Source organism: Persicitalea jodogahamensis (assembly GCF_014651615.1).
Classification (GTDB): Bacteria; Bacteroidota; Bacteroidia; order Cytophagales; family Spirosomataceae; genus Persicitalea; species Persicitalea jodogahamensis.
This window is the reverse complement of record NZ_BMXF01000001.1, coordinates 777,731-1,239,103: the sequence shown is the minus strand read 5'-3', so window position 1 is coordinate 1,239,103 and position 461,373 is coordinate 777,731. Positions and strand designations below refer to the sequence as shown.

Annotated in this window: 380 protein-coding genes, 5 tRNA genes and 4 pseudogenes (1 of these 389 running past the window's edge); 169 read left to right on the top strand and 220 right to left on the bottom strand. The window is 51.0% G+C overall.

Features of this window, described 5'->3' with window-relative positions:
* On the top strand, window positions 1-965 hold the end of the coding sequence (locus tag IE117_RS05075; RefSeq protein ID WP_189563231.1) for an ABC transporter permease/M1 family aminopeptidase. It extends 2,689 nt beyond the left edge of the window; only the last 965 of its 3,654 coding nucleotides appear in the window; the start codon falls outside the window, past its left edge; its stop codon occupies window positions 963-965.
* Window positions 966-1,044: 79 nt separating this feature from the next.
* Here the strand turns inward: IE117_RS05075 and IE117_RS05070 are convergent, their stop codons facing one another.
* A complete protein-coding gene (locus tag IE117_RS05070) occupies window positions 1,045-1,722 on the bottom strand; it encodes a porin family protein (RefSeq protein WP_189563230.1) in 678 nt (225 codons plus the stop codon).
* A 222-nt stretch (window positions 1,723-1,944) separates the two neighbouring features.
* On the opposite strand from IE117_RS05070, the gene IE117_RS05065 reads away from it, so the two are divergent.
* Genes IE117_RS05065 through IE117_RS05055 form a run of 3 tightly spaced genes read left to right on the top strand, consistent with a single transcriptional unit; the run spans window position 1,945 to window position 7,061 of the window.
* The gene (locus IE117_RS05065) at window positions 1,945-3,318 is read left to right on the top strand and encodes a Gfo/Idh/MocA family protein (RefSeq protein WP_189563229.1); all 1,374 of its coding nucleotides are present in this window, start codon (window positions 1,945-1,947) and stop codon (window positions 3,316-3,318) included.
* 47 nt (window positions 3,319-3,365) lie between these two features.
* Window positions 3,366-5,945, top strand: coding sequence for a DUF7133 domain-containing protein (locus tag IE117_RS05060; protein WP_308439264.1), 2,580 nt, complete (start codon window positions 3,366-3,368; stop codon window positions 5,943-5,945).
* Window positions 5,946-5,984: 39 nt separating this feature from the next.
* Window positions 5,985-7,061 (top strand): sugar phosphate isomerase/epimerase family protein, encoded by a 1,077-nt coding sequence (locus IE117_RS05055; protein WP_229580346.1) that lies wholly within the window; start codon window positions 5,985-5,987, stop codon window positions 7,059-7,061.
* A 28-nt stretch (window positions 7,062-7,089) separates the two neighbouring features.
* Here the strand turns inward: IE117_RS05055 and IE117_RS05050 are convergent, their stop codons facing one another.
* Window positions 7,090-7,890 carry an SDR family NAD(P)-dependent oxidoreductase gene (locus IE117_RS05050; protein WP_189563228.1) on the bottom strand — a complete coding sequence of 267 codons (801 nt, stop codon included), beginning with the start codon at window positions 7,888-7,890 and terminating at the stop codon, window positions 7,090-7,092.
* A 101-nt stretch (window positions 7,891-7,991) separates the two neighbouring features.
* Entirely contained in the window at window positions 7,992-9,713 is a 1,722-nt protein-coding gene (locus tag IE117_RS05045; RefSeq protein ID WP_189563227.1) for an IlvD/Edd family dehydratase, read from the bottom strand.
* 196 nt (window positions 9,714-9,909) lie between these two features.
* Between IE117_RS05045 and IE117_RS05040 the strand changes: the two genes are divergently transcribed.
* Window positions 9,910-11,184 carry a serine hydrolase gene (locus IE117_RS05040; protein ID WP_229580344.1) on the top strand — a complete coding sequence of 425 codons (1,275 nt, stop codon included), beginning with the start codon at window positions 9,910-9,912 and terminating at the stop codon, window positions 11,182-11,184.
* A gap of 22 nt (window positions 11,185-11,206) precedes the next feature.
* On the opposite strand, the gene IE117_RS05035 is transcribed toward IE117_RS05040, so the two are convergent.
* Window positions 11,207-11,623 (bottom strand): MerC domain-containing protein, encoded by a 417-nt coding sequence (locus IE117_RS05035; protein WP_189563226.1) that lies wholly within the window; start codon window positions 11,621-11,623, stop codon window positions 11,207-11,209.
* Window positions 11,624-11,798: 175 nt separating this feature from the next.
* On the opposite strand from IE117_RS05035, the gene IE117_RS05030 reads away from it, so the two are divergent.
* Both IE117_RS05030 and IE117_RS05025 read left to right on the top strand, forming a co-directional pair.
* Entirely contained in the window at window positions 11,799-12,242 is a 444-nt protein-coding gene (locus tag IE117_RS05030; RefSeq protein WP_189563225.1) for a Fur family transcriptional regulator, read from the top strand.
* A 37-nt stretch (window positions 12,243-12,279) separates the two neighbouring features.
* A complete protein-coding gene (locus IE117_RS05025; RefSeq protein ID WP_189563224.1) occupies window positions 12,280-13,647 on the top strand; it encodes a glucoamylase family protein in 1,368 nt (455 codons plus the stop codon).
* A 19-nt stretch (window positions 13,648-13,666) separates the two neighbouring features.
* Here the strand turns inward: IE117_RS05025 and IE117_RS05020 are convergent, their stop codons facing one another.
* A complete protein-coding gene (locus tag IE117_RS05020; protein WP_189563223.1) occupies window positions 13,667-14,251 on the bottom strand; it encodes a DJ-1/PfpI family protein in 585 nt (194 codons plus the stop codon).
* Window positions 14,252-14,498: 247 nt separating this feature from the next.
* On the opposite strand from IE117_RS05020, the gene IE117_RS05015 reads away from it, so the two are divergent.
* A complete protein-coding gene (locus IE117_RS05015; protein ID WP_189563222.1) occupies window positions 14,499-15,467 on the top strand; it encodes a 1-phosphofructokinase family hexose kinase in 969 nt (322 codons plus the stop codon).
* A 45-nt stretch (window positions 15,468-15,512) separates the two neighbouring features.
* Here IE117_RS05015 and IE117_RS05010 read toward each other — a convergent pair whose 3' ends face one another.
* From IE117_RS05010 to IE117_RS04960, 11 genes are all read right to left on the bottom strand, one after another.
* The gene (locus tag IE117_RS05010; protein ID WP_189563221.1) at window positions 15,513-17,477 is read right to left on the bottom strand and encodes an asparagine synthase-related protein; all 1,965 of its coding nucleotides are present in this window, start codon (window positions 17,475-17,477) and stop codon (window positions 15,513-15,515) included.
* A gap of 13 nt (window positions 17,478-17,490) precedes the next feature.
* Window positions 17,491-19,020, bottom strand: coding sequence for a carboxypeptidase regulatory-like domain-containing protein (locus IE117_RS05005; RefSeq protein WP_189563220.1), 1,530 nt, complete (start codon window positions 19,018-19,020; stop codon window positions 17,491-17,493).
* 62 nt (window positions 19,021-19,082) lie between these two features.
* Complete coding sequence (locus IE117_RS05000) at window positions 19,083-20,525, bottom strand: CsgG/HfaB family protein (RefSeq protein WP_189563219.1); 1,443 nt, start codon at window positions 20,523-20,525, stop codon at window positions 19,083-19,085.
* A gap of 49 nt (window positions 20,526-20,574) precedes the next feature.
* A complete protein-coding gene (locus IE117_RS04995) occupies window positions 20,575-21,003 on the bottom strand; it encodes a curli production assembly/transport component CsgF (RefSeq protein WP_189563218.1) in 429 nt (142 codons plus the stop codon).
* Window positions 21,004-21,030: 27 nt separating this feature from the next.
* Entirely contained in the window at window positions 21,031-21,564 is a 534-nt protein-coding gene (locus IE117_RS04990) for a CsgE family curli-type amyloid fiber assembly protein (protein WP_189563217.1), read from the bottom strand.
* On the bottom strand, window positions 21,554-22,042 hold the full coding sequence (locus tag IE117_RS04985; protein ID WP_189563216.1) for a hypothetical protein: 489 nt from the start codon (window positions 22,040-22,042) through the stop codon (window positions 21,554-21,556). Before IE117_RS04985 ends, IE117_RS04990 begins: the two co-directional genes overlap by 11 nt.
* 147 nt (window positions 22,043-22,189) lie before the next feature.
* Window positions 22,190-22,555: a hypothetical protein gene (locus IE117_RS04980; protein ID WP_189563215.1), complete on the bottom strand. Its 366-nt coding sequence runs from the start codon at window positions 22,553-22,555 to the stop codon at window positions 22,190-22,192.
* 170 nt (window positions 22,556-22,725) lie between these two features.
* Window positions 22,726-27,690, bottom strand: coding sequence for a beta strand repeat-containing protein (locus IE117_RS04975; protein ID WP_189563214.1), 4,965 nt, complete (start codon window positions 27,688-27,690; stop codon window positions 22,726-22,728).
* Window positions 27,691-27,751: 61 nt separating this feature from the next.
* Window positions 27,752-29,185 (bottom strand): beta strand repeat-containing protein, encoded by a 1,434-nt coding sequence (locus IE117_RS04970; protein WP_189563213.1) that lies wholly within the window; start codon window positions 29,183-29,185, stop codon window positions 27,752-27,754.
* A gap of 104 nt (window positions 29,186-29,289) precedes the next feature.
* Window positions 29,290-29,442: a hypothetical protein gene (locus IE117_RS04965; RefSeq protein ID WP_189563212.1), complete on the bottom strand. Its 153-nt coding sequence runs from the start codon at window positions 29,440-29,442 to the stop codon at window positions 29,290-29,292.
* 132 nt (window positions 29,443-29,574) lie between these two features.
* Window positions 29,575-30,252 (bottom strand): helix-turn-helix transcriptional regulator, encoded by a 678-nt coding sequence (locus tag IE117_RS04960; protein ID WP_189563211.1) that lies wholly within the window; start codon window positions 30,250-30,252, stop codon window positions 29,575-29,577.
* 551 nt (window positions 30,253-30,803) lie between these two features.
* On the opposite strand from IE117_RS04960, the gene IE117_RS04955 reads away from it, so the two are divergent.
* From IE117_RS04955 to IE117_RS04840, 24 genes are all read left to right on the top strand, one after another.
* The gene (locus tag IE117_RS04955) at window positions 30,804-30,971 is read left to right on the top strand and encodes a hypothetical protein (protein WP_189563210.1); all 168 of its coding nucleotides are present in this window, start codon (window positions 30,804-30,806) and stop codon (window positions 30,969-30,971) included.
* A 120-nt stretch (window positions 30,972-31,091) separates the two neighbouring features.
* Window positions 31,092-31,874, top strand: a complete 783-nt coding sequence (locus IE117_RS04950; protein ID WP_189563209.1) for a 3-keto-disaccharide hydrolase — start codon at window positions 31,092-31,094, stop codon at window positions 31,872-31,874.
* Window positions 31,875-31,931: 57 nt separating this feature from the next.
* Window positions 31,932-33,764, top strand: a complete 1,833-nt coding sequence (locus IE117_RS04945) for an ABC transporter ATP-binding protein (protein ID WP_189563208.1) — start codon at window positions 31,932-31,934, stop codon at window positions 33,762-33,764.
* 232 nt (window positions 33,765-33,996) lie between these two features.
* The gene (locus IE117_RS04940; RefSeq protein ID WP_189563207.1) at window positions 33,997-36,810 is read left to right on the top strand and encodes an ATP-binding protein; all 2,814 of its coding nucleotides are present in this window, start codon (window positions 33,997-33,999) and stop codon (window positions 36,808-36,810) included.
* Window positions 36,811-37,127: 317 nt separating this feature from the next.
* Entirely contained in the window at window positions 37,128-42,488 is a 5,361-nt protein-coding gene (locus tag IE117_RS04935) for a choice-of-anchor Q domain-containing protein (protein WP_189563206.1), read from the top strand.
* Window positions 42,489-42,673: 185 nt separating this feature from the next.
* Window positions 42,674-42,841 carry a hypothetical protein gene (locus IE117_RS04930; protein ID WP_189563205.1) on the top strand — a complete coding sequence of 56 codons (168 nt, stop codon included), beginning with the start codon at window positions 42,674-42,676 and terminating at the stop codon, window positions 42,839-42,841.
* 329 nt (window positions 42,842-43,170) lie between these two features.
* On the top strand, window positions 43,171-45,966 hold the full coding sequence (locus IE117_RS04925; protein WP_189563204.1) for an ATP-binding protein: 2,796 nt from the start codon (window positions 43,171-43,173) through the stop codon (window positions 45,964-45,966).
* A gap of 271 nt (window positions 45,967-46,237) precedes the next feature.
* Window positions 46,238-46,378 carry a hypothetical protein gene (locus tag IE117_RS04920; protein ID WP_189563203.1) on the top strand — a complete coding sequence of 47 codons (141 nt, stop codon included), beginning with the start codon at window positions 46,238-46,240 and terminating at the stop codon, window positions 46,376-46,378.
* A gap of 100 nt (window positions 46,379-46,478) precedes the next feature.
* On the top strand, window positions 46,479-47,510 hold the full coding sequence (locus tag IE117_RS04915) for a T9SS type A sorting domain-containing protein (RefSeq protein ID WP_189563202.1): 1,032 nt from the start codon (window positions 46,479-46,481) through the stop codon (window positions 47,508-47,510).
* A gap of 335 nt (window positions 47,511-47,845) precedes the next feature.
* A complete protein-coding gene (locus IE117_RS04910) occupies window positions 47,846-50,638 on the top strand; it encodes an ATP-binding protein (protein ID WP_189563201.1) in 2,793 nt (930 codons plus the stop codon).
* A gap of 270 nt (window positions 50,639-50,908) precedes the next feature.
* Window positions 50,909-51,049, top strand: a complete 141-nt coding sequence (locus IE117_RS04905; protein WP_189563200.1) for a hypothetical protein — start codon at window positions 50,909-50,911, stop codon at window positions 51,047-51,049.
* Window positions 51,050-51,102: 53 nt separating this feature from the next.
* Window positions 51,103-53,031, top strand: coding sequence for a choice-of-anchor Q domain-containing protein (locus tag IE117_RS04900; protein WP_189563199.1), 1,929 nt, complete (start codon window positions 51,103-51,105; stop codon window positions 53,029-53,031).
* Window positions 53,032-53,379: 348 nt separating this feature from the next.
* Complete coding sequence (locus IE117_RS04895) at window positions 53,380-54,216, top strand: Ca2+-dependent phosphoinositide-specific phospholipase C (protein ID WP_189563198.1); 837 nt, start codon at window positions 53,380-53,382, stop codon at window positions 54,214-54,216.
* 47 nt (window positions 54,217-54,263) lie between these two features.
* Complete coding sequence (locus tag IE117_RS04890) at window positions 54,264-55,022, top strand: hypothetical protein (RefSeq protein ID WP_189563197.1); 759 nt, start codon at window positions 54,264-54,266, stop codon at window positions 55,020-55,022.
* Window positions 55,023-55,111: 89 nt separating this feature from the next.
* Window positions 55,112-55,786 (top strand): hypothetical protein, encoded by a 675-nt coding sequence (locus tag IE117_RS04885; protein ID WP_189563196.1) that lies wholly within the window; start codon window positions 55,112-55,114, stop codon window positions 55,784-55,786.
* 13 nt (window positions 55,787-55,799) lie between these two features.
* Window positions 55,800-56,318: a phage tail protein gene (locus tag IE117_RS04880; protein WP_189563195.1), complete on the top strand. Its 519-nt coding sequence runs from the start codon at window positions 55,800-55,802 to the stop codon at window positions 56,316-56,318.
* Window positions 56,319-56,421: 103 nt separating this feature from the next.
* Entirely contained in the window at window positions 56,422-61,206 is a 4,785-nt protein-coding gene (locus IE117_RS04875) for an Ig-like domain-containing protein (RefSeq protein ID WP_189563194.1), read from the top strand.
* 298 nt (window positions 61,207-61,504) lie between these two features.
* Entirely contained in the window at window positions 61,505-63,424 is a 1,920-nt protein-coding gene (locus IE117_RS04870; protein WP_189563193.1) for a sensor histidine kinase, read from the top strand.
* On the top strand, window positions 63,399-64,022 hold the full coding sequence (locus IE117_RS04865; RefSeq protein ID WP_189563192.1) for a response regulator: 624 nt from the start codon (window positions 63,399-63,401) through the stop codon (window positions 64,020-64,022). The genes IE117_RS04870 and IE117_RS04865 overlap by 26 nt, the downstream gene beginning before the upstream one ends.
* A 287-nt stretch (window positions 64,023-64,309) precedes the next feature.
* The gene (locus IE117_RS04860; RefSeq protein ID WP_189563191.1) at window positions 64,310-65,614 is read left to right on the top strand and encodes a helix-turn-helix transcriptional regulator; all 1,305 of its coding nucleotides are present in this window, start codon (window positions 64,310-64,312) and stop codon (window positions 65,612-65,614) included.
* A 173-nt stretch (window positions 65,615-65,787) separates the two neighbouring features.
* Window positions 65,788-68,694: a T9SS type A sorting domain-containing protein gene (locus tag IE117_RS04855; RefSeq protein ID WP_189563190.1), complete on the top strand. Its 2,907-nt coding sequence runs from the start codon at window positions 65,788-65,790 to the stop codon at window positions 68,692-68,694.
* A 180-nt stretch (window positions 68,695-68,874) separates the two neighbouring features.
* The gene (locus IE117_RS04850) at window positions 68,875-72,780 is read left to right on the top strand and encodes a T9SS type A sorting domain-containing protein (protein ID WP_189563189.1); all 3,906 of its coding nucleotides are present in this window, start codon (window positions 68,875-68,877) and stop codon (window positions 72,778-72,780) included.
* Window positions 72,781-72,970: 190 nt separating this feature from the next.
* Window positions 72,971-75,547: a T9SS type A sorting domain-containing protein gene (locus tag IE117_RS26390; protein WP_189563188.1), complete on the top strand. Its 2,577-nt coding sequence runs from the start codon at window positions 72,971-72,973 to the stop codon at window positions 75,545-75,547.
* Window positions 75,548-76,384: 837 nt separating this feature from the next.
* The gene (locus IE117_RS04840) at window positions 76,385-79,300 is read left to right on the top strand and encodes an FG-GAP-like repeat-containing protein (protein ID WP_189563187.1); all 2,916 of its coding nucleotides are present in this window, start codon (window positions 76,385-76,387) and stop codon (window positions 79,298-79,300) included.
* Window positions 79,301-79,348: 48 nt separating this feature from the next.
* Here the strand turns inward: IE117_RS04840 and IE117_RS04835 are convergent, their stop codons facing one another.
* From IE117_RS04835 to IE117_RS04810, 6 genes are all read right to left on the bottom strand, one after another.
* A complete protein-coding gene (locus IE117_RS04835) occupies window positions 79,349-81,562 on the bottom strand; it encodes a penicillin acylase family protein (RefSeq protein WP_189563186.1) in 2,214 nt (737 codons plus the stop codon).
* Between the two features lie 90 nt (window positions 81,563-81,652).
* The gene (locus IE117_RS04830) at window positions 81,653-82,069 is read right to left on the bottom strand and encodes a DUF2141 domain-containing protein (RefSeq protein WP_189563185.1); all 417 of its coding nucleotides are present in this window, start codon (window positions 82,067-82,069) and stop codon (window positions 81,653-81,655) included.
* Window positions 82,070-82,175: 106 nt separating this feature from the next.
* Entirely contained in the window at window positions 82,176-82,592 is a 417-nt protein-coding gene (locus IE117_RS04825; RefSeq protein WP_189563184.1) for a DUF2141 domain-containing protein, read from the bottom strand.
* 94 nt (window positions 82,593-82,686) lie between these two features.
* Window positions 82,687-83,334: a hypothetical protein gene (locus IE117_RS04820; RefSeq protein ID WP_189563183.1), complete on the bottom strand. Its 648-nt coding sequence runs from the start codon at window positions 83,332-83,334 to the stop codon at window positions 82,687-82,689.
* Between the two features lie 80 nt (window positions 83,335-83,414).
* Window positions 83,415-83,960: an acyl-CoA thioesterase gene (locus tag IE117_RS04815; protein WP_229580342.1), complete on the bottom strand. Its 546-nt coding sequence runs from the start codon at window positions 83,958-83,960 to the stop codon at window positions 83,415-83,417.
* 116 nt (window positions 83,961-84,076) lie between these two features.
* Window positions 84,077-85,423, bottom strand: coding sequence for a neutral/alkaline non-lysosomal ceramidase N-terminal domain-containing protein (locus IE117_RS04810; RefSeq protein WP_189563182.1), 1,347 nt, complete (start codon window positions 85,421-85,423; stop codon window positions 84,077-84,079).
* Window positions 85,424-85,694: 271 nt separating this feature from the next.
* On the opposite strand from IE117_RS04810, the gene IE117_RS04805 reads away from it, so the two are divergent.
* The 3 genes and pseudogenes from IE117_RS04805 to IE117_RS26515 all read left to right on the top strand — a co-directional run bounded on the left by IE117_RS04805 (window position 85,695) and on the right by IE117_RS26515 (window position 88,953).
* A complete protein-coding gene (locus IE117_RS04805) occupies window positions 85,695-86,450 on the top strand; it encodes a creatininase family protein (RefSeq protein WP_189563181.1) in 756 nt (251 codons plus the stop codon).
* A gap of 446 nt (window positions 86,451-86,896) precedes the next feature.
* Window positions 86,897-88,479 (top strand): annotated as a pseudogene (locus IE117_RS26520) (Ig-like domain-containing protein); the annotation flags it as partial.
* A 153-nt stretch (window positions 88,480-88,632) separates the two neighbouring features.
* Entirely contained in the window at window positions 88,633-88,953 is a 321-nt protein-coding gene (locus tag IE117_RS26515) for a T9SS type A sorting domain-containing protein (RefSeq protein WP_374757960.1), read from the top strand.
* A gap of 54 nt (window positions 88,954-89,007) precedes the next feature.
* Here IE117_RS26515 and IE117_RS04790 read toward each other — a convergent pair whose 3' ends face one another.
* Complete coding sequence (locus IE117_RS04790) at window positions 89,008-89,607, bottom strand: pseudouridine synthase (RefSeq protein WP_189563178.1); 600 nt, start codon at window positions 89,605-89,607, stop codon at window positions 89,008-89,010.
* Window positions 89,608-89,735: 128 nt separating this feature from the next.
* Here IE117_RS04790 and IE117_RS04785 point away from each other — a divergent pair, with 128 nt between their 5' ends.
* The 5 genes from IE117_RS04785 (at window position 89,736) to IE117_RS04765 (ending at window position 97,135) form a co-directional block, all read left to right on the top strand.
* Window positions 89,736-90,380: an RNA polymerase sigma factor gene (locus tag IE117_RS04785; RefSeq protein WP_189563177.1), complete on the top strand. Its 645-nt coding sequence runs from the start codon at window positions 89,736-89,738 to the stop codon at window positions 90,378-90,380.
* Window positions 90,381-90,437: 57 nt separating this feature from the next.
* Window positions 90,438-91,517: a FecR family protein gene (locus IE117_RS04780; protein ID WP_189563176.1), complete on the top strand. Its 1,080-nt coding sequence runs from the start codon at window positions 90,438-90,440 to the stop codon at window positions 91,515-91,517.
* Between the two features lie 213 nt (window positions 91,518-91,730).
* Window positions 91,731-95,213 carry a TonB-dependent receptor gene (locus IE117_RS04775; RefSeq protein WP_189563175.1) on the top strand — a complete coding sequence of 1,161 codons (3,483 nt, stop codon included), beginning with the start codon at window positions 91,731-91,733 and terminating at the stop codon, window positions 95,211-95,213.
* Between the two features lie 50 nt (window positions 95,214-95,263).
* The gene (locus IE117_RS04770) at window positions 95,264-96,700 is read left to right on the top strand and encodes a RagB/SusD family nutrient uptake outer membrane protein (RefSeq protein WP_189563174.1); all 1,437 of its coding nucleotides are present in this window, start codon (window positions 95,264-95,266) and stop codon (window positions 96,698-96,700) included.
* A 162-nt stretch (window positions 96,701-96,862) separates the two neighbouring features.
* Window positions 96,863-97,135, top strand: coding sequence for a hypothetical protein (locus IE117_RS04765; protein WP_229580337.1), 273 nt, complete (start codon window positions 96,863-96,865; stop codon window positions 97,133-97,135).
* A gap of 217 nt (window positions 97,136-97,352) precedes the next feature.
* On the opposite strand, the gene IE117_RS04760 is transcribed toward IE117_RS04765, so the two are convergent.
* A complete protein-coding gene (locus IE117_RS04760) occupies window positions 97,353-97,808 on the bottom strand; it encodes a PaaI family thioesterase (protein ID WP_189563172.1) in 456 nt (151 codons plus the stop codon).
* Between the two features lie 189 nt (window positions 97,809-97,997).
* Between IE117_RS04760 and IE117_RS04755 the strand changes: the two genes are divergently transcribed.
* The 4 genes from IE117_RS04755 (at window position 97,998) to nagA (ending at window position 101,482) form a co-directional block, all read left to right on the top strand.
* On the top strand, window positions 97,998-98,783 hold the full coding sequence (locus IE117_RS04755) for a phosphosulfolactate synthase (RefSeq protein WP_189563171.1): 786 nt from the start codon (window positions 97,998-98,000) through the stop codon (window positions 98,781-98,783).
* Entirely contained in the window at window positions 98,771-99,424 is a 654-nt protein-coding gene (locus tag IE117_RS04750; RefSeq protein ID WP_189563170.1) for a DedA family protein, read from the top strand. The genes IE117_RS04755 and IE117_RS04750 overlap by 13 nt, the downstream gene beginning before the upstream one ends.
* A 154-nt stretch (window positions 99,425-99,578) precedes the next feature.
* Window positions 99,579-100,349: a shikimate dehydrogenase family protein gene (locus tag IE117_RS04745; protein ID WP_189563169.1), complete on the top strand. Its 771-nt coding sequence runs from the start codon at window positions 99,579-99,581 to the stop codon at window positions 100,347-100,349.
* Window positions 100,307-101,482: an N-acetylglucosamine-6-phosphate deacetylase gene (gene nagA, locus IE117_RS04740; RefSeq protein WP_189563168.1), complete on the top strand. Its 1,176-nt coding sequence runs from the start codon at window positions 100,307-100,309 to the stop codon at window positions 101,480-101,482. The genes IE117_RS04745 and nagA overlap by 43 nt, the downstream gene beginning before the upstream one ends.
* Here nagA and IE117_RS04735 read toward each other — a convergent pair.
* Complete coding sequence (locus IE117_RS04735) at window positions 101,454-102,788, bottom strand: DEAD/DEAH box helicase (RefSeq protein ID WP_189564238.1); 1,335 nt, start codon at window positions 102,786-102,788, stop codon at window positions 101,454-101,456. The genes nagA and IE117_RS04735 overlap by 29 nt on opposite strands.
* Before the next feature lie 123 nt (window positions 102,789-102,911).
* On the opposite strand from IE117_RS04735, the gene IE117_RS04730 reads away from it, so the two are divergent.
* Entirely contained in the window at window positions 102,912-103,769 is an 858-nt protein-coding gene (locus IE117_RS04730; protein ID WP_189563167.1) for an SDR family oxidoreductase, read from the top strand.
* A gap of 86 nt (window positions 103,770-103,855) precedes the next feature.
* On the opposite strand, the gene IE117_RS04725 is transcribed toward IE117_RS04730, so the two are convergent.
* Entirely contained in the window at window positions 103,856-104,764 is a 909-nt protein-coding gene (locus tag IE117_RS04725) for an alpha/beta hydrolase (protein ID WP_189563166.1), read from the bottom strand.
* Window positions 104,765-104,947: 183 nt separating this feature from the next.
* Between IE117_RS04725 and IE117_RS04720 the strand changes: the two genes are divergently transcribed.
* Entirely contained in the window at window positions 104,948-106,009 is a 1,062-nt protein-coding gene (locus tag IE117_RS04720) for a mechanosensitive ion channel family protein (RefSeq protein ID WP_189563165.1), read from the top strand.
* A gap of 19 nt (window positions 106,010-106,028) precedes the next feature.
* On the opposite strand, the gene IE117_RS04715 is transcribed toward IE117_RS04720, so the two are convergent.
* The 3 genes from IE117_RS04715 to IE117_RS04705 all read right to left on the bottom strand — a co-directional run bounded on the left by IE117_RS04715 (window position 106,029) and on the right by IE117_RS04705 (window position 111,019).
* Entirely contained in the window at window positions 106,029-106,472 is a 444-nt protein-coding gene (locus IE117_RS04715; RefSeq protein WP_189563164.1) for a DUF4920 domain-containing protein, read from the bottom strand.
* A gap of 112 nt (window positions 106,473-106,584) precedes the next feature.
* Window positions 106,585-110,289: a DUF7948 domain-containing protein gene (locus IE117_RS04710; RefSeq protein ID WP_189563163.1), complete on the bottom strand. Its 3,705-nt coding sequence runs from the start codon at window positions 110,287-110,289 to the stop codon at window positions 106,585-106,587.
* Between the two features lie 112 nt (window positions 110,290-110,401).
* Complete coding sequence (locus tag IE117_RS04705) at window positions 110,402-111,019, bottom strand: ABC transporter ATP-binding protein (RefSeq protein ID WP_189563162.1); 618 nt, start codon at window positions 111,017-111,019, stop codon at window positions 110,402-110,404.
* 190 nt (window positions 111,020-111,209) lie between these two features.
* Here IE117_RS04705 and IE117_RS04700 point away from each other — a divergent pair, with 190 nt between their 5' ends.
* The 3 genes from IE117_RS04700 (at window position 111,210) to IE117_RS04690 (ending at window position 114,812) form a co-directional block, all read left to right on the top strand.
* Entirely contained in the window at window positions 111,210-112,667 is a 1,458-nt protein-coding gene (locus IE117_RS04700) for an amidohydrolase (protein WP_189563161.1), read from the top strand.
* A 228-nt stretch (window positions 112,668-112,895) separates the two neighbouring features.
* On the top strand, window positions 112,896-113,744 hold the full coding sequence (gene kduI / locus IE117_RS04695; protein WP_189563160.1) for a 5-dehydro-4-deoxy-D-glucuronate isomerase: 849 nt from the start codon (window positions 112,896-112,898) through the stop codon (window positions 113,742-113,744).
* Between the two features lie 33 nt (window positions 113,745-113,777).
* The gene (locus IE117_RS04690) at window positions 113,778-114,812 is read left to right on the top strand and encodes a GntR family transcriptional regulator (RefSeq protein WP_189563159.1); all 1,035 of its coding nucleotides are present in this window, start codon (window positions 113,778-113,780) and stop codon (window positions 114,810-114,812) included.
* A 12-nt stretch (window positions 114,813-114,824) separates the two neighbouring features.
* Here the strand turns inward: IE117_RS04690 and IE117_RS04685 are convergent, their stop codons facing one another.
* On the bottom strand, window positions 114,825-115,235 hold the full coding sequence (locus tag IE117_RS04685) for a hypothetical protein (RefSeq protein ID WP_189563158.1): 411 nt from the start codon (window positions 115,233-115,235) through the stop codon (window positions 114,825-114,827).
* A 140-nt stretch (window positions 115,236-115,375) separates the two neighbouring features.
* Between IE117_RS04685 and IE117_RS04680 the strand changes: the two genes are divergently transcribed.
* The 9 genes from IE117_RS04680 to IE117_RS04640 all read left to right on the top strand — a co-directional run bounded on the left by IE117_RS04680 (window position 115,376) and on the right by IE117_RS04640 (window position 123,351).
* The gene (locus tag IE117_RS04680; protein ID WP_189563157.1) at window positions 115,376-115,573 is read left to right on the top strand and encodes a hypothetical protein; all 198 of its coding nucleotides are present in this window, start codon (window positions 115,376-115,378) and stop codon (window positions 115,571-115,573) included.
* Window positions 115,570-115,836 carry a type II toxin-antitoxin system RelE family toxin gene (locus tag IE117_RS04675; RefSeq protein WP_189563156.1) on the top strand — a complete coding sequence of 89 codons (267 nt, stop codon included), beginning with the start codon at window positions 115,570-115,572 and terminating at the stop codon, window positions 115,834-115,836. Before IE117_RS04680 ends, IE117_RS04675 begins: the two co-directional genes overlap by 4 nt.
* 131 nt (window positions 115,837-115,967) lie before the next feature.
* Complete coding sequence (locus IE117_RS04670) at window positions 115,968-118,070, top strand: bifunctional aldolase/short-chain dehydrogenase (RefSeq protein WP_189563155.1); 2,103 nt, start codon at window positions 115,968-115,970, stop codon at window positions 118,068-118,070.
* 18 nt (window positions 118,071-118,088) lie between these two features.
* Entirely contained in the window at window positions 118,089-119,372 is a 1,284-nt protein-coding gene (locus IE117_RS04665) for a sugar isomerase (protein WP_189563154.1), read from the top strand.
* Window positions 119,373-119,450: 78 nt separating this feature from the next.
* The gene (locus tag IE117_RS04660; RefSeq protein WP_189563153.1) at window positions 119,451-120,191 is read left to right on the top strand and encodes a (Fe-S)-binding protein; all 741 of its coding nucleotides are present in this window, start codon (window positions 119,451-119,453) and stop codon (window positions 120,189-120,191) included.
* A 23-nt stretch (window positions 120,192-120,214) separates the two neighbouring features.
* The gene (locus tag IE117_RS04655; protein ID WP_189563152.1) at window positions 120,215-121,054 is read left to right on the top strand and encodes a maleylpyruvate isomerase N-terminal domain-containing protein; all 840 of its coding nucleotides are present in this window, start codon (window positions 120,215-120,217) and stop codon (window positions 121,052-121,054) included.
* A 29-nt stretch (window positions 121,055-121,083) separates the two neighbouring features.
* Window positions 121,084-122,448 (top strand): lactate utilization protein B, encoded by a 1,365-nt coding sequence (locus tag IE117_RS04650; protein ID WP_189564237.1) that lies wholly within the window; start codon window positions 121,084-121,086, stop codon window positions 122,446-122,448.
* Window positions 122,438-123,025 (top strand): LutC/YkgG family protein, encoded by a 588-nt coding sequence (locus IE117_RS04645; RefSeq protein WP_189563151.1) that lies wholly within the window; start codon window positions 122,438-122,440, stop codon window positions 123,023-123,025. Before IE117_RS04650 ends, IE117_RS04645 begins: the two co-directional genes overlap by 11 nt.
* 110 nt (window positions 123,026-123,135) lie before the next feature.
* Window positions 123,136-123,351: a VF530 family protein gene (locus tag IE117_RS04640; RefSeq protein ID WP_189563150.1), complete on the top strand. Its 216-nt coding sequence runs from the start codon at window positions 123,136-123,138 to the stop codon at window positions 123,349-123,351.
* Window positions 123,352-123,420: 69 nt separating this feature from the next.
* Here IE117_RS04640 and panC read toward each other — a convergent pair whose 3' ends face one another.
* From panC to IE117_RS04620, 4 genes are all read right to left on the bottom strand, one after another.
* Window positions 123,421-124,263 carry a pantoate--beta-alanine ligase gene (panC, locus tag IE117_RS04635; protein ID WP_189563149.1) on the bottom strand — a complete coding sequence of 281 codons (843 nt, stop codon included), beginning with the start codon at window positions 124,261-124,263 and terminating at the stop codon, window positions 123,421-123,423.
* Between the two features lie 188 nt (window positions 124,264-124,451).
* Window positions 124,452-127,118, bottom strand: a complete 2,667-nt coding sequence (locus IE117_RS04630) for an SBBP repeat-containing protein (RefSeq protein ID WP_189563148.1) — start codon at window positions 127,116-127,118, stop codon at window positions 124,452-124,454.
* Between the two features lie 133 nt (window positions 127,119-127,251).
* Complete coding sequence (locus IE117_RS04625; RefSeq protein WP_189563147.1) at window positions 127,252-127,461, bottom strand: hypothetical protein; 210 nt, start codon at window positions 127,459-127,461, stop codon at window positions 127,252-127,254.
* A gap of 21 nt (window positions 127,462-127,482) precedes the next feature.
* On the bottom strand, window positions 127,483-128,421 hold the full coding sequence (locus IE117_RS04620) for a M20/M25/M40 family metallo-hydrolase (protein ID WP_189563146.1): 939 nt from the start codon (window positions 128,419-128,421) through the stop codon (window positions 127,483-127,485).
* Window positions 128,422-128,504: 83 nt separating this feature from the next.
* Between IE117_RS04620 and IE117_RS04615 the strand changes: the two genes are divergently transcribed.
* The 7 genes from IE117_RS04615 (at window position 128,505) to IE117_RS04585 (ending at window position 136,998) form a co-directional block, all read left to right on the top strand.
* Window positions 128,505-130,706 (top strand): alpha-galactosidase, encoded by a 2,202-nt coding sequence (locus tag IE117_RS04615; RefSeq protein WP_229580335.1) that lies wholly within the window; start codon window positions 128,505-128,507, stop codon window positions 130,704-130,706.
* Window positions 130,707-130,949: 243 nt separating this feature from the next.
* The gene (locus IE117_RS04610) at window positions 130,950-131,762 is read left to right on the top strand and encodes a glycogen/starch synthase (RefSeq protein WP_189563145.1); all 813 of its coding nucleotides are present in this window, start codon (window positions 130,950-130,952) and stop codon (window positions 131,760-131,762) included.
* Entirely contained in the window at window positions 131,698-133,095 is a 1,398-nt protein-coding gene (locus tag IE117_RS04605; protein WP_229580333.1) for a DUF4270 family protein, read from the top strand. Before IE117_RS04610 ends, IE117_RS04605 begins: the two co-directional genes overlap by 65 nt.
* A 100-nt stretch (window positions 133,096-133,195) precedes the next feature.
* Window positions 133,196-135,034 carry a glutamine--fructose-6-phosphate transaminase (isomerizing) gene (glmS, locus tag IE117_RS04600; RefSeq protein ID WP_189563143.1) on the top strand — a complete coding sequence of 613 codons (1,839 nt, stop codon included), beginning with the start codon at window positions 133,196-133,198 and terminating at the stop codon, window positions 135,032-135,034.
* Between the two features lie 42 nt (window positions 135,035-135,076).
* Window positions 135,077-135,664: a gliding motility lipoprotein GldD gene (gene gldD / locus IE117_RS04595; RefSeq protein ID WP_189563142.1), complete on the top strand. Its 588-nt coding sequence runs from the start codon at window positions 135,077-135,079 to the stop codon at window positions 135,662-135,664.
* Between the two features lie 146 nt (window positions 135,665-135,810).
* Complete coding sequence (locus IE117_RS04590; protein WP_189563141.1) at window positions 135,811-136,062, top strand: hypothetical protein; 252 nt, start codon at window positions 135,811-135,813, stop codon at window positions 136,060-136,062.
* 228 nt (window positions 136,063-136,290) lie between these two features.
* Complete coding sequence (locus IE117_RS04585) at window positions 136,291-136,998, top strand: hypothetical protein (protein ID WP_189563140.1); 708 nt, start codon at window positions 136,291-136,293, stop codon at window positions 136,996-136,998.
* Between the two features lie 152 nt (window positions 136,999-137,150).
* Here the strand turns inward: IE117_RS04585 and IE117_RS04580 are convergent, their stop codons facing one another.
* The 26 genes from IE117_RS04580 to IE117_RS04455 all read right to left on the bottom strand — a co-directional run bounded on the left by IE117_RS04580 (window position 137,151) and on the right by IE117_RS04455 (window position 171,068).
* Window positions 137,151-138,323, bottom strand: coding sequence for a PP2C family protein-serine/threonine phosphatase (locus tag IE117_RS04580; RefSeq protein ID WP_189563139.1), 1,173 nt, complete (start codon window positions 138,321-138,323; stop codon window positions 137,151-137,153).
* A gap of 131 nt (window positions 138,324-138,454) precedes the next feature.
* Complete coding sequence (locus IE117_RS04575; protein ID WP_189563138.1) at window positions 138,455-139,348, bottom strand: sensor histidine kinase; 894 nt, start codon at window positions 139,346-139,348, stop codon at window positions 138,455-138,457.
* A gap of 199 nt (window positions 139,349-139,547) precedes the next feature.
* On the bottom strand, window positions 139,548-143,306 hold the full coding sequence (locus tag IE117_RS04570) for a sensor histidine kinase (RefSeq protein ID WP_189563137.1): 3,759 nt from the start codon (window positions 143,304-143,306) through the stop codon (window positions 139,548-139,550).
* 75 nt (window positions 143,307-143,381) lie between these two features.
* Window positions 143,382-145,913: an MFS transporter gene (locus IE117_RS04565; RefSeq protein ID WP_189563136.1), complete on the bottom strand. Its 2,532-nt coding sequence runs from the start codon at window positions 145,911-145,913 to the stop codon at window positions 143,382-143,384.
* Window positions 145,914-146,117: 204 nt separating this feature from the next.
* A complete protein-coding gene (locus tag IE117_RS04560; protein ID WP_189563135.1) occupies window positions 146,118-146,723 on the bottom strand; it encodes a GNAT family N-acetyltransferase in 606 nt (201 codons plus the stop codon).
* A gap of 143 nt (window positions 146,724-146,866) precedes the next feature.
* Window positions 146,867-149,524, bottom strand: a complete 2,658-nt coding sequence (locus tag IE117_RS04555) for a TonB-dependent receptor plug domain-containing protein (protein WP_189563134.1) — start codon at window positions 149,522-149,524, stop codon at window positions 146,867-146,869.
* A 32-nt stretch (window positions 149,525-149,556) separates the two neighbouring features.
* Window positions 149,557-152,694, bottom strand: a complete 3,138-nt coding sequence (locus tag IE117_RS04550) for a WD40 repeat domain-containing protein (protein ID WP_189563133.1) — start codon at window positions 152,692-152,694, stop codon at window positions 149,557-149,559.
* Between the two features lie 107 nt (window positions 152,695-152,801).
* On the bottom strand, window positions 152,802-153,230 hold the full coding sequence (locus IE117_RS04545; RefSeq protein ID WP_189563132.1) for an ATP-binding protein: 429 nt from the start codon (window positions 153,228-153,230) through the stop codon (window positions 152,802-152,804).
* Window positions 153,231-153,369: 139 nt separating this feature from the next.
* Window positions 153,370-153,705, bottom strand: coding sequence for an STAS domain-containing protein (locus tag IE117_RS04540; protein ID WP_189563131.1), 336 nt, complete (start codon window positions 153,703-153,705; stop codon window positions 153,370-153,372).
* Between the two features lie 179 nt (window positions 153,706-153,884).
* On the bottom strand, window positions 153,885-156,080 hold the full coding sequence (gene glgX / locus IE117_RS04535; protein WP_189563130.1) for a glycogen debranching protein GlgX: 2,196 nt from the start codon (window positions 156,078-156,080) through the stop codon (window positions 153,885-153,887).
* The gene (locus IE117_RS04530) at window positions 156,080-156,412 is read right to left on the bottom strand and encodes an STAS domain-containing protein (protein WP_189563129.1); all 333 of its coding nucleotides are present in this window, start codon (window positions 156,410-156,412) and stop codon (window positions 156,080-156,082) included. Before IE117_RS04530 ends, glgX begins: the two co-directional genes overlap by 1 nt.
* A gap of 113 nt (window positions 156,413-156,525) precedes the next feature.
* The gene (locus tag IE117_RS04525; protein ID WP_189563128.1) at window positions 156,526-158,352 is read right to left on the bottom strand and encodes an AGE family epimerase/isomerase; all 1,827 of its coding nucleotides are present in this window, start codon (window positions 158,350-158,352) and stop codon (window positions 156,526-156,528) included.
* Window positions 158,353-158,432: 80 nt separating this feature from the next.
* Window positions 158,433-158,843 carry a VOC family protein gene (locus tag IE117_RS04520; protein ID WP_189563127.1) on the bottom strand — a complete coding sequence of 137 codons (411 nt, stop codon included), beginning with the start codon at window positions 158,841-158,843 and terminating at the stop codon, window positions 158,433-158,435.
* Window positions 158,844-158,882: 39 nt separating this feature from the next.
* Window positions 158,883-159,449: a DJ-1/PfpI family protein gene (locus IE117_RS04515; RefSeq protein ID WP_189563126.1), complete on the bottom strand. Its 567-nt coding sequence runs from the start codon at window positions 159,447-159,449 to the stop codon at window positions 158,883-158,885.
* 104 nt (window positions 159,450-159,553) lie between these two features.
* On the bottom strand, window positions 159,554-160,267 hold the full coding sequence (locus IE117_RS04510) for an FAD binding domain-containing protein (protein WP_229580329.1): 714 nt from the start codon (window positions 160,265-160,267) through the stop codon (window positions 159,554-159,556).
* A gap of 41 nt (window positions 160,268-160,308) precedes the next feature.
* Window positions 160,309-161,064 carry a DJ-1/PfpI family protein gene (locus IE117_RS04505; protein ID WP_189563124.1) on the bottom strand — a complete coding sequence of 252 codons (756 nt, stop codon included), beginning with the start codon at window positions 161,062-161,064 and terminating at the stop codon, window positions 160,309-160,311.
* 106 nt (window positions 161,065-161,170) lie between these two features.
* Complete coding sequence (locus tag IE117_RS04500) at window positions 161,171-161,509, bottom strand: nuclear transport factor 2-like protein (RefSeq protein WP_189563123.1); 339 nt, start codon at window positions 161,507-161,509, stop codon at window positions 161,171-161,173.
* A 13-nt stretch (window positions 161,510-161,522) separates the two neighbouring features.
* On the bottom strand, window positions 161,523-162,287 hold the full coding sequence (locus IE117_RS04495; protein WP_189563122.1) for an FAD binding domain-containing protein: 765 nt from the start codon (window positions 162,285-162,287) through the stop codon (window positions 161,523-161,525).
* Entirely contained in the window at window positions 162,284-165,160 is a 2,877-nt protein-coding gene (locus IE117_RS04490) for a molybdopterin-dependent oxidoreductase (RefSeq protein WP_189563121.1), read from the bottom strand. The genes IE117_RS04495 and IE117_RS04490 overlap by 4 nt, the downstream gene beginning before the upstream one ends.
* A gap of 80 nt (window positions 165,161-165,240) precedes the next feature.
* Window positions 165,241-165,633, bottom strand: coding sequence for a nuclear transport factor 2 family protein (locus IE117_RS04485; RefSeq protein ID WP_189563120.1), 393 nt, complete (start codon window positions 165,631-165,633; stop codon window positions 165,241-165,243).
* 135 nt (window positions 165,634-165,768) lie between these two features.
* Window positions 165,769-166,611 (bottom strand): MBL fold metallo-hydrolase, encoded by an 843-nt coding sequence (locus IE117_RS04480; RefSeq protein WP_189563119.1) that lies wholly within the window; start codon window positions 166,609-166,611, stop codon window positions 165,769-165,771.
* 28 nt (window positions 166,612-166,639) lie between these two features.
* Window positions 166,640-167,065, bottom strand: coding sequence for a nuclear transport factor 2 family protein (locus IE117_RS04475; protein ID WP_189563118.1), 426 nt, complete (start codon window positions 167,063-167,065; stop codon window positions 166,640-166,642).
* Between the two features lie 33 nt (window positions 167,066-167,098).
* Window positions 167,099-168,820, bottom strand: coding sequence for a thiamine pyrophosphate-binding protein (locus IE117_RS04470; protein ID WP_229580327.1), 1,722 nt, complete (start codon window positions 168,818-168,820; stop codon window positions 167,099-167,101).
* Window positions 168,795-169,622 carry a type 1 glutamine amidotransferase domain-containing protein gene (locus tag IE117_RS04465; RefSeq protein WP_189563117.1) on the bottom strand — a complete coding sequence of 276 codons (828 nt, stop codon included), beginning with the start codon at window positions 169,620-169,622 and terminating at the stop codon, window positions 168,795-168,797. The genes IE117_RS04470 and IE117_RS04465 overlap by 26 nt, the downstream gene beginning before the upstream one ends.
* Window positions 169,623-169,910: 288 nt before the next feature.
* Window positions 169,911-170,663: an HpcH/HpaI aldolase family protein gene (locus IE117_RS04460; RefSeq protein WP_189563116.1), complete on the bottom strand. Its 753-nt coding sequence runs from the start codon at window positions 170,661-170,663 to the stop codon at window positions 169,911-169,913.
* A 9-nt stretch (window positions 170,664-170,672) separates the two neighbouring features.
* Window positions 170,673-171,068 (bottom strand): ester cyclase, encoded by a 396-nt coding sequence (locus tag IE117_RS04455; RefSeq protein ID WP_229580325.1) that lies wholly within the window; start codon window positions 171,066-171,068, stop codon window positions 170,673-170,675.
* Between the two features lie 611 nt (window positions 171,069-171,679).
* On the opposite strand from IE117_RS04455, the gene IE117_RS04450 reads away from it, so the two are divergent.
* From IE117_RS04450 to IE117_RS04405, 10 genes are all read left to right on the top strand, one after another.
* The gene (locus IE117_RS04450; RefSeq protein WP_189563114.1) at window positions 171,680-173,620 is read left to right on the top strand and encodes a helix-turn-helix domain-containing protein; all 1,941 of its coding nucleotides are present in this window, start codon (window positions 171,680-171,682) and stop codon (window positions 173,618-173,620) included.
* A 229-nt stretch (window positions 173,621-173,849) separates the two neighbouring features.
* Window positions 173,850-174,119 carry a hypothetical protein gene (locus IE117_RS04445; RefSeq protein ID WP_229580323.1) on the top strand — a complete coding sequence of 90 codons (270 nt, stop codon included), beginning with the start codon at window positions 173,850-173,852 and terminating at the stop codon, window positions 174,117-174,119.
* A gap of 375 nt (window positions 174,120-174,494) precedes the next feature.
* Window positions 174,495-175,241: a hypothetical protein gene (locus IE117_RS04440; protein ID WP_189563112.1), complete on the top strand. Its 747-nt coding sequence runs from the start codon at window positions 174,495-174,497 to the stop codon at window positions 175,239-175,241.
* Between the two features lie 3 nt (window positions 175,242-175,244).
* Entirely contained in the window at window positions 175,245-176,288 is a 1,044-nt protein-coding gene (locus IE117_RS04435) for a sensor histidine kinase (RefSeq protein WP_189563111.1), read from the top strand.
* Window positions 176,285-177,055, top strand: a complete 771-nt coding sequence (locus tag IE117_RS04430) for a LytR/AlgR family response regulator transcription factor (RefSeq protein ID WP_189563110.1) — start codon at window positions 176,285-176,287, stop codon at window positions 177,053-177,055. The genes IE117_RS04435 and IE117_RS04430 overlap by 4 nt, the downstream gene beginning before the upstream one ends.
* Window positions 177,056-177,238: 183 nt before the next feature.
* On the top strand, window positions 177,239-178,021 hold the full coding sequence (locus IE117_RS04425) for an SDR family NAD(P)-dependent oxidoreductase (RefSeq protein WP_189563109.1): 783 nt from the start codon (window positions 177,239-177,241) through the stop codon (window positions 178,019-178,021).
* A 39-nt stretch (window positions 178,022-178,060) separates the two neighbouring features.
* The gene (locus IE117_RS04420) at window positions 178,061-178,303 is read left to right on the top strand and encodes a hypothetical protein (protein ID WP_189563108.1); all 243 of its coding nucleotides are present in this window, start codon (window positions 178,061-178,063) and stop codon (window positions 178,301-178,303) included.
* 656 nt (window positions 178,304-178,959) lie between these two features.
* Window positions 178,960-179,520, top strand: coding sequence for a hypothetical protein (locus IE117_RS26210; RefSeq protein WP_229580321.1), 561 nt, complete (start codon window positions 178,960-178,962; stop codon window positions 179,518-179,520).
* 126 nt (window positions 179,521-179,646) lie between these two features.
* Window positions 179,647-180,141: a GreA/GreB family elongation factor gene (locus IE117_RS04410; protein WP_189563107.1), complete on the top strand. Its 495-nt coding sequence runs from the start codon at window positions 179,647-179,649 to the stop codon at window positions 180,139-180,141.
* A gap of 361 nt (window positions 180,142-180,502) precedes the next feature.
* On the top strand, window positions 180,503-181,009 hold the full coding sequence (locus IE117_RS04405; RefSeq protein WP_189563106.1) for a DUF1643 domain-containing protein: 507 nt from the start codon (window positions 180,503-180,505) through the stop codon (window positions 181,007-181,009).
* A 30-nt stretch (window positions 181,010-181,039) separates the two neighbouring features.
* Here IE117_RS04405 and IE117_RS04400 read toward each other — a convergent pair whose 3' ends face one another.
* From IE117_RS04400 to IE117_RS04385, 4 genes are all read right to left on the bottom strand, one after another.
* Window positions 181,040-181,468: a hypothetical protein gene (locus IE117_RS04400; RefSeq protein WP_189563105.1), complete on the bottom strand. Its 429-nt coding sequence runs from the start codon at window positions 181,466-181,468 to the stop codon at window positions 181,040-181,042.
* A 167-nt stretch (window positions 181,469-181,635) separates the two neighbouring features.
* On the bottom strand, window positions 181,636-184,125 hold the full coding sequence (locus tag IE117_RS04395) for an alpha/beta hydrolase family protein (protein WP_189563104.1): 2,490 nt from the start codon (window positions 184,123-184,125) through the stop codon (window positions 181,636-181,638).
* 87 nt (window positions 184,126-184,212) lie between these two features.
* A complete protein-coding gene (locus IE117_RS04390; protein ID WP_189563103.1) occupies window positions 184,213-184,590 on the bottom strand; it encodes a DUF3037 domain-containing protein in 378 nt (125 codons plus the stop codon).
* Entirely contained in the window at window positions 184,577-185,374 is a 798-nt protein-coding gene (locus IE117_RS04385; protein ID WP_189563102.1) for a HipA family kinase, read from the bottom strand. Before IE117_RS04385 ends, IE117_RS04390 begins: the two co-directional genes overlap by 14 nt.
* 113 nt (window positions 185,375-185,487) lie before the next feature.
* Here IE117_RS04385 and IE117_RS04380 point away from each other — a divergent pair, with 113 nt between their 5' ends.
* From IE117_RS04380 to IE117_RS04365, 4 genes are all read left to right on the top strand, one after another.
* The gene (locus IE117_RS04380) at window positions 185,488-186,525 is read left to right on the top strand and encodes a glycoside hydrolase family 43 protein (protein ID WP_189563101.1); all 1,038 of its coding nucleotides are present in this window, start codon (window positions 185,488-185,490) and stop codon (window positions 186,523-186,525) included.
* Window positions 186,526-186,830: 305 nt separating this feature from the next.
* Window positions 186,831-187,346, top strand: a complete 516-nt coding sequence (locus IE117_RS04375; RefSeq protein WP_189563100.1) for a hypothetical protein — start codon at window positions 186,831-186,833, stop codon at window positions 187,344-187,346.
* Window positions 187,347-187,445: 99 nt separating this feature from the next.
* Window positions 187,446-189,002, top strand: coding sequence for a serine hydrolase domain-containing protein (locus IE117_RS04370; RefSeq protein WP_189563099.1), 1,557 nt, complete (start codon window positions 187,446-187,448; stop codon window positions 189,000-189,002).
* Window positions 189,003-189,040: 38 nt separating this feature from the next.
* Window positions 189,041-189,787: a peptidase associated/transthyretin-like domain-containing protein gene (locus IE117_RS04365; protein WP_189563098.1), complete on the top strand. Its 747-nt coding sequence runs from the start codon at window positions 189,041-189,043 to the stop codon at window positions 189,785-189,787.
* Between the two features lie 3 nt (window positions 189,788-189,790).
* On the opposite strand, the gene IE117_RS04360 is transcribed toward IE117_RS04365, so the two are convergent.
* Entirely contained in the window at window positions 189,791-192,262 is a 2,472-nt protein-coding gene (locus IE117_RS04360) for a TonB-dependent receptor (RefSeq protein WP_189563097.1), read from the bottom strand.
* 152 nt (window positions 192,263-192,414) lie between these two features.
* Between IE117_RS04360 and IE117_RS04355 the strand changes: the two genes are divergently transcribed.
* On the top strand, window positions 192,415-193,059 hold the full coding sequence (locus IE117_RS04355; RefSeq protein WP_189563096.1) for a MarR family winged helix-turn-helix transcriptional regulator: 645 nt from the start codon (window positions 192,415-192,417) through the stop codon (window positions 193,057-193,059).
* On the opposite strand, the gene IE117_RS04350 is transcribed toward IE117_RS04355, so the two are convergent.
* The 3 genes from IE117_RS04350 to IE117_RS04340 all read right to left on the bottom strand — a co-directional run bounded on the left by IE117_RS04350 (window position 193,053) and on the right by IE117_RS04340 (window position 196,501).
* A complete protein-coding gene (locus IE117_RS04350) occupies window positions 193,053-194,315 on the bottom strand; it encodes an ADP-ribosylglycohydrolase family protein (RefSeq protein WP_189563095.1) in 1,263 nt (420 codons plus the stop codon). The two genes, IE117_RS04355 and IE117_RS04350, sit on opposite strands and share 7 nt — an antisense overlap.
* Entirely contained in the window at window positions 194,308-195,414 is a 1,107-nt protein-coding gene (locus tag IE117_RS04345) for a phosphotransferase (protein ID WP_189563094.1), read from the bottom strand. Before IE117_RS04345 ends, IE117_RS04350 begins: the two co-directional genes overlap by 8 nt.
* Before the next feature lie 136 nt (window positions 195,415-195,550).
* Window positions 195,551-196,501, bottom strand: coding sequence for a TMF family protein (locus IE117_RS04340; RefSeq protein WP_189563093.1), 951 nt, complete (start codon window positions 196,499-196,501; stop codon window positions 195,551-195,553).
* 359 nt (window positions 196,502-196,860) lie between these two features.
* Here IE117_RS04340 and fdhD point away from each other — a divergent pair, with 359 nt between their 5' ends.
* The 6 genes from fdhD (at window position 196,861) to IE117_RS04310 (ending at window position 203,184) form a co-directional block, all read left to right on the top strand.
* Window positions 196,861-197,676, top strand: a complete 816-nt coding sequence (gene fdhD, locus IE117_RS04335; protein WP_189563092.1) for a formate dehydrogenase accessory sulfurtransferase FdhD — start codon at window positions 196,861-196,863, stop codon at window positions 197,674-197,676.
* 92 nt (window positions 197,677-197,768) lie between these two features.
* Complete coding sequence (locus IE117_RS04330; RefSeq protein ID WP_229580319.1) at window positions 197,769-200,057, top strand: FdhF/YdeP family oxidoreductase; 2,289 nt, start codon at window positions 197,769-197,771, stop codon at window positions 200,055-200,057.
* A gap of 58 nt (window positions 200,058-200,115) precedes the next feature.
* A complete protein-coding gene (locus IE117_RS04325; protein ID WP_189563091.1) occupies window positions 200,116-200,418 on the top strand; it encodes a hypothetical protein in 303 nt (100 codons plus the stop codon).
* Complete coding sequence (locus IE117_RS04320) at window positions 200,415-200,765, top strand: toxin-antitoxin system TumE family protein (RefSeq protein WP_189563090.1); 351 nt, start codon at window positions 200,415-200,417, stop codon at window positions 200,763-200,765. The genes IE117_RS04325 and IE117_RS04320 overlap by 4 nt, the downstream gene beginning before the upstream one ends.
* A gap of 162 nt (window positions 200,766-200,927) precedes the next feature.
* The gene (locus IE117_RS04315; protein ID WP_189563089.1) at window positions 200,928-201,521 is read left to right on the top strand and encodes an LOG family protein; all 594 of its coding nucleotides are present in this window, start codon (window positions 200,928-200,930) and stop codon (window positions 201,519-201,521) included.
* A 34-nt stretch (window positions 201,522-201,555) separates the two neighbouring features.
* The gene (locus tag IE117_RS04310; RefSeq protein ID WP_189563088.1) at window positions 201,556-203,184 is read left to right on the top strand and encodes an OmpA family protein; all 1,629 of its coding nucleotides are present in this window, start codon (window positions 201,556-201,558) and stop codon (window positions 203,182-203,184) included.
* Window positions 203,185-203,187: 3 nt separating this feature from the next.
* Here the strand turns inward: IE117_RS04310 and ggt are convergent, their stop codons facing one another.
* The 16 genes from ggt to IE117_RS04230 all read right to left on the bottom strand — a co-directional run bounded on the left by ggt (window position 203,188) and on the right by IE117_RS04230 (window position 229,089).
* A complete protein-coding gene (ggt, locus tag IE117_RS04305) occupies window positions 203,188-204,951 on the bottom strand; it encodes a gamma-glutamyltransferase (RefSeq protein ID WP_189563087.1) in 1,764 nt (587 codons plus the stop codon).
* A gap of 179 nt (window positions 204,952-205,130) precedes the next feature.
* Entirely contained in the window at window positions 205,131-206,294 is a 1,164-nt protein-coding gene (locus tag IE117_RS04300) for a Gfo/Idh/MocA family protein (protein WP_189563086.1), read from the bottom strand.
* A gap of 66 nt (window positions 206,295-206,360) precedes the next feature.
* Window positions 206,361-207,386, bottom strand: coding sequence for a sugar phosphate isomerase/epimerase family protein (locus IE117_RS04295; protein WP_189563085.1), 1,026 nt, complete (start codon window positions 207,384-207,386; stop codon window positions 206,361-206,363).
* Between the two features lie 75 nt (window positions 207,387-207,461).
* The gene (locus IE117_RS04290; RefSeq protein WP_189563084.1) at window positions 207,462-208,658 is read right to left on the bottom strand and encodes a class I mannose-6-phosphate isomerase; all 1,197 of its coding nucleotides are present in this window, start codon (window positions 208,656-208,658) and stop codon (window positions 207,462-207,464) included.
* Window positions 208,659-208,767: 109 nt separating this feature from the next.
* Window positions 208,768-209,805: an aldose 1-epimerase family protein gene (locus tag IE117_RS04285; protein ID WP_229580317.1), complete on the bottom strand. Its 1,038-nt coding sequence runs from the start codon at window positions 209,803-209,805 to the stop codon at window positions 208,768-208,770.
* Between the two features lie 24 nt (window positions 209,806-209,829).
* Window positions 209,830-210,630: an alpha/beta fold hydrolase gene (locus tag IE117_RS04280; protein ID WP_189563083.1), complete on the bottom strand. Its 801-nt coding sequence runs from the start codon at window positions 210,628-210,630 to the stop codon at window positions 209,830-209,832.
* 161 nt (window positions 210,631-210,791) lie between these two features.
* On the bottom strand, window positions 210,792-211,625 hold the full coding sequence (locus IE117_RS04275) for a sugar phosphate isomerase/epimerase family protein (protein WP_229580315.1): 834 nt from the start codon (window positions 211,623-211,625) through the stop codon (window positions 210,792-210,794).
* A gap of 21 nt (window positions 211,626-211,646) precedes the next feature.
* Window positions 211,647-212,657: a ThuA domain-containing protein gene (locus IE117_RS04270; RefSeq protein ID WP_229580313.1), complete on the bottom strand. Its 1,011-nt coding sequence runs from the start codon at window positions 212,655-212,657 to the stop codon at window positions 211,647-211,649.
* A gap of 56 nt (window positions 212,658-212,713) precedes the next feature.
* Window positions 212,714-213,580: a sugar phosphate isomerase/epimerase family protein gene (locus IE117_RS04265; protein ID WP_189563081.1), complete on the bottom strand. Its 867-nt coding sequence runs from the start codon at window positions 213,578-213,580 to the stop codon at window positions 212,714-212,716.
* Between the two features lie 137 nt (window positions 213,581-213,717).
* The gene (locus IE117_RS04260; RefSeq protein ID WP_189564230.1) at window positions 213,718-214,443 is read right to left on the bottom strand and encodes a 3-keto-disaccharide hydrolase; all 726 of its coding nucleotides are present in this window, start codon (window positions 214,441-214,443) and stop codon (window positions 213,718-213,720) included.
* Between the two features lie 149 nt (window positions 214,444-214,592).
* The gene (locus tag IE117_RS04255; RefSeq protein ID WP_189563080.1) at window positions 214,593-217,310 is read right to left on the bottom strand and encodes a c-type cytochrome; all 2,718 of its coding nucleotides are present in this window, start codon (window positions 217,308-217,310) and stop codon (window positions 214,593-214,595) included.
* 210 nt (window positions 217,311-217,520) lie between these two features.
* Complete coding sequence (locus tag IE117_RS04250; RefSeq protein ID WP_189563079.1) at window positions 217,521-219,035, bottom strand: RagB/SusD family nutrient uptake outer membrane protein; 1,515 nt, start codon at window positions 219,033-219,035, stop codon at window positions 217,521-217,523.
* A gap of 67 nt (window positions 219,036-219,102) precedes the next feature.
* Entirely contained in the window at window positions 219,103-222,183 is a 3,081-nt protein-coding gene (locus IE117_RS04245) for a SusC/RagA family TonB-linked outer membrane protein (RefSeq protein WP_229580311.1), read from the bottom strand.
* A gap of 1,097 nt (window positions 222,184-223,280) precedes the next feature.
* Complete coding sequence (locus IE117_RS04240) at window positions 223,281-224,729, bottom strand: efflux transporter outer membrane subunit (RefSeq protein WP_189563077.1); 1,449 nt, start codon at window positions 224,727-224,729, stop codon at window positions 223,281-223,283.
* Window positions 224,730-224,748: 19 nt separating this feature from the next.
* Complete coding sequence (locus tag IE117_RS04235; RefSeq protein WP_189563076.1) at window positions 224,749-227,913, bottom strand: efflux RND transporter permease subunit; 3,165 nt, start codon at window positions 227,911-227,913, stop codon at window positions 224,749-224,751.
* A gap of 63 nt (window positions 227,914-227,976) precedes the next feature.
* Window positions 227,977-229,089, bottom strand: coding sequence for an efflux RND transporter periplasmic adaptor subunit (locus IE117_RS04230; RefSeq protein ID WP_189563075.1), 1,113 nt, complete (start codon window positions 229,087-229,089; stop codon window positions 227,977-227,979).
* A 425-nt stretch (window positions 229,090-229,514) separates the two neighbouring features.
* Between IE117_RS04230 and IE117_RS04225 the strand changes: the two genes are divergently transcribed.
* Entirely contained in the window at window positions 229,515-229,664 is a 150-nt protein-coding gene (locus IE117_RS04225) for a hypothetical protein (RefSeq protein WP_189563074.1), read from the top strand.
* A 53-nt stretch (window positions 229,665-229,717) separates the two neighbouring features.
* Here IE117_RS04225 and IE117_RS04220 read toward each other — a convergent pair whose 3' ends face one another.
* Entirely contained in the window at window positions 229,718-230,650 is a 933-nt protein-coding gene (locus tag IE117_RS04220; RefSeq protein ID WP_229580309.1) for a ThuA domain-containing protein, read from the bottom strand.
* A 360-nt stretch (window positions 230,651-231,010) separates the two neighbouring features.
* Here IE117_RS04220 and IE117_RS04215 point away from each other — a divergent pair, with 360 nt between their 5' ends.
* Window positions 231,011-232,426 (top strand): sialate O-acetylesterase, encoded by a 1,416-nt coding sequence (locus IE117_RS04215; RefSeq protein WP_189563073.1) that lies wholly within the window; start codon window positions 231,011-231,013, stop codon window positions 232,424-232,426.
* Window positions 232,427-232,438: 12 nt separating this feature from the next.
* On the opposite strand, the gene ribD is transcribed toward IE117_RS04215, so the two are convergent.
* The gene (gene ribD / locus IE117_RS04210; RefSeq protein ID WP_229580307.1) at window positions 232,439-233,584 is read right to left on the bottom strand and encodes a bifunctional diaminohydroxyphosphoribosylaminopyrimidine deaminase/5-amino-6-(5-phosphoribosylamino)uracil reductase RibD; all 1,146 of its coding nucleotides are present in this window, start codon (window positions 233,582-233,584) and stop codon (window positions 232,439-232,441) included.
* Window positions 233,585-233,705: 121 nt separating this feature from the next.
* Here ribD and prmC point away from each other — a divergent pair, with 121 nt between their 5' ends.
* Window positions 233,706-234,566 (top strand): peptide chain release factor N(5)-glutamine methyltransferase, encoded by an 861-nt coding sequence (gene prmC, locus IE117_RS04205; protein ID WP_189564227.1) that lies wholly within the window; start codon window positions 233,706-233,708, stop codon window positions 234,564-234,566.
* A 117-nt stretch (window positions 234,567-234,683) separates the two neighbouring features.
* Window positions 234,684-235,640, top strand: a complete 957-nt coding sequence (locus IE117_RS04200) for an AAA family ATPase (protein ID WP_189563072.1) — start codon at window positions 234,684-234,686, stop codon at window positions 235,638-235,640.
* Window positions 235,641-235,716: 76 nt separating this feature from the next.
* On the opposite strand, the gene yidD is transcribed toward IE117_RS04200, so the two are convergent.
* Complete coding sequence (gene yidD / locus IE117_RS04195; protein WP_189563071.1) at window positions 235,717-235,926, bottom strand: membrane protein insertion efficiency factor YidD; 210 nt, start codon at window positions 235,924-235,926, stop codon at window positions 235,717-235,719.
* A gap of 105 nt (window positions 235,927-236,031) precedes the next feature.
* On the opposite strand from yidD, the gene lgt reads away from it, so the two are divergent.
* The 7 genes from lgt to IE117_RS04160 all read left to right on the top strand — a co-directional run bounded on the left by lgt (window position 236,032) and on the right by IE117_RS04160 (window position 242,205).
* Complete coding sequence (lgt, locus tag IE117_RS04190) at window positions 236,032-236,877, top strand: prolipoprotein diacylglyceryl transferase (RefSeq protein WP_189563070.1); 846 nt, start codon at window positions 236,032-236,034, stop codon at window positions 236,875-236,877.
* 125 nt (window positions 236,878-237,002) lie between these two features.
* Window positions 237,003-237,602: a hypothetical protein gene (locus IE117_RS04185; RefSeq protein ID WP_189563069.1), complete on the top strand. Its 600-nt coding sequence runs from the start codon at window positions 237,003-237,005 to the stop codon at window positions 237,600-237,602.
* Window positions 237,603-237,608: 6 nt separating this feature from the next.
* Window positions 237,609-238,256, top strand: a complete 648-nt coding sequence (locus tag IE117_RS04180) for a carbohydrate-binding family 9-like protein (protein ID WP_189563068.1) — start codon at window positions 237,609-237,611, stop codon at window positions 238,254-238,256.
* A gap of 146 nt (window positions 238,257-238,402) precedes the next feature.
* Window positions 238,403-239,836, top strand: coding sequence for a BamA/TamA family outer membrane protein (locus tag IE117_RS04175; RefSeq protein ID WP_189563067.1), 1,434 nt, complete (start codon window positions 238,403-238,405; stop codon window positions 239,834-239,836).
* 72 nt (window positions 239,837-239,908) lie between these two features.
* A complete protein-coding gene (locus tag IE117_RS04170) occupies window positions 239,909-240,514 on the top strand; it encodes a hypothetical protein (RefSeq protein WP_189563066.1) in 606 nt (201 codons plus the stop codon).
* A 14-nt stretch (window positions 240,515-240,528) separates the two neighbouring features.
* Entirely contained in the window at window positions 240,529-241,275 is a 747-nt protein-coding gene (locus IE117_RS04165; protein WP_189563065.1) for a peptidylprolyl isomerase, read from the top strand.
* Between the two features lie 6 nt (window positions 241,276-241,281).
* Window positions 241,282-242,205, top strand: a complete 924-nt coding sequence (locus IE117_RS04160; RefSeq protein ID WP_189563064.1) for an SDR family oxidoreductase — start codon at window positions 241,282-241,284, stop codon at window positions 242,203-242,205.
* An 89-nt stretch (window positions 242,206-242,294) separates the two neighbouring features.
* Here the strand turns inward: IE117_RS04160 and guaB are convergent, their stop codons facing one another.
* The 4 genes from guaB to mutY form a co-directional block, all read right to left on the bottom strand.
* Complete coding sequence (gene guaB / locus IE117_RS04155; protein ID WP_189563063.1) at window positions 242,295-243,767, bottom strand: IMP dehydrogenase; 1,473 nt, start codon at window positions 243,765-243,767, stop codon at window positions 242,295-242,297.
* Between the two features lie 47 nt (window positions 243,768-243,814).
* Window positions 243,815-245,134: a transporter associated domain-containing protein gene (locus IE117_RS04150; RefSeq protein WP_229580305.1), complete on the bottom strand. Its 1,320-nt coding sequence runs from the start codon at window positions 245,132-245,134 to the stop codon at window positions 243,815-243,817.
* 11 nt (window positions 245,135-245,145) lie between these two features.
* A complete protein-coding gene (locus IE117_RS04145) occupies window positions 245,146-245,649 on the bottom strand; it encodes a single-stranded DNA-binding protein (RefSeq protein WP_189563062.1) in 504 nt (167 codons plus the stop codon).
* A 108-nt stretch (window positions 245,650-245,757) separates the two neighbouring features.
* Complete coding sequence (gene mutY, locus IE117_RS04140) at window positions 245,758-246,840, bottom strand: A/G-specific adenine glycosylase (protein ID WP_189563061.1); 1,083 nt, start codon at window positions 246,838-246,840, stop codon at window positions 245,758-245,760.
* Window positions 246,841-246,926: 86 nt separating this feature from the next.
* Between mutY and IE117_RS04135 the strand changes: the two genes are divergently transcribed.
* Together IE117_RS04135 and IE117_RS04130 are read left to right on the top strand one after the other, a co-directional pair.
* Complete coding sequence (locus IE117_RS04135; RefSeq protein WP_262893087.1) at window positions 246,927-247,301, top strand: HU family DNA-binding protein; 375 nt, start codon at window positions 246,927-246,929, stop codon at window positions 247,299-247,301.
* 30 nt (window positions 247,302-247,331) lie between these two features.
* Window positions 247,332-248,171, top strand: a complete 840-nt coding sequence (locus IE117_RS04130) for a tetratricopeptide repeat protein (RefSeq protein ID WP_189563060.1) — start codon at window positions 247,332-247,334, stop codon at window positions 248,169-248,171.
* Between the two features lie 53 nt (window positions 248,172-248,224).
* On the opposite strand, the gene IE117_RS26205 is transcribed toward IE117_RS04130, so the two are convergent.
* Window positions 248,225-248,398: a hypothetical protein gene (locus IE117_RS26205; RefSeq protein ID WP_229580673.1), complete on the bottom strand. Its 174-nt coding sequence runs from the start codon at window positions 248,396-248,398 to the stop codon at window positions 248,225-248,227.
* Between the two features lie 134 nt (window positions 248,399-248,532).
* On the opposite strand from IE117_RS26205, the gene IE117_RS04125 reads away from it, so the two are divergent.
* Window positions 248,533-250,092 carry an Rne/Rng family ribonuclease gene (locus tag IE117_RS04125; protein WP_189563059.1) on the top strand — a complete coding sequence of 520 codons (1,560 nt, stop codon included), beginning with the start codon at window positions 248,533-248,535 and terminating at the stop codon, window positions 250,090-250,092.
* Window positions 250,093-250,126: 34 nt separating this feature from the next.
* Here the strand turns inward: IE117_RS04125 and IE117_RS04120 are convergent, their stop codons facing one another.
* Window positions 250,127-250,972, bottom strand: a complete 846-nt coding sequence (locus tag IE117_RS04120) for a hydroxymethylglutaryl-CoA lyase (RefSeq protein WP_189563058.1) — start codon at window positions 250,970-250,972, stop codon at window positions 250,127-250,129.
* A gap of 147 nt (window positions 250,973-251,119) precedes the next feature.
* On the opposite strand from IE117_RS04120, the gene IE117_RS26200 reads away from it, so the two are divergent.
* From IE117_RS26200 to IE117_RS04110, 3 genes are read left to right on the top strand one after another with little or no spacing between them, the layout of a single operon-like run.
* Window positions 251,120-251,662: a transposase gene (locus IE117_RS26200; RefSeq protein ID WP_229580292.1), complete on the top strand. Its 543-nt coding sequence runs from the start codon at window positions 251,120-251,122 to the stop codon at window positions 251,660-251,662.
* On the top strand, window positions 251,638-252,063 hold the full coding sequence (locus tag IE117_RS26195; RefSeq protein WP_229580290.1) for an IS1595 family transposase: 426 nt from the start codon (window positions 251,638-251,640) through the stop codon (window positions 252,061-252,063). Before IE117_RS26200 ends, IE117_RS26195 begins: the two co-directional genes overlap by 25 nt.
* 2 nt (window positions 252,064-252,065) lie before the next feature.
* A complete protein-coding gene (locus tag IE117_RS04110; protein WP_189563057.1) occupies window positions 252,066-252,293 on the top strand; it encodes a hypothetical protein in 228 nt (75 codons plus the stop codon).
* Between the two features lie 30 nt (window positions 252,294-252,323).
* Here IE117_RS04110 and IE117_RS04105 read toward each other — a convergent pair whose 3' ends face one another.
* Together IE117_RS04105 and IE117_RS04100 are read right to left on the bottom strand one after the other, a co-directional pair.
* A complete protein-coding gene (locus tag IE117_RS04105; RefSeq protein WP_189563056.1) occupies window positions 252,324-252,461 on the bottom strand; it encodes a hypothetical protein in 138 nt (45 codons plus the stop codon).
* A gap of 396 nt (window positions 252,462-252,857) precedes the next feature.
* Complete coding sequence (locus IE117_RS04100) at window positions 252,858-253,667, bottom strand: hypothetical protein (RefSeq protein ID WP_189563055.1); 810 nt, start codon at window positions 253,665-253,667, stop codon at window positions 252,858-252,860.
* Between the two features lie 506 nt (window positions 253,668-254,173).
* On the opposite strand from IE117_RS04100, the gene IE117_RS04095 reads away from it, so the two are divergent.
* Together IE117_RS04095 and IE117_RS04090 are read left to right on the top strand one after the other, a co-directional pair.
* Window positions 254,174-256,855, top strand: a complete 2,682-nt coding sequence (locus IE117_RS04095; protein ID WP_189563054.1) for a carboxypeptidase regulatory-like domain-containing protein — start codon at window positions 254,174-254,176, stop codon at window positions 256,853-256,855.
* Window positions 256,856-256,878: 23 nt separating this feature from the next.
* Entirely contained in the window at window positions 256,879-258,642 is a 1,764-nt protein-coding gene (locus IE117_RS04090) for a PQQ-dependent sugar dehydrogenase (protein WP_189563053.1), read from the top strand.
* Window position 258,643: 1 nt separating this feature from the next.
* Here the strand turns inward: IE117_RS04090 and mtgA are convergent, their stop codons facing one another.
* A complete protein-coding gene (gene mtgA, locus IE117_RS04085) occupies window positions 258,644-259,330 on the bottom strand; it encodes a monofunctional biosynthetic peptidoglycan transglycosylase (protein ID WP_189563052.1) in 687 nt (228 codons plus the stop codon).
* 51 nt (window positions 259,331-259,381) lie between these two features.
* Between mtgA and IE117_RS04080 the strand changes: the two genes are divergently transcribed.
* Complete coding sequence (locus tag IE117_RS04080) at window positions 259,382-260,662, top strand: DUF2851 family protein (protein WP_189563051.1); 1,281 nt, start codon at window positions 259,382-259,384, stop codon at window positions 260,660-260,662.
* Between the two features lie 58 nt (window positions 260,663-260,720).
* On the opposite strand, the gene IE117_RS04075 is transcribed toward IE117_RS04080, so the two are convergent.
* From IE117_RS04075 to IE117_RS04065, 3 genes are all read right to left on the bottom strand, one after another.
* Window positions 260,721-260,921 (bottom strand): hypothetical protein, encoded by a 201-nt coding sequence (locus IE117_RS04075; protein WP_189563050.1) that lies wholly within the window; start codon window positions 260,919-260,921, stop codon window positions 260,721-260,723.
* A gap of 77 nt (window positions 260,922-260,998) precedes the next feature.
* Window positions 260,999-262,432, bottom strand: a complete 1,434-nt coding sequence (locus IE117_RS04070) for a CCA tRNA nucleotidyltransferase (RefSeq protein ID WP_189564224.1) — start codon at window positions 262,430-262,432, stop codon at window positions 260,999-261,001.
* A gap of 118 nt (window positions 262,433-262,550) precedes the next feature.
* Complete coding sequence (locus tag IE117_RS04065; protein ID WP_189563049.1) at window positions 262,551-263,321, bottom strand: AMP nucleosidase; 771 nt, start codon at window positions 263,319-263,321, stop codon at window positions 262,551-262,553.
* Between the two features lie 196 nt (window positions 263,322-263,517).
* Here IE117_RS04065 and IE117_RS04060 point away from each other — a divergent pair, with 196 nt between their 5' ends.
* Window positions 263,518-263,964: a type I restriction enzyme HsdR N-terminal domain-containing protein gene (locus tag IE117_RS04060; protein ID WP_229580288.1), complete on the top strand. Its 447-nt coding sequence runs from the start codon at window positions 263,518-263,520 to the stop codon at window positions 263,962-263,964.
* A gap of 50 nt (window positions 263,965-264,014) precedes the next feature.
* Here the strand turns inward: IE117_RS04060 and IE117_RS04055 are convergent, their stop codons facing one another.
* A complete protein-coding gene (locus tag IE117_RS04055) occupies window positions 264,015-264,629 on the bottom strand; it encodes a YceI family protein (protein WP_189563048.1) in 615 nt (204 codons plus the stop codon).
* A 136-nt stretch (window positions 264,630-264,765) separates the two neighbouring features.
* Window positions 264,766-265,221: a MarR family winged helix-turn-helix transcriptional regulator gene (locus IE117_RS04050; protein WP_189563047.1), complete on the bottom strand. Its 456-nt coding sequence runs from the start codon at window positions 265,219-265,221 to the stop codon at window positions 264,766-264,768.
* 144 nt (window positions 265,222-265,365) lie between these two features.
* Here IE117_RS04050 and IE117_RS04045 point away from each other — a divergent pair, with 144 nt between their 5' ends.
* Entirely contained in the window at window positions 265,366-265,947 is a 582-nt protein-coding gene (locus IE117_RS04045; RefSeq protein ID WP_189563046.1) for a Maf family protein, read from the top strand.
* 66 nt (window positions 265,948-266,013) lie between these two features.
* Complete coding sequence (locus IE117_RS04040; RefSeq protein ID WP_189564222.1) at window positions 266,014-267,495, top strand: alpha-amylase family glycosyl hydrolase; 1,482 nt, start codon at window positions 266,014-266,016, stop codon at window positions 267,493-267,495.
* A gap of 13 nt (window positions 267,496-267,508) precedes the next feature.
* On the opposite strand, the gene IE117_RS04035 is transcribed toward IE117_RS04040, so the two are convergent.
* The gene (locus tag IE117_RS04035; protein ID WP_229580284.1) at window positions 267,509-267,967 is read right to left on the bottom strand and encodes a GreA/GreB family elongation factor; all 459 of its coding nucleotides are present in this window, start codon (window positions 267,965-267,967) and stop codon (window positions 267,509-267,511) included.
* Window positions 267,968-268,069: 102 nt separating this feature from the next.
* Window positions 268,070-271,879: a methionine synthase gene (gene metH, locus IE117_RS04030; protein WP_189563045.1), complete on the bottom strand. Its 3,810-nt coding sequence runs from the start codon at window positions 271,877-271,879 to the stop codon at window positions 268,070-268,072.
* A 292-nt stretch (window positions 271,880-272,171) separates the two neighbouring features.
* On the opposite strand from metH, the gene IE117_RS04025 reads away from it, so the two are divergent.
* Window positions 272,172-272,633 carry an Lrp/AsnC family transcriptional regulator gene (locus IE117_RS04025; protein WP_189563044.1) on the top strand — a complete coding sequence of 154 codons (462 nt, stop codon included), beginning with the start codon at window positions 272,172-272,174 and terminating at the stop codon, window positions 272,631-272,633.
* 59 nt (window positions 272,634-272,692) lie between these two features.
* Here the strand turns inward: IE117_RS04025 and IE117_RS04020 are convergent, their stop codons facing one another.
* The gene (locus tag IE117_RS04020) at window positions 272,693-273,961 is read right to left on the bottom strand and encodes a hypothetical protein (protein WP_189563043.1); all 1,269 of its coding nucleotides are present in this window, start codon (window positions 273,959-273,961) and stop codon (window positions 272,693-272,695) included.
* 276 nt (window positions 273,962-274,237) lie between these two features.
* Window positions 274,238-274,861: a hypothetical protein gene (locus IE117_RS04015; RefSeq protein ID WP_189563042.1), complete on the bottom strand. Its 624-nt coding sequence runs from the start codon at window positions 274,859-274,861 to the stop codon at window positions 274,238-274,240.
* A gap of 203 nt (window positions 274,862-275,064) precedes the next feature.
* Between IE117_RS04015 and IE117_RS04010 the strand changes: the two genes are divergently transcribed.
* Window positions 275,065-275,679: an RNA polymerase sigma factor gene (locus IE117_RS04010; RefSeq protein ID WP_189563041.1), complete on the top strand. Its 615-nt coding sequence runs from the start codon at window positions 275,065-275,067 to the stop codon at window positions 275,677-275,679.
* Window positions 275,669-277,249, top strand: coding sequence for a hypothetical protein (locus IE117_RS04005; protein ID WP_189563040.1), 1,581 nt, complete (start codon window positions 275,669-275,671; stop codon window positions 277,247-277,249). The genes IE117_RS04010 and IE117_RS04005 overlap by 11 nt, the downstream gene beginning before the upstream one ends.
* 3 nt (window positions 277,250-277,252) lie before the next feature.
* Here the strand turns inward: IE117_RS04005 and IE117_RS04000 are convergent, their stop codons facing one another.
* The 5 genes from IE117_RS04000 to IE117_RS03980 all read right to left on the bottom strand — a co-directional run bounded on the left by IE117_RS04000 (window position 277,253) and on the right by IE117_RS03980 (window position 284,192).
* Complete coding sequence (locus tag IE117_RS04000; RefSeq protein WP_229580282.1) at window positions 277,253-277,633, bottom strand: SxtJ family membrane protein; 381 nt, start codon at window positions 277,631-277,633, stop codon at window positions 277,253-277,255.
* Window positions 277,634-277,704: 71 nt separating this feature from the next.
* Entirely contained in the window at window positions 277,705-277,854 is a 150-nt protein-coding gene (locus IE117_RS03995; protein WP_189563039.1) for a DUF5989 family protein, read from the bottom strand.
* 169 nt (window positions 277,855-278,023) lie between these two features.
* A complete protein-coding gene (locus IE117_RS03990) occupies window positions 278,024-279,136 on the bottom strand; it encodes an SGNH/GDSL hydrolase family protein (protein ID WP_189563038.1) in 1,113 nt (370 codons plus the stop codon).
* A gap of 121 nt (window positions 279,137-279,257) precedes the next feature.
* Window positions 279,258-281,120: a carbamoyltransferase family protein gene (locus IE117_RS03985; protein ID WP_189563037.1), complete on the bottom strand. Its 1,863-nt coding sequence runs from the start codon at window positions 281,118-281,120 to the stop codon at window positions 279,258-279,260.
* 171 nt (window positions 281,121-281,291) lie between these two features.
* Window positions 281,292-284,192, bottom strand: coding sequence for an SdrD B-like domain-containing protein (locus tag IE117_RS03980; protein ID WP_189563036.1), 2,901 nt, complete (start codon window positions 284,190-284,192; stop codon window positions 281,292-281,294).
* A gap of 228 nt (window positions 284,193-284,420) precedes the next feature.
* Here IE117_RS03980 and IE117_RS03975 point away from each other — a divergent pair, with 228 nt between their 5' ends.
* On the top strand, window positions 284,421-285,413 hold the full coding sequence (locus IE117_RS03975; protein WP_189563035.1) for a GNAT family N-acetyltransferase: 993 nt from the start codon (window positions 284,421-284,423) through the stop codon (window positions 285,411-285,413).
* Between the two features lie 69 nt (window positions 285,414-285,482).
* A complete protein-coding gene (locus IE117_RS03970) occupies window positions 285,483-286,985 on the top strand; it encodes a lipopolysaccharide biosynthesis protein (protein ID WP_189563034.1) in 1,503 nt (500 codons plus the stop codon).
* A gap of 4 nt (window positions 286,986-286,989) precedes the next feature.
* On the opposite strand, the gene IE117_RS03965 is transcribed toward IE117_RS03970, so the two are convergent.
* The 4 genes from IE117_RS03965 to wecB all read right to left on the bottom strand — a co-directional run bounded on the left by IE117_RS03965 (window position 286,990) and on the right by wecB (window position 290,637).
* Window positions 286,990-287,766: a DUF268 domain-containing protein gene (locus IE117_RS03965; RefSeq protein ID WP_189563033.1), complete on the bottom strand. Its 777-nt coding sequence runs from the start codon at window positions 287,764-287,766 to the stop codon at window positions 286,990-286,992.
* Window positions 287,767-287,847: 81 nt separating this feature from the next.
* Window positions 287,848-288,678, bottom strand: coding sequence for an O-fucosyltransferase family protein (locus tag IE117_RS03960; protein WP_189563032.1), 831 nt, complete (start codon window positions 288,676-288,678; stop codon window positions 287,848-287,850).
* A complete protein-coding gene (locus IE117_RS03955) occupies window positions 288,675-289,472 on the bottom strand; it encodes an FkbM family methyltransferase (RefSeq protein WP_189563031.1) in 798 nt (265 codons plus the stop codon). The genes IE117_RS03960 and IE117_RS03955 overlap by 4 nt, the downstream gene beginning before the upstream one ends.
* Before the next feature lie 61 nt (window positions 289,473-289,533).
* Complete coding sequence (gene wecB / locus IE117_RS03950) at window positions 289,534-290,637, bottom strand: non-hydrolyzing UDP-N-acetylglucosamine 2-epimerase (protein ID WP_189563030.1); 1,104 nt, start codon at window positions 290,635-290,637, stop codon at window positions 289,534-289,536.
* Window positions 290,638-290,675: 38 nt separating this feature from the next.
* Here wecB and IE117_RS03945 point away from each other — a divergent pair, with 38 nt between their 5' ends.
* A complete protein-coding gene (locus IE117_RS03945; RefSeq protein ID WP_262893098.1) occupies window positions 290,676-291,593 on the top strand; it encodes a glycosyltransferase in 918 nt (305 codons plus the stop codon).
* Between the two features lie 18 nt (window positions 291,594-291,611).
* On the opposite strand, the gene IE117_RS03940 is transcribed toward IE117_RS03945, so the two are convergent.
* The gene (locus tag IE117_RS03940) at window positions 291,612-292,877 is read right to left on the bottom strand and encodes a nucleotide sugar dehydrogenase (protein WP_189563028.1); all 1,266 of its coding nucleotides are present in this window, start codon (window positions 292,875-292,877) and stop codon (window positions 291,612-291,614) included.
* A gap of 183 nt (window positions 292,878-293,060) precedes the next feature.
* Here IE117_RS03940 and IE117_RS03935 point away from each other — a divergent pair, with 183 nt between their 5' ends.
* The 4 genes from IE117_RS03935 (at window position 293,061) to IE117_RS03920 (ending at window position 299,064) form a co-directional block, all read left to right on the top strand.
* Entirely contained in the window at window positions 293,061-293,870 is an 810-nt protein-coding gene (locus IE117_RS03935; RefSeq protein WP_189563027.1) for an FkbM family methyltransferase, read from the top strand.
* 53 nt (window positions 293,871-293,923) lie between these two features.
* Entirely contained in the window at window positions 293,924-295,168 is a 1,245-nt protein-coding gene (locus IE117_RS03930; RefSeq protein ID WP_189563026.1) for a glycosyltransferase family 4 protein, read from the top strand.
* A 32-nt stretch (window positions 295,169-295,200) separates the two neighbouring features.
* The gene (locus IE117_RS03925) at window positions 295,201-295,965 is read left to right on the top strand and encodes a glycosyltransferase family 2 protein (RefSeq protein WP_189563025.1); all 765 of its coding nucleotides are present in this window, start codon (window positions 295,201-295,203) and stop codon (window positions 295,963-295,965) included.
* Between the two features lie 189 nt (window positions 295,966-296,154).
* Complete coding sequence (locus tag IE117_RS03920; RefSeq protein WP_189563024.1) at window positions 296,155-299,064, top strand: outer membrane beta-barrel protein; 2,910 nt, start codon at window positions 296,155-296,157, stop codon at window positions 299,062-299,064.
* A gap of 62 nt (window positions 299,065-299,126) precedes the next feature.
* On the opposite strand, the gene IE117_RS03915 is transcribed toward IE117_RS03920, so the two are convergent.
* The 5 genes from IE117_RS03915 to IE117_RS03895 all read right to left on the bottom strand — a co-directional run bounded on the left by IE117_RS03915 (window position 299,127) and on the right by IE117_RS03895 (window position 303,624).
* A complete protein-coding gene (locus IE117_RS03915) occupies window positions 299,127-300,056 on the bottom strand; it encodes a CPBP family intramembrane glutamic endopeptidase (protein WP_189563023.1) in 930 nt (309 codons plus the stop codon).
* A 70-nt stretch (window positions 300,057-300,126) separates the two neighbouring features.
* Complete coding sequence (locus IE117_RS03910; RefSeq protein ID WP_189563022.1) at window positions 300,127-301,101, bottom strand: NAD(P)-dependent alcohol dehydrogenase; 975 nt, start codon at window positions 301,099-301,101, stop codon at window positions 300,127-300,129.
* Window positions 301,102-301,506: 405 nt separating this feature from the next.
* On the bottom strand, window positions 301,507-302,178 hold the full coding sequence (locus tag IE117_RS03905) for a LysM peptidoglycan-binding domain-containing protein (RefSeq protein ID WP_189563021.1): 672 nt from the start codon (window positions 302,176-302,178) through the stop codon (window positions 301,507-301,509).
* A 68-nt stretch (window positions 302,179-302,246) separates the two neighbouring features.
* Entirely contained in the window at window positions 302,247-302,732 is a 486-nt protein-coding gene (gene purE / locus IE117_RS03900; RefSeq protein WP_189563020.1) for a 5-(carboxyamino)imidazole ribonucleotide mutase, read from the bottom strand.
* A 325-nt stretch (window positions 302,733-303,057) separates the two neighbouring features.
* Entirely contained in the window at window positions 303,058-303,624 is a 567-nt protein-coding gene (locus IE117_RS03895) for an NUMOD4 domain-containing protein (RefSeq protein WP_189563019.1), read from the bottom strand.
* A gap of 280 nt (window positions 303,625-303,904) precedes the next feature.
* Between IE117_RS03895 and IE117_RS03890 the strand changes: the two genes are divergently transcribed.
* A complete protein-coding gene (locus tag IE117_RS03890; RefSeq protein ID WP_189563018.1) occupies window positions 303,905-304,264 on the top strand; it encodes a CoA-binding protein in 360 nt (119 codons plus the stop codon).
* Between the two features lie 60 nt (window positions 304,265-304,324).
* On the opposite strand, the gene purS is transcribed toward IE117_RS03890, so the two are convergent.
* The 4 genes from purS to IE117_RS03870 form a co-directional block, all read right to left on the bottom strand.
* On the bottom strand, window positions 304,325-304,579 hold the full coding sequence (gene purS, locus IE117_RS03885) for a phosphoribosylformylglycinamidine synthase subunit PurS (protein WP_189563017.1): 255 nt from the start codon (window positions 304,577-304,579) through the stop codon (window positions 304,325-304,327).
* Window positions 304,580-304,950: 371 nt separating this feature from the next.
* Window positions 304,951-305,646, bottom strand: a complete 696-nt coding sequence (gene pssA / locus IE117_RS03880) for a CDP-diacylglycerol--serine O-phosphatidyltransferase (RefSeq protein WP_189563016.1) — start codon at window positions 305,644-305,646, stop codon at window positions 304,951-304,953.
* 15 nt (window positions 305,647-305,661) lie between these two features.
* Entirely contained in the window at window positions 305,662-306,300 is a 639-nt protein-coding gene (locus tag IE117_RS03875) for an MBL fold metallo-hydrolase (RefSeq protein ID WP_189563015.1), read from the bottom strand.
* Window positions 306,301-306,457: 157 nt separating this feature from the next.
* On the bottom strand, window positions 306,458-307,075 hold the full coding sequence (locus IE117_RS03870) for a hypothetical protein (protein WP_189563014.1): 618 nt from the start codon (window positions 307,073-307,075) through the stop codon (window positions 306,458-306,460).
* Between the two features lie 219 nt (window positions 307,076-307,294).
* Here IE117_RS03870 and IE117_RS03865 point away from each other — a divergent pair, with 219 nt between their 5' ends.
* From IE117_RS03865 to lolA1, 3 genes are all read left to right on the top strand, one after another.
* Window positions 307,295-308,341, top strand: coding sequence for a quinone-dependent dihydroorotate dehydrogenase (locus tag IE117_RS03865; protein ID WP_189563013.1), 1,047 nt, complete (start codon window positions 307,295-307,297; stop codon window positions 308,339-308,341).
* A gap of 55 nt (window positions 308,342-308,396) precedes the next feature.
* On the top strand, window positions 308,397-310,862 hold the full coding sequence (locus IE117_RS03860) for an FtsK/SpoIIIE family DNA translocase (protein ID WP_189563012.1): 2,466 nt from the start codon (window positions 308,397-308,399) through the stop codon (window positions 310,860-310,862).
* A gap of 196 nt (window positions 310,863-311,058) precedes the next feature.
* A complete protein-coding gene (gene lolA1 / locus IE117_RS03855; protein ID WP_189563011.1) occupies window positions 311,059-311,709 on the top strand; it encodes an outer membrane lipoprotein periplasmic chaperone LolA1 in 651 nt (216 codons plus the stop codon).
* A gap of 107 nt (window positions 311,710-311,816) precedes the next feature.
* Here lolA1 and purQ read toward each other — a convergent pair whose 3' ends face one another.
* Window positions 311,817-312,503, bottom strand: coding sequence for a phosphoribosylformylglycinamidine synthase subunit PurQ (gene purQ / locus IE117_RS03850; protein ID WP_189563010.1), 687 nt, complete (start codon window positions 312,501-312,503; stop codon window positions 311,817-311,819).
* A 178-nt stretch (window positions 312,504-312,681) separates the two neighbouring features.
* Here purQ and IE117_RS03845 point away from each other — a divergent pair, with 178 nt between their 5' ends.
* Window positions 312,682-313,581 carry a mechanosensitive ion channel family protein gene (locus IE117_RS03845; RefSeq protein WP_189563009.1) on the top strand — a complete coding sequence of 300 codons (900 nt, stop codon included), beginning with the start codon at window positions 312,682-312,684 and terminating at the stop codon, window positions 313,579-313,581.
* Window positions 313,582-313,758: 177 nt separating this feature from the next.
* Here the strand turns inward: IE117_RS03845 and ahcY are convergent, their stop codons facing one another.
* The 3 genes from ahcY to IE117_RS03830 all read right to left on the bottom strand — a co-directional run bounded on the left by ahcY (window position 313,759) and on the right by IE117_RS03830 (window position 319,131).
* A complete protein-coding gene (gene ahcY / locus IE117_RS03840; protein WP_189563008.1) occupies window positions 313,759-315,078 on the bottom strand; it encodes an adenosylhomocysteinase in 1,320 nt (439 codons plus the stop codon).
* A 206-nt stretch (window positions 315,079-315,284) separates the two neighbouring features.
* Window positions 315,285-318,395 carry an efflux RND transporter permease subunit gene (locus IE117_RS03835; RefSeq protein WP_189563007.1) on the bottom strand — a complete coding sequence of 1,037 codons (3,111 nt, stop codon included), beginning with the start codon at window positions 318,393-318,395 and terminating at the stop codon, window positions 315,285-315,287.
* A 184-nt stretch (window positions 318,396-318,579) separates the two neighbouring features.
* Window positions 318,580-319,131 carry a glycosyl-4,4'-diaponeurosporenoate acyltransferase CrtO family protein gene (locus tag IE117_RS03830; RefSeq protein ID WP_189563006.1) on the bottom strand — a complete coding sequence of 184 codons (552 nt, stop codon included), beginning with the start codon at window positions 319,129-319,131 and terminating at the stop codon, window positions 318,580-318,582.
* Between the two features lie 371 nt (window positions 319,132-319,502).
* On the opposite strand from IE117_RS03830, the gene mutS reads away from it, so the two are divergent.
* Complete coding sequence (mutS, locus tag IE117_RS03825; RefSeq protein WP_189563005.1) at window positions 319,503-322,160, top strand: DNA mismatch repair protein MutS; 2,658 nt, start codon at window positions 319,503-319,505, stop codon at window positions 322,158-322,160.
* A 101-nt stretch (window positions 322,161-322,261) separates the two neighbouring features.
* Window positions 322,262-322,900, top strand: a complete 639-nt coding sequence (locus IE117_RS03820) for a transposase (protein ID WP_189563004.1) — start codon at window positions 322,262-322,264, stop codon at window positions 322,898-322,900.
* A gap of 85 nt (window positions 322,901-322,985) precedes the next feature.
* Here IE117_RS03820 and IE117_RS03815 read toward each other — a convergent pair whose 3' ends face one another.
* The 3 genes from IE117_RS03815 to IE117_RS03805 all read right to left on the bottom strand — a co-directional run bounded on the left by IE117_RS03815 (window position 322,986) and on the right by IE117_RS03805 (window position 326,232).
* Window positions 322,986-323,864 carry a sugar phosphate isomerase/epimerase family protein gene (locus IE117_RS03815; protein WP_189563003.1) on the bottom strand — a complete coding sequence of 293 codons (879 nt, stop codon included), beginning with the start codon at window positions 323,862-323,864 and terminating at the stop codon, window positions 322,986-322,988.
* Between the two features lie 178 nt (window positions 323,865-324,042).
* A complete protein-coding gene (locus tag IE117_RS03810) occupies window positions 324,043-324,945 on the bottom strand; it encodes a sugar phosphate isomerase/epimerase family protein (protein ID WP_189563002.1) in 903 nt (300 codons plus the stop codon).
* 3 nt (window positions 324,946-324,948) lie between these two features.
* Window positions 324,949-326,232 carry a Gfo/Idh/MocA family protein gene (locus IE117_RS03805; protein ID WP_189563001.1) on the bottom strand — a complete coding sequence of 428 codons (1,284 nt, stop codon included), beginning with the start codon at window positions 326,230-326,232 and terminating at the stop codon, window positions 324,949-324,951.
* 169 nt (window positions 326,233-326,401) lie between these two features.
* On the opposite strand from IE117_RS03805, the gene IE117_RS03800 reads away from it, so the two are divergent.
* A complete protein-coding gene (locus IE117_RS03800) occupies window positions 326,402-327,811 on the top strand; it encodes a T9SS type B sorting domain-containing protein (protein WP_189563000.1) in 1,410 nt (469 codons plus the stop codon).
* 25 nt (window positions 327,812-327,836) lie between these two features.
* On the opposite strand, the gene IE117_RS03795 is transcribed toward IE117_RS03800, so the two are convergent.
* Complete coding sequence (locus IE117_RS03795) at window positions 327,837-328,535, bottom strand: hypothetical protein (RefSeq protein WP_189562999.1); 699 nt, start codon at window positions 328,533-328,535, stop codon at window positions 327,837-327,839.
* A 114-nt stretch (window positions 328,536-328,649) separates the two neighbouring features.
* Between IE117_RS03795 and IE117_RS03790 the strand changes: the two genes are divergently transcribed.
* Both IE117_RS03790 and IE117_RS03785 read left to right on the top strand, forming a co-directional pair.
* Window positions 328,650-329,180 carry an RNA methyltransferase gene (locus tag IE117_RS03790; RefSeq protein ID WP_189562998.1) on the top strand — a complete coding sequence of 177 codons (531 nt, stop codon included), beginning with the start codon at window positions 328,650-328,652 and terminating at the stop codon, window positions 329,178-329,180.
* A gap of 108 nt (window positions 329,181-329,288) precedes the next feature.
* Window positions 329,289-329,876: a hypothetical protein gene (locus IE117_RS03785; protein ID WP_189562997.1), complete on the top strand. Its 588-nt coding sequence runs from the start codon at window positions 329,289-329,291 to the stop codon at window positions 329,874-329,876.
* 120 nt (window positions 329,877-329,996) lie between these two features.
* On the opposite strand, the gene IE117_RS03780 is transcribed toward IE117_RS03785, so the two are convergent.
* On the bottom strand, window positions 329,997-331,067 hold the full coding sequence (locus tag IE117_RS03780) for a M42 family metallopeptidase (RefSeq protein ID WP_189562996.1): 1,071 nt from the start codon (window positions 331,065-331,067) through the stop codon (window positions 329,997-329,999).
* Window positions 331,068-331,424: 357 nt separating this feature from the next.
* Between IE117_RS03780 and IE117_RS03775 the strand changes: the two genes are divergently transcribed.
* Window positions 331,425-332,270 carry a cupin-like domain-containing protein gene (locus IE117_RS03775; RefSeq protein ID WP_189562995.1) on the top strand — a complete coding sequence of 282 codons (846 nt, stop codon included), beginning with the start codon at window positions 331,425-331,427 and terminating at the stop codon, window positions 332,268-332,270.
* Between the two features lie 131 nt (window positions 332,271-332,401).
* Here the strand turns inward: IE117_RS03775 and IE117_RS03770 are convergent, their stop codons facing one another.
* The 3 genes from IE117_RS03770 to IE117_RS03760 form a co-directional block, all read right to left on the bottom strand.
* Window positions 332,402-333,475, bottom strand: coding sequence for an efflux RND transporter periplasmic adaptor subunit (locus tag IE117_RS03770; RefSeq protein ID WP_189562994.1), 1,074 nt, complete (start codon window positions 333,473-333,475; stop codon window positions 332,402-332,404).
* 305 nt (window positions 333,476-333,780) lie between these two features.
* Complete coding sequence (locus tag IE117_RS03765) at window positions 333,781-334,149, bottom strand: HPF/RaiA family ribosome-associated protein (RefSeq protein WP_189562993.1); 369 nt, start codon at window positions 334,147-334,149, stop codon at window positions 333,781-333,783.
* Window positions 334,150-334,283: 134 nt separating this feature from the next.
* A complete protein-coding gene (locus tag IE117_RS03760; RefSeq protein ID WP_189562992.1) occupies window positions 334,284-334,586 on the bottom strand; it encodes a DUF4286 family protein in 303 nt (100 codons plus the stop codon).
* 245 nt (window positions 334,587-334,831) lie between these two features.
* Here IE117_RS03760 and IE117_RS03755 point away from each other — a divergent pair, with 245 nt between their 5' ends.
* The 5 genes from IE117_RS03755 to IE117_RS03735 all read left to right on the top strand — a co-directional run bounded on the left by IE117_RS03755 (window position 334,832) and on the right by IE117_RS03735 (window position 338,958).
* Entirely contained in the window at window positions 334,832-335,251 is a 420-nt protein-coding gene (locus IE117_RS03755; protein ID WP_189562991.1) for a cytochrome B, read from the top strand.
* A 79-nt stretch (window positions 335,252-335,330) separates the two neighbouring features.
* Complete coding sequence (locus tag IE117_RS03750; RefSeq protein WP_189562990.1) at window positions 335,331-337,466, top strand: outer membrane protein assembly factor BamB family protein; 2,136 nt, start codon at window positions 335,331-335,333, stop codon at window positions 337,464-337,466.
* Between the two features lie 52 nt (window positions 337,467-337,518).
* A complete protein-coding gene (locus IE117_RS03745; RefSeq protein ID WP_229580650.1) occupies window positions 337,519-337,800 on the top strand; it encodes a nucleotidyltransferase family protein in 282 nt (93 codons plus the stop codon).
* Window positions 337,800-338,153: a HepT-like ribonuclease domain-containing protein gene (locus tag IE117_RS03740; RefSeq protein WP_189562988.1), complete on the top strand. Its 354-nt coding sequence runs from the start codon at window positions 337,800-337,802 to the stop codon at window positions 338,151-338,153. The genes IE117_RS03745 and IE117_RS03740 overlap by 1 nt, the downstream gene beginning before the upstream one ends.
* Before the next feature lie 298 nt (window positions 338,154-338,451).
* Entirely contained in the window at window positions 338,452-338,958 is a 507-nt protein-coding gene (locus IE117_RS03735) for a uracil-DNA glycosylase family protein (protein ID WP_189562987.1), read from the top strand.
* Between the two features lie 22 nt (window positions 338,959-338,980).
* Here the strand turns inward: IE117_RS03735 and IE117_RS03730 are convergent, their stop codons facing one another.
* From IE117_RS03730 to IE117_RS03705, 6 genes are all read right to left on the bottom strand, one after another.
* Window positions 338,981-339,409 (bottom strand): DUF1810 domain-containing protein, encoded by a 429-nt coding sequence (locus IE117_RS03730; RefSeq protein WP_189562986.1) that lies wholly within the window; start codon window positions 339,407-339,409, stop codon window positions 338,981-338,983.
* A gap of 24 nt (window positions 339,410-339,433) precedes the next feature.
* The gene (locus IE117_RS03725; RefSeq protein WP_189562985.1) at window positions 339,434-340,147 is read right to left on the bottom strand and encodes a DoxX family protein; all 714 of its coding nucleotides are present in this window, start codon (window positions 340,145-340,147) and stop codon (window positions 339,434-339,436) included.
* Window positions 340,148-340,183: 36 nt separating this feature from the next.
* The gene (locus IE117_RS03720; RefSeq protein ID WP_189562984.1) at window positions 340,184-341,443 is read right to left on the bottom strand and encodes a DUF4153 domain-containing protein; all 1,260 of its coding nucleotides are present in this window, start codon (window positions 341,441-341,443) and stop codon (window positions 340,184-340,186) included.
* Between the two features lie 69 nt (window positions 341,444-341,512).
* Complete coding sequence (locus IE117_RS03715) at window positions 341,513-341,827, bottom strand: winged helix-turn-helix domain-containing protein (protein ID WP_374757949.1); 315 nt, start codon at window positions 341,825-341,827, stop codon at window positions 341,513-341,515.
* Between the two features lie 46 nt (window positions 341,828-341,873).
* Window positions 341,874-342,500 (bottom strand): hypothetical protein, encoded by a 627-nt coding sequence (locus tag IE117_RS03710; protein WP_189562983.1) that lies wholly within the window; start codon window positions 342,498-342,500, stop codon window positions 341,874-341,876.
* A gap of 130 nt (window positions 342,501-342,630) precedes the next feature.
* Entirely contained in the window at window positions 342,631-343,155 is a 525-nt protein-coding gene (locus tag IE117_RS03705; RefSeq protein ID WP_189562982.1) for a pyridoxamine 5'-phosphate oxidase family protein, read from the bottom strand.
* 144 nt (window positions 343,156-343,299) lie between these two features.
* On the opposite strand from IE117_RS03705, the gene IE117_RS03700 reads away from it, so the two are divergent.
* Window positions 343,300-343,662, top strand: coding sequence for a hypothetical protein (locus IE117_RS03700; RefSeq protein ID WP_189562981.1), 363 nt, complete (start codon window positions 343,300-343,302; stop codon window positions 343,660-343,662).
* A 151-nt stretch (window positions 343,663-343,813) separates the two neighbouring features.
* A complete protein-coding gene (locus IE117_RS03695; protein WP_189562980.1) occupies window positions 343,814-344,029 on the top strand; it encodes a hypervirulence associated TUDOR domain-containing protein in 216 nt (71 codons plus the stop codon).
* A gap of 25 nt (window positions 344,030-344,054) precedes the next feature.
* Here IE117_RS03695 and IE117_RS03690 read toward each other — a convergent pair whose 3' ends face one another.
* Both IE117_RS03690 and fsa read right to left on the bottom strand, forming a co-directional pair.
* Window positions 344,055-344,732, bottom strand: coding sequence for a cell division ATP-binding protein FtsE (locus tag IE117_RS03690; protein WP_189562979.1), 678 nt, complete (start codon window positions 344,730-344,732; stop codon window positions 344,055-344,057).
* A 169-nt stretch (window positions 344,733-344,901) separates the two neighbouring features.
* Window positions 344,902-345,558, bottom strand: coding sequence for a fructose-6-phosphate aldolase (gene fsa / locus IE117_RS03685; RefSeq protein WP_189562978.1), 657 nt, complete (start codon window positions 345,556-345,558; stop codon window positions 344,902-344,904).
* 269 nt (window positions 345,559-345,827) lie between these two features.
* Here fsa and IE117_RS03680 point away from each other — a divergent pair, with 269 nt between their 5' ends.
* The 3 genes from IE117_RS03680 (at window position 345,828) to IE117_RS03670 (ending at window position 347,761) form a co-directional block, all read left to right on the top strand.
* Complete coding sequence (locus IE117_RS03680) at window positions 345,828-346,553, top strand: tetratricopeptide repeat protein (RefSeq protein WP_229580279.1); 726 nt, start codon at window positions 345,828-345,830, stop codon at window positions 346,551-346,553.
* Between the two features lie 126 nt (window positions 346,554-346,679).
* Window positions 346,680-347,273, top strand: coding sequence for a T9SS type A sorting domain-containing protein (locus IE117_RS03675; protein WP_189562976.1), 594 nt, complete (start codon window positions 346,680-346,682; stop codon window positions 347,271-347,273).
* A 134-nt stretch (window positions 347,274-347,407) separates the two neighbouring features.
* A complete protein-coding gene (locus IE117_RS03670) occupies window positions 347,408-347,761 on the top strand; it encodes a transmembrane 220 family protein (RefSeq protein ID WP_189562975.1) in 354 nt (117 codons plus the stop codon).
* Here the strand turns inward: IE117_RS03670 and IE117_RS03665 are convergent.
* Window positions 347,739-348,467, bottom strand: a complete 729-nt coding sequence (locus IE117_RS03665) for a biotin--[acetyl-CoA-carboxylase] ligase (RefSeq protein WP_229580277.1) — start codon at window positions 348,465-348,467, stop codon at window positions 347,739-347,741. The two genes, IE117_RS03670 and IE117_RS03665, sit on opposite strands and share 23 nt — an antisense overlap.
* A 125-nt stretch (window positions 348,468-348,592) precedes the next feature.
* Between IE117_RS03665 and rsfS the strand changes: the two genes are divergently transcribed.
* The gene (rsfS, locus tag IE117_RS03660) at window positions 348,593-348,976 is read left to right on the top strand and encodes a ribosome silencing factor (RefSeq protein ID WP_189562973.1); all 384 of its coding nucleotides are present in this window, start codon (window positions 348,593-348,595) and stop codon (window positions 348,974-348,976) included.
* Window positions 348,977-349,076: 100 nt separating this feature from the next.
* Complete coding sequence (ftsH, locus tag IE117_RS03655; protein WP_189562972.1) at window positions 349,077-351,164, top strand: ATP-dependent zinc metalloprotease FtsH; 2,088 nt, start codon at window positions 349,077-349,079, stop codon at window positions 351,162-351,164.
* A 138-nt stretch (window positions 351,165-351,302) separates the two neighbouring features.
* On the opposite strand, the gene IE117_RS03650 is transcribed toward ftsH, so the two are convergent.
* The 12 genes from IE117_RS03650 to pdxA all read right to left on the bottom strand — a co-directional run bounded on the left by IE117_RS03650 (window position 351,303) and on the right by pdxA (window position 366,438).
* Entirely contained in the window at window positions 351,303-352,424 is a 1,122-nt protein-coding gene (locus IE117_RS03650) for a nucleotidyltransferase domain-containing protein (protein ID WP_229580275.1), read from the bottom strand.
* Between the two features lie 9 nt (window positions 352,425-352,433).
* Complete coding sequence (locus IE117_RS03645; protein WP_189562970.1) at window positions 352,434-353,339, bottom strand: phosphoenolpyruvate carboxykinase (ATP); 906 nt, start codon at window positions 353,337-353,339, stop codon at window positions 352,434-352,436.
* A gap of 21 nt (window positions 353,340-353,360) precedes the next feature.
* Complete coding sequence (locus IE117_RS03640; protein WP_262893097.1) at window positions 353,361-353,762, bottom strand: lasso peptide biosynthesis B2 protein; 402 nt, start codon at window positions 353,760-353,762, stop codon at window positions 353,361-353,363.
* A gap of 51 nt (window positions 353,763-353,813) precedes the next feature.
* The gene (locus IE117_RS03635) at window positions 353,814-354,098 is read right to left on the bottom strand and encodes a PqqD family peptide modification chaperone (RefSeq protein WP_189562968.1); all 285 of its coding nucleotides are present in this window, start codon (window positions 354,096-354,098) and stop codon (window positions 353,814-353,816) included.
* An 87-nt stretch (window positions 354,099-354,185) separates the two neighbouring features.
* Window positions 354,186-355,730 (bottom strand): L-piperidine-6-carboxylate dehydrogenase, encoded by a 1,545-nt coding sequence (gene amaB / locus IE117_RS03630; RefSeq protein ID WP_374757959.1) that lies wholly within the window; start codon window positions 355,728-355,730, stop codon window positions 354,186-354,188.
* 33 nt (window positions 355,731-355,763) lie between these two features.
* A complete protein-coding gene (locus IE117_RS03625; protein ID WP_189562966.1) occupies window positions 355,764-356,822 on the bottom strand; it encodes a saccharopine dehydrogenase family protein in 1,059 nt (352 codons plus the stop codon).
* 127 nt (window positions 356,823-356,949) lie between these two features.
* Window positions 356,950-358,266: a tetratricopeptide repeat protein gene (locus IE117_RS03620; protein ID WP_229580265.1), complete on the bottom strand. Its 1,317-nt coding sequence runs from the start codon at window positions 358,264-358,266 to the stop codon at window positions 356,950-356,952.
* 138 nt (window positions 358,267-358,404) lie between these two features.
* Window positions 358,405-360,708 carry a DUF4331 family protein gene (locus tag IE117_RS03615; RefSeq protein ID WP_189562965.1) on the bottom strand — a complete coding sequence of 768 codons (2,304 nt, stop codon included), beginning with the start codon at window positions 360,706-360,708 and terminating at the stop codon, window positions 358,405-358,407.
* Window positions 360,709-360,734: 26 nt separating this feature from the next.
* On the bottom strand, window positions 360,735-362,489 hold the full coding sequence (locus tag IE117_RS03610; protein WP_189562964.1) for a DUF4331 domain-containing protein: 1,755 nt from the start codon (window positions 362,487-362,489) through the stop codon (window positions 360,735-360,737).
* A gap of 1,221 nt (window positions 362,490-363,710) precedes the next feature.
* Window positions 363,711-364,334: a DNA-3-methyladenine glycosylase gene (locus tag IE117_RS03605; protein ID WP_189562963.1), complete on the bottom strand. Its 624-nt coding sequence runs from the start codon at window positions 364,332-364,334 to the stop codon at window positions 363,711-363,713.
* Window positions 364,335-364,336: 2 nt separating this feature from the next.
* Window positions 364,337-365,224, bottom strand: coding sequence for a YicC/YloC family endoribonuclease (locus tag IE117_RS03600; protein WP_189562962.1), 888 nt, complete (start codon window positions 365,222-365,224; stop codon window positions 364,337-364,339).
* A 107-nt stretch (window positions 365,225-365,331) separates the two neighbouring features.
* Entirely contained in the window at window positions 365,332-366,438 is a 1,107-nt protein-coding gene (gene pdxA / locus IE117_RS03595) for a 4-hydroxythreonine-4-phosphate dehydrogenase PdxA (protein WP_189562961.1), read from the bottom strand.
* Between the two features lie 254 nt (window positions 366,439-366,692).
* On the opposite strand from pdxA, the gene IE117_RS03590 reads away from it, so the two are divergent.
* The 4 genes from IE117_RS03590 to IE117_RS03575 all read left to right on the top strand — a co-directional run bounded on the left by IE117_RS03590 (window position 366,693) and on the right by IE117_RS03575 (window position 370,823).
* Entirely contained in the window at window positions 366,693-367,661 is a 969-nt protein-coding gene (locus IE117_RS03590; RefSeq protein ID WP_189562960.1) for a 2-hydroxyacid dehydrogenase, read from the top strand.
* 378 nt (window positions 367,662-368,039) lie between these two features.
* Entirely contained in the window at window positions 368,040-368,729 is a 690-nt protein-coding gene (locus IE117_RS03585; protein ID WP_189562959.1) for a hypothetical protein, read from the top strand.
* Between the two features lie 7 nt (window positions 368,730-368,736).
* Window positions 368,737-369,447, top strand: a complete 711-nt coding sequence (locus tag IE117_RS03580) for a hypothetical protein (protein WP_189562958.1) — start codon at window positions 368,737-368,739, stop codon at window positions 369,445-369,447.
* A 26-nt stretch (window positions 369,448-369,473) separates the two neighbouring features.
* A complete protein-coding gene (locus tag IE117_RS03575; RefSeq protein WP_189562957.1) occupies window positions 369,474-370,823 on the top strand; it encodes a hypothetical protein in 1,350 nt (449 codons plus the stop codon).
* 59 nt (window positions 370,824-370,882) lie between these two features.
* Here IE117_RS03575 and IE117_RS03570 read toward each other — a convergent pair whose 3' ends face one another.
* The gene (locus IE117_RS03570; RefSeq protein ID WP_189562956.1) at window positions 370,883-371,401 is read right to left on the bottom strand and encodes a fasciclin domain-containing protein; all 519 of its coding nucleotides are present in this window, start codon (window positions 371,399-371,401) and stop codon (window positions 370,883-370,885) included.
* 245 nt (window positions 371,402-371,646) lie between these two features.
* Between IE117_RS03570 and IE117_RS03565 the strand changes: the two genes are divergently transcribed.
* Window positions 371,647-372,636, top strand: a complete 990-nt coding sequence (locus IE117_RS03565; protein ID WP_189562955.1) for a phytanoyl-CoA dioxygenase family protein — start codon at window positions 371,647-371,649, stop codon at window positions 372,634-372,636.
* Between the two features lie 15 nt (window positions 372,637-372,651).
* Here the strand turns inward: IE117_RS03565 and ftsY are convergent, their stop codons facing one another.
* From ftsY to IE117_RS03545, 4 genes are all read right to left on the bottom strand, one after another.
* Window positions 372,652-373,608, bottom strand: a complete 957-nt coding sequence (gene ftsY, locus IE117_RS03560; protein WP_189562954.1) for a signal recognition particle-docking protein FtsY — start codon at window positions 373,606-373,608, stop codon at window positions 372,652-372,654.
* A 133-nt stretch (window positions 373,609-373,741) separates the two neighbouring features.
* Window positions 373,742-373,894, bottom strand: coding sequence for a DUF4295 domain-containing protein (locus IE117_RS03555; protein ID WP_189562953.1), 153 nt, complete (start codon window positions 373,892-373,894; stop codon window positions 373,742-373,744).
* A 26-nt stretch (window positions 373,895-373,920) separates the two neighbouring features.
* Window positions 373,921-374,103 (bottom strand): 50S ribosomal protein L33, encoded by a 183-nt coding sequence (rpmG, locus tag IE117_RS03550; RefSeq protein ID WP_189562952.1) that lies wholly within the window; start codon window positions 374,101-374,103, stop codon window positions 373,921-373,923.
* 62 nt (window positions 374,104-374,165) lie between these two features.
* Entirely contained in the window at window positions 374,166-374,339 is a 174-nt protein-coding gene (locus tag IE117_RS03545; RefSeq protein WP_189562951.1) for a hypothetical protein, read from the bottom strand.
* Window positions 374,340-374,390: 51 nt separating this feature from the next.
* Between IE117_RS03545 and IE117_RS03540 the strand changes: the two genes are divergently transcribed.
* On the top strand, window positions 374,391-375,014 hold the full coding sequence (locus tag IE117_RS03540; RefSeq protein WP_189562950.1) for a c-type cytochrome: 624 nt from the start codon (window positions 374,391-374,393) through the stop codon (window positions 375,012-375,014).
* A 74-nt stretch (window positions 375,015-375,088) separates the two neighbouring features.
* On the opposite strand, the gene fucP is transcribed toward IE117_RS03540, so the two are convergent.
* Complete coding sequence (gene fucP / locus IE117_RS03535) at window positions 375,089-376,342, bottom strand: L-fucose:H+ symporter permease (RefSeq protein ID WP_189562949.1); 1,254 nt, start codon at window positions 376,340-376,342, stop codon at window positions 375,089-375,091.
* Between the two features lie 201 nt (window positions 376,343-376,543).
* Between fucP and IE117_RS03530 the strand changes: the two genes are divergently transcribed.
* Window positions 376,544-377,761, top strand: a complete 1,218-nt coding sequence (locus tag IE117_RS03530; RefSeq protein WP_189562948.1) for an NADH-quinone oxidoreductase subunit D — start codon at window positions 376,544-376,546, stop codon at window positions 377,759-377,761.
* 540 nt (window positions 377,762-378,301) lie between these two features.
* On the opposite strand, the gene IE117_RS03525 is transcribed toward IE117_RS03530, so the two are convergent.
* The 3 genes from IE117_RS03525 to IE117_RS03515 all read right to left on the bottom strand — a co-directional run bounded on the left by IE117_RS03525 (window position 378,302) and on the right by IE117_RS03515 (window position 382,347).
* Entirely contained in the window at window positions 378,302-379,396 is a 1,095-nt protein-coding gene (locus IE117_RS03525; RefSeq protein ID WP_189562947.1) for a topoisomerase II, read from the bottom strand.
* 120 nt (window positions 379,397-379,516) lie between these two features.
* Window positions 379,517-380,470 carry a hypothetical protein gene (locus tag IE117_RS03520; RefSeq protein WP_189562946.1) on the bottom strand — a complete coding sequence of 318 codons (954 nt, stop codon included), beginning with the start codon at window positions 380,468-380,470 and terminating at the stop codon, window positions 379,517-379,519.
* A gap of 17 nt (window positions 380,471-380,487) precedes the next feature.
* Window positions 380,488-382,347, bottom strand: a complete 1,860-nt coding sequence (locus tag IE117_RS03515) for a glycoside hydrolase family 2 protein (RefSeq protein WP_374757948.1) — start codon at window positions 382,345-382,347, stop codon at window positions 380,488-380,490.
* Window positions 382,348-382,521: 174 nt separating this feature from the next.
* Between IE117_RS03515 and IE117_RS03510 the strand changes: the two genes are divergently transcribed.
* Window positions 382,522-383,652: a redoxin domain-containing protein gene (locus IE117_RS03510; protein WP_189562945.1), complete on the top strand. Its 1,131-nt coding sequence runs from the start codon at window positions 382,522-382,524 to the stop codon at window positions 383,650-383,652.
* A 2-nt stretch (window positions 383,653-383,654) separates the two neighbouring features.
* On the top strand, window positions 383,655-384,095 hold the full coding sequence (locus tag IE117_RS03505) for a (4Fe-4S)-binding protein (protein ID WP_189562944.1): 441 nt from the start codon (window positions 383,655-383,657) through the stop codon (window positions 384,093-384,095).
* A gap of 85 nt (window positions 384,096-384,180) precedes the next feature.
* On the opposite strand, the gene IE117_RS03500 is transcribed toward IE117_RS03505, so the two are convergent.
* The 6 genes from IE117_RS03500 to IE117_RS03475 all read right to left on the bottom strand — a co-directional run bounded on the left by IE117_RS03500 (window position 384,181) and on the right by IE117_RS03475 (window position 392,664).
* Window positions 384,181-384,636: a hypothetical protein gene (locus IE117_RS03500; protein ID WP_189562943.1), complete on the bottom strand. Its 456-nt coding sequence runs from the start codon at window positions 384,634-384,636 to the stop codon at window positions 384,181-384,183.
* A gap of 17 nt (window positions 384,637-384,653) precedes the next feature.
* The gene (locus IE117_RS03495; protein WP_189562942.1) at window positions 384,654-385,754 is read right to left on the bottom strand and encodes an AEC family transporter; all 1,101 of its coding nucleotides are present in this window, start codon (window positions 385,752-385,754) and stop codon (window positions 384,654-384,656) included.
* 111 nt (window positions 385,755-385,865) lie between these two features.
* Entirely contained in the window at window positions 385,866-387,065 is a 1,200-nt protein-coding gene (locus tag IE117_RS03490) for a pyridoxal phosphate-dependent aminotransferase (protein WP_189562941.1), read from the bottom strand.
* Window positions 387,066-387,307: 242 nt separating this feature from the next.
* Complete coding sequence (locus tag IE117_RS03485) at window positions 387,308-387,775, bottom strand: hypothetical protein (protein ID WP_189562940.1); 468 nt, start codon at window positions 387,773-387,775, stop codon at window positions 387,308-387,310.
* Between the two features lie 115 nt (window positions 387,776-387,890).
* Window positions 387,891-389,369 carry a SusD/RagB family nutrient-binding outer membrane lipoprotein gene (locus IE117_RS03480; RefSeq protein WP_189562939.1) on the bottom strand — a complete coding sequence of 493 codons (1,479 nt, stop codon included), beginning with the start codon at window positions 389,367-389,369 and terminating at the stop codon, window positions 387,891-387,893.
* 118 nt (window positions 389,370-389,487) lie between these two features.
* Entirely contained in the window at window positions 389,488-392,664 is a 3,177-nt protein-coding gene (locus IE117_RS03475) for a SusC/RagA family TonB-linked outer membrane protein (protein WP_189562938.1), read from the bottom strand.
* Window positions 392,665-393,546: 882 nt separating this feature from the next.
* Between IE117_RS03475 and IE117_RS03470 the strand changes: the two genes are divergently transcribed.
* From IE117_RS03470 to IE117_RS03445, 7 genes and pseudogenes are all read left to right on the top strand, one after another.
* Window positions 393,547-396,294 carry a DUF1553 domain-containing protein gene (locus IE117_RS03470; RefSeq protein WP_189562937.1) on the top strand — a complete coding sequence of 916 codons (2,748 nt, stop codon included), beginning with the start codon at window positions 393,547-393,549 and terminating at the stop codon, window positions 396,292-396,294.
* Between the two features lie 310 nt (window positions 396,295-396,604).
* Entirely contained in the window at window positions 396,605-398,227 is a 1,623-nt protein-coding gene (locus IE117_RS03465) for a T9SS type B sorting domain-containing protein (RefSeq protein ID WP_189562936.1), read from the top strand.
* A gap of 62 nt (window positions 398,228-398,289) precedes the next feature.
* Window positions 398,290-399,618, top strand: coding sequence for a cryptochrome/photolyase family protein (locus IE117_RS03460; protein ID WP_189562935.1), 1,329 nt, complete (start codon window positions 398,290-398,292; stop codon window positions 399,616-399,618).
* A gap of 239 nt (window positions 399,619-399,857) precedes the next feature.
* Window positions 399,858-400,547 (top strand): porin family protein, encoded by a 690-nt coding sequence (locus IE117_RS03455; protein ID WP_189562934.1) that lies wholly within the window; start codon window positions 399,858-399,860, stop codon window positions 400,545-400,547.
* Window positions 400,548-400,603: 56 nt separating this feature from the next.
* Window positions 400,604-401,437, top strand: a pseudogene (locus tag IE117_RS03450) (hypothetical protein); the annotation flags it as partial.
* Window positions 401,438-401,583: 146 nt separating this feature from the next.
* Complete coding sequence (locus IE117_RS26510; RefSeq protein WP_374757947.1) at window positions 401,584-401,913, top strand: serine hydrolase domain-containing protein; 330 nt, start codon at window positions 401,584-401,586, stop codon at window positions 401,911-401,913.
* 6 nt (window positions 401,914-401,919) lie between these two features.
* A complete protein-coding gene (locus IE117_RS03445; RefSeq protein ID WP_189562933.1) occupies window positions 401,920-403,053 on the top strand; it encodes a DegT/DnrJ/EryC1/StrS family aminotransferase in 1,134 nt (377 codons plus the stop codon).
* A 74-nt stretch (window positions 403,054-403,127) separates the two neighbouring features.
* Here IE117_RS03445 and IE117_RS03440 read toward each other — a convergent pair whose 3' ends face one another.
* Window positions 403,128-403,586 (bottom strand): thioredoxin family protein, encoded by a 459-nt coding sequence (locus tag IE117_RS03440; protein WP_189562932.1) that lies wholly within the window; start codon window positions 403,584-403,586, stop codon window positions 403,128-403,130.
* 115 nt (window positions 403,587-403,701) lie between these two features.
* Between IE117_RS03440 and yihA the strand changes: the two genes are divergently transcribed.
* The 3 genes from yihA to IE117_RS03425 all read left to right on the top strand — a co-directional run bounded on the left by yihA (window position 403,702) and on the right by IE117_RS03425 (window position 406,238).
* Window positions 403,702-404,325, top strand: a complete 624-nt coding sequence (gene yihA, locus IE117_RS03435) for a ribosome biogenesis GTP-binding protein YihA/YsxC (protein WP_189564216.1) — start codon at window positions 403,702-403,704, stop codon at window positions 404,323-404,325.
* Between the two features lie 239 nt (window positions 404,326-404,564).
* The gene (locus tag IE117_RS03430; protein ID WP_189562931.1) at window positions 404,565-405,074 is read left to right on the top strand and encodes a DUF5606 family protein; all 510 of its coding nucleotides are present in this window, start codon (window positions 404,565-404,567) and stop codon (window positions 405,072-405,074) included.
* A gap of 219 nt (window positions 405,075-405,293) precedes the next feature.
* A complete protein-coding gene (locus tag IE117_RS03425; protein WP_189562930.1) occupies window positions 405,294-406,238 on the top strand; it encodes a 3-oxoacyl-ACP synthase III family protein in 945 nt (314 codons plus the stop codon).
* A gap of 138 nt (window positions 406,239-406,376) precedes the next feature.
* Here IE117_RS03425 and IE117_RS03420 read toward each other — a convergent pair whose 3' ends face one another.
* From IE117_RS03420 to smpB, 39 genes and pseudogenes are all read right to left on the bottom strand, one after another.
* Window positions 406,377-407,624 (bottom strand): aspartyl protease family protein, encoded by a 1,248-nt coding sequence (locus tag IE117_RS03420; protein ID WP_189562929.1) that lies wholly within the window; start codon window positions 407,622-407,624, stop codon window positions 406,377-406,379.
* Window positions 407,625-407,770: 146 nt separating this feature from the next.
* Window positions 407,771-409,762, bottom strand: coding sequence for a M1 family metallopeptidase (locus tag IE117_RS03415; protein ID WP_189562928.1), 1,992 nt, complete (start codon window positions 409,760-409,762; stop codon window positions 407,771-407,773).
* A gap of 132 nt (window positions 409,763-409,894) precedes the next feature.
* Window positions 409,895-410,224, bottom strand: a complete 330-nt coding sequence (locus IE117_RS03410; RefSeq protein WP_189562927.1) for a DUF3467 domain-containing protein — start codon at window positions 410,222-410,224, stop codon at window positions 409,895-409,897.
* A gap of 94 nt (window positions 410,225-410,318) precedes the next feature.
* Entirely contained in the window at window positions 410,319-414,644 is a 4,326-nt protein-coding gene (gene rpoC, locus IE117_RS03405) for a DNA-directed RNA polymerase subunit beta' (RefSeq protein ID WP_189562926.1), read from the bottom strand.
* 99 nt (window positions 414,645-414,743) lie between these two features.
* Window positions 414,744-418,604 carry a DNA-directed RNA polymerase subunit beta gene (rpoB, locus tag IE117_RS03400; protein WP_189562925.1) on the bottom strand — a complete coding sequence of 1,287 codons (3,861 nt, stop codon included), beginning with the start codon at window positions 418,602-418,604 and terminating at the stop codon, window positions 414,744-414,746.
* 395 nt (window positions 418,605-418,999) lie between these two features.
* Window positions 419,000-419,383: a 50S ribosomal protein L7/L12 gene (rplL, locus tag IE117_RS03395; protein WP_189562924.1), complete on the bottom strand. Its 384-nt coding sequence runs from the start codon at window positions 419,381-419,383 to the stop codon at window positions 419,000-419,002.
* A gap of 103 nt (window positions 419,384-419,486) precedes the next feature.
* Window positions 419,487-420,029 carry a 50S ribosomal protein L10 gene (gene rplJ / locus IE117_RS03390; RefSeq protein WP_189562923.1) on the bottom strand — a complete coding sequence of 181 codons (543 nt, stop codon included), beginning with the start codon at window positions 420,027-420,029 and terminating at the stop codon, window positions 419,487-419,489.
* A 2-nt stretch (window positions 420,030-420,031) separates the two neighbouring features.
* A complete protein-coding gene (gene rplA, locus IE117_RS03385) occupies window positions 420,032-420,730 on the bottom strand; it encodes a 50S ribosomal protein L1 (RefSeq protein ID WP_189562922.1) in 699 nt (232 codons plus the stop codon).
* A gap of 31 nt (window positions 420,731-420,761) precedes the next feature.
* Complete coding sequence (gene rplK / locus IE117_RS03380) at window positions 420,762-421,214, bottom strand: 50S ribosomal protein L11 (RefSeq protein WP_189562921.1); 453 nt, start codon at window positions 421,212-421,214, stop codon at window positions 420,762-420,764.
* An 81-nt stretch (window positions 421,215-421,295) separates the two neighbouring features.
* Complete coding sequence (gene nusG / locus IE117_RS03375) at window positions 421,296-421,853, bottom strand: transcription termination/antitermination protein NusG (protein WP_189562920.1); 558 nt, start codon at window positions 421,851-421,853, stop codon at window positions 421,296-421,298.
* Between the two features lie 39 nt (window positions 421,854-421,892).
* On the bottom strand, window positions 421,893-422,084 hold the full coding sequence (gene secE / locus IE117_RS03370; RefSeq protein WP_189562919.1) for a preprotein translocase subunit SecE: 192 nt from the start codon (window positions 422,082-422,084) through the stop codon (window positions 421,893-421,895).
* Window positions 422,085-422,106: 22 nt separating this feature from the next.
* A tRNA-Trp gene (locus tag IE117_RS03365) sits at window positions 422,107-422,177 on the bottom strand.
* Between the two features lie 114 nt (window positions 422,178-422,291).
* Window positions 422,292-423,479 carry an elongation factor Tu gene (tuf, locus tag IE117_RS03360; protein WP_189562918.1) on the bottom strand — a complete coding sequence of 396 codons (1,188 nt, stop codon included), beginning with the start codon at window positions 423,477-423,479 and terminating at the stop codon, window positions 422,292-422,294.
* A 146-nt stretch (window positions 423,480-423,625) separates the two neighbouring features.
* A tRNA-Thr gene (locus IE117_RS03355) sits at window positions 423,626-423,697 on the bottom strand.
* Between the two features lie 192 nt (window positions 423,698-423,889).
* Window positions 423,890-423,962, bottom strand: a tRNA-Gly gene (locus tag IE117_RS03350).
* A gap of 7 nt (window positions 423,963-423,969) precedes the next feature.
* A tRNA-Tyr gene (locus tag IE117_RS03345) sits at window positions 423,970-424,055 on the bottom strand.
* A gap of 163 nt (window positions 424,056-424,218) precedes the next feature.
* Complete coding sequence (locus IE117_RS03340; RefSeq protein ID WP_189562917.1) at window positions 424,219-425,406, bottom strand: outer membrane beta-barrel protein; 1,188 nt, start codon at window positions 425,404-425,406, stop codon at window positions 424,219-424,221.
* 11 nt (window positions 425,407-425,417) lie between these two features.
* Window positions 425,418-426,224, bottom strand: a complete 807-nt coding sequence (locus IE117_RS03335) for a hypothetical protein (protein ID WP_189562916.1) — start codon at window positions 426,222-426,224, stop codon at window positions 425,418-425,420.
* Complete coding sequence (locus tag IE117_RS03330; protein ID WP_189562915.1) at window positions 426,211-426,795, bottom strand: RNA polymerase sigma factor; 585 nt, start codon at window positions 426,793-426,795, stop codon at window positions 426,211-426,213. The genes IE117_RS03335 and IE117_RS03330 overlap by 14 nt, the downstream gene beginning before the upstream one ends.
* Window positions 426,796-426,943: 148 nt before the next feature.
* On the bottom strand, window positions 426,944-427,228 hold the full coding sequence (locus IE117_RS03325) for a CAMCR motif-containing small membrane protein (protein ID WP_189562914.1): 285 nt from the start codon (window positions 427,226-427,228) through the stop codon (window positions 426,944-426,946).
* Window positions 427,225-427,764 (bottom strand): DUF420 domain-containing protein, encoded by a 540-nt coding sequence (locus tag IE117_RS03320; protein ID WP_189562913.1) that lies wholly within the window; start codon window positions 427,762-427,764, stop codon window positions 427,225-427,227. The genes IE117_RS03325 and IE117_RS03320 overlap by 4 nt, the downstream gene beginning before the upstream one ends.
* A gap of 92 nt (window positions 427,765-427,856) precedes the next feature.
* A complete protein-coding gene (locus IE117_RS03315) occupies window positions 427,857-428,510 on the bottom strand; it encodes a thioredoxin domain-containing protein (RefSeq protein ID WP_189562912.1) in 654 nt (217 codons plus the stop codon).
* Between the two features lie 4 nt (window positions 428,511-428,514).
* Entirely contained in the window at window positions 428,515-428,862 is a 348-nt protein-coding gene (locus tag IE117_RS03310) for a cytochrome C oxidase subunit IV family protein (protein ID WP_189562911.1), read from the bottom strand.
* A gap of 21 nt (window positions 428,863-428,883) precedes the next feature.
* Window positions 428,884-429,648, bottom strand: a complete 765-nt coding sequence (locus IE117_RS03305) for a cytochrome c oxidase subunit 3 (protein ID WP_189562910.1) — start codon at window positions 429,646-429,648, stop codon at window positions 428,884-428,886.
* 15 nt (window positions 429,649-429,663) lie between these two features.
* A complete protein-coding gene (locus tag IE117_RS03300) occupies window positions 429,664-430,251 on the bottom strand; it encodes a cytochrome c oxidase subunit 3 (RefSeq protein WP_229580262.1) in 588 nt (195 codons plus the stop codon).
* A gap of 103 nt (window positions 430,252-430,354) precedes the next feature.
* A complete protein-coding gene (cyoE, locus tag IE117_RS03295; protein ID WP_189562909.1) occupies window positions 430,355-431,248 on the bottom strand; it encodes a heme o synthase in 894 nt (297 codons plus the stop codon).
* Between the two features lie 44 nt (window positions 431,249-431,292).
* Window positions 431,293-432,312 carry a COX15/CtaA family protein gene (locus IE117_RS03290; protein WP_189562908.1) on the bottom strand — a complete coding sequence of 340 codons (1,020 nt, stop codon included), beginning with the start codon at window positions 432,310-432,312 and terminating at the stop codon, window positions 431,293-431,295.
* Window positions 432,287-434,167, bottom strand: a complete 1,881-nt coding sequence (locus tag IE117_RS03285; protein WP_189562907.1) for a cytochrome c oxidase subunit I — start codon at window positions 434,165-434,167, stop codon at window positions 432,287-432,289. Before IE117_RS03285 ends, IE117_RS03290 begins: the two co-directional genes overlap by 26 nt.
* Window positions 434,168-434,197: 30 nt before the next feature.
* Window positions 434,198-435,316, bottom strand: a complete 1,119-nt coding sequence (locus IE117_RS03280; RefSeq protein ID WP_189562906.1) for a cytochrome c oxidase subunit II — start codon at window positions 435,314-435,316, stop codon at window positions 434,198-434,200.
* Between the two features lie 22 nt (window positions 435,317-435,338).
* The gene (locus IE117_RS03275) at window positions 435,339-436,655 is read right to left on the bottom strand and encodes a quinol:cytochrome C oxidoreductase (RefSeq protein ID WP_189562905.1); all 1,317 of its coding nucleotides are present in this window, start codon (window positions 436,653-436,655) and stop codon (window positions 435,339-435,341) included.
* Window positions 436,656-436,765: 110 nt separating this feature from the next.
* Window positions 436,766-437,356, bottom strand: a complete 591-nt coding sequence (locus IE117_RS03270) for a c-type cytochrome (RefSeq protein WP_189564214.1) — start codon at window positions 437,354-437,356, stop codon at window positions 436,766-436,768.
* An 11-nt stretch (window positions 437,357-437,367) separates the two neighbouring features.
* On the bottom strand, window positions 437,368-437,898 hold the full coding sequence (locus IE117_RS03265) for a DUF3341 domain-containing protein (protein WP_189562904.1): 531 nt from the start codon (window positions 437,896-437,898) through the stop codon (window positions 437,368-437,370).
* Window positions 437,899-437,916: 18 nt separating this feature from the next.
* Window positions 437,917-439,344, bottom strand: coding sequence for an NrfD/PsrC family molybdoenzyme membrane anchor subunit (gene nrfD, locus IE117_RS03260; RefSeq protein WP_189562903.1), 1,428 nt, complete (start codon window positions 439,342-439,344; stop codon window positions 437,917-437,919).
* Between the two features lie 42 nt (window positions 439,345-439,386).
* Window positions 439,387-442,497: a TAT-variant-translocated molybdopterin oxidoreductase gene (locus IE117_RS03255; RefSeq protein ID WP_189562902.1), complete on the bottom strand. Its 3,111-nt coding sequence runs from the start codon at window positions 442,495-442,497 to the stop codon at window positions 439,387-439,389.
* 109 nt (window positions 442,498-442,606) lie between these two features.
* On the bottom strand, window positions 442,607-443,827 hold the full coding sequence (locus IE117_RS03250; protein ID WP_189562901.1) for a c-type cytochrome: 1,221 nt from the start codon (window positions 443,825-443,827) through the stop codon (window positions 442,607-442,609).
* Window positions 443,828-444,135: 308 nt separating this feature from the next.
* A tRNA-Cys gene (locus IE117_RS03245) sits at window positions 444,136-444,206 on the bottom strand.
* Between the two features lie 437 nt (window positions 444,207-444,643).
* Window positions 444,644-446,455: pseudogene (rpsA, locus tag IE117_RS03240) on the bottom strand (30S ribosomal protein S1); the annotation flags it as partial.
* A gap of 153 nt (window positions 446,456-446,608) precedes the next feature.
* Entirely contained in the window at window positions 446,609-447,121 is a 513-nt protein-coding gene (locus IE117_RS03235) for an HNH endonuclease (protein ID WP_189562899.1), read from the bottom strand.
* 104 nt (window positions 447,122-447,225) lie between these two features.
* A complete protein-coding gene (gene smpB / locus IE117_RS03230; RefSeq protein WP_189562898.1) occupies window positions 447,226-447,684 on the bottom strand; it encodes an SsrA-binding protein SmpB in 459 nt (152 codons plus the stop codon).
* Between the two features lie 108 nt (window positions 447,685-447,792).
* Between smpB and IE117_RS03225 the strand changes: the two genes are divergently transcribed.
* On the top strand, window positions 447,793-448,266 hold the full coding sequence (locus tag IE117_RS03225) for a nuclear transport factor 2 family protein (RefSeq protein ID WP_189562897.1): 474 nt from the start codon (window positions 447,793-447,795) through the stop codon (window positions 448,264-448,266).
* Window positions 448,267-448,302: 36 nt separating this feature from the next.
* On the opposite strand, the gene IE117_RS03220 is transcribed toward IE117_RS03225, so the two are convergent.
* The 7 genes from IE117_RS03220 to IE117_RS03190 all read right to left on the bottom strand — a co-directional run bounded on the left by IE117_RS03220 (window position 448,303) and on the right by IE117_RS03190 (window position 454,862).
* Complete coding sequence (locus IE117_RS03220; RefSeq protein ID WP_189562896.1) at window positions 448,303-450,036, bottom strand: M3 family oligoendopeptidase; 1,734 nt, start codon at window positions 450,034-450,036, stop codon at window positions 448,303-448,305.
* A 179-nt stretch (window positions 450,037-450,215) separates the two neighbouring features.
* Window positions 450,216-451,469: a sensor histidine kinase gene (locus IE117_RS03215; RefSeq protein WP_189562895.1), complete on the bottom strand. Its 1,254-nt coding sequence runs from the start codon at window positions 451,467-451,469 to the stop codon at window positions 450,216-450,218.
* On the bottom strand, window positions 451,469-451,792 hold the full coding sequence (locus tag IE117_RS03210) for a circadian clock KaiB family protein (RefSeq protein ID WP_189562894.1): 324 nt from the start codon (window positions 451,790-451,792) through the stop codon (window positions 451,469-451,471). The genes IE117_RS03215 and IE117_RS03210 overlap by 1 nt, the downstream gene beginning before the upstream one ends.
* Window positions 451,789-452,088, bottom strand: coding sequence for a circadian clock KaiB family protein (locus IE117_RS03205; protein ID WP_189562893.1), 300 nt, complete (start codon window positions 452,086-452,088; stop codon window positions 451,789-451,791). Before IE117_RS03205 ends, IE117_RS03210 begins: the two co-directional genes overlap by 4 nt.
* A gap of 106 nt (window positions 452,089-452,194) precedes the next feature.
* Window positions 452,195-453,889, bottom strand: a complete 1,695-nt coding sequence (kaiC, locus tag IE117_RS03200; RefSeq protein ID WP_189562892.1) for a circadian clock protein KaiC — start codon at window positions 453,887-453,889, stop codon at window positions 452,195-452,197.
* Window positions 453,890-453,990: 101 nt separating this feature from the next.
* Window positions 453,991-454,389: a response regulator gene (locus IE117_RS03195; protein ID WP_189562891.1), complete on the bottom strand. Its 399-nt coding sequence runs from the start codon at window positions 454,387-454,389 to the stop codon at window positions 453,991-453,993.
* Between the two features lie 167 nt (window positions 454,390-454,556).
* Window positions 454,557-454,862 carry a (2Fe-2S) ferredoxin domain-containing protein gene (locus IE117_RS03190; RefSeq protein WP_189562890.1) on the bottom strand — a complete coding sequence of 102 codons (306 nt, stop codon included), beginning with the start codon at window positions 454,860-454,862 and terminating at the stop codon, window positions 454,557-454,559.
* 394 nt (window positions 454,863-455,256) lie between these two features.
* Between IE117_RS03190 and IE117_RS03185 the strand changes: the two genes are divergently transcribed.
* From IE117_RS03185 to IE117_RS03165, 5 genes are all read left to right on the top strand, one after another.
* Complete coding sequence (locus IE117_RS03185; RefSeq protein ID WP_189562889.1) at window positions 455,257-455,856, top strand: RNA polymerase sigma factor; 600 nt, start codon at window positions 455,257-455,259, stop codon at window positions 455,854-455,856.
* Entirely contained in the window at window positions 455,831-456,079 is a 249-nt protein-coding gene (locus IE117_RS03180) for a hypothetical protein (protein ID WP_189562888.1), read from the top strand. The genes IE117_RS03185 and IE117_RS03180 overlap by 26 nt, the downstream gene beginning before the upstream one ends.
* A gap of 165 nt (window positions 456,080-456,244) precedes the next feature.
* On the top strand, window positions 456,245-456,904 hold the full coding sequence (gene nth / locus IE117_RS03175; protein ID WP_189562887.1) for an endonuclease III: 660 nt from the start codon (window positions 456,245-456,247) through the stop codon (window positions 456,902-456,904).
* Between the two features lie 173 nt (window positions 456,905-457,077).
* Window positions 457,078-457,938 (top strand): FKBP-type peptidyl-prolyl cis-trans isomerase, encoded by an 861-nt coding sequence (locus IE117_RS03170; protein ID WP_189562886.1) that lies wholly within the window; start codon window positions 457,078-457,080, stop codon window positions 457,936-457,938.
* Between the two features lie 157 nt (window positions 457,939-458,095).
* Window positions 458,096-459,004, top strand: a complete 909-nt coding sequence (locus IE117_RS03165; RefSeq protein ID WP_189562885.1) for a prohibitin family protein — start codon at window positions 458,096-458,098, stop codon at window positions 459,002-459,004.
* Between the two features lie 72 nt (window positions 459,005-459,076).
* Here the strand turns inward: IE117_RS03165 and IE117_RS03160 are convergent, their stop codons facing one another.
* The gene (locus IE117_RS03160; protein ID WP_189562884.1) at window positions 459,077-459,868 is read right to left on the bottom strand and encodes a PI-PLC domain-containing protein; all 792 of its coding nucleotides are present in this window, start codon (window positions 459,866-459,868) and stop codon (window positions 459,077-459,079) included.
* A gap of 215 nt (window positions 459,869-460,083) precedes the next feature.
* Between IE117_RS03160 and IE117_RS03155 the strand changes: the two genes are divergently transcribed.
* Both IE117_RS03155 and IE117_RS03150 read left to right on the top strand, forming a co-directional pair.
* Window positions 460,084-460,656, top strand: coding sequence for an RNA polymerase sigma factor (locus IE117_RS03155; RefSeq protein ID WP_189562883.1), 573 nt, complete (start codon window positions 460,084-460,086; stop codon window positions 460,654-460,656).
* A pseudogene (locus IE117_RS03150) lies at window positions 460,637-461,373 on the top strand (hypothetical protein); the annotation flags it as partial. The gene IE117_RS03155 and the pseudogene IE117_RS03150, both read left to right, overlap by 20 nt.

Sequence of the window (461,373 nt, the reverse complement as noted above, 5' to 3'; positions counted from 1 at the left end):
AGTTCCGGCAGATGCGCATTATGGAGTTTCCCCGGTATTCCAGTTTCGCGCAGTCATTCGCCAATACGGTACCTTTCTCGGAAGGCATCGGCTTTATCCAGAAAATCAGTGACCCGGACGAGGATCTCGACATGCCTTTTTACGTAACCGCCCACGAGGTGGCGCACCAGTGGTGGGGCCACCAAGTACCCGAAGCCAGCGTAAAGGGTAACGCCATGCTCTCGGAATCCCAGTCGCAGTACTCGGCGCTGATGGTAATGAAGCAGAGTTTCCCGCCCGAAATCATGCAGAAATTTTTGAAATACGAAATGGATAGCTACCTGGGCGGTCGTTCCAGCGAGAGCAAAAAAGAGCAGCCCATGGCCCTCACCGAAGGGCAGCAATATATCCATTACCGCAAAGCGTCGGTCATCATGTACGCCTTGCAGGACTACATCGGTGAGGATAAGGTCAACGCCGCTCTGCGCACGTTTTTGGCAGAGTGGAAGTACCCCGGACCCGATTCGAAGAACAAGCGCTACCCCACGAGCCGCGACCTAATCGGCTATTTCCGCGCCGAAACGCCGGACTCTTTAAAGTACCTGATCAATGATTGGTTCGAGACTATTACGCTTTATGAGAACAAGGCTACCGAGGCTACCTACGTCAAGAAAAACGATAAGCAGTATGAGGTAACGCTGAAATTTACGTCCGAGATGTTCCGTGCCGATAGTGCGGGTAATGAGCGCCCTTTACCGCTGAATACGCAGTGGTTCGACGTGGGTGTTTATGGGAAAAATAAAGACGGTGAAGACAAACTTCTTTACTTACAAAAACACAAAGTGACGAAGAAAGAGAATACGGTGAAAGTAATGGTGAGTGAAAAGCCGACCAAGGCGGGTATCGATCCGATCAATAAGCTCATCGACCGCCACCCGGATGATAATACGAAGTCGGTAAGTGAGGCGGGGGGCGAGAATTCTTAGTTCAGCGTTCTTAGTTGAAAAAGTAAAGCCCGGAGCTAAGTAGTTCCGGGATTTTTACTAAATGAAAGATTTGAACCACTCATATCCGCGCTTTCCCAAACCAATACCCCGCCGTCAAGCCCAGGCTGCGGTTGTAGAAACTGATAACATCAGCCCGGTGATCAACAGGCGCGATGCCCGTCAGGCCGTGGCTATAATTGACCGCCAGCGAAATTCTTCCCACTTCTACCCCAGCCGCTGCGACTAGACCATGATCCATGCGGTTATAAGTGCCTTCGGGACGGTTTTTTTTAGGTCCGAATAGGATCTTTTGGTTAAATCCTACTGACTGAGTATTAAAACTGGATTTACCCCCAAGGCCCGCCGCTGTGTACGGCCCTAAGCCTCCGAAAATTTTGCAGGTATTACTGACTTGCGACTTGTACAATACCAGTACCGGGAGTTCAAGGTAGTTGGGCCGGAAAGTACCCCGAAAATTTCCCGTTAATGTACCCTGCTGATTACGGAACTCCAACATAGAACTGAATCCTTTTGTGACATAAAGCAGAGCGGGTTGAACGGAGAAGTTCGGAGACAAGCTGATCTCCGCCTGAAGCCCCCCCTGGTACCCCGGTAGAGGGTCAAAATCGGGATCGCGCTGAAACTTGACGTTGGAAGCATTGACGCCAGCCTTCACGCCAAAGCGTACTTGAGCATCTGCGGGCTGGACAAAGAAAAGCGCGCCGAGTACCAGCGCAGGCAAGAGGGAGTTTTTCATAGGATGGTAGTTTCTGGTTCATACCTATCCAAACGGATGGATACAGTTTCCCATTGTCACCCTTTTTTCTTTTTTCCTTGTGGACGATTCTTATTTGTATCGTACCAGAAAATTTATCTCCCATATAGTATTTATACAACCCGTCGCTCTTTACAAGAGTACGTAGCTCTTGTAGATAAGGGCTGTTCATTAGCGCATTCAATTCAAAATTAATAACCTGAAATGGACAACTTTAATATCAATCGCCGCCGCTTCTTGCAGGGAGCCTCGGCGACATTGGCCCTCACCGCCTTCGGGGCGCAGGGCATGGACATCATTAACCCCGCCAAACCTTACCGCGTGGGCCTGATCGGTACGGGCTGGTACGGAACCAGTGACTTGCTCAAGCTGATTCAGGTGGCTCCGGTGGACGTGGTGGCCCTTTGTGATGTAGATAAAAATCAGGTGTCCAGAGCCGGGAAATTGGTGAGTGAGCGGCAGAAGTCGGGCAAGGTGCCCAAATTCTACGGCGACTACCGGAAAATGTTGGCCGAAAACCAGCTCGATATTGTCCTGATCGGCACCCCTGATCACTGGCACGCACTGCAAATGATCGACGCCGTGAAAGCCGGCGCCCATGTGTATGTGCAGAAACCCATCAGCGTGGACGTAATGGAGGGCGAAGCGATGGTCGCTGCGGCCCGCAAGTACAATAAAGTGGTGCAGGTTGGAACCCAACGCAAAAGTACCCCCCACCTGATCGACGCCAAGAAGAACATTGTGGACGCCGGACTGTTGGGCAAAATCGCTCACGTGGAAATGTGTTGCTACTTCCACATGCGCAACGGTGAAAACCCTTCCGTCAAACCTGTTCCCGATTTTCTGGATTATGATATGTGGACTGGGCCCGCCCCGATGCGCCCCTACGACAATCTGCCCCACATCCGGTGGTGGCGGGCGTTCATGGAGTATGGCAACGGGATCACGGGCGATATGTGCGTGCATATGCTCGACACCGTGCGCTGGATGCTCGACCTGGGCTGGCCCACGCGCATCAGTTCGCAGGGGGGCATCTATGTGCAGACCGACGCCAAGTCCAACATTTCCGACACCCAGTCTGCCGTTTTTGAGTATCCCGGACTCAATTGTGTGTGGCAGCACCGCACTTGGGGTACGCCCAACAACCCCGACTACCCGTGGTCATTTACGATCTATGGTGAGAAGGGTACGCTTTGGGGCAGTACGATGCAATACGATTTTATCCCCGAAGCCAAGGACGGCAAGCGCATCCATAAAGATGTACTTTACGAAAAAGAACAATATCCCGAAGATCTTACCGAAGAACGTAACGAACTGAACGCCGCTCCCGCCACCCGCCGGCATATGCTGGACTTCCTGGCTGCAATTGAAAACAACGGCCGTCCGGTAGCGGACATCGAGCAAGGCCATATTTCCACGGCCAGTTGCATCATGGCTAACCTGTCGATGGCTACGGGTAAGCCGATTGTGTATGATCCCAAAACCCGCAGCATCGTCGGCGGCGACCGCGAACTGAACGGTCTGCTGGCTCGCCCCTACCGCAGCGGATACATCCATCCGGCCCCGAATAAGGTTTAACCATATTACGCTGAGGTTGTTATAAAACAAATAAACCTTAAGATAATATGTTCAGAAGTATCTTTTTCATTTGTCTGTACGGAGCGGGAATGCTATTTCCCGCTTCTAACCTATCAGTCTCCGACGCTCAACCCCATTCGGGTGTAGCCGAAGGGCCTTCTCCGCCCAAATCACCCGCTGAGGAACTGGCTACCTTTCAGATTGAGCCTGGCTTCAAAATACAGCTCGTGGCTTCCGAGCCGATGGTGCAGGACCCGGTGGTGATTCAGTTCGATCCCGACGGGCGGCTATGGGTAGTGGAAATGAGGGGCTTCATGAACGACATCGAAGGCTCCACCGAAGATCAGCCAACGGGACGTATCTCGGTTTTGGAAGATACCGATGGCAACGGACAGATGGACAAGAGTACCATTTACCTGGACGGATTGGTGATGCCCCGCGCGCTGGCTCTGGTGCCGGGCGGCGCGCTGGTTTCGGAAAATAAATCCCTCTGGCTTACCCAGGATACCGACGGCGACCTGAAAGCTGATACCAAAACCCTAGTAGACGGAGATTACGCCAAAAACGGTCTGCCCGAACACGCCGATAACGGCCTGTGGCGCAGCATAGATAATTACTACTATAGTGTCAAATCCCGCTTTCGCTACCGTCTGACCGACGGTAAATGGCTCCGCGACAGTACCGAGTTTCGGGGCCAATGGGGCCTGAGCCACGACGACGAGGGCAATCTCTACTACAACTACAACTGGTCGCAACTCCACGCCGATCTGGTACCGCCCAACTACCTCTCGCGCAACCCGCACCACACGCCCACCACGGGCATCGACCATGGCCTCACCATCGACCGCCGCGTGTATCCTATCCGGTCCAATCCCGCCGTCAACCGGGGCTATATTCCCGGCACGCTGGGCGACGAGGGCCAACTCCTCGAATTTACGGCTGCCTGTTCGCCCCTGGTATATCGGGAAAACGCGTTTCCGGCCGAGTACCTCGGCAATGCTTTTGTTTGCGAACCTTCGGGTAATCTCGTCAAGCGGAACGTTGTCCGTAAAAACGGGCTAATGCTCACGGCCTTCGACCCACATCCCGGTACGGAATTTCTGGCCTCGACCGACGAGCGCTTTCGTCCCGTTCACATAGCCTCTGCGCCCGACGGCGGGCTGTATATTGCCGATATGTACCGGGGGCTGGTGCAGCACGGGGCCTATATGACACCTTACTTGAAAGAACAAACCATACAGCGTGACCTGGTGCAGCCCGTACACTACGGCCGCATCTGGCGCGTGGTACCTGAAAATTGGCAACCCACCAAACCCAGAAAACTTTCTCAGGCGTCGTCCGCCGAATTAGTCGCCACGCTTTCCAACGTCAATGGCTGGCAGCGCGACCAGGCGCAACGGTTGCTGGTGGAACGAAACGATAAATTAGCCGTTCCCGCCTTGCGAGAATTGGTCACTCATGGCAAAGTACCATTGGGCCGCTTCCACGCCCTCTGGACGCTGGAAGGCATGAAGCAACTGGATGGAACCTTGCTTTTCAGCGCTTTACAGGATGAAAATACCCTCGTAAAATCCACCGCCCTGCGTTTGCTGGAACCGTTGGCGAAGAAAGACGCTAAAATAAAAACACAACTTGAAACGGCTTTGGCCAATTTCTCTCCTGCCGAAGAAAGTAAGCCATTTACACTGCAACTCGCACTTTCCGCTGACGCACTCAGCCCGCAAGCCGCACTACCCATTCTATCCAGAATCGCCGACCAGGAAGGTAACTCGCCGCTGGTTCGCGACGCGGTACTGAGTAGTTTGAAAAATCAGGAATTTGCTTTCCTGCAAACCCTGATGAAAGCACCCGAATGGCAGGCGCACAATCAGGATAAAGAGATTTTTCTGGAAATGCTCACGACTTCGGTAGTCAGAAAGGGAAATCCCACCGAGATGGCTACGCTTTTAGCAGATTTGAATAAAAAGAAATCCGGGACGTCGGCGGATTTCGCCTGGCAAGAAAAAGCCATCCTAACCGCCCTATCCATTCAGGCCAATAATCCAAAGTTGAAGCCCATCAAACTCGCAAAGGCTCCCGATATTCTCACCAAAAAAATGGAAGGTGTGGACGGCCAGCGGCTAGCCTCGCTGGATGCTTTGTTCGAGTGGCCGGGTCATAAGGCTACGGTTGCCACTACCCGGAAGAAAAATCCGCTCAGTGAAGAGGATCGAAAAATATTCGCACTCGGTCGCCAGCATTACCTGACTACCTGCGCCGGATGCCACGGCACCGATGGTGCGGGCATTAACCGCTTTGCCCCGCCGCTCATCGGCTCGCAATGGGTACTGGGCGATGAGAAAAGACTATCGCTTATTCTTCTGCACGGCATGGAAGGTCCGGTGGACGTGATGGGCAAAACTTACGATACTCCTGAAATCCTGCCCGTGATGCCCGCCCATTCGACCATGGACGACGCAGCCCTCACGGCCATTCTGACGTACATCCGCAATGAATGGGGCAATGACGCCGGTGCCGTCGGTCGGCGCACCGTTGGCACTACTCGCCTTACTTCACAAGGACGCGTAGTTCCCTGGACAGCCAAAGAGCTGGACGCGCATATCGAAGCCGGAAAGGCAAAAGAGTGATGAAATTTAGTGAATGAATCTTTAATCCAAAAACTACCTATGAGCTTCGATGCCTCTTTGACCCGTCGGGATTTTTTGCAGCGTTCGGCCTTAGGGGCGGCGGTTTTTTCTTTTGGAAAAATGCCGGAGGTTTTCAAAAATCATTCGATGGGAATCGTGGTGCATTCTTACGCCAGCCGCTGGAATTCCAAGACACCGAGTGCAAAGTACCCTGGTTTCAAGGACGCCGTCGATTTGCTGGAAAACTGCCATCAAATCGGCGCGGGTGGTGTGCAAACTACCGTCCGTGACTGGACCCCCGAAATCGCCCAAAAACTCCGCAGCCTGTCCGATAAGACGGGTATGTACCTCGAAGGCTCGATCAGTCTGCCGCACAGCGCCGACGAAGCGAAGCGATTAGAGCAGGAAATAAAAACAGCGAAAGAAGCGGGCGTAAGCATTTTCCGCACCGTTTGCATGAACGGTCGCCGTTACGAAAATTTCCACAGTCCGGAAGCCATCGCAGAGTTCAAGAAGAATTCCGTCGCCGCCCTGCAACTGGCCGAACCCATCGCCCGAAAACTAGGCGTCAAACTCGCCGTGGAAAACCACAAGGACTGGCGGGCCGACGAGCTGGCGGCGCTCATTAAGCAAATCAGCAGCGACGCCGTAGGCGTAACGCTGGACTTTGGCAATAGCATCGCCCTGCTCGAGAAACCAATGGAGGTCGTAAACACCCTCGCGCCTTTTGTGCTAAGTACCCACGTCAAAGACATGGGCGTCCGCGAGTACGAAGACGGCTTCCTGCTCTCGGAAGTACCCCTCGGAGAGGGCATCTTGGATTTGCCCGAAATGGTGAGGATTTGCAAGAAGTATAATCCTAACGTGAATTTCAGCCTGGAAATGATCACCCGCGATCCGCTGCAGATCCCCGTACTGACCGAAGCTTACTGGCCCGCCATGCAGGTAGTTCCGGCCGAAGACGTCGCCGACACCCTGCGCATGGTGCGTAAAAACAAATTCAAGACTGAACTACCCCGCGTGTCTCACCTCTCCCCTGACGAACGTCTGGCCGCAGAGGAAAGCAATAACGTGGAATCGTTGAAATATAGTAAGGCGAAAATGGGGCTTAGTTAAGTGCCCACAACCTCCACTCGATCCTCATTCAATCCTCTTTCTTCTTTTCTCCCATCCCGCTTAAATCCGGCAGCGGACTCACCGATGTCCAGCCACCATCCACAACCAAGCTCTGGCCAGTGATGTGGCCGGAAAGCGGCGAAAGCAGGAATAGAGCCGCGTGAGCAATGTCTTCCCGCCTGGCGGGGCGACCCGTTGGCGTAATGGCAGACCACACATCCTGATAAGTTGGATCATCCTGCAAAGTACGTTCGGTGAGCGTAGCACCGGGGGCCACGGTATTGATGGTGATATTGTGGGGAGACAGTTCGATGACTAGGTTTTTTGCCAGCATTTCCAGTCCGGCTTTGGTCATGGCGTAGGCCGCCAAATTCTGGTGCGCCTGATGTCCCACTACCGACGACATCAGTAGAATACGCCCGCCGGATTTCTGGTGGCGCATCTGTCGCGCCGCCGCTTGCGTGAGCAGAAACGAACCCGCCAGGTTTACGTCAAGTACCCGTCGTAAGTCGGCCGCCGGGTAGTCGAAGAAATCTCCGAACAGCGTAATACCCGCATTGGCCACGACGATGGTCAGTTTTCCGTAGTTCTCGACGGCCGTCTGAATCATTTGGCCGATAATACCCTCATCCGAAGCATCTCCGGCGACAGCCAGGCACAGGCCTCCTGCCTCGACAATAGTCGCTGAGGCGTTAGTAGCTAATTCAGAATCAGCGTCGTTCAGTACCACCGATGCGCCTTGCCCGGCCAGTTGCCGGGCAATTTCAAACCCTATCCCCTGTCCCGCTCCGGTCACGATGGCGACCTGATCGGTAAAAAGCTTATTCATTTGAGTTGAAAGTTTATGAGCTTAAGAGTTGTAGGATCACAGAGTCCGATTCATCAAAGTGTTAACCCCTGAACTCATGAACTTTCAACTCATGAACTACCTCAATGCGAATCCCGCGTCACTTTATCCCCCGAACCACCACGCAGAAAATCCATGTCAGCCCCTTCATGGGCCTGCATCACGCGCTCAATGTGAAGGTTGACAAAGCCACGATTGTAGCCTAATTCCAACGGTTTCCAGTTGGCGCGACGTTTTTCCAGTTCCTCGTCCGACACGTCCAGATGAAGACGGCGGTTTTTCACATCCAGTTCTATCATGTCGCCGTCTTGAACCAGAGCCAGAGTACCGCCGACCGCTGCCTCGGGCGATACGTGAAGTATTACGGTTCCGAATCCCGTGCCGCTCATGCGACCGTCCGAAATGCGCACCATATCCATCACGCCTTTCTCCAAAAGCCGCTTTGGAATGGACATATTCCCAACCTCGGGCATACCGGGATAACCCTTCGGTCCGACGTTTTTCAACACCATCACCGTATTTTCGTCGATGTCGAGACTTGGATCGTCCAGACGGGCTTTGTAATGATCAATATCCTCAAACACCAGGGCAGGGCCGCGATGCTGCATCAATTCGGGCTTGAGCGAAGCGGAGGGTTTTAGTACCGCGCCGTTCACGGCCAGGTTTCCCTTCACCACGACGAGCCCGGTCAGGTCTTTCACGGGTTTTTCCAAAGTACCGATCACCTCGGGATCAAAGCACTCGGCGTCGGCGCAGTTTTCGGCCATCGTTTTACCATTGGCGGTAATTACATTGACGTGCAGGCGCGATTGGAGCTCTTTGATCACCACCGGCAAACCGCCTGCGTAATAAAAATCTTCCATAAAGTACCCGCCCGATGGCTGCAGGTTGGCCAGCAGCGGAATGTCAGCCGACAGGTGATCGAAATCGTCCAGTTTCAAGTCTACACCGATGCGGCCCGCGATGGCCAGCAGGTGAATCACGAAATTGGTGGAACCACCAATGGCAGCATTGATCTTGATAGCGTTTTCGAAGGCCTCGCGCGTCAGAATTTGCGATAGACGAAGGTCTTCCTTCACCATGTCCACGATGCGGCGTCCCGAAAGATGGGCAGCCACCTTACGGCGCGAATCCGCCGCCGGAATGGCCGCGTTTTCAGGTAAAGTCAAGCCCAGTGACTCCACCATGCAGGCCATTGTAGAAGCAGTACCCATCACGGCGCAGTGGCCTGCGCTACGGCACATGCAGGCTTCGGCGGTGGTGAATTCATCCTGGGTCATTTGCCCCTGACGGAACGCCTCGCTGAACCGCCAAACGTCGCTCGTGCCGATGCTTTTGCCCCGGTAGCGGCCCGTCAGCATGGGTCCGCCCGATACGACGATGGTCGGGATGTCCACGCTGCTGGCCCCCATGACCAGCGAAGGGGTAGTTTTGTCGCAGCCGCAGAGCAGCACTACGCCGTCGATGGGATTGGCACGGATGGACTCCTCTACATCCATGCTGGCCAGGTTTCGGTAGAGCATGGCGGTGGGCTTGATGAGCGTCTCGCCCAATGACATCACCGGAAATTCCAGCGGAAAGCCCCCCGCCTCCCATACGCCGCGCTTGACCGACTCGGCCAGTTCACGAAAATGGCCGTTGCATGGTGTGAGCTCCGAAAACGTATTGCAAATACCGATAACGGGCCGCCCCTCGAATTCATCCGCCGGATAGCCCTGGTTCTTCATCCAGGCGCGGTAAATGAATCCATCTTTGCCTTCCTTGCCAAACCAGCCCCGGCTGCGTAGCTCTTTATTATTATCCATATTGGGTTTTGAAATTCTATGAGTAGTTGAACGCTAAGCAAAGGTACTTTTCGTGAATATATAATGACTAGTACGTTCGGGAGTTTTGCACGAAAGGCCTTATTTAGTCAAAAAATGAGAGATCGGCCCAATAGCTCCCTCCCTAATCCAGTTTAATAAACGTATCTTGCGTATCGTTTTTACCGCTTTCTTACCTATGCATCATTTGATTTCACCTTTCCACAAAAAAAGTGGTCTTCTGCTGGCTGCTTTGGTTTGCATGCTTACTTCTACCCTGTCTGCCCAGCCCCTCTCGGATGCTTTTCTCGAAAAAATCCTGCTGAAAAATCCCGAATGGTTCAGTGAGATCCTGAAAAATCCAAATGCACGCGGGGTGCAGATCATGTACACCAAAATAGACCGTACCCGCCGCAACGAACCCCGGTTCACGACGTATCGCTACAATGTCGATAAGAATAAGTACTTCTATCCGGCCAGCACCGTCAAACTACCCGCCGTGCTGCTGGCCTTTGAAAAACTCAATCAACTGAATAAGCCGGGCCTGGACAAGTTCACGCCCATGTATACCGAAGCCGCCCGTCCCGAACAGACTGCCGTTACCGCCGATCCTTCCGCCGAAAACGGGCTGCCCTCGGTGGCGCACTACGCCAGAAAAGTTCTGCTGGTGAGCGACAATGATGCTTTCAACCGGTTGTACGAATTTATAGGGCAGGAAGAATTCAATGAAAAATTACGCAAGAAGGGGTATCTGGACACGCGTATTCGGCACCGGCTTGAATTGCCGATGAGCGCCGAAAATAACCGTTATACCAACCCTGTGCGCTTCGAAAAAAATGGTAAGGTGATTTACCAGCAGCCGTTAGCCTACGCCGACAAAGTTGAGACGCCTTCTTCACCCATAAGATTGGGAAAAGGGTACGTGAAAGACGGCCAACTCGTGAACGAACCATTCGACTTTACAGAGAAAAACTACTTTGCCCTGGAAGATCAGCACAAACTCCTGAAAGCCATTTTCTTTCCCGAAACTCTGGAACCCTCCGAACGATTTGACCTGAAGCCCGACGATTACAAATTCCTGTATCGGTACATGTCGCAACTGCCGATGGAAACGAGCTACCCCGAGAATTATTCAGAAGACTACAACGACAGCTACGTGAAGTTTTTTATATTTGGTAATAGCAAGAAACGGATGCCCCGACACATCCGGGTGTTCAACAAGGTGGGCGACGCCTATGGCTACCTGCTCGACAATGCCTATATCGTGGACTTCGAGCGCGGCATCGAGTTTATGCTCACCGCCGTGATTGATTGCAACGAAAACCAGATTTATAATGACGACACTTACGCTTACGACAGCGTGGGATTCCCTTTTATGGCAAACCTGGGTGAAGCGATTTTTGAATACGAGATGAACCGTAAGAAACGTCGGCGCCCGGATTTGAGCCGGTATGAGGTGGAGTATGATAAATAAGAAGGGCCCGTGCGGTGCAACGTCAGCCGTTGACCTTTAACCGCCTCTCCCCTCTTCCCCATGGCTTGCAATATACCAGATTGTATACGTGACCAAGGATAAGCAGGGCAGAACCCAGATAACCCATCAGATGAAAAGCAGGATTATGAGTTTCTAAGAGCAATGAGCAGGAAAACAGCACAAAAGCCGACCATAGAAACAGGCGCAGCACCGGAATCTTGTGATCGCGGGTAGCGAAGTACACGGCGATTCCGTTAAACAGAATGAAAAAATAATTCAGAAGCCCGCCCGCGGGATGATCATGCACCGAAAGCGAGCCACCAATGGCCAAAGCAGGCGTGATGAGACAGTGGATCAGGCATAGTACCGAACCAACAATACCGACGTAGTCGGCTTTTCCGTGCGAATGATTAAGATGGGTGGATGCGTCGTTTTTCATTTCAAATTGCAATAACGTTGCAAAAGTAGGTCGAAACTTTGTCATTTGCAACGCTGTTGCATTATTATTCGTTCAGGTTTCAATACTGAAAATTCAATATCTCGTCTTGCCACACCGGGCGGGCCAATCAGACTTCTAACCTGCATGTGGTACTTGAACGCGAGAAAGAAAGATTATGGAACAAACAATCAACGATACGCTTAGGGAACATAACCTCCGCAGCACGGGCTGCCGCGAGGAAGTGTTGCAAACTTTTCTGGCGCGCGCTACGGCCCTCTCGCACGGTGACCTGGAAGGCGACCTGAAGGACCGGTTCGATCGGGTGACGATTTATCGCACTTTGAAAACCTTCCTGGAAAAAGGCATCATCCACAAAGTGCTTGATGACGAAGGGGCACGCTACGCCCTATGCCGGGAACACTGTACCGAGGATGATCATCATCATGATCACGTGCATTTCAAATGCAACGAATGCGGCCAAACCAATTGTCTGGAAAATCTGCACGTCCCGGCGGTTCAACTTCCCACTGGCTACCGTGCTCAGGAAACCAATCTACTTATCCAGGGCCTTTGCGCTGACTGCGCCAAGAGTTTAGACGGGCGCGCCCGGGCGTTTTAGAGTTCGTACCATCCTCTGCAATCGTTATTATTAAGCTATGAAAATCCACATCTTTTATATTTCGCTATTTTTTGGTGCGTCACTCCTGGTTTCTCTGCCTTCTTTCGCTCAAAAAAAGAAAAACAGCCCTGCGGTACCCCCCACTTTCGACCCAACCAGCCGTCCCAAAAATCTCTCAGACGATGATTTGCTGGAACTAGTTCAAAAACAGACCTTCCGGTACTTCTGGGATTTTGGCCATCCGGTGAGCGGCCTCGCCCGTGAGCGGAGCAACGAATCATTCAACTATGGCAGTGAGGTAGTTACCACTGGTGGGACGGGGTTTGGCGTGATGGCCATGGTTGTGGCAGCTGAACGGGGGTGGCAGCCGCGTGATTCAGTGGTGAACCGTCTTCTCAAAATGGTCATGTTTCTGCAGAAAGCCGACGCTTATCACGGCATTTTTCCGCACTGGCTCAACGGCAGCACCGGCAAGACTATCCCGTTTAGCCGTAAAGACGATGGTGCCGATCTGGTCGAATCGGCCTTCTTGTTTCAGGGCTTGCTGTGCGCCCGGCAGTACTTCAAAAACGATACCCCCGCCGAAAACAACCTTCGCAACCGTATCAATAACCTCTGGCGGGAAGCCGAATGGGATTTCTTTACCCGTGAGGGCCGCGAGGTATTGTATTGGCACTGGAGCCCCAATAATGGCTGGGCGATGGATTTTGAGCTGCGCGGCTACAACGAAACACTTATCACGTATATCCTGGCGGCTTCGTCGCCCCGTTATTCAATTCGGCCCGATGTTTATCACCAAGGCTGGGCCGTGGGCCGAAATTTTCTGAACAAGCGGGAATTTTATGATGTGAAACTCCCGCTCGGCCCTGATTACGGCGGGCCCCTGTTTTTTACGCATTATTCCTTCTTAGGCTTGAATCCCAAAGGACTCACCGACCGCTACGCCGATTACTGGGAGCAGAACACCAACCACACCCTCATCAACTACCTCTATTGTGTGGACAATCCCAGGAAATTTAAAGGGTACGGCGAGAATTCCTGGGGCCTGACCTCCAGCGATACACCCGGCGGCTATCGGGGCCATTCGCCCACGAACGACAACGGCACCATCACTCCCACCGCCGCGTTGTCAGCTTTTCCTTACACACCTGACAAATCCATGAAAGCTCTTCGGCACTTCTATGATGATCTGGGTGACAAGACTTGGAGCGAGTATGGCTTCGTGGATGCATTCAATGAGTCTGAAAACTGGTATGCCGACTCACACCTCGCCATCGATCAGGGACCGATTATCGTTATGATCGAAAACCACCGGACGGGACTGCTGTGGAATCTTTTCATGAGTTGTCCGGAGATAAGCGAAGGCCTGAAGAAGCTGGATTTTAAAAGTACAGTGATCAAATAGTGCCGACAAACATTACCGGCTACGAAGCCTTTTTCACTGTCACCTCCACTTTCGGGTAATCCATGTTAGCCCGAATGGCTTCGCGGGCTTCGACGCCCGCAAATTTCTCACATACATACAGACCAAGATCCAGCGAGGACGCCACGGCTCCAGCTGTAATGACATTCCGATCTTCTACGATGCGTACTTTCTTGACATTGGGGCAATACCGTTTCAGTGTTTCGTATTCCTTGAAGTTAGTCGTCGCCATACGGTCTTGCAAAAACCCTGCTGCGCCCAGCAACAAACTACCCGTGCACACTGACACCTTGTATGGGACATTTTGGGCCGTTTTAAGCCAGTTCAAAAAATCGCGATCATTCATTAAGGTACGGGTCCCGAAGCCTCCCGGTACAAAGATCAGATCGTATGCATCCAGCGACTGCCGTACCCGCGTGGCCTCTACGGTCAGGCCGAAACTATCCTGCACAGTGTCAGTGAAAGAGCAAATATCCCAACTCAAATTCGGGACATACCCCTGCGATTTCAGACGGGAAATCGGATCGTAAAATCCGATAAAATCCAGCATGGTAACGCCATTGAATAAAATAAATGCAGCCTTCATACGCTCAACGGGAGTTGGTTGGAGAGAAGAAAAACGCTCAGGCATACCAGCGATTGAAGAAATGCCTGCGGTAAAGGTTCCGAGTTTTTTCAAAAAATCTCTTCTTTCTTCTCTGAATGGTATAAATTTGGACATATGCGAATTGAGGGAATTTGGAGAGTGTGTCTTCTAAGTCAGCTAAGATACATTCTTTATTCACTTCACGCGACGTCCGCATTCATAATTCAATCATTCAAAATCAGAAAAAATGCCTCCCAAGAAACCCATCGTCACGCTCACCGTTAATCCGGCGGTGGATAAAAGTACGACTGTAGAGCGTCTGGTACCCGACAGCAAACTACGTTGTAAAGCCCCCCTTTTTGAGGCAGGCGGCGGTGGCATCAATGTTGCCAAGGCTATCCACCGCTTAGGCGGCGACCCCATTGCGGTCTTCACCTCCGGTGGACCCACCGGGCAGCGCTTGCAAAAGCTGGTAAAAGCCGAGAACGTTTCGATCCGAATCGTGGAAACTAAGGAATGGACGCGCGAGAACCTCAATATCGTCGAAACTACTACCGGACTCCAATACCGTTTCGGGATGCCGGGCACTCAATTGATGCCTACTGAAATCGAAGCAATCATAGATACTCTGGAAGAAATTGAGCCGCACCCGTCGTTTATTATTGCCAGCGGCAGTTTGCCGCCGGGCGTTCCCACTGATTTCTACCAACAGATTGCAGAATTGGCCAAGCGGCAGGGTGCCAAATTCATAGCGGACACGTCGGGTGAGTCACTGCGGTTGGCTTCGGATGCGGGTGTTTACCTGTTAAAACCTAACGTGGCTGAGCTGAAGGAATTAGTTGGTGCAGACAAGCTGGAAATGGACGAGCTGGACGAAGCAGCCCGCGCCTTGATTATCCGGGGCAACTGCGAAATTGTGGTGATCTCGATGGGGGCGATGGGGGCAATGCTCGTAACGTCCGACTATGTGGAGCACATTCCGGCCCCACCTGTGACGAAGCAAAGTACCGTTGGCGCGGGCGATAGTATGGTGGCAGGGATGGTATGGACGCTCTCGCAGGGCAAGACCGTGCGGGAGGCAGTCAGAATGGGTGTAGCCTGCGGGACCGCCGCCACCATGAACCCCGGTAGCGAGCTGTTTCATGTCCCCGATGTAAACAGTCTGCTCGACTGGATCAACCGTTACGAGGTTCGGTACGCTTCGGCGATAAGGTAATAAGAGGATTACTACACTAAGATTCAGATATGAGTTGAATTCTCTTCAAACTTCCTGAGCCTTACGCCAATGCAGGAAGTATAGGATGCGGTGGTGCAGCCTGCCCCAGTTTGTCTTTTTATTTTCTGAAAGTAGCTCTTCTTTCGGTTTGTTAGCTATAAGGTAGCCTTCCAAAAGATTTCGGTTATCTTCAATTACTTTAAAAGGATTCTGAACCAAGTCAGCCAGTTGCTTATGAATGTACGGCGTAAAATCAATTTTTCCCTTTCGAAGCAGAATTTCATCTGGCAAATATTCCTTCATAGCCGCCCGCAATGGCCCTCGACCGTACCCTTCATAAAACTTCAATTTTGAAGGCATAAACATACATAACTCAATCAGTCTTTTGTCGAAAAATGGATGGCAAATCTGAACCTGATGATGAGCACCTATTATGTCGTAGTACTCACTAACTTCACTCATCATTTGGTAAAGCATACCCCGATCAATGAGTAAATTTGTAGTAGGATGATTGTCCGCATTCTTATCCATGAAAGAAACTTTTTCTTTCAACAGATTTGGATTGACAGAATAATCATCGATTTCTGTTGCTCTACTAAAAATTCTCTTAACAATCATCTGTATCAGATAATAGGGTGATACTTTTAAATAATAAAAAATTCCCTTCAAAAAATGCCATTTTGCCTTGATAGCACCAAACATTTCATGCAGTTTTTTGTAAAAGAAGCTTATCATATTTGAAGAATATATTTTTAATCCCTCCTTCTCACCGAACTCGCTGATATATTGTTCCTTTGGATGAGTTTGATTAAGCCTCTTAACAGCCTCTTGCCAATTATTACTTTTAATGGCTTCATATATGTATTCGCTTCCATACCCAACAACTGTATCACCATCACTACCCGTAAGCAATACACGGCTCTTATTTTGGTTGACGTGATCTAAAATAGGTGTAAAATGATTGTAAGTAAGCGAAAACATTTCCGGCATGTCCGAAATTCGTGCGATTTCGAGTAAAGATTCGAAGTACTCCTTTTGTGCAACTACTTCATGATGTTTTACAGCATGCATTTTCAGAAAAGGAATGATGTATTTCTTTTCTGAAGTTTCCTCCATTTCTGTATCAATGTAATAGGTATCAAGAGACCGTTGCTTTTGGGCTAATAGTGTACTGGCAACTGCCGATATGGAAGATGAATCTAGGCCACCACTTAGAAATGCACTTACGCCAAATGGAGTTTTAATTCGACAGGCAACAGCTTCTTCAAAGATATTTTTGAATGCCGCCAGATAGTCTGCATCGCTCTTGAATTGGTATTTTTTAGGATCAATACACCAATATATTTCTTCTTTGTACTGATTTTTATTAACAACAAGCTTGTGCGCTGGCGGCAAACTACTTATTGTTTTGAAGAAGGTATTATGCTGATAAATGTTGAACTGTCCCCAATGACTGAGGTAGTTTGCTATTCGGCTCTTATCTAATCTTTTCTGAAGAGGAGCAAAAGCCCATAATGCTTTTATCTCTGAAGCAAAAAGGAAGTACTTTCCTGGTAGGTGATGAAAGTAAAACGGACGCACCCCTGAGTGGTCGCGTCCGCAAAAGACAGTTTGGGTAGCTGGCTCCCAGATTACGAATGAGAAGTCTCCGATTAAATAATCGAGGCAATTAGTTCTCCATTTTTCGTAGGCTGCCAAGATCAGCTGACTATCAGGAATACACCGATTAACAGCTTGGGTTGTTAAATCTAGTAATTTTAACAGCTCATCTCGATTATCAATGCGTGCATCAGCTACCAATATGTTGCCTTGTGAATTGGCAATGGGTTGTTCTTCATGAAAGGATTCATGAGTAACATTAATATGAAGATAACCTACTGCAACATTAGGCTTACTTAGAAAACTTATTCCATCTGATCCACGATGCGCAATCCGGTCTGCCATCTGCCGGACCAATCCGGCGGAAGGTTGTTCACCGTCCCACCGGATTATTCCTACAATTCCGCTCATTGAGGCTTACTCACTATTGTTGCTGCCTCCAATACCCCATTTGGGCATTAGACAGTATTTTCACACGGGCTCTGTTGCCGTTTAAATTAGTGGAGTAGAGACTAGGTACAGATACTCCGTCATTGAGTACGTTGGTAAAAATGATATCTTGTCCACTGGGCGAATAGCGGGGATCCAAATCATTGGTTCCGGCTGGTTTTATCGCATTATTACTATTGTTTCCTGTAGAAGCAGATAGATCTCTCAGGGTGCGATCATTAAGATACAACTCAAACAACCGGGCGTCAGCCTGCCGACCCGTCTCATCCCTAAAGTCATTGATATCCATTGAGAACAATACCTCACCGCCGTCAATTGAGAGAACAGGATTGCTCATACGACGGGAACTTTTCAGAACCGTTTCTTTGGAGCCATTACTATTAATAATTATCAATTCGTTATCGTAAACAGTTTCGCCGGTGGTACGAGCTACGATTGTTTTGGTAGCTTCATTCCAGTCGCATCCAGCGAACTGCTGACCAGTCGCAGCCCGAGCTACCTCAGTCAGTCCCGTACCGTCGATATTGATTGAATACAGTTTATTGTTGCTAGGATAAATAATCTTTGACCCATCGTTGGCCCATGAGAAAGAAAGATCTAGCGGCAACAACCCACTTACTGGTACTTTGGTGATTTGCCGAAGTCCCGTTCCATCGCGGTTAATTACAAATATCTGTAAGCTCGTAGCACGATTGGAGATGAAGGCTATTTTTTCCCGATCGGGGCTCATAATTGGTCTCCAGTTGCTACCTTGGGTAGTTAGTTGAACGACACTCTTATCATCATTGGCAGCATATATTTGATAAACGCCACCGTTTTCCCGTGCAAATACATAATTGAGTGAAGGGAACTTTGGTGTTTTGAATGTCCAGATTTCGCTGAATACTTTCTCACGTTTGTCTTTTGCTACTACTTGCCAGTAGTAAGTTTTGTCATACTCCAAATTATCGACAAACAGGGTATCATTGTTGTAATCGGTTCGATAGGGTGTGGTTGGCGAGCCACCTTCTTTAAACAGGTACACATCGAAAGTAAGCGTATCGCGATCTGGATCGGATGCGGTCCAGGCAAATAACTGACCATTGACACCCGACAGGGCTGTACCCGTGGCGGGAATTGGATTGGTTGGCTTGGTTGGGGCCCGGTTAGACTTAATGTCTTCCGACATGTAAATCGTTACAACAGGATTCTGGCTATCGGCTACTTCGACGGTAACGTACTCATTATAGAGCGACGGTTTTTCGGCGCTGATCGTATAACTACCAACTGCGAGACTGTCAAAGAAAAAATTGCCCGTCGTGTCGGTTAACAGGCTTCGTCCCGATGGATTGAGTTTTATGAGCACGTCCGACAAGGGTTTCTTCGTAACGTTATCGATCACCTTGCCCGTAATCTTACCAAATACCTTTGGCGTTACGAATACGTCTTCGGTACACGACGCTGACCAGAGCGCAGTCAGCGCGATCACCAGGAACGCCGTAATTCGGCTAATTTTAGAATTCATAAATGACATAAAATGATATTTTTATCAATAAAACTTTATCGAAACAAGGGGATTAGTCCTTTTTAATTTGTAGCAGGGGATGAATTCAGAACAGGGGCTGATACAGCTCGTTTTTTGGAGCCCCGGCCAATGTAAAAAGATATGCCGCCCGAGAGCCGCAAGAATGAATCGTTCAGTTGGCCATTGGCGACATCGTCCACCAAATCATTGGTCATAATATAATAGTCGGCCATTACCCGGAAGCCGATCTTATCACTTACCAGTGCTTCCAGGCCTCCACCTGCTTTTGCATAAGAAAATGTTTTAAGATTGTTGGCAAAACCATTGCCCGTAGCCGTTTGTGAAACCCCTACCCCCAAGCTACCAAAAGGAGTATAGCGTTGAAATGGTAATCCGGTATATACAGCTGATAAATCAGCGGTACGCCAATTCCGATCCAGAGTGAAAGAGCGATCGGCAGTAAATGTGGTAAACGACCCTATGAATCCATTAGCCTGAACCCCCCATTTGGGCGTTAAATTGTAATTTACGTTCAGACCGTAACCCGGTTTCCAACGGCGGATGGCGTAATCACCATTCAGGCGCAGCATCGATGCATATGGCGTAATACTCAATCGCGGACGTTCGATAGAATTAGTAACGCCATAAATGTCAGTACCTTGCATTTCGGCTTTTTCCGCCTCGTACGCGGCTATCTGTTCCTGGGCCTGAGCAGCAAACTTTTCATCAACCGCCCACAGGTTATCTTTGATTCCTTCCAGAATCAGCGCCTGTACTGCCTTTTCAATAGCCTCGGTGACAGCCATTTGTGACGGCTCATTGGTCGAAAAGCCAGTTTCGGCCTCCAGAATTCTTTTGAAACGCACATACCGGAATAGGCTGGCACTTACCGACTGCGAAAGAATTGTTTTGGAAGAATATACCGTCTTAAGAATTTTGCCGGAACGGGTAGCAATAGCTCGTAAATAAACCGTCACCCGATCTTGTCGGTACTCGGTCGATCCTCCCGCTCCAAAGTATCTCAGCCCTGCACCACCCGTGATGATGTTTGCGTCATAGGAGACAATCCCTCCTTCAATGATCATACCGGCAAACAGCAGCGGAGGCAGTAGTTCGTTTGAATTACTGTATTGCGTCATACTTGAGCGAATGATCTTCCTTTCGTTAAGCAAGTTACTGACGTTCTCCCGTTCGATGTTCAGGAACCACTTGCTGTCTTCCATTGCTTTCAGCAGGATGTTGGTAGCGCCCTGCGTTACAGCCGTAGAAAAGTTGGATGTTTCAGCGGGCTTATACTGACCAGTCTGATCGCGAAACTTGTATACCGCAGTAGCCAGCACCTCTTTGGGGGGTGGTAATGTTCTCAACACCTCGGTGACTGAGGTTTCTTCTCCTAAACGGGCGGAATGAATCGTGGTAGGCTGGTGGAAATACGCTCTGCAACCGTTCAACACGGCGATCAGAGCAATCAAGCCGGGCTTGAATAGATACTTTTTCAGATGCATTTTCTAAAAAACAATAAAAAATATGAGGAGGAGGGCAGTAGGCTTTTTTTCAGAAGTAGGGTACGGTAACCGTAGTTTCCCCGCCCTGACCATCCACGATGCGGATGTTCACACCATTTGAACCGTTGGTAACGTCCACTCGCAAATCGCCGAACTGAAATGTACCTTCCTGAAGAGCGTCTTCACCAAACTGATTGGCGAGCAACTGTGAACTTATACGATTCAAGATTTGCCGGCTTAGCGTCTGCGAGAAGTCATCCAAAGAGTTACGTGTTGTCGTGGCCGTACTTCTGGTATTGAAATCCACTGCATTAGGGTCCTTCAACTTGTCCTGAGCCAGAGCTGAACTCTGAAGCCACTGGTAGTTGAATGTATTCCCGCCAAAATTAGGGTTCTGCGGACGGTAAGTGAGCTGTTGAGCCATTGTGGCTGTCGCTCCGGTCAAAATAAAAAGAAGAAGTAAAATGATTTTTTTCATAGTAACATTGATTTTGGCAAGGATTTCTCAATAAATCCCGTTCCCCTTCTGGTCATCGCTGCCTAATTGTTTTTGAAACTCCTGAAAATTTTGGATGTATTGGGTCAGCATGTCGGCGGCATTTCCCGCCATCTCTTCCACTACCCCCAAACGAGGCTGTAGAAATTGCTGATAAATCATGACGTCGTTTACCGTGAGAGAAACAATCGTAGAAGTGCCGATACCACCTGGCACAGGTTGTTCATCGATCGTTACAGTTAATTCTTCACCAATATCAGAAAATGCAGAGGGCGAAATAAGGTTGGTATCCGATTGGATAGTAAGCCATTGCTGGTATACGTATTCATAAAAGTCCCGACCATTTTTAGTACGGGTTTCGTCCAGTAGAAATATTCCTGTTGCACCTTCGAGAGAAATATTCTGCTCCATAGGTACTATCAAAGATTCGTCGAAGTATTCCTCCACCAAACTTCCCCCATCCTGTCCCCAACTTACTCCTGCAATTAATACTCCCGGCAAACTCATGAGTATTGCCTGAAGTATTTTTCTCTTACTGTCCATTAATCAATATTTTCATACCTCCACTCTGCTCAATTCTAATCGGCCGGTTCAACAAACCAGAACTATTGTCAATGAGCTGGTTATCGTTGCCACGCTGAACAATTTGGAGTGTGTTATTGCTGGCTTCCAGGCTGCGTAGCTGTAGATCGTTGTTGTTACCCAACTGCGAGAACTGGTAGTTATTTCCTTCGCCCAGGACGTTGAGGTCCATGTTGTTGAAATTTCCCTGTTGAACCAGCCGAAGGCTGTTTTCACCGGCGTTGGGGTTTATATTCTGGCGGTTAAAACTTCCCTGCTGGTACGAGACAATTTCTCCAGTCTGCCCGACCTGCACCGAAGAAGCACTGGTAAGTACGCTCTGTACCATCAAATCTGACTTAGTAAGAACGGTCAACTCAGGAGAACCTCCGAGTTGTTGGGCTCGGGTAAGAGTCGAACTAAGGATAAAGGTAAGGACGAGTGCGGCAATTTGTTTCATAAAAATGTCCAAAAAGATAGTTTTAGTCCGGTTTATTGAAGATACGCGTCCCTTAGCAAAAGAGTTGCAAAGGTATCAGATTTTTTAAAAACTCTATATATCCACCCTAACTATTTATCAAATGGAAATAGGTTTGGTACGAGGTTCTTAATTCTGCTTTATAGAAACAGAATTACCTGACCCCGACTGTGTTACCTGCACTGTATTTCCTTTACCACCCTTTGTTTTGATTGATACCACATTCTTCTTTCCCTGCTGGCTTACAGCTACGTTTTCCATGGTTTCTTCAAGTGAGCCGGACGTCGCGACAGTATCTATCAGGATCTGATTACTGCCGTTTTGGGTGATGACTCTCGTACGAGGCGATAGGGTGTCGCCATCGGCGCCTTTCATTTCCATTTTGAATACATTGTTGTTGCCCTTTTGAACAATTTGATTATTTTTTAGGGTAGTCTGACCGAAAGCCGCCGTAGCGGAGCTGATCAGTCCCAAAATGAGGATTGTATTTTTCATGTGCTTTATTAAATAAATGGTAGGTAATGTACCCATCGCCGAATGGCAGTTATAGTAAAACTCCCTTTACCGCAAAATATTGCAGTGTATAAAAAAAGCATGAAGACCGACCCTTTCGGCGCCGGTCTTCATGCCGTACTTAACTATTCCGCAGAATGATCAGCGACTCCTTAGAAGCTGCCGTTCATTTGCATAATAGTAGCTGTATTACGCAGACCGCCTTGATTGAAGTTGATCGTGTGATCTTCTCCGGTCTGGCTCAGCGTAGCCGTGTTCGTGAAACCTGACTGCACAGCCACTGGCGTCCCGCCGTTCAACTGAACCACGTTACGGTCACCATCCTGAGTCAGCGAGAAAATGTTCTCCTTACCCGTTTGGTCCAAGGCTACGAAGTTGCCGCTACCGCCCGTCTGGGTGATGGTAGCCGTACCACCTTTAGTACCCGCAGCATCTGGATTCTGATTGAGCACAATCACGTTGTTCGATCCTTCAAGCTGCTTCAGTGTAGCTGCATTCCGGTCGTCCTGTTGAGTCAACGTGGTAGAGTTATTACCATCGCCGGCCTGGTCGATCATTGCTACGTTCTGCGTGCCCGTCTGGTTGAAGTTGATGGTGTGACCACCGCCCACGCCATCCGTGTTACCGGCTTGCGTAAACGTTGCCATGTTACCATTGCCGCTTTGGACCGCAAATTCATTCCCTGCTCCCGCAGCTAGACGCACTGTGTGCTGATTGCCCGACTGCGTCAACGTGAACTTATTGTTGAAACCTGTCTGGTCCAAACGAGCGGCGTTTTCGCTGCCTGCCTGACTAATCGTCACAGTGTTGGCCTTAGTGTCAAAGTTGTCAGGAATCTGACGGACATTGATCACGTTCTGGTCGCCTTGTGACTGGGTTAGTGTGGCCACGTTGTTGTCCTTCCGCTGAGTCAGGTTAATGGTGCTGCGTGCTACATTAACTGTCTGCGAAGTGGTAGCACTGTTCTGCTGACCTGACTGCACGATGTCGATCAAGTTTCCATCGGTTCCAGCTGCCTGAGTAGCGCTGGCCGTGTTGTTCTTTGAACGAACTGCAGTACCCTGATTAAGCTGTCTGATACCAATGGCGTTATTGGCACCTGCTTGCGTAATCGTTGAAGTACCCATATCACCCTCCTGAGTAGAAGCGGCAATATTGTCGAGTCCCATCTGAGATACAGTAGCAGTATTATCGAAGGCATCGTTTTCAACAGGATCGTATCCCGTCGATGCCAGCGTCTGTCCACCATAAGTCAGATCAGCTCCTCCAGCATCGGTGTTTTTACCCTGAATCACGACAACATTACCACGCATTCCCGATTGGGTAACGCCAGCTGTGTTGTCTTCACCGATTTGACGTACAACACCTCCTGGAGATGCCCCCGTAGCATTATTGTTACTACCAGACTGCGTATAAGTCAGTGAGTTGCCAAACTTAATCTGTGCCGCATCGATAGTGTTGTTGCTACCTGACTGGGTCAATGTAGCAGTATTACCCATTTCGGTCTCCTCGCCGTACTGGCTAGCATTTATCAAACCTTGTGAACCTGACTGGGTAGTAGTCAGTTCGTCCATCTGACCTGCCTGTACCGAACGGTTCCGGTTGTTAGACCCGGTCTGGGTGATAGAAGCAGTTTCGTCATCGCCAGATTGGAACAAGTTTACTACTTGGTTTTCTCCGGCGGTCTGATTGACCGTAGCCGAGTTGTCTTCAGACTGAACGACATCTCCCGAAGTAAGTCCCAGTAATGCAGTAGTCAAGTTTGTTGCATCGCGAGTAGCACGAGCAGCAGGTACTGCACCAGCGACCCTACCTTGCGTTACGTTCAACGTGTTATTGCGAAGAGGGCTCGTCTGATTGGCAGTAATCTCGTTACCACTACCATACTGAAGCGTTGAAGCGAAGCTTTCTCTGCCACCCGTCTGTGTTAGCTCAGCGCTGTTATTCAAACCACCCTGACCAATTACGGCTTCGTTGACAGTACCACCTTGCGTTAAAGTAGCAGTGTGATTGGAAGGACCGTTTGCGGGGTCAGCTGGCAGCAACAAGTTGCTCTGAATGATAGAACCTGTGTTCTCTTGACCTGACTGGTTCAATGTCAACGTGTTATTGTCACCTGCCTGAAGAGTAGTTGCATCGAGTGCACGTCCCAAAACAGCCTGGTCGATTGTTGCCGAATTGCCATTTCCATTGAACTGAGTAGCAGCTACGTTACTACCATTGGCAGCCTGCGTAACAGTAACGTCACCACCTTTACCTGCCTGCAATACAATTACATTGCTGTTGTTACCCGAACCAGCATCAGTAGTACCCGACTGAGTTACAGTTGCGGTGTTATTGTCGTCGTTTTGCGTTACAATAGCCGCATTGAGCGTACCTGCTGATTGCGTTACCGTAGCTTCGTTACCATTTACAGTAGGGCTTCCCAGCAACGGAATCTGACCGATCAGAATAGTGCCACCGAACGTACCCGCAGCCTGCGTGGCCGTAGCCGAGTTACCGTTACCGGTCTGAGCAATGCCGACAGTACTTGCAGTACCGCTTAGTACATTGTAAGACCCGCTTTGGCTTACCGTAGACTCGTTGGCCTCACCGATCTGTATTACACCAGCCTGGTTGTTAATACCAGCCAATTGATTGATCGTAGCTTCGTTATCAATGTCAACTTGCGTAATCGTCGCTTGACTGCCAAGAGTTCCGTTAGCCTGCGTGATCTCAGCCGTGCCATTAGTACTTCCTGACTGGTCGATCGTAGCTTCACTATCGATTCCTAATACGTCGGCATCATCGCCGCTTTGGGTGATCGTAGCCGTGTTGTCTTTCAACTGTGTGATCGTCGCCTCGTTGCCATCACCGCGGGTCTGTGAAACTATCGCAGTGTTGCCGCCTTCATTTCCGACGCTCTGATCGATCGTGATTGACCCATCAGATGTAGTAGAAGCCTGGCTAGCGAAAGCCACGTTGGGTGCACCGCTAGCTGATTCGCTGTCCTGATCGATATCGATATCGTTATCATCACCGGCTTGAGTCACCGTAGCAATGTTGCCTGGGCCATTTTGGTTGATGTCGGTAGAGTTATCCTGACCTCCCTGTTCAACCTCAGCCAAACTACCTGCCAAACCAGCGTTTGAATCCTGAGAGATATCAATATCATTGCTTTCGCCCGTTTGCGTCGCCGTAGCTACGTTACCAGCGCCTGGTACGCCTTCCTGGACGATATCCACCGAAAGAGCCTCTCCGTCGGATTGCGTCACAGTAGCTTCATCGTCATCATCCTGCTCAATGGTAACATCACTTCCAGTAACATCATCCGCCTGAGTAACAGTAGCCGAGTTACCTTTGAAGTTCTGCGTGATGTCGATAGTATTCACCGTTCCGCCAGGTGAATCAGGGTTGCCACCCTGCGTAACCATTGCCATGTTGTCATTGTCCTGCTGATCGATAGTAGTTTCGTTCAGAGTACCAGAAGTTTGCGTAACAGTAGCAGTGTTGTTCAGTTTCGCTTGGGTAATATCAATCGAATTGCCGTAAGTACCCGACAACTGCGTAGCTGTAGCCGTACCGCCAGTGCTAGAAGACTGATCGATGTCGACGATAGAGCCCGTAGACGTATCTTCATCTTCGGTGCCGCTCTGCGTTACTGTAGCGGTGTTCTCATTCAACTGATCAACGATGGCCGTGTTGTTATCACCGCGCGTCTGCATTACCACAGCTACGTTGCCGTCGCCTTCGTTAGTTCCGTCACCCTGGTCGATTTCGATGCTGCTATCGGTACTACCCTGACCTTGCATGGCCGTGGCCCTGTTGCCAACCGCATTAAAATCCTCACTATCCTGCTCGATATCAATCGTGTTATCAGAACCATCCTGCGAAATAGCAGCTTGGTTCTTGCTACCTTCTTGATCAATATCGACCTCGTTATTTTGACCTTGTTGTAGAGCATAGCCCGTAGTAAAACCACTTGCGTCGACAGTTTGGCCGATGCTATTGTTATTACCCGTTTGCGTAGCGTCGAATTCATTACCCGTACCGCTCTGCTGCACCCACGCCTCACTACCGAATCCTATTTGAGAACCGGTTTGGGTTAGCGTAACATCATTATTGGATCCGCCCTCCAGCTGTTCTACAAATACCCGGCTGGATTTTCCGGTTTGGGTTACCGTAACCTCACTCTCAGTTCCAGCACCTTGTTTAGTGCCAGACTGCTCGATAGTAGCTTCGTTTCTCTCCGAAGTAACAGCGTTTTGATTTACAGTTGCGACGTTGTTATCACCTCTGTATTGGTAAACCTTGGCTGTGTTTCGCGTGTTGTCAGTCGCAATATTACCCTGATTGATAGTTACTGTACCATTCGAGGATAGGTCGCCCTGTTCGACAATTGCGGTCTGGTAGCTCTGCTGATCAATATCGATGGTGTTAAGGTTACCACTCTGCACTACCTTTGCACCACCGAAATTGGACATATCGATGTTCAGCTGGTTAGCACCTTCTGTCCCCCCTTTTTGTTCGGCATCCACAAAGGCTGAACTACCCGTCTGATTGATAGTGGCAGTCGCATTGTCTCCATTCTGATTGAGCGTCACCATGTTCCGGGTAGACTGGCCAATCGAAGGAAAATTGGTTGAAGGGACATCGAATGCAGTACCAGCAATCGCAGGACCCTGATTTACAGTAGCACTGTTATTGGTACCGAACCGTTGATTGACAATTAGGGAGTTTCTGGTTCCCAATTGATTGGTTGTGATCGTCGAGTTGTTGGCACCTACTAACTGCCTGAGAATGGCCGTATTGGTGTGCCCTACCTGATCCGCATCGATTGAATTACCTGCACCTGTCTGGTTGATCCAGATGTAGTTATCCATTGACTGCGAGAAGGCACCGATGTTACGCTGACGCGTAACGGTTGTTAACTCTCCGCCTAGGTAGTTACCATCCGGTCCCTGGGTCACAAACACAGTTTGCCATCCGTTTAATTGAGTTATGGTAACACTACTATTTGGATTCGTGCTGGCAGTTGAATTTACGTCAGCCGTATTGTTGTCTCCGGTTTGGACCCCCTGGGCATACAATGCCGAGCAGCCAAACGCGAGACCTACGATTAAAAGTATTTTTTTCATAATATTATTTCTGGTAGGAATAAAATTTTAAATGAGATGCCCCGAAATCAGAAGAATAGGCTTAGTAGTTGAACGTGTTGTTGTTGCCCGTCTGAGTAATCCGGCGAATCGCACCAGACTGGTTGATACCTGTCGTTACATTGTTCGAACCATTCTGAATTAATTCAAAATCAGGAGCCTGGCTATAGTTCTGATCGGTCTGAACCAGCGTCGTACTGTTGTTGAACCCGTTTTGCAACAAGACCAGACGAGCACCTGAGAAATTAGAATTCTGAGTGATGTTCGCCGTGTGTCCGCCGTCACCGCGCTGGAATACCGCCACAGTACCTTGGTTTTTGTTCTGCGTAATGGTAGCAGTGCTTCCGTTCACGCCCGATTGCTCAACGTAAGCGTTGTTGAAAGTACCGGGCTGGTTGATCGTTGCCGTATTAACCCCCACAAACGTAGCATCAAGTTGCCGGATAACGGCGTTGTTACTACGCCCCGTTTGGTTAATAGTAGCCACGTCGAAATCGCCCGACTGTTCGATAGCAGCGCTGTTGTTTCTGCCAGGGCCAGGTAGTAGATTGGACGGTACGTTCATCATGCCAGAGATTGTATTGGCTTGGTTAATCGTCGCCGTGTTGTATTGAGAACCAGCAGCTACAGTAATAATCGCCGTGTTGCCATTGGCAGTACCCGATTGGTTAACAGTAGCCGAGTTGTCATCGCTGCCAGCTCCGTTAAGCTGAATAGCCACCTGGTTGTCTTTGGTGCCTGCTGTCTGTGTAACAGAAACAGTATTATCATCACCAATGATGTTGATGCCTGTGTTTGCTGCAACCGCTACATTGCCTACCCCAATGATGCTTCCTGCACCTGGAGTCCCGGCCGCAAATGTAGTAGTGACCGTAGTACCCGGTGCACCGAAGTCACCGATGCGGTTATCCAGACCATCCTGCATGACCGTTACTTCGTTCCTGTCGCCATCTACATTAGCATAAGCCTGTCCACGTTGACCCATCTGGGTGATCGAGATAGTGTTATCGTCGTTCAGCGCCGTAGTGGTCAGTTGGATAGAAGCACGGTTTTTGTCGTTGCTCTGGGTAACTGTAAGATTGTTACGATCGCCCAGTACATCGATGTCGGCTTCCATGGACTTACCTGCCTGTGTTACTGTCACGATGTTATCATCACTGCCGTTACCTGCTACATTGACATTAGCGATATGGCTAGCCGTAGCACCGTTGGTCTGCTCAATGATGACATCGTTTCTTTTTCCCTTCTCAAAAATTACAGCGCTGCTTCCGGTACCCGTTTGAATAATCTCAGCACTGTTGCCGATGGTAGTGGCACCAGTTTGGTTGATGTTGGCATTCAGGTTTTGTCCCGTCTGCTCAATGTTCAAGGTATTGCTTTCACCAGTTGACTGGTTAATCGTAGTCGTGTTGGACTGAGCATAACCCACCGAAGCGAGGGCTACGAACATTCCAAATGATAAAATAATTTTTTTCATACTGAATGTTGTTTTATTTAGATAGAAAAATAGAGCATTTGGCCAAAGAATTGTTAAAAATTCTTTATCCTTCGACCAAATGCTGCAAAGGACTTGTCTTTAGCTTAACCACCAATCGGTCTTGGTCCATTCGTAGCGCCACCGGGGACATCAGCAGAGTTTGATCCTCCCGCAAGTGTTAGGTTCTGCACTTTACCTTTGATGCTCAGCATCGGCTTGTTGTACTTCTTCTTTGTGTTAATCATGCTTGTTTTCATTTGTTTGGTAAGAAATTAAAAAATTGTTTGTGATTAAAAAAGTTGATTCATAACCAGTTGAACGCGCAATATTACCGATTAAAAGCCATTCTTCAATAGGAAGATTGACTATTTAGCATAAAGAAAATTTACTTACTTATCCAACGGTTCAACCTCTAAGGTACTCTGCTCAAAATGTTGGATAGCAAACCTGAAGAGTTCGGCGGTGCCGGACAAACCAAGCTTTTCGATCATGTTTGACTTGTGATTCTTTACCGTATGTCGGCTACTGTGCACACATTCAGCGATTTGCTTGTTTTGCATACCCGCAGAAATGTATCGGAGTATCTCCTCTTCCTTGACAGTGATGGTATCAGGTAAAGGAGGAATATTAGAATATTTTCGCAAAAAGGCAGGAGAAACATACCGCAACCCACGGCTCACACTATTGATGCAAGCTATAAGGTCAGAACGCCTGACATCGACCATCAGAATACCGTCAAGACTTATTTCATCCAGCATTTTTTCTTCTGCCAAAGTACGATTGCAGATTAAAATTCGCTTTACGTGGGGAATTTCACGCCTTAGAAAAGCGATGTCAGGTGAAACACTAGACAGCTGCTCAAGTGTATCGATATAAATGAATAGGAAAACCGGGCTTCTGTGGATGGACACCCTCATCCCTTCCTCTAAATTCAAAATTCGCAAATCACAGTCATCGATAGACTCGCGAAAAAAGCGGCAAAAGTCTCTTTTTAAACTGTCAGAAGGGCCACAGAGGTAGACTAGCCTTGACGAAGAACGATTACTTAGTTGCGCGGGGTCGTTCATTATTAATGTTCCGATAGTGTGTATGTGGTGAAGAAGGATATAGAGGGACTATTTTAGCAAAAATCTCAGCATCATAAACATAGCTTAATAAAATCCCCGCATCAGGGTGCTAATATAATGTAAAATAATGTTTAAATCCTAACGATTATGACTTAAACTCGATAGTTTTGTGATTTGGTTATATACTTATAGTTCTAATAGTAGGGTTTCGGAGGTTTATGAAATGAAGTATGAAGTGCTGTACTACTCGTTGGGTGTAAATACTATTAGTGTCCTTTACTGGATTTTGTAATCCCTATTTTCTTTTTCCCGCTTTTTCATGGTACATACATTGAATGAAGTCGGTCTGCGTAAGATTTACAGATGTGAGTAATTCTCAAAAAATTGTTCCTGAAAATAGAATTAAGATCATTATTTCACTGTTGCCTGCTGTGAAAACTGAAAAAGTTATACGGATGCACCTAAGAAGGAATTCTTCGACTTAGCTAAGTGCTGAAATCTGAGAAGCTTATATTTTTTTACCCCTTTTAACAAAAATTTAAATTTCTCTCATGAAAAAAATAGAAAATGAAGACGAGTATGCCAAAGCATCCCAACGAGCCGACGATCTGTATGGAGCCGAGGAAAATTCTCCCCAAAAAATGGAGCTTGATAATTTGCTAGCCGCGATCAAGGAGTACGAGTATGAGTTTGTGAGGATGCTGCGGGAAAATTGCTAGGTTTGTTGCCGACGGGAGTGCACGAGAATTCGTATAACTAAGACTACTTTCTCGATTCATCGGTCTAAAAAACTCAAAATCAGCCATATACTTTTCTTAAAAAATTTAGGACACAAAAAAATGCGTAACGATAAACTGGTTCTATTCTTCTTCCTGACTATTTCGCTCTCGGCAGTGGCAGCCACTCACCCGGGCTTCGCGCAAGTTGGTGTCGGAGCCAAACCCCCAAAAGATGCTGAAATCCTCTTCAACGGTTCGAAAAAAATGCTCCTCGATAAATGGGAATATTGGCAGGGACCACGATTTAAAGCAGAGCCGCCTATCAAATGGGCCATCGTTAGTGATCCTATAGACAAAGGCACAGTGCTGAACACCAATGATCCGGCAGCTGCCGGTGGTCTGTATGGTGCTGCCGATATTGTGACCAAAGAGAAATACCGCGACTTTCGGTTACACGTAGAGTTTTACATATCAAAGCCTAGTGGCAATAGCGGCGTATATTTGCAAAACCGCTACGAGATTCAGGTGCTGGACGGAGATTCAACCAGTCATGGCATGGCAGCGGTTATTAATGAAACCCCCTCCCCTTACTATGCCTATAATGGTGTAGGCAAGTGGAATGCCTACGACATTGAGTTCACGGCCGCCCGCTTCAGGGACGGAAAAAAGGTTGAACCTGCCATGGTGACAATGTATTTCAATGGCAAAAAAGTCCACGACAAACAGCCCATCAGCCAAGTGTGGGGTGGCCCCAACTCGGGCATCGATGGCGGCAACGACGGTGGCAAAGGAATTACCGATACCCCTGGTGGGATCAAGCTTCAGGCAGAGGGCCATGATGTTTTGTATCGCAACATCTGGATATTGCCAAATGGAAAACTGACACCCGGAAATGGGAAATGATAGCCTTGGTTGCCATGTCTTAGCATTATCCATTAGTCACTATCCATTGCCCATTAAATGAAAATTTACTGGCGTCTCCTCTCCTACGCTCGCCCACTCGGACAATACATCGTTCCTTTTTTCTTTGCCTCGCTGTTGGCGAGCCTGTTCGGCATCCTAAATTTCGCCCTGCTGATTCCTCTGCTGAATCTGCTGTTTAATCAGGTCAGTTCTGAAGAGGCAGCTCAAATGACACGACTGCCTGATCCTGCACTAAGCATCGACTACCTCAGCGGTTTATTCAATTACTACTTCGGGACATTCATGCAGGAGCACGGGCGGCTCGGAGCCTTGCAGTTCGTATGCGGCGTCATTGTGGTTTCGGTTCTACTGGCCGATATCTTCCGGTACCTTTCGGCCAGAGTCCTGGAACGCTTTAAAGTCAATATGGTGGCACGGTTGCGCCAGGCTGTATTTGACAACGCAGTGGGGCTGCATCTAGGCTTTTTCTCCAACGAGCGCAAGGGTGACCTCATTTCCCGGGTCATGACCGACGTCCAGGAAGTCGAAAACTCTATTGCCAATACATTTTCGGCAGCCTTCAAAGAGGTATTTACCTTGCTGGTGTATCTCATTGTACTATTCAGCGTATCGGTAAGCCTGACTCTTTTCGCATTTCTGGTCTTCCCCATTTCAGGTGCATTCATCGCCTACATCGTCAAGCAGATGCGGAAGGATGCCCGTACCGGGCAGCAGCGTTTGGGCGGGCTCATCAGTCTGATGGACGAGGCTTTCGGCGGCATGCGCGTCGTAAAGGGCTTTAACGCCGAAAATTTTATCAAAAAACGCTTCTGGCAGGAAAACGACGCTTACCGTCGGGCCATTAAGTCGATGGCCTACAAGCGCGAGATGGCAGGACCGTTTTCTGAATTCATGGGCGTAACCATTGTGGCATTCATCCTTTTGTATGGCGGCTCGCTGGTACTTTCCAATGAGTCGGAGTTGTCGGCGGCGGAGTTTATCTTTTACATCATCACCTTCTCGCAGGTGCTGCGCCCGGCCAAGGAGATTTCAAATGCTTTCAGCAATACGCAGCGTGGTTTGGCTTCGGGTGAGCGGGTACTGGAACTGGTAGATGCTGTGAACACCATTCCCGAAAAACCGGGCGATGTTTCAGTCAGCGAATTCAGCGAAAAAATTGAGGTGCGAAATGTTTGGTTTGCCTACGAAACCGGATCGCCTGTGCTCAGTGATATCAATTTTACAATGACCAAAGGCAAGACCGTAGCTCTGGTGGGCTCATCGGGTGGCGGCAAATCCACCCTGGCCGATCTGATCCCGCGATTTTATGAACCCACCGCCGGAAACATCCTGTACGATGGCCAAAACTTAAGCAACATTACGCCGGCCTCGCTACGCAGTCAAATGGGAATCGTTACGCAAGAATCCATCCTCTTTAACGATACCATCTTCAACAATATCGCCTTCGGTGCCCACACTACGGAAGAAGAAGTGATCGCCGCCGCAAAAATCGCCAACGCCCACGACTTCATCTCAGAACAATCCGAAGGTTACCAAACTGTCATCGGCGACCGGGGCACCAAGCTTTCCGGTGGACAACGGCAGCGCCTCAGCATTGCCCGGGCTATTCTGAAAAACCCTCCCATCCTTATCCTGGACGAAGCAACATCAGCCCTCGATACCGAATCGGAAAAACTGGTGCAGGAAGCGCTGGCGCATTTAATGCAGAATCGCACGGTGCTGGTCATTGCCCATCGCCTCAGTACCATTCAGCACGCCGACGAAATTCTGGTACTTCACCAGGGCCGGATCATCGAGCGCGGCACGCATGATGTTTTGCTGAAAAACCCTGATGGATTTTACTGGAAACTGACAGCGATGCAGAGCTAGTCGGGGGGTGAGGTTACTAGGGGGTCAACACCCCGAAATAGTAGTGACTGTACTATTAGTAACAGGGTGCTTGAGCACGTTTATTCTGCCAGCGCCATTGCTTCAAACGATGTTGAAACTGGTATCTTTATTGCAAGGGTAGGACCGTGATCATAGTTTTGCATCAGTAAGAGCAGTTCCCTTTTTCGAAATAGCTTATTGGTCAAGACTGCTTAACGAAGGAGATCACCTTATGCTAAGGAACTACCTTATAATCACCTTCCTGATTCTCTTCCATCTCCCGGCCCGGAGTCAGGTAGTGCGGCTGGATTCTTCTTTTGCCGATTCCAAACAAGTCTCCCGGCAAATGTCTTTTTTCGTCGACACAACAGTCACCCTTACCCTGTCCGAAATACAGAAGCAAGATTTTAGCCCCGTCAAAACCAACAATTTCCGACTACCGTTTTCGGATCATGCCTACTGGTATCGAATCACGCTCGAGAACGCGGGAGCAGACGAAGAAAAATGGTATCTTAGTTGGGATAACAATACGATGGAGCGGGTTAACTTCTACGTGCCCACTGATGGGACCAACCGTAGGTACCACCAAGAGTTGGGTGGTACGCTCGTAGCCGAAGAGCAACGAAAGTACCTCGGCCCCATCCCCTACTTCACGTTTCAGCTCGCTAACGATCAACGAAAAACGATCTATTTTCGAGCCAAGAGTCAACGGGGGCAACGGGTGCGCGTTATTTTGTACAAGGGTCCTTCTTTCTTCGAGCAACAGGCAAAAGAAGACAGTCGGTCGGGTTTTATCAGCGGTTTGATTGCCCTTCGGCTTTTCTACATGATTTTACTGGCCTTCTTTGCGGTGCGGGAGCGCATTTTCCGGGCTTATTCCATTATGCTGATTATCCGCTCAATGGGCTATTGGGGCCTGACGGGCGACCTGGGAAGCTTTCTTACCAATGCCCCTTTTCTGGCAGCGCTCATCAACTTCAATGCCTATCATTTCATACCCATCGCGTATGTCATAGCCATCAAGGCCCTCCTGCCTGTTGATCATTTTCCTGCCTATGCTCGTTATTTACTCAACTACATCGTAGCGGCAGTGGTTTTACTGGGCGTGGCCATTGCCCTGGACTATCGCTGGTACTGGCTCCTGGGCAGTACCTGGCTGGTACTTTTTGCGCAGGTTTTGGTGCTGTCGCTGTACGCAATCGCAATGTTCCGCAAGTACCCTATCGACTGGTACTACTCAGTTCCTTTCCTAATGGGGCTTATAAGCTATTTTTTCTGGCAAATGAGCCTACTGGGCATCCTGAATGCTCCTTGGGTGTTCAAAACTTCCAGCATCCTTTTCATTAGTGAAATCTTTATTTTCGGGCTGTTTCTGGGCAAAATCATTCGTAACTACGAGCGGGTCAAAACAGTTGCTCAGCAGAAACTAGAGTTCACCCAAGCCCAGACTGAAAAGCTGAGAGAATTGGATACGATGAAAACCAATTTCTTCGCCAATATTTCCCACGAATTCCGCACCCCGCTGACCCTGCTGGTGGGGCCGCTTGCTGATTTCACAAAGAAGTACCCTGCCGAAAATCTAATTCCGACCATGCAACGCAACGTGCGTCGCCTGCATGATCTCATCAACCAACTCCTCGATCTTTCAAAGATTGAAGCAGGCCAACTCAAGCCCATGCTAGTCAGGGCCGATTTGACAAGATTTCTCCGACCTGTGCTTGCCTCGTTTGAGTCCCTGGCCCAGAGCCGTAATATATTGTTTCATTATCAGCAAAACAGCCAGGAAAAGGAAGCTATTTTTGATCCCGATAAGTTGGAAAAAATAGTGGCCAATCTGCTATCCAACGCCTTCAAATTTACACCTAATCATGGTCGGGTCGAGGTGTCAATCGCATATTCTGCGCAAGAATTGCTCCTCACCGTACGTGACTATGGTATTGGAATACCGGCAGCGCGGTTGCCACATATTTTTGATCGGTTCTATCAGGTCGAGGCGGAGGACGGGTATGTCCAGGAAGGCACGGGTATCGGTCTTTCTCTGGTTAAGGAGTTAGTTGGGGTGTTGCGCGGAAACATCGAGGTGCAAAGTGAACCGGGGCAAGGCAGTACGTTTACGGTCCGGCTCCCCATCGACCCCGAAACCTGGGCAGGACATTCCATTGGCGAGTTTGATGTAGTTCCAGTCAGCAGCCCAAAGGAAGCGGATTTCGCCGGAGGGGCGTCCCGTGCTCCGGAAGTCCTTGCGGGTCAAGAATATACCGATAACGAACTGCCTTTACTGCTACTGGTGGAGGACAATCATGACCTGCGCATCTATATTCATTCGATTTTTGAGAATAACTACCAGGTTATAGAAGCCACCGACGGTGAGCAGGGACTTTCGAAAGCGCGCGAGCGCATTCCCGACCTGGTAATCTGCGACGTGATGATGCCCCGGCTCGACGGTTTTGGTTTTTGTAAAGAACTCAAAGCCGACTTCCGAACCAGCCATATTCCGGTAATCATGCTGACGGCCAAAGCTACCCTCGACGACCGCCTCGAAGGTCTTAGGCTAGGGGCCGACGACTACCTAACCAAGCCCTTTGACCGCCAAGAGCTTAGCGTTCGGGTAGAAAATCTACTTAAACAACGGGAAGTACTGCGGCAGAAGTACAGTCAGGAACTAGCTGCCCCGAAATCAATAAACCCAATAAAGGAAACACAATCGGCCGAGAACCATCCAGTCCGGGACGAATTTCTGGAAAAAGCAGTGGCCCTGGTGGAAGCTCACTTGGCCGACAGTAGCTTCAGTGTCGAGGAATTTAGCCAGGCCATGCAGGTAAGCCGTACCCAGCTGCACCGCAAATTGAAAGCTCTCACTGGCCAGAATAGTACAGAATTCGTCCGTAACCTTCGGCTCCGCCGTGCCGCCGCGCTACTCAGTACGGGTGAGTTTACGGTATCGGAAGTAGCTTATCAGACGGGTTTCGAAAGCTTGTCGTATTTCTCGAAGTCTTTCCAGGAATTGATGGGTGTCCCTCCCTCCGGGTGGACGGGCAGCGATTGACCGATCCCTTTCCGAATCTTATTTTTTTCCTTTTTGACGAGCCGCTCTATCCCACATGGAGCGGCTCGTTCATTTTCAGGCACTTAGTAATCATTTGGAACATAGCAGCAAAAGCCATGCAACATAGCAGCAAAAGAAAAATGCCCCATGCAACATTGAAGCAAAAGGTGAAACATGTGTGCTAACACCCGTCAGGGGCATCTAAGTAGGTTTGCACACACAACAGAGAGCGCATTGGCGCTTTCATTTTGTTTGTCTCCGACCCACCGAAAACTTAATCTTGCATGAAAAATGATCTACTATTACCAAGCCGAAAAATGCACGCTTGCCTGAAGGCCAAACTGTTTGCACTCAGCTTGCTGCTACTGGCTTCACCCTCCTATGCGACGATCCGCTATGTCAATGATGCCCAGCCCAACAACAATGGTGATGGACTCAGCTGGGCCACGGCTTTCAAAGACCTGAATCTGGCTATTTCTGTTGCCCAGGCGGGCGATGAGATATGGGTAGCCCAGGGTACTTACAAGCCCACCACTAATCCTGCCCAAACTGCGGCTTCGTTTTCGATGAAGGAAGGTGTGGCTATCTACGGAGGCTTCACCAGCGGGCAGGCCAACCGAAACGACCGCAACCCTGATCCTACGACGAATAACACCACATTGAGCGGAGATATCAACAACGACGGCCTGCCGACGGGCAACAGTCGTAATGTCGTCTATAATGCCTTTACCCTGACGAAGGCGGCGATCCTAGATGGCTTTACGATCACGCACGGAAACAGCAACGCGGCCTATGGGGGGGGAATGTACAATGAAAACAGCAGTCCAAAGATTGCCAATTGCAGGTTTATCGGCAATTCAGCCCAAACTGGCGGGGGCATGTATAACATATCTACCACTGGAAATGCCTGCAGCCCGACACTGGTCAATTGTACATTTCAGAATAACTCGGCCAGCTTTGGTGGTGGTATGTACAACAATGCCAGGACAGGCACCAGCAGTCCCACTCTAACCAACTGTGCTTTCATCACGAACACATCTGCTTCCGGTGGCGGTGCTATGTATAACGACGCCAGTTCGAATATGGGAGGCAACAGCAGCCCGGTCCTGACCAACTGTCGGTTTAGCGGGAATGCTACTACTAGCACCAACACGTTTGGTGGGGCTGTCTACAATATAGTCAACGCGGCCAATGGAACCAGTGATCCGGTCTTTATCAATTGCTCATTTCAGGGCAATACTTCCACCGGTTTTGGAGCTGCCGTTTTCAACTTTGGTGGACAAAGTGGTGTCAGCAGTCCTACCTTTACCAACTGCTCGTTCCAGGGCAATAGCTCTTCTTCTAACAATGGCACACTTGTCAATTACAGTATAGCGGGCTCGAGGAGCGTGCCACTGATCAACTGTGTGTTCTTTGACAATGGCGGAAGCAACACGATCCGCAATCTGGTTGGTGGCACTGCTACTGCTTCATACAGTCTCTTTGAATCTTCGGTAACGGGCTATCTTGACGGGGGGAGCAACCAGACTACCTCCGTCAACCCTTTTGTTTCCACCACCGGCACCGAACTACGCACGGGCTCACCCGCCATCGACGCGGGCAACAATGCGGCCAACTCCACCTGCACCGACCTGGCGGGCAATGTCCGTAAACTCAACACCATCGACCTGGGAGCTTACGAGTTTGGGGCAGCCCTACCCTACTCCGCTACCCTCGGTGGCACGGCCACCATTTCGGCGGGCGGTGCGGCCAACCTATCCGTCGCCCTCGGCGGTGGAGCGGCTCCTTACACGGTGACGTATGTGCCCAACGGCGGTAGCAATACTCCCGTATCTGGCTATACCAGCGGGGCAACTATCCCCGTCGGCCCTAATGCTACGACGACCTACCGGCTAGTCTCAGTTACCGATGCCAGCGGTTGTGCGGCAACGCTTACAGGTACCCCGCCCGGTGGAAGTGCCACCATTACGATTCAGACCGGCCCACAAACCCGCTATGTAAACGCCTCCCGGCCCGACGACAGCGGCGACGGCCTAAGCTGGGCCACGGCCCACAAGTACCTGCAGACCGCACTGGCCGCTGCCCAGTCCGGCGACCAGATCTGGGTGGCCCAGGGCATCTACAAGCCCACCACCAGCACTACCGACCGCGGCGCGTCTTTCGTTATGAAGGAAAATGTAAAAATTTATGGCGGTTTCACCAGCGGGCAGACTAATCTCTCCGACCGCAACACCAATCCGGCTACAAATGGCACGGTGCTAAGTGGGGATATCAACAATGACAATCTTCCTGCCGGCAATAGTCTGCATGTGGTATTTAACAACGACAACGGCCTTACAAGCGCAGCGCTCCTGGATGGCTTCACCATCAGGCAGGGAAATGCCGATGGTACTCTGGTGAATGGGGCCGGTGGTGGTATATTTAATTCCAATAGCAGTCCCCAAATCATCAATTGCGCTTTCCGCGAAAATGCAGCGTCAATAGGTGGAGCCATCTACAACTGGGACGGCAGCACACCTCAGATAATCAATTGCACATTCCGACAAAACGCAGCTACTTTCCGTGGCGGGGCGATTGCTAATAATAATAGTGCACCCCAAATCAACGGTTGCGACTTTCAGGAAAATGTCACCACCTATGATGGGGGAGCGGTTTATAACACCAACAGTATTTTCTCAATCGTCAACTGCTCATTCCTGCTGAATGACGCTGACGTCGGTGGGGGTGTGTACAACGGCGATAATAGTAATGTAGAGCTGATCAACTGTTTGTTCCTAAACAACACCGCCGCATTTGGAGGGGCCCTGGGCAATGACCTCAGCACGCCCCGGTATGTCAACTGCACATTTCAGGGAAACTCGGCCACAATCAACTCAGCCACTATTCGGAACAATCAGACGACCATCAATTCTGAATTTGTCAACTGCATTCTATGGAATAGTGGTCCGGGCAACGATTCATTTATTTTTAGATATTCTACCTTCTCTTATTGCGTCCTGGATGCTTCAGCATTTCAGACTTTCGGGGACGGAGGCAACAATATCCTTGTTACAGAAAGCCCCTTCGTATCAGCCAACAGCACCGAGTTGCGCGCCTGCTCACCGGCTATCGATGCGGGCAAAGACGCCGCGAACAATACAACTACCGATCTGGCAGGCAACGCGCGTAAAATCAGGACGATCGATATAGGAGCCTACGAGTATCAGGGTACCTTGCCAGTTATCACAGCTACACTTGGGGGCGGTGGTAGCATTTGTGGCGTCGGCAGTGCCAGTCTCTCGGTGAATATCACGGGCGGCACAGGCCCTTATACGCTGGTGTACGCCACCAATGGCGATGCACAAACTACCCTGACAGACTATGTGAGCAATAGTGCCATTCAGGTCAGTCCTATCCAGACCACTACCTATTCCCTGGTATCGATCTCCGATGCCAACGGCTGCACAGCCTCCACCCTATCCAGCAGCGTCAACGTTACCGTAACGCCCGGTCCGACAGCCACCGTAAGCGGCGGCGGCACGGCCTGCACCGGAGCTACCGCCCCCAGTGTCATCATCACCCTGACGGGCGGCGCTCCCTACTCGATCACCTATTCCGATGGTGCGAACAGTACCACCGTCAATAATATCACCAACAATTTTTACTACATCACCAGCCCAGCGGCGGGCACTTACACCGTCACAGCCGTCAGCAATGCCAACTGCAGCGGCATGGCCAGCGGTAGTGCCAACGTCACCATCACTCCCCGACCCGACGCCCCGACGATCTCGGCCAACCCTGGCAACACGACCACCAACCAACCCATCATCATCACGGCCAGTGGGTGCGAAGGTGGAACCATCAGTTGGATGGCATCAGGCGGAACTGGCGTAGCGGATGGCAATCAGTACACGATCAGTCAGCCCGGCAGCTACACGATAGGGGCCAAATGCACGATCAATGGATGCATCAGTAATTTTTCAAATACGCTTAATCCGGTTATCAGCCCCTGCCCGACTATTTCGGCTACTTTCAATGGCACAACCGCCATATGCAACGGAGCTAACACGGGCTTGAATGTTAGTCTGACAGGTGGCACCGCTCCCTACACGGTGGTATATACTGACGGTAGCAGTAACCAGACCCTCAGCAGCTATGTGAGCGGAACGAGCTTCACCGTAAGCCCGGCCACCACCACAAATTATACACTGGTTTCGGTCACTGATGCCAACGGCTGTACGGCTACCCTTAATACAGAAAGCAGAAGTACCACCGTCACCGTCAACCCCGTGCCCAATGCACCGACCCTGTCTGCCGATCCGGGCACAACTACCACCAATTCCCCGATCATCGTTTGGGCGGCAGGATGCAGCGGTACAATCAGCTGGAACACCAGCGGAGGCGTAGACAATGGCAACAGCACCTACACTTTCACTAATGCTGGCAGCTACTCAATCTCGGCCACCTGTACGCTCGACGGCTGCACAAGTCCGGCTTCGCAGGTGCTTAACGTAAGCATCGGCAGCTGTATCCTCGCCCTGGATCAGCCCACGGTGACTGACCTAAGTTGCTTCAACAGCAGCGACGGATCTATCGTTCTCACCGCTACGGGCGGCACAGGCACTTTAAACTTCACGCTCAATCCCGGTAACGTGCAGAACACCACCGGCAACTTCACCGGCCTGAGCGCGGGTACTTATACCGTCGGCGTCACTGACGCTACCAACTGCACCGCCACCAGCGGATCGATCAGCATCACCCAGCCCACGGCCGTGCCTGCTCCGTCGCTTTCGGCCAATCCGGGCAATACGACCACCAACCAGCCCATCGTCGTCACCGCGAGCGGTTGCAGCGGCACCGTCGCCTGGACACCCACGGGAGGAACGGGAACTTCCAACGGCAACCAGTATACTTTCAGCCAGCCTGGCAGCTACATGCTCTCTGCGACCTGTACCGTCGACGGCTGCACCAGCCCCGAATCTCAGCCACTCAGCCTGACGATTGAGTCCTGCCCTACCATTGCCCTGACGACTAGCGGCAACAAATCCATTGTGCTGGGCTCCGGTTCCAACTGCACTGAGTTGTCAGCCAACGCCTCGGGCGGCACGGGTCCCTACATCTACAACTGGACTTCCAACGCCACACCGCCCGCGAGCCTGACGGGACCAGTGATCAATGTCTGTCCCGAGGCCACCACTACCTACACCGTTACGGTCACCGATGCCAATGGTTGCACATCCAATCCGCAGGAGGTAACGGTAACTGTCAACGACGTGCGGTGCGGCAACAAAAACCAGAACGTAACAATCTGCTACTACGGCGTCACCCAGTGCGTTTCGGACAAAATAGCCGACCGCTACCTCAAGCTGGGTGCCACCCTCGGGGCCTGTGGCAGCGGCACCAACACCCGCATTGGCGTGCCGGAAACTACCGATGCTCCGCTGCAACTTTCGCTGAAAGCCCTCCCCAATCCCGTGCACGACGCCACGACTCTGGAGGTACTTTCACCCAATGCGGGCATAGCTACCTTCGAGCTTATCGATGTGACGGGCTTGAAGCGGCGCACATATCACGAAAATCTTGTGGAAGGCACAAATAAAATTGAGTTAAACCTGGGTCATTTGAGCTCGGGCATCTACCTGATTAAGGTAGTTGACGCGAAAAATCGTCCGGCGGCGGTACGGATTATCAAAAATTAAGCGAGTGGTAGACAAAAATGATAAATCGGCCCTGGGAGTACGTGAGAGGGGTTGGCTGCAACAATAGTGCAAGTCTGACACAATAGTGCAAGCCCAAATTCTCGATTCTGCAACATTAGTGATAGTGATTGGAACAATAGTGAAAGCCGTTTCCGCCCGGACCCTCTACTATTGCATTGTCAGTTATGAAGGCCTTCGGACCTCACCGTGATTTTGCTTTTGTACCACTATACACACACTTCGTAGTGGAGGTACTTTGGCATTTTCTGACGATTGATCGAGCCGGAAGTACGCTTACCCTCAAAGCAGCTTTTTTCACCAAACGGCAGGATTTGTCAAAGTACCATTTTTAAAAAATCTCAACCTTATGATTATTCTCAAAAGCATTTTTTGATTTACTCAATCTTATGAATGGGCGGGGGATTTGTTTACGCAAATCCCCGATATGTTGCAGAACCACCGACTGAAATTCAGCCGGTGGTTTTTTTGTGGGAAGATCTACTACACTCAAATGTTGGCGCGAATTCTGCGAGTCTTTTACTTTTACAGGATTCCTTCTATCAGATTTATTCGCAATTTTGTAGAACTACCCTGAAAAATAGTTTAAAACCGCATTCTCCCTTCTAAATTATCACGTCAAAATTCGAAGAATGAAAAAAGCCTGATTGAGACAGCCCGCTCCATGAAAAGATTATGTCTGTTGCTTGTCCCCTTTCTGTTGTCGCTTTACACCAGCGGACAAGTCGTTACGCTGGATGTCCAAACCAGCACCCCGCTCGTAATTTCTCCGGATTTGTCACAGTTCGTGGATACCACGAAGGCGCTGTCGCTCGCCGAGGTACAGGATAAGGAATTCACGCTTGTGGGCCGCCACTATTTTCCACTTCCTTATTCAGACGCTACTTTCTGGTTTCGCTTCACGCTGCGCAACAATGATCCCAACCGCGACAGATGGTACCTGGAATGGGACAACCCTACCGTGGAAATAGCAGAATGCTACCTGCCCGACAGCAGCGGGAGCGGCTTTTCCTCACTGCCACGCAGCGTGAAGCGGGCCGGCACCAGGTCGCCCTACTTCGCCATTGACTTACCACAGGGGAAAGAACAAACGGTTTACTTGCGGATCAGGAGTCAGCATGGCTACCGGATGACGGTCAACATTCACGATGATGCTTCACTGCTTGCCTCGAAGGTCGCACTCGTTTCTTCATTTAGTTTCACCAGCGGGATGGTGTTCCTGCGCCTATTCTTTGTGCTGCTGCTGGCCATTTTTGCGGTCCGGGAAAAAGCTTTCCTTGCCTACTGTTTCCTGCTGGTAGTTCGTTCGCTGGGTTTTTGGGGATTACTCGGCGGGATGGGCGGAGTCTTCACCGATGATCAGCCGACGGGTACGCTCATCGACTATCTGTCCTATCACTTCATTCCGATAGGCTACGTAGTGGTAGTCTACGCCCTGCTCCCCCCCGACCGGCTGCCCAGACTGGCACGCTTCGTGCTGAACGGCATCGCGATTACGGTACTGGGGCTCGGAGTCATCATTATGTTCGACTATCGCTGGTACTGGTTGCTCACCAGCCAGTACGTCGTACTTTTCTCCCAATTTTTCATCCTAGGTCTTTATGGCTACGCCGTGGCCAAGCGATGGTCTGTCAACTGGTATTATTCCGTACCGTTTCTGCTGGGGTTGGGTAGTTACTGCTTCATGGTGCTGGGAGACGTCAATATTATCGACGCCGAATGGGTCTTCGCAATCGCCTATTTACTGTTTATGGGCGAGATCTTTATTTTCGGGCTGTTCCTGGGCAAAATCATTCTTGACTACCGGAGGCAACAAGAAGATTCGCAGCAGAAACTGGTCTGGAAGGAAACCGAGGCGACCAAACTCAAAGAGCTGGACACCCTGAAAACCAACTTTTTCGCCAATATCTCCCACGAGTTCCGCACCCCGCTCACCATGCTGGTGGGGCCCCTGGAAGATTTCCGCCAACAGCTGCCCGACAACCCTCTGATTCCCGCCATGCAGCGCAACGTACGGCGGCTCAAGGTGCTCATCGACCAACTCCTCGACCTTTCGCGGCTGGAAGCCGGACACCTGCGCCCGGCCATCGTGCAGGCCGACCTGCCCACATTCCTGCGGCAGTTGTTCGCCTCTTTTGAATCGCTGGCCCACAGTCGAAAGATGATATTCAACTACCAGCAAAACGTCACCAGCCGGGAAGCTTGTTTCGATGCCGACAAGCTGGAAAAAATCGTGACCAACCTGCTGTCCAACGCCTTCAAGTTCACGCCCGATGGGGGGCGGGTAAATGTTCAGGTAGAATACGCTGATAACGAACTAAGTCTGAAAGTGCAGGACTACGGCGTTGGCATCGAGGCGGTACGGCTGCCCCACATCTTCGACCGCTTCTACCGCGTGGAAAGTACGGGCCAAAACAACACCGAGGGAGCGGGCATCGGGCTGTCGCTGGTGAATGAACTTGTCAAAGTTCTGAAAGGGCAGATCAGGGCGGAGAGCGAACCGGGGCGGGGAAGTACCTTTACCGTACGGCTGCCCATCGACCGTGGTACCTGGGCCGACTACCTGACTGACGCAGCGCCCGAGCTGGATCTTTCAGCGTTGCCGGCCGAGGCAGAAGCCACTATCCAGGAGACCGGAACCCGGAATGCCGCCCCCCTCCCAAAAAAACCGAAAGCCCCCGATAGCGACGCTCCGCTGGTCCTGTTAGTGGAGGACAATCCCGACCTTCGGGCTTATATGCAGGATATTTTCCAGGAAAACTACCGGGTCATGGTAGCGACCGACGGGCAGGACGGTCTCGACCGCGCTTTCGAGGAAATCCCCGACCTGGTGATCTGCGATGTGATGATGCCCCGACTCGATGGTTATGGCTTTTGCGAAAAACTCAAATCCGATCCCCGCACCAGCCACATTCCGGTGGTGATGCTCACGGCCAAGGCCTCGCTCGCCGACCGCCTGGCGGGGCTGGAACTCGGGGCCGACGACTACCTGATCAAACCCTTCAACCGCGCCGAACTGGAACTACGGGTGCAGAACCTGCTCAAACAGCGCGAACTACTGCGGCAGAAATACAGCCAGCAAATGGCCGAACCCGCAGCCAGTGGCGGCCGGGCATCTGCTACCCAAACGCTCGATGAGAAGTTTCTGAAAAAAGCCATCTTAATCGTGCGGGAGCGGAGCAGCGAGAGCAGTTTTGGCATCGACGAGCTTTGCGAGGCCTTGAACACGAGCCGCTCCAACCTGCACCGAAAGCTGAAAGCGCTCACGGGACAAAGTACCACGGAATTTATCCGCAGCATCCGCCTCTACCGCGCCGCCGAGCTCCTGAAGCAGCCGGGGGCCTCCATCTCGGAGATATGCTACGCAGTGGGTTTCGAGAATCCCGCGTACTTTTCCCGGACTTTCAGTGAGCAAATGGGCGTAACACCTTCCGAATGGGCGATGGCGGACAGCGCCTAAGAACCACCATTTCTGCTTTGAACAGCCGCCCGGTAGTTACCGGGCGGCTAATCCCATTTCCAGCCTCTGAGGGTAGTTCGTTGCAACAATAGTGCAAGTCTGCAACAATAGTACATGCCGTTTATTTTCATTTTGCAATAATAGTGCTAGTGATTGCAACAATGGTGAAAGCCGAAGCGTGAGCCGCTGGGTAGTTTTGTGGGTAACGATTTCTCACCGAAAGAGCGGCGGCCTTGCCCGCCCGTATTTTTTCAACCAAACACTTCACCTTATGAAACTTTTACTGCTCTCACTCTCGGCCTTTGTCAGCGTCATTGGCCTTTTCAATTCCAGTAAGTACGATCATCTGGATATCACCAGCGACAAGTTCGATATTTCCTGGGATGATATTACCAGTGACTTGTGGACTTAGCCGTTTCATCCGAAACCATTTTGCAGCCGCAGCTTGTGGAAGAAAAAGCAGGTTTTTCTCTATTTAATATTTCTTTTCAACTCAATCAACTACCATCTTCATGAAAAAAATCTGCTCAATCCTCTTTCTAACATGGATGGGACTAAGTTCCCAGCTTTATGCCCAAACTGCCTCCCCCGGCACTGTTTCATTCACCGGTGATAGGTACGGCGCTCGCTTCCGGGATTTCCAACCTGAAGGCAACGGGGAAATCTACACCGGCAAAAATAACTTGGATATTGAGGAAAACCGTAGCGGGAGCTTCGTTTTTCCTTACGACAACGTCCCAGGTACCATCCCGGTGAACATTACCTACACACCTAATAATGCAACCTTGAGGGCTTGCGTCTTTCTCGAAGGTGGGAGTGGTAGCAATTGCCTTTCTGATGACGAACTTGTTCCCGCTGGAAGCTACAACGCAATGCAGTTAAATGTCTCTAACCTGATGGGGGCCAGTGCTACGCTACAGTTTAATAACGTATCGATCAACGGTATTCCGCTCGGCAACTTTCAGCCTGCAGTGGGCACTCAGCAAAACTACATCATCAACGGCATCGATCCCGGTGCAGGATTCACGTTGACCGGAGACATCGTATTGACCGGAACCAATCACATCGGTGACGCAAATCGGGTAGAACTTACTTTTGGCGTCGGGGAGGAAGAACAGGACGTGCGCTGCGGCAACAAGAACCAGAACATGCTAATCTGCTACTACGGCGTCACCCAGTGCGTCTCGGAGAAAATCGCCCAACGTTACCTTAAGCTCGGTGCTACGCTCGGCGGCTGCGGCACAGGCCGTGCCCGCATCGGTGTGGCGGAATCCGACAAACTACCCTTGCAACTCGCGCTGAAAGCGTTCCCAAACCCCGTGCAGGATGCCATGACTTTGGAAGTACTTGCCCCCAGTGCGGGCCCAGCCACCTTCGAGGTACTTGACCTGACGGGACGCACCCGGCAGAGCCGCAGCGAGAATCTGGTGGAAGGGCTGAATGAAGTCGGGTTCCGGCTGGGTACTTTGCCCACGGGAATGTACCTGATCCGGGCCGTAGACGCGCTCAACCGTCAGGGCGTCGTGAAAGTGAGCAAGGAGTAACCTTATCCGTAGCATTCAATCCACTCAGCTTATCCCGAATCGACTCACGATTTTGTAAACGACAAGGGGTTACCCTCCCAAAAAAGTAAGCGTCTTGCCAAACCGCCGACTGAATTTCAGTCGGCGGCTTTTTCATTATACCTGCCTCAGCTTGGAAAATTGGCCTGATTTGTGCGTAGGATTTAGGTGAAAGTTCTATTTTGTTACATTTGTTCTTAGTTTTATATACCCATTTTACTAAAGCCCGCAAAGTCAGGCCGGCTCCCACCCCCTCTTGAAATTTACTACTCTAACAACATACGAATGACAAAAGCCTGATTACGATCGCCTAATTCATGAGAAAATATTGTTTGCTGTTTGTCTCGCTACTCTTTGCGCTTAATCTCAATGGGCAAACTATCACGTTTGGCTCGCGGACAAACACACCCTTAGTCATTTCTGAGGAAATTGCCCAGTACGTGGATACGACTGCGGCTATGCCGCTGACCGAAGTTCGGAATAAGGATTTCAGACCCGTTGAAAAGCGTAGTTTCCGGTTACCGTTTTCGGAAGATGCCTACTGGTACCGCTGCACGCTGCGGAACGATGCGCCGGAGCGTGGCAAATGGTACATAGAGTGGGGAAACTCTATTGTTGAACTGGTTGAATGTTATATACCTCGCTCTGACGGCACTTACCAGGTTTTGCGGGGGGGGACGCTCGTACCCGAAAGCGACCGAGCGTATGATGGCGAAATCTCGTACTTCGAACTTGGGCTGGCGGCCGGTCAGCAAAAAACCATATACCTGCGGGTGAAGAGCCAGCGGGGACATCGCTCGGACGTAGTTATTCATGACGCCCACTCTCTTCGTAAGGAAGAACTGAACGATGCACGCTCGGCCGGCTTTGCCAACGGCCTGGTGATCCTCCGCCTGTTCTTTGTGGTACTGCTGGCCATTTTTGCGGTGAAGGAAAATGCTTTCCGCGCCTACTGCTTCCTGCTGGTAGTTCGTTCGTTGGGTTTCTGGGGTATTCGCAGTGATTTGGGCGACGTCTTCACAACCAATCCCGAGGCGGCTACCATCATTAACTTTTTGTCTTATCATCTTACACCCCTGGGGTATGTGGTGGTGGTGAGGGCCTTGTTTCCCTACGATCGGCTGCCCGTCCTTCTGCGCCGCACCCTCGACACCATCCTGGCCGCCGTTGTCATCCTCAGCGTTCTTATTATAGCCGACTACCGCTGGCAATGGATGCTGGCGAGCCAGTACCTCGTTCTATTCGCTCAGGTGTTTGTCTTTGGGTTGTATCTCTACGCAGTAGCCAGGAAGCTCACGGTCAACTGGTACTATTCCGCCCCTTTCCTCCTGGGCATAGGCAGCTACTTTTTCCTGGTGTTGAGTTCGGTGGGAGGCACTGACGCCCCCTGGGTGTATGCCGTCGCTTATCTGCTGTTTTACAGCGAGATTTTCGTTTTCGGCTTGTTCCTGGGCAAAATCATTCTCGATTACCGCCACCAACGCGAAACCGCCCGCCAGGAACTGGTCCTGAAAGAAACCCAGGCTACCCAACTCAAAGAGCTGGACACCCTGAAAACCAACTTCTTCGCCAATATCTCCCACGAGTTCCGCACCCCGCTCACCATGCTGGTGGGGCCCCTGGAAGATTTCCGCCAACAGCTGCCCGACAACCCCCTGATTCCCGCCATGCAGCGCAACGTGCGACGGCTCAAGGCGCTCATCGACCAGCTCCTCGACCTTTCGCGGCTGGAAGCCGGACACCTGCGCCCGGCCATCGTGCAGGCCGACCTGCCCTCTTTCCTGCGGCAGCTGTTTTCTTCCTTTGAATCGCTTGCCCAGAGCCGCAACATCATCTTTAATCACCAGCAAAGCACAGCTACTCATGAGGCTTGCTTCGATGCCGATAAGCTGGAAAAAATCGTGACCAACCTGCTGTCCAACGCCTTCAAGTTCACGCCCGAACACGGCCGGGTGGCAGTGGAGGTAACCTACGACCACAACGACCTGATCCTGACAGTGCAGGACTACGGCGTTGGCATCGAGGCGGCACGGCTGCCCCACATCTTCGACCGCTTCTACCGCGTGGAAAGTACGGGCCAAAACAACACCGAGGGAGCGGGCATCGGGCTGTCGCTGGTGAATGAACTCGTCAAAGTCCTGAAAGGGCAGATCAGGGCGGAGAGCGAACCGGGGCGGGGAAGTACCTTTACCGTACGGTTGCCCATCGACTGCGATACCTGGGCCGACTACCTGACCGACGCAACGCCCGCCCCGCGTGAGGTGGCAATGCCGGCCGAAGTGGAAGCCACTATCGCAAACCTTGCAACAGAACTCAATGGAGCTAAAACTGCTAAAAGCGACGCCCCGCTGGTATTGCTGGTTGAGGACAACCCCGACCTGCGGACCTACATGCGCAGCATTTTTGAAGGTAGTTATCGAATTGTGGAGGCAACCGACGGGCAGGACGGTCTCGACCGCGCTTTCGAGGAAATTCCCGACCTGGCCGTCTGTGACCTGATGATGCCCCGGCTCGACGGTTTTGGCTTTTGCGAAAAACTCAAATCCGACTCCCGCACCAGCCACATTCCGGTGGTGATGCTCACGGCCAAGGCCACGCTCGCCGACCGCCTGACGGGCCTGGAACTCGGGGCCGACGACTACCTGACCAAGCCCTTCAACCGCGCCGAGCTGGAACTGCGGGTGCAGAACCTGCTCAAGCAGCGCGAACTGCTGCGGCAGAAATATAGCCGGCAAATGAGCGAGGCTGTGCAGGAAAGAAAAGAGCCGTCCCCTGACTCGCTCGATGATCAATTCCTGAAAAAGGCCATCAAGACCGTACGGGAGCGGAGCGGCGAGAGCAGTTTCGGCATCGACGAGCTGTGCGAGGCGATGAACACCAGCCGCTCCAACCTGCACCGAAAGCTGAAAGCGCTCACGGGCCAAAGTACCACGGAATTTATCCGCAGCATCCGCCTCTACCGCGCCGCCGAGCTCTTGAAGCAGCCAGGGGCGTCCGTTGCGGAGATAGCCTACCAGGTCGGTTTCGACAGCCCGTCCTATTTCTCCAAGTCTTTTAGCGAGCAGATGGGCGTTCCGCCTTCGGACTGGGCCCTGTCCACCAACCCCTGAAGAATCTTTTCTACCGCCAATCTGCCACCTGGTAATTACCGGGTGGCCAACCCTGTTTCCAGCCACTGGGAGGGGTTGGTTGCAACAATAGTACAAATCTGCAACAATGGTACACGTCAGATTTTCTGGTTTTGCAACAATAGTACATGAGATTGACACAATGGTGATAGTCGAAGAAAATGTCGTGGGGTAGTTTTGTGGGTGACCATTTTCCACCGAAAGGGCGGCGACCTCGTCCGCCTGTATTTTTTCAACCAAACACCTCACTTTATGAAACTTTTACTGCTCTCACTTTCGGCCTTCATCAGCGTCATTGGCCTTTTCAATTCCAACCAGTTCGATCACCTGGACATCACCGGCGACCGGTTCGACATTTCCTGGGACGACATCACTGATGACCTGTGGCGCTAGAAGCCGGGGTTTTCCCAAGCCTTTTTTCACCCATTCTAAAACTCATTCACATCATGAAAAATCGTTTACCCTATTTCAGGTCAAACAATCTGATGCCGCGTGCGCGCGCCGCAGTGCTGCTGCTTTTGCTGTCGTTTCTCATGACGCCGGCCCTGGCCATTACCCTCTATGTAGATGCCGCCCGTTCCGACGATAGTGGCGACGGCCTGAGCTGGGCCACGGCCCACAAGTACCTGCCGACGGCCCTAGCCGCCGCCCAGTCCGGCGACCAGATCTGGGTGGCCCAGGGCATCTACAAGCCCACCACCAGCACCACCGACCGCGGGGCCACTATGGCCCTGAAAGAGGGCGTGGCCATCTACGGCGGCTTCACCAGCGGGCAGATGAACCTGACCGACCGCAATATCGACCCCGAGACAAACAACACTATCCTGAGCGGCGACATCGACAACGACGGCACGCTTGAGAATAACAGCTACTTTATATTCGTCAACAATGGGGCATTGTCTTCGTCGGCTCTTCTGGACGGCTTCACCCTCACCGGTATCAACACGCCGACAAGTTTCACGCGGGGGGGGACGATCTGGTTACAAAGCCCTAGCGCCGACACCCCATGCAGCCCCTACATAGCCCACTGCCTCTTCCGGGACAATTACGCCGGCAATAACGGAGCCGCCTCCTTCGTAGATGCCAACAGCAGTCCGCAGTTTGTGAACTGCACCTTTCGTAATAACTCGACGGGCGTGTTTGGTTCATATGGATATGGCGCCGCAATCTATGTTTCCGGCGGATATGGCACTACTACCAAACCTAAGTTCATAAACTGCGCTTTTCAGAGCAATCGGGCAGGCTGGCGGGGGGGAGCAATTTCAATCGACCAGGGTGGCGGCGGCGGAGAGGCTACTGTCACCTTGATCAATTGTTCTTTTCAGGGAAATCGGTCAGGTTTTCCAGGTAATGCTATCTACAAAGCAGGAAGTGGCCCGATAGCTATCCTGACCAACTGCGTGTTCTGGGACAATGGCGGCAGTATAGCACTCCATAAAGGGGGAACTACCGCCAATGCGATTGCCAACTATTGCCTGATCGAGGCCGATGAGGCGGACTATACGGGCTCCAACAACATGACTGCTACCGTCAATCCGTTCGTTTCCTTAACTAGCACTATGTTACGAGTATGTTCACCCGCCATCGATGCGGGCAGCGATGCGGCCTACGAAGGCCCGGCCACCGACCTGGCCAACAACCCGCGCACGGTGCGCACCATCGATATGGGGGCTTATGAGTTTCAGAGCGCCCTGCCGGTCATCGTAGCTACCCTAAGCGGCAATCCGTTACTCACCCCCAGCGAAAGCGACGGCCTAAGGGTAAGCATCAGCGACGGAACGGCTCCCTACACAATCGTCTACTCCGACGGCAGTTCCAACTACACGGTCAGCAACTACCAGAGCGGCGACAATATTCCGGTGGCCCCGGCGCAGCCTACCACCTACACGCTGGTGTCCGTTACCGACGCCAATGGCTGTGTGGGTACTGCGAGTGGCAGTGTCACCGTGCAGGATGCACGTTGCGGCAACAAAAACCAGAACGTGACCATCTGCTACTACGGCGTCACGCAGTGCGTCAGCGAAAAGATCGCCGAGCGCTACCTCAAACTCGGTGCCACGCTCGGCGGTTGTGGCACGGGTAATGCGCGCATCGGCGCGGAAGAAACCAACGTTCCCCTCCAACTCTCGCTGCAAGCCTACCCCAACCCGGTGCAGGACGTCGTGACCCTGGAAGTACTGGCTCCAACGGCGGGCATGGGTACTTTCGAGGTACTCGACCTGACGGGCCGCACCCGGCAGAGCCGCAGCGAGAATCTGGTGGAAGGGCTGAATGAAGTCGGGTTCCGGCTGGGTACTTTGCCCACGGGAATGTACCTGATCCGAGTCACCGATGCAATGAATCGTCAAGGCGTGGTCAAAGTTAAAAAGGAGTAACTATCACGTTTCATTACAATTCCCCTCAGCCCCGGCCTCATCAGCCGGGGCTTTTTTGCTACCATGTGCTCTCTTTGCATCAGGAAAATATCGCCCTCCAATGATTCAATCCATAAATATTCATAATTACACTGCAATTTATCCAAAATTTCGTTTCCAGCTTGTGAGAGGGGTCGTTTGCAACAATAGTGCAAGTCTGACACAATAGTGCAAGTCAAAACTACCGATTCTGCAACATTAGTGATAGTGATTGACACAATAGTGCAAGAGCAAAAGGATACATGTCCCGAAATTTGTAGCCAAGATATTCAAGTCAGTTTTGTTTACAAACTACCTCCTAATCCCTCTATGGAAAACTACCAACAACTTCACTACAACGAGGCTGCTTTCAAATCATCACACAACTCCTACGACCGTAAGGAGAGCCTGGATCAGCAGTTACAGTTTTATGATACACCCGACGCTTATTACAACTGCGGGTGCCGGGCCGTAGAACTCGACATCTGGCGACACTCGAAACCCGACGAGCCAAACTCCCCGGACTGGTTCACGGTGAACCACCTGACCAACGGCGGCAAAACCCTCGACTACTACCTGAGCCAACTGCGCGTCTGGCACGAGCATAACCCTGGCCACGATGTTATCGGGGTATCGCTCGATATAAAGAGTTCGGGTGGGGACGCAAGCACCTTTCCTGAGGAAATCGATCGGTACCTCACCAATTTCATGGGGCGGGACCTGATTCTGACACCTGGTGACCTTTTTAGTGGCATCAACGGCAACAACCTTTCGGAACTGGTCAAGGCACAGGGGTGGCCGACCCTCAGTGCCATGACGAACAAGTTCATTTTCTGCCTGAGTGGAAATGAGGACTGGAAAAAGCTCTACTCCGAAATGAGTCCCGCCACCCGCTTCTGCTTCTCGGATGCCACCGATGCCAGCCAGCTTATGGTTCCCAACTCGCGGGTGGTCTATAACATAAAGGAGGGGAAAGGTTCCTCCGGCGAAATCGACAAACTACGTAGTGACAAAATTTTGATTCGGGTGTACGATGTGGACAATGGCAACGACTGGCAGAGCGCGCGGAAGTTGGGGGCCAATAATCTGGCTACCAACAAAGTCTCCGGCAGTACCTGGGCGTCCGTGTCTACGCACGCTCCCTACTCTCCTTTTGAAAGTAACTAGCATTTTATCCTTCAATTTTTTCCTCAACCCTTTAACCAAAAGAAACAATGGCTAATTCAATCAAATTAGATGTCAATTTTTCTAGCGATGCCAGTGGCAACAAAGAGGTCAAGGCCGATGCCTACAAGATTTTTGCAGGCATATCGAGCAACGATCCCGACGGGCTGACGATCGAAAACGTTCTCGTGGGCGACGAAGTAATCATCTACGACGCCACCGGGACGGCCTATTTCAGCAGTTCCAAGATGAATCTCGTCAAGGGGGTCATTGGCATTGCTAACGCCGTTGCGGGCGATGTGCTGATGTTCGCTACCGAAGGAGCCGCCGCTCCCTTTGTGAAAGGATGGAACGAGAGCCTTTCTGCGCTGGGCAGTGCTTTCGAGGCGCCGGAAGGCAAGGGCAGCAAGGCGCGTGACTCGTACGGCAAAGACCCCAACTCCGGCGACTACGCCAAGGGGGAAGGCGGCGTCATCGTCTGTATGCCCGATTCAAGCGGGGTACTTTACGCATCGGATGACAATCGTTTGAAAGACGGGGCAAAGAAAAACGGTCGCAAACCCGAATATTTCAGCGATAACGTTAAAAACTCCAACGCATTTTTTCCGTATAGCGGCAGCGGAGGGCAAATGAGCGCAGTGGCCGGGAAAAGCGGCAACGCACATATTCTGGCGTTCGACGGACAGGGCAACGGCTTCAACGATAACCAGGGGTACTATACTATTGGGATCATTGTAGTGCGGGCTCATCAGACATTTGCCAAAGACAGTATTATCGGCAAACTCATGGGTGCGGCCCCCTCCCTATAAGTTGGTAAAAGCTAAGTAAAGCACCGGCGGCAGTCTGTCACTGCCGCCGATTTTCTCAAACGCGTGCCGCTCCTCAATCCCCATCACGTATGAAACTCTTTTGTCCAATCGCCATCGCCCTGGTGATGAGCATTCCGGCGGTCCACGCCCAAAACTACGGTGTAAAAACCCTGCCTGCTCCCGCTGCCGACAGCCTGTCGTTCCGGATCAACAAGGGTTTCAACCTGGGGGTTAGTCTGGGGGGTAGTTACGTGTTTGGCCGCTTGTACGAAGCGGGCATTTCGCCGATCGATAACAAAATGTACCTCGACCCCGCCCGGCGATCCGCTTTTCTGATGAGTACCGCGCTCGCCATTCCACTCTCCAAGGGTGAACTTGGCGGGAGCTACTTCCGCAAATACGACGAGCGCGGACACGTGTACGGGCCGGTGTACTTCGTGCCCTACGGACTGTACCTGGTGGCGACGGTCAACCTGGCCACCTTCCATGACGCAATGGGCGGCGGAGTCTTCAACCAGCGGGTCGACGGCGGCCTGGGTCTGGGTTACCGGCTCAACCGGGATCTGATGCTCTCGCTCACTTTCGAGAAGCTCTCGATCCGCCAGCCACGTAGCTTCCTGTTCGACTACGCCGGGCAGATTATCCCGGTCAACGGCCAGCCCCTGACCGCGCTGGATGCGGCAGACAATAGTTATTTCAAAACCAATTATTTCAGCTCACTGGCCATTAAGCTCATCTATCTTTTTAATAAACCTCAACCTTAAACCTTTACAAAAAATGGAAACTTTCATTGGAACGATCATGCTCTTTGGCTTCGATTTTGCGCCCCAGGGCTGGGCCAAGTGCGACGGGCAGTTGCTTTCTATTTCTCAAAACTCGGCTCTCTTTTCCCTGATAGGCACCACCTACGGTGGCAATGGTCAAACAACCTTCGCCTTACCCGACCTGCGGGGGCGTGTGCCGCTGGGCGTGGGCCAGGGGCCCGGACTGTCGGTTCACTTAAAGGGCCAAACGGGTGGCACCGAATCGGTGACCATGACGGCAGCCAACCTACCTTCACACACCCATTCGCTCATGGCCAGTACCGAATCGGGCAATAGTTCAGACCCGTCGGGTAACGTCCTCGCCAACGCAGGATTCAATGACCTGGAATATACCAGTGCCGGCCCCAACACGCAGATGAGCAGCAGGTGTATCGGAACGAGCGGCGGCAATATTCCCATCAATAATATGCAACCCTACCTGGCTATGAACTACTGCATTTCGCTGTACGGGATTTTTCCGCCCCGCGATTAGAGCACGCGCTACGGCGAGGATTGCACGTGTCGTCTTCGCCGTAGTTTTCTTACACCACTAATCCCAAATCATCAGCACATCATTAAAAAAACCAAATCATATCATGAAAAAATCATTACAAATCCTGCTCCTTTTCGGGACTATGCTACTGGGCGGAGCTATTAGCCGCAGTCATGCCCAAACAACAATCACCGTTTCCGGCGGCTGTATAAGTGGTTCGGTTGTGCTCAACGAAATCAACCAACCGGTGGATGGTAAAAAGGCCTGGATTGGAAACGGCACCATCGCAGGCCAGGGTGCCGCATCAAGTATAGCCATCTACTGGTCCAACCAAGCCAGTTCCTGGTTTCTTTCCTATGATGGTCAGCCCTACTTTCTGTACACGGCAAATACGCCATTGCCTCCCGACAATTCCACGGGAGCTTGGGTGAGAAACACGCCCTCACCGGCCGAGGCCGCCATCTGTCCGATCAATAGTCCAGGCCTGAACGTGTCGGGCACGGGTACGCAAAGTACTTCCGTGACGGTCACGGGCATTACCCGCACGGGGCCACAGCTGACCAACGCGACCAGCGTGAACTTCAACGTCACTTTCTCAGGCAGCGTGAGCGGTCTTTCGACCAGTAACTTCAACGTGTTGACCACGGGTGCGGTGAGCGGAACGAGCGTAACAAGTGTGTCGGGTTCGGGCAGCAGCTACACCGTGAGCGTGAACACGGGAACCGGCGATGGTACCGTGCAGCTCCGACTGGCCAACGCCACAGGCCTGACACCCGGTGTGAGCAATGTGCCTTTTTCAGACCAGAACTACACTATTGACAAGACGCCACCCCGGGTAGTATCGGCCGTGCGGTTCAACCCGGCGATGAATCCTACCAACGCCAGCAACCTGACCATTCGTTTCACTTTCAGTGAAGATGTTACCGGGGTCGGTAGATCAAATTTCACGTCCTACTTTTTCGGTACTGCCACTGCTTCCTCCTTATCATTTCAGCAGGTTTCCCCTCGGGTGTATGACTTGACGCAACAGGGTGTGAGTGGAAATGGCATTGCAGCTATCGCAATAATATTTGGTTCCACAAATCAGATTGCTGACCTGGCAGGTAACGGGTTTACCGAAACCCCATCAATTGAGCAATATCAGGTTGACAACACCCGGCCCACGCTGACAATCGCCAGCCCGGCCAGCCCCACCACTGGTACCTCACCCATCCCCGTGAGCTTCACCTTTTCAGAAAACGTGACGGGCTTCGCAGCTGGCGATGTGACGGTGGGTAATGGCACACTCAGCAATTTCAGCGGCAGCGGCACAAGCTACACCGCCAGCGTCACCCCCTCAGTTGCGGGCTCCGTGACGGTGAACGTGGCGGCCAACGTGGCCCAGGATGCGGCCACCAACGGCAACGACGCCGCCACGCAATTCAGCATTCAGTACGCGCCAGTTGCGACCCCGACCGTCACGACAGCGGCCCCTGGCAATGTGAACACCACCAGTGCCACGCTGGGCGGTGAGGTGACCAATAACGGTGGCGCCACGTTGAGCGAACGGGGCGTGGTGTACGTGGTTGGCAGCGGCACGCCCACCACCAGCAACACCAAAGTACAAATAGGAAGCGGCACGGGTACTTTCTCGCAAAACGTGACAGGACTGGCTGCGGGTACTTCCTACTCGGTGCGGGCTTACGCCATCAATAGTGCAGGTACTGGTTACGGTGGAATTCAGACTTTTAACACACCTGCCGCTACCGTGACGGTTTCAGGCATTGCTCGGACAGGCGGGGCCAACGAACTGACCAACGCGACCAGTGTAAACTTCACCGTCACCTTCTCCGGCAGCGTGAGCGGGCTTTCGGCCAGCAATTTCAGCGTGCCGACCACCGGCTCGGTGAGCGGGGCGAGTGTAACAAATGTTGCGGGTTCGGGCAGCAGCTACACCGTGAGCGTGAACACGGGCAGCGGTGACGGTACCGTAGGACTGCGGCTGGCCAACGCCACCAGCCTGACGCCAGGCGTGAGCAATGCGCCGTTTGAAGGCCAAAGCTATACGATTGACAAGACGCCACCCACCGTGCTTTCAATCGTCAGACGAGATGCTAACCCCACAAACGCCAGCAGTGTCTCATTTCGAATCGACTACAGCGAGTACGTGACAGGATTGGGGCTATCAAACTTTGTCGTTGAACGCACAGGGGACGTTTCTTCCACGGAGGCCGGTTATTCCAACTACCCCGGAAATGCCGCATGGGGACTGTACGTCCATAACATCACTGGAAACGGCACGCTCCGAATTGTAGCGTATGCTTCCAGAGGCGGTAGTACCATTACAGACAGAGCTGGAAATCCAGTTACTACTACCTCCTTTGAAGGGCAGGCCTACACCATCGACAACATCCGGCCCACGCTGACAATCGCCAGCCCGGCCAGCCCCACCACCAGCACGTCGCCCATCCCGGTGAGCTTCACCTTCTCGGAAAACGTGACGGGCTTCGCAGCCGGCGATATAACGGTGACGGGCGGCACACTCAGCAATTTCAGCGGCAGCGGCACCGGCTACTCAGCCAGCGTAACGCCCTCGGCGGCTGGCGCGGTGACGGTGAATGTGGCGGCCAACGTGGCCCAGGACGCGGCCACCAACGGCAACGATGCCGCCACGCAGTTCAGCATTCAGTACGCGCCTGTCACGGTGGCTACCGTGACGACGGCTGCCCCTGGCAATGTGAACACCACCAGCGCCACGCTGGGCGGTGAGGTGACTAATAACGGTGGCGCCACGGTGAGCGAACGAGGCGTCGTGTATGTCGTTGGCAGTGGCACGCCCACCACCACCGACACAAAGGTAGTTATCGGCAGCGGCACAGGTACCTTCTCACAATCTATTACGGGTCTTTCGCCTAATACCAGCTACTCGGTGCGGGCCTACGCCATTAATAGCGCGGGTACCACCTACGGAGCCAAGCAGACCTTTTCTACCCTCTGCCCCGCTATTACGGCTACCTTTAACGGAACCACTGCCATCTGCCCCGGCGGCGGCACGGATTTGTCCGTCGCACTGACGGGCGGCACCGCGCCTTATTCTGTTGTTTACTCGGTCAACAGCGGCGGCAACCAGACGCTGAGCAGCTACCTGAGCGGGACGAACTTCGCGGTAAGTCCGGCCAGCACCACGACCTACGCCGTCGTCTTGGCCACCGACGCCAACGGATGTACCGCCACGGCGGGCAGCAGCGCTACCGTCACCGTCAGGCCCCGGCCCGGCGCCCCGACTTTGTCGGCCAATCCCGGCAACACGACGACCAACCAGCCCATCACCGTTACGGCCAGTGGGTGCAGCGGTACGGTCAGCTGGAACACATCAGGGGGCACCGATAACAAAGATGGCACTTTTACCTTCTCGGCGGCGGGCAGCTATACCATCTCGGCGACCTGTACCATCGATGGATGCGTTAGCGATGCTTCGCAGACGCTCAATCTGACGATTAATAACTGCACGCTGGCCGTCACGCCCGCCTCGCAGACCAACGTCGCCTGTTTCGGCGGTGCCAATGGTGCGGCCAGCATCAACACCCCCACGGGAGGAACCTCCCCCTACTCTTACAACTGGACACCCGGCAACCCCACTGGTGACGGGACCGCCTCGGTTTCAGGACTGTCCGCGGGTAGCTACACCGTCACCGTCAATGACGCCAACGGATGCACCGCCACCCAGAATTTTACCATCACCCAGCCCAATGCGGCTCTGGCCGTAACGCCCGCCTCGCAGACTAACGTCGCCTGTTTTGGTGGAGCCAATGGTGCGGCCAGCATCAACACGCCCACCGGAGGCACTGCCCCGTATTCCTACGACTGGACACCCGGTAACCCCACTGGTGACGGCACCGCCTCGGTTTCAGGACTGTCCGCGGGTAGCTACACCGTCACCGTTAATGACGCCAACGGATGCACCGCCACCCAGAATTTCACCATCACCCAACCCGAGGCTGTGCCCGCTCCGACTTTGTCGGCCAATCCCAGCAACACGACGACCAACCAGCCCATCACCGTCACCGCGGCAGGATGCTCCGGTACGGTCAACTGGACGGCGGGCGGAGGCACTGGTGCAGCGAATGGCAATCAGTACACATTCAGCCAGCCCGGCAACTACTCCATCTCGGCCACCTGCACGGTAGGCGGCTGCACCAGCCCCGCCTCGGCCCCGCTTAGTGTGACCATAAACGCCTGCCCGACCATCAATGTAGGCATTAGCGGAAACAACGCCGTCACTCTCGGCTACGGCAGCAACTGCACCACCCTGACGGCCAACGCCTCGGGAGGCACGGCCGCCTACGCCTACACCTGGATGCCGGGCAACCTGACCGGCGCCAGCGTGGAGGTGTGTCCGCAGACCACCACGACCTACACCGTCACGGCCACCGACGCCAACGGCTGCACGGGCACCCAGCAGGTTACCGTCACAGTTAACGACGTGCGCTGCGGCAACAAAAACCAGAACGTGACCATCTGCTACTACGGCATAACTCAATGCGTTTCGGAGAAAGTCGCCGAGCGCTATCTCAAGCTGGGCGCCACCATCGGGGCCTGTGGCAGCGGCAACAACGCCCGCGTCGGCGTGCCGGAAACCACTGATGTCCCGCTGCAGCTTTCGCTGAAAGCCTTCCCCAATCCGGTGCAGGATGCCATGACCCTGGAAGTATTGGCACCTAACGCCGGCAGGGCTACCTTCGAGGTACTTGACCTGACGGGCCGCGCCCGGAAGTCGCAGCAGGAGGTACTTTCGGAAGGTCGCAACGAGGTAGTTTTCCGGCTGGGTACTTTGCCGACGGGCGTCTACATCATCAAAGCCGTGGATGCGCTGAATCGGCAGGGCGCTGTGCGGGTGAGTAAGCAGTAAATTACCTGTTTCATATTGCAATTTCCATCGCGAAGGGCGGGAACCTGCTTATAGGGTTTCCGTCCTTTTGATTTTTTCTCCCCCTGCCTGCCGGAAAAAGGCCTTCAAAAAAATTGGGTAAAGGAATTTCTCATATTTCGCTTAATTGCAATCTTTTGACCAGCTATACCTTCGTACATACGGTATTCCATTTATTGCACACTGTTTTTTTAAAGGGAGCGTACTTCAAGATCAGTAACGCACGCCCGAAATCCCCCGAAATGACGATAACTGTAAATTTGTCCTTTTAAGTCCGGCAATGCGTGAGGCGACAAGGCAAAGCATCAATGTAATTCTGGGCGTGGGGGTATTCATTTTACTCATTGCCCGGCCTATTTACAACCGTTTAACGACACCCACATACGCTGATCCTGATCCCGACAGCAGCCGGGTTGGTCTCGATGGGTCTTTTGATTCCATGTCATTGAACCAAAACGTGCGGTTTGGGACATCCTATACTCCTGACCTATCATCCCCGCTGTCAGAAATCAGGCAATCAGCCCGGCAGAATCTCAGGCCCCACGCGACTCCCAATGCGGTTTTTTACGGCAGTTCCGCGCATGCACCCGTAGGTTGGGCGTATACCGAACTGGTCAATACGAGTAACGCAGCCCGGGACCTGGTACTTTCCTTTCCGCACTATCGCTGCGACCGGGCCACCCTGTACGTCGGTACTGCCGACCGGCTCGACAAGGTCGGTACAATGGAGAATCGCACCAGGCTCACCAATCGGTTTTTTCCCTACCTGGCGTATGCTTTTCCGGTCCATCTCAATCCCGGCGACACCACGCTCCTGCTGCTGCGAACCGAACGACACGCGGGGGTACACGAAATAGACCTTCGCCTATCAGAGCGAACTACCTACGTAGAATCGGCTTTTGCCGGCACGGTATCCACTCTTCTGCAATTGCTTTTTTGCGGCATACTTACCCTGGTCGCTCTGGTAGTGGGCGGAATATTCCGGTACAAAGCGATGAGCTACTACGGAGGATTTATGGTCGTATTTTGTCTGGTACTGGCGGCACACTACGGCTATCTCAACTTCCTGCCCTACTCGCCCGCTACGTCCATCAACGACGCCACCATCACCATCGTCCTCATTTTTGCCATCAACTTCGCCGGCTACCCTTTTATTTACGAAGTCGTCAAGTCTACCCTGCCCAACCGGGCTCTGTACCGGCGCGTAATCTATGTATTTGCGGCGATCAACATCGCCCTCATTCTGCTGCACTTGCTTCCTTTCCGCTATTACGATGCAGTAAACCTGCTGGTACACCGGTCCAAAATGCCCCTCAGCCTCACCAACCTGGTCATCCAGGCCTACACTTCGGTGGTGGCCTACCGCCGCGGCATCCGTTGGCTGCTGTGGATCAATCTGCTCATCTACATCCCGGTGCTGCTCCCTTTGCTGTCGCTTTTCCAGCCATTGTCCTGGCAGGCAGTTTTCCGCCAGGAACTCATCGACCCCGTAGTGGTGACCCTAATCGTGAGCTACATTGCCTTCGATCAACTTCGGCAGGAACTGGTACTTAAGCGCAGTATGCAAGGGAAGATGCGGGAGCTGAAAGCACAAACCGACCAACTACGCCGCCAGGAAATCGAGCGCATCGGCCGCGACCTGCACGACCAGATCGGCAATACGCTGGCCGCCGCGCTGGGGTACCTGGGGCACGGGAGCGGTAGTCTGCAAAAACCGACCGAGCTCATTACCAGCGCCATCGGTGAGCTGCGGTTTTTGAGTCATAATCTGGTCAAAGACAACGACCGCCCCCTGACCGACAAAGTGGAAACGCTGGTGAGTCGGTTCAACGATTTTTCGGCCATTCGTCTGGTTTTTCAGGATTATACGAAGAAACGGATCGACGAACTGCACCCTGCCCGGCAGCAGAATGTTTATAGCATCATTCAGGAGCTGTTGACCAACATCGTGCGACATTCGCGGGCCACGCAGGCGCATGTTCAGTTTTTTTTCGATGGCAGTACTTTCGATGTGTGCGTGGAAGACGATGGAGTAGGTTTCGACTACGCGGCGGTTAGTGAAAAAGGAATCGGCATCCAGAACATGATCGAGCGCGCCCGGCTCTCGGGTGGCACGCTTGTTTTTGATTCCACCCCAACCGGAACTACCGTATTGTTACAGATAAAATCGCCGGATGCCCATTCGCACCATCATCATTGACGACCACCGGCTGTTTAGCGACGGCCTCAGTTTGATTCTTCGGGAATCGCCCGACTTCGAGGTCGTACATCAGACCTTCGACAGCCGCCGCGCCTTCGACGATTGCCAACGCCACCGCCCCGACCTTGTGCTGGTGGATTACAACATGCCGCACCTCGACGGCCTGGCGGTGGTGCGGCAGCTCAAAGAACTCCCCGACCCCTGCAGGCTGGTAGTCATCAGCATGTACGCCGAAAAACGTGAGATCACCCGGTTCAAAACCCTGGGTATAGATGGTTACCTGGCCAAAACGATTCCGGCGGAAGAACTGCTAGACGCGCTGCGGCAGATCATGACTGGCCAAAAGGTGATAGAGCCGACCGAAACTCCTGCTCCTGTGGTTGACGATTATTTCAGCATTCGGCAACAACTCACGCCCCGCGAAACAGAGATTCTGCGTTGCGTAGGGCAGGATCTGACGACCGAGCAAATCGCCGAACGGCTGAGTCTGAGCTTTTATACCGTGCAGACTCACCGCAAAAATATCAGCCGGAAGCTGCCATTTACGTCCCGGAAAGACTTGTATGATTTTCTTAAAACCCTTCCTGAGTGGCTTTAGGCAATGAGCTGTAGGCTATAAGCTTTTAATGCCTACGCTCATCGACGAATTAGGTAAAAATAGTAAGCAAACCAATCCTGCATACTATACTGATGATTAGAGAAATCTAAGAAGCCTATAGCTTATAGCTCATTACCCATAGTACCAAAAACAGGTTGGTGTTTCTTGTCTGTACCATGTTCTCGAAATACCTCGTGCGAGGTATTTTTTTTTGTGACTTCACGCCTTTTTTTTGTAAAAACTATTCCGGCCGATTCACTGCCGCCCTGAGAACGACATATACCACCATGCAAAAGTCTGCCGTTGAATTCTTCTCAAAGACCTGTCGGGTTGTACTTTTTTGGGTCGTTTTCGTTACTCCCGCCTTTCTTTCTACTCTTCCCGTACAGGCTCAAAACCAACGCTTTGAATCGCTGGAAGACAGTGTGTTTCGGCTCAACAATCGGCTTCAGTTCAAGGAATCGCAGGCGCTGCTGCTGCCCGTGCTCCAAAGCGATGCCTTTGATAGTGAGGAGAAGTACCGGGCGTGTATCCTGCTTTCCTATACCTACAAGCGAGTGCAGGATTACCAGTCGAATCTGCTGTTTCTGGCCAAAGCCCGGGATTTTGCCCGGCAGACGCCCGCCAAAGAAAAGTACCTCGCCTACATCATGGCGCAGGAAGCGCTGGCCCATTTCGACATTCACAACTACGAAAAATCAGACAGCCTGATGACGGTGCTGGAAAAGACCGATTTCCGGCACATCGACCTCGAAAACAAGGCCAAACTGGTGATGCAGCAGGGGTACCTGCGCTACCTCGACCAACAATACGACCGGGCCGAAACTACCTACGACCGCGCCATCGGTTGGCTGCGGGAGGCGTCGCCCTGCGACCTGCCGATGATCTACGTCAAGAAAATGCAGCTTTACGATGCCACCCGGCAGCCCGGCCCCATGCTGGCCGCTTTTGCAGCTTCGCGCCGCTATGCCGACTCCTGCGGCATCATCAAGTACGACATCTACGCCCACGAGGAGTTGCTGCACATCTACCAGAGCCACGGTGACCCGGCGGCCGTGGCCATCAGCCGCCGCCTCGACTCCCTCAACAAAGTGTACGACCAAACCGCCAACGTGGCCGCGCTGCACAACCAGAAGGAAGCCATGTTGCTGGCCGAAAGCGACCAGAAACTACGAAGCGAGCAGGACCGCCGTCAGTACCTGACGCTGGGCCTGGTGCTGGCCGGATTGCTGGCGCTGGCGCTGCTGGCCTGGGGGCTGCTGCACTACCGCCGGAAGCGTGTCCTGGAAAAAGAATACCAGCAGATGGAGCGCGAACTGGCCGCCTACCTGGCCCAACAAAAAAATACGCCCCCGCCGCCCGCCCAACCGACGGCTCCGGCCAGCCCTTCCGCCCTGGCCCTCCCGGACCATGACGACCTTTCGGACCGGCAGTGCGAGGTGCTGAACCTGCTGGCGGCGGGCCTGAGCAACCGCGAAATCGCCGACCGGCTGTTCGTGTCGGAAAACACGGTGAAGTACCACATCCGCAACATCTACCAGATTCTCGACATCAGGGATCGCAAGGATTTGCTCGTGAATTTCAGGCGATAGCTCATTTTTTAGCCCAAAATGCCAGGACTACCCACGCGGGTAGTCTTTTTTTTGGCTAAAACTACCCGAACGGGTGGGGATGGGGCTATAGATAAGACCTTGATTTGCGGTGTGGAGACGGCATATCGGTCCATAGTATTTATTTCCTCACCCTATTATCATCTTTTTTACGCATGAAAAAACATTACTTATTCTTACTATTCTTATCGTTGCTGACGGCCATCGGTGGGATAAGCACTGCGCAGACGTATGTTCCCGTCATTGTTTCTGGTTTCAATCATGATTTGATTGCCGAAGGTTCAGGAGGCACGAATCGTGCAGAAAACACTACAACTATTTCTTTCGACCTCGCAGGTGGTTTCGGCGGAAATAATGTGATGTATTCCACTGATTTCCGGGGAAATTTTAATCCTACGTCACCCCCTCCTTACGGTCTTCCGACCAACCGGATCATCAACAGTGCCAACTTACCCGGAGCCTCCTACACGCTGGCGGATTACTCGGCCAATAACACCTTATTCCTCGCCGCAAACGGGAGCAGTGGCACACTCACACTGCAAACACCAGGTGTGTTCTCGACAATTGCCATCTTAGGTTCGAGCGCAGAGCTCAGTTCAGGCTTCACCGCTCGGCTAAACTTTAGCGATGGGTCCAATTATTCGACTTCGTTCACTGTACCGGATTGGTTTAATGGATCTAACTTTGCCGTTAAAGGAATTGGAAGAGTATCCCGTACCACGCTTGGGACAAGTGTCGCGGATAATTTAAGCGGGGATGCACAGAATCCCCGTCTGTATGATAACAAGATTACCCTATCACCTCCTTTTAATAACCGGATTCTTACCAGCGTAACATTTACGAAAACATCGACAACCGGACGGACGGCCATCCTTGCACTCACAGGAATCACGGCCGTAGATGCACCGCCCCCCCCCGTAGCTCTCCCCGCAACTAGTGTCAGCGTGAATACCGCTACGGCAAACTGGCAGGCTACCCCTAACGCCGTCGACTACTTTTTGGACGTTTCCGAAAGCCCTACTTTCAGCACTTTTGTTACTGGCTACAATAACTTGGTGGTCAGCAATGCGCCTACGAAGGAAATTACCGGCTTGCATCCTAATACCGCTTATTATTACAGACTAAGAGCATCGAACAGGAACGGCACCAGCGCGAGCAGCAACACAATAACATTCAACACAGCAGGAGCTCCTCCCTGCCCTACTTTCACCACAACGGTCACCGACGTCAAGTGTTTCGGCGGCAGCGACGGTAGCATTGCTATCACCGCCAGCGGCGGCACGGGCAACTACCAATATTCCTTAGACAGCGGGCAGACCTACGGCACTTCGTCCAGCTTCACGGGCCTGACGGCAGGAGGCTATGTTATCCGAGTCAAGGACGCCAACGGCTGCGAGACCGACGTTCGGGAAGTGGGCATCACCCAGCCTGCTACATTCGTCAACTTCACCTCTGCGATTACCAATGTCAGATGTTTCGGCGGCAGCGACGGCAGCATCGCTATCACCGCCAGCGGCGGCACGGCCAGCTATAAGTACTCTATAGACGGCGGGCAGACCTACGGCACCTCGCCCGGTTTCACGGGTCTGACGGCAGGAGGCTATGTACTCCGCGTCAAAGACGCCAACGGCTGTCAGACCGATATTCAGGAGACCGCCATTAGCCAGCCTGCCGCAGCCGTTGGCTTCACTAGCATCGTCACTAACGTGAGCTGCAACGGCGGCAGCGACGGCAGTGTCGTCATCAACGCCAGCGGCGGCACAGGTACCTACCTGTACTCCATAAGCAATGGGGTTAGTTACAGTAACTCGTCCAGCTTTACGGAACTAAGTGCAACTACCCTAGGCCTTGCGGTTAAGGATGAAAAGGGTTGCCAAGCCGAAAACGAATTCGTCAACATCACCCAGCCTGACGCCATTAGCTTTACCACCATCGTCACCAATGTCAAATGTTTTGGTGGCAACGACGGCAGCATTGTCGTTGCCGCCAGTGGCGGCACGGCCCGTTATCAATACTCTATCGATGGCGGGCAGACCTACGGTACCTCGCCCAGTTTCACGGGGCTGACGGCAGGGGGCTATGTCGTCCGCGTCAAAGATACCAACGGCTGCGAGACCGATATTCAGGAAGTAGGCGTCACCCAGCCCGCTACATCTGTCAGCTTTACTTCTGTGACTACCAACGTTAAATGTTTTGGCGGCAGCGACGGCAGCATTAACGTCACCGCCATTGGTGGCACCCCCGGCTATACCTATTCAAAAGATGGTGGTGTAAGCTACGGTATCGTAGCGAACGTCAATACCTTGGCAGCGGGTATTTACACGATTAGAGTAAAAGATGCCAATGGTTGCGAAACGGCGGCTCAAGACGTCATCATCACTGAACCCACTGCCCTGAACGTCACGCTTTCAGGCAATGTTTCCGTGACATACGGGTACGGCAGTAACTGCACTACGTTGAGGGCAACTACTTCGGGCGGTACGCCAATCTACAGTTATGTATGGAAACAAGGCGATGTGGTCATTGGCAGGAGCGCTACCCAGCAACTCTGCCCTACCGAAACCACCACATACACGGTAATGGTGACAGATCGTAACGGGTGTACAGTTCAAAAGACTGTGACGGTAAAAGTGCAAGACATACGCTGCGGTAATAAGGGCGATAAAGTTACCGTATGCCACAATGGTCATGAAATCTGTATATCCCCCAACGCTGTACAGGCTCACTTGGATCACGGAGACTACTTGGGTGGCTGCGGCAATGCCACGGCCCGCCTTTCTGCCGAAGTAGCTACCAATACGCCCCTGACACTGTCGCTGCAAGCCTACCCCAATCCCGTGCAGGACGTAGTGACACTAGACGTACTAGCCCCAACGGCGGGTGCCGCCACTTTTGAAGTGCTGGATCTAACGGGCCGCACTAGGCAAAACCGCTCCGAGAATCTGACGGAAGGGCTGAACCAGCTCGAACTGCGGCTGGGTACTTTGCCCACGGGTCTCTACCTGATCCGGGCCGTGGATGCGCTGGGTCGGCAGGGTGTGGTGAAAGTGAGCAAACAGTAAAAAACACGCGGCATCGCCCGGAAAACGTAAAGACTACCCACGCGGGTAGTCTTTTTTTTGGCTAAAACTACCCGAACGGGTGGGGATGGGGCTATAGATAAGACCTTGATTTGCGGTGTGGAGACGGCATATCGGTCCATAGTATTTATTTCCTCACCCTATTATCATCTTTTTTTACGCATGAAAAAAAACTACCTTTTCTTTCTGTTCCTGCTGGGGCTTATCACCACCGCCCGCGCTCAGAACTGGACAGAAATCATCAAAAAAACTGCTTCCAATGCGGTCAACTACGACTATTTCGGCGCTAGTGTATCCATCTCGGGTGAGTACGCCATCGTGGGAACTCGTGGAGCAAACTATGGACAAGGCGCAGCCTATATTTTCAGGAAAGATCAGGACGGCATCGATACCTGGGGACTGGTCAAAAAACTCACCGCCTCCGATGCAGCCAGCGGCGACAATTTCGGCGTCAGTGTGTCGGTCTCGGGCGAGTACGCCATCGTGGGTGTTACGGGCAAAAACAGCGGGCTAGGCGCAGCCTACATTTTCAGGAAAGACCAGGACGGCACCGATACCTGGGGACAGGTCAAAAAACTCACCGCCTCCGATGCAACTATCGGCGGCTCATTCGGCGTCAGTGTGTCGGTATCGGGCGAGTACGCTATCGTGGGGGCTTCTGGCAAAAATGCCGCTTACGTGTACAGGAAAGACCAGGACGGCACCGATACCTGGGGACAGGTCAAAAAACTCACCGCCTCCGATGCAGCCAGCGGCGACGGTTTCGGCGTCAGTGTGTCGGTCTCGGGCGAGCACGCTATCGTGGGGGCTATTGGAAAAGACAGCTACCGGGGTGCAGCCTATTTCTTCAAGAAGGATCAAGACGGCACCTGGGGCAACCAACAGAAAATCACCGCCTCTGATGCGGCTATTGGCAACAGTTTCGGCTACAGTGTCTCCATCTCAGGCGAGTACGCCATTGTGGGAGCTCAGTACAAGGACAGCGGTCGGGGCGCAGCCTATACTTTCAGGAAAGATCAGAACGGCACCTGGGGCAATGAGCAGAAACTCACCGCTTCCGATGCGGCCAATGGCGACCAATTCGGTGCCAGTGTGTCGGTCTCGGGCGAGCACGCTATCGTGGGGGCTATTGGAAAAGACAGCGGTCGGGGCGCAGCCTATACTTTCAGGAAAGATCAGAACGGCACCTGGGGCAACCAACAGAAAATCACCGCTTCTGATGCGGCTAATTACGACGCTTTCGGGCGTAGCGTCTCCATCTCGGACGAATATGCCATCGTGGGAGCTCCGGATAAGGACAGCTACCGGGGCGCAGCCTATGTATTTAAGGCAGTATCCCCCTGCCCCGCTTTCACCACCACGGCCTCCAACGTCAAATGTAACGGCGGCAGTGACGGCAGCATCGACATCACCGTCAGTGGCGGCACCGGCCCCTACCAGTACTCCAAGGACGGCGGGCAGACCTACATCAGCCCGGCCGTGGCCAGGATGGATGTCACCGTCCCCGCACCCACCTTCACCGGCCTGACGGCGGGTACTTATTCCATCAAGGTCAAGGACGCCAACGGCTGCGAGGCTACCGCTCAGTCAGTCACCGTCACCCAGCCCGCCACGGCCGTCAGCTTCACTACCTCTGTCACCAACGTCAAGTGCTTCGGCAGCAGCGACGGCAGTATTACCATTACGGCCAGCGGTGGCACGGGCCCCTACCAGTACTCCAAAGACGGCGGGCAGACCTACGTCAGCAACCAGATCGCCCGGCGCGCAGGCGTAGAACCAGAACCTACCACCTTCAGCTTTATGGGCATGGGTGCAGGTGGTTACGTCATCAAAGTAAAGGACGCCAATGGCTGCGAAGCAGGCATCCAGGAGCTCGACATTAAACAGCCCGAGACGCTAAGCTTCACCCCCACGGTCACCAACGTTAGTTGTAATGGTGGCAGCAACGGTAGCATTGCTATCACCGCCAGCGGCGGTACGGGTCCTTACACGTATGCAGTCTCCGGCCCCTTTATTGTCAACGATACCTACTCCAACCTATCGGCGGGTACCTACTCGGTCAATGCCAAAGACGCCAACGGCTGTGAGGCGACTGCTCAGTCAGTTACCATCGCCCAGCCTGACGCGCTCACCTTCACTACCGAGACTACCGATATCAAGTGTAAGGACGGCAGTGACGGCAGCATCGATATCACCGTCAGCGGCGGCACCGGCCCCTACCAGTACTCCAAGGACGGCGGGCAGACCTACATCAGCCCGGCCGCAGCTAGGATGGATGCCACCGTCCCCGCGCCTACCTTCACCGGCCTGACGGCGGGTACTTATTCCATCAAGGTCAAGGACGCCAACGGCTGCGAGGCTACCGCTCAGTCAGTCACCGTCGACCAGCCCGCCACGGCCGTCAGCTTTACCACCACGGCCACCAACGTCAAGTGTTTGGGCGGTAGCGACGGCAGCATCGCCATCACCGCCAGCGGCGGCACGGGCCCCTACCAGTTCTCCAAAGACGGCGGAATAAACTACGTCAGCAACCAGAACGCCCGGCGCGCGGGTGTAGAACCAGAACCCACCGGATTCACCTTCACGGGCCTGAAGGCAGGCACCTATTCCATCAAGGTCAAGGGCGCCAACGGCTGCGAGAGTCAGGCTCAATCGGTCAGCGTCACCCAGCCCGCCACGGCCGTCGGCTTCACCGCCACGGCCACCAACGTCAAGTGCAATGGCGGCAGCGACGGCGGCATCAGCATTGCGGCCAGCGGCGGCACAGGCCCCTACCAGTACTCCATAAACGGCGGGCAGAGCTACGGTACTTCGGCCAGCTTCACCGAACTGTCCACGGGCAGCTTCGCCTACTCCGTCAAGGTCAGGGACGCCAACGGCTGCGAGAGTCAGGCCAAGGAGGTCGTCCTCAGCCAGCCCTCCGCCCCGGTGTACTTCAACGCCACGGCCACCGACGTCAAATGCAACGCCGGCAAGGACGGCAGCATCACCGTCACGGCTGGCGGCGGCACGAGCCCCTACACTTATTCCAGGGACGGCGGCGCGAACTACGGCAGTTCGGCCAGCTTCACGGGCCTGGCGGCAGGCACTTACTCCATCAAGGTCAAGGACGCCAACGGCTGCGAGGCCGACGCCCAGCCGGCCACCGTCAATCAGCCCACCACAGCCGTCGGCTTCACCCGCACGGTTAGCAACGTGACCTGCAATGGCGGCAGCGATGGCAGCATCGTCTTCACCGCCAGCGGCGGCACGGGATCTTACAGCTACGCAGTAGCCGGCTCATACGGTCCCCATACCAAATACCCCAATCTTTCGCCTGGCACTTATTCGGTCAACGTCAAGGATGGTAACGGCTGCGAGGCTATCGCTCAGTCGGTTACGATTACCCAGCCCGACCCCGTATTGCTGTCCGTAAGTGGCAACACCTCGGTCATCCTCGGCTCGGGCGACGGCTGCACCACACTGACGGCCAATCCTACGGGTACGGGTCCCTTCACCTACGTGTGGATGCAGGGCCAGACCCAGATCGGCACCAGCGCCAGCCAGAAACTCTGTCCCAACGAGACGACGACCTACACTGTAACAGCCACCGGGAATGGCGGCTGCACGGCCCAAGCCGAGTTTACTGTCACGGTACAGGATATTCGCTGTGGCAACAAGAACCAGAACGTGACCATCTGCTACTACGGCGTCACGCAGTGCGTCAGCGAAAAAGTGGCCGAGCGCTACCTCAAGCTGGGCGCCACGCTGGGGGCCTGCGGCAGCACGAAGAAGGCGCGTGTGGGCGTGGAGGAAAGCAGCGATACCGCGCTGCAGCTTTCGCTGAAAGCCTACCCCAATCCCGTGCAGGACGTAGTGACGCTGGAAGTACTAGCCCCCGCGGCGGGTGAGGGTACCTTCGAAGTGCTCGACATGACGGGCAGAGCCCGGCAATCGCACCGCGAAACTCTGGTGGAAGGACTGAACCAGCTCGAATTCCGGCTCGGTGCGCTGCCCACGGGCCTGTACCTGATCCGGGCCGTGGATGCGCTGGGTCGGCAGGGGGTAGTGAAAGTGAGCAAACAGTAAAAAACACGCGGCATCGCCCCGAAAACGCAAAGACTACCCGCCTGGGTAGTCTTTTTTCGATAAAACTACCCGAACGGGTAGGGAAAGAAACCCATGGACAGGATAGGTTTGCGGCTGCGATTACTAACAACTATACACACACTTTTCTTTGCCCTTACCTTTTTTAAAATTCAACCTACCCAGTATTCCAATGAAAAAGCTTTACTTTTTACTTAGTATGCTGCCTGCCTGGTTATTCTCGTCAGGCGCCAACAGCCAAACGAATAGCGGCGACGTGTCATTTAACAATAGCGGCAATTACCAGTACATCGTGCCCGCCTGCGGAACCTTTAGGCTGACAACCCGTGGGGCCGACGGTGCCACCAGCATCAACAAGGGTGGCTCGGGCGCTACCATTTCTGCTAGTTTCCCCTTACTCAAAGATGATGTTCTGCTTCTGGCAATAGGCCATGAGGGCCGGGGCGAATATGCATCAAGCAATAGTGGCGGTGGCGGCGGAGGGGGTGGCACGGGCATAGTGCTGATCCGGGGCGGGGTACCTACCCTGCTGTTGGTAGCTGCCGGAGGCGGAGGCGGAGGCTTTTCCGGTGACCAGAACTATGGCCAGGGCAAAGGGGCTTCGGCTGCCGATGGTACTATCCGGGGCGGGTCCACCTCGGGCGGCGGCGGAGGTGGAGGGTATGCCGTGCCGGGCGGTGGCAGCAAAGGCGGCGCAGCCGGACGGCTGTCAGGTGGAGCGTCGGGAGGAGAAGGTACCAACTTCAATACGGGCGGCTCGCTCCGGGGCGGCTTCGGCTTTGGTGGCGGCGGCGCGGGTAATTATGACTTTAACAATGGCGGCAATACTGGCGGCGGCGGTGGTGGCGGCTACGGCGGTGGCGATGGTGGCCAGTGGTTTAGTGGCGGTCAAGGCGGCACCTCGTTCGTACAGACAGCGGGCGTGGCCCCGGCCAGCAACGCGACCCGCCAAAACGGTTCGGATGGTGGCGGAAACTTTGTGCGGGGCTCCGTTCAGATTTCTCTTGTTCAGGCTACTGATTGTCCCGACGATAACCAAGCTTATGCCAATAGCGGCGAGTACCTGTACACCGTCCCCGGCTGCGGGACCGTGACCTTGACGGCCCGTGGGGCCGACGGGGCCACCAGCATCAACCAGGGAGGATCGGGTGCTACCCTGACCGCAAATTACGCAGTACAAAAGGGCGATAGGCTTTTTTTTGTGGTAGGTCATGAGGGTAATGGACAGTATGCCAGCGATCAGGACGGCTCCAGCGGCGCGGGAAGCGGCGGCGGCGGCACGGGTGTAGTATTGATCCGAAATGGCCAGCGTAACCTGCTGTTGGTCGCAGCGGGTGGTGGTGGCAGCGGATTTTCCGACGATGAGACCTATGGTAGAGGCAAAGGAGCTTCCGCCAATAATGGTACGGCGCAAGGGGGTAACAGCCCTCAGGCGGGCGGCGGGGGCGGTTTCAATGCCAATGGGGCTGGCCCCAAAGGTGGTGAGGCCAGTACCCTGACGGGCGGCGGTGAGGGAGGCACGGGCCACAATACCTTCCCAGGATATAATTTCACCTTCCGCGGCGGCTTTGGCTTCGGTGGAGGGGGGGCTGGTAACTATCGGTCTATTAGGCCCAAAAATGCTGGCGGCGGCGGTGGAGGAGGCTACGGTGGTGGCAATGGAGGCCAGGACTTTGGCGGCGGCCAGGGCGGTAGTTCCTTCGTGCAGACATCAGCCAGCAATGTAACTCGCCAGAACGGCATCGATGGAGGTGGCGACTTCGTGCGGGGCTCAATACAGTTCACCCTGGAATTGGATGCCGTACAGCCTCCAACCTTGTTCACCGCTTACCCGGGCGACGACCGCGTGCCCCCCGGGAAGCAGTCGGCCACCGTATGCCAGAATTCCGGCCCTGTCGTTTTCCAGTTCAGCGGCTGTGAAGGGGGTACGGTTAATTGGACGGGTAGCGATAACAGCAGCGGCACGGGCAACATCACTGCCTCTACGGCTACTGCCGGTACGGTGACCTACTCCGCCACCTGCACACAAAATAACGTTATCAGTTGCTCTTCCAATACGGTCAGTGTCACCACCGCCGCCCCGCCGACGGTCAGCGTTAGTGGCAACACCTCGGTTGTTTACGGCTACGGCGACAATTGTACGACGCTGACGGCTCAACCTTCGGGCACCGGCCCCTTTACTTACTCCTGGACGCAGGGCAGCACCCCTATCGGCGCAAACGCCAGCCAGCAGGTGTGTCCAACCGAGACGACCACTTACACCGTAACTGTCACCGACGCCAACGGCTGCTCTGCCAGCCAGCAGGTGACGGTTACTATGCAGGATGTGCGCTGCGGGCCAAAGCAAAATCTGGTCACGATCTGCTATTATGGTGTGACACAGTGCGTCTCGGAGAAAATTGCCGAGCGCTACCTCAAACTCGGCGCTACAATCGGAGCCTGCAGCAATCCCAAAAAGGCGCGGATGGGCGTGGAAGAATCCACAGCTCCCCTGCAACTCTCGCTCAAAGCCTTCCCCAATCCCGTGCAGGACGCCGTGACACTGGAAGTACTAGCCCCCAACTCCGGGCCAGCCACTTTCGAGGTACTTGACTTGACGGGGCGCACCCGGCAGAGCCGCACCGAGACTCTGGTGGAGGGGCTCAATGAAGTCGAGTTCCGACTGGGTACTTTGCCCACGGGCCTCTACCTGATCCGCACCGTGGATGCACTCAACCGCACGGGCGTAGTCAAGGTCAGCAAGCGGTAAGTACCAGGTATCAATTTGTTTTCCTTCAGCCCCGGCCCCAGCGGCCGGGGCTTTTTTGTTGCCCGGGGCAGACCCATCTGAACGCTGGATATGACGGATTATCCGCAGCAAATCCGGAGTGAAAGAAAGGTGGAAGGAACCAGGGAGATCAAGTCGGCCTTCCATAGGTATCCGCCTGATTATGAGCCCAAAGTCGTGTCTAATCAGCAGGACTACCAAAGCCAACAATCGGTCAGATAGAAAGCAGCAAAGACGGTAGCGCGATATCCTCTTTTTTAAGACAAGGGATTGAAATTGTACTTATTTAACTTTTTTTTAAACAAAAATTGTACTTATTTCACATTATAAGACAAACAGATTAGTTGGGGTTCAACTACGTATATCCAAAAAACATACCTTTCCCAGAGGCCCTCGTTATTTAATATTTTCTGACTTACAGGCCTTTACACAGAGTTTCATTTAAATCCAGCGTTACTCTGTTGCCGTTTTCGCCCTTGGATCTGGTTGCCTATATCACATCCACTATTTCATCTTCAATTTTATGAAACCCAGCTAGATATGCTGTCCTGCAAACAGGACTTCTAAACCCTGTTTACATGACCTTATAGTAATCATAAAGAAAATTCAAACACCTCCTCAACCCCAAACCCCTGTTTAGTAAGCAGATACACTTAGCACGTACCGCCGCACATTATAACCCTCTATCAAATGAACATGATGAAATATCTATTATCCTTTTCTAATCCGCGCTGGTTACATATTATTAACAAATTGGGTCCCATACGTCGTGTGATCAACGGCGATTCATGTTCTTCGTCCCGTTCCAGGGAATTTGCCATGCACTCAGCCCCAATCCCTGAAGCAGGTTGTTCCTCCGCCATCCCCAAGCAAGCTAAAATAGCTTACCTCTGGATTTTGGGCCTTCTCTTATTTGTGGGATCTGGGGCCCGGGCGCAGACCGCCACTTTTTCATTCCCCGGTGGTGCTTTGCTGACGACCGATGGCAGCACGGCGCTAGACGTGGGACAGTATTCTTCCCCTGCGGTGACGGATGTGGATGGAGACGGTCTCATTGACCTTCTGACAGGGAGTAGCGATGGCGAAATAGTGCGCTTTGAGCAGACCACGTCCAACGGATTGGTGTTTGCGCTGGTAGGAAACCTGACGACCGATGGTACCACGGTGCTGGATGTCGGGACCTACGCGGCCCCAACGGTGAGGGATATAAACGGAAACGGCTTGCTCGATCTGTTAGTGGGCAATGACCAAGGCAGAGTGGCGCGCTACGAACAGACCACATCAAACGGTCCTGCATTCGCGTTGGTAGGCAACCTGACGACCGATGGCAGCACGACGCTGGATGTAGGAAACTTCTCGACTCCAACGGTGACGGATCTGGACAATGACGGACTGCTTGACCTACTGGTAGGTACTCATATAGGTAATGTAAGGCGTTACGAGCAGACCACGACCAACGGAGTGGTGTTTGCCGGCGGGGATTTTCTGACGACCGATGGCAGCACGGCGCTGCTGGTGGGTCCAGGTGAGGGGGATGGAGAAGCCAACCCGGAAGTGGAGGACCTGGACGGTGATGGCTTGCTCGACCTGCTGGTGGGTGAGAAATTGGGCAGGGTGGAGCATTTTGAACAAACCACTGTCAACGGAACTGTATTTGCGCGTATAGGCTACCTCACCACGAACGGTAGTTCGATACTGGATGTAAGGCAGTTTTCGGCACCCAGGATAACGGATGTGGACGGGAATGGGGTGTTCGACCTGCTGGCGGGCGGTTATAATGGTAATGTTCAACGCTTTGAGCTGGCTTATCTACCGGTCCTCACCAGTATTGCCCCGGCAAGCAGTGTAACGGGTATCAGTGTGACCCTCACGGGAAACTATTTGAGCAACGCAACAGGGATAAAATTCAACGGCACATCCGCCACAACCTTCACAGTGAACTCGGCCAATGAGATTGTCGTAGTCGTGCCCAGCGGCGCCACTACGGGCGATGTGGTCGTAACGACGCCTCCTGGTTCCAGCAACGGGATTCCCTTTACGGTGCTCCCCCCCTCGGCTGACCTGAGCATCACCAAGACCGACGGGGTGACCACTGCCACACCGGGCGGCTCAGTGACCTACACCATCACGGCCAGCAATGCCGGGCCCAGCAGCGTTGTTGGGGCCACGGTCGCCGACACCTACCCCGCCAGCCTGACCGGCGTCACCTGGACCTGCGTGGGCGCGGGCGGGGGTACCTGCACGGCCTCGGGCTCGGGCAACCTCAACGACGCCGTCAACCTGCCCTCGGGCGGCAGCGTCACCTACACCGTTTCGGCCAACATCTCGCCTTCGGCCACGGGCACGCTCTCCAACACCGCCACGGTGTCGACCCCTCAGGGCGTGAGTGACCCCGTGTCGGGCAACAACTCCGCCACCGATTCGGACCAGCTGTCGCCCTCGGCCGACCTGAGCATCGCCAAGACCGACGGGGTGACCACCGCCACGCCGGGCGGCTCAGTGACCTACACCATCACGGCCAGCAACGCCGGGCCCAGCAGCGTGGTTGGGGCCACGGTCGCCGACACCTACCCCGCCAGCCTGACCGGCGTCACCTGGACCTGCGTGGGCGCGGGCGGGGGTACCTGCACTGCCTCGGGCTCGGGCAACCTCAACGACGCCGTCAACCTGCCCTCGGGCGGCAGCGTCACCTACACCATTTCGGCCAACATCAGCCCCAGTGCCACAACTCCGGGCACGCTCTCCAACACGGCCACCGTCACCGCCCCGCAGGGCGTGAGCGACCCTAATTCTAACAACAACAGCGCGACGGACACCGATAACCTTGTCTGTCCCACGATCACGTTTACCAATCCCACTATCACCGACGTACTTTGCATCGGCACCAGCACCGGTAGCATCAGCCTGAGCGCCTCGGGCAGTTCCGGCACGGCCACCTACACGCTCAACCCCGGCAATGTGCAGAACACCACCGGCACATTCACTGGCCTGCCCACAGGCACCTATACCGTCGCGGTCACCTACCTCAGTGGTTGTTCGGCTACCAGCGACTTCATCACCATCAACCAGCCCGCGGCCATCGCTCTGAACACCGACGGAGACAAGTCCGTCATCCTGGGCTACGGTGACAATTGCACGACCTTGACGGCCACCGCTTCTGGCGGCACCGGCAACCACACCTACACCTGGATGCCGGGCGGCCTGGCGGGCAGCAGCGTGCAGGTCTGCCCCCAAGTCACCACAACCTACACCGTAACGTCCACCGATGCCAATGGATGCACGGCCAGCCAGCAGGTCACGGTCACGGTCAACGACGTGCGCTGCGGTAACAAGAACCAGAACGTGACGATCTGTTACTACGGCGTCACTCAGTGCGTTTCGGAAAAAATCGCCAAGAGGTACCTGCGGCTTGGTGCCACAATCGGCGGATGCGGCAACAACGCCCGAATCGGCGTGGAAGAAACCACCAATGCCCCGCTACAACTTTCCGTGAAAGCATTCCCCAACCCCGTGCAGGACGCCGTGACGCTGGAAGTACTTGCGCCCGGTGCGGGGGTAGCCACCTTCCAGGTACTTGACCTGACGGGCCGCACCCGGCAGACAAAGAGCAAGCACTTGGTCGAAGGTTTGAATGAAGTCGGGTTCCGGCTGGGTACTTTGCCTGCGGGAATGTACCTCATCCGGGCTGTGGACGCGCTCAACCGCCAGGGAGTAGTGAAGGTTTCAAAACAATAATTTCAAGAAAAAAGGGGAAAAGATCTTTTCCCCTTTTTTCTTGCCTCCTTATTTCCCCGGCTTATAGGTCCGCTCCGCGTGTTTCTCCACATCTTCGCGGTAGAAGAGTACATCCTTGAATTTGCCCTGCGTGTACATTTCGCCTTGGTCGAAGAAGTGTCTGGAAGCAGGGTCGCCGCTTTGGCCACCCGCCAGCAGTGACTTGGCCCTGATACGGTCGCCGAACTCCACGGCGCAGATAAAGCTGTTGCCATTGACGCCGTAGCGTTTCTTGATACCAGCAAAGTACCGTGACGTGTAGGAAGGCAGCATCCCCCAGGCCGAAGAAGTGAAGCCTACGGGCAGGCTGGGCAGGTCGTCGCGGTAGTTTTGGTCGATGGCGGCGGAGGCGCGCTGGAAGCGGTTGATTTCGCCCCAGGGCATCTGCCATTTGCCCCATTTCTGATTCAGTTCGTCAAGCACTTCGGTGAAAGGTTTCAGCAGTTCGTCGGCCGTGCCATTTGCGGCAAAGTACCTGGCCTTCTCCACCTGGTCGGCGTCGGGTTTGCCGGGTACTTCGGCACGGTACATGGCGGAGGACATTTTCTCGCCCCATTTCACGGCCAGCGTTGTGGCAACGGACTTCTCGCCACTGCGGTAGTCCCAGTTTTTCAACACCGACATCGGCCCGATCCAGTAAGCGTAGCGGTCGTCGGTATAAGGGATATTTTTCTCAAAAGCTCTGACCAAAGCCGGAATCAGGATCTCGAATGAAGTCAGGTAGGTGTCGTAGCCTGCCGCAATGACCGCGTCGAGGTCGTACTTGCGCGGTACTTCCAGCACCCGCACGGCATTGATGCCCCGAAAGTTTTCGCCGTCGGGAGCCATATAGGCAGGGTAGTCGGCTTGTTTCGGGCTGTCTTTTCCGGCGGCGGTAAAGGGCGTAGAATTGCAGTTCTGGATCCAGCCGTTAGGCGGATTGTAGATATGCACCGTCTCGGCCACGGGGTGCATGCCCTGCCACTCGGTGGCGGCGGTGCTGCCATCCACGGGCTGCGACCAGTCATATTTAGGATCGCGCTTCGGCACAAAGTTGCCGTGCCAGTAGGCGATGTTTCCCTCGGTGTCGGCGTAGACGGTATTGTTAGAGGTGTTTTCCAAAATATCCATAGCCTTCTGGTACTCGGCGAAGCTCCTGGCTTTGGTCCGTTGCCAACTTTGGATCAGCATGTTCATCGTCCGGTTATTCGAGCGCAGACTCTCCCACTGCCCGTTGCGCTTGGCCATTACGGGGCCGTGGTGGGTGTAAAAGGCTTTGACCTTTTTTTCCTGCAGTTGGCCGTTTTTGGTGTAAGTCAGTGTGATGTCCTTTTCGCGCACGGGACGCTCTTTACCGTCGTACGTATAAACCCAGCCGTTAGCTTTCCGGGCTACTTTCTCGAGGTAAGTGTCGGCCACGTCGGTTCTGGACGAAGTATGCATCCAGCCCAGCTTCTCGTTGAAGCCCTGGTACACAAAAAACTGTCCCCAGGTCACGGCCCCGTAGGCGTTCAGTCCCTCCTCGCTCACTACGTGTACTTCAGGACGAAAATAGAACGTCACGTGCGGGTTGATGTACAGAATACTCTTGCCCGATTCGGTAATTTTGGGCGAAAAGGCGAAGCCGTTGGAGCCCGTCAGGATTTCCTCTTTTTCGATGGGGCTCTCATCGTGGTGATACCCCACCGAAGGTTGGCCATTGCCGTAAAAGGCTTCCAGATCGCGGCTGCGGATGTCGGCGGTGCTGATGGCCCCGATGCTGCCATCGGTCCACAGCAGCGGGTACCACGGCTCGAAGCGGGTAAGCAGCGCGGGCTTGGTTTCGGGATGGGTGTGAAGGTAGTAGTTGATGCCGTCGGCGTAGGCATTGAGTAGTTTTTTTAGCCAGGCCGGGGCCTTTTTGTAGTCGGCCTGCGCATCTTCCGGTGTGATGAGTAGTTTGATGAGCAGGTCGTTGTACATGTCCTGCTCGCCGTTCACCTCGCCAAGGCGCCCCAGTTTTTCGATGTAGTTCATCTCGACGCGCGGGAAATCGTCCTCGCATTGGGCGTAGAGTAAGCCGAATACGGCGTCGGCGTCGGTTTTTCCGTAGATGTGCGGCACGCCGAAGTTATCGCGAATGATAGTAATGTTCTGAGCCTGTTTTTGCCAGGCATTAATTTCTTTCGAGGATTGGGCAAAAGAGGGTAAAAAGAGTCCTTCGGCTGCGCTCAGGATGAAGAGCAGGAGTAGTGTTTTTTTCATTGCAGGAAATTTTATTTGGCAAAAATCAATGCGCGACCAACAAAGCTACGCACTTTGGGCTGCGAATGAAAAAAATCATTGGTGGAACACTCAATCGATCAGCGCAATCGATATGCTCTTGCCATGAACCGGAAGTTCGATGGCGCAGTCGTGGAATTCGGGAGCCGAGAAGAGCGGGCGAAAATTGTTACTCAGGCCAAACGGTTCCTTGGGATAGCCGAAGAAGTGTTTGTCAATCTTGTTATTATCATTCAAATCGTGGTACAGGGCAACGGCGTACGTACCGGGTGCCAGCTCGAACTCTACGCGCTGAACGCCGGGCTTTTCAATTCTGATCTGCCTGTTCATGAAAGGAGTGGCGGTCTTAAACTTCTCGCCCGGTTTGTAGATGCCCACCCTGAGCGTACCGCCGGATTTCTGAATATTCTGGATTTCAATGTGCAGCCTGGTGACTGGTGCAGTTGCGGCGCCGACACACAGGAGGATCAAAAGATTGATAAGGAACATGCAGATGTATTTTTGCCGGAAAACGCCGAGACGCCGCATTTGTTTTAGCCGGCGCCTTTATTGCGAGGGCAAAGAAAAAACATTTTCCTGATTGTAAAAAGCGGATTCAGTCGATCAGACTGATGGAAATAGTGGCACCTTTTTCCGTCAACTGGAAGGCGCAATCCTCGAAGTCGGGCGCGGCGACGGTAGGTCGGTAGTTATTGCTGAACCCGAACGGCTCTTTTGGGTAGCCGATCAGATTCCGGTCCATTTTGTTGTTGTCGTTCAGATCGTGATAGACAGCGACGGCGTAGGTACCCGGAGGTACTTCAAAACTGACTACCTGATTTCCGGGCTGGTTGATGGCAATGTTTTTATAAAAATCGGGTGTCGTTTTGCCAAACTTCGCGCCTGGCTTGTAAAGCGCAACGCGCAACGTCCCACCGGACTGGGTGAGCTTGGTAATTTCGACAGAAAGTTGGGCAGGAGCCATTTCTACGCTGGCCATAAGCATCCACAGAACGACAAGAATTGACGACATACATTTCTTTTTACACAAAAACGCCAATCCGAAACGATTGTTTAGGATTGGCGCTTGAAGTATGGTGTGGAAGCTAGACTGAATCTATACTTACTCAGACGTTGTCCAGAAGCCCGAGGACGATAAAGACAAGACCGATCACTGTAACGATGCTTCCGACGGCGTAGCCGAGTCCGGGAATAAGGTACAGCAGCAGTCCGACCAGTACCAGAATCAGACCAATGCGTATTTTATTGTTCAGCGCTTTGGCAGCCTTCTCAGAAGCCGGAGCCAAAGTGGATTTCTCCATCTGCTTTTTCAGCGTGTTGTTGACAAGCTTGCTGGCCTTGGAAGCTTCCACAGTTGACATGGGAGAGTTGCGCAGTTCGTTCTGGGCAATCATCTTGCGGGCTTTATTGATTTGTGCGGCAACCAGCGGCTTAGCCATCAGAGCCTTTCCTTCCGTGGTAGCCAGCGCTCTTTCCAGTTGCTCGTCAATTTGCTTAGGCGAATTTTCGGCCAGCATTTTCACTACCTCAGGATTAGCGCTCAGTTCCTCGATTTTGGGGGCCTTGGCGGCGGGCTGTTCAGCCACTGCAACTTCTACCTCTGCCTTTTCAACCGCTGTGGGTTGTTCCACTGCACTTGCCTTTTTGCTGTAAGAAGCATTCGTTGGCATTTGATTGAACGTGGGGTACTCGCGGGCACAGCTACCGAGCAGCACAATGGCGCTTAACAAGTAAATAGTACTGATCTTTTTCATACAAAATTGGGGTTTGAATTAGAAAAAATGAAGGGGTTAAATTTGTTTTCTGTTTCAGATAAAAAGCGTGCCACAGAACTCTAATACCCCACTACGCAACGGTAACTATTCAGTTTTTCCAAGTCACTTTCCAGGGTCATGCGGTTTTTCTCATTATCGAACGCATCACTCGATTCTTCTTTTATCTCGCGCCGCTTGATGGCTTCCAGAAAGCGGCGGGCATCCTCAGGGGTTTCCAGCAATAAAGGCGGTACCGGTGTAGGGTTACCGGCTTCATCCTTAGCTACCATGGTAAAGTAGGACGTATTGGTGTGTTTCTGCAAACCCGTATGCACATTCTCGGCGATGACCTTGATACCCACCACCATGGAAGTACGTCCGACAAAATTGACGGAGGCATGCAGCGACACCAGATCGCCAACGTCCACGGCCTGTAGAAAGTTGACGTTGTCCACCGTCACCGTGACGCAGTACGTTCCTGCGTGGCGAGACGCGCAGGCATAAGCGACTTTATCCATGAGGGACAGCAGGATACCACCGTGAATTTTACCCCCAAAGTTGGCATAACTCGGGATCATCAACTCAGTGAGTGTAGTGCGGGAATGGCTAACTTTTCGGGGAGTCAAAGGAAGTTGAGAGTTGAGAGTTGAGAGTTGAGAGTTGAGAGAAGTTAGGTGTTTGGCCTTGTTTACCTACTTATTGCCAAAAACTTATTGGCTTATTGGCTTATTGGCTTCGTAATTTAAAAACTCATCACATCCACCACATCCCGAACTACCTCCGAGAAGTAGGCCCCGTTGTAAGGACCGAACCAGCTCATAGTCACGGTTTCGTAGAGATTTTTGTCGAAGTGGCGGTCGTCGGTAATATATCCTGCGTACGCCCCATCAAAACTGGTCACCATCAATTGTAAACCTCTGGCGGTAGCGTACTTACTCAGTTCAGCCATCAACTCACCCGAAAAATCGCAGGGTAAGCCCACCATCAGCACGTTGCCCACGCGCAGGGCTTTTACAAAGGAAGGGTAGTCCCCAAAAGCCCAGCGAAAAACCCAGGGACGCAATGCCCAGGTTGTATTCAGCCGTGGTGTCGGCTCCCGTAAAGGCAGCATGACCGTAAAAGATTCAAGAACATAGACAGGCTGGGCAACAATTTCCCCAATCTTCGATTGAATAGCCCCTTCCACCCCATCGGCCTGGTGAGCTACTTGCCCAAATTCGGTTTCGCCCACCTCCCGGGGGCCCATACTGCCCACTGCCCCGGCCAGAAACATGGCAAAATCAGACTCCCCCGATTCCAACGAATCTACCAGCGCTCCGGCATAGTCGCGTGAAAGCGCCATCGTTTTTGAGTCCAGCGTGGTGGAGTGTGCGGCATACGAACTCAACAGGGCCGTTTGTCCGCCAGCACCGCGCATCAGCAGGTTTCGCACCCAGGGATCGATCGTGGCCTTTTCGCCCGTAAGCCGGTTGCGGATGTCCGTGGTGTCCTGCACTTGCATGTAGCCCACCTCTACGGTTTCACGTTTGTCTTTGGCGATTTGAATCGCCCGAATCATGGCGTCAGCGATGCGGTCGACGACCGCCGGGTCGTAATCACCCGCAAAGAGTTCACCCGTGATGGTGTCGCCCCAGCCGCCAATGCTGTTATGGCTGTGGGTTGCGCCCAGAAATACCTGCCCGAATGTGAGACCCACGCTCGGCAACCGCTCTTTCAGGGCTTCGGTAACGGTGGGCGGAATAATGAGCAGATCTGCCGCCACGATTGCAGCCTGAGTCAGTCCGTTATCCAGGAAAATAGCCCTTACATACACCGAATCATGGACGCTCTCGTAGGGTTTGCCCCAGCGGTTGCCGTAGCCCGCCATCGGACCTGGCTGTGGCGGTGTGATGTTTGCTTTGGCCCAGCCCGCCCGCAAGGGCTGCCCGGCGGTGTCTGCCAACATCCGCACCGCGCCGATGTTCTCCTTCCACTCGCGGTAGTAATCCATGTCGCGATAAGGTGTGTAGTCGATCGTCGTGACGGCGCTTGCCACAAAAAGGAGTAGGGCCACTACCACTCCGGCCAGGATTTTAAGGAAGGTTTTCATTCTTTTTGAGTTCCAAAGCGACAAAGGCGCAAAGTACCTAAGTATTCGCGTGATAATGTTTCAAAGTACCTAAGCCATAAAGCACTGAACGTTCTTCGACTGTTGGGTTTGCCAGGAGTAGTACTTTGTAGCTGTATTTGTCTCAAATTTACACCCCAAACCTTTCAGGGGAGAGGATTATTTGAATAAATAAAAAAATGCGGGGAAATTGTCCGCGTCAGTCGATTAAACCCAAACCCCTTAAACCGCTACGGCGGACTGATCTATACCTATGAAACCATACATCCTGGCCGAAACCAACTATAAAGCCATTCAGGACGAAAAGTTCGAGCTGGCTATCCTGCCCTGGGGCGCGACCGAAGCCCATAACTACCACCTTCCCTACGGCACTGATGTATACGAAGCCGACCACATTGCGGCCGAATCGGCCCGCATTGCGTGGGAATGGGGCGCAAAAGTTATCGTTCTGCCCACCGTTCCATTCGGTGTCAACAGCGGCCAGACCGACATCCTGCTGGATATCAACATGCATCCAAGTACCCAACTTGCCGTGCTCAACGACGTCGTGGAGGTACTTGATCGGCAGGGCATCCGCAAACTACTCGTGCTGAACAGCCACGGCGGCAATGACTTCAAGCCGATGCTTCGTGAGCTGGGTGTAAAGTACCCCCGGATGCACCTGAGTTTCTGTTTTTGGTTCAATATCCTGAACCGGAATGACTACTTCGAGGAAAAAGGCGACCACGCCGACGAACTCGAAACCAGCGTGATGCTACACCTGCGCCCCGACCTGGTACTTCCGCTGGAAGAGGCGGGCGACGGTGTAGCCAAACAGCATACTGTTACCGCCTTTCGGGAAGGCTGGGCGTGGAGTGAACGCAAATGGTCGCAGGTAACGGCGGATACTGGCATTGGCAACCCGAAGAAAGCCACTGCCGCTAAGGGAAAGCAATTCTTTAAAGATTTGACCGAGAAACTGGGAGGCTTTTTCTATGAGTTGGCAAAAACGGATGGGATGTATGAGTAGTTGGCTTTTCGGCAGACAGACAAACGACTACTTTTTGATCGTTTTATTAAAAAATGCAGAGCCCAAAACGGCAGACTGGAAATTTCCAGTCTGCCGTTTTAAATTTAAGACTACTGGGCTCTTCAAACAATTGCTGTATGTGTCAGTAAATCTTGGGCATTTGCATCCCCCCCAAAAAAAAATGGTATTTTTTATAAGAAAAAAATAAGTGACAAAAAAATAAGTTTTACCGATGTCTCCCTATATACTTCATAAGACAGAAGCATAATTTTCTAACATCATATTTTAAAAAAAGCCTAGTGATATAGTTACCTGGTTACTAAAAAAAATAAGGCTTAAATACCAGTTACCACTCGATAAGTTTTGCTAAAAATAGATTCACAAAGACAATACATTTGATTTAGAAAATATTGTCCTTTCCATTCACCCTTTGTCCGCATTAAAGTATGAGAACTTTTACCTCTCTTGCCGTTCCTGCCGCGCCGGGAACACAGAAATGCCTACTGCGTTTCGCCCACGTTTTGCTGCTACTCTTCATTTGTTTTCTGGTCCGTAGCAACCAGACATTTGCCCAATTGAAAGACAATAAGGGGACTGATTTCTGGTTGAGCTTCAACGAAAATATAGGTCCTTCGGATCTTTTTCTTTACGTTACGGGAGAAGAAGCAGGCACGGGAACGGTCACCATTCCCGGTCTGTCCTTCACCCAGAACTTCACTACTACCCCCGGCACAATCACCACCATCACGTTGCCCAGTAACGCCACACTGGCCAGTTCGGGAACCGTTGACAACAAGGGTATCCGTGTCACTGCATCCAAAGAGATTACAGTGTACGGTATGAATCTTCGATCGGCCTCTACAGACGCTTACCTGGGGCTGCCTACCGACGCCCTGGGGCAGGAGTATCTGATTATGAGTTACGAAGGAATAGGGGGGTCTGCCTTAGATAGTCAGATTGGCATTGTGGCTACCCAAAATGGTACCTCGATAAACTTTGCACTGAAGGCGAGTTCAGGCATCTATGCCGCCAACACTCCCCACAGCGTGATCCTCAACGAGGGGCAGACCTTTTATTTGCGCAGTGATGCAGCTCAGGATTTCACAGGGTCGGTCATTACTTCCAGCAAACCCATCGCGGTGTTCTCGGGGACCCGCTGTGCCAATGTGCCACCGAATGTAACTTTCTGCGACCACTTGGTCGAGCAGATGCCCCCACCGATGGCTTGGGCAAAAACTTCATCTCGTTTCCGTTGGCAACCCGCAACGGTGACACCTACCGCTTTCTGGCTAGTGCCGATAACACCACCATTACGGTCAATGGGGTGAATGAAACTACGCTGAACCGGGGACAGTTTTTTGAAAAAATTTACACGAATCCAATCAATATTGTGGCCAGCCAGCCGATTCTGGTCGCTCAGTACTCTAACGGTCAGAATTTTGACAATGTGAATGCCGATCCCTTCATGTTGCTTATTCCGCCCTACGAGCAATTCCTAGGCGGCTACACCGTCACTACCCCTTCTTCCGGCTTTGTGAATAACTACGTCAACGTTTTAGCTCCCAATGCAGCGGTCGGAACCATCAAACTGGATGGCATAACCATTCCGGCGGGCAGTTTCACGGCTATCGGCTCTACGGGCTTTTCGGGAGCGGCAATCCCCGTGTCCATAGGCACCCATAATCTGACGGGTAGTGGCCTACCCTTCGGAATTACCGTGTACGGATTCAATAATGTTGATTCTTATGGCTACTTGGGCGGGGCTTCCTTCGCTCCCATAGCCACGGTCAGCAGTCTGGTTCTCAACCCCAAGACCTCAACAGCAACCGTGGGTACCGAGAAATGCGTTACTGCCCTGGTGAAAGACCAGAATGGTAACCCTGTGAGCGGCGTCCGGGTGGACTTCACCATCTCAGGGCCTAACGCTTCGAATTCAGGATTTGCCAATACGGCGGCCAACGGATTGGCTACTTTCTGCTACACAGGCACGAATGCAGGAACCGATAACTTGGTGGCAGCCGTTGGCACACTTACTGACAACGGCAACATTTCCTGGAACGCTGGGGGGACGCCCGTGGAGCGCTGCGGCCCGCAAAACAAATACTACACGATCTGCTACTATGGCGTGACCCAGTGCGTCTCGGAGAAAATAGCCGAACGCTATCTTAAACTGGGAGCCACAATGGGCGCGTGTGGCTCGGGCAACGCCCGCATCGGCGTAGAGGAAACGGCGCTGGCTTCTCCTTTCGAGCTGTCGGTGAAAGGTTACCCCAACCCCACGCAGGGTGTTCTGACGGTGGAGGTCATAAGCCGCATCACCGGCCCTGCCCAGATGCAGGTGCTTGACCTGGCGGGCCGCCCCGTGCAGCAGCGCAGCGAGCAATTGCTGGAAGGGCTGAATGAAGTGAAGTTCGACTTGACAGCCCAACCCAGCGGCACTTACCTGATTCGCGCCACCGACGGACAAAACCGTCAGGGTGTTATACGGGTGAGCAAGCAGTAGTGTCTTTTTATAAGTACCTTAAAAAAGGGCTGGATAAATCCAGCCCTTTTTTAGTTATTGGCTACCGCTATAAGCAATCCCCAACTTCTCGAAAAATGCCTCTTCCTCTATTTCCTTCATCTCTCCCGGCAGCAGACTACCGAGTTCAAGCCCCTCAATGCTTGTCCGAATCAACCGCTGGCAGGGATGTCCCACAACCCGCGTCATTTTCCTGATCTGGTGGTACTTGCCTTCCGTCAGGGTGATGCGCAGCCAAGAATGCGGGATGCCCTCGTGATACTGGTAGCCGCCGGGAAATAGGTTTTCGGGTTCTTTAACCAATTCTACTTCGCAGGGCGTCGTCACGTAATCAACGTTTCCCTTGATGCGGATGGTTACGCCCGTGCGGAGTTTTCCCAGCGTCTCAGCACTTACCTCCCGGTAGACCCGAACGAGATAGGTACGGCGATGCGGCACTTTGCTCTGGAAGAGCAGCTTCGTCACTTTCTTATTGGTTGTCAGAATAAGCAAACCTTCGGAATGGTTGTCGAGCCGCCCGATGGGATGCGTACCTTCTGGAAAGTCATAGTCGAGCTCTCCCAGCATTCGGCCCTGACCACCGATGAACTGAGAGAGCATGTCGTAGGGCTTGTTGAGGAGAAAGTATTGATGCATGAGAAAGTGGATGGGTCATGGAAGACTGGGAGTAGAATTCAACTGTTCCTTATTTTTAAAGCCATAAGCGCGCCCAAGACACACTAACTTTTTCCAGTTTTAGTCCGATTGCTATTTTCTATTTGGCTATGGAACTACTACCAAACCCTGATTTGTCCCTTCAAGCTTCCTCAGAAACTATCTGGCCTGAGGGGCAAGACCTTTGGAAGGACTTTAAGGCGGGGGACCGTGCAGCCTTTGACTTTTTGTACAAGACTAATATACAACAACTTATCGGCTACGGCTATACGATTACCAGCAACCGAAACGTAATTCAGGATTGCGTGCAAGACCTTTTCGTGGAACTTTGGGAAAGCCGTGCCAGCGTCGCCCAGGCAAATTCCATCAGGCATTACCTGCTCAAATCGCTCCGTTATAAGATCGTCCGGCAGTTGAAGGCCGACCGTTCTGAAACTTTGGATGAAATTCACTATCCTGTTTTGCATGACAACGCTGAGAGTACAGTGCTCTTACAGGAAACTTCACAACATCATTCCAAACAGCTAAGCGACGCGTTGGGCCATCTTCCTAAGCGGCAGCGGGAGGCAATCTACCTGCGTTATTTTCAAGAACTCAGCAACGAGGAAGTGGCTCAAGTCATGGGCGTCAACTACCAGTCGGCCTGCAAATTTATTTACACTGCCCTAAAAAACCTGCGCGAGCGAATGCAGCTTTCTGTCTGGATTCCGTTCTTTATGCCATTTTTTGCTTTTTTTAAAGATTATTTTAAATAAATGGATTAAAAAGGGGCACTTTTTACACTAGGGTTTGACAACCAACTGCAAGCTCCAATGTTCGGCGATTTCTCGGATTTTGACATAGAAGATTTTGCCTTCCACGAAACCTTCCAGGACTGGGTATTGACGCCAGATTCGGAATACTCGCTTTTCTGGAAAAATTATCTGGCTGCCCACCCCCATCAGACCGACAAAATCCTGTCGGCCAGAACTCTTGTTTTGGAGTTGAAAGCTACCCAGGCCGCTCCTCCCGATACAGAATTTGCCCACACTATCTGGCAAAATATTCAGCAACGCACTCAACCCAAAATAAAAACCCATTGGCAGTTCCTGCTTCAATGGAGGATAGCCGCATCGGTAGCATTGGTTATTGGTGCGTCGGTGTGGTGGTGGCAATTGGAAAAATCGACTAATTCAAGTACACTTTCTACGACAAAGATCAGCGATAGTGGCCTTTTGGAGGAAGTCAATCGTACGGACAGGACCCTGATCGTTCATCTTAGCGACGGCAGCGTGGTGCACCTGGGCAAAGACAGCCGTCTGACGTACCCGATACAATTTGCTGCGGAACAACGCGCCGTGCAGCTAAGCGGCGAAGCATTCTTTGAAATAAAGAAAAATCCCCTCAGACCTTTCCTGGTATATGCCAACGAAACCGTCACCAAAGTACTTGGCACGAGCTTTCGCGTGGCGGCATACGCCGATGCGCCCGAGGTAACGGTGGCCGTAACGGCAGGCCGGGTGTCGGTTTTCAGCACAAAGGATTTTGAGGAAGAATCTACCAAAGCCCAGCGCACGGGTGTAGTCCTCACCCCCAACCAACAGGCCGTGTTCCAGCGCAAACATGCTCAACTCAACAAAACGCTGGTACCTACGCCCGCGCTGTTAGCTCCGGATAACCAAAAACCCTCGTTCGATTTTAACAGCACGCCTCTGCGCGAGGTTTTTGCCGTTTTGGAAAAAGCTTATGGCGTAGAGATCGTGGCCGACTCCGACCTGACCACTCACCGCTCGCTCACGGTGAGCATGGAAGACGAAACGCTGTACGAAAAGCTGGATGTGATCTGCAAAACGCTGGGACTTTCCTATCAGATTGTGGACGCGAAGGTGATTGTGGAAAAGGGGAATTCTTAGCGCACCATTGAGCTGTAATGAAAATCCGATCAGCATGGTAACCCGAGTGTACCCTCTAACGATTTTACCTTTTTTACCAAATGAATACATCTTGACGAAAAGGCCGGCGGTGCAGGAACACCGCCGACCGGAAACTGCTCCCAAACGGCCCGGCAAGGCCGTGGGAAGTGTTTTGCCGATTTCCTATTTTAAACCTACAAAACCATTAAAACTATGCAAAAACTTCGATTATCCGTAAAAATAATCGCGGCTATGGTTAAATTCTCCTGCTTTCACCTGTTTATTGTGATGCTGACCTTCGGGGTCAGTCTGGCGGAGGAAACTAACGCCCAAGAGCTACTCGCCCGCCCGGTTTCGATCACGATCGTCAATCAGGACATACGCACTGCCCTCAGCAGAATTGGAAAATCTGCCGAAATAAAGTTCAGCTACGATCCCACCCTGCTTCAGAATGCCAACAAAGTAAACCTGACAGTTCGTAACGAGCCGCTGGCTCAGGTTCTGGACAAAGTCCTTAATCCATTGCGGCTTAGCTACGATGTGTCGGGCAAGTATATTATCCTCAAACGCCAACAAGCCCAAAGTCTGCTGGAAATGCGGGGACGAATGAATCCGTTGTCGGTTCCGATAGATGTCACCGTATCGGGAAAGGTGACTGACGAAAATGGCTCGGAATTGCCGGGAGTCAATGTGTTGGTGAAAGGCACCCAAAGGGGTACTTCGACCGATAGCAATGGCGAATACACCTTATCTGTCCCTGATCCTAGCGCAGTGTTGGTGTTCAGTTTCGTAGGCTACGAAACCATGGAGATGGCAGTAGGCAATAATACGAGACTCAATGTGTCGCTGAAAGTCAACACCAAAGCCCTGAGTGAAGTGGTAGTGGTGGGGTACGGTACCCAGAGTAAAAAAGACGTCACCGGCTCCATCGCTTCCCTGAATACGCAGGCAATCAAGGATATGCCTGTAACGAATATCGCCGAAGGTATGGCTGGCCGTATGCCGGGCGTGCTGGTACAGCAGGCTTCGGGTGCGCCGGGGAGCGGCCCCTCGATCAAAATCAGGGGATTAGGTTCCATCAGTGCCGGAAACGGGCCACTGATTGTGGTAGATGGCCAACCGTTGAATTCGGGCGATCTGGTCAATGGCAGCGGGCTAAACCTGATCAACCCCAATGATATTGAAACCGTGGATGTGTTGAAAGATGCTTCGGCCACGGCCATTTTCGGGTCTCGTGGCGCCAATGGCGTGGTGATGATCACTACCAAGCGCGGCAAAGCCGGCAAGAGTACGATCAATCTTGATTATTACACGGGTATCCAGGAGGTGAGCAAAACCATGGATATGCTCAATGCTCAGCAGTTTGTGGATTTCAGCAAGTCGGCGCATAACAACGCCTACCTGGAACGGGTACCCGGCGCCTCCGTTTCGGACCTCAACAGCGCCCGGCCGGCCGGACAGCGTTACCGCTACCCCCGTGGCGAGTTTCCGGGACTGGATTTCGATAATCCGGCGGGAATTCAGAGCTACGACTACCAGAGCCTGATTTTCCGAACCGCTCCCATCAGCAACTACCAGCTATCAGCTTCGGGAGGAAGTGATAAGGTACAGTACATGGTGTCGGGAAACTACCTCAAGCAGGATGGGATCATCAAACAGTCCGGGATCGATCGCTACACGTTCCGTTCCAATGTAGATGCCCAGGTGAGCCCCCGCATCAAGGTGGGCATGAGCATCAGCCCCAGCTTTACCAAGGAACGCAGGGTTAATTCCGATGGCCACTGGGCCAGCAACGGGGTGATCAACGCCGCTTTGTCCCAGGTACCCATTGTCCCTATTTATCAGGCGGATGGCGTAACCTACAATTCGCAGGCCTCCATTGCCGCTCCCTATGATTGGGCGGGCGTCACGAACCCGGTGGCCAATATTACCGAAGCCGACAATAATGTCAATACGCTACGGCTCCTGGGCAATACGTACCTCGAAGTAGGCATCTGGAAAACCCTGAAGTACCGCGGGAGCGTAGGAGGGGATATCACGTATCTCCGCCAGAATCTCTACCGGGCCTCGACCATGCCGCTGAACCAGCTCCTGCCGCCCAATGTTAGCACCGGGTCGTCCATCACCAGCCAGAACATCAACTGGGTTACCAACCACACACTCGACTATTCGTTCGACCTGGGTACCGCCCATCGGTTCACCGCGCTGATTGGGGTAGAGGCTCAGCAGAACACTCTTGAAAACAACCGCGTAGATGCCAATAATTTTCCCAATGATATTGTCCGAACCGTCAATGCAGGCGTGATATCGGGAGGTAGTTCTTTTAAAGAGCAATGGTCGCTGGCTTCATATTTCGGGAGGGTAGGGTATACTTTCAACGACAAGTACCTGTTCAATGCCTCCATCCGGCGCGATGGCTCGTCGCGTTTCGGGGCCAACCAGCGGTACGGTGTCTTTCCATCGGCCTCGGTGGGCTGGCGGGTCAGCGAAGAACCCTTCCTGAAAAATGTCGCGGCCATTTCGGAGCTGAAACTGAAAGCCAGCTTTGGACTTTCGGGCAATAACGCTTTTGCCAACTACGGCTCCATCGGCACGTTGGGCATCGACAACTACGTGATCGGGAATGGCCTGGCCAATGGCTTGGCTACCAATGTGATCGGTAACCCCAACCTGACTTGGGAGAAAAGCCGGCAAACGGATATCGGGATGGAATTGGGGTTATTCAAAAACCGGGTTTTCTTCCTGGCTGACTACTACTCCCGTATTACGTCAGATCTGCTGCTGTCCGTCCAGGTACCCAGCCTGACGGGATTCACGTCGGCGAATCAGAATATTGGCCGAGTTGAAAATAAAGGTATGGAGTTCGGGCTCACGACCCGCAACACAGTAGGAACACTGGCCTGGACTACGGATCTTAACCTTTCTTTCAACCGGAACACAGTACTGGCGCTGGGGCCCACCGGAGATGCGATTCGGAGCGGATCGGGGGTGGGTGAGACTAATATAACCGTGCTCGGAGAGCCGCTGGGAAATTTTTATGGCTACCAGCAAATTGGCGTGTTCCGGGATCAGGCTGAGCTTGACGCCTATCCCCACTTCGCAGACTCCCGCCCCGGCGACGTTAAGTTTGCCGATGTCAACAACGACGGAGTCATCAATGCCAATGACCGTACCCTGATTGGGAACAATCAGCCCGATTTTATTTATGGCATTAATAATACCGTAACCTACGGCGGATTTGATTTGAGCATATCGGCTCAGGGGGTTCAGGGGGGACAAATTCTGAACCTGAGTCGACGATTTATCGAAAACCTGGAAGGAAATCAGAACCAGTTAGCTACCGTTCTGGATCGCTGGCAGTCGCCCGAGCAACCGGGCAACGGGATTGTTCCCCGGGCCAATACCCGCTCTACCGGCAACAACAACGCGATTTCCAGTCGGTGGATCGAAAGCGCGAGTTATTTCCGAATCCGGAATATTACCCTGGGTTATCGCTTGCCAAGTTCGCTTTCCGATCGGCTAAAAATCCAGAATGCCCGCGTTTATGCGGGGGTACAAAACGCCTTCACCTTTACGAAGTACTTAGGGTATAACCCCGAGGTGAGCGGCTACGAAAACGCCCTGACCGGCGGAGTGGACTACGGCTCGTATCCTTTGGCCCGTACCTACACCATAGGTTTGAACCTCTCTTTCTGAATTTGATCGGCGGTAGAGTCCCGCGTTCTTTATTTTAAAATAAAACCAACATGAAAAGCAAAGTCATAATAACCATAATCGCCACGTTGAGCTTTACGGGCTGTAAAGAAAAATTCCTCGACCTGGCGCCCCTTTCTTCGGCTAGTACGGCTACTTTTTTCAAAACCCAGGCCGATATGATTACGGCCATCAATGGAGCCTATGCTACCTTACAGGCCGGTGGGCAGTACGGCAACTACTACATCCTGGGCGAGATTCCTTCGGACAATACCACTCCGGTTTTATCGGGCTCGGTAACGGACCAGGACGAATTCGACAAGTTCTATATCCGGACTACCAACCCCGTTTTACTGGCTCGCTGGAACGACGGCTACCGGGGAATCTACCGCACCAACACCGTGATTGACCGGATTGGAGCGGTAGCGATGAACGAAACCCTGAAGGCGCGGATCACGGGCGAAGCCAAATTCCTGCGGGCTTTGATGTACTTCAACCTGGTGCGGGTGTTTGGTGATGTCCCCCTGGTTCTGAAAGAGATCGACGATCCGTCCGAAGGCTATGAGTACGGTCGTACTCCGGCCAGCGAGGTATATGCTCAGATTATCAAGGACTTGTCTGAGGCACAGCAGGTACTTCCGGATAGTTATAGTGGTACGGATGTAGGCCGGGCCACGCGGGGAGCCGCCAAATCGCTATTAGGAAAGGTCTACCTTACCAATAAGCAATATGCCGAAGCGGCCGCTGTCTTGAAAGAGGTGATTGATAGCGGGATTTACGACTTACTGCCCACCTATGCTGCCGTTTTCAATCCAGCCAATAAAAACAGCAAGGAAGCCATTTTTGATGTTCAGTACAAAAAGGGCCTGGTACCCCGGGAAGGGAGTGGATTCGGCAACACGTTTGCTCCCGAAAACTCGGGCAATGCCGTGATTCAGTTTGGCGGTGGGGGCAATAACCGACCTACCCCGGATATGGAGCAGGCCTACGAACCGGGCGACTTGCGTAAGAATATTTCGATGGCGACGGGCTATACGAATGCTCAGGGCAACAGAGTAGACTACTATTTTGTGAAGAAGTACCTCGACGCCCCCGTGGTTAATGGCGACTCGGACGACAATTGGCCCGTACTGCGCTATGCCGACGTGTTGCTGATGTACGCCGAGGCCCTCAACGAAACGGGAAAAACAAGTGAAGCCCTGCCCTTTGTAAACCGGATCAGAAAGCGGGCGGGCCTGAACGATCTGTCCATCAGCAGTCAGGCTAATATGCGCCTGGCCATCGAGCAGGAGCGCCGGGTCGAACTGGCTTTTGAAGGCCATCGCTGGTTCGATCTGGTTCGCACGGGTCGGGCCCTACCGGTTTTGCAGGCCAAAGCAGCCGCGATCGGGATCAAAACCAACCTGACGGCCAATAATCTTATTTGGCCCGTGCCCCAGAGCCAGATTGACATCAATCCGTCAATAATCAAACAGAATCCCGGGTACTGATAGGTACCTGAAGTGTTTAGAATACTCAAAAGCCCCTTCCAATAGTAGGAAGGGGCTTTTTTTATACTGGTTTTTGGCAAAAGTCAGGCGCAGACCTCAATCCCCGCCGCCATCGACACCCAGCAATTCGGTACGACGGGGGTACTTTGGGATTTAAAAGCGTTGCTCGACTCAACCTCGGTAGCCAGATCAATGACCTGCGAGAGTGTCCCTCGTGAAGGTAAGCCGACACGGTTTTTTACCAACTACTCTAACCCCGATTTACAAACCGAAAAAAAGACGGGCCGCAAATTTCCCGGTATTGTCCTGGCACATGGCGGCGAAGAGGCGGCCTTCCGGAACCGGGTGAAGAAGTGGGCCGCCGATGGCTACGCCGCTATCGCCATGGACCTTGGCGGGAAAGTCACTGATTGCCAGCCACTAACGATGGACTAACCGAATCAGACTCATGAGATGAAGTTCATGGCCGTCGAAAAAAGAGACCCGTGTACTGTGTGGAGCCACCACACAGAGGCCAGTGTGATTCTGGCTCACTCCCGGCTTCGAGTCTAATTTGAGTAAAGGGGGGAGCCGTTGCCTATCCGCAAGTACCCTGATTGGCGATTATATAGAACAAGTTTACAAAAACCCAACTGTCTAAAAATTCAGAGTGCTACTCCGGCAACTTCACTCCCGTCTGAATCAAATTACTCGCGCACTTCGCAACGATCTTCCCTTCGGATTTGACGATTTGGCACTCGCAGTGAATGATGTTCCGTCCCGCGCGAACTACCCGGGCGTTCGCCGTAAGCACATCGCCCAGCCGGGCAGCACTCAGGAAATCGCAGTTCAGGTTCACGGAAGTGTAGCCATAGTCGCGGCCCAGCGTGAAAACCATCATCCCGACTACATCGTCCATGATGGCGGCGGCAGCCCCACCATGCAGTACGCCCATCGGGTTGGTCATATCTTCCCGCACTGAAAATTCCACACTGATCTGTCCGTAGTCAACGGCCCGCAGGGTACCACTCAGCCAACGACCCAGAGGTGAGAGGCCGTCTTTCAGGCTCTGGCCGATTCGGGCACGAAAAAAATCAAGGCGGGGATTTGATTCTGAGGTACTATTCATGAAAAAACGGGTGTAAAGAGTACTTTAACTTTGGAGTTAGATCGACCAAAAATAGGAATAATCGTAGAATATTGGCCTTAAAAGTGCATAAATCGTGTATTTTATTACGGAGGTCTAAAAGGATATTCTTACCTTTGGGCGATTTTCCAGGGCCGTTGGCCTGACTGAATGGAACCTTCCCTCAAATCTATGAACTACGACCTGTCGCAAATTCCCGATCGCACCGCCAAACCACGCCAAAACGGCATCACAATGGTGATGGATAAAGGACTGAGCGTAAGGGAGGTGGAAGACATGCTTTCCGTTTCCCACACCCACATTGACATTGTAAAGCTAGGCTGGGCCACTTCTTTCGTGACACCCGACCTCGATAAAAAACTGGATGTCTATCGTTCGGCCAATGTACCGTTTTATTTTGGCGGGACACTCTTTGAAGCCTTTGTGGTCCGCAATCAGTTCGAAGATTTTCGCCGACTGATCGACAAATACAAGTTGCAGTATGCCGAGGTGTCGGACGGCTCCGTCGAGATGCCCGCCGATGAAAAGTGCGAGTACATTCGCACCCTGGCCAAGCAAGTGACGGTGCTGTCGGAGGTTGGTTCGAAAGACGAGGAGAAAATCATTCCGCCCTACAAGTGGATTCGGCTCATGCGGGCCGAACTCGAAGCCGGAGCCTGGAAGGTAATCGGTGAGGCGCGGGAAGCCGGGAACGTCGGTCTGTTCCGGGCGAGTGGTGAAGTGCGCCAGGGACTGGTTGAAGAAATCCTGACCGAAATTCCCAATGAAAAAATCCTTTGGGAAGCTCCCCAAAAAGCCCAGCAGGTTTGGTTTGTCAAACTGCTGGGAGCCAATGTTAATCTGGGCAATATCGCTTCTAACGACATTATTCCGCTTGAAACCATCCGCCTGGGGTTACGGGGCGATACGTTCACTCATTTTCTAGATCAAGAAACCCAAAAGAAATGGAAATTATAAGCCAAGTAGTCGATTTCTTCCTGCATCTCGACAAGCACCTTTTTGACATTATCGAGGAGTACGGCACCCTCACCTACCTGATCCTTTTCCTGATCGTGTTTGCCGAAACGGGACTGGTGTTCATGCCGCTATTGCCCGGCGACTCGCTTTTGTTCGCCGCAGGTGCCCTGGCTGCTTCCACGGGAGCGCTGAATGTCTGGCTCATCATCTTGCTCCTCATCATTGCCGCGCTGTTAGGCGACAACGTCAATTATTTTGTGGGCAAATATCTGGGAACTCAGATCAAACAACGCGAACGCGTGCTGTTCCTCAAGCGCGAGTACCTGGAACGCACCGAGGCATTTTACGCCAAGCACGGCGGCAAAACGGTCATCATGGCCCGTTTCATCCCCATTATCCGCACGGTGGCGCCCTTTGTAGCCGGAGCAGGCAGCATGGAATACGGCAAGTACATCGGCTATTGTATCGCTGGGGCCCTGTTGTGGGTACCGACGCTCACTCTACTGGGGTACTTTTTTGGCAATATTACATTTGTAAAAGAAAATTTTGAGCTGGTCATTTTTGGTATTATCGGACTATCCATTCTCCCGATTCTGTGGGGCTTTGTCAAATCGAAGCTGCTTACGCCGAAAACAGCCTGAATTCTTTAAGAAAGATCACACCACAAAAACCCCGATTCCGCACAGGACGGGGTTTTTGGTATTAAAATGATCGTAAGAAAATACCTTGTGGTTCGTTAGGTTGAACTTTTTAGCGCCTAATTCGGTCATGCCACCTGTAACACCACTTAAAACTATGAATCAATACGGACTTATTGGCTATCCGCTTACCCACTCTTTTTCAAAAAAATATTTTGCTGAGAAATTTGAGCGTGAGAATATCAAGGGGAGCCGCTACGACTTGTTTGAATTGAAAACGATCGACGAACTACCTGCCCTGTTGACCAATGCCAACCTGCGCGGCCTGAACGTGACGATTCCCTACAAACAAAAAGTCATCCCCTTCCTGGATGGCCTGGACGACGCTTCTGCCAAGCGAATTGGGGCAGTCAATACGATCAAAATCTACGCCGATGGCTCCACCAAGGGCTTCAATACCGATTACTACGGCTTTCGGCAGTCAGTGGCCGAATGGCTCGACCGACGGGGCGAGTCTCCTATCGGCATGAAAGCCCTGGTGCTGGGAACGGGCGGCTCCTGTAAAGCAGTGATTACGGCTTTGGAAGATTTGAGCGCGACTCCACAACTCGTTTCCCGCACACCCGGTGAAGGCGAATTTGGCTACGACGATTTGACCGAAGAAGTAATGGCTGAACACCGTCTGATCGTGAACACTACCCCCCTGGGCATGTACCCTGCCGTGGAAACTTTCCCACCTATCCCCTATCAGTACATTACACACGATCATTTCCTATACGATTTGGTGTATAACCCGGTGGACACGGCTTTCCTGCAAAAAGGAGCCAAACAAAAGGCCGCTATTCACAATGGATTGAAAATGTTGCAATTACAAGCTGAAAAATCTTGGAGCATCTGGACAAAAGAGACCACCCTTTGGGATCGGTAGTTCTTACCAACGCTACTTTATATACGGGCGAAGGCGTCCTGACCGACCATGCCCTGTGGCTGGAATCGGGAAAAATCAAAGCGGTACTTTCACCTGGTGAAGTACCCGAAGACATCCCGACGCGCGACCTGAATGGCAACTGGCTGGTACCCGGCTTTGTGGATTTTCAGCTGTATGGCGGCAGCAGTGGTTTCCTCACGCGCGACGGCTCGGTGGAGTCGCTCCGGAATATGCGCGAAACGCACCTGCAGGATGGTACCACGACGATCGTCCCGACGGTCTACTCTACCACGAAGGCAAGGATTCTGGCGGCGGCCGAAGCGATACAAAATTATTGGCAGGAAGGCGGACCAGGCATCGCCGGATTGCACGTGGAAGGACCGTTCATCAGCCAGGCCAAACGCGGCGCGCACAGCGAAGCGATGGTACGGCCACCCAGCCGGGCCGAGCTGACGGAGCTTATCGAAAAAGGCGGTGACGTCATCAAGGTGATGACCATCGCTCCCGAATGCTTCGACGACGAGTTGCTGGCTTTGCTCAAAACAACCGATTGGGCCATCTCTGCCGGCCATACCAACGCCAGTTCGGCGCAGATGAACGCTTTTTTTGACAAAGGATTCTCTCTCGCCACGCACCTCTACAACGCCATGCGGCCGATGGAAAGCCGCGAGTTGGGGGTAGTTGGCACTATTTTCGACCGCCACGACGTTCATGTCAGCCTGATCGCCGATGGTTTTCACTGCGATTTTGGAGCGATCAGGATTGCCAAGAAACTACTGGGCGATCGGCTTTTCCTGATTTCAGATGCAACCTTCGCCAAGTACCAAGGTACCCGCTTCGAGTTCGAGGGCTTCGTCACCAACTACGACGGCGAACGCTTTACCAACGACGAAGGGCTGCTGGCCGGATCGTGTATCACGCTGCTGGATGCCGTACGGAATTGTATCCAAAAAGTTGGGCTCGCCCCGGAAGAAGTGTTCAGGATGGCCTCGGCCTATCCCGCCCGGCAGCTTAAAATGGAAGACCGCATCGGCTACCTCAAACCGGGATACGCAGCCGATGTGGTGGCCCTGACGCCAGAGTTGGAGATTGTGGATATCTGGACTACTTCCGCTTCTTTGCCCCCCGCGTAATAGGTTTGCCGTATTTCTGCATCTTCTCCGCGGCGATGTCGCGCCGGACATTGACCTTCTGATTCTTGGCTAACTTTTCATGAAAGGCCGGGCCGATGTCGTCGCGCTTTGGTACTTTGGCCAAAATATTTTTCATTTTGACTTTCGGCTCTTCGTCTTCGGTCAGTACATCTGATATTTCCAGTTCCTCCGGCAGCGGCAATATAGCAATCTGCTGACCCATCAATTCCTCAATCTTTTCCTGATATTCCTTTTCAGCCTCGGTCACGAAGCTAAGAGCCGTACCTTCCTTATCAGCGCGGCCCGTCCGGCCAATGCGGTGGATGTAGTTTTCGGGTTCATCGGGCATATCAAAATTGATGACATGCGACACGTCAGTCAGGTCGAGTCCACGCGCCACGATGTCGGTCGCAACCAGGATCAGGTCTTCTCCTTCCTGAAACTTCCGAACCGTTTCAAAGCGATTGTTCTGCGCCTTGTTGGAGTGAATGACGCCCACCTGTTCGGGAAAGCGGGTTTCCATAGCTTCGTAAATCTCGTCGGCCAGTTTTTTGGTGCTGGCAAACACCAGTACTTTGGTCATGTCAAGATCCTTCGTGACCAGCATTTTCAGCAGATTGATCTTCGTGTGGAAGTTCGGCACCTCGTAAGCGCCCTGCGTAATACTGGCCAGCGGTGCCCCGGCGGGCGCAGACTCGATACGTAACGGATCATGAAAATGAACGGCCATCAGCGATTCCACCTCGTCGGTCATCGTAGCCGAAAAAAGCAGGTTTTGCCGCTTGGTTGTCAGCAGGTCAAGTACCGTGTTCAGCTGCGAACGAAAACCCAGGTTGAGCATTTCGTCTACCTCATCGATCACCAGTTTCTTGATATTCTTGGTTTTCAGCGAGCGGTTCATCACCAGGTCGATCAACCGCCCTGGTGTGGCCACAATGACATCGGCACCTTCGCTGACCTGAGCCATCTGGGTTTTGATGTTCTCGCCGCCGTATACCCCGATCACCTCGACACTCATATAGGCAGTCAGCTGTTGAATCGCTTCCACAACCTGCACCACGAGTTCGCGGGTCGGCACCAGAATGAGTTGCTGGGGTAGGCGGTCTTTGGCGTATTTCCACTGCCGCAGCAAGGGTAGTAGGTAGGCCAGCGTTTTTCCGGTGCCCGTTTGGGCGATACCACAGACATCGCGTCCCGACATGATGGCCGAAAAAGCTTGCTCCTGAATGGCCGTCGGCTCGGTGAAGCCCAAATCGTCGAGGGCATTGAGGAGCGGCTTGGATAAATTGAGGTCGTAAAAAGTCATACTGCAAAGGTAGCGAAGTGGTAGGGCAGGAGCAATGAATCTGTTCCAGCCGTGCGTCGTAACGTCAGTCGTTGGCATAAAGTTTTCCAGCTCCTCTGTTTATAAACCAAACCATACCAACCCATGAACTTCGACATAGATACCAAAGGACAGACTCAGGAAAAGCAGCCGGGCAAGGAGTATAGAATGAATCCCGAACCGGTAGTCATTCGTGACGGCTACCGGGGTAGTGGCAAACTGGAAGGAAAGGTGGCGCTGATCACGGGCGGCGATAGCGGAATAGGTCGCTCAGTGGCGGTACACTTCGCCCGCGAGGGTGCCCATGTGGCCATCGTTTATCTCGACGAAACCCAGGATGCCAAAGATACCCAGAAAATGGTGGAGCAAGAAGGCAGGAAATGCCTGTTGATTAAGGGCAATATCCGGGAAGAGGAGTTTTGCAGAAAAGCCGTGGGCGAAGCTGTCAAGGAGTTTGGAAAATTGAACATCCTGGTCAATAATGCCGCCGAGCAGCATCCGAAAGAGGATATTGGCAAGATTTCAGCCGAGCAACTCCAGGGTACTTTTGCTACGAACATCTTCTCAATGTTTTATTTTGTGCAGGCCGCCCTACCGCATCTTAAAGAAGGAGATGCCATTGTCAACACCACTTCCGTCACCGCTTACCGGGGCAGCGCGGGATTGCTCGACTACTCATCCACCAAAGGCGCCATTGTCGCGTTCACCCGTTCCCTGTCGGGCAATCTGGCCGACAAGGGAATTCGTGTCAATGCCGTGGCACCGGGCCCTATCTGGACGCCGCTCATTCCTTCCACCTTTGATTCGGAAAAAGTAAAAACATTTGGTAAGGATGCCCCGCTGGGTCGTCCCGGTCAACCCTGCGAAGTGGCCACATCGTTCGTTTTTCTGGCAAGTGAAGATGCCAGTTATTTCACCGGGCAGGTACTTCATCCCAACGGGGGCGACGTGCTGAATACGTGATCCTGTCGTGGTGCGGGCGGCGTCCGGCTTTCAGCCTCTCGTTTCCTGGTTAGGAAAAACGGGCTGGAAGCCGGATGCCGCCCGTGCTATTGATACCCCCGGCTTTTCAGCCAGCCTTCCATGGCCGCGGGCCAGTTGTCTACCGAGCCTTTGCCCGCGGTGCGCATTCCAAAGCCATGCCCCCCCGTGGGGTAGGCATGAAGTTCCGCCTGAATTCCCAATGCCCGCAGTGCCAGGAAATAGTCGAAGCTGTTCTGAATGGGAACTGATTTATCATCTCCGGCATGTACCATAAAGGTCGGCGGGGTAGTTGGCGAAACCATCAGCTCGTTGGAATAGTAGTTCATCAGCTCTTCCGAGTCATCCGCGCCAAGCAGATTTTTATGCGAACCGCCGTGTTGGTATTCTTTACTGAACGTAATAACCGGGTAGAGCAAAATAGCATAATTAGGCCGGGCGTCTTCGCTGGCGTACTCCCCCCGATCGAAGTGCGTAGATAAGGTCGCAGCCAAATGGCCACCGGCCGAGAATCCCATCACGCCGATCTGGTCGGACTTAATGTGGTACTTCGTGGCATTTTGCCGGATAAGCTTCATCCCCTGCATAGCGTCTTTAAGCGGCACTTCGTGTTGCTTGGTCATGGCGGCGGGATTGGGAAGCCGGTACTTCAACACGAAAGCTGCAATGCCGCGTGCTTTGAACCATTCGCCTAAATCTGAGCCCTCGTGTTCGGCAGCCAGGATGGAGTAACCGCCACCGGGGCAGATCATTACGGCGGCTCCGGTAGCTTTGTCCTTGGGTGGAATAAAAGCAGTCAGGGTGGGTACGGTCACGCCGCTGATCCGGAGCATTCCATTGTTGGTCGTTTGTTCCTCTACCGAGTTGGGGATGGCGTTGGGAATTTTTCCGGCAGGCCACAGCATGATTGTTTCATTTTGGGCCGAAGCGGCGAGCGATAGCGCGGTCATTGTCACGAGGCAAAGCAGTTTTTTCATTTTTCACTATTGTTTTTCTACAAAAAGCCAGAACCCGGGAGTACTTACCCGGCCTACCATATCCGGGTAAGGCCTTTTCTGACGGGTTGTATTTCTTCGGCACATTCTTTTTATGCTGAATTGCTTCTCTTCCAAGAGGTTTGACCGCACACCAATCAATACCCATCACGTAACATTCCATCAATGCTTCTTCAGACTGACTCCTCTTCGATTAAAGATTTACCCCAACAGATCGACACGAATTTCGGAATGGCTATCGAACGGGTAGATAACTGGATCGACGGATTCATCCGCCTCTTGCCAAATCTTGTAGTTGCCATTGTAGTCATTGCTATTTTTTACGGGCTGGGTTATCTCGCCCGGAAAATCATCCGGCAGCGTACCTCCCGCAAACAGCGCGATAACCTTGGCGACGTGCTCGGGGGTTTCGTGCGCTGGATCATTATTATCCTGGGCTTTCTGCTGGGGGCTACGATCGTGATTCCATCCCTGAAGCCCGGCGACCTGATTGCAGGGCTGGGCATAAGTTCGGTGGCGATTGGCTTTGCCTTCAAAGATATCCTGCAAAACTGGCTGGCGGGTTTGCTTATTCTGTTTCGTCAGCCCTTCGAGAATGGCGACCAGATTGAGATCAACGATTACGAAGGAACGGTCGAGCGCATCGAAACCCGCGCCACGATCATCAAAACCTATGACGGTCAGCGTGTGGTGATTCCCAACAGTGATATTTACACCAACTCCGTACTGGTCAAAACTGCGCACGAAAAACGTCGCAGCGAGTACGACGTGGGTATCGGTTATGGAGATGGCATCGAGGAAGCCTGCGAAGTAATCCGCAAGACTGTGGACGCTATTCCCGAAGTGGAAACCGACCCCGGTGTGGAGGCTTTCCCCTGGGATTTGGCCGCCAGCTGGGTCAGCATCCGGGTGCGCTGGTGGACCCACAGCCGCCGGGCCGATGTGGTACACACCCGGGCCAAAGTAATTAAAGCGATTAAAGACGCCCTGGATGAAGCCCGTATTGATATGCCTTACAATACGGAAGTACACCTCTTTCACGATCAAACTGAAGCCACCGAAGGCAACCGCAGCAAACAACGCGAAGGCTGGCCCGCTCCCAAAGAAGGATCGACACAGCCCCGTTGGAAAGCACAACTAAAAGCCAGGAAAGAAGACAATGAATCCAGGAGCGATGTGTCAAATGCGGCGGATCAAGAGAAAGCATCCAAAAATGAGCGCCGCTGATTGACCGCAGGTATCGTCCTTACTTTACAATCACGCCGTCGGCCACGAAAGCCAGTTCATTCTTGGAATCGGTAATTGCGGCAATTTCTGCCTTACTTTTTCCAGCATCCTCAGCGTAGTGACGAAGCTCCGAGACGGGGGTAGTTTTCTTCTGCGCCAAGCCTTCCACAACTACCGTCTTGCCTGCGATGTCCTTTGGAACAAAAAAACCGTAATCTTTAAAGGTCACGCGCATGGTTTCGCCGTTGTCCATTTTAACTTTCATCCAGCAGCCCTTGGCCTGGCAGACGGACTCCACGGTACCCGTTACCTTGGTATTCATGCTTTCCTTATCCCCCATTTTGGCGGGTAACTGGCTGGCTTCGATAGCCGATTTCTCGTTGATTTTTTTTCCGAAATTCTCCTGAGCTTGCGCTTGAAAAGCGAGGGTAAGACAAAGAAGCAATGCGATCAAGTTCTTCATGGTTTCTATTTTTTAGTCAATGTTTTAACAAATGTAAGAAATGGAAATCTATTCGATGACCTCAACGCCTAAGACAATCAGCTACCAGAAGTGACTCTCTCTCACATACAACTCACTCCAACACCTGCACCCACCCCTTACAGCGGCTACCTTCCGGCGTGACGATTTCGTAGAAGTACGTACCGTTGGTCGTCTCTTTGCCCCAATCGTTGCGATAGTCATCTGCCTGAAAAACCTCTTTGCCCCAGCGATTGAAGACCTGTAAAGAACTACCGCTTACGGGCACCATGAAGGTATCATTTTTACCATCTCCATTGGGCGTAATCACATTCGGCAGCACCAGCGGTGGGGCGGCATTCAATGTTCGGGATACCGTAAGAGCGCAGCCTGCTTTGTTGTAAGCTGTCAGCGTGACTACATACTGGCCGGGTTGCTCGTAGCTGCGGTCCTCCACATCAGTGGAAGTCATCATGGGACCCGCGCCGACGTTCCATTCGTAGCGATCGGCGTTTTGGGTGCGGTTCAGGAATTGGTACTTTACGGGTTCATTGCAGGCTTCTCCAGCCTGGACGATGTCAAAAAGAGGCTCGTGAGCGCGGTCCACCGTCACGGTCACCTGTTTTTCCGGCTTGCAGCCATCGGCATACTGTGCCTGTACGGTGTAAGTCGTCGTGTAGGCGGGTGAAACGCTCACCGCCGGCCCCGTTGTAGGGTTAAGTGTCGAGTCACCCCGCCAGGCAAAGGAAGTCGCCGCGCCCGAAGCGCGGAGTTCCGCCTTATCCCCTGCGCACACCAGCAGAGCGGGCGTCACGTTGAAGTCAGGTTTGTTGTTCTCGACGGTTATCGTCACCGTCTTTTTGGGCTTGCAGCCGTCGCCGTATTCTGCCTCCACGGTATAGGTCGTCGTAACGGTGGGCGTGGCGGTAACTTTGTTTCCCACGCTGTCGCTCAACGTCGGGTCGGCGGTCCAGCGGTAGCGCGTAGCACTGCCCGAGACCGTCAGCGGAGCCGACTGTCCGGGGCAAATCGTGGCGTCGGTACCCGCCAGGAAATCGGGCTTGCGATCGTCGATGGTGACCTTTACTTTCCGGTTCACCACACAGCCCGAGGCGGGATCTTTCACCTCGACATTGAATTCCGTCGTTTCTTTCACCTTGACTGTGGGCGTAGCACTTTTGGGATTGTCCACGCCGGCAATGGGCGTCCAGGTCCATTCCGCGCCGCCCGATACCGATAACGGGACGGGTACATTCTGGCAAACCGTAGTATCGCCTTTGGTCACAATATCGAGGCTCCTGACCACGATTTTACGCGTCGCCACATCCACTTTTTTACAGGTCAGGCGATTGAAAGCGCGCAGTGTCACGTTATACTCGCCGGGCTTATCGAAGGTATATTTCGTCTGGATTTTTTCGCGTGAAAACACCCCGCCGCTTACATCCCAAATGTAATCCACCCCGCCTTCGCTGGTATTGACAAAATCCAGCGTGAGCGGTGCGCAGCCGATCGTTACGTCTTTCTTGGTGCCTTCATAGACGTCGAAAGCTGCTTTCAGGCGATCGATGTCGATTTTGAAGGCCGCATTATTGCAGTTGTTGCTGCGGTTCGTATTCGACCAGGCTTTTGGGGTAGTTGGAAACCGGGTGCCGCCACAGGCGCAGGTGGCGTGGTAGATTACCCCGTTTTTATCAAAACGGCTCGTGCCACCATCCACGTGGTCGCCCCGGTTATTCTGCGGATTAGTAGCCGCTACACTCCCGAAAAAAGTGGCGTAAAGCAATGATTTAGCCTCTGCTTCCAGAATGGCGATGTAGAAGTTATCCCCTGTCGTCGTGGGTTGGAGTGCATCCGGTGTGACAGGCATGCCCCGCGTGGTACTTTGGAGATTGTATTCAGTAGTCACATTTACCGCCCCGCCCCAGCCAGCGATATAAATATTGCCACATTCGTTCACCAGAAAAGCCGTGGGCGAGATGTCTGGCGAACCTTTCCGGGAGCCAATCACCGTGGAAAACAGCGATTTGGACAAGTTCGGATCCAGTGCGTGAACGAACTGCCCGCTGTTTTCATTATTGTAAACCCCGGAAGAGATGGGATACGCACCCCGCGTCAGCCCCAGCACGTAAACATTGCCGGCGGGATCGAGATCGAGCAGGTATGCGCCGTCGGGGGCATCAGTTCCCAAATAAGTGACCTGCTGAAACTGCTGGTTCTTGAAATAGGCGATGTAGGCATCTTCCACTCCCTTGATTGTCGACTGATACGCCCCCTCTTTCGCAGGCAAATCGGCACTTTGGGTAAGCCCGGTGATGTACAGGCCGCCGTCAGGTGTAGGCTTAAGGGAGAATGCCGCGTCGAAGCCTCCGCCCCCGAAGTAGGTACTCCATTGCAGCGTGGACAAATCAGGCGAAAGCTGCGAAATAGTACCATCCTGCCGGCCTTTCAGGGTAGTTTGGTGGGCATTTTTCAGAGGGAAGTTCGTGGAGTTAGTGGAAGAGGCGACCAGTACGTTTTCATCTTTATCCAAAACGATCTCGCCCCGGAACGTGTCGCCGTAGTTCCTGATCTGGACGTTCTGAACGCTGCTCAGGGCATCATTGCCGCTGCCACCGAGGTAAGTAGAAGCCAGCAACCGCTTGCCGTCGGCGCTAAGGCGGGCAATGTACATATCGCTGCCGTTGGGTAGTTCCAGTCCGTCGATGGGCGTGATACCCGCGCCCCGGCCGTAGGTCTTCTGGAAGGCTGAACTGGTCGTGGCAAAGTTCGGCGAAGAAGTAGTTCCGTAGATAAAAAGCTCCCCGTTCTTATTGGCAACCAGGCTATTGGGAATATCGGTGCTGCTGCCACCGAGAAAGGTCGAGTACATCAGCAAAGTACCATCGAGGCTGTATTTCATAATCCCCGTATCCACTTGTCCGGCAAACTGCACCTGGGAAGCACCGATCGTGATCGGAAAATTAGCTCCGAACACCGTCCCGCCCGAAAACAGATTGCCCTGCGCATCGTAGGTGGCGGTATGGCCCCAGTTGTCAGAAGCCGAACCGGAATAGGTGGAAAAAATAAGCTCGGGATCTATCGTAAGATCGTGGGCGTGGTCGTACTCATTGGGTAGCGCGAATTTCACTCTCTGCCCTTCCAGCAGGTAGTTGGCATTCACTTCCTTCGTGCGGCCGTTTATTTCCTGAAACGAATAGGGCCTGGCTTCTTTGAAAGGTCCGACACTGGTGCCGACTTCAAGTTGGCCGTTGCTGTTCACCGATAGCTCGTCCGCACCGCTATAATTCAGCTTGATCTGGGAGGCATCCGCGCCGGGATGGACGATGAACTCGTACTTTATGGTGTAATCGTAGGCGTAAATCCGGAAGTCAACGCCGGGATAAATGTTTTTGTAAAAAATTTCCCCGAAACCCGTTGCCCCGCTGGCCCAGCGGCTGGGATCATTGCCGATAAAGTAGTTGAATTCGCTGCCGTCCGGTTTGAGCCCGGAAATAAACGTGGCGGGATTGCTGCCCTCGAACTGCACCTCCACGCCGTGAGCTTTGATAACCGTAGAGGGTGCCGCTCCGGTCCGGGCGCGATCGGCCTCTTCCAGCGGTTGCCGGGCGTGACGGGCCGAAACCTCGCGGCCGTCGTACAACACATAGACCAGCGACTGTTTTTTAAGGAAGAGAAAGCCCCCCGGTATATCGGCGCGGAACAGAACCTCCCGCTCCCATTGGCCTTTATTTTGAATAAACCGTAAGCCATCCGCCACCGTTTCCCCACCAAAACAAAGCCACACTATTCCCAGTAAACAAAAGCGTAAAGTTTGGTTCATGTATTTTTTTTGATTTTGGACACTAGATTTTGGACGTTGGACTATTAAATCATTAACAAACTCTGCCTTAAACTAGTCTAAAATCCAATATTTAGCGTCCAACGTCTCCCCTTCACTTGAACGCCGAAACGGATACGATATTTTTACAAAATTCATATTCATGTGGCTGGTTGGAACCCAGTACCACGAGTTGGTTTTCAGTTAAATCCACCACACTATCCAGGTACCATTTCACCCCCATCGCATCCAGATTAGAAGTCGGCTCGTCCAGAAAAACTACCGGGACATCCGACAGAAAGGCCAGGCCCAGCTTCACCCGTTGCTTCATGCCCGACGAAAAATGTCGCACAATTTTATTGCGCGCGTGGCTCAGTTGCACGAAATCCTCAAAATCAGCCGCCCGGAAATTATTTTTAAGCGGCTTGAACTTCTGATGAAACTCCACTAATTCCCGCAGGGTGAATTCCTCGATCAATTCCAGGTAAGGCGCGGCCAATACGATCTCCTTGTACCAATCGTCCACGTCCAGCTCACTGCCCTTCTTCTGGTAGAGGATGGTACCTTCCGACGGCGGGACGCTGCCCATCAGTAATTGAATCAACGTGGATTTACCGCTGCCATTGGGCCCCACGAAAGTATAGCTTTCGCCAACGTTCAGTTCCAGGTCTACCCCCCGCAATATCCATTCCGAAATAAATTTCTTGCCGACATTTTCGATTTTGAGTTTCACGGAAATAAAGGATACGATCTTTTCATAAATGGTTGGAAATGGGAATTGGCCTAAAATAATTTTAACCCACTTATGCGAGGTTAATGTCCTGATTTACAATAAACCGAGGAAACAATTCCTTTTTCATTTCCCATTGTCCATCAAACAAATCTACGTAGATTCCTTATTTTGGACGCTATAACCTAACTGTATGACACGAATGATTACGCAGAAGAGAAATGGATTGTTGCTGGTTACGGCCCTTTTGCTCAGCGGCAGCGCATGGTCCCAAACAGCCCGCGAGCGGGTTTTGAGAGAACTCAACCAAAAAGAAGCCATATACGGTGAAGCCGCCAAAACCATCTGGAACTACGCCGAAGTAGGCTATCAGGAAGAAAAAAGCTCGGCTTTGCTGCAGGATATGCTTTCAAAGGAAGGCTTCAAAATCCAGAAAGGCGTTGCGGGAATACCCACCGCTTTTGTGGCTAGTTTTGGCGAAGGCGGTCCCGTGCTGGGTATTCTGGGCGAGTACGATGCGCTGCCCGGCTTGTCGCAGGACGCCTGGCCGAGCCGGAAAGTAATGACCGATGGCGCGGCGGGCCACGCTTGTGGCCATCACCTGTTCGGCGTAGGCTCGGCGGCGGCGGCCATTGCGGTCAAAAACTGGCTGGTTGCGACCAAGCAAAAAGGTACGATCAAGTTTTTCGGGACGCCCGCCGAGGAAGGCGGATCAGGCAAGGTATACATGGTAAGGGCCGGACTCTTCAACGGTGTTGATGCTGTGCTGCACTGGCACCCGGCGGATTCCAACAGTGCCAGCGCGGGAGTTTCGCTGGCCAATATTTCGGCCAAGTTTCGGTTCAAAGGGGTGGCTGCCCACGCGGCAGGAGCGCCTGATCGGGGACGCTCGGCCCTCGACGGCGTGGAGGCAATGGACCACATGGTCAACATGATGCGCGAACACGTGCCCTCCGACGCCCGGATTCACTACGTGATCACGCAGGGTGGCAAGGCACCCAATGTTGTGCCGGATTTTGCCGAAGTCTACTACTACGTCCGTCACCCGCAGCGCGATGTGGTGCAGGATATGTGGCAGCGGATCGTGAAAGCCTCCGAAGGCGCGGCAATGGGAACGGGGACGACCGTCGAACATGAAATCATCGGCGGCGTGTACGAACTGCTGCCACTGGAATCGCTGGCGAAGGTCATGTACAAGAATCTCAAAGAAGTGGGTGGCGTGAACTACGACAAGTCTGAAACGGACTTCGCCCAAAAGATCCAAACTACCTTTAACCTGCCCGAGGGCAAAGAACCCGACCCAGCCGATGCGGCCAAAATTCTACCCTACGAGTATGAGCGCACCGGCATGGGAAGTACCGATGTGGGCGACGTGAGCTGGGCGGTGCCGACCGTCGGATTACGCACCGCAACCTGGGTACCCGGCACGGCGGCACACAGCTGGCAGGCCGTGGCGGCGGGCGGTACCAGCATTGGCCGCAAAGGCATGATGGTGGCCGCAAAAACCATCGCTCTTACGGCCCTGGATTTGTTCCAGAACCCCAAAACTCTCACCGAAGCCCAGGCCGAACTCGATGAAAAGAGGGGTAAGAAATTTAAGTACGAAGCCCTTTTGGGTGAACGTCCCCCGGCGCTGGATTACCGGAAATAGGAAAGAGCAGGAGGTGAAAGGTTAAAAGGTCAAAGGGTGCAGAGCTTCACATATCTTGATTATTGTTAAATGAAAGACTGCTGCTTCGCGCTCCTTTTTCTTGTTGTCTTTTGGGTGAGCGGTTGTAAATCGTCCTGGATGGGCTGGACCTGAACCGCCCTTGTACGGAAGGAAAGCACGGTAACCTTGAAGCATTTTAATTTACAGTAAACCCAATCCCAAAATTCCATGCGAGACAAAATCGCATTTGAAAGCCGCTATGCCAGTTCGCCAAACGAAGCAAAAGGCATGAATACCGAAGAGTTGCGTCAGAATTTTCTCATCCAGGACCTCTTTGTAGCCAATCAGTTTCGCTGGACGCTTTCGTTTTTTGACCGTTACCTCACGGGTGGAATCATGCCTGCCCGTGAGCCCCTTTCGCTGGAAGCTCCCGAAGCGCTGAAAGCTGCCTATTTTCTCGAACGCCGCGAATTAGGCATTATCAATGTCGGCGGGCCGGGCCGAGTCGTGGCTGATGGCGTTGTTTACGATCTGGAATATAAAGAAGCCTTGTACCTTGGAAAAGGAACGAAGGACGTGCAGTTTCAATCGCTCGACGAATCGAATTCCGCCAAGTTTTATCTTAATTCGACACCGGCGGGCCATAGCTATCCATCCCGCAAAATTGCCAGAAATGAAGCCGAGGTAGTGGAACTGGGCAGTCCCGAAACGGCCAACCACCGGGTTATCAACAAGCTCATCGTCAACAGCATCCTGCCCACTAATCAACTGCAAATGGGTATGACTGAGCTGAAGTCGGGAAGTGTATGGAACACAATGCCCGCCCACACGCACGACCGCCGGATGGAAGTGTACTTCTACTTTGAAGTACCCGAAGGACAGGCGGTCAGTCATTTTATGGGCGAGCCGCAGGAAACCCGCCACATCTGGCTGCAGAATGAACAGGCCGTCATTTCGCCCAACTGGTCGATCCATGCCGGCTCTGGTACTTCCAACTACACCTTCATCTGGGGGATGGCCGGAGAGAACCTCGACTACGGCGATATGGACTTTTGCGCGATCACAGACCTGCGTTAAGGCGGTCTGGTTTTTAACTTATACTTTATTCCTATGTCCCTTGCCCGGAAAATTTTAGACAATATCAGCATTGACGAATATTCGGCCACGCCCAAGTACCTGCAACTGAGCAATTCCATCGTACGGGGAATCCAGGCGGGCACCATCGGGAAAGGCGACATGATGCCCTCGATCAACGAAATAAGCTTTGAATTCGACATCTCCCGCGTGACGGCAGAGAAAGGTTACAATCATCTGAAAAGTCTGGGCGTGTTGGGCTCGGTGCCGGGCAAGGGGTACTTTATCAAGCAGACCGACCACAGCCAGCCGCTGAAGGTGTTTCTGCTTTTCAACAAGCTGAGTACCCACAAAAAAATCATCTACGACTCTTTCGTCGAGACCCTGGGCGGACAGGCGGCCATTGATTTTTATATTTATAATAATGACTTTGCACTCTTCAAGCGCCTCATCGAGCAGCGGAAAGAGGAGTACACGCACCTCGTTATTATTCCCCATTTTATCGAGGGCGAAGAAATGGCCCACGAAATTATCAATACGCTACCCAAGGAGCAGCTGATTATTCTGGACAAAATAATCCCGCGGCTCAGCGGCAAATTCGGGGCCGTGTACCAAAACTTCGAGCGCGACATTTACACTTCGTTGGAAAAAGCCAGCGAGCCACTGGCCAAATACGACACGCTGAACCTTATTTTTCCTGAAAACAGCTACGCGCCGCCCGAAATCACGCAGGGCTTCGTGAATTTCTGCCGCGACTACGCTTTCAATTATCGCGTCATCGCCGACATCAGCCGGGAAACGATACTTTCGGAACAAGCCTATATCAATATCATGGAGGATGACCTGGTGATTCTGATTGAAAAAATCATTGCGCAATCGCTCAACATCGGGCAGGATGTAGGCGTGATTTCTTACAACGAAACCCCGTTAAAGCGGTTGCTTCTCAACGGCATCACCACGATGTCAACCGATTTCCAGACCATGGGGCGCACGGCGGGAGAATTAATTTTAAGCAACTCAAAGAAACATCTGGAAAATCCGTTCTATCTGACATTACGGGCTTCTCTGTGAAGTTACTTGCTTTCACCTATGGCTTTTTTTCATCACCCAGTCCTCTTTTTCCAGCTTGTCGAGTTGGTAAAGACGTTTATTTAAAATAATAAACTGATAGGTAAGAGGGTAAGATTCAAGAATGTTACCATTTGATGAATCTGCTCTAAGTGTCAAAATATTATCCTTTTTTTTCCACGTACCATACCTCCAACCGGGTAAACTGGAAGTCGAGGTATAATGAACAAAATTTTTGTCGTCAGTCAACCTCAAAGTTTCAATCCAGACAGTCGTTGGTAGTCGATTTAAACGCCAATACCATCTCATGAAGAATGGGTTAATTTGTTCGTGTCTTTTATAATATTCAACAACTTTTACATTCTTTTGACTAAAAGCAGAAATTGTTAAAAATACCATAATTCCAAGAACTACCAATTTTTTCATTTTTAATTAGAAATTGTTGCTGCAACTGAGCAGCCTAACCACGAAACGAGCAGGATGCTTATTCCTGTATTACAAGATGGTTTTCTTGGAGTTTTAGGAGTAAATTCGTTTTTTAATTAAAAACAAAAATCCAATAAAACATGAAAACTGCCATTTTATCGAGCGAGTCTGATGCCAACTTAAACCTGCTGATTGAATTGGCAGACAAGTTGGGAATTAAAACCAGAGTATTATCCCAGCAAGATGCTGAAGATCTTTCACTAGCGTACGCAATCAAGGTCGGAAGGACCGGCGAGTTTATTGATACTCAAGACTTCATCAAGTCCTTGCGCCAATGAAAGTTAAAATTGATAAATCATTTGAAAAAGATACAAAAAAGGTAAAGGACAAGAAGCTATTAGCGAAGGTAGCCGACGTAATTGAACAGGTACAGTCTTCCGAGAACAATCGAGGAATTAAAAACTTAAAAAAGCTGAAGGGCTCTCACAACTGCTACCGCATCAGAGTGGGAGAATACAGAATCGGCATCATCATCGAAGGGGAAATGGTAGAATTCATCAGGTTTTTGCCTAGGAAGAACGTTTACGATCAATTTCCCTAGGTGAGGAAAAAGGAAACAGGCATCCTTGTATAGTGCAGGATGGTTAGGTATGCTGCTTGAAGTACTTTTGTAATAGCATTTGAAAATATACACCGCAAAATAACCCTTATTTACAATATAACCTCAATTTCATGACTTCCAGCACAACTTTCAAGCACGTCAACTACCTCTGGGATGAGGCCAAAGCCGCCGAACTTGCGGGCGATGAAGTAGCTTTATTCCTGTATCGTTCCAACATATTAGGCGCCGACCTCCGCATCACCAATTATGGCGGCGGCAACACCAGCGTCAAAACGATTGAGAAGGACGTCCTGACGGGCGCTCCTGCTGAGGTCATGTGGATCAAAGGCTCAGGTGGCGACATCGGGACACTTACCCGTAAAGGCATCGCCGGACTATATACCGAAAAGCTGCGGGCGCTGAAGAATATCTACCGCGGCCTCGAACACGAGGACGAAATGGTGGCGCTTTTCTACCATACTTTGTACGACCTCGACAGCACGGCACCGTCCATCGACACGCCACTGCACGGGATGCTGCCCTTTAAGCACATCGACCACCTGCACCCCGACGCGCTTATCGCCATCGCTGCCGCCAAAGACAGCGAGGCCATTACCAAAGAAATCTGGGGCGACACCATGGGCTGGGTACCCTGGCAGCGTCCGGGCTTCGACCTGGGCCTGCAACTGGAAAAGTGCCTGGCCGAAAACCCCGGCATCCGGGGGATCGTGCTGGGTAGCCACGGACTGTTTACCTGGGGCGACACGTCGCACGAATGCTACGTCAATAGTCTGGAAGTCATTGAGCAGGCTTCGCAATACATCGAGGACCGCCTGGGCGAAAAAGGTCCTATATTCGGCGGCGAGAAAGTAGCTGCCCTGCCCGAAGCCGACCGTAAGGCGCAGGCTGCCAAGCTGGCCCCTGTCCTGCGCGGGCTGTGTTCCAGTGAAAAGCGTATGATTGGCCATTTCACCGACGATTCGCGCGTGCTGCAGTTTGTGGGCAGCCATGATCTGGACCGCCTGGCACCACTTGGTACCTCCTGCCCCGACCACTTCCTGCGCACCAAAATTCAGCCCCTGGTGCTGGAACTCGCACCGGATGAGGATTTGAGTGATACCGAAAAAGTGAAAGAGCAAATCACCTCTGCCTTCGAAGAATACCGCCTGCAGTACAACGGCTATTACCAGGCCCATAAGCGCGACAACAGTCCGGCGGTGCGCGACCCCAACCCGGTCGTCATTCTTTATCCCGGCGTGGGCATGTTCGCCTTTGCCAAAAATAAGCAGACCGCCCGCGTTGCGGCCGAATTCTACACCAACGCGATCAACGTGATGCGCGGAGCCGAGGCCATTTCGGAATACACGGCTCTGCCACGGCAGGAGGCGTTCGACATCGAGTACTGGTTGCTCGAAGAGGCCAAATTGCAGCGGATGCCCAAGGAGCAGCCCCTCTCGCGCCGCGTGGCCATCGTCACTGGTGGTGGCGGGGGCATCGGCAAAGCCATCGCCGACAAGCTGGCCGCCGAGGGTGCCTGCGTGGTACTGACCGACATCGCCGAAGACCGCCTTGTGGAAGCCAACGCGACCTACAAGCGCGACGTGTCCACCTACGCGGCGGGCGACGTCACTGATCCCAATGCCGTAGAGAAGACTTTCGACAAAGCCTGCCTGGAATTTGGCGGGGTAGATATTGTGGTGCACTGCGCCGGACTCGCCATCTCGAAACCGCTGGAAGAAACGACTCAGAAGGACTGGGATATTTTGCAGGATGTGTTGGTTAAGGGCCAATTCCACATGGCGCAGTCGGGCGTGAAGGTCATGCGGAAGCAGGGCTTTGGCGGCGACATCATCAGCATCGCTTCCAAAAACGGACTGGTTGCCGGACCAAACAACGTAGCCTATGGCACCGCCAAAGCCGCCCAGCAACACATGACCCGCCTACTGGCCGCCGAACTGGGACCTGAAAAAATCAAGGTCAATACCGTCAACCCCGACGGCGTGATCGTGGGCAGTAAAATCTGGGAAGGCGCCTGGGCCGAAGGCCGAGCCAAAGCCTACGGGATCACCGTGGAAGAACTACCCGCCCACTACGCCAAGCGTAATCTGATGAACGAGATTATTTATCCTGAAGACATTGCCAACGGCGTTTTTGCCTTCGTAGGTGTGTTGGACAAGAGTACCGGAAATATCCTGAATGTCGATGGTGGCATGGCGAACGCGTTTGTGCGGTAAGAGTTTAAAGAGACCAAAATGATAATTACAAAAGATCAAATAAATGACCTGAACCAAAATGCTTCCGCCGAACAGGCGGAGCATTTTGGATTCTTGAAGTTAGCACTAGATAAAAAAGGCATCGACGCCGATGAAATCGTCAGCAAACTAGCCGACTTTCAGGTCGCGATTCCGAGCTGGGCATTGGGTTCGGGCGGAACGCGCTTCGGACGTTTTTCCATCGGTGGCGAACCGACCAATCTGGAACAAAAACTGGACGATATCGGTCTGCTTCACGCTCTGACCCAAACCGCCGGAGCCGTGTCGCTGCACATTCCGTGGGACATTCCCTCGGATGCAGCCGGTATCAAGCAGCGCGCCGATAGTCATGGAATAGTGTTCGATGCCGTCAATTCCAATACTTTCCAGGATCAGAACGAACAGGCTCAGACCTATAAGTACGGTTCGCTGGCCGATCGGCAGGCCGCCGTGCGCGAGCAAGCCGTGGCCCATAATGTCGAGGTAATTCGCTACGGTAAAATGCTGGATTCGAAATCGCTGACCGTTTGGTTGGCGGATGGTGCCAGCTTTCCGGGACAGAATAATTTCCGGCAATCGCTGCAAAACACGCAGAAATCTTTACAGGAAATCTACGCCGAACTACCCTCCGACTGGCGGATGTTCATCGAGTATAAGCCCTACGAGCCGAGTTTTTATTCGACCGTTATTCAGGATTGGGGTACTTCCCTGCTCCTGGCCGAAGGTTGTGGCGAAAAAGCATTCTGCCTGGTGGATTTAGGCCACCATTTGCCAAACACTAACATCGAACAAATTGTAGCTACCCTTATAATGAAGGGAAAACTGGGTGGCTTCCATTTCAACGACAGCAAGTACGGCGACGATGACCTAACGGTCGGTAGCATCAAGCCCTATCAGTTGTTTTTGATTTTCAATGAGTTGGTATACGGCATGAATCACAATGATGCCAATAACCCTCCTCTCGCCTGGATGATCGACGCCAGCCACAATATCAAAGACCCGCTGGAAGACCTCATCCAATCGCTGGAAGCCATTCAGCTCGCCTACGCGCAGGCTTTGCTGGTGGATACGCCCGCCCTGCAAGCCGCGCAAGCAGAAAGCGATGTGGTATTGGGTCAGGAGATCTTGCAGGATGCCTACCGCACCGACGTTCGTCCGTTGATTCGGGAAGCACGGCTAAAAAGAGAAGGAGCCATCGATCCCATCGCAATTTACCGCAAGATGAAGGTCCGCGAAAATCTGATAAAAGAAAGAGGTTTGAAAACCGTGGCAACGGGTTTGTAGGGACGAGCCCATGTGTTCGCCCAACTCGCGCCAGCCATCGGGCGAACACAAAGGTTCGCCCCCACTAACAACAAAAAAATGAAAGTTGCCCTCTTTATTCCCTGCTACGTCGACCAGTTTTATCCGCAGGTGGCCATCGCCACTTTGGAGCTTTTGGAAAAATATGGCTGTGATGTCCATTTTCCCAAAAACCAGACCTGCTGCGGGCAGCCGATGGCTAACTCGGGATTTGAACACCTGACTCAGGGATGTAGCGATTTGTTCGTGGAAAACTTCACGGGCTTCGACTACATCGTCTGTCCGTCGGGTAGTTGCACGCTGCACATCAAGGAACACCTGGGTGTGCCGGGCATCGCCAAAAAGTGCTATGAACTGATAGAATTCCTGACCGATGTACTGATCGTGGACGACTTGAAAGTGAAATTTCCCTACAAGGTCGGCTTGCACCAAAGCTGCCATGGTCAACGCGGCCTGAAACTCGCCCAGATGAGTGAGCTGAATGCACCGCCCTTTTCAAAGGTCGAGCGATTACTCGATCAAGTGGAAGGTCTCGAACTGGTTAATCTGGATCGGAAGGACGAATGCTGCGGCTTTGGGGGTACTTTCTGCGTGGCTGAGGAAGCATTGTCGGTGAGGATGGGGCAAGACCGGATCGCCGATCATTTGAAGAACGGAACGCAGGTACTTACGGCTGGGGACATGTCGTGTTTAATGCATATGGAAGGGATAATTCGTAGGGAAAAGTTGCCGATAAAAGTGATGCATCTGGCGGAGATTTTGAATGGAGCGGAGATCAGCGTGGCCGAACCAGTTTCGTAAGCAACCACGCCTGAAAACAGGCTATGAACACAGAGGGTTTCATCTCCACAATCGATCTCTTTCCGCAACTTGATTCCAAGTTGATCGAAGTACTGCGAACCTTATCCGATAAAGATTGGCAGAAACCAACGCTGGCTCATTCATGGTGTGTCAAAGATATTGCAGTTCATTTGCTGGACGGAAACCTGCGCACACTATCCATGCTGCGGGACGGGTACTTTGGTAGTTCAGCTCCCGAAATCAATTCCTACCGGGAGTTGGTCGAGTACCTAAATCAATTGAATGCGGAATGGGTTCTGGCCATGAAGCGACTCAGTCCGACGATTGTTATTGAATTATTAGAGCAAACCGGAAAGCAGTACAGCGCCTATTTAAAAACGCTGAATCCCATGAGTAAAGCTGCTTTTTCAGTAGCCTGGGCGGGCGAGCAGGAATCTTTGAACTGGTTTCATATCGCCAGGGAATATACTGAAAAATGGCACCACCAGCAGCAAATCCGGGCGGCTTTGGGCAAAGAGCATGAGTTATATAGTGGAGAACTATTTCAACCCTACTTAGAAACCTCCATGCGCGCGCTTCCTTTCCACTACCGGAATACTAAGGAACCAGCCGGAACAGCCATCAAATTCATAGTCAAGGGTGAAACAGACTACGAATGGTTTTTGTGTTCGGATGGAGATACCTGGAAATTAAAGCAAGCAAGTGACCGTAGCCCGACCAGTGAAATCACGATGAGCAAAGAAATAAGCTGGCGAATTTTTACGAAAGCGATAACACCCGACGAGGCAAGAAAGCAGATTGTGAGCAAAGGAAATAAGCAACTGGCTGAAAAAATAGTTGATATGGTAGCTGTCATGGCCTGATCAAAAACATTCCTGAATTGAAAGAAAAAATGAACCACGCCGAACTAGCCGAAAATTTCATCAAAGACGGAGAACGCACGACCTGGCACGACGAAACGCTGTGGTTCGTGCGGAAAAAGCGCGATCTGGCGGCTTTCCAGATCCCCGAATGGGAGGCGCTACGCGAAGCGGCTTCGCAAATCAAGCACAACGGTCTGTCGCACATGCACGAGTACCTGATCGCTTTTGAAGAAAAGGCGACGGCCAATGGCATCAAGGTACATTGGGCGATGGACGCGCTGGAGCATAATCAAATCGTGCACAGGATTCTGAAAGAGAACAGCATCGCCGAGATCATCAAGAGCAAATCCATGCTCACCGAAGAGTGCCATTTGAACGAATATCTGATTGAAAACGGCGTGGATGTCGTGGATACCGACCTCGGTGAGCGCATTGTGCAGTTGCGGGAAGAGAAGCCCAGCCACATTGTTCTGCCTGCTATCCACCTAAAAAAAGAAGACGTCGGAGAAACCTTTCACCAGCATCTCGGCACCGAAAAGGGAAATAAAGATCCGCAGTACCTCACCGAAGCCGCCCGGCAGCACCTGCGCGAAAAATTCGTATCCCGCAAGGCCGCGCTGACGGGCGTCAACTTCGCCGTGGCCGAAACCGGTGAGTTTGTGGTATGTACCAACGAGGGCAACGCCGACATGGGCGCCCACCTGGCCGATGTGCATATTGCTTGCATGGGTTTTGAGAAAATCATCCCCGAGCGCAAGCACTTGGGCGTTTTCCTGCGGCTGCTGGCACGCTCCGCCACCGGACAGCCCATAACTACCTACTCCAGTCATTTTAAGAAGCCGCGTCCCGGTCAGCAAATGCACATCGTCATCGTGGACAACGGACGTTCGCAGCAGTTGGGACGGGAAGATTTTCGCAATTCGTTGAAGTGCATCCGTTGCGGGGCTTGCATGAATACCTGCCCGGTTTATCGGCGCAGCGGCGGACACAGCTACCACTCGGCCGTGGCGGGACCAATCGGCTCGATTCTGGCTCCGAACCTGGACATGCGTAAGAATGCCGACCTGCCCTTTGCCTCCACGCTTTGCGGGTCGTGTAGCAACGTTTGTCCGGTCAAAATCGACATTCACGACCAGCTTTACAAATGGCGGCAGGTACTTGTGAAGGAGGGCCACGTGCCGTTTGGCAAGAAAGTCGCCATGCGGGCCATGACCTTCACACTATCGCATCCAGGAGTATTCAAGACCGCCGGAAAAATGGGTCGCAAAATGATGGGGCTTGCGCCCTTTACGGTCAGCAACGGTCTCAATCCCTGGTACAAGCAGCGCGAAATGCCCGCGCCACCCAAAGAAAGTTTCCGGGAATGGTTTTCAAAAAATAGAAATGGACAGTAGAAAATATATTCTTGAGGCAATTGCCAAAAATCAACCCACCCCTACCCCTTTGCCCGATATTTCGGCCATTGCGGTAGTGAATTACGACGTTGTGGACAAATTCAAGACCATTCTCGAAGGCATCGGTGGGCAGGTCATTGAAATAAAAGATTCCGAAGACGTAATCGCCTATGTAAAGGCCAATTTCAGCGAAGGTCAGCGCGTCATTTCCACGGTATCGGAACTGACCTCCGTCGCCGAAACCGATTGGCAAACCCAAGATCCGCACACGCTGGAAAACGTCGAGCTCAATATTCTGGAAGCCAAGATGGGCGTAGCCGAAAACGCCGCACTCTGGCTGACCGAGCCGCAATTGGGCCAGCGCGTCGCGCCTTTCATTACCCAAAACCTAGCCGTCATTCTTGACAAGAATAATCTGGTCGCCACCATGCACCACGCCTACGAACGCATCGCCGACGCCGAATACGGTTTCGGCCTCTTCCTGGCCGGCCCCTCCAAAACCGCCGACATCGAGCAATCGCTGGTACTGGGCGCGCACGGATCGCGGAGTATGACGGTGTTTTTAAGGAGTACCTGAGTACCTGAGTACCTGAGTACCTGAGTAAAAGTAGTCGTTGGACTTCAATCACTTACCGATTTTTTAAAAAACTTAGCCACTTTGGTACTTAGGAACTTTGCCACTAAAAAATGACCCAACCCAACAACCCCCTGCACGGCGTAAAGCTGGAAGATATTTTGAATCATCTGGTCGGTATTTACGGCTGGGAGGAAATGGGCGAGGTGGTGCCGATTCGCTGTTTTACGCATGACCCCAGCATCAAATCGAGCCTGACATTCCTGCGCCGTACACCCTGGGCACGCAAAAAAGTGGAGGATTTATATCTGCAAAGTCTGGATGACTAAGGGGCAAGTGTTTAGGCTGACGCACGTTTGGTTTGGTTGCCAGCCCGGTACTTTATCACTTTCTATTTCCTAAAAAACCACATTATCGATCAACCGTACCGCGCCTAGCTGCGCTGCTACACAAAGGGCGGTTTTTCCTTCAGGTGGCAGGGCATCCAAGGGTTGAAGGGTTGTGGCGTCAGCGATCTCGAAATATTCCAACGCAAACTCAGGTTGCCGCGCAAACTTCCCGCTCACCAATTGCTTCACTTTCTGGATTGAGATGCCGGATTGCAGTTGGTGCTTGGCCTCCTGCAAAGTCCGGTGAATGAGCGGGGCTATCTCCCGCTCGTGATCGCTCAGGCGGCGGTTGCGCGACGACATCGCCAGACCATCGGCTTCGCGCACGGTAGGACAGGCCACGAGTTCGATCGGGAAGCTTAAGTCCTCAATCAGCCGCCGCACCACGGCCACTTGCTGCCAGTCTTTCTGGCCGAAATAGGCGCGGGCAGGCTGTACCATATTAAACAGCCGGGCCACCACGATACCCACGCCATTGAAGTGGCCGGGCCGGAAGGCTCCTTCCATCACGCGCTCAAGATCGCCAAAGTCCAGCTTCAGGCGGGGCGGGTTGGCGTACATCTCCTCCGCTGAGGGAGCAAAAACGATATCACAGCCCACCGCTTCCAGCATGGCACAATCCTCGTCGAGGGTGCGAGGGTACTTTGTAAGATCGTCCGGATTATTGAATTGCAGGGGATTGACAAAGATGCTGACTACCGTCAGCGCATTCTCATGTACCGACCGTTTCACCAATTCAAGGTGTCCGTCGTGCAATGCCCCCATAGTAGGTACAAGGCCGAGGGAATTATCGGTTCCCAGAAGTTTTCGAAGGTGTTCCTTCAACGTATATGGGTCGGTAACTAGGAACATTGTCTGAGGGAAGTAAAAGAGTGAACCATGTCGGCCGATACCGGCCTGGTGCTATGGAAAAGCCAAATTATTGGTGCGAAAAATGGCAATATACGGCCAGTTGACGGATGTGGCAATAAAAAGCGCGCGCCGGAGGGATTCGTCCCGGCGCACGCCTTTTATCAAAGAACTCTATGCGATTTCCTCCTTCATTCCTTGCTCACCCTCACCGTCGATTGCTGGTTCATCTCATCCACAGCTTTTATCAGGTAGATCCCCGTCGGCAAACTACCCATACGGAAGTTTAATTCGTTCAGGCCTTCTACCAGCGGCTCTGTGCGCGTCTGCCACGACCGGCCCGTGACGTCCAGCACCTCGAAAGTGGCGCTTCCCGCCATGCGGCTAAGTACCTCTACCGTCACGGCATCAAGAACCGGATTGGGATAGGCTTTCAGACTTAGCTGCAGGGGTAGTTCGCTGCTTTCCTCCACGCCGATCCGGCCAGCGCTGCTCCCGCAGCCGCCAATGGTCGCGCCAAGTTTCAGGTACCGCTTGGCGATTTTCTCCGACACGCACTGCGTCACGCCGTAGTAGCAGATCGTCACGTTCTGCTGGCGGTTACCGCAGCGCAGGTCCTGGACGCTCACCGTCACCTGCGCGGGGAGCGAGGTGCAGCTATTGCCGTCGGTTACAGTCACCTCAAAGGTCGTGGTGGTTTCGGGGCAGACGTTCACCGTGGCACCGGTTCCTGCACCGTTGTCCCACGAGTAGCTAAGCGGTGCCGCCCCGGTGGCCATGGCCGAAATGTCGGTGCAGTTGCTGCCAAATCCCAATATAACCGACTGGTCGGGACCGGGCGTGACGATGGGCAGCGGGTTGACTGTTACCGTGACCGAGCCAGCCAACGAAGTACCCGCGCAGCCGTTGGCGTCGGTCAGCGCGGTCACGGTGTAGGTGCCTGCCGGGGCCGGGGATAGTACGTAGGGATTATCAGAAGTACTTGTAATCGTGTTTGAACCCGTGCCATCGGAATAAGTGAAGGTGAACGGGGCCGCGCCCGTCAGGGCGATGCTGACATCAGGCGGAGTTTCGCCCGCGCAGACCGTGCCGCCGCCGCTGACTACCGCCGCAGGCAATGAGTTTACCGTTACCGACGCACTGCCCGTCATGTCAACCGCGCAACTGGTGGACGCATTGGTGGCTACCACAGTGTAAGTACCTGCTTCCGTCTGATTGCCGAAACTCAGACCCTGGCCCGTTCCCGGCACGGGATCGCCCTGGTCAGCATTATCTTTTTGAAGCTGGTAGTTTACGCCCGTTTGCGATCCGGCCAGCCCGATGGCAACGCCCGTGCTACCCGCGCAAGAAGGCCCGCCTCCGCTGACGGCGTAAGCGGTAGGGTTGACGCATTCCAGCAGTTTGAGTACGAAAATATCATCACCTGGTCTTCCGCCAGAACCCGAAGAACCTTCGCCGCTGCCCGCCGTAAGTTCCGCTGTTCCGGCGTTGGGGTCGAAGTCCACTGTACCTCTAAAAGCACCCGTGGTGTGAATACCCAAACTAGTTACCACGATCGAGTTTCCAACATCGTCGCCGCCGGCTCCGACCCGTCTGGCCCAGGCTAACGCGCCCGCGCTGGTCAGTTTGGCGATGAAGATGTCCTTGCTCCCCGCCGAGGTCATTTCTTCAGCACCTGCGCCGGGATCGAAATCCGCCGTACTTCTGAAAGAACCTGTCACGAAGACATTGTTCGAGGCATCCAGGGCCAGCGAGTTGCCTTCGTCATCCAAACTACCCCCCAGCTGTCTGGCCCAGACAAAATTGCCGGAACTGTTCAACTTGCTGATAAAAATGTCTTTTTTTTCAATTCCGGGAGACGAGAGTTCGAACTCACCGGAGCCGGGATCAAAGTCAACTTCCTCTGAAAAATAGCCTGTTGTGTACACATTTCCCGAGCCGTCCACCGCCACCGAGTGCCCAACGTCGTCTCGGGAGCCCCCTATTTGCTTAACCCAGGTCAAACTACCCGTTGCGGTATTGAGCTTGGCTACGAAGATGTCAGCCAAACCATTCGAAACGAATGTAGCAGAGCCAAAATCGGCATCCGTCCCCTGAAAGTAGCCCGTGACGTAGGCATTCGCGCCATCCAGCACGATGGAACGGCCCTGATCCCTGCCAGTACCGCCCCATCTCACCGCCCAGATTGGACTACCATCAGAAGGATCCAGCTTGCTGACAAAAATATCTTCCGAACCTGCCGCAATCAGGGAAGTACTACCCAAGCTGGCCGTGCCGCTGAAATAGCCCGTAAGGTATACACCCGAACTGTTGACGGCAATCCCGCTCCTGACCTCGCGGAATCCGACATCGAAGGCCTTGGCCCACTGGAACTCACCGGACGTATTCAGCTTGGCCACGAACGCTTCGCCAGTCGCATCCGACAGGGTAGTCGTTCCCAAAGTTATCGACCCGTCGAAACGGCCTATGACGTAAGAATTGCCCGCAGCATCGACCGCAATGGAGAATCCTTCGGCAGGCTTATCCGCCGCACCTATTCTCAAGGCCCATTGAAACTCCCCCGCCGTATTTTGTTTGGTGACGAAAGCGTCGCTGGTGGAGCTCCCGGCAGCGGTCAGCTCGAAGGGGCCAAAGTCAGCCGTTCCCTGAAAAAATCCCGTAGTATATGTGTTGCCCGAAGCATCGACGGCCACTGAGTTACCGATGTCGTCGCTGGTACTGCCGCCCATGCGGGTGGCCCAGACATACTGCTGCGCGTCAGCCGGAACGAATGCACACGTCAGGAGGATGAGCAGCACTAGCGTCCGGCCCTTGCGGTAACAGATGTTAGTGTTTGATAAAAGTACAGGTTGAGTCATGGTTGAGAGGGAATTTGGGGTTTCCGGAAATTGCGTGTCGGAGCGCCAGCATCGAAAACCAAATGAAGGATGAATGGCTCAAGATAGTAGTTTTTTTAGAAAACATTCTTTTTATTATATAACCTAGAACTATTCAATGAAATAGCAATGAGGCGGTCGGCGTTTTTTGCCCTGCCGGCTCAGCGCATCCACGCCGCGGATCAGGTGTAACCCGGCAGGTAGTTTGCCCGGCCGTGGGAGAAAGTACCTCCGCCGTGGCATGGCCCGTCAAAGAGCTGCCCGCGCGATTGGCATCGCCCTGGGCAATGATGGCGTAGTTATACGGGTGGTTCGTAATTCCCACCAAACATGAAAAAAGGATCTTTTATTTCACTTCCTGAAATTCCAGCTTAGGTAGTTTCATCGCGTTCTCGATCAAGTCGATTTCTATTTTGAGAATTGCCGCCTCGGCCTCCGCATCCACTTTATCGGCATCGTCGGTGGGTTTGTGATAATCATCGTGACCACCCGTATGGAAAAACAGCACGGGAATCTCTTTGGCATAAAATGAGCCGTGATCCGAGCCACCGCTTCCCGCACGATCGGTGAAAAACTTGACTTCGCTGGTGACGCCCTCGAAAATGCCCGGCCAGGACGCGCTGGTACCGTAGCCGCCGATGCCCACGCCCCGGTCGGGGTTGTAGCGGCCAATCATATCCATATTGGTCATAAAATCAATGCGATCGAGCGGCACGGTAGGGTTATTAACAAAGTACCTCGATCCCTGCAGGCCCAGTTCTTCGGCCCCGAAGGCAATGAACAGGAAATTGTACGGTTCCTTGGTGCCATTTTCCGTGAAATAGCGGGTCAATTCCAATAGTCCGGCCACGCCCGAGGCGTTATCATCGGCCCCGTTGTGGATCTGCCCTTCGGGATTTTCAGCTTTCGAACTACCCTGACGCCCCATTCCCAGGTGGTCGAAATGCGCCCCGATGACGATGGTATATTCCGCGCCATTGTCCAGGAAACCCAATACGTTGCAGGTTTCACGCAGGCTGTCCGCCACAACTACCCGCCGCACGCGAGACGTAAAAGCTTGAAAGTACCCCTTAGTCCCCTTGGGTTCGAGCTGGTAGTTTTTGAATTGGCGGGCTACGTATTTCGCCGCTTTGCTATTCTGCCGACTGCCCGTGCCGCGCCCTTTCATTTGGTCGGCCGCCAGGTAGTCGATGTGCCGTTTGAGATTCCCGGGGGCGGGGTAGTTGGTCTGAGAAAAGGCGTTGAATGTCAGGAAAGAAAGTAAGAGCGGCAATAAAAACTTCATGGCAAAAGGTATTTGGAGGTAATTAAATCAGGGGCAAACTAAGGAGATTCTATCTATATTGGGCTAAAAGTCCTTCATTATCTATGCGAATTATTCTCCTTCTTCTTGGCTTCATGTGTCTGAGCACGGGTAGTTTCAGCCAATCATTTTTAGCCAAACTGAAAACTCTCCCCGAAAATAAACCGGCCCCCACCACGCAGGATTGGCTTTTGAATAAAATGGGACTAAAAGCCGGAATTTACCAGGCCACGGATGGTAAGGATATTATACTATCCAACGGCCTCATTCAGCGCCGGATTCGACTGACGCCCAATGCCGCTACGGTAGATTTCCAGAACCTCGGCACGGGCCAACAATTCATCCGCTCGGTCAGGCCCGAAGCGCGGCTGGTGCTGGATGGGCAGACCTACCAGGTCGGAGGGCTCTATGGCCAAACCGAACACGCTTATCTGCGGGAAGAGTGGATCGACGGCTTTAAGAAAAACGAAGCCGACTTTCAATTGGTCGATTTTTCGGTAGCCCCGCTGACCAATCGCCTCGCCTGGCAGCCCACAACCTGGACCATGAACCGCCAACTACCCACCGGGCAGGAACTGACGCTACACTTCACCTCTACCCTGCCCAGTTTGCGGGGAATCAAGGTTGATGTTCATTACGCGATTTACGACGGGCTGCCCGCTCTGCGCAAATGGGTAACGGTGATCAATACACGTTCAGGAAAAGTACGGGTCGATCAGGTCGTGAACGAAATTCTGGCGATGCCCGAGGAAGAATCGGCGGTGGTAGGTTCGCCGGAAGAAATGAAGAAGCCGCAGAAAATTTATATCGAAAACGACTACGCCTACAACAACGCCATGCGCTACGAGCTGTCGGATCAGGCCACGCACTGGAAGGTGGATTCGAGCTACACCTCGCAGGTCAACTACAACTACCAGACGCCCTGCCTGATGGAAATCTACCCCAACGGCGGCATGGGCGTCACGCTGGCCTCCGGCGATTCGCTGGAATCGGTGCGAAGCCACGAATTGCTACTCGACAGCTACGACCGCGAACGCAACGGCCTGGCCCGCCGCCAAATGTACCGCACCATCGCGCCCTGGACTACGCAGAACCCGGTTTTCATGCACCTGGTCAGCATCGACCCGGCGCAGGTAAAACGCGTGGTGGACCAATGCGCCGAAACCGGCTACGAGATGGTAATCCTGAGCTTTGGCAGTGGACTGAACATGGAGGACACATCGGCGGCCAATATCACCAAATTCAAAGAAATGGCCGACTACGCCCACGGAAAAGGAATACTGCTGGGTGGTTATTCGCTGTTCAGCAGCCGTCGCATCGACGATGAAAACGATGTGATCGACCCCATAACGGGCCTGCCCGATAAGGGAGCGCAGTTTGGTCAGGCGCCCTGCCTGGCCAGTCGCTGGGGATTGGATTATTTACAAAAAATCAGAACATTTATTAGCGAAACCGGCTTCGATCTGCTCGAACACGATGGCCCCTACCCCGGCGACCTCTGCGCCTCCACTACCCATCCCGGACACAAGGGGTTGGCGGACTCGCGTTGGGTGCAGATGGAATTACAGAAAGGATTGTACCGCGACCTCAACGCCAAAGGCGTGTACATCAACGCGCCTGACTGGTACTTTCTCGACGGCAGTCACAAAATTGCGCTGGGCTATCGGGAGGTCAATTTCTCATTATCGCGCGAGCAGCAGAAAATCCTGAACCGGCAGAATATTTTCGACGGAACCTGGGAGAAAACGCCGTCGATGGGCTGGGGATTTGTGCCCCTGACAAAGTACCAGGGTGGCGGCCCCGAGGCCGTGCTGGAACCCCTGAGCGAGCATCTCGACGACTACCGTCAACTCATGATGCAGTACTACGGCGCGGGAGTACAGGCCTGCTACCGTGGTCCCCGACTCTATGATACTGAAACCACTAAGGAAACGGTGCAAGAAGTAATAGCCTGGTACAAAAAGTACCGGGACATCCTTAACTCCGACCTCATCCACCTGCGCCGCCCCGATGGCCGCGACTGGGACGGCATCCTGCACGTCAATCCGGCTTTACCGGAAAAAGGATTGGTGATGCTTTACAATCCGCTGAAAGAAGCCATAACGCGCCGCATCCAACTCCCGCTCTACTACACAGGGCTCACCGAAATCGCTTCCATTCGTGAGCAGGAAGGGAAAGCCAAAACCTATCCCCTGAATCGTGCGTACGAAGTTGAAGTCGAGGTCACGCTGCCCGCTGCGGGATATACGTGGCTGGTGGTTGAGTAGGCCTGTGGCAACTGCTTGCGACCTGTTCAACTTCCAAAGTACCATCGGATATCGCTGGACTGAGGGCTATAAATGGTGAGGCGAAAAAGCGATAAGCGCCGGTCAGGAAAAAGTGTCGGAAAGACAGGCACACAGCTAGCCAAAATGCCCGCAATATTACAATTACTTTGAAAAAAGCATTGAAATTCGGGATTTTTTTGTATAATTTTGCAAATCTTTTTTTCACCAACGCCTGACAATTGTATGGACAAACTACGGATTTTGTATGTATCGAGTGAAATTAACCCTTTTTTAGAAACTTCCGATGTCGCCGCTTACGTGCGGCAATTACCCGCCGACATGCAGGACCGCGGTGCTGAAATCCGAATTCTCGTTCCACGCTTCGGCCTTATCAACGAGCGCAAAAACCGTCTTCACGAAGTGGTCCGTCTTTCGGGCATCAATATCACAGTTGGTGACGAAGAGAAAGCGCTGGTGATCAAAGTGGCCTCCATCCCAAATGCCAAGCTTCAGGTATATTTCATCGACAACGAAGACTATTTTCACCGCAAATCCGTTTTCTTCGACAAGAAAAATAAGTTTTACGACGACAACGACGAGCGGGCGATCTTCTTCTGCAAAGGCGTGCTGGAAACCGTCAAAAAGCTGGGCTGGGCGCCCGACATCGTGCATTGCAACGACTGGATGACTGCCTTGATTCCCATGTACTTGAAGACGACCTACCGCAACGATCCGATGTTCAAGGACACAAAAAGTGTTTTTACTGTGTATAACAACGCTTTTAGTGATAAATTTGACGCCGATTTGCTGGAAAAAGCCAAGGCAATGGACGTGAGTGACGAGGCCCTGGCCCACCTGCGCTCTGCTGATTTCGAAGGCTTCATCAAGCTAGGTTGCGCATATGCCGACGCCATCGTCAAGGTAGACGAAGAGTTCGGCGAAGGACTAAATAAACTATTGAATGAATCACCCAAGCGTGTCGATATCGTCGATGAGGACGACAATCTCTCAGAACAGTACTACAACCTCTACAACGACCTCGTGGGTCAGGAATAGCTTAGCCGGGGTGGCCATCGTGGTCACCCTGCTGCTCAGCGGCTGCGACCCCATCGGCAACATCGGCGTCACGCCGCTTACCCCCGTCGAAACCCTCTTCACCGATACGCTTACCGTCCGCACTTCCACCGTCCTGGCCGACTCGGTGCGCACGGGCAATCCCGACTACTATCTGGCGGGTCGGTACGTGGACCCGATTTTTGGCACCATTACGGCTTCCAGTTTCATCAGGATGTCGCTCTTCGCCCAGCTCGACCTGGGCACCTCCCCGGTCTATGACTCGCTGGTACTGGTTACCAATTATAGCTACAGTTACGGTGACACACTGCCGCCGCAAACCCTGGCCGTACACCGGATTCGCGAGGTGATCGACCCCACCAGATCTTATTACAACAACAGCACCGTCGCCTACGACCCTACTCCGCTGGCCAAACGCACTTTTAACGCCACGCCCCGCAGCAATGGTGTCCTGCGCTTTCGTCTGCCCGATGATCTGGGGAAGGAATTGTTTGCTCTTTCGGGCCAAACCGGCGGTCAGACCAACGCCGAGTTTGCTAAAACTCTTGGCGGATTTGCCCTGATCCCCGATGCTAAAAACACGGCAGTTCTAGGTTTTCAGGCGATCAATAATGCGCTCGCCATGCGGCTTTACTACCACACCACCACCGATACCACGACCACTTCTTTTGTCGCTCTGGCCATAGCCGTTAGCCAGACAACCGGCCAACCCATTTTCCGGGCGGGCTTTAACCGTGTAACTGCCGACCGCAGCGGCACTCCGCTGGCCGGACTGCAGCCTCTGGTGCCCCGCCCCGCCGGCGATGGTCCTACTTACGTGCAGGACGCCCTCGGCATTCGAACAAAAATCGAAATACCCTATCTAAAATCGCTGGGCGGTGGCAAGCCGATTGCCATCAACCGCGCCGAACTGACTGTCAAGCCCGATTTGTCGGCTATCCAGCAGGGATTGGGCATCCCTAACTATCTGGTTCTGCTGGAAACTGATGCGACCAACCGCACCTATTACGATGAATCGAATAATATTCGGCTGGTCTTCAACGATCTGAAACTGAGTGGAACCGAACCACCTGCCGTGCTGTACAACAGTCGTTTCAACCAATACACCTGGCATATTACCACGCAACTGAACAATATTATTTCGGGCGTAAAGAAGTACGACAGTTTCCTGGTGAGCCCATCCTACACCGATGCCCTCGGCCAGAGCAGCACCCGCTATCAATCACAACTCAATAACCGCGTGACCCGCCTGGTGATAGGCAGCAAGCCGGAAGATGTAAAGCTGGTGGTGTTTTATACGGAAGCGAAGGAATAATCAATGCGGAATTGTGAATTAGTGAATGTCGGAATATTTTTGATGATCTGGCGAAAGCAATATTCACAATTCCCACATTCACTAATTCACAATTAACCCTATGTGTGGAATCGTAGCGTATGTAGGTCAGCGAGAAGCCTACCCATTGATTATCAAAGGTCTGAAACGCCTGGAATATCGGGGTTACGATAGTTCGGGGGTCGCGCTGCTGAATGGAAGCGGCTTGAAGGTTTTCAAGAAGAAAGGCAAAGTGGCAGATCTGGAAGCGGAGCTTTTGGAGAAAGACACTCACGCCACGCTCGGCATGGGACATACGCGCTGGGCCACGCACGGTGAACCCAACGACACCAACGCCCACCCTCACTATTCGAATGACCGAAAGCTGGCGATTATCCACAACGGCATTATCGAGAACTACGCTACTCTCAAGCAAAAACTTCAACAGAAGGGGCACGAATTCACGAGTGATACCGACTCGGAGGTCCTGATTCACTTTATCGAAGATGTGCGGCAGGAAACCGGCAAGTCGCTGGAAGCGGCCGTGCGTCTGGCTTTGCAGGAAGTTGTGGGGGCTTACGCCATCGTTATCATGTCCGATGAGCATCCCGGCCAACTCATTGCCGCCCGCAAGGGAAGTCCGCTGGTGATTGGCATCGGGCAGGACGAGTACTTCTTCGCTTCCGACGCCACGCCCATCATCGAATACACCAAGGATGTGGTCTATCTCGATGATTACGCTATTGCCGTGGTCAAAAATGGGGAGTTGAATATTCTCAACCTCGACAACGTCCAGCAAACGCCTTATATCCAGAAGCTGGAAATGGAACTCGACGCCATAGAGAAAGGGGGTTACGAGCATTTCATGCTTAAAGAAATCTTTGAACAACCCCGCTCCATCGCTGACAGTATGCGGGGACGCGTTCGGGCCGACGACGGCCACCTTCAGCTCGGTGGTCTGCGCAGCTACCTCGATCGCCTCGCCGCTTCCAAACGCATCGTGATCGTAGGCTGCGGTACTTCCTGGCATGCGGGGCTAGTAGGCGAATACCTTTTTGAAGAACTCGCCCGCATCAATGTAGAGGTGGAGTACGCCTCGGAATTCCGCTACCGCAATCCGATCATTAAGGAAAACGACATCGTGATCGCCATCTCGCAATCGGGTGAAACGGCCGACACACTGGCAGCCATTGAACTGGCCAAGTCCAAAGGTGCCCTCATTTTCGGCGTGTGCAACGTAGTGGGTTCTTCCATTGCCCGCGCTACCGATGCGGGTGCCTATACGCATGCCGGGCCGGAGATCGGTGTAGCGAGCACCAAGGCATTCACGGCGCAGGTAACGGTACTTACGCTCATGGCCATTGCCGCCGCCAAAAGCAAGGGCACTATTTCGGAAGAAGACTATCGCCAACTGCTGATCGAATTGGAGAATATTCCTTCGAAAGTTCAGCAGGTATTGGAAAAAGCCGAGAAGATCAAGGAGATCGCCTATATCTTCACTTATGCCCGCAATTTCATCTACCTGGGCCGGGGGCTAAACTTCCCCGTGGCGCTGGAAGGAGCTTTGAAACTCAAGGAGATTTCCTATATCCACGCTGAAGGCTACCCCGCCGCCGAAATGAAGCACGGTCCTATCGCCCTTATCGACGAGGATATGCCCGTAGTTTTCCTGGCGACTAAGGACAGCTCCTACGACAAGATTGTCTCGAATATCCAGGAGGTGAAGGCTCGAAAAGGCCGCGTCATTGCCATCATCACCGAGGGCGACACGCTTATCCCCACGATGGTGGATTTCGTGATTGAAGTACCGAAAACCCACGAAATGCTGGTACCATTGGTGTCCGTGATTCCGCTGCAACTCCTCTCCTACTACGTGGCCGTAATGCGGGGACGAAATGTGGATCAGCCGAGAAATTTGGCCAAATCGGTTACTGTAGAATAGGTTATCGGATCAATGGTAAAGGGTGAACGGTTAAAGGCAATAATGGGAAAAATTTCGCTGTTATTATTTCTTGGGATAATGCTTATGTCCTGCGGTTCAGGAGAGAAGGATGACAGCTACGCACCGAAACCGAAGGGATACAACCGGATTGCATTGCCTCCGCATAGTTACCAGGCTTTGCCGGATAAATACCCCTACCAATTCGACTATTCGCAGGCGGCGGTGATTCTGCCGGACACTTCGGTACTGGCCGAGAAGGACTGGATCTATATCTACTACCCCAAACTCGACGCCAATATCCAGCTTACCTATAAGCCCGTGCGTCGCGATCCCGCCCGTCTGACAGACTTTATCGACGACGCCTACAAACTGGCCGGCAAGCACCAAATACGGGCCACCGCCGTGCAGCAGCAGACTATCCTGACCCAAACCGGAAAAACGGCGACACTCATCCGCCTGGAAGGCGACGTCCCTACGCCTTTCCAGTTCTACACCACCGATAGCACCACCCACTACCTGCGCGGGGCGATCTACTTCCCCACTGCTACCAAAAATGACTCCCTGGCACCTGTTATCGAGTACCTAGAACGCGACGCGCTGCGGTTGTTGAATACGCTGAAGTGGAAGTAAAACTCCTGCCTCTGCTACTTAACATAATTCGAAGTCTCCACCAGATATTGCCATGAAGTAGTGGTCGAATAATTTAGGGTTAACACGTTTGCTGATTTACTAACCATTGGTTATTTTTGAGCATATTCTTACTAACCCTTATACAGATGAACTTAATTAATTATTGGTTGCTGGTTATAGCTGGAGGCATTGTGGTAGGTCTGCTACCTCAGGCGTTTCCCGGAACAAATCCCGATGAAGTTCGCTGGTTGGGCTTTGTAGTATGTATGTTGCTGTACATTCCGACAATAGCAATTCTTAGGATGCGCTACCTGAAAATGTCTTGGAAGGAATTCTTGATTGGCATCATTCCTTTTTACGGAACGCAGCATCGTTTCAGAAGACTTTTGGAGAAATAAACAACAAGCAGTAACTTCTTTTGGAGAAGGGGCCGGATCGTATTGATCCGGCTTTTTTTATCGAAGGCGGGCCTAAGCATTTACAATTTATCGATCATGGAAAGAATCGTTCATGCCTGTAAAAGGGCAAGAATGTAATTCGTACTCTAACCCATTGTCAACAAAAATTGGCAATGAAATTCTAAGCGTGTATCTTTGAGGTTCAAGGCATTACAAAATACCGACGATATGGCTAAGAGAATCCCAAAAAACCAACTCCCGCTCGATTACTCGGCGCACTGCGACCGTATTGTGCTGACGCTTGGACAAGTGGAAAGCCAGGAAGCCGCTGAATCCCTTTTCAATGACCTGGTGGCGGGCAATTGGCTCATCGAACCCGCCGGCGAAGTGGCAGATGTGTCGTCGGCGCAGGATATTATCCATACAATCGGCCTCAAACTACCCTATCCCGAAACGGTAAAAGTAGCACAACTGCACGGCATGGGTGATGTTTTTACGGGTTTTTCCGCCGTCTTCCGGCAAAAGGGATGGGTGTTTATCAACGCCGCAGCCGACGCCAACGAGCGCTGCTATCACACCTACCTGCTGACCCTTTCACTGGGACTAAGCCGGACCTACCCCAATCAAACTTCGCTGGCGCAGCGGGCTGAGCAACTGGTGTTCGAAACGCTGCTATCGCCCAAGGAGGTCGGCAGTTTCTTTCACGACGGCGTCAGCCGCATTCCGCCTTATCTGGCCGCCGACATCGCCGATTTCTTCAAAGTACCCTTCCCGATGGTTCTTAAGCGCGCCCTGCAACTCGGCATTGTGACCGACGAGCAGTATCGCAACTTCATGACCGTCCAGCCCGCCCAGGCCGGCAAGCCCCGCGAACTCTTCATTGCTCCCGAAGGCAGCATGGAAGACTTCGAGGCACAGCTTTTTGGTGAAGAATAGCGAATAGTTTTCGGCGTTCAGAGTATCATTTTCCTGATGGGTCAATGGTTAACAGCCACTGAGCACCAATCCCAGTTGCGATAAAACCGTTAACCTTTTAGCGCCACGGAGCTCCGCGCATCGACCATTTCACCTATCACCTGCCGGTCGCTTTACATATCCTCCTTGTAATGGATCGTCAAAACGGTAATATCGTCGAACTGGTCCTCTTCCCCGATGAATTCTTTGAGCTTGGCCAGCAGGCTGTCGTTGATTTCCTTGGGGGTTTCTTCGCCGGATAAGGCATGCAGGTGTTCTTCCAGTCTCTTAAAGCCATAGCGGTCATTCTCGCGGTTGTTGGCGTCGGTCGCCCCGTCGGTATACAGGAAAAACGTATCGCCATGCGCCAGCTGCAGCGATTGCGGCGTGTAGGCATAGTCCTTATCGATGGCCAGAGCCAGGCCGCCCTGCTTCTTGACCGTTTCGACTGTACCGTCTTTCCGGCGAATCAGCGGTGGTTCATGCCCGGCGTCGATGTATTCCACTGAGCCTGTTTTCAGGTTGATAATGCCCATGAAGGCTGTCACAAACATGAAAGAGTTGTTGTTTGTGCTCAAAAAATGATTCACCTGCCGTACCTCATCCGTGAGGTTCTGATAGGTCGGGCTCAAAAAGTGGCTCTTGAAGATCGCCTTCGTGATCGCCATGAACAGAGCCGCCGGAATGCCCTTGTCCGACACATCGCCGATAATAAAAAACAGGTGGTTTTCGTCCAACAGGAAGTAGTCGAAGAGGTCCCCGCCTACAACCTTGGCAGGTTCCAGAAATGCATGCAGGTCAATATCGAGGCGGTCGGGGAAGGGCGGCGACTCCTTGGGCAGCATGGACTGCTGGATTTCCTTGGCGATGTCCAGGTCGTTCTTGATAGCCACCAGCTGATCGCGCTCGTGCTGGAAGAGCTTAACCATGTTGATGTGCTCGATGGTCTTGTTGATCGTAATCTCCAGATCCTCGAAGTTGATGGGCTTCGTAATAAAGTCATAGGCGCCCCGGTTCATGGCTACGCGAATATTGTCCATATCACCATAGGCTGAAACCATCACGGCTTTCAGAGCCGGGTTCTTCCGCTCATTGACCATCGAAAGGAAAGTGAGCCCGTCCATTTCGGGCATATTGATATCCGACAGAATGAGTGCGATGTCCTCGTGTTCATCCAGTTTTTCAAGTGCCTCTATGCCATTATGCGCAAAGACAAACTCAAACTGCTTGTCTCGGATCTGCTTCCTGAATCGCTGGGAAATGAGCATCTCCATATCCAGTTCGTCGTCTACATTTAGAATTTTCATTGTTGTTAATTTTTTTAATTGATTAGTACCAAAGTTCCTAAGTACCTGAGTTAGCTTGAAAGCTTCCAAGTTCCACCTGCTTTCACTTTATGGCTTAGGAACTTTGGAATTCAGGTACTTCTTGCAAAACGTCACTTCTCAACGGGCAACCATATTACAAATTCCGTAAATTCTCCCGGCTCGGAAGTAACGCTAAGCTGACCTTTATGGGTCTCGTTGATTGTTTTGAGGCTCAGCGACAGACCAAGGCCCGTCCCTTCACCAGGGGGCTTTGTAGTGAAAAAGGGATTGAAAACCTTCTGCACCAGTTCGTCGGGAATTCCAATGCCGTTATCACGGATTTTTATTTCGATGCCATCCTCCATGCGAGCCGAAGTTACCGTAATTCGCGGAGTATAATCCGGATTAGGCGGAGCCTTGCGTTTTTCGTTAACAGCGTAGCAGGCGTTGTTCGTCAGATTGATAATGACGCGCACGAATTCGTTGGGCATCAGATTCACCTGCCCCATGTCAGGGTCGAGATCAAAAGTAAAGGCAACGTTGAACTCCCGGTCGTGGGCGCGGACCCCCTGATAGGAGAGTTTGGTGAATTCTTCCAGCATCTGGTTCAGATCGGTGGGCGCAAATTGCCGGTTGTCGTCGCGGGTTTGGTCGAGCATACTCTGCGCGATGCGCTCTGCCCGGCGGCCATTTTCAAAAATGCGCGTCAGGTTGGTTTCTACCATACCCGACAGTTCCTCCAGCTCATCCAGGTTCGCCGAAGCTGCTTCTGCTCGCTCTTTTTCCAAGAGCTCCTTCATCTCTGCCACCAAATCCAGGGCCAGGCGCGAAAAATTATTGACAAAATTGACTGGATTTCTGATTTCGTGCAGGATACCCGCCGTGATCTGCCCGATCCCTGCCAGCCGATTTTGCTGTGCAAACTGCTCCCGCGCCGACTCGATTTCCTGCCCCAGTCGTTGCACCTCTTCTGTCAGAAGGGCATTTGCCTGTTTCAGGTCTTCCTGATGATTGATAGTTTCCATAGTTATTAGGGTTATAGTCAAGTTCGGTGACTTTGGTCTTTTCGGTTGAAGGTCCAACTGGGTGTCCGGCGGCAGTTATGGCTGTTCAGAAATCACATTAGCCAGTGAATCAGCATGCAAACTCATATTGTATTGAAAATCCTGACAAAACAAACTGTTGCTGTTTTTCTTCGCCCCAGTCACTCATCCATCATTGTCGTCAGTACACTGGCAACATGATTATCACTTCTGCGTACTCGCCTTCTTTTGATTCGATTTCAATCAGTCCCCGGTGCAATTCCACTATATCTTTGCTCATGTAAAGTCCCAGTCCCGTCCCTTTGGAGGTCGGTTTGGTTGTGAAAAACGGGCTGAACATCTGCTCCATTTCCTTCTTGGGAATCCCTTTCCCGTTATCCCTGAGGCGAATGACTACCTTGTTTTTAATTGTTTCGGTCGAAATGCGCAATTGTGGACGGTGCTTTTTGTCCACTTTCTGTCTTTCCAGCGTCGAGTAGTAGGCATTATTGATGATGTTGCCAATCACGCTGCCCATTTCGGTGGGCAACACCCGCACCTTGGGGGAAGGGGTTTCGAAGTCATAAATAATTTCCAGTTCGGTCTCCTGATCGCGGGTTTCGCTCCGAAGTTCCTGGTAAGCTGATTTCGCCTTTCCTTCCACAAATGTGTTTAGGTCAGTTTCCAGAAAATCAGTAGACTTTTCCTTAAGCAATCGCTGCATGTCCTTCACGATGCGGGTGGTGCTGTTTCCGTGCTCCTGAATTTTCACCAAATTCATTTTCAACATTTGCATGTCGCCGAAATAATCATCGGCGATGGCCTCAGGCAGGTGCTCACTGTTTTCTGGGACCAATTCCACGAGCTCTTCAATCAGCTCGTTCGACGACTCCGAGAAATTATTGATGTAGTTAAGCGGGTTCAGGATCCGGTCCACGATGCCGCGTGTCAATTGCCCGACCGACGCCAATCGCTCCTGACGGATGAGCTCGTCCTGCGCCACTTTCAGATTGTTAAGGGTCTTTTCAAGATTTTCAAGAATCCGGGTTTTGATAAAAGCCGCAATGAGGTGCTCTTTCAAGTTTCGGATCATGTCGAAATCTTTCTGATCAAATGCGTTGGCGCGGGTAGTGTTTTCCAGCGTGATAAAACCCTCGACGTGGCCCTCGACATTGATCACAATCGTAATGAGTGACTTCGGTTCGGGCAGGGTGTCCAGCGCATTGCCCAGCGGCACGAAGGGCGCGTCGCTGCGGGCGTACACATCCTCGGCCCGTTCCACGGCATTGTTCAGGTACCTCTCCTCAGCCTGTTGCAGCGTAAGCTGCAGCGATTCAAGCTGGGCCAGCGACAGATTGCCGTAGGCAGCCTTGAAGCGAAAACTGTTGGATTCCTTATCGTAGATCAGGGCCGTAGCGCTTTCCATGCTCCGGATGATATCGAGCCTGGCCAGTACGGTTTCGAAAAGGCTCGTAAATTCGATTTCGGAGTTGATCGACTGTACAATCTGATCGATCTTTTCCAATTGGTCGTTTTTGGAGGCCAGTTCCTGCGACTGTTCTTCCAGCTCCTCCTTCTGGCTGGAAATCTCCTCAGTGCGCTCCAGAATCATGCTTTCGAGCATATCTTTCTCCTTCACCAGAGCCCGGAGCCGCCAGCGGATGAGAAAATACAGTAAAGTGGTCAGTACGACGAAGTACAGCACGTAAGCCCACCACATCAGGTACCAGGGTACGGCCACCACAAACTCAAAGACCGACTCCTCACTCTCCAGTTCGTAAATGTTCTTCGCTTTCACCCGGAAGCGGTAGCGCCCCGGTGCCAGGTTGGTGTACTCCTTGCGATTCTGCGCCGTCCAGTCCGACCACAGGTCGTCATAGTTTTCAAGAATATATTTAAAAACCAACTCTTCCCCCGCATTGAAACTAGTGGCCGAAAACACGAAGCTAATGTCGTTCAGATCGTAGGCGAAACGCATTCGTTCCGGATTCAGAACCGCATTTTTCATAGTGACGTCGCCTTGCCGGTAGCCATCGAAGACCAGTGTATCGGCCTTCAGGTTGATTTTTCGAATGAGGGCCGGATACGATTTGAGGTAATCGTCCGGCTGACCCAGGTCAAAGCGTATGGCGCCTTCCGGACCGCCAAACCAGACCAGGCTGTCAATATCAGGGTAAATGACATCGAATGTACGGTCAGAGAAAGCACGAAATGGCTGCGTTATCGGCTGAAATCCGTCTTGATTTTTTTTGTAAAAAGTGACAAACTTTTCATCGCCCCGCGTAGTCCAGAAATTACCGTTCTGGTCGGGAATAACGCTACCTTTCCAGTAATTGGCCGCCGTGCTGTCGGTTTGGAATAGATTGTAAGGGATAAAAGTGTCCTTTTGTGCGTCATAGCGAAAAGTACCGTTTTTGTTCCAGGCGATGAGTCCCTCCGGGCTATTGACGATTTTGTTGTATAGCAGCGTCTTCAGGCCGTTTTCCTTATTATAGAGCTTCCACTCTGTCGCCCGGGCATCGGTGCGGTATAGTCCTTTTGATAAAGTTTCCAGCCATATGTGCCCGTCTTCATCTTCGCTGATGCCCACAATCTGATCATCTATTCCTGCCACTTGTCGGTAGCTGTTTCTTGCCAGATCCAAAATCCCCAACCCGTTTTCCAAGCCTACGAATACTGTTTTGGGATTGCTATTTAACGGGTGCAGACAAAGGGCAAAATCTTGGGAAAGTGGCCGCGCTGAGGCACCGTCGATGCGGTACACGCCCTTACTTGTGGCAGCCAGAAGCGTCCCGCTGGCATCTGACAAATAAAAGCAGCCCGCATTCAGCCCGTTAACCTGATTAGCCCGCAGCCCGTCGAGAAAATACAGTCCGTTCAGGGTACCGACGTACATCCGCCCCCGGTAGCGGAGCAGATGATTCACGGCACCTTTTATACCCACGGCTTCGTCGAATACCGACATGGGCGATGGAATATCCACCTGCGCCAGGCCGTCGTTCAGAGCCAGCCACAAAATCCCGCCACGGCCCTGATACAGGCTGTTGGCTTGGGTGTCATCGAAGGTACTACCCCGGATAATCTGGGAAATGCGCCCCTGGCGGTCGATCAGGGCTATACCGCCTTGCAAAGTGGCAAATGCAAAAGTGTTGTCATCGAGCCGAAGTCCCGTACTCACCTGGTTGGTGCCGAGATAGGCATTGGCCGGGGCATCGAAGCGAGTCAGAAGATTATTGGAAATTTTGAAAAGTCCCTGATTACTGGTCGCCACCAGAATATTCTGCGCATCGAACGATAACATAGCACTGATATCCAGCAGCGCAGGCAGGCGCGGTGAAAGGGCAACGGGCAGGATTTTGTTACCGTCGAACCTTCCCAAACCACGTTTCCTTTGATAAAGGTAGATATGCCCCTGCACAAAGTAGGATGACAATATCAGGTCTTCGGTATGCCACTCCCGCACGATCCGCTTATTCCAAAGGTAGATGTCTTTTTTACCGATAAAATAAATTCCTGCCGGCGTACCTACAATACTCATGATTTCTCCAAAGGGCGTGGTCAGGCGTTCGCTCAGACTGGCGAAGTGCAGCGTTCCCTTTGCATCGGGTTTCAGGTAGCCAAACTCGCCGTTGGCGCCAACGAAGATTCTGCCCGCGTCGTCGAGGTACAACGACGACACCTTGGCGTAGTTCGTCGTCGTGATCGTCCGCCAGGACGTTCCGTCGTATTCCAGAACTCCCGCGAAGTTGCCGAAGTACATCATACCCCGCTTGTCCTGCACGATGGCAAAATTTTGCCCGTGGGCGTTGTACTCCTTTGCCGAATGCACCTCCGCCAGGGGGTTTCCGATTTCGCGACTGGCCAGGTCGCCCTGCGAAAACGCCGGATGCCACAGCGCAAAGACGCTCAGGAGCAGTATCCAGCGAAACAGATGAGCGATATGGAGGGAAGCAAAAGGCATTTTATGGTGAGTGGTGGAATTTTGAGGGTTGAATCAGTGGGTACAGGCTGCCGTTACGGCAAACTATCCCTTTATCTATGAGGCCGTTAAATATTCTGTTTTCTCAATTTTTTGACAAATCATCAGATGAAACGTATCGTCCTGTGCCTTCATGACCAGGCGTATATCCCGATATCGTCCGGGATTCTGCTGGTACAGGGCACGAAGGGCGGTTTCAGCAATGACAGCCTCCGGTGAGACAGCGTGTGCGGCCAGCGTAATCGTGTGGTCCGCTCCGCTTTGGGCCAGAGCTTCGAGGGCGGTGGCCCGGAGATTGGCTGAGATTCGGGAAAAATGATTATTGGCGATATCTTTCAACCGCTCATCCGGGGAGAACTGATTTTGGGGGTAAGACTCAGCACTACGCTTCAATTTTTCAGCCAGGGGCTGCTCTTCAAATAGCGGAATAAGTTTGTCTTTCCAGGATTCGGGCAGGGTCATATTCACTACTTCCAGCAAGTACCCAAAGGTTTCCTGGTTGTTATCCAGAAGCAAACTGCACAGATCGTCGAAACGCTGCCCACCCGGCAGCAGGGAAAGCAGGGTAAAAATTTTAGGTAAAATCTTACGCTTTTCGCTCTCCAGGGTAGTTTGAATCGGCGAATCTGATGGGTAGTTTTCTAAATCATGCTGTGCGGCCAGCACCCATACCAGCAGGCCGATGCGGGCGTCGATTTCGGCCGCCACCCCACTGCGTTCCGTGAGCGTCACCCGATAGCCGAGGTGCGTCAGGGCTTCATAAACTTCATCCCGGATTTCTGCTTCGGGATGTTGCATCGCCGGACGCAGGACTTTGGTTGCTTTCACACCACCAATCTGTCGGATGAGCCGGATCAGCCGAATTTGCAGTCGGGGGCTTCCCGACGCCCGGTCGAAACTCCGGGCCAACTCCCGCACCATGGCGTCGCGGCCGCTCCCTTCGCCCGAACCCAGCAGGCCGTACGCCGCCGCTTCATGCGAGCGCTCCGAGTCAAGATGGGCAATCACCAGAGGCCATAGTTCGGCGCTGCGCACCGATCCGGCAGCAATCAAGGCCGCGTTCTTCACGTCCGTGGACTCATCGTTGATGAGCTGCATCAGGTAGCGAAAAGCGTAGTAACGCCCCGATTCGCCCAGCATCTGAGCCGCCAGAACACGATCATGTTCGCGCGCCGAATTTGTCAGTTTCAGAATAAAGTCAAAGCTGCTCCGCTCGTAGTTCAGCGTCGATTTTTTTCGGGCAGCTACCCGCTTCGCCAGCTCCAGATAAGCATCGCCGTCATCCGGAAGCGGTGCGGAAACCGGGTCAGCCCGATCACCCATTGGCTCCAAGCCGGTAGCGGGCTTCTCCAGGGTGGCACGCAGCACGGTTCGGTACTGGTTTTGTACTTTCATCGACAAATACACCCAGCCCGCCAGAATCAGCAGAAAGAAGGCGGCGATTTGCACCGTACCAATAAAGGGCATGCTGGTAAGAATCAAAAGGATAACGCCCGGCACGATATTACCCAAGGCCTTCGGGCCGCCCTCGATGCGGCTCTGTACATTGGCACGCTCCGGACCGGGGATCGGTTGCATCAGAACTTGAAAAGACGGCTCGTTCACCGACTTACGCACCGAACTCATGAAAAACCGGCTAAGCACGATGAAAGCAAAGAATAAAGCCGTGGTGCCGTAGATCGTGCCGTAGCCCACTGCCAACCCCAAACTGAACAGTAGCGTAATTGGCAACAGTGAGATACCGAGCGTTAGGCCGAACTTGCTGATGACTTTGTTGTACAGCACAGTTTTGATCAAAATCTCCAGCAAAGCACAAAAGCCAAAAAATGTACCCAGAAATCCCGCCAGCAACTCTTTGTCAGGAAACACGTTTTTGGATTCTACCGCGAACATGAAATCCACAAAGAACAGACCCACCACGGGCATCATCGCCAGCAAAAACACCAGCAGGTAGTAGGGGTTAGACAGGAAAGTACGCCAGCTGCTCGTGTCATCGGCAGCAGCGGTTTCTGCGTTCTCCTTCGGGGTTTCCTTTATTACCGAAAGCTGTCTGGAAAACCGCCGGACGATCAGTCGCATGAGCACGATGCAGCCAACTACCGCCACCGCCACGATGTACAACAGCTGGTCCGTGGCCAGGAATTGGAGCAGAAGCGGTACAGAAAAAAAACTCAGAATGGAAGAAACTACCTCCCCCGTGCTGATGAGCCCATACAAACGCTTGGCCTGTTGAATATCGAATATTTTGGAAGCAGTGGACCAGAAGGTGATGCCGTTGACAAAGACAAAAACGCGGTTCCAAACAAAGAGGAAGAAAATCAGCCACTTGATATCGCTAAACTGGTACGTCACCAGCAATCCCGTCACGGATAGCATCAGAAAATAAATGAGACCGTTCGCCAGCTTGGAGAACTGAATTTTTCGCTGAACGTAGTTTGTCACAACCCCCAGCCCGTATACGACCAAACCGCCTGCGATGTAGGCCTTGGGCAGCATGGTTCGTTCAAAAGAAATCAGGAAAAGCGAGGTAGTAGCCGTGTAGAAAATGGCAACGGCCACTCCCATACAGAACGAGTAACCGACAAACAAGCCGACGGTTTTTTCTTCTCCCTTCTTAAGGTCTAACAGGCGATATATTTTTTGGGCTTGCAGGTTTGTTTTTGTTTAGTTGTTTAGAGTTGAGACGTTGAGAGATTAAGCGTTGATCGGCCGGGGAATCAGCATATGAAACACCCATTGACAGCGCTGAAAGAAAATCCTGATATCAGCGGCTTTAGCTCGACACATTGCACCCTAAACCAGATTCTTCTTCATCAGGAAAAAAGGTCGGTCGGGCATTTCGGGTATGCTTGGCAGTTCAGCCAATAGCTCGAAACCTAACTTCCGGAGCGATTCGATACGAACAAGCTGAGGAAACGCAATAATGACTTCCGCCCCCTTAACCCTGGCCATTTCTATTCTGATCTGATCGAGCCGTCCCGCCAGACCCTGCCCGCGGTATTCGGGCAAAACCACCAGTCGGTTGAGGGAGGCTACTTTCCTGTTTTCAAAATGCTCGATTTGCTCCGGCGTGAGCATGTCCGCGTAAGGAACATCGGCCAGCGACCCATGGAAACTAAGCCGGGCGGCGGCCACGATATCCAATTCATCCATCACGACCCAGTGCCGGGCCGTTTGATCCAAATCATCAAGCCAGGTTTTTTGGGCGAAAAAGTCAGGATCGACCCCCTTTTCATTCCGCCAGCCTTGTATCCTGAACTGCCCGATGTCGATGATCCGCTCCGGGTAGTCTACTTCCTTGAGTATCAGCTGGGGCAGGTTTCGGTGCACCAGCGACTCCTGCCGCTGGTTGGCAGATCCCGGCGTTCCGAGGGAAAATGGCGAATGAGGGCGATTCATGTTAAAGTTTTTAAACGTTGAGATAGTGTGATGGGCTGGATAGGTCATAAAGGCTGAATTTTTTGAATGGAGGCAATCGCCTCTTTCTGAAAGGAAAATGTAGCTGAAGAGTGTCCCCTTCCTGCGTGTCTTCACCCTTCCGGTTATTCCAGATTAAACAATACTCCCACCGACACATACCGTCTTTCCTGCGGAAAACGGGAGGCAAAGGTGGTTCCGTCGGCGGACCGGACACCGGGAAAGAAATATTCGGTGTCTGCTATGTTATTGACCGTCAGTTGCAGGGAAATTCCCCGCACGATGTTTTGGTAGGTGATAGTCGAGTTCAGTATCAGCGAAGGGTCGAATCGGGTGATGGGGTTATTACTGCCAAAAGTACCAATGCCGGTTTTCCGGGCGCCTACGAAGTTGGCAGTCAGGTTGGCCCCCAGTTTTTCGGTAATCTGATAATTGCCGCCAAGGTTGAACTGAAAGTCGGCAATATCGCTGATTCGCTGGTTGGTTTCCAGGTCCGTTGGGTTGGTGAAGGTAAAATTCCCCCACAAACTGAGGTTGTTGATTTTGTAGGAGCCCTCGCCCTGCACACCGTATATCAGTTGTCGGCCCAGTGGCTGAAACTGCGAAGTGGTGCTGCCATCGGGTAGTTGCACTCGCGCCGTGCCGATCACGTTACTGTATGCCGCCCGATACGCCACCGCGCTGAACATCAAATCCTTATTCACTTTGACGTTGGCACTCACTTCCACGTTCTGCACCCGTTCAGGCTGCAGACGGGGGTTATTGAGCTGGCGATCGGGGGCGGTACCGTACTTCTGCAGATTAGAGGCGTCTTTGAAGGCCGTGGCATAAATAGCTTTGAAAATGTACTTGCCTTTGATGTATATGGCCGCCAGGCGGGGATTCAGCACGGTACCATAGCCCCCCAGGTTGCGGATCCGGTTGTTGTCGAGCCGCAAACCTCCCACTAGTTTCAGGTAGCTCACCGGACGGTAGGTTGCCTGCGAATAAAGCCCCAGATCGTAGCTGCGGTAATTGTTGCCTCCCAGAATAGAGTCGCCCAGATAGCCCGTTTCGTCGGGATATGCCAGGGACGAGCGAATGTAGTCGCCCTGAATGTAGCTGGCCCGGATTTCGACTCCGCCGCTGATTTCGAATCGGGGAGAGGCTGTCAGGAAATAGCGCAGTTCGTTTCTCAGCTGATTCGAGTAGCGATAGAAATACTGGGTGGATGTGCTGGGCATCCGGCTATTGGCCAGGTCCAGAATCGAGTAACTTTTATTGTAATATCCCGCGTAGGAGGCCAGGTTGGTTCCGCCCTCGATCTCGTGAATTTTGAAAGAAGTGATGTTCAGTACCTGAAATCTTTCGCTGAATGTTTTGTTATAAATGCTTGAAAACGCATTGTTGGCCGTTATCCAGCGGGAGTGGTCGGGGGCCGACAGCCGTGACTTGTTGGTGTACCAGGGCGTGGCGCCTTCGTTGGTTTTCCAGCTATATCCTGATAAGGTGAGCTCCTTGAACTCCACTTTGACCCGTACAAAGAAATCCGAAGTCTGGTTGTCAAACTGTACGGGCTCACCCGTCACCATGCTGGCAAATACGCCTTGATTATCTAACTCAGCGGCCTTTTCCCGCCCTTCGGGGGTCAACCGGATGGCCGTGGCTTCGCCGCTCGCAGCGCGATCGACGGTATAGAGATTACTGTTCGGGAATTTGGTAGCGAGGCCGCTACTGATGAGGTAGTTGTTGGCCGCTTGCCCCTGAATATCCAAAACGCCGTTGTATTGGTCGGGCGTCCTGGGGTCGTAATTCCAGGTATCGTAGTTGCGCGATAGATCCATTTCGTCGGAACGGAAGTACCGCCCAATGACGGACACAGCCACATCCTTAGTCTTGCCCGTCAAGATTCCGTCCAGGTACCGCGTGTTCCAGGTACCGCCGCGCGTCTGTCCGGTGAAGGAAAGCTTTTTATTAGTACCCGTATTTTTGAGGTAGTTCTTCGTGATTACATTGATTACTCCGGAGAAAGCATTGGCTCCATACAGGGTGGAAGCCGGACCGTAAATCACCTCTACGCGCGCCACATCGGCAATCGGGTACTGGCGCGAGATGGGAATGTTATTGGAAACCAGATCATTCTCCTCCACGCCATCGATCAGGAGCAGGATACGGTCGTTGGAAACAGCCCGGTAGCCACGTTGGTAGAAGTAGGAGTAGCCGGGCCCGTTGCCTTTGGCGATGTCGAAGCCCGGCAGATCGTGCAGCATTTGTTCCAGACTCTGGTAGCCGCGCTGCACGATATCCTTTTCAGTCAGCACCATCACGGTCGCTGGTACCTGCAGCAGGTTCTCTGCCTTCTTGGATACCGAGGTGATTTCCAGAATTTTTTCCTGCAAATCTTTCATATCCTGTACTAAAGTCTTGAACTGGTCAGAGGCTGAAAAATCGGGCTCGAACTGTGGATTGATGATCAGGATTTTGTTGATAACATCCGTTGCTTTGCTTACAGAATCAAGAGCCAGGTACGTATTTACCAGTATTTTATAAGCTTGCACCTTCCCGTTTTCGTTGAACCCGTTGTCAATGCACGGGATCAAAGCCGCCAGAAGTTCGTCAAAATTACCGGTCGCGTACCGCTTCTCTGCCTCGGGCAGCAGAATGGACTGGTCGCAAGAATTCTGCGCTCGCACCGCCGCTGGCGAAAGCATAAATGCCAGTGCGAAAAAGGTCGAAATGCAAAGCAATTCCCCTTTTCCAAACCAGTCGGTTATGTACCTTTTATAATTCAAAGTAAAACTCATAGACTAATGGACGCATAAACTCCTCAATTCTATTACTGCACCGCTTCGCTTTTCACTGCCTTCTCATAGGGAATATCCTTGCCGATGAACCGATTCCATTCATCAATGGTCATATCCCGGTTAGCCTTTTCCAGTACTTTCTGATACAGTTCGTCCGGATCGACCTGCCAGGAGCGTATGGTGCGATCAGCTCCACCGGCAATGAGCCTTTTACCATCCCTCGAGAAGGTGATGCCAAAAACCCATGTGTCGAAATCATCCAGCACGATAGGCTGCACCTGCCGATTCAGAATGCTGGCGTAGTTCCAGAGGCGCACCGTCCAGTCGTAGCTGCATGAGGCCAGTAGTTTCCCGTCGTGCGAGAAAGTGATGTCGTTTACAGGTGATGTATGCCTCCCCGATAGCGGCAGACCAATGCGGCCAATCCCGTTTTTTTCAAAATCCCAGCGGTAAAGCGAGCCGGAAGAATTGCCGGTAATCAGGTGCGTGCCGTCGGGATCAAAGGCCAGGGCCGTGACCCGATTGCCGAATCCGTAGTAGTTGAAGGAAACAGGCTCTTCGTTCAGATTCTGCAAATTGAAAATCACCACCCGGCCATTGTCCGCCCCGCAGGCGAGGCGCTTGCCATCGGGCGTAATCCGGGCGCAAAAAATCGGTATGTCAGAGTGGATGTTTTGCAGCGAATCCAGCCCATTAGGTAATATTTTCCAGGTGCGCAGGTTTCCATCGCCACTGATGCTGATGAGCTGAGAAGTTGCCTTATTGACCAGAAGACTATTGACGACACCCCGATGCGCCTGAATGGCATTGGGCACGCTGAGCAACCCGCTGGTAGACCAGTCATATATCTTGCCGGTTGCGCTCCCGGCAAACACCTTGTCTCCACTTCCCGAAAAGGCCAGCGAACGCAGCGAAACCTGACCTTTGTCATTGGTGGCATAGGACTTCACGCCCGGTTGCCCGGTCAGGTCAGCACTCCATACCTTCACCGTGCCGTCGTCCCCCGTGGAAGCGTAAGCTGCGCCGCCCGGCTTTTGGATTATGCTGCGTACCATGCCGTTGTGCCAGCGTAGCACTGTTTTGGCATCAGCCGCTTTGGATAGCGCCTTGAAAATTTCCGGGTTGTCCTTTTGCCCGCCCGTGCGGAGGTTGAAACGAAAAGCCTGAGCGGCAAGTAATGCAGGTAGGGCGTCCTGGCCGTTGTCCGTCATCTGATATGACTGAATGGCCACCGAGCGGGCGACAGCCCGCGCCCGTTGCTGCTCGGCGTCCTGCTGCGAGATTTGAGCCTCGCGGCGTGACGAATCGGCCTGGATGCGCAGCAGGTCGGCCAGAGCCTTGGATTTTACGGCCAGGTCTTTTTGCATTTCGGCCCGCCGTTGGGCGGAGTCGGCCTTTACCTTTTCAATTTCGGCGATCTGTTTGGCAATTTCTGCCTCAATCCGCTTTACCTCAGCCAGGCGCTGCTCCCGCACGGCGATGGAGCGCTGTTCCTCGGTCAGGCGGCGCTGCTGCTCGGCGATAATCTCCTGCTGTTCGGCAATCTTTTTTTGTGAAATGGATTCTTTCGTCTGTTCCTCGGCCCGAATCCGCTCCAGCATGGCCTGTTTTTCTTTTTCCAGCGACTGCTTACGGCTCTGTTCGGCGTCGTAGCGCAGTACCAGCGAGATCACCAGAAAAAGCAACGAAAGCAGTGAGGCCCCCCCCATGACAATTGCAAAATAACGAGCCCTTTTCAGTTCCCGCTTTTGCCGGTCTTCGTTGTTTTTTATGGTGTTTTCGTGCTGAACCCTGCTATGCTCCAGATAATTGATAACCCTCTCGAAGTAAGGGTCGTACTTCTCGGCCCATTCCAGCGTGGGTTGTTCGTCGCGCAACCACTGAATACCCAATTGCAGCTCAGGATTGACGAGTAGCCCCGTTTTTCCGGCCTGATTCAACTCCGCCGCGGTGCCCATTTTCCGGTACAGCTTGGCCGATTCGGTCTCTTCGGTGATCCAGCCACGCAGCCGTTCCCACATCGTCGTGATTTTTTCCAGCGAGATATCGATGAAAGATTCCAGATCGATCCGCTGCGTATAGGATGGCGTCAGGAATGATGAGCCCTGCTGCCGAAAGCGGTTGATGACTTCTGTGAGTAACTCCCGCTCCATGCCCGATACCCGAACGATTTTCTGCAGCCGGGTGGGCCGCATCACGCCGATGTCGCCCGGGGCGAGCACAACGAGTGACTTGAAGATTTTTTCGGTCGCCAGACGGCATTTGTCATCCGATAGCCCGTGGTAGATTTCCTCAGCGTGGCGCGAAATAGCTTCCTGCATCGTGCCGATTGCATCGTAATGACTTTCGTCGATCGGCTTTTCCGCTTCCTGGCTTTCCCAGTGGTCCCAGGTGCGCATCAATGCGTGCTGCATAATAGGCAGATGGTCAAAACTACCACCTATTTCCGCCACCAGCCGATCGGTCAGGGTCGGGGCGATTGTGGCCCCCCTCAACTCGATGGGTTTTGTGATGGCATGCCGGATTTCCGCCGGATTCATTTTGGGTAAAAGGTAGTACCCCCGGTTGATCACCTCGGTAAAACCCGGATAATTGGTGCACTCGTCGAGGTAGTCGGAGCGCATGGTCAGCACGACGTATATCGGACTGTTCGGCTGCACGATCATATCCATGATCAGCGCGATAAGTTGCGCCGTAGCTCCGGAATAGTGGATTTCGTCGTCAGGCTGTGCGTAGCGAAAAACCTCCTCAAACTGGTCGATCACCAGCAGGATGTTATTTCCCGCAAGTTCTTTGAAAAGCCCGTACACCACACGGGGATTCTCCTTAATTCGCTCGGCTAAATCCTGATAGCCGTCTTCCGAGCCGTACAAATGTTTTTGCAAAGCCTGGGCCAGTGAGCGAATCGGGGTCGCGCCAGGCTTGAAAAGAATCACGCTCCAGCTATCGTGCGCCGTGCCACTCAGCTTATCGCTGTGCAGCGAAGGAATAAGACCCGCTTTAATTAAGGATGATTTGCCACTGCCGGAAGAAGCCACGATCGCCAGGAAACGATTCATCGACAGCTTGATGCGAAGTTCTCTGATGTGACTTTCCCGGCCAAAAAACAATTCTGAATCCTGCGACTCGAAACTCCTTAGACCGGGAAAGGGGTTGGCGTAGCGGGGCATTTTTTTATTCTGGATTTGTGGACTTGGGTAGTTTTAAAGACAGGGAGAATATGTAGTTTATTTGGGATGGAAAGTACTCACAGTGAATCATTTAAGTATAGCATAGACTAAGAAACTCGCCCTTTCAGCATTTTAAAAATGTTACGATTCTTCTCCCCTACCCTTTCGTAGCTGAAATCGTCGACACCTTTTACTGTCAGGAAGATACCGAGGCCACCGATCTGCCGCTCTTCCAGCGGCTTGGTCAGGTCCTCTTCGTCGGGAAGCTCGCGGGCGAGTGGATCAAAGGGGGCAGAGGTATCTTCAAAAATGACCGTGAGCGCTTCTTCTGTTTGCTCGTCCAGCACTTCAATATTTCCTTCCAGCCCCGGCTCTTCGTAGCCGTACAACACGATGTTGGTTGCTATTTCGTCGGCAGCCAGCTTGAGGTTGTAACTGGACTTTTTATCGAGTCCCGCACTTTGGGCGATTTCCGAGATGTAGTGCCGGATGAGATCGATGGATTCGACCGTGCCGGGGAAGGTTTTTGAATTCATTGTTTTTGTCGAAAGTACCTTTATTACAGTTGCCGCAGCGACGGCCCGGCATGCACTCTGGTCCTTGAAAAAGAGAAGTATATCCGCCGACACCACAGGGTTGGGTCGGCGGCCATTGGTTTCCTCCGCTCCTGGCCTGTCAGGCCGGGTACTTTTCCACAACCGTGACGCTATGGAGAAGGCCGGTATGTTCGAGGGTGTCCACGATGGGCTGTTGCGGCTTGACGAGGAAGATATTGAGCGAGGGGCCGATTTTTTGTTTGGAAAAAATCAAAACCCTCAGCCCGGCCGAAGCCATAAAGGTCAGTTTCTCCATGTCCAGCACCAGATCTTTGGGCGACTCTATGGCCACTTTCTCGATCTCCTTCTGAAACAAGCGGGCCGAAAGCGAGTCCAGCTCACCTTCCAGATAGATTGTAGCTACTTTGCCGGATTCGGGCGCGTCCTTTACATCTGATTTTATTGAAAAGCTCATAGTTTTTTGGCGTTTGGTTTTTTGAAAGAGTATGCCTTGGGCTGTCAGCTATCGGCTTTCGGCCATCGGCTTGTTTAGACTGAAATTTGAAATTAATTTTTGGAGGATGGTAAATGCATTTCGTTCAAATAAATCATCTCTGATGGGCTGGTTCCAGGTAGCCGACTGCCAACAGCCACCTACTTCCCCACCAAAATCATCACCGATCTCGGCCCGACCAGCACGTGACTCTGGCTATCGGTACGGGGTTCTTTGCCTAAGGTGTTGACGGCTTCCTTTTCGGGCATATCGGTGTTCACGAACACGTGCCACTGGCGGCCATTGCTAAGCGGCGGCAAGTCGAAGGACAGCCCCTCCCAGTACATATTCATGGCGACGTAGATCGTGTCGTCCTTGATTGCGCCCTGCTTGGCGTGTTCGCCGTCGAGCATGAAGGCAAAGGAGCGGCTGCCGGGGGAGCCATCCAACGCCCAGGCATTGGTACCGTGGAAGCTGATATCCTGGTAGCCGCTGCCCACGTAGTCGGTATGCGTGAAATGCGTGGAACTGCGTAGTACCGGATGCGCTTTGCGGAAGCGAATCAGACTCTGGGTGAACTCGAACAGATGTTGATTTTTTTTCAGAAGCGACCAGTCGAGCCAGTTGAGCTCGTTATCGTGGCAATAGGTGTTGTTATTCCCTTGCTTGGTGCGGCCCATTTCGTCACCCATCAGGATCATCGGCACGCCCTGGCTCACAAGCAGGATAGCCAGCGCATTCTTGATCTGCTTGCGACGGAGAAAATTGATTTCGATGTCGTCGGTTTCGCCCTCGGCCCCGCAGTTCCAGGAATTGTTGTCGTTGGCGCCGTCGCGGTTGTCCTCAGCGTTGGCCTCATTGTGCTTTTCGTTGTAAGCGAAAGTGTCGTAAAGCGTGAAACCATCGTGACAGGTGATGAAATTGATGCTCGCGGTAGGTCCCCGGTAGTAGTAGAGGTCAGGCGAACCCTGAATACGCTGCACCATCTCGCCGATTTGCCCTTCGTCACCTTTCAGGAACTTGCGGAGCGTATCGCGGTACTTTCCATTCCATTCGGCCCAGCGACCGTACGCAGGGAAGGTACCCACCTGGTACAGTCCGCCTGCGTCCCAGGCTTCGGCGATGAGCTTGCATTTGGCCAGAATAGGATCGTAGGCCAGCGACTCGAGCAATGGTGGGTTGCTCAGCGGACTGCCGTCCTGCGCCCGGCCCAGGATGGCAGCCAGGTCAAAGCGGAAGCCGTCGATGTGGTAGTCGGCGGCCCAGTAGCGCAGGCAGTCAAGTACCATGTCGCGCACTACGGGATTGTTGCAATTGAGGGTGTTGCCCGTTCCCGAAAAATTGAAATAGTACCCCTCGGGGGTGAGCATGTAGTAGGTCTTGTTGTCAATGCCCCGGAACGAAATCGTATGCCCCCGGTGATCGCCCTCGGCGGTATGGTTGAACACCACATCCAGTATGACCTCGATGCCGTTTTTATGCAGTTCTTTGATGACCGTTTTTAACTCGTCCACCTGCATTCCGAACTTTCCGGTGGCGGCGTAGCCTGCCTTGGGCGAGAAGAAGTTTACAGTACTATATCCCCAGAAATTGACGAGCATTTCGCCCGTTACGGGGTTGGGCTTACTGTTCTCCCATTCATCGTACTCATAGATCGGCATCAGTTCAATACAGTTGACACCCAATTCTTTGAGGTACTTTATCTTCTGCTTGATGGCGCTAAAAGTACCACCGTTTTTCACCTTGGCGTTTTCGTGCTTGGTAAAAGCCCGCACGTGCATTTCGTAAATCACCAGGTCTTCGATCGGATATTCCAACGGGTGGTCGTTTTCCCAGTCGAAGTCTTCGAACGCCAGCCGCGAGCGGTAAGGATATACATCGTCCCAGTTGGGTTCGGCCAGCCAGGTATCGCGCCCCCCGAGGGAGCGGGCGTAGGGATCGCTCAGGATGACACTCTTGTCAAAGCGATGCCCCAATTCCGGGGCAAAAGGCCCGTCCATGCGGTAGCCGTATTCCAGCCGCTCCACATCAAGGTCGAAGACGATCATACAGTACACGTCGCCCACCCGAAATTCGTCGGGAAAAGGAATTTCTACGAAAGGCTTGTCTGCGCCCCGGTCGAACAGCACAAGTGTGCAGGCCGTGGCCGCGCTGGAGCTGATGCTGAAATTGACACCATTCGGCACCGTGGTGGCTCCGAAGGGCATGGCGTGCCCCCGCCGGAACTTCACCCCTTCATGCTCGTGCGTTGGGTAGTAGTCGATCCGTATGTCGGTGATACTCTTATCGAGTATGGCGGTTTCCACCGGGGCGGCTTTGGTCTTTGCCTTAGTCGTTTTTGCTTTTGCAGTTGCCATTAGCTGAGTTCTTTTACACCGTCTTCGAGAAGCTCGGTTAGGGTGAAGAAATTGATGAAGCCCGTGTTTTCCATCACGTCCTGGATTTCCTCCGAAACCCCAACGAGGACGATCTTACCGTTGCGGGCTTTCACTTGTCGGTAGAGCATGAGCAGTGAGCGGAGCCCGGCACTCGAGAGGAATTCTACCTGAGAAAGGTCAATGATGACCTTGTCTTCGCCCTGAGTGGCGTCAACAGTGGCTTTCTCGAAATCCCCGGCGGTGCGGCTGTCGATGTTGCCCTCGGCCTCAATGACAGTGATGTCTTTTATGGTTTTGATGTTAACTTTCATGATAAATCGTTCTTGGTTCGTGGTTCTACGTTCTTAGTTCTAGCAGTTTGGTACCGTTCTCTGTTCATCTGTTCTATATTTCCGAACTAAGAACCCAGAACTTTGAATTGTACTTACTTTTTCGGCGTTAACAGTACTTTCACGCGCACTTGCTCTTCACCTTTGGGCAGCGTAACGGTCAGTTTTTCAGCATCGTAGTTATCGTAGGGCTCGTCATTGATATAGCATTCGGTGATGCTTATACTCCCTTCGGGCAAGATGTCGGGCGATACGCGCAGAATGCCGTTCTCGAAGGCATTTGGATAGGGCTTGAAGTAGAAGTAGGTGGGCGTCTTGGTGATGAGCAGATTGACGTATACCGTAGACAGGAAGCAGAGCTCCATGCTGTGGTAAGCACTCATCGAGTGGCTCCCCTTGAAGCGCTCGGTGCCCAGCAGGTAGGGCATCCCGTTGGCGAAGACATTGAAGTACACCCCGCCGTCGTCCGTATCCAGGAAGAAAGCATTGTAGAAAGCAGCCGCCTCGCGGGCATGCTTCTGGTATTCTTCCTTGCCGTCGATTCCCTGCATAATCATGTAGGCCAATATGGCCTGCTCCTGCTGCCACCACGCCTTGCGGTCGTGCCACACAAACTGGTTGTGGCCATTGACCATGGTCTCACGCTCTACCACGTCGTACCAGCCACCGCGTTGCCGGTCAGAACCTGCGTCGGGCATGAGTTCTGCGATCTTCTCAGCAAACTCCTGGTACGACTCCTTGTATTTCAGCGACTGCATCCGCATAAGGTTCCAGGCGATTTTGAGGTTGTGACCCGCCACGGCGCGGTTCTGCTGCCAGCCCCAGCTTTGGTCCTTGCTCCAATCGTCGAAGAATTTCTCCTGCACGAAGGGACTGTTTTCGTAATCAGGGAAGTATTTCGTGATGGTGTCGAACGTATATTCCAGAAAATCAGCATGAGCTTGTTCGCCCGTCGCCAGATACAGGTTGATCAGGTAAGCCGGAGCGTGGTCGCCGACAGAGTTCCAGTTTTTGCGGGCCATGTTGTGGGCAAGTGACTCTTCCTTGGCGCTCAGCGAAATCGGGTGTATGTGCGAGTAGTACCCTTCGCCATCGTGGTCTTTATAGTACTTTTCGAATAATTCGAGCGTCTTGTCGATGTCGTAGCGGATGCGGGCATCGCCCGTCAGGCGGTAGGTTTGGGTGGGGCCGGCCAGAGCGTAGATCTGCTCGTACATCGGAATGGAATCCAGGTCGTCGCCGAATTCGGAAGTCAGCAATTTGGTTTCCTTTTGGCCTTCCACTTTCAGGCCGTGGTACCAGTAAACCAGGTCGTCGTCCTGGTCGAAGAAGCGCATGTGCTCGCGCAGGTACTCAGTACCCAGTTCGGCACCTTCCAGAAACTCGTCCTGCCCTGTCAGCATATAGGCCGACGCCAGACCGTACACCATGCGGGAAATTGTGTCGGTCTCCTGCAGAAAATCACCATGCTTCGTACCCGCCAGATTCAGCATCGTACGGTAGTTGTTGTAATTGATCCGCTCCTTGGGGTAGTCAAATTGCCATTTCAGATAGCTTGTTCCCAACGATCTGATCTGCTCGATCCACCAATTGGGCTCTTCATGGCGGTACTCGCCCGCCTTGTGACCGGGAAATATGATCCACTGCCCCTCAAAAACGTTATCCTCGGTTTCCTGCCCGGGATAGAAAGTTCCGTACACAAATACGTGCTGTCCCTTACTTGACAAGAGTTCGTTCATCTGCCCAGATGCATCCTGATACCCCTCGGTCAGGTTTCGCGTAGTGCGGGCATAGAGCGAGGGCGTCATGTTGACCTTGAACGGCCGGCCGTCGGAAGTTTCGAGCGAGAACCAATGTTCGTCCGGTTTGTATTCGGTCACATAACCCGCGATGGTATCTGAAAAGGTGAAGTCAATTTTCATAACGTTTTTTGAGTTTAAAGTTTAAAGTTCAGGAGTTTATGATGGGGAGACCAAGTACTTGGGTACTGGCAGAATTTCGGTCAGCTATCTTTATAGCCTTGTGTAATCTCTACGATATTCCCTTCCGGATCTTTGAGCCAGGCGGTTTTCCAGCCGGGGATGAAATCGTCAAAACGGAGCGGGCCCAAGCTGAGGACGGCGTCCTCTCCCATTTCTTCCAATTTGGCATCCACGTCTTCTACCTGAAAAGCAATGTGGCGCAGGCCGGGATAATGCGGGCCGTCGGCCCCGGCCATTTCGCAGGGCCTTTCTTCTTCGGGAGGGAATACTTCCAGATAGAAGCCCTCATCATTTTTGAGAAAAACCAGTTCGGCATCGTCGCCTAAATCGATGACCCGCGCCCGGAAAAAGCCGAAGTGTTTGGCATAAAATGTCTCAAATTTTTTCAAATCTTTAACAGTGACGGCTATGTGAAAAAATGACGCTTTCATGGTGGAAGGTTTTTGATTGGTATCTGTTTCTCAGAGGGTTTACTTCGATAGTATTTCAATGATCTTACTAGCGAACAGATGCGCGTGACCACCCGAGCGGCCCGTGACCAGATCGCCATCCACGACGACGTCTTCGTTGGTATAAATCGCGCCGTAAGCTTTGGCATCGCCGATCAGATTGTTGTGGCACACCAGCGGGCGCCCCTTCACAAGTTCGGTTGCCGGAGCAGTCAGCCATAAGCCGTGACAGATGATTCCCTTCAAAATGCCCGGCTCGGCAAAGGCGCGCTTCAGGAACTCGGTTGCGGGCGGGATTTTCTCGACATCCTCCGTATAGCGCAGCCGGTCGGACACCATGCCCGACGGGACAATGATGGCATCGTAGCTACGAAGCTCTTCGTCGCTCATATTCTCGAAACTCTCGTTACACTCCATCGGCGCGCGGTACTCGTGCCCGTGAAATGTGATGCTCGGATTCCCCCACAGCCGGGTCAGAAAGTGCAGCTCGGCACCTTCTTCGGGAAAGCGGAATTTGTAGTAAAATATCTCGTTTTCGAAGTAGTCGGCCTCGAAGAGCACGCCGATTTTTTTTCCTAGTAGTTTCATATGCGTTGAGGGTAGTTTGAGGACGTGGATTTTGGGGCAAAGGGGCAAGCGGGACGCTTCTAAGCAGTTGGCGGCGAACAGGAAACTTATGATTGTATCACTGCTCAGATCATAATCACGGCTCTCTTGATCAATGTTTTGGTCAAATTGAAAAGATGGCTCCCCATGGTTAGTTCGGGGTTGTAGAGCGTCAGGCGTTCTTCTCCCAATTTTCTGATGGCGGCTTCGATATGGCTGGGGGTACTTTCCCTGCCGCGCAGGGCAGCACTAACCCGCTTCAAAGAGACGGGAACCTGGGTACATCCCGCCAGCACGAGCCGTACTTCCTCCAGAGTTTCACCCGATTTGCGGGCCCAGGCTGCGACACCGCAAAGTGCCTGACCGGAACGGAGATAATCAACCGACTGATAGTTACTGCTTTCCTTGCTACCCGACTGTGATTTAGGCAACGAAGATTTGGGCAGAAAGAAGTCCGTAATAGACTCATCGTCACTTATTTTCAAGCCATCTAAAGACAAGTACTTCCTCAGGCTGATTGCTCGCTCCCGGATGGGGCCCGTCACGAACAATTCGGCATCGAGTGCAATGAGCGCAGCTGCCAGACCTTGTACTTCGCCCTCCCCGGTCAGAACGTTACACAGCTTCGCTTCCCGATGGGCACTGGACACAATCAAACTACGCAATGCCATTTGCAATGCCGGAAACGCTTGTGCCGCCGGGAATCGGGCCAGTGTTTCCATGGTCATGGATGCGCCTATCTGCAGGCCACCGTTTACTTCAACGGCTGTTTCAGCGGGCGAAAGCGGGCGAAGTGACATACTTGGTTGGGTAGGCCTGAGGTACATAGTTTGAGCGTTTATTAATTGAGGACTTCCACTAGTTTATCGCCAAAAGCGATGGACGATTCGACGGACAAGGCAGTGACAAACGGGTGGTCGTAATGTACCTGTGGTTTTTCACGGTTAGCGGTCGGGTCGGAATACACCCGGCCATTGGGGCCGACGGCATCTTCGACAATGACTGCCAGCGGGAAAGCAAAGCCCTGTGTGACGATGTCAGTACCCTTATTTTCCTCCGTAGCCCGAACCAGGGGGTAGTTCATGTTGCCCGTAAAGTCCCACTCGCGAGGGTGTGCGACCAGCTTGTGGCCGTAGGCGATACTGCGGTGCAGCGTGTCTTCGTCCCGTGCCCACACGAATGCTCCCACGGCGTAGCATAATCCACCCATTATTTTGCCCTGCTTGTAAGCCGCTTCGCACAGGCGATGCACGAAGGGGTTTCCCACTATGTCGAGCGCGGAACCGGGTCCGCCCACCAGCACCAGCGTGTCGTAGTCGTCCATGTTGGCATCCTCCAACTTAATGGGATTGTCCCATTCGCCATTGTCCAGGATTTCGTTGCAGCGATCCACCACTTCGGCGGGATTCACGTGGTAGTTCTGCATGGGATCGACGAAATCCTTATCCATGCTCAGCTCCATCGGTAGCGGTGTAAGGCCTTTGGGTGTGGCCAGGGTGAGTTCGTGTCCGGCTTTTTTCAGGGCATCCCAGGGGGCTTGCAGTTCCTCAGCCCAAAGACCCACATTGGAAGCGACAATCAGAATTTTCTTGCTCATTTTTTCTGGTTTTAAATAAGTGGTTGAGTAAATGAGTGAATTTAGAATTAGTGAATAGATGGTTGAATGCTTTTTTATTCACTCAATCACCCATTCCAAATTGATATTATTTAAGTCCCGAGTAATGGCGGAATATTTTGCCATCTTTCATGTACAGGGCATCATATACTTTGGAGTGGCCGTTGGCAGTGTCGATGGTAGCCTCAAGAAAAATGCTGTCGTCGGTGATGGCCAGCTTTTCGGTAGACACAAAGCCTTTGTAGATATAAGCTAGGTAATCCCGGAACTGCTTTTTGAGCGCCTCTTTTCCGGTAAGAACAATGGGCTCGTCCGCGACATGCAACACCATTTGAGCTTCGTCGTGGTAGTCGTGGTCTACCAGCTTATCGGCGTCATTTTCTGCCAGCAGTTTAAGGTGGTTTTCGTAGAATTCCTGATTGGTCATAACGTGATGTAATTTAAAGTTTCAAGATTGCTTTTTTGGTAAGTGCCTTGATAAGGTGCCGGAGGTAGTCTTCGCCAATCGGCAAGTCTTTTCGGAGGGTGAGCGGTTCGCCTTCAATCTTTTCCAGAGCAGCATCGACCGTACTCGCATTTAGCTCTTTCCCCGCTAGTGCCGCTTCCACACTTTGCAGGCGCACGGGTTTGTCAGTACATCCACCCAGCACAATTCTTAAAGTGTTGTCGGCGTTTTTTTGCCGGGCCACCGCTACACCGCAAATCGGTTTGCTCCCGCTCAGAAAACCGGCATTTTCGTAGGATGAGGTGCTCTCGTCCGGTAATACGATCCGCACAAATGCCACCAGTTCATCGTGCGTCAGGTCAGTTTGCAGGAAATCACTGAATGCATATTTTTCCTCCATCTCATCTCCTACGATCACCACATCGGCGTCCATTGCGAGGAGGGCGGCCGTGACCGACGATAGTTCTATATCACTGGCGTTCAGACTGTCTTCCATTGTAGTATGATTCAGTAGGTGTGGGTCACTTATTGAGGCTAGTGCCTGAGTCAAAGCGGGATAGTTGGCAGAGGCAGAATGTTGCTTCAGCTCGGACAGTGTGACCCGTGAGCCAATGACACAGCCAGCATCATCCATTTTGATCGTTTTAAATTCAGCAATATGCTGCAGGCTAACTATGGCCTGCGCGTCATTCTTCCGCAGCAAAGCCAGAGCTTCGCCAGCTGTTTTGGGGGCGGCGTAAGTGTACCCTATCATGGTCATGATGCTTTGTCTTGGTAGATGGTTTGCCAAATCTTCTCCGGTGTTACGGGCATATCGATATGCTTCACTCCATAGTCTGAAAGCGCGTCGCAAATAGCGTTCACCACAGCGGGCGCAACGGGCGGATTACTGACATCCCCGGCCCCCTTGGCGCCCAATGGATTGGACGGCGAAGGCGTTTCGGTGCGGTGCAGTTCCAGGACGGGTATCCAGTCGGCTCGGGCGATGGAATAGGTATCAAAATCATCGGTTAACACTTGGCCGTTTTCAGGCGAGTAGCGTGTTTCTTCCGACAACGCCTGGCTGATGCCCAGCAAAATATTGCCATGGGTTTGCCCACGCACTACCTCGGGGTTGATCACCGTACCGAAGTCGTCGACAGCCACGTATTTCACCAAATCCACAGCGCAGGTATCGCGGTCGATTTCCACCACCGCCACATGCGTGCCGAAGGGAAAGTTAAAATTTTCGGGATCGAAATAGGAGGTTGCTTCCAGACCCGGATCCATGCCTTCGGGCAAATCCCAGCCAAACCACAACATCAATGAAATTTGCTGCAAAGTCATTACTGCCTGTTCGGGCGCGGGAGTACCTATTACTTTTCCTTCTTTATATTCGATTAATTCGAGCGGCATTTTGAACAAATGCGCGGCCATTTTACGGGCTTTCTCGATTATCATCCGACAGGCTTTCTGCACCGCCGCCCCTTCCACACTCAGTGAACGGCTGCCGTAGCTGGCTTGTCCGTAGTACAGCGGCAGGTCGGTGTCGGAATGCTGGATGGTGATGTAATCCATCGGAATCTGCAGTTCCTGCGCGGCTATTTGCGCAAAAGTAGTATCCTGCGACTGCCCGTGGGGTTGCGCTCCGGTCGTGATAGCCACCTCCCCGGAAGGTGCCACGTGCAGATACGAACTACCCCAGGTTCCGCTCATCAGGCCCTCGCCTCCCATCTTGGCGGAGTTGCCTACGCCTGCCACGGCCACGTAGGAGCCAATTCCTAAGCCCAGCAATTTGTTACGCTCACTGGCTTCGGCTTTTTGGGTAGCGAGATCGTCATAACCGGCCTTTTCCAGCGCCAGGTTCAAGGCGGTTTCGTAGTCGCCCGAATCGTAGGTCCAGCCCAACCCATTCTCGTACGGAAACTGGTCTTTGGGTACCATATTCATACGGCGCACTTCGGCGGAATCTTTCCCGATTTCGCGGGCGAAGCGTTCGATGGCCCGTTCGATCAGAAAGATGGCTTCAGCCCGGCCAGATCCACGCATCGGTGCGGTAGGTACTTTGTTGGTATACACCACCTTGATGTCGTAGCAAGCCTGCGGGATGGCGTACGCTCCCGTGATGCTGCGGCCAATGAGTGCCAGTGGCTGCCCAGGCGCGTTGATAACCGGGTAGGCACCGACATTGCTCAACGCCCGGCAACTCAGCGCCGAGATTTTTCCTTCTTTTGATCCGGCAATTGTCACGTACTGCACCTGATCCCTCGACTGGGCGGTATTGCGGGCAAAACCCGCCCGCGTATCCACCCACTTGACCGGGCGCCCCAGTTCACGGGCCATCCAAAGTACCAGCGGCGTATCGGGATAAAGGTTGCCTTTGCAGCCGTTGCTCTCGCCCATCGCGGGCACGATCACCCGCATTTTATTGTAAGGAATCCCGAGCACGTACAGCGAAATCAAAAGCCGGTGCGGGTAAGGAATCTGGGTATTGGCCCAGATCGTGTGCTGGTTGGTAGCCGGATCGTGTTGCGCCAGTACGCCGCGCACTTCCAGTGTATTGTGCATCAGCCGCTGGTTATAGATACGCTGCTCTACTACCACTTCGGCGTCGGCAATGGCTTTTTCAGTAGCTTCTTTGTCGCCGAAAACCGTTTCGATCAGAATATTATTGGGAGCCGTTTCGTGCAATTGGGGTGCCCCCTCTTTCACGGCCTCTTCTACGTCGAGCACCAGCGGCAGGGCTTCGTACTGTACCTTTATTTTATCCAGTGCCGCGTAAGCCTGAGCGCGGGTTTCGGCCACTACGGCGGCGAGTTGATCGCCCACAAAACGGACACGGTCTTTGGCAAAGACTGAATGCGAACCCGGCACGATGCCGGACGGATGGGGAAGAAAATGGCTCTCCGCAAAAGGAGGAATCCAGATGACCGGCATGGGCATGACGCCCTCAGTGTCTTTGGCCGTGAACACCCGCACTACCCCTGGCATCGTCTCGGCGGCAGATGTGTCGACGTTCAGGATTCGCGCGTGGCCGTGCGGGCTTTGCAGGATCGCCGCGTGCAGCATGCCGGGTAGCGACATATCAGCAATGAATTTTGCCTCGCCCGTTACGAGTTCCCTGGTTTTGCGGGTCTTGGGCGACTGGCCGATACTTGTATTATCGGGGCCTTCGGTAGTAGTTTTTCCTTCGCCCCGCATCTCAGCCGCAGCAGCTTTCACGGCCTCAACCACTTGCTGATACCCCGTCTCACGCGATAAATTACCGCTTAACCAATGCTTGATTTCGGCGTCGGTGGGGTCGGCATTACGGGAAAGCAATTCGGCGGCGGCCATGATCATGCCCGGTGTCGAAAAGCCGTTCTGGACGGCGTTCTTTTCCCAGAATGCTTTTTGCAAAGGATGGAGTTCGCCGTTCTTCGCCAGGCCTTCGATAGTGGTGACATCGCTTCCGTCTGCTTCCATGGCCAGTAGCCGGCAGCTCTTGGTAGTTTTGCCATCTACCAGAATTGTGCAGCTACCGCACACACCCGAGCCACAACCGACTTTTGTCCCCGTCAATCCAACGGAATCGCGGAGGTAATCCACAAGCGAGACGTGCCTGTCTACGTCGCCGCTGTGCAGCTGGCCGTTTATGTGGAAATTTAATTTCATAAAAAGGTTTAGGAATTCACTAGTTAGAGGGGACGGCAATAAAATTTCTCAGGGTACCAGGTACTTGCAACTCTCCGCAATCAGCTAAGCGAACCATCCGGATGCTGAACCATTCCGGCGAAGTGGATGGCGATTTTGCCGTCGCGCAGCACCCAACTATCGGCGAAGCGCATTTCGCTGGTGCCGTCTTCGGTGGTCATCGTGATTTGCTCCGTAATCATCAGTGTTTCGGGATCCTGCGTTTCGGCCCAAAAGCCAATTTCCGTTTCAAGGCCGTCGATGCCTAGGATTCCCTGCATGTGTTCTTTGACTTGCTCACGACCCTGATAAATTTGGGGAGTTTTCATGAAACTACTGATGAGCAGGGCGTCGTCGGTGTACTGGTCGAGCAGGGCGTCGATGTTCTTATCTAGGATATGCTGGATGTGTTCGCGGTACATCTGACCTAGCTTGGTATCGGGTACGTTTTTCATAAGGTTGAGTGGTTCTAAGTATTGGACGTTGGAGGCTGGACGTTGGATTTTGGACGTAGGACGATAGATTCTGAATAAAATGGTAGATATGCCAACGGATGCAGAGCAATCCATAATCCAAAGTCTAGAATCCTTTTATCCCTGATTCTGGAATTCGAAGAGCATGTAGTTCGACATGTGCAGGGTCAGTTCCAGTCCATAGTCGGGATACTCCGCCTTGATACGCTGGATTAGGTCCTGCCCACGTAAGCCGTCGTTTACCTGTTGCTTGACAAATTTGAGGTAACCGATCATCACCGGGATTATTTCGGGTGTAGTCGGGTCGCCGTGGCCCGGCAGGATATGCCGGTAACCTTTGGTTTCAAAACTTTCCAGCGTCGCAATCCAGTTGTCGAAGCTGTACTCGCCTGCCTGCGTCCTTTCGCCGAAATAGGGATAGGCTTGGTGATAGATCAGGTCTTGCGCCAGCAGCGTTTTTTCTTCCGGCAGCTCTACTACCATATTTACCGGACATTCCGTGTCAAGTACTTTTATCAAGTTGATTTTCAGTCCATCAAGATCAAACTCTCCTTCCTGCACTTGTACAGTGGGCAGTACTTTATTGTCGGGAATAACATCGGGCTGGTCGGGATGCAGGCTGCGATGGTATCCCAGCAGGTAGTCGGCCAAAGCCCCCATAATGCCAATGGTTTCAGGAAAAGCGGCGATCTCGAATCCCTCGAAAGAAGAAGTGCCAAACCAGTGATCGGGGTGATGGTGCGTAATCAGGATTCTGGATAGCGGCTTTCCTAGACTGTCCACATATTGCCGCAATTCGTTGGCGTGGGGCACCAGTTGCAGGGTATCCACCAGCAGCAGTTGGTTGGGCGTTTCGATTAACTGGGCGTTGACCATTTCCCCGTCCTCGGGGGCCTGCACGCAGTGTATCGTCGCGCCGTCCAATTCAACCTTTTTAATTTTTATGTAATTAAAATCCATTTTCAAAAGGGTTTAGGGTCGGTTCTTCTTAAAGTTCAGCAGAACCTTCGTAGTATTCCAGGCCATCCACCGTGTACTTGGTAATCAAAACCGTATCGTTTGGCCCGGCTTTCACTTCCCAGGTCTGGAAAGCGTCGAGGGTGATGCGCTTGCTCTCGGCGTCAGGAGCATTCCAGACGCTGGCCTCCCATTTCACGACTACCCTCACGGTAGCGGTGTCGCCGTCGATGACGGGCTCTACCGTTTTGACGGTATGTACTTCGTCGAAGAAAATGCGGATTACGCGTTGGAACCAGCCCTCGAAGCCAGCGTAGCCATACACGGTGGCTTCGGGAAATACCATTTCCAGGCCGTCGTCGATGAGCATGGGTAATACTTCCACCATCGGCGCGTGCACGTCGAGTTTACGGTACCAGTCTTTGGCAAGTTTTTCGATTGATTCTTGGGTCAGCATGATTTCTTTTACGTTGAGAATGAAAATGGTTGTTTACTGCGAGCAATTGACCTGCACCCAGTCGGATTTGTGGTCTCCTTCCAGCACCAGGTCGATAAGGAAGGGTTCGTCGTCGGCCAGCATCTGCTCGATGGCGGGGGCGATTTCCTCTTCCTTCTCCACCCGCACCGCCTTCACGCCCATCGCCTGAGCGAGCAGATCGAAGCGTGTGGCCGGATACGACAGGTCAAAAGGCAGCGGGTAGTCGTGCTTTTTCATATCCCGCTCCTTCCAATAGACATCGATATTCATTTGCAGGAGCTTGTAGGAGCCATTATTGCAGACCACGAACTTAGCTCCGGCCTTATGCCGCGTAGCCGACCAAAGGGCTTGAATTGTGTACATACTACCCCCGTCGCCGGAAAACCCGATGACTGTTTTGTCCATATTGGCTAGTTTCAGGCCAATGGCCCCCGGAAAGCCCACGCCCAGCGAACCGCCCCTTGTGAAGAAGTACTGACCGGCCTCACGCGGCGGTATATAGCGGGTAATGGCGGGCGAACTCGTGAGAGCTTCATCAAAGATGATGGCATCCGAGGGTAGTTTTTGGGCCAAAACCTCAGCAAACTGCGACATCTGTAAAGGAGATTTGCCCTTTTGCTGCTGGTCTTTGTCAAAATCCGCCGCGAGCTTCTGCTTCTTGGCTTCGCCGAGTTGCTGCGCCCGTTCGGCGGCAGCCTGACGGAAGCCGTCAGTCATAGTCGCTTCAAGTTCGTCGGCCAGGGCTTGCAGCGATAGCTTTGGGTCGGCCACTACGCCCAGATCCACGCGGTGGTTTTTGGCAATTTCGTAGGCGTTCAGGTCGAAGTGAATCACCTTGGCGCCTTCGGCGTAAATCTCTCCTTCTTCGGGAAACACCTCGGGCATCATGTAAGTACCAACTACCAGATTGGCGTCGCCCTTGCTGGTAATGGGCTTACTGAACGAACCAAACATATGGCCCGTGGTACCCTGGTAGAGCGGGTGGGTGTTATCCATGATAACATCGCCAAATTCCACGCCATATACTTCGGCTCCCAACAGTTCGGCCACGCGGGTCATTTCGGGGATGGCGTCGGAGTAGGCTACGCCGTCCCCGATGAACATCATTGGTTTTTCGGCGGCTAGCAGCGCCTGCGCGGTTTCTTTAATCAGGGATTCGTCGGGACGAACCCGGGTGGATGGGATACAGGTCGGAAAGACAGGTTCGTCATTAGGTTCATCCAGAATATTCATGGGCAAGCAGACATACACCGGGCCCATCGGCGGGGTTCCGGCGATTTTGATTGCCTGCCGCAGGGTTCGGAGCAGGGATTTGGACGAAAGCGCCATCGTGGAGAACTTGGTCACGGGTCGCATCATGCCCACCAGGTCGTTGGCCATCTGAGCATCCATATTCATGTACTGCGTGCCCGCGTCAGAACCGATGATGACCAGCGGCGCGTGACCTCGCTTTGCCTGATAGGCCGCCCCCACCGCGTTGCCGATGCCGGGAGCGCTGTGGAGCTGCACCAGCGTAGGTCGCTGCGTGAAGCGGGCGTGGCCGTCGGCCATCATGAGCGCCACGCTTTCCTGCAGGGTCAGGATGTACTTCATGTCGGGGTACTCGGCCACGGCATCCAGGAAGCCTTGCTCCACCGTGCCGGGATTTCCGTACATGTGGTCCATGCCGTCGGCCAGAAACTGTTCGACAATCTTCTGATTTCCGGTTTTACCAGCCATAGCGCGTGAGTCCATTGTCCAACATATTGACAAATTGCTCCCCAAACTCGAATGAGCACTGAAGCGAACGAGCCGTAATGAAGGGGTAGTCAACGATTACGGAAGTCTCCTTCCCAAAATTTCCGTGGTACTGTCCATCGGGGCCGACGGCATCCGAGAGCAGGTATTCCAGCACATAGGGTGGTGGCCCCATGTTCAGATCGGTATGCAGGAAGCCCGTACCATCGTGGTAGTCGTACTCGATGCAGTGCCCCGTAACGTGCTTGCCGCGAAGGATGGATTTGCGCTCGTTGAAATCACGGGCAAAAACAAGCGGAGCCACACCGTAACAGATTCCGGCTACGGGCATTTGCTTGTTATAGAAAGCCAGAATGATGTCGTGCACGCGCTGGTTGTTGACCATGTCGATGATGGGTCCGCTACCGCCCACCAATAGTACCGACGCATACTCGTCGGTCAGTTTTTGCTGCGCCACTTTCAGGTCGGCGTAGTACTTCTCGAATTTCCGCAGGAAGTCAGGCTCTGAAAAATAAGGGCGTTCCGGGATCATCTCTGACATGTTCAGAGGCGATTCCAGGCGATTTTGGGCCTCGAAAGCTTTTACTTTTTCGGCGGCTTCTTCCGTGGTGACGCACATTCCCAGCGGTGGATCCACGTAGGTAGTGTCGTAGCTGGGCGGCAGGGCCTCGGCCTTTTTGCCGTTAGGCGTCATGAATTCGACCGTGTAGCCCGCTGCCTCAAGTTTCTCGAGGGGACCGACCAGTTCGACCCCCCAGTATCCATATTCAGAGAGGATGGCTAGTACTTTTTTTGACATGGAAAAATGAAGTTTTTATAACGTTGAGTAAATGAATTCAGTAAGTGATAATGGTGTGGAGAAGAAAGTTTAACATAACGTTGAGTAAATGCTTTGAAAATCCACAGAAGAAATCAGATGCGTAATGTGCATAGTATGGAATCGCCTGATTGACGCCTCCTGTGTTTTGACGTTTTAAAATTGGCAAAAACAGAATTGCCCTTTGCTTGATTTCTGGGTGAAGCTGACAAATTCGAACCTGAACCTTCCGTAGCCCGTCTCAACTTTTTGCCAGTGCGACGACCGGCGTTACCCGCTCTTCGCCGTCGCAAGCGCGTTCCTGGCACCGGCTGCCAGAAGAAGCACATCAGCTCCCAATGTCAGTAAGCGAAACCCTTGTTCAATTCGTGTTTTGGCCTGGCTGGGGTCACCCACAAAAGCACCGCAGGGGACACCGGCCCGCTGGCAGGCTCGCAGTACTTTTTGCACTTCCAACTCGATCAGCGGGTTCGCCAGGTCGTTGTGCAGGTTCATGCTGCCAGCCAGGTCCAGAGACCCAACCATGACGGCGTCCAGCCCATCTACTTTCAGGATATTATCGATATCCTGCACAGCCCTGATATGCTCGATCATGAAAATCACCGCCACTTCATCGTTGGCCGACTTCACATATCCGCCCAGATCGAGCCCATAGCCCTGAGCACGCGCCAAACCAATCCCCCTTTCGCCAAGGGGCGGATATTTTGAGAACTTTACAGCTTCTTCGGCTTCTGCCCGGCTATTGATTGAGGGAATGATTACACCATCCGGCCCGGTATCCAGAATCCGCTTGATCGTGGTCTGGTCATTGCAGTCGACGCGCACCACAGCCGCGGTACCATTGCCTGCAATGGCCTGTAATTGGGCTTGCACCGTATCGAGGTTCATCGTGGTGTGCTCAGTTTCGATCCAGATCCAGTCAAACCCAAGCCGGGCGATCATTTCTGCAATCTGGGGCGTGCCTAGCGTTAAGGTCAGCCCATACATAATCTCACCCGTATGAAGCCTCTGCCTGAAATTCATGATGTCAGTCTAGTTGATCATGCCGAGATCCAGCATAAGCTGATGGGAGTCGTACCCAAACCACCATAATTCTGCCAGCTTTTCGCCCTCGAAGCGGCATAGTATATTGTATCGGAATTCGATCTGCCTGCCATTGGGCTGCGTTCCGTCCGGAAGGGGGCCTGTGAAGGTTCCATGCAATGACAGGTTCAGGGTGACGTAGTCTCCCTCACCGAACAAATTGTGGATGGTGTGGTATCCATCAGGAAAGGCGATGGCTTCGGTAGCGTGGAAAAATCCGCTCAGCGATTGATTTCCGTGAAGACCGCCGGGGACCATACTGTGATGGCCCACAAAATTTTCTGACAACGAATCGACGTAAGCGAAGAAATCACGGGCGTCGTTGGACTCGACGATCCTGCGCATTACCTGTTTATTGCGCTCGACTGGGCTTATGTCTACGGTTGCTCCTTCCACTGATGCTGTTGTTTAGGAATTCAATACTGGGTAACCAACGGCCCCGTGAAGCCAGTCTTCTGCCTGCTTATGAATGCAGAATCAAATAAAGGCAAGTACCTTAATCCGTACTTTGCAGGCACGGGCGCTCACCGGCCCTGCCCCCGCTGGGAGGGCCGACTAGTCCTTTCCCCAGCGGTTGTCAAGGAGTGACAGCCCCTATTCTGTCAGATATGGAAAAAGAAGTTTATATAACGTTGAGCAAATGAGTTCAGAAAAAGGAGGGGTGGATGAAGCCTGACCTGGCATGGGGCAAATCTGATGACCCACGCAAGTGGATGTATCGACACAAAACAGGCAGCATATGTCGTGTGGAATAGGGCTGCAGTTTGCTGATGCGGCAGGTCGTTTCAAAACTCAAAAATACCTCCGGATAAACGTTCGATTTTCTGAGTGAAACTGACAAATTGGGTTGTGAACCTTTCCGAATCGCATCTCAACTTTCGCGACCATTTCCCTATCACCGGCAAAAGGCTTAACTTTATGCTCGACCAAAAAATGAAAATTTTTCTGGATCACCTATGCTAAGCACAAACGAAGAAGTTATTGAAAGACTAAATCGTCTGATTGAGCGAAACCTGGATGACTCCTCGCTTACCGTAGCCCGAATTCAGCAGGAACTGGGCATCAGCCGTACCCAGCTACACCGGGTAGTTAAGGAAGAAACCGGGCTTTCGACTACGCTTTACGTCCGCAAAGTCAGGCTTTGTCAAGCAAGACGGCTTCTTCTGACAACCCAATACAGAGTGTCAGAAGTTGCGAACGCTACGGGGATCGCCAGTCCCCAGAATTTCAGCAAGTATTTCGTGAAAGAATTCGGCGTCAGCCCCACTGAATTGCGGAGACAGCACGAACAACGAACGCCCCTTCCCGAAGTTGAAGCAGCACCCGCTCTCCGAGCGCCCGAGCCCACTACCATGCCGCCGGCAGATCGACCATTTGCTGTTCCAGGTGGCATGCTTCGTAACAATCGGCTGCTCTCCGGGCTCACTTTGGCGATTGTAGTAGTAGCCAGCTGGGTAGTATGGCAGATTTCTGATTGGGGGAGTCAGGGGGCGGCTCCCAGTATTGCCGAATATGCTGTTACGAGCGGGAATTCGCTGGTACTACTGCCATTCGAAAGTCAGGGAGGGGACGAGGATTTTTCGGAGGGCATTGCCGAGCGGCTCCAAACTTCATTGCTGCTGCTGACCGACCTGAAAGTAATTGCCAAGACCTCTGCCGACCGATACCGCGGTACGGAAAAAGATATTACATCCATTGGCCGCGAACTTGACGTGGACCACGTCCTCAAAGGTCATGTTACCCGCAGGAGCGGCAAGGTAAAGATCGAACTGCAACTGATCAGTGCCGGTGACGAAAGTAAAGTATGGAGCAAGGTCTACGCAGGTGATGAGAAAGACATATTCAGGATGATGAATGCCATCGTTGGAGAGCTCGCTGCTACGCTCGATAAAAAGATTTCCCCTATTCTGGCCCATCAGCTCAACCGTACTCCCACCAGGAACCCAAAATCCTATAACCTTTACCTGCAGGCCCGTGCGATGCTGGTTAGCCGCGAAGAGTCCAAGCTGGCGGGCAGTCTGCGACTGCTCGACCGGGCACTGACGTATGATCCCGGCTTTGCCGATGCTTACGCTCAAAAGGCCACCGCTTACAGCTTGTTGAGCAACATGGGCTATGAGGATAAGAAAAGTACCCTCGATAAAGCGGAGAAAAATGCTTTGAAAGCCATTCGGCTGGATAGCCGCAATGCCACTGCCTACGCCATTCTGGCTAATATTTATCGCGACCAGTATAAGTGGGACCAGTCAAACACTGCTTACCAGATTGCGCTGGAACTGAACCCCAACGATGCCCTGACTATCTACTGGTACAGTCTCCTGTTGCGTGAAATTGGTAAGCCGGCTGAGGCAATGCAGTACAGCGCCAGAGCCGTAGAACTGGACCCGCTCCATCCGGTAATACTGGGCGGTCATATTCGCAACTGTACCTATGCGGGGCGCTCAGAGCTGGCTGCACAGCTTATCGAGGACGGAAAAGTTGTCTTCGGCGACTCCTTTATCTTCTACATGTGCTGGGCCTCCCACTATCTCTTTCAGGAAAAGTACGGACTCGCCCTGACCCAACTCGAAAAGTCGCATGAGTTGAATCCCGGCAGAACACATTTCGAAGCCCAAATCATTTTTTGCCAGGCGCGAATGGACAATACCGCCGCCGCCGGAAACTACCTGACCACACTTGGAAACACACCTGAGGATGACCTCAGCCGCTCTATGGTGTATGCCGGAATGAGCAAGGTGGAAAAATGCCTCTCGTATATGCAGCGGGCGGCAAGCCAAGGGGTCATTTATAAAGACTTGGTATTGCATCCTGCCTTCCGGCTCTTGCATGACGATCCGCGTTTCCAGAAAATACTCAAAGACTACGGTCTGCCTTTACCGCCGTCCGTTGCCATTTGACATTAGCCATCCTGCTGTTTTCTTTTTGCTTCAAATAGCTTCCATGGCAAATGTTTGCCGGTAAAAACTGAGCCGTTCCACTGCTCCTGTTTTACTTCAAATCAGTAGTTACCTTTTGCTGACATTGCTTCAGGGTCAACTGGCTTCGCACGCGCAGGCTTACACAGTGATTCAGGCCCCTCCTGCCGAACGCATCGCCAAACTTTGGCTTTAGACAGTGCCACTCGGAATGATACCATCCGTGCGCCCACTGGTCTTGACAGCAGCCAAAGTCATGGATGATGAATTAGTGTGGTGGTCGGCTGAACTGTTAAAAACCGAGGTACAAAAGCACAATCGATTTGACAAAGTACCCCAGCGAATCGAATTCCTCAAAAGCAGACAACCGTTCTTTCTCCGGCCCCGACTCCTGGTTTTTGCGCTTATCCTATGGAGCATCTGGCAATACTATGATTTCTACCTAAGGAAAATCTCAGCCGGTATCGTTCTCAATGGCTAGAATGCTGTCAACAGGTGCTTCAGATAAAGCGCAGCCCTATCCCTCAATATAAAGCAAAAGGTAGTTTCATGTATCCATTTCACCATAATCAGTACTATTTTTTACCTATATTGGAACAATAGACTAAAGAAAGAACAATAAGATAACGCTTTGGAATTATACACCAACAGTTCAAAACCACGGATATCTATCTTTGATCAAAAACTGTTCAGCCACCAAATCGGTGCATTCGGCCACCAATAAATCAGCCTTATGCAGTATTAATTATTATCTGCCTATTTTTATATAAATATTTGAATCGATGATTGTCCCGGTGACGATCGGCTACGGTAGATTCCTATTCCTAACCCCTCTATAATTATTCAAAAGCGCCCTATGAAAACTTTAAACATACTACTGGTTGCCGTTCCCGGTACGATGCAAACCTCCCTTTTTCAATCCCTGACCCAATCCCATTATCAATTCGAGGTTTCCGAGGTGGCCGACAAACGACAAGCCCTGGTGGCTTGCTCTCAATTCAGGTACGACATTCTCATTGCCAGCCACAATTTACCGGACGGTCAGGCAGAAGATCTGATCAATGTACTCAACGGTTCGATGGCCTGCCTGATCCTGGAACGCGGACATGTTCCGGCGGATTGGATCGAAGCACTTTCGCTGACCCTGGACGATTGGAAGAGCAAAGTTGAAGGAAAAACCAGACAGCATTTCCAGTTCCAGCAATTGCGTCATGCCTCTGCCCTGGAACGTTGCGGGCAGGAATTGAGAGCCGGGGCTACTTTTGATAACGCGCTGAAAGTAATCCTGGATGTCATGGAGATCAGCCGGGTCTACGTACGGGAAACTCCGATCGACCAGGTTGGTCCGCCTGTCATTACCTACGAAATCACGGCTCCCGGTCACCTTCCCCTGCTCGGTTCACGGCGCTCTGCTTACGAGGTGTCCGTTCAGCGTGCCGGCGGTCGAATGTTTCATCTGGGCATCGAAGATGTCACCCACCAAAGGCAGTGGAGCAAATCCGAAACTGATTTTATCCAGGCCATGGCCTATTTGTTAAAAGATAAGTCGAATGGTGCTTTCGGCACGCCCAATCCTATACTGGGGATCCGTCTTTCTGCCTGATTTATGGCCAGAGTACGTTCATCTGAACTAAGGTACGTCTGGGTGTATGGCTTGGTCGTGGGAATCATGGTCAATCTGGCACCGATCGTGCGGTGTTTGTCGGATCCGGTGACTTTCGAATCCGTGGCGGGATATGGCCCCGGAGCACTTGCGTTAAAGGTGATCAACTGCTTTCTCTTCGGAAGATTGTTTTCTCTCATTTCCCTGGGTTCGCTCGGTCCATTTTCAAACTGGTTCCAGCGCCAGGAGATGGCCGTGCAACGGGCCATAGAGTTTGTCCTGTTCGTGGTGCTGACCGAGTTTTTCTTTCAACTTCACCTGTTTCTCCTTGGCCCTTCCCTGCATGAGGGGGTGATGCACTTTTGGTACTTTGCCCAGAATCTGGCCCAACTCGTCGGCGTTTACGGCTTTTGGTATTACGTAAAAGCCGTCCGGGAGTCGAATGAAGCCCTTATCGAAAATGAGCAGTTAAAAAGACTTGAGGTAAAGAATCAGCTTGACGCGCTTAATAGTCAACTCAACCCGCACTTCCTTTTCAATGCCCTCAATATCCTGAATATCTCGATTACGACCGACCCGGACAAGGCGCAGAGCATTGTTCATAATTTATCTGACATTCTGCGCTACAATCTCAAGATTCAGAAACAAAACCTGGTTCGTCTTTCGGAGGAGTTGGCGGTGGCCAGAGCTTTTCTGGAACTTTACAAAGCGCGTTTCGGCGAAAAACTGGTTTTCAATTTTGAGAGAACCAACATCAACAAAGAGTGGTATGTCGTGCCGCTTTCGCTCCAGCTTCTGATCGAGAACGCCATCAAACATAACATCATTACCTCCAACCATATCCTGCACCTGAAAGTTGAGGTGGACGAAGTGGCGGGGCAGTTGGTTATTTCCAACTCCATCAACCGCAAGCCGCACACTGATGGCCTGGGCATCGGGCTGAGTAATCTTAACAAACGCTACGAACTCATTTCGGGCCGCATCACTTCCCTGTCCGACGACTCGGAGCATTTTTCTGTCACCATTCCCCTGATCGAATCCCCATGACCAATATCCTGATAATCGAAGACGAGCAGCCTGCCGGTGAATATTTGCAAAGCTTAATTCAGAAGATCATGCCTGAGGTTCAGGTTTTGGCCATTCTCGAGAGCGTGGAGCAGTCCGTCGCCTGGCTGACGAGCCATCCCGCCCCGGACCTGATTTTCTCTGATGTGCAGCTTGGCGATGGTACTTGCTTCGATATATTTGAACAGACGACCGTCCGCTGCCCGATCATCTTCACGACTGCCCACGACGAGTACGCCATCAATGCCTTCAAGCTGAACAGTATCGATTATTTGTTGAAGCCCATCAAATCCACATCCCTGCACCAGAGCCTCGACAAGTACCAGCAAACGAATGGTGAGAGCCTGAAAAAGAAAATGCAGTCGTTGGAAGATACCATCCGCAGTCAGATGCTGTCAGGCAAGGCTACCCGGCGCAACTTCCTGGTTCCCTACCGCGACAAACTGATTCCGATCAGAGACGAGGAATTCGCCTGGTTCAAAATCGAGAACGGCATCGTGGACGGAATGCTGGCCGATGGCCGAAACTACGCGATCGACAAAACACTGGAAGAATTGGATAAGCTGCTGAACCCCGATGATTTTTTCCGTGCCAACCGCCAGTTTATTGTCGCACGCCACAGTATTCAGGAAATCGAGTTCTATTTCAATGGCCGTCTTCTTATCCGGGTTGAACCCATCTCAAAAAAACCAATTCTTATCAGCAAAGAACGGGTACCCTTGTTTAAAAAGTGGTTTGAAGAAAGCTGAGTGCGGAGTCAGGAGTCTTGAAGAATAAAGGGGTTCATTTTCGAATAGATTTGCGCAAGCACTTCCTTATACACACTAAAACTCACGATCGGCTATTCAGCCAAATCCCTGAGTCGCTTTCATCATTGTATACCAAGTCAACTACGCTCCCCAGGAGCATGACATCAAACCAGTACTATCAAAATGTCACAAAATCTGCCCGGAATAAAACTCTTCGACCTTAGCGGTAAATCTGCCATCATCACAGGCGGCTCCAAGGGCCTCGGCCTGGCAATGGCAGCCGGCCTGGCTTCCGCCGGAGCCAGCGTCATGCTGGTCAACCGCAACGCCGAAGAAGGAAAGCAAGCTGCCCGACAACTCGCTGACGAATACGGCACTCAAGCTACCTCCTTTGCCGCCGACGTGACCGACGCCGCACAAACGGAAGCCATGGCCAGGGCTGCCTTTGATACTTTTGGCCGCATCGACATCCTCATCAACAGCGCGGGCATTAATATCCGCGGCGCCATTGACGAAGTGTCGCCCGAGGATTTCCAGAAAGTAATGGACGTGAATGTGACAGGTACCTGGCTGTGCTGCCGTGCCGTGACGCCTTACATGAAAAAGGCCAAAAGTGGCAAAATCATCAACCTCGCCAGTACCCTTGGCATCGTGGGCCTCGCCAATCGCACGCCCTACACGGCCAGCAAGGGCGCAGTCGTGAACATGACCCGCGCCCTGGCCCTCGAACTGGCTCCCTTCGCCATCAATGTGAATGCCGTTTGCCCGGGCCCTTTTCTGACCGAAATGAACATTCCCATTGCCGACAGCGCCGAAGCCAAAAACTTCATTGTCGGCGCCACTGCCCTCGAACGCTGGGGCGAACTGGCCGAAATTCAGGGCGTGGGGCTTTTCCTGGCCAGCGACGCGGCAAACTACGTGGTGGGGTCGGTCATTACCGTGGATGGCGGATGGACGGCACGATAATTTAGGCTCGGCCTTTACACTATCCTATAAGAGCAATACATGGCAAACTACCTGAGAATCGACGGCGAAGCCGAAATCTACAACCTGGCCTACATCCGCAAAATGTGGAAAGCCGATGAACCCACCGAAGACACCGAAGACGGCCTGCCCGTGATTTACATGGAGCTGGACACGGACAAAAAGCTCCACATCAAGTTCGAGACTAAGAGTCAGCGTGACGAGACATTTTTCGATCTGCTTAACAAAATGGATATTTTCGATATCGTCACAAAGGCGCTTTAAAAGACAGAAGCACTCTCGCTGCTTCGTATTATTCCAACAAGAAAGCCCCGACTACCTGGTCGGGGCTTTCTTGTTGGGGAAGTGCTTTCCATCAACGTCAAACGGTACACAAAGCGGGCGTGCCCAAGTACTATTCATGCTTCTGAGTAAGGTTTTTACCAACCTGTCGGCCGCCGTTAGAGCAAAAGCAAACTAATATGTAACAATATAAATATTACGTTATATCATTTTTATACATCAATGTGGGTTTGCTACTTTCCTGGTCGATTATTGATCGTAAAAAGATACGATAACTACGCCCTTTATTGTACTATATCAATAATAATCCTCTTGGATATCAAGAACTTTAAGCAAAACCCGAAAATTTTATATGATTTTCTAACCATTTGATAAGTAGCTGCGTTCCTTTGTGGAGAATTCAGAAATCTACCTAAAAACAAGATCGGATTGAATTTTGCATTCATATAACTAAAATAAGAACACTACTCCGATCCTAAGGTACATGGAAAGTTGATGGCTACAACTACTCTTACCAGCCAGTGTAAAATCAATTTTGTACTTTCCCAATAATTAAGCTTCACCTTTCCTGCCACTCACGTGGCTTCTGTTCTTCTGAATTTTCTCCGGTTTATTTCAAACTCAAATTCAAGGAAATCATGACACTTACCCAAGTATATAGAAAAAAAACATCGTTGTCAGAAATTCGGTCGTCCATCCGAGCATCACTGATAGCCAAAATCAACGCCAATCAGGAAGTTTTTGCCTCCCTGACCCGGACGGGCGACCAGTACGGCGGCAATGTATTCGCCAACCGGAATTACCAAACCGGAAGTCAGTTCCTTACGCGCGAACCGGCCCCGCTCATTCCGTTCCGGGAGGAAGTAGAAGAGCCTGATAAACTGTACTACAAGAATCGCTACTCTGTACTTTATCTTCTCAAAGATCAGTATCAGCATATAGGTTGTTCGACCCGTGAGGAGGCGCAGGCTACGATCAAAACCTTATTCAACGATCAGGATCGTTTCGTGGTGGGAGTCTACGACGACCGCACTGAGCTTTTTGAATGGGATGCTGCCCTGCGGGACGAGTACGAGAAAGCCAGCATGAAAGATCAGGGACGTAGTGGCGAGCAGATCATCAGGATCGCTCAGGCACTGCGCCGACGGGATTCGTCCTGGGACTCCGCCGATTTTAACCGCCCAAGCTTTTTTGCATAGGTGGCGGGTCAACCAACTGGCTGGTAAACTTGAAATTCCCTCTCACTCGCTTTGTAGTGGGAGGGAATTTTATATTAGAAATCGCCTGGCAATGTTTTTGTACCGTTTTTGTTTAAAAGCAAAACCATGAGCAGAGGATTTGTCAAAGAAGGCGATCAGGAAGAAATTCCTGTAATCCCGCCGCGCTCGGCCTTGCCGCCGGGCGTCACCAACTACGTGACCTCTCACGGTTTGGAGGAGCTGCTAGCGGAGCAGATGGCCCTGCAGGCAGAGAAAGATAATCTTGCACTTGAAAACGAAACTGAACAGCGCATCGCCACTACCGTCCTTAACGGCAAGATGCTACAACTACAGGAGCGTATCAACTCGGCAGTGCTGCTCACCCCGGACGATACCGAGCGCAATGCGGTGCGTTTCGGGGCTACCGTGACGCTAAGAGTAGCTGGCAAGACCCAGCAATTCCAGATCGTAGGCGTGGACGAGGCCGATATTCAAAAAAAGAAAATCGCTTTTGTGGCACCGATCGCTGTGGCTGTAACGGGCAAGAAAGTAGGAGAAGTGGCGGAGCTACGGTTGGGTAGGGAGGTGCGGGAACTGGAGGTCGTGGACATTACGTGGTAAGCGAACCGCAAGGAAAAATCCCTGCTTATTGTCGTGCCATCAATTTCTCCTTTTGTTACACACCTGACATCCGGGTAGTTAGTTAGGGCTGCCTTCCACTTTCGGCACAAAGCCTCTAAATCCTGCGCAAATCTGAAACTTTTGCGCGTATTACCTTACGCTCAATGACTTGGGAAGTCACTATAGAGATCTTCCCCGACTTCGTCTGCTACCAGCGAGGTAGTCCGCATAGCTATGAGCATGCAGTCGATAGCCTCTTTTTATTGACAGGCATCGTCAGATTATTGTAGGTATAGTTCCTTACTGAATATTTTTATCAATTTTATCCCAATGCTGGCATATTTTTTATAAAAAAAATTATATGGAATTTCCCATTGGGACATATAGAGAAATCGACCGTCAGACGGGTGCAAAGTTTTCCGATTGCCGGAAATACCGCTATGCATTGTGGCGGATTTGGGATGACGCCAAATCCAAAGTAATGTTCGTTGGGCTCAATCCTTCCACCGCTGACGAGTACCGGGATGATGCTACAATCCGGCGTGTCAAGGCATTTGCGCGCCGTTGGGGTTATGGTGGAATATACATACTGAATTGCTTTCCTTGCATAACCACAAATCCGAATGAATTGGATGATTTTGGTAGTCTGAGCGAGAACGATGGGTGGCTTCTCCATTTTGCCGCCCTGAGTAAAGAAATTATTTTCGCGTGGGGAGAATTCCCGCTTGTCCGCCAAATGGGCCGCGATCAAGAACTGAGCAAACTGATTCCCAACGCCAAAGTACTCCTCACCAATCAAGACGGTTCTCCCCGCCATCCTTTATTTGTTCCCTGCAACATAGTTCCCTCTGCCTGGACATGTCAATGAGCGTCTGACCGTGGCTGGCGTGGCGAATCACTACTCCACTACCTCCACCCTCCTCGGCGGAGCCGGAGGCAGTCTAATCACTGCCGGAAAAGTACCTGAACTGACATCCAAGGCCAAACGCCCGTACTCAGGGTGAGCCACGACAAGATGCAGTGGCTGGCCAACCAGACTATCGGGAAGAAGTATTGAAAAACTACCCAGAGAATCCGTATGAATCGAGTAGTTGGCAACAGGTAGTTTGACGAAAGCGCCGGCAACCGGCTGCTTCGATTTAGCAGCGATCACCTGGCTTTTGACTCGAAATTGTCGGGCGTAGGCAGTATCATGCTTCACTTCCTTTTCAAAAACCTGCTGTTCGGTAGGAGGTTTGATGAGCGGGCGCTGAATGAGTTCCTGCGCGCAAACCGGTAAGGCAGAAAAAATAAAAAATACTACGAGAACGAATTGAGCTTGTTTCATGGTGGCTGGGGGATAGGATGGATAATTCAGAAGGTAAGTAACTAACTTTCCGGAAAATATACTAGTGAAAATCTTTACTTGCAGGCATAAAAAACAGGGCTTCGGATATTCCGAAGCCCTGTTACTATTCTGATCACACCGCCAGTCAAACGCGGCGGATTGTTCTATTACCGGTTCGATGATCCTCCCATCCGCGCGGGGGAGTTGGATGTTTTGGGCGCGTTAGCGTCGGCATTTTTCACATACTTATCCATCCAGCCGTTCATCTCATACAACATGTGCAAGATGGATTCCTGCGCGGCGTAGCCGTGGCTTTCGTAGGGCAGGAACACCAGCTTGGCCGTGGCGCCCATTCCTTTCAGGGCATTGAAGTACCGCTCCGACTGGATCGGGTAAGTACCCGTGTTGTTGTCAGCCTCGCCGTGGACGAGCAGCAGCGGCGTTTTCATCTTGTCGGCATTCATGAATGGCGACATCGTATTATACACCTCCGGCGACTGCCAGTAAGTACGCTGCTCATTCTGAAAGCCAAAAGGAGTCAATGTGCGGTTGTAGGCTCCCGAGCGGGCAATGCCCGCTTTGAATAGATTGCTGTGAGAAAGCAGGTTGGCCGTCATAAAGGCTCCGTACGAGTGGCCGCCCACCCCTACCCGGCTGGCATCCACCACACCCAGGCGAACCCCCTCGTCGATGGCAGCTTTGGCACTGGCCACGAGTTGCTCCACGTAGGTATCGTTCGGTTCTTCCTTGCCCTCACCGATGATGGGGATAGAAGCATTTTCCAGCACCGCGTAGCCCATCACGGCAAAGGCAGCGCCTGTCCAGTAACTGATGCGGTTAAATGTATAAGGTGAACCATTGACTTGGCCGGCCAAATCCGCACTCTTGAATTCGGCGGGATAAGCCCACAGGAAGGTGGGTAGTGGCCCGTCGGACTTTTTGTATCCGGGTGGCAGCAGTAAGGTGGCCGTCAGGTCCACGCCGTCGGGACGCTTGTAGCGGAGTTGCTCTTTCTGGATGTCCTTGAACTGCGGGTAAGGATGCGGGAAAAACGTGATTTGCGTCAGCGCATCGCCAGCGGGTTTCTTGCCTTTTTTAGGTGCGGGATTCAAATCGCGGATGAAGTAGTTGGGCGGCATTTCCTGCGACTCGCGGCTCGTCAGCCATATGCCTTTGCCGGCATCCAGGATGCTGATAGGACGCTCGAAGAAAGGCGCTTCCGAACGCCACAAACGCTTGGTTTGTTTGGTAGTAAGGCTCAAAAGATCCACGAAGGGACGGTCGCCTTCGGGTGAGGCGCCCTGGCCCGTCAGATAGATTTCCTTGGCGGGAGTCATGAACATGACGTACTGGCCATAGGCATTTTTGGTCATTTCGGGCGTACCGGGATTGCCGTAGCGGTCTTCCGAAGACCGATCGAACAGCACCGTAGGATTGGCCGGGTTCGACGGGTTGACCAGCTTGGTAATCGTTTTGCGGGTTTCGTTCCAGCGCTCCGAGAAAAGGGCTGTTTGGGCATCGCCCCAGGTTACGCCGCCAAAGCGGAAAGCGGCTTTATACAGTTCTTTGGGCGTGCTGGAAAAAGGGGCTTCCAGGCTGTACACGATATCGCGGATATCCGCTTTTTTCTTGGGATCGCCGCCGTCTTTGGCTTCTACCCAATAAATTGTGGCGGGAGCATCATCGCGCCAGTCATGGTTGCGCTGGCCACTGGCCACGGCATCACGTCCCCAGGGCATGTTTTCCAGCAAAGGACTGTCGTTAAGGGTTTTTACCAATTTCCCATCGATCGAATACACGTCCGTCTGCTGCGGGAAGCGATACACGGGCACCAGATACGAGAACGGACGGTGAATGGTTTCGAGCAACACGTACTTTCCATCGGGCGAGGGCGACGCTGTGGCCACCATGCCCATCGGGCCGATTGGCGTGGCAGTGCCATCGAGGCTCAGCTTCATGGCTTGCGAAGTCGTGAAGTACTCGAAGCGCTTTTCGTCGTTAGGGTTTTTGAGCAAATCCTGATAAGTGGCCGCCATTGCTTTCTCCCCGAGGTTCTCCTGCACCGTCGGCCCGTCGGGCACCCGGCTGATGGCGGGCGCTTCGCCACGGGCGGCAGGGATGGCGCGGACGATGAACGACCGGCTGTCGCTCACCCAGCGGAAGGGAGTCCCCAGCACCGCGCTCAGGGCAAGGTCGCTTACTTTACGGGCGGTGGCCGTAGCCACGTCCAGTACGTACAGTTCCAGTTTGGTATCGGTGGTGTTGGTAAAAGCTATTTTACTATCGTCGGGCGACCACTGGATGTAGGACAATTTGACCTCACTCGGCAAGCCTTTGATGGCCACGTCGTCGGCCCCACCCTTCACCCGGCGCAGCGTAAGGCCGTTGATGTAGGTGGCTCGGCTAGGTCCGTTGGTAGCGGGATTGAGGCGCAGTCCGGCCAGGCGGAACTCCGGTTCGGAAAGTTCGGCAATGGTCGTGGTGGCCGTATTGCGCTGCATGAGCAGCATCCACTCGCCCTTGCCGTCTACGCTGACAGTGGGCGTGGGTTTGGCGGTAACGAGCTCGGCCAGGGCCTGGGGCGGGGTTTGGTAGCCGTTGTCCTGGGCAAAGGCGCTCAGACTACCCAGAAAGAGCAGAAGGAAAAGCTTTTTCATAATAGATTATTTTGGAGATTCCGTTAATGAGTTGGTGAACTTCGGTTGCGCGGCGAAAGTACGGAATTTGGTATTACAAAAAACCATTTAGTATAGAACTAATTGCTCAAACAACTTTGTCAAAGTTTCTCCCGCATTTTGGCAAAGGCCGGGATGTACTTCGGAGGCTTGGATGATGGTACTTCGCCGGGCGGTGAGCCAGCGGAAACGGGAAGCGAAATCGAGCGCAGCGATGGGACTTTTGGATGCGTCGCCCGCACAGATATTCTCGAACGATTGCAGGTGTTGCCCGACCTCTGATTTTTCTATTCCGGGAAACAGGGCGCTTAGTCGCTGCTCGTCCACGGCGATTTTAGCCGCCAGAAATTTCTGGTTCTTACAAAACAAAACTACCCCCACATTCATAAATTCCCCCCGTTCCACGCGTGGCACGACCCGGATAGTGGCATACTCAAATAAGTCCATGTCGGGCGGTTTGGGCTTCGTGGACAAAAATTTCGGAATTCGAGATCCGGCGGTTGAGAAACTGTGCATAGACCTCCCGCATCGCGCTGGCATCGGCTTCTTCCTGTTCCTGATTGAGCCAATCATCAGGGATAGCGGCGACGATCGCGCTGATAACCTCAGCGGTCAGCAGAGTACGCATTTCGGCGTCCACCTCGGCCAGATGTGCGGCCTGCGGAAGAAGCACGTGATCTTTGATCTGGACAAAGGGCTTCGCGACGTACTCTTGCCAATTCTGCCAGGCGTGATGAAAGTAAAGGGCGGCCCCATGATCGATGAGCCATAGTTCTTTGTGCCAGATTAGCATATTGGTGTTCCGGGCGGTGCGGTCCACATTGAGCAGCAGGGCATCGAGCCACACGATGCGTGAAGCCAGCTGTGCGTCAACCATGGTTACGGCCGGATCAAAAGTAATGGCCCCAGACAGGTAATGCAGGCCCAGATTCAGGCCGACACTCGCTTTGAGCAGGTCCTGGATTTCCTCGTCGGGTTCGCTGCGGCCGAAAGCGGCATCGAGTTCCGCAAAAACCAGTTCGGGCATTTTGAGGCCAACCGTACGCGCCAGTTCGCCACCGATAATTTCGGCGATGAGTGCTTTGCGGCCTTGTCCTGCGCCCCGAAATTTAAGGACGTACAGGAAACCATCGTCGGCCTCGGCGATGGCAGGAAGTGAGCCGCCCTCGCGCAGCGGCGTCACGTAGCGGGTCACGCGGACCGTGCGGAGGTCGGGAGAAATAGAGGTCATATGGACTGTTTTTCCTTCTTGTTCAGCAAAGGTTGCCTTACCAAACCACAAAGTATAAATTTTCTTCACAAGTCTTTTCCCAAACAAGTCCGACGATTCTGAAATCCAGCGCTATGAAAGCCTTACAACGACAAATCCTCTTCCTTTTCCTCCTCACCTCCTCTACCCTCCACGCCCAGACTTTCAAAAATCCGCTGTTGCCCGCCGGAGCCGACCCGTGGTCAATCTACCACGATGGGTACTACTACTACATGCACACGACGGGAAAAGACCTGAACATCTGGAAAACAAAAGACCTCGCAAAACTACCCGAGGCTAATAAGGTGACGGTCTGGACGCCGCCCGCTACGGGTCCCTATTCCAAGGAAATCTGGGCCCCCGAGTTGCATTTTTTGAGTGGCAAGTGGTACATCTACTTCGCCGCCGACGACGGACAAAATCGCAACCACCGCATGTACGTCCTGGAAAACCCATCATCCGACCCCACGACAGGTACCTGGACGATGAAGGGTAAACTCGAAACCCCGCAGGACAAATGGGCCATCGATGGCTCGGTGTTCGAGCACAAAGGTCAGATGTACTTTACCTGGTCGGGTTGGGAAGGGGACGAGAACGGGCGGCAGGATATTTATTTGTGCAAGATGAGTAATCCCTGGACCTGCGTCGGCAACCGCGTCCGCATTTCCGACCCGCGCTACGCCTGGGAGCAGCATGGTTTGTTGACTCGTCCCGGCCCCGACGATAAGCCGATTGTGTTGGTCAACGAAGGGCCGCAGTACCTCGCCAGCCCCAACGGGCGGGTGAATATTATCTTCTCGGCCAGCGGCTGCTGGACCGATTTTTACGCCTTAGGTATGGTATACGCCGAACCCAATGCCGATTTGATGAATCCAAAATCATGGAAGAAACATCCGACACCCGTTTTCTGGGCCAAGGATGTGAAAGGTACTTACGCGGCGGGCCACAACAGCTTTTTCAAATCGCCCGATGGCAAGCAGAACTGGATCCTCTACCATGCCAACGCCGAGCCGGGCCAGGGCTGCGGCGGCAAGCGCGCCCCTCGGATGCAGCCTTTCACTTTCGATGCCGAGGGTGACCCCGTATTTGGCGACCCGCTTCCGCTGGGCGTAGAGATGAATGTACCGAGGTAAAAAACTGGCTAAGGCATACTTAAATGATTGAACGCTGATGGCGTTTAGCGCAGCTTGGATCAGGCACTAAAAAGACGATATTTGCGGAGAAGTACTTGAATTTAGTCTTGTTACTTAAATGGTTGCTATCAAAATCTACCATGATAAAATTTCTCTTACCAACTACCTGTTTACTCATGGTTTGCCTTCTAGGGCAAGAACCTTCGTATGGGCAACGAATCCCCAGTGTTCAATACCGTGACACCAGGCCGATCCGCGAACTTACAGACAACCATCGAACTGTTGCGATTCTACCACCAGACCCTATGTTTTGGAGTGAATCCAAAAGTGGTTCAGAAGACGAGAGGCAACGAGTATCATCTGCCCAATCGATTGTTTTCCAACGGGAAATATACGATCAACTTACCAAAGCCAGCCTTGGTAAAATGAAATACCAGCCCACAGATTTGACAAACAAAATATTGTCTGAAAACAACATCGACTTAGCTACTGTATCACTTTATGAGCCTGCTGATCTGGGCAGATTACTTGGTGTCGATGCTGTGTTAATTGTGCGAGGAAGTGAGCTATTTACGAGATCGAAAGGACCGGCTGTGGCTGCTTCGTTGGGTCAGGCGGCAATGGCTGCGGTTGGCCCCATAGGCAACCCCTACGGTAGTATCACGGAAGCTATAAGAACACATACCGAACTTTGGGACTCTAATGCTGCTGAAAAAGTATGGAATTTCGATACGCAACAATACAGGGCGGCTTTATCTCCGAATGCCCCCAAACGGCAGTGGATGCGACGTTTAGCAAAGGGGATTCCTTATTCCTACTAAGGTGTTCCCACGACTTGGGAACAAGAATAAGCTTTGAGTCAAACGTTTTCAGCTTTTGGAAGGCTGAAAGCGATGAGTAACGATTAATCCTGAATTTATATGCAAACTACCCGTCGCAATTTCGTCAAGATCGCCAGCCTGAGTTCGGTCGGCTTCGCCACACTTTCCTCCTTTGAATTTGCCCGGCCATTAGCGTCAGGCCTGCCGCGCGCGACTCCCGAATCCCAGGGAGTAGACACGGAGGGAATTCTGAATTTTCTGCAAGCTATCCAGGTGTCCGATTTGCAGTGGCACAGCTTCATGCTCCTGCGGCATGGAAAAGTAGTTGCAGAAGCCTGGTGGGATCCTTTCGCGCCGGAATATAAGCATACGCTCTACTCACTATCCAAAAGCTTCACCAGCACGGCCATCGGCTTTCTGGTAAGTGCAGGGAAAATTTCGGTGGACGATCCGGTCCTGAAATTCTTCCCCAAGGAAGCCCCGGCCAGTCCAAGTGAGAACCTGCAGGCCATGACAATCAAGAACCTGCTCACGATGAACACCGGGCAGGATGCCGACACGCTGCCTGCTCTGCGGAGTGCCGGGGAGCAATCCTGGGTAAAAACGTTTCTGGCGCAGCCCGTACCCCATGCACCGGGCAGTCATTTCGTATATAATACCGGCGCGACTTACATTCTTGGGGCGATTCTGCACAGCGTGACGGGAAAGACGCTGGAAGAGTACCTGGAACCGCGTTTCTTCAAGCCACTCGGCATTACAGGCTACGACTGGGAAAAATCGCCGCAGGGTCTCAACACGGCAGGTTACGGCTTACGCGTCAAGACAGAGGACATCGCCAGGTTCGGGCAGTTTTATTTGCAAAAAGGCCAATGGGACGGCAAGCAACTCCTGCCCGCCAGTTGGATTGAAGAAGCGACCAGCAAGCAAACCGAATCTCAGCAGGGCGACAGCGACTGGTCGCAGGGCTACGGCTACCAGTTCTGGCGCTGCAAGCCGGGCTTTTACCGGGGCGACGGTGCCTACGGACAGTTCTGCTTCGTGATGCCTGAGCAAGACGCCGTGCTGGTCATGACCAGCGAAAGCTGGGATCTGCAAAAATCAATGAATATTGCCTACGAGACGCTCCTGCCCGCTTTTTCTGATGGTACTCTACCGGAAAATGCCGTGAAGCAGGGGTTCCTGAAAAAAGAAATCAGCCAATTGTCGCTTCCCGTTTCCAGAGGATCTGTTAGCTCCGATCTGGCGACCCGATACAGCGATAAACCTTTTAAACTGGATAAAAATCCTTACGGAATCAGTCAGTTGGCGGTCGGCTTTTATCCCAAAAATTGTGTCTTGAAAATGACAACGCCCAAGGGCGTGGAGAAAGTGACTTTTGGCTGGGAGAAGTGGGTACTTAACCCCGAAGAAAGGAAGCTCCTCTTTCCTGTACCCACTCGTCTGGAAACCCCTTCCAAAATAGCCGGAACGGCCACCTGGACCGATGAAAGTACGCTGCAGCTGAACATGAAGTTCGTAACCGCCATTCACGGCGACCAGATTACACTGACTTTTGACGGCGATAAAGTGAAGGTAGATTTCATGAACAGCGTCTCGGCGCACTCCAAGAATTTTCCCGATCCGCGCCAGCCGCTGACAGGTACTTTAAAGTCTTAAAATGTTATATTGGCGTATCATAATCTGCTTCTTATGAAATGAAACGTTCCAACTACCTTTTGAAAATCGAAAATCCCTGCCCCGAAAGCTGGGCTGAGATGTCCCCCACCGATTCGGGCCGTTTTTGCGCCAATTGCGCCAAAAATGTCATCGATTTCACTAGCCTTTCGGACGACCAGGTACTGGCGATTCTCAAAAAGTCGAGCGGGAATTTGTGTGGCCGCCTGGAAGAAAGCCAGATGAACCGTTTCCTGGTAAGCAACGCCGAGCCATCGAATAAAGGTCGGCTGTTCCGATTGCTGACCGGTCTGTTCCTGTTTTCTGCTGCCGGGAGTAAGGCACAGCAACTGATTGTGCGGGAGCCAATGGCAATGGTCGAGCCACCAACACAACAGGAGAAGTTTTTAAAAGAAGCGAAGGCAAGTCCCCACTACTCGCAGCAAAACTGGATCAGCGGCCGTGTCATATCTGCCGAGAATAAAGCGCCAGTCGTCAATGCATTCGTGCACCCAATGGCAATGGGAAAAAGCTACCTTGCCGCCACCGACGATGACGGGTACTTCAAGCTCCTTGTACCGGATAGTGCGGCCACCCGGGAGATACGATACATGGTCATACACCCTCAGAGCGGAGATACAACTTTCAGAGCTACGATTGAGACTTTTCCTAGTATCATTGAATTGTCCTCATTTCCCCGAAAATCCCAGAAAGTTATTTCCGGTGGCGGGCTGACTATTGTCAAAAGAAAATGGTGGCAATTCTGGAAGAAGAAGTATTGCAAATAGTTCTCAAAACTCCACCACCAGCCCCAACGCCGGTGTCACCGTCGCATCCTCATTCCGAAGAATTAGTGGAATCGCATTACTTCCATCGGACAGTAAAGTACCTCCATCGGTAGTTTTGAAGCCGGAATTGTCTTCTGTACGCTCGAAGGTATACTGCGGGAAGGCCGGGTTCTTGGTCAGAAACAGGTTCTGAATGTCGATGAAGGCATCTACAGAAAAGCGCTTGGCGTTCCACTTCTTATCAATGCGGAAATCGAATCGGTTGAAGGCCCGGAGCCGCTGACTGTTAAGGCGATCATTGTCGAGTACGCCCGTACCGATAAGCGCGTAGTTGCGCTGCGAAGCGGTCAAGTCGAAAGGCGTGTAGGGTGCGCCGCCCTGGAATAGGAATTTGCCGCCCAATTCCCAGCCGCGCTTGAATTTATAGCCCAGTTGGGTCGAAACCAGGTGCCGCGTGTCCCAGGCCGAAGGTTTGTACACGCCATCAGCTCCCGTAAATTCCGAATTGAAAAAGGTATAGCTCAAAACGCCAAAGAAATTACCGCTCAGTTTTTGCTGGATAAAAAACTCGATACCCCGGCTCCGACCAGCTCCGGTACTTGTGACGTTTTCGTTGCCAATGGCCCCGAACTCGCCGCCCTGGTTGGCTAGGGAAATGCCGTCACGCACCGACACGGGGTAGTTGGCATACCGCTTGTTGAAAGCCTCTACGGTAATGCGCGTCGTAGCGCGCGGCACAAATTCGACGCCAAGCACGACATGGTCGGAGCGGATATATTCATTGTCGCGGTTGACGTATTGATAGTCGGCCTCGAAAACGGGCGGACGCTCCCGGTAGCCCAGCACCGTGTATATCGGAATCTTGAAATATCGGCCCAACGAGCCGTTCACGCGCCATTTTTCGTTAAGCTGGTAGCTGAGCGAGGCGCGCGGACTGAGCGTGTTCAAGGGATTGTTGCCCGTGTCGGTAAACGAATTCATGTCCGTACGAATGCCCCCGGAAAGCGTCAGGCGATCATCGGCCAATTTTCTGGTTGCTTGAAAAAAGGCTCCATACTTAAAAAAATCAATCGCCGTGTCAAATAGCAAGCTACTTCCCGGTGACACCACATTACCGTCATCACCGAAGACGGGACGGCGCAACAGATTGAAAAAGTCGTTATTATACTTCACGTATTGCAGCACCGCACCGTAGCTGTATTCCCATTTCCCTAAAAACTTATTCACGTCGAGCCGTAATTTGTTCTCAATCTCCTGGGACTGACTCCTGAGTACGCGGGCACTCTCGTCGCCCGTGCGGTTGTCCTCGAAGCGGTCGAGGCGGTTGTCGAACATATTCCGGCTCGCCGAAATATTCATGAAACCATTTTCCAGCAACCGTTGCAGCGAAAAGCCGACGGTGTAGTTCCATTGGTTAATGCTCGGATTGGAACGTAATATGTACTCTTTCTCTGGTGAGGATTCCTGCGGCACGGCAAACGTAAACTCATCGATGGCCCCTACCCCAATGGCAGTCAGGGTAGTTTTCTTGTTGAGTCTGGACGTGACTTTGTATTGAAAATCCCAGTAGTTGGGCCGGATAGGCAGGTCGATGGCTTTGAAAAGCAATTGCAAATACGACCGCCGGACCGAAGCCAGGTAGGTAGTTTTGGGAGAAATTGGTCCTTCTACCGTTCCGGCTACTTCGGTGGAACTCACCCGGACGTTCCCTTGAAACTGATCGGGGTTTCCCGTGCGTTGCTTGAACTGCAGCACTGATGACAGCGCATTGTCGTAGCGGGCGTTGAAACTACTGGAACTCAATGTAGCGTCCTCGATAAACGACACGTTCAGGATACCCGTCGGCCCGCCCGAACTACCCTGCGTGGCGAAGTGGTTGATCACCGGAATCTCGATCCCGTCCAGATAATACACGTTTTCGTTGGGTCCGCCGCCCCGGATGATGAGATCGTTGCGAAAGCCACCCACCGACCCGGCCGTACCGCCCACGCCGGGCAGCACCTGAATGACCCGCGAAATATCGAAGTTGCCACCGGGATTGTTTTTGATTTCCTCAGTGGTGAGCTTTTGCACCGAGTTCGGCGTTTCGGCGGTCGCCACCGACACTGACCGGTTAAGTACCACAGTGGCGGCTTCCAGTTGAACGGCCTCTTCCAGCAAGTCAAAGTTGATTTGCTGGGCGTTACCGGAAGTAAGCACCACGTTGAACTTGGTTAGGGGAGCGTATCCCACGAAGGTCGCTTTGAGGTTGTAGCTACCCACGGGTAGTTCCAGACGGTACTTTCCTTCGACGTCGGTAGTAGTGCCAGCGTTGGTCCCCTCAGCCTGTATCGTGACGCCGACCAGCGCTTCACGCGTTTTACCATCTTTCACTGTGCCGATGACTGTACCGGCATTCTGCGCCGATACCTGGCTATAAACAGAAACAAGAAAAAAAATCAATAAGCCTTTCAGACAATTTGAGGGGCTGTGCATGAGGGGAAAAGGGACTGGTTTGAACAACGGAGGTCAATTTGCACTTTATGTTACAACAACCGAATCTGCATTCTAAGGTTTACCTTTGAATCAAAAAAAGACTATTATCAGTATCCCACCAACCATTTAGTAGGTTTTAGACCTATTGATCAATGAATTACTCTATTATTAAGCAACTTCTCGAACACCTCGAAGATTTCGAGAAGTTACCACAAGGTGAGAGTGGCACCACGATGGGCAATTTCGTGGATTATCTCAGCTATTCGATCAACAAGCCGGAAACGGCCGTCAAAGTTACCGACGAGGAACTGTTGAATGTTTCCCTTGCGCAATATATCGCTCATCTGTATCGCTTTTCCAAAAGTTATACCAAAATCGCCCTCGAAAACAGCCCGCTCACTACGGTCGACGATTTTTTGTACCTGGGCAAAATAATGGAACTCGGCCACTGCACCAAGACCGAGCTGATTGAGCTCAACGCCCACGAGAAAACATCGGGGATGGAAATCATTAAGCGGCTGCAAAAAAACAACTTCGTCACGCAGGAAGACGACCCAAACGATGGACGCAGCAAGCTGCTTTCCATCACATTGAAAGGGAAGCAGGAGTTTTTTGCCGCTTTGGAATCCATGAAAAAATCGGCCAACCTTGTGGGAGGTCCGCTCTCCACCGTCGAAAAACTACACCTGATGCACCTGCTGCAAAAGCTGCATGTATTTCACAAATCGCTTTTCGCCGAGAAGAATGTCACCCTCGATGAAATGCTGGAGCAGCTCGAATCCCAGGAAAATCAATAGAGTTTATCCGTCATCTGCTGTGCCAGTTTTTCGAGGTCGATTCCCAACTCGCTTTTGGCCACGTCCTTCACAAGTTTCGATGATCGCGCAGGTAGTTTGTCTGCTCCCCAGTAAGCTCCTAAAATCGCCCCCGCCACTGCTCCCACGGTGTCGTTGTCACGACCGTAATTGATGATGAATGCCAGGCTTTTTTCGAAATCAAAATCGTGGCAAAGCAGCGCGGTTTCCGTAATCAGCATGATTTCCGCCGCATGGAAAGGCAAGTCTTCGTTGAGTTTGTCGAGTTGAGCGAAAGCCTGCGTGATTCGGTAGTGTTCGAGCGGAGTCAGGCTCTTCCATGCCTGCGGGACGGTGTAGCTATCCGGCAAGTCGGTCAATTGTGTTTGGTGAAAATCATAGGCTATGTTACGGGCAGTTTGGTAAAATGCGTAAGCCCGCCGCCCCACCAGCCGGCTCCTAAAGTACCCCTTCGGGTCCACCGTCCGGTTCACGCTCATAATGCTTTCCGGCGTGGCTTTGGGGTCGAAAGCAGCGGAAGTCATGCCTGCCGCCAGGGCGGTGATATCGCGCGCATAACCGATGTCAAAGAAAGACAAATCGTAGGCCTGCGCGTAAGCCAGCGCCGGGTCACCAGGAACTGCCGCCCCCACAACGGGCGCATAGAGCAAGCCCGCACAAACCATCTCCCCACCGTAAAATCTGCTCAGGGCGTCGGCATATTCCTTTAAATTGTTCTCGCGAAAGGGTTTGGCCACTTTGGCCCATTCCTGCAGCCACGCCATACGCATGATGGCCTCCTCGTAAGGTTCGGGATCGAAGCCTTCGGTATTTTTCAGGTTTTTGATGTCGCTCTGGTACTGCCGGATGATGTGATCGGCAAATGCCTGGGGAGCGAGTTGGGGTAGTTTCTGGGTAAGGATATATTCAGAGGTAAGTTTCTTCCAGCGCGTGTCATCGGTGGTTCCACCGGCAGGCAGGTTGTACTTCCAGGTACCTTCGGGCGAGGGCGCCCTGACCATCGAATCCAGTTTATAAACCCGTCCGTATTCTACTTCAATGTCGCGCCGCGGCCACATTTCGGTCGGTGCACCCATGGCGTCACCGATGGCTGACCCGACCAACAAACCTAGTACTTTATTATAATATTGTTGTTTGGAAAGTCCATTGGTAGTCTGAGCCTCTACTATCGGTGAGCAGACCAGCATCACAGAGGCCAGAATTGGTACGCGCCAGTATCTGCTTAGGAAGTCAATCATGATTTCTAAGGGTTGTACTCCGGGAAATATCGCTAGTGTCGGTTTTCATAAAGGTATTCATCTGGGGATTCAGGACCGATTCGGCAGCCCAGGTCAATAAATATCCCTTTTCTTCGAGCGACAAGTCCAATGGCAGCTGTGCCAGTCCGATGATCCGGCGCAGAATCTCGGCCCCGCAAAATCCGGCGAATAGTCCGTGGTCGAAATTTTGCCCTATTCGTTTGTAATGAATCAATCCCGCTTCGATGACGGCGTCATCCGTCTGCGCCATCTTCAGGTGTGCTACCAGCACGCCCATATCGAATTCTGCCCGGCCCAGGTAGGCAAATTCCGGATCAATGATCTTGGTGCCAGCTGCGGTTCGGAGCCAGCTGCCGGGGTAGTAGTCGCCCTGCAACAAGGTGTCTCCTTTCCCTAAATAGATCTTGCCCAGGCTTTTAATTTTCTTTTTCAAAGCTTCGTCCTGCTTGTAGGTCATGGCCAAAGCCTGCAAACCCGCCTGAACGCTGTCAAGATCGAACCCATTATCTTCCAGATAAGGATAGTTGAAGATATGCTCGGCGTTAAGCTCTTTCAGTTCCTGATTATCGGGAAAAGGCTCCCGTATTTCAGCGGCAGAAACCTGGTGCAATCCCGAAATGAAGCCCACCAGGTCCGTCAGCTCCGTTGGAGAGATTTGGACTGATTTATTATAAATGTTGGTAAAATCAGAGGCCTTTCCCAGATCCTCCACCGCCATAATAAAATGTTCGGCCCGGAATCCTTTCAACGCCGGAATAAAATCCTGCAATTCCCCGACCTCAGAGAGTGCGTCGTAAAACTGCGCCTCCACGACAATTCGTTCGATTGGGGCGTCGAGCTGCGGATATTTCTCAACCCAGGGACGTGATTGCTTGACGATAAACGACTGGCGGTCGGTGCGGACACGCAGCACGTAATTCATGTTTCCCTCACCGGGTTTTTCGATAAGGGTGATGGTCTCATCCGGCGAAATCCAGCCGATGTTTTTCAAAAATTCACCCAGCAGTTCAGGTTCTTCGGATGTCAGAAAAAAAGAACCGGGGTATGCGGCGTGAAACCGCTGTTGTTTTTCGGTCATGTTTGAGTTTGACAAATAGGGAGCAAGACAATGTCCTAATTCTGATTCAGAAGCAATCTACGGCCTTTTCACAAAAAAAGCCGACTCTTCCGAGTCGGCTTTCCTGTAATGCTTGTTTTGACTATTCGTGAAAACCTTACCTGATAACAAAATTACCGCCGCCAATCCGGTAGCCTTCAGCGTACAGTTCGATGCTGTATTTACCGGGCCGGAATTGCGCAGAATTGTCGTACATCATCTCGACTTTCTGGTTGTTGTTCTGGTAAGCCACCGTCTCACGAGCAGTGTACTTGGTTTCGTGACCATTGACCTCAAACTCTCCTGAACCCATAGCGTCGTCTGACAGCACGGCTCCTTCGGGGTCAAGTACGCGCACATAGATATCTTTCCGCTCCTCACGTGTAAGGGGGTTTTCCGGCAGGTCAAATACCATCTTGATCTTGTCTACGCGCTTGGCTTTGTAGGCGTCGTCGTCGCGGGTTTTACCTTTGGAAGTCACAGCCAGTACTTTAAAATTCTGTGCTTTCAAGGCAGCAGCGCGGTTCACTTTCTCCGACAGTATCTGGTTTTGGGCCGTATAGGTCATCACCGAATCTGAGAGTTCAGTCTGGCGCTGTACCAGCGTCTCACGCTCGGTACGCAAACTACCCACGGTCGTATTAAGCGAATCGTTGGTAGAAGCCAGCATCTGATTTTGCTCCTGCAACTGGGCTATTTCGATATCCTTTTCGCCCAGGAACTTCTCGTATTCCTTTATTTTTGCCAGGTACTTGCCCGTTTCGACCTTCTTGGTGCGGGATAAGGCAAGCTTGTCAGCTTCGAGTTGCTCCTTTACCTTGTTTAGTTCGGCTACGTCGCCACCTAGTTTCTCAACTTCTGCAATTTTCATATTCAATACCGTGGAAATAGAGTCCAAGGTAGTACGCGTGGCCGCGACTTCCCGCACTTTCTCCATCACGGTTGCTTCCTGGTCGGTCAATTCAGCGCGTTGCTGAAAAAAGAGGAAGCCTAACATCGCTACGGCAACTGCCAGAACTGCTACAATCGCCCATGCGGTACTTTGCTTTTTCTGCGCTTCGTTTTGCATTTTGATTTACATTTGGTTAAACATTAAAATAAACAAGTACACAGTTCCCTCATTCTCTTCCGTTGGTTTGTTATCTCAATGATTCAATAAAATCGAAACTTGCTTCTAAACTATTTCTGGTGTAAATAACTATGCCAGGCTAGCCATGGCCAAAAACTGTTTTCAGACGAATGGGAACGACCTTTCGGGGTACTTTCTTGTGTTTATTGTATGAGTGTTTCAAATCGCGGTAAAATCGTGACAGAAATGCATAAACAATTAAACAATTGATAATCTGACAGTTAAACCAAAACAATTCTCCGATTAATGTACAGAAGTTTCATCTTTGACTTATTAAACGGTAAATTATAAGCCCATTAATGACCATTTCCACCCAGTCTGTAAACATCACCCGATTCTCCGCCAGCCGTAGTCAGCCGCAGGACGACCTACTCTCGGTGGAGGAGCCGCTCGAAATCAGCATTCGCTATGGCCTGAACCTGGAAATCAAAAATTTGTCCGTGACGATGCGAACACCCGGTCACGATGAAGAGCTGGCGCTTGGGTTTCTGCTGAGCGAGGGAATCATTACGAACTACGAGCAAGTGATCGGCGCGGTGCAGGAAGATGTTAATCGGGTTTCGGTCATTCTCCACGAGGACACTCCCTTCGATCCCACCCAGTTTGAGCGCCATATTTATACGACATCCAGTTGTGGTATTTGCGCCAAATCTTCCATTGAAGCTGTGCGCGTGGAAAGTACCCTGCCAGAAATTATACAGCATTGGACAATTGAGGCCCCAACACTTTATCGGCTGCCGGAGTTATTGAGAGAGCGACAGGCCGACTTTGCCAGTACGGGTGGCCTCCACGCGGCGGCGCTGTTCACTCAAAAGGGCGAATTGCTGTCCTTACGGGAAGATGTAGGACGCCATAATGCCTTGGACAAGCTTATCGGCCACGCGCTGCAAACTGGCACCTACCCGCTTCGCACGCAAGTACTGCTGCTCAGCGGCCGGGCCAGTTTCGAGTTGATTCAAAAAGCGGCATTGGCCGGCATTTCTTTCGTAGCCGCCGTCGGGGCACCCTCGACGCTGGCTGTGCAGCTGGCCAAGGAAATGAAGCTGGTTTTGATCGGCTTTCTTCGGGATACGCGATTCAATGTGTATTCGGGAGTAGAAAGAATTGCGAGTTAATTTCAAAGTACCTTAGTGATAGCTGAAAGATCTGAACCTTTTTGCTTGACTACTTATAGCGTCATTTTGTTCCATCAATACCTCATTCAAAATTGAAAACTCCCGCTGCCGAAAATCCCGCCCGCCTTACCGGATTAAGAATTGATGAACCCAGAACCGTCGCTGCCGGTACCACAGCCGTCGCCATCAGCCTTAAAATGGTCGTGGAAGAAGCCGGCCTGGTGCGAGGAAACAAGGCGCTCCTGAAAATGAACCAGAAGGACGGCTTCGACTGCTCGAGCTGCGCCTGGCCCGACCCTGATTTTCATCGCTCACCCGTGGCTGAGTATTGTGAGAATGGCGCGAAAGCACTGGCCGAAGAAGCTACCAGTAAATCGCTTTGGGGGGACTTCTTTGCCAAGAACTCCGTTTATGACCTGTCGCAGCTGACTGATCTGGAGATTGGCAAAAAGGGCCGCCTGGCTGAGCCAATGTACCTGCCCAAAGGAGCGACGCACTACCAACCGATCAGTTGGGAAGGGGCTTTTCAAAAAATCGCTGAACATTTGAATGCGCTGGATTCGCCCGACGAGGCAGTTTTTTATACCTCAGGAAGGGCTAGCAATGAGGCGGCATTTGTGTATCAATTATTCGTACGCGAGTACGGCACTAATAATCTGCCCGACTGCTCCAACATGTGCCACGAGTCGAGCGGTACGGCCCTGAGCGAGTCGATCGGTATCGGTAAGGGAACGGTGATGCTGGAAGACTTCTACGACACCGACATCATCATGATTATGGGCCAGAATCCCGGCACCAACCATCCCCGCATGATGACGGCCCTGCAAAAGGGCAAACGCAACGGAGCCATGATCATCGGGGTCAATCCGTTGCACGAAACCGGATTGATCGGCTTTAATGATCCGCAGACAGTTAAGGGCGTGTTGAGCGTGGATAACAAACTCGCCGAGCTCTTCGTGCAAATCCGCATGAACGGCGACATGGCATTTCTGCAGGCGGTGGCCCGGCTGTTGCTGGAAGAAGAAGATAAAGCGCCCGGCACGGTGCTGGATCAGGAATTTATCAATAATAAAACCCACGGCTTCGCCGACTACGAGGCGCACCTCCGGCGGCAGGATGTAGACGCGCTGGCCGAACTCAGCGGCGTACCGCTTTCTAAAATAAAGGAAGTAGTCGAGGCCATCAAAAACAAGAAACGTATTATCATCTGCTGGGCGATGGGCCTGACCCAACACGCCAATTCGGTGGATACAATCAAGGAAATAGCTAATCTACTCATGCTCAAAGGCGCCATTGGTCGGCCCGGCGCAGGCGTCTGTCCCGTGCGCGGACACAGCAACGTTCAGGGGGACCGCACGATGGGTGTCTGGGAAAAGGTGAAACCCGAATGGCGCGAGAATATCCGCGAAGTTTTCGGCTTTGAAGTACCCGAAAAAGAAGGATTCGACACCGTGAAGGCTATCCACGCCATGCACGACGGTCGGGCGAAGGTGTTCTTTTCGCTGGGCGGGAATTTCCTCTCGGCCACGCCCGATACCAACTACACCGCGCAAGGTCTCCGGCAGTGCAAACTCACCGTCCAGATTTCCACCAAACTCAATCGAAGCCACCTGGTACACGGACAGGAGGCTATCATCCTGCCCACGCTGGCCCGCAGCGATGAGGACATCCATGATGGTGCGGAGCAATTTGTGACCTGCGAAAACTCGATGGGCGTCATCCAGGCTTCGCGTGGGGTACTTGATCCCATTTCGGATCAGCTTCGGAGTGAACCGCGTATCCTTTGCGGTGTGGCCAAAGCGACGCTGGGCGAAAAGTCAAAAGTAGACTGGGATAGTTACCAGAAACACTACGACAACATCCGCAACGATATCGCCCGCGTCATCGATGGTTGTGAAGACTACAACCGCAAAGTGCGCCAGCCCGCGGGCTACTATCTGCCCAACGCCGCCCGCCACGGCGTATTCGAGACCAAAACAGGCAAAGCCAACTTCAACGTGGCCGAAGCTTCCGCTCCGCAGCCCGGTCCCGGCGAGTACCTGATGATGACCATCCGCAGTCACGACCAGTTCAACACGACCATCTACGGCCTGGAAGACCGCTACCGCGGCGTTCACAACGAGCGCCGGGTAGTTTTCATGAATGTGCAGGACATTGTAGAAGCGGGCTTTTCGTCGGGCGATGTTGTGGACATCCACAACGACCACGGCGGACGGGAGCGCGTCGCGAAGACCTTTGTGCTGGTGGCTTACGACATTCCCCGGCGCTGCATCGCTACCTATTTTCCCGAGGCTAATGTGCTGGTCCCCATTGACACCGTGGCCGAGCATAGTAATACACCGATTTATAAATCTGTATTGGTGAAGTTGCGGAAAGGGTGAATCGATTGATGTCGGCGACTTTGCCTAAATTTGTTCGACACCCCGAAATATAATTGCAATGCAAACACAAGAACAAAATTCTGCCCTTAGTCGTACAGTGCAGTCCCTGGGGTACACCACAATCGAGAATTTCGCCCGTGAGCAGGCCAGAAGCCTGATTAAACAAAACATGGCCTATTATCAGGCCAGGATAGACTTATTCGAGCAAAAATACGGGATGAATTTTCGCGCATTTGTTGAGCAATTCGACTCCTTGGGAAAGTACTCTATCATCGAAAAGGAGGATGACAGTATATTGTGGGAAACGGCCATCGATGTAGTTGACGCCTATCAGGCCGATTTGGAGGCCATTGCTGCATGAAAGAACTGATTGATTCTTTCGCCCACATTATTGACTCGTATGAAGTCTTGAAGGATCAGGAGAATCCAAAAATCACGGAACTGAAAATCAGGATATTTTTTATCGATCAATCCATTTTGGAATACACCGAGGTCAACGTCATTCAGCCAACTAAGCGTAAATACTCCTTTCAGTGGATGAAGCCTGATTATAAACTACTAGTGCGCTGGGACAATGCCTTCCATCATCCACACATTGCAACTCATCCGCATCACAATCACGTGAATGAGGAAAAAAATATTCTCGAATCGCCTGAAATGACACTGATGATGGTCTTACAGGAGATTGATGATCGAATTTCTATATAGTTTGTGCATCGCCCTTGTTTCTCCAAAACCGACGTGCTGGTCCCCATTGACACCGTGGCGGAGCATAGTAATACGCCAATTTATAAATCTGTACTGGTGAAGTTGCGGAAGAGCGAATCTTGAATTATGCGTAAGTTTGGGGCAATCATCAAACACCACCCCATGAAATCCATCGTCGTCTATTGCGGATCCAATCCCGGCAAAAACCCTCTTTACGCTCAAACAGCTTACGCCTTGGGCCAGCATTTGGCTTTAAATAGTATAAATGTCGTTTACGGCGGCGGTAACCTCGGCCTCATGGGCCGCGTGGCCGACGGCGCATTGGAGGAGGGCGGTACAGTCACGGGCATCATCCCCAATTTCCTGGCCAAGCTGGAAGTTTCGCACAAAACCCTCACCGAACTCGAGTTTGTGGATACCATGCACGAGCGTAAAGCCCGTATGGTATCATTATCGGATGGTGTGATCGTGCTGCCCGGTGGCTATGGTACCATGGACGAACTGTTCGAAATCCTGGCCTGGTCGCAACTTCGTCTTTTCCACGGTCCGGTGGGTGTGCTGAATACGAATGGCTTCTACGACCACCTCATCGCTCACACCGATATGATGGTAGAGGAAGGCTTTCTTCGTCCGGAAAACCGCGAACTCATGCTGGTTGCCGAAACCGTTGAGGAGTTATTAGAGAAAATGTCGGAGTTCTTCCAAAACAAAGCAGAAAATAAGGAGCTTGACCAAACGTTGTATGTCGAGAAATGATGCTCTTCGACTACGCTCAGAATAATGATGAATTATGAATGATGAGACTTTGGCCCGGCATTCGATAGCTGCCCTCTTTTTCTTACAGATCGCGATTGCCCCTTTTTCCCAAGCTCAAAACTCCGCAAAGCCCGAAAACTTAGGAAAGGCGATTAACTCGGAATACAACGAAATCGCCCCGGTTATCTCTCCCGACGGCCAAACGTTGTACTTTTCCCGCATCAGCCATCCACAGAATTCCTTTGGCGATAAGGGTAGTCAGGACATCTGGTTTGCCGAAGCCATCAACAATGGCGCACAATGGGGACTGGCGCGACGCTTACCCGCGCCGCTCAACAAGGAGGAATACAACAGCCTGTACAGTATCACGCCCGACGGCAATACGATACTGATAAAAGGAGCCTATAACAACGGGCGCTACGAAACGCGCGGCTTTTCCACGAGCCAGCGGTTGGCGCGCGGCTGGTCCGCTCCCGAAAAACTGGACATTCCGGGCTACGAGAAGATGAGTAAGGGACAGTTTGACTGCGGCGTGCTGTCGAACGACGGAAAAGTACTGGTACTTTCTTTCAGCGAAAAGAAAAACAGCAAACTGGACGATATCTACGTCTGCTTTAAGCAAAAAAACGGTTCCTGGACCAAGCCGCAGAACCTCGGCCCGGAGATCAATACTGAAGATTTCACTGAAACTACCCCCTTTCTGGCTGCCGACGGCTACACGATTTACTTTTCCAGTGATCGCCCCGGCGGACAGGGCAGCAACGATATTTACTACAGCAAGCGCATCGACAAATCATGGAAACGCTGGTCGAAGCCCGTCAACCTGGGTCCGGCGGTGAATACTGATGGCTACGATGCTTACTACACCGTCTCGGCCCTGGGAGATTTTGCCTATATGACTTCTTTCAATGAGACCATTGGGAAAGGCGATGTGGTCCGAATTCCGCTGGGAAGAAGTGATGAAGGCGATGGCAAAGACACGACTAACCTCACGCAGCCTGTAGCACCCGCGCCCGACCCAGTCGTAATGATCAGTGGTAAGGTGATTGACTCCAAAACGGGCAAGCCCGTGGTGGCTCAGATTATCTACGAGGATATGGCTAACGGCGAGGAAGCGGGTACTGCCACGACTAATCCGATTACGGGTGAGTACAAAATCGTGCTGCCCTATGGGAAAAAGTACAGCATGCGGGCCGTAGCCCCCAATTTTATCGCCGAAGGCGAAAACGTGGATTTGACCGACTCGGTGGCCGCCATTCAGGGGAAGGGTTTTCGCGAGATTGCGAATAAGTCACTGAAACTGATTCCTATTGAAGAGGGACAAGTTGTGCGGTTGAATAATATTTCTTTCCAGTTTGCGAAGGCTACGCTCACGCCCGAGTCCTTTCCCGAACTTGACCGCATCGCCCTCACGATGACTGAAAACGTCAAGCTGACCATCGAACTTGGTGGCCATACCGACGACGTTGGCGGTGACGCGGCCAACCTCAAACTTTCCCAGGATCGCGCCGACACGGTCCGCGAATATCTGATTGGCAAAGGCATCGAGCCTGACCGAATTGCCAGCAAGGGCTACGGCGAGGCGCGCCCCGTTGCCAGCAACGCCACGCCCGAAGGCCAGGCGGCCAACCGCCGGGTAGAGTTTACAATCCTGACAAAATAAGTGTCAGTACCCCACGCTCACGTCATCGCCACGGGGGTCGGAAGCGCCTTCCAGCGAGCCATCGGGCAGCAGCAAAATGCAATCCATGCGACCAATAGTGTTCCGCTGTTGTTCCAGGATATAGCCGCGATTTTGTAGTTTATCTATGGTATTGTCGGTAAATGCTCCCGCTTCAAAAACCGTTTTATCGGGCAACCACTGGTGGTGAAATTTCAGGGCGTTGACCGACTGCTGCATGGTCATACCATGTTCCAGGACGTTCAGGATGGTTTGATACACCGCCGTGATGATCGTCGAGCCGCCGGGTGTACCCACCACCATGTAAAGCTTTCCGTCTTTTTCTACTATGGTTGGCGTCATCGACGACAGCATGCGTTTGGAAGGAGCGATTTCGTTGGCCTTGTTACCGATCAGCCCGAACATATTCGGTACGCCCGCTTTCACACTGAAATCGTCCATTTCATTATTCATGAAAAAGCCACCACCTTTTACGATGACTTTGCTGCCATAACCACCATTGAGGGTGGTAGTTATGGAAACAGCGTTCCGGTCTTTATCCACGACGGAAAAATGGGTAGTTTCCAGGCTCTCGTAACCCGGCAAATCACCACCGCTGACGGCCTTGCTATCGGTAGCTTTCCCAAAGCTGAAGTCCTGCCAACGTTTCTTCAGGTAGTCATAGCTGATGAGTTTGTCCACCGGAACGTCCACGAAATCCGGGTCGCCCAGAAACTTGGCCCGGTCGGCATAGACCCGGCGCTCAGCCTCAATCATAACCTGCGCCGTGGAATCCGTGTTCCAGCCCCAGCGGGTGAGCGGATAAGGTTCCACCAGTCGCAACAATTGCATCAATGCCACACCACCGCTCGAAGTAGGTGGCATCGTGATGATTTTGTAATTTTTATAGTCGCCGATAATCGGTTCCCGCCATTTGGCGTGGTACTCTTTCAGATCTTTTTTAGAAATAATTCCCTTGTTTTTTTTCATTTCCCGCGCAATCTGCCGCGCGACTTTTCCTTTATAAAACCCTTTGCTGCCTTTTTTCTGGATGGCGCGCAGGACTTTTGCCAGATCAGGCTGCATCAGCGTGTCGCCGGCCTGCCAGTCGCGGCCATCGGTCCGTAGAAAGTACCTGGTACCGGGGTTTACCTTTTGTACATTTGCTTTAATTGCATTCAGCCCCCGCGCCTCGCGGTCGGTTTGAACTACCCCCTTTTCGGCCAGGTCGATAGCAGGCTGCAGTAGTTCTGACCAGAGTAATTTGCCAAATCGGGCATGCGCCACCGCCATACCTTCTACCGAACCCGGTACTCCGCTGGCCAGATGGCCCAGGGTACTTAGACCGGGAACTACATTACCCTCCGCGTCGAGGTACATGTCTTTACCGCCTTTTAGCGGCGCCTTTTCCCTGAAATCCAGCGTGTAGCTCTTTCCATCAGCCGCCCGAAACACCATGAACCCGCCGCCGCCGATGTTGCCCGCCGAAGGGTGGGTCACGGCCAGCGCAAACTGCACAGCCACCGCTGCATCCACGGCATTGCCGCCTTTTTTCAGAATATCGGCCCCGACTCGTGAAGATTCAGGATGCGCCGAAGCGACCATGCCATTTTGGGCCATCACACCCTGACGATCGCTGTAAAAAGGTTTTTGGTTAGGGTCGTCGGTCAGGAACTGGTAGAATCCCTTAGATTCCTTGACGGGCTGCTGGGCTTGGCAAAGGCTACCCAGATTAAGTAGGGCAAAAAGGAAAGAATAGATTTTTTTCATTTTTATCTAATAAATATTGGGGATTCGAGCCAAATCAGAGAATATTTTTCGGCAAAATACTCATGGAATAGCATCATCTCAAAATTGGCCGAGACTTATTAACAGAGAAAGGCTCTCGATATCAAGTACCAAGAGCCTTTCTCTGTATTTTATTCCTAAGAAGTTTATTCAACAGCTTCTTACCCAATATCATTCTCCACACCCGTATCTTTCCAGCTTCGGGAAGCGGCAGAATCAAGTACGGCCTGGCAGACTTTCTGCGTTTCCATTGCGTCCTGAAAGGTTGGATGACATTCTTCGCCCGTTTCCAGGCTCTTGAAAAAGTCGGCCACCTGATGGACGAAAGAATGCTCGTAGCCAATACTCGTGCCGGGTATCCACCAGCGATCCATGTAAGGTTGGTCGCCATCGGTAATCAGGATCGAGCGCCAGCCACGCACAATGCCCTCATCACCGTGATCGAAGTACTCGAGGCGGTTCATGTCGTGCAAATCCCAGCGGATGGAGGCATGTTCGCCGTTGATTTCAAAGGTAAACAGCGCCTTGTGACCCCGCGCGTAACGCGTAGACTCGAATTGTCCGAGAGAACCGTTTTTGAAATGGCAATGAAAAATACAGGCGTCGTCGATGCCGACTTTCTGTACCTTACCGCTATCCTGGTGTACCCTTTCCTTAATAAATGTCTCGGTCATAGCCGATACATCGGTGATGGCGCCGTTGATCCACATGGCAGCGTCGATGCAGTGAGCCAGCAAATCGCCCGTCACACCCGAACCAGCAGCGTCGGAGTCGAGGCGCCAGAGGGCAGTGCCGCCCTGCGGCAGATCGGGGCTGATCGTCCAGTCTTGCAGAAAGTTGGAGCGGTAATGAAAAATCTTGCCAAGCTTCCCCGAATCCACGATTTGTTTCGCCAGCGACACGGCAGGAATGCGGCGGTAGTTATACCAAACCGTATTTTTGACACCCGCTTTCTCGACGGCATCCACCATCGTTTGCGCTTCTTCCTGGGTGCGAGCCAGCGGTTTTTCGCACAAGATCATCTTACCCGCTTCGGCGGCGGCAATAGCGATGCCAGCATGCAGATCGTTAGGCGTGCAGATGTCCACGGCGTCGATGTCGTCGCGGGCGATGAGGGCTTTCCAATCCGTTTCGTAGGATTCGTACCCCCACTGCTCGGCAAAGGCCTTCACTTTGTCCTCGCTCCGCGAGCAAGCTGCTTTCAACACGGGACGGTATTCGTATTCAGGAAAAAAATCGCCGAGGCGCTTGTAGCCATTTGTATGCGTCCGGCCCATCAGTCCACAGCCGATGAGTCCGATTCTTATTTCTTTTTTATTAGCCATAGTTATAGGGTTAAAGGTTAAGGGTAAAGGGTTTTGTCCTTAACAATCGAATTTCATAACTCATCATTATTCACTCCATCCATGCTTCTCTCGCACTTGAATCAGCGTGGCCAGGATGTCGTTCCAAGTTTGCTGGTTCTCCATAACGTCGTTATCGAACATGCAACCGTCCCAGCAGATGTGCTTGAACTTCTTGGTAAGGTTACCGTTCTCGTCGCGCAGCCAGAAGCCCGCATCCTCAGCGACGTTCAGTTTGCCATTGGGATCGGTGGCCAGGCAGTGGCGGCCTGTTTTATCATGTGAGCCGGTACCATGCACTGTACCATCGTTTTGGGCAACGTGGAAGTCGATCGTCCATGGACGCAGCGCATCGGACATTTTTTTGAGAGCCGCGGTTAGGACATCGCGATCCTGCCAGTCGTAGTCTTTGGGCAGAATGCGTTCCTCGGGACTATTATAACCCATCGTGTAAAGCAGGGTATGCGACATATCGGCCTGGAAACCCATGTTGGGTCGATCTACCATTTCCAGCGTCTCGACCATGGTCTTCCAGCCGTGCATCCCGCCCCAGCAGATTTCGCCCTCAGCGGCTATCTTTTCGTCAAACTCTGCCGCCACGTCGCAGGCCTCGCGGAAGGTGTCGGCGATGATTTTTGTGTTTTTGGCCGGGTCTTTAGCCCAGGTTTCAGGGCTGCTCGCCGAGTCGACACGAATGATGCCGTAGGGCCGGATGCCTACTTCACGCAATACTTTACCGAAGTTACAGGCTTTGCGAACCATGTCGATGAATACCTTGCGGTCGTCGTCGCTGCCGAGTACCGGGCCACCCCAGATGGGTGCGACCAAGCTACCGACCACCAATCCGTGTTTACCGATCTTATCAGCCAGCCGCTTGATGTCGTCGTCGGAGCTTTCGATGTCCACGTGTGGGTCGAGCAACCCGATATCCACGCCGTCAAATTTTACGCCGTCCACCTCGGCGGCGGCGGTCATTTCGAGCATTTTATCGAAGGGAATTACGGGTTGAGAATCGTCACCTTTCCCGACGATACCGGGCCAGGTGGCGTTGTGGAGTTTGGGGAAATTGTTCATTATTTAGGTTATTAGGTTTTGGGTTATTAGGTTTTTGGTTCCGTTGAAAAATCAATAACTTTCAACTATCCACTTTCAACTTTCAACTAAATCTGGGTTACCCGGACCAAAGTGCTTGAGCATCACGAGCGGATCGACGGAAGAATGATTGGTGATTTCAATACCCTCCTTCGCCGCTTTCTCAGTCACAAAAAACTCGTCGAAAGTCAGTTGACCGTAGCGAATCAGAGCAGGGGTTTCTACGTTCCAAACACCCATCTTGCCGTGGCCCTGCATTATGATGAGGCCGTAGGCGGCGGCGTCTTTGATCGTAACCGTTGCGCCGGGAGCCACGGTCAATTCTTTTGCACTGAATGCATCATTCAGGTAGCATATCCAGTTTTCCACGTAGCCGGCGGCTTCCATCTCCGCTTGATCCCGAACGGGTTTAGGTTTCATGAAACGCGTTTCCAGAATATTGGGATTGGTATTCAACTCCCAGTCAATCACTTCCATTAACTGGTCGTAGTCGCCCATTCGATCTTCGGGGGTACCGTTCCAAAGTAGTTCTTCGGGAATAATGGCCTCATTAACCAATGACTGGTACATGGCGAATACGTCAGAGGCTTTCTGTGGCTCATAAGTACACAAACTACCCGGCGCGTGCAGCATTCCCGGCGGCACGTCCCAACCCGTACCGGGTTCCAGTTTGAAAGCCTGTGAGTAGTTGGTGATTTTGTTGTCGCCTTTGGTAAAATTCATCAGGCATTCCTTTATCTGCTCCTTCGTGGTGCCGGGAGCGATGCCGAAGAAGGTATAGGGAAAGTCACCGCCGTGGTTGTTCAATTGCGGCGGAAAGTAATAAGCTTCCGGCTTGCCTAGCTGACCGATTTTAGCGGCGTGCTCGTCATTATGGTGAATGTGATGCGGCAGTGGCCCCATGTTGTCGAAAAACTTGGAGTACATAGGCCAGCTTTGGTATTCGTCCCACAGGCGATCGCCGATGATTTCGCCCTTCAATTCGTCAATGACGTCTTTCAGCAAGATCTGCTCGTCTCCTACTACTACGGCGCTTAATCCTTCGTTCTCACCCGTGAGTGGGCCATTTTTGGCAGGTGTCGTACTTGATAGCCAACGCTCGTCGATGCCACCGCGCTCACCACCAAGTACGTAATAATCGTCAGGGTGTAGCTTAATACGCCGGCCCGGTACGCAGAACGAACGCGGTACCCAGGTTGGGGCCAGGCGTAAAATTCCTTTTCCTTCTTCTAATGCTTTACTCGCAAGACTCATGTTAGGTAGTTAAATTGTTAGGTAAATAGGATTTTGGACTTTGGATGCTAGATTTTGGACGAGTATGTCGGTGTAGTTAAATCTCTAATCCAGAATCCAACGTCTAACGTCAATTTTCACTTACTTCAAACTTCAAATCATACTTCCGGCTTTCGCCTGGTTCCAGCATAATCAATTGATTTTGTGCACGGGCATTTTTTTGGCCGATGGGCGGGTTGGTGCCAGGTTCCAGACCCGTGACGTACTCTCCCTTGCCCCAATGTTGCCAGTTCGTCAGCCAGGGTAATTGGTTTTTATTAAAAGACACTTCCAAAGCGATTCCTAACCTTGAATTCTCTATTCCACAGCGGGCTATGCCCTGCTCATCAGCCTCAGGTTGAATAAAAGCAGCTTCTTCGCCCGTTCCGGCGTGGTCATCCAGCGGCGCCGGGCAGGTGCGGTAGTCGCTGCCTTCCAGGAAAATCTTCGTGTCATCGCCTTCCCGGGCTTTCCATTCACCTTGCCAGGTAATTTTGGCGCCTTCATCCACCAGAGGATAACCAAAATTGAGGTGATACAGCAGCATGTGCGGGACGGTGGTATTGCCGCGATTTGTCACTTCATCCCGAATTTGAATAAATGGCTCACCCAATCTGCCCGAAATTGTTCGGTGCAGCTCCAGCGTCGGGCCGAAGACGGTAGTTTCCAGTATTCGACCAGTAATGCTCATCTCCATCTGACCGCGTTGCGGGTCAGGCTGGATGATGCTGATAATTTCAGCGGGTACATTGCTGATTTTTCCGTGCAGGCCGCGCTCCCCGTATTCGTCCTGGTTGGGACCGCCCACGTTTGACAAGCCACAGGTAGTCAGCAGACCACCGCCGAAAGTACGCAGCCAGTCGATTCCCTGATCGGAAAAAGGCCGCGGCGGTGTGATACCACTGTGGCTCAGCCACGCCAGACTGTGTTGATTATAAAAAGCATCGACGATATCCATCGCCCGATCTAGTACTACTTTGTAGCGCAGCCCCGTCCCGGTATTGATCCAGGCGATGCGGGTACCTCGCCCCAGACCGTTGTCGAGGACGGAGGTTTCGATGCCGCCTAGCTGAGCGGGGTTACCAATTTTATTATGCCAGTTTTCTTTCATCTCGATTGGACGTCGCATTCGGACGGACACATAGGTCCGCCCCTACGGGCGGGCTTTCAACCATTTCTCTATCCTGGGATTAAAATCTTCCGGATTTTCAAAATGAAAAGCGTGGCCCAGGTTTTCGTATAAATAAATTTCGGCGTTGGGGATTGCTTCGGCAATTTCCTTTCCCATCCACGGGGGCGTGAAAATATCCGCATCACCACCGATGACCAGCGTAGGTACTTTTATTTTTCCTAAATCATCGTACACATTTTGATTGATGCAGGCAGCGGCTTGGCCAGCCAGTCCGTGCAGCGGTTGCGGGAAAGCGGGGTCTTGCTTACGGTCTTTTTCTAAATCCGCACGTTTCTCGTCGTCGTCCCAAGTACTTTTTGAGAAAATCAGCAGCTGAATATATAAGCTAAATTCTTCGGGTGTGAACCGTGCTTTACAGTCCACCATATGTTCAAAAATTCCTTTGGCCATCGCATCGCAGCGGGCCCAGGGACACATAAGTACCATGGAACTTACTTTATCGGGATGCCGCAGGGCCAGTTGCAGCGCAATGGCCCCGCCCATGGACACACCTACAACGCGAACCTTTTCTAAACCCAAATGATCCAACAGACCCGCGTGATCGTCGGCCATTTCGGCGGTAGTGTAGTCGCCCGAAGGCTTGTCAGTCAGCCCGACGCCCCGGTTATCGGGTAAAATGCAACGGAAGCTTTTTTCCCAGGCCGATACATGTGGTTCCCACACCGAGCCATCGGCGGTGATGCCCATGATGAGCAGCAATGGCTCGCCGGAGCCACGTTCCTGGTAGTGGAGATTTATTCCGTTGGATTCTATGGTAGGCATTTTAGAGCTATCGGCAGTCGGCTTTCGGCCTTTTTTGTTTTTAAATCTTAATACAACTCAGGACTGAATTCGAATCAAGCAACCAATCGGTTTTCAGCTTTCGACTAGTCGGTAGAGCCAACCACTCGGGCGGCCCATTGCCGAAAGCCGATGACCGACAGCTACTTCAACGCCGGGATCAACTCGTGGGTGATCCAGCGACCATCGTGGAGAGTGACGTGGTCGGGTTCTTCGACGGCCATTTCGGCTTCGTCCTCGCAGACAATCCAGCCTGAGTAGTTCTGGTCTTTAAGCCATTGAGTAATAGCTAGCAAATTCACTTTCCCCTGTCCCATGAGGGCGAATTCCGGCTCGCCGTCCCAATCCTTGTAGTGAACATGATTAATGAGCGAGGCATATTTCTGCATCATTTCCAGTGGGTCCATATCGCCGTTGATGATGTGCCCCACGTCCGGCGTCCATCCCGTTACGGAAGTATCCAGCCCTTCCAATACTACACGGTAGTCTTCGGCGGTACGGATGATGGAAGTTTTGGGAGAATTGGGATGGAAGCTGCATGGTATCCCCTTATACGAGGCTCGTGCCGAAATACCATTGACAATTTTGACCAGACTCTTGCGGCGATCTTCCAGCTCGTGACGACCCGTGGGGATTTGTACGGTACACAGAATGGCGCCTGGGAAATATTGCAAAAGTTCGATGGCCTGATCGGCCTCGGCTCGTTCGGCGGCAGACTCTTCCGTACCATTCCACTCAAAGGGCAGCGAAAGCGCAGCTAGTTCGATGCCTTGTTCTTTCAGTTTATCGGCCAGTTTTTGCGGGTCTTTTAATGGCCCCATCCAAGGGAAAATAGGCTGGATTCCTGCGAACCCGGCTTTGGCGATTACTTCGATCATGTGATCGAGGCGATTGGCGTGAACGGTGCCATTGCCCGCCATAAACCAGGTGTATACTTCGGAGCCGAAACGGAAAGGAAGCGTGTTTGCGTCAGTCATTTTATTAACAATGGGTGAATATTATTTACTTTTCTCTACTACCTTACCCGGCATGATCAGTGATTCGTAGCCTGCCAGCATACTGGGCTTCACATTGGCCTTATAGCCACTGAAATTAAAGGTAGTTGGGTTATAAGGGCCAACGAGAGCAACATCGTTGTTGGCTTTGATTTTGTTTTCCATGCCCATCGCCCAGAAAGCTGCGTTGATTAGCATCCGGCGGAAACCTTCGTTCAAAATGTCTTCGGAGGCCCCGTGCGTGGTGGTAAAGGCCCGACCCGGCTTGCCGCCTTCAAGTTGGTAGGTGCGCGTCCAGGCAACTGGGACAGGCTGCTTGGTGGGATCGATGGGCGAATCAGGTGTCATGCCGTTCAATGGCTGATCTTTCGCCAGAATTAAACTACCTTCGGTTGGGTCAGCGGTGTAAGCCCCCGATTGTACCCACATATCCTTTACGCCTCTCAGAATGGGGTTATTTTTCTGGCTTTCTTCAATGATCAGCCGTGACGATTGTTTGTGATTGGTACCGTAATGACTCACCCAGGTTTCGCCCAGAACGTATTCGCCGAAACCATTTTTCCACGCTTTTTTTGGCCCGTCATAGCGGTAGTCGTAATGCTGCCAGTTCGGGTGATTTTTAATATTAAAAGCGTGGGTCGAGGTGCGCAGAGCCACGATAGGACCACCGCGCTTCAGGTAGTTATCAAAATGCTGCATTTCCTCATCAGAAAAATCCGAGAAGCGGGTGAAAAGTACCATCAGATCGGCCTTGTCCAGAATTTCCAGTCCACGCAGGTTCGAACCACCCGGCAGAATATTGTCTTCTTCATCAAGGGCAAAAATCACCGTGCAATTGAATCCATAGCGCTTGGCCAGAATCTTAGCCAATTCCGGCAGACTCTCCTCGCTACGGTACTCGTGATCAGTGGCGATCAAAACGATGTTTTTTCCCACTCCCGGCCCTTTATCTCCTTTGTAAACTACCCGATATTTTTCCAAGTCGCCATCCGACTGCGCGAATACGCTGGACACAAAGGTTAGCAATAGAAAACAAGAGGAGAAAACTAATCTTAAAGCACTGTTCATTATCAATTGTCCACTATGAGAAAGTGTTTCGCAACCATCTTTTCAATAAACTTAAACCCATCCTCGGCAATGTCCCAGGGGTCATTGTACTCTCGCCACACCCCGATGGAATTGGCGAAGTCGGGATCGTTACGGGAAAATGCCTCGATGGTCAGCCAACCATCGTATCCAATATCAGCCAGTTTGGCAAAAATCTCGTCCCAGGGCAGATGGCTGCCGCCGGGTGTACCCCGATCATTTTCGCTGATGTGAACGTGAGCCAACACTGATTTCAGCGTGTCAAGGGCCTGGCTGTAGCTTTTTTCCTCCACGTTGGCGTGATGGGTATCGAACATCGCCCGCACATTGGGGTGCCCGGCCATATTCACCAGGCGGTAGAGTTGTTCGGCGGTATTACAGAGATAACACTCGAAGCGGTTGAGGGCCTCGGGCGCAAGGATAATGTTGGCCTGCGCCGCGTACACACCCGCATCGTGTAGCAATGCAGCGGCCCGGCCATATTCTTCGTCCTGAGCGGGTTGCCTGGAAAAATGGGCGTGGGCCGAGTGAAAGGGTCCACAAAGGATTGTCGCTCCCAGGTCGTGCGCCCGGTCGATGCACCATTTGATGCGTTCCAGCGCCTTTTCGCGTACGGCCGCCGACTCACTGACTGGGTTGGTCTCGGGGCTAACAACCGTTACGGCGGTCATACCGAGGCCCAGATCAGCAGCATGCTTACCAAAACTACGATAAGCCGCCGGGTCTTCGGCTGCCCCCACGAAGCATTCTACGCCGTCGTAGCCAATTTTTTTTAGCCGGTCAGCAATCGGATTCAAATCCTCCGAAACTACCGCCGACCAGGCGAGTACGTTGAAACCTATCTTTGTCAAAAGTGTTGATTTGTTTAATCGTTGATTCGTGTAATTGTTGATTTGATTGTGGATGTGTAGGGGCGAACCTATGTGTTCGCCCGATGGCTGGCGCATGCAGGGCGAACACATAGGTTCGCCGGTGCGCCTGTCCGACCCTACATTTCCTTAATCCTCAAATCCCGGTACTGTACTTTCATGGGCGGACCGACGTGGACCTGTACGCCAAGCAAACCTTTTTTCATACTGCTGGTGGCGTCGTTGTCGGTCACGTCACTCATGAGCGTTCCATTGATGTAGTGTTGCAGACGATTGCCCTTCGCAATGATATGAAAGGTATTCCAGTCTTCAGGCTTCACGAGTTTTTTCAGTTCATCCGAAGTACCTAGCGAGCCGGTCACGGTGCGGTTGGTCCAGTTGTTCTTGGCTACTTTGGTACGCACTGCTTCCAGCGAAGCGTCACCCTCGTAAGGATTGATGGTAGAAATCTCGCCCCGGTAGGCCAGCGTCGCGCGCTTACGTTCCTCGTAGTTTTGTCCGGTATAAGTCCTTTTTCCGTCGATATCGGCCTGGTAGCCGCGCAGGGCGTAGGGAACATCGGTTAGTTGGTCGCTGCGGTAGTTGATACCGGAGTTGCCTGCTTCGGTGATTTTGAACTCACCTTTCAGCTCAAAATCGCCTGGCTGGCCACCTTGCCAGATAATAAATGAATTGGTTTTCAGCAGTGTCGACGGGGTGATTTCGCCCGTCAGTGCACCGTCTTCCACACGCCAGTAGGTTGGGTCGCCCTTCCAGCCGTCCAAGGTTTTTCCATCGAAGATTTTCACAAAACCTTTTTCGCTCTTATCTCCCTTTTTCTGGCCAACGCAGGAACTGAAGCCCATTCCGGTCACTAGCAGGGCCAGTACTACCGCCGATAGGTTTACCTTTTTATACTTTTCCAAAATCAGATCTTGAATTAAATTTTACCTGAAATACTTTTTCAGAAACAAGGCAGAATCTCCTGACGGTCATCCTGCCTTGTTTATCCTGATTATTTTCCACCCTTCGAACCTGACGCCGAAGATGAGAACATCTTATCCTTTTCGTTGCCTCCCGATTTCAGGTAAGCAATCAAGTCACGGAGTTCGTCTTCATTCAGGCTGTTGATCAGACCAGGCAGCATGATTGAGGAAGGCGAGTACTGGCTGGAAGCCACGTCCTTTTTGGCAATCTTCACAACCATGTCAGGAGCGAATGGATTTTGGGATACCGTGTAGCTTGTCTTATCCTCATTGGTAATCCGGCCCACGATCGATTCGCCGTTTTTAAGCTCAAAGCGGGTGGCGGCGTACTGATCGGAAATGACCTTGTTGGGCTCAATGATCGATTCCAAGATATCTTTATTCGAGAAACGAGTACCTAGCTGGGTCAGGTCGGGCCCGATGTTGCCGCCTTGTCCGCCCACGACGTGGCAGCGGCCGCAGGTAATGGCGTTGTACATATCCTTACCCTGCTGGTAGTTTCGGCCCGTCAAGTGCGCATCGTCCACGACAGCCAAAGCAGTCTCCACGTCCCATCTCTTCCCAGGACCTTTGGGATATACGCTCTGAGCCAAATCGTTACCGTTTTTAGATAATAATTCGCCGCCGGACATTTTGTCGTAAGCCGCTTTCTTGTCGGCAGGAACGTGGGCCAGGGCCAGATTCCGCGCTTTATCCATGAAGCCGATATAGCTGCGTCCGGCCTGGTATTCAAACGCCTTGCGGAACCACTTCATGTACCGCTCCTGCAGGGCAGGCGTCCAATTGTCTTTAGCCGACGAGAGCATTACCGCCAGGTACGTCTGTTGGGGTGGCGGCATTTTTTCCAGGGTTTTGGCGATGTCCAGTCCGTACTGGGGATTCCGCATGATGAGGTCGGCTGACGACGTAGCCGTCATACCGCCAGGCATCATGCTGGTATCCTCTTTTTTATCCATCAAAGCCAGCGTTTTTTCGATCACGCCGGGAGCCTGTAGCGTCACCAGCATCCGGGCGAGCGAGCGGTTCAGTTCACCGGAGTTGGACGGGTAGCTGGGGTTCAAAGCCGCGATGATTTGCTTTTTCTGGGCAGCATCGGGCTCGCCCAGGCGCAGCGTCACCAGCTCGTAGGCTCGGATCAATTCTATTTGCTGAGGTTCGGTCAGACTTTTGAGATTGATCTTCAAAAGGTTGGCGTTCAGCTTGGCCTTGATGTCGCTATCGACACTATCGGTTCGCGCCAGCGCGATTGCGGCCTGAATCGCCGTGACAGGATCTTTTTCGCTCGTAGCCTTGTCCTTCCACTCGCTCAGCGGCTGATGTTCTACGGCGATGCGGGCCGCGTAGCGGATGAAGCGATCGGGATTGTTGAGTTCCGGCCAGGCAGCGGCAATGGCCGCACTGTTCGGACCCGCATGGTACTTTTCCAAACTACGGCGCAACTGGTTTTCTTTATTAACAGGCGGCACACTTACGGAAGATACCAGCGCATCGTTGCCCTTATAATGTACCCGGTACAAATCCGATTCCAGGCGGCGTCCGCCCGTCATAAAGTACAGGGCTCCATCGGGACCAATGACACCGTCGGTCAGGGGCAAGGGTACGCCAGAGAGGAATTCCTCGTGTTCAGCGGTGAAGGTGGAGCCGCTGGGTTTCAGGTGAATCGAGTGGACAATACCGAAGCTCCAATCGAAGGCCAGCAGCGTGTTCTTGTACTTGGCCGGGAATTTGGCGTTACTGGCAAACAACATACTCGTGGGCGAGCCCTGTCCGATGTTGATGACGGGGGGTAGGTTGTCAGGCAGGGCGGGCGACCACTTGCTGTTGCCCGTGCGCCAGCCGAATTCACTACCGCTGGTGGCATGGCAGATGCGCGTCGGGCGGTACCAGGGTGTACCGATGTCCCACTCCATGTCGGCGTCATAGACGAACAAATCGCCTGTATCGTTAAACGCCATATCGAAAGCATTGCGGTAGCCCGCGCTGTACATCACCCAATTGCTGCCGTCAGGCTGCACGTTGGCGACCCAGCCACCGGGTGCCATGCGGTCGTTGGCGTGGCCGCGTGGATCCTTGATAAGCGGAAAAAGATTGTCCTGCTTCCAGGTTTTGGGCAGCAGGTAATCGTCCATCTGGGGCGCATCGGTATGGTTGCCGGAAATCACGTAGAGCGATTTCTTATCGGGCGACATGATGATACTGTGAGGCCCGTGTTCGCCGTTGCCTTCCAGCTCTTTGAGCAGCGTTACCTTATCGTACTGGTCATCGCCGTTGGTGTCCTGCAGACGGTAAAGTCCGCTATGCTTGGGCAAATCCTTCGTCACGCGGTTGTTCACCATTACGTAGAGACTATTGAAAGCATAGAATAGTCCGTGGGCCGTGCCCATGCCCAGCGTATCACCGGGAGTTCCCACTTTGAGGTGCTCTATCTTGGTAGGTTTGGTCGAACCCGAACCGAGGGCGGGGATCGTGAGGCGATACAGGCCACCGTACTGATCGGAGGTGATAAGGCGCCCCTTGTCGTCAAAGCACATCGACACCCAGGAGCCCTGTCCGTTCTGCGACGGGCTGTACAAATGTTCGGCGGCAAAGCCCGGCTGCAGTTTCAGTTTGCTGGCCTTGTCATCGTCCGGGCGGACGTGCGTGGGAGCGAAAGGAGCGACTTTCGCATAAAAAGCGCCTAGCCCTAAAATCACTCCCAAGCCTAGCAGGAGTTTCGGGATGAGCACGTAAAAGCGTTTGCTGGTCATGGGTCTTGTTTTTTATTTGAAAATTCCTGAGATAGCTACCTAACGGAGACAAAGCGGCCGATGTTTTAACCCTGCATCTCCTTTACTTTTTGTTCTGAATAGAAAAAAGCGGGTCACGAGGATAAATTACTTGCGTTTATTGGATCAATTAGCAAAAACAAAAAGAGTGGACTTTCCAGCTTGAGAAAGTCCACTCTTTTTGTATAAAAATCAAAAATATGGGGTCAATGAAGACTCGTCGGCAGGTAGTGGGTACAGCAGGTCAATTTGGGTAAAGGCGTTGCTACGTGGCAACGAACCTTCCGATACCGGGTAATAGTATGCTTCCGGATTAGCCTTGATACGCTGACCATAAGCCGTGATGGTTTCCACTGCTTTCCCGGACCGAAGAAGGTCGAACCAACGCTTATTCTCGAAGGCCAGCTCTACCCTTCTTTCCTGAAAGATAGCATCACGCATGGCCGCTTGCGAGGCTGCTTTGGTATCGGCCAAGCCTGCCCGCTTGCGCACTTGATTCAGGTAGGTTGCTGCTTCGCCAGTCTTACCCTGTTCGTTTAAGGCTTCAGCCATAAACAGCAATACCTCGGAATAACGGTAAATGGGCCAGTTCATGCCATGGTTGCCATTCAAAGCGTGGGGTTTAGCGTACTTCTTAATATAAGGATACACTTTGTTCTTCCGCAGGCTTCCGCTTAAAGTAACATATCCGATAGAAACATCTTTCCGCGTATCGCCCGGTTCGTAGGCCGCGATGATGTCGGGCGTCGGGATGTTATTGCCCTCGCCGCTGAGCGGCTGCGGGTTAGACGTTCCCGTAATCGGCTTAAGTTCCTCGGGTGTCATGGGACGGGGCATGAAGCTATAAAGAAAGTTTCCATTCAAGCCTGCCGACCCTTCCAGAAACTGCACTTCGAATACCGATTCCTTATTGTTCTTGTTTCCGGTAGAGGTGGAAAAAGCATCGACGTAGTTGGGCATCAGAGAATACTCCCCGCTGGTAATCACATCCCGCAGCAACGGCTCGGCCTGGGCCCATTTCTTCTGTTGAATATAAACATTAGCCAACAGCGTTTTGGCGGAGCCGGAGGTAACCCGGCCTGGCTCCTGCTTGGATTTAGCGAACAGGCCCGTAGTAGCCGCCAGGGCGTCCTTCTCAATTTGGGCGTAAAGCTGCTCCGTATTGGCCAGTTCAGCCGCTGCTTCCTGACGGTTAGCGACTGGGGTCAGGTGCAGGGGAGCCCTGCCAAAATAACGAACGAGTTCAAAGTACGCGTAAGCCCGCAGAAACTGAGCCTGCCCTTTCAGATTGGCCTTGGAAGTGGCGTCGAAATCAACATCATCGATCAGCACCAGCACCTGATTGGCGCGGGCGATGATATCGTAGTCGAGGCGATACTGGTTCAATACATGCGTGTTGGTGGTCAGGCCGTCTGCCGTAGGAATGGCGAAGTCGGCGATGTCCTCCTGCTGCTCCGTGGCTCCAAACAGCGGATTTCGGGCGTAGTAGGTGTTATCGGAGTGCATTTCACCCAGCAGCCAGGCCCGGCTGTTGACGATGTCGCGCAATGGCACGTAGGTCGCGTTCACCGCTTGCTGAAAGTCGGCCTCAGTCTTAAAGAAAACAGGTGAACTCAGCTCGGTTTCCGGGAATATTTCCAGGAACTTGCTGTTGCATGCCGAAACCAACAGCGCAAGTGTGAAGAGAAATATGATTGATCTTTTCATTTTAGTTTATGAGTTTAATATCCATGAATTTATGAGCGGCCTGCGGTAGCAGGTTAATACCCATAATCTAAAAATTCAGATTGACCCCAACTGTGAAGGTGCGCGGTACGGGGTAGTTGGAAAGATCCACACCCGGGCTCAAGTTGCCTCCATCGCCTGCTCCATTGCTTTGAGCGCTGGTTTCAGGATTCGGACCGCCCCAGTATTTGGTAAAGATGTATAGCTGTTGGCCCGATGCATACAGACGTGCTGACTTGAAGTACTTGTTCTGCACACTGAAAGTATAGCCCAGCGTCACGTTTTTGATTGTAAAAAACGAGGCGTCAGCAATGAAGCGGCTGTTCATCCAGTCGCGTTCGATACCCGTCACATTACCACCACCCACGGTAGTTCCGTAAAATCCTTTGCCCGGATTCTCTTCGGAACGGAAGCGGTATCTCACCTCATCAACCAGATTGAAAACACCGTCCAGGTTGGCCGTACTATACAGGTGGCGAACCAGCAGCTGGTTGCCGTACGAACCCGACCCCACAATGCTCAGGTCGAAGTTACCGTAGCGCAGGTTGTTGGTAATACCGTAAATGAATTTAGGAAATGGATTGCCAATAATGGTACGGTCGTCAAAGTCGCCGCCCCGTGTTATGACTCCGTCGCCATTGATGTCCACCAACTTGATACTACCTATCGTGGAGCGTCCCGGTACCTGCGGCGAACCGTCCAGGTCGGCTTTGTTGAGGTACACTCCATCGGCCAGGTGCCCGTAAAACTGCCCGAATGGCTTGCCTACTTGTGTGATATGGAATGTGCCATACACCCTGTCGATCCCATCGGCCAGGGCAAGTACCTCGTTTCGGTTGAACGAAATGTTGGCATTGGTCGTCCACTGCAGTTTACCGGTCGTGTTACGGCTGGTTACCGCAAACTCATGCCCCCAGAACTTGATTTCGCCAATATTGTCGGCAAAACTACTGAAGCCCGATTCCTGCGGCACCTGCACATTGTAAAGCAGGTTAGTCGTCCGCTTAGTATAGTAGTCATAAGTAAGCTGGAGGCGATCATTGAAGAATCCCATATCAAGGCCCATGTCGAATTGCTTGGTAGTTTCCCAGCCCAGGTTGGTGTTAGCCAATGAATTCACGACAGCACCTGCTGCAATGTTGTTGCCAAAGGCGGCATTGACGGTATTGTTGATCCGGGCATATTGGGTGTAGTTACCGATGTTGTTATTCCCCGTAATACCGTAGCTCGCGCGCAGTTTGAGGAATGACACTTTGGGCATTTCCTGCATAAAATTCTCGTCAGAAATCACCCAGCCGGCTGAAACCGAGGGAAAAGTACCCCAGCGATTGTCGGCTCCGAAGCGCGACGAACCATCGGTACGGATCGCAGCGGTCAGCAGATATTTACCTTTATAGTTATAGGTAAGCCGCGACAGAAACGAGCTCAGGCTCCACTCCTGTACACCACTATTGGTGCCGCCCCGGTTGATGTTGATACCACCCTGCACCGTGGGCAAGCGGTCATCAGCGTAGGTATCGGCCTGGATACGAAAGTTTTCCCGCCGAAAGCGCTGATTGGTAAAGCCACCCAGCAACTCAAAGTTGTGCTCGCCAAAACTGCGGAAGTAGGTTGCCAGGTTTTCGTTCAGCCAGGAGAAGTCGTCGACGGTCTGACGAATGGAGACCGCCGTCGTAGGAATGGGCACGTTTATCGCGCTCGTAGCCGTGGAAGGGTTGAAAAAGAAAAACTTGGAATTCCGCAATTCGGCGTTGATGGTCGATTTGAGCATCAGGCCCTTGATAGGCCGGTATTCTACGTAGCCATTGGTCAGAATGTTGACGTCCTTCGTTTCGTTGGTCAGCTCCTGCGCCGCCCGGACCCAGTTGGGATACGCGAAAATATTCCCTGTGTTCCCGGGGAATCGGTTGAAAAGGGTCAACTCGCCATTATCCTGGTAGATCGGCATGATCGGCCAGGTGTGCAGGGCGTTGAAGAGGATGCCCGTCCCCCGGTCACCGTCGGTGCGGGGTGTGTTGTCGAACACATAGCTCGGTGCAATATTGAAACCAATCTTGACTTTATCTGAAATCGCGTAATCCAGATTCATTCGTAGCGAATAGCGCTTGTACTCGTTGTTGAGTACTACACCCTGCTGATTGAAAACCCCTGCCACGATCGCCGTGTTGACCTTCTCTTTGTTGGACGTAATCGTCAGGTTGTAGCTCTGGATGGGTGCCCGCCGCAGCAATGCATCGTACCAGTCATTGTTCTTACCTTCATACTGCGAAGGATTTTGAAAAATATCAGGAACGGGCTGTCCGGCATCTTCATAGTATTCCTTCTTAAATTGCGCAAAACCTACAGCATCGAGCATCTTGATCCGCCCCCTCATGGGTACGTCCTGGATACCTGCGAAAGCGTTCAGGCTTACGTTGGTCTGCCCTGTCTTGCCCCTCTTGGTAGTTATAAGTACCACGCCGTTGGCGGCACGTGAACCATAAAGTGAAGTTGAAGCCGCATCTTTCAGGATTGTGATATCCTCGACTTCATCGGGATTGATATTGCTGATGTCGCCCGAAATCGGGAAACCATCGATCACGTACAGCGGATCACTACCACCCGAAACCGACAACTGACCCCGAATACGAATATTCATGCCTTGTCCGGGTTTACCCGTGGTTTGGTTGATTTGAACGCCCGCAAGACGCCCCTGCAATTTTTGCGAAATCTGCGAAACCGGAATGTCTTTGATTTCCGCCGCGCTGACAGTTTGCACAGCGCCCGTGATTTCTTTCTTCACCTGGCTGCCATAGCCCACAACTACCACTTCCGAAAGCGATTTTGTGTCGACAGTCATCTTGATGTTGATTACGGAACGACCGTTGATGGCTTCTTCTACGCTCAAAAACCCAACGTAGGAAAACACTAAAGTACCATTATCGCCGGGCGTACTCAGCGAGTAGGTTCCTGCCGCATCGGTGGTGGTTCCGGTGTTGGAGCCTTTCAGCACTACGCTTACTCCCGGCAGTGGCAGTCCGGCGTCATCGGTCACTTTCCCCGTAATAGCCGCCGCCAAAGCAGAGGTACTGAATGGGGTTTCGGCAAAAATTGGCGTAGAGAAGAGGGTTATCAGTAAAAGGGAAAGCATTAGGAACGGCAGCAAACCCCGCCTTGGTGACGGGCGCTCCGATCCGCGAAATTGTAATTGTCGCGATTCGTTCATAGTTTTAAACGTTTTATTTTGATAAAGATGAAACGCTGCACCTTGCATCCTTCTCCCCAGAATAATGCAAAATGAAGGTGTTGATTTTGCCGATCGTGGTGACACACGGTCGGCTTTTTTGTACATTAGGTTGTCATCATAGGCTAAGGTCCTGAATGATTAGTGGTTTAGAAATAGTTTGTTACTGTTCACTATAAAAAGTCACATATCCTGATTCTCTACTAAGAAACTTGGGTAGTTTGTCTGAATGAAGGTCTCCAATAGATCGAATTCGATTTATTTCATAAAAAATATATTAAGTGCAAATTTATGATTGCTGTCTTTCCAACCGTCCTACACTGTCTTGCTACAATCCAGAAAAGTTGATCCGAAGGGAGTTTTATAGATTGAGTTTCAGCTTCCTGTTGATCATAGTGTCAAGGCGAAAAAAATCAAAAAAATAATGATAAATTTTCATCAATAAGACAGGATAACCCCTACTGACAGATCACAGCACATTCACCTATTGGAGTGGGGTAATCTCCTCTTCCAGAGATCATTGACAGAAGAACAGGAGCTAATCACTACAAATATCCCCCCCTGTTGCTTTGATGAAAAATAGCCTTGCTCCCCAAGTATGGCACGTCCCAAAGCATTCACCGAAGAATAGGTACTTGAAAAAGCAATTCACCCCTTCTTGGAGAAGGGCTATGCTACTACCTCCATGCAAGACCTGGTCGATAGTATGGGAATCAATTGGGCAAGCCTTTAAGATTCAAGCACCAGTTGTATCATAAAGTCCAGTAAAGTCATAGGGAGAAAACGTGCCACGTGCTGAAGGAAGCGATGGCCAGGTAATCCTTCCACCGCCAGAAGAGTAGGCACATGATCTGTCATGTTGACTGACATCATCCGTGCAGCACAAACCGAGGGCGAAATCAGTACCGCCGACTCAGCCGAAAACCTGGCAGACTTCGTGCAATGTACTATCAGTGGTATGCGGGTGTTGGTTTAGGTGCACCGATCCCTGTTTTCCGGCCAGGCTACTCCCAGCCGCCGCCCAGGGAGCGGTACAAACTTACCAGTGCCTGAAACCTGCGCTGTTGAATAGTAGTCCTTTCAAGTTCTGCCTCCAGTACTGATTTTTGGGCTGTAATGACTTCCAAGTAAGTAGCGTAGCCCGCCAGAAACAAATCGTTGGAGATGGACACCCCTTGCTGCAATGCGGTGGTTTCAATTTCTTTCAGCAGCGCGATTTTCTGCATATTATCCAGCGTTCGCAGGTTTAGAGCCGTTTCCTGATAGGCGGTCAGAACGGTTTTATTGTAATTATAAAGCGCTTCGGTGGCCTGTGCCTGCGCTCTCCTCTGCCCCGCTTTAAGGGGTTTCCGGTTAATGATGGGGGCAGTCAGGCCACCAACCAGCCCGAAAGCCAGCGAAGCCGGATTGAACAGAACTGAGCTACGAAACGCATTGAAACCTACATAAGGGGTGATGGTAAGTGAAGGCAAAAACGCCAATCGGGCGGATTGGAGGTCGGCTTCGTAGGCACGGAGTTCCAGTTCGGCCTGCTGTACATCGGGACGGCGGCGCAGCATCTGGGCGGGAATGCCCACGCCAATCTTGTCGGGCCATTCCTGTTCCAGAATAGGCGCGCCACGCTTGATGGGTTGCGTAAAGCGTCCCAGCAGCAAGTTAATCCGGTTTTCGTCCTCCATGATTTGCTGCTCGATCCGAATGGCCCGCGTCTGGGTATTGAACAACTGAGCTGTGAACTGTCGCACCGCTAGTTCATTAGCCCGGCCGGCTTCTTTTTGGATAACAATGGTCTCAACTGCTTCTTTTTGTAATAATCGGTTTCGTTCGATAATTTCCAACTCATTATCCAGTGTCAGCAGCTCATAGTAGAGCCGGGCGATTTCAGCTACAATATTGGTTACCACAAGTTGACGCGCTTTTTCCGACGCCATAAATCGCAGTAGTGCGGACTTGCGGCGGGTACGTAGTTTCCCCCAGATATCGACCTCCCAACTACTTCTTGCCCCCAGAAAATACTCCGGCAATGGGTTGGTCATGCGCTGATCGGGATTGATGTTGTCGGAGAAATTGGTGTCGTAGTTACCCACCCCTTCCTGGGTATATTCACCGTAGCGCCGAATCCCCCCCGATGCCTCGGCACTGACGCTCGGCAACAGGGCGGCCTCGCGATCCCACAGGTCGGCCCGGGCCAGTTCGATGCGCTGGAAAGCCATGGCAATGTCCTGGTTGCGCTGTAGGGCGGTATCGATCAAAGCCACCAGATTGGTATCGGTGAAGAAGGTGCTGATTTGCATATTGCCTATGCTGGCGCTGTCCATTCTTTCGAGGAAAGTTCGGGGCGTCTGCAAGGGCTTTTTCTCCGGTAGCGGCGTCATGAGTTTGCAGCCGTAGAGGGTCAGGAGCGCAATAGCAAAAAGTACCTTTTTATACAAAAACTTGAATAGGAAGCGCATTATCTACTTTCAATTTTCACTAACTAAAACTTTCCTCCACGGCTGGTTCGGCCTTCTCGGTAACGGGCTTGTCTTTTTTCTTTTCGCCCAAACTGGCAAACAGGAAGTACAAGCCCGGAATCAGAATTACCCCGAAAAGGGTCCCGATGAACATGCCGCCCGCTGCTGCGGTACCGATGGAACGGTTGCCCAGAGCTCCCGCTCCGGTGGCGATCGTGAGTGGAATCAGCCCCGCGATAAAGGCAAAGGAGGTCATCAGAATGGGTCGAAGTCGCTCGGTGGCCCCTTCCTGCACCGCTGCCAGCACCGAAAGGCCTTCTTTCTGACGCAAGATGGCGTACTCGACGATCAGAATGGCATTTTTTCCCAAAAGACCAATCAGCATTACCAGCGAAACCTGGGCGTAGATGTTATTCTCCAATCCCAGCAATTTCAGTGAAAGGAATGCGCCAAAAATGCCCGTAGGCAGCGAAAGAAGTACCGGTAACGGTAGCAAAAAGCTCTCGTACTGCGCTGCCAGCAACAAGTACACAAAGACCAGGCACACGATAAAAATGTAAATAGCCTGATCGCCCGAAGCGATCTCTTCCCGCGTCATGCCCGACCACTCGTATGAGAAACCCTTGGGTAGTGTTTTGGCGGCAATTTCCTCCACGGCCCGGATAGCGTCGCCACTACTGAAACCGGGCGAGGGTTCGCCGCTGATCATGGCGGATGTGAACATATTGTAGCGCGTCAACTGCTCAGGGCCATACACCCGCTCAAGGCGGATGAAGGTAGAGTAAGAAACCATCTCGCCCTGATCGTTTTTGACGAACATGTTCAGAATATCCTCGGGATCGGTACGGTAGCGTGGGTGGGCCTGCACCATAACCTTGTACATCTGCCCGAAACGGATGAAGTTAGAAGTGTAATAACTACCAATAAGCGTTTGCAGCGTACTCATGGCATCCTCGACCGTCACGCCTTTCTTGGCGGCTACGTCCTGGTCTACATGAATGAGGTACTGCGGGAAGTTGGCGTCGAAGTTGGTAAAGGCACCGTTGATCGCCGGGGCCTCTCGCAGGTTGGCGATAAATTCATTGGCCACCTCCGCGGTTTGCTGAAAGTTACCGCTCCCCGTTTTGTCCAGCAAGCGCAGTTCGAATCCGCTGGAATTACCGAAACCCGGTACGGCGGGCGGCGGAAAAAACTCAATGTTGGCGTCGTAGATTTCCTTGGTTTCCTCCTTCATCCGGTCGATGAGCCCGTCCACCGACAAGCTTCGGTCGTCCCAGGGTTTAAGATTAATCATACCCATACCGTAGGATGCCCCGTCGGACTCAGTCAGCAAACTGTAACCCGACAGCGTCGAAACCGACTCGACCTCTTCGATATTGGCGGCGGCTTCCTGCACTGCGTCCAGCACAGCCTCGGTACGCTCGATGGTAGCCCCGGCGGGCGTGGTGACGTTGACATAAAGTACCCCCTGATCCTCGGTGGGTATGAAGCCGGAGGGGAGAATAGTACTGATCCCTACCGTACCCGCGATGAAAGCCAGCAATAGCGCAATCGTAACTACCCGTCGGCCCGCAATGGCACCGATCAAGCCTTTGTACCGGTTGGAGACGGCATCGTAGCCGCGGTTGAAACCCGCAAAAAACTTGTCCAGCGCATTCTTCTTCTTTTTTTCGCCGTGGGTGTCTTTGAGCAAAATGGCGCACAGGGCGGGTGTTAGCGTGAGGGCATTGATACCCGAAATAACGATGGAGATGGCCAGCGTCAGCGAGAACTGACGGTAAAAAACACCCACCGGGCCCGACATGAACGCTACCGGGACAAACACCGCCGACATCACCAGCGTGATGGCCACAATGGCACCGCTGATTTCCTTCATGGCGGCGAAAGTCGCTTCGCGCGGTCCCATGTGCTTTTCGGCCATCTTGGCATGGACCGCCTCCACCACCACAATGGCATTATCCACCACAATACCAATGGCCAGCACCAAGGCAAAAAGCGTCAACAGGTTGATAGAAAAACCCAGCAACTGCATGAACGCGAATGTCCCGATCAGCGCCACCGGAACGGCCAGCGCCGGAATAAGCGTGGAGCGAAAATCCTGCAAAAACAAATAAACAATGAGAAAAACCAGAATGAATGCTTCAAACAGCGTCCTGACTACCTCATGGATAGAAGCATCCAGAAAGCGGGACACATCGTAAGATACCGTGTAGGTCATGCCGGGCGGAAAGGTTTCTTCCTCCAGCTCGGCCACGCGTGCCTTCACGTTGGCGATCACCTCACGGGCGTTGGAACCGGGCCGTTGCTTGAGCATGATGGAAGCCGAGGGACGACCATCGGACTTGGAGGCCATATCGTAGTCGAGCGAGCCGAACTCTATGTCGGCTACGTCGCGTAGTTTCAGCATCGAGCCGTCGCTCTCAGCCCTGATCACAATGTTTTCGTATTGTTCCGGCTCGAACATCTTGCCCGTGTAGCGCAACACGTACTGCAAAGGTGGTGCAATCTTGCCCGAACCCACACCCGATTTTCCCGGCGCTGCCTCCACGTTCTGGGCGCGGATGGCCTCGATCACTTCATCGGTGGATACCTTGTAGCTGACCATCCGCTCGGGTTTGAGCCATACCCGCATTGAATAATCGCGGTGGCCCATGATCTCCGCAAAGCCTACGCCGTCGATGCGCTTCAGTTCGGCCAACACATTGATATCGGCGAAGTTATAGACGAACTTTTCGCCTACCGTGGAGTCGGTGCTGTACACATCGAGGTACAGAAGCATGGAATTCACTTCCTTTTCAGTGATGACACCCGCTTTGATAACCTCTTCGGGTAATTCGTCGATGACGGCCTGCACGCGGTTCTGTACGTTCACCGCCGCCAAATCAGGGTCGGTACCGACCTGGAAGAAGACCGTAATGAGCGTCATGCCGCTGTTGGTAGACACAGACGTCATGTAGGTCATGCCCGGCACGCCATTGATGGCCCGCTCCAGCGGCGTGGCTACGGCTTTGGTACACACCTCCGCATTGGCTCCCACGTAGTTGGTCGTTACCGTAACGGAAGGGGGTACAATTTCGGGAAACTGAGTGATAGGCAGACCAATCAGGGCCAATCCGCCTAATAGAGTGATGACCAGTGAAATAACCAGCGACAATACAGGCCGCTTAATGAAAATGTCAAACATTTAGGGGAAGACTAAGTAATACCGTTCAGGCAATTGTCCGTTGTCGATTATCTTTTCTGCAGTTTAAAGTGAGGCAGGTTTTGGCTTGATCTTGGCCCCATCTTTCAAGGATTGGATTCCCTCATACACGATGCGGTCGCCTTCCTTCAGGCCCGAGCGCACTACATAATAATCGTCAAAGCGCGACTTGGGGACGAAGCTTTTCATATTCACCTGATTGGTGCTATCCACAACGTACACGTAGCTTTTGTCCTGAATCTCGAACACCGCTTTCTGAGGTACCAGAATCGCATCGCTCACGGTATTGGTAAGCAGAATGTTACCAGAAGATCCGTGTTTCAACAGACCGCCGGGATTGGGAAATTGCGCCCGAAAGGCGATGGAACCCGTACTTTCGTCGAACTCGCCCTCCATGGTCTGTATTTGTCCCTTCTCGGGAAAAAGTGAGCCATCCGCCAGTTCAAGGCGAACAACACCGCCGTTGCCGCCGATGTTGTCGCGCTGGGCTTTGATAAATTCCAGGTACTCGTTTTCGGATACTTTAAAGTACACGTAGACATTCCTTGTGTCCGAAAGTGTGGTGAGCTGGGTACCTTCGTCGATCAAGCTTCCCGGTTTGTAGGGAATTCGGTTGATGGCTCCACCGAACGGCGCCCGGATGCGGGTACGGGCGAGGTGAATGTCAGCGTTGGTCTGCGCGGCGTTGGCCTGCTCGATTTTAGCGCGGGCGGCGAGCAGATTTGCCTCCGCCACTTCCCACTCGATTTTGGAAATAATCTTCTTGTCCACCAGCAATTTCAGGCGGCTCACTTCCAGCTCGGCCGCTTTAGCTTCGGCAATCGCACTTTGCAACATCGCTTTGGCTTTTGCACTTTCTACTTTGTACTCTTCATCATTAATCCGGAATAGCGTTTGGCCTTTTTTCACCCCCTCACCTTCATCAACGTAAATCTGCTCCAGGTACCCTTTCACCCGGGCGTAAATCTCCACATTGCGGTTGGCGTTGATTTGCCCCACATATTCGCGTTGCAGGTCAGTGGTCTGTTCTTTAAGCCGAAGTACGGGCAACTCCTGCACTGTGGTTCGGGTCGACCGTTTGCTGGAGTCTTCCTTGCTTTCGGCGGTGCAGCCCGCAAGCACAAGCAAGGTCATGAAATAGGTGAGTAACTGCTTCATAGTGGGGAGTCGAATTTTACCGAAAGGGTTACAAAAATTTCTTTCGGCCGTGTTTGGTCGGTCCTGAGAAAGTTGATTTATGGCTTGTTTGTTTGGAGGTGTATGAAATGAAAACAAAAAAATCATTCCGTCGGAATGTTCAGCGGAATGACTAATTTAAAAAAGGCGGCAGAAAATAGGAAATCTTTCGGGGAATAAAACAAAATCTTATTTTATTATATTGGAAAAATCCAATTATTATTACTGCGCGTATTGAAAGCCTCTGATCGTACTTATACACATATGGTAAGGAGAAAGAATTGTCGCCTGGTAATACATCAGCAATCCGATTTGGATCGTCGTCGAAACGCAAAACCGCAGCGGCCCCTAACTCAGCCCTGGATGCCGGCACACTACCCGAACGAAAAAACTAAAACACCATCTTCATGTTCCGGATAAAGCGCGATCAGCACCTAGCCGGATACGACGTATCTGATGCCACTATCATCGATGGAGAGAGCCTTTTCCCCAAGGTCGAATTTTCAGTAGTTTGGAATCGCCGGGTGATTGTCAATCACGTCGCATCGATATTTTAATTAACCGACAATTAATTAAAATATCGATACCTCTTTTGGAACTTCACAATCCCTCAATTTACGATTCCCCGGTAAGGTACATTGATGTCCATTTTGCCTTTCCAGGTCTTTGGAACAGGCTTACCCAGCTCCCAGTGAATGGCATTGACAACCAACCGCTGGAAGGATTCTACCTGAAAATCTTCAGGGTGACCGATGGTAGTGAAGAACACCCGTGCCCCGGCGGGATTGGTCCACGTCCAGGCGACAGGCTGATCGACGGCATTCTTAGAATTCGGATTAACCGACTTACCCATCAGCAGCCACTCCGCCCCTTTTTTCGGGAAATCAGGCAACACCGTGTAAAGCCAGGATGATACGTGAAATTCGGGATTGACACCCGTGAGTATGGGATGTTTGGCCGCTTCCGGTACGATTCTCACATCAGTGGTACTTTCGTGACCGTAGTGCGTGTGCCTGGCAGCACCGCCCCAGCCGGGTGGCGTACCGAATGCGCGTTCGCCAAATGCGTTCCAGGCTTCAAGCGCGTGGCCCTTGGGGTAGTTGAAAGCGTGCGAACTGGTCCGGAAGCCCATAACCGGCTTGCCTGATTTCAGGTACTCGTCGATGTACACCAACTGCTCCTCGGGCAGCCTCCGCCAACGGAGAAAGAAAACGGCCAGGTCAGCCTCTCGCAGGGCTTCAAGACCGGGGATATTCTCTTCACTGTTCTGGTTAGGGTACGCCTTGATGACTTTCGTACGTATCCCGTAATTTTTTTCCAGTTCTGCCGCCAGAATAGGAAGCGTGGACTCACCGCTGTACTCATGGTCGCCCGCTACGAAGACCACAAGCGGCTTTTTACCATTAGTGGCAGCGGACTTATTGCCTGACGAACTACTCGATGAACAACCTCCCGCTATTACCGCGACAACAAATATAATCAAAACACTTAAAATGAAAGCATTAGGGGTTTTGATATTAGTCAATCGGATTATTTTCATCATGAAAAATTGTTGTAGTTCTTGTTTAAGATAAGCTAGGCAATGATTCTGCAGACTTCTAAGAAAAGGTAGACTAAGTGCATAAGATTAGGAGTAAGCCTTATTTACTCAAAAGCTTTTCAACCTTCCTCAAATTAAACGGATAAAACTACATTCGGGGATGGAAATTTCAGTTTCGAAACTGCTAGTCTCAATTACCTTCCTTTGGCTGGTTTGACGGATAGAAATCATGGGCTTAGCATTTGGGATGTTGCATCCAATAAACACGTTTCAGCAGCTTTGGCCCACTTCCCGTACCTGAACAATGAGTAACTAATGATATCGCTTCGACTTTAAGCAACGAACTTTCCTACAATTTCAATTATGAACATTCGCGTTAAAGCATTTCTCTTTTTTCTACTTTGTGTGGCCCAGGCTCAATCAGGTTTTGGCAAAATCACCTTGCCATCTCTGGTTGGCGACAACATGGTGCTGCAGCAGAAGGCCGAAGTTTCGATTTGGGGAAAGGCAAAAGCTCAAACTACCGTAGCGGTAACACCTTCATGGAATAATAAAAAATACACCGCACAGTCTTCCGCCGACGGGTCCTGGCGGCTCAAGGTGTCAACTCCGGCTGCCGGTGGCCCATTCACCATAACCCTAAGCGACGGAGAGAGCCTGGTTCTGAATAACATTCTGGTGGGCGAAGTATGGGTTTGTTCCGGGCAGTCGAACATGAGCATGCCCATGATTGGCTACAAGAACCAACCCATCAAAGACTCCAACGCGGAACTGCTGCTTGCAAATAACCCCAACATTCATCTTTTTTCGGTGCGTAGAGCCGCCACCCGTACCACGCAGGAAGACTGCGTTGGAAAGTGGGAGGTATCTTCTCCAAAAAGTGCCCGGGCTTTCAGCGCCATTGGTTTTGAGTTTGGAACCATTTTAGAGCGAAGCCTTCACGTCCCCATCGGCATTATCCATTCTTCCTGGGGAGGGACCCCGATCGAAGCCTGGATCAGCGAGGAAGGGTTGAAGGCTTTTCCTCACGCCAAAGTAATCCCGCCCAGCGACACCACACAGGTACTTCCCCGGAATCCGGCCTCGCTGTATAATGGGATGATACACCCTTTACTATCCTACGGAATCAGGGGCTTTTTATGGTACCAGGGCGAGGCCAATAGAAATTCTTACGCGCGCTACGATAGCTTGATGAACGTTATGATTACCGACTGGCGCGCCCGCTGGGGTCAGGGAAATTCCCCTTTCTATTATGTGCAGCTGGCTCCTTACAAATACCCCGAGAATCTGAATAATTCGCCGTATCTGCGAGAGGCTCAGTTGCGGGTGATGCAGCAAGTACCCGAGGTAGGCATGGCGGTGGCGCTGGATGTGGGAGAAGAAAATTATATCCATCCGCCTAACAAATCGGAAATCAGCAAGCGGTTGGCCTACCTGGCGCTGGCAAAAACATACGGCTGGGAAGGGCTGGCTCATTCGGGCCCGGTGTACGAGGGTATGCAGGTTGACGGGAGCAAGATCCAACTGACCTTTTCATTCGCCCCAAATGGGCTCAGCACCTTCGGCAAAGAGTTGACGGACTTTGAGGTAGCGGGTGATGACAGAATCTTTTATCCCGCACAGGCCGAAATCAATGCGCAGGGGGTCGTCGTTTCCAGCCCTCAGGTACAGAATCCGGTGGCCGCACGCTACGCGTTTAAGGATTGGGTAGTTGGCTCTCTGTATAATGTGGAGGGGCTTCCCGCCTCCTCTTTTCGAACAGATAATTGGGAGAAATGAGGTTGTTTTAAGCTAATCATACACCTGACTATCGAAAAATCTGTAGTACTTCCATAAGTCTCCGTCTATATTTTCAAAACCCACCAATGTACCCGACGTCACTGGGGCCTTTATGCCTTTGATAGGCTCTGCGTTGCCAGAAAGCTTAACTCCACTGATCTCTTCCAGTCTCGACAAACTTTGACAATGCCGGATTTCGTCCCATAACCCGGCATTGATAAAAGCGGAGATAACCTGCGTTCCGCCTTCCACCAGCACCGATTGTACTTTGCGTTTGTGAAGATCGGCCAGGACCTGACTCAGTTCATCTTCACCTTTTTCTATTTGGGCAAACGCCAGGGCCGGTTCGGATGCATAGCGCTCAGGCGTTTCAGGGACTTCTGTACTTTTCAGATAATTATACACAATCGTGGGTTGCGATCGGTCGAAGACGTGTAGAGCTTGCGGCAACCTAAGATTACGATCCAACACTACCCGGAGGGGGCTGATACCAGACCAGTGCCGCACGTTCAGGCGAGGATTGTCATTTACCACAGTCTGTCTGCCCACCAGAATGGCATCCTCTTCGCTGCGCCAGCGGTGGACAAGTTGGGACGAGTAGCCGTTGCTGATCGAGACAGGCTGCCCACCGGCTCCGGCTATAAAGCCGTCGGCGGTTTCGGCCCATTTCAAGATAACATAGGGACGCTTTTTGGTAAAGAAGGTGAAAAAGCGCCGGTTCAGGTCATGGCCCGTCGCTGCCAGAATTCCACTTTTGACTTCAATTCCTGCATTTTTAAGTATCGTCAGTCCGCGCCCGGCCACCAGAGGATTGGGGTCGTGGTTGGCGACCACCACTTTCCTTATCTTTTTATCGATTAAAAGGTCGGCACAGGGCGGTGTTTTGCCAAAATGCGAACAGGGCTCCAGCGTGACGTAGGCAGTGGCGGATTTCAGTAGTCCTTCATTCCCCCTTTTTTCAGCATCGAGTATGGCCTGCACTTCGGCATGGGGGCCACCGTAGTTTCGGTGCCAGCCTTCACCTATAATGTCCCCCTCGGCAACCAGTACGCAACCCACCATCGGGTTGGGGCTCACGTAGCCGCGCCCGTATTCGGCAAGTTGGAAGGCGCGTTGCATGAAGTGTTCGTCGGGTGTTGTTTCGGTAGTTTGGGGCATTTTTCAAACACTTTTATCAAAACTCTTTTAGGGTATTTTGCTGATGCGGGAGAGGCATACGTATCACATCCCGGCTAAAATTACTAACTTTCCCGCTTCTGAATTGAAATCAGCCCAATCCATGACCTCGGCCCGTCAACTTTACAAACAGCTTACTCAGCGGATCGATGCCTATCCGCCCAAGGAAACCCAGGCAATCACCTTCATGCTTCTGGAGCACTACCTGCGCCTCCGCAATGTGGATGTGCTGGTGGATCGTCCTATTCCCGACTCACAGGTGCAGCCCGATTGGGACAACATCGTCGCACGACTCAACCGCAACGAACCCATCCAGCATATCATCGGTTCCACCGAATTTTGCGGACTGACGTTTCAGGTGTCGGCATCGGTACTCATTCCGCGCCCCGAAACCGAAGAACTCGTACGATTGGTGACGCGCGACTATGCCGAGCCCGAAGACAAGCCTTCGATTCTCGACATCGGGACAGGCAGTGGCTGTATCGCCATCGTACTGGCCCGCTTCCTACCCCACGCCACCGTCCACGCCTGGGATGTTAGCGATGAAGCCCTTTCGGTAGCCCGGGAGAATGCCCGCCAGCTCATGGCGGACGTGCATTTCGACAAGCAGGATATGCTCAATGTAAGCTTCCCGCTCCCTGATGCGCCCCAAAAGTTTGATTGTATCGTGAGCAACCCACCTTATGTCACCTACTCGGAAGCCGATCACATGCGACCCAACGTCCTGCGTTTCGAACCGCACGAGGCCCTGTTCGTAGAAGACAGTGACCCATTGCTTTTCTACAAGGCCATTGCCGACTTCGGCCGGCACCATCTGAAAGAAGGCGGACGCTGTTATGTGGAAATCAATGAACATTTCGGTCCCGAAACAAGCAAAGTATTCGAGGAAAGGAATTATCAGAATGTAGAAATATTGAAAGACATCCACGGCAAGAACCGGTTCGTACGAGCGGTGGGAGAATAGTGGGTTTGTTTAGTCGTGAAGCTATTCAGGTGTTTGTATCTGACCATCCAAAAGTCTAAACATACAAACGCCTGAACAAAAAAAATGCCACTTTGGAACTCTGCCACTCTTAACTGAATGTATCTACCAAAAATAAAAGAACTGCTCGACGAAATGGGCAAAGTGGTAGTTGGTCAGGAAAAACTCCTGAACCGATTGCTCATCAGCCTGTTCACAGGCGGACACATTTTGCTTGAAGGTGTTCCCGGCCTAGCGAAGACCCTGACAATCAACACGCTGTCAAAGGTACTTCGCCTCAACTTCCACCGCATCCAGTTCACGCCCGACCTGCTACCTGCCGACCTGATCGGAACCATGATTTATAAACCCAAAATCGGGGATTATGAAGTCAAAAAGGGACCGATCTTCGCTAATATCATACTGGCGGATGAAGTGAACCGCTCCCCTGCCAAGGTGCAGTCGGCGTTGCTGGAAGCGATGCAGGAAAAGCAGGTGACGATCGGCAACGATACGTATTTGCTGGATCGTCCGTTCCTGGTACTTGCCACCCAAAACCCGGTAGAACAGGAAGGTACTTATCCACTGCCCGAGGCGCAGCTCGACCGTTTTATGATGAAAGTCTACGTAGACTATCTTGGAAAAGCCGAAGAGCTGGAAGTGATGCGCCGTATGGCCGACCTCAACTTTGACGACCGGGTAGATTCGGTAATGAACAAGGATGAGATCTTTGCCATCCGGAACGAAGTCAATAAGGTCAATATCTCCGACACCCTGGAACGATACATCATCGAGTTGGTTTTCGCTACCCGTCGGCCGATGGACTACGGCTTGCGCGACGAAGCCCGGTACATCCAGTTCGGCGTGTCGCCCCGTGCGACGATCTACCTCAATCTGGCTGCCAAGGCGATGGCCTACCTGGAAGGCCGCGACTACGTACTTCCAGAGGACATCAAGGAACTCGCCCCGGACATCATGAACCATCGTATTCTGCTCAACTACGAAGCCGAAGCCGACGGCGTCCGGACGAGCACAATCATTGATTCCATACTGAGAAAAGTAGCGATAGGAGGGTGATTTTGAATGAGAGAAATAAGAAAAAACTCTGGATCCAGTATTCACTGATTCTCTCAATCTCTCATCCAAAATTGGATCAAGGTACCGGGTCTGGTCCGCTGCCGCCCCAGGGATGGCACCGACCGAAGCGTTTCAGTCCCAGCCAACCACCTTTGATAGCTCCGTGCTTCGTAACTGCCTCGATCATGTACTGCGAGCAAGTAGGCGTGTAGCGGCAGGCATTGGGTAGGTAGGGCGACAGAACACCCTGATAAACCCTAACCAGAAATATGAGTAATGTCTTCATAGCATCTTGCTTGACAACGCGGGCGGCCTGTCATATTTTCCGTCTCATATCTAGTGTAAGACGAAACACTTACCTTTGGAAAAAATTAACACCTGACTCTTACCAATGCTTACTTACATTACCTGGAATGTCAGCCCCGACATTTTCACTATTCCTGAGTTTATGGGTTTCGGCCCTTTCACCATCCGATGGTACGGGCTGCTGTTTGCCGCAGGCTTCCTGATCGGCCAGCAGATCATGACGCACATATTCAAGAAAGAGGGCAAGCCGCTCGAAGACATCGACACGCTCACGCTGGTGATGGTGGCTGCCACGGTGCTGGGCGCGCGGCTGGGACACTTCCTTTTCTACGAACCTGAGGTTTTTATCAAAAATCCCCTGGAAATCATTCTGCCGCCTTTTGCCGGGCTGGCCAGTCATGGCGCGCTGATCGGCATTCTGCTGGGTCTGTGGCTGTACACCCGTAAACGCCAGTCCACGGGCCAAACGTTCCTGTGGCTTACCGACCGCATGATAATCCTGGTAGCCCTGGCCGGAGCATTCATCCGTTTTGGCAACCTGATGAACTCCGAGATCGTCGGTAAAGTAACGGATGTACCCTGGGGCTTTATTTTCATGCAAAATACGGAATACAGTCAATACCCGCGTCACCCGGCGCAGCTGTACGAGTCCATTTCCTGCCTGATTCTTTTCTTCGTGCTATTTGCGCTATGGAACAAGTACAAAACTACCACGCCGCGCGGCCTGTTGCTGGGCGTTGGGCTGGTTTGGATTTTTGCCTTCCGGTTCATGGATGAATTCCTGAAAGAAAACCAGGTCAATTTTGAGGATACGCTCCCGCTGAACATGGGCCAGTTTTTAAGCATTCCGGCGGTGCTATTGGGGATTTACCTCATCGTGCGCTCCCAACGTAACGGTCGCCACCCCGAACGACAGCCCACCACCGCGTAGTTTACTCGCTCGGAGCTACTTCTGAGAGAACCCGGCCTACCGTTCGCTAGAATCGGGGAGGATTGGGTTCTTTTTTGTGAAATAAAGCCCTAAATTGCTCTCTGAACCCAAAACCTATCCCTCCCATGAGAAAGACCATTCTATTCGTAAGTGTACTCGCCGTTTCTATATGGAGTTGTGGCGGAAGTGAAGAAACACAGGAAGAAAAGGAACCCGAAAACGCCATGGAAGCTATCCAGCAGATGGCCGATAAAGCTAAGGAAATGCAGGAAAACGGCCCTGTCGACCCTGTCGACTTCCGGGAGTTGAAAGAAATGCTGCCATCCAGTGCCGGGGGCCTGAGCCGTACTGAGGCCACCGGCGAAAAGAACGGCGCCATGGGTTTCAGTCTTTCGCAGGCCGAAGGCAAATATGAGGAAGGCGACTCAAGTATGGAAATCAATATCGTCGATACGGGCGGCGTAGGTGGTATGGCCATGATGGGTATGGCAGCCTGGGCCATGGCCGAGGTAGATAAAGAAACGGCTACTGGTTACGAAAAAACTACCACTGTCGACGGGAACAAAGCCTACGAAAAATATGACAATGAACGGCAGAATGGCGAACTAAATGTGATCGTCGGCAATCGCTTCATCGTGAGTGTCAAAGGCCGTAAGGTGTCAATGGATCAGATCAAGGACACGCTTGATGACATTGACATCGACAAATTAGCCGATATGGAATAATACCCTATGCACAATTACGAGATTATCCTTCCCGACCGCAATTGGGTAAGCCTCCCTCAGAAGCACTTCCGTGAAGCCGGCGATGGTACTGAAGCCCCCCAGGAAACGCTGGTGCGGCTTCGTCACGACGGGAAGCAGCTCTCCGTGGAGTTTGAGTGCTATGGCGACCGGTATTGGCGGCAGAATACCTACGAAGAAAACAATGCCCCCCTTTGGAAGCAGGAAGTTTTCGAGATTTTTATTGCCAGGGGCGATGCGACACCGACACACTACCTGGAACTGGAGATAAACCCTAACGACGCCCTGTTCGTCGGGCGCGTTCACAATCCCGGACAGACGAACCAGGGAATCGAACTAACCATGGTACCGCCCGAAGAAACCGGCATCGCTTATGGCGTCACCCGTACTACTTCCAATGCCTGGTGGGGCGAACTGCACATTCCGTTTGCACTGATTGACAGTGCAGACGAACAAGACAGTGCTGGAATATACCGCATCAATTTTTACCGCATCGTTCTGCTGGAATCTCAAACCAATCCCGATTGGGAGTGCTCTCCGGAAAACAGCTCGTTTCAATGCTGGAGTCCAACCATGAGCGGAGACACGCCCAGTTTCCATCGCCCCGAGCGGTTCGGGATCTTGCGTCTGCTGTAAACGAATGGTGACGGGCCCAAAGGCAACTTTTAACGGCTTTCCTGCGTAAATACTTTCTCCGATGTTTTTGGTAAAACTCTTTTTTACCAACATCTTTGGTACGTTTTTTACGTTGTAGGGGGGAATTTCAGATTCTCGTCCGTTGAATGTTGCAGCAAATCAGACTTTTCATACTCATACTTCTTGGAATAGCGGGTTTAGCGAGCCGAACGCTCGCCCGAACCTCCGGCCCGGACATCCCGGATAGCTTACGCACAGTCGTCATCGGCAGTGTGAGCATAGAGGGCAACTACCGCACCCGGACACCCATCATTATGCGCGAAATGGCGGTGCAGCCCGGTGACACCCTACCGCGTAACATTCTGGAAGGAAGCCTGGAAATTGACCGCCGCAAGATTGTCAACACCAATCTGTTTATCACCGTCGAGATGCTTCATTTTCCCGACCCGCAGGATAGCAGCTTTGTGAATATCCAGGTGGTGGTAAAAGAAAGGCTTTACATGGTCGTACTTCCGGTTTTCTCGCTGGCCGATCGAAATTTCAATGAGTGGTGGTACGATCGGAAAAGGGACCTGAAGCGTACGACGTACGGTCTTTTTATGAACTACAACAACATCACCGGCCGGGCCGATCAGTTGAGGTTGTCAGCTGAATTTGGCTTTGTGCCAAGCTATGGGATATCCTATTCCAATCCCTACATTGACAAAGCCAAGAAAACAGGGATTGCCATTGGAATGTCCTACGCCACCAATAAGTCCCTGCCCTTCCGCACCTGGAATGATAAACTGGACTACTTCAACAGTGAACAACTGAACCGGGAGCGTTTTTACACTTTTCTGAAATTATCCCGCCGGAATAAGTTCTACGGATTTCATGTGCTGGACGCCCGTTGGGTTAGCGTGCAGCTTTCTGACACATTTGCCAAGCTCAACCCCAACTACCTGTTGGACAGCCGCACAAGCCAACGGTACTTTCAGCTTGCGTATAGCTACAGCTACGACCGTCGTGACAATGTGCAGTATCCACTGCGCGGGTTCAGGTACGGCATATCGGCTGCCAAACTGGGCATATTGCCTGGCGACGACGTCAACCAGGCTTCGCTGTTCGGCTGGTACAACCGCTATTATGCCCTGGGCAAGCGCTGGTTTTTCAATAGTGGCCTTACCGCCCGCACTTCCGCTCCGGTTCGTCAACCCTACGCCCAGACCGTCGGATTGGGGTATAAGGCCAATCTGGTGAGAGGCTACGAGCTGTACGTTATTGACGGTCAGCATTTTGTCCTGTGGGATAATGAATTGAAGTACCGTCTTTTCAGCTTCGAAAAAACTTTTCCCTGGATTCCCATTCGTCAGTTCAACACAATTCCCGTTACTGCCTATGTCAAAACATTCGCCGATCTGGGATATGTCCGAAACTACTACCCGGAATTAAGCAATACAAAGCTGGGCAACCGCCTGCTGCCCGGTGCCGGGCTGGGCGTTGACGTAGTCACGTTCTACAACATGGTCATCCGTGCCAACTACACCGTAAATGGTGAGCGTGAAGGTCGCTTCTTTTTTCAAATCGGTCGCTCTTTGTAAAGCCATCTTGCGGAATTACAAAGGCAAATTGGCTACTTTTGCGAAAAATAACTCCGTCATCCCCAATACGCCATGATTTATCCAACGGCTTTGCGCTGTTTTCTTCTCATAACTTTGCTGGGCATAAGCCTGGCAGGCTGCCAAACCAAAACCAGCACAAACGACGACCCGACACTCCCAACAGACTCCCCGGAAACGGGCGAATCCGGCAACGGGTCTATCAACAGCGCAGCTAACGCCTTATTGAAAACCATTACAGGTACTTCGGACGAGGGGGTGATCCGGGGCATCGCCTTCGGCGATCCCGTCGGTAAGGTTCGGGCCACTGAGACCTTCGAAATGTTTGAGGATTCGCTGCGGCATGTTGGCTATACCTTCGAGACCGATCAGCTGGAAACGATCGACGTACTCTACTACTTTACACCGACTGGCCGGATGGTTAATAAAATCACCGTCGACGTGTACCTCAACAGCGAGGAGGCCACCCAGCAATTGTGGAAAGCCGTCAGGAAACGATTTACGGAAAAATACGGCGAACCGCTGGAAGAAAAATCCCGCCATATCAGTTGGGAAAAAGCACCCGCCCAAGTCACGATGGATGAAGTTTCTGAGGGGAAAGACTTTGGGCTGAAAATGATATTTACGCCTACCGACAAAACCATGCTGGCTTTAAAATAAACGGATAGTTGAAAATGAATAGTGGACAATTAGGCGCTTTGAACAGGCGTTTGGCCTGGTTTCTCCTGCTCTGCATCATCGTTTCTCCGGCTCTGGCGCAAAAGAGGAGCAGGAAGGATTACTTGATTACGCTCACTACCGAAGCGGGGGCGATGCAAATCATCCTTTTTGACAAAACCCCGTTACACAAGGCTAATTTCCTCAAACTGGCCGAGGAAAATTTTTATGACGGACTACTTTTCCACCGCGTCATCGAAAACTTCATGATCCAGGGAGGTGATCCTAATTCCAGGAATGCAGCAGAGGGCGTCGCGCTGGGCAACGGCAGCGTGGGGTACAGAATCCCTGCCGAATTCCGGCCCGATTTATTCCATCAAAAGGGTGCAATCGCTGCTGCCCGTGACAATAATCCCGAGAAAGAGTCGAGCGGATGTCAGTTTTACATCGTGCAGGGCCGTCGGCTGATGGGCGACGATCTGGAAAAGCAACTGGCCCGCGCTCCCCGCGAATCCTCTGATCCACGCCAGGCTACCGAAGCGCAAAAAGAGGTATACAGAACAATAGGCGGCAGCCCGCACCTGGACGGGAACTACACTGTCTTTGGGCAGGTGATCGATGGGCTCGCAGTCATTGACTCTATTGCTGCCCGGCCTCGCGATGCGAGGGATCGGCCTTTGAAAGATGTAACGATGCAGGTGTCGGTAAAAAAAATGCGGAAGAAGAAGATTACGAAAAAGTATGGGTACCGATTTGATGATTGACAATTTATGAGCAGTAAACGAATACTCATTACAGGTTCCAACGGACTCTTGGGGCAAAAACTAGTTGAGCTCCTGATCCAAAATCCTGATATTGAGATAGTCGCCACAGCGCGGGGCGAAAACCGTCTGCCCTTTGTGGAAGGCTATGCTTACCACGCCCTAGATATCACCCAGCCCGAGGAAGTACGAGAGGTATTCGCGCTTACAAAGCCCGACGTGGTGATTCACACCGCGGCCATGACTAACGTCGATCAGTGTGAGTCCGAGAAGGAAGCTTGCTGGGAATTAAACGTGAAGGCGGTCGAGTACCTGGTAGATGCCTGTCGCGAACACAACACTTTCTTAGTACACCTTTCTACGGACTTCATCTTCGACGGTGCCGATGGTCCTTACGATGAAACCGCCGAAGCCAATCCGCTGAGTTTCTACGGCTGGAGCAAGTACGCCGCCGAGAAGGTAGTTATCAACTCAGGCAGATTCGCCGCGCCCATCCGCTGGGCCATTGCCCGTACCGTACTAGTATACGGTATTGCCCACGACATGAGCCGGAGCAACATCATTCTGTGGGTCAAGAAATCGCTGGAAGAAGGCAAGAATATTAAGGTCGTCACCGATCAGTGGCGCTCCCCCACCCTAGCCGAAGATCTGGCCGTGGGTTGCTTCCTCATCGCTGACCAGCAAGCCGAAGGTATTTTCAATATCTCTGGTAAAGACCTGCTGACACCCCACGAAATGGCGGGGATGACGGCGGATTACTTTGAGCTCGACAAATCACTCATCGCCGAGGCCGACTCTACCACTTTTACGCAGCCCGCCAAGCGTCCCGCCCGCACGGGGTTTGTTCTGGCCAAATCACAGGAAGTACTTGGCTACGCACCGCGTAGTTTCCGGGAGGGAATTGCAATTTTGGCGGGACAAACAGCAGGGTAGTACACATTCATGCTGGTACTTTTGTTTTCTTGAATACTACCCTGCCTCTTGACTGGAAACGGCAACCCGAAACTACCTCAATACTACCTCTACCGCGCTGAGTAATTCGGTGCCTCCTTCTGAATCATGATATCGTGCGGGTGGCTTTCACGAACGCCCGCGCTTGTGATTTTTACAAATTTGGCTGTCTGCAAAGCCTGGATATCACCCGCACCGCAGTAGCCCATGCCTGCCTTCACGCCACCAACGATCTGATAAAGAATTTCGGAGACTTTTCCTTTGAAAGGCACGCGACCCACAATGCCTTCGGGAACGAGTTTCTTCACATCATCTTCGGCGTCCTGGAAGTACCGATCCTTGGAGCCGTCTTCCATGGCCTCTACGGAACCCATGCCGCGGTAAGCTTTGAATTTCCGGCCTTCGTAAATCACTATTTCGCCCGGAGCTTCGTCGGTTCCAGCCAACATCGAGCCGATCATTACCGTGCTGGCACCAGCGGCTAACGCCTTGGCCACATCACCCGAGTAACGAATACCGCCATCGGCGATAATCGGAATATCGGTGCCTTGCAGGGCTTCGGCGGCAGAAAGTACGGCTGATAGCTGTGGTACTCCGATGCCCGCGATGATGCGGGTAGTACAAATACTACCCGGCCCGACGCCCACTTTCACGGCATCTACGCCCGCCTCAGCGAGAGCCGTAGCTGCTTCGCCCGTGGCGATATTTCCGGCGATCAGGTCGAGTTTTGGGAATTTTTCTTTGACGGCTCTGGCGGCATCAATCACGCCGCGTGAATGGCCGTGGGCGGTATCGAGGCTTACCACGTCCACGCCCGCTTTAAGCAGTGCTTCCACGCGCTGAATCAGGTCGGGCGTGACGCCCACCGCTGCGCCTACACGAAGCCGACCGTACTCGTCCTTACAGGCCAACGGATGCGATTTGCGTTTTAGGATATCCTTATACGTAATGAGTCCGGTGAGGCGGTAGTTCTCGTCAACGATAGGTAGTTTCTCGATTTTGTATTCCTGCAAAATCGACTCGGCATCGTCCAGCGAAAGTCCCTCGGAGGCCGTGATGAGGTTTTCGGTGGTCATGATCTCTGTGACCGGACGCCCCAGATCACGCTGAAAGCGAAGATCACGGTTTGTTAGGATTCCCACCAGTTTGCGGTTTTTGTCTACGACCGGAATGCCGCCGATCTTGAACTCGCGCATAATTTGCTGAGCGTCGCCAAGGTTGGCATCTTCACGGAGGGTGATCGGGTCAAGGATCATTCCGCTCTCGGAGCGCTTCACTTTCCGGACCTGCTCGGCCTGGGCTTCCAGGCTCATGTTCTTATGAATAATGCCGATTCCCCCTTCCTGTGCCATCGCGATAGCCAGTTCAAACTCTGTCACGGTATCCATTGCCGCCGATATGAGAGGAATGTTAAGCCGGATGTTACGGGTAAGTTGGGTGACGGTGCTGGTGTCGCGCGGAAGTACCTCGGAATAGGCAGGTAGCAGCAGGACGTCGTCGTAGGTGAGTGCCTCGTAGAGGACTTTGGAAGGGAAGTGGGTCATCGCAAATAAGTAGTAGTTATTTGCAGGGCAAAATTAGATAGAAAAAACTACGCCACCAACACCCGAACTTTCTTTATCCGCTTTTTATCCGCCGATTGTATTTTGAACGTCAGGTTTTCGTAGCTCACCTCCTCTCCCGTGCGGGGTAGTTGCGAGAAAAGTTCGAGCAGCAACCCGCCCAGGGATTCGCTGGCGCGGCGTACATCTTCAAAATAATCGGACTCCAATCCCAGGATTTTGCAAAAATCGTTGAGAAGTACCCTTCCTTCAAAAATATACGTTCGCTCATCCACCTGGGTATACTTGATTTCCTCGGCTTCGTCGTACTCGTCGTTGATGTCGCCGAAGATTTCTTCAATAATATCTTCCAGCGTGATGAGTCCATTGGTGCCGCCGTATTCGTCCACCACAATGGCCATATGCACGCGGCGGTTCTGAAATTCCTGCATGAGGTCGTCGAGCCGCTTGCTTTCGGGGATAAAGTACGCCTTGCGCAGTAGTTTCTGCCAGGCAAAATGTTCATCGCGATGCAAGTGCGGCAGGAGATCTTTTACATACAATATTCCCTCAACCGAATCGAGCGTATCGTCATAGGCCGGAATTCTGGAATAACCCGACTTATTTATTTTGTTCATCAGCTCGTGGAAGTCAAGTTCCACGTCCACAGCAGTGATATTCAGCCGGGGCTGACTGGCCTGGCGGGCAGTCGTTTGTCCGAAGGTGGCCAGGCCGCGCAGCAAGTCGCGCTCCTCCTCGGTTTCCGCTTCCGAGTCCAGGCTATCGGCATTTCCCTGCCCTTCATCAGGGAGGAGAATCCCCCAGGCCGCCCCCAGGCGGGTAAGAGCGCTATTTATGGGTGTTAGAAATTTCATCGCAGGCCTCACCATTCCGTGGAATTTTTGGGTGAATCCAACGGCGTGGTGTCCGGCGTAAAAACGCACCAGAGCGTCGAGCCACAGCCATAGTACCAACACCACGAGGGCCAGCCAAACGTAAGGGGCAAACTCGGGAATCCGGGTGGCATCCCACGCAAGGCGCGCTGCCAACAAGAAAGCGGCAAGTGTGGCAATTCGCTGTAGAAGGGATAGTGTCAGTTTTTGAGGCAAATCCAGGGAAGGAGTCTCGGCGGCATTTCTCCGTTCCCAAAAAGCATCTGACGTGGAAGTGACGCCATAGGCTGCGCGCAAAGCCGAAAGAAAAAGTGCCGTTGCAAACAGGAGGGCGAAGGTCAGCACCTCCGGCCAGGCGTCCAGAATAAATTTGCTTGAAGGGGGCAGGGCCATGAAAACGAAATTCCGACTGTTGAACAGTCGCCCGTTTCCAGCCCACGGTCGGGACGGGTCGTCGCTATCAGTGTCTTCTTTCAAAGTTTATAAAGTCAAAATGGGAGGTCGTCGTCGTCCCCGTCTGATGCCAGGGCCGGAGGAATGGGATCAACGGCTTTGGTGGAATTGGTTGGCGAAGGAGTGCCGGAGCCAGACATACCGGCAGGCTGACTGGTCGTAGGGCTGGAAGTCTCCCCCGGGCCATCGTATCCGCCGCCCGAGCCACTGCCACCCAGCATGGTCATGCTGTTGGCCAATATCGAAATACTCGTACGGGCCTGACCTTCCTTGTCAGTCCAGTTTTCGGTACGGATTTTACCTTCTACATACACCTGATTGCCCTTACGCAGGTACTTTTCGGCTACTTTGGCCAACGCGTTCCAGAGTTCAATACGGTGCCACTCGGTTTGTTCGATTTTCTCCCCACCCTTATTGGTATAGGTTTCCGAAGTGGCAATATTGAAACGCGCGACTACCGAGCCGCCGTCCAGATAACGCACTTCGGGATCGCTCCCCAGGTTTCCGATCAGGATTACTTTGTTTACGCCGCCAGCCATAGTTGATTCAAAATTTAATTGTTTAGGATTAAGAAATGGAGTGGGATCTCTCCAAAATCTTGCGCGATTAAGGGCCTCTGTCCAAACTTCCCTTTATCAATTCTAAAATTAGGAAAAAAATTGTTCCTTGATGAAGGTATCGATCAGGATTGGCTTGGGCAAAGCGTCGATTTGGTCCTCATTATAGAAAGAGACACCATCGGGCAGTACGTTAGTTCCCATGTCTTCAACCTTAATCTGCCAGAACTTTACGTGGAGTTTCTGGTGGGAGAGCAAATGTACGTAGGTTTTATCGGGAACAATCAGTCGCCCAGCCATCATCAGAGATTCCAACCCTCCTTCGCCCGCCAAGTCCTCTGGCGCCTGGGCTTCCTGCAAGGTTTCAATAATGGGAAAATCGTACAATCCCTTCCAAACATCCTTTTTGATACGTTCTTTCATAGCAATTAGGCCTCCTTTTTCCAGCACCAGGTAGTTGAGGTATCGGTTTCTGGCCTTTGCTTTTTTGGATTTCACCGGCAAAAAACTCTGCATCCCGTTTTCGAAGGCATAGCAGGACTCATTGAAAGGACAAAGCAAACAATCAGGCGCGACGGGCTGGCATTGAATGGCTCCGAACTCGATCATGGCCTGATTGAAGGTAGCCGGGTCGTCGGCGGGGATCAGCCGCTGGGCTGCCGCCGTAAACTCACGCTTGGCCGAGCTGTGCATAATGTCGGTTTTTATACCGAAAATCCTGGCCAGCACCCGGTACACGTTCCCATCCACCGCGGGGACTGCTTCATTGAACGCGAAGGATGCAATCGCGGCGGCAGTGTATTCCCCCACTCCTTTCAGCTTCAATAGCCCTGAGTAACTGTCGGGAAATTTGCCTCCAAACTCTCCTACCACCTGCCGGGCGGTATAGTGCATGTTGCGGGCGCGGGAGTAGTATCCCAGTCCCTGCCACAGCCGCAGCACGTCCTGCTCGTCGGCACGGGCCAGGTCCTGCACCGTAGGGTACTTTTCCACAAACCTTAAATAATAGGGCATTCCCTGCACGACCCGGGTTTGCTGCAGGATTATTTCCGATAGCCAAATTTTGTATGGGTCTGTCGTCTGTCGCCAAGGCAAGTCGCGGTGGTGGCGGTGGTACCATTGGATGAGTTTCTGGCTGAAAGTGGCGTCTTTATGAACGGAGCTGGCAGGCATGGAGTGGCTTTATCGACTGTTTTTTAGTGGATTATAGAAAAAATGAGTGAATATGTCTTTTATGTTTTGGCAAAATTAACCTACCTTTGTACTCCCAAAATTCAAAGTGGGGAAAAGAGTTAACAAACCATATACACTTTAAAGTACCTAATACTGTGACTAAAGCAGACGTAATCGCGCAGATTTCTGACAAGACAGGAGTGGAGAAAGCTGACGTACAGCAAACACTCGAGACTTTCTTTACCGTAGTTAAAGATTCCCTGGCCGATGGCGAGAATCTTTACGTAAGAGGATTTGGCAGCTTCATCAACAAGAAGCGGGCCCGCAAAGTTGCCCGGAATATTTCTAAGGGTGAATCCATGATTATCGACGAGCATTACGTGCCGAGCTTCAAGCCCGCCAAAGTTTTCGTTGAACAAGTAAAAAGCAGCGACAGCGTTAAGGACGCCGTTGAAAAATAATTTTCAGTTAAGTTTTCTTGTGTACCCACTATGAAAAGGACGATATTACTGGTTTCTATCTTGGCTCTTGCGCTGGTGGGAACCCTGTACAGTCTACCCAGAGTAGTGGTCAACACCAAAGACCAGGATTCGGTCAGCGGACAATCGGTAGAGCAATCGGCTGATGGCGGGGAGGAAGCCGAAGTACCGGGCGACACCCACACCAATGCCGCTCTCACACCCGAGCAGGAAGCGGAAATAGCTCCCCTGCGCGGGCAGTATCAACAAGCAACGGCTGACGAAAAGGCTACGGCCGCCAGTCAGCTTTCCGATGTGTTCGGAAAGTACCAGAAGTTTGACAGCGCTGCCTATTATGCCGGACAAGCTGCCGCGCTGCGGCCAGACCTGGAGAACTATTTACGGGCGGGAGATCGTTACTACCAAGCCTACGGGTTTGCGGCAGAAGAGAAGAAGGCAAGTGGATTGGGCGAAAAAACGCGTTCTTTTTATCAGAAAGCACTGGAGCAAAATCCAGGCTTACTGGCGGCCAAAGCCAATATGGCGATGACCTATGTCAATACACCTTCGCCGATGCAGGGCATTATGCTCCTGCGCGAAGTACTCGACGCTGACCCAACGAACGAACTGGCCTTGTTTAATCTGGGAATCCTGTCGATGCGCTCCAACCAATACACCAAAGCGGTAGGGCGTTTTGAGCAGATCCTGCAAAGCCACCCCGAAAATACCAAGGCTCAATTTTATTTGGGCGTATGCCTGGTAGAATTGGGACGCACCGATGAGGCTAAAAAAGTTCTCGCCGATGTGAAGCAAAAGGAAAAAGACCCCGTCATCCAGCAAGCCATAGGCGAATTGGAGCAGCGGATAAATTAATTAATGATGAGTGATGAATGATGAGGTAGTTGTCATTCATCATTCATCACTCATCATTCATCACTCTTAATCAAAACATTATGCCTTGCGGAAAGAAAAGAAAACGTCATAAGATTTCGACGCACAAAAGAAAGAAGCGCCTGAGAAAAAATCGGCACAAGAAGAAGTAAATAAGGGGTAGAAGCGCGGATCCAATACTTCCGCGCTTCTACCTTTTTTGCTTTCAATTCCCCTATCTTTTTTCTCTCGCGTACGCCTGATTCCAGGTCGGCCCTCTTAATCAGGTTGGGTTACGATGCTGGTATATAGTCATTTGTTCGCTGAGTGTCCACCTCTAAAAACCATTCATTTTGGTTAGACATTGAGTAACGAATTAGTAATAAATTCTACTCAAAAGGGAGAACGTATAGCCCTTTTGCAGAATAAACGCCTTCTCGAATATCACATAGAAACGCCGGACAACAACTTTACCGTTGGGGATATTTATCTCGGAACGGTAAAGAAAATGGTTTCCGGACTCAACGCCGCATTTGTCGATGTTGGCTATGAAAAAGATGCCTTTCTCCATTATTTGGATTTGGGCTCCAACATCAACTCGCTTAATAAGTTTGCGAAAGACATTATCGCCAAGCGAACCAATTCTGGTGATATCAGCAAATTCAAGCTGGAACCAGAAATAGAAAAACAGGGCAAAATCGATAAGGTACTGGAACGGAATCAACCAATCCTGGTACAAATCGTGAAAGAGCCCATTTCCACCAAAGGTCCACGCTTATCGTGCGATATCTCTATCGCGGGACGCTACATCGTGCTGGTGCCATTTTCCAATGGCGTCAATCTCTCCAAAAAAATCACTGATCGACGGGAACGCACCCGATTGCAGCGACTCATTGCGTCGATCAAGCCCAATAACTTTGGCGTAATTGTACGGACAGTGGCTCAGGGCCATGACGTGGAGGAGCTTGATCACGACCTTCGTACCTGCGTAGAAAAGTGGGAAAATGGCATGAAACTTCTGCGTGACGCCAAACCCCGCGACCTCATTATCGGCGAGATGAATCGTGCTTCTTCGATCATCCGCGACATGCTCAACGAGTCATTTGACAGTATTACGGTTGACTCGCAGGATGTTTTTGAAGATACCAAAGCCTACCTGCACACGATTGCTCCCGAGAAGGAGAATATCCTGAAACTGCATAATGGCAAGAACAAGATATTTGAACAGTTTGGCTTAGAAAAACAAATCAAGTCACTGTTCGGACGCTCGGTCAGTTTGCCGGGGGGTGGTTACCTCATTATCGAGCATACGGAAGCCCTGCACGTTATCGACGTGAACAGTGGTAACAAATCCAACAGCCAGGAAGATCAGGAGGCTACAGCACTCAGTGTAAATGCCGAAGCGGCCAAGGAAATAGCCAGGCAGCTGCGACTGCGCGATATGGGCGGTATTATTGTAGTTGACTTCATCGATATGAAGAAGGCCGACAACAAGAAGCGGATCTACGAGATCATGCGGGAGGAAATGAAACCCGAACGCTCCAAGTATACCGTTCTGCCGCTTTCAAAGTTCGGCCTGATGCAAATCACCCGGCAGCGGGTGCGGCCCGAGATGAACATCGTGACCCGCGAAACCTGCCCTACCTGCGGAGGCACGGGCACCATCCAGGCCAGTATTCTGGTAACGGATGTCATCCAAAACAATCTCGACTATATCCTGACCAAACAGAACGAGAGCGGCATCAGCATTTCGCTGCACCCCTTCCTTCACGCTTATTTTACCAAAGGGTTTATTTCGCCGCAGGTCAAATGGCTGTTTGAGTACAAAACCTGGGTCAATCTAATCAAAGATAGTTCGCTTGGAATCACTGAATTCTCCTTCCACAATAAATTTGGGGAAGTGATTGAAGTACATGTAAGTTAGACCAGGTTCAACCGGGTAAAAGTACACACGCTTTTTACCCGATAATTTGTCTGAAATAGTTCAGAGCTTCCCCCAAAACCTTCTGGTCGATTGGGGGAAGCTCTTTTTTTTCGTCAGCAAATTCGAGCAGCCGTTCGGTGGGCATGTTTCCCACCAAATCGTCCTGTGCCATCGGGCAGCCGCCATAGCCCAGCAGAGCCCCGTCGAACCGACGGCACCCCGACTCATATGCAGCTTGCACTTTTTCCCGCCATGCGTGAGGCGTCGTGTGAAAATGAGCCCCGAATTCCAGGTCCGGGCGTGCCGCGATGAGTTTCTGAAAAACGGAGCGGATGTCGTGGGCATGGGCAACGCCCACCGTGTCGGACAATGAAAAGATCTTCACCCCGAACTGAGCCAACTCCTCTACCCGCTGTTCTGCCAATTGGGGGCTCCATGGATCACCGTAAGGATTGCCGAAGCCCATCGAGATATAAACTACCAACTCCTTTTCAGACTCTTCACAGAGCTTCTGCATGGTCCTCACGCGCTCAACCGATTCATTCAGGTTGGCATTGGTATTGCGGAGTTGGAATGTTTCGGAGATTGAAAAAGGATAGCCGAGGTATCGGATCTGGGCAAACGTACAGGCCTGCTCCGCCCCGCGCTCATTGGCCACGATTGCCAGTAGTTTGGTATCCGTAGTTTCTAAATCAAGTCTTTCTACCACTTCCGCCGTATCACTGACCTGCGGCATAGCCTTCGGCGAAACGAAACTGCCGAAATCGAGCGTTTCGAAACCTACCTGCAGCAGCAGATTCAGGTACCGGATTTTTTGCTCCGTCGGAATAAAAGGGTGATGACCCTGCCAGGCATCACGGGGACATTCGATGAGTTTCATAGGGCTCTATTAATCGTGATCTTAGCTGATAATATATTTAGGTGATAATATACTTGACTGACCCAAAATAGTTTGTTAATTTTTGATCTAATAATTTGGTTATTAGTCAGTTAATAAGCATAATTTACATTATAGTAACTAGAAATTATGCCGCGTAAATCTACTACTCCAAAACTAACGCTTAACCAATTGGACGAGCGTTTTCCCAACGAACTTTTATGCAAAAAATATATTGCTGATTTACGCTGGAAAGGTAGTCCTATTTGCCAGCATTGCGGACATACCAAGTCTTATCAGTTTTCAAACGGTGATTTCAAATGCGCCAAGTGTCGCAAGAAATATACCGTAAGAATGGGTACTATTTTTGAGGATAGCAAGATTCCGCTCAAAAAGTGGTTTTCGGCGGCTTTTATTATGACCAGACACAAGAAGGGCATCTCTTCTCATCAGCTTGGAAGGGATATTGACATAACGCAAAAAACGGCATGGTTCATGCTCTACGGACTTAAATTTGCGCTCAAGATCAAGTCGTTTGATTCACCAATAGCAGGTATTGTTGAAGTGAATGAGACTTACGTTGGCAGCAAAGAGAAGAACAAGTACAATAGCAAAAAACATTGGGTACTCAGGGGCGTAGTACAAAGGTTAAAACACCTGTGCTTGGAATGGTGGAGCGCGGTAGTCGGGTAGTTGCAATGACCGTGAGCGGTGCTTCTTCTAAGACACTACAACCGATCCAACCGATCATTAAAGAACACGTTGCAATTGGCGCAAGCATTATGACCGACGAGTGGAAGGCGTATATTGGACTAATCAAGCACTTCAATCATGCAATTGTTAAGCATGGACATGAAGAGTATGTAAACGGTGATGTTCACACTAATACAATCGAGGGTTTTGGGTCGTTGTTTAAGCGTGGTATAAACGGAATCAATCACTGGGCTAGTGTGAAACACTTAGATCAGTATGTGGGAGAGTATGCGAATAGATACAATACTCGGAAAGTTCGGGATGGAGAACGATTCAAGAACGTTCTTGGTAAATTAGATGGCAGATTGAATTATAAGGAACTGATTTACGAAGCGAAATAAATTTGCATCGTGTAGATTTAGTTCGCTACTTTGCACAAGTAGAAGATGTATTTAAAGTGCTTATGCTATTGAGAACGATGGATAAGCAGAAGAAGCAAAAGGTAAAAAAGGTTAAGACTGAGGATATAGAAGAAATTTCTTTCGAGGACTTTGAGAAGACAATGGTTGAAATTGTTAAATCAGGAACTCCAAAAAGGAATAGTAGACAGAAAATTAAAAAGCGGGGGTGAGTACTCCCACCCATCCCCGCTAGTGTCCCGTTACGGGCGTTTCAGGCGATCTTTGCAGATGCGAAACACCTTGTTAGGGGACTTCGGATACACCTTTCGGCCCTTTACAGTAATGTATCGGACGAAGATGTACTCTCCGCAATCGCACTTGTCTTTTTTACGTGACATTGAAGTGTGATTTAGTGTGTGAATAGATGGTGTCCCGAACGTTACGGCGTGGGAGCTATCACCGAGTACCTGCTAATTCAGGCGGCAACCTGCTTAGCAGACTGTGAAAGACCTAAGAGTCGGACTAGCTATGGACACTAGTCCCTTTGCCAAGTGAACACCCGGAACAGGGTTTGGAATCCTGTTCCGTCTCTATGGCTCACTCTCACAAAGTACTCTTAAGTCGGTTTCAATGATCTAGAAAGTGGCTTGGTTTTGGAAGCCAAGCCCTTTGTTGAGTGACTCCCGGAACAGGGTTTGGAATCCTGTTCCGTTGCTCGGAACACCTACACAAAGTCTTTCTAGATCAGTATCTTTACCAAAGAAGGCTACCCTATTGTGGGTGGCCTTCTTTGGTTATTGCCTTGCTGCTAATTCAAACTCAGCAATTTTTGTTTCCTGAGTTTCTTCGCTCTCTTTCTCCACATTTTCACTATCTACTAGTGATTGTAGAATTTCTTGTTTTGGGGTACCGTCCTGATGAAACCATTTGACTATTCCATAATAACTAACGCCATCTTCACCAACGGACCTCCTTATCTTATCGTGTTCGGGCTTTCTTAATCTACTTAAGCTATTCGTGATACTAGTGTATGATATACCTTTTCCAAATTTCTTATACACTAACTCCGAAACTTCTTGCGTCGTTAATAATCTAGTAGCCTCACTCAGTATCTTTAGAACGTATTGTTGAACACCCCTTACTCTTTTGGGAGCTTCTTCCTCGTTATCGTTATTCGCTGTGTTATGCTCTTCTATTTCTGCGACACTACTTGCTTTTTCATCTGCACTATTGTTTGTCTCATCTACACTAGCACCGCTAACATTACTATTATTGTCATCAATAATAGTAGATTCGTTTGTAATACCGAGCTTATCTTTAAACTCTTGTACTGCATTGTGGTTCTCGACTTCGATTAACAGAGGACTGAACTCTCTTACTGTTTCCGCAACATCTACTCCCAAATCCTTAATAAGCTCCCTATAAATGATAATATTCGTATAGTATTCTTGACAAGAGCGCAGTTTGATAACATACTCTTTTCCAATAGATTCAAGATCGTCTAGATGACGATCATAAAGCTCTGTGGACGATTTTAAGCTATCCTTGAACGACTTAATCTTAGCAGCCCTAACGCGGTCCTCTTCGTTACTAAGTGTGTCCATATGATTGATAGGTATCGTGAATGCTTGTTAGGCACACAAAGAAAACTCTTTTAACACACACAAACAAGCCATACAAGGAAATATTTTTAAATTCTTTTGTACAAAAATTCGTCACCACAGATATTGGACTATAATGATGATTTTTGCGATCTGAAATATTCCCTCATAGATTGAGGAGAAGGAATTATTATATTGGTGCGCAACCTATTAACCCGTTAACCAATATTGGGTCAGTCAAGTATATCATTACCTATACTTTTATTGCAATTTGCTACCCCAAGAATTAGAAAAGTAATCCGATCGTTCCACACACCAGGTTCAGTGCTTGGCTGTTTTGAGAATACAAGCCGGTGAAAAATCTATCAAGGAGGGTGATTTTAGGCTTTTCTTCGTGGATAGCCTCTTTGATGAACGCTGTCGCAGTCGTATCAAAATAGAGAAGGTTAGTCCAAGCAAATGATAGCCAAATTTATCAATTCAAAGGTTGATTCATCGCCGATTTCATTATGAAAAAACATTACTCCTTTTTTCTGTTTCGGCTGCTCTTGCTGATCGCAACAGTTATTCTTTGCAGAGAACACATCTCCGCCCAAACCCTCAGCGGCATCGTCACCGATGCCGAAACCGCTGAGCCGCTACCTTTCACCTCGGTCTATCTCAGCAACACGACCTACGCCACCGACACCGATACTGCGGGAACCTACACGCTGCCCAACGTTCCGGCGGGACGCTACACACTGGCGGTGCGGGTGGTGGGGTACACGTCGTATTACCAAACCGTTACTTTGCAGCCAGGCATCAATACCAAAATTGATGTCAGGCTAAAATCTGACGGGCGGGAACTGGCGGAAGTGAAAGTAACGGCTAAGCGCGACAAGGCCTGGGAGAAGCAATACGAAACGTTCACCAGGGTATTTTTCGGGGAAAGCCAAGCGGCTAAGCTGTGTAAAATCATCAATCCATGGGTGATCGAGTTAGAGGAGAATGGCAACACGCTGACCGCTAAGTCCGACCAGATCATCGAGATTGAAAACCGCTATCTGGGCTATAAAGTCTTGTATGATTTACGTTCATTTAAATTCAATGGCGACGAGACTTTTTACAGCGGCCTGACGTCCTTCCAACCGCTAATCGCGGCCAACGCCATCGAAACCGAGCAGTGGAAAGCTAATCGAGAGCGAACCTTTTTTGGCTCAGAGGTACATCTATTCAAGAATCTGGCGGAGCAAAAGGCCGCCAAGGCTGGTTATGAAGCCTATTTAGACAAGCCGGGGGCCGACCCGCATAACCGTAGTACGTTCTTTTATCAGGATCAGGTTAAAAGACTTTCTCAGTTCGATCTTGACACACTAGTGATTGGTACTAATGGCAGACATCAAATCCAGTTGCCGCGTCGTTTCGAGTTGCATAGCGCGAGTACTGAGGGTGGAAAGTTTGCCATTTACCGTGACAAACCCGCCCAGGTTTCCTGGATCGAAACCACCGGGCGACCGTTGCTTTTTAATTCCGATGGGCTGCTGCTCAATCCTCAGGAGTGGTCGGTGTCGGGTTATCTGGCTAACCTGCGCATGGCCGAGACACTTCCCATAAACTACTCCGCCGCCCAACGCGCCCCGCGCACCAAACGCACAGGCGACGATTGGCTAGAACTACCACTTTTTAGCACGGACCAGCCTTACTACCGCCCCGGCCAGAAAGTGAGCGTAGCCGGAAGGATGCGGTACAGCAACCCAACCTACCAGGATTCTTTGAGCCGTCTGGTAAGAATCGAGCTTTTCAATCCTGCCAAAAAGTTGATTCACTCCGAACGTTGGGTAATTAAGGACGGCAATTTTCAGGGGCAGATTCCCCTGCCTGACACACTGCGATCGGGTATGTATATGGTACGTATGCACACGCAATGGATGCGTAACTTCGGTCAGGAAATTGTTGGTATACAATGGCTGCCTATCATCGGACTTTCGGAAAAACCAATCACCACTCCCGTTTCCACGGACACGCTGCTATCCCTGACCGTTACCCGGCGCGATACCACGCTGCGATGGAGACTCAATTCGCAAAATTTGAAATTATCGACGATCAACCTAAGCGTGCTGAATGAGGCCACCACACCGCTGGTTTATCCCGAGAACACGACCAACCCAGTAACCGAGTCCTACGACTTTCCCGAAAAAATACCCTTTTCGCTGGAACGTGGCGTCAACCTGACAGGCAAAGTCATCAGCAGGAAAGACAAGCCCGTGGCCGACGCACAGGTACTGCTCATCGTACCACGCCAGGGCCTTAGCTTCATGAGCCTGACCGATGCGGAAAGCAGCTTTCGGTTTAGTGACCTGCCTATTCAGGGTACCCAGGAAGTGATCGTAAAAGCCATGAACGCCAAGGGCAAGCCCGCGGGCGACATCGCCCTTGACCCAGTGGGCTCGCCTCTGCCTGCTCCTGCCCTATCGCCTCCTGACTTCCCGACCGCAGCGACGCCGCAGCCCATTGCGGTTACCTACGATACCGACTACTCGGCGAAAGCAATTCAGTTGAACGAAGTGGCGGTCAAGGCGAGGAAGACACCGCCTCTCCCCAGGGTGTACAAACAGCCTGATTATACCGTACAAGGCAAAGATTTGCAGGCCGCGATGGGTAGTAATTTTTTAATCTCGTTGCAGGGGCGTGTGCCGGGACTGGAAATCAGAGAGGCTTACGATCCAGACGGCTTTCTAAAGCTAAAAATTTATATCCGGGGTGGTACTTCGGCGGGTTTTAGCTCCTCCAATAAAAATGCCCCCCTCTTTCTGGTAGATGGCGTGCCTTTCGAAGACATCAACCAAATTGCCTCCATCTCGCCCACGTCGATCGACCGAGTGGAAGTACTGACCCGCGCCGAACCTATGCTCGGGATGCGCGGTTACGGTGGAGTCATCTCGATTTTTACCAAACAGGGAGCAGCCACCGAGAGTACGCTGGCAGAGATGGAGCCCGGCGCGAAACAAATCACGCTTGAAGGATTTACCCTACCAACGGCTGATCGTCCGGCGAGTGTGATCTGGCTGCCAGACTTGAATCTCTCCCCTGTTGGTATCACGGAGGGCTATATGCCGCTTTTGCCCGCTGGCTCTTATCGTTTCCTGGTTGAAGGCTTTACTTTACAAGGTAAGCGAGTACGGGCGGCGTCCGTATTAATTATGAATGAATAAATAATTTGTACCCGGCTATCTCTATGCTTTCTAAGACCCTGTACTTTCTCTTTGGTATTGTCTCTTTTCTCTTCTTGTTCAATTGTGCTGGGGGTAAGACAAAACCGCCAACTTCCGGCAACACGGCAACCACAATTCCTGCCCAACCAGCGGACGATCAGCTGGCTTCGATAGCCAATGGCGAAGAACTATTCGACACGAATTGCTCTTCCTGTCACGAAATCGAGGAAGCGGGAATTGGCCCTCGGCTAGGGGGGATCACCAGAGTATGGTCGGAGAAAGAACTGTTGGCATTTATTCAGAATCCCGCCAAAGTAATTGAATCGGGTGAGCCCAGGGCAGTAGCGCAGTTTGAAAAATATAAACTGGTGATGCCCGCTTTCGAGTATTTGAAGGAAGCGGAAATTAAAGCCATCATCGCTTACGTCGACCACGAAACAAAGTCCAAGAATATCGCTCCTCTGAAAGTGGAGGTGGCAGCAGTCAAAGTCAAGCGCTTCACTGAGCCCATTCAGGCCAGTCCGTTGCGGATCGAGCTGGCAGATTACGTGACCATGCCTGCTTCCAGCGACAGGGAAAAAGCCCGCACCCGCATCGCTACCATGCGGGTTCATCCATCTGGCGACGGTACTCAGTTTGTTAGTGATCAGAATGGGCTTATTTACCGGATCAAAAACGGCGAAGTCAATACCTTCCTGGACATCAGGCCTTTGATCGACAATTTTGCCACCGAACCTGGCCTGGGGACGGGCCTTGGTAGTTTCGCCTTTCATCCCGACTTCCTGGACAACGGGTTGATCTACATAACGTACGCCGAAAAGCCAACGGGCAAGTATGCTGATTATTCCTATCCCGATTCCGTACAATTGAAGTTGCAGTGGGTAGTTTCAGAATGGCAACTCAAAGATGTGAACGCGCCCGTATTTGCGGGCAATCACCGGGAACTACTGCGCATCAATGTACCCGGCGCCGGCCACGGCACCCAAGACATCGGTTTCACACCTGGCCTGAAAAAAGGCGATCCCGACTATGGAATGTTGTACATCGGTACGGGTGACGGGGGTGCAACCCTTGCCAAGCACCCTGAGCTAACCCATAACCTCCGCTCGCTGCTGGGGACGATCATCCGCATCGATCCGCTGGGCCGTAACAGCCCCAATGGCAAATATGGCATTCCAGCTGATAACCCTTTTTATGATAACCCAGACCCGAAAGTTCGTAAGGAAATCTGGGCGTACGGATTTCGCAACCCGCATCACCTGACCTGGTGGAACTCGCCGCAGGGCCGCGCGTTGCTTGAAACCGAAGTTGGGGAGGGAAATGTGGAAGAAATCAATGTGATCGAAAAAGGCCAGGACTACGGTTGGAATGTGCGGGAAGGCAACTACGCGCTGGATCTCAAAAATCTAAAATCTCCCAAACCCTTACCAGATGGCGAAGCCGGACCTTTCCGCGACCCGTTCGCCCAGTACGATCATACCGACGGCAATGCCATTATCGGCGGCTACGTGTACGATGGCCCGCTTGAAGCATTACGCGAAAAATTCGTCTTTGGTGATATCATCCGGGGAAGACTGCTGTACCTGGATTTGAGCAAAGGCCTGAACGACCATACGGTATACGAGATGTTTGTCGTCAAAGACGGCAAAGTCACTTCTATGAAAGAGATGGTCCCCACACCGCGTCTCGATTTGCGGATTGCCTATGATCCCTTTAAGCAGGAGATGTACCTGATGACGAAGGGTGACGGGAAGATCAGAAAAATTGTGAAGGCGTATCTGGAATAAATCACAGGCCTGCCAGGTACTTTTGCCCTCCCAGGGCCCGCATTTGCCGGGAGATTTTGCTCGTGCGTCCCAGCACGTAGGACGAGGGATTCTTGATGGAAAAGCGGATAGGGTTGGGCAGCACCGCCGCAATGCGGGCGGCTTCGGCGCGGGTGAGGTCCTTCGCTGATTTTTTGTAAAAGCGCTGCGACGCAGCTTCTACCCCAAAGGTCATTGGCCCCATTTCGGCCACATTGAGGTATACTTCCAGTATTCTTTCTTTCCCCCAGATCAATTCGATCAATAAAGTAAAGTACACTTCCAGTGCTTTGCGGATATAGCTGCGGCCGTGCCAAAGGAAAACGTTCTTCGCGGTTTGCTGCGAGATGGTGCTGGCACCGCGCGCGCGCTTGCGCTTTTCGGTCATGGCGTCCTGAATTTCGTCAAAATCAAAGCCCCAGTGCGTAGGGAATGTCTGATCTTCGGAAGCGACTACGGCCAGCGCCGCTTCTTTTGAAATGTTATCGTAGGACTCCCAATCTTTATAAATTTCGGTGCTTTTGTCTTCTCGGGCGGCTTCAATTTTTTTCCCAATCATGTATGGTGTGAACAGTACCGGGACAAACTTCAAGACAATGACCCAAACCACCGAAATTAGAAAAAAGTAGAGAATAGCTTTGAAGAAAAAGGCAATGATGACGCGCAGCATGAGCGGATTTTGGTTTACATTAGCCAACAAAGTACGTAAAGATTCCCCAAGATGAACGAAGACTTTCTGAGTTTTGTGTGGCGCTATCAGTATTTCGATTCGGCTGATTTGCGTACTGAAACAGGCGAAGCCCTGCAAATTCTGCGTATCGGCCAGCTCAATACCGACGCCGGGCCGGACTTTGCCGAGTCGCGTGTGCTACTCGACGGCATGGAATGGGTTGGCGCAGTGGAACTGCACGTGAAATCGTCGGACTGGGAAGTCCACCGCCATCCCGGCGACCTGGCCTATGAGAGTGTTGTGCTGCACGTGGTGTGGGACGACGATCGCCCCGTGCGGCGGCGGGACGGCACCCTGGTACCCACACTCGTGCTGAGTGGTCGGGTGAAACCTGCCGTACGTGAGCGCTACCAACGCTTGATGGAGAGTAAGGCCGAAATACCCTGCGCGCCGCAATTTCGCGACGCACCGCGCCTGCAGAAAATATCCATGCTGGATCGGGTACTTCTGGAACGCCTCGACGGAAAAGCTGCCCGCGTAATTGACCTTTGGGAGGAAAATAACCGGGACTGGGAGGAAACGGCCTACCAATGGCTGGCCCAGTACTTTGGCTTCCGACTTAATGCCCCGGCTTTTCTACGCCTTGCCCGGATCATACCTTTGAAAGTTTTGCAAAAACACCGCGGATCAGGCCGGCAAATCGAAGCTTTACTCTTTGGCTGTTCGGGCTTACTACCCGAAAATTCTGAGGAGGTTTATGTGCAGGATTTACATAAGGAGTATCAATTCCTGGCCACGAAGTATGGCTTGCTTTCCCAACGGATGGAGCTCACCGAATGGAAATTCCTGCGACTGCGGCCGGCGGGGTTCCCTACGGTGCGGCTAGCGCAATGGGCTACGCTGCTACAACGCGAGGCGGGGCTTTTCGCTTCGCTTACTTCCATCGAAAACGCTGACGATTTGCGAAAAATGCTGCGCGTAAGCCAGAGCGATTATTGGAAGAGGCATTATCAGTTTGGAAAAAGATCTGCCTCGACGGTCCCCGATCTGGGAAAAGATGCCGCCGATTTGCTCATCATCAACGCCGCCGTCCCCTTATTGGCAGCCTACGCCCGGCAACGCGACCATGCCGGTCTTCTCGATCGTGCGGTGCGGTGGCTGGAGCAGATTTCTGCCGAGAAAAATCACATTACCCGCGCTTGGGAAGCGCTGGGAATGCGGGTAAACACCGCTTTCGACTCGCAGGCTTTGATAGAATGGCATACTACGTACTGCGCCAGAAAGCGGTGTTTGGAATGCTCGGTGGGGGCTAGTCTGGTGCGCCCTGCTTAGCTTTTTTTTTCCTAAATAAAACTACAACTGGACGAGTACGCCGGAGCGGCCCAACTTACTAGCTCCGATTTATCAAATTTACGCCGGAAAGAAGAAATATTATTCCTACTGCAAACGGAACGATGGATTCCCATTTGGTAATAGAGAATCCCAACACGGGGCGGTCGGACATGAAGGCGGCACAGGCAAAGAGCACTACGAAGATGCCGATGATGGTCAGCAGTGAAGCAAAAAAGCGTTTGAATTTGACGTCGTCCATCTATCAGGTGGTGAATAAGTGAATTGGGAATTAGTGAATGTGTTCAAAGACAACAAAAATTTTAACATCGGGAAGTTTTACGCGTCCGCCTTCTTCTGGATATTTTCCAAACCTAGCTTCCTCCCCTCTTCCACCATAAAAGCAAAAGCAGGCTCGTACTCATTGGGGATAATCCCTTCGAGAATAGCTTCCCGGATAGCTTCTTTGATCATTCCAACTTCGCGGGAAGGTTTCAGGTCAAAGGTCTGCATAATGATTTCTCCAGTAATAACAGGCTGAAAGTTTCGCAATTTATCCCTTTCCTCCAATTCTTCCAGCCGCTCTTCCACCAGGTCGAAGTTAGCAAGGTACTTTTTGACTTTCAGCGGATTCTTGGAGGTAATATCGGCACGACACAATTTCATGAGGTCTTCCAGATCATCTCCTGCGTCGACCAGCAGACGACGCAAGGCGGCGTCAGTGATTTCCTCCCGCGACAGCACGATGGGCCGCAGGTGCAGCCGCACGAGCTTTTGCACAAATCGCATTTTTTCGTTCAGCGGTAGTTTCATGCGACGGAAGATTTGCGGCACCATCCGGGCTCCGGCTTCCTCGTGGTTGTGGAACGTCCAGCCCGCTTTTTTGTCGAAGCGCTTGGTGGCGGGTTTGGCTATGTCGTGGAGCAGCGCTGCCCAGCGCAGCCAGAGGTCGTCGGTGAATTCGCAGACGTTGTCAAGTACCTGCAAGGTATGGTAGAAGTTATCCTTGTGTCCGCGTCCATCGATGATTTCCACACCGTGCAGGGCAATCATTTCAGGAAATATTTTTTCCAGCAAACCACTTTGGTACAATAACTTAAATCCGTAAGAGGGTACTTTTGACAAAATGATTTTATTCAGTTCATCCGTGATACGCTCCATCGATACGATCTCGATGCGATCCTTCATCCCGGTGATGGCATCGTAGGTATCCGGCTCGATGTCGAAGTTGAGCTGTGAGGCAAAACGAATAGCCCGCATCATGCGGAGCGGATCATCCGAAAAAGTAATCGCCGGTTCCAGCGGAGTACGCAGCATCCGCATCCGCAAGTCGCGCACGCCTTCAAAAGGATCGATCAGTTCGCCAAAGTCTGCCTCATTCAGGCTGATGCCAAGTGCATTAATCGTAAAATCACGACGATTCTGGTCATCTTCCAAGGTGCCGTCCTCTACGACAGGTTTCCGCGATTCAGAACGATAAGACTCTTTTCGGGCTCCGACAAATTCTATTTCCAGATCGCCGCTTCTGACCTGGGCGGTACCGAAGTTTTTATACACCGCTACGCGGGAATCCGGCCCGAGTGATTTGGCCAGTTGCTCGGCGAGGGCAATGCCGCTGCCTACGCAAACGATGTCGATGTCTTTGCTCGTTCTTTTCAGTAATATATCCCGCACAAAGCCACCGATGACATACGCTTGTACGTCTTCGGAGCGGGCCGCTTCGGCGATCTTCTCAAAAATGGGGAACGGGGAAAGTTTATCCTGCAAATTCATGCCGCAAAGGTAAGCAATATGTGGTGCGGTCTGACCAGCGAATCGGCGGCTCGCCCGCTTAGGTATGTACTGCAAAAACGGGCGAGCCGCTGGTGCGCCAGCCCGGCCGTACCACATCTTATTCGAACCTGAGATGCTTGACCGATTCGCCTGACTCCGCCAGTTCGGTGAGGGCATCTATTCCAATAGCGATATGCTTTTGCACATACAGTGAGGTTACTTTTTTATCGCTTTCCTCCGTTTTGACGCCTTCCGGAATCATCGGATTGTCCGATACCAGCAGGAGGGCACCGTGTGGAATAGAGTTGGCGAAGCCTACGATAAAAACCGTGGCTGTTTCCATGTCGATGGCCAGGGCCCGAATTTCGCGCAGGTATTCTTTAAATACTTCGTCGTGCTCCCAAATCCGGCGATTGGTAGTGTATACGGTCCCTGTCCAGTAATCCATTTCGTGCTTCGCGATGCTGGACGACACCGTACGCTGTAAACGGAACGATGGCAGAGCGGGAATCTCGGTCGGCATGTAGTCGTTGCTGGTCCCCTCGCCCCGAATAGCCGCGATGGGCAAAATAAAATCACCTATCTGCGTCTTCTTCAAACCGCCACATTTTCCCAGAAACAGCACCGCTTTGGGGTCGATCGCAGATAACAGATCCATTACCGTAGCCGCCATCGCGCTCCCCATCCCAAAGTTTATTATCGTAATGTTATTGGAAGTGGCCGTTTGCATGGCCCGGCCGATGCCTTTCACTTCTACGTCGAATTTCTCGGCAAAAATTGTTACGTAATTGATGAAATTAGTCAGTAGAATATACTCACCGAATTCTTCGGCGGGCGTGCCCGTGTAGCGCGGTAGCCAGTTCTTAACTATTTCTTCTTTAGTGTTCATCAGTATTTATCTAGTCAGTACGGGCCGCTCAACGGCGACTTTTTGAGGGTGGGTTGCTGGGAGCCGTGAAATTATTGTCAGCCGAAGACAGATGATAAATCGCCCCTTTTATTTATTTTGAAGCCAAATCCTGAATTAGCACTTACAACCCGCTGCGATCTGCTTATGCCAGAAGCAACTTCCTATCGACGTTCATTTGTCTACTAAGCTAAACTTACCTCCTTTCGCGCACAAAGTTAAGGAGCTTAACGGTAAACCACATATTTACGATCTCATTCGGCGTAAGTACATCATGCTGACGCCGGAAGAATGGGTCAGACAACATTTTGTGCATTTGCTCATTGGTCATTACCACTACCCCAAATCACTATTTGCGGTCGAGACCGGGCTTTTCTATAACAAACTGGCCAAGCGTTCCGACATTATGGTGTTAAACACCGACGGTCAGCCGCATCTGCTGGTCGAGTGCAAGTCGCCAGATGTGAAGATCACCCAGGCTGCTTTTGCCCAGATCGGCCGCTATAATTTTACCCTACGGCCCGCATACCTGGCAATCACCAATGGTTTGGCTCACTATTGTTTCATTATAAAAGACGGGCAGATCGTTTATCTTGATGACTTCCCGAGGTTTGAGAGAAACTAAAAAGCCCGCTCAAATGATTGAGCGGGCTTTTTAGTTTCATAGTCTGAGTGCTATTTCGTGCCTACCAAATCTACCTCGATTTCAAAATCGTCATAAACCATTTTGTCGCCAAGCGTAGCGGCATCGAAGAAAGACTTAGAACGAAACTTCATGTCGTACTTGGAGCGATCTACAACAATGGTACCTTTCACCATCGCCTGACCGCCAGTAGACGTCACCGTCACGGGGAAGGTCACGGGCTTGGTGATGCCCTTGATGGTGAGGTCTCCCGTCACGTCCAGCATGCCGCCGGATTTGGGCGTGGCTTTTGTGACGACGAATTTGGCCACCGGGTGCTTCTCAACGCCAAAGAAATCCTCCGATTTCAGATGGCCCACCAATTTACCATTCATGTCCTTATCAGCGATGTCGAGATCCTTAATGGAACTCATATCAGCCACGAAAGAACCTCCGGTCAATTTCATGCCGTCGAGTGTAAACGAACCCGATTGCAGGTCGATGGTACCGTGGTGCTCACCCGTTACCTTTTTACCCCGCCAAATGAGCTCACTTTTGGAAGTGTCTACCTTGTAGGTAGTGGCTTTGTTGATTTTCTCGACCAGCGTAGCGCTAGTCAGCAGTAGCACTGCCGCTGCAGTTCCGGCCAATTGTTTGAATAACTTCATGATTGTTATTGATGTATTTATGGTTTGTTTAACTCCCGCCGCCCAAGGTTAAATGGGTATTTGTAAAAAAAGTGTGTGTGTATAGCAGGTGAAGATTGGTACCTGGTTCAATTTTATTTGTGTGTATAATATGGCCCTATAAAGGCAAGCGTAGTTTGTCCAGAAGGTTGTTCAATTCTCCCGCTTCTTCCGGACTGATAGAGTGCAGGTTTTTTTCCCACTCATCAATGACTGGATCAATCTTGCTGAGTAGATCGAGGCCGTCTTTTGTTATTTTCACATCTACGGCCCGGCGGTCTGTGGAGCAGACCTCCCGAATCAATAATTTTTTAGCCAAAAGCTTATCTACCAGCCGAGACGTGTTGGAGGTTTGGTCCAGCATCCTCTCGGATATAGCATTCACTTTCATGGGCTTGGGATGATAACCGCGCAAAATCCTTAGAACATTGTACTGCTGCGGTGTCAAATCGTATTCGCGCAGCAATTCGTATTGCTGATGAACGATCCAATTGCCTGAATAGATCAGATTGATTACCAACTTGTGGTAGATCGTCTTAAATTTCGTTTGCTTTATGGCCTTTTCTATGGACATCCTGTTTGATAATTTGGCGAAGGTAGTGTTTTTACAATTGATGTACAAACATATATTACAAATTCAGCTATTTTATTTTCATGTTATCGGCACTGTATCAGCTTTTACCGTACTTTGCCCACTTGACATTATGAAGTATATCAGATGAAAATACGGCTTTCCCGACCTCTTGTGTTGGCGTCCAATTCCCCACGCCGTCGTCAATTACTGGCGCAGTGTGGTTTTGACTTCTCGACAGACGTTCGACCCACCGACGAGGTTTTCCCCAATACCATGCCACCCGATGCAGTTCCGGCCTATCTTGCCAGAAAAAAAGCGGAGGAATTTCAAACTGACATCCAGGATAAACTGATCCTGTGCGCCGATACAATCGTAGTATTGAACGATCTGATCCTGAACAAACCCGCCAATGCGGAAGAGGCGGTCGGGATGCTGGAATTGCTCTCCGGCAATTCGCACCGTGTGATCACCGGGGTTTGTCTGCTGGATAGAGGTACGTACACCACCCTGACTGACATCGCGACAGTTACTTTCCGCAAATTCACCAGAAGCGAACTGGACTATTACGTATCAAACCAGGCGCCTTTTGACAAGGCAGGCAGCTACGGGATACAGGACTGGATTGGGCTGACGGGCATCGAGCGCATCGAAGGATCTTATTATACCATCATGGGCTTGCCAACCCACCTGGTTTATAAAATGCTTGAACCGTATTTTTTAGATTAAAGCCACAAAGCGCAGCCATACTCCGCGCACAGAGTTCCAAAAACCAACCACTCAACAAATAAGCCCATCAAGACACCACTAGTTTGTTACGAGATTTTCGTCCGCTCATTTTGTGATTCCAATGGCGACGGCATCGGCGACCTCAACGGCATCGCCTCCCGCCTGGATTATTTGCAGGATTTGGGTGTAGAGGCAATCTGGCTCACCCCGATTCAGCCTTCGTCCACCTACCACAAGTATGATGTGATGGACTACTACGGCATCGATCCCGAGTACGGCACCATGGACGATTTCAGGCGCCTGCTCGATGGTATCCATCGGCGTGGCATGAAGCTCTATATGGATTTAGTCGTCAACCACACCAGCATCCTGCACCCATGGTTCGAGCAGGCGCGATCGGGGGCTAACAATCCCTACCGCAATTTTTACTGGTGGATGACGCCCGCCATGATCGACGCATTAGGCGTGAACAAACGTGAGGAAACTGCCGACGCCCACGTGATATTTCCCTGGCATAAAAATCCCGGCGACCCCGAAAAGTACTACGCCATGTTCTGGGAGGGAATGCCCGACCTCAACTACGAGAGCGAAGCGCTACGCGAGGAAATTTATAAAATCGTCCGTCACTGGCTCACCGGAGTAGGTGTGGACGGATTCCGGCTCGACGCCGCCCGGCACATTTACCCGCCCTGGCTGAGGGAAAAGAACATCGGCTTCTGGGAGGAGTTTGGTCAGGTGGTGAAAGCGGCTAAACCCGACGCGTATACAGTAGGTGAAGTCTGGGCCAAGGCCTCGGAGGTCGCTCCCTACTTTAAAGGCTTGAAAGCCAATTTCCATTTCGATCTGAGTTTCGCGATTCAAAGAATTATCCAGACCGGGAAGGATGCAGGCCTGGTTGAGAAATTGCTCGCCGACTATGATGACTTTGGTAGGCACAATATCGATTTCATTGACGCGACCATGCTCACCAACCACGACCAGAACCGTATTGGCAGTGTAGCGGGCGGCAATGTTGAAAAGATGAAACTGGCAGCAGCTATGCTGCTGACCTTACCGGGCCAGCCATATCTCTATTATGGAGAAGAAATAGGAATGCTGGGCGTGAAGCCCGATCATCATATCCGCGAACCCTTTCTCTGGACCGACCGGCCCGATGACCCCGGGCGCACTCGGTGGATGGATCCACTGTACTCCCGGCCAACCTCGGTGCGAGACGCCGCAACACAGCTAACCGATGAGGACTCTTTGCTAAACCATTACAGAAAACTGATTGCGTTACGGAAAGCACAACCGGCATTGAGCCAAATCCAGCGGCCCAATCTGGTCTCTGCTTTGGCAAAATTTAACAAAGTTGTCGCTTACATTAGAACGCACCCCACGGAGCCGGTGCTGGTTGTTCATAATATTGGGGGAAGGACGAAAAAAATCATTCTGGGCGAGACAGAACAAGCGTTTAAGAAGGTCCTGTTCCAAACAACCGACTCGACCCGAATAAAAGGCAATCAACTCATGCTGCCTGCCTACGGAAGTATTGTTCTGGGAAAATGAAAAAGAAGAAAAACTACCCGATCTCCTCTATGCGCCAGTTTTTGCCCCTGAACTGAACCGTATCTCCCACCTGCTTTCCTAAAATCGACTTCCCTACGGGCGACGCCGAGGATACAACCATAACGGTCTGGTCGTCAATTTTGATGGCTCCGGCGCTTACGGCAATAAAAAAGTACCCTGCCGTGGTTTTCACCAAAGATCCCATCGCCACGCGCTCGTAGCTGCCGGGCTCAGGCGTGGCTTCCAGGCGTTCAAGAATGGTGTTTTCCTGCCGGGCCTGTTCGTATTGCCGGGCGTGCATGTTGCGGTCGAGCTGGCTCATCGAGCGGGTCGTTTCGTATTTGTCGCCCGCCGAGCTTTTGCCCTCAGCGTTGGCCGATTCCTGGGCAAACTCCATTGCTTTCATGGAAGCCTCCATACGGGCGCCAAGAAGTTCTTTGAGGTGGGTCAGGAGTTGTTGTTTCAGTTCCAAAGTATTGCGGCGTCAGTTTTGTTTTCCCAAGGTAATAAAAAAAACTACCTGCCCATAAGACACCATCGCGAAAGTTTCGATCTTTCGCGATGGTGTTCTCATCTAATACGCCAAAACCGGCGACAGCCAGCGCTCCACGTCTTCGACCGACATCCCCTTCCGCCGGGCGTAGTCCAGCACCTGGTCTTTCTGAATTTTGCCAATGGGGAAGTAACGGCTGTCGGGATGGGCAAAGTACCATCCGCTTACGCTGCTGGCCGGGTACATGGCATAGTTCTCAGTGAGCGTAATGCCCAGGCGCTCGGCATCTAGCAGGTCGAACAGGGCGCGTTTTTCAGTGTGGTCAGGACAGGCCGGGTAGCCGGGAGCAGGACGAATCCCCCGGTATTTCTCTTTAATCAATAACTCATTATCGAGTTTTTCGTCGGCGGCGTAGCCCCAGAATTCCTTACGGACCCGCTCATGCATCAGTTCGGCAAAAGCCTCGGCCAGCCGGTCGGCCAGAGACTTGACCATGATGCTGTTGTAGTCGTCGTGCTCACGTTCGTACTTTTCCAGTAAAGCCTCGATGCCAAGGCCCGCCGTGACGGCAAAGCCCCCCAGGTAGTCGGTATGGCCGCTTTCGAGTGGAGCTACGAAATCAGAGAGGCAATAGTTTGGCAAATTGGCCGCTTTCTGGCTCTGCTGACGGAGGTTGTGTAGCACAGTGAGCGTGTCGGCAACTACTGCTCCCCCATTCAGGGTGTCGGTTGGCACTGACGCTTCCTCCGCGTTACGGCGACTGATTTTGTACTCGATGTGCGTGTGCGAACCATGGCGCTCACAGGGGATCTCCTGGCTGAGTTCTTCAAAATCGTGCAGTAAAATATCATCCTCAATGCGGTTGGCCGGCCAGAAACCAATTACGGCGCGAGCTTGGAGCGACTTGTCGCGGATGATTTCGCCCAGCAGCACTGCTGCGTCTTCATAAAGTTTCTGGGCTTCATTTCCCACCACTTTATCCTCAAAAATCGCCGGGTACTTGCCATGCAGTTGCCAGGTCTGGAAAAAGGGCGTCCAGTCAATGTATTTGGCAATTTCGGCCAAATCGTAATCTTCCAAGATACGGGTGCCAAGAAACTGCGGACGGGGCGGAATATATTCGTCCCAATTGATTTTTACTGCGTTAGTCCTGGCTTTCTCAATCGGTAGGTGCTGCTTGTCGGTCTGGCGTTTGGCGTGATCGATACGGAGCTGAGCGTATTCAGCCTTGATTTCAGTCAGTACTTCGGCCTGACTCTTATCACTCTGGGTCAATTTGCCTGCAACAGGTACCGAGCGAGAGGCATCCAACACGTGAATGACGGGCCCAGAATAGTGCGGGTCGATCTTCACAGCAGTGTGTATCCGGGAAGTGGTAGCTCCGCCGATGAGCAGCGGCATGGTCATGCCGCGCCGTTCCATTTCCTTGGCGACTCCCACCATTTCGTCGAGAGAAGGCGTAATCAGCCCCGAAAGACCGATGATGTCCACATTGTGTTCCAGCGCGGCGGCCAGGATTTTGTCGGTAGGCACCATTACGCCCAAATCAATGATTTCGTAACTATTGCACCCAAGTACCACGCCCACGATATTTTTGCCAATGTCGTGCACATCGCCCTTAACAGTAGCCATCAATATTTTACCAACCGCTTTGGCATCGGCGCTTTTGTCAGCCTCGATGAACGGCTGCAAGTACGCCACCGCCTTTTTCATGACCCGCGCGGATTTCACTACCTGCGGCAGAAACATTTTTCCTTCGCCGAAAAGGTCGCCCACGATGCTCATACCATCCATGAGCGGGCCTTCAATCACTTCCAGTGGGCGGTCGTAAAGTTGGCGGCATTCCTCGGTATCTTCGTCGATGTAGTCAGCGATGCCCTTGACCAGCGAATGGCTGATGCGTTGTTTGATCGGCAGTTCACGCCAGGTCAGGTCCGGACCGGTTTGGGTACGGCCTTTCTGGGATACTGTATCGGCAAAAGTCACGAGCCTCTCGGTGGCATCAGGACGGCGGTTCAGAAGCACGTCCTCCACCAGTTCCAGTGTTTCCTTGGGAATTTCGTCGTAGATGCCGATCTGGCCGGCGTTCACGATGCCCATGTCCAATCCGGCCTTTATCGCGTGGTACAGGAATGCCGTGTGGATAGCCTCCCGGATTATTTCGTTGCCCCGGAAGCTGAACGACACATTGGAAACACCTCCCGACACCTTGGCATGGGGTAGGTTTTCCTTGATCCAGCGCGTAGCGTTAATGAAATCCACGGCGTAGTTGTTGTGCTCTTCCATGCCCGTAGCGACGGTCAGGATGTTAGGGTCGAAGATGATATCCTGGGCGGGAAAGCCCACCTTGTTTACCAGAATGTCGTAAGCCCGCTGGCAAATTTCGATTCGGCGCTCGTAGTTGTCGGCCTGTCCGGTTTCGTCAAAAGCCATCACCACCGTGGCCGCGCCGTAGCGCAGCACCGTTTTGGCGGAGGCGATGAACTTTTCCTCCCCTTCTTTTAAAGAAATAGAGTTGACGATCGCCTTGCCCTGCACGCACTTCAAGCCCGACTCGATAACTTCCCATTTGGACGAATCGACCATGATGGGTACCCGCGAAATGTCCGGCTCGGCAGCGATCAGGTTCAGGAAGGTTTTCATAGCTTCCACGCCGTCAATCATCCCTTCGTCCAGGTTCACATCGATGATCTGGGCACCATTCTCCACCTGCTCACGAGCTACACTGAGGGCTTCGTCGTAGTTGCCTTCCCGGATTAGCCGGGCGAATTTCTTGGACCCCGTCACGTTGCAACGCTCGCCGATATTGACAAAATTGGCGTCGGGCGTAATCTTCACGGGCTCCAGGCCCGAAAGCTTCATGTTCTTTTCAAACGTCGGGAGCGGGCGTGGGCGGTGCCTGGCGGCCAGGTCGGCAATGACCCGGATATGGTCGGGTGTGGTACCGCAGCAGCCACCAATGATATTGACCAGATTATCTTTCAAGAACCCCTCTATCACTTCGCCCATTTGCTCCGGCGACTCGTCGTACTCGCCCATTTCGTTGGGTAGTCCGGCATTGGGGTGAGCCGAGGTGTTGAACGGCGACTCGTTGGCCAGCATTTGCACGTACGGACGCATCAAATCGGCCCCCAGAGCGCAATTCAGGCCCACCGATAATAGTGGCAGATGCGACACTGAGGTTAAAAATGCCTCGGTTGTCTGTCCGGAAAGGGTGCGGCCCGAGGCGTCGGTAATAGTACCTGACACCATGATGGGCAGCGGCTCATGCTGCGGATTCTCCACAAAAAACTTGTCAATGGCGAAGAGAGCAGCCTTAGCATTGAGCGTATCGAAAACCGTTTCGACCAGGAGCAAATCGGCCCCGCCCTCGGCCAGGCCGCGCACCTGCTCATAGTACGCCTCCACCAACTGATCGAAGGTGATGGCACGGTAGCCAGGATTATTTACGTCAGGAGAGAGCGAAGCCGTACGGTTGGTCGGCCCCATCGAACCGGCCACAAAACGAGGCTTGTGAGGCTCGCGGGCGGTAAACTCATCGGCAACTTCGCGGGCGAGGCGGGCTGATTCGTAGTTGAGTTCGTAAACAAACTCCTCCATCGCGTAGTCGGCCATCGCGATACTGGTACCCGAGAAAGTGTTGGTCTCGGCAATATCGGCCCCAGCCTCAAAGTAAGCGGCATGAATTTCCTTTATGATGTCGGGGCGCGTGAGTGAAAGCAGGTCGTTATTGCCTTTTACATCATGGAGCCAATCCTTAAATCTTTCACCCCGATAATCTTCATCTTCCAGCTTATAGCGCTGGATCATGGTACCCATTGCCCCATCAAGGACGAGAATACGGCTTTTAAGAATTTCGCGAATATCGGTTTTGGTGGTAGTCTTCGTCATTATATGTCTCAATTCGGCCCAAAACAGTGGACAATTATTTTGTAAAATTGCGGAAACTAGGTTTTATCCTACTACTACAAAATTACAACCATTTGGATTTTGTTGGAAATATTCGTTATTATTGGTTATTCTGTCTCAGATCAATAACTATTACAGATAGAACACCTGATAATTAAATTCCAGGTAGATTATTGACCAAAGTTTATCTACATATTTTTCCCCGATCCTTAACATGGAAATGTTAAAGGTACAGCGACTTTCGATTTCCTATTTTCAACTACCCGCGAAATAAATGCATATTCTGGACGATACGGACCGCGCAATACTACGTTATCTACAAGAAGACTCCACCCTGAAAACCAGAGAATTGTCCGAGCGACTTCACCTTTCCTACACGCCCGTGTATGAGCGGGTGCGTCGGTTGGAAAGAGAGGGCGTGATCAAGAAATACGTAGCCTTGATCGACCGGGAGAAGGTGGGCAAGAAGCTGATGGTTTTTTGCCAGATCGCCCTGAAAGAGCACTCACTGGCAATGGGCGAGAAATTTGTGGAGGCCATCATGGCTATTCCCGAAGTTCTGGAATGCCATAATATTTCTGGTGATTACGATTTTCAGATGAAAATTCTGGTCAACGATATGCCGGAGTACCAGCAATTCCTGATGCAGAAACTGGGCTCATTGGAAAATATCGGCAGCACCCATAGCCTGTTTGTGATGGGGGAAATCAAGAATAATTCGGTGATAGAGGTGTAGCAGGCAATGAGGGAGCCAACGCCAACCAGCTCTTGCCAAAACTTTGTGCCACTTTAAACTTAATTCCCCGTCAATTGCAACTGCCCGTTGCCGGTAAAATTGATGTTGCCTGACAAAAAAAGGCTTTTCGCGGTTTGGGGAGTGCTGATTTCGATGGTGTGGGGCGTCTTGATATACACCTTTTGGATTGGCTGTGGAGAATTGGCGTTTCGCCAGCTGGCGGTCGTCCCCCAGGTACCGGACAACAGGCTCACGGGTGGCAGCCCATCAGCTTGGGGCTTAGGTGTAATGAAGGTAGTTTGGCTAAGAAACGGACTGCCGACAATGGCATTTGCCCAAAGGCGGGCAGCTTCCACCTGCCCTATTTCGTTGAAATGAAGGTTATCTGTGCGGCCCCAGTTTTCAATCTGGTTGAGGCTGGGTCCTTCATATGTCTGGGGATCCTGGGAGATAAGTACATTCTGAGCAGCCAGTATATGGTTGATTGGCCCATTATTCCAGGCAGACCTCGCCACCATCCAGGGAAAGTTACTTAGGTTTGCTTCTTCTCTGGTTTTGGCCACAACCTGCTCGGAATGAAACTTGAATTCAGCTGTGCTGCTCCCGCCATCATTGACACCATGACCGGACAGAATACCACGAAGCCCGGTAACAGGAGCATAGTGCGTCAGGGTGTTGCGAATATTCACGTAGGGCATCCGTATGGAGTACTTTATAAATCCATGCGTGAAAGGAATATTGTAAGCGGCATTATAAGTCTGCAGCATGTTGGAGCCACCGAAGGCTGCACCGTAAAACAAAATCGGAACATTGAGCCGATTGGCAAGGGAGTCACCCAACTGCCCCCAAAACCAGGGAATATTGTGGAAGGGGGCGATGGTGTCGTTGAGGTGGCCGTATTTGAAAGGCAGGTAGGCGACATCTGCCGTACGGTCATAATCGTTCCACTGTTGTTTGTTAAGAAACTGGGCACTACTCACGCGGTCGTCCTGGCTGCCCAGGGACGGGCTGGCCCCACCCTGGGCGTTGGAGTGCCCCACAATCAGGAACACTTCCCCGATGCCGATACGGAGCAAGGTAGTTACTGTGGCCGCAGGCTGCCCGTTCAGCACACCCCTTACCTGCAAGTCGTACCAGCCACCCGCACCCGCAACCGTACCCGAATAAAACCCTGAGATGGGTGTTTCTTCTACGGTTTGCCAAGTAGTGGTAGTTCCCTGGCCGGCCGTTCTGGCGACTAGTCGCGCTTCCACACGATCCAGGTCGGCCGGGCATTGTCCCCGCACGAAAACATTGGTCTGTCCCGCGTTGTCGCGCTGCAAAACCATTCTTGTGGTAGGAAAATCAATGGAGATTTGAGCAGAAAGGCCCTGAGAGAAAAAAATTAACAGAAATAAAAAAGAACATTTCTGACATCCGCTGCCGGATCGGGTACTCATTACTTTCCGCATCTTGCCAAATTCACTATTCAAATAAGTAATTGGGATACAAGAAACGATATTTTTTTTGAAACCGAAATACTTTTAATAAAAAACAGGGCAGCCCAAAACCGGGCTGCCCTGTCTACTCACTCCGCCTTACTAGATAAATGACTGTTTCTTATTTTACTTATGCCCTCCCGGGCCAAATCGCTTGTTCCCGTGCCCTTTGGTCTTTTCCAGCGCCTTACCGAACGTTCCATCAGCATTGAAAAGCAACACGACGGGCTTATCGGCTGTAGACAGCATTACAAAATATTCGCCCGCCCCGTTGGTTCCGGCCCGTTTGATTTCGGCACCGGCATAATTGGCAACTACATAGGCGCTCACGCTGGCGGGCAGGTCGGCGACCGCTACCTCGGTAAGCTTGGCGCGTTTGCTGTAGTGCGAGAGCTCTTTAACAAAGGCACCTGTGCTATCGAATATCAGTCCCTTGTGAGTCCCGTCGGCGAGGGTCAACCCCACCACGACGTTACCCGACGCATCTGCTCCCGCAAATTTCAACGTAGCCCCGTCGTAATTTGTGGCGATGTAGGCCGAAACGGCAGCCGGAATATCAGCTTCGGCCAGTTCGGTCAGTTTGCCTTTGCAGTGCATCCTGGTGGTTGAGTCCGCCTCGACTGAGTAACGGGCCGCCGACAACACTACACTGGCAAAGTCCGTGTTAGCAGTTGGGTCCAATGTATCTTTCTGGCAGCTCATTGTCAAAGCGCACAGGAAAGCAACAACTAAAAAAACGTTGGTTTTCATACAAGAAATGTTTTGTGAAAAATTCAGGTAATTTGATCTGTTTGTGAATCCGGGTTCAAAAAACAGTACGCATCTGAATTTTGGTTTGTGGCAGTGCTCCCTGAAAAACTATTTTCAAAAAATTAACTCTGACCCAGTGCCACAAATCTGCCTTTCAGGACGTACTCTGTATAATTGAAAGCACACTTTCTACTTCAACCGCCTTGCTATTCCGAAAAAATACCCCTTTCATCGAGAGTGACCTCGAAAGCGTGCTGAAAGCGTGCCGGGAAGGAAGCGCTCAGGCTCAGCGGGTGCTGTTCCAACAGCATTTTGGTTATGTCAAGAGTATATGCCTGCGGTACGCTTCCTCCCCGGAAGAATCGGAAGACGTGCTGAACGAGGCTTTTTTAAAGGTATTCCAGAATTTGTCGAAATATGATGAGAAGCAGCCATTCAAACCCTGGTTGCGCACCGTAGTAGTCAATACTGCCATTAGCCACTACCGGAAGCACCATAAAAAACAACGAGATACCGTCACGCTGGAAGATGCGCCCGTAGCCCGTTTTGATGATAACATTCTGGAAAACATAACAGCAGACGAAATTCTGGAACTCGTGCAGCAATTGAGGCCCGACTACCGGAACGTATTTATGATGTATGCGGTGGATGGCTACGGCCACCGTGAGATTTCGGAGATGCTGACCATCAACGAGGCCACAGTACGCTCACACTATGCCCGCGCCCGCGCCCGGTTGCAGCACTTGATCAAGCAGTACTATCCCGACCTTTTCCCGACCGACTGGGAGATGAAGTCATATAAACAAAATGAAAACTAAAAAATTTGAAGAAATTTTACGCCGGAAACTCGAAAGCCTGAAACCCGACTTTCAAGAGCAGGACTGGGATAAGTTCCAATCCTTTCAGCAGCACGCTGCGCCTTCTTTCTGGCAGACTTACGGGCATTGGCTTGGCTACGCGGTGGCAGTACTTACGACTGCCACGGTAGCATTACTTTACCTTAATCAGTCGCGGCAGAACGATGCGTTATTGCAGGAAATGAGGGAGCTGCGGGAGCAAATCGTGGCCGGGGCCCCGGCTGGCCAATCAGGTGCAGGCATTGATTCCGTTGAGGCGGGATCGATGCCGCGCGGTCAATTCGCCGGAGGCGAACGTGCCGTAGTTCATTCTGACACAGTTTATGTTATCGAACCACGGGTAGTGTACCGTGATCGTCCCCGATACGAAAACAGCACTACGCAGCCCGGTCAGACCGAACCATCCGGGAGTGTAGCTTTTGAAAGCGGCAAAAATCGGGATGAACACGAAACTAAAAAATCAGAGAATCCGGCAAATAACGAAGGAAACAGCAGGAAGGAGCGAGCAATTAAAGATTTGTCCCCAGCACCTACCGAAGACCTTTTTCAACCCGGACAGGATTCTCCAGCAATAGCAAGAGACATCAACGCGTCGCAATCTGAAGACCGGAAACTCAGATCGGACGAGACCTCTGCTGATCCTGTTTCGGTAGATAAAACACCTATACCCATCGAAGCACCGACGCAGGAGCGGCTGGTTTTAAATGATGTTCATCCTTTACCCGCGCCTTCGCTACCCGAGGTGGGTAAGGCGGCCTACCGTCGCCTTGTGAATAGGATTCCCAGAGCTGCCCGGAAGCGGGATGCTCCAGTAGTGGCAAAGTCAGAAAAAATATCAGAAAGCAGAGCCGCGCAACCAAAACCAGTTGTGGCCGAAAGTGCCGAAAAAATAACGAAGGAGGAAAGTCTGCTTCCTGAATTCGGGCTGAATCTACCCTTCCGCGTTGGCGCAGGACAGCAGTGGGAAGGTCACACCAGAGCATTTTCCCTATGGAATGAAGTATTGTTTGGGGATCACTGGGCAGTTCAGGCAGGAGTAAGCTGGCAGAAACTGGAAGACCAAAAGTTTTTCGATGTAAAAATTTTCGATCAAAAGATGCGGACGGATTTCCGGAGAGATCACGCCGATAAACTACCCCCAAGCTTTGACATTTTCAACATTAGTACCAGTACCAGGGTGGTCAGAATTCCGCTCAACCTAACCTACCGGAATGAAATCGGCCGGGACCTTTCCTACTTTATAGGAGCGGGCACCAATGTAAACCTCAAAGCCAGGCAAACACTGTCTTTCGACTTTAAACGACCTTCCAAAGACTACGGGCAAGAGAGTAAAGAGCGGACTATAGCTTTTCCCCTAATCAACAACGTGAATGCGCTGGTAGGGGTTGAAAAGCGCTGGAGCCCAATCGTATTACAGCTTAGCTCTTTTCTGACTACCCGCTTCAAAACCTTCCCATTCCTTGACAACCGCACAGATGTGGGGCTTCAGGTAAAGGTACTTTACGAGTTCAGGGCTGACAAGAAAAAGTAGGATCTACCAGACCTGATCCAGGTCCTTGGCGGTGTACAGGTGGTTGCGCTCCGAAAACGCCGAGTCCTTGTTCTCGCTGCGCAGTGAGAGAGGATTTTTCCGGCCCATCCGCGACAGAAGTGCGATCGGGAACAGGATCACAAAAAATACGATCGACAGCAGAATCCGCCCGTTGATCGCTCCCAGGATTTCGGCAATCTTGAACCAGCCTTTCACAATCCATTCGCCCACGATTGGAATGGCGATGGACAGCACACCAATGACTGCCGCCGCGTAGAGCATCCATGGGTACCTGGATTTGAAAATAAAGTAAATCACGACCAGCCCGGTCACGATGACGAGCTGCGCTTTGGCCCTGTCGGCTTCAGTTATGTTGTTGTTCAATTTTGAAGGAGAGAAAAGGAAAGAACGAGAGAATGAGGAGTTTTTTTATTGACTCATTCTCTCGTTCACAATTAAAATAAGGTATAGATGAACGGAGCCACGGCCGAGCCGCCACCAATGACGATCAGAACGCCGATGAGCAATAGCACGATGATGACTGGTGCCAGCCACCACTTTTTACGCTCCTTCATAAAGGAGAACAGGTCATTTAAAAAATCCATTAGTATCTATTTGTTGAACTGTTGAAATGGTACGCCATCGTGGCGTTTGACCATATAATTATTGAGCGGGTCACAAACCAAACACCATTTTCGATCTATTCCCTTATCAAGATCAAAAAGGGTGTACTCGTTGTATTTTACTTCCCTCTGCGTGACACCGCTCTTACTCTTATTTCATAACTCCATACACCCGCTCTGCCATCAATGCATTCACGGCAGCACCGGCGTGCCCATCGTTCTTGCCGACGACCCGAGCTTTGTCTTCTATTTTCCTGATACCGTCCGTTAGAGTGACCACTTTCACTCCGTGTACTTTCAGGTAATCCTCCACGGGCCGGGTGTACTTTGCGCTTTTGTCCAGTTGGAATAGAAACGGAACAAAGACGGCGTACATTTTGGCTTTGGTGCTGTCACGATAAGCCAGCATTTGGTTCAAATCCCGAAAATGCGCATTCAGCACCGTTGAATCTGTATATGACTTTTGAACGAAATCTTCGAAGGTACTGAACGAGGCGTGGGGTAGTTGCCAATAGACAAAATTAGGCAAATAAAACCGCTTCACCAGCGTAGCCCAAGGGCCGTGCAGATCGTTGTAAGGCTCGGCCCCCGTGAGGGTTTGGCCATTTTCGCGCGCGGCTTTTTCAATGTCATTGGGAAAATATTGCAGGACGATTACATCAGGCTTCACCGGGAATTCCATCAACCGCCGTGCTTCGTCACGGGTATCGGAACCCGACACACCGAGGTTATAAACCACGTACTTATCCTTCCCCAACTTGTTTTCCAGCTGATCGGAAAAGCGGTCGTCCAGGCTTTCCAGTCCGTGTCCGGCGGCAAATGAATCGCCGATGACCAGTACTTTCGTCTTGTTCGTGCCCGCTTCGATTTCCTTATCCCGGTAGCCCTGCGCGTTGACGGGGTTCCAGTACTTTTCCCACCAGATTTGGGATGCCTTCGACAATACCCCCTCATGGCTTTGGGGAATGTACATGAAGATTATTTCCAGAAATATAAGTACCACTACCAGTGGTACAATCAGCGTGACGACATTGGCTACCAAGCCTTTGGCCTTCGACTTGACGACTCCGTAATAAAATATCCGTAAAATCTCGATCACAAACAGCAGCCAAAACATTGTCTTGGTCAGCCGAATGTAAAAGCTGTCACTCTGCGGAAAACCCGGATAGCCGAAAGTAACGTGAAACTTGTCGGGATAGAAAAGAAACACGAAGAGTACCGCGAGCAAAGCGAGGCGAATGATGCTGGTTATGGCTTTTGACATGGTGGACAATTTTGAATGATAGAATGATAGAATGAATGAATATTGCTTGCGCCCGACTACTCAATTCATTCTATCATTCTATCATCGCTCCGGCGGCCCGGTCACTCATTTAAAATTGAAATTAATCAAGCACAAACTCTTCCTGCCAGTTGTCTTTCTCCTGCCATTCGGGCTGCTGCCGCTTGTCGAAAAGGTAGTTACCCACTACAAGGTAGTCCATTTCGGTGCGCATGAAGCAGCGGTAGGAGTCGTTGGGCGTAGAAACGATGGGTTCGCCGCGTACGTTGAAGCTCGTGTTCACGACCACAGCGTAGCCGGTCAGTTCCTTGAATGCATTGATAAGCTCCCAATAGCGCGGGTTGGTTTCCTTATGGACCGTCTGAATCCGGGCCGAATAGTCGATGTGCGTGATCGAAGGCAGATCTGACCGCTCAAAGTACAGTTTGTTACGCAGATCCATTGAATCATAACCCGCCGGAAGTGGGTTACGCCGCTCCTCGGCCACAGGATGCACCAGCAGCATGTAAGGTGAAATACCGTCGTAGTCGAAATACTCTCCGACGTTTTCGGCCAATACCGAAGGCGCGAAGGGTCGGAACGACTCCCGGTACTTGATTTTCAGGTTGAGCTTCTTCTGCATCTCAGAGTTGCGCGGGTCGCCCAGAATGCTGCGGCCACCCAATGCGCGCGGGCCAAATTCCATGCGGCCCTGCACCCAACCGACCACGTTGCCGTCGGCCAGAAGTTTCGCTACTTCCCGGCTCAACTCTTTGAAATCTTCAAAATGCGTGTAGGTGGCATTGTACTTTTTTGCGGTCAGCTCTACGTCCAGATCCGAGAAGGTCGGACCGAGGTAAGAGCCGCGCATGTTGTCGTTTTTCCAGGTAACTTTCCGCTCCTGACCGAAGAAAATATGGTACGCGGCTTGCGCCGCGCCCAACGCGCCGCCCGCGTCGCCAGCGGCGGGCTGAATGAACACGTCTTTGAAAATTCCTGCTTTCTGAATCTTGCCGTTGGACACACAGTTGAGCGCCACGCCGCCCGCCATGCACAGGTAGTCTGCACCAGTAAGGCGTTTCGCTTCGCGTCCCATCCGGATTACAGCCTCTTCTGTTACCCGTTGAATGGCAAGGCCGAGGTTGCAGTGTTCGGCTTCCAGCGAATCCTCGGGATTGCGCTTCTTGAAACCAAAAAGATTTTCCCAGGCAGCTTCGTCCACCATTTTCAGGCCCGTGGCGTAGTCGAAGTACTTTTGGTTGAGCCAAACGGAACCATCTTCCTTAAGCTCGATGAGCTCCTTAAGAATAACATCTACATAACGTTCCACATCCGGGGAAGTGGGGTTGCCGTAGGGAGCAAGCCCCATCAGTTTGTATTCACCCGAGTTGACCCTAAAGCCAAGAAAATAGGTAAAAGCAGAGTACAGAAGCCCCAGCGAATGCGGGAAGCGAAGTTCTTTTAAAATGGTAATATCCTTGCCTTCGCCAAGGCAAATGGAAGCGGTAGCCCACTCGCCCACCCCATCGATAGTCAGGATTGCGGCTTTCTCGTAAGGTGAGGGATAAAAAGCAGAGGCAGCATGCGACAGGTGGTGTTCAGGAAAAAGCATCTTGACAGGCTTTTTCTTATCGTAACCCAGTTTCACCAGTTCCTCCTTAATGAGTCTTTTCAGAAACATCTTTTCCTTAATCCACACGGGCATTGCCGTAATGAAGGAGCGGATTCCTCTTGGCGCAAAGGCGTAGTACGTTTCCAGCAAACGCTCGAATTTCAGCAGTGGCTTGTCGTAAAAAACGATAGCATCCAGCTGGTTAAGAGTCACGCCGCCGTATTCCAGGCAGAACTGTACGGCATTGGCCGGAAAGCCAGGATCGTGCTTTTTACGAGTAAAGCGCTCTTCCTGCGCAGCTGCCACAATCACACCATCATCGATCAAAGCCGCTGCCGAATCGTGGTAGAAGGCTGAAATTCCCAGTATCTTCAAGGGTTATTTATTTGTTAATCTGTTGATTTGTCGATTTGAGTTTTTAGCAAATCGCGGGCAAAACTAGGCATTACTAGGGTAACATCAAATGGCTGATGAAAACCACAAACTTAATATAATGCAAAAAGCCCCCTGAACGGCAGGCGGCTTTTCCCAGAAAAGTATCCACTTCTATTGTATTTTGATGCGCTTCGCCGTCATGGGAATACATAAGGTTTTGGTATCACCGCATTGGCAATCGCGTTGCATTAGGGTCAACTTAATGTCCTGCGTACAGCCTGAGTCGTTGTAAACCCTCACCAGATAGGCCTGGCTTGCCGCCATAGGATTGCTCAAATCGCTGAGGATTGCGCCGCTGGCTGGAATGGGTTGCGGCGTATCGAACACAAAGTTGGAAGCCGATGCGCCCACACTGACATTAAATTTTTCCTGGGCCTTATATCCGGTCAGTAGAATCTGGCCGTCACTGTTTGCCTGCTGGCTGTTGCAGGTCACGCTTTCAATGATAGCCTGAACGTCGGGGGCGGGCTTTACCGTTACCAGCACCGTATCGCTGCAGGTTTGGTTTTGGGACATGACAAACGCATAGGTACCTGCACCAGCCAACCCCTTCACCAGTCCGGACTGGTCGATGGTAGCAGGCGATGGGTTACCCGCTGCGGCTGTCCAGGTCTGCCCCGTCGTGGCAACGGCCAATCTCAGGGAATCGATTCCCGCGCACACCGACGTATCCCGTCCTGCATCCACCCAACAGTCTTCAAATGCCGCATCGAACTGCATTTGGTTTTGACCTGGGGCACCCGTTTTTACCGCCATGTAGGGAAAGCCCTGCAAATTGACGGGAACATTGGCATCGGCGATTCGGGCGCGGTTGGCAATCTGGTTTTCTTCTATTTTCTGAGTGTTAGGCTGGGCGCTGGCAATTAGCCGATACGCATTGTTGTTAACCAAAAGTACCGCTTGATTTTTGTCAAACTGCGGGAGGCTGCCATTAGCACCCAGTACGATGTAATAGGAGGAATTGGGCTGAACCGAAGTACCCCCGAACAAATAGGTACCGTCTCCCTTACTCGTAGTCACACTAACCAACCCGCCATTTTCGTCATACAGGCCCACCGATACGCCCGCCAGCGGGGCTTCACCCGGATCTTGCAGGCCGTTCCTGTTGGCATCCACCCAAATGCGGTTGCCGATCAGGATCGGGGCAGCCTCGCAAAGGGCACGGATGCTGCCCAGGCCATTGGCTTTGCCAACGTACTGTTGGTTGGCGTCGCCGTTATAGATCTCGAAGGCCTTCATCCTGTTGCCGCTTAAATTACTGAACCATGACACCCCACCCGTCCAGGCCGTGAACGGCTCTATCACTGATGCAACCACCTCGTCGTTGCCCGGCACCACCAGCATAGACCCCATGAAGGTCTCCTGCTGGATGATTTCTCCCGAGAATACATCCTTGTAAAAATCGTCCCCGTAAAACTCGCCACCGCCCGGCCCTTCGTTGTTACCTGCTCCCTTTCCCACGCGCAGGCCCGACTTGCCATTTTGCTCCAGTTTATACGTGCCGTCGGCGTAAGCCTGGGCCCGCAGAATATCGCCTCCGATGTACCCGCTGAAACGAGCGGGGCTGGAAGGGATACTCATTTGGTTGCGGCTGGTTTGGTGGCCCGTGCGGTCCATCAGCCCGAGGATGAGCGATCCGTCGGTGTCGAATTCGATGTCAGACAGAATCGGTTGCGGACGCGAAACGCGGTAAATGGGCGTTACCCCTTCCATGGTGAGCAGTGAAGTGGTGAGATCCGCAAAATCATCGGCCCAGGGCTCCCAGTACTCACTTTGCGGCACTCCCGAATGTACCCAGCCTTTGCGGTAGTTGAGTGATTCGCTTATGACAGGGGTACTAATGAACTGACCGGTCTTCAAATCGTAGCGATATACATAAGCACGCAGATTGTCGCGGGTGGCACCCGGGTCACCTGCGTCGCAGGTCATGCCCACATAAAGCGATCCTTCGTGGTATTCCAGCGCCCAGGGTCGGGCTTGTCCGTTCACACACCCGGGATTTGGCAGTACATAGGATTTAATATCAGAAGCTGTCAACTGCCCGGCAGGCTTCGTGAGGGGAATACGTACCAGCGTTTTCTGGAATAAATTAATCACCCACAGAAAATTTTCATCCGGCGTGAGTGCCATGCCTCCCAACCCAACTTTACCTATCATTCCAAATGCGGCGGAGTCAAGGCTGGCTATCTGAAAATCGGCTGGAAGTACGCGATTAGTCAACAAAATGCTATCGGCCGGACTACTGAGTCTGACCAGCCTGGCAAGATCAAGGTAAGGGGCCGTAGATGGTGAAACGCCCGAAAGATCGGCCCGATAGATACCGCCTAGCCCCAGGGGGCCGAGGCCGCTGTGCCGCTTCAGAAAAGCAGAAAAGAAAAGCGCTTTATCCTGCCGGCGGTACGCACCACCCCACACCGTGCCCGTCATAGCATTGGAGGCCAGCAAGTCGGGCTCAGCCCCCTGCCCTGAGGCACTATACGGAAAGTGAACAATAGATGCCAGTGGCCCCGAGTTGCTCCCCGCCGCCAGCGGATCGCCTACCACGAAGCATGAAGCCACCAGGTTGGGCATAATGTCGCGGCAGTAGGATAACGGGTCGATCAGACCCAGGTTAACGGTAGAAACCGGCGTCGTCACGAACTGCACGGCAGATCCATTTTCTGGGCCGGGCATACTTTCGTAAGATTCATGGGGAAGATTGCTGAACTCCACCCGGACTTTTTTCCCGCCTGCAATAGCGAAGCTGAAATGCCCCAGGGAGTCGGTAGTTGTCGTGAGCGGCGTGGTGTCATCCACCAGGTAGGCCTTTACCTGAACGCCGCCGATACCGACCTCGGTTGGAAAGGAGGTTTGCCGGGTACCGTCACCGTTAAAATCGCGGTAAACATGTCCGCTAAGTTGGGCCATCGCCGCCGGAGTAAAGGCGAGCAAAAATAGCCAGATAAGCGTAGTTTGGGCGTCGAAGCCCCGACAGAGCTTCGACGCTCGTGAGCCTTTGTAAACGATTTTCATGGGTTGCAGTATTTACATTCACGTAGGGTTCCTGCGAAGACCGTGCCATTTTTTTGTTCTCAAGTAGTACACGAAGGAGATTTTGTTACATCCAATTATTAAAACATTGATCATGAGATATTTATATCCAACAACACTCTTAACCTCCTAAGTTCAAAAAGTGGAAAGAGTTGGATTATTCGGGTAGCGTCGCGTTGAAATCAACCGATATTTGGCTTACTTTGGGCGATGATCGAGAAGCAAAGACAGCCGCAGGAAAGCCGGTTACCGGTGACGGCTACATATGAGATCAGGCTGAGGCTAACCAAAACCGAAAGTGCTTCGTCGCGATTCGACCTTTACCTTTATAATACCACCCGTCACCTTGCCACCCAACGCGCCTCCCGGCCTTTTTCGGTAGAATTATGGGATACCGAAACGCAACGTATTGTCGCTCTTTTCCATGCTGATAGCGACGGCGAAACCGCCGTTTCACTTCCCAATGCACCATTTGGCGGAGTGGAGTTCGCCACCGGAATTCCTGATGAAGCACTGATTCACATGCTATCGTTTGTCGAAACGTGCTGCCGGGAGCAACATCTCATCCGACTGAATATAAAGTTGCCGCCAGAGGGCTATGATCAGGCTAGATCCAGTTTTCTTCAGGAAGTGTACAGAGAGCGGGGGTTTACGGTTATGAATTCATTCATCAACCATCATATTCCGGTGGGTGATGATCCTTTTATTCACAAAATCCACCCTTCGGAGCGAAAGCGGTTACGCAAGTGCCAGCGTGCCGGCTTCGTGACAGAGGGATGGGACAACCCCGACCCGGGGGAAGTCTATTCTTTTCTGGCCAAGAGCCGGGAGCGGCAAGGCTACGCCCTGTCGCTGGATTTCGAGCAATTGAAAAATTTGCTCACCGAACTACCGGGAGAGGTCAAAGTCTTTGTGGTAAAAGACGGTGCCGAAATCGTCAGCCTTACCGTCGCGATCCGGGTCAATCAGCGCATTCTGTACAACTTTTGTCCAGCCGACAACCTCGACTACCGTGCTTTCAGCCCGACCGTATTGCTGAATTGCGCCTTATACGAATACGCCCAAAACGAAGGGATCGAACTTATCGACCTTGGCGTGTCGCTGGATCATTCAGGCAACGAGAAGGCATCGCTGATTCGCTTCAAGGAGAACCTGGGCGGGCTTCCTTCACTAAAATTGACTTACAGCAAGGTATTGGTTTGACCACCTGGGGCCTTACCTTTGCGGCCCGTTCGCATATAGTACCCTCCGTTACGCTTTCAGCAGCATCGCATGAGTGTCATTAAACGACAGACTATTCTCGGCACACTTTATTCCTACATGGGTGTGGGAGTTGGGATGCTTACACAGGCGCTGATCATTCCCAATTTTTTTACTACGCAACAGAACGGGCTGCTCCAGGTGCTATTTGCTTATGCCCTGATCGTGGCGCAGTTTGCCAGCCTGGGCTTCAATCAAGCCGGGACACGGTTTTTTGGAGAATTCCGTGACGCCGGAAGCAGGCACCGGGGCTACCTATTTACCGGACTGCTCTTTTCGGCGGTGGGCTATGGCGCGGGTACTTTGGCATTGTATCTCTTCAAAGAACAAATCATCGGTTCTGCCGAGGCGGACCGGCTGCTATTCAGCAAGTACTTCGACCTGATGGTGCCTTTGTCGCTGGCCACACTCCTTTTCTACCTTTTTGACAATTACGCCAAGGGCCTCTACGATACCGCTCACGGGAATTTTTACAAAGAATTTCTACAACGTTTTTTGATTTTCCTCTCAGCCTGTCTGGTAGCGATGGGACTGATCGATTTTCAAGTTTTTATTCTTCTCTGGGCATTCGGCATCTGCCTGCCCACGCTGCTGATGATGTTCCGCGCCTACCAGTTAGGCAACTTTTCACTGGCACCCGATCGCTTTTTTTTCAAGTCCGGTTTCCGGCGGCAGTTCCTCAGTTTTTCGCTATTCAGCGTGGCCACTGGTTTTTCGTCTATTGTGATCACCCAACTGGACAAGCTCATGGTCAAGGAATTTCTGGGTCTGAGTGAAACTGGTATTTATGCTACCAGCCTGCTGTTTGGCAGCGTGATGACGCTCTCATACAACATCACCGCCAAAGCTTCCACGGCCATCGTTCTCGATGCGATGCACAGTGAAGACTACGGCAAGGTGGCGAGCATTTATAAAAAGAGTGGTGTGACACAGCTCATTCTGGGCTGCCTGATCCTGTTGGTGACCTGGGTCAACATCGATCTCCTGTTTACTTTCATCAAGCCAGCCTACGCCGCCGGAAAGTACGCCCTGATCATCATCGGTCTGGGTAAGCTATTTGAGTTAGCCAACGGTATTAATACCCTGATTCTGGCGTACTCCAAGTATTACAAACTGGATTCGTTGTTAATCGCTCTGTTCATTTTGGTACTTTTCCTGCTGAATCGTTTCCTGATCCCGCTATATGGCCTCGACGGCGCAGCCCTGGCAGCAGTGGCTTCAGTGACGTACTACAATGTCACCCGAACTTTCCTGATCTGGAAATTTTTCCGCATTCATCCTTTCAGTCGGGTACAGCTGCAGATCCTGGCTTTGGGGGCGGTTTTGCTGTTTCTGGGCTTTCAGCTCCCGTCGCTTGGTGAAAGCCTGTGGGAGCGAATAGCCACGCTCGTTTACCGAACGGCGCTGTCAGGCGCGGCCTTCGGGGCGGGGATTCTATGGATGAATGTCTCGGAAGATATCAATTCGCTGGTACGTAACGGGTTCTCTGCCTTCAAGAAGTACCTTAACAGGTAACGGCTTACCTCTTCACCAGCACAAAAATTCCGCAGCCCATTTTACAACCCGCGTTGGTGGCGATGAGTTGAGGAGTCAGAGCGGCGTCCTCGAAAAAATGATCGGCATCATCGATGTAGGCAAAGCGCTCGATGTCGTATTTTCCTTTAAAGTAATCCAGCAAATAGTGCAGCGAAAAAATCCGGTGCGAGTTGAAGTCAATGCGCTGCGGGCCGATTTGGGTGGAAAAGTAGAACCGACCACCGGGCTTGAGTAGCTTATACATTGTATCGAGCCCTTTAAGGTGACCATCTACGTCGATGGGGTCACCGTAGCGGCCCAATCCGAAATGCTCTATGGTGTGCAGGCAGGAAAGTGAATCGGTGCATTCGGCCAGACGCTCGTCAAACTGCATCAGGTCGGCCTGCACAAACTCGATGTTGTTGATCTTTCCCGGCAGCGGCCGTATATCAAAAACCTCTATTTTGCGAAAAGCCGCCACGTGGGCCACAAAACCATCCACCCGCGAGCCAATGTCGATATGCCGGACGGGATTATCTACAAAAATCCGGTGCGCGGCATAAAGATCCTGATAGAAATACTGCCCCCTTGCCTTACCACTTGAATCGTACTTGTCGGTAAGTACCGGGATGTACCTGACCCTGAAACTTTGGTCAGAGGTAGCAAACTGTTTCCTGAAAACGGAAATATCCCGAACGTACCAGAACAGCCCCTTGAAATTGGTGAAAGCCTTACGAGGGTCGATGCCAAGGTAGTCGAGGGCAAAATAGATGAGTTTCATGGGTGGCAATCGGCTGTCAGCTTTTGGCTTTCGGCCTTTTCAGGGATTGAAATGATATAAATGAATAACGCCGGGGCCACGTCAGCAGACTTCGATGATTTCTTTCTCAGCCCCGATCAGGGCGGCCATCTGGGCAAAACTACTGCGGGTAGTGCAAATAATTTTTTTTGTTTGGGATAAAGCGTAAATATCCACAACAGCGCCCTGCATTCCTTCGGCAGTAGCACGGCTGAGCGGAATATCCTGTGTAATAAGGCGCTGGCCGAACTGTTCCCGGAGCGCAGTTTTCAATGAGGCATCGTCCGTGGCCAGAAAAAACTTCACATCAGGATCCTCGCCTTCCAACTGTTTCATCCGGTCCGTGAATAGCTCGACCGGTGAGGCCTTTATCAAAGCCGTGTGGTCGGTGCGGCGGATGTGTACGCCCACGGTGTTGCGGTCGAAGCGGGCGGTCAGGGCATCGATGCGCTGCCGGAGCTGCGGCTGCACGACAAGATTGTCAAAATTCTCAAAATCATAAAATTGGTAGCAGGTAGCAATCAACACCCGCCCGTGTTGGGCAATCTCGGCACGAAGCTGGGAAGGAGATCGGACGGTCAGATCATTGTCGAAATAAACCTGATCGTAAAACAGCCGGAGAAACCGGCGGTAAGTACTTTCGTATTTTTGAATGTAAATATGTTTCAGGAACGGTTTGAGCAGCGCCCTTTTCCAGCGCGACATCGGAAAGTACTCGAAACCCGTAGCAGCAAACATATCACCGAGTTCACTATTCAACTCAGGCTTCACAAACCAAACCAATTCGACATCGGCCCCTATATCGCGGCTCAGAAAAAAAGCCGAGTTAAGTACCCGCAACCGGTTGCCAAGGCCACCAAATGGAATCACGGTCATGTGGTTTGCCCTGCTCATTTTTCGGTGATTAGTTCGGCAAAGAAATTGGAATAGGAAAAAATCTCCAGTGTTTCAGTGTAGGTTATGGGATACAGGCCGTCAGTTACCACCCGATACAGCCGATAGTCAGGAGATAACAAATTCAGAAAGTCCCGGAGAAAAACGCGGGAGTCAATGTTGGTCCCGCCGAATTCAAACTGAATAAAGCGGATCGCCCGACGGGCGAGCATAGCAGTAGCTCCTTCAAATACTTTTATTTCGTGACCTTCCACATCGATTTTCAGAAAATCAATGCTGGCAATTCCCCGTTCCGCGCAAAACTGATCCAGCGTAGTGAGCGAAACCATTTCGTACTGGTCCAGTTTTTCGTCCTGAAACTGTCGCGGGTATACCGAAGCCAGACTCGACAATTCCTGACTGCGATACAGCTTCACATCTTCGACGGCCTGGCTCAGCCCCAGGTTGACGGCTTCTATATTTGGGTGGGTCAGTTTGGTTTTAAGTACTTCCCAGGTAGGTGTGGAAGGCTCAAAGGCATAGATCCGGGCCTCATGGCCAAAGACATCGGCCAGAAGATTGGCGTATTCACCCACATTGGCCCCCACGTCGAACAGCACGGGGTTTGAAGATTTTATCCGCCCCCGCAGGCTGCGTAGCAGATTCATTTCACCGTTGCTGTTGATATCGCCGCTCACGCCGTAATTCATGCCGTAGAGCCCCAGATGGTACACCATCGAGTAGAGCCGCTGAAACCCTTTCTTGCGGGCAGTGAGGTCAAGTACAGGTTTGAGGATTTTGAAAAACTTATTCAAAATATTTCAGGATAATCGTTAATTACAGCTGGACAAAGGTGATTTGGCAATGTTCAGGGATTCACTTTTTCTGCAAACTACTGGCCAGAATTTCGGCAACGCGCCCGGCGGTTTGCCCATCCCACAAGGGTGGGATAGTACCCGTTTTCATTTTACCTTCCAATATAGCCACAACATGGCGATGAACCGTCTGCGGATCCAGGTCGGCGAGCAAGAAATTAGTACCCAGCTCCACCGTCACGGGACGTTCGGTGCTGTCGCGGAAGGTCAGGCAGGGTACTTTCAAGCAGGTGGTCTCCTCCTGAATTCCGCCCGAATCGGTTATGATCAGGCAAGCATTCTCCATCAGTTGCAGGAATTCCAGGTAGCCCTGCGGTTCCAGCAAGCGCAGATTGGGAATGGCTTCCAATTCAGTTTGCAAGCCAAACTGCGCCATGTTGTTGCGGGTGCGGGGATGAATGGGAAACAGCACCGTGCGATAGGCGGCAGTGCTTTTTATTAGGTCGAGAATGCTCCTCAAGCCTGCTACATGATCGACATTGGCCGGGCGGTGCATCGTCATCAGAACATAGGATTCAGGCTCTAACCCCAATTCACTGAGCAAAGGGAGCTGTCGGGCTTTCTCGCGGTAATGCACCAGCGAGTCGATCATGACATTGCCTACGAAAAATACTTTTTCGTCCGGTACGTTCTCCGCTTTCAGATTGTCGAGGGCCGCCTGTTCAGTCACGAAAAGGTAGTCCGAAATGCTGTCGGTCAGGATGCGGTTGATTTCCTCGGGCATCCGGCGGTCGCCGCTGCGAAGCCCCGCCTCCACGTGGACGACAGGTATGTGCTCCTTCACAGCTACCAGAGCGCAGGCCAGCGTGGCATTCACATCGCCCACTACCAGCACGGCATCAGGTTTTTCGGCTTGCAAAACCGACTCGAAAGCCAGCATGGTTCGGGCCGTTTGCTGCGTGTGGCTGCCGCCACCTACCCCCAGAAAATAATCGGGTTCGGGTAGTTCCAGTTGCTTGAAAAACACGTCCGACATCCGGGCGTCGTAATGCTGACCGGTATGGATGATCTTAGATTCCAGCCCCTCGCGGCTCGCAAAAGCCCGGTGCAACGGAGCGACTTTCATGAAATTGGGTCTTGCCCCGACGATGCTGAGTATTTTCAAAAATTAAGTTTGTTTTTTTGCAAAAGTAAGGAAACAAAATTGCCAAATCCTCTTCTATGCCCTCCGCGCGACTCGCCCCGATCATCGTTTTTTGCTACAATCGCCCACAGCACTTGCGGCAGACGCTTGACGCCCTTCGGCGAAACCCACTCGCTGCAAAAAGTGATCTGATCGTGTTTTCCGATGGATCAAAGGGAGCATCGGACGCCGATTTAGTGCGGGAAGTCAGGGAATTGCTGGCCGAAACGATGGGGTTCAGATCTCTGACTACTGTCGCATCCCCGCAGAATAAAGGATTGGCGAAGTCTGTCATTGAAGGCGTCAGCCAAATTCTCGACACCCACGAAACCGTCATTGTGCTGGAAGACGACATGATCTGCACGCCGGATTTCCTGGATTACATGAATGCCGCGCTCGAAGTGTATAGAAATCGGCCGGACATTTTTTCGGTCACGGGCTACACACCGCCTATCGCGCTGCCCCCCGACTACACCGGGGACGCATACCTGGCCCCCCGCGCCAGTTCGTGGGGCTGGGGCACCTGGCGCGACCGCTGGCAGAAAGCCGACTGGCAGGTTGGGGTTTTTGCCAAAATAAAAAACGACCCGGACTGGAAGGAAAAGTTAAACGTGGGCGGCGACGATCTTTGGCCCATGCTGATTAAGCAACAGCGGGGCGTCATTGATTCCTGGGCCATTCGCTGGACGCTGGCACAAATGCAGCATTCAGCCTACGGTCTTTATCCGGTAAAATCCAAAATCATGAATATCGGCACGGATGGCAGCGGCACCAATTTCACTTTCAAAGCGAACACTTACGGCCAGGAACTTGCCATTGGGAAAGTTGATTTTGATTTTAACTTGCAATCCGACCCGGCGGTACAAAAAACTTTCCGCACCTACTACAACCTGCCCTGGCGTGTAAAGCTCAAAAACCGAATGAAGTACGGCGTCTAGCGCGCTGCAACTCTCCGATTACAGCCGGGCATCGACGGCATTTTTGGGCAAAGTTGCCTTCAAATCAAAAACTACCGAATGAGCGTGGGTGAATTCGGCAAAATCCAGCGAGGTGAATTCGCTATGCGCCACGGCCAGCACCACAGCCTCGTATTTACCCTCAATGCCTTCGACCAGTCGGATTCCGTACTCTTCGGATACCTCTTCCGGCACGGCCCAGGGGTCTTTCACGTCCACCTCCATACCAAAGTCACTCAATTCATGGATTACATCGACCACGCGGGTATTTCTGATATCGGGGCAGTTTTCCTTGAAGGTAATGCCCAGGATCAAGACGCGGCTCCCTTCTATTTTGTGGCCTTTTTTGATCAGTAATTTTACCAGCTTATTGGCCACAAAAACACCCATTTGGTCATTTACACGGCGTCCCGACAGGATTACCTGCGGGTAATAGCCCAAAGACTCAGCTTTGTAAGCCAGATAGTACGGATCTACCCCAATGCAATGTCCGCCGACGAGCCCGGGTTTGTATTTCAAAAAATTCCACTTGGTCCCCGCTGCTTCCAGTACTTCGGTAGTGTCAATATTCATCCGGTCGAAAATGAGGGCCAGCTCGTTCATGAAAGATATATTCACGTCGCGCTGGGCATTCTCAATGGCCTTCGAGGCCTCGGCTACCCGGATACTCGGCGCCAGATGCGTGCCGGCCTCGATGATGGTGCCGTACAACTCGTCCACAAACCTGGCCGTTCCCGGGGTACTTCCCGAGGTAACTTTTTTGATTTTGGTCAACGTATTGACTTTGTCGCCCGGGTTGATTCGCTCGGGCGAATAGCCGCAAAAAAAGTCTGTATTGAAGTTCAGTCTGCTGGTCTGCTCCAAAACAGGCACACAGTCTTCCTCCGTGCAGCCGGGATAAACCGTCGACTCGTAGATGACGACGTCGCCTTTTTTTAGCAGCGTGCCCACCGTATGACTGGCCGCCAGCAGCGACCTGAGATCCGGCTTTTTATAATCGTCTATGGGAGTGGGCACCGTGACCACAAATACCGTACAGTCTTTCAAATCAGCCGCGTCGCCAGTAAATTGCAGCGATTCGGCGGTTTGCAATTGGCGGTCGGTCAGCTCCTGGGTGCGGTCGTGGTGAGCCAGAAGTTCCGCTATTCGGGCCAGGTCGGTGTCAAGTCCGACAACTGAGTACCGCTTGCTGAACGCCAGAGCCAGCGGCAGGCCGACATAGCCAAGACCGATAACGGCAATTTTCAAAGGGGGATGCAGATGCATTAAAATTGGGATTAAACTACCCCAAAGCTATCTATTTTTAAGAAAGTGGCGCCGCCCATTGGCTATTGGTCGATGGCAACCGGCTTTTTTTTAAATGATAAAAGCGCAAGTTTTGTACAAACGCTAAAGAATCGACCGTCCCCACTGGTTATTCTCATTGTCCATAGTCTATTCTCCATTGGTTTGTTCTGGTTAAAACAATTACTGAAAGAACCTTACAACGCCCTGCGTACGGCCCGCGACCGCGAGTTCATTGGCTTGCTGTGGCGATACGGCGACAAGCCACGGCACCGTCTTACCGAGGTTCGCTTTGGCAAGTACCGCCTTCGGGTACCCGATACGATGTCGTTTCTATTCCAGCATCAGGAGATTTTTGCCGATGCATTTTACGAATTCACATCCGACCATCCCCAACCCGTCATTCTGGATTGCGGCGCCAATGTGGGGATGAGCGTTTTATATTTTAAAGAACGGTACCCCCAAGCCCGTGTTATTGCTTTCGAGGCAGAAGCCAGCATTGCCGAACTACTGCGGGAGAACTTACAAAGCAATGGAATCACGGATGTCGAGGTAATTGACAAAGCCGTCTGGACCGACGACCAAGGTGTCCAATTTGGCAGCGAAGCGGCCGATTCCTCGTCCATCTATTCCGAATCGGCTCAAATGAATTTGGTACCCTCGGTTCGTTTGCGGGATTACCTGCGTAAAGAAAAACGCATTGATTTTTTAAAGATAGACATCGAAGGAGCGGAGATAGACGTACTGGCCGACTGCGCCGACTCGCTGGGGCACGTAGAAAACCTGTTCGTGGAGTTTCATTCCTACATCGGTCATTCGCAATCACTTGCCGGCGTCGTCAAAGTGTTTGAAGAGAACGGGTTCCGCTATTATGTGGACACCAATCAGCACCGTAAGCGGCCTTTCGTCAATCATCGCTACCGCGGCAATGCTACGATGGATTTGCAACTTAATATTTTTGGATGGCGGGAATGAAGTGCCACCGGTAATAATAACGTAGTACCCCAAGCTACCTCACTCACAGGAACATGATCCTGCATATCAGCACATTTCAGGCAGAAGGCGGGGCGGCAGTGGCAGCCTCTCGCCTCAACCGTGCCTTGCGCAATCATGGGGTGGACTCCCGACTGCTTGTGTACCGGGTTGTCAAACCGGAAGTTGGGGTAACGGCCTGGGCAGATACTTCCTGGAAAGAAAAAATGTTCTGGCTGCGATTCGGAGCCGAGAGGCTACGGTTTCTACCTTATGAAAAAGACAAAAGCGTACGCTTTGCCTTTTCCCCGGCTGCCGTAGGTGTCCCCCTTGAAAGGCATCCTCTGGTGCAGCAGGCCAGCGTGATCAATCTCCATTGGATCAACTTCGGGTTTGTTTCCTTAGGAGGGTTAGAAAAGCTCTTCCGCCTGGGCAAGCCTGTTGTCTGGACCATGCACGATATGTGGGCATTTACGGGTGGGTGTCATTATAGCCGGGGTTGCGAGCGTTATCGGTCGCACTGCGGCTTTTGTCCTTATCTCAAAAACCCCGGCGAGCATGACCTTTCCTCTCAAATCTTTAACAGAAAAAAAAACCTGCTGGCCGCCGCGCCCCTAACCTTCGTGTCGCCCAGCCGGTGGTTGAGCGGCCTGATTCGCCATGCCGCCCTTACTGACCATCTACCCGTCCTCACGATTCCCAACCCAATCGATACCTCTGTATTTTTGCCCGTAGACAAAGGCGCTGTCCGGCGAAAGTTGAGCCTGCCCGTAAATAAAAAACTGGTTCTGTTCGCGGGGGCAAATACGCAGGACCCCCGGAAAGGGTATGCTTACTTTCGGGATGCACTAAACGCGTTGGCTGCCACGGCCGGGGAGATCGAAATCCTGCTTTTTGGAAAATCCCAGCCGGACGCCTACCATGATCTGCAACTACCCATCCATGATTTGGGAAAATTGACGGATACCACCCAAATTGCGGAAGCCTACGCCGCCGCTGACCTGATGGTAGTTTCGTCGATAGAAGACAATCTACCCAACACGGTGATGGAAGCGATGGCCTGCGGTACGCCGGTGGTAGGATTTGATAACGGGGGAATTCCCGACATGATCGACCATCTTAAAAATGGTTATGTTGCCGAGTACCGATCGGCGGAATCGCTGGCGGAAGGAATACGTTGGATTCTGGAAAACGATGCCGACGAAAATATTTCTCACAGTGCCCGCCAGAAAGTGCTGGAAACTTACGCCGAAGGGATCGTTGCCCGTCAATACGAAGATTTGTACCAGTCGCTGACCTAGAAAAACCAATCTCAATAAATCCGATTGAAACAGTGCCACTCCTGACCATCATCACGATCACTTACAACGCCGAGCAATTCCTGGAACGCACGCTGAGGAGTGTAGCCAAGGCAGCTCGGCTGGTACCCGGAGTCGTCGATGAGGTGGAATATATCCTGGTCGACGGGGCTTCACAAGATGGCACTCTGCAAATTGCAGAACAGTATAGCAGTTTGTTCACCCGCATATTGTCGGAACCCGACAAAGGGCTCTACGATGCCATGAACAAAGGGTTGAGCCTAGCCACCGGCGACTACCTGTGGTTCCTGAACGCGGGCGACGAAGTACATGATGGGCAGGTACTTTCCCGGCTGCTCCACGCCTTCCAGGACCCGGCCGATGTCTATTACAGCGACGCGCTCTTTGTGGACGATTCAGGACAGGAAATCGGACTTCGCAGTCAGGTGACGCCACATGCTCTGCCCAAAGAAATTCATTGGCAGGACTTTGCGCTGGGAATGAAAATCAGCCATCAGGCATTCATTGTGCGACGGACCATTGTTCCGGCTTACGATACCACTAACCTAAGCGCGGACATCGACTGGGAAATCAAGTGCCTCAAAAGGTCCCAGAAAACCGTTTACCTTCCATTTGTTCTTTGCCGCTACCTCACAGGTGGAATATCGGCGCGGCACCGGCGTCGCTCGTTGCTGGACCGTTTTAAGGTACTTCGCGGGCATTTCGGATTATTTCCCACTGTCGTGAATCATATCAGGATTGTCGCACGCGGCTTGCGGTTTTACTCTTTCAAGAAATAGCTGGCAGCACTCCCCGGGACTTCAATTTCAAATGTAGGTGACCGTTGCGCGATTGCGCTCGCCGAACCGTAGACTAGTTCACCCTTTTCGTCGGCTAATACCACCCATTGGTCGAGTAGTGGCCCCGTAGCATTAAACTAATTCTACCTTCATGCTTCTATTTCGGCGGAACCACTTAAACATTTGATTATGAAATCTCTGCCCTCGTTGATCATTTTTACGTTGCTAGCTTTCGCAGGCCTGCAAGCGACCGCCCAGAACCTAGGAATCACCGGCACCGTACTGGATAGCACCGCCCAGAGTCCGGTGGCCGGAGCGTACGTCAGTGTGACGGGGCCCGGCGATGCGGCCAAACCCGTATATACCACCACCGGACTTAACGGGACATTTGAATTTACGGGTCTGAAACCGCAAAAGTACCTCCTGAAAGTGAGTTACCTTAGCTTCAAAGACTTACAGCAAACAGTCGAGTTAACAGAGGGTACTTTCAACTTGGGCAACTTATTTCTGATAGAGGCCGCCCAAGACCTGAAGGAAGTGAAAGTGGTGGGCCAAATTCAGCAATCACAAATGAAAGGTGACACGACGCAGTTTAACGCGGCGGCATTCAAGACCAACCCCGACGCCACCGTAGAGGATTTGATCCAGAAAATGCCGGGTATTTCCGTTGTGAATGGCGAGGTGCAGGCCCAGGGCGAAAAGGTGCAGCGGGTGCTGGTGGACGGCAAACAGTTTTTCGGTGAAGACGCCACGCTGGCCCTTAAAAATCTGCCCGCCGAGATCGTGGACAAAATTGAAGTTTTCGACCGCATGAGCGACCAGGCGCAACTCACCGGATTCGATGATGGCAACGCCCAAAAGACCATCAATGTCGTCACCCGATCGGACCGTAACGCGGGCAAATTCGGTAAGGCGTTTGCAGGCTTCGGCAGCGACGACCGCTACATGGCCGGAGGGAATCTTAATATCTTTGGGAAAGAGAAACGCATTTCGATCATTGGGCTTTCCAACAATATCAACCAGCAGAACTTTGCTTCGCAGGACCTGGCCGGCGCGCTTGGCAGCTCGGGCGGAGGTAGTCGGGGCAGCCGGGGTGGCGGGGGTAGCCGGGGCGGCGGAGGTGGCGGCAGTGCCGGAAACTTTCTGGTGGGTCAGCAAAGCGGCATTACCAATACGAGCGCATTCGGCCTGAACTATACCGACAAGTGGGGCGAGAAACTGGAAGTGACGGGTAGCTATTTTTTCAACCGATCGGGCAATTCAAACTTGGAGTTGACCAACCGCGAAACTTTTTTGAACAACTCCACGGGGAACCAATTTTACGGAGAAACCAACACCTACGCCAACACCAACCTAAACCATCGAATCAATTTTCGCTTCGAGTACACGCTCAATAAAAACAACTCCATCATTTTCTCACCCGGCGTCAGCTGGCAGGACAACCAGGCCACTACACTACGCATCGGAGCCACATCATTGGCGAACGGTACTTTGCTGAACGAAACCAATAATGACAAATTTACCCACAGCAATGCCCTGAGCTCCAACAACTCATTACTGTGGCGGCATAAGTTTGAAAAAGCAGGGCGGACGCTTTCTGTCAATCTTTCGGGAAATCTCAACAACCGCAGCGGCGACGGTACGCTTTACGCGCTGAATCAATACTACACCGACAGCCGTAACCCCAGCGACACCATCGACCAGCAATCTTTCTCCAACTCCGACAATATCCGGCTTGGCGGTAATATCAATTACACAGAGCCGCTCAGTAAGTTTGTTCAGATGCAGCTTGAATACAATGTTTCACTGAGTAACAGCAATTCCAAGAATGAAACCTACGATTTTCTCAATACTGAGGAGCGGTATGTAAGCTTGGACACTCTGCTGTCTAACACTTTCGACAACCAGTACCTGACTCAGCGGGCCGGGCTGTCTTTCAGAGCCAACAAAAAACTGGTTTCCGGGGCAGTGGGGGTAGATTTTCAGAGTGCCGGACTGTATAGCCAACAGCTTTTCCCCAGAAACAACGAGGTCGATCAGACTTTTTTCAACCTATTGCCCAACGCTTATTTCATGTATCGGGCCAGCGCGAGCAAAAATCTGCGGTTGTTCTATCGTTCATCCACCAACGAGCCTTCCATCACGCAGTTGCAGAACGTGGTCAACAACAGCAATCCATTATTCCTGACAGCGGGAAACCCCAATCTAAAGCAGGAGTTCGCGCACCGCGTGAGCGCCCGCTACTCAGCTTCAGACTCCAAACTGGGGCGAAATTTCTTCCTCTACTCGTCGCTTAACTACACGCTGAACAATATTTCAAATTCGACTTTCGTAGCGCAACGCCCCACGACCCTGCCGAATGGTGTTGTATTGCAGCAGGGGGCGCAGCTGACTTCACCCGTCAACCTCGATGGCAACTGGTCGATACGGACGTTTGCCAACTACGGCTCTCCCATCAAGGCTATCAAAACCAATCTCAACCTAAGTACCGGACTGAATTACAGCCGCTTGCCAGGATTGATTAACGAACAACTCAACGTTTCGACCAACTATGCACTGTCACAGGGAATCGTTTTGAGTAGTAATATCAGCACAAAGCTAGACTTCACCCTGTCGCTCAACGGCAATTACAACATTGTACGGAACAGCCTGCAGCCGAATTTGAACAGCAACTATTTCTCGCAGCAAACTTCGGCCCGCATCAACTGGATTTTCGGCAAAGGTTTCGTACTGCAAACCGACCTGACCAACCAGTCGTACCGGGGCCTCGGGGCAGGCTTCAACCAGAACTTTACGCTCTGGAACGCCAGCTTCGGCAAGAAATTCCTGAAAGACAACAAGGGAGAACTGAAACTGACAGTATTCGATATCCTGGCCCAGAACAACAGCATCAACCGTAATGTGACCGAAACCTACCTTGAAGACGTCACAAGCCGCGTGTTGACGCAATACGCCATGCTTACGTTCACCTACACGTTACGGAATTTTGGAAAAGCACCCGCTCCCCAAGAAGAGCGTCGTCGCGAATGGGGCGGTCCCGGCGGTGAGCGCGGACCTAGTAGCGGTGGGCCCCGGGGCGAAGGACGTCAATTTGAATAATCAATAAAAATCCCCCGCGGTGACGCTGCGGGGGATTTTTCATTTTTGCCCAAGCGGCCATATTATCGTGACAACTGCACCCAGGCGGCCAACTCCATAGCCCAGGCGATGCCCACGTGCACTAGTATGCCTCCCCAGACTGACCGCGATTGAAGCGCAATGACACCGAGGATATACCCTCCGAATACCGAACCTATCGTTTCGCCGAGGGGCTTGCCAAAGTGTAGGGAAGCGTAGCAGACTACCATAGGCAGCAGGGCACCACGTCCCAATAAATGCGCCATACCGATAATCAGAAAGCCCCGAAACAGTAACTCGGTAGAAATAAAATCAAATCCATAAAAAAGTTCAAAGGCCAAAGCCGTAACCCAGGGAGCTACACCGAAAAACTCGTCGGCGGCGGAGTCGCGGTAGGAAGGGTAGGTACGCAGAAAATCGGGCTGGAAAGAAGCCCACATAACCAGCGGCAGCATTGCCGCCAACAGCATCAGATAGGGGCTGACATTTTGCGCCTTAAAAAGTCCGTAAAACCGGGTACTCCGGTCATCTGCAAGAAAGTAGAAGAGAGTGAGGGGCATAAATATCGTCAGGAGCGAAGACAGGTTGGACAGCCCGTAGAAGGCAAACCAATAGATTTGCCCGCCGAAAAGCTCTTTGCTCCAAGCCTGGTACCCATAAAAACCTCCATCCCATCCCAAAACGGCCATTCCAAACAAGCTGTAGAGCCATACCCGGCGATTCCGGAAGATCTGCATCTGCCCGGTGTGCCGGGCCCAGATCAACAGCGCGCCATAGTACGCGGTAGCGTACAGCAGAAAGTACCAAACAATCCGGATCGGGTTACCGATCCAGGCGTCAATGATCCGGTCTTCCAGCCCGATGGTGTAGTTGATGCTGATCAATACAACTAAGAACAGCGCTTCTTTCAGGTAGAGGCTTCGCTCGTAGTCTTCATGCACATAAGTACGTAGGCAGGATGCGATTTTTCGCATAATAGTGGAGAAGAAGTAGCCCGGAAAGTACGGGGAATGGGAGAACCTCAGCGGTGAGTCAATACGCTACTCAATGAGGCGGCAACTGCACCCTGATGACCACATTGCCGGTTTTCTGGCCCGTCAGTACATAGCGATACGCCTCGGCAATGTTTTCGAGCGGATAAGTCGTATCAATTACAGGCATGAATTTACCCTTCTCGACAAGGCGCCCGATAAAAGTCAGACTACCCTTTATATCCGACGGAATGGGAAATATGACCTTTTTCCCGCCAAGCAATGGGGTAAACAGAGCTAAGAAAATATTTTGGCTGCCAGGGCCCAGCTCCGAAGAAATGTATATCCCTTCATCCTTCAATAAGGGTTTACACATGCCAAAGGTACTTTTGCCGACGGTATCAAAGACAAAGTCATATTTCTCGTCGTCATCTGTAAAGTCCTGTCGGGTATAATCTATGATTTTATCGGCTCCCAAGGATTTGATACGTTCGATATTTTTGGTATTACAAACAGCCGTAACGCTGAGTTCGTGGTATTTCAAAAATTGCAAAAGCGCCGAACCGATCGCGCCAGTCGCTCCGTTTACGATGGCTTTTTGTCCGGGTGCTAGTTTGACTTTATTGATGAAATTGCAGGCATAATGCGCACCTTCTACGCTGGCAGCAGCTTGCTCATAAGAAAGGCTGGCCGGAAAATGAGCCATTGCTTTTTCCTCCGGCAGACACAGGTATTCAGCTTGCGAGCAAATTCCCTGATCACCAAAACCCCATACCCTGTCGCCCACTTCGAAGGACTTGACTTTGGTCCCAACTGCAGCAATTTCGCCGGCGAAGTCGGTGCCCGGAATTTGCCGTTTGGGTTTCATCAGGCCATTGACAAACCGCATAATGAATGGTTTGGCCGTTAAATTGGCACAGTCGGTTCTATTGACCGTGGTCACATATACGCGCACCAGTACTTCATTCTCTTTGGGCGTTGGTTTTTCCACTTCCTTTACCGAAAGTACCCTGGGGTCGCCATACTGGGTGTAAAAGGCTGCCTTCATGACTTTGGATTTCCTGGATCGGGCGTTGAGTTCCGAAATTGTAAATGCCTAATCTACCTCGATTAAGTACTTAAAAGCCTATCTGCTGATATTCCAGTACGACACCTTTTTAGGCAATTTTGAGGGTATTGTCCCCACCGGTAGACGCATTGAAACATGCAACGTATCAATGAAAAAATCACTTTGAAAAAATCGCTAGGCATAGTGCTGATCGCTTTCTTCACCAGTACCCCGGCAAACCGGAGAAGGTGGCGCGTACCGGGGCCGCACTTTGAGGCGAAGCACTAAAATCAATGGTCAGCAATATAGTAAGCTGTACCAGAAGTGTATGCACAGAGCGGTTAGGATTGATGATCCCTTATCGTACACCGACACATGAACTTCCCGGAGAATGCCACGCGCCTTTTACTTGCGCACTCCAAAAGGAATTACCAGCTTTTCTCCCCGCTCGGCATAGTCGCGGCTTTTTCCGTTGGCCTCCATCAGTTGCTGCTTGCTGATGTTATACTTTTTTGCCACTACACGCAAAACGTCTCCCGGCCCCACGGTATGCACTGCCTGAACACGGACATTGAGTTTAGTAACTCCCGCTTTCAGGTCGGTGCTGGTGTTGGTGAGCTGCGGATTGAGCGAACGGAGAGTTTCGGTACTCAGGTTATAACGATTGGCGATGCCGAAGAAGGTTTCACCCGATGCCACTGTGTGGGTGATTTCTTTCCCTCCAACGTTAGCGGGTTTCGGAGTAGGCTTCGGTTCTGGTTTCGGCTTCTCGACCACCGGGGCAGGCGGGTCTTGCACAGCTACCGCCGATCCCACATTATCAGGTAAGCTTGTATCTTCCGTTTCGTTTCCGATATCTTCCGGCTCGTCGCGGATATCGGGTGGAATATACTTGCTTGTTGTGTCGGGAACAGTGTTTGTCACCTCATCTGAACCTTTGGCATCGTCGGAAATATACTCCCAGCCAATCACAAAAAGGGCCACAATAATTGCCAGCAGAGACAGCAGCGTAATAAGCGGTAATCTGGAAGTTTCCTTTGGGCGGATGTTCCTTTTCTTTGGTTCTTCTTCTTCCATGCGTGGCGTGTATTCTTTATGGACGGGGCAATGTTACCGCAAAGGTAAGAAATAGAGAGCGGTCAGGCTTAGATATTGGCGTTCAATTCTTCGTTCATCACAGCCACCTTCTCTTTCAGCGCTTCTTTGTAGGCATCCAGGGTAGCAGCCACGGTCTGGTCACTGCTTCCTATAATCTGTGCGGCCAGTATTCCGGCATTTTTGGCTCCATTGAGTGCCACGGTCGCCACGGGAACGCCACCGGGCATCTGCAAAATCGACAGGACCGAGTCCCAGCCATCGATGGAGTTGCTGGACAGTATTGGAACACCAATCACGGGGAGTGTCGTCAACGAAGCTACCATGCCCGGCAGATGAGCTGCGCCACCTGCCCCGGCAATGATCACCTTCAACCCGCGCTGCCTGGCCGTCTTGGCGTATTCCACCATTCTCTCCGGGGTACGATGAGCCGACACTACCTCCATTTCAAACGCTACGTTAAGCTCACTTAGTACGGCGGCAGCTTCCTGCATGATCTTCTGATCCGAAAGACTACCCATGATGATTCCAATCATTCTTCTCTGTTTATTAATGGCGTAATCGCCGTGGCAGACCACCTATCTGTTCTCTGGCAAAAAACTACGGCATTGTAGCGATCACCCGTTCGCTATGTCTTGGTTAGTCCGGAATGAAACGGTTAATCTTTTGTTAAAAAATTCCGGACAGAAATTGCGCAAGGCAAATCCGCAGCTTTCAAAAAACCACAATTTAGCAGAAAGATCCTGCATTGTGCCAGTACAGGGAGAGATTTTTCCCTATTCCCTTCCCCGCAGCAATTGATTGTACTGCCGATTTCCCCTAAATGAGAGAAGGTGCCGGGCGTGTTTTGTCGTCCAAACGTCATTCGTCCCCCTCAAGGCTTTTCCAGTTTTCGCCCGAGCGGATACGGTTGAGTTGCGTGTGCGTGATACCGAACTGCTTGGCGATCATTTTTAATCTGTTATTGTCGTTTTTAAGCAGTTTTCTGATCATTCTCACTTTACTGTCAGTGAGTTTGTAATTTTTGGTATAGCGGGGCATCACACGGTTAAGGATAGCCGGATTTTCCTTATTATGGATGGTCAGCTCGTCTTTGGTTACCCACTTCAGATTCTGGTAGTAATTGTTGCGCTTGTCATAATCGAGATGGATCACAAACTCGTGTTCCTGGCTCGGTTTCTTCACAAAGTATTCGGCCACTAGTTTGTGAACGTAGCGGTTGGCGGACTTTCTGCCCGGTATTCTAATATTAAGTGAGGGGTAGCCCTGAATAGTCGACCCCTTAATAATGACGCCTTCATCAGGCTTGGTTTGAAAACTTTTCAGCCGGCCATAATTCGAGACTTCGTAATGAGGATCATCTTCGAAGCCCCCAAAATCAATTTTGACCCATTTTTCATTCCAAAAGCTACTCTTGGTATCGTTCATTTTGTATGGCTTTTGTGTGGACTTTGTTTCGTTACGACTGGTTTTGCCTAAACGAGATTTTGGTGGTGCAATACCTCAATGTTTCCCTAATGCACGTCACCGTGTATTAGGAGATAGAAACAGCAGTATCAAAGTTGATATAGCGTTCTGGTGTTAAACAAATCCTCAACACAAAGTTAAGATTCTGTTCTAAACTCGGGTATGAGATTTTACATTACAGATCAGTAAGAAAAATCGGACCAAGCGATTTTTCTTATCATCGAACCTTTCAATTCAATCCATGAAAAAAACATTGATTATAGGAGCGACCTCCAATCCAAGCCGCTACGCCTTCTCGGCGGCACACCGCCTCAAACGCCACGGACATGAGATCGTACAGATTGGTCTGCGGCCGGGAGAAGTGGCAGGAGAGCCTATTCATACCCAAAAAGGCATTCACGACGCCATAGATACCGTAACGCTTTACGTTGGCCCACGCAATCAACCTGAGTACTATGACTACGTAGTTTCCCTTCACCCGAAACGCGTGATTTTCAATCCGGGTACCGAGAACTCAGAGTTTGAGAACTTACTGACCCAGAACGGAATTGAGCCCATAGAAGCTTGCACGCTCGTTATGCTATCGACCGGACAGTACTAGCGGCAGTAGAAAAACTCTACGGCATGGGGAATAAATATCCCAGAAGAAAGCCAGGGATACTTATTGAACGGGATGAACTTCGAAGCTGAATTCCTCCATGATGAGGTTAGCCAAAAGTTTCTCGCAGGCTATTTTCACTTTCTCCTCTGCAGCTTCCGCGTCGGCGGCCTCCAGCCGAATCGTGATGTGCTTGCCAATGCGGACATCATCCACCTGGTCGATGCCGAGGTTGTGCAGACCAAGTTTGACGGCTTTGCCCTGCGGGTCAAGGATTTCCTTAATGGGCATGATGTTGATGTCGGCGGCGAATTGCATGGCGAAAGACGGGTGGGCGAGTTGTTTAGAGATTTTTGGAGACTGCAAAAATGCAATAAAATGTGTGGCGAACCAATTTCCTGACACGAATTCCGATCCGGAACCCAGCTGGGGAATATTTGGTATTCTCAATTACCGTGGGTGTGAGGCTATTTGTCGTATCCTGTTTCCTGTCCCAAAGGAGTAGAGAGTGGGTATTCACCCAATCCCCTTGTCCCGTCATCAAAACAAGAATCACAGAATAATGGAGATCGAGGCATGGAGCGATGAGAGTTATTGTTCGTTGCAACGGGAGCGATCACTTCCTGAAAAGCCCAGGACATCTCTTCTAAATTCAGAAGGGTGGCCAATGGTGACGGCATCGATCCACACTACCCTCTTCCGTTCAGGGCCAGTCCTGCACTCAACAACACATATAGCGCTACCACCATTGGCACTGCCAAAAATCCAAGAAGCAAAATCAACACAATCGCAACGAGCAGGAAAACATACCTGACTTCGTTCCCTGCCCACCCAAATGATTTGAACTTCAAAGCGAAAAGCGGCAATTCTGCTACCAACAGGTAGGACATAATTGCTGTAAATATCAACAGATTGGTGGTGTTGGCGATCATGGGCTCCCAATCCGGGTAGTTGCGAATGATAAAAGGCAGTGATGCTATCAGTAAGGCATTCGCTGGCGTGGGAACCCCGATGAACGAGTCGCTCTGCCGGGGGTCGATGTTGAACTTGGCCAATCGCAGGGCCGAACAGACAACAATCAGGAAAGCCAGGTTAGGAATCCACAGGTCGTCAAGTCCCGGTACGGAACGTAGCAGAAGCTGATAGATAATCATGGCGGGTAGTACGCCGAAGGTTGTCATGTCGGCCAGGGAATCCAATTCTTTACCAATAGGCGAACTGACATTGAGCAGCCGCGCCGCAAAGCCGTCGAAAAAATCAAATACTGCCGCCAGGCCAATCAAGGCGCAGGACAGCAGCATGTTGTTATGGAAAACCTCCACGATTCCCACGCAGCCGCAGAGCAGGTTGGCACAGGTGAGGGCGTTGGGAATGTGTCGTTTCATGAAAAATCCGGCAAATTATTTAAAAAAAGGGTTGTTCTTTTTCTCGTAACCAATGGTAGTTGGCTGCATATGGCCAGCGTATACCGTGTACTCGTCGGGCAGGGTAAAAAGCTGGGTGCGGATGCTGTGCAACAGCGTATCCATGTCGCCTCCGGGTAGATCAGTGCGACCAATGCTCTGCCGAAAAAGTACATCGCCACCGATGACGAACTTTTGCGGATCGTTCACGAAAGCCAAATGACCGGGCGCATGGCCGGGAACAAAAACGATTTTCAGCGTAGAATTGCCAAATGTGATTGTCTCGCCCGCTTCGAGCCAACGCTCCACAGCAGGTTCGTCGAAGGCAGGAAAGCCGTAATTTGGGGCGTAGGTTTTTACCGCTCTCAGCAACGGTTCATCCAGGCGATGCAACGCAAAGGGTACTTTGTAAGTATTTTTCAGTTTTTCTACACCCAGAACATGATCAATGTGGGCGTGGGTATTGAAAATTCCGATGGGTCTAAGCTCATTCTCTTTAATGAAATTACTCAGCTCCCGATATTCCTCCGGTTCATAACAACCAGGATCAATAAGTATGGCCTCATTGGTTTCGTCGAACAGCACATAGGTATTTTCAGAAAAAGGGCTGAATACAAAAGACTGAATTTGAATCATAGGGCTGGATGGATTGGAAGTGCGAAGTTAGCAAACTCAGGCAAAACCTTTCCGGGTCAGCCATATTGAAGCTATAACAAAAAATCCCCCATCTTAGTGATGGGGGATTCGCAAAAGGTTTAGAACCTAAAATTTGCATTGACTTTCTGCCAGTCAATTAATAGGTGCTGTTTTGGGTATCAGCCCACAAGCCAGACTCCCAACCTGTATGGATGTTCCGGCCGCGGTAGGTTTTCCAGTCATCAGCGATAGCTGCGCCTTCCTCGTGAGAACGTGCTTTCACGCCTACCACAATTCCGCCATTTTCCAGGCTTTCCTTGTATACGGCCGCCCGTTCTTCGGGAATTCCTGAACCAACAAGCGCGCCAATAATTCCACCTGTGAGTCCACCTGCTCCTGCTCCTGCCAGTCCGGCAGCGATCGGACCCGCGATAACCAGCCCGAGGCCGGGGAGTGCGATAGCCGTCCCGATGGCCGCGATGGCGCCTACAATAGCACCGGCTGTACCGCCGATAGCCGAGCCTACGCCCGCGCCTTCCATCGCTTTGTTGCCCAGATCAGAACGGTCGTCCTCATCCAGATCCTTATAGTTTGTTTTCCGCGTTTCGTCCGACATCAATACAGAAATGTCGTCGCGGCTGTAGCCACGCTCGATGAGCGAGTTATACGCTTTTTCGGCGTCGTCCTTATCGTGAAATACTCCCGTAATGGTGCCGGTTTTGGCATCAAGTTCGGTGGTCGAATCAATTGTTTCTGAATTTCTTAGAGTGTCCATGGTATATGCTTTTTTTAGTTCTGATGAATAAATGAATTAGTAGGTTTCATAAAAATAATCATTCCAAACCGGCCATACCCCCAGCAATCGCTTGGACATCCTGAACCCACGTGCCTTTGAGCAATCTCTTACCCAGCTGTGAGGATAAGTTGTCATATTCTTCAAAAGAAAATCGACTTCGATCCCCCACCCTAGCCGGGAACCGCCTATTTTTGTAAAATGTACAAACGTCTCCTCCTCCCCTTTCTCTTCTTCTTCGACGCCGAGCGCGTTCACCACTGGGTCTGTAATGCTCTACGCTTTGCTTATGGGCTTCCCCTCGTGCCGGGCCTACTGAAGAAGCTTTATGTGTTCGAGCACCCCTCGCTGGTGCGTGAGGTAGCAGGGCTGAGGTTCAAAAACCCTGTGGGCTTGGCGGCGGGATTCGACAAAAACGCTGAAATGGTGGATGAACTCGCCGCCCTTGGTTTTGGCTACGTGGAGATTGGCACCGTCACGCCCCGCCCGCAGCCAGGCAATGAAAGGCCCCGGCTTTTTCGGTTGAAAGACGACAATGCCCTCATCAACCGCATGGGCTTCAACAATAAAGGGGCTGGTGTGGCCGCTGCCAAGCTGCGGTATCGCAAGTCGGACATTATGGTCGGAGGGAATATTGGCAAAAATAAGGACACCCCCAACGAAAAAGCCCTGGACGACTACGTACGCTGCTTTCAGGATTTGTTCGAGGTGGTGGATTATTTTGTAGTCAATGTAAGTTCGCCCAATACTCCCGGCCTGCGTGATTTGCAGGAGAAAGAACCCCTTACTCACTTGCTGCGTGAACTACAGAAACTGAATAATTACAAACCGAAACCCAAACCGATTTTTCTAAAGATTGCACCTGATCTCAATCATAGTCAACTCGACGATATCGTGGAGATTGTTCTGGCGACGGGTATCGCGGGAGTCATCGCTACCAACACCACCATTTCCCGCAAAGGTTTGAATGTTTCAGACTCGGATTTGGAAAAAATTGGAGCCGGAGGGCTTAGTGGACAGCCTTTACGGCACCGCTCGACGGAAGTAATTCGTTATCTTTGTGAAAAGTCAGGCGACGCTTTTCCGGTACTTGGTGTGGGAGGGATAGCCTCGCCCGCAGATGCCCGCGAAAAGCTGAACGCCGGAGCTTCCCTGTTACAAATCTACACCGGATTCATCTACGAAGGACCAGGCCTCGCCCGCCGAATCTGTAAATCCCTCGTCGAACAACGCACTTTGAACACATAAAACAAGACATCTTGACCGGAGATAAATTATCCACTGTCAACTGTCAATTCAATAAATGGCTGAGAACACGCGCCGATCCAGCACCAGGAACGCTAAAAGTAAGACAAAAGAGAAATCAGCGAGGCAACTTTCGTTTGATTGGGCCGCCCTGACTTCCAGCCCCAAGAACACCCTGGTGGCGGGGATGGTACTGCTGGTCATAAGCGTGCTGCTTGAAGTGGCTTTTTTGTCATACTTGTTTACCGGAGCAGCGGACCAAAGCGAAGTGGGGGCATTGGGCACGGCCCCCTTGCGCGACGTGGGTGCCGCCACGCGCAATGTGCTGGGCGTTTTTGGCGCGTTCGTCTCGCAGGTATTTGTGTACCGCTGGTTCGGTCTCGCGGCCTTACTTGTACCTGTCGTCCCCTTTCTGGCGGGCTGGCGCATGGTGTTCGGCGCCGATTTAGTGAATTTAAGCCGTACGACCAAAGAGGTCATCTTCTTCACCCTCTGGGTTAGTATATTTCTTGGCTATATCGTACTGATAAGCGGCAGCAGTGCCAGCCTCAGTTTTCTGCCCGGTGGCTTTGGATTTTACGTCAACGAATTGCTGAGTAACCTGATAGGCTATGGCAGCATTGTGATTATTCTCGTTTTTCTGTTCTGCTTTGCCGTATACTTTTACAACTTAAATCCTGTGGAACGCTGGCAGCAAAGCCAGGATAAGCGGTTGGCCCGCCAGCAAGACCAGGACTATGTGGATGACCCGGAGGACTCCACAGAAGAGTCGCCTTCTTCTCACACTCAAGAAACTACCCCTACCGTATCGGTACTGGATCAGACTTACGATGATCCCGTAGAAACAGAGGAAGTAATTGACTCCGAAGAACCGGAAACCGAGGTAGATGTGGAGCCAGTACTGGAAGCCAAACTAGAATTGGAACTCGATGAGGCTCCGCCAGTGGCGATTCCGCAGGAGGAGGATCCCGATCCTGACGAACTAAGTGAGGAGATTCTCCGTAATTTCGGACAATACGATCCTACGCTCGATTTGCCCTCTTTCCAGTACCCCTCACTCGACATACTTAACGATGTAGACGACAGCGCTCAGCAAAAAGTCTCGCATGACGAGCTGGAAAGCAATAAGGAGCGCATTGTGGATACACTGGCGAGCTACGGAATCAACATTTCCAAGATCAAGGCCACCATCGGGCCGACCGTCACGCTTTACGAAATCATTCCCGAAGCAGGGGTGCGTATCTCCAAGATTCAGAATCTGGAAAAGGACATCGCTCTTAGCCTCGCGGCGTTGGGCATCCGCATCATTGCCCCCATGCCGGGACGGGGTACCATCGGTATTGAAGTACCCAACAAGAATCGCGAGACAGTCTTTATCCGCAGCGTCCTGAATAGCGACCGTTTTCAAAAATCCAATTACGACCTGCCCGTGGTACTGGGCAAAACTGTGTCCAACGAAATCTACGTCGCCGACCTCGCCCGGATGCCCCACCTGCTTATGGCAGGTGCCACCGGACAGGGAAAATCGGTAGGCCTGAACGTAATACTGGCTTCTCTAATTTACAAGAAGCACCCGGCGCAGCTCAAGTTCGTACTGGTCGATCCGAAAAAAGTGGAACTGACGCTTTTCAATAAATTGGAAAGGCACTACCTGGCCAAACTGCCTAATAGTGATGAAGCGATTATTACGGATACCAAAAAGGTAATCCACACGCTCAATTCCCTGTGCATTGAGATGGATAACCGCTACGACCTGCTGAAAGAAGCTACGGCGCGCAACCTGAAAGAGTATAACGCCAAGTTTGTACAACGCAAGCTCAATCCCGAAAACGGCCACCATTTCCTACCCTACATCGTGCTGGTGATCGACGAGCTGGCCGACCTGATGATGACAGCGGGCAAGGAAGTGGAAACGCCCATCGCCCGTCTGGCGCAGCTGGCGCGGGCTGTCGGCATCCACCTTGTGCTCGCTACGCAGCGGCCTTCGGTCAAGGTCATTACGGGTTTGATCAAAGCCAACTTCCCGGCCCGCCTGTCGTTCCGCGTGACCTCTAGCATCGACTCCCGCACTATTCTGGACAGTGGCGGAGCCGAGCAATTGGTCGGGCAGGGTGACATGCTTTTGGCCATTAATTCCGAAATCGTGCGCCTGCAGTGTCCTTATATCGACACCCGTGAAATCGAAGATGTATGCGAGTTCATTGGTAGCCAGCGGGGATATGGCGAGGCCTATGCCCTGCCAGAGTACGAAGGCGAGGACGGTGATGGTAGCCGCGGCGATGTGAACACCGAGGATTTCGACCAACTCCTACCCGACGCCGCTCGCCTGGTCATCACGCACCAGCAAGGAAGCACGTCGCTCATCCAGCGCAAAATGAAGCTGGGCTACAACCGAGCCGGACGCATCATGGATCAATTGGAGATACTGGGCGTTGTCGGCCCCTTCACGGGCAGCAAAGCACGCGATGTCATGTTTCACGATTTGGAATCGCTGGAACAACATTTGAATAGTGTAGGAGTGTGAACAAAAGATTGATATGTCAGAAGACAAAATAATCCCGGTCACCGCCTGACTTTTCCAAATACTTTGGGGTTTGCCTGATAACAGCGTGGTACTTTACTGCTTGACAGTACTTGACTTCAAGTTAGTACCTTCTTTAAACCCAGCCCCCTCCCTTTCCTCCAATCATCATTACCCACCAATCACAGAATTATCAGCCATGAAAAAAATACCAAAAATAATGATGCTGCTCCTGGCGGCACTATTGTCAGGAACTACTTTTCCCGCTTTGGCTCAGAAAACCGACAGCAAAGCTGAAGCCATCTTAGAGGCTATGAGTAAAAATTACGAGAGCCTGAAATCTTATAAGGCCGCTTTCACTTTCACTTCTGAAGGCGGGCGGGATGCAAAGGGCGAGGTAACGGTGAAAGGCGAAAAGTTCCGATTAAAAATGAGCGAACAGGAGGTTTTTAATGATGGCAAAATTATGGCAACCTACGCGCCGGAAACCAAAGAGGTGACTTTGCAGGACTATGATCCCGCTGAACTGGGTGACCTCAATCCTACCAGAATTTTTACGGCCTACAAGAAAGACTACAAGTATAAGTTTTTGAAGGAGAGCAAGGAAGGCGGACAGACCTACGAAACCATTGAGCTTGCCCCGACCACCAGCTATGCCAAAATTTCGAAAGTGCAGATCAAGGTTGACAAGAAAGATAAATCGATCAAGAAGTGGCGCATCCTGATGAGTAACGGGCAATTGGTAACCTATACCATCGATAGATTTCAACCCGATGTAAATGTGACGGATAGCTATTTTGCTTTCGACCCCAAGCAGTTTCCCGGTGTCGAGGTAGTTGATTTAAGGTAGGACTCAGGTATCTAGAATGAGTGAAAAAGCGGCTGGTTTCCATATAGGACCAGCCGCTTTTTTGTTTGGCTTCTTATCGTTCACGATTGTTCAAATCGCCGGAAGCGTTACACTAAAACACCAACCAGCTGTTCTAAAATAATCCGCCCGTCAGCATTGCCCAAGGCCTCGTCGGAAGCCCGCTCGGGATGCGGCATCATTCCAAAAACATTGAAGCCAGCGTTGGCGATACCAGCGATGCTGTCCAGACTACCGTTAGGATTGGCTTCATCGCTAATGTTGCCGTCGGCGTCGCAATAGCGGAATAAAACCTGGTCATTATCGTTGAGCTTTTTCAGGCCATCTGCATCAGTGAAGTACCGACCGTCGCCATGGGCGATGGGAATGGTGTAAGCGCGGGACTCAAGGCTGGACGTAAGTGAGGCAGCCTTGCTTTGTGGCAGCAGGTGAATATTCTTACAAACGTACTTCTGCGAAAGGTTGCGCAGCAGGACACCGGGTAGTAGCCCGGCCTCCACCAGAATCTGGAAACCGTTGCAGATGCCCATCACATAGCCGCCGCGATTGGCATGTTCGATCACCTCATTCATCAGCGGGGAGAAGCGGGCAATAGCCCCCGTGCGGAGGTAATCGCCGTAAGAAAACCCGCCGGGCAGGATTACAAAATCACAGCCCTGTAGGTCGTGGTCTTTGTGCCACAGCTTGACGACCTCCTGCCCCAAATTGTGTTGCAGCGCGAAAACGGTATCGTCATCGCAATTAGAACCGGGGAAAACTACTACGCCAAATTTCATTTTCAATAATTAAATAAATAGGATAAATACAAGTGATTGAGGCCATTTCACTGGTGCATTGGCCCGGAATTTTGCACATTACCAAGTAAAGCTTTAGCTTGCAAGGAATGATTTCTGCTGTCTTTCGTTAAAGGTATAGTAGATCAGTCTATCTTGAAAATATTCAATCGTTTTTTTTATGTTTATCCAAATCACCGATTACATCACCTTAATCAGCGACAAACTCACTTATTGGTATGAGATGATCGTGGCGCTTATCCCCAATTTCGTTTTGGCGGTGATTGTCGTCTTCGTGTTCAGCTTTGTGTCGCGCTTTGCCCGTAAGGCCATTGCCCGGCTTATGGGTAGGCTTTCACACAACATTTCGCTGGTGTCGCTGGTTTCCACATTGAGCCGGGTGGCCATTCTCTCAGTCGGGCTATTTTGTGCATTAAGTATTCTGGGATTGGATAAAACCGTGACTTCCCTGCTGGCTGGGGCCGGGGTAGTTGCTCTGGCCGTTGGTTTTGCATTTCAGGACCTTACTGCCAATTTTATTTCGGGCACATTTATTACTTTACAACGCCCCATACAAGTCGGCGATGTGGTGCAAACCAACGGGTTCATGGGTAAAGTAAAGTCTATTAACCTTCGTTCCGTCATCATAGACAACTTTGCCGGTCAGGAAATCGAGATTCCCAGCAAGGACATTTTCCAGAATCCCATCACCAATTTTTCTAAATCAGGCCAAAGACGGATGCAGGTTGATTGCGGCATTGCCTATACCGACGATCTGGACAGAGTCCAGCAATTAGCTTTGGAGGCCGTAAACAGCCTGGAATTTATAAGTGAGTTTAAACCGGCCGAATTGCACTTTACCGAGTTTGGCGATAGCAGCATCAACTTTTTGGTCTGGTTCTGGATCAAGCAGGATGTTGCGGGGCCACCCTTAGCCAAGAGTGAGGTTATTAAAGCCATCAAGAAAGCTTTCGATGCCAACGACATTACGATTCCCTTCCCGATCCGTACGTTGGAATTTGCTAAGAGCGACGGCATTGGAAAAGAAACGGTGCCCATGCTGGACGGGCGGGAGAATTGAATGAGGAATTATGAGTGATGAGTGAATAACAAAATCTCTCAAAGACAAAAAGCCCCGCCCGGAAAATTTTCCGGGCGGGGCTTTTTTATTGAATTTTGCAAAGGAGTGAGACCGGAGTTCGGTATTCCAGCGCAGCAGCGCCCCCCATTCACTCCGCATCGGCGGACCGATTCAAAGTTAATAACGGTATGTCTCCGGCTTAAACGGTCCTTCGTACGTCACGCCAATGTACTCGGCTTGCTCAGGAGTCAGAGAGTCAAGCTTCGCACCCACATGTTCGAGGTGAAGCTTAGCCACTTTTTCGTCAAGTACCTTGGGCAGCACATACACTTTCTTCTCATAAGCGTCCGTGTTGTTCCAAAGCTCAATCTGCGCCAGAGTCTGGTTGGCAAACGAGCAGGACATTACAAACGATGGGTGGCCCATGGCGCAACCCAGGTTCACCAGGCGACCTTCGGCCAGCACGATGATATCCTTACCGTCAATGGTGTACATATCCACCTGCGGCTTGATCTGCGATTTGGTGCTGCCGTACGTTTTGTTCAACCACGCCATGTCGATCTCGTTATCGAAGTGGCCAATGTTGCAGACGATAGACTTATCACGCATCGTGCGGAAGTGACGCTCGGTGATAATGTTGAAGTTTCCGGTAGCAGTCACGAAGATATTGGCACGCTCGGCGGCCTCATCCATCGTTACGACTTCGAAACCATCCATCGCAGCCTGCAACGCGCAAATCGGGTCGATTTCCGTCACTAGTACCCGTACACCTACACCACGGAGCGATTCGGCGGAGCCTTTTCCCACGTCACCATAACCAGCTACAACGGCCACTTTTCCGGCCATCATCAGGTCGGTAGCACGACGGATAGCGTCCACCAGCGACTCACGGCAACCGTATTTATTATCGAATTTCGACTTAGTCACCGAATCGTTGACGTTGATGGCGGGCAGGTGCAACGTACCTTTCTTCATGCGCTCATACAAGCGGTGAACACCAGTCGTAGTTTCTTCCGAAAGTCCTTTGATGCCGGAAATAAGCTCGGGATAATCGTCGAATACCATGTTGGTCAGGTCGCCGCCATCGTCCAAGATCAGGTTCAGAGGCTGGCGCTCTTCACCGAAGAACAGCGTTTGCTCGATGCACCAGTTGAACTCCTCCTCGTTCATGCCCTTCCACGCAAAGACGGGTACGCCAGTCGCAGCAATAGCAGCGGCAGCGTGGTCTTGCGTCGAGAAAATATTGCAGGAAGACCAGGTAACGTCCGCACCAAGCGCAGTAAGCGTCTCAATCAGAACCGCCGTTTGGATCGTCATGTGCAGGCAGCCTGCAATGCGTGCACCTTTCAATGGCTGCGAAGGGCCGTATTCCTCGCGGATTTTCATCAGACCGGGCATTTCTGCTTCGGCTAGTGAGATTTCCTTCCGGCCCCAGTCGGCCAGATTAATGTCTTTTACCTTGTAAGGTACATAGGTAGTTTCAGTTGTCGTTGACATATTTTGGGTTTTAGTTTGCATTCTTAATAAAGTACAAAAATAATAGATAAAACGCTTTTTTGGAAGAATTGTAGATGATAATTGGGGATTCCCAAACAGAATTGGATGATCTATCTGCCAGAGTACCTAATTTTCCAAAAAAGCAGAAATAATCTGCAACTAAAACCAGATCGAAAGATGATTTGTCTGTCCGCATTTGAGTGAAATCACTCTGCCACAGGCGCCATCTCGGCTTCGTGGGCAATGCGTTCGATGTTGCGCATCCGCTCGAAGTTTTTGGGACGGGAAAGGAAGGTGTACATTGCCGGAATGACGTAAAGCGTCAGAATAAGAGAAAAAAGCAGCCCGCCCATGATGACGATGCCCATCGACATGCGGCTTCGACCCGCCGAACCCAGGGCCAGGGCAATCGGCATCGCGCCCAGTACTGTGGCCAGACTGGTCATCAGGATTGGTCGGAACCGCAGGACGGCGGCCTGATGGGCGGCTTCCATTTTGCTCATGCCTTTTTCCCTAAGTTGATTGGCGAACTCCACGATCAGAATACCATTTTTGGTCACCAGCCCGATGAGCATGATCATGCCGATCTGACTGAAAATATTGAGCGTCTGGTCAAAGAACCAGAGCGAAAAAACGGCTCCGCCAATGGCGAGCGGTACCGTAATCATGATGATGAAGGGGTCCACAAAACTCTCGAATTGCGCCGCCAGAATGAAGTAAACCAGGATCAGGGCCAGGAAAAACGAAAAAAGCGTGTTGGACGAACTCTCGGCAAAATCACGCGAGGCCCCGCTCAGTTGCGTGTGAATGGCCTCATCGTAGAGTTTGTCGCGGGCGGCATCCATCGCTGCGATACCATCGCCGATGGTTTTACCGGGAGCCAGGGCGGCCTGTACAGTAGCGCTCATGTAGCGATTGAAGTGAAACAACTGCGGAGGGCTACTCTCCTCGTCGGCGCGTACGATATTATCGAGCTGCACCAATTGGCCCTGGGCATTTTTGACAAACATGCTTTTCAAATCAAGCGGTTCATCGCGGTTAGCGCGGTCATACTGACCGATAACCTGATATTGCCGCCCATTCATCGTAAAGTACCCAAAGCGCTGTCCGGCAAAGGCCAGCTGTAGGGTCTGGGCCACGTCAGACACCGACACCCCCACGGCTTTGGCTTTCTCGCGGTCAATGGAAATCTGCAACTCGGGTTTGCTGAATTTCAGGTTGACATCCGTTACCGAGAAGGTGGGATCGTCAGCAATTTCGTCCATGAATTTCGGAACGTATTCGCGCAGTTTTTCGAAATCCGGGGCCTGAATCACATATTGAACGGGTAGCCCTCCGCGCGAATCCACGGCGATCGTCTGCTGCTGCACCACAAAGGATTTGGCGTCCGGATAGTTTTTAAGGCGTTTGGTAATCCAATCCACGACCTCCTGCTGGCTCATATCACGTTCTTTGCGGTCCACCAGAGCAATGCGGCCGTTGCCATTGTTGGTCGCGCCCAAACCCGAGTTACCGGGCGAGGTCACGAGCATGATTCCTTTTTTTCCCGGCATGGAGTCGGTCAGTAATTGGCTGACCGATTGGATGTAGCGGTCCGTAAATTCGTAGGAGGAACCTTCGGGCGTCGTCATCGACAGCCGGAACCAGTTGCGGTCGTCGAGCGGAGCGAGTTCCGATTGCAGGTTTTTGCCAAAGTACCACACCATACCCAGTGTGAGCAGAATCAGTGGGAGAGCCACCCACCGAATTTTCATGAAATTGCCCAATGCGCGGCCATACCCGTCGGTCAGTTTTTCATAAAAGGGTTCGGTTTTGTTGTAAAACCAGCTCCGCTTCTGATCCTTGCGGGCCAGGTAGGCATTTAGCATTGGGGTCAAAGTCAGGGAAACGAAGGCAGAAATCAGAACCGCCGCCGAGATGACGATACCAAATTCCCGGAACAGCTTGCCCACGAAACCCTGCATGAAAATGACGGGAAGGAACACCGACGCCAGCGTGATGGACGTAGACAAAACGGCAAACATAATTTCGTTCGAACCTTTGATGGCCGCCTCAATGGGACTCATACCCTCCTCGATTTTCTTGAAAATATTCTCTGTCACCACGATGCCATCGTCCACCACCAGCCCGGTCGCCAGCACGATGGCCAGCAGCGTGAGAACGTTCACCGAAAAACCCATCAGGTACATGATGAAAAAAGTCCCTATCAGCGATACGGGGATGTCGATCAATGGCCGGATGGCCACGACCCAATCGCGGAAAAACAGGAAAATGATGATAATTACCAGCCCGATAGCAATCAGCAGCGTTTCGACTACCTCCTCGATGGACCGTTTCACAAAAATGGTGTTGTCGATCAGCGTGTCCAGTTCGCAATCTTTGGGTAGTTCCCGCTTGATGTCCATCATGCGGCGGTTCACCTCGTCGGCGATTTCGATGTAGTTGGAGCCGGGCATGGGCGTTATCGCCAGACCGATCATCGGCACGTTATCCAGCCGCAGGATGGTCTCTTCGTTTTCGGGCCCCAACGTTGCATTGCCAATGTCCTTTAAATGAACAGTCTGTGTGGCCGTGTTGGCCACGATCATCTCATTAAAATCCTCCTCCGTCTTGAAGCGACCAATGGTTTTTACGGTGAGCTCGGTAGCATTACCCGCGATTTTGCCGCTGGGCAATTCTACGTTTTCGCGATCGAGAGCGCGTTTCACGTCTTGGGTCGTGATGCCCAGCGAAGCCATTTTACCGGGGTCCATCCAAATGCGCATGGCGTAGCGCTTCTGGCCGAAAATGCGGATATCGCTGACGCCATTGATAGTTTGCAACCGCTGGGCGATGACATTCTCGGCGTAGTCGCTCACTTCCAGGTGCGAACGAGTACTGCTCTGAAAAGTCAGTACAACAATCGGTTCGGAGTTGGCATCAGCTTTGCTGACAGTGGGCGGACCGTCGATGTCGAGCGGCAGAACGCGCACTGCCGAGCCCACTTTGTCACGCACGTCGTTGGCGGCGCGCTCCATGTCGGCTGCGATGTCGAATTCCACCGTGATCTGGCTAACTCCCTGCGCACTCGTGGAATAAATGGACTTGATGCCTTCGATACTGTTTATCTGCTTTTCGAGCGGCTCGGTGATCTGCGACTCGATGATATCGGCATTGGCCCCGGTATAGCTGGTACGGATAGAAACCACGGGTGGATCAATGGACGGGAACTCCCGCATCCCCAAGTACTTAAATCCCAGAAAACCGAAAAGAATGATGAGCAGATTCATCACAATGGCCAAAACCGGGCGCTTAATCGAAAGCGTTGAAATACTCATTTAGTTAGATTTAACGTCGCCATAGCGGAAAGGTACATTCCCTTGTTTTCACGGTAGAATACGGTTATCGGGACTCGGCAAACTGCTCTTTTCAGGTACTTCCAAATGGATTGTAGCCACCATTGCAGTTTTCCAGGTAAATATAAGGACGATTGCCCGAATCACAACAGATGTGCCCTCTCTGTCACGCTACGCTCATTGCCTGGATTCTCATTCGATGGTACCTCTGGAGAATGATCGGGTATAGATTACCGATCAGATTTACTAAAAGGGAAAAAATTCCCAATTCGATTGAATGAATCAATATCAAATAACCACTTACAAAGGTGATTAGTACGAATGGGATTAAATGCCCAAACTCGGATTTCATCGATTGTTCGACCAGGTTTGCGATCCCTTCCCTCTTCCCATCAAAGTATTTTTTTCTTTGACTCCGGCTCTTCCATAAAGTAGCTAACAGTGCTTTCCTGAACCAGGAGACCTTCAACGCTCTGTATACTTTCTTTAATCTTACCGGATTCCTTATTCTGTAATATTTTTCAGGGAGAAGTTTTTGAGTTGGAAAAGCAAAACCAGCAAACGCAAATATCCCGGTTATAAAAAGATTGATAACCCATGCCATGAAGATGGTAAACAGTAATGAATCTGTTCTGAACGTATCAATAACACTCAACAAACCGAATGATTGCCAGATCAGAAATATTGAGGCAAGGGATAGTAGTACTTTTTTGGTCATTCCGGCTCTTGATCGATTTCGAATTTCCGACTATTGTTTACAGTCAGTGATTGGCGTTCACCTTGCTGCGCCTTATGCCGTTCAGCTGCCTCCCCAAAGACCCTGGCTCTGGAATCTTGCTCATGGGTAAAGATAGGGACGATAGTCTAAAGCACAATCTGAAGCATGATCCGGATCATCCGCCGAAGGATAAGCAGATTGCCATAGGCAAGATGAAATCCTCCGATGCCCCGTGCAAGATCCGGGTAATAGCCCGTCCGGCGAACTTTGGGGCAAAACCTACGCCAATCCTTGCCAAACCACCCCAATACCTTAAATTTGTATTTACACGGAAAATTTTTTCCGCTTCCAATCTGTAAAGCAAATTCGCTTTGGCCAAGTCCGCAAAACGCAGGGAAACGCCCCTCAATAAGCAGTACAATCAAATTAAAGCCAAGTACCCCGGCGCACTGCTGCTGTTCCGGGTCGGTGATTTTTACGAAACTTTCGGCGAGGACGCCATTCGGGCGTCCAAAATCCTGGGTATCGTTCTGACGCGTCGCAATAACGGTGGCGCCCATGAAGAGCTGGCGGGCTTTCCGCACCATTCGCTCGACACGCATCTACCCAAGTTAGTACGGGCGGGCGAGCGCGTGGCCATCTGCGACCAGCTCGAAAATCCCGCCGAAGCAAAGGGCATTGTCAAGCGAGGCGTGACCGAACTGGTGACGCCCGGCGTGTCGTTCAACGACAATGTGCTGGACGGGCGGCGTAACAACTACCTGGCGGCGGTGCACTTTGGCAAAGGCGACCAACTCGGCCTGTCGTTGCTTGACATCTCGACGGGTGAGTTCCTGGTTGCCCAGGGCAACGCGGGTTACGTCGACAAGATGCTGCAAAGCTTTGCCCCCGCCGAGGTGTTATTTTGCAAGAAAAGCAAGAAAGAATTCATCGACCTTTTCGGCGACAAGTTTCACACCTTCACTCTGGAAGACTGGTGCTTCGGCGATGACTTCGCCTTCGAAAAACTCACTACGCACTTCCGTACCACGACCCTCAAAGGCTACGGCGTGGAGTTGCTGCCGCTGGGCGTAGTGGCGGCGGGCGTCATCATCCATTACCTGCTCGAAACCGAGCATAAGGAAATCGGGCACGTGAGCCGCATCACGCGGTTGGAAGAGGAAAAGTACGTTTGGCTCGACCGTTTCACAATCCGCAACCTTGAACTCGTCTTCCCGCAACAGGAGGGCGGCGTGCCGTTGATTCAGATTCTGGACCAGACCGTGACACCGATGGGCGCACGACTGCTACGCAAGTGGGTAGTCTTGCCCTTAAAAGAAAAAACGCCCATCGAAGAGCGGCTCGATACGGTAGAATTATTGTTGCAACAGGAGGATTTGCACGAAGAACTCCTGAACTACCTCAAACAAATTGGCGACCTCGAACGGCTCATCTCCAAGGTAGCCGTGCGACGGATCAGTCCGCGTGAGCTGGGGCAATTAAAGAAGTCCCTGCTGCAGATTGCCCCTATCAAGCAGATGTTAGGCAGTCGCACAATTGCCAAACCTGACGCAATAGAGGACGGTGAAGCCAAACCCAAAAAACCGTCCGGTGTGTTGCGCAAATACGCCGACCAGTTGAATCCGTGCGAGTTTTTGCTGGAAAAAATTGAAACGGAACTTCGCGAAGATGCTCCGGTCCTGAGCACTCAGGGTGGTATGATCAAGAGCGGGGTCGATTCCGAACTGGACGAATTGCACGGTATCGCCTTCTCGGGTAAGGATTACCTTCTCAAAGTACAGAAAAGAGAGATCGAGCGCACAGGCATTTCTTCACTGAAAGTGGCTTTCAACAAGGTGTTTGGCTACTACCTGGAAGTGAGCAATGCCCATAAGAGCAAAGTTCCGCCCGAGTGGATCAGGAAGCAGACGCTTGTCAACGCCGAGCGCTATATCACGCCCGAACTGAAAGTGTACGAGGAGAAAATCCTCAACGCCGAAGATCGGATTTTTGCCATTGAGGCACGGATTTTCAACGATATCGTTACCGCTACCGTCGAATATGTCGCGGCCATTCAGCAGAATGCCCGCATCGTTTCGGTACTGGATGCGCTGGGTTCGTTCGCGACCGTAGCGCGGAGGAATAACTACGTAAAACCTGTCATCACCGAAGAGAAGGAACTCGATATCAAAGACGGGCGCCACGCCGTGATCGAGCAACAACTTCCACTGGGCGAAAGCTACGTGCCGAATGACCTTTTTCTGGACGACGAAACCCAGCAGATCATCGTTATCACCGGCCCGAACATGGCGGGAAAGTCGGCTCTGCTACGACAAACGGCGCTCATCGTGCTGATGGCGCAGATGGGTAGTTTCGTCCCGGCCAGCGCGGCCAGCATCGGATTGGTGGACAAGGTATTTACCCGCGTCGGGGCGAGCGATAACCTGAGCCGGGGCGAAAGTACCTTTATGGTCGAGATGACCGAAACGGCCAGTATTCTCAATAACCTCAGTGATCGGAGTCTGGTATTGATGGACGAGATCGGTCGTGGCACCAGTACTTACGACGGTGTGTCGATCGCCTGGGCTATCGCCGAGTACCTGCACACGCATCCCGACTTCAAGGCCAAAACGCTCTTTGCTACGCACTACCATGAATTGAACCAGCTATCGGAAGATTTTCCCCGCATCAAAAACTTTAACGTGGCGGTCAAGGAAGTGGACAATAAGATCATTTTCCTCCGCAAGCTGAAACCCGGTGGCAGCGAACACAGCTTCGGAATTCACGTGGCGCAAATCGCCGGAATGCCCCAACTGATCGTCCTCCGCGCCAGTGAGATCATGCAGCATTTGGAAAAGGATCATCTTACCGAAAAGCGCGATCAGAAGGTAAAGGAAATGCCTAAAAATAATTTTCAGCTCAGTATCTTCGAACCCAACGACCCGCGCACGGAAGAGCTGAAAGAAAAGCTTTCTCTCCTAGACATCAACACTCTCTCGCCCATCGAAGCGCTTTTAAAGCTGAATGAATTGAAAAGGCTGGTTGAGTAGGTGTGGTACGGGCGGCTCGCCCGTTTTTTCTGAGTGCTTGTTTTCCAGTAAGAGCTATCCACCATCAACGGGCGAGCCGCCCGTACCACAAGGCTTTCCACATGGAATACAAACCAGAATACCGCCGCTATTTACCGCATTTCCAGCCAGCAGGTGTTGCGTTTTTTATTACGGGGCGACTGTACGGTAGTCTTCCACAGGAAGCTTTGGAAAGATTGAAAGAAGAAAAGGAAGCGGCCTATAATCGAATTAAGCGGGAGTGTAGAGACGAAAAGATACGCGAAGAGGAAATTCGCAAAATGCATAAACGCCATTTCGCCAGGTGGGATGAGTATCTAGATAGTAATTCTTCTGAACCTCAATGGCTCATGAAGCCCGAAATTGCAAGCATCATCATTGAGTCTTTGCATCTTTGGAACGAGAAGTCGTACAGCTTAGTGGCTTATTGTATCATGCCCAATCACTTCCACATGGTTATTGACACCTCCGATGAAGCAAAGTACACCAAGCCTCTGTACGCGATCATGCACACTCTGAAAAGCTATACAGCCAAGAAGGCTAATAAGGCTTTGGATAGAGTAGGCACGTTTTGGCAAGAAGAAAGCTATGACCATGTCATTAGAGACAGTCGTGAGTTAAAGAATACCGTGGTCTATACTTTGGAAAATCCGGTGAAAGCTGGGTTGGTTGATGCTTGGGAAAATTTTCCTTTTTCGTTTGTAAACGGGGATTATGTGTGACCTAACCTTCTGTTTTCTCTAAAAGAGTCATATTCCTCCGCAAAACGGCGAGCCGCTGGCGCACCAGCGGCCCGCCCGTACCACATTATCCCTTCACCATCCCCTCGAAAATCCGCTTCTGCTCCATCAAAGCCGCTACTTTATCCTTGGGGTCGGTGCGGCATTCAAGCAAGATCCAGCCTTTGTAATTGATGTCTTTGAAAAGATTCATCAGTTTTTGGTAAGGATACTCAGGATCGTCGAGTTCGCGAACGTGGACCGTATCTCCAAAACGATCTTTCACCAGGTTGAAGTTGTATTCCAAACCTTGACCGATCAGATCTTCCTGGTTACAATTCCAGCAAACCAGGGCATTGCGGCTTTCGCAATTGTCCATGATCGTCTTGATATTAGGTAGTTCCTGGGTTCCGTTGCCATGAACTTCCAGCCGAATCTTTTGGCCGAAGTCAGCGGCGTACTTGCCCAATTCACTCAACGATCGGCCGATTTGTTCCAGCGTTTTTTCGTGCGGCACGTCTTTGTGAAACTGGTTGGGCTTCACCTTTACGCCCGTGCCGCCAATATCCGCACTCAGTCTGATGAATTCCTTGGTACGATCCATGTTGGCTTTCAGCTTAGCCGGATCGGGCGAGTCGTACTGCTCATTAGTTCCCATGCCCACAATTTTCACCGGACTGTCGGCGAACATTTTCTTCACCTCCTGTCGCCGGGCCGCCGAAATGTCGGGCATTACCTTGTGAGCATGGTCCACGCGCAATTCCACGCCACCGATGCCCGATTTTGTGCAGTTTTCTATGATCGTAGGCACATCCCAGTCTTTAGCCCACAGGTAGGTAACCAAGCCGAGTTTCATTTTTGATTTCTTCAAAAAATCTATTTCAGCGAAAGACAGACTCGGCAAAAGGGAAGCGGCCGCCAGCAGCGACAAATCTTGAAGGAATTCTTTGCGGGTTGTATGTTTCATCGGATAAATAATTGGCGCTTATTTGAATAAGATTTTCTGATTATAAGACGTAATATTTCGTCATATACCTTACAACGCTACCAAAAGACACAACCGACCCGGTACTACCCACAAAAAAACGCTGACCGTCCTCAAAAGACGATCAGCGTTTGTGTACTGAGATGAATAAAACTCAGATCTAGGCGGCAAATACCCGGTCCATTCTTTTGCTGACTTCAGCCAGCCTTTCGCGGTCGCCACCACCTACTTCGGCAGAGGCCCAACCCGAGTAACCGATTTTAGCCAGGGCCTTATTCACCTCCGGCCAGTTGCAGTCGCCTTCCATGATTTCTACCTGGAAACCTTTCCAGATTCCTTCGTCAGATTGCTTCTTGCGGCTGTATTCTTTGATGTCCAGCTTCATGATGCGCTTATCAAGTACCTCGATCCAATGCTCAGGCCAGCCGTAGCGAACGATGTTGCCAACATCAAAGTACCAGCCCACCAAAGGGTGATCGATTTCGTCTACATAGCGAGCGGCTTCCATTGGACTGAGCAGAAAGTTATTCCAGACGTTTTCCAGCGCAATTTTGATTCCGGTCTTTTCTGCCGTGGGCAACAACTTGCGAATTTCGGCCTGCGAGCGTTCATAGGCATCTTTATAGCTCGTTTCGGCGTTGACCACGGCGGGTACCAGCAGCACGGTGGTACCACCGTACATTTTGCAGTCGTTCAGCGCAGTCTTCATGGATTCCACGCAGGTCGCCCGCACCTTGGGATCGGCGGAGGAAAGCGGCGATTTCCAGTGTACCGAATTGACTACGCCGGGTAGTTCCAGGCCGGTCTTGTCGCGGGCCGCCAGGATATCCTTATGGTCGAGATCGTGCGGCGAATCCAGCTCGACCCCGTCGTAGCCCAATTCTTTCAGCATCTTGAACTTGTCCATGATGGACATATCACCCTTCACCATGCCCCATTTCAGGCTTTTCTTCACCATGGGGCGGGCGGGTGCCATGGTAGTTGCATGGGCTGCGCCTGAAATACCCAAAGACGCGGCTGATGCGGCCAGCGCACTATTTTTCAAAAAATTTCTTCTGTCCATAGTTTAGATAAACGGCGTAATCCCTGGCTTGGCTACGAGGCTTTCGGGCGGCGTGGATTTGAAGTCGAACGAATCGGGAGCCAGATCTTCCGTTGAATTCCAGGCATCCTCCCAGGTAATCGTCTTGCCCGTGTAGGCAGCCATGCGGCCCATGATGGCCAGCATCGTGCTGTCGGACATCCAATCGCCGTTATTGATCGGCTTGCTATTACGAATCGAAGCGAAAAGTTCGTCATGTTCCGTTTGGTACATGTCATTTTGCTTGCCCGTAAATTTCCACGGATTGGCTCCGGTGATTTCGTGGACGTTGCGCGAGCAATCGACCATCGCCTTGCCCTTGGTGCCGAAGCTTTCCACGGCGTAGCTCCGTTGGGTGTTGATCTGCTGCCGCGACATGTGGAAGCCCTTCACCCCGTTGGGATATTCGTACGTAATGGCGAAGTGATCGAAAATATTACCGAACAAAGGATCGACGCGAACCTGCCGTCCGCCCGTGCCGACTGCACTAATGGGTTTCATATCACCCAGCGCCCACGACATCATGTCGATGCTGTGCACGGCTTGCTCCACAATATGGTCGCCCGCCAGCCAGGTATAGTACGTCCAGTTACGGAGGACGTACTCCATATCGGTCCAGCCTTCCTGGCGTGGAAACGACCATAGGTTTTCGGTGTTGTAGGTGTTGTAAACCGCCATGACATCGCCGATGGCGCCATCGTTGATTTTGGCAAAAGCCTCCCGTTTGGGTTCGTGAAAACGCCAGCAAAGACCGGAGACCAGCGAGAGATTTTTCTGCTTGGCCATTTTGGCCGCTTCCAGTACTTTTTTAAGACCAGGCGTATCAACGGCCACAGGTTTCTCGCAAAAAACGTGCTTGCCCGCATTCACGGCAGCGGTCAGGTGTTCAGGCCGGAAATGCGGCGGAGTAGTCAGGATGACGACATCCACGCCGGAGTCAATGACTTTCTGGAAAGCATCGAAGCCAACAAACTTATGGCCCTCGTCCACTTTCACTTTATCGCCGACGGCTTTGGTGAGGGCATTGAGTGACGAGTCGAGACGGTCGCGAAAAATATCGCCCATCGCGTGCAGTACCACATTGGGATCGGCATTCAAAGCCTGTTTGGCCGCTCCCGAGCCCCGCCCGCCACAGCCGATCAAGCCTACTTTCAGGGTTTCGCTGTTGACTCCCGCAAAAGCGCGATTAGGGATAATGATGGAAGGGAACGTGCTGCCCGCCAGGGCCACGCCCGCCAGTTTCAGGACGTCTCTGCGTGAAGTACTCATGTTTTTTGAAATTTAGTATTCGGAAAGTTATTGTGGGTAAAATGCTGAAATAGTGATCGCTGCGTAAGTTGCCGAACTTTGGGAGATTTTCCAAATGGTGGTAAAAAACATCCGGTCGGCACCTTTGTTACGTTGGTAGTTTATGCGTAAATCAATTTACGCCTATAATATGAAAAGCATCCCTGCAACTATTTCTCCTATTTTGCTGGCCTTCATTTTACAATTGTGGGCCGTTCGGGCGATGGGACAATGTGCCGCGCTTGCCACCGGCGAGTATAAGACGGGGGCCGTTTCGACTACACTCAGCGGCTGCCTGCCGTTGAGCGTGGAAGTGCACAACGATCTGCCGGGAGCCACCAACACCCGCCATTTGTTTGACTACCGGGGCGGGGCGGTTAATCCTGACAGTTTGACCAGAGACAGCATTCGTGTGTATCAAAAGCCAGGCTTTTACACCCTCGTGCAGTTTTCGGAGAAGGATGGACAGAAGTACCTGGCTTGCACCAATGTTCAGGTGACTGATACGCTGGCGCCGGCAGTTCGGGCTATTGCCTGCGCCAACGGCGGCGTGCAGTTGGTATTCGACCCCAAGCAACCTACGCTCTACCCTACTTACCAGGTAGACTGGGGCGATACCGAAATCAAGGGATATCCGGGCTTGGGCAGGAAAATCACTTACCAGTACGCTGCGCCCAAGTCCTACGATATCCGGGTGCGGGGTGTCCACACCCCGGGTCAATGCCGGGGCGCCGTTACAAGGCTAACTTTCGTGGTGCCCGAGAATTTGAATCCGCCTTCAATCATCGAAGCACGGATGACGAGCGAAACAAAACTGGATTTACAAGTCAGAAATTCGCTGGCTACGGAGCTCATCTTGCAAAAAGGAAGTGCAAACGGTGTTTTTGACCTGACCGGGCAAAAGCTAGGCGAGAGTCAGAATACCGTCGAAAGTACGCTGGAACTACCCGATAAAATCTGTTTCAGGCTGCAACCCGCCGATTCCTGTCTGGCCGAACTACGGTCACGGCCCATTTGTGCATCAGACTTTGCGGTGGATGGTACTGCGGAAGAGAATACCATTTCCTGGAAAATCGACCACCGCCCGCCGGGAATCAGAGCAGTAATTCAAAAAGATGGAGTTGATTGGGAAGACGTTACCAGCTCGGGAACTTCCGGTTCGGCAACCGATCGGGAATTTGTCTGCGGCAGGGAGGTGTGTTACCAGCTCGTGGTCAACTACGGAGACTTCACCTTTTATTCTTTGGAAAAATGCCTGACCGTGCCGTTGGACGACTGCACCGTGCGTCCCCCCTTCTACCTGCCGGATGCTTTTTCGCCCAATGGTGATGGCGTGAATGATATCCTGAAAATAGAGGGGGTACTTTCGCCGGAGTTCGCCATAACGATATATAACAAATGGGGGATGGCACTTTTCCATAGTGAAGACCCGGCCACCTCCTGGGATGGAAAATTCAACAGTCAACTACTTCCCGCCGGTACTTATGCTTACTCGATTCGGTACCTGGACCGCAGCGGCAAGTACCTTGTCAAAAGGGGCGCCGTCTATCTTTTACGCTGACGGTTCTATGGCGCGGCAGTCGATTCTAATTGAGCCCCTGGCAGAATTCCAACAGTCTTTTCAGGTCAGCAGCATTTCCAAACTGTACGGAATTGTCTTTGATGTAATCACCTATTTCACTTTTGTGCCTCGCGAATAGTTTCTGAACGCTTTTCTTATTGGCTGGGTAGGTCAGGCTGTTTTCGTCGAGCAGAAAGTAGCTTTCGCGCCGCGAGTACATTACGTCGCCCTTCATGCTCAGCCGGGTGATGGAGCCGTTGTCGCTAGGCAGGTTATTGACCGACTTGATCGACGAAACGCCCGATGATTGCCCGTAGCCGGCTTCCTTGTCCACATTACCCACCTGCAGCGACTGCGTCACCGCCAGTCGCACCCCGCCGTAATCACCAAGTATTTTCATAAACCCTGCCTTTTGGTCGTGGACAAATTTGGCGTCATTGATCAAAATTTGCTTTATCGTGTATTCCCGGGCGAGGGCGAGCGTGTCGAGGCGTGGCGGATTGAGAAACTGCATCTCCCGGAGCAATAGATTAAAATTAAGTTGTGCCGAAACCGTGCGACCATCACGGTACTGCACAGTTCCGACGGCAAACTGGGGAAAGAGGTACTTATCACCGACCGCCAGCCTCTCGCCTGATTTCACCCGGATCGTCTCGCTGGTCTGTGCCCATGCCGGCAGGCCGGTAAGCAGTAAAATAATGATGGCTAGCGGTGCATTTTTCATGATCTATGTATGGATTTTAGCCGGATAGTAAGAAGTTTGCTCTAATGTTAAAACCGAACCCGGCTCCAATCTACTTTGGTTTTTGGGGTACACTAAATTCAACAGAAAGTCAATATGAAGAAGCGTACAATAGAGGAAATGAACCGCCTTTCGGTGGCTGAATACGAGAAGTCAGAAAAATTCCCTTACGTTATCATCCTGGAAAATATCCGCAGCCTGAATAACGTGGGCTCGTTTTTTCGAACTGCCGACGCTTTCCGGGCGGAAAAAATTTATCTGGGGGGCTACACCCCCACTCCGCCTCACCGCGAAATAACCAAAAGTGCCCTGGGGGCGGAATTGGCCGTGGCCTGGGAGAACGTACCCGATACATTGGAGTCAATAAACCGTCTCAAAAGCGAGGGTTATAGAATCATCGCCGTCGAGCAGGCTCACAACAGCGTTCCGCTGCAGGATTTCACACCGATAAAGGAAGAAAAGCACGCGTTCGTTTTTGGAAATGAGGTAGCGGGCGTTAGCGAAGAAGCGATGGCGCTGGTGGACTTATGTGTGGAAATCCCGCAGTTCGGCACAAAGCATTCGTTCAATGTAGCAGTATCGGCCGGGATCGTGCTTTGGAAGTTTGTTGAAAACAACTTGACATAAAAATAACTCGATAATTTTGTTCTTCCGAAAAAAATCGTAGCTATTTGTAGATTTTTTTCAATTTTGAGAGCCGCACTTGCTTGTGACTCCCACTACCAAAACTCCATCATGAAAGAGAAAACCAAAAAACTTACCGCTGAAATTGCCCAAACGCTGGAAGAGAAACTGGAAGAGCTGACCACCGACTCCAAGAAGTTGAAAAAATCAGTCGAAAAAACGGCGGAGAAACTGGCAAAGCGGGTCAGCAAGCTGATTGACAAACAGAGTAAGAAAGCAGAAAAAGAGTCCAGGAAGCTAGAAAAAGAAGCCAAAAAGTCGGCCAAGAAATCAGAGAAGAAGGCGGCCAAACCTAAAAAAACCAAAGGCAAAGCGGCTGGCACCAAGGGTTCTGCCGATAAGGAAACCAAGGAAGCGCGAAAGCTAGAGCTGGACTCGCAAAAAGCCGCACATGAAGCTTCGGCCAACGCAACCGAAACCATGGAGGAAGCTCTGGAAAAAACCATCGCCAATGCCGTAGAACCCGAAGTCACGGAAATGCTTGAAAACAAAGCCACGCCCAAGGCCAAGCCCACCACCAAAAAGCCCGCCCGAGCCACCAAATCAAAAACGGCCACAGGCGGTACGAGCAAGCGGGTCATGGGCCGCTCCCCAAAAAGCCCGGCCAATAAACCCGTCGATCCCGAAATAAAGAAGTAGTAGTGCTTAAAGAAGTAGTAGTGCTTTTTGAATTTTAAGGATTCACTTTTTACAAATAGCAAAGAAGCCTTCGGCGGAAGTTCCACCGAAGGCTTCTTTTTTTGTTCCTGCCACTTTCAATTACTTGATATACCGATAATCTTCACCGCCTTTCAAGCTTAGCAGCGTTTCGTACATTAGCTTGATGACATTTTGCACATCGTCCTTATGAACGGTTTCGACAGTCGTGTGCATGTACTTCAGAGGCAATGAGATCAACGCCGATGCCACGCCTTCGGCAGAGTAAGCGAATGAATCGGTGTCTGTACCGGTGGAGCGGCTTACGGCCTGCCGCTGGAAAGGAATTTCTTTTTCGTTGGCCACACTGATGATGTGATCGCGGAAGTTGTTCTGCACGGCGGGACCGTAGCACAATACCGGACCAAGGCCGCATTTGAGATCCCCTTGCTTGGTCTTGGTATACATCGGCGACTGCGTGTCGTGGGTAACATCCGTGACGATGGCCAGGTCGGGTTTCAGGCGGCGCGAGATCATCTCGGCCCCACGCAAGCCAATTTCTTCCTGAACGGCGTTGACTACATATAGCGTGAAAGGAAACTGAACCTCATTTTCGTGCAGCAGCCGGGCTACTTCGGCGATCATGAAACCTCCAACGCGGTTGTCGAGCGCGCGCCCCACGTAATAGCGGTTGTTCATCTCTGTCAGCCCGTCGGCGAAAGTTATGACTGTACCTACGTGGATGCCCATTTGTTCTACTTCGCTTTTGTTCGCCGCCCCCACGTCTATAAACAGTTCATGGGGTTTCGGCACACGGTCTTTGGCTACTTCGCGTACGTGGATGGCGGGCCAGCCAAACACCCCCTGTACCGGGCCGTTGGGCGTATGCAGGTTTACACGCATGGAAGGCGCAATGGCCGCGTCGGAGCCCCCGTTGCGACGGACATAGATATACCCATCATCGTTGATGTAGTTGACGAACCACGCGATCTCGTCTGAATGCGCCTCGATGACCACTTTGTAATCCTGACCCGGATTGACGACGCCCACCGCAGTACCATAAGTGTCAATGATCTGCTCCTGGATATAGGGCTTGATGTAATCGAGCCAGATCTGCTGTCCTGGCGATTCGAAGCCCGTAGGCGATGCGTTATTAAGGTATTTGTAAAGAAATTCAGTGCTTTGTTCCGTCATTTTATTAAATAGATAATTGATAAAGGATAATCAACAGTGTCCGGCCTGTCCAAAGTACAACGTTTTGTTCTAAATGGTCGCTGACAATAGGGGCAATGTGCGTTTGGAATTGTCTTTTTGCAAAGATTCCGGGGATAACCCGCAAGTTAGCCAGTTCTGAGCAATTGGATGGCCAATTACCCATATTTACCACTATCGGTTGATTTTATGGATAAATAGTAAAACCATTTTTTGTAGTGGATTAGAAAGCTTTTTTTGCCGAAGTTCGTTGCAGATAGTATAAATTTGCATTCTGAAATGTCATACCCCTTTGTTACAACCAGGCGTTTCAACAGAAGTACCAAACCTCTCACAGCTATGAAATTAACCCAAATTGAGCGACGCACGGGGTTGACCCGCGAGGAATTCATCGAAAACTACCTCAAACCCCGGCGTCCCGTGGTGTTCACCGACCTGATAAAAGACTGGCCCGCTACGCAGAAGTGGACCTTTGACTGGTTCCGTAAAAACCATGGTGACCTGGAAGTACCACTGGTGGACAACCACATCCACGATCCCGACAAGTACTTCCAGAATGCGGCTACCATGCCTTTTGGTGAGTACCTTTCGCTAATTGAAAAGGGCCCAACGGATCTGCGGATTTTTCTCTTCGATATTTTCAAGAAAATTCCTGAGCTCAACGCCGACGTGCAGTTTCCGACCATCATGGATGGCTTCGTGAAGAACTACAAATTCATGTTTTTCGGAGGTCAGAATTCGGAAGTAAACTTGCACTACGACATGGACTGCTCCAATGTCTTCCTCTCGCAGTTCCAGACCCGCAAGAAAATTATCCTCTTCCCGCCTTCGGAAAGTACCCGGCTCTACCAGCACCCCTTCACGGTGATGAGCCACGTCCATCCGCTGCACCCTGATCTGGAACGTTTCCCGGCTTTCGATAAGGCCCAGGGTTATGAAACAATTCTTGGCCATGGCGAAACGGTATTTATTCCCTCACTATGGTGGCACTACATAAAGTACGTGGATGGCGGCTTCGGTCTTGCGCTTCGCGCCAATGACTCCGTGTTCACCCTGCTGAAGGGCGGCATGAACCTCGCCCGCCACACGGTAGTGGACAAGGGCATGAATTCGCTGCTTGGCCCAAAATGGAAAGAGTGGAAGGAGAATAAAGCCATTGAGCGGGCGCAGGCTATGATGGCCTAAGGTCACGGATGTCTGGTCTCTCCGCCGCATAGGTGGGATACGACCAGCATACAAAAAAGGCTTCCAAATGGATTTGGAAGCCTTTTTTGTATGCTGGCATGAACAGGCTCCTACCGGGCAAAGCCTGTCTCTTATTTCACTTTCACCGACACATCCGGCTTTAAAGCCATAATGCCCGTCACAATCAGGGAGTCACCCGTTGCCAGCCCCTCGGTAATCTGTATTTTTTGGTCGGTGCGCAGGCCTGTCGTGACCATCACTTCCCGGGCTTTGCCGTTCTTGACCACGAATACCTTTTTGCCTTTCAGTACAGGGACGATGGCATCGGTCGGGATCATGATGGCAGTCGAGTTGTCGCTGAGATCTACCTGCACCTTCACGAACATTCCCGGCACGAAGAGCCGCCCCGGGTTGGGAAGAATGGCTCTGACGCGCTGAGTGCGCAGGTTTTCGTCCACCTTCGGGTCGAGAGCCACGACACGCGCCGGGTAGCGGACTGCATCACCATCGAGCCCCAACTGCACAGTGCTGCCCAGGCGAATTTCCCGGGCGTACCTCTCGGGAATGGTAAAATCAACCTTCACTGGATTAGTCTGTACCAAAGTCACTACTGAAGTACCGGGCGAGAGGTAAGCTCCCTCGCTGATATTTTTCAGACCGATAGTGCCGCTGAATGGTGCGCGGATTTCCGTTTTTTCCAATTGCGCCATGATCAGGTCCCTGTCGGCCTGAGAAGTACTGACGTTGTTCATCGCGATCTCGTACTCTTCCTGGCTAATGGCCTCAATTTTCAGCAGCTTCTTCTGGCGTTCCTCCCGGTTACGTGTCAGAGTGGCATTGTATTCCAATTTCGCCAGCTGCGCCTTTAATTCGTTGTCGTTGATCTTGGCAATGAGCTGCCCTTTCTTCACTGGTGCGCCTTCCCGCAGATTGAGTTGGATAAGACGCCCGGCAATTTCGGCTTTCAGCTCCACCTCCTCGTTGGGAACCACGGTACCGGGGGCATAAAGTATATTGTCTATCTTTTCCATTTTGGCCAGATAGACCTCCACCGGAACTGCTCCACCACCCGCTTTTCCTCCTTTCGGTGTGGCTGTCCCACTTTTTCCTCTCCCGTCTGCTTCGTCGTCGGACTTGGGAAACAGGAACAGCTTGCCGAAAACAAGCGCCAGAATTATTCCCCCTAAAATCAGAATGGGTCGCATGAACAGTTTTTGAGTGAGTTAATGTCTATTGAAACTTCTTTTTATGCAAAAAATATTTTTCAAAAAATCATTGGGGCCCATAGCTTGGCCAGCCTTGTCAAGAAGCGGTAAAACTATCAAAAACAGTTGTGAATACCCCTTCATTTGTGAGATTGCCTGTCAAATATTCTGACGGGCCAACTACCCTTGTACCCGTACAAAAAAGCCAAGTACAAACTTCTCCGCCCGGGGTACTCAGGCACCGGAAATAAAAAAAGCGGAACCACCTTCCGGTGACTCCGCTTTGTCAAGATTGCTGTTACAATTTATATCTCTTCTATTTCGCTTTCTTCTTCCACAACCTCCGCAACGTCACTCACTTTGGGGGCGCGGGTTTCGCGGCGTTTATTTTTGAATTTCTTAACCTGAATTTTCAGTGTTTCGACGGCCAGATCGGTGGCTTCCTCGAACGTCGAGCCCTGTTCTTTCACGAACATGGTACCTCCCGGTACGTATAATTTCACTTCGAGCAGTTTGGTATGAACCTTGTTGGTTTCGTGTCCGTCCAGTTTGAGGAATACTTCTCCACTCGTGATACGGTCGTAAAATGTATCGAGTTTATCCATTTTTTGCTGGATAAATGCCAACAGACTCGCGTCGGCGTCGAAGTGGATGGCTTGCATCTGCAATTTCATAAGCACATAGGGTTAAGTGAAACAAAAACCTCCCGACTTATTCGGGTAATCAATCAAGGTAATTTCCGGCGCAATGTCAAGAGCATGCGCTGTATTTTTTGCTAAAAATTCAAAACCTGATCTTTATCATTTTGTTAAATCTCCTCCAAAAGCGTCCGAAATGAAACGTAACGTTCCTTATAGCGGGCGTGGTGGCGCTCCTGAAAAGCAGCCTGATGTTCGGTCTGATACGCCAGATAGTCTTCCATCGTCGGGAAAGAGTATTGCACTGAGTAGGTCACGCCTTCATTTTCGATCTCGGTCAGGAGCCGCAGCATCTTATTTTCGGTAGGTAGTCCGGTGGCCATCATGGCCGGAATCTGAACGGTTTTCATCCAGTCGAGCCAGTCTTTTTCGGCCAGGCGGCTGATGTTGTAGGTGGTGTTGTAGAGGATCATAGCTGGGGGCAATCGGCGGTCGGCTTTCGGCACGGTCCGGCGCTTCGGGCGGATTGCATCTGTATAATAAATATTATAAATGAACAAAAACCAATATAGGCCATCTATTTCTAAATTCGCTTATTCGGCAACGATTAAGTGAGAGGATTCATCAGATAGCCGCCCAAAAAAGCCGGCAGCCGATGGCCAAAAGCCGGGAGCCAACCCCTATCTTTGCCCTATTTCCAACTAAAATCCCTTAAAACATGAACGCATTAGTCCACGCTCACTCAGGACTTCGCTATGTGGTACTTGCGCTGCTGATAGCCGCCGTCGGCATTGCCATGGCCAAATGGCAGAACAACGAATCCGGCGATAGCAAGATTTATACCTTTGCGCTAATTTCGTGCCATATACAGCTGTTGCTGGGACTCGTACTGTATTTCATCAGTCCAAAAGTCGATTTCAGCATGATGAGCGAGAAGCTATACCGCTTCTTTACCGTGGAGCATACTTCGATGATGCTGGTCGCAATTATCCTTATCACGATTGGCCGCGTTCGCTCGCGGAAAGTTGAGGCAGGCATTAAGCACCGCACCATTCTTTTCTACTACGGCATGGGGCTGGTGCTTATCGTCGCTGCCATTCCTTGGCCGTTCCGTAATCTGGGCGCAGGCTGGTTCTGAGAACAAGGCTGACTGAGACTACCAAGTAATTCAAACGAGGGTTTTCCTTTATTCAAAAAGGTGAAATCCTCGTTTTTTTATGAAAATCAAAATTCTGCTTTCCATTGCGGCTACTCTGACGAGCGGGTTGCTGCTGTTCAATTTTATTCAAACCCCACCCCTCGCCACCAGCGAATGGCGTGAGTACTTGGGCGGTCCCGACCGGGCGCACTATTCGCCTTTGAAGCAAATTACTATCGAGAATGTCAAGAACATAGAACTAGCCTGGGAGTATCATACCAAAGATACTTCGGGGCAAATTCAGTGCAACCCCATCATCGTCGATGGTGTGATGTACGCCACTACAGCCTCGGTAAAAGCCTTCGCGCTGGATGCGGCCACGGGTAAGCCGCTTTGGCAGTTCAGTGATTCACGCGAAGCATCAGCCTCTAACACCAGCCGTGGCGTTACCTATTGGGCCGAGGGCGACGATAAGCGCATTCTATATTCCGCCGGGCCATGGCTCTATGCCCTGAATGCGCTGACGGGCAAGGTGATCGAAACATTCGGCGACAGCGGACGCGTAAGTCTGCGATTAGGACTTCCCGAAATCGCCCAGAACAAGTTTATCTGCTCCAACACCCCCGGTACGGTTTACAAAGATCTGATCGTGATGCCCGTGCGCCTTTCCGAAGGACCCGACGCCGCGCCGGGCCACGTGCGGGCTTTTAACGTTCGGACCGGCAAACTCGCCTGGACGTTCCGAACGATTCCGCACCCCGGCGAGGCGGGCTACGAAACCTGGGGCAAGGAAAACTGGAAGAATACCGACGTGGGCGCCGCCAACAACTGGGCGGGCATGGCCATCGACCGCGATCGCGGTATTATCTACGTCCCGACGGGATCGGCCGGCTACGACTTTTACGGCGGCAACCGCCCCGGCCAGAACCTCTACGCCAACTGCCTCCTGGCCCTGGATGCCGCCACGGGGAAGCGGAAGTGGCATTTTCAGTTTGTTCATCACGACGTGTGGGACCGCGACCTGCCTTCTCCTCCTACCCTCGTACAAATCCGACGCAACGGCCCCGACGGTCGGCCCCGACTCATCGATGCTGTGGCCCAGATCACCAAGTCGGGTTTCGTGTTTGTATTCGACCGGGTGACGGGCAAATCATTGTTCCCCATTCAGGAACGGTCCGTCCCTACCCACAATGCTCTGCCGGGTGAAAAGCCCTGGGCCACGCAACCCGTGCCGCTGAAGCCCGCACCCTTTTCCCGCCAGACTATCGGCGACAACGATGTAAACCCTTACGCGAAAGACAAAGACGAATTGAAGGCACGGCTGGCAAAAATGCGGCACAAGGACCAGTTCGAGCTGCCGAGCCAGGAAGGCACGCTCATTTTTCCCGGTTTCGATGGCGGCGGTGAATGGGGCGGCCCGGCCTACGATGCCGAAACGGGGCTGCTATTCATCAATTCCAACGAGATGGCCTGGGAAATGAAGATGCTGCCAACGCCCAAGGCCAACGACCTCGCCGGACTTACTCAGGGTCAAAAGGTTTATAAAATCAACTGCGCCGGCTGCCACGGAACCGAGCGCAAAGGCAACCCAGCCAGCGGATATCCCTCGCTGGTGGATGTCAGCACCCGTCGCGACCACGCTTTTGTAAACACCATCGTGAAAAATGGCAAAGGCATGATGCCCGGCTTTTCGTACCTGAAAGACGACGAACGTCGCGCGTTGCTGGCTTATTTATTCAATGAAGAAAAAAAGGAAGCGGGCGGCGACACCAAAGCGGCTCTTTTCCCGCTCCCGTTTAAGATGAAGGGCTACGATAAATTTCTGTCTGAAGACGGTTACCCGGCCATCAGCCCACCCTGGGGCCAGCTCAGCGCCCTTAACCTGAACACGGGCGAGTACGAGTGGAAAATCGTCCTTGGTGAATTCAAGGAACTCACCGCCCGGGGCATCCCTCCTACGGGCTGCGAAAACTACGGCGGACCAGTCGTTACCGCCGGAGGGGTACTTTTCATCGCCGCCACCCGCGATGGCATGTTCCGCGCTTTCGACAAGCGCACCGGAAAACTACTATTCCAAACCGAACTACCCGCCGCTGGTTTTGCCACGCCTTCGGTTTACGAAGCAGACGGTAAACAGTACGTCGTCATCGCCTGCGGGGGCACGAAACTGGGCACAAAGAAGGGAGATAGTTATGTGGCGTTTGCGCTGCCGTAAGGATTGGAGGATTGTTCTTTCTGTTTTGGAGTGAAAAACGCTATTTTTGAGTATGATAACAGCCCAGCAACAACAAGTCATCCGTGAAGTAGTAGGAAAGCTAAACCCGGTGATGGTTGGTGTTTTCGGCTCATACGCACGTAATGAGCAAACCGATAAAAGTGACCTTGATCTCCTGATTGAGTTCGATGCCAGAATCAATCTCCTGGAATTAATTGGTTTGGAACAGGAATTATCCGAACTCCTGGGAGTTAAAGTAGATCTCGTTACCCCACGATCCGTTAGCCAACGATTGCTGCCCTACATTCACAAAGACTTGGTCAGGATTGTGTAATGGAAAAGAATGCAGCAATCTACCTTGAACACATGCTGGATTGTATCAATAAAATTCAGCAGTATACGGCCGGATTCGATGAAGAGACTTTCTTAGCTAGCAGCCTGGTTCAGGATGCAGTCATCCGAAATTTTGAGATTATTGGTGAGGCCACTAAACATCTTAATTCTGATTTTCGAGCTAAATATCCTGCGATAGAATGGAAGAAAATAGCCGGAATGAGAGATAAGCTGATTCACGATTACATTGGTGTGGACTTATGGGCAGTTTGGGCGGTAGTCGAGGAAGTACTTCCAGAATTGGAAATTCAAATTAGCGAAATCATCGCTATTGAGAAGCAAAATCCGTCCTAAATCAATTTGCCATGTAGGAATTAATTTCTCGCGGTTGATTTTGTCACAACTTCGGTGCACTAGTTAAAAGGTTGGAAAACAGTACGCTGTTTCTGTCTACGGCAACACGAAACCGGGCACAAGAAGGGGGGCAGTTATGTGGCGTTTGCGCTGCCTTAGAGTTGGTTTTCGCCAGCTGAAACCAGCGGTAGCGTGAGCGTTAAAGTCCCCTGGTCCGTGGATTCTCCCCGCAGCCATTGGTGGCGAGTCCAAATGGTGATTACAGAATTTCTGGTAAGTATACAGTCAACATCAATCCATGAACCCGCTCCTCGAATCTCACAAACCCGAAAACATAAAAATCCTCTTCATCGCCGAAGCACCGGGATTCAATGGTTCAGGAAAATTGACTCAACATTTTTATTTTGCTGATAACAATCTCTTTCGGACCATTTTCACGGCCTTTGAAGTAGTGTATGGCAGTTTTGATTCTGCTCAGGACTTTCTTACTTTTTTCAAATCAATCGGCTGTTACCTCGACCATTTGAGCGTTGCCGCCATCAACAGAAGTGATAAGGCTGAAAGAAAAATAGGGCGGCAGAAGGCAGTTCCATCTTTGGTCGAACGTCTGAAATCGTATAAGCCCGAAATGGTAATCGTCCTAATGAAGGAGATTCAAAAGCAAGTAGTAGAGGCCGTGGAAATTTCTGGTATCGACTCCGTTCGCCTGCTCGAAGCGGTCCCTTATCCCGCCGGCAGCGATACCAACCGAAAAAATTGCATTGCCGAAATCGCCAGTCTGCTGAGAAACCTGGAAGTCAATTGAGCACTAATCAACTTGGCATCCTTTACATCTTACTCAGAATCCGGACAGTCTGCGGGTCTTCCTCGCCCTCATAAAAACGATCCAGTACTTGCAAAAAGACTTCGTTGCCGGTACTGACCGATTTGAAAAGCGTCATGCTGGAACGCAGTTTCAGATCGTCCGGCGTGCCGAATACTTCGGTAGCCGATTTGTTTTCCAGAGAAAGTAATGCCTCAGAAGCTTCCCGCAACCGCTCGCCCAACGTGGGGTGATCCAGATACGCTATCGCCTCCTCCCGACTTTTGATCGCGTAAGTTTGTGAGGTTTCGGTCCGGCCCAGGCCAACGATTTGGGGAAAAATGAACCACATCCAGTGGCTTTGCTTCCGGCCATTGCGGATTTCGCGCAGGGCAGTTTCGTAGGTACTTTCCTGGGCCGTCAAAAAGCGGTTTAAATCATAGGGATCATTCATGGTGAGGTAGTTTAGGGTTTGGGATTAATCGTCCGGGGCTTTCCCATACGCAGCCAAACATTGGTCGAGCGGTTGCCCGTAGGTGTGAATACACTCACAAAAAGTATTCCCCGCCTTAGTCCGGTTGCTCCCTACAAATTGCTTCTTGCATGCTGCCAGCGTATTGCGGGGCATTACGTCGTGGGCTTTTAGGTATACCAAAACTACGAGGACAAAGGTGGCCGCCACGCCCGTGAAAAAAGCAATCGGAAATTTGTTGCTGAGTTTCTCCTGTCTCAGGGTGAAGTCCAGGGTAGTTCTGTTGAAAGGAAAAATGTATTTTATCTTGTCGTAATTCCAGCAAAGCAGGTACAGATTGGCCAGCACCATCAAAGGAGCCGTAACATGCGACCCGTCGAAACGCACGGCCAGCGAAAGGATACAGATATTAAGGATGATGGGAAAGTAGATGAGCGCTCCGAGCGTTACCGTGCGCGGGATGAGCAACAGAACGGCCGCCGTCATTTGCATTACGCCAATGAAAGGATAGTAATAACCCGTGTGGAACAATGCTTCCAGGTAGTGGCCCATCGGCTGATTATTGGACAAATCGGTAAACCGTTCGCCATTGATTTTCACGAAGCCCGAAGGCAAAAACCCGGCAGCCAAAGCAATGCGACAGAAAATGGAGAAGTACCGATGCCACCGATTTTGCTTTACCCGTAAATGGACCTGGTCGAGTTTGTCAGAAATATTCATCGATTGATAAGACAAAAAAGCTATTTGAGTTAGCCTTTATTTGAACCCAAAAATCAACGGAAACAGAAAAGTAACTACTGCCGTCCAGCCCCAGTAAACGGGCAGGAAGGCTGAAATTGACCTACCTACTTCATCAAGATCAGCATCGCGGGTAAGTACTTTCACCAGTTTGCCGGTTACCAGCATCAGGTTGATCAGGACGAGGATATTCGCGCCCAGCACTGCGGTTCGGTTAGGCGTAAAGCCCCATTCAGAAATGCGAAACACGATGGCCGAAAGAGCGATACCATTGACCAGGATCGTCACGGCGGATAGCAGGAATAGTACCATGATTTCGTAGCGGTTGGCGGAAGATTTGGCTCGCTCCGCTACTGAAAAGAAAATAAGCGCCATCACCCCAATCAACAGGATATTGAAAATCAGCAAAAATTCCCGGTCGTTGTAAGGATCTTTGCCCGAAAAAACGATGGCGCCCAAGTACACCAGCAGCATTACCAACACCAGGGGACTGAACAGGCGGGCGATAATGGGCGAAACCTTTTGTACCAGTTCAGGAATGTTTTGCGTCAGGACCGTACCTACTATGGGTACCGCCGGAAGGCCGAAAACGACGATATACTTGAAATAGAAATCTGCAATATCGTACCCGATCAGCGAAAAAAGTCCGATGGTGATAGCCGTCAGGATGCCGCCCGAAATCATCAGAAGCGCCGACATCACTACCAGATCTCCATTGTAGCTCAAGTACCCAAGCCGCTTTTTGAAGCTTCCGGTCCGCTCTCCCGCGAAAGCAAAACCCGTTGCAGCCCACAAAAATAAAAGCAGGTGAATGCATGACAGCAGCAGGGTGTCGCTCGGGCGGGCGTTGCCAATCAGTGCGCCTGGCAAAAGATTAATAAAGAGCATCGACAGTACCATCACTCCGGCCAGAAGGGCGATTTTTTTGCCAGCAAGCTTATTTTTCCAAACGAAGTAGGCAGTCAGGAAGGGGAATACCAGAAACCCAATATTTCTCGGATAGAAAAAATCCTCGTTAATAGAGAAAATCTCCGGCAACTTGGCCCCAATTCCTGCGAGTAAAATTACGACAATCACGAAGACCAGCTCGTTGCGGTTGATCGAAAAAGTTTTTTCAGATTGGTAGTTCAATCGCTCGTGCCAGAAATCAGCCATACTGGTATTGGTAAGCTGGGGATACAGCTCGTTGAACTCGCGCCGGAAAGCGGCATTGTTTTCCTGGTACAGTTTCTCAAGGACACGAGGAGTGTCCAAACTGGAAAGAATTTCGTTTTTCATGAAAATGGTTTGTTTTTGATTTGTTGTTACCCAGAGTACTTTGTTTTTCAAAGTTATTGCGCAAAAAAATTATGGCTTATTGTCCCGAATCAATTTTTCCAAGGCGTCGAGATGGCTCTTAAAGTCATTCTTACCCTTTGCGGTAGCCGAGTACCGGGTATTCGGTCGGCGGCCAATAAACTGCTTTTCCACGTTTAAATAACTGGCCCCTTCCAAGGCCCGCAAGTGGCTCGATAGGTTGCCGTCAGTAAGGTCGAGTGTTTCTTTAAGAAAGGAAAAGTCAACTTCCTCCTCTACCATCAGCACCGACATGATTCCCAGCCGCGCGCGGCTCTCAAATGCCTTATTGATGTTTTTGAGGTACTCGATTGCATGTTCCATCATCTATTTTTTCGGTGTGTTCTATGTTTTGACCTCAGCCAGGAAAGCCTCAATCGTTGTATTTTTCGTACTTATAATAAATTACGCTCCCGTAGAAAACGTGTAAAAGCCCAAAGCCCAGGGTCCATGCCAATAACCCGTACTCGATCTTGAAACCGCTGACCAATCCCAGTGCCAGCTCGAATACGCCAAGGGAGCGCAGGTCTGCAAAGGCAAATTTACTGGCGTTGATAAGCGCAAGGCCATAAAAAACAAGCATGCCGGGTGCCACCAGGTAGCCAATATTGTGAAAGAGCAGGACACTGCAAAAAGCTCCTCCCACCGCCATCGGCAAACAAAAATTAAGCAACAGACGCTTCGACTGAAGCGTCCAGACGGATTGCCGGGATTTGCGAGCCTTTAGCGTTGTAAAGTACAGCACGGTCGCCGCCGCCAGACAAAATACCGCCGTGGCTGCCAGCACCACAAACCAAATCGTTTCGGGTGCCAGCGACTCCTGATACAGCTCGGGATACTCTAACTGGTGTACTGTTAAGTACCATTGAACTGCACCAGCTCCCGCCATTGCACACAAACCCACAAAAATCCCCGATAGCCCGCTCAGGGACTGAAACCGGGTAGAGCGATCCATGATGCTCCTGATTTCATGCAGGGTTTGGAGTTGGTCGTCTTCCATTGGAAAATCAGAGTACTTTGAAATGCAAAGTAAAGGTATTTTTCACTATGGAACTATTCAGGTTTTCATTTTTTTCAAAAAAAACGAGCGCAAAAGCATTTTTGGCGCTCGTTTTTATGCAGCGAAGATACTAAACCTTCAATTCTCCCTCCACCCCATCATCCATCGTTTTGCCAGTTACTAACGAGGCGGCCATTTTCAGGAACGATACCATTCGGTTGTTTTTAGTGTCCCAATAGTGGACATCTTCCGGCTCAATGCGAATGACAGTGAGTGCCGGGTCGTCTTTGCCCCCCTGAAACCATACTTTGATAAACGCATTCCAGTACTTCTCGATTTTTTCGCGATCGCGGCTGATCGTGGCTTTGCCGAAAATACTGAGGTACTCTGAGGCATCCTCCTTGCAGAAAAATAGCTGTACACTCGGGTCAGCGGCTATTTCCTTGTTCTTGTTGGATGATTCGGCGCTGAAAAAGTAGAGCGCGCCGTCGTCCTCTACGCCCTGCAATGCCATTGGGCGGCTGGGCAGAGGGCCGGAATTGCTGAAGGTGGAGAACATACAAATACCATCCGCCAATTCCTGTAGCTTGTCGATGGCCTCGCTCCCTGCGAGGTTCTGTATGTGATTGTCTTCGTCGTGTCGGGAGTCTTGCATATTAAAACCTTTTTAGAATGTTGATAAGATAGAGCGATTGACAAAAACCTGTGCCACTCAAATACGCTTGGAACGATTTTTATGTTTATAAACAAATATATTTTTCGCCATTTTATAACATAAGTAAAACATAAAGAAAGTACTATGAAAATCGCAGTCGAAAAAGGTCAGGAGAAAGCCCTGTTGGAGGACGGACCGCAGCAAGTAAAGATCACGGACATCGAGGAAGGCAGCAGCGAATACAAAGGCATTCCGTATTTCGCCGTACGGTTTGAGAATGATGAAGGTTATGTCTCACACCGTTTTTATCAGTCGGAAGCGGGGATGCCCGCCATCATTGGTTTGTTCGAAGCAGTAGGGATCGATGCCAAAGCGGGCAAAGATTTGGACACGAAGCAACTAATGGGTAAAGAACTCACCATCGAAGTCGGTGAGCGTTCATACACCGATCCGCAAAGCCAGAGTGAACGAACGCTGAAGCAAGCCGTCAACTTTCTGGTAAGCTGAGCCCCCCTCAACTAACCAGATTAGATCTGTAAGCGCCTGACTTCAAAGTCGGGCGCTTTTTTTGGATGGTCTTTTGCTGATTAGGTTGCCTGGTCCAGTGAGGCAGGAATATTATTTGCAACTACCGGTATTTTCCAATAATCGACAAATCATGGCTCCATACAAAAAAGGCGACTCAGTGACGTGGGAATGGGGCAAAGGCACGGCCACGGGGAAAATCAAAGAGAAATTCACCAAAAAGGTGACCCGTACTATCAAGGGGAGTGAAATAACCCGGAACGCCAGTGACGATGAACCCGCCTACCTTATTGAACAGGAGGACGGGAATGAGGTGCTTAAGTCTGGTTCAGAACTGAAAAAGAAATAGAACAGCCGCGGGCTCCCGGAGCCCGTTAGCTGGATTTAACCTCCCCATCTTCACAACGCACAATTCGTGCAGGGTACTTATCGAGCAGGGTGTAATCATGGGTTGCCATCAGCACGGCAGTTCCGGCGTTATTGATGGTTTTGAACACCTCCATGATTTGATTGCTCACTTCCGGGTCGAGATTCCCGGTCGGCTCGTCAGCGATCAGAATCTGGGGTTCGTTGAGCATGGCGCGGGCGATGACCACGCGCTGCTGTTCACCTCCCGAAAGCTGGTGGGGCATCTTTTTGGGCGAGGTGCCTAGTCCCACCTGCATAAGTACTTCGGAAATACGCCGGGCGATGTCTGCTTTATCCTGCCAACCCGTTGCCCGCAGCACGAAGGTTAGGTTTTCTTCAACGGAACGGTCAGTTAGTAACTGAAAGTCCTGGAACACGATGCCGATCCGACGACGCAGGAAAGGGATGTCACTGCGTTTGATCTTGTGCAGCTCGTAGCCCGCAACTTTCGCCGAGCCGGTCTGCAGCCAGAGGTCGGCGTAAAGGGTTTTGAGCAGAGAACTCTTACCGCTACCCGTACGACCGATCAAGTATACGAACTCTCCCTTGTCAATATGAAAGTTCACATCCGCCAGCACTGGTTTGTCGCCCTGGTAAATATCAGCGCGCTCCAGCATTACGACGGGTTCGGAGGAAATACTCATTATTGTCAGTGTATTGCTTTTTTGATTTGTTACGGATGCCGCACCAATCAGCCCATCTCCAGTTAATTTATGCTGGCACCTAATTTGGCAATGCCTCGATTTATGAGAAGGCTGCTTTAATAACAGCTACTTCTCACAAATCAAGGCATGTACAAATCAATAACGTGTCTTACTGGTTCCCCTTCTGGTAGTCAGCCAAAAACTTTTCCAGCCCACTGTCGGTGAGGGGATGCTTCAGGAGTGCCAGCATAGCACTCAGTGGGCCAGTCATCACATCGGCGCCAATCTCCGCGCACTGCAAGATGTGCATCGGGTGACGGATGGATGCAGCGAGAACCTGAGTATCAAAGCCATAATTGCGGTAAATCAGGACAATTTGCTCAATCAGAGCCACACCGTCAGTAGAGATATCGTCGAGACGACCAATGAAGGGCGATACGTACGTGGCTCCTGCCTTAGCTGCCAGCAGAGCCTGACCTGCCGAAAAGATAAGGGTGCAGTTGGTACGAATTCCTTTATTGGAAAAGTATTTCAACGCTTTCACACCGTCCTTAATCATGGGTACTTTGACCACGATTTTGTCGTCAATTTCAACCAACTCTTCGCCTTCACGAATAATACCATCGAAGTCAGTAGAAATAACCTCAGCGCTAACATCGCCATCCACAATCTCACAAATTGCTTTGTAATGGCCGAAGATATTGTCTTTACCCGTAATTCCTTCCTTTGCCATTAGCGAAGGATTGGTTGTCACACCATCCAGAACACCCAGCGATTGGGCTTCTTTAATCTCAGCCAAGTTGGCTGTGTCAATGAAAAATTTCATGTGATTATATAGAAAAAGTTAGGTTTTAGGGCATAAAAAAAGGCAAACCGAGAATCTCACCGCTACGACCACCTACCCTTGCTTCTGTCAAGACCTGGGGGATTCAGCAGGAGCTGGTAGTTCCGATTTGCCCGTGCAAAGATAAGGACATTTTCTAAACAAGAAAAAACCATCCGCAAAGCTTTCTGCTGTACTTTTGCGGAGCAACATACGGTTGAGAATCAAAAATGGACAACTCTTTTTACAGTAAGTACCTAACAACAAGCAGTTTGACACATAGTAGAGCGCGATTATTCCTCTTTTCACTTTCATTTTTAACCCTTTTTCTCTTCGGGTGTAAGGATTCTTCCGACGCTTACCTCGAAAAGGGGAAGGTTTTGTTACGTGAGGGCAAAACGCGCGAAGGCATTGGTTATCTCAATCAAGCCATCGAGAAAGATTTAGAAAATGCTGAAGCCTTCAACAGTCGGGGCGTAGCCTACTTTGAGTTGAAGGAATACCCCAATGCAATGCTCGATTACAGACAGGCTATTCAGATTAATCCGGAACTATATCTCCCTTATTTTAATCGGGCTCTCCTTTTCTCTGCTCAAAATCAACTTGATTCCGCCCTCTCTGATTACAGTCGTGCTGCGCAACTTGCTCCTGACACCGCTGACATTTACCTGAATCGCGGACAAGTGTATGCTTTACTGGATCAAATTCCCATGGCTATTCAGGATTTTAAAAAAGCCGTACAGCTTGATGAGGGGAATCCGTTAGCCTGGTACAATTTGGGCAATACTTATTATCGCCAGCAAGAATACGCCCAGGCAACCCTGGCTTTCAACCGAGCTACACGCAATGACCCGAAGTTTGGTAAGGCTTTTTATGGCCTTGGATTAAGCCAGTACGAAAATGGGGAGAAAGAACTGGCGTGCCTTAGTTTCAAGCAGGCTGAGCGGTTGGGGTTCGCCGAGGCCGTCGCAGCCAGCAGCAAATATTGTGCTCCGTAGTTATTCTCTTTTAGGTAGAAATCCGCCGTTTGATAATTTTTATTGAAATATCTGGCAGTCAGAGTAGCCTTTCCTGCATTAAAAAATTATATTTGATTTAGAATAGCGCTGACATCTCACAACCAGATGAAACCACAATCAGACAAAAGCTTTAAAACGATGAAGAAATTCCCTACTCTTTTCATAGGTGCTTTTACAGTATTAGCCACAATCGCACAGGCGCAGGACTGTCCCACCACTACTACACTGACCGCGCCATTATCGGGAGCCAAAGTTGTTGAGCAAGCCAGTCAGCACCTTACAGCCGCCAACCTTGTACAATCGGGTGACGTAGCTTATCGAGCGGGGCAGTCGGTTACCCTAACGGCCGGTTTCGAGGTGAAGCCGGGAGCGGTTTTTGAGGCCACTATTGCGCCTTGTAAGGCCGTGGAAATGAATAATAAGTCATGGGAGGACAATGTGTTTGCACTCGGTTCCTATCCAAATCCTTTCGCTCAGAACACCCTGATCGAGTATACCATTCCTGAGGCTTCGACAGTGAGCGTCAGCATCGTTGACCTGCGCGGTGTGACTATTTCGCGGCTACTCACCGATAAGGCGCAACCTGAAGGCACCCACCGCCTGACCTTCGAGTCTGATTCGCTGCCCGAAGGTGTCTACATATGTACATTGACCACACCAAACGGACGCAAAACCCATAAAATAATAAAGCAGAATTAACCACTCACTATACACATACATAAAGCGGCGAAGAGCACTCTTGCCGCTTTTTTTGTGCACAATGGGTATCATTTTATGGTAGCATTCTTTTGGTAAAAACCGACTCTGGTAAAAGTCTTCAACCTACCACTACCATGAAAATTATCATTGCAATCCTCGGCTTTGTATTCCTGCTCTTTTCCTACTTCCAGTTCAATGATCCTGATCCTGAAATTTGGGTTCCTGTCTATTCCATGGCGGCCTTAGCGTGTTACATGGCCCATCGCGAACTGTGGCCATCATGGGTTTTCTTCATCATGGCCGCTGTTTACGTGGCAGGAGCCATAATGCAATGGCCTCCGGCCTTTGAAGGTGTTTTTTTTGGCGAGCTGGAAATGCACAGCCTTAATATAGAACTCGCTCGCGAATCGTTCGGGCTGGGCATCTGCGCCTTAGCAATGGCATTTTTAGGGTGGCGCGCCAGGGTCAATCCGCCCACTGCCATTTGATTTCCTTAATATCAAACTCGCATATCTCGCCATTGGCTAATTCGAGCCGTAATTTCCCAGTAAGGCTTACACCCATGATGGTACCTTCCACCAATTGGCCACCTATGCTGTAGACTCGCTTTTGCCCTAATCCCAACAGGTGTTGCCTGTACTCAATACGAACGCTTTCCGAACGGCCCGCCCGAAGCCTTAAATACACCTTTTCCAATTCCAACAGCAGCCGGGGAAGTTGTTCGGCCAAGTGAAAAGTCATCCCGGTTTCCAAACGCAATGATGTGACTCGGCCAGAGGGAACGGATGAAAAATCAGCCTGATTGATGTTCAGACCGATGCCTACAACAGAGTGCGCGATTCGGGTTCCCTGCAAAGCGTTTTCAATAAGTACACCACCTACTTTCAAATCATTTATATACAAATCGTTAGGCCACTTGATCCAAATATTACTGACAAAGTCTGCCAGATAGTTTCTGATACCTAAGGCGATAGATTGGCTAAGTAGAAAATGTTCTGAAAGGGAAAGAAAAGTCGGCATCAATACCACCGAAAGCGTGAAATTCTGACCACGACTAGTCAGCCAGCTGGTGCCGTGTTGACCCCGTCCGCCAGTTTGCTCATCGGTGATGATCACCGCGCCGTCTGCCAGCTTTCCATTGCGTACTAATTCAGTCGCAATGTCGTTGGTAGAGTGACAAGTTGGCAGATACACTATCTTTTTACCGAAAAACAGAGTTTTTGTGCAAGAATCGTACACTTCTTTTGTAAAAATTTATACTTTTATTTATGGTCGATGACAAGCTCTGCTTTCCGACCCATTACTGTTAAACACAATGCATGAAACAACGCAAAAATAAAGAAGTATCTTCACAAGACCTCTCCCAGCTTGTCGTCAAAGGAATGATTGAGAAGAAGGGACAAGACGTCGCCATCCTTGATCTTCGTCAGGTAAAAAACGCAATCGCCGACTATTTCGTAATCTGCTCGGGTACATCCGACACCCAGATCGACGCCATCGCCGATTCGGTGGAGTTTGAAGTTCATAAGGCCATAGCCGAGGATCCGTGGCATAAAGAAGGAAAAGAAAATCGTGAGTGGATTTTAATCGATTACGTTGACGTGGTAGCGCACGTTTTCAAGAAAGATCGTCGCCAATACTACGACATCGAAGAGCTTTGGGGCGACGCCGAGCGAACTCTCATTGAAGAGACTGCCGCCTGACCAATCTGGGGATAGGTATTTAAGGCATCTAGCCACTCTGAACATTAATCCCCCGGTTGACGTTGATAAGTACCAAAATCTATATTAATGCTAAACTATAATGTCTGATAACGATAATAAAAGAAATCCCCTGAATCCGAAAAGCCCGCAACGCGGGTATCAAGGCTGGATTATAGCGGCCCTGATTGCGACGATTCTGGGGATTACGTATTTGAATAAATCCACTACGCTGCGTGACATCAGTCAAAAGCGTTTTGAGAAGATGGTGGCCGATAAGGAAGTGGCCCGCGTTACTATTGTGAACGACAATAAGGTGGAAGTATCACTGAAACCCGAAGCGCTTCGCAAAGATAAGTATCAGGTCATCGCCAAGGAGAACAACTACTTTGGCGGAGAAGCTGCCCCGCACTACCAGTTCCAGATCACTTCTGCTGAGACCTTCAAAAAGGATCTTGAAAAGATACAGGAAGGCATCCCGGACGGGGAGAAGATCGAATACAAGATTGAAGCTAGAGGCGACTGGTCCAGTTGGATCGGTACGTGGGGTTTCTTCATTGTCATGATCGTAGTCATGTATTTCCTGCTGGGCCGAATGTCCGGCGGCGTAGGGCCGGGTGGACAGTTGTTCAATATCGGCCGTTCGCGAGCCACCCTTTTCGATGCGGAGAACAAGGTAAAAATCACCTTCAACGACGTAGCCGGATTGGATGAAGCCAAGGAAGAAATTAAAGAAATCGTAGACTACCTGAAAAGTCCCGACAAGTTCAAGAAACTTGGGGCTAAGATACCAAAAGGAGCGCTGCTGGTAGGCCCTCCGGGCACAGGTAAAACATTGCTGGCTAAGGCCGTCGCAGGTGAGGCTGAAGTACCTTTCTTTTCGTTATCTGGTTCTGATTTTGTGGAAATGTTTGTGGGAGTTGGTGCTGCCCGTGTGCGTGACCTCTTCAAACAGGCCAAGGAAAAAGCTCCTTGCATCATATTCATCGACGAAATCGACGCCGTGGGCCGTTCTCGTGGACGGGGTGGCATGCCTGGTTCCAATGATGAGCGCGAGAATACTTTGAACTCGTTGTTGGTGGAAATGGACGGCTTCGCGACCGACTCTGGCATTATTATCGTAGCTGCTACCAACCGCCCTGACGTGCTGGACTCAGCCCTGCTGAGACCTGGCCGCTTCGATCGCCAGATATCCGTGGACAAACCCGATGTCATTGGCCGTGAGGCTATCTTCAAAGTCCACTTGAAACCGATCAAGATTTCGGAAGATGTGGACATTCAGAAGTTGGCCGCTCAAACGCCTGGTTTTGCCGGAGCGGAGATCGCTAACGTTTGTAACGAAGCGGCTCTTATTGCTGCCCGTCGTGATCGCGAGAGCGTAACCATGCAGGATTTTCAGGATGCGATGGACCGGGTCATTGGAGGCTTGGAGAAGAAAAACAAATTGATTTCACCCGAAGAAAAGCAAATTGTGGCTTACCACGAAGCTGGTCACGCGGTGGCGGGCTGGTACCTCGAACATGCTGACCCATTGGTGAAGGTGACGATTGTTCCCCGGGGAGTGGCTGCGCTGGGATACGCGCAGTACCTGCCACGCGAGCAGTACTTGTACCGTACCGAGCAGCTGTTTGACGAAATGTGCATGACCCTGGGTGGTCGTGCGGCCGAAGACGTGGTTTTCGGTAAGATATCTACCGGAGCGTTGAGCGATCTGGAACGTGTTACGAAGGTTGCCTATAGCATGGTGACTATGTACGGTATGAATGATAAAATCGGCAATATTTCGTTTTACGATTCCAAGCAATCAGACTATAACTTCACTAAGCCCTATTCGGAAAACACGGCGGAAAAGATCGACCACGAGGTGCGGTTATTAGTGGACAAGGCCTATCAGCATGTGTTGACTATGCTACGCGACAAGCGTGAGCAGTTAGAAATAATCGCCCAGGAATTATTGGAAAAGGAAATTCTCTTCCAAAGCGATCTGGAAACACTGATCGGTAAGCGCCCTTACGAAAAGGAAACCAATTACCAGGCTTATGTCAATCGCCGCTCTCGTGAGGAAGCCGCTGTCCACGAAGAAGCGGTGAAACATGCGGAGGAGGAGAAACGCCTTGAGGAAAAGGAAGATTCCGATGCTGTTGTGGTGGAAGCTGAAGTAGTTGATCCGACAGTGGAACCAAAAGCCTGAGGAGTAACAACAAGTGATTAAATAAAATGAGCGGAAGATAGACATCTTACCGCTCATTTTATTTAATCACTTGTTTGGTTATCAGACCCTTATAAACTATAATATTTTCAAGTCCGCTCAACATTCCAAAGAATCAGATCAACGGAGATACCAGCGGGCTTTGTGGTAGAGCAGATTAAATTGGGTTATATATCTACCGTGAGCTTTTAAAATATGCCACCTATCGGTCCAACGGTCTCGGTATTTCAACTGATGTAGGACGATTCGCCATGATTTAGTCAGAGGTTTATGTCGAGTATCTTCCCAATGCTTTAAGGCACTCATTATAAATTCACTGTTTTCTACGTTTTCTATTTTCGAATGCACAGACACTGGAAAAGTGATTCGCTTATCCAGCATTCTAGCAACTTGAAGTCCCATTGTTACTAACCGAAAAAAGCCTTTTTCTCTAGATTTTGAAAAAATGTAGTCCCAGTCAAGGGCATCTCCAACCTTACGTAGAAGCATGACAAGATCCATTCCGTATTTTAGTTTGTCCAATTCCTCTATACCTACATGATGTACAATCATCATTAAGAATTGATTTTCTGCCCGCGGTACCCGAATGGTTTTTCCTGCAATTAGGTGTTCCTCTGGACAAGCCATCAAATCCGACCAATCCAACGAAAATGCGAGGCGCGGGTAAGAAACTTGCCATTGCAACTCAACAGATTTAATAAGTTGAGTGATTTTGGCCTCCAATGGCAATTGGTAGTCAGTGGTGAAGTACAGGTTACTTCTAATAGGGTCGCTCAACAAATAAGCGCGGTATTTATCAGCTATGTAACCCGCTTTATCCATTACAACTACACTTTTGTCCACATCAGGCCTGTTAATAAAAAAATCAATGTCACCAAATTCACGCAACCCGATTTCTTCATAATAGAGTGTGGCCCATAAAGCGCCCTTCATCAGGAATGCATCCACTCCGTTGTCATGGAGTAGCTTCATCAGACGGTCGGACTCTTTGGCCAAAATCATATTCCCAACTGCAGTGGCGGTAGCATCACTTTGCATCGACTGCATGAATTTTGCTGGAATCTCTGGCCTGCTTCTTATTTCTCGATATAGCAAGGCTTGAGTCTGATGCCAGTCTACCAATTCTTCCACGCGGTGCCAATCCAAGTCCAACCACTGTATGTGGCTTGAATAGTGGTTTGGGTTAGCAGCAATGAGCAGCAACTTTAACTCGGGACTTATGTTTTCCAAGAGTCTGTCCATTCGCAAATGCTAAGCAGAGTGTTGTTCTGATACCCACTTTTCCAAAGCTGCAAACCCGGCAGGGCGCCGTTTGTTCCATATCTGGGCGTGGGTGGCACACCAGGAGCTTTGCTGAAAGTGCCTCTGGTGCACTTTACCTCGTAGCAAACGAGCGCTAAGGGGAAAGTGCCTTACTAACTCAATAGGAGCTTCAACTGGCGAAAATTTTTGGGTAGCGGGAAGTTCAGGCCTATCATGCAGAAGGAAGATTTTCGCCAGAGGTATGGGTTCGGCAGGAAAATTAACGCCGGGGCGTAGAGAAAACTTATTGATTCCCTCGGCGACGGGTGTAAGTTCCGACTTATCGAAATTCAGTCCGTTTACCGTATTTTCCCAAATTTTCAATTGGGGATAAGCCGGAAGTACAAAAGGACGATTGTTGTCGTCAAAACATATTGCGGTAAGATCATCACTGAGCAAATGAGATCCATGTTTCACAAAAGCAGTCGCTGTAGTGGATTTTCCTGCGCCTGGTTCTCCCAGAAAACTATAGGCCACACTACCTACTTGAACCGAACTGGCATGAAGTAGTAAAAGTCCGCGTTGTAGAAGAATGCAACCCAATGCCTCACTCACCGTAAAAAGGCTTAGCAATTCTGCATCATCAGTATACGGTTCAATATAAAGTGTATCACCGTTCACTGCTTTATATCCAGCCACTCCTTCCCAACGCAGATAAATGGCCCCATTTACGTCTTCTGCACTTTGAGCCATGATCCCGCGACGATGAATCGATGTAGGTTCCAGATCGGGAAAATCCACCGTTGAACGCACGATTTTAACATCGGCCTCTTGGTCGGCATTTTCTAACGGAATCAATTCCGGCAGCAGTATTTCTGAGTGTATACGTAAATCGAATGCTCGGTAAAGCGACATGAGTGGGTTGGTTTTCCAGGATCATTCCCACACCCACAGGGCGCGGTACGTTTTACCTTCGGGCCATTCTCCAATGATAATCTGCCCCGCTCGCTCGACCCAGGCGTGAGCTTCAAATCCATTGATGGCTGACTGCTGTACACCTATATTCAATGGTAGATTTGCATAATTCCGTAGTAAGTACTTGACTGCCAAAGCTTGGGGCAGACAGGTGAGCGAAACGGGCAAAACGTGAGCCGCAGTTCGTACTGCCCAGGCGGTATCCTCAACGTAAAGGTCACTGCGGGTGAGATGGCTCCCGGTTTTTGTCATTCGAGAGAACAATCTTTTAAATTTATCAAATGTAAACAGCTTCAAACTCACTTTGATAATGAGCAGTGTGGCAACGGCTTTCGCTAGAAAAACCCACTGCTCAGCCCTCAATTTTCGGGCCTTTTCCCAAAGCGTTTTTCTCTGTCGCAAAGAAATAGTTATCTATGAGTCGGCTTCGACCAATTTTTCGTGCATCAATTCACTTAGCAGGGCGGCAACATCTGCTTCGCAGGTTTCTCTGTCAACTTCATATTCAGCCGTAACTACTGCACATAGTTCGTCGAACGACTTGGGGCCGCTCTCCAAAGCACTCCATAACGTCGCTCCTACCTCACCAAGGCCATAATACACGCCCTTGTCGTGATTTAGGATAACTACCTCGTCTGCCACGTTGGATGAAACCTGCGCGGAGGACAGTTTGAATTCTTTGCCACTCAATTCGTTCATTGGTAAAAGCTTTTTGAAAATAATCACAAAAATAGCAAATATACCTCCCGAACGAATTATGCATTGGTACTTTTCCCGAAAACTACCTCAAAGCTCAAAAGTAATACCCTGAGCCAAAGGCAAATCCGTACCATAATTTAGCGTATTCGTTTGTCGGCGCATGTAGGCTTTCCATGCGTCAGAGCCCGATTCCCGCCCGCCGCCAGTTTCTTTTTCGCCACCAAAAGCACCACCGATTTCGGCTCCCGAAGTACCGATGTTAACGTTGGCGATACCGCAGTCACTACCTGACGCTGAAAGAAAACGTTCCGCTTCGCGCATGTTAAGTGTGAAAATTGCCGACGATAGCCCCTGGGGCACATTGTTTTGAATTTCGATGGCCTCTTCCAGCGTATTGTATTTAATTAAATACAAAATCGGCGCAAAGGTTTCCTGCTGCACTATGGCCCAGTTGTTCTCCGCTTCGGCCACGCATGGGCGCACATAACAGCCCGAACCAAATCCGTCACCGCGAAGTACCTCTGGTTCTATTACAAAGGCACCTCCTTGCGACAAAACCTCTCTAACCGTTGCTTCGTAACTAGCCACAGCCTGCTCGTCGATGAGCGGCCCGACATGATTATTCGCATTGAGCGGATCGCCTATACGAAGCTGATTGTAGGCCTTTTGCAATCGCTGCTTCATTTCGTCGTAAATGCTGGCATGAACAATAAGCCGTCGGGTGCTGGTGCATCGCTGGCCAGCGGTACCGACTGCCCCGAAAACTATCGCAGGAATTGCGACTGTCAAGTCAGCCTCTGGAGTAACGATGATCGCATTGTTACCCCCTAATTCCAGCAAACTCTTGCCCAATCGCCGCCCGACAGACTCGGCCACGGCCCGACCCATGCGGGTGCTGCCCGTAGCAGATACCAGGGCGATCCGGGCGTCGTCGGCGATCCACTCGCCTACATTACGGCCTCCTACTACCAAACATGACACGCCTTCGGGTACATTATTGGCTTTCAACACATCTATTATGATATTTTGACAAGCAATGGCCGTAAGCGGTGTTTTTTCCGATGGCTTCCAGATGCACACATCGCCGCAAACCCAGGCGATCATGGCGTTCCAGGACCAGACGGCCACAGGAAAGTTGAAAGCTGAAATGATGCCAACTACACCAAGGGGGTGCCACTGTTCGTACATGCGGTGCGCGGGACGTTCACTGTGCATGGTAAGGCCGTACAACTGCCGTGACAGTCCCACGGCGAAGTCGCAGATATCGATGATTTCCTGCACTTCCCCCAGTCCTTCCTGTAGACTTTTACCCATTTCATAGCTTACCAATTCGCCTAAGGCCTGTTTGTTTTGCCTGAATCGTTCGCCCATTTGCCGGACAATTTCCCCCCTCAGCGGTGCGGGTTTCTGGCGCCATTCCTTGAAGGCGGCCTGAGCCGTTGAAATCACGCGGTCATAGTCCTCCCGCGATGCTTCCTTCGTCGAGGCAATGCATCTCCCATTCACCGGAGAATAGGATTCCAGTAAAACGCCCTGACCATCCCAGGATTCTTGTCCGGTGCTGAGGCCGGGGTTTTGAGTCTTAATATTCAGCAGATTCAGAAAATCATTCAATTGAGTCAATGAGTTAATAGTTGAAAACTTTATACTAAAGGCTTTTAAAATTCATGCTTTTCGGTAAAAAGCCCCATTTTCCGTTTCCAAAAGCTTTTCCAAAGAAATATCTTCCTGCTTGATAAACCCTTTTTGAGGCAGACTACCAATCGCAACCATTTCCACCACCGCCGCGACAGAGGCCGCTGTGGTCCAGGAAATAGCCCGCCAATGCTGGCCGTCGATCTCGATGGGATGGTAGGCTTCGTAAAATTCTTCACGGGCAAGCTGATCATTTTTCCATCCCTCCACCACGGCATAGACATAGACTACGTCTTCCTGCACGGGGGGCTTGGCTTCGGTAAGAATTTGCTCAATGAGTTCCCGCTTGTTTTTCAGAATCAGTTCGTAAAGCAGAAAACGCATGAGTTTGGCGTGGCCGGGATAGCGTATGGTCTTGTAATTGAGCGTATCGACCCGACCTTCGTAGGTTTCGCACATCGTGCCCAATCCGCCCGATGTGGTAAAAGCCTCGAATTCCTGGCCTTCGATATTAATGACCTCAGTACCATCTAGGGAGGAAACTGTTTTGCGGGCACCATTATGGATGACCTCGGCGTCATTGATATATTCGTTGATAACACCAGCCGGAGACCAAGTAAAGGAGTAACCCATCAGTCCATTAGGATATCGCGGCAAGGCACCCACTCGCAACTCGATGTCTCGTAGTTTGGTAAACCGTGCGGCCAAATCAGCACCTACGATGCCAATAAAGCCCGGCGCCAGGCCACACTGCGGGGCCATGACACCCCGGCTGTCGCGCGCCATCTCGCGGATCGCTGTGGTCGTCGGCACGTCCTCAGTCAGATCGAAGTAATGAATGCCAAGTTTGTAAGCCAGTCTGGCAATAGGAAGATTGAGGTTATAGGGCATGCAGGAAACTACCGCATCGAAGCCCGTCATCGTTTTTTCCAGAGAAACCCCATCCGCTACATTGCCTTCGACCACGGGGAAGGAAAGTGGTGAGACGAGTTGCTCTTTGTCCAGGCCTGTAACCTCAAATTGCTTACTCAGCAAAGTTCCGACCAGCGCCCCAACTTTGCCCATGCCGACGACCAGAATCTTCTTCATAAGAGAATATTAGAAATAAAGCTTTCGCAAACGCTATTTACAAATATACGTTTTGCACGAGAAAACAAAAACCCTTCTCCGGGAGCAACGGGAGGAGGGTTTTTAAGGTTTTTAATCAGGAATCAGTTCAAAGCACCGGGTTCGGATTAACCTTGCGGGCTTCAGCAATCAGCTTCTTACTTTCCTGTTCGTTTCCCATTGCCAGTTCGATTTCACTGGCCTGACGCAGCAGTTCGGGGTTTTTACTACCCGTACGCATAGCCACTTCTATGTATTCCTGGGCTTTCTTTACATTGTCCTGCTTGAAAGCCACTGCCGCCATCGCATGGTTGACGTCAATGTTTTTAGGACGCTTACTATATTCACGCTGACCGTACACCGCAGCAGAATCCAGTTTGCCTAGCTTGGTGTAAAGCTTACACATCTCCAGATCCACTGAGTGGCCTGACTGCGCGTCTTCATCCAGCATAGTTACCACTTCAACGTACTTGTCGGCGGCTTTTTGTTGATCCCCCTGCAAGGCGTAGATTTCGGCCATTTCTTCATGAAAAGAGAATTCAGGCATAATAGCCGCCGCTTGGTCGAGCGTGGCAAGGGCTTTGTCATATTGTTTCCGCAATCTCTGTACGTGAGCTTGTCCACCCAGTGCGAAAGCATAGCTGGGGCGAACAGCCAATATCTCGGCGTATTCTCTTTCCGCTTTATCGAGCTGCCCAGTGATCGTATAGAGATGAGCCAATGTATACTTAGACCAGCAGTAGGGTTCGGAGCCCGGTAATCCGGCGTCAACGGCCAGCTGCATGGCGGAAATGGCACCAGGGTAGTTTCCGTAAATTTCCCTCAGGTAAGAAGCCCGCGAGTAAGATTCAAGCGAGGGTTTCATGGCCTGCATTTTGTCCGACATCGCAACAGCCTGCTCGTAATCACCCAGTTCGACATTAGCATCCACCAACACACCATAGACATAGGCATTGTCGGGGTTGATCTGTCGGGCTTGTTCGGCGAGGTCGCGTGCTTCTGCGAATTGGTGTTGCGACATCTTGACGGATGCCTTGAAGGTAGTAGCCTCAAAATTGCGGGGGTCGATGCTCAGGACGCCATCCAGAATTTTCAGGACGGCAGGATAATAATACGGGTGTTCGCCCGTAATGCGGGCCTCAGCCATGTAAATTGTGGCGATTTGCAGCCGTGCCTTCACATCGTTGGGATCTTTGGAAATTTTGGCTTTGAGCTCGTCCACTTTCTCAATCGTCCGAGACCATTCATCTGCTTTGGAGAGTTCACCTGTCCGTTGAAAAAGCGGTGGAATGCTCATCGGAGAAGCATCGGCTGCATTTTCTGTATTCCCCTCCTTGTCTGCGCAACTTGTCAGTAGTGAGGTAGCAGCACAAATGGAAAGAGCAAAAAACAGGAGACGACCTGCACGGGAAATATTCGTTTTCATATTATAATGTTTTTTGATTATGCCCAAAAAGTCAACCGGAGATAAATGCACGGGAAATCCTGTCTCGTGCACCCATCTCCGGCATAACCTATCTATTTCAACTCACTAGCAAATAACAAAACCAGGAGCTTTCGTTTTCTACTCACGCAATAGTTTGATGGTACGGGTCTCTTTCGGCGTCCCTACTTTCAGGAAGTAGATACCGGGAGCACGGCCAATCCGCACACTTCTACGCTCTACGTTACCAGTAGCGTTAAAGGCAGCGTGGCTCAGTGTGCGTCCGCTTGCATCTGAAACACCAATCTCCATTGCTTCACCAGCATTACCACGCAGGTCAAACGCTACGACATCCTTATTGGTTGGGTTACCTAATACATTGATCGAGAAGGAAGCGGTAGCGTTGGTTGGCTCTGCTGCCATACGTGCCCGACTGCACTGCTTACGGAAGTCATATTCCATAGACACCTGAGAGCCTGGCTCATTCAGGTAACGCGCTTTGAGAGTCAGTACCCCGCTGCTGTTATTGTCCCAAAACAACTCTTGCTCTACTCGTAGGTTGGGGTTAGTTGTCCATACAGACACTCCGGCGGCTGAGTACTCAACCGTCTTGCCGGGAGCAGGATTCACGGCTTCAAACACGATGTCGCCATTGGTGCAGGAGAAGCTTTTCACCCGCACGGCAAACTCCATGCTGGCTGGCGGCGCGGGAGCATCCACCTTCTTGCCTTCGTAGCTCGGTCCCTGGAAACCTCTCCATGGTTCAGCTTCATAAGGGAACATAGTCTTGAATGGCTTGTCATTCTTGGTGGGACCTGCTTTGAAGCCAAGTACACTGACCAAGTTAGGCGTCACGGGACTAGCCGTGGTACCAGGGATAAAGTCATCGTACCACAAGCCGATGGCTGCCAGCACCGCTCCGCCAACTGCCTGTAATTCGATCGTAGTCACATCATCCTCAAGGCGACGTCCGTTCGGAAAACCGTCCATATTCGGAATAAACTGCATATCGGCACTGGCATTGTAGCGAGCATCGGTCAGGCCGAGTACCGCCGCCTGAACCAAGCCAAGCGAACTAAAATCAGCACTAGTCCGGGGAGTCACAGGCACCGCCATATTTAGGCGAAGCAAATCGCCCAAGGTAGGCAAGAAATTATTGATAAAAGGCTTACCTGCTCTCAATGCCCGGCCACCTTTGCCGGTAGCTAACTGGTAGGGAGGCAGGTTTGGAACCCCAGTGTAGAAAATAGGCAGCAGGTCCACCGCACGAGGGCTTTTGTTATCCGGCAATAAAATGCTACCGAACGCTGCTTCGTCTAAGGCCGTTCCTTTTACGGATTCAGTTCCTTTCAAGCTAAACAGGCCAGGTTTTCCGTTGCGGAAGTCGAAAGCACCGAGGGAGTTGGTTTGAATGCGTAGCGGAGCCAAGCCCGGAACAGCGGTTCCAAACTGAGAGTCGTCCATATAAAGAGCCAACTCCGGGTTTGAGAAATACTTGGCGAACTGTAAATCATCGGAAGGCTTAGTCGCATTCCACCGATCTTTCATCCCGATTGGAATAATGGCTTCGTTGGTTAAAGGCATACCTAGACGCGAAACCTGGCGGTACTCACCATCGTACCCTACGTCACCTCCGTCATAAAGTGTCTTGATCATTTGGCGGCTGGCCGAAGCGTAAACGCCAATCACATAATCACCGTCGAGAATATTCTTGGCTTCAGACACTGGCTTCCGGTCCCGCTGCAATGTTGCAATCGGCACCTCAATCACGATAGAATGGCAGTTGAATCTCGCTACCGCATCACGCGGGTTATCTGATCGAACCGCTCCCAAATCAAAGATACCCAGATCCACAAAGAAAGGATCATCTACTGGTCCAGCAAAAATCTTCTCGCCGGTGCTGGCGGTCATGATACCCTTTTCAACCTGTTTGTCATAAGTAGTGCCCAATCCAACGGTACTGTTGTCAATGGAACGAGGACCAATGTTGGGTGGTGGAACAACGCCATTGGAAATGATTGTCTGGAAAGAGCGACCGCCATCCATGCTACGTTGGCAGGTATAGGTAGTTTTCAGATTTTCTTTACCCAGACGGATATTGAAGAAGGTAGTGGGGTCCTCATTCATCTGCTTGAACTCGAAACGGTAAATAATTTCCGAGCCGGGCGTTCCTGCATTGTTGTCAACGTGAATTTCGTACCGAATACGCTCTCCGAACGAGTACCAGTTGGGACCGCCAGCGGGATGCTCGAAAGGAATGTAGTTCGCAATCAGTACTACATTTTGGTCGTTAGCCGGACTCCTGAATGCATATAAGTCAGTATTGTCGGCCAGGGGGTCGTTAGAAATCAGGGGTGCTTCACGGTGCGAGGAGGCAACCGCCGACGAAGGCTGAAGACACACTACCGCCAGAAGCCCTGCGATAAAATATAAGAGATTTTTCATTTTGCTCGTTTTGGTTAGAGTGATTATCAGAATCTGTCTTTTTGCGGGTAGTCGAATCCACGCCATGGCTTAGCCATGTATGGGAAGCTACTTGTGAAACCCGTGTCGTTCATCGTAGGGCCGGCAGTGAAGCCAAGTACACTCACCAATTGGGGCGTTACAGGGCTGGTCGTGGTTCCGGGTTTGAAGTCGTCGTACCACAGACCAACGGCAGCCAGTACGGCGCCAGAAACGGCTTGCAATTCGATAGTCGTCACATCATCTTCCAAACGGCGTCCATTGGGGAATCCATCCATATTTGGAATGAACTGAACTTTCGTATCAGTATTATAAGCAGGATCGGTAAGTCCAAGGACAGCGGCGCTAATCAGGCCCAGGTGGCTAAACTTAGGATCATTACGAGGTGTAGCAGGAACCGCCATGTTCAAGCGGAGCATATCACCCAGTGTTGGCAAAAAGTTATTGATAAATGGTTTGCCTGCTGCCAATGGATTACCACTTTTGCCCGTCGCGAGTTGATAGGGAGGCAGATTGGGTACTCCGGTGTAGAAAATGGGCAGCAAATCTACCGCACGGGGGCTTTGGGCATCAGGCAATAGTATTCCGCCGAAAGCAGCTTCGGCCAAGGCTGTTCCATCCAGCGCCGAGTTCCCCTTCAAGCCGTACAGACCAGGCTTGCCGTTCCGAAAGTCGAATGCACCCAATGCCATGGTTTGAATGCGCAGCGCGTTTAAAGAAGGTACTGCCCCGCCGAACTTAGAGTCGTCCATATACAAGGCCAATTCGGGATTGGTGAAGTACTTGGCAAACTGCAAATCAGCTCCGCCATAAGGGCTGGTGGCATTCCAGCGATCCTTCATACCGATAGGAATTACAGCCTCATTTGTCAAAGGCATTCCCAGGCGCGAAACCTGCACAAACTTGCCATCACCACCCATGTCTCCACCATCATAGATCGTTTCGATCATCTGGCGGCTGGCCGAAGCCCACACGCCAATTACGTAGTTGCCATCAAGGATATTAGCAGCTTGGTCGACGGTCTTGCCATCCTTTTGCAGCATGTTGACCGGAATTTTCAAGGCAATGGTATGCACATTGAAGCGGTTAAGTGCATCTTTGGGAGCATTGACCGCATTACCTTCAGGACGGAAGTTTCCAACGTCGAACGCGCCTGCCAGATCTACAAAGAAAGGATCGTCCACGGGGCCGGCGAAGATTTTTTCTCCGGTAGTAGCCGTCATGATCGACTTCTGCATCAGCGCATCATAGGTAGTATTTAGTCCCGCAGCGCCTTCAATAGATCGTGGGCCGATGTTGTTTGGTGGCACAACACCATTGGAAACAATAGCGGTAAATGTCTTGCCGCCATCCATACTCTTCTCACATTTGTAGGTAGTCTTGAGATTCTGCTTCCCCAAACGGATGTTGAAAAAAGTCGTGGGATCCTCGTTGACCTGATAGAAAGTGAAGCGATAGGTGATGTCGTCACCTGGCGTGTCAGCCCGGTTCTTGATATGAATCTCGTAACGGACATTCGTCCCAAAATTGTAGAAGTTAGGACCGCCTTCGGGGGATTCGAATGGAATGTAGTTCGCGATGATCGTGATCATGTTAGGATCATCCGGACTCTTAAAAGCGTACACGTCGGTGTTGTCAGCCAGAGGGTCCTGGGAAATGAGCGGGGCTTCGCGGTGGCTGGATGCGTAGCCGACGATTGTCGTCAGCAGCAGGGCGCAACTCAGTAAGCCGGTTCTGAGCGACCCGAATGGTATAGGATTCATGCGCATAGTGAAAAAAGTGAAAAGTGAATAATGAAAAGAGGTAAAACCTTGCAAGTCGGAACAAGAAAGTATCCGTGTTGAATCGGTCGTGCAGCAAATGGAAAGAATGAAGATGGAAACGCCATTCCTGCAAGATTGTACAGATCGTACCGCGAAAAACACGCTTCGTACAGGGGGGGCACTAAGAAGAATTGAGGTAAAAATTTCGGTTCATTTGAAGTCAGTTAATTAGGAACAAAAGGATGACACAATGCTGATTAACAGCAATTTGATCTCTGTTGTTTGAGAAAGCTTACGCAACAGGCATAGCATCCCCCTGCAGAGGCAACTGTACTATTTAATCGGGAAGAGAGGACTTAATGGAATGGGAGAGCAAATCTGGAAATTTCCAGAATGGTCTTTAAACGGCCGAATCGCTAACAGTTAGAACATACGTCGAAAAGAACCGCTTTGGATTGGTATGTATAAAAAAACTTCACCAGCAACACAATAAACCTAATTTAACCCTAGCTGGCGACCCAATAATGTCACTTTAACGCAAAATCTAGTAACAAATCTGTTGTCAAAGTGGCAATAATTTGAAATAATTTCCTTAAATATATGATTTTTTATATTTGAATCAAATTATATAGTCTTGAATAAGACTCAATTAAAGGTTTTGTTGGCGGTGACTTATGGGAATGCAGATTGGCGATAACCGAGCAATTTCCGACGTCTTACGAAATTCAAGAATGCCTATCCCCATTTGAGGAACAAATTGCTCTATGCGCAATTTGTTCCCCTAAATTTCCTTTCCAAAACATGCATAGCTCGAACATCACCCCTATCGGCAATAGGAGCATTGATACCTGAAAATCAGGCCTTATTCAGTTGATAGAAAGTATTCTTTCCCGTTAAGGTCGCTAAGGTACTTGTTGAAATATTGTCCGCGCACTTAATTCCCAGACCGGAGAGGAACTGCTGGCCGCGAGCGAATCAAACTGTACAACCGCAGTTTTGCCAGAGTCACCAATGTAAAGGGTGAAGGAACGAATAGCGTATTCAATGAAGACAGTGAGCTGCCCCTCTTTAATCAGAAGTCTATGATGCTACAATTTGAAAAGGGCAAGCACTCATGTCTTTGACTAACAACCGGGAAGCCTCCCTGAATGCAAAGACCGAAACTACCCGAATCCAGTTGCCAAGTACCCGTAAGAAGAATGGTGGGCACGGGTCAGGTCATTAACTTTTACTTATGTACTTATTATCTTTTATATAGAAACGGTAAGGTAGGTTAGCTCCCTGTGTAATTCCGATACGGGTAGTTGTGACCATTCCGAAGTCAGAAAAGACAGGCGGGGTTATGTAGATGCCCCCCTCTGATAAGGAATCGGTATTATGCTCAGGCCGGATCCCCATTGCCTGCACCAGCTTGCCGGGGCCATTGCACAAATCTTTCTCAGCCAGCGGCTTTTTCCGCATTTTTAGCAGCGGCTGTAATGTCTTGGGATTGAGATTCCGCCGCTCCCGCATCAAATCAAGCCCTTCGGTGGGTTCGAGGGCGCGAATTAGCACAGCTTCGCCCTCTCCTGTCTTGCCACTCACGATGTTCACACAGTAGTACATTCCATAAATCAAATAGACGTACAGGTGTCCCGCGGGGCCAAACATGGCAGCGTTGCGTTTGGTCTGACGGCGGTACGCATGACAGGCGGGGTCTCCCCAAAGATACCCTTCGGTCTCAACGATGACACCAGCCGTGCGTCCGGCAGAACTTTCATGTACCAATTCGCAGCCGAGCAGGAGTTGGGACAAAGTGAGTGTGTCATGTTTTTGAAAAAAATCCGCCGTCAAATGCGCACTCATGCCTACACGATATTCAGGGTTTGCTCCTTGATTTTTTCCAGTTCATCCTTCATCTGCACTACTAGCCGCTGCACGGTGGCATCGTTGGCCTTGGAGCCTATCGTATTGATTTCCCGACCGATTTCCTGCGAAATGAAGTTTAACTTTTTACCATTGCTCTCCGCTGATTTCAAAGTTTCAGTAAAGTAATCCAGGTGATTGGTCAGCCGTACCTTTTCTTCCGAAATATCGTACTTCTCGATGTAGTAAATCAACTCCTGCTCGAAGCGATTAGGATCAAAATTGTCAGCAGTCACCAGCTCATTCACCTGTTTTTCCAGGCGCTCCCGCACGGCGGGAATACGGTGCACGTCCTGCTCAGCCACTTTTGCCAATAGCGTGCGGATGGCTTCGATATAGTCCATCAGTTTGTTGGCAGTGAGCTGTCCCTCCTGCTGACGGAAATTGTCGCATTTCTCTATGGCTTGTGTCACCGCCTGCTGGATGAGTTCCCATTCCTGATCACGGCTACTCTCGTCGGCCACGGCAGTTTGGTAGGCGTTGGGCATTTGCAATGCCAGGCTTAGTAGTTCGGTAGGATTAGCGTCAAAGCCTAAATCCTTTGATGTCAGATTCAGGTCCTGGTAGTAGGCACTAACTAAGGCCCGATTTACGACAGTCGTGCCCGCGACCTGGCCCTTGGGCTGAACCGATAGGCTGAATTCCACCTTGCCACGTTCCAAATGCTGGGTCAGTCGATTCCTTATTTCAATCTCCCGCTCGGAGTATTGGCGAGGAGTCCGGCAGTAAATATCGAGAAACTTGGAATTCAGGGTCTTAATTTCGACGGTTACCGATAGCGTGTCAGACTCTACATTGGCCGTTCCGTAGCCAGTCATTGATTTTAGCATTTGTTAATGTTTAGTTGTTTAATACAATTCACTGAATACCATCTGGTTTTTATAGAATAACTCGCTTTTAAAAAAACGACTAAACGTATAACACCTGTCCAATAGAACTACCTATACCGATTTGACTTTTTCGCTTTTCCTGGTGCCTGACTCTCAGAAGCCTGCGGCTTGTGTAACAAGGCATTTTTGGCAATGTCGGCAGCTTCCTGACGGTATTCCCAAACGTCGCCCGCCAGGTAGATGGCGGCGAGCATGGAACCGGGGTCGGCTACGTTTTTGCCTGCAATATCGTAGGCCGTGCCGTGGTCGGGCGATGTACGCACAGCCGGGAGCCCGGCCGTAAAGTTGACGCCTTCATTAAAAGCGATCGTTTTGAAAGGAATCAGACCCTGATCGTGGTACATAGCCAGCACGGCGTCGTATTGCCGGTAAGCAGAAGTAGCGAAGAAACCATCCGCCGGAAAGGGACCAAAAACAAGTTCTCCCTTTTCGCGGAAGCGGATTAGTGCGGGTTCGATAATGTCCTTTTCCTCGGTACCCAACAGGCCGTTTTCGCCTGCGTGGGGATTTAGGCCCAATACGGCCAGACGCGGCTTGACTATGCCAAAATCGCTCCGGAGAGAATGCAGCATCTGATTAATCTTGTTGCTTAGCTTCTCATTGGTGATCTGCGTTTTCACCTTTTCCAACGGAATGTGGCCCGTCAATACCCCCACCCGAAAGTCGTCGGCTACCATGAACATGAGCGCTTCCCTCGTATCGAAGGCCGCTGCCAGGTACTCGGTGTGGCCGGGAAACTTAAAATTCTCCCCCTGTATGGTGTCCTTATTGATCGGGGCGGTTACCAGGGCATCGATATACCCCGCCCGCAAGTCGTCAGTCGCCCTTTTCAGGGCTTTGAATGCCCCTTGTCCTGCCTCAGGAGTTATTTTGCCCGGTTCAGCTTCGGTCTTCTGGTCGTTCCAGCACGTGATTACATTGGTGTTCTTGAGGTTTGCCTGCTCGGGCTTCTGTATATTCTGGAGGTTCCATTCTTTCATCCGCAAAAGATGGCGGTAACGATTGAGCACCCGGAGAGAACCATACACGATTGGTGTACAGTATTTCGACAATTGGTTGCCTTCCAAAGCTTTCAGGATCACTTCCGGCCCAATGCCGTTGTAATCGCCCATCGTGATCCCGATGACGGGCTTTCGGTCTTGTAAATCACTCATGAAAACCAATGAATCAGTTTTGATCGATAGTAGATGAAGCTTGTGTCGTGGTTATTCGTGTCGATAAAATCACCCTATGCCCGAATCTTTAATTGAAAGGCATAAATTTGTTGACGATCTACCCGATCAATATTCGATCGGGTGTTTTATCATTAAAATCAAACCCAGCCAAGAACCAACAAAGTCGCTTAGCGGCATCTTCAACAAATAACCCGGTCGACGGCTGGCAATTTACAAAAAATCCTCCTGCTCCCATGAAAATACTGATTGCCGACCAAATGCACCCCTCTTTATTTGCCATGCTCCAGGCACAGGGATGGACTTACGACTATTATCCTGACTTCCGGCGCAATGATATCATATCGGGCCTTGCCGACTACGACGGCTTGATAATTCGCAGCAAGACCCGCATCGACGAGGAGCTACTCACGCAGGCTACGCAGTTGAAATTCATTGCCCGGGCCGGGGCCGGGTTAGACCTGATCGACGCCGAGGCCACCGAGCGATTGGGTATTCAGCTTTTTCACGCCGGGGCAGGCAACCGCGACGCCGTGGCCGAACATATGGTAGGGATGCTATTGATGTTGTTCAACAATCTTAACAAAGCCGACCGGGAAGTGCGCCAGGCTATCTGGGACCGTGAAGGCAATCGAGGCGTGGAGTTGATGGGCATGACGGTCGGCCTCATTGGCTATGGTAATAACGGTAGTGCCACCGCCCGACGGTTGAGTGGCTTCGGCTGCCAGGTGCTGGCCTATGACAAGTACCGCGACAACTACGGTGACCGCTACGCCAAAGAAGCCAGCATAGCCGAAATCCAGCGCGAAGCCGACGTACTGAGTTTGCATATTCCTCTCACCGAGCTGACCCGCGACATGGTAGACGCCAAGTTCATCGCCGCCTTCAGCAAGCCTTTTTACCTGGTCAATGTATCACGCGGCGAGATCGTAAACGCCAAAGCCCTGGTGCAGGCCATGAAGAGTGATAAGATTCTGGGCGCATGTCTTGATGTGCTGGAAAACGAAAAGCTTAGCCAACTCAATAATCCCCAGCAGGAGTCCTTTGATTACCTGCGGTCGTCGCCGCATACTGTTCTAACGCCCCACGTCGCGGGCTGGACGCACGAAAGTTACGTGCGAATTAACGAAGTACTGGTGAAGCAGGTGGCAAAGTGGGAAGAAAGTCACAGATCGACCGGCACGCCTGAGTTGGGCAACGGTTGAGGGTAGTTCGGCAAATGCAATGATACCATTGGGTTGGAAAAGGGAAAATGCTATTCCTTATTTCCAACCCTTTTTCTATTTTTTGGGTCCTGGTGAGCAAGCGCTTACTTTCACAAAATTCCTGTCAGTCAGTTCTTATAGATGCTTGTTTTCTCATGCTCGACAATTCCCCTTTTTGACATTCCGTGATTTTAACCTCTCCCAAATAATTACCAAAATCGGCTTACCATTCGATGACTTTTCGTATAGAGGCAAACCTAGAAATAGTACAGAATGGTGAGAGTTAATTTTGGTTATAAATATTTGTTTAATTTTTGTTAATTATTTGTCAAAATTTACTGATGCGAGTATCTTTCCACCCAAAAACCTCAATGAATTATGAAGAAACTGTTGCTACTAGGAATAATCAGCTGCTTTGCCAGCCCGCCGGTGGCGTGGGCGCAGGTGCAGGATGGTACCAGGTACTGGGGAGGGACTATAAACATCGAAGGAGCTACCAGTAGCAGCCGGGACAGTTATAGCTCCATGACTTCTTCGGACAATCAGCACACAATTTCGCCTGAGCTGCAATGGGGGAAATTCGTAAACCCTACCACCATGGTCGGTCTGGGCGCCCAGTACAGCTTCAGCTGGCATAAACACACTTTCGGAATTACATCGGCGCCCAATTCGAGTACCAGCCAATCTGCGACTAGTCAATCCATTGGTATCCTGCCCTTTGTCAGAAAGTATAAGTCCGTAGGTGAACGGTGGGCGGTATTTCTGCACGCCGAGATCGGCCCTAGCTACATTTGGAATAAATCGAAAACAACTCCGGCTAATCCGTTTGCGGACAATAGCCACAACTGGAAATATGAATTGGGTGTAAAACCCGGGCTGGTTTACTTTTTCCCAAAGAACAACCTGGCAATCGAGGGGTATGCCAACGTACTCTCATTCTATACGGAGTACACCGATTTTGAGCAGGATTCAGGAAGAAGGCTTCAGTTTTCGACGGGGCTCTCCACTTCTTTTCCCAGCTACTTCACGATAAGAATCGCCAAGTACCTTATTCCTAAAACGAACTGAACGCGCTATGAGAAATTTCTTGATTTTAGCCAGCTCCATACTCTTTCCAATCCTCTCGAAGGCTCAGTTCAAGGCCGGGCAGATTTTTTTTCAGGGAGGGTTCAATCTTTCCTTGAGCGACAGCAAATACCTCAGCACGTATGGAGATAGCCAGTTCGGCAACTACTCCCATGATATCAGTTATAGCTCCGGGTACTTTACCGATCAAAACAGAGCCATTGGCTGGACGTTGAATCAATCTTTGTCTCTCGCCAAAATACAATATTCAGGAAATACAAATGATCCTGCTCCTACCTTACAAAGTATTGGATTTGGCGGAGGCCGTTTCGTGGAACATTACAAGTCCCTGTCTGACAAGTTTGCGCTCTATGTACGTCCTGGTTTCAATCTCAGCTATACTCTCCAAAACCAAGACGACCAGCAGAACGGAAACGCCTTTACCAGAACCCAGACCAATACCTTCACCTTAGGGGCTGATGTCAGCGCCGGAGTAGCCTGGCTTCTTTCACCCAAATGGGCCTTGTACGGCGGCTTTGCCTTCGCCAACCCGATCAGTATTTCGGCGGGCTGGAGAAACACCGAATCTACTACGCAGAACTCTGGCAGACCTACCAATAGAAAGGGTAGTTTTTTTAATTATAACCTCTCCCCCAACCTCTCCTCTGGTAGTATCAGCCTGGGCTTCCGGTACCTGGTCACCCGAAGCACTACTTACTAACCAGTTGTAAACCTACCATGAGTCCTATGAAACGCATTACTAGATTTGTTGCCTGGGCGACGCTGCTGGTCGTTTGTGTGAGTTGTAAGCCCAAGGAGCTTGATTCGGCAGGAAGTACCCCCCGGATTATCTCAGTTGAATTTCCAGGAATTCCACCAAAGGACGTCACTATCGATCATGAGAGGCACATTATTAAGGTAAAGCTGCCGCCGTTGCTTCCTAACAGCATGCATCCAAAAGTGAATTTCACAGGGGAGGCTTACTTAAAGGAAGTACAATGGTATAAAGCCTTCAACATGGAATGCTTGGAATGCCGACAACTCCAGCTGGTCGATAAATGGCCTTCAGGAAATGTGCTGGTGACTTATACATTAGAATTTACTCCTTCTGGACCGCTCGAAATAGATGCGGCCGCGCTCTCAGGCTACACGGATCGTGACCTTGCCGTCGCGATGGTACTCTCGGTTCCGTTTAAAAATCTGCATGCCAATCCGCTTCCTACTCGAGTGAAGTTTACTAATCTCAAAACCGGAGAAACAATTATTGGGGACAGTACTTCTTTTGATATTCTCAACACCCAAGGTATGGCGCTGCCCTTATTTCAGCGTGGATGGAATGAACCTGCGAACAGGCTCATCATCAACTTCTTCAACTATATGAAGGAGGTGGTTCCGGGTACTTACAATGTCGAGTTCGTAACTGCTAGCCGCAGTGTACTAAAAGTCCCGCAGTCATTCACTATAAAAAATGGCCCGGTCATTGTCATGAATTGGGAGTCAAAAGACGTACCTCGAGTACATCCGGGTGAGAATTTTGTTTTTACCGGGCGGAGTCTGTTCGCTGAAAACCTGGATATTGAAATTTTGGATAAAGATGATAAAGCAGTGATGCTGCCGGAAATTGAATATGGGAACTACGGAGTTGAAGCTATCATGAAACTACCAGCATCTTTTGCTCCGGGGCACTATGCTGTTCACTTCCGGGACAAGGTTTTCCGAAATACTATCTATTGCTATCTGCTTCACGTAACTACTGAAAAGGTGATGCCTTTTGAAATAAGTAAAATTCTCGGGTTCCTAAACCCCTGTTCGTTGAAAGGCCCTCAGGCTCTTACGAAGGATAACTACGCACTGATAACTTTCAATGGCAAGGCCCCCACGACCCGCCTTAAAATGGTTTCCGTTCAGGATTCGACGAAAATCCAATTTGCAAAATCAGAGTTGTTGAAATTTGGGGATGAAGAGGGCAAGCCAACAATTAATATTCCCAAAGACGTTCCCAACGGATTGTACCGCGTATCGCTGCAAGTGCTCGATGAAACGGGAAAAGTAACGCAGGAAGGGCCACCGTATTGGCGATTGGTAGAAGTCAAATAAAAAAACGCCCTGACGTTGGTCGAGGGCGTTTTTTACTGACAAATTTTATTTGTCAAAATTTACTTTGAAGGCATCAGCACCGTGTCGATGGAATGTACCACGCCGTTGGTAGCTTTGATGTCAGCAGTCGTGACGGTGGCCATGCCGCCTTTGGCATCTTCCAGCATCACCTTGCCGTCTTTCATGCGCACCGTCAGCATATCACCGTTCACGGTTTTTACTTTCTGACCATCTTTCAGGTCTGACGACATCACGCTTCCCTGCACCACGTGGTACAGCAGGATTCCGGAAAGCATCTTCTTGTTTTCAGGCTTGAGCAACGTTTCTACTGTGCCGTCTGGAAGTGCTTCGAAAGCGCTATTTTCAGGAGCAAAAATCGTAAAAGGACCAGGCTTGGAAGCTTGGTCGGCCAGCCCGGCCGCTTTTAGGGCAGCCAGCAAAGTGCTGTGATTCTCGGACATTCCTGCACTAGTCGCTAGGTCTTTTCCCGTCATTGTCTGCGCATTCGCGCTGAACATTGCCACACATCCCAGCATCATCGCCAGGGTCATTCTCCACAAAATTGTTTGCTTTTTCATTTTCTAATTAGTTTGTAATGATGATCACAGCCAATCGGCTGCGCTTTCAAAATGACCAACTTTGTGTTTACTTTTTTTGTTTATATTTTCTTATAAAAAGTTAAACAGAAAAATATTTTCGCGCTCAATTCACCGTCAGAGAAGCCTAAACTGATTCTCGTCATCTATCCAGCCTAGTCCCAGCAGAGTGGTATTCTCGGATATCCCATTATAAAAAAGACCGCCGCAGCTTTGAAGTATATTCAATGTCCAAATCATCGACTACGAAAAGCAAGCACGAAGGCATGATCCCGGGCAATGCTCACAAAGACATTCCCGGCAATCCCTCAACCGCCAAAAGCAGCAAAGTCAGACTCAGCGACCGCCCCAACGGTGAGCCGCTACGCGTGCTGAGTGAAGAAGACTGGGCCTTCTGGATAAAGAACGGCTACGTGGTAGTCAAGAACGCCGTGCCGCGAGATCAGGCACGCCGAACGGCAGCGTTTCTGTGGGAATTCGAGGAAAAGGACCCTGACGATGCAACTACCTGGTACACCCCGCCCCGCGCCGAAATGCAAATGAAAGAGCTGGCCGGAACGGGCATGGTGGAGGTCTATAACCACCAAAGCCTGTGGAATAACCGGCAGATGCAGCGGGTGTACGACGCCTTCGTGGATATTTGGGGAACCGAGAAATTATGGGTAACCATCGACCGCGCCAACCTGAACTTCCCTATCCGGCCTGGCTTCGAGTACAAGGGCTTCATCCATTGGGATTACGACCCCGGAACTAAGCCCCAAAATGTGCAGGGCGTGCTGGCTCTGGCCGACCAGACCGACGAAAATATGGGCGGCTTCCAATGCATTCCGGAGCTCTTCCGCACCTACGATACCTGGAAACTTACCCAACCCGAAGACCGAAATCGCTTTCAGCCGGACATTTCGCAGTTTAAGGACCAGCTCGTGAAGGTAAAGCTGGAAGCGGGCGATCTGCTGATTTTCCATAGCGCCCAGCCACACGGCATCCGGCCTAACTTATCGCAGGACAAAGTGCGTATTGCGCAATATATATCGATGATGCCCGCCGAGGAGGAGAATGAGGTACTTCGCCAATGGCGCGTCAATTCCTGGCGCGACCGTATTGCTCCTGAGGGTTACGCTTTCCCCGGCGACCCGCGTCGCTGGGAACAAACCAAATACGGTACGGCGGAATTAAATGAATTGGGGGAGAAACTGCTGGGGCTGAAAAAGTGGTAGTGCGATTCTGTGTCCTCAGCGCTTAAAAAGTGAGTCCACGAATTCTTCGCGGTCAAAGACCTGCAGGTCGTCCATCTTCTCCCCTACCCCGATGTATTTGACAGGAATCTGGAATTCATCGGAAATACCAACCACGACGCCGCCTTTGGCAGTACCATCAAGTTTGGTAACGGCGAGTGAGGTGATATCCGTGACTTTGGTGAATTCGCGGGCCTGGATCACGGCGTTCTGACCCGTGCTGCCATCCAACACCAGCATTACTTCGTGCGGAGCGTCGGGAAGTACTTTCTGCATAACACGTTTGATCTTACCCAGCTCGTTCATCAGGTTCACCTTGGTGTGCAGTCGCCCGGCGGTGTCGATAATGATCACGTCGGCACCAATCTCCACACCTTTCTTCAGAGCATCATAGGCTACGGCAGAGGGATCGGTATTCATGCCGTGGTCGATGACGGGAACGCCCACGCGCTCACCCCAGAGCTTCAGCTGGGCCACGGCAGCGGCACGGAAGGTATCGGCGGCACCCAACACCACTTTGCGGCCCCGCTGCTGAAACTGGTGCGCTAACTTACCGATGGTAGTTGTCTTACCCACGCCGTTGACGCCTACTACCATGATGACGTAGGGCTTGGGCAGATGCTCGGTCTCGAAGCTATCAGTTACGCCAACGCTGGGATTTTCGGAAAGCAAAGCGGCTACTTCCTCACGCAGGATTTTGTCCAGTTCACCCGTAGAGGTGTACTTGTCGGCGGCCACGCGGGCCTCGATACGGCGGATGATTTTGACGGTCGTCCCCACGCCCACATCGGAGGTAATCAGGATTTCTTCCAATTCGTCCAGCACATCCTCGTCCACGGTGTCCTTGCCGACCACCGCGCGGGCGAGTTTGTTGAAAATGCTATCCTTGGACTTTTCCAGTCCTTTATCGAGAGTTTCCTTTTTCTCTTTGGAAAAAAAACCAAATAGGGCCATGCTCTTTGTGGTTACCCACCTTTAGATGTGGAGGGGAATGAGGTGATCTTGCCCCAAATTTAAAACAAAAAAAGTCCCGCGTGGGACTTTTCATGCATTGAATCGCAAAGTAGGCCCAACGGGCCGGTCTTACTTATTTCTTCAAAGTGTCCTGAACCAGGTCGGTCGGCACCATTTCCTCCTTAAAGGTATAGGCTCCGGTTTTGGGCGACTTCACCGCCTTGATTACCTTGGCGAAGGTACGGCCGCCTTCTTTTTTCAGGGTTGCAACTACTTTCTTAGCCATGTCTCTGTGCGGTTAATGTTTATGAATTATTTAATCTCCTTGTGCAGCGTGTATTTACGCATGTAGGGATTGAATTTCTTCAATTCGATACGCGTAGGCGTATTCTTGCGGTTTTTGGTGGTGATGTAGCGCGACATCCCCGGTACGCCCGATCCCTTTTGCTCGGTGCATTCCAGTATTACCTGTACTCTATTGCCTTTCTTAGCCATTGCGTTTCTTCGTTTTTACAAATAGGATTGCAAAAGTAAGATTTCTCAGCAAGTTTGCAAAATCATTTTTTCAAAAAAACAAAATCTGTTGTCATATAGTCTACTAAGGCGGGGGGCACCACTTTAATTTGTGCGCAAAATCCACTTTTTTCTTTTTGGATTAAGAAAAAATGCGAGGTTTGTGTTTTATTGATGCCTCGTTCAAATTCATCTGCCTTCACAGAGAATTTGGGCATAATTTTTTAAAAATCTTCCTCTACCTACTTTTTACCAAAATCAGAATATCCATGACACTCAGAAAACTCACCCTCCTGGCTTCTATTGCCTTTGTAGGGTACGCCGGGACAAATTGCTCTTCGAAGGAGGACAAGGCTCAGTACGATAGATTTTATGGTGAAGGCCGCTCCGAACGTGAAGAAAGCGCCGGGAGCGGAAGTTTCACGCCGCGTTCGGATAATGATGAGACCTTCGCTGATCGGGGAGACCAGGATTTGAAAGTCAACCCTGACTCCATCAATTCCCTTTCCGTAACCGAAAACGCAGATTCAGAGCAAGGCACCAGCACCGCCCTCACGGAAGGAATACCCGAAACTGCCGGAAAAACCATCGCCGAGGTTTCGGAAAAGGAGCCTGCCAAAGCTGACGAAGCTCCCAAGCAGAAGCCTGTTCCGGCGGACATAGCGGCTCTCCTCAACAAGAATACCTGCTCGGCTTGCCACAAGCCCTACGAGCGGCTCGTCGGCCCAGCCTACTCGGAAGTGGCCAAGAAAAAGTACCCCATCAGCAAGATCGTGGAGCTGGTGTATAAGCCGCAGCCTGAAAACTGGCCTGGCTACCCACCGATGGCTCCCATGACGCAGGTACCTAAGGACGAAGTAGAAAAGCTCGGGAGGTGGATTAACTCTTTGTAGTTCTCCTTATCTTAAAAAAAAGGCTGCTCTCGCTGGAAAACGAGAGCAGCCTTTTTTTTATATTGGGGCACAGGTCAGCCCTTTTGGGTTGCCACTTTTGCCTCCCGCACCGCAAAGTACACCACTACGCCAAAGCAAAGCAGCGGCACTATGAAGGCCGTGTTGATGCTGCCCGTGGCATCGGAAATTTGCCCCTGCACGCCCGTTAGTACTGCGCCACCCAGAATGGCCATGATAAGACCTGAGCCGCCGATTTTGGTATCCTGGCCCAGGCCTTGCAGCCCGAGTCCGTAGATGGTCGGAAACATCAGCGACATGCACCCCGAGATACCTATCAGGGCGTATACACCCACATAACCACCGGTGGCCATCGCCGTACCGGTCAGGATCATGGCAAGTACCGACAGGCTTGTCAGCAAACGACGCGGCGTGATGAACCGCATGAGGTAGGTGCAGACAAAGCGTGATAACAGAAAAAGTACCAGAGCGGCCAGGTAGTAGCTGGAAGCCTGTTCCTCGTTAAGGTTTAGTTCTTTCATGACATAGCGAATCGTGAACGACCAGATGCCGATTTGCGCCCCGATGTAGAAAAACATGGCCACAACCGACCAGACATAATGCCGCTTCTGACGAAGGCGTTGCCAGGCATCGCCAAAGTCAAACTTGCTGTTTTCGTCCGAGGCGGTGGGCATTTTGTTAAGGAATATCAACAGCCAGATGATTACCAGGAAAAACGCCACCCCAACGTAAGGCCCCATTACGCCCGTCAGTTCTTCAGACTGAATGGCCTGCAGTTGCTCAGGCGACATGGAAGCGCGTTCGGCCTCGCCGGCCATGTTAAGCTTGGACAAAATGAATAGCTTGCTCAGCCAGACGCCGATGATGGAGCCGATGGGATTGAACGACTGAGCCAGATTGAGTCGCTGCGTCCCGGTTTCCTCCGGTCCCATGGCGATGATGTAGGGATTGGCCGCCGTTTCCAGCAGCGACAATCCACCCGCCAGAATAAAGAGCGCAGCCAGGAAGTGCCCGTACACCATCGTTTTGCTGGCCGGGTAGAATAGCAACGAGCCACCGATGAACATTCCCAAACCAATGAGGATGCCCGTTTTGTAGGTGTATTTTTTTATTAAAATAGCCGCCGGAATCGCCAGGCAGAAATACGCCCCGTAAAAAGCGTACTGCACGAAAGTAGTCTGGAAGTCGGTCATGCTCATGATCCGCTTGAATGCCGAGAGCAGCGTGTCGGTCATGTTGTTGGCCAGGCCCCACATCAGGAACAAGCTGGTGATAAGGACAAAGGGAAGAATCGGGGTCTTTTTCAGCATAGAAGCAGGAAAGGAGGATGGAGTAATGGAGCTTTTTTAATCTTAGGAAGAATTTTCGGGCGAAATAATACTTACAGGAATAGGGAAACGCCAAAAAATAATCGATGAAAGCTAAAATCATATCATGAGGGGGAGCTGTACTAATGACAATATTCACCCATTCACGCATTCACTCATTCACGCATTGATTACCTTCGTCTTATGAACGACGCCATCCAATACGACTACCGCCCCGAACATCTTGCCAACTCGGAACCTAACAAGTACCAGCCCGGCGATTTGCGAAAGGAAGAAATGGTGCTGAACGTTGGCCCGCAACACCCGTCCACGCACGGCGTATTGCGGCTGGAAGTGATAACCGACGGCGAAGTCGTCATGGACGTGGTGCCGCACCTTGGCTACCTGCACCGGTGCTTCGAGAAACACGCCGAGTCGCTGCCCTTCAACCAGATCATCCCTTACGTAGATCGCATGGACTACACGGCGGCCATGAACTCCGAACACGCCTATGTCATGGGCGTAGAGCGTATGCTGGGAATCCAGGACGACATACCGCCACGCGTGGAGTACGTTCGGGTTCTGGTGGCTGAACTGAACCGACTGGCATCACACTTTATTGCTATTGGTACTTACGCAATGGACATCGGGGCTTACACGCCTTTTCTGTGGATGATGCGCGACCGCGAGCAAATTCTGCGACTGCTGGAATGGACCTGCGGAGCGCGGATGCTGTACAACTACATCTGGATTGGTGGTTTATTCTACGATATACCCGTTGGTTTCGAAGAGCGTTGCGGGGAGTTTATCAAGTACCTCAAACCCAAACTCGTCGAGTTGCAGCAACTTGTAATCGAGAACAAAATTTTTATTGAAAGAACCGCTAATGTCGGGATACTTTCGCTCGCTACGGCCATCAACTACGGCTGCACGGGGCCAATCCTGCGCGGCTCAGGCTTGCGCTACGATCTCCGGCGCGTGGATGCCTACTCCGTCTATCCAGAACTGGATTTTGATATTCCCATCGGCAAGGGCGAAGCGGGTACTCTCGGCGACTGCTGGGACCGTAACTGGGTGCGTGTAGCCGAGTGCTGGGAATCGGTAAAGATTATCGAGCAGTGCCTGGAAAAACTGACTGCGGTGCATGCTCGCACCCGTAACTTCGACCCGCAGGCGCTGGTACCCAAGAAAATCCGACCCAAGGCGATGGATTTCTACGTGCGGGCCGAGAACCCCAAGGGCGAATTGGGCTACTTTTTCCGCACCGATGGCCGCGCCGACGTTCCCGTGCGCTGCAAGGCACGGTCATGCAGTTTTCATAACCTTTCCGTCATCGGCGAAATATCCAAAGGCGGACTGATTGCCGACCTGGTGGCTGTAGTCGGGTCGTTGGACCTGAATTTAGGGGAGGTCGATCGGTGAGTGGTGCTATCCTTTCCAATGCCTAATAGAAAACGTCCGGCGATCTAGCCGAGCAAACGCAGAAATCACAGTAGATTAACTTCGCCGAGACTGCAAAGGTTGCAGCAGCGGCAGCGTTTTTGTCCAACCCATGTGCAGCTAGTATCCGCAGGATTAATATCCTATTGCAAGGGGGGAAAAGGGTAGTTTTTAGAGGATTGAATATTTAGTAATCGGTCTACGCCTTGCGAGCGCCGTATTCTTTCTACCGCATTGAAGATCAAGAAGGTTGATTCAATGTATGTTTATTCTCTAAAGGAAAATATTATCGATGAACGAGTATGGATATAAAGTGGGGTTTATATTTAGGAGGATGTCAGGCTTAGCGAAGTCAAAGCCAGTCCATACAGACGGACTTCGACTCTGCTAAGCCTGATACCTCAATTCTTAAAAGAATAATTCACCCACCAATAAATGCACTTCTACCAAAAACAAATCATAAAATTTAATTAAATTTATTTTAACTCCCATTTTATCTATACAATTACATATTTTTTTTAATTATAGATTATCTCTATCTAAAAGAGTATCAAGACTTTCAATTTGCTCGTTCAAATTCACTCCAACTTCTGGTCTACTTGATAAATACTTCTTCATAATAGAAAAACAGTTCTCAATGTTTATTAAATTGGTGTCAGTAAAAGTTAAAGTTATAATACCGTAGTTTGAGAAGTATTTATTTCGTTTGCTCATTTCTTTATCCCACTTTTTACTAAGTTCAGCATTCACCTCAATTTGTTTCTTATTTTTAATTTTTGAAACAGCCATATGTGTTGAATGTGGACTAAATTCAAACCCAATCATTTCCATTGTGTGTGAATTCAGAATTGTAAAATCTAATCTATATTCATGTTCGACTTCTAAACCAGCATATCTCAATTCAGGAATTAAAAACGGTTCTGAAAAAGGATCCTCCGCATTTTTTAAATATTCTACATACAAATCAAATATTTGTTTTTCATACAATGAGTTTGAAATTCGTTTTAAAATTCTCTTGTAGAAATTAAGTAAGTCGAGTAAAGTACTAAACGTGTATAGTTCATTGTTTTCTGGGTCAATTAACCCAGTTGCTATAACGTGCCCAATTGTCCAATACATAAAATTTGCCCTTCGTATTTCACTTATATCATTAGTCCAGCCATCAAACTTTAGAACTGGTGCAATAATAAGCCCCCAGAAAAACTTGCCACTTCCAAACCAGATACTCCACAAGTTTTCATTTGGCTTACTTCTTGTTCTTTCCAGTAAATTACGATAAAAATTTCTTTCGAGAAATGTAAGCGTATATTTTCTGAATGTACTATCCTTTAACAAATTACGAAGTGGCGTATATCTTTTTTCTCCTACATATTCGATAAAGCCTTTTATCCATTTTGCTTTAAAATCATTTGGATCACTAAACTGAGTATGCACACTATCTACATATGTATTATTTTTACTACCTATTGTTCCATGCAATGAATGAATTGAACATTCTTTGCCCTTTTCGATACTAAATTTATGTAAGACTTCGGGAAGCATCCCTTCGAGCTCTTTGGTAAATTGTTCATCAAGTTCTAAGAGTCGAGACTCTTCAAGAGTAGATATTTTCGTCATTCGTAAAGTATTCGTAAAAATTTCTGGTAACTCTTAAACATAAAAACTGCGTCATTACTTATGTTTAAGAGTTATGTTCGTTTGCTGTAAGTGTTTTAGTAGTACAATATCTTACGGTTTTTAGGGCATTAGTAGATTTATGTTCTTGATAAAGTAAGCAAATTTATCTTTGTCACTTATACTAAAAAATTTACCTGATTCAAGCTCAAATTTATTTCCATGGGAATGTGCGATCCAAATATCATAATAGAAGCGTTCGCTCGACGAGAGCGATTTTTTTCTATCTGAGCTTTTTATTAATCCAATAGTGTCTTTTGTGATGTCAACCTCGAACTCATTCTCAAAAACCATTACTGGTGTTTGAAAAACATAGTTGAATAGTGCTTTAATTGCTCTAATTTTTGTATAATGAATGTATTTTCTTGATAATTCACATTCAAGTCTTCTAAGAAGATCTCTAAGTAAACTTAAAGCTTGATAGAGATAGTCTTGGTCAATCACCAATTTTCTTTCAATTCCAACTGGTGATCTTCTATTTGGTCCAGAAGTTTGATTATAAATTGAATTTTCTACGAGATTATTGTGAATAAGTAAATTCCTAGTTGCTTTAATTTCTAAAAGTTCATTCATCTCATTTTCAGCGACAGTAGACTCATTTATTCCTGTTATTTCTACGAATAAATTCAGCATCTCTTGCAAGCTTTTGTAGCTAATTGCCACAATTCTATTTTCTACTGCTTGTTTTAAAGGGCTTCCTTCTATTAGATCTTTTTTTGTAATATTCTCACTTTTAATATCTAATTTTTGGGGAATATTAAGAAGTAAAATTCGTAATGTATCATTCAATGAATTCTCAAAAGAAGATACGGCTAATACAAAAAGCCCTTCAAGTATGATGCTGTCAACATTATTAGCCTTTCTTTGCCTAATTTTCTCAATTCTGTCTAGAGCTTGCAAAATTGGTTTAGTCAAATCTCGTTTTAGTAGCAATATTGGCTTTTTCATAGCCACTTGTGGCTTTTCCATAAAAATGAACGTATGATTCTCATGCAGTTCTTCGATTTCGTCCTCCATTTTTTGATAGTTTAACATTACTTCTTCATCTCTACCAACGAAGAATTATACAGTTTCCCGTGCACGGCTTCAAGTTTTTCGACCGGTATCTTGATTACCTCCCGATCATAAGTCATCAGACCATTGGTTTCTACCTCCACGTCGGTAGTTTGTGTATAGACCGCCGCCGAGAGGCCTTTCTTAATCAGGTCAACCAAATCGTTCATGAAGCCTTCGTAACGCTGGGTTAGTTCGTCGGCGTTTTTAAAGGTCTGATAGCCCCAGTTGTCCTTCTCCTGCCAGGTGTGGCCCTCGACGGGCAGCCCCAGGCCGCCAAATTCTCCCAGCACGATGACCTGCTCCTTTCCGTAAAGTTTTGGTGCGGGCATAACCGGCATGGGGTAGTTGTGGATGTCGATAATGTCACCAACGTAGTGAAAATTACCGCCGCTGGCGCTGTTGACCAGGCGGCTGGGGTCATGGTCTTCCGTCCATTTGGTGATTTCCTCGGTCTTGAACTGCCCCCAGGCTTCGTTGAAGGGCACCCACACGACGATGGAGGGGAAATTATGATTAGCATCCATAATGGCTTTCCACTCGCGGCGGAAAATACTCTCTGACAATGAGCTTCGATCTTTCTCAGTGCCCTTTCCCTCGACGCCGGGCCGTGACTCCCATTGGTTCCCCAGGTCGCCGCTGGGCATGTCCTGCCATACGAGCATCCCGAGGCGGTCGCAGTGGTAGTACCAGCGGGCAGGTTCCACTTTCACATGCTTACGAATCATGTTGAAGCCCATGTCCCGCGTCTTCTGGATATCAAACAGCAGCGCCGAATCGGTCGGTGCCGTGTAGAGACCGTCGGGCCACCACCCCTGGTCCAGCGGGCCGTACTGAAACACGAATTTGTCATTGACGAGCATGCGCTGAATGCCCTGCGCGTCGGCCTTCCGGCTGATCTTCCGCATGGCGAAGTAGCTCCTCACTTCATCGACTACCTTGTTTTTGCGTACCAAAGCCACCGTCAGTTCGTAGAGGTAAGGGTTGCCGGGCTCCCACAATACCGTGTTCACTACGGGTAGTTCGGCGGTGGCGTCGAGAGCCACTTCCTTCTCCGACATCATCGTGGTTTTATCCCAGGCACGGATACGCAGAATGTCGCCCTCCTGGGCATTCTGAGCCACAGCCGAGACGGTTACAACATTCCTGTCAATGTCAGGGGTATTTTTGGTGGACTCGATATAGCTCGTCGGTACTTTTTCCAGCCAGACCGTCTGCCAGATGCCCGTTACGGGCGTGTACCATATTCCCCTTGGCTGTTTGAGCTGCTTGCCGCGCGGCTGCGGGCCGTCGCTGGTGGGGTCCCACACGCGCACCACAATTTCCTGTTGCTCGCCCTTTACCAGCAAAGGTGTAATGTCAAACGAAAAAGGATCATAGCCTCCCTGGTGCGACCCGGCCCTTTTACCATTGACATATATATCGCACTCCCAGTCTACGGCTCCGAAATGCAACAGGGTTTTTTCGCTCTTCAATTTAGCAGAAAACGGAACCATCCTGCGATACCACAGCAGGCTATCCCTGCCCACCGTGCGGCCCACGCCCGACAACGAGGACTCTACAGCGAAGGGTACCAAAATTTTACCGTCAAACGTGGCCGGAGGAATATCAGAAATGGTTTTGGGAGTGATGGCGTAGTCCCAAAGACCGTTCAGGTTCTGCCAGCCGGGACGAATGAGCTGCGGGCGCGGGTATTCGGGCAGGGGCTTTGCCGGGTCTACCTGGCTTGCCCACCGGGTCTTGATTTTATCACCGACGGGCTTCCAAGCGGTTGTTTGGGCTTCGGCAATGGTAGCGCCAGCCAGCATTGAAAAAAATATAAATCGAATTTTAGTGTTCATTATCAAGTGTTTTTGAGCAAAAAGCAAGAGTACAGTTTTAGCCGCCCATTGTCTGACCTTCTGCGGGCGACGTGCAGTCATTATTTCATTAATTCAAAGACGAGACAGTAATTTTTAGTATTAACTGCGTTTTGCATGAGGTAGGTACACGAATTGATCCTAAATCTTAAAGTTATGCGAAAATTCATCTTCCTCGTGAGCGGGCTTATAATCCTGACTGTATTTGCCCAAACCAAAGCAACAGCCCAAAACCATGCACCCACCCTGGAAATCGGTGCTACCGCCCCCGATTTCAACCTGCCAGGCGTGGATGGCAGGAACTACACCCTAAAAGATTTTGCCAAAGCGCCCGTGCTGGCTGTCCTTTTCACCTGCAATCACTGTCCAACGGCGCAGGCCTACGAAGATAGGGTCATTCAATTGGTGAAGGACTACGGTGATAAAGGGCTGCAACTCGTGGCGATTTCATCCAACGACCCCTCCGCTATTCGGCTCGATGAGCTGGGTTACACGGATCTGAGCGATACTCACGAAGAAATGAAAATCCGCGCCAAGGAAAAGGGATATAACTTCCCCTACCTCTACGATGGCGATACTCAGGCCGCAGCCAATGCCTACGGCCCAGTGGCGACTCCGCATATTTTTATATTTGACAAAGAAAGAAAGCTCCGCTATGTGGGCCGCATCGACGATGTTGAGAAGCCCTCGGGTACTCCCAAAAATCACGATGCCCGCAACGCCATTGAAGCGATGCTGGCCGGAAAACCTGCACCCGTTGCCACCACCAAAACGTTTGGCTGCTCGCTCAAATGGGCCGAGAAAGAAAAAGGCGTGGCAACTGAACGCGACAAATGGGCCAAAGAACCCGTTGCTCTGGATATGATCGACGAAGAAGGCATTAAAAAACTGATCAGGAACGACTCGGACAAGCTGCGACTCATCAACGTGTGGGCCACCTGGTGCGGCCCGTGCGTAGCGGAATTCCCGGACTTCATGACCATGCACCATATGTACCGGGGCCGCGACTTCGAGTTCGTTTCCGTCAGCGCCGACAATCCTGATAAGAAGGATAAGGTTTTGAAATTTTTGCAGGGGAAATACGCCTCCAACACCAACTACCTCGTTAACTTTGAGGATAAGTACAAGCTCATCGAAGCCATAGACCCGAATTGGCAAGGGGCGCTGCCCTATACGATTCTTGTGGAGCCGGGAGGTAAGATCGTTTACGCCAGGCAAGGCCCCATCGACCCTTACCAGATGCGAAAGGCAATCGTGGAGAACAAGTACGTGGGGAGGTTTTATTGAATATGGAAAAAAGAATTACTAAAAACTACGGCAACGGCGAGGTAACGGTGGTGTGGCAGCCACACAAATGCATCCATTCTGCCATTTGTTTTCGCGGTCTCCCATCGGTCTTCGACCCGCAAAAAAGGCCTTGGGTCAACATTCAGGGTGCCGACACCGACACAATTATTAACCAGGTGGAGAAATGTCCATCCGGGGCGTTGAGTTACCGGATGGACCGCGTCCAGGGTCGGAACGGACACCCGGAGACGACAGTGAGTGAGCCAATCGTCATTGAGGTACAACCTAATGGTCCACTCTTGCTTCGCGGAGAAGTTTTGGTGAAGGATTCTTTGGGTAAAGAAGAAAGAAAGGAGAATGTGACGGCCTTCTGCCGCTGTGGTTATTCAAAAAATAAACCTTATTGCGATGGTAGTCATGCCCGCGAAGAGTGGAAAAGTTGACAACATCCGGCCAGACAGCAATACTGACAAACAAGAACGGCCTCCCATATGGGAAGCCGTTCTTGTTTGAAAATCGAATGGTAAACTACCTACCCAAAGCGATCCTTTTGTCTGAGAGCAGTGAATTGCTCTCATTCTCCACCGAATAAAGTGCATCAGCCCGCCGGGCCTTTCGCTGCACAATCCTGACCTCCCAGGCGCTCACCAACCGGGTAGTGGGTTCGTATCGGTACAACACATCGCCTTTTTTGAGTTGCGATACCGTTTTCGGTCCATCGGGGGTATCAACGCAAAGCGTAGCGTGACCTTCCAGCAATTGGGCGGGAACCAGTGGCGAGTATTCACGCATTGATTTGGTTTGCTCGACCGGGCGCAGGTATAAGGCGGTTAGCCAGTCGGCTTTACCCTTGGTTCGTTTTGCCTTCTGCACCCGGTTTACAGCGACATCCTCCCCCGCACTTGCGGTAGCTGATTTTTGAGCCCGTACACCTGAGATTGTCCCTGCTGCGAATAAAAAAAAGAATGCGAGCGATTTGCTCATAAGTAAGGGGTTTTGGATCATGCCTCGGAGGGCGAATGCTTGAAGGCAGCCTTGGTGACCAGGTTGGGAATGATCCCCAAAGACGTAAGTATGGCGGCCGCAATGAGGATTGTTGACAAATGCGTGAATAGCACGCCAGTGGATAGGATTCCCAGAATGAGCATTGTAGAGAAGGGCAGCGAGAAGGCCAGGATCAGCACCGCCAACTCTACGTCGAAAGTACGGCGCTCCTTGGACATCCCCTTCGATTCTTCCCGGAGGTTGAAAACCGAAATGTGAGCGAAAGGCCAGAAACTAGCCGAACTCAGTGGCACTACCACTGCCAAAAGTACCATCGTTGTGTCGCCAATGTTAAACAGGGATATAAGCGCCGCACTAAAAAACAGCGAGATTCCTGCCCGGAAGAGCAGCATGGTCATTACCAGTCGCTTGCGCCCTTCTTTTAATTGAACAGCCAGGCTAATAAAAATAAGTACGAGGGGCGTCATCATGGCGCTGGTTTTGTCAAAGAGATCAGCGACAACAGGAGGCAGCGTGGCATAGCTAACACCAAGACTGAGTAACACGATCGCCAAAACCAGCAGAATATTAATTGGCTCCTTGACAAGACTGAGCAACAAATCCTTGATTTTCCCCTTCATGTCCGTCGATTCGTTGACGCTGTTTTTCAGGAACATATTCATCGCGATAATGTACAGGAAAATCAGCACGAAAAATTTGTTTCCCACGTCGGCCATCGCAGCTTTGGCTAGTCCTTGTTCTCCCAAAAATTCGGCGATAAACGGGAAAGCTGACAATCCGGGAGCGAGTGAAGGCAAAAGCATCATCAGCGTGCGTCCGGTGGAGCTATCCTTCTCGACACCGAAAAAATTAAACACCAGCGGAGAGGAATAGTAGACAAAAAAGTTGAAGGCCAGGGCGGCAATCGGAATAAAGAAAAGTGACGCTTCCACGTGGATTTTCATCATGGCGATGAAAATCGTTGCGGGCAGGGCTACCGAAAGAATGATTTCTTTGATCCCGTTCAGTTGTTCTTTATTCTTGAATTTGCCCCGGATGATAAGACCGAGAACAATCAGCAAAATCAGGGTAACTGTTTTTTGTAAGGCGTCGCTCATGGTGGTAGGATAGGAAAATTAGATGGCCAAACGGGCAAAAAAAAGACTCTTTGATGTCTTGAAGTATCGTACAGGAGACATCAAATCCATCAAAGAGCCGGAAAAATAAAATTAGCTAATGTCCTGCAGCGCGCTGACGAACATCTTCATTTCGTCCATCGTGCCGATACTCACGCGGCAGTAGGTTTGATCTTTAATATCGAATGAGCGCACCATGACACCCTTTTCACCCATTTTTTTGAGATACTCCTTACCATCCATGCTGATAGGGAACATCACGAAATTGGTATAGGAAGGAATGTACTTATAACCCATTTTGTCGAGGCTGGCGAACAGGTACTGCTTTGCCTCGTGATTCAGTTTGCGGGTGTTGTCCTGGAAGTTTTTATCATCCATAGCCGCAGAAGCCGCTGCGATAGACGTATAGGCGATGCCCATTCCACCCCGTGTGATGTCCTGGATCTGGTCGAGGAAGGAAGTCTGAGCGGCGATGTAGCCGATACGAAGACCCGCCATGCCCATGATCTTGGAGAAAGTACGGGCAATGATGACATTCTTGTTTTGCTGCAACAGGCCCACCATACTCTTGGTATCGGCTCCCACGGCCAGTTCGATGTATGCCTCATCGATGAAGATGGGTACTTTCTCGGACACACGCGAGCAGAAATCTTCCAATTCTTTGCCTGGCGTGATCATGGCCACGGGGTTGTTGGGATTACAGATATAGACAAGCTTCGTGTCTTTATCGATTGCCGCCTCCATGGCTTTCAGGTTGTGCGACCAGTCGTCGTTGCAGGGAACGGCTTTCCAGGTTCCTCCTACCGACTTAGCCACATTCATCAGCGACATATAGGAAGGGTCTGCCGACACAACGTTACCACCGTCTTTGAAGAGAACGATTGCCACTTTTTCCAACAAATCAGACGACCCGGGGCCCATCATGATGTTCTCGGGCTTCACGCCTTCCTTCTTGGCGATTTTACCAATCAAGTCGTAAAGTTCGCGCCACGCGTACCGGTTGCCGCCGTTCACTGATTCTTTTACAGCTTCCATCGCAGCAGCGGGAGGTCCGTAGGGGTTCTCGTTGGCGTTCAGCTTGGCGATCATCTTTGAGGCGTCCAGTTTCTCAAAGGATTGTCCGTTCAGAAAGTGCTCACGCAGCAGCGGGCTGCGGTAGATCCGGTTGGAGCGGTCGAGATAGAGCGGCGCATTGGCAAATGCGCCGGCCTTCAGGTGAGGAGCAACGGCCATTCCACCTAAAGTAAGAAGACCCGATTTCAACAAGCTGCGGCGGTCGATGTTTTGTGACATGGGATAAAGCAGGATTATAAAGGTTGATTTTGTGTAAAGGTTGAAAACAGCGTTATTCTTTTGTAAGAACGAAATTAGACAATTTTTTTAAGAACAGAACATATTGACTATTAGGAAATTATTCCGCATAGTTAAAGATTTGTAAAATATTCTAATTTAAACTACCCTAACTCCAATTTTGGACATGCAGTACGATAAAACGGGCGGGACCAATCAATTAGCCCCGCCCGCCGTAGTTAATCTTACTTTGCCTGCACCTGAGATAACCGTGTAAATGCGATCCCCTTGTAGTTTCCCGACCACGAAATCTTGACCACGGTACCCGCCTTGGGCGATGCAACCCCAAGTTCGGCCCAGGTCTTTTCGAGCGAAACAACGCCTTGTGCATTTGAAGTGACTTCACCCAGTGAAGCGCCGTTGCGTAGGGTGATTTTCATCGGAATATTTGCCACCGGGATGGAGTCTATCCCGATGTTCTTGTCAAGGATTCCGCTCTTGTCCAGTTCCAGCAACCGGGCCGTTAGCATTACCTTACCGCTGGTCGCATAAGAAACCGTGGGCTCGCTCGAGAGCGGTGCTCCAAAGGAAGCTCCAACGATGTCCACCAGCACGGGGGCCACCACCCGATCCACAAAAGGATCGTCTACTTTGCAGGCAGCAAAAGAAACCGCCACTAATAGTACCAGGGAATATGAAAGGATCTTTTTCATGAATTATGAGATGTTAGATAATCACTATGAGATTGATAACAGTGGACTGGTGTTACCGACAGGGCAAAGGGGCTGACAGGTTTCACGGCCCCGCCCTGTTCATTGTCCACTCCTTCTAGTTTTCTGCCCACCAGAGTTTTGTCTTCATGTCGTTGGTTCCGCCAATCAGGCCGACGGCAGCTTCCACGTTGGTCTGGTTGAGCGAGTACTCCGAGTTGGGGTACGGAAAACGGGTTGGCATGATACCATCGTTGTCCAGTACAGCGCGGCTGTCGAAAGCGGGGAACTTGGGAAAACCCGTGCGGCGCTTCTCGATCCAGGCTTCGATGCCCTGACCAAAGAGGGCAATCCACTTCTGCTCAAGTACCTTTTCGCGGGTTACAGCCCCGACTTTGGTAAAGTAATCGCCCGGAACAGTCAGGCCATATTGTGTAAAAGAAGCCGTAACCCCTTTTTCGAAATACGCTTTGGCATCGCCGGTGATGTCGCCGTCCAGCGCGGCTTCGGCCAGAATAAGATTGAGTTCCGAGTAAGTCATGATAACCTCGGGGGCGTCGACTTTTACGAAGTAGCTGCCGATGGTGGAGCTGGTCGCCAGATAGCTGGTTGCGATCGCATCGGGCAAGCCATTGGAGTGGCCCTGGTACTTGCCGTCCTTGTTAGGGTTGGCATACACCGTAATGCGCGAATCGCCCAGTGCATTCAGCTTATCAGCCAGTGTCGAGCTGATGTTCCAGTCGGTTCGTCCATCCTGCACCATCACCTGATTCCACTCGTTGTTACTGGGCAACACGGAGGTAGTTTGCAGCGCGGCGTTGTCGGCATTGCTGGTGAAGATGGGGTACTTGGTCGCATCACCCAGGATTTCGGCCATGATTGCCTTCGACTCGGCTGGTTTCTTGGCCGCCTGGCGGTTGGCCAGCCGTAGCCGCAACGAATTCGCAAATTTCTTCCATTTCAGAATATTGCCAGCGTACAGGATGTCACCCGCAATAGCCGGGCCGGAAACCGAAAGCTTTTCGTTGGCGATTTTCAGGTCGTTCAAAAGCCCGGCGTACACTTTTTCCATAGGATCGTAGGCGGGCTTGTAAATAGGCGTTTCAGAAGTACCTGCCAAAGCCTCGGTGTAGGGAATGGGACCGTACATATCCGTGAGCAGCGAGAACACCCATGAACGCATCACCAGGGCCACACCTTCGTAGTTGGCGTTGGGCTGGGTGCCGTTGGGGCCTGCCTGGATGATGATACGCTGGAAATTCAGGAGCGCATCGTTGTAAAAGCTCTTCCAGTTGTTGGCCACCAAGGCGGGCGACACGCTAAAATTGTCTCCTTCGTTGGAATAGATATTCCTCGTGAAGTGCTGCACGTACAGCTCGGCGGCGTCAATGTTTAGCCGCTCGAAACGGGCACGTCCTCCCCAGTAGCGGTCGACGGAAGACTCGATCCCCGAAGGCAACAGATACTGCGCCCCGATCTGCGTCGGGCTGTTGGGGTTGGTATTCAGTTCGTCGAAGTCTTTGGTGCAGCTGGTAATGCTCAGCGCTCCTACCAAAGCCAGGGAGGCAAAAGTTTTTATATTGATATATTTTTTCATAATCAGGTTGTTAGCTTTCAGCTAAATAAATACTGCTTTGAAAAATCGTTTCTTGAATTGTTGAAAGCAGCCGACTGCTGACTGGGGTGTCCCGTGACGGCAGCCGGCCGATAGCCAATCAGAATGAGAGCGACAGATTCACACCCAAGCTGCGGGAGCTGGGAAGTTCGCCATAACCGAAGCCCTGAGCATTGCCCCCCTTGGAGTCGAATTCGGGATCGACGTGCGGGGTGTTCTTAAAGATCATCCACACATTACGGCCTACCAGCGACAGCTTGGCCGATTGCAGGTGCAGTTTCTGAATCACTGACAATGGAATGTTATAGCCCAGTGACACCTCGCGCAGTTTCACATAGCTGGCGTCGAAAATAGCCGCTTCGTGGTAGTTGCGGGGGTTGTTGTAGGCATACAATTGGTTGGCCGTCACGATAATGTCATTAGGAACGTAAGACTTGGACCCATCTGCGGCAGTTATTTGACGTACTCCCTTACCAATGACCCCTTCCTCACGGCCAAGGGCCGTTTCGGCGTATTGGCCCGTCCAGCGGCCTGTGCCTGTGCCTTCGTCGTAGATGTCACCACCCATGCGCACATCAACCAGCGCCGTCAGCGTGAATCCTTTAAAGTTGAAAGTGTTCAGCATCCCCCCCGTAAACTTGGGCTGGATGTTCCCGATGATCTGTTGCGTGGTTTGTCTGAGGGGCAAGCCATTGTCGCCGTAAACGATCTGCCCATCGGGCGAGCGCTCCCAGGCATTGCCGTATAGTGTGCCATAGGGCTGGCCCACCCGCGCTTCGGAAGTCATACCTCGCTGAGAAGCCAGGATATAGGTGTCGAGTCCTTCGGCCAGTGCCACAACTTTGTTGCGGTTGCGGGCGTAGTTCAGCGAAACATCCCAGCTAAATCCGTTGTCGAGCTTTAAGGGAGTTCCCGAAAGGGTCAGCTCGATGCCTTTGTTGGTGATTTCACCCGCGTTAAGCAGCCGGGTATTGTATCCGCTGGCTTTGGAAATCTCCACGCCCAAAATCTGGTTGCGGGTAGTTTGCTCGTAGTAAGTGGCATCCAGACCGACTTTCCCGCGGAAAAAGCGCAGATCGGCACCGAATTCCAGCCCCGTCGTAATTTCGGGTTTCAGCGTAGAGTTGGCGATCTGAACGCTCTCGTTGAATTTGGGCAGTGAGCCGTCCCATGAACCGTTCGACTCGAATATTTGCGCCAGGCGGTAAGGATCAGCGTCGTTACCTACCTGGGCCAGACTGGCCCGCACCTTGGCGAATGTCAGGATGTCACTCTTGATGTTCAGAAGATCCGAAACCACTGCGCTCACCGAGGCCGATGGATAAAAATACGAGCGGGCACTGCTGGGCAGGGTACTCGACCAGTCGTTGCGGGCGGTGAGGTCAAGGAACAACATGTCGCGCCAGCCGAAGTTGGCAGCAGCAAACAGGCTTTGTACCTCCGATTTCCTGATTTCGCTCTCGATCACGTTGCGGCTGGGCACTGAGTTACCAGCGTTATAAATTCCATCTACCACCAGAGCACCTACATTGAAATAGTTGCGCTTGTACGAATTGATGCGGTCGATACCTCCGAACTGGACGGTCGTGGTGAAGTCAGGCGTAATATCCTTATTGAAGGTAAAAATGAAATCGTGGTTGGTTTCCTGACTGGTCAGCACGGTTTCGCTATACGTACCGGGGGTGGTGTTGCCATTGCGGGTGCGCTCGAAGTTACCCACGTTGATGCGGGTGTCAGTGTAAGAGTCTGTACCGGTCCGCACCATCAGGCTTAGTGAAGGCAGGATTTTGTAGTTCAGAGCTATGTTACCCAGCAGGCGGTTTTTATCATTGCCGTTGGGCAGGTTTTTCTCGATGTAGTACGGATTCGTAAAGTACGTATGCTGCCAGTTGGGGGGATCGCTATCGGGGGTTTTACCAGCCACGGCCCGTTGAATGTGCACATCCTCGTACTGCTCGTAATCGCGTAGCTGCGCCCAGGACACACTACGGTGCGACCAGATAAATTGCTGGCCTGATGTATAGCTACGGTTGCGGGCACCTGTGTTGATGTACTCGCCCGCCATCGTGATAGTCAGGTTTTTGGCCAGATTATAGCCAGAATTAACCCGGAAATTGGTACGGTGGTAATCATTGTAATACATTATGCCCTTCTGATCAACCCGGCCCATCGACAGGCGGAAGAACCCCTTGTCGTTGCCACCAGAAAGCGCGATACTGTTGTTGACCGTAGAGCCCGTGTTCCAGTATTCCTCCCAGTTGTTGGGCTGCGGTTTCAGCGGGGCCACATCGGTTCCCGTCCACCACTGCCGCACCAGGCGACCGTCCATCGGCGCACCCCAGCTTTCGTCCGTACCGGCCGAACCGGCCAACGGATAGCGTGCATCATACACGGCACGGTACTGCTGAATCTGGTCAGGATCGGTGATTGAGCCGCTCCAGCCATCATTATACCAGGTGCGGTAGCCATTTCCACCGCCATAAGTATTCTGGAAATCGGGCTTAATCCAGGGACGCTCCACGGTAACGTTTGAGTTGAAAGAAATACCGAGACCTTTTGTTCCCTGACCGTTTTTGGTGGTAACCAGGATAACGCCGTTAGCCGCACGTGAGCCGTAAAGTGCCGCTGCGTTGGGGCCTTTCAGTACCGACATCTCTTTGATATCGTCAGGATTGATTTCCGAAATCCCCCCACCGAATTGCTTGCTGGCACTTTGGTCCATGGGTACTCCATCAATAACGATCAGCGGCTGGTTATTACCCGAAACGGACGAGGAGCCACGAATCTGGATCGTGGAGCCGCTACCCGGTCCGCCGTTCGACTGAATGCGAACGCCTGCGATTTTTCCCGACAATCCGTTCACTACGTTGGTAGAGCGCGATTCGGTCAGGCTGCTGCCCTTTACTTCCTGCACACTATAGCCCAGCGCTTTCTTCTCACGCTCAATACCAAAAGCCGTCACAACTACCTCGGCCAATTGGCGGGTGTCCGTGGATAGCTGAATCTCAAAAGTGGTCTGATTACCAATGGGAATTTCCTTGGGCAGAAACCCAACGAACGAGACGACCAGCACACCGTCGCCCGGTACTTTTATAGTAAATTTACCGTCAGCGTCGGCATTGGCCCCAATGTTGGTACCCTTATAAATCAGGGAAGCACCTGGCAGGCCCTGTCCATCTTCGGTGGCGGTGATTTTGCCAGTCAGTGTCCGGCTCTGAGCAAAGCTCAGTGTTGAACACAGGCACACCGCGAAGAGCAATAGTACAGTTTTCCTCATCTGCGTTTTATTAGGTTAAAAAATTGGTGAATAAATAAAACTGATGGCTGTGGTGGCTCGGGCCGATCGTGGGCCGCACACACGGGCGACTGAACCCCACAACCATCAGTTAATCAAAATGATACTCTATTATAAATCAGAATTTTATTGCTTCTCAAAATAAATTGAACGATGGTATTCCTGACCGAAAAGACCGGAGTTGAAGGATCCTGCGCATCAGGTTTTCTTATAAAAAATCACAAAAATCCTCCCTCCCCGGATAAATCAAGTTTACCCGGGTAACTAAACAGTCTGCCTGTAACTGAAACTTCGCGGCTTACTCAGATCGATCGCTGCCGGCAGCTAATTTTTAAAAATCAGCCCGTACGATCCCTCTCCGATTTTGCCCGACATTGTTTCGAGTGCGGCTGGAAACAATGCCCTGTATTGAAAGACCTTTTTATTTAAATGACTTGTCAAAAGTATCGCCAAATGACCTTTCTACCAAATTATTTAATATAAAAAATTTAAGATCGAAGAATAAAAAATAGGCGATAGTTAAAATTGACCATACAAGTTGTACTTATCTAATATTAACTAAAAAATAAACTACCGAAAGCCACCAGCCGTAGTGAATTTATTTTTAGGCTGATTTATAGAGGTTTTCATCAGCTTAAAAACCCTTTCTTAAAATAAGCTAAAAAAAATACGTTATCATGACAGGAATAAATTCCACAGTACGACTTTTGTAAACTTGAAAAAGCGAGAGTCGCTGAAATTAATCGAATGATTTGCTGACTATTCAGGTTAAATCGTAGTACTTTTTCCCTTTACTGGGGAGCGCGTTACGCAAACCACGCCCAGAGCTCGATCCTCGAAAAATCATATCATCAAAAGCCAGACATGAAAATCATTTATGTAGTATTTGGAATCGGAATAGCTTCGCTGCTTACGTCCTGGCTCGGGCTTTTTGAGAAGCAGGTAGACTATAATACCGATGTCAAGCCGATCCTTAACAAAAATTGTATGGCCTGCCACGGCGGGGTCAAAAAGGCAGGGAACGTCAGCTTTCTATTTGAAGAGGAAATGCTGGAACCAGGAAAATCAGGCAAGCGGCCTGTGGTGCGCGGCGACGCCGACGCCAGCGAGATGATCCGCCGAATCCTGACTGACGACCCCGACGAGCGGATGCCCAAGAAGGGGCCTGGTCTTACGGATGATGAGGTAAGTACTTTGAAGAAATGGATCAATCAAGGTGCCAAGTGGGGCAATCACTGGTCGTACGAGCGAGTGGAACGCCCCGAAGTACCTTCCAGCGGAGGTTTCTGGTCATGGCTGGGATTGGGAGAGGAGCATGCCAACTGGCCCAAGAACGACATCGACCATTTCGTTTTGAATAAATTAAAGGACAAAGATCTCAGCCCTGCCCCCGAGGCTGACCGGGCTACGCTCATCCGGCGGGTAAGCCTGGACCTGACGGGCTTACCACCGACGCAAAAAGAAGCCGAGGCTTTCATGAGCGACAAGTCCGATAACGCTTACGAGAAAGTGGTGGATCGCCTATTGGCTTCCCCGGCCTACGGTGAGCGCTGGGCTGCGGTGTGGATGGATCTGGCGCGTTACGCCGATACCAAGGGCTACGAACGCGACCCCGGCCGCAGCATCTGGCGGTATCGCGATTACGTCATCAGGGCTTTTAATCAGGATAAACCATTCAGTGAATTCACGGTAGAACAGCTGGCAGGCGACCTGATGCCCCCCGGCCCCGATGGACTCCCCTCTGAGGAGCAGATGGTTGCTACGGGCTTCCACCGTAACACTATGACCAACGATGAGGGCGGCACAGTCGACGAGGAGTTCCGGGTGGCGGCGCAGATTGATCGCGTCAATACTACCTGGGAAGTATGGCAGGGCACCACATTCGGCTGCGTGCAGTGCCACAGCCATCCCTACGACCCCATACCGCACGACGACTACTATAAGTACATGGCCTATTTCAACAATACCCGCGACGAGGACGTGACCAGTGAAACACCCACGCTACGTTTTTATGAAGGCCAGGATTCAGCCCGGGTTGAGCGTGTAAAAGCTTGGGTAAAAAAACATGATCCCGGACTAGCCAGGCAGGTCACACAATTCATCCGAATCATGGAGCCAAAGATCAACTCTCACGACTTTGATGAGTACGTCAACTCCGCTTTGCTGGATGCCAAGTACTATGGTGGCAGGCACGAAGGGTCCGCCCGCATCAAGGATATACCGCTCACCGGCAAAAACCGTCTGGTGATGAATGTCAGCACGGGCGCTGAATCGGCGGTCATGACGTTGCGCCTTGACTCGCTGCGTGGTACCCAACTGGCCAGAGTTCAGGTTCCAAGACAGGACACAGTACTGTTCATTCCACTCCCGGAAATAAAAGGGAAGCACTCGATTTACATGACGTTTGACAGTCCTAAAAATCCTGACAAATGGATCCAGATCAGATGGGTGGCATTCCAGGAAGCGCTGCCGGGGGCTGATCTGCCGGATTATCAATCGGTGATGGGTGACTATGCCCGTCTGTTGCGGAGCCGCACTGAAAGTACCCCCATTCTATGGGAGGGCAAAGACAACCTGGCCCGAAAAACGCACGTTTTCGAGCGTGGCAATTGGCTGGTACACGGCAAAGAGGTGAAGCCCGCCGTACCCGCTGCGTTTGGTAAGATGCCCAAAGGCAAGCAACCCGCCAACCGTCTGGAACTTGCCCGCTGGCTTGTGAGCCGCGATAATCCATTGACGGCCCGCGTGATGGTTAATCGCCTGTGGGAGCAGTTGTTCGGTTTGGGAATTGTTGAAACTGTGGAGGATTTTGGTTCGCAAGGTAGCGAACCCACCCACCGCCAATTGCTCGACTGGCTCGCTGTGGCCTATATGGAGGACTATGGCTGGAGTACCAAAAAACTCCTGAAAGAAATGGTGATGTCGTCCACCTACCGCCAAAGTTCCGAAACCGATAAGGAAAAACAGGAGAAAGACCCTTACAATTATTTCTTGGCCCGCGGCCCGCGCGTTCGCTTAAGCGCCGAGCAAGTGCGCGACCAGGCACTGGCGGTCAGCGGTCTTTTGGCCGACAAAATGTACGGCCCAAGCGTGATGCCACCGCAGCCGGAGGGCATCTGGCTATCGCCTTACGACGGCAGTAAGTGGAAGGAGAGTGAAGGCGAAGATCGCTACCGACGCGGCCTCTATACCTATTGGAAACGCACAGCCCCCTATCCTTCGATGACGACTTTCGACGCACCGAGCCGGGAGTTTTGCCAGTCACGACGCATCCGTACCAACACACCGCTGCAAGCCCTCGTGACCATGAACGATCCGGTATACCTCGAATCGGCCCAACGACTGGCCGAGTACATGCAAAGCAAGGGCAAAACTCCTCAGCAACAGTTGCAGGAGGGCTACCGCAAGCTGATGTACCACCCGATCAAGCCCAAAAGCCTGAGCGTGATGCTGACCGTCTATGACAAAGCCCTGCGTGAGTATCGGCAGAAACCAAACGAAATCGACAGCCTGCTCACCTATGGCGAACGTCGCAAGTCGCCCGAGCTTGCCGCGCTTACGGTATCGGCGAACGTGCTGTTGAATCTGGATGAAGTGGTGACGAAAGAGTGATTCTCCCTATTGCACTTCCGGAGTCACCCGGTCGATGGGTAAAAGCAAATCCGTAGCTGGCTGGTTGAACATTTTGGTTCTACTGCAAGTGCACGAAATTGCTGATTTCGCGCATTCAAGTTCGTCTATCCATATAGCCCCTCACGAAGCCTGAGTGAACATTTATAGTCACTTTGGAGCTTTTTCTAAGTCATATACAGGGGTGAATCCTTAAAAGGCTGCTTCTGCGTCTTCCTTATTTTGCGCAAACGGTTTGTCTGGTCTAAAAATGCTTTTGTACTTTTGACCAACACACAAAATACGGCACGGGATGATGAGCAAGCGCGTAGTAACCAGTATATTGCTGTTGTTTTTTTGGGAAATCGGCACTGTATTTAGTCAAAATTACGCTGGCTATTGGCTGGGAGTCACCTACCCTTCCGACCCTAACAGCGCCATCTTCAACTATTTTGGAAACTTCACTCAATCAGGCAGTACGCTGGGCGGCACGGCTCAAACGGCCAATCCCCTCGTAGCATTCGGCGGATTGGCTTACGTGAAAGGCACGGTTACGGCAACTACCGTAAAATTTAAGGAATCGGAAAGCAACGGCTCGCTCAATACCCCACTCACTTGCTACTGGTCGCTGGATTTGAAATATGATCCGACAGAGGAGAGTTTAAAAGGTACTTACACCAATATCCAGAACCCACCCTTCTGCGACGAAGAAGGCGGCGGCAAAGTGGAACTCTACCGAATCGTGCTGAAATCGGGCAACAAGTACTGCAAGGGTCAACCCATCAACCTGACCGTTACAGGCAAGGATATCCGCTGGTACGATTCCGCCAACAAAACCCGAATGGTAGCACGGGGAAATCAGTTTAGTCCTCCCATTACGCAGACTACAACCTATTATATCACCCAAACGCTCTACGACACGGAAAGTCCGGCGATTCCCGTCAAGATCGAGATTGTGGACGTAGTTATTACCGATATAAAATCCGAGAACACATCTTGTGGTCAGGCCAATGGACAATTAACGGTGCTGGCAACGGGTTCGGACGATTTACAATATTCACTGGATGGCAAAAATTATCAATTCAGTAATGTATTCAACAAGCTTAACGGCGGTGAGTTTGCCGTATCGGTGAAGGACGCCACCGGATGCACCGCTACCCGGAAAGCTTCATTGACTCAGTCTGAGGCAACCAAGATCACTACCGTGCTGGCCTTGCCCACTACCTGCGGTAAAGAGGATGGCGGCATCACAATTGCGACCACAGCCAGCAGCGCTCAATTCAGCATAGATGGCAATAGATTTCAGCCGGGATCTGCTTTCCGCAATTTAGCGGCGGGCAACTACGCTGTCACGGTGCGCGATACGCTGGGCTGCACCGATACCAGGACGGTAACCGTTGCGGCCAGCAGCGGCCCCAACCTCGACGCCATCGAACTCACCCCCGTTTCCTGCGGTGTGGCCGACGGGCGAGTTGCCATTCGGGCCAGTGGCAACAACCTGCAGTACGCCATAAATGCCGGTGGCTACGGAGCAGGAAACACTTTCGAAAATCTGCTTGTGGGCGACTACGAAGTAGCGATCAGGGACGCAAAAAACTGTGTTGTCTTGCGCAAAGTGACGGTACGCTCCGACTGCGCGAACACGATCTTCGTCCCCACGAGTTTCTCGCCCAATGGGGACGGACAGAACGACGAGCTCACAGTGCATTTTCCTTTTCCGTCTCTGCAATTCTCATCGCTTCGAGTGTACAACCGCTGGGGCATCGCAGTGCACGGCAACCGGAATCTCACTCTGAGCAGCGGGGATATCATTTGGGACGGAAAAACCGACGAGCAAACGCCAGTGGCAGAAAACTACTTCGTGGTAGTGGCAGAAGTGAAGTTCGAAGACGGTACTTCGCACACTTTTCGAAAAGAAGTCATGGTGCTGCGGTAGGCGCGAACAATCCCCCGCCCGGCTGGTTTATGGAGTAAAATACCACGCAACTTGACTCCACCATGCCTACGAAAAAAATTGCTGTCTTCTGGCACCGCCGCGATATGCGGCTGAACGATAATGCGGGACTTTACCACGCTCTCAAATCCGATTTTCCCGTCCTGCCGCTTTTTATTTTTGACAAAACCATCCTTGACGAGCTTGACGACAAGCGCGACCGCCGCGTGGAATTCATCATGCGCGCCGTGGAGGAAATGAAAGAAAAGCTGGAAAAAGAAGACTCTTCATTGTTGGTGAAGTATGGCGTGCCTTTGAAGGTCTGGAAAGAAATTGTCGGCGAATATGATGTCGCGGAGGTTTACACCAACCACGATTACGAACCCTATGCCAAAAAACGCGACGGTAAAGTGGCTGAATTCTTAGAGAAAAAGGATATCCCCTTTCATACCTACAAGGACCAGGTCATTTTTGAAAAAGAGGAAATACTGACCAATAAGGGAACACCCTATACCGTCTTCTCGCCTTACAGCAAATCATGGCAGGAGAAACTTCACGGTTCCAAGGAGAAGAATTTCTACGTAAAGCCTTACCCAACGGAAAAGTATTTCAAGAATTTGTTCAAAACAAAAAAACTACCCATTCTCACCCTGGAAGAAATGGGCTTTGAGCGGATGCCAGACGAGGAGTTTCCCCCAAAAAAAGTCCGCGACGAGAAGCTGGAAAAGTACGATGAACTACGGGATTATCCGGCGGCACCCGGCACTTCGCGGTTGAGTATTCACCTGCGTTTCGGTACGATCAGCATTCGCGAACTGGCCCAACAGGCGATGAAGGAAAGCAAAACCTTCCTCAGTGAGTTAATCTGGCGCGACTTTTACCAGCAAATCCTCTGGAATTTTCCACATGTGGGTGAGGGCAAGGCTTTCCGGTCCGAATACGACCGCATCAAATGGCGCAACAATGAAGAGGAGTTTAAAAAGTGGTGTGATGGCATGACAGGGTACCCTATCGTAGATGCCGGGATGCGACAGCTCAACGCTACGGGCTATATGCATAATCGGCTGCGGATGATTACGGCTAGTTTTCTTGTTAAAGATTTGCTGATCGATTGGCGCTGGGGCGAAGCTTATTTTGACAAAAAACTTCAAGACTACGATCTCGCAGCCAACAACGGTGGCTGGCAGTGGGCGGCGGGTTCTGGTACTGATGCCGCGCCATATTTCCGCATCTTCAACCCTACAACCCAGGCCAAAAAGTTCGACCCGCAAAACAAGTTCATTAAAGAATGGATCCCCGAAATCAACGAACTAGACTACCCCGACCCCATTGTGGATCATAAAGAAGCGCGCGAAAGGTGCCTGAAAGCTTATAAGGATGCACTGAACGGATAACGGTCAAGGTCAAAATTTCTTCTACGGTGGCTACCAGCGCCGTACTTTTTTAAATGTATGTCCCCTATTACCGTTGACTTTTGACCTTCCGCCTTTGCCCCTCACCGTCTTTGTTAACGATTGTTAATCCCGCCGTCCTCCCTTAAACGGCGGATGGAGCGTGTTCTCTAAATCCCGATTGCGAAAAAGCAATTCTTGATTTACTGACAAAATCTTCACGCTACAAAATTACAATCGACATGAAAACGAATCGCTCGCTCCTGCTATCTCTTGTTCTCCTGCTGGCTGCTGCCGGCTCCACCATGGCCCAATGGTCGGTGGGCGTGCGTGGCGGTGGCTACGCCGGCACCATCACCCGGCCCGATCTTGTCACCAACTTTACGCCTGATTTCAAATGGTCGCCCGGTATCAGTGCGGCAGTATTTGCCGAGCGCGAATTCTCCAATGGCGTGGCCATCCGTCCTGAACTTGTCTATCAGCAAAAGGGATTTATGGTTCGGGAAGGCACCAGTATCAACGTCGGTAATTTTCCGGTTCGCCTCGGTGTGAAATCTGCCTACAAAGTCAGCTACGTGGAGGCCCCTGTACTGCTGAAGCTTTCTGCCGGCAACGAACTCGCCAAAGTCTATCTGATCGCCGGACCCTCGGTGGGTTATGCAATGGACGCGCAGTTGGTCACCCGCCCCCAGGCTATCATTGAGTTACGTCCCATCCGGACCAACATCCCCGTCAATACCTTGGGTTATAACCGTTTTGAGTTCAGTGGAATCGCCGGAGCTGGCCTGAGCCTGAAGGCCGGAGCCGGAGAAATCATGATTGAGGGCCGATATCAGCACGGCATCAGCCGCCTGATCGACGTTCCGGTGGTACGGGCTAATGTCCGTAATCAGGGCGCCAGTGTCTCACTGGGATATAAGTTCGCATTCTAAAGACCGGCAAATAGAGTCGTTGTAGTTTGGCATTCAGCCAAGCGTTGATTTAAATAATGCCTTCGGCCGATTGGGATACCCCAATCGGCTTTTTCTGGTTATCTTTCGTAACTTTCATCCAAAATATCCTGTCTTTCATGCGCCAATATTTTACGTTGATTGCGGTACTGCTGGCACTTCATCCGGCTTTATCTCAAAAAAGGAAAGCCGAACCGGCTGCGGCCTACTTTCCTGAGCGGCACGAATGGCAGCGAAAAACTCCGGCGGAAGCTGGGATGAGTACTGCCAAAGTGCAGGCATTGATCGCCTTCGCACGGGAGAACGAAACTAAAGCCCCGCGCAATATGGAGGTAGCGCAAGCACAAAGTTTCGGCAAGGAACCCTTTGGTGAAGGCGTCGGCCCCTTCGAGACACGCGGCGAACCGAGCGGCATCATTTTGCGACGCGGCTACCTGGTAGCCGAATGGGGGGAACCCAACCGCCCTGATATGACGCATAGTGTGACGAAAAGCTTTCTGTCCACCGTCGTAGGCTTAGCCGTCGATCGCGGGCTAATCCGCAGCGTACAGGATACGGTTGCAACCTACGTGCCGCCTATTGAATTGTATAATCCTGCCCAGATCAACCGCCCCGCTGAGCAGTTCGGGACGCCAGAATTGCTGCGGCCTTTCGACACTCCTCATAACCGTCGGCTAACCTGGGATGTGATGCTCCGGCAGACCAGCGACTGGGAAGGGACTCTCTGGGGTAAGCCGGAATGGGCCGACCGCCCCTCTGCGGATTCTAAAGACTGGCAGACCCGCCCCCGGAACGAACCCGGCAGTGTGTATGAATATAACGATGTGCGGGTGAATGCCCTGGCATTAGCAGCCACCAGTGTATGGCGGCGACCGTTGCCTCAGGTACTGCATGAATACATTATGAACCCTATCGGTGCGTCCAGCACTTGGCGCTGGGCGGGTTACCGCAGCTCCTGGATCGTACTGGACGGACAGGCTGTGCAGGTAGTCAGCGGGGGGGCCACTGGGGCGGAGGAATGTTCATCAACGCTTACGATATGGCCCGCTTCGGTTTACTCACAATGCACAAAGGGAAATGGAACGGCCAGCAGCTCATTTCGGAGAATTGGATCGCGCAGGCCACTACCCCCACCACGGTCCAGCCCACTTACGGCTACATGAATTTTTTCACAAACCCCGACCACCACTTTCTGCCAAGTGCGCCGGTTACAGCTTTCGTACATATCGGGAATGGTACGAATATGGTGTACGTAGATCCTGAACACGAACTGGTAATGGTGGTACGGTGGCTGGACAACAAAGCGATGGACGGCGTAGTGAAGCGTTTTTTGGATAGTCTGGACTGAGAAATCATGGCATTGAAAAAGATATTCCTTTCGTCTCCGCACCTGAGCGGCCACGAACTACCCTATGTACAGCAGGCTTTTGACTCCAACTGGATTGCACCCCTTGGACCAAACGTGGATGGCTTCGAGCAAGAACTATGTGCTTATGTCGGCACGGGCCACGCCGCTGCGCTGTCGTCCGGTACGGCGGCGATTCATCTGGCGCTGATCATGCTGGGCGTTACGGCAGGTGATGTTGTGCTATGCCAGTCATTTACGTTCGCCGCCTCGGCTAATCCAGTTATGTATCAGGGGGCCACGCCTGTCTTCATCGATAGCGAAACCGACACCTGGAACCTATGTCCTGAGGCATTGGAAACAGCATTAAAGTATTATGCAGACCTGGGCAGAAAACCGAAGGCTGTAATTGGTGTTCATCTCTACGGTATGCCTGCCAAACTAAAAGAAATTTTGGCGCTGTGCGAAAGTTTTAAGGTACCTTTTATCGAGGATGCCGCCGAGGCACTGGGCTCGACTTATTTCGGGCAAAAGGCGGGTGCATTCGGAGCCATGTCGGTGCTGTCGTTCAACGGCAACAAAATCATCACTACCTCAGGCGGAGGGGCCTTACTTTCGACAAACGGGGATTATGTAAAAAAGGCCAGATTCCTGGCTACCCAGGCCCGCGATCCGGCTCCACACTACCAGCACTCTGAGGTCGGCTACAACTACCGGATGAGCAATATCTGCGCAGGGATTGGCCGGGGTCAACTGGAAGTGATCGACGAACGTGTGGCGCAGCGGCGGGCCAATTTTCATTTTTATAAAGAAACACTCCACCCTCTGCCGGGTATTACCTTTCAACCCGAGCCGGAGGGGTACTTCTCCAACCGCTGGCTTACCTGCCTCACCATCGATCCACAACAATCAGGGGGAATCACGCGCGAGACCGTGCGGCTGGCCCTGGCGGAAGATGACATTGAATCCCGGCCGCTGTGGAAACCAATGCATATGCAGCCTCTCTTTGCCGACTCACCCTACTTTGGAGGTAACGTGGCCGAAAATCTGTTTAAGTCTGGCCTGTGTCTACCGTCAGGATCAAACCTGGAGCCTGCCGACTTGCAACGCATCACCACCAGAATTAAAAAATTATTCGTCTGAAAAACGAAAGCCCGAATCCGATTGATTCAGGCTTGGTGTGATATTGGAGATTTTCCTGCTGATTATCCATTTATTCAGAGCGTATTCAGCACGCTCTTCCCCAATGCAATCAGCTGTTCAGGGGTCCGGTAGCCGATTACTTTTCGTACGATTTTACCACTCGGCTCGATGAAAAATAAGGTGGGATACGCTTCCAGCGGAAACAGCCGCGACAGTTGTGGCCCCTCACCACGTTCCATATCGACTTTTACATTGATAAAGTTTTTGTTGAACAACTCGCCGACATCCGAACGGGTGAACACATTTTTTTGCAAAAGCTTGCATGGGCCACACCAGCTGGCATAAGCGTCGAGGAAAATGATTTTGTTTTCGGCTTTGGCTTTTTTGACAATAGCCGCCCAAGCCTCATCGGTGAACTGGATGCCCGATTCGGCGGTGGGTTTAGCAACATCCCCTGGACCGGCGGCCCATGTACTTGTGACTGCCAGGAGTACCCATATCAACGCCAACCCTGTTTTTCGCAAACCTCTCATGTAGTTTTTATGATTCGAATTTATAAAGACGCTTACATAACGCGTTGAAGCGCCCGTTTCGTTTCGCGACGCCCCTTTTTCCTTACCTTTGCATCCTAAAACCATCGCCGAAGCCATGATTATTCAACAAGCCGAGTATGTCGTCAGTAACGCGGATTACCGGGATTGCCCCGTTTCCGAATTACCAGAGTTCGCCTTCATCGGGCGGTCCAACGTGGGCAAGTCATCGCTCATTAACATGCTGACGCAGCGCAAAGCTCTGGCCAAAACCTCGGGAACCCCTGGCAAAACTCAGCTTATCAACCACTTCCTGATCAATAATGCCTGGTACCTTGTTGATTTGCCAGGCTATGGTTATGCCAAAATCGCAAAAACGGAACGCTTGAAGTGGGAAGGTATGATCTATGATTATTTGCGCTACCGCCCCAACTTGGTCTGCACTTTTGTGCTTGTGGATAGCCGTCACGACCCTCAGAAAATCGATCTTGAGTTTATGGAGCAGTTGGGCGAAGAAGGTGTACCGTTCCATATCGTGTTTACGAAGGCGGATAAAGTTAAGAAATCAGATCTCGATGGCCAAATAACCCGGTACAAGCAAAAATTGCTCGAAACCTGGGAAGAACTACCCATTTCCTTTCTGACGTCCTCTGAAAAAGGCGATGGTCGGGAGCCGCTCCTGGAAGCAATACAAACATACAGTGAGGCGTTTTCGTCGATGGATCGCAGCGCTGAATCGTGATGGAACCGGGAAGTAGAGGATCAGGATCATAACGGATTGGATATGATCCGGAAGTGGTTCTGGTTTTACAAATACATCTTACCGATTGCAATCAATATCAGTTCAGTAAGTCCCTTTGCGGCCAGGTAGATAGCAATTATCCAGTATCGATTGTCCACTTTCCACTGAATAATTTTACCTTTGCGGCGTTTTTGTACGGAAGCAATCAGTTATTTGTATTCAAAAGAATAAAATCCTAAATGGAAATATTAAAGGAAATAGCCAACGTGTCGGGCAAAGGTGGTCTGTACCGAATCCTGAAGCCTAGTCGGGCCGGTGTCATTGTAGAGAGCCTTGATGGAAAGGGCGAAAAAACCATGATTGGGGCCTCGGCCCGGGTATCGGTGTTGAAGGATGTATCTATCTTTACAGAAGGAGAGCAAGACTCGATTCCCCTGTCTGATGTCTTTCTGAAGATCAGAAAGAAGCACGGCGAGAAGGTGGACATCGATCTTAAACAGGCTTCTGATAAGAACTTGATAGAGTTTCTGGACGAAGTACTACCCGAATTCGACCGTGGCCGTGTGTATGTGTCCGATATCAAGAAGATTATTCAGTGGTATAACACCCTTTCGGCACATTTCCCCAATGATTTCGTAAAATCTCCTCCTAAAAAGAAAACGATCGTGGTTTCTACGGAGGGCAAGTCGTCCGATGAGAGCGAAGCTGACGATACATCCGAAGAGAGCGAGGCTCCTGATACGAAGTAATCCATTTGTCCTTTTGCCAGAAAGAAGGAATACCCCGCAACATTTGCGGGGTTTCTTCATTTTATCTCCCGAGAAACCAAACTAAAACCGTTTTTTTTAGTTTTTTTCATAAAAATTTGAACACAATGTTGAATTGTTCAAATAATCAGTACCACGCTTTCTACGAAATATTTAACTTTCGGACTATTCCAGTAATCCCCCTATTGACATCCACAAATCATGTATATAAACCGGATTAGCCATTATCTGCCGACCAACGTGGTGGATAATGAATATTTCACCGAATTGAATAACCTTTCCAGCGAGTGGATCGTGGAGCGGACGGGCATCCGAGAGCGCCGCAAGGCGGGCGAAGGCGAAAATACCAACACGATGGCCATTGCCGCTGTGGAGGCATTACTTCAGGAGATACCTTACAGCAAGAACCAAATCGACCTGATTGTCGGAGCCACCTACACGCCTTACGACACGATCGTGTCATTGGCCCACGCGGTACAGCATCATCTTAATATCCCGGATATTCCCGTCGTCTCGGTATCGTCGGCATGCTCGTCGCTGCTCAACGCCATCGAGTTGGCAGAGGGGTACTTTGCCATGAACAAGGCTTCCTGCGCTCTGGTAATTGTGGCAGACCATAATACGGCTTATAACAATGAGAACGACACCATGTCGGGGCATCTGTGGGGCGACGGAGCTTCGGCCATGCTCATATCGAAAGAGCGCCAGACAGAGGGCGACCTTTTCATTCGGAAAATAATTACGGGCGGGGCAGCTACAAGTGGCAAAGCGGTGGAAGCCGTGGTGCTGCGGCCCAACGAACGGGGCGTAGTGATGCCTTACGGACGCGATGTATTCCAGAACGCCTGCACTTACATGCCCAAAGTAAGTCAGCAAGTACTGGAAGCCTGCGGCCTGGGTATTAAAGATATCGACTACCTCATCCCGCACCAGGCCAATCACCGCATTAGCCTGAATGTCATTAATACGATGGGTATTCCCGAAGAGAAACTACTCTCCAACATTCAGCGGCTGGGCAATACGGGCTGCGTTGGCTGCGCTATTGCCCTCTCGGAGAACAAAGACCGATTCAAAAAAGGAGACAGGTTGGTGGTGACCGTTTTCGGTGGTGGATATTCCTATGGGGCAATGCTGATTGAAGTTTAAAAGGAGAATTAAAGCGGGATCCTGACGGGTTTGAGATAATTTCCATCTTCCGCTTCTCTCTGAAAAACCAATTACGCTCGATTCGGCAATCAAACTACCTTGATAATGACATTTAAGCCGCCAAGCCTTAAAAATTATCTAAATAACTCTTTTTAGCACCAGCGTAGTAAATATAAGCGACCCTTTACGACTGACGATCAGATTGATTGACCTACCTTCTTTACGCTGAAGGAGTTTGTAGATTTCAGTCATATTGAGCGTCTTAGAAGCCGCATTATTAATAAACATCAGCCGGTCTCCTTCCAGAAGCCCTGCGCGGGAGGCGGGGGAGTCGTCCATGACCCGATCTACATAGTACTCCCGGTAATCCCCCCCTTTTGCCCGAAGGTCCATGCCACTCATGTCATGTTCAAACGGTTCCTTCAATGCCCGCTTGACGGGCTTCATGGTCATATATTTTTCTGGGTAGTTGATCGTGACCCGGAAGCGCCGGAGCAATTCGCCACCGATGTTGCCCTGCCGATCGAAAGTAGGATCTATTTTGCCTCCAAACGAGGCACTATCAGGAAAAGAAGTAACTACCTGGGAAAGGTTGTGATTTCCGATCCGGAGTTTGTCCAGCCGCCCCAGTTTACCACTTATTTTCCCCGACAACCCCATCCCGAGTTGCACGTCGATCGTTGTGTCAGGGAGCGGAATCTGAGTAGCATACGTGTTGAGCATTACGGCATGACCTGCCCCGGTGTCCAACAGCAGCTTAACTACCTGTTTCTCATCTAACTCACTGATAGATATGTCATTTATGTAAGGTTTCTTATTGATAATTTCAAGGGGGATTTTTGCACCATAGTTGCGGCGATATTTGAAGTACCCGGGCAATTGCACAAGTAATTGCCGACGTTGAAAATCAACTGTGATTACAAAACGCTCAAATAGATCGTAGCCGATCAGTCCATGAATAGGCGTACCCACCAATTCTGACAATTTGAGCACATCCTTCTTCAATACGATCAGGTTGTGGTCGTTAATGCGGGCATAGCCGACCCGAAGCGTGTTGCCAATGCTTACCTCTGCCTCTAAAGTGCTGTCCGAACCGACGCCATCGAGCCTGATCGTGCGGACGAACTCCGAGTTGAGGTACTTGGCAACAGCCGTGTCGGTAACAATTGTATTACTCACTCCCGTATCGAGGATAAAATGGAGCGTGTCAGAGTTGTTAATTACCGCGGGTACGATGATTAGATTGGCGTGCAGTTCGAAAGGGATGCGGGCACTTCGCCGTTTCTGGATAAGGTGGAAGCCAAAAATATCGTTCTTTTGCGCCTCCGAAATCAGGGGGCTCACCACAAGAAAGGCCGTGAAAGCAAGAAGTATTTTTATTTTCATTCGCATGGCTTCCTATCTCCCACAATTTGCAAAAACTCTACAAAAAATACTATTCAGACACTAAAAGTGCCGAAGAAACAGTCCGAAAATGAATTTCAGCTTGTTCTCCGGCACGTCACGAACCAAAGTGTTTGGAAGTCTACCGATTAGTTGGCCATAGGCGCTGAATAACGCATAGGCTTCCACGTATTGTTGGCTGGATTCATGTCCGGCAGCACGTTGTCAGGGTCCAGACGAACTGAACGGAGCGGCTGCTGCGTGTCGGCCTTAAATGTCCAGCTTCCACCCCTTTGCCATATCTCAACAGGAAATTCCATCCGCGTTTTCTTACCCGTTACATCTTCCAGTTCTACCACGGCCGGCATAGCCCATCGATCCAGGTTTTCGATGGTAATCAGTGCTCCTTTCTGGGCATCTTGCTCAATGTAGATAACGTCTTTCACGCCCTGGTCAAGCTTGTAGTTTTCAAAGAACCAACCCTTCCAGAACCAGGCCAGATCTTCACCGCCCACATCTTCCATCGTGCGGAAAAAGTCATAAGGAGTAGGGTGCTTAAAAGCCCAGCGCTTCACGTACTGGCGGAAGGCATAATCAAACCGTTCCTTACCCAATACCTGCTCGCGCAGCATTTTCAGGCCAATGGCGGGCTTGTAGTAGGCCTCGATTCCCAGAGCACGGGCACTCACCACGTCAGGGATATTCATGATGGCATCGTCGCTGGCCGGATAAAGTGCAGGAGCAGTGCGCTGCATATCCATAGGACGATTTTTGTACTCTCCATTATTGAAGGCATCGGTCGAAAGAAAGTTGATGAAAGTGTTGAAGCCTTCGTCCATCCAGGCATACTTACGCTCATTGCTACCAACAATCATCGGGAACCAGTTGTGACCGAATTCGTGATCAGTCACCCCCCAAAGGCTGGCTTCCCGACTATCATGTCCGCAGAACACAATACCTGGATACTCCATGCCACCCACAATGCCTGCCACGTTAGTGGCAACCGGGTAACTATACTCGTACACATAATTGGAGTAAAACTCGATACTAGCTTTCACGTACTCCGTGGAACGTCCCCATCCCTTTGCGCCACCATCCTCGGCGGGGTAAGCCGACTGCGCCAGGGCAGTCTTGCCACTAGGCAGATTCATTCGGGCAGCATCCCAGACAAAAGCTTTGGATGTGGCCCATGCTACGTCGCGGGTTTGCTGGCAACGGAAACGCCACGTGAGTGTACCCGATTGTTTAGGCCGGGACTCGGCACTGGTTACCTCTTCCGCTGTGCGGATCATGACTGTGGTATCGCTTTTGGCAGCACGGTCGAGGCGGTTTCGCTGCTCTTTTGTCAGCACGTCGTTGGGGTTGAGCAGCTCGCCCGAACCGACCACAATGTGATCCCAGGGAACAGTGATGGCGTACTCGATATCGCCATAGTCAAGATAGAACTCACCGGCACCAAGGTAGGGAAGCGTGTTCCAGCCTTCGATGTCGTCGTAGACACACATGCGGGGATACCATTGTGCAATCTCATAGATTATGCCATTTTTGGTGTCCAACATTCCCATGCGGTCAGAGCCATACTTGGGGATTTTGAAGGAATACCCCAGGTTAATTTTGATTACATCACCGTTGGCTTTCAACGGGTCAGCCAGGCGTACCTGCATTCGGGTGTCATTGACTACATATTGCGCAACCTGTGCCTTGTTTTTGCCCTGCTGCACGGTGACGGAAGTGATCTTGTTACCTCCTTCGAAACCCATATTGCCAAATCGGCCACCCGTAATCGGTGTTGTCTTGCCACCTCGCGATGTGTCGCTGAAGGCGTTCTGGTCCAGTTGCAGCCACAGGAACTCCAAATCGCTGGGGCTATTGTTCTTGTAGGTAATCTCTATGTCCCCGGCCAGCGTTCCGGCGCTTTCGTCAAGAGATACATTGATCTTATAGTCGGCGCGGTTCTGCCAGTACTTTGGTCCGGGAGCTCCGCCGCCTGTGCGGTACTCATTACCAGGCTGATAATTGAGCAGCGGGTTAAACAGCACATGGGCATCGTATTGGGACTTGGCGGCATCCTGGGCAAAAGAACTCAGGCAGAGCAGCGAACAGAGCGCCAGCAACCCTGAGCGGATCATGGAATTATTCATTATAAACGATAAGGAATTAGAAAATAAAATACTAAAAATCTGTTTGTCAATAAATTGGAAAGTCCAACTATAACAACAACTACTAAACGAGGGAAAGTACCTTTTTGTAAGAAGAATGAGAAAATAATTGCCTCAAGCTTCGCCACCCGGACCTCCGAAACTTAGGGGAAAATTGAAGTTCGAGCCATCTTCAGTAGGTTCGCTAATGGAGCCATGAGCCGCCTCGAATTTGCGGATATTGTCCTTCAAAGCGTTTAACAACCGTACAGCATGTTCGGGGGTGATAATAATGCGGGCCTTGACTTTGGCCTTGGGCACGCCCGGCATCATACGAATAAAGTCGAGGATGAACTCGCTATTAGAGTGGGCAATCATCGCGAGATTGGCATAAGTACCTTCTGCGATATCTTCCGAGAGCTCGACGTTGATCTGTTGCTCCGGTTCCTGATTTTGGTCTTCCATAAGTTTGATAGTATTATTTTTAAACAAAATTAAAAAAAAGGCCGACTCTTTTCCGGGAGTCGGCCTTTTTCTAACTATTTATTCAAACGATCACTTAGGCCAGTTCACGCTTCTTGCGTGATGCGGCTTTTTCGCGCGATTCAGCCAATGCATCGAATTCTTCCTGTGAACCGACGAGCAGATCAACGTACTTGCGCATACCGGTGCCGGCAGGGATCAGGTGACCAACGATCACGTTCTCCTTCAGACCCTGCAGTTCGTCGCGCTTGCCGCGGACGGCCGCTTCACTTAGTACTTTGGTAGTTTCCTGGAAAGAAGCCGCCGATACGAAACTCTCGGTACCCAAAGACGCCTGAGTGATTCCCATCAGTGTGGGCTTACCTACTGCGGGTTGAGCATCGCGGGCCGTGGCCAGCTTCATGTCACGGCGCTTCAAGCTCGAGTTTTCATCGCGCAAGCGGCGAACTGTCACAATCATGCCGGGCTTCAGGTTCTCGGAATCTCCGGGATCGTCAACAACCTTCATGTTCAGAATCTTGTTGTTTTCCTCCCGGAACACCCAGCGATCGACAGGCTGCATTTCTAGGAAGTTCGTGTCGCCCGCATCCAGTATCTCTACCTTCTGCATCATTTGGCGCACGATACACTCGATATGCTTGTCGTTGATTTTCACCCCTTGCAGACGGTACACTTCCTGAATCTCGTTCACGAGGTACTCCTGCACAGCAGTCGGTCCTTTAATCGACAGGATGTCGGCGGGTGTGATGGCACCGTCGGAAAGCGGATCACCCGCTTTCACGAAGTCTCCGTCCTGTACCAGAATGTGCTTCGAGAGAGTCACCATGTAGCGGCGCTGAATACCATCCTTAGAGTCGATCATAATCTCACGGTTACCACGCTTCACGCCGCCATAGCTTACCACACCGTCGATTTCACTGACAGTCGCGGGGTTCGACGGGTTACGAGCTTCGAAAAGCTCCGTCACGCGGGGCAGACCACCCGTAATGTCGCGGGTCTTACCAACAACGCGAGGAATCTTGGCCAATGGTTGTCCGGCTTTCACCTTGACACCATCTTTCACCACCAAGCGTGCGCCTACGGGCAAGTTGTAGAACTTCTCCGTTTGATCTTTCAGGAGTGTGCTCTTTCCCTTAGCTACAATAGCCGGGTTTTTGGTCTTGTCACGAGTGTCAATGATAACCGCCTCCTGGAAGCCCGTCTGTTCATCAAATTCTTCGCGGTAAGTGATTCCCTCTTCAATCGCATCAAAAGTTACTGAACCGTCGAATTCCGACAAGATCACAGCGTTGTAAGGATCCCAAGTACAGATCTCTTGCCCCTTCTCCACTTTTTCTCCTTCCTTCACGCTCAGGTGCGCACCGTAAGGCACGTTGTTGGCAATGAGTAGCTGCTTCGTTTCGGGATGCAGAATACGTACTTCGCCTGAACGGCCCATCACTACGGTGATGTCGTCGCCCTCGCTGTTGGTCGAATGAACCAGACGCAGATCCTCAAAATGGATGATGCCTTCAAACTTCGCCTTGATGTTGGCATCAACGGCGATGTTGGAGGCCGTACCACCCACGTGGAAAGTCCGCAACGTCAGCTGAGTACCTGGCTCACCGATGGATTGCGAAGCAATAACACCTACTGATTCACCAATATCTACCATGCGGCCGGAAGCAAGGCTGCGTCCATAACACTTGGCACAAACTCCACTACGGGTTTCGCAAGTAAGCACTGAGCGAATTTCTACGCTCTCGATGCTTGTCTCATCGATATACAGAGCTATTTCCTCTGTGATTTCCTGTCCGGCTTCGAGAATCATCTCACCGGAAAGCGGGTCCATCACATCATGAACGCTTACGCGACCCAGAATACGCTCTGACAGTGGCTCAACGATATCTTCGTTATCTTTCAAAGCAGATATCTGAATGCCACGCAGTGTTTCGCAGTCGTCTTCGGTGACAACTACATCCTGCGCTACGTCGTGCAAACGACGAGTCAGGTAACCAGCATCTGCTGTTTTCAAAGCCGTATCGGCCAGACCTTTCCGTGCACCGTGCGTAGAGATAAAGTACTCGAGTACGTCAAGTCCTTCCTTAAAGTTTGAAAGAATCGGGTTTTCGATAATCTCGCCTGCTCCACCTGCCAGGTTTTTCTGCGGCTTAGCCATCAGACCCCGCATTCCGCCCAACTGGCGAATCTGCTCGCGAGAACCACGTGCTCCCGAGTGCATCATCATATAGATGGAGTTGAACCCACCCTGGTCCGCCTCAAGTTGCTTCATCAGCGTCTCGGTGATACGAGAGTTAACGCGCGTCCAGATATCGATAACCTGGTTGTAGCGCTCGTTCTCAGTGATCAGACCCATCAGGTAGTTGCTCCAGACGCCTTCGACGTCTTTCTTGGCGTCTTCGATGAGTTTTTCTTTCTCAACGGGTACCATCACGTCGCTCAGACCAATGGACAGTCCGCCTTTGAACGCCATCTGGAAACCGAGTTCTTTGATATCGTCAAGGAACTGAGCCGTCCGGGCTACGCCCGCCAATTTGAATACCTGGCCGATGATCTGCTGTAGTTTCTTCTTCGTCAGCAATTCATTGATGTAGCCTACCTCTTCTGGCACACTCTGGTTGAACAGGATACGTCCGGCCACGGTGTCAATAAGTTTCGTTTCAAACGTACCGTCATCGTTCCGCATCCGTACGCGGCACTTGATGTTGGCATGCTTGGAAACGCGGCCTTCGTTAATGGCGATTATAACTTCACCAGGACCGGAGAAGGTCATGCCTTCGCCAATGATTGGGTACTCTGGAATATTCTTGCGACCCTTGGTTACGTAGTACAGACCAAGTACCATGTCCTGCGAAGGTACCGTGATGGGAGCTCCGTTAGCGGGGTTCAGGATATTGTGCGAAGAGAGCATCAGCATGGATGCTTCAAGCACGGCCTCTTGGCCCAGCGGTACGTGCACAGCCATTTGGTCACCGTCAAAGTCAGCGTTGAAGGCCGTACAAACGAGTGGGTGCAGCTGAATGGCTTTACCCTCGATCAACTTGGGCTGGAACGCCTGAATACCTAAACGGTGCAGGGTTGGAGCCCGGTTGAGTAGTACAGGGTGGCCTTTCAGCACATTTTCCAGAATGTCCCAGATGACGGGATCTTTACGATCCACAATCTTCTTGGCAGATTTAACAGTCTTAACAATACCGCGCTCGATTAGCTTACGGATGATAAACGGCTTGAACAATTCTGCCGCCATGTCCTTAGGCAAACCGCATTCATGCAATTTCAGCTCGGGACCTACCACGATTACGGAACGACCGGAATAGTCCACACGCTTACCAAGCAGATTCTGGCGGAAACGTCCCTGCTTTCCTTTCAGCATATCCGAAAGAGATTTTAGGGCGCGGTTACCTTCCGACCGCACAGCGTTCACTTTCCGGCTATTGTCGAATAGTGAATCCACGGCTTCCTGCAACATGCGCTTTTCATTACGCAGAATCACTTCGGGCGCTTTTATTTCGATCAAACGCTTCAAACGGTTGTTCCGAATGATAACGCGACGGTACAAATCATTCAAATCGGAAGTCGCAAAACGACCGCCGTCCAAAGGTACCAACGGGCGCAGTTCCGGCGGAATCACAGGTACCATCTTAATAACCATCCACTCGGGGCGGTTCTCGATGCGCGTATTGGCATCGCGGAAAGCCTCAACTACTTTCAGACGCTTCAACGCCTCCTGCTTACGTTGCTGCGACGTATCCGTAGCAGCCTGGTGGCGCAATTCGTACGAAAGTTCGTCCAATTTGGTGCGGGCCAGCAGCATTTCCAGCGCGTCGGCACCCATCTTGGCAATAAATTTCTCGGGATCAGTATCGGGCAGCATCTGGTTCTCGCGGGGGAGTTTGTCGATGATATCCAGATACTCGTCCTCCGTCAGGAAGTCCATGTAGCTGATTCCGTCCTCAGCCTTGACACCTGCCTGAACCACGGCATACCGCTCGTAGTAAATGATCTGATCCAGTTTCTTGGTAGATAGCCCCAGCAGGTAGCCAATTTTGTTTGGCAAGCTGCGGAAGTACCAGATGTGGGCGACGGGAACCACGAGTTCAATGTGACCCATGCGCTCACGACGGACTTTCTTTTCGGTGACTTCCACACCACAACGGTCGCAGATGATACCCTTATAACGGATCCGCTTGTATTTGCCGCAGTGGCATTCCCAATCTTTTACGGGGCCGAAGATGCGTTCGCAGAAAAGTCCCCCCATTTCCGGCTTGTAGGTCCGGTAGTTGATGGTTTCGGGCTGCGTCACCTCGCCGTAAGAACTTTCCAAGATCGACTCCGGCGAGGCCAGGCTGATCGTGATGTTCAGGAAGTCACTGTTGATTTTCTTATTTTTCTTAAAAGACATATTGTTGATCTTAGTTTTTGTGAATCAATAGTCTTGAATTGTTTTTTTTCAAAGGAGGGATAAAAACCGGACTAGAGTTTCTATCCCTCCCGATCTATGTTAATCCAGCGTAATTTCCAGCGCCAGGCCACGAAGCTCGTGCACCAACACGTTGAACGATTCCGGGATATTGGGCTTGGGAAGGTTTTCGCCTTTCACAATTGCCTCGTATGCTTTGGCTCGTCCAACTACGTCATCTGATTTCACAGTCAGGATTTCCTGCAGGATGTGCGAAGCACCGAAGGCTTCCAGAGCCCACACTTCCATCTCGCCGAAACGCTGGCCACCAAACTGCGCCTTACCACCCAGCGGCTGCTGTGTAATGAGAGAGTACGGGCCAATCGAACGAGCGTGCATTTTGTCGTCCACAAGGTGACCCAGTTTCATCATGTAGATGAGTCCCACCGTTACGGCCTGGTCGAAACGCTCGCCCGTCAATCCGTTGTAGAGGTAGGTACGTCCCCAGTCGGGTAGTCCTGCCTCAGCAAGTTCGGCAGCTACTTCGTCTTCCGTTGCGCCATCGAAAATCGGAGTGGCGTAGCGGCGACCCAGCTTCAGTCCGGCCCAGGCCAAAATGGTTTCGTAAATCTGTCCGATGTTCATCCGGGAAGGCACACCAAGCGGGTTCAATACGATGTCTACCGGCGTACCATCTTCAAGGAATGGCATATCTTCATCACGGACGATCCGGGCAACAACGCCTTTGTTTCCGTGACGACCCGCCATCTTGTCCCCTACTTTCAATTTACGTTTCTTGGCAATGTATACTTTCGCCAATTTCACGATACCTGCGGGTAGTTCGTCTCCTACCTCAAGGGCAAAACGCTCACGCTTAAACTCACCCATGAGTTCGCTACGCTTGGCAAGGTAGTTACGCACCAGGCGGAAAACGCGGCGGTTTACGTCGGCATCGTCCGTCCAGTTATCCGTCAGTATATCGCCAATCAGGTTGACCTCCTCGGGTACTGAGTACTGGCTTTCATCCCGGTATGGGTTGTTAGCCGGGAAAAGGTTCTCCGTAATATTCTTCCGGCTGAATTTTGCCCCTTTGGCAATCATAACGTCGCCAAACTTATGCTTGACGCCCTGGCTGGATTTTCCTTCAACCTCATCCACCATCTTATCGATCATACGATCACGCAGAGCGTTGAGGTCACGGCTATACCGCTTCATCAATCCTTTCAGCTCGTCCTTGTGCTGCGCACGCTCTTCCTTGGTCGGACGAGAGAACAACTTGGTGTCGATCACAACGCCTTTCATCGAAGGCGGCGCCTTTTTGGAAGCGTCCTTCACATCACCCGCCTTATCACCAAAGATGGCACGAAGCAGTTTTTCTTCCGGAGTCGGATCAGACTCTCCCTTCGGGGTGATCTTACCGATCAGAATGTCGCCTTCCTTCACCTCGGTACCCATGCGGATAATACCATCTTCATCGAGATTACGAACGGTGTCTTCGCTTACGTTCGGAATCTCAGCGGTAAGTTCTTCCTCGCCGCGCTTCGTGTCGCGTACTTCCAGTTCGAATTCTTCGATGTGGATAGAAGTAAATATATCCTCCCGAACAACGCGCTCAGAAATCACGATGGCATCCTCAAAATTATATCCCTGCCAGGGCATGAAAGCTACCATCATGTTACGTCCCAAGGCAAGTTCACCGCCTTCGGTACCGTAACCCTGACAAAGGGCTTCGCCCTTTTTGACTTTCTGGCCTTTTAAGACCATTGGTTGCAGGTTCAGGCAAGTATCCTGGTTAGTGCGACGGAATTTGACGAGGTTGTAGCTGACCGTATCGTCATCGAAGCTTACATCACGATCCTCTTCGGTGCGCTCGTAGCGAACAATAATCTTGGTAGCATCCACGTAGTCAATAACACCATCGCCTTCGGCTACCACCAGAGCCCGCGAGTCCATAGCCACACGCTCTTCCAGTCCAGTACCCACGATGGGAGCCTGAGGACGCAATAGCGGTACAGCTTGACGCTGCATGTTCGATCCCATCAGAGCACGGTTGGCATCGTCATGTTCCAGGAACGGGATCAGCGAAGCGGCTACCGAAACGATCTGGTTGGCGGCGATATCCATATACGACGCCTGCGCAGGATCCACCATCGGGAAATCCCCCTCAAAGCGCGTCTTGATTTTTTCCACCGTAAAGTTTCCTTTCTTATCGACCTGGCTATTGGCCTGGGCGATGTACTTGGAATCCTCCTCCTCGGCGGTCATGTAGGTAATATCTTTGGTCAGTTTACCATTCGCGTCAATTTTGCGGTAAGGAGTTTCGATGAAGCCCATACCATTGACTTTGGCAAATACGCACAATGACGAAATCAGACCAATGTTTGGCCCTTCGGGTGTCTCGATCGTACACAGACGACCGTAGTGCGTGTAGTGCACGTCCCGTACCTCGAAGCCAGCCCGTTCACGTGAAAGTCCGCCAGGGCCCAAAGCCGACATACGGCGTTTGTGGGTGATCTCAGCCAGCGGATTAGTCTGGTCCATGAACTGCGATAGCTGATTGGTACCAAAGAATGAGTTGATGACCGAAGAAAGCGTCCGGGCATTGATCAAATCTACGGGCTTGAAATCCTCATTGTCGCGCACGTTCATACGCTCCTTGATTGTCCGCGCCATACGGGCCAGGCCAACGCCAAACTGGGCGTACAACTGCTCACCCACCGTCCGCACACGACGGTTGGAAAGGTGATCTATGTCGTCCACGACAGCCTTTGCATTGATAAGACCGATGAGGTACTTCACGATGGAAACGATATCATCTGTCGTGAGCACGCGCTGATCCAGGCTGGTGTCAGAGCCCAATTTCTTATTGATCCGATAGCGGCCCACTTCCCCAAGGTCATAGCGCTTATCACTGAAAAACAAACTTTGGATCACGTCACGGGCAGTTTGCTCGTCGGGTGCCTCGGCGTTCCGTAGCTGGCGATAAATTTGCTCAACTGCTTCCTTGTCGGAGTTGGAACTATCCTTCTGCAGCGTGTTGTAGATAATATTGTAATCGGCCACATTCATGTCTTCTTTGTGAAGAATGACTGATTTCTGGCCCGAGCTGATAATTGTATCGATATCTTCGGCATTCACGACCGAATCACGCTCCATCAGGACTTCATTCCGTTGGATAGATACCACTTCGCCGGTATCCTCATCCACGAAATCCTCCGTCCAGGTGCGTAGCACCCGTGCTGCAAGGCGACGGCCAACGGCTTTGCTGAGATTGGTCTTATTTGCATTAATTTCTTCCGACAAGCCGAAGAGATCAAGAATGTCTTTGTCAGAGCCAAAACCGATTGCCCGTAACAACGTTGTTACCGGGAATTTCTTTTTCCGGTCGATGTAGGCATACATCACGTTATTTACATCCGTTGAAAACTCAATCCAGGAACCCTTGAAAGGAATAATCCGCGCGGAGTACAATTTGGAACCGTTAGTGTGCTTGCTCATCGAGAAGAACACACCCGGCGAGCGGTGCAGTTGCGACACAATGACGCGCTCAGCACCATTGATTACAAATGAACCACGCTCTGTCATGTACGGGATATTCCCCAGGAACACTTCCTGCTCAATGGTCTCGAACTCTTCGTGATCAGGGTCGTTGCAAATCAGGCGCAGTTTCGCTTTCAGCGGCACCGCATAAGTAAGTCCCCGGTCAATTGATTCATCTACCGAATACTTGGGCGGTTCGAGCAAATAGTCAATGAACTGTAGCACGAAGTTGTCGCGCGAGTCGGAAATAGGGAAGTTTTCGTCGAAAACCTTATAAAGGCCCTCCGCCGAACGGTCTTCCACCGACGTGTCTAGACTAAAAAAATCTCTGAATGATTGAACCTGAATTCCCAATAAATCGGGATAATTGATGATCGGAGTGATCCGGGCAAAGTTTTTTCTGGAAGCTGTTTTGGTAGCCAAGGCTAAGTTGTTTTTGGGTTAATAGAACAAAAAGTGCCGAAACTCTTGCTAAAACTAACACGCGCAAAAGCATCGGTAAGTTTGGAACCACAAAATATTGCCTCGTAGAAATTGTCGGATAACGGATCCCTCTTCTTACTTTCTACGAGAAAAGAAGTGTTTCGGATCGGTTGTCCCGATTAGAGAAAAACAAGAATGTGGCGAAGATACAGGTGCCGGTCTGTTTTTCGAAAGATTGTAGTTGTGATGCGTGAAACGGGAGGATTGTCGGGTTTATACCCGGTAAGTTAAACACCGTTCAACGAAAATAAGTTTGGTACTTTATCAATAAACAGGAAAAGACCTGACGTATGTCAGGCCTGATCCTGTTAAGATATGGGTGCTGAATCGATGAATTACTTCACCTCTACTTCGGCACCAGCTTCTTCGAGCTGCTTTTTGAGGGCTTCTGCCTCGTCTTTGGCTACACCTTCTTTAACAGCCTTGGGAGCACCGTCCACCAATTCTTTGGCTTCTTTCAGACCCAGACCAGTCAGGTCTTTCACCAGTTTCACAACCGCCAGTTTGCTGGCTCCGGCTGCCTTAAGGATAACGTCAAAAGACGATTGCTCAGCAGCTGCGGGGGCGTCGTCGCCACCTGCACCACCACCGGCCATCATAACCGCGCCAGCAGCGGCGGGCTCAATGCCATACTCGTCCTTCAGAATCGTAGCGAGTTCGTTCACTTCTTTAACCGTAAGGCCAACAAGTTGCTCTGCGAAGGCTTTCAAATCTGCCATTTTATTTGTTTTTGATTAAGTGATTACAAAAATGATTGTTAAAAATGCGGCGTGTAAAAGATCCCGGTGGTTCGCCAACTCCGCTCGGGTCATCAATGGGTTGTTATGCTGCTTGCTCTTCCTTTTCGGATAAAGTTTTGAGAATGCCAGCCAGCTTGTGGCCACCGCTCTGCAGGGCACCCAGCACGTTCTTGGCGGGCGATTGCAGAATGGCAATCACTTCTCCCAACATTTCCTGCTTGGATTTCAGAGCGATCAGGCGGTCAATTTGGTCGGCCCCAATGAACAGGGACGCATCAACGGACGCTCCCTTAAATTGGAGCTTATCCTTGCCTGACTTCTTACGATAGTCCTTAATAAGCTGCGCAGGAACTTTACCTGACTCGGGGTGAAACATCACGCCCGAGAAGCCCTTCAGTACATTGTCGTTAAAAGGAGCATAATCGACCTCTTGGTCTTCCAGTGCTTTCTTAATCAACGTGTTCTTGATTACCCGGTACTCTACGCCGCGCTCATAGCACATGCGGCGGAGGTTACTCGTTTCCGCCGAGTTCATGCCAGAAGCACTCACGATGTAGAAATAGGGAGTGGTCTCGAACTTTTGCTTCAGTTCCGCTACTAGTTCTGTTTTTTGTTCTCTCGTCATAATTATAAACCTGAGATCGTGCTTTTATCAATAGAAACGCTCGGACTCATCGTACTCGACAAGTAAACGCTTTTTACGTAGGTACCTTTGGCCGAAGACGGCTTCATCCGTACCAGAGTGCTCATCATTTCCTGGGCGTTCTGGGCAAGTTTCTCGGCGTCGAAAGACACCTTGCCGATACTGGCGTGAATGATTCCGGTTTTGTCAACCCGGAAGTCGATCTTACCAGCTTTCACCTCCTGTACCGCCTTACCTACGTCCATCGTAACGGTACCCGACTTAGGGTTAGGCATTAGTCCACGGGGACCAAGCACTTTACCCAGACGGCCTACTTTGGCCATGACGTTAGGCATCGTGATGATGACGTCTATGTCAGTCCAGCCACCTTCGATTTTCGTGATGTACTCGTCGAGACCCACAAAGTCAGCGCCCGCCTCTTTGGCTTCTTCTTCCTTCTCAGGCGTACACAATACGAGTACGCGCACTTCCTTACCTGTGCCGTGTGGCAGGGTAACGACGCCACGCACCATCTGGTCGGCCTTACGGGGATCTACTCCCAGACGAACATCGATGTCTACCGACGCATCAAACTTGACGTAACTGATTTCCTTAAGGACCTCCGCTGCCGTCATGAATGAGTAAGCCTGTTCCGGGTCGATTTTCGACTGGGCTTCCTTCTGTTTTTTTGTTAATTTTCCCATGTTGCTGTTTGCTTAGGCGTCAGACCGACGCTTATTTTTTCTCAGTTGCCCACGGGGCTTTACCCTTAATAGTCACGCCCATGCTACGAGCCGTACCCGCAATCTGCTTCATTCCTGACTCAACCGTGAAACAATTCAGGTCGGGCATCTTGGTTTCAGCGATCTGACGAACCTGCTCCCAAGTAACCGAGCCTACCTTAACGCGGTTGGGTTGGTCGGAGGCCTTTTTTATTTTGGCGGCTTCCATGAGTAAGATGGCGGCGGGGGGCGTCTTAATGACGAAGTCGAACGACTTGTCCTTATAGAACGTAATGACTACCGGCAACACCATACCCATTTTATCTTGGGTACGGCCATTGAACTGCTTGCAAAACTCCATGATATTCAATCCTTTGGAACCTAACGCAGGTCCAATAGGAGGTGCGGGATTGGCCTGGCCACCCTTCACCTGAAGCTTTACGTATCCGCCTATTTCTTTTGCCATTTGTTTTTAGATTAATTGGATGGTCACCCGATACTTTCTACGGTGTAATTGCAGAGGAAGCAGTCCTGCCCGAAAAATGTATCAGCTTTCCTTTTCTACTTGTGCGTAACTGAGTTCAACGGGAGTACTCCGCCCGAATATTTTTACCACTACATTTAATTTCTTTTTTTCGTCGAAGACTTCCTCAACGGTGCCAATGAAACCACTGAACGGACCATCGACTACTTTCACACTTTCTCCTTGAAGGAATGACATCGACGGAGCCTCTTCCTCCTGCGCACCCTCTTCCACACGGCCCAAGATGCGATTAATTTCCGACTGGCGCAGTGGTACGGGTACTTTGGCGTTCTTTCCGTCCGCGCTACCCAGAAAACCGATCACGCCGGGCATACTGGTAATAATGTGCTGTACTTCTCCTTTGGACAGATCAGCAGAAATGATGATGTAGCCGGGAAAAAAGTTCTTTTCGCGAACCCTTTTCTTGCCATTCCGCATTTCATAGATCTTCTCCGTCGGGATCAGTATCTCCGGTACGTATTCGGTCAGGTTTTGTCGGGAGAGTTCATTCTCAATGTATGTCTTGATCTTTTTCTCTTGTCCCGATATTGCCCGTAATACGAACCAATTCACGCTACTCATGCCGTTCTGGATTATTCAAGCCGCCTGCAGTGAAGCGTCTTAGAAAGTCTGATAAAATAGATTGAGCGCGTTGTCGAAAACAAAATCCATCGCCCCCACCACGAAGGCGAAAATGAGTGATCCCACCAGTACGAGCGTTGTGTTGGACTGCAACTCGCTAAAAGGAGGCCAAGTCACGTGCTGGGTGATTTCAACCCAGGAAGCTTTAAAGAATGCGGTGAGTTTATCCATTTTGTTGTTAGAAAACGCGTAGCACGGGTGGAGAGATTCGAACTCCCATCAACGGTTTTGGAGACCGCTATTCTACCCTTGAACTACACCCGTATTTGATCCCTTCCCTAATTTCTAGGGGTTTGGGGCTGCAAAGATAGCCTTTTTTTATAAAAAACAAGTGCATCTCGCAAGGAAATGCACTTGTTCTCAATTGTTTGCTAGATATTAGTCAAGAATTTCAGTAACCTGACCGGCACCTACCGTACGACCACCCTCACGGATAGCAAAACGAAGGCCTTTCTCCATTGCGATTTTGTTGATCAAAGTTACCTCGATCGTGATGTTATCGCCAGGCATTACCATTTCCACGCCAGCAGGCAGAGTAATCTCACCCGTTACGTCCGTGGTACGGAAATAGAACTGTGGACGGTACTTGTTAAAGAACGGCGTGTGACGGCCACCTTCTTCTTTCGACAGTACGTAAACCTCAGCCTTGAAGTGAGCATGTGGCTTCACTGAACCTGGCTTACATATTACCATTCCACGACGGATATCTTCCTTGTCAATACCGCGCAGCAGCAAACCGACGTTATCGCCCGCTTCGCCACGGTCAAGGATCTTGCGGAACATTTCCACACCCGTGATCGTAGATTTCAGGTTCTCGGCGCCCATACCCAGGATATCCACAGGATCACCCGAGTTAATAACACCACGCTCAATCCGACCGGTAGCAACCGTGCCACGACCCGTGATCGAGAATACGTCCTCGACAGGCATCAGGAAAGGCAGGTCTGTCATGCGGGGAGGGATGGGGATATAGCTGTCAACAGCATCCATCAGATCTTCCACCGTCTTCACCCATTTCTCTTCGCCGTTCAAAGCGCCGAGGGCTGAGCCCTGGATAACAGGAATATTATCGCCATCGTAATCGTAGAAGCTCAAAAGCTCACGGATTTCCATTTCAACAAGTTCCAGCAGCTCGGGGTCATCCACCATGTCCACTTTGTTCATGAACACCACCAATTGGGGCACTCCTACCTGGCGAGCCAGCAGGATGTGCTCGCGGGTTTGGGGCATAGGACCGTCCGTAGAAGCTACTACGATAATGGCACCATCCATCTGGGCAGCACCTGTCACCATGTTCTTCACGTAGTCGGCGTGACCTGGGCAGTCAACGTGCGCGTAGTGACGATTGGCAGTCTGATATTCTACGTGTGAAGTATTGATTGTAATACCACGCTCTTTTTCTTCGGGCGCGTTGTCGATTGATGAAAAGTCACGAATCGAGGATAGACCCTTACCCGCCAGTACGGTGGTGATGGCCGCGGTCAACGTAGTTTTGCCGTGGTCAACGTGTCCGATTGTACCGATGTTTACGTGCGGTTTCGAGCGGTCAAACTTATCTTTTGCCATGTTTTCTTAGGTTATACTTAATTAAGTGTTAATACGTGTTTTTAACGAGGATGGTATGGTACGGCATAAAACTTGGTGAGCCGGGCCGCCGTATGCCCTGCATACTTCTTTCTCGCTTCCTCACCAAGAAAGGACAATTTATCGTGAGCCGTTGAGGGGATTTGAACCCCTGACCTCTTCCTTACCAAGGAAGTGCTCTACCCCTGAGCTACAACGGCGTCTTGGTTTCTTATTTTGTTGACCACTGCGGAAATCTGAGCCGCACCGGCTAAACTACCTAATCATCTCTTTATCAAGGAAGTTCGATACTTCCTAAGATACAATGGTGTGAATTTAAAATAACGAAGCGATCATCGAAATAATTCCAACAGAATAATTTTCGGTGATCGCTTCGTTGGGCTGCTACAATGAGCGGGAGACGAGGTTCGAACTCGCGACCTATAGCTTGGAAGGCTATCGCTCTACCAGCTGAGCTACTCCCGCAAACATTTGGTGGGGGCGGATGGATTCGAACCACCGTAGGCGTACGCCAGCAGATTTACAGTCTGCCCCATTTGGCCACTCTGGTACACCCCCTCGAACTATTTCAAAGCATTTTGCCCCTCCACGATTCACTTTGGAGTCGCAAAATTATAGCCTTTTCAGTTATTGCCAAAATTCTTTGCAAAATTTTTCGAATAAAAATTCAACGGCAGCTCCAAATCCCTCCGTAGCTGCCGTTAAAGGCGGTTTTACCAACTTAAAAACGAATTCCAAAATTAATCATTTTTACCGCTGGTCCGCGATTATCCTGAAACAGGTTGTTCATATCATAGTGAACAAAGAAGTCCGGGAAGTTTTTTATACCCAATTCGAAGGCCGCACCATAGCGGAAGTCGTTGAGATAATAGTTGCTTCTTTCTTTGTCTTTTTTGCCATCGGGGTATTTGATTTTTGAGTAGCCGCCCAAACGATACCCCACATATCCTCCTGCACTAATGTAGGAAATGAATGAACCAGGAAAGCTGACGGTTGGCATGAGCGAGAAATTAACATAAGGCACCGTCAACTTGGTTTTGCGCACATCTATCTCCCGATTCTCATTGTCAAGGATTAACGGAAACCGGATAGAGGACAGATCCTTTTGTATAGTGTTATTACCCTCAAACATCAGGTTGTTCCAGGCTACGTCGAGACCAAAATCCAGATGCAGGCCAGCGTTTTTGCCCCTGGCCAGGGTTGCACTTTTTACCAAACCCAGGCTAATATAGCGCGATCCAAAAGGACGCAAATCGTACTCTTCTGTATTAAAAGTACCCGGCTCGTTCTGGGCATAGGCATTCAGCCCCAAAGCTACGTTGAAGCCCCGGCGCGGACTGGAATATTTCCGCACCCGACGTATGCGCATGACCCGATCGCCGTCGTTATCGTCGTTTTCTTCATAGTCTCGGTCACGGCGCCCTTCACCGCCGCGGGCAGTAGTATCGATGCCACCACTACGGCGGTCACTATCGTAGTCACTGTCGTCGCGATCACCGCCGACGCGTACCCGGTCGCTACCGTCTTTGATGTCAACACCTCGGGTGGTAATTGTGACTTCGGTATCGCCGTCTTTGATGCGGATGCCACGCAGACCGATTCGGACGTAGTTTTTATCTTTAACGTCGGCACTGTCTTTCATGTACTTACGTCCATCAATATCTTCAAAATAGATTTTGGTTTCACCTGTCATTGTGTCAAGGCGTGCTCCCAGGTCTTTGAGCAGCGAATTCAGGTCGTACTTCATCAGCTTGTCGAGTTCCTTACGGTCCTCTCCATAAATAATCATCCGGGTTTTGTCTCCGAAGGTGATGATGATTGAATCTTTTGGAGCCGGTGCAGCGTAAGCAGCCACGGAACTCAGCGCGACAACCACGCATAAAATGAGGGATTTTAAGGTGCTTTTCATGGTATGTAAAGTTAAAGTTTGGTCTTATTTTTCAGTTCCTGGTACTTGTCGGAAATTTTATCTTCCCCGTTGCGGATGCGTTCGTCGGCGCGGGCGAGGATTCTTTTTGGATTGATGCCTATTTCATCCCACTCCACCTCATCTCCCTGCTTGGCGTTTTTTAATTGACGCAATACCCGGAGAAATTTGGATGACTTCTGAGTTTCTGTGGTTAAATCCTCCGTTTCTACGTGCGCTACGATCACCCGATTCTGTGAAAGATCAGTTAGTGCCGTGCCAGGTACTTCTACGGACTGTGATAATTTTACATCTTCATTTTTAGCAACCAATTGTTCAGGACTAGTTTCTCTTGCTACAACTTTAGCAATTTTCATATCTTCCAGAATTGGCGTTCTTTCAGTCTCCGGTTGCTTAGGAGCAGTCGCATTTATGATCGTAGGGGAAACATCTATCTGCGCAACCACACGGTTGTCATTCGGCAGAACCGACACATCATTCCGTTCAATTTCCAACTTTTCAGTATCAGCCGTTTGAAAAGCTGGCGAGTCTGGCTTATCTGTGTCTGTCCTGGTCACTTGCTCCGTTCTGGCCAATTGCCCCTGTGACTCGAAGGTTTCCGTTTGGCTTTGCCAGACCAGATAACCCGCCATGAGCAGTATCGTGACGCTGGCGGCAGCATACCAGTACCAGGCACCTAAGCGACGGGTTTCTTTTTCCTGCCCTTGCTCGATTCGTTGCCACAGGTCAGGAGACGGTGTTCTTTCCAGACCTGAAAGTTTGCGGGCAAAGAGTTCGTCAATATTATTATGCTTCTTCATATTCTATTTTTTTTTTTAATTCATTCTCCCAATCAGTCACAAGCTGTTGCAACAATGCCCGGGCCCGGTGCAACTGCGATTTGGAAGTACTCTCCGTGATACCGAGCTTTTCGGCGATTTCGGCATGAGTATACCCCTCGATGGCATATAGGTTGAACACAGTCCGGTATCCTATGGGTAAAGTGTCGATCATCTGCAACATCTCTTCGGTTTCCAGCGCTTCGTCGGCCAGGCTGGTATCAACCACCTGCTGGGCCTCGTCGATTATATCCACTTCCTGAATCCGCTTCCGTTGCCGGAGGTAGCCGAGCGACTCATTGACCATAATCCGTCGCATCCAGCCTTCAAAACTCCCCTCGCTTTTAAACTGCCCGATTTTATCGAAAACTTTCATGAACCCTTCCACCAGTACATCTTCGGCAGTCATATGGTCGCCAACATATCGTATACATACGCCTAACATCCGTGACGCATATCGATCGTACAACTGACGCTGCGCCTTGGGGTCGCCCTGACGAAGGGCTTTTACCATTTGGGCTTCCTTATCAAAGAGGGGTAGTATTCGTGACATTCCTTCGGGGTGTTTCAATGGCAAGATGCACATTCCCCCCCGGCAGGTTGCATGGCATTAATTATTTTTTTACAAAAAAAGGGAAATGACTGTTTATGAGTCGTTTCCCTTTTTCAATTGATCGTGTTTATAACACCTTATAGGAACTTCAGCTTCCCATCGCCTGCTGGACGCGGGCAGCAACCATTCTCTGTTGTTCGCGAGCCTTCCTGCTATTTTTAAACCAGAAATAGGCAAACAAAGCAACTATCAAATAAGGCATAATGAATAAGTACATGATTCCGGTATTGAGGCCAATTCCGACATTATTACGCCCATTACCCATCGTACTCTCAACAGAGCCCCTGCACATCGCACATTGCGCCCACAACTGACCAGCACTCAACACAAATAGCACCAGCAATAAAACGATTTTACTTAATATTTTTTTCATTGGTAATAAGGACTGATTAGCAAATAAACGATCACACCCGTAATGCTTACGTACAACCAAATGGGAAACGCCCATTTTACAGCTTTTTTATGCTCAATAATCTGATTGCTGTACGCAAAATAAACCGCCCTCAACACAAACCAAACCACCACGACTGAAAGTACAATATGGCTTATCAAAAGAAAGTAATAGATGGGCCGGATCAATCCTTCACCACCAAATGCTGTGGATTCATTACTCAGGTGATACAACACATAACTCACCAAGAACAGCGAGCCCAATACGAAGGCCGCCGTCATGGTACGGCGATGCGCAGCAACGTTTTTCCTTTGGATAAAAAGAAAACCAACTACCAACAGAATAGCCGTTAGCGAATTGATAACAGCATTAACATGCGGCAAAATTTTGGTCCAACTTCCCAAATCTACCTTTTGCCTCAAACCCAATAAAACTGCTACCACTAACGGAATGGCCACCGCTAATACATTAATAAGGCGGTTGTACTTCCGGCTCTTCTCTAAAACTAACGTTTCCAACTTATTTTAAGGACAATGTAGAATGAAAGGTGTACAGTGGCTTTCTCGTAAAATCTATACAATCCTTTCCCGACTTTTTAAAATAACTATAACTAGTCCTGCTTCCGATTGTGTTCGAGAATTCTTATTTCGGCCATCAGCCGATCAACTTCTTCGGGATCGGTGGTGTCGTAGAATCCTCGAATAAAGCCTGCGTCATCTACCAAACTTAACCTTGCTTGAGGAGAAATGGTTTGCAGCCCTGGTACTTTTTCGCTCAGTCGAAAAACGTCTTGAAGGATAAGGCTGAATGCAGAATCCGGCACGGTAGCTATCTTCCATGCTTCCTCCACTTCTCTACTTTCTTTAATAGATGAGATGAGTTGTGGATTGTCCTCACTTACCAAAGTCAAAACAAAGAAAGCAGGGTAAGCCTGATGTAAACTCTGAACGCGGGCAAGCTGACTTAAAACTTCCTTGCAGGTGTCAGCGCAGGGAGAAGAGACCGTACTTATCACTATTGTTTTCCCTTGCAGAGAAGCCGTCGAGATGGTACTGCCATCAGCGGTTTTCAGGGAAAAATCCTGAATTTGGTAGAAAGTAGTATCGCCATTGGATTGAACAATGGCGTTGTTCGCAACGTCCCGAAGCGGCACAAAGTAAGGGAGGTCGTAGTGGTTGGTGGTGAAAACTTTGAGAAACAAATAAATTAAAACCGGGAACACCAATGTAAGCATCAGTAACCCGGTTTTTATATATTTCCGCATAAGCTTATCTCGCTTCAAAGATCGAGCCACCTTCCAGCATCAGGGCTAACAACAACCATATTACAAAAATGACTGGAATCAGAATGGACCAAATCAAGGATTTCACTTCATGCTTCAAGTGCATGAACTCTGCTACGATATAGAACGCCTTCACAACGGTAAGACCCACAAAGATTGCTACTTTCAGCATGCTGGTCTGCATCGTGAATGCTATCAGGAACTCAAATGCCGTTATGACAGAAAGTATGATAAATACTTTCCAAATCTGTTTGCGCTGGGCAGCACCGCCGTCTACTGGAACGTCGTCGTGGCGAGCGGCTGCTTGTTGAGGGGTTGCATGTATTTCAGCCATAATTATATTGATTTAAAGAACTTATACCAGATAGAAGAAAGTAAATACAAATACCCACACCAGATCCACAAAGTGCCAGTAAAGGCCGACTTTCTCCACCATTTCATAATGGCCACGACGGTCATAATAGCCTGTTGCAGAACGATAATAAATCAGGATATTCAGTAGCACTCCGCTGAAAACGTGCGTTCCGTGAAAGCCCGTAATAAAAAAGAAGAAGTCTGCAAAAGCGGGAGGACCGTATTGGTTTTCAGTTAAATTGGCGCCAAAAATCGTTCGCTCCACCCATTGGCCGTCTACAATCTCACGAATAACCGAGCCACCTTCTGTACCATGAATAAAGTGAGCCCATTCCCAGGCCTGGCAACCTAAAAAAGTGAAGCCCCCCAAAATGGTCCAAAGCATGTACACTTCAACCGCTGAACGATCCATGCGGTGACCTGCCTCCACAGCTAATACCATGGTAACGCTGCTGAAAATGAGAATGAATGTCATAATACCGACAAACACCAGCGGCAATTCAATACCATGCAAAAAGGGCACTGCTTCGTAAACCTTTTCAGGGATGGGCCAATACAGGTTAGAGAAAGTAAAATCAGCTACTGCACCATCGTAAGCAGGATAGCTGAAACGTACCAATCCGTAAGAAACCAGCAGAGCAGAAAAAGTAAAAGTATCCGAGATGAGGAAGAACCACATCATTAGCTTGCCGTAGCTGGCTTTCATGGGTTCAATGCCTCCCAGCCACATTCTTCTGGGCAGGGTATCGGTAGTCGTTGCAGCCATCGCGTCGTTAAATTATCAATTGAAGGTCAATAAAAAGAAAAACAAATATATCCAGAGGAAATCCAAAAAGTGCCAATAAGTAGCGCAAATCTCTATGCGACGTAGACTTTTAGCATGCACCTTGAACCGAAACGCTGCCACCAAAGCAGTAAGCAGAACAACTAGTCCGCTAATCAGGTGGAAACCGTGCAAGCCCGTGAAAACGTATAAAAATGATCCTGAGGGATTGCCGACAAAGTAAACTTTCATGTCTACCATTTCTCGCCAGCCTTGAAACTGCATCCCGAGAAACAAGAGTCCCAGCGCAAAAGTAATAGAAATTGCCGTTTTCAGTTGGGTGAAATTATCTTTTTTTGCCGAATTATAAGCCCATTGCATACTAATGCTACTGAAAAACAGAACCACGGTACTATACCAAAAGATAATAGGCATCTGAAATTCAAGCCAGTTCCCTTCGGCTCTGCGCACCAGATATGCACTGGTCTGCGAGGCAAAAAGCATGACAATACTGACTATAAAAAGCCAGAGAATAAATTTTTTCGGGTCCACCGAAAGGGTGGCTTCCGGCTCTTTCTGTATGGGTATCTGATGTGTTGCTTCCACGGTCAATAGTAAATTAGTGAATCTTGAATTAGTGAATAAATATCTCTAATTCCCTTCTTTAATAAAGTTAATGCCCAAATGCTGACAGCCAAACCTGGATTTTCTAAAGCTTATCGAGTAGAAACGCTATCTGTACAATGGGTAGATAAATAAATGAGCCAAACATCAATTGCAATGCAGTTTTATCCGTGCATTTACGCATGAGATGAAATGTCTGGGCCAGAAACAGAACGCCAAAAACAGTGGCAATAAACGCAGAATTGATTCCAGTCATGCCTAGTTTGAAAGGCAGCCAGCCAACCGGTATCAGGCAGAGCGTCCAGATCATAATCTGGATGGTCGTGTTGAGGTCCTTACCTCCTTTGGATGGAAGCATTTTGAAACCCGCCCGTTTGTAATCTTCGTCCAGTACCCAGGCAATGGCCCAAAAATGCGGAAACTGCCAGAAGAATTGAATAGCGAATAAAATGCCTGGCTCTAAACCAAAGTGATTAGTAGCGGCAACCCAACCAATCATCGGCGGGAAGGCGCCTGGAATTGCTCCAACAAATACTGCAATGGGTCCGACTCGTTTTAACGGGGTATAAACAAACCCGTAAAGAACAGTGGAAAGTGCAGCTAGTAATGCAGTTGCCACATTAAAGTAAAGGGCGAAAATCAGAAGCGATGAAACTCCTAGGAAAACGCCCCAAATTGCGGCCTCCTGAACCGTAACCCTCCCACTCGGCAATGGTCGATCTGCGGTTCTTTTCATCAATTTATCCAGATCGATTTCGATGATTTGGTTTATGATATTGGCAGCACCGGTAATACCAATCGCCGCTAGACAAAATAACCCCAACATCGCCCAGTTAACCGTCGGCACAGCAAGGCTGTAACCGAAGGCACCTGAGAAAGCCACTAGTGCCGCCAAACGAAACTTTAAAAGCTCAAAAAAAGCTTTGGCCTTAATCCCAACTAAACTTCCACTTGACAAACTGTTGTCGGATGCGATCATTCGTTGCTAAAAGTTTTTAATGCCTTAGTTAAAAAAGCTTGAATTCAGGAAAGTTCGGCCACCAAACGACAGTGATCTTGCTCCTTCGTATTCATGTCTAAGCTCAACCACATAATGAACTGTACACCCGCAAGAAGTACAGCCAATGTCAGGTGGATAGGTTGAGCGAATGCAGGTACTCCCATGTAGGCCAGAATTATTCCTACAGCTATTTCCAGCCCAACAACAACAAGCACCCACCGAGCCAGGGTACTCAACGGGCTGAACGAGGAAACGAATTTATTCACCCAAAAATACAGGAGAATATTGGCTATGAGAAGGATGATGGAAAAGGACCTGTGAATATAGAATTCTAAACCCAATTCTTCAATCCATCGGTTTCGAGATGCGTATCCTAAGCGAGCAACTACCAAATCAATCGATTCCCGTACTTGAGTCCCAATAATAATTTGAACAAATGATAAACCAATGACAGTCAGAATAAGAGTGTTTATCCTCTTTGCATTTTGAACCTTTCCAGCAGCCAGATTTTCAGAATAGCTCCGAGCTAAGATGTATAGCAGTACAAACACAATGACTATTGCAACTACCATATGTAGCGTGACCATCAAAGGATGCAGCTCGGTTGAAACGACCTTGGAGCCAAGCCAGCCTTGAAAGCCGACCAGAATAAACGCTGCCAAACTAGCGTAGAATAACTTAGGATGACCGGAACGTAGAAAAGGAACTGAAACCACCAAAACAGCGAAAATCAGTAGCCCTGTGAATGCGCCCAAGAGTCGATTGACATACTCGATCCACGTCTTGACCGCGTTGAATTCGACCTCCCCTTTTAATTTAGCTCCGTAGATCTCCTGATAATCCGATGGTAGCTGAGACACCTCAGTTGGAGGTACCCAGCTACCAAAGCATTTGGGCCAATCGGGACAGCCCATACCTGCTCCGGTACTTCTGACAATGCCTCCGGCGATAATAAGCAGATACACCGTGACTACTGTCACTAAAGTCAGACGCCGGAAAAGGCGACTATGTGGGGAATCAGTGAGGTTGGTCGAACTGATCATTGAAGTTTTGCGCCTCAATCTCGGCTTCCATCTTTATTTCCTCGTTTTCGTGCGGAAGATTGGATTCGAGCGTTTGAGAGTACGGCACATTTTGGGGAATGAAGTCTTCGGCAGCACCAGGCTTGCTATAATCGTAAGACCATCGATACACGGCAGGAATCTCGCCAGGCCAGTTACCGTGCCCCGGTTTGATAGGAGTCGTCCATTCCAGCGTGTTAGAACGCCATGGATTTTGGGGCGAACGTTTACCGGTGAAAATGCTAGAAAAGAAGTTGTAGATGAAAATAAACTGCGCAAAGAAAGTCAGGATGGCTGCCACCGTCACAAACATATTCAGATCAGTGTAAGAGCTGGTAAAGTCGTAAGTAGTGAACTGATAGTAACGACGTGGGAAGCCAGCAATACCGATATAGTGAAGCGGGAAAAAGACCAAGTAGACTCCTATAAAAGTCATCCAAAAGTGGATCTGACCGAGGGTATTATTCATCATCCGGCCAAACATCTTAGGGAACCAATGGTATACTCCGGCAAAGAAACCAAAGGCCGAAGCTGCGCCCATTACAATATGAAAGTGTGCTACTACAAAATAAGTGTCATGCAACTGAATGTCAAGCGCACTGTTTCCTAAGATAATACCCGTTAATCCGCCTGATACGAAGAAAGAAACCAGACCAATTGAGAAAAGCATCGCAGGAGTGAACACAATGTTACCTTTCCATAGTGTGGTAATATAGTTAAATGCTTTTACCGCCGATGGCACAGCAATGATTAGCGTCAAGAACATAAAAACAGATCCCAAGAATGGATTCATGCCCGTAACAAACATATGGTGTGCCCACACAATGAATGCCAAAAATGCAATTCCAAGAAGAGAGGCGATCATAGCACGGTAGCCAAATATAGGCTTACGTGAGTTGGTGGCAATAATCTCGGAAGTAATCCCCAGGGCGGGAAGTAGTACGATGTATACCTCAGGGTGTCCCAAGAACCAGAACAAGTGCTGAAACAATATTGGGCTACCACCAACATTAGGGAGCGCTTCACCAGCAATATAAATCTCCGATAGGTAAAAGCTGGTACCGAAATTTCGGTCGAAAATCAGTAACAGTGCAGCAGAAAGCAACACTGGGAAAGAAATCAAACCAAGCACCGCCGTAATCAGGAATGCCCAGATCGTGAGCGGTAACTTATTGAAAGTCATACCACGTGTACGAAGGTTGATAACCGTCGTAATGTAGTTGATTCCGCCAAGAAGCTGTGACACAATGAAAAGTGCCATACTAATCAACCATAAACTCATTCCTAGCTCTGACCCTAAATGTGCCTGTGGTAATGCACTCAGAGGTGGGTAAACTACCCAACCACCAGCTGCCGGCCCCGTTTGAAGGAACAACGAAGCGAACATGACTACGCTAGCCGTAAAGAAGAACCAATACGATAGCATATTAAGGAAGCCAGAAGCCATGTCCCGAGCTCCTATTTGTAAAGGAATCAGGAAGTTACTAAAAGTACCGCTCAAACCCGCTGTCAACACGAAGAATACCATAATAGTACCGTGCATCGTGACCAAAGCCAGATAAAAGTTAGGATCAAGCTTTCCGGTCTCGCTAATCCATTGGCCCAGCACAGGCTTTAACCAAGAGATATCAGCATCCGGAAAACCTAACTGAATCCGGAAGACAACAGACATGGCAATGCCAAGCATAGCCCAGAAAATACCTGTAATCAGATACTGTTTAGCAATTACTTTATGGTCTTCTGAGAAAATATACTTCCGCCAAAAGTTGGGGTCGTCATGATGTACGTGTTCTTCTTCGTACACGACTACGTCAGTTCCGGTTGATAATGTTGACATATTTGCGAAGAATTAAATAAGTTTAAAATTTTAACGAAACGAAGCCGAAGTGCCCATGCCACCACCTGCCTGGGCGGTTGTACTGTCAGGATTTGCCACGGCCGGAGCCTCAGCAGGAGCATACTTCATAGCTTTCGCTTTTAAGTTGTCCGGAACCTTAGCCAAGTAGTCTGGGTAGGTTTCCAGAAAAGTCTTTTGTTCAGCCATCCAACGACGATAGGAGGCCTCATCCTCAACGATCAAGCGCAAACGCATACTGAAGTGGCCTGTGCCACATATTTCAGTGCAAGCAATCTCGTAGTCAAAATCAGGATTATTAAGTTCGGCTTTCATTTCCGCAGTAGACTTATCAGCAACGAACCAAAATTTGGTAGGCATCCCTGGCACTGCATCCATTTTTACCCGCATATGAGGAATAAACACACTATGCAAGACATCACGAGCACGAATTTTCAAAAGGACTGGCTTATTGAGAGGAATATGCAACTCACCGGTACTAATAAAATCGTCAAAAGAGTTTTCATCTGACAGATCAATCCCCATCTCATTCTGGGCATCAATCAGCTTGTAATTATAGTTACCTAATTTATTATTGTCGACACCAGGGTAACGTACATACCAACCAAATTGCTTCCCCATAATCTCAAAAACTTCGGCATCCTTGGGTGCTTCTGACATAATATCAGACCAAGCCCTCCATCCGGTAAATACAAGCAGAGCCATTACTATCGCAGGAATCACGGTCCAAATAAGTTCTAAGCGGTGGTTCTCTGGATAATAAGTTGCCTTCTTACCCGCCTTGTATTGGTATCTCCAGGAAAAGTAGAATAGCAGGATATTGACAATAATAAAGGGAATTGTCAACACAGCCATCGAGAACCAGAAAAGATCGTCAGTACGGCGTCCATGAACGGACGAAGCAATGGGCAGGAAATCAGCTTCCGTATGCAAGTATGACCAGACAAAACCGATCAAACCCAACACCATAAAAATCAGGAACATCGCGGCATTCCATTTATTCCCCTCAGGCCGGGTTTCCCCATCGGCACTAACCGCGTTGACCCCTTTCATTACCTTTTGCAGCCGGGAAACGACGAGCACGGTCAAAGCCAGAAAAATGACGGCAATTATTGCAATTAAATAGGACATGAGAATATTTCTTTAAACTGTTTTAAGCAATATCGTGATGCAGTGATTCTTCCAACATTGGGTGATTCCGTGGAATCAGATTTGCCTTTGTCAATTGACTGGAAACCGACCAAATGAAGGCACAAACGAAGATCAGAATAAAACCAAACTCTACCGGTCCAAATCCACCATTAGCACCCACTGAACCAGGCATAATGTTAGTATAAAAATCAAAGTAATGTCCGATCAAAACACTCCAACATGCTACCTTCAAAATGGAATGTGTCATCTTCGAATCCCTAGTCATTAAAACTAGGAAGGGGAAGAAAAAGTTTAGAAAAAGATTGATGAAAAAAGGCGCCTGGTAGATGCCTCCGTAACCGCTGAAACGTGAACGGTAATAGATCGCTTCTTCAGGGAGGTTGGCATAATAGATTAACAGGAATTGAGCAAACCACACATAGGTCCAGAAGATGCTAAAAGCAAAAACGAATTTACCCAGGTCACGCAGGTGACTATTATTCACTGCGCGAAGATATCCCATTTCCCGGAGCGTGACCACGGTCAGCGTAATGACCGCCAGGCCACTTACGTGCCAGCTTGCCAGCGTGTACCATCCGAACATGGTGCTGAACCAGTGTGTATCAATTGACATTACGAAATCCCATGCTGACGTGGATGAAGTGATCGCGAAGACTACCAGAAATGCCGTACCATAACGAATTGATTTGTAGTAGTTGGTCGTGCCTCCGATACGGTCTTCTTCCAGAGACAAATTTCTTAAGATCCTCCACAGCAAATACCAGGAAGCAAAGTAGATCACCATTCTGATCAGAAAGAAGGGCGTATTGAGAAAGCTTTGCTTACCGGCAATAATAGGATCGTAAAGTTTATTACCTGGATCGAACAATTCCTCGTGTGTCCAGTGAAACAAATCATGGCCACCTAGAAAAAAAGTCACCAACATGATAACGAAAGTCACGGGGAGAAAAGCAGGCATCGCTTCAGGAATGCGTTTAAACACCGCTGACCATCCGGCCTCTGCCAGGTAGTTGTAAGAAATGAAGAACATCCCTATTACCGATATACCCGTAAAGTAAACAGCATTGACCCAAATATTTGCCCAAATTCTGGTCATCCAGTTCCCTGCGTGGGCAGCTTCCTCACCATGTTCGGCAGCTCCGGCCGCAGCACCATGCGCGGCTTCAGCTGCTTCATGGCCCGAACCATTGGCTAACAAAAATGCGCCAATCAAGACCATAGCGAGTCCAATGCCGCCACCAATAAGCAGTTTGGTTTTAGCTCCTGAGGTAAAAATGAACTCTTCCTCAACGGAAGGTATTGCGTGTACTGATGCCATCTTTATTTAATAGACCGCAGTAGCGGACCGAAATGGATGATTAACAATGAACAATTTATTTGGCCATCGACTTATAAAAAACAAACTCGATTCCGCCAATTAATTATCAATTACTGCTTTTGAAGCTGTTGAACGTAATGAACTATTTTCCAGCGTTCTTCTGGGTCAACTTGTGATCCGTGCGGCCACATCCGGCCTTTACCGTGGGTTATTACATGGAAGACGTGACCATCATTCAATTCCAAAGCCTTATAATTAGGAACCCCTTTATAAACAGCGCCAACGGTTCCATCACCTGCTCCACCAGCACCGTGACAGTGCTGGCAATATCTTTCATAAAGAACTTTGCCCTCACCCAGCGTTTTCTCATTTAGTGGTACCGGATTTGTTAAGGTACGTTCGGCGATACCAATGCTGTCTCTGGGAATATTATACATCATCAAGTCCACCTTAGCCGAATCACCCGAACCGAATTGCGTATCATAGTTGGCACGGGAAACCGTACCTGCTACGGGGAGACGCATGTTCAAGCCCATTGGATTGAGAGGATTGGCTTCAATCTGACGATACGGTTCATAACCTACTGGATAGTACATGTTAGGTGCATACTCTACACCCGTATCGTTATAATCATGTCCGCAACTACTGGCAAAAATGGCCAAAGCAACAACGGCGATTACATATTTAAATTTAAAATTCATCATCCGCTAAATTAGAATTGTTTGATGTTCACCTCCTCGGCTCCAGTTTCCCGCAATTGTTGTGTGATTTCGGCTTCCGTCATTCGATTGCCCTTCAAATCGATAGCCATCACGAATTTGTTGTCAGTCGACCGGGGGTCAAACATATTGGGATTAACTAAGCTGGGCCCCAAGCCATTGGTAATGAAAAACACCGTTACCATTCCAAAGGCGGTGAAAAGCACCGTCAACTCAAAAGTGATAGGAATATAGTTGGGTATAGAGATTGGGTCTTTACCGCCGACAATCATCGGCCAGTCGATACCCATTGTCCATATGGTCAGCGTCAGGGCACAAATACAACCCGTGACACCAAATAGAAAAGCAGCAATACCGATGCGTGTACGAGGGTGCCCCAAAGCGTCATCCATGCCATGAATGGCGAAAGGAGAATACACTTCTGAAATCTTAACTCCCGCTTTGCGAAGCTTGGGAACGGCATGCAAGATGACTTCGTCGTCGTCGTACACTCCAACCAAATATTTACCGTGAGAATTTGCCATGATACTGATGATTGAAAATTACTGAACGTCTTTATTGTACGTTGGGCTGGTCATGCGCTCACCTTTGGCAACACCCGCCACTTTTTTGGGCAGAGTTTCTGACGAGGAACGAAGGACTGCTTTTACCTCCGCCATGTTAACTACCGGAAGGAATTTGGAGAATAGCAGGAACAGCGTGAAAAAGAAGCCGAACGAGAAAATATAATCTCCGATGTCAAACATGGTCGGCGAGAACATCGCCCAGCTCGATGGCAGGTAATCGCGGTGCAGTGAAGTAACGATAATTACGAATCGCTCAAACCACATACCAATGTTTACGATTACGGAGATAAAGAACGTCCAGGTGACGCTGCGGCGGATGGCCCTTGACCAGAAGAGCTGCGGCGATACGACGTTACAAGTCATCATTGTGGCGTAAGCCCACCAGTAAGGTCCAGTGGCGCGGTTGATGAATGCATAACTTTCGTATTCCACTCCCGAATACCAGGCAATAAAAAACTCAGTCAGATAAGCTACCCCTACGATTGATCCCGTGAGCGTGATAACTTTATTCATTGACTCAATATGCTCCAGCGTGATGTAGTCTTCCAGCTTATAAACGACGCGTGTGATAAGCATCAGGTTTTGCACCATAGCGAAACCCGAGAAGATAGCGCCCGCTACAAAATAGGGTGGGAAGATAGTCGTGTGCCAGCCAGGAATAACTGAGGTGGCAAAGTCCATACTTACAATGGTGTGTACTGAAAGTACCAATGGTGTAGCCAGACCCGCCAAAATCAAGCTGATGTATTCATAACGCGCCCAGGTTTTGGCCGAGCCGTTCCATCCCATTGCTAGTGAACCATAAATGAAACGAGATACTTTGTTGCGGGCCCGGTCCCGGATGGTAGCCAGGTCAGGAATAAGACCGATGTACCAAAAAACCAGCGAAACTGAAAAGTAAGTACTGATGGCAAACACGTCCCAAACCAGGGGTGAGTTGAAGTTAACCCAAAGAGAACCAAAAGCATTGGGTAATGGTAATGCCCAGTAAGCCATCCATGGACGGCCCATGTGCATAAGAATGAAGGAGGCTGCGCAAAGTACTGCGAAGATTGTCATTGCCTCTGCCGCCCGGTTGATGGATGTCCGCCATTTTTGACGGAAAAGCAGGAGAATAGCCGAAATAAGAGTACCGGCGTGACCGATACCTACCCACCATACAAAGTTGGTGATATCCCATGCCCAACCGACAGTTTTGTTCAATCCCCAAACACCCAGGCCTTCCCACCATGTCCAGAAAACGCAGGCGGTACCATAAATGAGAACGACCACAGAGATAATAAATGCAACCCACCACTCTTTGGTGGGCTTGGCCTCCACATGGCGGCAAATATCTTCCGTTACGTCGGCGTACGTTTTAGCGCCGGTAACGAGCGGCGGTCTTACGGGTGAGGTAACATGCATACGGCTAAAATTTTATTATATTTAATTGCTATTTATCAATGATCAAGCATCGGCCATCCCCGGTGCTTCGGCGGCCTTGTTACGGATCTTAGTAAGGTATGAGATCTGCGGACGTACGTTGATTTCTTCCAGCATATGGAAGGCGCGTCCTTCACGTTCCACTTCAAGTACTTTGGAAATACGGCTTTCAGGATCGTTCATGTCACCAAAAGTAATGGCATTAGTGGGGCAGGTCTGCGCACAAGCAGTATCGATCTCACCATCTACCGGACGTCTTCTGGCTTTCTTGGCATTGAGCTTCCCTTCTTGAATTCGTTGCACACACATCGAACATTTTTCAATCACCCCACGTGAGCGGACCGTCACTTCGGGATTGATAACCATTTTCCCGAGATCGTTGTTGAAATTGTAATCGAAGTCGTCACTATCAAAATACTTGAACCAGTTGAAGCGGCGTACTTTGAACGGACAGTTGTTAGCGCAGTACCGTGTACCCACGCAACGGTTATAGGTCATCTGGTTCAGACCTTCTGAACTATGCGTAGTGGCCAGTACAGGGCAGACTGTTTCGCAAGGTGCGTTATTGCAGTGTTGGCACATCAGCGGCTGGAAAGTCACTTCGGGATTTTCCGCTGCTTCCTCCAGATCATCGATGCTTTCCGCCGACTTACTGCTGTAATAGCGATCAATACGAATCCAATGCATCTCGCGGCGATTTATCACCTCTTGACGCCCCACGACTGCCACGTTGTTCTCTGACTGACAACCGATGACGCAAGCACCACAACCCGTGCAGGAATTCAAATCGATAACCATGCCCCAAGAGTGGTTCTTGTATTCGTGGCCATCCCAAAGAGTGATATCCGTTGCTTCCTTCGGACCTTCGGAGGTCTCCACTTCAGGGATAAAGCGGCCCGCCATGACATTTTTCTGATAGTCGCCCAGGACGGCATCCTGCAATACTGATTCACGCCCCATAACAGTGTCATGGGTTTGGGTTTGAGCGATATCTTTGGTGCCACCACTTTTTGTCAAAGTGACTTCTCCCGGACGAAACGAAAGGTAGCCGTTATTAAAGGTAGCCCAGGGATACACATTTACACCAACACCATCTGCCGATTTTCCTGCCTTCTCACGGCCATACCCAATAGCTACTGCCACAGTGCCTGCTGCCTGTCCAGGTTGGACAACCACGGGCAATTCCAGTGCTTTTCCTTTATAATCAAGTTTAACAAGATCGCCTTGCTCCACACCAAGCTCGGAAGCAGTGGCTTTTGAAAGACAGGCGTAGTTGTCCCAGCAAGCTTTGGTAACAGGATCAGGAAATTCCTGAATCCAAGGGTTGTTAGCCAGATTCCCGGTACCCATACCCACTTTTTCGTAGAGCACCAATTCAAGACCTGAGCCATTGGCCTTATAAGTTTTGCTAATTGCAGCTGCATCGTCAGAACTGCTCGCCAACGGCGCCACACTTGTAGAGGTTGCCAACGGCTGGCTTGCCGGCGTAGCGTCAGAAGTACTTGATGTTGAACCAGATTTAGGTTCAAATACACCATCGTGCAGCGCTTTCATCCAGAATTGATCAAATCCTCCGCCTGAAGCCTGCGTGTATATGTTGCTGCGCCAGTAGGATTTTACGTATTCATGGTAGTCTTCGTTCTTACCTGCCCATTTCAGCAGACTAGACTGCGCTTGTCTTGTATTGAATATTAGACTGATAGTAGGCTGAAGAAGGCTGTAATATCCACTTCTTGGTTCAGCATCTCCCCATGACTCGAGATAGTGGGAAGCGGGACAAATGTATTTTGTCAGAGATGCCGTTTCGTCCGCCCGATCGGCAAAAGAAATGCTCAGTGGCACCTTAGGTAGTGCAGCTGCAATTTCGGCGCCACGGGGATGATCGTAAACCGGATTGGCATCCAAGAACATAACTGCGCCCACACGGCCACCTTTCAGCTCGTCAATAAAGCCATTCATGGCAACATCGTCACCCTGGCGCAGATTGTAAGCGGCGCCAGATATAGTGTTGCCATTGCTACCCAACATGCTATTTAGCGAGCGAACCAAATTCTGGACGTTGATATCATTTACACCGCAAACTACCAGAGCCTGTCCCTTGGAAGCAATCAGGTCAGCGGCGGCTTGGTCGAGATGAGGAACGTTGACAGCAGCAGCTGAAATTGAACTCGCCCCCATTTTGCCAGCAACTTTATTATAAAGAGCAGCTACTAGCAGACCAATCTGCGAAGGCTTCACCGCCGCGCGATAGTCGGCATTGGAACCAGTGAGCGAAAGCTGTGACTCGAACTGGTAATGCCGGGACATGTCTTTTTTACCACCTTTAGCACTGCTCAGTTTACGCGTTTCGGCATACTGTTTAGCAAAAGCGATAGGCGCAATCCAAGTACCGAGAAAGTCAGCGTCGATGCTGACGATAGTTTTGGCTTTGCTAAAATCGTACGCAGGCACCTTGCCGCCATTAGCTTTCAAAAGAGCAGAAGCTGAATTAGCGTCATACTGGATGTGCGATGTTGCGGGATATTTCGCAACAAAATCAGCAACAACAGCCTTTGTCGATGGGCTTATAATAGTTGAAGAAATAAGCCGAATAGGCGTGCCACCTGCCGCTACTTTGGCAAGCTGCGACATAATTTCCTTATCTACCTGATCCCAGCTAACCTTGGTATCCGAACCCTTGGCAGGACCTTTTAGTTTTTCATTATCATACAAGCTAAGCAACGAGCCGTGAATCCGGGCACTTACTCCACTGGAAATACTGGAAAGATTATTCGGTTCGAGCTTTATAGGGCGGCCTTCACGAGTCTTGACCAATACGCTGGCATAGTCGCCCCCTTCAGCGTAAGTTGAAGCATACCAGTTAGCGATGGTTGGAAATTCGCCTTCGGGCTTGTTAAGATAAGGAACAGCATAACGAACGGGCGTTTCGCAGGCAGCGAGCGATACCGCCGCCATACCAAAACCCAGTACTTTCAGGAAGTCCCGGCGGTGGGTACCCATGCCGTCAACCAGGCTTTCGTATTCTTTCTCTGCGGGAGGGGCGGGGGCAAATTCACTATTGGCATTTCTGACAAAGTCCTTATCGTTTCTCAACTCTTCCAGACCTTTCCAGTACCTCTTATTAGTATGTTCCATAAAACTGTTCTATACGAATCTCTCTTTTGGAATTATTATCAGGCTAAACTTATATCTCACCCTGTCCAGCCTGACTATAAATGACTTTCATGGTTGACATTCAACTGAATTAATAGTGGCACTTTGAGCATTCCAACCCACCAATGTCAGCTACTTTTAGATTCTCTTTGCTTCCCTCATTGTGCACCTGCACAAGTTTGTCGTAGTAAGCATTCCCTTTGGTGTTGACATCCGTCTTTCTGTGACAATCGATGCACCAGCCCATCGTGAGTGAAGACCGTTGCTCGACGACTTCCATATTCTGGATCTCGCCATGACACTGCTGACATTCCAGTCCGCCTACGTTGACGTGTTGAGCGTGGTTGAAGTAGGCAAAATCAGGCAAGTTATGGACGCGTACCCATTCGATGGGTTGATTGTTCTCAATGGCTGCGTAAATTTTCTGAATCTCCGGAGACTCTTTCTTGATCACTCCATGGCAATTCATACAAATGTTGGCAGAAGGGATGTGAGCCGAACGGCTTCGGTTGGCACCCGTGTGGCAGTAGTTGCAATCAATTTTGTACTCTCCAGCGTGTAGCTTGTGCGAGTAGGCGATAGGCTGCTTAGGCGCATATCCTTGATGAACACCAACGTTAAATGCTCCGTCAATGAGGGCTTTGGTAACTAGTAATACAAAAACCCAAATTGTCGCCGAACGAATCGCAGGGTTATTGGCAGTTTTGGTGAGCGTACCTTTCAATCGCTCCATGAAAGGGGTACCTGTCTGCCCCGCTGCCGCATCCCCACTTACCGCTTTGGAAAGGAGTGTTACAACTACCAGCAGAACTCCTAGCACGAGAAGCATCACAACTAAAAGTGCGACCAATACTAGTACAAAAAGATCGGATGGAGCACCAGACTGAGCTGCCGGGGCACCCGCCGCTGCCGGAGCACCTGCCACCGCCGCCGGAGCCGCGTTGGCTTCTTCGACGTAAGCGAGGATGTCCTTAATATCAGTTTCCGATAAGTTCGGGAAACTGGTCATCTGGGCTTGGTTATACTGTTTATATAAGGCCACAGCCGCCGGATCACCTGCTGCAATCATAGCCTGCGAGTTGTGAATCCATTTGACCAACCAGGGAAATTCGTGCCGTTGCTGTACGCCTTTCAGACCAGGGCCCACCGATTTTTCGGCCGAGGTATTGTGGCAGCTGGCACAGTTTTGTTTAAAAATGGTTTCACCATTAGCCACGTCGCCGCTTGCAGCATCGCCCGCCGGGGCAGGATCCTGTGCGAGGGCAAACAAGGGAAGACAGAAGAGTAGCAGTCCTGCAATAAATCGTTTCATTTCAAGGGGTGATTTTTTCTTTAAAAAGGTCTTCTTCGCTACCAGTATGCTCATTTTGTAGGTATCTATGCCGAATCAACGCGCAAATCTACTCCACGATTTTTTATCCACAAAAGGATTCGGTCTATATTTTGCCTGACCATCCTATTTATATTTTTTCTAAGGTAGACGATCAGCAAACACCGTAAAACAGCCCAATATTTAGGATTCTGGCCCAGCGTATCACAAAAAAATACCATTTGTATGAGCCAATTGTTTTGACTTTTACAAATGGTATTTTTCCAATCTCTACAAATAAAAAAGTGGTGAGGTTCCGAGCGGATTCGAACCGCTGTACGAGGTTTTGCAGACCTCTGCCTAGCCACTCGGCCACGGAACCATTTTTGCCATCCGGTCGCCCGCTTTCGCCCGCGACTGGACGGCAAATTTAGAAATTATTCGGATGCGATCCGCTTATTTCTCTTCTTTTTCGGCTTTCACCTCTTCCGCCTTCGCATCAGCCATTCCTTCTTCGGCTTCTGCTACTTTCTCGGCGTTCATCTTCTCAACGTCTGTCGTCGCTTCTTCCGATACGGGCTCGGCCTCCGGTGCTTCCGTCGATTCTGAATTATCTGCCTTTGCTTCGGCAATTTTGGCGTCCAGTTTATCAGCTACAGGGTTGATGTCCGCCTTCGCAATAGCAGCTTCGGCATCAGCCTCTACCTCCTCACTAAGTGGCTTCTCTATCACCTCTTCAGCCGTGTCCGTCTTCCGGGGATCGTCACTAGCATTCTCTTCTTTCTTGGCAGCAGGCTTTTCATCCTTTTTAGGGGAGTTCTTGCCTTTTTGCTCCGAACCTTCCATCTGCTCCCTTAAAGCTGATAGTATGTCCAGGTCACCAAAGGTAGTCTTGTCGTTTTCACCACCCTGGCTGGAAGCAGAACCTGAAGATGTACTGGCCGCGGATTTCGACGACTTCTTGGAAGCTTTTGCTTCCACAGTACCTCCCTGCCACACCTTAGCATGCGACAACACAATTTTCTTCTCTTCTTTCGAATACTCCAGAACCATGAAGTCAAGGCTTTCACCGATTTCGGGCATAGAGCCGTCTTCTTTCGCCAGGTTCTTGATGGCTACAATACCTTCGATACCATAGGGCAACTCAAGCGTTGCGAACTTATCGCCTTTGAAAAGTACTGTGCAACGATGCACTGAACCCGGGACAAAGAGCGTCTCGAAAGTATCCCATGGATTTTCTTCCAATTGCTTGTGACCAAGAGCCAGGCGACGATTAGTGGCGTCCAGTTCGAGCACCACCACGTCAAGGTTCTCCCCTACTTTGATAAAGTCAGAAGGATGCTTAACCTTTTTGGTCCAGGAAAGATCCGATACGTGTACAAGTCCGTCGATTCCTTCTTCCAGCTCAAGGAACAGGCCGAAGTTAGTGAGGTTGCGGACGATACCCGTGTGACGGCTACCGATGGCATATTTCTCCTGCAATGAATCCTGTGTCCAGGGATCTTCGGTAAGCTGCTTAATGCCTAACGACATCTTGCGATCATTGAGATCCATCGTCAGGATCACAGCATCCAGCTCGTCGTTCACTTTCAGGAATTCCTGTGGGTTGCGAAGATGTTGTGACCACGACATTTCGGATACGTGAATCAAACCTTCCACACCCGGAATGATTTCGAGGAATGCGCCGTAGTCAGCTACATTTACAATGCGGCCTTTCACTTTGGTCCCTACGCCCATATCTTCTGGCAGAGAGTCCCATGGATGTGCCTGCAGTTGCTTCAAGCCCAAAGAGATACGTTTCTTGGCTTCATCGAAGTCCAAGACTACGACATTCATTTTCTGATCCAGCGACAGCACATCGGATGGGTGACCGATTCGGCCCCACGAAATATCTGTGATGTGCAATAGACCATCTACCCCTCCGAGGTCGATGAACGCGCCGAAATTGGTCATATTCTTGATGATACCTTCCAGTACCTGACCTTTTTCGAGGTTGTTGAGGATCAACTGACGCTGAGCCTCGAGATCTTTCTCGATCAATATCTTATGCGAAACCACCACGTTATCGTTAGCATGGTTGATTTTCACGACTTTCACCTCCATGCGCTTACCAACGAAAACATCGAAATCACGGATAGGCTTCACGTCGATTTGAGAACCAGGCAAGAAGGCCTCGATTCCGTATACGTCCACGATCAGACCACCTTTGGTGCGGCGCTTCACAGTGGCGTCCATTATTTTGTCGCCGTCAAACGACTCCTGAATGTTATTCCAGGCTGTAATTACTTTCGCTTTTTTGCGCGAGAGGATCAACTGCCCATTAGAATCTTCCTGGGTTTCTACGTACACCTCTACCTCGTCGCCAATTTTCAGGTCGGGAAGGTCGCGGAATTCGTTGGAAGACACGATACCATCAGACTTAAAGCCGATGTTCAAAATCACTTCACGGTCGGTAATACCTACCACCGAGCCTTTCAGCACTTCTTTCTCCTGAATGGGAGAAATCGTGTCGCCGTACATTTCTTCCAGTCGTGAGCGATCTGCGTCTGAATATCCTGTACCAAACCCCTTGTCGTCAGCCGTTTCCCAGTTAAAATCGGGAACCACTAAATCTTTCTTAATTTTTGCCATAAATAATGAGAAGAACCGCCCTGAAATACATCAACCCCCGGACGAATGGGCTGAAATTGATGAAAAACGAAACTTTTTTTGGAAAACAGACCGCAAAGGTAGTGTTTTTTTCAAAACAAACCCTTTCGAAAAAACATTTGCGATAATAATGGATCAGTAGGCAGCTTCCTTGGCGCCCAGATAAGGCAGCCAGCCCTCGTCAACGGCACCCGACAGATCCCGGATAAACATCAGGAAGGAAGGACGAAAAGGGCGCTGCCTGAGCGGCATGGCAGCTTCCTCGGGTGTGTAGTCTCCTTTACGGGAATTGCAGCGTTTGCAGGCTGTGGCAAGGTTGTCCCAATTTGTTTTGCCACCGCGCGACTTAGGTAGTACGTGATCGAGGGTAAGGTTGTCGTTGGTACCGCAGTATTGGCAGCGGTTCCCGTCACGCTTGAATATATTCTGGCGGGTCATCATAACGCCCCGGTAAGGCAAATGGATGTACCGTCGCAGGCGCACCACAGTAGGCATGGGATAAGCTTCGCTCACGGTTCGCAGGACGTGCGTGGGGGAATGGGCGACCATGTCAGCCTTTTGCATATACACCAATAGGAAAGCCTTCGGTACGGAACATACACTCAACGCACTATAATCCTGATTGAGGACCAAAACTTTCCTGCCCATAGGGATATGTTTGGTAATTCTTTACCGGCAATTTAGAAAATATACCTCATACTAACGTAAATAGGGCTTTAAATGTTGACAAAATTTTGTAAGGAGCACCAAATTCAGTACCCGGCCCGGTCAGTTTCGCGCTTGACGTCGCGTTCTTTAATTGAGTCACGCTTGTCATACAGCTTCTTTCCCTTTGCCAGAGCTATCTCCATTTTAGCAAGCCCCCGGTCGTTAGTAAACATCCGCGTTGGGATGATCGTCAGCCCCTGATCTTTCATGCTTTCCGACAGTTTGCGGAGTTCGCGCTTGGTCATCAGCAACTTGCGGTCTCGGATAGGATCGTGGTTGTAATGCGTCCCTTCGGTGTAAGGCGAAATATGCAGACTGCGCACGAAAAGTTCGTCGTCCATGAAAAGGCAGTAGGCGTCCTGAAAGTTTACCTTTCCCTGTCGTATGGACTTTATTTCAGTGCCGGTGAGCACTATGCCCGCAGAAAAAGTGTCGAGAAAAAAATATTCGAACGAAGCACGCTTGTTCTTAATATTGACCTTTTTGTTTATTTTGTCTGACATAGATTTAGGACGGGTCGTTACGTCGATGGAGTTTCACAGACTTAGCAACTAAGCCTCTTGATTTATAATAACAAAGGTATCTTATTCAAAAACGCTATACCAACCTAAATGAAACTCAACCGATTGACGGCAGCCGTTTTAGTCTGCCTTAACTTTTTACTTTTTGGGATTCCTGATGCTTTCGCCCAATCAGATCATAGTGAGGTAAAAGCAATCGTGGATCAACTTTTTGTAGGTATGAAAACGGGTGACTCTTCGCTCGTGGCGAAGTCATTTACGGCTGACGCTACGCTGCAATCCGTTTCCATAGCCGCCGATGGAAAAGTCAAAACCAGCAAAAATGGGATCGCAGGGTTCATAAAAGCCATCGGAACGCCTCACCAGGAAATGTGGGACGAACGAATCTATGACTTGAAAACACAAGTAGATGGTCCTGTGGCGACTGTGTGGGCACCCTACAAATTCTACCTCGGCGAGAAATTCAGCCACTGCGGTGTAAATGCATTCGCCCTCGTGAAAACAGAGAACGGATGGAAAATTGCCGGTATCACCGACACACGACGCAAGGAGAACTGCCTGTAGACAAATAGAAATAAGTTCATACAGAAGCTCGCATACCTACCCTTGCAAGGTTTCCAGCTCCTCCCATACAAACTCCATCAGTTCCGTAATGTGAGCTTTGGAAAAATCAAATGGTACGCGCGCAGCCTCGTAAATCTTACCGATCGGGGCCGTGTATCCCAATTTCAGCGCATCGAGGTAACCTTTTAAACCTTGCTCTGGATTTTCACGGTAGTTTTTCCAGACACCAATGGCTCCTAACTGAGCAATGCCGTATTCGATATAATAAAAAGGTACCTGGTAAATGTGCAACTGCCGCTGCCAGCCATAAGCGCGGAATTTCTCAAGCCCTTCCCAGTTCATTACAGAATCCGTGAATTCTTCATAAATCTCAACCCAGGCTTCGGTGCGCTCAGCGTCGGTATGGACTGGGTTTTCGTACAACCAATGCTGAAATTTATCTACTGTGGCCACCCAGGGCAACGTTTCGATAATGGATTCCAAATGCTGAACCTTGGCGCGACGAAGATCTTCCTCATTATCAAAGAATTCATCCCAAAAATCCATCGTCAATAGTTCCATCGACATGGATGCGAGTTCGGCGACCTCCGAAGGTGTGTGTTTGAACGAGTTCAGGGCCAGATCACGGGTAACCAACGAGTGTACGGCATGGCCTCCTTCGTGTAGCAGCGTGACCATATCCCTGAGATTGGAGGTTGCATTCATAAAGATAAATGGCACTCCGATTTCATCCAGCGGATAATTATAGCCCCCTGGCGCCTTCCCCTTTCGGGATTCCAAGTCAAGGTGCCCCATCTGTTGCATGATGCGAAGGCAGTCGCCCAGAAATGGGTCGAGCCTGGTGAAACAGCGGATTGTTTTGGCCAACAGTTCGTCACCACTTTCAAAGGGTTTGAGGGGCATTCGACCTTGCGGATCTACTTTTGTATCCCACGGGCGCAGGGTGTCTATCTGCAAGGTTGCTTTGCGCTGCTTTGCCATGTCGTCGAGCAACGGGACTACAGCCTCCCGGACGGCAGCATGAAACTCGAAACAGTCCTGAGGCGTGTAGTCGAAGCGTCCCATCGCCGCAAACATATAGTCGCGATAATTAACAAAACCCGCGTTCCGGCCTACTTCGTCGCGCAGTTTCACCAATGTGTTCAGTAGCAAGTCCAGCTTTTCGTGGTCCTGATAGCGTCGTTCGCTAATGGCCCGCCATGCTTCTTCCCGTATAGACCGGTTTATGCTGTACAGGCGGTCGCCTGCCTTTTGCAGTGTCATCTCTTCGCCGTCGAGCGTTACGGTCATCGCTCCTGCGATGGATCCATATTTTTGTTCTTCGGTTTGCAGCTGGGTCTGGAGCGGTACGTTTTCATCGCGGAAAATTTCGATGGCCTTCTTCATACTGCGAATAGTAATGTCAAAGCCGGTATCTGTCAGTTCCGGCAGGAAAGGGCTGCTGGCAGCTTTCTTATCGAGATCGTTACCATAAACCGCCAGTTTAGGCTGTATTTCGCTAATGAAAAATTGCAATGACTCAATTAGTTTCTCATTTGCGGTATCGCAGGTCTGCCGAATGTAACGCCAGGCGAAATTCTCAGACAAATACGATTCCAGTTCGCTGCGGTCCAGAAACCACTGCCGTAAATCTGCGACATTGGCAATCTCGCGTTTTTTGAGGTCTTCGTAAAAGGGTTGGACATCCTCCCAGCCAGTGAGCTTCATTTCTTCCCCAATGAACGGACGCGCGTGGCGCTTGGGCAAGGTTATATTTTCTTGTAGGGTCATACTAATTATGAGATTTGCGGTAATATTTTCTTTTTAAACGGAGCTTCGGTGACAGTCCATGCGGATTATCGCTATGCTTGCTACGCCTCAATACTATAAAGCCATGAAAGCCATGTTCCTTGGACCAATCATCGGATTACAGAGCGATTGTTGTATATAAATGGCTCAATTCTATCTCATTACTGATTGGGCTGATACCTAGGCAATGTTATGATGAAAGTAGCCCCTTCCTCCGCCCGACTAAGAGCGGCGATAGTCCCGTTATGTTTGTCGATAATTTTTTTTGTTATGGCCAGGCCGATGCCTGAACCCTCAAATTTGTCTTTGGCGTTCAGCCTCTCAAATAACGAAAAAATCTTATCTCGATATTTTTCATCAAAGCCGATTCCATTGTCGGTCAAAGTGGTGCGGTACATTCCTTTGCCTACTTTGCGACTCGCAATTTTGATAACAGGAGGTTTATCAGGGTGGCTGAATTTGAGCGAATTACTGATCAAGTTTTGGAACACTTGCTTGATCTGTCCCCGGTTGGCTTCTATTCGGGGAAGTTCTTCAATCACGAAAGTCGCATTCTTTTCTTTGATCAATATTTCGTAATCGTCCAGTACTTCCGTAACTACCTCCTGCAAACTAATGAGTTCGAAATAATTTTCGTTCGTTGAAAGTCTGGAATAACTCAGGATGTCGATAATCATAGCCCGCATCCTCTCGGAGGATGAAATAATTTTCTCCAAGAACATTGCACTCCTATCTGACAATTCATGCTTGTCGCGCAGCATGGTCGAGAATATCAGGATTTTGCGTAATGGCTCCTGCAAATCATGCGATGCTACCGAGGCAAACTGCTGCAGATCGTGATTGCTAGCTTCCAACTCTGCATTGATAGCCGCTAAGGATGCGTTTTTCGACTTTAGAAGCTGTTGGGTCTCCTTCTGAAAGCTAAGATCCGTGATAATAACGCTCAAAGCCGGTCCCTCGTCTAGCTGCAGCGTAGTGACCGACAGCAGACAAGGAACATACCTGGAACCATCGAGTACGTCAATTTCCGTTTTGCTGTCGCCTGTCCAGCCTTTCCCAAAAACATCACGAAAAACGTCCAGACATTCAGGGGAGACGAAGGATTCGAAAGCGGCACCGATAATACCTGAGAGCGGCAGGCCAATGATTTGGGCAAACATCGTGTTGCAGTAAACGATGAGCCCCTCCTGGTTGAGGGTTACAGCTCCTTCGTTCATTTTCTCAATAAAAACCCGGTAGTTTTGGTCGGCAGTCTTGAGTGTATAAAGCTGGTGTTCTTCGTTTGGTCCCTTAACTACGAGCGCATCTACCTGTCCGGTACGGATAGCCTCGATGGTGTCGGTAGCCTCTTCCAGTTGCAACCGGAGCTCCTCATTTTCTCGCCTCAAATCTTCATAAATCCGGGAATCATTCATTAGCTGGCAGTTGAAATACCCAGGCCCCGAAGTACTTTCATGGTATCAGACATATCACCGATCAACCGGCGCTGGGGCAGCGGGTAACTTTTGACCAAAAGCGGCAGGGCAATTAATTGTTCACGTTCGGCTATCTCTTTCTGTTGGTGAACGTCGATGATTTCGAGAGAATATTTGTCTTTCAGATAATGATCGCAGATTTCCCGCAGGTTGGCTATCGCCCGCCGTGAATTGACCGACGCCCCGGCAATGAACAGCCGCAGCTCGTAATGGCGGCTTGCGTCCTCCGCTTCTTCCAGCATCGAATCCACGAGATCGCTCATTCCAATTTCTTAGCGGGGCGTATGTTCAGGCCGACGAGTACTTTTTCTTCGTTAGAAAGATCGCCGATGATTTTACGAATAGGTTCCGGCACTTTTTTTACAAGCGTAGGAATGGCAAATATTTGGTCGCCCTCAGCGAGCTGAGGCTGAACCAACAGATCAATCACCTCTATTGTGTATTTACCCTTCAAGTGTGTCTCACAATAGTTTTTAAGATTCTTAAGAGCCGTCACCGATTTTGTAGTCTTCCCGGCTATATACAGCCTTAGCTCCCAGATTTCGTCGTCGTTTTGCATTCTATTTTCTTCACAATTATCATTCCTAAAGGAATCACTGATTGACCTGCACAAGTCGTCTCACCAACCGAAAGAACCACTGGCCGTAGTAGCACACCGCTGCCGGTTACCCCTTATTACCACGGTTCTTTGCCATCTCCTTCCGATTCTTCTCGATGACTTCCTTCTTTAATTGTTCCTCGATGTATGTTTTATTTAGCTCTTCCTGAACCGAGTCAAATTCTTCTTTCAGACTGGCGATTTTAGACTCCAGAACTTTCTTCTTACGCTCGATTTCACGGTCTTTGCGGGACACCGCGTGGTCGTGCAATACAGCCCCGGTTTTTTCCAGCAATTGCTGCGCTTGCCGCGCAGAACCCGTCAGAACCCCCTCCGGACCGAGATACACGTCCACTAACTCCAAACCTTCATCAGAAATAACGAACTCCCGTATCTGATTGGAGTGCTTCATACCACGCGACTTCATTACGTACATACCCCGGTTGCGCTCACCATTGGCTTCTATATCACGCACGAGCAGCCAAGCATCCACCAATGACGACACATTTTCGACGGTCTGTTCACTAAAGTTTTCGACCAGCGACAATGCCGTAAACATGACTGTGACCCCTCGACTCTGCAGAAAATCGATCAGGCGGATCAGCATACTTTTCACTTCACTAACCGACCCTACAGTGATCAGGTTGGTGATTGGATCCAGCACCATCACCTCTGGTTGAAACTTAAGCACTTCCTTATGAATAGCCACCAAATGCATCTCAAGGCCATGCATCGTGGGACGTGCAGCCTGAAATCTGAGCAAGCCTGCATCCACGTGCTCCCGCAGATTCATCCCTATCGACTTCATATTGCGGATGATCTGCTGCGGAGATTCCTCAAAGGCAAAATAAAGGCAGCGCTCGCCCCGAAGACAAGCCGCATCGACAAAGGTCGCGGCGATGTTCGTTTTTCCGGTACCTGCAGTACCCGAAACCAGCACACTTCCTCCTTTGAAAAAACCCTCACCGCCCAGCATCTTGTCGAGGCTGTCGATGCCCGAAGAGATCCGGGCATTTGAAACTTCATGCCAGAGTGTAAGAGACGTTACAGGCAAAATGGAAATGCCCTCTGCGTCGATGAGGAAAGGGTATTCGTTTGTGCCATGCACCGACCCTCGGTACTTGACTATGCGAAGCAATCGCGTCGAGATTTTGTTGACGATCCGATGGTCAAGCGCTATGACGCAATCGGAAACGTACTCTTCCAAACCCTGACGAGTGAGCGTACCCTCACCCTGCTCGCCTGTGAGTATGGTCGTCACCCCCTTCTCTTTGAGCCATTCGAAGAGCCGCCGTAGTTCGGCGCGTAGGATGGCGAGGTTGGTCAGGCCTGAAAAAAGGCTTTCGATGGTATCCAGTACTACACGCTTTGCCCCGATGCTGTCTATCGCATATCCCAGGCGGATAAATAATCCATCGAGGTCGTACTCACCCGTCTCTTCGATTTCGCTGCGCTCCACCTGCACGTGATCCAGCTTAATGAGTTTTTCAGCTTGAAGCTTCTCCAGGTCAAAACCAAGCGAAGCAACATTCAACGCCAGTTCATCCGTCTTTTCTTCGAAAGCCACGAATACGCCCGGTTCACCGAACTCCATGGCGCCATGCACCAGGAATTCCATTGAAAACAACGTTTTTCCCGATCCGGCTGATCCGCAGATCAGTGTAGGCCGACCTGTGGGTAGGCCGCCTTCGGTGATTTCATCCAGACCTTTGATGCCGGATGGTGATTTAGGTAAAGAAAAGCCTGGGGTATTGCGATTCATAGTACTGAGTTCTTACGGGCTGCCCAATAGCGCAGCATTCCTGAATTGGATCGTCAGCTTCAGATAGAAACTGTATTAGTAAGGATAAGAAAAGCCTTAATTTAAGATAGAAAGCTATTAATTAATTGGTGGCTCAGATCGGTGAACCCTTCGAACGAGCTAGGCTTGGTAATGAAATTATTGACCCCAGCCCGATACGCCGACTCAATCAGATTGGGGTTCGAGGAAGTCGAGATCATTACCACCGGGACGGAGGATATTTTGGGATCGGAGCGAATAGCTGCAATCGTTTCCAATCCATTCATTTTGGGCATATTCATATCCAGCAGGATAAGCGTAATCGACGTTAGCTTATCCTGCTGGATCAGAGACAGAAGTTCAAGACCATTTTCAGCCTCAACAATATCAATCGACGCGCCCGCTTCCTCGATGGCCTGGCGAAGAAAAAAGCGATCGTCCTGGTCGTCATCTACAAGAAAAACAGTCTTAACTAGGCTCATTTAATGGGTGAAGCAGTGGCTGTGATGAGTGTTCATCGTTACGAAGACAAATGGGGCGAAAAGTACGACATATCTTAATATTTTTCGAAAAAAACCACGATTTCGTATCCGAAAACAGAATTTATGCTCCGCTCACCTTGGTTTTGTCAGGCGATAATGCGCCAAAATCAAAAATCTAGTTTAAGCCTTTCGACGGGCTGGTTGTCCACAAGGTGGCTTTGCACGATTTCTTCAACATCCGACAATTGCACATTGCCATACATGATTCCCTCAGGATAGACAATGACCGAGGGGCCCTTGCCGCAAACATCAAGACAGCCCGTAGGCTGGGCACGCATGGCGGGCAGCAGGTCGCGCTCTTTCATGGTGTCTTTGAAAGCCGCAACAAGTTCCGCGCCGTGCACGGCCCCGCAGCTTTTTTTGGGAGAATCTTTTTGATTGGTGCAGACAAAAACATGTTTCTGGTACTTCATTATCAATTAGTTTTGATTTAAGGAAAGCAAAATTATCATTTTGGTACGAAAAATGATGTAAAGCTGTAGAACTAAATTAGACACGCTCCCGTTTAAAAAATCCAGATCATGTTTGGATAATGCTATTTTTTCCTAAAATGACCTTATGTTTAAATTTTATCATATGGAAGCAACCTTTTCGATATATTTTGCGTAAGTAAGTTGTTGACAGGGGGTAATCCAAAGCATTTTTCTAAAAAAGCCAAATAAATGTTTGCAAAGTAGTTGTCAAACCTATTACTTTTGATTTACATTCTCGCTCAACTCAGGCACAAAGCCATCGTCCATTCACCAAAACTAAAACCAGCAACAATATAGATACACGGCTCTACGTTAACTAAATCGAATAAATACAATGCAGAAATTTCAAGTTAGCGACAGTGAGTTGGTATCGCTGTACATCCGTGGTGACGAAAAAGCTTTCGAGAAACTAGTTCAACGTCATAAGTCGAGAATTTATACTACCATTTACCTGATTGTTAAAGATCAGTACGTTGCCGAAGATTTGATGCAGGACACCTTCATCAAGGCAGTCGATACGATTAAGTCAGGCAGGTACAATGAAGAGGGTAAATTTTTGCCGTGGATTGTCCGAATCGCCCACAACCTCGCTATTGACTATTTTAGACGCGATAAACGCTACCCCAGCGTAGTGTTCGAGGATGGAAGCAGTGTGTTCAACACGCTGGACTTCTCGGAAGATTCGGTAGAATCGATCCAAATCCGACAGGAGACCCACGAGCAACTGCGGGAGATGATCCAGCGGCTGCCCGAGGTACAACGGCAAGTTCTGATAATGCGCCATTACGAAGAAATGAGCTTTCAGGAAATTGCCGATGCCACCGGAGTGAGTATCAATACGGCACTGGGGAGAATGCGTTACGCGTTGATTAACTTGCGCAAGCAATTCAGCCAACGTACTCCGCAATATGACAAAAACGTTTACCTACGATGATGTAGTCAGGTATCTTTATGCCGAGACTTCCCCTCAAGAAAACAATGAAATCGTTGAGGCTTTGACCTCCGATTCTGACATGCTCGCCTTTTATCTGGATTCGCTCGAACTGCAGACCTTAATGGACCGCATTGTTCGAACGCCTTCCAGCCGGGCTACCGATGACATTCTGCGCTACTCGCGACAGTACCCTTCAAGCCAAACCGCTGACCTGTCTTTCTAGGCAACCAGATTTTTGGCTTTTCCCTTTTGCTAGTAACTGCTTCTTAGCCACAGAAGCGGTTACTAGCTTTTTTTGTGTTTCAAGGTTAAACTTTGACGATTTAAAAAGTACCCTAGTCACTTGGTGATAAACCAGAAAATCCTATCCAATATCCCTATTTCCAAAATGCGCAAAAAAGAACGCTTTCAAGGACTCATTGACTACTTTACGACGTACTTCCCTGAACCAGAGACTGAACTTCACTATCGCAATCCATACGAATTACTGATCTCGGTTATTCTCTCAGCTCAATGTACTGATAAGCGCGTTAACCTTGTAACCCCTGCCCTATTCGAGCGATTTCCTGGTCCAGAGGCATTGGCGGCTTCCGACGTTGAGGAGGTCTTTACTTACATCCGGTCGGTTTCGTACCCTAACAATAAAAGCAAGCACCTCGTTGGAACGGGCAGAATGCTCGTAGCAGAATTTAACTCGGAAGTACCCGGCAAGGTGGACGAGTTGCAACGCTTACCAGGCGTAGGTCGGAAAACGGCTAATGTGATCGCCTCTGTTATTTTCAATCAGCCCACGATGGCCGTAGACACGCACGTGTTCCGCGTTTCGCACCGCATTGGCCTGGCTCCACTGACGGCTACCACGCCTTTGGCTGTCGAAAAGCATTTGATGGCCTACATTCCGAAAGACCTTGTTCCGAAGGCCCACCATTGGCTCATTCTACATGGCCGTTATGTGTGTATAGCTCGCTCGCCAAAATGCAGCGAATGCGCCCTGACGCCTCTGTGTAAGTACTATGAGAAAATACAGAAAATAAAGATTAAGGGATAGAGAAAATTTTATCTCCGGCATTCCAACGTTTTAGGCCTCGGATGGTTCTCTATAACTGTCGCCAGAGAATTTTCACTATTCTTCTGCGTTATTTTGCACGGATTCAGCGTATCGTTTGGAAAGGAGTTTTCGAAGATTCGTCTGGACCAGATTATTGTACCTAAAACAAAAAAATGAAGCACAATCAAAGCAATCTCTTAATTTTTATCCTTTTGGCGCTCGGCTTAGGCGCTTGCAACAAGACCTTGGATTTTACCGACGAAGAACAACTCGAAAAAAATGAAAAAAGCATTCAAGATTATTTGACGACAAACAACCTGTCAGCTACGAAGGATTCTTCGGGCATGTATTATGTCAAGAGAGTGTCTAACCCGCAGGGAGTAAAAGCGAAAGTGGGCGATCAGGTGGCTATATACAGTAAAATCTATACACTTGATGGCACTGTTATAGACAGTACCGAGACGGCAGCTAAAAAGCCGCTGCGCTTCACCTTTGGCACCAACTACCACTTGTTTGGCGTTGAACGCGGTATAAGCTTAATGCAGGAAGGTGAGAAAATGACCTTGCTCCTGCCCTTTTATCTAGCCTTCGGCAACGTTGGCTATGATAACCTGCCCGCATATTCGCCCGTTCGGGTCGAATTGGAGCTGGCGCAGGTACGTACCGAAGCACAGCAAATCGCTGATTATATCAGTACGAAGGGCTATACCATATCCGAAACTACCCCAAGAGGGGTTAGAATCATTCGGCAAAAAACCGTAGCTGGAGATACCCTCGGAAAGGGCAAGACAGTTAGCGTAAATTACACAGGCAAGCTATTGAGTGACAAAGAATTTGACAAAGGTTCATTCTCTATCACCACAGGCAACGGAGGGTTTATCGTAGGTTTCGAAGAAGGTATTAGTCACCTTCGCAGGGGCGAGAAAGCCGTTCTTATTTTTCCTTCTGCTATCGGTTACGGAAAAAGCGGATCACAGAGTGGCACGATTCCCCCCTATACGCCGCTTGTCTTCGAGATAGAGGTGCTGGAATAACACGAGAACGATTTATGGAGTTAAAAAGCCGTTCGTCCCTACTATGGGGATAGATCGGCTTTTTTTCGTAAATTACAGATGCATTTTTTTGCAGAGCGGGAGCCTTCCGAAGCGGGAGCTCCCGTTTCTTAATCTTTCCAATTAACCCAATATCATCATGTTTTTTATTATCATTGGCCTGCTGCTTCTGGTGGCGGGCTTTGCGATCAATACGCCTTCAATGCCCGTTTCGCAGTATTCACGTCCCGTCAAAATTGCGGGCATAGTTATCGCTCTCGTCGGGGCACTTACGGCCAGCATCCGGCAGATCGACGCCGGTACCGTCGGCGTGCAGTCGCTATTCGGAAAAGTGAGCTCCAATACGCTGGAAAATGGGCTGAACTTCGTCAATCCGCTGGTAGATGTCGCTATATTCGATACCAAGACTCAGAACTATACCATGTCGGCTACTACCGCCGAAGGCGATTTGTCAGGCGACGACGCCATCCGGGTACTTTCAGCCGATGGATTGGAGGTAGTTATAGACCTGACGGTTTTGTACAAAATCCTGCCTAGCGAGGCTCCGAACATTTTCAAGCAAATCGGGCGAGATTACAAGGACAAGATCGTGCGTCCCGTAACGCGGACACGTATCCGCGACAACGCGGTTTATTACGATGCCGTATCGCTCTATTCCAAAAAGCGCGACGAGTTTCAGGACAGGATTTACAAGACTATTGCCAAGGATTTCAAAGACCGGGGCCTTGTTCTGGAGCAGCTCCTGATTCGCAACATCAACCTGCCCGAGTCGGTTAAAAAGACCATCGAGTCAAAGATCAACGCCGAGCAGGATGCGCAGAAGATGGAATTTGTGCTGCAAAAGGAAAAACAGGAAGCCGAGCGCAAGCGCGTAGAGGCCAAGGGTATCTCCGACTACCAGACCATCATCGCCAGCAGTCTGACCGACCGTCAGTTGCAGTACGAGATGATCAATGCACAGAAAGAACTGGCAAAATCGCCCAATTCAAAGATCATCATCATGGGAGGAGGTAAAGGTGGGGTGCCGCTTATTTTGAATGATAAGTAGTTAAGTACCCTTTACAAATGAAAGAAGGGAGTGAAACGCTAAGTTTCACTCCCTTTTCTATTAACTCCCCTTCTATTGGCCAAGAAACGCTGCCAATCCCGCCAGATCGTCGGTGCCAATATAGTCTACACCCAATTCCTTCAAAGTCCGATAACCTAGGTCAGTGTTAGGTGTCGCCCACAAACGCACTAATTTTTTTTGAGCGTGTTGCAACTGCACGAAAATTTCGATACGACTGCGCATTTCCTGATTTAGCGGTTGAAGGCCGTCCCAGTATTTCCCAAAACCAAGCATACTACTGCTTACCAGAACTACGTAAGAAGCGGCGTTTTTGGGGTAAACCAATTCCTTTCGCCCATCAAAAGTGAAGAGCTTATCCTGGGCAAACATCTCCTCGGGCGGCGGCATTTCGCCGCTCACGACAATCCTGACGTGCCGCAGTTCTTTACGGTAAGGCGACAATAGCTTTTGCAGGGCAGCCAGTGTCGCAGGGCCCGTATTCTTGATATCTATCAGCAGTTGCAGTTCCTTTCGCTGCGGGTAGGGGAACCCCTTGTTTTCACTAATTTTTTGGAGGAGAGGTTCCAGATAGAGCACTTTCAAAGTACGCTCCGGCTTGATGTCTTCTATATTATGGGCAACATAAAGTACCCCATCTTGCAAGAAGACGTCTGCTTCGATGGAGCCAAATCCTAGCTCGTAGGCCGCATAGAAGGGTCTTTTTTGTTCGTAGTCATTGTGCGAATGCGCATTGGCAGTTGTGTAAGAAACTGGCTGCGCAGCTACGCTGCCAAGACAAATTAAAATCCAGGCAAAAGAGAGGAGAGTGCAGCGTAAAAAAACTGGTTTTGGGAAATACGTCATTAAAAAGGAAAAGAAGCTTATTTAAAAATTCAAAACAAATAAATCATTAAAACGGCTCGATCGGTTATAAATGTGCATTTTTCAGTCGATATCACTAAGTTGGAGCAATCAGCCGATTGGATTGACAAAAGTTAAAACTACAAGTTTTTTGGGTGAATCAATGACACAAGCAACCCCGGCACGTAAACCTCCGTATTACCAAAAAACCACGAAGCATGTCCGAGCATAACTCCGCCGCTATACTTGACCTGCTCGACGGATGCTTGCAAGGGAATCGTCGTAGCCAGGAACTGCTCTATAAGCAGTTTTATGGCTATGCCATGAGCCTTTGCATGCGATACGCCCGCAGTCGGGACGAAGCTCAGGAAATTCTAAACGATGGTTTTTTCAAGGTATTTACCAAACTGGAAACCTACGATCAGAAACGGCCTTTCAAAACCTGGCTGGGCAGAGTGTTGATCAATACGGCACTGGACCAGTACCGACGCGAGGCCAAGCATCAGGTTTATGAGGACATCCGCTCAGCTGACAACGTAGCGGCAGTGAATGAAAGTGCCGTCAGCCGACTGATACACGAAGAGTTGCTTGAATTAATTCAACTGTTGCCACCCGCTTACCGTATGGTGTTTAGTCTGGCAGTTCTGGATGGATACACGCACGAAGAAATTGCCGCAGAGCTCGAAATCTCGGTAGGAGCATCGAAGTCGAACCTATCAAGGGCGCGGGGAAAATTGAAAGAGATGTTAGCCAAAAAAAGCATGGAAGCATATGAAAGAGTTGTCCGATAAAGAACTGGACGAGCTCTTCCGTAAATCCGCCGAAGAGTTTGAACCCAGGTACGAAGCCAGCGACTGGCATAGCCTGCGCCGTCGCCTCGACGAGGCCGATGGCGTGGTGGGCGGCTGGTGGTTCAGGAAAGCGACGCCCTGGCTGGCTGGCTTATTGTTGCTTATGATCGGGGGGCTGGGTGGATACTATTACTATGCTGGAGACAACAGTGCCGTTGACCGCGCTGAAAACAAAGCCGCCTCTTCATCAACGATATTACCTTCCAACCAAAAGCATCCAAAAGCGAAAGCTAAAAGCCCGGCCAACCAATCAGAATCAGAGACATTACGCCGTGCTACCATAGATATAGATAATGATGAGCCTGGCTTGGAAGGCAGTGATCATAGTGTAGCTAATCAACCAGCAGGAGATCAGGGAGGAATGAGCGGCCAAAGTACCCAGAATCAAGGAAAACAATCAGATGAACAAATCAAGGTGAAAGAATTGCCCCGGAACCCGGCGAGCGCAAGCGGAGTGCGCAAACAAACTACCCCAAATCGGGGAAGGGGCGATGGGGCAATTCTTTTGTCCCAGAAAACAGATATTCCGGACATATCGAATGAAATGAATATTGGGCGGAGTGAATTATCGCTAGGGGCAAGTCAGCAAGTACCCGACTACGATCAGTTGCGACAACCGCTTCCCGCAGTAGAACCACTAAGCTTTCAAACCAGATT

What these genes read in the sequence shown, in the direction of transcription:
- ftsY (WP_189562954.1), bottom strand. Translation starts at nt 373,608, where the DNA reads ATGGCCCTATTTGGTTTTTTTTCCAAAGAGAAAAAGGAAACTCTCGAT.
- IE117_RS04990 (WP_189563217.1), bottom strand. Translation starts at nt 21,564, where the DNA reads ATGGACAGTAAGAGAAAAATACTTCAGGCAATACTCATGAGTTTGCCG.
- IE117_RS04960 (WP_189563211.1), bottom strand. Translation starts at nt 30,252, where the DNA reads ATGAACGACCCCGCGCAACTAAGTAATCGTTCTTCGTCAAGGCTAGTC.
- IE117_RS04245 (WP_229580311.1), bottom strand. Translation starts at nt 222,183, where the DNA reads ATGCTTTCCCTTTTACTGATAACCCTCTTCTCTACGCCAATTTTTGCC.
- IE117_RS04940 (WP_189563207.1), top strand. Translation starts at nt 33,997, where the DNA reads ATGCTAAGGAACTACCTTATAATCACCTTCCTGATTCTCTTCCATCTC.
- IE117_RS04375 (WP_189563100.1), top strand. Translation starts at nt 186,831, where the DNA reads ATGTTTTGGAGTGAATCCAAAAGTGGTTCAGAAGACGAGAGGCAACGA.
- IE117_RS04715 (WP_189563164.1), bottom strand. Translation starts at nt 106,472, where the DNA reads ATGAAGAACTTGATCGCATTGCTTCTTTGTCTTACCCTCGCTTTTCAA.
- IE117_RS03780 (WP_189562996.1), bottom strand. Translation starts at nt 331,067, where the DNA reads ATGACGGAACAAAGCACTGAATTTCTTTACAAATACCTTAATAACGCA.
- IE117_RS04055 (WP_189563048.1), bottom strand. Translation starts at nt 264,629, where the DNA reads ATGAAGTTATTCAAACAATTGGCCGGAACTGCAGCGGCAGTGCTACTG.
- lolA1 (WP_189563011.1), top strand. Translation starts at nt 311,059, where the DNA reads ATGAAAAAAATACCAAAAATAATGATGCTGCTCCTGGCGGCACTATTG.
- IE117_RS03865 (WP_189563013.1), top strand. Translation starts at nt 307,295, where the DNA reads ATGTACAAACGTCTCCTCCTCCCCTTTCTCTTCTTCTTCGACGCCGAG.
- ribD (WP_229580307.1), bottom strand. Translation starts at nt 233,584, where the DNA reads ATGCCCCAAACTACCGAAACAACACCCGACGAACACTTCATGCAACGC.
- IE117_RS04670 (WP_189563155.1), top strand. Translation starts at nt 115,968, where the DNA reads ATGACTTCCAGCACAACTTTCAAGCACGTCAACTACCTCTGGGATGAG.
- smpB (WP_189562898.1), bottom strand. Translation starts at nt 447,684, where the DNA reads ATGTCAGACAAAATAAACAAAAAGGTCAATATTAAGAACAAGCGTGCT.
- IE117_RS03470 (WP_189562937.1), top strand. Translation starts at nt 393,547, where the DNA reads ATGAAAATCATTTATGTAGTATTTGGAATCGGAATAGCTTCGCTGCTT.
- IE117_RS04720 (WP_189563165.1), top strand. Translation starts at nt 104,948, where the DNA reads ATGCTTCTTCAGACTGACTCCTCTTCGATTAAAGATTTACCCCAACAG.
- yidD (WP_189563071.1), bottom strand. Translation starts at nt 235,926, where the DNA reads ATGAAGACATTACTCATATTTCTGGTTAGGGTTTATCAGGGTGTTCTG.
- IE117_RS04390 (WP_189563103.1), bottom strand. Translation starts at nt 184,590, where the DNA reads ATGGACTTATTTGAGTATGCCACTATCCGGGTCGTGCCACGCGTGGAA.
- IE117_RS03235 (WP_189562899.1), bottom strand. Translation starts at nt 447,121, where the DNA reads ATGGGCAGGAAAGTTTTGGTCCTCAATCAGGATTATAGTGCGTTGAGT.
- IE117_RS04050 (WP_189563047.1), bottom strand. Translation starts at nt 265,221, where the DNA reads ATGTCCATAGAAAAGGCCATAAAGCAAACGAAATTTAAGACGATCTAC.
- IE117_RS04285 (WP_229580317.1), bottom strand. Translation starts at nt 209,805, where the DNA reads ATGCGACGTCCAATCGAGATGAAAGAAAACTGGCATAATAAAATTGGT.
- IE117_RS04555 (WP_189563134.1), bottom strand. Translation starts at nt 149,524, where the DNA reads ATGAGTTTTACTTTGAATTATAAAAGGTACATAACCGACTGGTTTGGA.
- IE117_RS04145 (WP_189563062.1), bottom strand. Translation starts at nt 245,649, where the DNA reads ATGGCTGGCGGCGTAAACAAAGTAATCCTGATCGGAAACCTGGGGAGC.
- IE117_RS04690 (WP_189563159.1), top strand. Translation starts at nt 113,778, where the DNA reads ATGTCCCTTGCCCGGAAAATTTTAGACAATATCAGCATTGACGAATAT.
- IE117_RS04080 (WP_189563051.1), top strand. Translation starts at nt 259,382, where the DNA reads ATGAACGAAGACTTTCTGAGTTTTGTGTGGCGCTATCAGTATTTCGAT.
- IE117_RS04475 (WP_189563118.1), bottom strand. Translation starts at nt 167,065, where the DNA reads ATGCTGACCCAAGAATCAATCGAAAAACTTGCCAAAGACTGGTACCGT.
- IE117_RS04980 (WP_189563215.1), bottom strand. Translation starts at nt 22,555, where the DNA reads ATGAAAAATACAATCCTCATTTTGGGACTGATCAGCTCCGCTACGGCG.
- IE117_RS03705 (WP_189562982.1), bottom strand. Translation starts at nt 343,155, where the DNA reads ATGCAAGACTCCCGACACGACGAAGACAATCACATACAGAACCTCGCA.
- IE117_RS05060 (WP_308439264.1), top strand. Translation starts at nt 3,366, where the DNA reads ATGTTCAGAAGTATCTTTTTCATTTGTCTGTACGGAGCGGGAATGCTA.
- IE117_RS03540 (WP_189562950.1), top strand. Translation starts at nt 374,391, where the DNA reads ATGACACTCAGAAAACTCACCCTCCTGGCTTCTATTGCCTTTGTAGGG.
- IE117_RS03905 (WP_189563021.1), bottom strand. Translation starts at nt 302,178, where the DNA reads ATGGAAGAAGAAGAACCAAAGAAAAGGAACATCCGCCCAAAGGAAACT.
- IE117_RS04445 (WP_229580323.1), top strand. Translation starts at nt 173,850, where the DNA reads ATGATACCATCCGTGCGCCCACTGGTCTTGACAGCAGCCAAAGTCATG.
- IE117_RS03915 (WP_189563023.1), bottom strand. Translation starts at nt 300,056, where the DNA reads ATGCGAAAAATCGCATCCTGCCTACGTACTTATGTGCATGAAGACTAC.
- IE117_RS05065 (WP_189563229.1), top strand. Translation starts at nt 1,945, where the DNA reads ATGGACAACTTTAATATCAATCGCCGCCGCTTCTTGCAGGGAGCCTCG.
- IE117_RS26390 (WP_189563188.1), top strand. Translation starts at nt 72,971, where the DNA reads ATGAAAAAGCTTTACTTTTTACTTAGTATGCTGCCTGCCTGGTTATTC.
- IE117_RS04700 (WP_189563161.1), top strand. Translation starts at nt 111,210, where the DNA reads ATGACACGAATGATTACGCAGAAGAGAAATGGATTGTTGCTGGTTACG.
- IE117_RS03995 (WP_189563039.1), bottom strand. Translation starts at nt 277,854, where the DNA reads ATGGATTTTTTAAATGACCTGTTCTCCTTTATGAAGGAGCGTAAAAAG.
- IE117_RS04575 (WP_189563138.1), bottom strand. Translation starts at nt 139,348, where the DNA reads ATGGAAACTATCAATCATCAGGAAGACCTGAAACAGGCAAATGCCCTT.
- IE117_RS03515 (WP_374757948.1), bottom strand. Translation starts at nt 382,347, where the DNA reads ATGAACACTAAAATTCGATTTATATTTTTTTCAATGCTGGCTGGCGCT.
- IE117_RS05000 (WP_189563219.1), bottom strand. Translation starts at nt 20,525, where the DNA reads ATGCATCTGAAAAAGTATCTATTCAAGCCCGGCTTGATTGCTCTGATC.
- kduI (WP_189563160.1), top strand. Translation starts at nt 112,896, where the DNA reads ATGCGAGACAAAATCGCATTTGAAAGCCGCTATGCCAGTTCGCCAAAC.
- IE117_RS05010 (WP_189563221.1), bottom strand. Translation starts at nt 17,477, where the DNA reads ATGAGCGGAATTGTAGGAATAATCCGGTGGGACGGTGAACAACCTTCC.
- IE117_RS05045 (WP_189563227.1), bottom strand. Translation starts at nt 9,713, where the DNA reads ATGGATAATAATAAAGAGCTACGCAGCCGGGGCTGGTTTGGCAAGGAA.
- IE117_RS04365 (WP_189563098.1), top strand. Translation starts at nt 189,041, where the DNA reads ATGAAACGTTCCAACTACCTTTTGAAAATCGAAAATCCCTGCCCCGAA.
- IE117_RS04480 (WP_189563119.1), bottom strand. Translation starts at nt 166,611, where the DNA reads ATGGATTTTAATTACATAAAAATTAAAAAGGTTGAATTGGACGGCGCG.
- guaB (WP_189563063.1), bottom strand. Translation starts at nt 243,767, where the DNA reads ATGACCCACTTCCCTTCCAAAGTCCTCTACGAGGCACTCACCTACGAC.
- mutY (WP_189563061.1), bottom strand. Translation starts at nt 246,840, where the DNA reads ATGCCTGCCAGCTCCGTTCATAAAGACGCCACTTTCAGCCAGAAACTC.
- IE117_RS04590 (WP_189563141.1), top strand. Translation starts at nt 135,811, where the DNA reads ATGAACTTAATTAATTATTGGTTGCTGGTTATAGCTGGAGGCATTGTG.
- IE117_RS03730 (WP_189562986.1), bottom strand. Translation starts at nt 339,409, where the DNA reads ATGAATGATCCCTATGATTTAAACCGCTTTTTGACGGCCCAGGAAAGT.
- IE117_RS04615 (WP_229580335.1), top strand. Translation starts at nt 128,505, where the DNA reads ATGCGAATTATTCTCCTTCTTCTTGGCTTCATGTGTCTGAGCACGGGT.
- IE117_RS03185 (WP_189562889.1), top strand. Translation starts at nt 455,257, where the DNA reads ATGCAGAAATTTCAAGTTAGCGACAGTGAGTTGGTATCGCTGTACATC.
- IE117_RS03645 (WP_189562970.1), bottom strand. Translation starts at nt 353,339, where the DNA reads ATGTCGCTTTACCGAGCATTCGATTTACGTATACACTCAGAAATACTG.
- IE117_RS04100 (WP_189563055.1), bottom strand. Translation starts at nt 253,667, where the DNA reads ATGGACACACTTAGTAACGAAGAGGACCGCGTTAGGGCTGCTAAGATT.
- IE117_RS04905 (WP_189563200.1), top strand. Translation starts at nt 50,909, where the DNA reads ATGAAACTTTTACTGCTCTCACTTTCGGCCTTCATCAGCGTCATTGGC.
- IE117_RS04005 (WP_189563040.1), top strand. Translation starts at nt 275,669, where the DNA reads ATGAAAACTAAAAAATTTGAAGAAATTTTACGCCGGAAACTCGAAAGC.
- IE117_RS04295 (WP_189563085.1), bottom strand. Translation starts at nt 207,386, where the DNA reads ATGAACAATTTCCCCAAACTCCACAACGCCACCTGGCCCGGTATCGTC.
- purQ (WP_189563010.1), bottom strand. Translation starts at nt 312,503, where the DNA reads ATGAAATTTGGCGTAGTAGTTTTCCCCGGTTCTAATTGCGATGACGAT.
- IE117_RS04895 (WP_189563198.1), top strand. Translation starts at nt 53,380, where the DNA reads ATGGAAAACTACCAACAACTTCACTACAACGAGGCTGCTTTCAAATCA.
- IE117_RS04860 (WP_189563191.1), top strand. Translation starts at nt 64,310, where the DNA reads ATGCAAAAGTCTGCCGTTGAATTCTTCTCAAAGACCTGTCGGGTTGTA.
- IE117_RS03930 (WP_189563026.1), top strand. Translation starts at nt 293,924, where the DNA reads ATGATCCTGCATATCAGCACATTTCAGGCAGAAGGCGGGGCGGCAGTG.
- IE117_RS04075 (WP_189563050.1), bottom strand. Translation starts at nt 260,921, where the DNA reads ATGGACGACGTCAAATTCAAACGCTTTTTTGCTTCACTGCTGACCATC.
- IE117_RS04755 (WP_189563171.1), top strand. Translation starts at nt 97,998, where the DNA reads ATGAACTACGACCTGTCGCAAATTCCCGATCGCACCGCCAAACCACGC.
- IE117_RS04355 (WP_189563096.1), top strand. Translation starts at nt 192,415, where the DNA reads ATGAATTACTCTATTATTAAGCAACTTCTCGAACACCTCGAAGATTTC.
- IE117_RS04405 (WP_189563106.1), top strand. Translation starts at nt 180,503, where the DNA reads ATGGAATTTCCCATTGGGACATATAGAGAAATCGACCGTCAGACGGGT.
- IE117_RS03830 (WP_189563006.1), bottom strand. Translation starts at nt 319,131, where the DNA reads ATGACCAAAAAAGTACTACTATCCCTTGCCTCAATATTTCTGATCTGG.
- IE117_RS04175 (WP_189563067.1), top strand. Translation starts at nt 238,403, where the DNA reads ATGTTGCAGCAAATCAGACTTTTCATACTCATACTTCTTGGAATAGCG.
- IE117_RS04250 (WP_189563079.1), bottom strand. Translation starts at nt 219,035, where the DNA reads ATGAAAAGATCAATCATATTTCTCTTCACACTTGCGCTGTTGGTTTCG.
- IE117_RS03820 (WP_189563004.1), top strand. Translation starts at nt 322,262, where the DNA reads ATGGAATACAAACCAGAATACCGCCGCTATTTACCGCATTTCCAGCCA.
- IE117_RS04820 (WP_189563183.1), bottom strand. Translation starts at nt 83,334, where the DNA reads ATGAAAAAGATCAGTACTATTTACTTGTTAAGCGCCATTGTGCTGCTC.
- IE117_RS04620 (WP_189563146.1), bottom strand. Translation starts at nt 128,421, where the DNA reads ATGAAGTTTTTATTGCCGCTCTTACTTTCTTTCCTGACATTCAACGCC.
- IE117_RS03720 (WP_189562984.1), bottom strand. Translation starts at nt 341,443, where the DNA reads ATGAAAAACGAAATTCTTTCCAGTTTGGACACTCCTCGTGTCCTTGAG.
- IE117_RS03255 (WP_189562902.1), bottom strand. Translation starts at nt 442,497, where the DNA reads ATGGAACATACTAATAAGAGGTACTGGAAAGGTCTGGAAGAGTTGAGA.
- IE117_RS04830 (WP_189563185.1), bottom strand. Translation starts at nt 82,069, where the DNA reads ATGTTCCTTATCAATCTTTTGATCCTCCTGTGTGTCGGCGCCGCAACT.
- IE117_RS05025 (WP_189563224.1), top strand. Translation starts at nt 12,280, where the DNA reads ATGAAAATCCACATCTTTTATATTTCGCTATTTTTTGGTGCGTCACTC.
- IE117_RS04685 (WP_189563158.1), bottom strand. Translation starts at nt 115,235, where the DNA reads ATGAAAAAATTGGTAGTTCTTGGAATTATGGTATTTTTAACAATTTCT.
- IE117_RS04345 (WP_189563094.1), bottom strand. Translation starts at nt 195,414, where the DNA reads ATGACCGAAAAACAACAGCGGTTTCACGCCGCATACCCCGGTTCTTTT.
- pdxA (WP_189562961.1), bottom strand. Translation starts at nt 366,438, where the DNA reads ATGAGTGATTTACAAGACCGAAAGCCCGTCATCGGGATCACGATGGGC.
- IE117_RS04015 (WP_189563042.1), bottom strand. Translation starts at nt 274,861, where the DNA reads ATGAAAACCAACGTTTTTTTAGTTGTTGCTTTCCTGTGCGCTTTGACA.
- IE117_RS04410 (WP_189563107.1), top strand. Translation starts at nt 179,647, where the DNA reads ATGAGCAGAGGATTTGTCAAAGAAGGCGATCAGGAAGAAATTCCTGTA.
- IE117_RS03920 (WP_189563024.1), top strand. Translation starts at nt 296,155, where the DNA reads ATGAAATCTCTGCCCTCGTTGATCATTTTTACGTTGCTAGCTTTCGCA.
- IE117_RS03205 (WP_189562893.1), bottom strand. Translation starts at nt 452,088, where the DNA reads ATGCAAAACGACGACGAAATCTGGGAGCTAAGGCTGTATATAGCCGGG.
- nusG (WP_189562920.1), bottom strand. Translation starts at nt 421,853, where the DNA reads ATGAGTAGCGTGAATTGGTTCGTATTACGGGCAATATCGGGACAAGAG.
- IE117_RS26510 (WP_374757947.1), top strand. Translation starts at nt 401,584, where the DNA reads ATGTTCATCAACGCTTACGATATGGCCCGCTTCGGTTTACTCACAATG.
- IE117_RS03190 (WP_189562890.1), bottom strand. Translation starts at nt 454,862, where the DNA reads ATGAAGTACCAGAAACATGTTTTTGTCTGCACCAATCAAAAAGATTCT.
- IE117_RS04315 (WP_189563089.1), top strand. Translation starts at nt 200,928, where the DNA reads ATGAAATCCATCGTCGTCTATTGCGGATCCAATCCCGGCAAAAACCCT.
- nrfD (WP_189562903.1), bottom strand. Translation starts at nt 439,344, where the DNA reads ATGCATGTTACCTCACCCGTAAGACCGCCGCTCGTTACCGGCGCTAAA.
- IE117_RS03980 (WP_189563036.1), bottom strand. Translation starts at nt 284,192, where the DNA reads ATGAAAATCGTTTACAAAGGCTCACGAGCGTCGAAGCTCTGTCGGGGC.
- IE117_RS04310 (WP_189563088.1), top strand. Translation starts at nt 201,556, where the DNA reads ATGAATGATGAGACTTTGGCCCGGCATTCGATAGCTGCCCTCTTTTTC.
- IE117_RS03740 (WP_189562988.1), top strand. Translation starts at nt 337,800, where the DNA reads ATGGAAAAGAATGCAGCAATCTACCTTGAACACATGCTGGATTGTATC.
- IE117_RS04580 (WP_189563139.1), bottom strand. Translation starts at nt 138,323, where the DNA reads ATGAAAATTCTAAATGTAGACGACGAACTGGATATGGAGATGCTCATT.
- IE117_RS03520 (WP_189562946.1), bottom strand. Translation starts at nt 380,470, where the DNA reads ATGGAGGACGAAATCGAAGAACTGCATGAGAATCATACGTTCATTTTT.
- IE117_RS03475 (WP_189562938.1), bottom strand. Translation starts at nt 392,664, where the DNA reads ATGAGGAAAACTGTACTATTGCTCTTCGCGGTGTGCCTGTGTTCAACA.
- IE117_RS03590 (WP_189562960.1), top strand. Translation starts at nt 366,693, where the DNA reads ATGAAAATACTGATTGCCGACCAAATGCACCCCTCTTTATTTGCCATG.
- IE117_RS04255 (WP_189563080.1), bottom strand. Translation starts at nt 217,310, where the DNA reads ATGACCAGCAAACGCTTTTACGTGCTCATCCCGAAACTCCTGCTAGGC.
- secE (WP_189562919.1), bottom strand. Translation starts at nt 422,084, where the DNA reads ATGGATAAACTCACCGCATTCTTTAAAGCTTCCTGGGTTGAAATCACC.
- IE117_RS03725 (WP_189562985.1), bottom strand. Translation starts at nt 340,147, where the DNA reads ATGAATATTTCTGACAAACTCGACCAGGTCCATTTACGGGTAAAGCAA.
- IE117_RS04350 (WP_189563095.1), bottom strand. Translation starts at nt 194,315, where the DNA reads ATGATTGACTTCCTAAGCAGATACTGGCGCGTACCAATTCTGGCCTCT.
- IE117_RS03445 (WP_189562933.1), top strand. Translation starts at nt 401,920, where the DNA reads ATGGCATTGAAAAAGATATTCCTTTCGTCTCCGCACCTGAGCGGCCAC.
- IE117_RS04915 (WP_189563202.1), top strand. Translation starts at nt 46,479, where the DNA reads ATGAAAAAAATCTGCTCAATCCTCTTTCTAACATGGATGGGACTAAGT.
- IE117_RS03770 (WP_189562994.1), bottom strand. Translation starts at nt 333,475, where the DNA reads ATGCGACCCATTCTGATTTTAGGGGGAATAATTCTGGCGCTTGTTTTC.
- IE117_RS03765 (WP_189562993.1), bottom strand. Translation starts at nt 334,149, where the DNA reads ATGAAATTGCAGATGCAAGCCATCCACTTCGACGCCGACGCGAGTCTG.
- IE117_RS04460 (WP_189563116.1), bottom strand. Translation starts at nt 170,663, where the DNA reads ATGAATTTCAGGCAGAGGCTTCATACGGGTGAGATTATGTATGGGCTG.
- IE117_RS04935 (WP_189563206.1), top strand. Translation starts at nt 37,128, where the DNA reads ATGCACGCTTGCCTGAAGGCCAAACTGTTTGCACTCAGCTTGCTGCTA.
- IE117_RS04910 (WP_189563201.1), top strand. Translation starts at nt 47,846, where the DNA reads ATGAGAAAATATTGTTTGCTGTTTGTCTCGCTACTCTTTGCGCTTAAT.
- pssA (WP_189563016.1), bottom strand. Translation starts at nt 305,646, where the DNA reads ATGAAACGACACATTCCCAACGCCCTCACCTGTGCCAACCTGCTCTGC.
- IE117_RS04225 (WP_189563074.1), top strand. Translation starts at nt 229,515, where the DNA reads ATGTTCCGGATAAAGCGCGATCAGCACCTAGCCGGATACGACGTATCT.
- IE117_RS03690 (WP_189562979.1), bottom strand. Translation starts at nt 344,732, where the DNA reads ATGAGTATTTCCTCCGAACCCGTCGTAATGCTGGAGCGCGCTGATATT.
- IE117_RS04770 (WP_189563174.1), top strand. Translation starts at nt 95,264, where the DNA reads ATGAAAAGCAAAGTCATAATAACCATAATCGCCACGTTGAGCTTTACG.
- glgX (WP_189563130.1), bottom strand. Translation starts at nt 156,080, where the DNA reads ATGGCAACTGCAAAAGCAAAAACGACTAAGGCAAAGACCAAAGCCGCC.
- IE117_RS03305 (WP_189562910.1), bottom strand. Translation starts at nt 429,648, where the DNA reads ATGGCTGCAACGACTACCGATACCCTGCCCAGAAGAATGTGGCTGGGA.
- IE117_RS03870 (WP_189563014.1), bottom strand. Translation starts at nt 307,075, where the DNA reads ATGGACACTCTAAGAAATTCAGAAACAATTGATTCGACCACCGAACTT.
- IE117_RS04775 (WP_189563175.1), top strand. Translation starts at nt 91,731, where the DNA reads ATGCAAAAACTTCGATTATCCGTAAAAATAATCGCGGCTATGGTTAAA.
- IE117_RS04710 (WP_189563163.1), bottom strand. Translation starts at nt 110,289, where the DNA reads ATGAACCAAACTTTACGCTTTTGTTTACTGGGAATAGTGTGGCTTTGT.
- IE117_RS04855 (WP_189563190.1), top strand. Translation starts at nt 65,788, where the DNA reads ATGAAAAAACATTACTTATTCTTACTATTCTTATCGTTGCTGACGGCC.
- IE117_RS03875 (WP_189563015.1), bottom strand. Translation starts at nt 306,300, where the DNA reads ATGATTCAAATTCAGTCTTTTGTATTCAGCCCTTTTTCTGAAAATACC.
- IE117_RS03960 (WP_189563032.1), bottom strand. Translation starts at nt 288,678, where the DNA reads ATGAGCAGGGCAAACCACATGACCGTGATTCCATTTGGTGGCCTTGGC.
- gldD (WP_189563142.1), top strand. Translation starts at nt 135,077, where the DNA reads ATGGGAAAAATTTCGCTGTTATTATTTCTTGGGATAATGCTTATGTCC.
- IE117_RS04425 (WP_189563109.1), top strand. Translation starts at nt 177,239, where the DNA reads ATGTCACAAAATCTGCCCGGAATAAAACTCTTCGACCTTAGCGGTAAA.
- IE117_RS04885 (WP_189563196.1), top strand. Translation starts at nt 55,112, where the DNA reads ATGAAACTCTTTTGTCCAATCGCCATCGCCCTGGTGATGAGCATTCCG.
- IE117_RS03860 (WP_189563012.1), top strand. Translation starts at nt 308,397, where the DNA reads ATGGCTGAGAACACGCGCCGATCCAGCACCAGGAACGCTAAAAGTAAG.
- IE117_RS04920 (WP_189563203.1), top strand. Translation starts at nt 46,238, where the DNA reads ATGAAACTTTTACTGCTCTCACTCTCGGCCTTTGTCAGCGTCATTGGC.
- IE117_RS04215 (WP_189563073.1), top strand. Translation starts at nt 231,011, where the DNA reads ATGAACATTCGCGTTAAAGCATTTCTCTTTTTTCTACTTTGTGTGGCC.
- IE117_RS04985 (WP_189563216.1), bottom strand. Translation starts at nt 22,042, where the DNA reads ATGAAACAAATTGCCGCACTCGTCCTTACCTTTATCCTTAGTTCGACT.
- IE117_RS04605 (WP_229580333.1), top strand. Translation starts at nt 131,698, where the DNA reads ATGAGGACGACAATCTCTCAGAACAGTACTACAACCTCTACAACGACC.
- IE117_RS04435 (WP_189563111.1), top strand. Translation starts at nt 175,245, where the DNA reads ATGGCCAGAGTACGTTCATCTGAACTAAGGTACGTCTGGGTGTATGGC.
- IE117_RS03605 (WP_189562963.1), bottom strand. Translation starts at nt 364,334, where the DNA reads ATGAGTGCGCATTTGACGGCGGATTTTTTTCAAAAACATGACACACTC.
- IE117_RS04495 (WP_189563122.1), bottom strand. Translation starts at nt 162,287, where the DNA reads ATGACCATGATAGGGTACACTTACGCCGCCCCCAAAACAGCTGGCGAA.
- IE117_RS26210 (WP_229580321.1), top strand. Translation starts at nt 178,960, where the DNA reads ATGACACTTACCCAAGTATATAGAAAAAAAACATCGTTGTCAGAAATT.
- IE117_RS04180 (WP_189563068.1), top strand. Translation starts at nt 237,609, where the DNA reads ATGCACAATTACGAGATTATCCTTCCCGACCGCAATTGGGTAAGCCTC.
- IE117_RS03250 (WP_189562901.1), bottom strand. Translation starts at nt 443,827, where the DNA reads ATGAAACGATTTATTGCAGGACTGCTACTCTTCTGTCTTCCCTTGTTT.
- IE117_RS03785 (WP_189562997.1), top strand. Translation starts at nt 329,289, where the DNA reads ATGAAAGAGAAAACCAAAAAACTTACCGCTGAAATTGCCCAAACGCTG.
- tuf (WP_189562918.1), bottom strand. Translation starts at nt 423,479, where the DNA reads ATGGCAAAAGATAAGTTTGACCGCTCGAAACCGCACGTAAACATCGGT.
- IE117_RS04185 (WP_189563069.1), top strand. Translation starts at nt 237,003, where the DNA reads ATGAGAAAGACCATTCTATTCGTAAGTGTACTCGCCGTTTCTATATGG.
- IE117_RS04320 (WP_189563090.1), top strand. Translation starts at nt 200,415, where the DNA reads ATGAAAGAACTGATTGATTCTTTCGCCCACATTATTGACTCGTATGAA.
- IE117_RS03565 (WP_189562955.1), top strand. Translation starts at nt 371,647, where the DNA reads ATGTCCAAATCATCGACTACGAAAAGCAAGCACGAAGGCATGATCCCG.
- IE117_RS03815 (WP_189563003.1), bottom strand. Translation starts at nt 323,864, where the DNA reads ATGAAACATACAACCCGCAAAGAATTCCTTCAAGATTTGTCGCTGCTG.
- IE117_RS04750 (WP_189563170.1), top strand. Translation starts at nt 98,771, where the DNA reads ATGGAAATTATAAGCCAAGTAGTCGATTTCTTCCTGCATCTCGACAAG.
- IE117_RS04280 (WP_189563083.1), bottom strand. Translation starts at nt 210,630, where the DNA reads ATGCCTACCATAGAATCCAACGGAATAAATCTCCACTACCAGGAACGT.
- IE117_RS04900 (WP_189563199.1), top strand. Translation starts at nt 51,103, where the DNA reads ATGAAAAATCGTTTACCCTATTTCAGGTCAAACAATCTGATGCCGCGT.
- IE117_RS03460 (WP_189562935.1), top strand. Translation starts at nt 398,290, where the DNA reads ATGCCTACGAAAAAAATTGCTGTCTTCTGGCACCGCCGCGATATGCGG.
- IE117_RS04890 (WP_189563197.1), top strand. Translation starts at nt 54,264, where the DNA reads ATGGCTAATTCAATCAAATTAGATGTCAATTTTTCTAGCGATGCCAGT.
- IE117_RS04515 (WP_189563126.1), bottom strand. Translation starts at nt 159,449, where the DNA reads ATGAAACTACTAGGAAAAAAAATCGGCGTGCTCTTCGAGGCCGACTAC.
- IE117_RS03170 (WP_189562886.1), top strand. Translation starts at nt 457,078, where the DNA reads ATGAAGCACAATCAAAGCAATCTCTTAATTTTTATCCTTTTGGCGCTC.
- IE117_RS04430 (WP_189563110.1), top strand. Translation starts at nt 176,285, where the DNA reads ATGACCAATATCCTGATAATCGAAGACGAGCAGCCTGCCGGTGAATAT.
- IE117_RS04325 (WP_189563091.1), top strand. Translation starts at nt 200,116, where the DNA reads ATGCAAACACAAGAACAAAATTCTGCCCTTAGTCGTACAGTGCAGTCC.
- IE117_RS03465 (WP_189562936.1), top strand. Translation starts at nt 396,605, where the DNA reads ATGATGAGCAAGCGCGTAGTAACCAGTATATTGCTGTTGTTTTTTTGG.
- IE117_RS03745 (WP_229580650.1), top strand. Translation starts at nt 337,519, where the DNA reads ATGATAACAGCCCAGCAACAACAAGTCATCCGTGAAGTAGTAGGAAAG.
- rpmG (WP_189562952.1), bottom strand. Translation starts at nt 374,103, where the DNA reads ATGGCTAAGAAAGGCAATAGAGTACAGGTAATACTGGAATGCACCGAG.
- IE117_RS03160 (WP_189562884.1), bottom strand. Translation starts at nt 459,868, where the DNA reads ATGACGTATTTCCCAAAACCAGTTTTTTTACGCTGCACTCTCCTCTCT.
- fsa (WP_189562978.1), bottom strand. Translation starts at nt 345,558, where the DNA reads ATGAAATTTTTCATTGACACAGCCAACTTGGCTGAGATTAAAGAAGCC.
- mtgA (WP_189563052.1), bottom strand. Translation starts at nt 259,330, where the DNA reads ATGCTGCGCGTCATCATTGCCTTTTTCTTCAAAGCTATTCTCTACTTT.
- purS (WP_189563017.1), bottom strand. Translation starts at nt 304,579, where the DNA reads ATGCAATTCGCCGCCGACATCAACATCATGCCCATTAAGGAAATCCTT.
- IE117_RS04610 (WP_189563145.1), top strand. Translation starts at nt 130,950, where the DNA reads ATGGACAAACTACGGATTTTGTATGTATCGAGTGAAATTAACCCTTTT.
- IE117_RS03495 (WP_189562942.1), bottom strand. Translation starts at nt 385,754, where the DNA reads ATGAGCGACGCCTTACAAAAAACAGTTACCCTGATTTTGCTGATTGTT.
- IE117_RS04165 (WP_189563065.1), top strand. Translation starts at nt 240,529, where the DNA reads ATGAATAGTGGACAATTAGGCGCTTTGAACAGGCGTTTGGCCTGGTTT.
- nth (WP_189562887.1), top strand. Translation starts at nt 456,245, where the DNA reads ATGCGCAAAAAAGAACGCTTTCAAGGACTCATTGACTACTTTACGACG.
- IE117_RS04340 (WP_189563093.1), bottom strand. Translation starts at nt 196,501, where the DNA reads ATGCAAAACGAAGCGCAGAAAAAGCAAAGTACCGCATGGGCGATTGTA.
- IE117_RS05020 (WP_189563223.1), bottom strand. Translation starts at nt 14,251, where the DNA reads ATGAAGGCTGCATTTATTTTATTCAATGGCGTTACCATGCTGGATTTT.
- IE117_RS03620 (WP_229580265.1), bottom strand. Translation starts at nt 358,266, where the DNA reads ATGAAAACGAATATTTCCCGTGCAGGTCGTCTCCTGTTTTTTGCTCTT.
- fucP (WP_189562949.1), bottom strand. Translation starts at nt 376,342, where the DNA reads ATGCTGAAAAAGACCCCGATTCTTCCCTTTGTCCTTATCACCAGCTTG.
- IE117_RS03155 (WP_189562883.1), top strand. Translation starts at nt 460,084, where the DNA reads ATGTCCGAGCATAACTCCGCCGCTATACTTGACCTGCTCGACGGATGC.
- rplL (WP_189562924.1), bottom strand. Translation starts at nt 419,383, where the DNA reads ATGGCAGATTTGAAAGCCTTCGCAGAGCAACTTGTTGGCCTTACGGTT.
- IE117_RS04440 (WP_189563112.1), top strand. Translation starts at nt 174,495, where the DNA reads ATGAAAACTTTAAACATACTACTGGTTGCCGTTCCCGGTACGATGCAA.
- IE117_RS03180 (WP_189562888.1), top strand. Translation starts at nt 455,831, where the DNA reads ATGACAAAAACGTTTACCTACGATGATGTAGTCAGGTATCTTTATGCC.
- IE117_RS04420 (WP_189563108.1), top strand. Translation starts at nt 178,061, where the DNA reads ATGGCAAACTACCTGAGAATCGACGGCGAAGCCGAAATCTACAACCTG.
- yihA (WP_189564216.1), top strand. Translation starts at nt 403,702, where the DNA reads ATGATTATTCAACAAGCCGAGTATGTCGTCAGTAACGCGGATTACCGG.
- cyoE (WP_189562909.1), bottom strand. Translation starts at nt 431,248, where the DNA reads ATGATCGCATCCGACAACAGTTTGTCAAGTGGAAGTTTAGTTGGGATT.
- IE117_RS05035 (WP_189563226.1), bottom strand. Translation starts at nt 11,623, where the DNA reads ATGAAAAACGACGCATCCACCCATCTTAATCATTCGCACGGAAAAGCC.
- IE117_RS03270 (WP_189564214.1), bottom strand. Translation starts at nt 437,356, where the DNA reads ATGAATTTTAAATTTAAATATGTAATCGCCGTTGTTGCTTTGGCCATT.
- IE117_RS03970 (WP_189563034.1), top strand. Translation starts at nt 285,483, where the DNA reads ATGAGTGTCATTAAACGACAGACTATTCTCGGCACACTTTATTCCTAC.
- IE117_RS03315 (WP_189562912.1), bottom strand. Translation starts at nt 428,510, where the DNA reads ATGCGGAAATATATAAAAACCGGGTTACTGATGCTTACATTGGTGTTC.
- ftsH (WP_189562972.1), top strand. Translation starts at nt 349,077, where the DNA reads ATGTCTGATAACGATAATAAAAGAAATCCCCTGAATCCGAAAAGCCCG.
- IE117_RS03755 (WP_189562991.1), top strand. Translation starts at nt 334,832, where the DNA reads ATGAACGCATTAGTCCACGCTCACTCAGGACTTCGCTATGTGGTACTT.
- IE117_RS03210 (WP_189562894.1), bottom strand. Translation starts at nt 451,792, where the DNA reads ATGAGCGATCTCGTGGATTCGATGCTGGAAGAAGCGGAGGACGCAAGC.
- IE117_RS03490 (WP_189562941.1), bottom strand. Translation starts at nt 387,065, where the DNA reads ATGTCACAAAACATCGACCGCCGCAGCTTGTTGAAATCGGGTCTTCTT.
- IE117_RS04570 (WP_189563137.1), bottom strand. Translation starts at nt 143,306, where the DNA reads ATGCCTTTTGCTTCCCTCCATATCGCTCATCTGTTTCGCTGGATACTG.
- IE117_RS03290 (WP_189562908.1), bottom strand. Translation starts at nt 432,312, where the DNA reads ATGATCAGTTCGACCAACCTCACTGATTCCCCACATAGTCGCCTTTTC.
- IE117_RS04395 (WP_189563104.1), bottom strand. Translation starts at nt 184,125, where the DNA reads ATGAAAAAGCTTTTCCTTCTGCTCTTTCTGGGTAGTCTGAGCGCCTTT.
- IE117_RS04090 (WP_189563053.1), top strand. Translation starts at nt 256,879, where the DNA reads ATGCTTTCTAAGACCCTGTACTTTCTCTTTGGTATTGTCTCTTTTCTC.
- IE117_RS03650 (WP_229580275.1), bottom strand. Translation starts at nt 352,424, where the DNA reads ATGGACAGACTCTTGGAAAACATAAGTCCCGAGTTAAAGTTGCTGCTC.
- IE117_RS04360 (WP_189563097.1), bottom strand. Translation starts at nt 192,262, where the DNA reads ATGCACAGCCCCTCAAATTGTCTGAAAGGCTTATTGATTTTTTTTCTT.
- IE117_RS04020 (WP_189563043.1), bottom strand. Translation starts at nt 273,961, where the DNA reads ATGGTTTTGCAGCGCGACAACGCGGGACAGACCAATGTTTTCGTGCGG.
- metH (WP_189563045.1), bottom strand. Translation starts at nt 271,879, where the DNA reads ATGACGAAGACTACCACCAAAACCGATATTCGCGAAATTCTTAAAAGC.
- IE117_RS03530 (WP_189562948.1), top strand. Translation starts at nt 376,544, where the DNA reads ATGAACGACGCCATCCAATACGACTACCGCCCCGAACATCTTGCCAAC.
- IE117_RS04785 (WP_189563177.1), top strand. Translation starts at nt 89,736, where the DNA reads ATGGAACTACTACCAAACCCTGATTTGTCCCTTCAAGCTTCCTCAGAA.
- ahcY (WP_189563008.1), bottom strand. Translation starts at nt 315,078, where the DNA reads ATGTCAACGACAACTGAAACTACCTATGTACCTTACAAGGTAAAAGAC.
- IE117_RS04530 (WP_189563129.1), bottom strand. Translation starts at nt 156,412, where the DNA reads ATGAAAGTTAACATCAAAACCATAAAAGACATCACTGTCATTGAGGCC.
- IE117_RS04370 (WP_189563099.1), top strand. Translation starts at nt 187,446, where the DNA reads ATGCAAACTACCCGTCGCAATTTCGTCAAGATCGCCAGCCTGAGTTCG.
- IE117_RS04790 (WP_189563178.1), bottom strand. Translation starts at nt 89,607, where the DNA reads ATGCATCAATACTTTCTCCTCAACAAGCCCTACGACATGCTCTCTCAG.
- IE117_RS04485 (WP_189563120.1), bottom strand. Translation starts at nt 165,633, where the DNA reads ATGAAAAACGTACCCGATACCAAGCTAGGTCAGATGTACCGCGAACAC.
- IE117_RS03480 (WP_189562939.1), bottom strand. Translation starts at nt 389,369, where the DNA reads ATGAAAAAATATATCAATATAAAAACTTTTGCCTCCCTGGCTTTGGTA.
- IE117_RS04200 (WP_189563072.1), top strand. Translation starts at nt 234,684, where the DNA reads ATGTATCTACCAAAAATAAAAGAACTGCTCGACGAAATGGGCAAAGTG.
- IE117_RS04540 (WP_189563131.1), bottom strand. Translation starts at nt 153,705, where the DNA reads ATGAGCTTTTCAATAAAATCAGATGTAAAGGACGCGCCCGAATCCGGC.
- IE117_RS04470 (WP_229580327.1), bottom strand. Translation starts at nt 168,820, where the DNA reads ATGGACTCACGCGCTATGGCTGGTAAAACCGGAAATCAGAAGATTGTC.
- IE117_RS26195 (WP_229580290.1), top strand. Translation starts at nt 251,638, where the DNA reads ATGGTGGAGCGCGGTAGTCGGGTAGTTGCAATGACCGTGAGCGGTGCT.
- rplJ (WP_189562923.1), bottom strand. Translation starts at nt 420,029, where the DNA reads ATGACGAGAGAACAAAAAACAGAACTAGTAGCGGAACTGAAGCAAAAG.
- IE117_RS05050 (WP_189563228.1), bottom strand. Translation starts at nt 7,890, where the DNA reads ATGAATAAGCTTTTTACCGATCAGGTCGCCATCGTGACCGGAGCGGGA.
- IE117_RS04385 (WP_189563102.1), bottom strand. Translation starts at nt 185,374, where the DNA reads ATGACCTCTATTTCTCCCGACCTCCGCACGGTCCGCGTGACCCGCTAC.
- IE117_RS04640 (WP_189563150.1), top strand. Translation starts at nt 123,136, where the DNA reads ATGACCCAACCCAACAACCCCCTGCACGGCGTAAAGCTGGAAGATATT.
- IE117_RS04170 (WP_189563066.1), top strand. Translation starts at nt 239,909, where the DNA reads ATGATTTATCCAACGGCTTTGCGCTGTTTTCTTCTCATAACTTTGCTG.
- IE117_RS03615 (WP_189562965.1), bottom strand. Translation starts at nt 360,708, where the DNA reads ATGAAAAATCTCTTATATTTTATCGCAGGGCTTCTGGCGGTAGTGTGT.
- IE117_RS04160 (WP_189563064.1), top strand. Translation starts at nt 241,282, where the DNA reads ATGAGCAGTAAACGAATACTCATTACAGGTTCCAACGGACTCTTGGGG.
- IE117_RS04835 (WP_189563186.1), bottom strand. Translation starts at nt 81,562, where the DNA reads ATGAAAAAAACACTACTCCTGCTCTTCATCCTGAGCGCAGCCGAAGGA.
- IE117_RS04465 (WP_189563117.1), bottom strand. Translation starts at nt 169,622, where the DNA reads ATGTCAAAAAAAGTACTAGCCATCCTCTCTGAATATGGATACTGGGGG.
- IE117_RS03710 (WP_189562983.1), bottom strand. Translation starts at nt 342,500, where the DNA reads ATGGAAGACGACCAACTCCAAACCCTGCATGAAATCAGGAGCATCATG.
- IE117_RS04825 (WP_189563184.1), bottom strand. Translation starts at nt 82,592, where the DNA reads ATGTCGTCAATTCTTGTCGTTCTGTGGATGCTTATGGCCAGCGTAGAA.
- IE117_RS03310 (WP_189562911.1), bottom strand. Translation starts at nt 428,862, where the DNA reads ATGGCTGAAATACATGCAACCCCTCAACAAGCAGCCGCTCGCCACGAC.
- IE117_RS03275 (WP_189562905.1), bottom strand. Translation starts at nt 436,655, where the DNA reads ATGGCATCAGTACACGCAATACCTTCCGTTGAGGAAGAGTTCATTTTT.
- IE117_RS03695 (WP_189562980.1), top strand. Translation starts at nt 343,814, where the DNA reads ATGGCTCCATACAAAAAAGGCGACTCAGTGACGTGGGAATGGGGCAAA.
- IE117_RS04045 (WP_189563046.1), top strand. Translation starts at nt 265,366, where the DNA reads ATGAAAATACGGCTTTCCCGACCTCTTGTGTTGGCGTCCAATTCCCCA.
- IE117_RS04095 (WP_189563054.1), top strand. Translation starts at nt 254,174, where the DNA reads ATGAAAAAACATTACTCCTTTTTTCTGTTTCGGCTGCTCTTGCTGATC.
- IE117_RS03165 (WP_189562885.1), top strand. Translation starts at nt 458,096, where the DNA reads ATGTTTTTTATTATCATTGGCCTGCTGCTTCTGGTGGCGGGCTTTGCG.
- IE117_RS03580 (WP_189562958.1), top strand. Translation starts at nt 368,737, where the DNA reads ATGAGAAATTTCTTGATTTTAGCCAGCTCCATACTCTTTCCAATCCTC.
- IE117_RS03280 (WP_189562906.1), bottom strand. Translation starts at nt 435,316, where the DNA reads ATGTCCTATTTAATTGCAATAATTGCCGTCATTTTTCTGGCTTTGACC.
- IE117_RS03585 (WP_189562959.1), top strand. Translation starts at nt 368,040, where the DNA reads ATGAAGAAACTGTTGCTACTAGGAATAATCAGCTGCTTTGCCAGCCCG.
- IE117_RS04950 (WP_189563209.1), top strand. Translation starts at nt 31,092, where the DNA reads ATGCGTAACGATAAACTGGTTCTATTCTTCTTCCTGACTATTTCGCTC.
- IE117_RS05055 (WP_229580346.1), top strand. Translation starts at nt 5,985, where the DNA reads ATGAGCTTCGATGCCTCTTTGACCCGTCGGGATTTTTTGCAGCGTTCG.
- IE117_RS03285 (WP_189562907.1), bottom strand. Translation starts at nt 434,167, where the DNA reads ATGTCAACATTATCAACCGGAACTGACGTAGTCGTGTACGAAGAAGAA.
- IE117_RS04275 (WP_229580315.1), bottom strand. Translation starts at nt 211,625, where the DNA reads ATGACTGACGCAAACACGCTTCCTTTCCGTTTCGGCTCCGAAGTATAC.
- IE117_RS04560 (WP_189563135.1), bottom strand. Translation starts at nt 146,723, where the DNA reads ATGAATCGCCCTCATTCGCCATTTTCCCTCGGAACGCCGGGATCTGCC.
- IE117_RS03795 (WP_189562999.1), bottom strand. Translation starts at nt 328,535, where the DNA reads ATGAAAAATGCACCGCTAGCCATCATTATTTTACTGCTTACCGGCCTG.
- IE117_RS04805 (WP_189563181.1), top strand. Translation starts at nt 85,695, where the DNA reads ATGAAACCATACATCCTGGCCGAAACCAACTATAAAGCCATTCAGGAC.
- IE117_RS03700 (WP_189562981.1), top strand. Translation starts at nt 343,300, where the DNA reads ATGAAAATCGCAGTCGAAAAAGGTCAGGAGAAAGCCCTGTTGGAGGAC.
- IE117_RS03410 (WP_189562927.1), bottom strand. Translation starts at nt 410,224, where the DNA reads ATGGAAGACCAAAATCAGGAACCGGAGCAACAGATCAACGTCGAGCTC.
- rpoC (WP_189562926.1), bottom strand. Translation starts at nt 414,644, where the DNA reads ATGTCTTTTAAGAAAAATAAGAAAATCAACAGTGACTTCCTGAACATC.
- IE117_RS03750 (WP_189562990.1), top strand. Translation starts at nt 335,331, where the DNA reads ATGAAAATCAAAATTCTGCTTTCCATTGCGGCTACTCTGACGAGCGGG.
- IE117_RS04965 (WP_189563212.1), bottom strand. Translation starts at nt 29,442, where the DNA reads ATGAAAACAAGCATGATTAACACAAAGAAGAAGTACAACAAGCCGATG.
- IE117_RS04975 (WP_189563214.1), bottom strand. Translation starts at nt 27,690, where the DNA reads ATGAAAAAAATACTTTTAATCGTAGGTCTCGCGTTTGGCTGCTCGGCA.
- IE117_RS05030 (WP_189563225.1), top strand. Translation starts at nt 11,799, where the DNA reads ATGGAACAAACAATCAACGATACGCTTAGGGAACATAACCTCCGCAGC.
- IE117_RS26200 (WP_229580292.1), top strand. Translation starts at nt 251,120, where the DNA reads ATGCCGCGTAAATCTACTACTCCAAAACTAACGCTTAACCAATTGGAC.
- IE117_RS04865 (WP_189563192.1), top strand. Translation starts at nt 63,399, where the DNA reads ATGCCCATTCGCACCATCATCATTGACGACCACCGGCTGTTTAGCGAC.
- IE117_RS03805 (WP_189563001.1), bottom strand. Translation starts at nt 326,232, where the DNA reads ATGAGTACTTCACGCAGAGACGTCCTGAAACTGGCGGGCGTGGCCCTG.
- IE117_RS04585 (WP_189563140.1), top strand. Translation starts at nt 136,291, where the DNA reads ATGGCTAAGAGAATCCCAAAAAACCAACTCCCGCTCGATTACTCGGCG.
- IE117_RS04870 (WP_189563193.1), top strand. Translation starts at nt 61,505, where the DNA reads ATGCGTGAGGCGACAAGGCAAAGCATCAATGTAATTCTGGGCGTGGGG.
- IE117_RS03790 (WP_189562998.1), top strand. Translation starts at nt 328,650, where the DNA reads ATGAAGAAGCGTACAATAGAGGAAATGAACCGCCTTTCGGTGGCTGAA.
- IE117_RS04665 (WP_189563154.1), top strand. Translation starts at nt 118,089, where the DNA reads ATGATAATTACAAAAGATCAAATAAATGACCTGAACCAAAATGCTTCC.
- IE117_RS03835 (WP_189563007.1), bottom strand. Translation starts at nt 318,395, where the DNA reads ATGAGTATTTCAACGCTTTCGATTAAGCGCCCGGTTTTGGCCATTGTG.
- IE117_RS04650 (WP_189564237.1), top strand. Translation starts at nt 121,084, where the DNA reads ATGAACCACGCCGAACTAGCCGAAAATTTCATCAAAGACGGAGAACGC.
- IE117_RS03430 (WP_189562931.1), top strand. Translation starts at nt 404,565, where the DNA reads ATGGAAATATTAAAGGAAATAGCCAACGTGTCGGGCAAAGGTGGTCTG.
- IE117_RS03215 (WP_189562895.1), bottom strand. Translation starts at nt 451,469, where the DNA reads ATGAATGATTCCCGGATTTATGAAGATTTGAGGCGAGAAAATGAGGAG.
- IE117_RS05040 (WP_229580344.1), top strand. Translation starts at nt 9,910, where the DNA reads ATGCATCATTTGATTTCACCTTTCCACAAAAAAAGTGGTCTTCTGCTG.
- IE117_RS04490 (WP_189563121.1), bottom strand. Translation starts at nt 165,160, where the DNA reads ATGAAATTAAATTTCCACATAAACGGCCAGCTGCACAGCGGCGACGTA.
- IE117_RS03975 (WP_189563035.1), top strand. Translation starts at nt 284,421, where the DNA reads ATGATCGAGAAGCAAAGACAGCCGCAGGAAAGCCGGTTACCGGTGACG.
- IE117_RS04505 (WP_189563124.1), bottom strand. Translation starts at nt 161,064, where the DNA reads ATGAGCAAGAAAATTCTGATTGTCGCTTCCAATGTGGGTCTTTGGGCT.
- rplK (WP_189562921.1), bottom strand. Translation starts at nt 421,214, where the DNA reads ATGGCAAAAGAAATAGGCGGATACGTAAAGCTTCAGGTGAAGGGTGGC.
- IE117_RS04510 (WP_229580329.1), bottom strand. Translation starts at nt 160,267, where the DNA reads ATGTCACTTCGCCCGCTTTCGCCCGCTGAAACAGCCGTTGAAGTAAAC.
- IE117_RS04955 (WP_189563210.1), top strand. Translation starts at nt 30,804, where the DNA reads ATGAAAAAAATAGAAAATGAAGACGAGTATGCCAAAGCATCCCAACGA.
- IE117_RS03990 (WP_189563038.1), bottom strand. Translation starts at nt 279,136, where the DNA reads ATGTCAAAAGCCATAACCAGCATCATTCGCCTCGCTTTGCTCGCGGTA.
- IE117_RS03895 (WP_189563019.1), bottom strand. Translation starts at nt 303,624, where the DNA reads ATGAACGATACCAAGAGTAGCTTTTGGAATGAAAAATGGGTCAAAATT.
- IE117_RS04450 (WP_189563114.1), top strand. Translation starts at nt 171,680, where the DNA reads ATGCTAAGCACAAACGAAGAAGTTATTGAAAGACTAAATCGTCTGATT.
- glmS (WP_189563143.1), top strand. Translation starts at nt 133,196, where the DNA reads ATGTGTGGAATCGTAGCGTATGTAGGTCAGCGAGAAGCCTACCCATTG.
- IE117_RS03890 (WP_189563018.1), top strand. Translation starts at nt 303,905, where the DNA reads ATGAAAAAAACATTGATTATAGGAGCGACCTCCAATCCAAGCCGCTAC.
- IE117_RS04645 (WP_189563151.1), top strand. Translation starts at nt 122,438, where the DNA reads ATGGACAGTAGAAAATATATTCTTGAGGCAATTGCCAAAAATCAACCC.
- IE117_RS03545 (WP_189562951.1), bottom strand. Translation starts at nt 374,339, where the DNA reads ATGCCCAAATTCTCTGTGAAGGCAGATGAATTTGAACGAGGCATCAAT.
- IE117_RS04260 (WP_189564230.1), bottom strand. Translation starts at nt 214,443, where the DNA reads ATGGGCTTCAGTTCCTGCGTTGGCCAGAAAAAGGGAGATAAGAGCGAA.
- IE117_RS03760 (WP_189562992.1), bottom strand. Translation starts at nt 334,586, where the DNA reads ATGATCCTCTACAACACCACCTACAACATCAGCCGCCTGGCCGAAAAA.
- IE117_RS04545 (WP_189563132.1), bottom strand. Translation starts at nt 153,230, where the DNA reads ATGAATTCAAAAACCTTCCCCGGCACGGTCGAATCCATCGATCTCATC.
- IE117_RS04930 (WP_189563205.1), top strand. Translation starts at nt 42,674, where the DNA reads ATGAAGGCCTTCGGACCTCACCGTGATTTTGCTTTTGTACCACTATAC.
- IE117_RS03910 (WP_189563022.1), bottom strand. Translation starts at nt 301,101, where the DNA reads ATGAAGGCAGCCTTTTACACCCAGTATGGCGACCCCAGGGTACTTTCG.
- IE117_RS04995 (WP_189563218.1), bottom strand. Translation starts at nt 21,003, where the DNA reads ATGAAAAAAATCATTTTACTTCTTCTTTTTATTTTGACCGGAGCGACA.
- IE117_RS04970 (WP_189563213.1), bottom strand. Translation starts at nt 29,185, where the DNA reads ATGAAAAAAATTATTTTATCATTTGGAATGTTCGTAGCCCTCGCTTCG.
- IE117_RS03420 (WP_189562929.1), bottom strand. Translation starts at nt 407,624, where the DNA reads ATGAAAATAAAAATACTTCTTGCTTTCACGGCCTTTCTTGTGGTGAGC.
- IE117_RS03500 (WP_189562943.1), bottom strand. Translation starts at nt 384,636, where the DNA reads ATGAGCAAATCGCTCGCATTCTTTTTTTTATTCGCAGCAGGGACAATC.
- IE117_RS04730 (WP_189563167.1), top strand. Translation starts at nt 102,912, where the DNA reads ATGAACTTCGACATAGATACCAAAGGACAGACTCAGGAAAAGCAGCCG.
- IE117_RS04300 (WP_189563086.1), bottom strand. Translation starts at nt 206,294, where the DNA reads ATGGCTAATAAAAAAGAAATAAGAATCGGACTCATCGGCTGTGGACTG.
- IE117_RS04220 (WP_229580309.1), bottom strand. Translation starts at nt 230,650, where the DNA reads ATGATGAAAATAATCCGATTGACTAATATCAAAACCCCTAATGCTTTC.
- IE117_RS03195 (WP_189562891.1), bottom strand. Translation starts at nt 454,389, where the DNA reads ATGAGCCTAGTTAAGACTGTTTTTCTTGTAGATGACGACCAGGACGAT.
- IE117_RS04880 (WP_189563195.1), top strand. Translation starts at nt 55,800, where the DNA reads ATGGAAACTTTCATTGGAACGATCATGCTCTTTGGCTTCGATTTTGCG.
- IE117_RS04630 (WP_189563148.1), bottom strand. Translation starts at nt 127,118, where the DNA reads ATGACTCAACCTGTACTTTTATCAAACACTAACATCTGTTACCGCAAG.
- IE117_RS04520 (WP_189563127.1), bottom strand. Translation starts at nt 158,843, where the DNA reads ATGAAAGCGTCATTTTTTCACATAGCCGTCACTGTTAAAGATTTGAAA.
- IE117_RS03635 (WP_189562968.1), bottom strand. Translation starts at nt 354,098, where the DNA reads ATGAACGAATTGAGTGGCAAAGAATTCAAACTGTCCTCCGCGCAGGTT.
- IE117_RS03625 (WP_189562966.1), bottom strand. Translation starts at nt 356,822, where the DNA reads ATGAAGAAGATTCTGGTCGTCGGCATGGGCAAAGTTGGGGCGCTGGTC.
- IE117_RS03325 (WP_189562914.1), bottom strand. Translation starts at nt 427,228, where the DNA reads ATGAAAAAAATATTAAGTAAAATCGTTTTATTGCTGGTGCTATTTGTG.
- rsfS (WP_189562973.1), top strand. Translation starts at nt 348,593, where the DNA reads ATGAAACAACGCAAAAATAAAGAAGTATCTTCACAAGACCTCTCCCAG.
- IE117_RS03455 (WP_189562934.1), top strand. Translation starts at nt 399,858, where the DNA reads ATGAAAACGAATCGCTCGCTCCTGCTATCTCTTGTTCTCCTGCTGGCT.
- IE117_RS03505 (WP_189562944.1), top strand. Translation starts at nt 383,655, where the DNA reads ATGGAAAAAAGAATTACTAAAAACTACGGCAACGGCGAGGTAACGGTG.
- IE117_RS03810 (WP_189563002.1), bottom strand. Translation starts at nt 324,945, where the DNA reads ATGGACAGAAGAAATTTTTTGAAAAATAGTGCGCTGGCCGCATCAGCC.
- IE117_RS04840 (WP_189563187.1), top strand. Translation starts at nt 76,385, where the DNA reads ATGCACTCAGCCCCAATCCCTGAAGCAGGTTGTTCCTCCGCCATCCCC.
- lgt (WP_189563070.1), top strand. Translation starts at nt 236,032, where the DNA reads ATGCTTACTTACATTACCTGGAATGTCAGCCCCGACATTTTCACTATT.
- IE117_RS03265 (WP_189562904.1), bottom strand. Translation starts at nt 437,898, where the DNA reads ATGGCAAATTCTCACGGTAAATATTTGGTTGGAGTGTACGACGACGAC.
- IE117_RS04065 (WP_189563049.1), bottom strand. Translation starts at nt 263,321, where the DNA reads ATGAACACTAAAGAAGAAATAGTTAAGAACTGGCTACCGCGCTACACG.
- IE117_RS03425 (WP_189562930.1), top strand. Translation starts at nt 405,294, where the DNA reads ATGTATATAAACCGGATTAGCCATTATCTGCCGACCAACGTGGTGGAT.
- IE117_RS03440 (WP_189562932.1), bottom strand. Translation starts at nt 403,586, where the DNA reads ATGAGAGGTTTGCGAAAAACAGGGTTGGCGTTGATATGGGTACTCCTG.
- IE117_RS04235 (WP_189563076.1), bottom strand. Translation starts at nt 227,913, where the DNA reads ATGTTTGACATTTTCATTAAGCGGCCTGTATTGTCGCTGGTTATTTCA.
- purE (WP_189563020.1), bottom strand. Translation starts at nt 302,732, where the DNA reads ATGATTGGAATCATCATGGGTAGTCTTTCGGATCAGAAGATCATGCAG.
- IE117_RS04290 (WP_189563084.1), bottom strand. Translation starts at nt 208,658, where the DNA reads ATGAGTCTTGCGAGTAAAGCATTAGAAGAAGGAAAAGGAATTTTACGC.
- IE117_RS03225 (WP_189562897.1), top strand. Translation starts at nt 447,793, where the DNA reads ATGAAACTCAACCGATTGACGGCAGCCGTTTTAGTCTGCCTTAACTTT.
- IE117_RS04130 (WP_189563060.1), top strand. Translation starts at nt 247,332, where the DNA reads ATGAAAAGGACGATATTACTGGTTTCTATCTTGGCTCTTGCGCTGGTG.
- IE117_RS03940 (WP_189563028.1), bottom strand. Translation starts at nt 292,877, where the DNA reads ATGCATCTGCATCCCCCTTTGAAAATTGCCGTTATCGGTCTTGGCTAT.
- IE117_RS03675 (WP_189562976.1), top strand. Translation starts at nt 346,680, where the DNA reads ATGAAACCACAATCAGACAAAAGCTTTAAAACGATGAAGAAATTCCCT.
- IE117_RS05070 (WP_189563230.1), bottom strand. Translation starts at nt 1,722, where the DNA reads ATGAAAAACTCCCTCTTGCCTGCGCTGGTACTCGGCGCGCTTTTCTTT.
- panC (WP_189563149.1), bottom strand. Translation starts at nt 124,263, where the DNA reads ATGTTCCTAGTTACCGACCCATATACGTTGAAGGAACACCTTCGAAAA.
- IE117_RS04680 (WP_189563157.1), top strand. Translation starts at nt 115,376, where the DNA reads ATGAAAACTGCCATTTTATCGAGCGAGTCTGATGCCAACTTAAACCTG.
- IE117_RS04380 (WP_189563101.1), top strand. Translation starts at nt 185,488, where the DNA reads ATGAAAGCCTTACAACGACAAATCCTCTTCCTTTTCCTCCTCACCTCC.
- IE117_RS03845 (WP_189563009.1), top strand. Translation starts at nt 312,682, where the DNA reads ATGTTTATCCAAATCACCGATTACATCACCTTAATCAGCGACAAACTC.
- IE117_RS04500 (WP_189563123.1), bottom strand. Translation starts at nt 161,509, where the DNA reads ATGACCAATCAGGAATTCTACGAAAACCACCTTAAACTGCTGGCAGAA.
- IE117_RS03800 (WP_189563000.1), top strand. Translation starts at nt 326,402, where the DNA reads ATGAAAAGCATCCCTGCAACTATTTCTCCTATTTTGCTGGCCTTCATT.
- IE117_RS04760 (WP_189563172.1), bottom strand. Translation starts at nt 97,808, where the DNA reads ATGAATAGTACCTCAGAATCAAATCCCCGCCTTGATTTTTTTCGTGCC.
- IE117_RS03220 (WP_189562896.1), bottom strand. Translation starts at nt 450,036, where the DNA reads ATGACCCTACAAGAAAATATAACCTTGCCCAAGCGCCACGCGCGTCCG.
- IE117_RS04525 (WP_189563128.1), bottom strand. Translation starts at nt 158,352, where the DNA reads ATGAAAATTGACTTCACCTTTTCAGATACCATCGCGGGTTATGTGACC.
- IE117_RS04925 (WP_189563204.1), top strand. Translation starts at nt 43,171, where the DNA reads ATGAAAAGATTATGTCTGTTGCTTGTCCCCTTTCTGTTGTCGCTTTAC.
- IE117_RS03415 (WP_189562928.1), bottom strand. Translation starts at nt 409,762, where the DNA reads ATGAATAATTCCATGATCCGCTCAGGGTTGCTGGCGCTCTGTTCGCTG.
- IE117_RS26515 (WP_374757960.1), top strand. Translation starts at nt 88,633, where the DNA reads ATGGGCGCGTGTGGCTCGGGCAACGCCCGCATCGGCGTAGAGGAAACG.
- IE117_RS03775 (WP_189562995.1), top strand. Translation starts at nt 331,425, where the DNA reads ATGAAATTAACCCAAATTGAGCGACGCACGGGGTTGACCCGCGAGGAA.
- IE117_RS04675 (WP_189563156.1), top strand. Translation starts at nt 115,570, where the DNA reads ATGAAAGTTAAAATTGATAAATCATTTGAAAAAGATACAAAAAAGGTA.
- IE117_RS03555 (WP_189562953.1), bottom strand. Translation starts at nt 373,894, where the DNA reads ATGGCTAAGAAAGTAGTTGCAACCCTGAAAAAAGAAGGCGGCCGTACC.
- fdhD (WP_189563092.1), top strand. Translation starts at nt 196,861, where the DNA reads ATGACCATTTCCACCCAGTCTGTAAACATCACCCGATTCTCCGCCAGC.
- IE117_RS03525 (WP_189562947.1), bottom strand. Translation starts at nt 379,396, where the DNA reads ATGACGAAAATATCTACTCTTGAAGAGTCTCGACTCTTAGAACTTGAT.
- IE117_RS03610 (WP_189562964.1), bottom strand. Translation starts at nt 362,489, where the DNA reads ATGAATCCTATACCATTCGGGTCGCTCAGAACCGGCTTACTGAGTTGC.
- IE117_RS04875 (WP_189563194.1), top strand. Translation starts at nt 56,422, where the DNA reads ATGAAAAAATCATTACAAATCCTGCTCCTTTTCGGGACTATGCTACTG.
- IE117_RS04660 (WP_189563153.1), top strand. Translation starts at nt 119,451, where the DNA reads ATGAAAGTTGCCCTCTTTATTCCCTGCTACGTCGACCAGTTTTATCCG.
- IE117_RS04725 (WP_189563166.1), bottom strand. Translation starts at nt 104,764, where the DNA reads ATGAAAAAACTGCTTTGCCTCGTGACAATGACCGCGCTATCGCTCGCC.
- IE117_RS03715 (WP_374757949.1), bottom strand. Translation starts at nt 341,827, where the DNA reads ATGATGGAACATGCAATCGAGTACCTCAAAAACATCAATAAGGCATTT.
- IE117_RS04230 (WP_189563075.1), bottom strand. Translation starts at nt 229,089, where the DNA reads ATGAAGCAGTTACTCACCTATTTCATGACCTTGCTTGTGCTTGCGGGC.
- rplA (WP_189562922.1), bottom strand. Translation starts at nt 420,730, where the DNA reads ATGGGAAAATTAACAAAAAAACAGAAGGAAGCCCAGTCGAAAATCGAC.
- IE117_RS04735 (WP_189564238.1), bottom strand. Translation starts at nt 102,788, where the DNA reads ATGACTTTTTACGACCTCAATTTATCCAAGCCGCTCCTCAATGCCCTC.
- IE117_RS04400 (WP_189563105.1), bottom strand. Translation starts at nt 181,468, where the DNA reads ATGAAACAAGCTCAATTCGTTCTCGTAGTATTTTTTATTTTTTCTGCC.
- IE117_RS03485 (WP_189562940.1), bottom strand. Translation starts at nt 387,775, where the DNA reads ATGAAAAAGATCCTTTCATATTCCCTGGTACTATTAGTGGCGGTTTCT.
- ggt (WP_189563087.1), bottom strand. Translation starts at nt 204,951, where the DNA reads ATGAAAAAAATCTATTCTTTCCTTTTTGCCCTACTTAATCTGGGTAGC.
- IE117_RS04455 (WP_229580325.1), bottom strand. Translation starts at nt 171,068, where the DNA reads ATGCGCAGGATCGTCGAGTCCAACGACGCCCGTGATTTCTTCGCTTAC.
- IE117_RS04745 (WP_189563169.1), top strand. Translation starts at nt 99,579, where the DNA reads ATGAATCAATACGGACTTATTGGCTATCCGCTTACCCACTCTTTTTCA.
- IE117_RS03670 (WP_189562975.1), top strand. Translation starts at nt 347,408, where the DNA reads ATGAAAATTATCATTGCAATCCTCGGCTTTGTATTCCTGCTCTTTTCC.
- prmC (WP_189564227.1), top strand. Translation starts at nt 233,706, where the DNA reads ATGACCTCGGCCCGTCAACTTTACAAACAGCTTACTCAGCGGATCGAT.
- IE117_RS04810 (WP_189563182.1), bottom strand. Translation starts at nt 85,423, where the DNA reads ATGAAAACCTTCCTTAAAATCCTGGCCGGAGTGGTAGTGGCCCTACTC.
- IE117_RS03965 (WP_189563033.1), bottom strand. Translation starts at nt 287,766, where the DNA reads ATGAAACTCATCTATTTTGCCCTCGACTACCTTGGCATCGACCCTCGT.
- IE117_RS03510 (WP_189562945.1), top strand. Translation starts at nt 382,522, where the DNA reads ATGCGAAAATTCATCTTCCTCGTGAGCGGGCTTATAATCCTGACTGTA.
- IE117_RS04105 (WP_189563056.1), bottom strand. Translation starts at nt 252,461, where the DNA reads ATGTCACGTAAAAAAGACAAGTGCGATTGCGGAGAGTACATCTTCGTC.
- IE117_RS03575 (WP_189562957.1), top strand. Translation starts at nt 369,474, where the DNA reads ATGAAACGCATTACTAGATTTGTTGCCTGGGCGACGCTGCTGGTCGTT.
- IE117_RS03340 (WP_189562917.1), bottom strand. Translation starts at nt 425,406, where the DNA reads ATGAAAAGCACCTTAAAATCCCTCATTTTATGCGTGGTTGTCGCGCTG.
- IE117_RS03735 (WP_189562987.1), top strand. Translation starts at nt 338,452, where the DNA reads ATGAACCCGCTCCTCGAATCTCACAAACCCGAAAACATAAAAATCCTC.
- IE117_RS04655 (WP_189563152.1), top strand. Translation starts at nt 120,215, where the DNA reads ATGAACACAGAGGGTTTCATCTCCACAATCGATCTCTTTCCGCAACTT.
- IE117_RS04550 (WP_189563133.1), bottom strand. Translation starts at nt 152,694, where the DNA reads ATGCCCCGCTACGCCAACCCCTTTCCCGGTCTAAGGAGTTTCGAGTCG.
- IE117_RS04070 (WP_189564224.1), bottom strand. Translation starts at nt 262,432, where the DNA reads ATGAATTTGCAGGATAAACTTTCCCCGTTCCCCATTTTTGAGAAGATC.
- IE117_RS03330 (WP_189562915.1), bottom strand. Translation starts at nt 426,795, where the DNA reads ATGTCACGAATACTACCCCTCTTTGATAAGGAAGCCCAAATGGTAAAA.
- IE117_RS04120 (WP_189563058.1), bottom strand. Translation starts at nt 250,972, where the DNA reads ATGAAACTCATCGAATGTCCCCGTGATGCCTGGCAGGGTCATCACCCT.
- IE117_RS04780 (WP_189563176.1), top strand. Translation starts at nt 90,438, where the DNA reads ATGTTCGGCGATTTCTCGGATTTTGACATAGAAGATTTTGCCTTCCAC.
- IE117_RS03335 (WP_189562916.1), bottom strand. Translation starts at nt 426,224, where the DNA reads ATGAAGAAGCATAATAATATTGACGAACTCTTTGCCCGCAAACTTTCA.
- kaiC (WP_189562892.1), bottom strand. Translation starts at nt 453,889, where the DNA reads ATGAATCGCAATACCCCAGGCTTTTCTTTACCTAAATCACCATCCGGC.
- IE117_RS05005 (WP_189563220.1), bottom strand. Translation starts at nt 19,020, where the DNA reads ATGAATTCTAAAATTAGCCGAATTACGGCGTTCCTGGTGATCGCGCTG.
- IE117_RS03570 (WP_189562956.1), bottom strand. Translation starts at nt 371,401, where the DNA reads ATGAAAAAGCAAACAATTTTGTGGAGAATGACCCTGGCGATGATGCTG.
- IE117_RS04025 (WP_189563044.1), top strand. Translation starts at nt 272,172, where the DNA reads ATGCATATTCTGGACGATACGGACCGCGCAATACTACGTTATCTACAA.
- IE117_RS03600 (WP_189562962.1), bottom strand. Translation starts at nt 365,224, where the DNA reads ATGCTAAAATCAATGACTGGCTACGGAACGGCCAATGTAGAGTCTGAC.
- IE117_RS04240 (WP_189563077.1), bottom strand. Translation starts at nt 224,729, where the DNA reads ATGCGCTTCCTATTCAAGTTTTTGTATAAAAAGGTACTTTTTGCTATT.
- IE117_RS04850 (WP_189563189.1), top strand. Translation starts at nt 68,875, where the DNA reads ATGAAAAAAAACTACCTTTTCTTTCTGTTCCTGCTGGGGCTTATCACC.
- IE117_RS04945 (WP_189563208.1), top strand. Translation starts at nt 31,932, where the DNA reads ATGAAAATTTACTGGCGTCTCCTCTCCTACGCTCGCCCACTCGGACAA.
- IE117_RS05015 (WP_189563222.1), top strand. Translation starts at nt 14,499, where the DNA reads ATGCCTCCCAAGAAACCCATCGTCACGCTCACCGTTAATCCGGCGGTG.